This is a genomic window from Paraburkholderia sp. EB58 (assembly GCF_050436665.1).
Lineage (GTDB): Bacteria > Pseudomonadota > Gammaproteobacteria > Burkholderiales > Burkholderiaceae > Paraburkholderia.
Genome location: NZ_JBNDMQ010000005.1, coordinates 1 through 374,306, shown reverse-complemented (window position 1 = coordinate 374,306; position 374,306 = coordinate 1). Strand labels below are relative to the sequence as shown.

Here is a 374,306-nt window from a genome sequence, read left to right as displayed (position 1 = left end):
GAGATCAGCTTCGGCACGTAGGCCTGTTTCTGCGCTTCGGTGCCGGCCGTGAGCAGCGCTTCGATCGCGCCGTCGGTCAGCAGCGGACACAGCGCGAAAGAAAGGTTGGACGCATTGAGCATTTCGATGCACGGCGTCGCGATCAGCTTCGGCAGCCCCTGGCCTTCGTAGTCCAAAGGATGCTGCAGGCCTTGCCAGCCGCCCTCGGCGAATTGACGGAACGCGTCGGCAAAGCCCGGCGTCGCCGTCACCTTGCCATCTTTCCAGCTACTCGGATTGCGATCGCCTTCGACGTTCAACGGCGCCAGCACTTCGCCACACAGCTTGGCCGATTCTTCAAGCACGGCTTGCGCGGTGTCGAGGTTGGCATCTTCGAAGCCAGGCAGCTTCGCGATGTCTTCGAGTGCGGCCAGTTCTTTCATCACGAACAGCATGTCCTTGACGGGCGCGGTGTAGCTCATGGTCAGTCTTCCTGTAAGGCGGTAACGCGAGGCAAGCCAGCGTTGCGCGGCACGACGGTGTGCGGCAAGACGTGGCAACGTTTAGCGGATCGTATAGCCAATCGCCGTCGCGCCGACAGTCCAAGCTGGCCCATCTACTGACAAATCTGGCCAAACCGCGCACGGACTGCCGACGCGTCTGCGACTGGTTGCTTCAGCGAGGACGCATCGAGGGGCCGCATGGAAGGGCCGCACCAAAGGGCCCGAGGCAGCCTTGTTCAGACGCGTTGGCGATAGGCGCCAGGCGTGCTGCCGGTCCAGTGCCGGAAGGCGCGATGAAATGCGCTGGGATCGTCGAAGCCGATGTCCCCCGCGATCGATGCAATGGCGTCGTTGGTACCCGTGAGGCGCTGGATCGCGATATCCCGCCGCAACTCGTCCTTGAGCGTCTGGAATGCGGTGCCTTCGGCTGCAAGACGCCGACACAAGGTTCGGACCGAGGAATGCAGGCTCTGTGCCGCCTGGTCGATGGTGGGCACCTCGGGCAGCCTGCTGGCCAGGTACTGCCTGACACGGTGGCTCGTCAACTGCTCGCTGAACGACACGAAGATCCAGTCGCCCGGCGCGCGAGAGAGAAACTTGCGCAAATTGGTCTTGCGCTGGCGGATCGGCATGTCGAAATAGGCCACACCGAAGCGCATCAGCGTTTGTTCGCGGTCGAAGTTCACCGGCCCCGAGAAAAAGTACAGATGGTCGATCGCATGCAACGGACGGGGAAATGCGAAATCCACCTGCAACAGCGGAATTTTTTGACCAATGAGCCAGGACGCCACGCCGTGCGCGAGCTTGAGCATCAGTTCCTGGCCAAGCGCCCCCAGGCTGCCACAGGAAGGATTGGGGTGTAGCGCAATCTGGGCCACGAGGCCATCCCGGCGCGATTCGAAACTGAAGTCGTCCAGCACGATGTGGAAAAACTGGCCGAACCGGTGCATCGCCGTTTCGAGGTTCGGCGCGTCGAGCAGACTCAGGCAGAGGAATTTCAATGTGCCATTACGCAGCGGGCGCGCAAAGATGCCCGGCATTTCGTCGTCGAGTTCGATGGCGAGGGCGCGGTACAGCGCCGAAAACTGTTCCTCCGTGACCCGCGCGCCTGACCGCACCAGCAATTCGCGCGGGATGTTCGCCTCGTCGAGGTAGCGCTCGACCACGCTGTGCGGTGCGCCCGCAGCAGCGAGAAAGCCGTTGACGAGCGAAATCGGTACCGTCGCGCTGGGCGGGTACGTCGATGCAACTGACGGTGGTGAACGAAAATCTGAACGGGTCATAAAGACGATGCGCGTTGCCGCTAGCGGACAACAGTTTGCCACGCTTTCAGCGTAAGCCCGCACGTCTCGTCAACGCGACGGTAGTTGCGGCGTAAGACCGGTCCTTTCGACATCTTTGACCGATGAAACCAATAACCGGGCGGTCTATTCATAACGATACCCTGGCATAGCCGAGCTCGATAAACGTCGAGCTTAGAGCCCTTCGGCTCGCACGATGAGGCGGTTAGTCACCATTGTGACGCCGGGAACGGCCTGCGCCGCCGACGTCGCCAGATCGATCTGGTTGCTCTCCGGCACGTAACCTTCGAGCAAGATCGACCCGCCTTTTGCCACGACGACGACGCGATCAACGTTGAGCCCCCTGGTTCGCGACAGGGTGCGCAATACCGCCTTCCTGAGTATGCGATTAGCTGCACGAACTTCCTTCGCGCTCGGCGCGCTGCTAGCGGAGAAGTCGCCCGTATCGCTACCCTGTGCCTGGACGCTCGCCGCCGCCAGCGCGACCGCTAACAAGAGCACGTACCGCACTCCTTTGTTTCCCTTCATCCTCGTTCTCCGTTTGTCTTCAGAACGTGTGACGCAAACCCACGAGTGCCGCGACCGTGGTGCCTTGCACCCCGAATGTCGCACCGTTGGTCGAGACGCCCGTGTTCATTAGGCCCTGATTGTCGACCGCGCCAACCTGAGCGTAGAACGAGGTGCGCTTCGATACGAAGTACGTGGCGCCCAACGCACCCATCACCGAATGATTCGCAGTGCGGTTACGGTCGCTCGTCACCCACACGCCTCCGTTCATGTCGAGTGCTGGCGTCACGTGATAGTCGAGACCGCCACCGTAAACGTTATTGTTGAACGAACCCGATACCTTGTAATTGACGAACGACAGCTTCGCGGTGACCGGACCAATCTTGTACGCGGCGCCAATCGTGCGACCTTCGAATTCCAGCGCGGTCTGCACGGGCGTCTGCGCATTGCCGCCCGCATTGGCGTCAAAGATCGAGGCGTTGATCATGAAGCCACCCAGTTCGTACTTAAGGCTAGCTGCATACTGCCGTCCCGCCTGAAAATTGCCGGCAATGCCGCCGAGCGAATACAACACGCTTCCCTGAAAACCAGCCAACTCCGGGCTCGTGTAAGAGACCGAGTTCGGGCTGAATATGCCAGTGCCGATCACGTTATCAACGTAGTTCACAATTCCGCTGCCGAACAGGTCGAAATCTCGCGGATCCGACTCATACACCGCGAGAAAGAACGGCGAGTACTGCAGACCTGCCTTGAGCGTGCCGTATTGGTTGTCGAGCGCGACCCACGCCTGACAGCCAAACAGGTTCCCATTACAGTCGGCCAGCCCCCCATTCGCGGGGCTGAATCCGCTTTCCAGCTTGAACGAAAGTTTCACGCCGCCGCCCAGATCTTCCGTTCCGGTCAGGCCGAATATGGAAGGCGTGAGACCGCCATTTATTAACGAAAAGTTCTTGCCGGCGTTCTGGCCCGCGATCGCGCCTACGGTCCTGCTCGTATAGAGCACACCTGTGTCGAGAATCCCGTACAACGTGACGCTGCTCTGCGCGCAGGCAGCACCCGCAAAGAGCAGCGCCGCTACGCCGGCGACAGCTTTCAATGCAAATCGTCCTTTGTGAAGCATTTCCTGTCTCCTTACCCATTACGTCGCTCTCGATCTTCTAATTGACTTGTCGCGACGAGTGCGGCACCAGGTCATACCGGGCCTGAGCCCGGCGATGGGGGCCATTCATGTTACTTAATTCGTTATCCTTATTTAACTCAATGAAATACCAACACTCGCGCATATGCCCGCCACACCAGACTAGCCACTTGCTTTTCGACGCGCCAAAGGAGCAACCTTGAGATGTATGCCGAACAGCGTGGTCGCGAGTGCCAAACCAAATGTCACAGCGGAACTCATGATCGTTGAAGAATATGCAGTACCGGGTGTCATCGAATTCGCCAAGGCCTGCCCTGCAGCAAGACCAAACGGCATCATCGCGCTACTCAATACCGCTAGCCGTCCAGATGGATCCAGAGCAGATTGAGAACCCAAGTAATATGGAATACTAAATATCCAGAAAAACATAATGAGCGACGTACTCATCACCAGAGATTGACCATCTGATGCAACCAATAGTGTCAACATGGCACAAGCCAGCCCGACGGTACCGACAATCAAAGGCACAAGCCGACCGAACCGGGACCCAATCAGGGATACGAGAAGCCCTGCGCCGATGCCAGCCAGTCCCGCGATAGCCAAAGCCGAACCGACCGCGGCCGCCCTAATACCATGTGACTGTGCAATCGGCCCCACGATCGGCCAGACTTCACCTACTGCGACGAGGAAGAGAAACATGCCTACCAAACCCAACACACCGGGCAAAGTTGAAGAAGCCGCTTGTGTGCCCATATCCGGATCATCGGCGGCGCGCAAAGGTGCCACGCGAGGAAACCACCCAATGCCGAGTCCCATCAGCAAAGTGAACGCAAGTACAACACCGATGACCACCCGGTAACCTTGATCCAACCCAAGCCATGACAGTAGCGCCAAAAGCAGCGTTACCGACAGTTGGTTGGACGTGATCGCGATGCCGAAATTACGGTCAGGCAATCTGGTCGCCGATAGGGCAGCGACCGCCACGGTGTAGGCTATACCGACGCCGACCCCGGCCAAGGTGCGGACAATGACCAGGACCGGATACGAAACCACGAGGATGCTCGCCAGATGGCCGAGTGCTGCTATTAGCAAACCTACAGCCAGACATGCGCGGCGATCAACCCGCGCAATTACAAGCGAGGTCAGGATGACCGCGACAGTCATGCCTGCCAGTTCGACCGAGGTCAGAGTGGATGCCTGGGTGTTGCTGAGCCGGCCACTGCTGAGATACCCCGCGATAAACGCCGGGGTCATCAGCATGGTCAATGCACCGAGATTGCTCATCGCTACCATGGATGCAATAGCGGACCATCCGTTATAACGGCTGGATACTTCCAGCTCGGTGCCTGCTTCGTGCCGCGTTCGGAGTCGATTGAACATTTTCATTGCGCAAGATACCCACCGTCGATCACAAGTTCAGCACCGGTCATGAAACTTGACTCGTCGCTGGCGAGAAACAGCATTCCCTTGGCCAGTTCGATCGGCTTTCCCATCCGACCGAGCGGCGTTGCGGCGACCACTCTCGCGCTGGTTTCCTCTGCCTGATCTTCAAGTACCATCGGGGTCGCGATGATGCCCGGATGAATCGAATTCACACGGACATTCTCAGCAGCATAGGTAACGGCAGCATGCTTGGTCAGATGCCGAACTGCCGCCTTGGTCGCGTGGTATGCGGCGGCACCGGCTACGGCGGAGATGCCCCAGATCGATGAGACGTTAACGATTGAACCCGACCGCTTCGTGCGCATGCCCGGTAGAACCTCGCGCATCCCGAGAAAGACACTGGTCAGGTTGGTGGCGATCACCCTATTCCAGTCTGCGATGTTCTCATCTGCCAGCGGTAGCTGAGAACCACCTATGCCTGCGTTGTTGACGAGTATGTCCACGCCACCATGTTTTGCTTTGATAGCCAAAACGGTTTGCTGCCAATCCGTCTCACTCGCCACATCCATGATCAAAAAGCTGATGTTGGCATTCACGAATGGCTCATCAGGTTGATTGACGTCCGTGGCGAAAACATGCGCTCCTTCGCGCGCGAACAGTTCGGCAGCCGCTCGCCCGATGCCACGTGCGGCCCCCGTAATGAGAGCGACTTTGCCTGTAAGTTGTGCAGTCACGATATCTCCTTTGTGGGTTGCCATTCAGCCAATACCGCCGTCGACCGTTACTTCGGCGCCGGTAACGTATGAGGATGCGTCTGATGCGAGGAAAAGAACCAGCCGGGCAACTTCGTCCGGCGTCCCAAGCCGTCGCATCGGAATCATCTCCTCGTAGAATTTCAGCCGCTCGGCACTGTTTTCTCCAAGCATCGGCGTATCGATAATGCCAGGATGAATCGAGTTCACGCGGATGCCGAGCGAGGCGAGTTCTGAGGCGGCGAGCTTGGTCATGCCACGTACCGCCCACTTGCTGCTGGCGTACGCGAAGATGCCGGGAACGTTGTTCAGCCCAGCGTTGGAGGAAACGTTGACTATTGATCCCCCGCCGGTCGTGGCCATTGCGTCGGACGCCGCGCGCATGCCCAGAAATACACCGAGCTGGTTGATCCGGTAGTGAAGGTCCCACAACGCCATGTCGGTTTCCCGCAGGCTGGCCGGCTTATAGACGCCTGCGTTGTTGACGAGGATATCGACCCGTCCAAAGCGATCGAGCGTCTCGCGCATCACCTTGTCCCAATCCGCCTGTTCACCTACGTCATGCCGGACAAAGTGACCGGCGCTGCCCAATCGCGCTGCGACTTCTGCGCCACTCTCATTGATGTCCGTGATTACGACTTTCGCTCCATGCTGGGCGAATAGCGCCGCTTCTGCTGCGCCCTGCCCGCTGGCAGCTCCCGTGATGACCGCTACCTTGGCTTCCAGTTCCATCATGCGCTCCTCCTTTGTTGACGTGAGTTCAGTCATAGATGACTGTTCAAAACTTCCGCCACACATCCCGATAGGCTGATTCCAGGTCGCAGCCGCATATCCAACATCTAAAGGATTCCTCATCGTTAGATATTGATTTCACAGCTTCACGGCCCTACCGGGTTCGTCTCCTGTCCGGCGTACTTGTACTTTTCTATGGACTTATCTTGACACACCTCGCACGACCGAATCAACACAAATTTAGTCGATCGTGGAGTTTTTCTGTTTCGTGATTTGGTCTGATCGACCAGAGGGACGATGCTGATTCGAATGACCCACGATCGATAGAGAAGGACAGAAAAGAAGAGCGCCGCCCGCGTAAACCAACTCCGCGCTCTTCCCATCCAAAGTGCACGCGGCGTGCGGATTTACTTTGCAGCCATGCGCAATGCGCCGTCCAACCGGATGACTTCTCCGTTAAGCATCGGGTTCTCGCAAATCGCTTTGACCAGAAGGGCAAACTCGGCAGGCCTTCCAAGCCGCGATGGAAATGGCACCGATCGGCCCAGCGATTCCCGCACCTGGCTCGGGAGTCCGAGCAACATCGGCGTTTCGAAAATCCCGGGAGCGATCGTCATTACGCGTATCCCATAGCGTGCCAGTTCGCGCGCAATGGGCAGCGTCATGCCGACAACGGCCGCCTTCGACGCAGAGTACGCAGCCTGGCCGACTTGTCCGTCGTACGCGGCAACCGAGGCGGTCATAATGATCGTGCCGCGTTCGCCTTCTTCATTCGGCTCTGACTGACTCATTACCGCACTAGCCAGTCGTATCAGATTGAAGGTGCCGACGACGTTGATTTCGAGCGCACGGACGAACGTCTGAATTCCATGTGGCCCTTCCTTGCCCAGCACTTTTTCGCCAGGGGCAATACCAGCGCAACAGGCAAGACCATGCAGTGCGCCAAAGTGGGTGACTGTCGCGTCTATTGCCGATTGGCACGCGCTTTCGTCGGTTACGTCAGTGGGTACGAAGAGGGCATTGGGTCCAAACTCAGCTGCTAGCGCGGCCCCCGCGTCGCGGTTCATATCAGCCAGCACAACCTTGCCACCATTTGCGACGATCATTCTCGCGGTTGCCGCGCCGAGCCCACTTGCCCCGCCGGAGATCAGGAAAACACTGTCTTTGATGTTCATGGAAATATTTCCTACCAGACGATTACTGAATACGCTCGATGACGGTGGCGGTCGCCATCCCGTGTCCGATACACATGAGTTGCAAACCGAACTTGCCGTCGATGGTTTCAAGGCCGCCTAGCATCTTCGCCAGCAAGCCGCCACCGCTAGCGCCAAGCGGATGGCCATGCGCAATCGCACCGCCCCATGGGTTCACCTTTGCCTCGAGTTCGGGGCTCGCTCCAGAAAACTCGCGCAACCATGCCAGCACAACGGAGGCGAACGCTTCATTGATTTCGATCCAGTCAATGTCAGCCAGAGAAAGCCCTGCTAGCTTCAGCGCCTTGTGGGTCGCCGGTATCACGCCCGTCAATTGCATCACCGGGTCCGATCCGACCGCAACACGCGCCCGAAATTTTGCGCGCGCGGTCAGCCCGTCCGCAACTGCGGTAGCGCGGTCACCAATCAATACCGCCGATGCGCCATCCGACATCTGGCTGGCGTTCGCCGCAGTTACCACCCCTTGTCCTGGGGCACGCATAGCCGGCGCCATTGATGCCATCTTTGCATCGTCAATCGATGCACGAATCCCTTCGTCTCGTGTGACGGTAATGGGCTTTCCGTCCGCATCGATACCCGCTGCCGGTACGATTTCACGATGGTGTCCGGCTGTGGCCGCCGCATATGCACGTCGGTGGCTTTCCTTCGCAAATGCGTCACAATCGCTTCGGGTAATGCCCCAATGCTCAGCGATCCGCTCCGCGCTCTCGAGCTGGTGGACGAGCGGATAACGTTGCAGCAGCGCCGGGTTCAAGTCGTCGAATCCACGGAAATCATGCTGCCCGAGTGTCACATCCAGAAACATAGGCACGCGCGTCATGCTTTCGACCCCGCCCGCAATCACGTACCTTACGTCTCCTGACGCTACCGCCTGCGCGGCGAAATGAACCGCCTGTTGACTCGAGCCACACATACGATTGAGCGAAACCCCTGGCACCGATGACGGCAAACCGGCAAGTAGCGCCGCGATGCGCCCAACGTTCGCGGCCTGCTCCCCAGCTTGACTCACACATCCTACGATGAGGTCCTCGATATTTTCGGACTGGACACCGCTCTTCTTGATGACTGCGCTTACTGCGTCTGCGAGCAGGCTGTCCGGACGGATGTCGCGATACGCGCCACGTCGCTTGCCGTAGGCTGTGCGCACCGCGTCGATGATGACTGGTTCATTCATGATTCAGAGGTTCCTTTGGTTTCCCATTAGCAGCTACATGATTCACCCCTCGCACTGCTCTACGAAAGGTTCAAGATTCCTTCCTCGCCCCGGTAGAAATCGCCGACCGCTAGCCATGCCTTCATTCGTTATGCGAACTGTGCTGGCTGCACTCGATGCTGCATGTTTCGTCGGTATGCACCGGAAAGGGAGCGCCTACGCGAAGTGTAGGAACTGCGCCAGCGGTTGCGATGCTCAAGCTGATCAATTTCGATGATCGGATTTGCCACAGCCCGCGGCAGTAGTGGGCAGGCGCACGCCCCATCAAGCCTGCAACGCCTCAGAAACTGACCGACCGCCCTTGACACAGGATAGACGTCGGGTGATTGCAACAGTCGCCTTGTTACAAAAAAAGCTCCACGATCGTGGAATTTTTGTTTCGAGCGTGCTACTGTGATGAAAACGGTTACTCGAAGGTGTCGCCATAGGCGGCCAACAATCTTTGAAGGAGACACATCTTGACGGATGTACCTGTACTCGTAGTTGGTGCGGGCCCGGTGGGGCTCGCGACGGCCCTGGAGCTTCAGTTTCGCGGCATCCCTGCGCTAGTGATTGAACGTAACCCAGGAACGACGCGCCATCCCAAGATGGACGTCACCAATGGCCGCAGCATGGAACATTTCCGGCGACTCGGCGTCGCGGACCGCATTCGGGACGCAGCCGTACCCCGTGAAAACTGCATGGATGTGTCCTGGGTGACTCGGCTCAACGAGTGGGAACTAGCGCGATTCCCCTACCCTGATGTGCATGCATGGCGTGATCGTATCCGCACGAACAACAATGGCTCGCAGCCGCTAGAGCCGAATATGCGCCTAAGCCAGGTCGTGCTCGAACCGGTGCTCCGCGATATCCTGCTGGAATCCCCACTGATTGACCTTCGCTTTGGGTGGCGCCTCGAGGGCTTTGTTCAGGATGGCGAAGGCGTCACAGCGACATTGCGGGAAGTCGCAACCGACAAAATCGATCATGTGCGCTGTTCGCTGCTAGCGGGATGTGACGGGGGTAGCAGTGTTGTCCGCGAGTCGTTGGGCTTTTCGCTGGACGGTCGATTTTCGATCGCCCCGTTCTATATGGTCCATTTTCGTTCACCTGCAAAAGATCTGCTTCAGCGGTTTGGTATTGCTTGGCACTACCAATCACCTGTTGGTGGAACGCTGATTGCTCAGGATGACGATCAGACTTTCACCCTGCACAATATCCTTCCCGATGGCGTAGCTCCGGCCAGCGTCGACCCGAAGCAGCTAGTCTTCGACTCACTCGGCGCTGAGTTCCCCATCGAAGTCCTGCAAGCTAATCCGTGGTCTCCCCATCTCGCGCTCTCAGCTGGCTACGGGCGCGACCGGGTCTGGATGGCGGGAGACGCAGTCCATCAGTACATCCCGACTGGTGGCTATGGAATGAACACCGGCATTGGCGATGCCGTAGATTTGGGTTGGAAGTTTGCTGCCGTACTGCAAGGTTGGGGAGGACCCAGACTCCTTGAAAGCATCGAAGCCGAACGTCGACCCATTGGCGCACGCAATCTGGAAGCGTCCGGCGCTCACATGGAAGTTCGCTTCCAGATCGCTGCGGCCTATGACCCGAAAATCCACGAGGACAGCAGCGAGGGTGCCGCTGCGCGTGAAGCTTATTCACGCCTGATTCAGGAACTCGGTAATGCGGAAAACTCTGCACACGGAATCGAGCTTGGATCCCGTTATCGCCAATCGCCGGTCATATGGGGTGAGGTGAGCGAGCCCGAATGGAAACTGCTCGATTATGTGCCGAGCACGTGGCCGGGTGTGCGTGCACCTCACGTCTTCCTCGAGGACGGCCGCGCAATATTTGACCTGTTCGGACCGTGGTTCACGCTGGTACGTTTTACTGACGCAAGCGCCGAGCCGCTCATTCAGGCAGCCCGCGAGCGTGGCGTCCCCCTCACCGTGCTGGACGTACACGACAAGCACGCTCACGCGGTCTATGAGCGTGACTTCGTGCTAGTTCGTCCGGATCAATACGTTGCATGGCGCGGTAACGCCATGCCTGCTGACGCCCTGGCGGTTATCGATCGGGTACGAGGAGCGTGACCATGAATGAAAGCACACCTTCGCACAACGCTCCCGACTTTCGGATTATCGAACGTCCGGAACCCATCGTGCGGGCCGACGCAGTCGCTCACGTCGTGTTTGCACGACGCGATACCGATACGATGGCTCGCTTCCTTGAAGATTTCGGCTTTCGCCCGCTCGAACATCCTGAAGGAGTACCACGCTATCTCCGTGGTTACGGCACCCTTCCCTTCTGCGTTGAGGTCATCCCATCTTCAGAAGATCGCTTCATTGGCTTCGCGCTTGTAGCGAAGAATGCAGGCGACCTTGAGGCGCTGGCAAGGTACGACTCCTTGCCGGTTGAAGCGTGCGATGGTCCGGGAGGGGGAATGCGAGTCCGCCTCACTGACCCCGATGGTCGCCGCGTTGACCTCATTCATGGATTTTCCCCGGTGCCGACGCTGGCTACGCGCGACGAACTCATACCCGTGAATACCCCATTCTCAGCGCATCGCGTAAACGTGACTGTGCGAACGCCAGTGGAACCAGCGCCGGTATTCCGCATCGGTCACGTTGTCCTCCAGTCGCCCAACTTTGACGTGACAGCCGACTGGTACATGCGTCGCTTCGGTTTTATTCCTACCGACGTTCAGGGTACCGAAGGCGGCCGACCGGCACTCGGCTTCTTCCGCCTGGACCGCGGCACCGAGCCTGCGGATCACCACAGTCTGGCAATCCTCGCGGGGCCGTCCGCAACCATGCTCCACGTATCGACAGAAACGCTCGACATCGAGGCGGTCGGTCAGGGGCAGCAGTTTCTGCGCGCTCGCGGATGGACGCATTTTTGGGGAATCGGCAGACACCGGTTAGGCAGTCAGGTGTTTGACTATTGGAAAGACCCGGTCGGTGACGAGTGGGAACATTACTCCGACGGCGATTTGATGACCGCCGAATACCCGACCGGTTATCACCCATTGACGCGTGGTGGTTTGTGGACGTGGGGTGACGACCTGCCTGAGTCGATGCGTCCGCCCGAAGAAGTCCCTGAGCATGCGCCACCCGAGGTCAAAGCTCTGATTCAGGCATTGCTGGTACCCCCCCGACCATGGTTGCGGTGATGCCGCACCGTCAAACGTCAACGCACTAAATCTAGAAAGAGGTATGTAATCGTGGCTATATCTATTGTTCGGTATCTTGATGAAGCAGGTGTACTCCGTTGGGGGCGACTCACATCCCAGTCTCCGACAGCGCCTGAAGACGTCATTGAAGTGATTGATCTCGCTATAGATGGGAACGCCTCGACTGGCGAGCTCATTTCGGAATTCGATCGAAACCCGCAAACCTTCGAGCGCGGTCAGAGCAAACGGATCAAAGCGAAGTCGCTGCAAAGCCCCGTGACAAATGACGCAACGCTGATTTGCCAAGGGCTCAACTACAGTGACCACGCAGCCGAGGCTGGGCACCACCAGCGCAAGCAAAATCTCCTGTTTGCCAAAGCAAGCGCTTCGCTTTCCGGCCCATACGACGATATCGTCCGTCCTGCAGGTGTTGAATTGCTCGACTACGAAGTCGAAGTCGGGATCGTGCTGCGGGCGAAGCTGGGAGTTGGCGACACCGTAGACGACAGCAACATCGGGTCTTATGTCGCCGGCGCCGTGCTCTGCAACGACGTCTCGGCCCGCGACGTGATGTTTGCCGCGTCGTTCATGCAGTGGTACCAGGGCAAGAGCTATCGGACGTTTTGCCCTGCAGGACCGGTGCTGTATCTGATGACCTCATTGGAAGTGGCCGCAACGCTCGAGAATCTGGAAATTTCGCTGACGTATCAGGGTGAACAACGCCAGCACGCGATCACATCGCAACTCATTTACAAACCGGCTGAAACGCTGACACAGATCGCTGCAATCACGGATCTCCGGGCCGGCGACATGATCCTGACGGGAACGCCTGGCGGCGTCATCGCACAGGGCACACCAAAACTGGTTGAAGCGCTCAAGACCCATCTTCTCGACGACACGCGTCGTCGCGACGAGATGCGGATCGAAATGAAGAATCTCGCCAATTTTCTGCAGCCTGGCGAATCCGTGTCTTTGACCATGCGCGACCGGCATGCCGGCGTTGACCTGGGCGGCCAATATTCAGTGATTGCCGAAGCGTAAGAGCAAAGACAATGTCTAACATGACGAATCGTCGCGTGACATTGAAGGTTCCGCCAACGGGCATACCGCAGGCCGAGAATTTCGATCTCAACGTGGTGCCAGCGCCAGAGCTGGCGGACGACGAAATACTCGTAAGCAATAGCTACCTATCCGTTGATCCTGCCATGCGCGGCTGGCTCAGCGATACCAAAGGTTATGGCACGCGAATCGAGGTTGGCGATGTCATGCGCGCGTTCGCCGTTGGCAAGGTAATTCGCTCACGCAATTCCGCTTTTGCGCCGGGCGACTGCGTCATGGGTCTGTTCGGCTGGCAGGAACTGGCGGCGGTACGTCCCGACCAGGTCCTCCTGCGTATCAATGAACAGAACTTCCCTCTTTCGCTGCATCTCGGCGTGCTCGGAGTTAACGGCATAGCCGCTTATTTCGGATTGCGTGAGATTGGTGCGCCTAACGCGGGAGAAACCGTGCTGGTTTCGACCGCAGCCGGTGCCGTCGGATCCTGCGTGGGTCAAATTGCCAAAATTCTCGGTTGCAACGTCGTCGGCATCGCAGGCGGCCCGGAAAAACGCCGGCAATGTATCGACGAATTCGGCTTTGACGCTGCGATCGACTACAAGAATGAATCCGATCTGGAATCGGCGATTGGCCGACTCTGCCCCGACGGCATTGATGTCTACTTTGACAATACCAGTGGCGCAATCAGCGATGCGGTGCTGCCGAACCTCGCGATCGGCGCGCGCGTTGCCGTGTGCGGGACCGCTTCTATCGAAAGCTGGAGTCCCTGGCCAGTCGGACCTCGCTGTGAACGCCATCTTCTGGTGAAGCGCGCGATGATGCGGGGTTTCATTGCCCTTGACTATGCCGACCGTTACGACGAGGCGGTCAGTCAACTCGGTCAATGGGTAAGCGAAGGAAGGTTGCGTTACCGCGAAGAGATTCTGGATGGGCTGGAACAAGCGCCGGCAGCAATCGCGCGTCTCTATTCCGGCAAGAACCAGGGAAAACTGCTGATCCGGCTTCCGGCAGCGAAAGGATAAAGCTATGTCAAAGATCGTTATTAGTTGCGCGATTACGGGTGCGGTGCATACCCCGACGATGAGCCCTCATTTGCCGGTGACGCCTGATGAAATCGCGGCTCAGGCAATCGAGGCAGCGCAGGCTGGCGCATCGGTATTGCACCTGCACGCCCGCGACCCACAGACCGGCAAGCCAACCCCGGATCCGGAAGTGTTTATGCGCTTCCTGCCGCGTATCAAGGAGGCGACGGACGCGGTGGTGAACATCACCACCGGCGGAGGTCAAGGCATGTCTCTGGAAGATCGGCTGGGCGCTGCTGAGCTTGCGTCTCCGGAACTCTGCTCGCTGAACATGGGATCGATGAACTTCGGCATGTACCCGATGCTGGATCGGTACCCGAACTTCAAATACGACTGGGAGCCGGCCTATCTCGAGTCTTCACGTGACTGGATATTCAAGAACACTTTCAAGGATATCGAAACGATTGTCGACCGGCTTGGCAAAGGGCACGGGACCAAGTTTGAATTTGAATGCTACGACGTCAGCCATCTTTATACGCTGGCGCACTTCCTCGATCGCAAGCTTGTTACACCGCCGCTATTTGTGCAGTCCATTTTCGGAATTCTGGGTGGCCAAGGAGCCGACACCGAAAACCTGCTCCACGCCAGGCGGATCGCTGACAAGCTGTTCGGTGATGAGTATCGCTGGTCGGTCATGGCGAGCGGCCGCCACCAGATGCCATTCATCACAATGGGTGCGATCAACGGCGCCAATGTTCGAGTTGGCCTGGAGGACTCGCTCTACGCGGGCAAAGGAAAGCTCGCCGCTTCCAACGCGGAACAGGTGCGCTTGATCCGCTCGATTCTGGAGCCACTTTCCCTGGAAATCGCTACACCAGCAGAGGCTCGTGAAATTCTTGCTCTGAAAGGCAGCGATAACGTTAACTTCTAAATGCGGGTCGGATATGTCAACACCAAATGATGTTTCGAAAAATGTCGCTGCAGTAAAGGAGTATTTCACTCGTGGCGACGCCGGCAGGATGGACTTGCTCGATTTGTTCACCGATGAATTCCAGTTCTATTTCCCCAAGTTTGGCCTTGGCAATGGCAAAGCGGAATTTGCGGAGTTTGTTCAAGGGCTGATAGGTTCGTTGAAGTCGATCTCGCATGACATCGAGGCAATGAAGTTCTTTGAGGGCAGCAATTTTGTTGTCGTCGAAGGTACCACTGAGGGCGTCTACGGCGACGGCACGACCTGGTCAGGCGGCCACACACCCGGCGGGAGATTCGGTAGCGTGTTTGAGTTCCGTGACGACGGTTTGATCAACCGTATGCATATCTATATGGACCCGGACTACAGCAGTAAAGATGCCGACCGTTTCCTTTGGGGCACTGGGCGACGCTGGTAAGCGTTTTTCGAGCATAGATGGGGCTGAGATTGAAAATCACACCATTTTTATAATGTAGGATTACTACGTATATAGCATGAAACGCCGTGCTGAACGCACGGCGCGCCATGATCACTGTCTTTTGGAAAAAACGAATGCATACTGCAGAATCGGCTCCCGAGTTCAATCCACAGCGCCTGGATGCTTTTCTTCGAGAGGTCATCTCCGGATTGGAGGGGCCGATGTCCCTGGAACGCATCAGCGGTGGCCAGTCGAATCCGACATTCTTCGTCTCGTTCGCTAATCGCCGGCTGGTTCTTCGTAAGAAGCCGGCGGGCGAAATCCTCCCCTCGGCACATGCAGTCGATCGTGAGTTCCGGATACTCAATGCTCTCGCGGCAACTGATCTGCCCGTCCCCAAGACGGTCCTGTTTCATTCCGAAAGCGACATTGTCGGCACGCCGTTCTATCTGACCGAGCGACTCGAGGGGCGTGTTTTTAGCGACTGCTCGCTGCCCGGCATGTCGCCTGCCGAGCGCCGAGCAATCTATTTATCCATGGCAGAAGCCATGGCGCGTCTGCACAAGGTCGACTGGAAGGCAATTGGTCTATCTGACTACGGTCGGCCGGGTAATTACTTCCAACGTCAGATTGCCCGCTGGTCAAAGCAGTGGGCAATGTCGAAAACACGTGAGAACCCGGATATCGACCGGCTCCTTTCCTGGCTCCCAGAGAACATTCCCGATGACGACAGCACGACGATCAGCCATGGGGATTTTCGTTTAGGCAACCTTATGTTCCATCCAACAGAGCCGAAGGTGATTGCCGTGCTCGACTGGGAACTGTCCACCCTTGGTCATCCGCTAGCCGACGTGGCTTTCAATTGCACCACCTGGCGGACTTTACCTGCCGAGCACGGCGGCATACGCGAGTTGGATCTCAACGGACTCGGCATACCTACTGAGAAAGAATACCTCGAGCATTACTACCGCCTGGCCGGATGCAGCACGAGTGTCACGCCTTTCCATTTTGCGTTCGCCTTTCTTCGCTGGGCTGTGATTTTCGAAGGCATTGCAGCGCGCGCAAAGAGCGGCATCGCTACTGCAGACAACGCCTCTGAAGTCGGGCTCCTCGGTCGCGCCATGGCGCGCCGCGGCATCGAAGCGATCGATGGCCACCTCGACAATTCACTCTGAACACGGACCGCTTCATGGAATTCCAGTACCCGCAGAACGTGCGCATCATGCAGGACACCCTACGAGATTTTATGGGCCGTCATGTCCTGCCGGCTAACGTTGAATGGCATCGGCAAGTCGAACGCGGCATATACCCGAGCGAAGTGATTGCGCCGCTGAAGGTACTTGCGAAAGAGGCCGGCCTGTGGAACCTGTTCTTGCCCGGGCTACGAGAAGACGAGCCGGGCACCCGCCTGAGTAACCTGGAATATGCGCCGCTGGCGGAAATCATGGGCCGCATTCCCTGGGCAGCTGAAGTGTTCAACTGCAACGCACCCGACACCGGCAACATGGAGCTGCTGCATATGTTCGCGACGGCCGAGCAGGCTGATGGTTGGCTCAAACCGTTGCTCGATGGTGATATTCGTTCCTGCTTTGCGATGACCGAGCCCGACGTCGCCTCGTCCGACGCGACCAACATACGCACCACGATACGGCGCGAAGGCGATCAATATGTGATTAACGGTCGCAAGTGGTTCGCTACCGGTGCGGCGCACCCCAACTGCAATTTTGTCATCGTACTCGGGAAGTCGGATGAACGGCCGGAGGCGGATCCGCACAAGCGCCACTCGATGGTGATTGTGCCCTTAGCCACACCTGGACTGGAGGTGGTGCGCAATGTGCCGATCATGCATCACATCTCCCCGGAAGGTCACTGCGAGCTTTTGCTTAAAGATGTCCGGGTCCCCGTAGCGAACTTGCTCGGAGAAGAAGGCAAAGGCTTCGCCCTCGCCCAGGCAAGGCTCGGACCAGGTCGCGTACATCACTGCATGCGTACTCTCGGCCAGTGCGAACTCGCGCTTGAAATGATGTGTGAGCGCGCCCTTGAGCGACGTACCTTCGGCAAACACCTAAGCGAGTTTGCCAATGTCCAGGATTGGATTGCCTACTCGCGCGTAGAAATAGACCAGGCGCGCCTGCTCGTCCTCCGCGCAGCGTGGCTGCTCGACCAGCAGGGAAATCACGCCGCGCGAGTCGACGTGTCGGCGATCAAGCTTGTCGCCGCGCAGTTGCAGACTCGTGTCCTCGATCGGGCCATCCAGGTGTTCGGCGCAGCGGGCCTTACGCCTGACACGCCGCTTTCGTTCCTGTGGACCTGGGGCCGCGCCATGCGCTTCCTCGACGGACCTGACGAAGTTCACCTGCGCACCGTTGCGCGCGACGAGCTCGCCAAGGCCAAAGCAAATCCAGGATCAACCGCTGCCTATTGCCTGGCGGGCTGACGGTCGACAGAACGCAAGGCTGTAACGCGTGCGCGGAAGCCCATGCGCAGTTTGTGGTGCCGCGCCCTCGTCCGATGGCTCGCGGCGTATGAGGTGTCCGCCACCTGGCGCTGCAGACACATTTTTGTTGGGCATCCCTCAAGGGCCCGATACAACTCGTTAGATGGAGACGCAAGAAGCATGGACGAAAAAGCTAAAGACAATTTGTCGCGTCGCGCCTTCCTCGGCCGCGCCGCAGCGGCGGGAATCGGAGCGGCGGCGCTCTCTGTGCAGACGAGAGCGGAGGCGACGTCGACCAACGTCAGTTGGGACCATAGCGCCGATGTAGTCGTCGTCGGCTCGGGCGCAGCGGCCCTGTCAGCGGCGGTCGCCGCGACGAAAGCTGGTGCGAGTGTGATCGTTCTCGAGAAAAGCGCTGCGGCTGGCGGTACGACAAGCAAGTCGGATGGTGCCTACTGGATTCCGAACAATCATCACCTGGTCGCCAAAGGCATCGTGGACGCCAAAGCGGATGCGATGCGCTACATGGTTTGCGGGGCTTACCCCACCCTCTACCGGGAGGAGCAGCCGCGATATGGTGTCGGCGAACACGAGTACAGGATGATCGAGGCGTATTACGATAACGCCGCTCCTATTGTCGAGGACCTTGAGAAATCGGATGTCATCCGTTCCCTTCTTGTAGAGCTCCCAGACTATCGCGACCACGACGGGACCAACAAAACGCCTCAGGGGCGCGTTCTTGTTCCGCTGGAGCCCGACGGTCAGATTGGTCAGGGCCGCGAGTTGGTCCGCCAACTACGCGCATGGCTTGATGCACGCAAAACCCCCTCCCTTTTTCGTCATGCTGTCACTGGCGTAGAACGAAACGCGGCAGGCCAGGTGATCGGCGTCGCAGCAACAACGCCGGACGGCCCGATTCATGTTCGAGCCAACAAGGGCGTCGTGTTTGGCAGCGGCGGATTCACACACAATCCCGACCTGATGTTGAACTTCCAGCCTGGGCCAAATTGGGGCGGCTGCGCGGTGCCCACCAACCAGGGTGATCTGGTCAAGATCGGTATGCGAAGCGGAGCCAAGCTCGGCAACATGGCCAACGCGTGGCGGGCGGAACTCGTCCTCGAAAGCGCAATGGAATCGCCGAGCGTGCCACGCGACATCTGGCAACCCCCAGGTGACAGCATGATATTAGTCAACAAGTACGGCCGCCGCGTCGTGGACGAAAAGCGGAGCTACCATGAGCGGGCCCGCGTTCATTTCGTCTGGGACGCCGTGGAATCGGACTATCCCAACAAGCTTCTGTTCATGGTCTACGATAAGCGAACCGCGGAGCTCTTTGCTGGGAACTATCCCTTGCCAGCACCGGGAGACAGCGCGAGTTACGTTATTCAAGCGTCGTCGCTGGATGCCTTGCGCGACGCCATTCAGGCACGTCTTGATTCCCTACAGGCCCGGATTGGACGCGAAAAGTTGGCTGCCAATTTTGTCCAAAGCCTCGGTGCACAGATCGCGAAGTACAACGCCGATGCCAGACAGGGTGTCGACACTGAATTTGAGCGCGTCAAGTATCCCTACGACAGTGTCTGGCATACGCAGGTGAATTCGAAACCGCGCACCGATACGCAATGGAAACCGGCCGATCCCAATCCCACTGTTTATCCGCTTGACTCCAACGGACCGTTCTTCGCCATCATCGTTGGCGCCGGCACACTTGACACGAACGGTGGCCCAGTTATTAACGCGCAGGCGCAGATACTGGATGTTGACGGTCGACCCATACCTGGCCTTTACGGTGCCGGCAACTGTGTCGCATCTCCGGCTGCCAGCGCCTATTGGGGAGCCGGCGGAACGCTTGGGCCGGCTATCACGTTTGGTACGTTGGCGGGGCGGCATGCTGCTCTTGAAACAAAGAAGGAAGTTTAACGTGAGACTTCAATCCAAAACGGCCATTGGAACGGTGCTCTTGTGTGCCTTGATGTCCATTCGACCCGCAATGGCCGCGCCGAGCTTCAAAGACAACGTCCAACCTATCTTTGACGCTAACTGCGTCTCTTGCCACCAGGCCGGCGCCGCTCCGCAAGGGCTGGTTCTTGAGAGTGGGAAATCGTACACGGCGATCGTCGCACGCCCAAGTACGGAATCTCGTCAGATGTTGGTCGATCCCGGCGCGCCAAACTCAAGTTACGTACTCGCGAAAGTTACTGGCTCACAGGTCACATCGGGCGGCAAGGGCGAGCGTATGCCTCTGGGCAGCACTCTCCCAGTGGAGGATATAGAGACAATTCGTGCGTGGATCACGGCAGGTGCGAAGAATGATTAAGCGTAAGACGCTGTCTTGCAACCGGCAGCGCAACGCCGAGGCTCCGCCTTCAATCTGTTCCGGATCGAGGAACCCAGAATGGCCCTTGAACCGGATTTAGGCCTGAACTTCTACGTGAATACCGCTTGCTCAATCAGCTTCCAATAGCGATTCACCGCCTTGGAATTGTCGAGCGAGAAACCTATTGTTTCGCTCATCTCTCCTTTCAGGGAGGAGAGCACGGAGGTCATCCCGATGAGCATGTAATACAGCAGGTTGGGGTCCCCCTTGATCAATGCGCCGTCTGCCTGTGCCGCGCGAATCTGCGGCAGGATGCGGTCTCTCGTCTTCACGAGTACGTTTTCCTTCAGCCAGGTGAGTCTCGGACCACTCACCTGATTCTCCCTCAGCATGAAATGATGGAAGGCCGTATGTTCGATTGTAAACTGAAGGAAAGTACGAAACTCTTCACGTACCCTGTCTGCAGCAGACATCTGCGAATCGAGCGGAACCGCCTTATTCCACTTTTCCTCGATTTGCGCGAAAGCATCTTCGGCGACCGCACGCCAGAGGGCATCCTTGTTGCGAAAGTGATAGGTGATGAGCGTGTATTCCAGACCGGCCCGTTCGCCGATATGACGCATGCTAGCCCCGTCAAAGCCGCGCTCGGCAAATTCGTTCAACGCGGCGTCCATGATTGCCCGACGCGTCTCAACCGCGCGCGTCTGTTCGCGCCGATTCTCATTGCGCCGACGTCCGGCTGCCGGTGGCGCCACCGCGTCCGTAGGCGGTTCTGTAATTTTAGCTGCCTGGGTCATGCCAGTTCCAATAGCGTCGTGCAGAAGTCTTTCAGGATACACGTGGGGCGTCTCCATCGGCAAGCCGCTGACACGCCTCAGCAAAATGGACACCGACGTCGTCTGGCGCGCCCGAGGCGCTTTATAACCATCCTCATCCCATAGCATCCAAATGGCAAACAATATTACTCTGAGTCAAACGGACGATATCGTAGTCGTCACGATGTGTAACAACGAGCAGGCGAACACGATAGACGTGTCGTTTTGTGAAGGTCTGCTTAAGGTCTTGAACGAGGTCAAAAGCTCACAACAGCACAAAGCCGTGGTATTGCGAGCCAATGGCAGCGTATTTTCAGCCGGGGGCGATCTCGCTGAAATTCTCGAGCGATTAGATAGGGGCGCCGGATCACTGGAAGCCCTTATCGACGCATTCCACAGGATGATTCTGGCGATACGCGGGCTTCCGTTACCCGTGATTGCAAGCATTCAAGGCCCCGCAGCTGGGGCAGGTTTCTCTTTGGCAATGGCTTGCGACGCGGTCGTTGCAGTGAATACCGCGAAATTTGTGGTCGGCTATCCCAAGCTCGGGACATCAAGCGACGGAGGGCTCTCGTTCCAGCTGACGCGCCGGCTAGGACCGGCGCGAGCGCTCGACATCTTTTTGCGCAAGGAACCACTCAGTGCTGAGGAAGCAAGTTTGCTGGGGCTTGTTCAACGTGTCACTGATGCGGCGTCACTTGATGATACTTCCTTCGAGCTAGCCAAAATGATGTCGAGCTACCCGACGGCCGCAGTCACCGAGATCAAGTCGCTTATCGGCACCCTTTGCGACGACGGCTTCGCGCAACACCTTGAGCGCGAAAAGCAGGCGTTCCTGAGATGTGCCTCGACGACCGAATTTCGTGCAAGCGTTGCGCGGTTCGTACATCAGTCCGCGGTCCGAAAGCGATAGAGCATGAACGGCCGAACGGCTTCAGGTGACGGCTTTCACTGCGCATCGCGAAACTGCGATCGCTTAACAGCATTTTACCCGTCAGCGCGAGCGTTTGATATTCCGTAACCCATGGGTTACAATCCGAGCATGACGAAGCTGATCATTACGCCCGAATTTGACACTTGGCTATCCCGCGTGCGGGACCGCCAGGCGGCGATGGCGATCGTCGGTCGGCTCAGCCGGGCACGGTTAGGCAACCTTGGACATTGGCGTGCCGTAGGCGACGGCATCTCGGAAATGAAGATCGATGTGGGCAAGGGCTACCGTGTCTATTTCACGCAGCGTGGCGATGTGTTGGTGATCATCTTATGCGGTGGCGACAAGTCCACGCAGGCCGCAGACATCAAGCGCGCCAAGGTCATCGCGAAAGATTTGGAGTTTTGACATGAAAGTCAGCGAGTTAATGGAGTTCGACGCGTCGAAGTACCTGAAAGATGAAAACGACTACCGGCTGTATCTCGCCCAAGCGTTTGAAGGCGGGGATCCGGTTGAGATTCAGGCAGCACTTGGTGACGTTGCCAAGGCACGTGGTATGACGGCACTCGCACGCGAGTCGGGTATCGCGCGTGAAGCGTTGTACCGCGCGCTCTCCAGCAAAGGGAATGCCGAGTTCGCGACGATCATGAAGGTGATCGTCGCGATGGGGCTGCACCTCACGCTGGCAAAGCCCGAAGCAGTGCCAAAAGCGGCCGCAAAAGCCAAAACCGCGACGAAAGCCGTAGTGGCAAAGAAAGCACGGCCAGTCGCGAAACGCGCAGGCAGCGCGACCTCAAAAAGCCGTACTCGTTCTGGCAGTGCGGCACACGTCTGACGCCCGATCCGTCAGCGGCTCACGATCCGAGGAACGGGCCTCACGGGCCTGCAAACGCGTGGCGCAAACTTCGATGGCTTAATTCAAACGGCTAAACGTCGCATTTAAACTAAGCCTTACAAATCACGGCATATCGGGCTATATCCGAGCGAGATGTAAGTAGCGGGTTGGGAGTCTTTACTTCCTCACTCCCACTCGATCGTCGCCGGCGGCTTCCCCGAGATGTCATAAACAACCCGGTTAATCCCCCGCACTTCATTGATAATCCGGTTCGACACATGGCCAAGCAGCTCATGCGGCAAATGCGCCCAATGCGCGGTCATGAAGTCCAGCGTCTGCACAGCACGCAGCGCCACAACATACTCATACGTGCGCCCATCGCCCATCACGCCCACGCTCTTCACCGGCAGAAACACCGCGAACGCCTGGCTCGTCAGGTCGTACCACGACTTGCCGGTTTCCTTGTCGATGGTCGTGCGCAGCGTCTCGATGAAGATCGCATCCGCACGGCGCAGCAGGTCTGCAAACTCGCGCTTCACTTCGCCGAGAATCCGCACACCCAGACCCGGGCCCGGGAACGGATGGCGATACACCATCGCCGGCGGCAAACCGAGCTTCACGCCCAGTTCGCGCACTTCGTCCTTGAACAGCTCGCGCAGCGGCTCGAGCAGCTTCAGGTTCAGCGTCTCCGGCAGGCCGCCCACGTTGTGATGGCTCTTGATGGTCTGCGTGGCCTTCTTGCCCTTGCCCGCCGATTCGATCACGTCCGGATAAATCGTGCCTTGCGCCAGCCACTTCGCATCCGTCAGCTTGCCGGCTTCGGCCTGGAACACTTCGACAAACTCCGCGCCGATGATCTTGCGCTTCGCTTCCGGATCGGTCACGCCAGCGAGCTTCGAGAGGAACACTTCGCTCGCATCGACATGGATCACCTTCACGCCGAGGTGGTCGGCAAACGTCGCCATCACCTGCTCGGCTTCGTTCAAACGCAGCAGACCGTGGTCGACAAACACGCAAGTCAGTTGATCGCCAATCGCACGATGCAGCAGCGCCGCCGCCACCGACGAATCCACACCGCCCGACAGACCCAGGATGACGTGCTCATTGCCCACCTGCTCGCGAATCTTCGCGACGGCTTCGTCGACGTAATGGCCCATTTCCCAATCAGGCTGCGCGCCGCAAATCGTCAGCACGAAGCGCTCGAGCATGGCGCGCCCTTGCACCGTGTGCGTCACTTCCGGGTGCCACTGCAGGCCGTAGAAATGACGCGCCTCGTCGGCCATCGCCGCGATCGGGCACGATTCGGTGGAGGCCATCAACTGGAAGCCCGACGGCATTTCCAGCACCTTGTCACCGTGGCTCATCCACACCTTCAGCATGCCGTGACCTTCTGGCGTCGTGAAGTCGCTTATGCCTTCGAGCAGGCTCGTATGGTTGCGCGCACGCACTTCCGCGTAACCGAACTCACGCAGATGGCCAATGTCGACCTTGCCGCCTAGTTGCTCGGCCATCGCCTGCATGCCGTAGCAGATGCCGAGCACCGGTACGCCGAGTTCAAACACCGCTTGCGGCACGCGCGGCGTATCGGTCTCGGTGACCGAGCTCGGTCCGCCCGAGAGGATCACGCCCTTCGGCGCGAAGTCGCGAATGAACGACGCATCGACGTCGTACGGATGAATTTCCGAGTACACGTTCGCCTCGCGGACGCGACGTGCAATCAGTTGGGTGACTTGCGAACCGAAGTCGAGAATCAGGATCTTGTCGTGCATGGCAGCGGACGGCATCAAAAGTGAACGGATAAGGAAAGCCGCGTACGAGGCGCGGCGTTGAATTCAAAACAGCCCTGGCTGCGAGGCCATACTGGGCAGCGCGGGATCTGACATCGCGCAGATGCACCATGAAGCAGGCGCGCAGACGGAATCCGGAAGCTTCGGCAGGTGGCCTGGCGGGATGCCCGCGTCAGCCATTCAGCCATGGAACGGCGGCCTTGGCGCGCCCGGCGCATCCGCAGCAGAGGTACGCGCTTCGACGTCACTTGCCGAGAGCGTTCCCGGCCGGTTGGCAGCGGCGAAGTCTGGCTCGACCGGATGGCCGGTTGCGGGACTGATCGGGCTGGCAGGACGCGCGGCCGGCGGCACGACGGGCTCCGTCACAGGCACCACCACGGGTGCCACAACCGGTTCGGTCCGATAGCCCACTGCCTCACGCCCTCTTGCAGCGTCTTTCACAGCCTGCCTTTCGGCCCGTTCCGCGGCGGCGACCTCGGCGAGGCGCAACCGCTCGCGGCGCCGTACTGCGCCCGAGAGCCGCACACCGCCAAAGCCAATCACGACCAGCACCACACCCGCCAGCACGGCAACCAGTTGACCGAAGCCGGTCAACTCCGGGCGATGCATACCGATCAGCCAGACCAGCATCAGCAGGCCCGTCAGCCAGTTCACATGCCCGACGACCTTGGCGACCGTCGAAGTCAGCGCACCGTCGATCGACGCGTGAAACGCCAGCCACGCGAGTCCGATCAGCGCGATGCCAAGCCCCTGTCCAACCAGCGTGGGTTGCGTCTGCACCAGTTGCAGCGCGTTGTACAGCGAGGTCCAGGGCGTCAGCAGGAACAACACGCCGAACGCCAGTAACAGCAAGGCATCGATGATCAGTACAGCGCGCAGCAATGGCTTCATGGGCGATTAGTCCACGTGGTAGTTAGGCGCTTCCTTGGTGATCTGCACGTCGTGAACGTGCGACTCGCGCAATCCTGCGCCGGTGATCTGCACGAATTCCGCCTTGTCGTTCATCTCGTCGATGGTGCGGCAACCGCAATAACCCATGCTGGCGCGCACGCCGCCGATCAGCTGGAACAGAATCGCCGTGACCGAGCCTTTGTAGGCAACGCGACCTTCGATGCCTTCCGGCACCAGCTTGTCGATGTTCGCGGAGTTGTCCTGGAAGTAACGGTCTGCTGCGCCGTCCTTCATCGCGCCGACCGAGCCCATGCCACGATACGACTTGTACTGACGGCCCTGATACAGGAACACGTCGCCCGGCGCTTCCTCAGTGCCGGCGAACATGCTGCCCATCATCACGGCGCTCGCGCCGGCGGCCAGCGCCTTGCTGACGTCGCCCGAGAAACGCACGCCGCCGTCACCGACGACCGGCACGCCCGTGCCCTTGAGCGCTTCCGACACATTGGCGATCGCCGTGACCTGCGGCACCCCGACACCCGCGACGACACGCGTCGTACAGATCGAGCCCGGGCCGATACCGACCTTCACGCCATCCGCGCCGTATTCGACCAGCGCCTTGGCAGCGGCCGCCGTAGCGATGTTGCCGCCGATCACTTCCACGTGCGGGAAGTTCTTCTTGACCCACCGCACGCGCTCGAGCACGCCCTTGCTGTGGCCGTGTGCCGTATCCACGACGATCACGTCGACGCCCGCCTGCACCAGCAGTTCCACGCGCTCTTCGTTGTCCTCGCCCACGCCGACCGCCGCGCCTGCGCGCAGCTTACCGTGTTCGTCTTTACAGGCGTCCGGGTGTTCGGTCTGCTTGGTGATGTCCTTCACCGTCATCAGGCCGCGCAGTTCGAACGCGTCGTTGATGACCAGCACGCGTTCGAGACGGTGGCTGTGCATCAGCGCCTTGGCTTCCGCCAGCGGCGTGCCTTCCTTGACCGTGACGAGGCGCTCACGCGGCGTCATGATGTTGCGCACCGGTTCGTCCAGACGCTCTTCGAAGCGCAGGTCGCGGTTGGTGACGATGCCGATCAGTTGCGCACCTTCGACCACCGGGAAACCCGAAATGCCATGCTGCTGCGACAGCGCAATGACGTCGCGGACCTTCATTTGCGGCGGCACCGTGATCGGATCACGCACGACGCCCGATTCGAAACGCTTCACCTTGGCCACTTCACGGGCCTGTTCAGCCGGCGTGAGATTCTTGTGGATGATGCCGACGCCACCCATTTGCGCCATGGCAATGGCGAGGCGAGCTTCAGTAACCGTATCCATGGCGGCGGACACGAGCGGCATGTTCAGGGAAATGTTGCGGGTCAGCCGGGTCTTGAGGCTGGTGTCGCGCGGCAGAACATCGGAGAAGGCCGGGACGAGGAGCACGTCATCGAACGTGAGTGCTGTTTGGATCAGACGCATGGCAAATCCTATAGGCGCAAAAGCGAATTATACGCGATACCTTCCTCTTTTTCACTGCACGAACAGCAGGTTAGCGAATTTCCGGTGATTTTCCAGGGTCTTTTTCGCGGGGGAATTTCGCTTCGCCGTTCGGGTCAGGTTCGAACCAGTTTCGTTTCGGCAGACGAGTGCAGGATCGAACAAGACACCTCCCGGGCGGGCAGGTAAGCTGCGCACCTGTTCAGTTTTATGTCGGAGTAGTCGATGCAGCGTGGTGTAGCGTACGGCGTCATGGCCGGGGCGTTGTGGGGCATGGTGTTTCTGGTGCCGCGGATGTTGCCCGATTTTTCCCCGCTGCTTCTGAGCGCGGGCCGCTACGTGATGTACGGTCTTGTCTCACTCGTCGCCGCGCTGCCAATGGCGCGCTCGCTCGTCGCCCGGCTGACCCGCGAAGACCTGAGCGCGCTCGTCAAGCTGGCGCTGGCCGGCAACCTGCTCTACTACATTCTCCTGACCAGCGCCGTGCACCTGATCGGGATTGCGCCGTCCTCGCTGATCGTCGGCGTGCTGCCGGTCACCGTCACCCTGCTGGGGCGGCGCGATCACGGTGCCGTGCCGCTCGCCCGCCTCGCCTGGCCGCTGGCCATGGTGGTGGCGGGCATCGCCTGCATCAACGTGGATGTGTTTACGGTCGCCGACGGCGCGTCGGGCACTTCTACCGGCATCTTCGTCAAGCTCGCCGGGCTCGCGTGTGCGGTGGGGGCGCTGGCCTGCTGGACGTGGTTTGCGGTCGAAAACTCCCGCTACCTGCAGCGTCAGACCCATTTCAGCGGCAACGAATGGTCCGTGTTATGGGGGGTTGTGACCGGCGCGCTCGGCGCGGCGTTGTGGGTCCTGATCACCCTGCTGCCGTCCGGCAGCCTGCAGACGACGCTCGCCAGCGAGCGCTGGCACAGCTTCTGGCTGCTCAATCTGGGACTCGCGATCGGCGCGTCGTGGCTCGGCAACGGCCTGTGGAACGCCGCCTCGAAGCGCCTGCCTTTGACGCTTTCAGGTCAGATGATCGTGTTTGAAACGCTGTTTGCACTGCTTTATGCGTTCATTTACGACCACCGGCTGCCGCGCCCGCTCGAAATGGCGGCAATCGCGCTGCTGGTGGCCGGCGTGAGCTGGTCGGTGCGGCAACACGGGGATGACGGCGCGGACAGCGTGTCGATCGAGGAGAAGGCGCAGGCGTCGGCGCATTGACGCGCTGGCGCACCCTAGCGTGAATCCCGATTGGTCCACTTGCGCCCTTCGATCGAGCCTTCCTTGCGGGTCTTTTCGACGCGCCGCTGGCGCGCCGCCTTCGGATCGACGATCAGAGGCCGATAAATTTCCACCCGGTCATGGTCGGCGAGCACCGTATCGAGCGGTTTGAGCTTGCCGAACACCCCGACCTTCTGCTTCTCCAGGTCGATCTGCGGATAGCGCTTCAGGATGCCACTGGCGTCGAGCGCCTGCTGCACGGTCGCGCCTTCCAGCAGTTCAACAGGAATCAGCACCTGCTCATTCGGCAGCGCATAGCAGACTTCGATCGACAGCAGCGCGCTCATGCCTTACCGTAGCGCTGGTCGGCGCGCTTTACGAACGATTCGACGAAGGTGTTGGCGATATGGCTGAACACCGGGCCGATGATCTTCTCGAGGATGATGTTGGTGAATTCGTAGTGCAGCGCGAATTCGATCTTGCAGGCATCCTCACGCAGCGCCGTAAAGCGCCAGTAGCCGGTGAACTTGCGAAACGGGCCGTCCGCGAACTCCATGTCGATGCGCGTAGGTCGCTGCATGCTGTTGCGGGTGGCGAAATGCTGCTTGATGCCCTTGAAGTTGATGTCGATCTTCGCCTCCATGCCGCTTTCGTCCTGGCGACGGATCTCGACCCCGCCGCACCAGGGGAGGAAGTTGGGGTAATCGGCGACGTCGGTCACGAGGTCGAACATCTGTTCCGCCGAATGGCGTATCAACACGGTTTTCTGGACATCTGCCATAAATTGGACAGCACGTGGCAAGGGTGGACAAGCGCCGCGGGCTTTCCTTGCCCCGCTTTGCTAAAATCGTGATTTTAAACGAGTTGGGCACTTTCCATTCATGAGCATCATAGACAACAGAAAAGCCTTCTACGACTATTCGGTCGAAGAACGCTACGAAGCAGGGCTCGTGCTCGAAGGATGGGAGGTCAAGGCGTTGCGCGCCGGCCGCGGGCAGATCAAGGAAGGCTACGTCGTGATCAAGAATCACGAGCTGTTCCTGATCGGCACGCACATCAGCCCGTTGCCCGAGGCGTCGACCCATATCACGCCGGACCCCGTACGCACCCGCAAGCTGCTCCTGCATAGCGAGGAGATCAGCAAACTGATCGGCAAGGTCGAGCAACGGGGTTATACGCTCGTGCCGCTAAACTTTCATTACAAGGGCGGCCGCGTCAAATGCGAGATCGGCCTTGCGAAGGGCAAGAAGCAGCACGACAAGCGCGAGACCGAGAAGAAGCGCGACTGGGAACGTGAAAAGGCCCGGTTGATGCGCAACCCGACCTGAGGTCCACGCTTTATCGCACCTCGGTCGCGCCCTTCCCCTTGTTCACAATGGTCAGCGCCGAGGCGATCATCGCGCTCATATTCGACAGATCGCCCGGCACGATCAGCGTAGTGCCCTGCTTCGCCAGATTGGCGAACGCGTTCACATACTGCTCGGCCACCTTCAGGTTCACCGCTTCCATGCCACCGGCAGACTGGATTGCCGCCGCGATCTTCTGAATGGCCTGCGAGTTCGCTTCAGCCACCGCCAGAATCGCCGCGGCCTGGCCCTGCGCCTGATTGATCGCTGCCTGGCGCTCGCCTTCGGACTTCTGGATCGACGCCTCGCGTCCACCCGAGGCGATGTTGATCTGCTCCTGCTTGCGCCCCTCCGAAGCCGCAATCAGCGCGCGCTTTTCGCGCTCGGCGGTGATTTGCGCCTGCATGGCGTGCAGAATTTCTTTCGGCGGCGTCAGATCCTTGATCTCGTAGCGCAGCACCTTCACGCCCCAGTTCGACGCTGCTTCATCGAGCGACGACACGATACTGTGATTGATGAAGTCGCGTTCTTCAAACGTCTTGTCGAGTTCGAGCTTGCCGATCACCGAACGCAACGTGGTCTGCGACAACTGCGTAATCGCAAACACAAAGTTGCTCGAACCGTACGACGCCTTCATCGGGTCGGTGACCTGAAAGTACAGCACACCGTCCACCTGCAACTGAGTGTTGTCGCGCGTGATACAGACCTGGCTCGGCACATCCAGAGGAATTTCCTTGAGGACATGCTTGTAGGCGATGCGGTCCACGAACGGCACGACGAAGCTCAAACCCGGCGTGAGCGTGGCGTGATAACGGCCGAGCCGCTCCATCACCCACGCGTGCTGCTGCGGCACGATCTTGATGGTCTGCGCCGCGATTACGAAAACGATAATGAGTAACACTACCGCGACGATAGTCGAATCCATGGTTGCTCCATTCTTTGGTTTGAATTGTTATGTTGTGCGCGGGCGGCCACCTCGAGTAGCCGCTTCAGGCATCCGGCGCAGGCACGCGCTTCAGGCGTCTGCCGCCCGCTTGCTGGCCACGACGATAAGACGGCTGCCGTCCAACGCGCTGATCTCATAGATCTTCGCATCCTCAGGCTCGCCGGGCGCGAGTTCGATGTCCCACGCCGCCCCGCGATAGTTGGCGCGCGCCCGCCGGTCACGCCAGCCCGTCACGGCCAAGGTCTGGCCGATATCCAGATTGACGTCGGGATTATCCGCAGCCGCCTTGCGCGGCCTACGGCCGAAGCGCGAACGCCGCAGCAGGAGCACCGCGGCCAACGCCACGAGCGCCGCCAACGCGAACTGCACGTCGGCATTCGCGCCCGAGAGACGCGCCAAGGCGGCCGCCACGAAACCCAACGCGATCATCAACAGATAGAACGTACCGCTCATCAACTCCAGCACGATAAGCACGCCCGCCCCGATCCACCAGAACAGTCCACCTGGCGCCACGTCGACCTCCACAAAGCAAAACACCCCGGATCTACCGGGGTGTTTATAGCACGAAGCTAGTGCAATTTGCCGTGCAGTACGGTCCACTTTGATGAACCGCACCTTCGCCGCAGCCAGCAACGATGCGCGTTGCTTATTTTGCGTTGCTTATTTGCGTTGCTTACTTCTTCGCCGACGACTTAGCCAACGCCTGCCACGTCTCGATGATCGTGTCCGGGTTCAGCGAGATCGATGCAATGCCTTCGTCCGTCAGCCACTGCGCGAAGTCAGGATGATCCGACGGTCCCTGGCCACAGATACCGACATACTTGTTCAGCCGCAGACAGGTTTCAATTGCGCGCTTCAGCATGAACTTGACCGCCGGGTCGCGCTCGTCGAAATCTACCGCGAGCAGCTCCATACCGGAGTCGCGATCGAGACCGAGTGTCAACTGCGTCAGATCGTTCGAACCGATCGAAAAGCCGTCGAAGAACTGGAGGAATTCTTCGGCGAGAATCGCGTTGGACGGCACTTCGCACATCATGATCAGGCGCAGGCCCTTTTCGCCGCGCTTCAGACCGAACTTGCCGAGGAGGCCAACCACCTTTTCAGCCTGCTTGAGCGTACGCACGAACGGCACCATGATCTCGACGTTGTCGAGGCCCATCTCTTCGCGCACCTTCTTCAGCGCGATGCATTCCATCTGGAACGCTTCGGCGAAATCTTCTGCGATGTAACGCGAAGCGCCGCGGAAACCCAACATCGGATTTTCTTCATCCGGCTCGTAACGCGAACCGCCGATCAGCTTCTTGTACTCGTTGGACTTGAAGTCCGACAGACGCACGATGACGGGCTTCGGATAGAACGCCGCTGCGATCGTTGCGATACCTTCGGTCAGCTTGTCGACGTAGAACGCGCGCGGCGATGCGTGACCACGCGCAACGCTTTCGACTGCCTTCTTCAGATCCTGATCGACGTTCGGGTACTCGAGAATCGCCTTCGGGTGCACGCCGATATTGTTGTTGATGATGAACTCGAGACGCGCGAGACCGACGCCTGCATTCGGCAGTTGCGAGAAGTCGAACGCGAGTTGCGGATTGCCGACGTTCATCATGATCTTCACCGGAATCGCCGGCAGTTCGCCGCGCTGGACTTCGGTGATTTCGGTTTCGAGCAGGCCGTCGTAGATCTTACCCTCGTCGCCTTCCGCGCACGAAACGGTCACGAGCGCGCCTTCCTTTAGCAGGTCGGTTGCGTCGCCGCAGCCCACCACGGCCGGCACACCGAGCTCACGCGCGATGATTGCCGCGTGGCAGGTACGGCCACCGCGGTTCGTCACGATTGCCGAAGCGCGCTTCATGACCGGCTCCCAGTTCGGGTCGGTCATGTCGGCCACCAGCACGTCGCCCGGCTGCACACGGTCCATCTCCGACGGATCGTGAATCACGCGCACCGGACCCGCGCCGATCTTCTGGCCGATTGCACGCCCCGTAACGATCACCTGCGACTGGCCCTTCAGCTTGAAGCGCTGCTCGGCCTTGCCCGACGCCTGGCTCTTCACCGTTTCCGGACGCGCCTGCAAGATGAAGATCTTGCCGTCGCGGCCGTCCTTGCCCCACTCGATGTCCATCGGACGCTGGTAGTGCTTCTCGATGATCACGGCGTACTTCGCCAGTTCGATCACGTCATTGTCGGTGATCGAGAAGCGGTTGCGCTGCTCATGCGCCACGTCGACGGTCTTCACGCGGCCCGGCTCACCCGGCTTGGTGAATTCCATCTTGATCAGCTTCGAGCCGATCGAACGGCGGATGATGGGGTACTTGTCTTGCGCGAGCGTGGTCTTGAAGACGTAGAACTCGTCCGGATTCACGGCGCCCTGCACGACGGTTTCGCCGAGACCATAGCTCGAGGTGATGAACACCGCGTCCTTGAAGCCGGATTCTGTATCGAGCGTGAACATCACGCCGGCTGCGCCGACGTCCGAGCGCACCATGCGTTGCACGCCCGCCGACAGAGCGACTTCAGCGTGGGTGAAGCCCTTGTGGACACGATAGGAGATCGCGCGATCGTTGTACAGCGACGCGAACACGTGCTTCATGCGATCGAGCACGTCGTCGATGCCGACCACGTTTAGGTAGCTTTCCTGCTGACCCGCGAACGACGCATCCGGCAAATCTTCTGCCGTAGCCGACGATCGGACTGCGAACGAAAGCTCTTCTGGCGAGCTGTTCTGGAGCGTGTCGAAGCCCGCGCGGATGTCAGCCTCGAGCTTCGGCTGCAACGGTGCGTCGACGATCCATTGGCGGATTTCCTTGCCCGCTTCGGCGAGCGCCTTCACGTCGTCGACGTCGAGCGTCTCAAGACGTTTGGCGATGCGTTCGGTCAGGTTGTTGTGATGGAGGAAATCGCGGAAGGCGAGTGCCGTCGTGGCGAAGCCGGTCGGAACACGAACGCCTGCCTGAGCGAGTTGACTGATCATCTCACCCAGGGACGCGTTCTTGCCGCCCACAATCTCCACATCGGTCATCCGCAACTGCTCGAACGGAACTACATACGCCTGATCCTTTGCGACGTTAACTGCGTTAGTCATACAAGCCCCTAAGTGTGGAAGAAATACACGACTGTGCAAGTGGGCTTGGACGCGAGCGGTCATAGGAACCGCTTGGTGAATCGATAAATCTCGCGTCTTGCACAACCTGTTAGATAAGCAATCGCTTAAATTTCACTCGCAGTTCGCGGAGCCTTGCAACCCGACAACGAAGCGCGCATAAAGCACGACGAAGCCAACGGTTTGACGAAATTGTTCAAATTCGTCGCAAGTTACCGGCAAAAAGCGGGGCGTTGACCGGGCGATAAATGCGAGTTAAGCGCGGTTCGCCTGCAATTGCTTATCCAACAGGTTGCCGCTATTCTACCGTGCCGACTCTCAAAATGTGACAGTCGGACGAGAATTGCGCCTCGAACCGCGCCCCGGACCTGCCGTCGGGCTCATTGCGAGGCCCAGGCTGTCAGGAGTGCGTGAGCGGCGCCCACGGCGCGCCGCGCCGACGCCTCTGTAGTCTCCGGTTAGCCACCGTACAGTGGGCGTCGACGCGACGATGTTAGATTCGAGCGTAATTTCCCGCTCACGTTCCCTGCCCCACTGATGCCGCCCACCGTATTCATCGTCTCCGACGGTACCGGGATCACTGCCGAAACCTTCGCGCATTCGATCCTCTCCCAGTTCGACCAGAAATTTCGCCTGGTTCGGGTCCCTTTCGTCGATTCGACCGAGAAGGCCTACGCGACCCTCGAAAAGATCAACGAAGCGGTCAGGCAGGACGGCCGTCGGCCGATCGTGTTCACGACGCTCGTCGACAGTTCGTCGAACAGGATCGTCAAGGGCTCGAACGCGCTGGTGCTGGACATGTTCCAGACCTTCGTCGAACCGCTCGAACTGGAACTGGAGCTGAAGTCGAGTCACGCAATGGGCCGTGGCCACCAGAACGCGGACACCGAGGAGTACAAGAACCGCATCGAGGCGATCAACTTCTCGCTCGCCCATGACGACGGCCAATCGAACCGCAATCTGGCCGATGCCGACGTGATCCTGGTCGGCGTGTCGCGCAGCGGCAAGACGCCGACGAGCCTGTATCTGGCGATGCAGTATGGCGTGAAGGCAGCAAACTATCCGCTGATTCCGGAAGACTTCGAACGCGGCAAGCTGCCGACACCGCTACTCGAGCACCGCACGAAAATGTTCGGGCTGTCGATCGATCCGCAGCGGCTCTCGGAAATCCGCAACGAGCGGCGTCCGGGCAGCAAGTACGCGGCGCCGGAGAACTGCCGTTACGAGATCAACGAGGCGGAAGCGATGATGCGGCGCGAGGGGATCAAGTGGCTGTCGTCGACGCATAAGTCGATCGAAGAGATCGCGACGACGATCCTGCAGGAGATCAAGCTCGACCGGCAGGCATATTAAGTGAGAGAGAACGGCCGGACCGTAATGCTTCTGGCCGTTCAGCGTGGGCCGCGCAGGCTGCGAACGAGGTCCGCCGTTGCGCTCAGCAAGCGTCGGGGTGTATCAGGTGCATGCAGTGCGTGAAGCGCATTGAACGCTTTGCGTATGCGAGGTGTCCGAGCGCCCGTCAAACGCCGCGCTGCTGGCGGCATTGCTCGAACAGGCACACGGCGGCAGCCGCCGCCACATTCAGCGATTCCATCCCACCCGGTTGCGGGATCGTCACACGAAGCGTGACCGCATCGCGCCACGTCTGCGACACGCCGGCACCTTCGTTGCCCATCACCCAGGCAAGCTGCCCCGACAGATCGCAGTCGTAGATCGCCTCGGCGCCGTGCGAGTCCGTAATCACCACCGGCACGGCAAGGCGCTCGATCAGCGTCTGTGGCTCGACATCTTCGTGAATCTGCAGCAGGAAATGCGCGCCCATGCCCGAGCGCAACACCTTTGACGACCACGCGTAAGCCGTGCCCGGCGCGCAGAACACCTGCTGGATGCCGGCGGCCGCGGCGCTACGCAGGATCGAGCCGACATTGCCCGCATCCTGCACGCCATCTAGCACGACACAGGTTTGCGCAACCCGCTCGGGCAGAGACGGCGCAAGCTTGTCGACCAGCAGCAGAATACCCACGCCGTTGACCACATTCGACAACTGGCCGAACAGCGCATCCGGCAACGTGACGATCCGGTGCTCATCGATCCGGGAGACGATGGCCTGTGCCTCGTCGTGACGCAGCGCCCCCTCTGTGACGAGACAAGTTTCAGGTTGCCCGGCGACATCCAGATACGCGCTCGCAAGATGAAACCCTTCGAGCAGCGCGTGACCGCTGCGACGTTGTTGGTGCGTCGAGCCGGCCAATGCCTTGAGGCGTTTGTAGAGCGGATTGTCCCGCGAGGTGATGGCTTTCACAGGCAGCGAAGACAGTGAGAATGTGAGAAAGGCAGCGGACGAAACATCCGCGCGGGCGCGTCAGGAAAGCGTGGTGCCGTCCCACGGTTCATCCCAAGCCGCGTCCACGACTTCGGATGCGACTATCACCTCCGTGCCGGGGACGCTCACGTTCACGCCCGCAATGCGCAGATGCGCCTCGCGCACGGGTGCAAACGAGCGCCGGTGATGTTCGCACGGACCGTGCTCGCGCAACGCCGCCAGATGCTGTGGCGTGCCATAGCCAGCGTGCGCATCGAACCCATACACCGGAAAGGTCTGATGTAATTGGAGCAGCATCCTGTCGCGCGTGACCTTGGCGAGAATCGAAGCCGCGGAAATGGACTTGACCAGCGCGTCGCCGCCAATAATCGCCTCGCTGCGGATGCCCAGCACCGGACAGCGATTGCCGTCGATCTTCACCAGCGTCGGCACGACCGCGAGGCCTTCGACGGCGCGCTTCATCGCCAGCATCGTCGCGTGCAGGATATTGAGCGTGTCGATCTCTTCGACCGTCGCGGAAGCGACGCAGTACGCCAGCGCCCGCTCGACGATCTTGTCGTAGAGTTCGTCGCGCTTTTTGGCGGTGAGCGCCTTCGAATCGTCGAGGCCGCGGATCATGGGCTTCGACGGATCGAAAATGACCGCTGCGGCCACGACCGGCCCGGCCAGCGGTCCGCGCCCTGCTTCGTCGACGCCACAAACGATCTCGTCCGGAGCGTTGAAGTTAAAGCCGGGTTGCGCCACCGCGACGGACTTGCGCCGGGGCACGCGTGCATGGGTCATCGACGCCCCTTGCGCGTTTCGACCACGTTCGCCACCACTTCCGCGGCGCGCTGGGCTGTATTTTGCTTCAGCACGTGATGCATCTCCGTGAAAATTTCCGTCAGCGTGCGCCGGTTGGCCTCGTCGCGCAACTGTTTCAAGGTGGCATCGGCAAGTGCCTCGGGTGTCGCGAAGTGCTGCAGGATCTCCGGCACCACAAAGCGCCCGGCCAGAATGTTCGGAAGACCCACGTACGGCAGATAGCCCTGCCGCCGCATGATCTGACCGGTCAGCCAGGGCACCTTGTAGGAAATCACCATCGGCTTCTTCAGCAGCGCGGCTTCGAGCGTCACCGTGCCGCTCTTGACGAGGATCGCGTCGGCGGCGGTCATCGCCACCTGCGCGTTGCCTTCTGTCAGCGTCAGCGAGAGGCCCGGACTGGCATCGATCAGAGGCTGCAGCAATTCGCGCAGCGCTGGCGTCGCCACCGGCATCACGAAACGCACACCCGGCTCGCGGTGCTGCATCAACTCCATGGCGGCGAAGAACGTCGGGCCGATCAGATCGATTTCCGAGCGCCGGCTGCCAGGTAGTACCGCGATCACCGGCCCGCTTTCCGGCAGACCGAGCGTGCGGCGCGCGCCCAGGGTGTCCGGTTCGAGCGGAATCTGGTCGGCGAGCGGATGACCTACATACGACGCTGCGACGCCGGCCTTCTCCAGCAGCGCAGTTTCGAACGGAAACACGCACAGCATGTGGTCGACGGCTTTGGCGATCTTCTTGATCCGGCCCCCGCGCCAGGCCCAGATGGACGGGCAGACGAAGTGGATAGTTGGAATGCCGGCCTCGCGCAGCCTGTGCTCAAGGCCGAAATTGAAGTCGGGCGCGTCGACGCCGACAAACGCGGCAGGCGGCTCGGCCAGCAACTGGCGTTTCAGCTCGTTGCGGATGCCGAGAATCCCGGGAATGTGCCGGAGTGCTTCGACATAGCCGCGCACGGACAGCTTTTCCATCGGCCAGTGGGCGTCGAAACCCGTGGCGATCATGCGCGGGCCACCGATGCCGTAATACTGGGTGCCGGCCGGCAACCTACTGCTGAGGCCATCGAGCAGGGACGCGGCGAGCAGGTCGCCGGACGGCTCGCCGGCCACCATCGCGAGCCGTAGCGGACTGGGTTGCAAGGCCATCGACTAGCGGATGATGCCGCGTTGCGACGCGACCACGAAGTCGACCAGCGCCTTCACCGGCGCATCGCCCTCGCCACCTGCGGAGGCAAGCTCAGTCAGTTGCACCTTGGCTTCCTCCAGCGACAAACCGTTCTTGTACAGCAGACGGTAGGCGGCACGCAGCGCCGAAATCGCATCCGGCGAAAAGCCGCGCCGGCGCAGACCCTCGACATTGATGCCATGTGGCTCCGCCTTGTTGCCGGCGGCGATCACGAACGGCGGGATGTCCTGCACGAGTGCCGACGCGCCGCCCAGCATCGAATGCGCACCGATGCGCACGAACTGGTGCACGCCCGACATGCCGCCGACGATCGCGTAATCGCCGATCGTCACGTGGCCGGCCATCTGCGCATTGCTCGCGAGAATGACGTTACTGCCCACGTGGCAGTCGTGCCCGAGGTGCACATACGCCATGATCCAGTTGTCGTCGCCAACCGTGGTGACGCCCGCGTCCTGTACCGTGCCGGTATGGATCGTGGTGAACTCACGAATCGTGTTGCGGTTGCCGATGACAAGCCGGGTCGGCTCGTCTTTGTACTTCATGTCCTGCGGCCGGCCACCGACCGAGGCATAGTGACCGATGCGATTGTCTTCGCCAATCGTCGTGTGACCTTCGATCACGCTGTGCGAGCCGACCGTCGTGCCCGCGCCAATCGTGACATGCGGGCCAACAATGGCATACGGCCCGATTTCAACCGTTTCGTGGAGCTGTGCGCCCGGCTCGACGATTGCAGTGGGATGAATCCTGCTCATGCGCCCTCGCTTCTGATTCCGTTGCGTTATCTGGATGCCGCGCCGGCGTGCGTCGCCTGACCGGCATTCCATTGCTGGCCGCCCCCCAGACGGATATCCATGACACGGACATCCGCCAGCGGCCCAGCGTCACCGGCCGAGATTACTGGCCGTCCGTATCCGTGTGGCGGACTGCGCACATCAGGTCGGCTTCCGCCGCAACCGCACCATCTACCTCAGCGCGCGCCTTGAACTTCCAGATGCCGCGCATATGCCGTTCGAACGTTGCGTTCAGAATGAGCTGATCGCCCGGTTCGACCACGCGCTTGAAGCGCGCATTGTCGATACCGACGAACAGGTACAGCGTATTGGCCGGATCATGCGGCTCTTCCGAGAACGTCAAAAGCGCCGCCGTCTGCGCGAGCGCTTCGAGGATCAGCACGCCCGGCATCACCGGACGGCTCGGGAAGTGGCCCATGAAGTACGGCTCGTTGATCGACACGTTCTTCAGCGCTTTGATGCTCTTGTGCGGCTCGAGTTCGAGCACCCGATCCACCAGCAGAATCGGATAGCGATGCGGCAGCAGCGTGAGAATCTTATGAATGTCGAGATTGATTTTTTCGGTGCTCATGGTGTTTCTGCTCACGCATTGACTGCGCGATGATGACTGCGGATACGGGTTCGGTGGATTGGTAACGCGTGCTGCCGTCGCTTTCCGTGACCCGGCAGCCCATGCTGCCCGGTCACTGCAACCGACGCTTCCTGCTTGATCTGTGTAACCCGCTGCTTGATACCTGGCGGTTGCCTAACCAACGCTCACGCCTTGTTGCCCGGCGCGCTGTCTGCCGCGGCCGCCTCCAGCGCCTTGATGCGGTCGCGCAGCTTGTCGATGTTGCGCAGCAATGCAGCGCTCTTGTTCCAGTCAGCGTGATTCACGGCCGGGAACGCGCTCGTGTACATGCCAGGCTTCAACAGCGACTTCGAGACACCCGACTTCGCCGTGACGATCACATAATCGGCCAGTGTAACGTGTCCGGCAATGCCAACGGCGCCGCCAATCATGCAATGCCGGCCAATATTCGTACTGCCGGCGATGCCTGCGCAACCGGCGATCACCGTGTAGGCGCCGATCCGGCAGTTATGACCGATCTGCACCAGATTGTCGATCTTCACGCATTCTTCGATCACGGTATCGGCCATCGCGCCACGGTCGATCGTCGTATTGGCGCCGATTTCGACATCCGGGCCAATCGACACGCCGCCGACCTGGGGAATCTTCACCCAGCTACCGGTGCGGGCCTCGCCAGCACCGACGAAATCCGGCGCGAATCCGAAACCGTCGGAACCGATCACCGCGCCGGCATGAATGATCACCCGTTCGCCGATCTTGCAGCCGTAGTAGACGCTGACGTTCGGATAGAGGTGCGAGCCCGCGCCAATCCGCGTGCCGCGGCCAATCACGACGTTAGCGTCCAGCCGCACATGCTCGCCGATCACCGCGCCGGCCTCGACCGTGACATGCGGCCCGATCACCGCGCTCGGCGCAATCTGCGCCGACGGATCGATCGTCGCGCTGGCGTGCACGCCCGGCATGGCCTTCGGCGAGGCCAGATCGATGAACGCCTGCGCGACACGCGCGAAGTAAGCGTAGGGATTGGGCGTGACGATGAAATTACGAGCGTCCTGCCCGGTCACCTTCGCGAGATCGTCGGCGCTGATCAATACGGCGCCTGCACGCGTGGTCTCGACCTGCGACAGATACTTCGGGTTGGCGAGGAACGCCAGCTGGTTTGGGCCAGCCTGGTCGAGCGGTGCCAGACTGCCCACGCGCTGCGACCGGTCTCCGATTACTTTGCCGCCGAACTGCTGGACGATGTCCTCGAGCGTAAAAGCCATGCGTGTACTGCTCCTGCTGTTCAGTTGCCGTTGTTCGTGGACGACGTGCCCGAGGTGCCCGTGCTGCCTGAGCTGCCATTGCTCGGCGCCGCCGCAAGCGCCTTCAGCACCTGGTCGGTAATGTCGATACGCGGGCTGACATACACCGCTTCCTGAACGATCAGGTCGTAGTGCTGCTGCTCGGCGATCTGCTTGATCACCTTGTTGGCGCGGTCGAGGACGGCGGCCAGTTCCTCGTTGCGGCGCTGGTTCAGGTCTTCACGGAACTCGCGCTGCTTGCGCTGAAAATCGGTGTCCAGCTGTGACAGGTCGCGCTGCTTCTCGGCGCGGTCGGCCGGTGCCATCGACGCGCCGTTCTTGTCCAGCGCGTCGGACATCGACTTCAGCTTCTGCGCCATATCCTGCAGATCCTTGTCGCGCTTTGCGAACTCGGCCTCCAGCTTGGTCTGTGCAGCCTTCGCAGCAGCCGACTCGCGCAGGATACGATCCGAGTTGACGGCCGCAATCCTGGCTTCCTGCGCGTGCGCTACTCCAACGCCCAAAGTCATTGCCAGCGCAAGCGCGCACGTCGCACGTTTCGAAAACATACCGGTTCGCAAAGTCATCCTCTCGATACTGTAAAGAGGTCCGGGGGTTAGCCCGGACCATCCAATCAGAATGCCGTCCCAATCTGGAACTGGAATTTCTGGTACTGGTCGCCGTCATGCTTCGTCAGCGGGAAACCCAGGCTCAGCTTGAGCGGGCCGATCGGCGAGATCCATGCGAGGCCCACGCCGTAACCGTACCGCAAGCCGTTCGCGCCGATGCTGTTGCCCACATCGCCCCAGACATTACCCGCGTCAAGGAACGAAAAGACTCGCAGCGTGCGATCGTAACCCGTGCCCGGCAACGGGAATGTCAACTCGACATTGCCAACCAGCAGCTTCGAGCCGCCGATCGGGTCGCCCGTCGAGGCGTCGCGCGGCCCCAGCGAACTTGGCTCATAGCCACGCACCGACCCGATCCCGCCCGCATAGTAATTCTTGAAGATCGGGTAAGGCTTACCGCCCAAGCCGTTGCCATAGCCGCCCTGGAAGTTGAAACCCAGCACGAAACCACGCGCAAACGAATAATAATACTGCGCGTTGATATCGGCCTTGTAATACTGCGTGCCGCCAGCCGGCGTGCCATATTCGGCGTTCGCCTGGGTGAAATAGCCGCGGCTCGGTACCAGCGCGCTGTCGCGCGCGTCCCGTGACCAGCCCACCGTGATCGGCACATTGTTCGACACCCGGCCGAATTCGTTGACGTAATCGATATAGCTTTGCGGCGTAGCCGAGTCCACATCGAGCTGATTCTGCTCGAGGCCCGCGCCGAAATATACCGTATCGACTTCCGAGAAGGGAATGCCGAACTTGAGGTCGCCGCCTACGGTGACGATCTTGAAGCTCGAATCCGTGGAGTAGTACAGCGGCTGCTGCGTGCGATAGTAGACGTCCGTAATGCGCTTGATGCCGTCCACCGTGAAATACGGGTCGATCTGGGTGACGGTCAACGTGCGGTACGTCTTCGCGGTGTTGATATTGACACCGAGGCTCGTGCCCGAGCCGAACACGTTGTCTTGCGACACCCCCGCCGACAGGATCGGACCTTCGCCGGAGCCGTAACCCAGGCCCAGCGTGATCGAGCCGGTCGGCTTTTCCGTGACCTTGACGTTCACATCCACCTGGTCAGGTGTGCCATCCACGGGCACCGTCGTCACGTTGACATCAGAAAAGTAGCCGAGGCGATTGACGCGGTCTTTCGACAGCGCGAGGCGGTTCGAATCGAACCACGAGCTTTCGAGCTGCCGCATTTCGCGGCGCACCACTTCGTCGCGCGTGCGCGTGTTGCCCACGACGTTGACGCGGCGTACATACACACGGCGGCTCGGGTCGACCTGCAGCGTGAGGTCGACCTTATGGTGCTGCTGGTCAATCAGCGGCTGCGCATTCACCGTGGCGAATGCATAACCGTACTCGCCAAGCTTGTCGACGAGTACCTTGGTGGCGGCCTGCAGTTTTTCGGCCGAGAAACGGTCACCGGCCTTGATCTTGACGAGCTGGTCCAGTTCGGCTTCGCGGTCCAGCAAATTGCCGGCCAGATGGATGCCGGAAATCGTGTACGGCTCGCCCTCATGCACCGCGATCGTCAGGTACATGTCTCGCTTGTCCGGCGTGATCGACACCTGGGTCGAATCAATCGAGAACTCGAGATAACCGCGGTTCAGATAATACGAGCGAACGTTCTCGAGATCGCCAGTCAGCTTGTCTTTTGCGTACAGGTCGTTCTTGGTGTACCACGAGAACCAGTTCGGGGTAGACAGTTGCATCTCGTCGAGCAACGTGCTGCTGCTGAATGCCTTGTTGCCGATGAAGTTGATCTGGCGGATCTTCGCGCTCGGACCTTCTTCCACCGAAAACAGCAGCGCTACGCGATCACGGTCGATCGGCGTAATGGTGGCCTTGACCTCGGCCGCGTAGTAGCCGCGCGTCAAGTACTGACGCTTGAGTTCCTGTTCGGCCTTGTCGGCCAGCGCCTTGTCGTAATAGCGCCCTTGCGACAGCCCTACCGAGCGCAGCGCCTTGGTCAGATTGTCCTTGTCGAATTCGTGCAGACCGGCGAAATCGATCGAGCCAATGGCCGGACGCTCCACCACCTGCACGATCACGATATCGCCTTCGACAACGACCTTCACGTCATTGAAGAAGCCAGTAGCGTATAACGCGCGAATCGCTTCGGAGGCCTTGTCGTCGGAGAAAACATCGCCTTCCCGGATGGGCAGGTACGCGAACACGGTGCTCGGTTCGACGCGTTGCAACCCCTCGATGCGGATATCACGCACCACGAAAGGCGAGGTTGCGTGGGCCACCAGTCCATGCGCAGCTAATGCAGCGGCTGCTACCGTCTTAGGAACAAAGCGATGAGGTTTCAACAACGTACTTCCCCAATGTATAGCTAAATCAGGCCAGACGGCCGCCTTTCGTGAGCGCCGCCAAACACTTTAAAAATGGATCAGACGAGCCAGATCGTTGAAAAGCGCGATCGCCGACAACGCGACGATACAGGCCAGCCCGGCTCTCTGGAGAACGAGCTGCCAGCGGTCGGAGACCGCTTTGCCGGTTGCAGCTTCAACCAAATAATATAACAGATGCCCCCCGTCCAATACCGGAATTGGGAGTAGGTTAAGTACGCCCAGACTGATACTGACAAGGGCCAGGAATGACAGGAATGCTGACGGACCGAGCCTTGCACTCTTGCCGGCGTAGTCGGCTATCGTCACCGGGCCTGACAGGTTTTTCAGCGATGCCTCACCGGTAATCATCCGGCCAAACATGCGCACCGAGTACGCCGCGAGATCCCACGTGCGGTGCGCGCCCAGTTGCAGGCTCTCGATCGGGCCATAGCGAACCTGGATGGACGGCACCTGGGTCGCCAGTTCCGCACCGATCCGGCCAATCTGCTGACCGGTCGTATCGTCGCGCTGCGCGAGCGGAACGACATGAATGTCCTCGGTCTTGCCGCCCTGCTGCGCATCGCCGCCGCGCTCGACCTGCAAGGTGATGGCCTTGCCCGCGTGCGTCTTGACATAGGCGATGAAGGCCGTGGCGTTGTCGGTCGGCTTACCGTCGATCGACACGAGACGGTCGCCCGCTGCGAGGCCCGCGTGTTGCGCGGCGCTGCCCGCCTGGACACCCGCAACGATCAGCTTGCCGCCACCCGGCTCGAAGCCGAGATGCGACATGAAATCGTCGTCGACGTCCTTCTCCGACACGTCGCGCAAATCCAATGGGAAGTCGAACGTCCCATGGCTATCCTTTGCGCTCAGAATGACGCGGCGATGATCGAACGCGGCGCCCAGCAGCTTCCAGCGCAGATCGGACCATGAACGAACCGGCTCGGTAGAACCGGCATCCGCATTGCGCACGGCGACCACCGTCTCGCCGCCGTCGAACCCGGCGAGCGCGGCAGCCGTATTCGGCGCCGGCGCAGCGACGATCGCGGCCGGCTCGCTCACACCGGTAGCAAACACGGCGGCGAACAACACGATGGCAAGGATGAAATTGGCGATTGGGCCGGCCGCGACAATCGCGAAGCGCTTGGCGACATGTTGGCGATTGAAGGCGTGCGGCAGCGCTTCGGGGGGAATCGGCGCGCCTGCTTCACGCTCGTCCAGCATCTTCACGTAGCCACCCAGCGGCAACGCGGCAATCGTCCATTCAGTACCCGTCTTCGGACTCACCCACTGAACCAGCGGCTTGCCGAAACCGATCGAAAAGCGCAGCACTTTCACACCACACATGCGGGCGACGCTGTAGTGGCCGTACTCGTGAACCACCACCAGCACGCCGATCGCAACCGCGAAGGCGAGCACTTCGATCAGCAGGTTCATATTCGCCTCACTGTACGGCACGTTCCGCGCGAACGGCGTCGTGCGGCAGACGCTGGATAAAGTCTGTAGCCGCGCGGCGCGCGGCCGCGTCGGCTTCGATTACGTCTTCGAGTGCCTGTGCGCTGCGGTTCGGCAGCGCATTCAGCACCGCGTCGACCACCTGGGCAATTGCCATGAAGCCGATCTTGCGCGAGAGAAACGCGTCGACGGCCACCTCGTTGGCGGCGTTCAACGCCGCACTTGCGATACCGCCTTCAGCGAGCGCTTTCATGGCCAGCGCGAGACACGGGAAACGCGCGTAATCGGGCTTTTCGAACGACAGCGACGCGACCTGCACGAGATCGAGCTGAGCCACACCGGAATCGACCCGTTCCGGGAAAGCGAGGGCGTGAGCGATCGGCGTGCGCATGTCGGGGTTGCCGAGCTGCGCGAGCACCGAGCCGTCGGCGTACGAGACCATCGAATGGATCACGCTCTGCGGGTGAATCAGCACCTCAATGCGCTCACCCGGCAGCGCGAACAGCCAGTGCGCCTCGATGACTTCGAGGCCCTTGTTCATCATCGTCGCCGAGTCGACCGAAATCTTGCGGCCCATCACCCAGTTCGGATGCTTGCAGGCTTCGTCAGGCGTTACGTTGACGAGACTCGCCGGCTCGCGCGTGCGGAACGGGCCGCCCGAGGCAGTCAGGATGATCTTCGATACACCGCCATGCAGCGCCGCTTCGCGCGGCAGGCACTGGAAAATTGCATTGTGTTCGCTGTCGACCGGCAGCAGCACGGCCCCGTGATCACGCACCGCGTCCATGAAGATCGCACCGGACATCACCAGCGCTTCCTTGTTGGCTAGCAGGATGCGCTTGCCGGCGCGGGCTGCGGCGAGACTGGGGGCAAGACCCGCGGCGCCGACAATGGCCGCCACGACGGTGTCGCAGCCGTCACTCTTCGACACGTCGACGAGCGCCTGCGGACCGTAGCTCACTTCGGTCTTGCAGCCGGCCTCGTGCAGCTTCGCGGCGACTTGCGCCGCGGTTGCGGCGTCGCCGACCACGGCCACCTCGGGATTGAAGCGCAGGCATTGTTCGACGAGCTTGTCGCCGTTACGATGCGCAGTCAGCGCATAGACCGAAAAGCGCTCGGGATGACGCGCGACGACGTCGAGCGTGCTGTCTCCAATCGAGCCCGTGGAACCGAGCAGTGTCAGACGTTTTTGCATATCTCTTTCTCTAGCCGAGCAACAGCATTGCGAGCGGCAGCACCGGCAATAATGCATCGATGCGGTCAAGGACGCCACCGTGCCCCGGTAGCAGGCCGCTTGAATCTTTTACGCCGGCCTGACGTTTCAACATCGATTCGAACAGATCGCCGACGACGCTAAAAACCACCAGAACCGTCAGGACAACGAGCGTGCGGACAGCGCCGAGGCGCTCCAGCAACGCGGAATACAGGGTCGGTTCGAACGCATGCAGCACTATAGCCGCTGAAGCGACGATCACGACAGCCAGCCAGCCGCCGACCGCGCCTTCCCAGGTCTTACCCGGGCTGATTGCCGGCGCGAGCTTGTGCCGCCCGAACGCCTTTCCGGCAAAGTATGCGCCGATATCGGCCAGCCAGACCACTAGCAACAGGGACAGAACAAACGGCACGCCCTTCACGCGTGCCGCGACGAGTGCATGCCAGCAGGCGACAAACACGACAATGCCCGCCAGAAACAGGAACAGGCGCCAGGCACCGTGCGCGAGCGTTGGCCTGCGGAACAGCACGTACGGTCCCGCCAGCACCCAGAAGACTGCGGCGGCCTGGAACAGGGAGCGCGGCGGATCCACTTCCGTGCCGAGCTTCGTGCTCGCCACCAACGCCACCGCCGCGACCAGCGCGTAGACGACCGGGCCGACGCCTCCCACTTTCAGCAGGCGCGCCCATTCCCACGCGGCAAAGACCAGCACGAACGCGATCAACGCGCCGAACGCGCCCACCGGCGCGAACAGCGTAACCGGCAAAAACACGGCCAGCAGGACGATCGCCGTGATAACACGGGTTTTTAGCATGGAAGCGAATCGACGTTTTGCGATTGCGGCTCGAGCTGAGCACTAGTGCGGCCGAAGCGGCGTTCGCGCTCCGAGTACGAATCGATCGCGTGGCGCAGCGCCTCGGCGTCGAAATCCGGCCAGAAAGTGTCAGTGAAGTAGAACTCGGTGTACGCGAGCTGCCACAGCAGGAAATTGCTGATGCGCTGCTCGCCGCCGGTGCGGATGAAGAGGTCGGGCTCCGGCGCGTACGCCATGGCCAGGTGTTCGGCGAACGATTCCTCGTTGACCTCGACAGCCTCGCCCGCCAGCGCCGATTGCTCGGCCAGCTTGCGGGTGGCCTGCATGATGTCCCAGCGGCCGCCGTAGTTGGCGGCGATGGTCAGGGTAAGACGGGTATTGCGGGCGGTTTTGGTCTCGGCGCGGCGGATCAGATCCTGAATGCGCTTGTCGAACATTGACAGATCGCCGACCACGCGCAGGCGAATACCATTGGCGTGCAGCTTGCCGATCTCGCGCTCCAGCGCGGTCACGAACAGGCGCATCAGGAACGAGACTTCGTCGTTCGGACGGCGCCAGTTCTCGGAGCTGAAGGCGAACAACGTCAGATATTCGACACCGGAACGCGCGCACGCCTCGACGGCGGCACGCACCGCGTCGACGCCGCGCGAATGGCCTGCCACGCGCGGCAGGCGGCGCTGCGTTGCCCAACGGCCGTTGCCGTCCATGATGATCGCGATATGTCGCGGCACCGCCGCGACATCAGGGACGCGAACGGTTGAGCTGGTATAGGTCATGGCCGTTGGGACAGTGACTGCAAAAAAAGAAGTAAAGACCTGAAGATGCTGGAGCCTAACGGCCTCAGACCGTCATGATCTCGGCTTCTTTGGTCGTCACGAGCTTGTCGATTTCCGACACGAACTTGTCCGTCAGCTTCTGGACGTCGTCGCCGGCACGACGCTCGTCGTCTTCGGAGATTTCCTTGTCTTTCACGAGCTTCTTGAGTTGCTCGTTAGCGTCACGGCGCAGGTTGCGCACCGCGATCTTGGCCGTTTCCGCTTCGCTGCGCGCGACCTTGGTCAGCTCGCGGCGGCGCTCTTCGGTCAGCGCGGGCATCGGCACGCGGATCACGTCGCCTTGCGTGGCCGGGTTCAGGCCCAGATCGGATTCGCGGATCGCCTTTTCGACGACCTGCACCATCTTCTTTTCCCACGGCTGCACGCCGATCGTACGGGCGTCGATCAGCGTCAGGTTCGCGACCTGCGAGATCGGCACCGGCGAGCCGTAATAATCGACCTGGATGTGATCGAGCAGGCCCGTGTGCGCACGGCCCGTGCGGATCTTCGACAGATCGTTCTTGAATGCGTCGATCGAGCGCTGCATCTTCTGCTCGACGCCCTTCCTGATATCAGCCACAGACATTTTTAAACCTCCGAACCTTCAGAACGGTGCGAGCCGGCCAGCGCGCGTACAGCGGCGGCCCGGGCCCGCGTTAAAGCCCACGTTATGTGAACGAGAGTTTACACGTGGACGAGAGTACCCTCGTCCTCGCCTTGCACAATGCGCTTTAGCGCACCCGGCTTGACAATCGAAAACACGCGGATCGGCAGTTTCTGGTCGCGGCACAGCGCAAAAGCCGTGGCGTCCATCACCTGCAGATTGCGGCCGATCGCCTCGTCGAAGCTGATCGTCGTGTAGCGCGTTGCCGTCGGGTCTTTCTTGGGGTCGGCCGAGTAGACGCCGTCCACCTTGGTAGCCTTCAGCACGACTTCCGCGCCGACTTCGGAGCCGCGCAGCGCGGCAGCGGTGTCCGTCGTGAAGAACGGGTTGCCGGTGCCGGCCGCGAAAATCACGACCTTGCCTTCTTCAAGCTGGCGGATCGCCCGGGGGCGGATGTACGGCTCAACGACCTGATCCATGCGCAGCGCCGATTGCACGCGCGCCTCGATACCGGCGTGGCGCATCGCGTCCTGCAGCGCCAGCGCGTTCATCATGGTTGCGAGCATCCCCATGTAGTCGGCTGTCGCACGGTCCATACCCGCTGCCCCGCCCGCCACGCCACGGAAAATATTGCCGCCACCGATCACGACAGCCAGTTGCGTACCGAGTCGCACAACCTCGGCCACGTCCGCCACCATTCGTTCGATCGTTGCGCGATTAATGCCGAAGGCATCATCGCCCATCAGAGCTTCGCCGGAAAGTTTGAGCAGGACGCGTTTATAGGCAGTGGGCATAGGGGTATCCAGATCGCGCAGAACAGGGCAACAACAAGGAACTAACTGTAGGGGTGAAATACTGATTCGGGCAAGCGTCGCCAAATTGACGAACCCCAGGGTTCGCCAGAGGCGGCTGCGCGGCGAGGGTCAACCCGCAGGCAGCCTTGCGGCGCCGCCGACCGCGGCAGGGTCTTGCCCCGCCGCGGGTCCAACGATATTGCGGTGAAGCCTAGGTGATGCTTATTGTTGCTTTGCAGCAGCAACTTGCGCGGCCACTTCGGCTGCGAAGTCGTCCTGCTTCTTCTCGATGCCTTCGCCGACCACGAACAGCGCGAACTTCTGCACGCTCGAACCTGCAGCCTTCAGCATCTGCTCGATTGTCTGCTTGTCGTTCTTAACGAACGTCTGGTTCAGCAGCGAGACTTCCTTCAGGTACTTCTGCACGCTGCCTTCAACCATCTTGGCGACGATTTCAGCCGGCTTACCCGATTCAGCGGCCTTCTGTTCCGCAATGCTGCGTTCCTTGGCGATCAAGTCAGCCGGCACGTCGTCCGACGACAGCGAAACCGGCTTCATGGCCGCGATGTGCATTGCGACGTCCTTGCCGACCTGCTCATCCGCGCCCGTGTACTCGACCAGCACGCCGATGCGCGTGCCGTGCAGGTACGCAGCCAGCTTGTTGGCGGTCTCGAAACGCACGAAACGGCGGATCGACAGGTTTTCGCCGATCTTGCCGACCAGCGCGAGGCGCACTGCGTCGACCGTCGAGCCTTCCAGCGGCAGAGCTGCCAGCGCAGCGACGTCAGCCGGGTTTTGCTGGGCGACCAGTTCAGCGATCTGCTTGGAGAAAGCCAGGAAGTCGTCGTTCTTCGAAACGAAGTCGGTTTCGCAGTTCAGTTCGACGATCGCGCCGACGTTGCCGCCGATGAACGAGGAGATCACGCCTTCTGCCGTCACGCGCGAAGCGGCCTTGCTGGCCTTGTTGCCGAGCTTCACGCGCAGCAGTTCTTCAGCACGCTCCATGTCGCCTTCGGCTTCCGTCAGCGCCTTCTTGCATTCCATCATCGGCGCATCGGTCTTCGCGCGCAGTTCTGCAACCATGCTTGCGGTAATTGCCGCCATCATTCGCTCCTTGAGTCTGTCTTTCACACGCCGCCCGCACTTCGATGCCGGCGGCAAGAATTCGTTTCCGCATAGCGCGTATTTTTCTCGCGCTATAGCCAGGTGTCATGACTTAAAAAAAGGGGGCCTGTAGAAAGCCCCCTTTTTTGCCGGACACAGGGCAGCCTTACGCTTCCGAGTTGACCTCGACGAACTCGTCGCCGTCACCACCACGTGCAGCCTGCACCACTTCGTTGACCGCGTTTGCACGGCCTTCGAGGATCGCGTCAGCCACGCCAGCCGTGTACAGAGCGACGGCCTTGCTGGCGTCGTCGTTACCCGGGATCACGTAGTCGATGCCTTCCGGCGAGTGGTTCGTGTCGACCACAGCGATAACCGGCACGCCGAGCTTGTTAGCTTCGGTCACAGCAATCTTGTGGTAGCCGACGTCAACCACGAAAATTGCGTCCGGAATGCCGCCCATGTCCTTTACGCCGCCAATCGACTTTTGCAGCTTGGCGATTTCACGTTCGAACAGGAGCGCTTCCTTCTTGCTCATGCGTTCCGTTTCACCGGCTTCCAGCGCTGCTTCCATGTCCTTCAGGCGCTTGATCGAAACCTTCAGCGTCTTGAAGTTGGTCAGCATGCCGCCGAGCCAGCGCGCGTTGACGAACGGCATGCCAGCGCGTTGTGCCTCTTCGGCGATCGTGTCGCGCGATTGACGCTTCGTGCCAACGAACAGGATCGTGCCGCGGTTAGCTGCCAGTTGACGCACATACTTCAGTGCGTCGTTGTACATCGGCAGCGTCTTTTCGAGGTTGATGATGTGAATCTTGTTGCGATGACCGAAAATGAAGGGGGCCATCTTCGGGTTCCAGAAGCGCGTTTGGTGACCGAAGTGGACACCTGCTTCCAGCATTTGACGCATGGTAACTGCCATGTAAATCTCCGCTAGGGTTGGGTCTTAAGCCGGCTGCCGTATCAGCCGCGCCGTCTTCGCCATCTGCGAGGACCTGACGCGGCGGACACCCTGGGTGCTGCCGGCTTGCGAGTCTGCTGCCTTGGGTTTTGCGCTGCGCCCCGCCACTGAAGGAGCGCGCGGCATCAGCACAACCTGAAAACGCCTAGTAGCGCAGGCAACTATCGCTACGAGCCAGTCTTTTCCACAAATAAAATAATGTGGAACGACTTAGCCAAAGATTATAGCACGCGACAATCGGCAGACTCAACCTGCCCGGTAGCCCCAATCCGCCGGTCGGGTTGCACCTGCCGGAGCGGGGACAACCGCCCTGGCCGATCGGCCAGCCTCCCTCGCAAAACTCTGCGAACGCCGGAATATGGTGCGATAATCTATAAATAATCGCATTTCAGGCCCGACTCATGGCTATTACGCTCAAAAACGACCACGATATCGCGCAGATGCGCGTCGCCTGCCGCCTTGCAAGCGAAGTGCTCGACTACATCACACCGTTCGTCACCGCCGGCGTTACAACCGGCGAGCTTGACCGTCTGTGTCACGAGTACATGCTGAAGGAACAGGGCACGGTCCCGGCGCCGCTGAATTATCAGCCGCCCGGCTACCCGCCGTACCCAAAGGCCACCTGCATTTCGGTCAATGACGTGATCTGTCACGGCATTCCAGGCGACAAAACCCTCAAGAACGGCGATGCGCTGAACATTGATATCACCGTGATCAAGGAAGGCTATTTCGGCGATACGAGCCGCATGTTCATCGTCGGCGAAGGCTCGATTCTCGCGAAACGCCTCGTGCAGACAACCTTTGAGTGCATGTGGCTTGGCATCGACCAGGTCCGGCCCGGCGCGCACCTCGGCGACATCGGCTACGCGATCCAGCGCCACGCCGAAGGGCAAGGCTATAGCGTGGTGCGCGAATATTGCGGCCACGGCATCAGCACGGTGTTTCACGAAGATCCGCAAGTCCTGCACTACGGCCGTCCGGGCACGGGCATCGAACTGCAGCAAGGCATGATTTTTACGATCGAGCCCATGATCAACGCCGGCCGGCGCGATATTCGCACCATGCCGGATCAATGGACCGTGAAGACCAAGGACCGCAGCCTGTCCGCGCAGTGGGAGCACACGGTGCTCGTCACCGAGAGCGGCCATGAGGTGCTGACGGTCTCGGCCGGCACGCCGGCACGGCCGCCGGTCGTCGCTTCGGCCACCACGGCCTGACGGTCCTGAGTTCTCATTCGCGCGCGCCCATGAGCAGTGTTCCAGCCGTTCCTCTTTCCGATGCCACGTCGCTCAAGGCGGACTACAAGGTGGCCAAAGCCAAGTTGCTGGAACGCTTCAAGCTGGCCACCAACGTCGAGTCGTTGATGGGCGCGCTCGCACGCACCACTGACGAGTCGCTGCGTGCCGCGTGGAAAACCTGCGACATGCCTCCTTCCCTCGCGCTGCTGGCCGTGGGCGGGTATGGGCGCGGCGAACTCGCGCCGCACTCGGACATTGACATCCTCGTGCTGCTGCCCGACCAGCCCGTGGCGCATCTGGAGGCGCGCATCGAGCGCTTTATCAGCCTCGCGTGGGATCTAGGGCTGGAACTCGGCAGCAGCGTGCGCTCCGTCTCGCAGTGCCTCGAAGAGGCGACCAACGACGTCACCGTGCGCACCTCGTTGCTCGAAGCGCGCCGCATCACCGGCAGTACGACGCTGTTCGAAGACTTCGCGCAACGTTATCGCGCAGCGCTCGATCCGCGGGCCTTCTTCCAGGCAAAAGTACTGGAAATGCGCCAACGGCATGCCAAGTTTCAGGACACGCCGTATGCGCTCGAGCCGAACATCAAGGAAAGCCCCGGCGGCCTGCGCGACCTGCAACTGATCCTGTGGGTCACCCAGGCGGCGGGCTTTGGCAGCAGTTGGCAGGAGCTTGAAGCGCGCGGCCTGATTACCGAGCGCGAAGCGCGCGAGTTGGAGCGCAACGAAGGCTTCCTGAAAGCGCTGCGCGCCCGGCTGCACGTGATTGCAGGGCGCCGCCAGGACATCCTCGTGTTCGACTTGCAGACGGCGGTGGCCGAGAGCTTCGGCTACAAGCCGACCGCCACCAAGCGCGCCAGCGAACAGTTGATGCGTCGTTACTACTGGGCGGCGAAAGCGGTCACCCAGTTGGCGACGATCCTGATCCAGAACATCGAGGCGCAACTATTCCCGAACACGAGCGGCATCACGCGCGTGCTATCGGATCGCTTCGTCGAGAAACAGGGCATGCTGGAAATCGCCCGCGACGACGTGTTCGAGCGCGAGCCGAACGCCATCCTCGAAGCATTCCTGCTGTACGAGCAGACGCCCGGCGTGAAGGGCCTGTCGGCGCGCACACTGCGGGCGATCTACAACGCCCGCGACCTGATGGATCAGCACTGGCGCCGCGACCCGGAAAACCGGCGCCTGTTCATGGACATCCTCAAGGAGCCGGCCGGGATCACCCACGCGCTGCGGCTGATGAACCAGACCAGCGTGCTGGGACGCTACCTGCTGAACTTCCGCCGCATCGTCGGGCAGATGCAACACGACCTGTATCACGTCTACACGGTCGACCAGCATATCCTGATGGTGCTGCGCAACCTGCGCCGTTTTGCGGTGGCCGAGCACGCGCACGAATACCCGTTCTGCAGCCAGTTGATTGCCAACTTCGAACGCCCGTGGGTGCTGTACGTGGCGGCGCTGTTCCATGACATCGCCAAAGGCCGGGGCGGCGATCATTCGACGCTCGGCATGGCGGACACGCGCCGTTTCTGCCGCGAACACGGCATGGACAACGGCGACGGTGAACTCGCGGTGTGGCTGGTCCAGCATCATCTGACGATGAGCCAGGTCGCGCAGAAGCAGGACACGAGCGATCCCGAGGTCATCAAGCGGTTTGCGGAACTGGTTGGCAACGAGCGGCACCTGACCGCGCTCTACCTGCTGACCGTCGCGGACATTCGCGGCACCAGTCCGAAGGTCTGGAACGCGTGGAAAGGCAAGCTCCTCGAGGACCTGTATAAAACTACGCTTGCCGTGCTCGGCGGCGCGCGTCCTGACGCCCATTCCGAACTGAAGTCGCGCCAGGAAGAGGCGCTCGCGTTGCTGCGGCTCGAAACGGTCCCGGAGAACGCCCACCAGGCGCTATGGGACAAGCTCGACGTCGGTTACTTCCTGCGTCACGACGCGGCAGACATCGCGTGGCAAACGCGCGTGCTGTATCGCCATGTGGAGACGCCTACACCGATCGTCCGTGCACGCCCGTCGCCGGTCGGTGACGCCTTGCAGGTGCTGGTCTACGTCAAGGACCGCCCTGACCTCTTTGCCGGCATTTGCGCGTATTTCGACAAGAACGCGCTGTCGGTTCTCGATGCCCGCGTTAGCACGACTCGCCACGGTTACGCGCTGGACAACTTTATCGTCCAGCACACCGAAGAAGACGTGCATTATCGCGACATTGCCAATCTGGTGGAACAGGAACTGACCGCGCGCCTCACGGCGGACGGCACCCTGCTGCCGGATCCGTCGAAGGGGCGCTTGTCGCGCCTGTCGCGGACCTTCCCTGTTACGCCGCGCGTCGACCTTCGAGCCGACGATCGTGGCCAGTACTACATCCTGTCCGTGTCGGCGAACGACCGGCCAGGCCTTCTTTATTCGGTCGCGCGCGTGCTGGCCGAGCACCAGGTCGGCGTCCAATCGGCGCGGATCAATACGCTCGGCGAACGCGTAGAGGACGTGTTCCTGCTGGACGGACGCGGCCTCTCGGACAACCGCCTGCAAATTCAGGTCGAAACCGAACTGCTGCGCGCGATCGCAGTGTGAGATTCCATGCGAGTCAAATTGACAGCCAAGCATCCGCGGTCGGCTTCGTCCGAACGCGCCCCTGTTCGCTCGGGCAGTACGACCGCTCGTAAGCCAACGCGCCCTGCCGGGCCACGGCCCGCCACACCGGCCGGCGCACGCGAAGGGGCGCCAGCCGGCGCCGGTAAACGACCGGCGGGCAAGCCTGCGAGCGCTACGGGCGGTGCTAGCCGCGCGCAAAGCGGTGCACGGCCGGCCCGCGCTGAGGGCTCGTTTTCGCGGGAACGCGATGCGGGCAGCGGTGGGGCCGCACGGCGCGCGCCGTCGGATCGGCCGCCGCGCCGTGAGGGCGATGCAGGTGGGCCGCGACGGTTCGAAGGTGAACGCACTGAGCGAGCGCCCCGTCGCGAAGGTTTTAGCGGTGCGCCCCGCCGGACCGAAGGCGGACGTGCTGAGCGTGCGCCACGGCAGTTTGAGGGCGAACGTACTGAACGCCCGCCGCGCCGCGAAGGCTTTGCTGGCGCGCCCCGCCGGACGGAGGGCGAACGTACTGAACGCCCGCCGCGCCGCGCTGAAGGCGAGCGCGGAGAACGCGACCGTGGTGAGCGGCCAGCGCGCTTTGCGCGCGATGAAAACCCGCGCCGCCCGGCCACTGGCGCTCCTCGTGGCCCGCGCGGAGCCGACGACACGCGCCGTCCCGGCCCTCCACGCACCGGTGGTAGCTTCAATACCGGCCCGCGTGGCGAACGCCCTGGGCGCAACGACCGCGACGAGTCGCGTGGGCCCGGCACATCCGAGCGCCCCCGCTTTGGCGCCGACCGCGCAGGCTCCGAGCCGCGCCGCACGTTCGACCGCCCACCGCGTGACGAAAGCGCGCGCCGGGGTCCGGCGGGCGGGCGCGACAGCCGGCGCGACGAACGTCCGGCTTCAAACGAACGCGGCGAGCGCTCGTTCGCCACACCCGTCAAGCGTGCCTACGGCGATCGTCCGGAGCGCGCTCCGCGCGATGACCGCGGCGCGCGAGCACCCGTCGCACGCGGGCTCGGCGATCGGCCGGCCCGCACAGAGCGCCCGGAGCGAACCGATCGCGGCGTTCGGAGCGATCGTCCCGCTGGCGCACGCACGCCGCGCAGCAACGACAACGCCGCTTCCGGCGGCCGTTTCGGCGAGCACGACCGCGAGCGTCCGGCACGCGCCGACAAGGCACCGCGCAGCGTGGCGCCGGGAGCGAGGCCCGCGCGCCCGGAAGAATCCGCGCCGCGCCCCGCCGCACATCGTCGCGACCACAACGACGCCCCCGGCACCTTGCGCCTTTCCAAGCTGATGTCGGAACTTGGCCTGTGCTCGCGCCGCGAGGCCGACGAATGGATCGAAAACGGCTGGGTGAAGGTCGACGGCGTCACGATCGACACGCTCGGCTCCAAGGTCCGCCCCGATCAGCGCATCGAGATCGACCCGGCAGCCCAGGCGATCCAGGCACGCCTCGTCACGATCCTCGTGCACAAACCGGTGGGCTACGTCTCGGGTCAAGCCGAAGACGGTTATCAGCCCGCCGTCACGCTCGTCACGCCGGATAACCGTTGGGAAGGCGACCACTCGGATATCCGCTTCTCGGTGTCGCATCTGCGTCAGCTTGCTCCCGCGGGCCGGCTCGACATCGACTCCACCGGGCTGCTGGTGCTAACCCAGGACGGCCGGATTGCAAAACGGTTGATCGGCGGTCATTCGGAAGTCGAAAAGGAGTATCTGGTCCGCGTGACCTACGGTGAGATGACGGCCGAGATCGATCAGCACTTCCCGCTCGAAAGTCTGGAGCTGCTGCGTCACGGCCTGGAACTCGACGACGTGCCGCTCAAGCCCGCCAAGGTCAGCTGGCAGAACGGCGAGCAGCTGCGCTTCGTGTTGCGCGAGGGCAAGAAGCGGCAGATTCGCCGCATGTGTGAACTGGTCGGCCTGGAAGTGGTAGGCCTGAAGCGCGTACGGATGGGCAGCGTGCCGCTCGGTGCGTTGCCGCCCGGTCAATGGCGTTATCTGTCGGCTGATGAGTCGTTTTGATCGTACGCCGCCGCTACCACACGCGTTGAGCGCCGCGGCGTAGCATTCGGCCAGTATGAAAAAGCCCACGTAAATGCGTGGGCTTTCTTTTGTGCAGGGCGCAGAGGCCGCCAGTATCCCAGAGCGCGGTGTGCGCTCTACGCGGGACGGTTTAGCTATCGGCCACCGCATAACGGCTGCTCATTGACCGCCTTCCGCTGATTGCCGCGTCCGTTGAACACGCGGTAGCCGCCTGGCCATTGCCCAGCACGCTTACCCGCTCAGTCGTCGCTATTCGGATCCATGTCCGGAAACAGCACTTCGGTGAAGCCGAACTTCGCGAAGTCGTTGATCCGCATCGGATACAGCTTGCCGATCAGGTGATCGCACTCGTGCTGCACGACGCGTGCGTGGAAGCCCTCGGCGACGCGGTCAATCGGTTTGCCGTACTGATCGAACCCGTGATAGCGGATCATCGAGAAACGGCTGACGGCGCCGCGCAGCCCCGGCACCGACAGGCAACCTTCCCAGCCCTCTTCCATGTCCTGCGATACCGGCGTGATGGTCGGGTTGATCAGGACCGTCTCCGGCACCGGCGGCGCATCCGGATAGCGTTCGTTATGGCCGAAGCCGAAAATCACGACCTGCAGGTCGACACCGATCTGCGGCGCGGCGAGCCCTGCGCCGTTGGCATCGTGCATGGTCTCGAACATATCCTGCACGAGAGCATGCAACTCGGGGGTGTCGAAATGGTCGACCGGGGCGGCGATGCGCAAAAGGCGCGGATCACCCATCTTGAGAATTTCGCGGATCATGTTATCTGCCTCTCCAGGAGCTTACGCATACCATCTTCGTCGAGCACAGCGACGCCAAGTTCCTCAGCTTTGGCCAGTTTGCTGCCTGCGTCTGCGCCCGCCACCACGTAATCGGTTTTCTTCGACACCGAACCGGCCACCTTTGCGCCTGCCGCCTCAAGCATTTCCTTCGCCTCTTCTCGCGCCAGAGTCGGCAAAGTACCGGTCAGCACGACTGTCTTGCCGGCCAGCACGCCTTGCGGGGCTTTTGGCGCCGGCGGCCCCTCCGGCCACGTGACCTTGCCCGGCGCGCGCAACTGCTCGATCACCGTGCGGTTGTGCTCTTCGGCAAAGAACTGATGAATCGACTCGGCCACGACCGGTCCCACATCATTCACTTCCAACAGCTCTTCGACAGTAGCGTCCATGATCGGATCGAGCGAACCGAAGTGCTTGGCAAGGTCCTTCGCCGTCGACTCGCCGACCTGGCGAATCCCGAGCGCATAAAGGAAACGGGCGAGTGTGGTGTGCTTGGCCTTTTCCAGCGAGTCCAGCAGGTTTTGCGCGGACTTTTCGGCGAAACGGTCCAGCTCAGCCAGCGTCGCGAAGCCGAGGTTGAACAGGTCGGCCGGCGTGCGCACGAGGTTCAGTTCGACCAGTTGATCAATGATCTTTTCACCGAGTCCGTCGATATCCAGCGCACGGCGCTGCGCGAAGTGCCACAGCGCCTGCTTGCGCTGCGCCGGACAGAACAACCCACCGGTGCAACGGGCGATCGCCTCGTCAGGCAGGCGTTCGATGGCCGAGCCGCATACCGGGCATTGCGTGGGCATCACGAACTCGGCGGCATCCACCGGCCGGCGATCCATGAGCGCGCCCGCCACCTCCGGAATCACATCGCCGGCACGCCGCACGATCACAGTGTCGCCGATGCGGATGTCCTTACGCCGCACCTCGTCCTCATTGTGCAGCGTTGCATTCGTCACGGTCGCGCCGCCGACGAATACCGGCTCGAGACGCGCGACAGGCGTGATCGCCCCCGTGCGGCCGACCTGCACATCAATTGCCAGCAGCTTCGTCAACGCTTCCTGCGCGGGAAATTTATGCGCCAGCGCGAAACGCGGCGCGCGCGACACGAAGCCGAGCGCGTCCTGCTCTTCCCGGGCGTTGACCTTGTACACCACGCCGTCGATGTCGTACGGCAGCGCGTCGCGCTTCTCCCCGACCGCGCGGAAGAACCCGAGCAGCCCTTCAGCGCCCTGCACGACCGCCCGTTCGCTGTTGACCGGCAAGCCCAATTCGGCATACCAGTCGAGCATCGCGCTGTGGGTAGCGGGCATCGGCTCGCCATCCAGCACGCCAATGCCGTACGCGAAGAACGACAAAGGACGTTGTGCCGTGATCTTCGGATCGAGCTGGCGCAAACTGCCGGCCGCCGCGTTGCGCGGATTGGCAAATTCCTTGAGCCCTGCCGTGCGTTGCCGCTCGTTCATACGTTCGAAGTCACGCTTGAACATCAGGACTTCGCCCCGCACGTCGAGCAGTTTCGGCACACGCTTGCCTTTAAGCGTGAGCGGAATGGAGCGGATCGTGCGGACGTTCTCCGTGACGTCTTCGCCCGTGGCGCCATCGCCGCGTGTAGAGGCCTGCACGAAGCGGCCATCGACATAGCGCAGCGAAATGGCCAGTCCATCGAACTTGAGTTCGCACGCGTAGCTGACGGGCGTTTTGCCGAGCGCGTCCGCAACGCGTTTATCGAATGCGGCGATATCTTCGTCGGCGAATCCGTTGTTCAGCGACAGCATGGGCTGGTCGTGCACCACCGGCCTGAAGCCGCTCGCGGCCTCGCCGCCGACACGCTGGGTAGGCGAATCCGGCGTGATCAGATCCGGGTGCTCGGTCTCGATCTGTTCCAGCTCCTTGAAGAGCTTGTCGTACTCCGCATCCGGCAGGTCCGGCTGGTCGAGTACGTAGTACGCGTGGTTCGCGCGTTCGAGTTCCGCGCGCAACCATACGGCACGTTCCGCCGGAGCGCTGGTTGCAGAGTTTGGGACGCTAGTTCGGGCCATGCTATCGGAAGATTCGCTGGTGAAATAAGACTTCAGATTATCGCAGGAACCGTCTGCCGTGGACATTGGCCGGACAGCCAGTTTCGTGTGCCTTCTCACCCACTCCAGGCAGCGACGCTGCCCGGCGACGCAGGTGTGATCCGTGAGGCATAAGCAACAGCATCGTCAGGCAATCGCCACGTTGCACACCGGCCAGGCATCAGTCAGCATCGACTACCCGCCAGCCGCCATTGCCCCCGGCTAGCCCTGGCCGATCGGCTAACGTGCGCGGCGCCGCATTGACGTGCCTGCGGCGCGATGCGATCGTGAACGGGTGAGCCACGCGCCGGATCGGCACCTCAACCACAGGAACCAGCATGCCCGACCTGACAGCAATCAAGCACAACCTCAAGCGGCTGGCTTCGCTCGCCGTAACGTTCTGTGCCCTGCTGTGCGTCCTCCACGCAGCGCCTGCCTGCGCGCTGGAACAGGTGGTCAGCGTGCCCGTGGCCGATAACGCGTCGATCTCTTACCTGCTGACGCAGAAGGATGGCAGCCACCCCGGCTGGATCCTCGTCATGTTCGCGGGTGGCGACGGGGCCTTGCAACTGGCGCAGGCGAGCGACGGCACCATCAGCCTGCGTCTGAAGAACAATTTTCTCGTTCGTGCGCGCACCCTGCTCGTTGACGACCGTTTTGCCACCGCGCTGGTCGATGCGCCGTCGGACCAGCCCGGCGGTTACTCGGACACGTTTCGAGCGTCGCCACGTCACGCGCAGGATGTGGCCCGCGTCGCAGCCGACTTGCGTACCCGCTTCCCAATAGCCAGGCTGGTGCTCGTCGGCACGAGCCGCGGGACGATTTCCTCGGCGTTCCTGGGGCGTGCTCTGCCCGATGCCTGGGACGCTGTGATCCACACCTCGACGCTAAGCAGTCCGGCACGTGGCCAGGCGCTGCCGCTAGCCGGCTTCAACTACGGCGAGATCCATGCACGGCAGCTCTTCGTTCATCACGTCGACGATGGCTGCTATCTATGTTCGTTCAGCGCTGCGAAGCGTATTGCGGATGGCGGTCACGATCTGATCGCGGTAAGTGGCGGAAGCGCGCGCGGCAACCCATGCGAGGCGATGGGGCATCACGGTTTTTATGGTCAGGATGAAGCGGTGGTGGCCGCGCTCAAGGCGTGGATCAGCGGCGCGGACTGGCCGAAGGAGGTGGATTGAGGCGGGGCACGAAAAGGCGGCGAAGCAGCGCCAGCACCCAACCACGATGTCGCCAGCGCGCAGCGAAGACGCGAAGACGATTCATATCGTGGCTTTGCAACGCGCCCCGCACCGCTACTGCATCAAGCGGCCAGGCGCGCGTCGCATCACGACAGCTTACTGGCTGAACAAGCGGCGGGTAGCCGGCGAGCCCGCGGGAATGCCCGCCTGCTCGAGTTTGGCGTACAAGGTCATCAGTTGCTTTTCGATCGCGAGCAGCGCGGTCTCCGGCAGCGGACGGCGTCCATCGTCCACGACACGGCCACCAATCCGCTCAGACAACGACTTCGCGTAATCGCACATCAGACGGAACGGCAGGATATCCTCGTCGGCCACCGGCACGTCGAGCACCAGCGTGATCATCTGGCCGCCCTTGTACGTGAGGTCGTCGCGCAGGAAGTTGGTATCGCCGAACTGCAGCATGAACACCGGGCTTTGCCTCGCGTCGAGCTTGACGAAACGGGTACCGTCGCGCGAGAGCAGCAGGCCGTCCTGCGAGGCCACCGCCTGCACATAATTTGCCGACCACGGCGCGCCGTCGGACAGCACGTTGATCGACAGTTGCGCGTCGCACTGGGCGGCGAAACCGTCCAGTTCGCGCGCCATCGCCACCGTCTCCATCATGTCGGGGAATTCGGGCGCTGCGTCGATCGCATCGGCGAACTGCTGCACGCCGGTCACGAACTCGGAAAACTCCAGTTCGTTGAGCGGTCCGCTGCGGTTGGCCAGTTGCGCCGCTGCGCGCAATTCCTCGTAGCGCACGCCGTTCTGCAGCAACTCCCAGGCGCCGCCGCCTTCCGGCTTGCCTTCGATGTGAACCGGCTTGCTGCCCGCACGGCGCAGTCGCTGCGCAAGCGGGATCACCTTGTCGCCCGCCAGCGGGCCAGCGAGGCGAATCGGCACGATGCAATCAATCCGGCGATCCACAATTGCTGGCGGCGCGGAAGAAATCGTCGTCGCGGCGGGCAGGATCGGCTCGACCGGTTCATCGACGCCGCCTGCTGCGGCCTCGCCTTGCGGCTCGGGATAGCCGTTCGGCGTGGTCGTCTCCGCCTGGATATCGGCGGGCGTGTCGGCCGGCGCGGCCGTTCCGAAGGTAGGTTCAACACGCGATCCTGCATCGTCCGCGTCATCCGACGACGCGGGTTCGCGCCGCTGAGTAGGCCTCGCCGGTTCGATGAACGGACTTTGTTCTTCCTGATCGTCTCGCGCGAAAGCTTCAGCGGTGTCGGCCGGCATCGGCCGCGGCATCCGGCGGCGCACCTTCGCGCCTTGCCATGCGTTGTACACCACCACACCCCCGACCACCACGGCACCCGCGCCGATCAAACCGAGTGTCAACTCGTCCATGCATGCTCCATCAGCAATTCTTCTGTTTGCGCGACGCCTAAAACCTGCGCCGCGCGGCAACGAAGCCGCAGCGGGGGCGCAGGCTGGCGCCGTCCGAACTCAAACGATATTCTGGGCGAAACCCGCGGCGGTTTCCATGTCGACCGCGACGATCCGCGAAACGCCCTGCTCCTGCATCGTCACGCCGATCAGTTGCTGGGCCATTTCCATCGCGATCTTGTTGTGCGAAATGAACAGGAACTGGGTCTTGTCCGACATCGCACGCACGAGATTGGCAAAGCGCTCCGTGTTGGCGTCGTCGAGCGGCGCGTCCACTTCGTCGAGCAGACAGAACGGCGCAGGATTGAGCTGGAACATCGCGAACACCAGCGCGGTCGCGGTCAGCGCTTTCTCGCCGCCCGACAGCAGGTGAATCGTCGAGTTCTTCTTGCCCGGCGGTTGCGCCATGACCTGCACGCCGGCGTCGAGAATTTCGTCGCCGGTCATGATCAGCTTCGCCTGACCACCGCCAAAGAGACGCGGGAACAGTTCGCCGAAATGCTGGTTCACCTGATCGAAGGTCCCCTGCAGCAGCGTGCGGGTTTCCTGATCGATCTTATGGATCGCGTCTTCGAGCGTTTCGATCGCGCTGTTCAGATCCGCCGACTGCGCATCGAGGAAACTCTTGCGCTCGGTGGCGGCCTTCAGTTCGTCGAGCGCGGCCATGTTGACTGGCCCCAGCGCGGCGATGGCGTTGTTCAACCGCGTGACTTCGCCTTGCAGGTAAGACGGCTTCATGTCCGGCGTCAGCTTGGCCTGCAATTCGGCCTCGTCGACACCCGCTGCCGCGAGTTGCTCGATGAACTGCTCACCGTTCAGGCGCGCAGCCTGCTCCTTCAACTGCAGTTCAGTGATGCGGTCGCGCAGCGGCTGAAGCGCACGCTCAGCAGTGAGACGCGTCTCGTCGGCGGCACGCAGCTTGGCCGTCAGGTCATCCAGTTCGAGACGGGCGGCGTGCAGCGCCTCTTCCTTGACCGCGCGAATCTCCAGCGCGCCCTGCAGGCCCGTATGCGCGGTCTGCTCGTTGATCGTTTCAAGCTCGGCGCGAGCGTCTTCCAGCGAGGCCGCCACGCGCTCGCTCTGCTCGTGCGCGACCTGGATGCTGCGCTTCAACTCGTCGATGCGGTTTGCCATGTTGCGCGCGGCAAAGCGTGCATCGGTGGCGGCCCGGTCGAGATCGCGCGACTGCGCACGCGCGGCGGTCAGTTCTTCGTCGAGGGCTTCGAAGGCCAACTGGTTGTCTTCGAAACGCGCCTGCAATTCGGCCAGCTCCGCGTCGTGACGTTCGAAGTTCGCCTCCGACTCGCCGCGCAACGCACGCTGCTCGTCGATCTGGCCGGTAATCTCCTCGAGTTCTTCGCGGATCTGCGTGCTGCGCTGCATGTAGCGCTCGTGCGCCTGGGTGAGCTTGAGCACATCCATCTGCAACGCGTGCACGCGCTGGGTCGCGCGCTCGGCCTGCTGGCGCACGTCCGTCAACGTCTGCGAGGCCTGCGTATGGGCGGCCTCGGCGCGAATCGCCGCCGACTTGGCTTCATCCGCGAGCAGTGCCTGGGCGCGCACCTGGCGCGTCAGGTTCTCGATTTCCTGCTGACGGGCCAGCATGCCGGCCTGCTCCGAATCGGCGGCGTACAACTGCACGCCGACGCGCGTCACCACATGGCCCGCCTTGACGACAAACGAACCGCCTTCGGGCAGTTGCGAGCGCATCGCCAGCGCCTGGGCCAGATCGTCGGCGACAAAGGCCAAGCCAAGCCAGTCGTTCAACACCGCACGCAGACCGGCGTCGTCGATGCGCACCAGTGACAGCAGCGGGCGCAGCGTGGACCCATTCACCACCGGGGCGGCGGCCAGCGGCGGCGCGTAGAACGCGAGCTTGGCAGGCGGCGCATCGGTTGCGAACGCCTTGACCCAGTCGAGATTCGACACTTCCAGCGCCGCGAGCCGCTCACGCAGCACGGCTTCGAGCGCGGTTTCCCAACCGGCTTCGACGTGCAGCTTCTTCCACAGACGCGGCAGGCTATTCAGCTCGTGTTTCTCCAGCCAGGGCTGGATCTTGCCTTCGGTCTGGACGTTTTCCTGCAATTGCTTGAGGGCGGCGAGGCGCGCGTCAAGCTGATGAATCTGCGCAGTTTCGGCCTGTACGCGTTCCTGCGCGCTGCGCCGTTCGCCATCAAGGCGCGGCAGCGTTTCCTGAGCGTCGGCAAGCCGCGCCTGCGCGTCATGCAGAATCTCTTCGTGCTCGGCCAACTGCATGCGCAGCTCTTCGAGCTGGGCTTCATCGGGCGCGTCAAGACCGCCCGCTTCCGACTTCAGGCGCTCATGACGCTGCTGCAACTGCTGCAGTTGCTGGTCAGCGTTGCGCTGATGGGCGGCTTCGAGCTTGAGCGCCTGCTCGGTCTGCGCAATGCCGCCGCGCTCTTCGTTCAGTTGCGTCTGCGCGTCGCGCCAGCGCGCTTCGAGCGCCGGCATGGCGCCGTGCTTCGCGGCGGCTTCGTCTTCGGCGAGGGCCGCCTTTTCTTCGGCCACCGCCAGTTGTTCTTCAGCGTCCTCGAGATCGCCCTGAGCCTTCTGGGCCTGCGACAGCCATTGCTCGCGCTGCGCGGTGAGCGCAGCGATCTGGGCCTGCACGCGGTTCCGCGACTCGACGATGAACTTGATCTCGGCTTCGAGGCGGCTGACTTCGGCATTCGCTTCATAGAGCGCGCCTTGCGCGCCCTGCATCGCGTCGCTTGCCGAGTAGTGCGCCACCCGTAGCGTTTCCAGTTGCGCTTCGACTTCGCGCAGCTTGGCGGTGTGGGCTTCGAGGTCGATCTGCGCCTGTTCGATGGCGCGTTTCTGGCGCTCCTGCTCGCCGCCGGCTTCGTTCTTGCGCAGCAGCCACAAGAGGCGCTGCTTCGTTTCGCCTTCGGCCTGCAGTTCCTTGAACTTCGTCGCAACAACGGCCTGGCCTTCGAGCTTTTCCAGGTTCGTTGTGAGTTCGCGGACGATGTCTTCGACTCGTGTCAGATTCTCACGCGTGTCGTGCAGGCGGCTCTCGGTCTCGCGGCGGCGTTCCTTGTACTTCGACACCCCGGCGGCTTCTTCGAGGAACACGCGCAGCTCTTCCGGCTTCGCCTCGATCAGGCGCGCAATCATGCCCTGCCCGATGATGGCGTACGCACGCGGCCCGAGGCCGGTGCCGAGGAAGATGTCCTGGATGTCGCGGCGGCGCGCCGGCAGATTGTTGATGTAGTAGCTCGAGGTACCGTCGCGCGTCAGCACGCGCTTGACGGCGATTTCGGCATACTGCCCCCACTGCCCGGCGGCGCGGCCGTCGGCGTTGTCGAACACGAGTTCGACGCTGGCGCGGCTACCCGGCTTGCGCGCGGTGGAGCCATTGAAGATCACGTCCTGCATCGATTCGCCGCGCAGTTCGGAGGCGCGCGATTCACCGAGCACCCAGCGCACGGCATCGATGATGTTGGACTTGCCGCAACCATTGGGACCGACCACGCCGACAAGCTGGCCCGGAACCTGGAAATGCGTGGGATCGACGAATGATTTGAAGCCAGCGAGTTTGATCGAGGTCAGACGCACGGCGATATCGCTGATTGAAAAGGGAAAATGAAGGTGACCCGCAAGGGCCGCGCGAGCCGTTCGCAGCTACTGCGAAACGACCCATGCGAGCCCCGCGATACGGGCGCCGCACACGCCCGGCAAGGCGCGCATCGGTAAGCAGGGGCAATCATACCATCGCCTGTGAGCCATTCCGGCGCTCAGGCGCCTGATTGATGCGTCGACCCGCTTGCGAGCCGGTTTCGGGCCCGGCCATCGGGTTGAGAAACGGCTTGAGCGGCTGCGCCAGAAGCGGCTTGGGAGGCGGAATCCGAAGTGCCATGAGCAACGGGAGCGTAAGCGGCCTCGCCACTCACCGACGGCTGGCTCCGCGTCCGATGCACCCAACTCGACAGCGCGGACGCCAGCACGATGCACGCGCCGCCCGCCCATTCGCGCGGGCCGGGCACTTCGCCCGCGAAGAGCCACGCGGAGAGCGCCGTCACCACGATCTCGAACAGCATGATGATCGACGCCCGGTTGGCCGGGATCCGCGCCACGCCGTATTGCACCAGCATGTTGTTCGACGCCAGCAGGAAACCAAGGCCCAGCACCAGCAGCGCCGCCGTGCCCAGATGCGCGCCGGTCGGCGGCGCGGGCATCGCTTCGAACAACGACGCACAGGCACCGAAAATAGCCGCGCCGCCGAAAATCGTCGCGGTGCGCATTTCCGCCTTCATCTCGGGCAGGTCCCGGCTCGTCTTCAGGATCAGCACGTTGCTCATGGCAAAGCCCATGCCGCCCGCGAGGCCGCCCCACTCGGCCAGATTGGCGGGCACGGGCAAGCCGATCTGCGGCGACCAGAGCATCGCCATCGCGCCCGCCAGCGACAAGGCCGCGAGCGCTGCGCCGGTCCACGTCAGGCGTTCATGCAGGATGAAGTGGGCGAATAGCGCGGTCCACGCCGGGGTGAGATAGAAGAGCAGCAGGACACGCATGACCTGGCCGTGAATCGAGCCCCACACGAAGCCGAGATTCGTGACGCCTGCGGCCAGTGCCAAGGCGGGCAACAGCCAGTGCCAGCGCACCGTCCGGATGGCGCGGTGGCGCACCAGCAGCACGAACAGGCAACCGGCGCCGCTCGTCGCCGCGCTCGCGGCCGTGCCGGTCACGCCGAGCGCGGCCAGCATGCGCAGTGGGTACCAGATCATGCCCCACACCGACGCGCCCAGCATGATGGCGAGCGTCGGCCAGCTGGTGCGGATCCAGTTATTCATTGAGTTGTTCATTGCCCGGCGCCTCTGTAGTGAGGCACGCCTCTGCCACGAAGGACCGCGGCCCGCCGTCCTTCGATACCTGTCCTGACTTCGACTACCACCCGCATTGTCTCTCCGAGTTCTCTTTGCGCGAGCCGTCTGACCTGGGCCGCTTCGCCTGTCACATCGCATGGGCACGCGTCCAACGCGCTCATTGCCTGCCACCGGGTTGCGGCCCAACGGCCGTCGCCCTGCCGCCGCGGCCGTCCGCGCCTGCGCCGCCCTGCGCGAGCCCAGACCGCGAGGCCTTGCGCCACGCTATAATCATCGGCCCGCCGCTGGTGCCGCTCAATCACCGTAGCACACAGTGATTGTCGCCACCGCGCGTGTCCGTCACCTGTCTCCGCCCGTCTTCGATCAGGCCCGATCCGCCAAGTGAACCCGCTACTCGACTCCCTCCAGACCTATCCCTTCGAAAAGCTACGCGTGCTTTTCAAGGATGTCACGCCGCCCGCCGCCCTGCCACACATCAGCTTCGGCATTGGCGAGCCGAAACATCCGACCCCGGCGCTGATCCGCGACGCGGTGATCGCCTCGCTCGGCGGCCTGGCGTCGTATCCGGCTACGCTGGGCTCGCCGGCGTTGCGCGAGTCGATTGCAAACTGGGTCACGAAGCGCTACCAGCTGCCGCCGGTCGATCCGGCCACGGAGGTGCTGCCGGTTGCCGGATCGCGCGAGGCGCTGTTTGCGCTCGCGCAGACCGTGATCGACCCGAAGCGAAACGCGTCAGGCGAGCCCGCGATCGTACTCTGCCCGAACCCGTTCTACCAGATCTACGAAGGCGCGGCGCTGCTGGCAGACGCCCAGCCGTATTTCGCCAATAGCGATCCGGCCCGGAATTTCGCCTGCGATTATTCCTCGATTTCTGAAGAGATCTGGGCGCGCACGCAACTGCTCTACGTCTGCTCGCCAGGCAATCCGACCGGTGCCGTGCTGACGCTCGAGGACTGGCGCGAACTGTTCGCGCTGTCCGATCGTTATGGCTTCGTGATCGCCTCCGACGAGTGCTACTCGGAAATCTATTTCGACGAAGCCAAGCCGCCGCTCGGCGCATTGGAAGCCGCGCACAAGCTCGGCCGCAACTTCGAGCGGCTCGTCATACTCTCGAGCCTGTCGAAACGCTCGAACGTGCCGGGCATGCGCTCGGGCTTCGTGGCGGGCGACGCGGCGATCCTCAAGCAATTCCTGCTATACCGGACATACCACGGCGCCGCCTTGTCGACGGTGTATCAAGCTGCGAGCATCGCGGCCTGGAACGACGAGACGCATGTGCGCGAGAACCGCGCGAAGTACGTGCAGAAGTTTGCCACCGTCACGCCGATGCTGGCCGAGGTGCTCGACGTGCGTCTGCCCGATGCCGCCTTCTACCTGTGGGCCGACGTGTCGCGCACTGGCCTGTCGGATACCGAGTTCGCCCAGCGCCTCTACGCCGACTATAATGTGACGGTTCTGCCGGGCTCGTATCTCGCGCGTACTGCGCACGACACGAACCCCGGCCGCAATTTCGTGCGCCTCGCGCTCGTCGCCGATGTCGACGAATGCACTGAGGGCGCCCAGCGGATCGTCGACTTTTGCCGGGCGCTCTAGCGCTGAGCGCGTCCCGCGCGCCGCCCCGCTTCTTCAGGTTTCAACCCCATCTCACCCTTTCTCTACTCACGAATATGTCGCAACAACTTCAGCAGATCATCGATAACGCCTGGGAAAACCGCGCAGAGCTGTCGCCGAAGGCCGCCCCCGCCGAAGTGCGTGAGGCTGTCGCGCACGCCATCGAACAGCTCGACAAGGGTGCATTGCGCGTCGCCGAAAAGAAGGACGGCGACTGGGTCGTCAATCAATGGCTGAAGAAGGCCGTGCTGCTGTCGTTCCGTCTGGAAGACAACGCGCCGATGCCCGCCGGTGGTTACTCGCAGTTCTACGACAAGGTGCCGTCGAAGTTCGCCAACTACACCGCTGAAGACTTCGCCGCAGGTGGCTTCCGTGTGGTGCCGCCCGCCATTGCGCGCCGCGGTTCGTTCATCGCAAAGAACGTCGTGCTGATGCCGTCGTACACCAACATCGGCGCGTACGTCGACGAAGGCACGATGGTCGACACGTGGGCCACTGTCGGCTCGTGCGCACAGATCGGCAAGAACGTGCACCTGTCGGGTGGCGTGGGCATCGGCGGCGTGCTGGAGCCGCTGCAGGCCAACCCGGTCATCATCGAAGACAACTGCTTTATCGGCGCGCGTTCGGAAGTCGTGGAAGGCGTGATCGTCGAAGAGAACTCGGTGATCTCGATGGGCGTGTACCTCGGCCAGAGCACCAAGATTTACGACCGCGAGACCGGCGAAGTCACGTATGGCCGCATCCCGGCGGGCTCGGTGGTGGTGGCGGGCAACCTGCCCTCCAAGGATGGCTCGCATAGCCTGTATTGCGCTGTGATCGTCAAGAAGGTTGACGCGAAAACGCGCGCCAAGGTCGGTCTCAACGAGCTGCTGCGAGGCGACTGATGGCACGCGCCAACAAGACCGTCGTCTACGGAATCCCGAACTGCGACACCGTGAAGAAGGCCCGTGTGTGGCTGGAAGAACACGGCGTCGAGTTCGAGTTTCACGACTTCAAGAAGGCCGGCGTCACGGAGCCGCTCGTGCAGGACTGGCTGAAGGACGTCAAGCTCGACGAGTTGCTGAACCGCCGCGGCACGACCTGGCGCGCCCTGTCGGACGACATGAAGGCCGCCGCAGACACGGAGTCGGGTGCGATCGCGTTGATGATCCACAAGCCTTCAGTGATCAAGCGGCCCGTGGTGGTGGTCAACGGGCGGGTCAAGACGCTCGGTTTTTCTGCTGAAGACTACGAAACGCTGTTCGCCTGAGCGTTGATCCGGCGCCCGTTGCTCGCTTCGCTGAGCCTGCGCCAGAATCTGACGGTCAATGAACGTGTTGGACGCGACGCCTGTGCCGGGTTCGTAACAATGACCTCGAACTCAGGCTCGCGTGCATAAGAAGCTGTTGCCGGCTGCGGTGATTCACCTGCAGCCGGCATTTTTTCATTTCAAAGTGGCTTGTACTGAATCCATGTCCGGCACCCTTGCCCTTACCGAACAACTGATCGCGCGCGCTTCCGTCACGCCTGACGACCAGCATTGCCAGCGCATCCTGATCGAGCGCCTTACCGCGCTCGGCTTCGAATGCGAGACCATCGAATCGCACGGCGTGACTAACCTGTGGGCCGTCAAACGCGGCGTCGACGGCGCGCGCGGCAAGCTGCTCGTGTTCGCCGGCCACACCGACGTGGTGCCGACCGGCCCGCTCGAGCAATGGAGTTCGCCGCCGTTCGAGCCGACCCATCGCGACGGCATGCTGTACGGGCGTGGCGCGGCCGACATGAAGACGTCGATTGCCGGTTTTGTGGTGGCGAGCGAAGAGTTCGTGGCGGCGCATCCGGCCCATCGCGGCTCGATCGCCTTCCTGATCACGAGCGACGAAGAAGGCCCCGCCACCGACGGCACCGTGAAGGTCGTCGAAGCGCTGAAGGCGCGCGGCGAGCGGCTCGACTACTGCATCGTCGGCGAGCCGACTTCGAGCGTGCAGTTCGGCGATATGGTGAAGAACGGCCGGCGCGGCTCGATGTCCGGCAAGCTCACCGTCAAGGGCGTGCAAGGCCATATCGCCTATCCGCATCTGGCGAAAAATCCGGTGCACCTGCTGGCACCCGCGTTGGCGGAGCTGGTGGCCGAACGCTGGGACGACGGCAACGAGTACTTCCCGCCCACCACCTGGCAAGTGTCGAACATCCACAGCGGCACCGGCGCCAGCAATGTGATTCCGGGGCATGCCGATGTGATGTTCAACTTCCGCTTTTCGACGGCGAGCACCGTTGAAGGCCTGCAAAGCCGCGTGCATGCGATTCTCGACAAGCACGACCTCGAATACGATCTGCAGTGGTCGGTGAGCGGCCTGCCGTTCCTCACGCCGCGCGGCGACCTGTCGAACGCGCTCGCCCAGGCGATCAAGGACGAAACCGGCGTGACGACCGAACTGTCGACCACCGGCGGCACGTCCGACGGCCGCTTCATTGCGCGCATCTGCGAACAGGTGGTCGAATTCGGCCCGCTGAACGCCACCATCCACAAGATCGACGAGCATATCGACGTCACCCATATCGAGCCGCTCAAGAACGTGTACCGACGCGTGCTCGAACAACTGGTCGCTTAACCCAAGGCTACCAAGCCCGCCAAGGACACCCCCGCGATGACGCTCCCGTTTTCCACCGTCCGCGACCTGCTGCGTTTCGCAGTGACGCGTTTTAACCAGGCCGAGCTGTCGTTCGGCCATGTCTCGGCCAACGCTTACGACGAGGCCGCCTATCTGGTGCTGCATACGCTGCATCTGCCGCTGGACCTGCTCGAGCCGTTTCTCGACGCGAAGCTGACTGCGGCGGAAATCGACGCGGTGCTGAGCGTGATCGAGCGCCGTGCCACCGAACGCGTGCCGGCAGCCTACATCACGCAGGAAGCGTGGATGCACGGCTTCCGCTTCCACGTCGACGAACGCGTGATCGTGCCGCGCTCGTTCATTGGCGAGTTGCTGCAGGACGGCCTGCAGCCGTACGTCGAAGATCCGGAACAGGTCGGCGCGGTGCTCGAACTGTGCACCGGTTCCGGGTGTCTCGCGGTCCTCGCCGCGCATGCGTTCCCGAATGCGGATATCGATGCGGTCGACCTGTCCCAGCCGGCGCTCGAAGTCGCGACGCGTAATGTCGACGAGTACAACCTCGACGAACGCATTGCGCTGTTCGAGGGCGACCTGTTCGCGCCGCTGCCCGAGCGCCGCTATGACGTGATCATCACCAACCCGCCGTACGTCAATGCGGATTCGATGGCGGCGCTGCCGGCCGAGTACCGGCATGAACCGGAGATGGCGCTGGCGGGTGGCGCAGACGGCATGGATATCGTGCGCCGGATCATCTCACAGGCGCGCAACTGGCTGACCGACGACGGGGTGCTGGTGGTCGAGATCGGCAACGAGCGCGCTAACGTTGAAGCGGCGTTCGGCGGCCTCGACCTCGTGTGGCTGTCGACCAGCGCCGGCGACGACAACGTGTTTCTGATCCAGGCGGCCGATCTGCCGAGCTGATCCGCCAGGCTGAAGCACCTGACGCGCCGCCGGCTGCTGGCGCGCGTCCTCCCCCGTTGCGTCCGCAACGAAAAGCAAAGAATCTGCCGAACCCGACCGCAACGCGAACGGGTTCGGTAAGATGAGCGCGATTGACTTCCTTGCCGCCGCACCAGACGGCGGGGAAGCGCATCAAAAAATCCTTCGCGCGCCTATGCAATTCGATTTCCTTCATATCGCCCCGCTCGTCGCCCTCGCCCATATACTCGGCGTGATCGCGGCGTGCCATGCCATTCTGAACACGCGCACCTCCCAGGGCGCGGTCGCGTGGGCGGTATCGCTGGTGGCCATGCCCTATCTGACGGTGGTGCCGTATCTGTTCCTCGGCCGCAGCAAGTTCCAGGGTTACGCTGACGCGCGCCGTATCGAGAACGAATCGCTGCGCACGCAAGCACACCCCCGGGCATGGGACGAGCATGCTTCCTCAGCCGGCCACCCGACCGAAGAACTCGGACACCAGCTCGTGCGCTCCCTGACGCATCTGGGCGGCATGCCCTTCCTGCCGGGCAATTCGGTGCGCACGCTGGTGAACGGCGAAGCCACTTTCGCCGCGATCCTCGATGCGATCGACCAGGCACGCAGTTACATCATCGTGCAGTTCTTTATCGTGCGCGACGACGCGCTCGGCGAGATGCTCAAAGACGCGTTGCTCGCTAAAGCCGCGCAAGGCGTGCGCATCTATTTCCTGTACGACAGCATCGGCAGCTTCGATCTGCCGCATCGTTACGTGAACACATTGCGGGCAGCCGGCGTGGAGGTGCATCCGTTCGCCACCCATCGCCGCTTCGTCAACCGCTTCCAGCTTAACTTCCGCAATCACCGCAAGATCGTCTCGGTGGACGGCGAGCGGGCGTTCGTCGGCGGCCATAACGTCGGCGTGGAGTATCTCGGCGCCAAACCGCCACTCTCACCGTGGCGCGACACGCATATCGAGGTGCGCGGGCCGGTGGTCGCCAGCATCCAGTTCGTGTTTACCGAGGACTGGTACTGGGCCACCCAGACCTTGCCGCCGTTCGATATGCCAGAGTACGTGCCCAACGGCGAGGGCATGCATTGCATCGTCATGCCGACCGGTCCGGCCGACAAGCAGGAGACCTGTTCGCTGTTCTTCGTCGAAGCAATCAATGCGGCGCGCGAACGCATCTGGATCACCACGCCGTATCTCGTACCCGACGAAGCGGTATTTTCAGCGCTGCGTCTGGCTGTGCTGCGCGGCGTGGACGTGCGCATCCTGATTCCGAGCCGGCGCGACCATTACGTGGTGTTCGAAGCGTCGAAGCTGTACGCCTACGATTCAGTGCGCGCGGGCATCAGGATCTTCCGCTATCGGCCCGGCTTCCTGCATCAGAAGGTCGTGCTGATCGACAACGTGGCCGCGGCCGTGGGTAGCGCGAATCTCGACAACCGTTCGTTCCGCCTGAACTTCGAGATCATGGTGCTGACCGTGGACCGCGGCTTTGCCGCCGAAGTCGAAGCGATGTTGCTGCGCGACTTCGCCGAGGCGTACGAGATCGATCGCAGCGAGTATCGCCAGGCACCGGCACTCCGGCGCGTGGCCATGCACGTGGCCAGACTGTTTTCGCCGATTCTTTAGGCCAGAACCCCTCCCAGGACGATTACAGCAGCTTCTCGATGTCGCCGGTAATCGCATCGGGCTTCGTCACCGGCGCATAGCGTTTGACGACCGTGCCGTCGCGCCCCACCAGAAACTTGGTGAAATTCCACTTGATGCCTTCCAGCCCGAGCAGCCCCGGCGCTTCGCCGGTCAGATAACGGTACAAGGGGTGTGCATTCGCGCCGTTCACGTCGATCTTCTCGAACATCGGAAAGCTCACACCGTAGTTCTTCTCGCAAAAGCTGCCGATCTGCGTCGCGTCGCCGGGTTCCTGCTTGCCGAACTGGTTGCACGGAAAGCCGAGCACCACGAAGTCACGCCCCGCATAGGTTTCATACAGCTTCTGCAGGCCGGCGTATTGCGGGGTGAAGCCGCATTCGCTCGCCGTGTTGACGACTAGCAGCACCTTGCCGCGATACTGTTCCAGACTGACTTCCTCGCCGCCCAGCGTGCGCGCCGAGAACGAATAGATCGATGTCATATGTCCTCTCCATGTCGACCGGAGTTAGCGCTTTAGCGCTTACTCCGGTCCCATGCAATATGGTTGCGAAAGGCGTCAGTCTATGCGAAAAGCTCCGCTGACACAGTCGGTCAAATGACCGATCCGCCGTCCGGCGCATGCTGCCGGCGCGTGGGCCACGGGACAGCCGGTCGCCGGAATGCCGGCCACCGGAATGCCGGCCGGTCTAAAATAGCGTTTTTTCCAGCCCGGCCTCTTTGTGATCCGCTTTAACCAGTTCAGTCTCGCGCGCGGCACCAAGCCGCTCTTCGATCAAACCACCTTCACCCTGAACCCCGGCGAGAAAGCCGGCCTGGTCGGAGCGAATGGCGCGGGCAAGTCGACCCTGTTTGCCGTGCTGCTCGGCGAACTGCACGCGGACGCCGGCGATTTCGCGATGCCGCCGTCCTGGCAGATCGCCCACGTGGCGCAGGAAACCCCTGCCGTCGACAAGACGGCGCTCGCCTATACGCTCGACGGCGACGCCGCGTTGCGCGCCATCGAAGCGGCCATTGCGGCGGCCTCGGCCGCGCATGACGGCGCTGCCGAAGGCGAAGCCCACGCCGCCTTTGCCGACGCGGACGGCTACACCGCCCCGGCACGCGCCGAAGCGCTGTTGCTGGGTCTTGGCTTCACACTCGAGCAAACGCGCCTGCCGGTCGCGAGCTTCTCCGGCGGCTGGCGCATGCGCCTGAATCTCGCCCAGGCGCTGATGTGCCGCTCCGACCTGCTGCTGCTCGACGAGCCGACCAACCACCTGGACCTCGACGCCATCGTCTGGCTCGAAGACTGGCTGCACCGCTATCCGGGCACGCTGATCGTGATCTCGCACGACCGCGAATTTCTCGATTCGGTCTGCAACGTCACGCTACATCTGGAGCATCAGCAGATCAAGCGTTATGGCGGCAACTATTCGCAGTTCGAAATCCTGCGCGCGCAGCAGATCGCCCTGCAGCAGAGCGCCTATGAAAAGCAGCAGCGCACGGTCGAACATCTGCAAAGCTATATCAACCGTTTCAAGGCGCAGGCCACCAAGGCACGCCAGGCGCAAAGCCGCGTGAAGGCGCTCGAAAAGATGGAGCTGATCGCGCCCGCGCATGCGTCGTCGCCCTTCACCTTCGAGTTCCGCACACCCGATTCCGCGCCCAATCCGATGATGGTGATGGAAGGCGTGCGCTGCGGCTATCGCAATGAAAACGGCGAGATCCCGATCGTCGAGCACGTCACCCTGTCGATCCAGAACGGCCAGCGCATCGGCTTGCTCGGTGCGAACGGCCAGGGCAAATCGACGCTCATCAAGACGCTTGCCGGCACGCTCGAGGCGCTCGGCGGCGACGTCCGCGAAGGCAAAGGGCTACGCATCGGCTATTTCGCGCAGCATCAGCTCGAGACGCTACGCCCGCAAGACTCGGCGCTGCAGCATCTGGCGCGGCTCGCGCCGGACACGCGCGAGCAGGAACTGCGCGACTTCCTCGGCGGCTTCAACTTCTCCGGGGAGATGGCGACGGCCGCGATTGCACCGTTCTCGGGCGGCGAAAAAGCGCGTCTCGCGCTCGCGCTGGTGATCTGGCAGAAGCCGAACCTGCTGCTGCTTGACGAACCGACCAACCACCTGGATCTGGAAACCCGTCACGCGTTGACGATGGCGCTCGCCCAGTTCGAAGGCACGCTGATTCTTGTCTCGCACGACCGCCATCTGTTGCGCGCCACCACTGATCAATTCATGCTGGTGGCCAAACACCGGTTACAGCCGTTCGACGGCGACCTCGACGACTACCGCGACTGGCTGCTGCAGCACGCCGCCGAACAGCGTGCCGCGTTGAAGGCGGGTAACACTGGCAATGCGGCGAATGGCGGTAATAATGGCAGCGCCGACGACAGCGCCGCGAGCCGCAAGGAGCAGCGCCGTCAGGACGCAGAAACGCGCCAGAAGCTCTCGCACCTGAAGAAACCGCTGCAAAGCCGCATCAACAAGATCGAGAAGGAAATGGACGCGCTGAACGCGGAGAAAGCGACGCTGGATGCATTCGTCGCCGATCCGGCCAGTTACGATCCGGAACAGAAGACCCGCCTCACGGAGGCGATTCGCCGTCAGGCAGATGTGAATGCGCGCCTCGAAGCGCTCGAAGCCGAATGGCTCGATACGCACGAGGAGCTCGAACAAATCGGTTAGAGGTTCTGAGTAAGGACGGCCCGGCGTTTTCTACAACGAGAGAGAGGTTGGCTTTGACGTCTCCCGCTGCATTGCAAGGCCTGCGCGTACTCGATCTGACGCGCCTGTTGCCCGGCCCCGTCGCGGCCCTGCGCCTCGCGGAAATGGGCGCGGACGTGCTGAAGATCGAAGCGCCCGGTGCCGGCGACCCCACCCGCACGATGCTGCAGGCGTCGAGCGATCGCGTCGCAGGCCGCCCCGGCGCCTTCTATCGGATGGTCAACCGCGGCAAGCGCGAGACGCGGCTCGATCTCAAGTCCGAAGCCGGGCGCACTGTACTGCGCGCGTTAGCGCGGGAAGCGGACGTGCTCATCGAAAGCTTCCGGCCAGGTGTGATGGAGCGGCTCGGTATCGGCTACCCAACCTTGAGCGCGCTCAATCCGAAACTCGTCTACTGCGCAATCAGCGGCTACGGTTCGACGGGCCCCTTCTCCGGACACGCCGGACACGACCTCAACTACATCGCCTACGCGGGCGTGCTCGAACAACTGGCGAGCCGCGACGGCGCACCGATCCTGCCGAACTTCCAGATTGCCGACCTGCTGGGCGGCGCCTCGAGCGCAGTCGAGCAGATTCTCGCCGCGCTGTGGTGCGTGGCGCGCGGCGGCAACGGCCGCTTCGTCGACGTTTCGATGACGCACACCACCCACGCGAACAACTTCCTCGCCCAGGTCTCGCTCGCCAACGACGGCGCCGCTCCACCAGCCGGCGGCGGCCTGCTGAACGGCGGCGTGGCCTGCTACAACCTGTACCGGACGCAGGATGGGCGCTGGCTCGCAGTTGCGGCACTCGAACTCAAGTTCTGGGAAACGCTGTGCCACGCGCTCGACTGCCCGGAGTGGGCGTTCCGGCACTGGAGCGTCGGGCAAGCAATCGGCGGCCCGGATGCGCTCGCGCTGATAAAGGACGTCGCCGACCTGATCGCGAGCCGGCCTCTGGAAGATTGGGTGCGGTTGCTGGAACCGCTCGATTGTTGCGTATCGCCGGTGCTGACAGCCGCGGAAGCGGCCCAGCACCCACTCTTCAACCCAGACGCGGGTCTGAGCGTGGGCGAAGAACCGGACGAGGCGGACGTGCTGCCGGAGTAACCAACCCCCTAGCGCCGTGGCAAAGTCTGCCGCGGCGCACGTTCGTCGTCGTACAGCATGTATTTGCGCCCTTCGACATGCCGGTCGATGGTGGCACGCACTTCATCCGGCGTGACATTTTCCGCGACGACGCGGCGCGAGATCTGGCCGGTGGTATCGATCCATTCGACGATCCGGCACGCTCCGCCCCAGGGCTGGCGGATGGGCGCAGAGACGCGGGCGCCGCGCACCTGCAGCGCACGCTCGGTCATGGTTTCATGAGACTGTTTCAAGGCGCGATCCTTTTCCGCTTGAGAGGGATGGCAGACCCGCCCAGCTTAGGGAATACGCGTGTTGCGTTGGTTACAGGCTCGACCGGGTTATTTACGGCGCATTACGCAGCAATGACTGCTTAAAAGTGCCGCAAACGGTGCCTACTCTAGGGTCCTGATGCGGTCGATGGCCTGTTCGAGCCGGTCGACGGCAATAACCTGTAAGCCGTCGATAGGTTGTTTGGGCGCGTTCGCCTTAGGAATCAGCGCGATCGAGAAACCCAGCTTGGCGGCTTCCTTGAGCCGGTCCTGGCCGCGCGGCGACGGCCGGATTTCACCGGCCAGCCCCACTTCGCCAAATACGATCAGGCCCTTCGGCAGCGCCTTGTTGCGCATCGACGAATGGATCGCGAGCAGCACCGCGAGGTCCGCGGCAGGCTCAGTGATCTTGACCCCGCCCACCGCATTCAGAAACACGTCCTGATCGAAACAGGCAATGCCGGCGTGCCGGTGCAGCACGGCGAGCAGCATCGCCAGCCGGTTCTGTTCCAGCCCCACCGCGAGACGGCGGGGATTGGGCACATTGGCGGCGTCCACCAGCGCCTGCACTTCGACGAGCAACGGCCGCGAGCCTTCCTGGGTCACCAGCACACACGAGCCCGGCACGACCTGCTCATGCTGCGACAGGAACAGCGCCGACGGGTTAGCCACGCCGCGCAGACCGCGCTCGGTCATCGCAAACACGCCCAGTTCGTTGACCGCGCCGAAACGGTTCTTGAACGCCCGCACCAGACGGAACGACGAGTGCGTGTCGCCCTCGAAGTACAGCACGGTATCGACGATGTGTTCGAGCACCCGCGGGCCGGCCAGATTGCCTTCCTTGGTCACGTGGCCGACCATGATGATGGCCGTGCCTGACTGCTTGGCAATGCGCGTCAGTTGTGCCGCGCACTCGCGCACCTGGGCGACCGAGCCCGGCGCCGAAGTCAGCGCCTCGGAATAGACCGTCTGGATCGAATCGATCACGGCGACGTCGGGCCGTTCGCTCTCGATCGTCGCCTGGATTTTTTCCAGCTGGATTTCGGCGAGCAGCCTCAACTCACTCGCCTTGGAACCTGGGTCGAGCAGCGACAGCCGTTGCGCCCGCAACGCAATCTGCGCAGCCGACTCTTCACCGCTGATATACAGCGCGCGCCGGTCGTGAGCGATTTCCGCGAGCGACTGCAGCAACAGCGTCGATTTGCCGATGCCCGGATCGCCGCCGATCAGCACCACGCCGCCTGGCACCAGGCCGCCGCCCAATACGCGGTCGAATTCGCTGACCCCGGTGGAAAACCGCGGCACGTCCGACGCTTCGATATCCGCGAGGCGCTGCACCGGAGCGCTCTTCGCCAGCGACTGAAAGCGGTGCGCGGACGGCGATTCGGCCACCGTCTCCACCAGAGTATTCCATGCCTGACATGCCGGGCACTGCCCCTGCCACTTGGGCGCCTGCCCGCCACATTCGGTGCAGGTGTACATCGTCTTCTGTTTAGCCACGCGCCCTTGCCTGTTATATATGTGGTGTGATGTCTGGTTTGCTGTCTGATTGTGCCGAAGTTGGAAACCCGGCCGCAGCACTTGCGAAACGCCTATTCCGCGCTTGCTCCCCGCTTATTCCGCCCGCACCGGCACGCGCGGCGCCACGGCGCACATCAGCTCGTAGCCGATCGTGCCGCACGCCTGCGCGACGTCGTCGATCGGCAGCGTGTTGCCCCACAATTCGACGCGCGAGCCGACATTGGCCGTCGGACACGGCGTCAGATCGACGGTCAGCATGTCCATCGACACCCGGCCGACAACCCGTGTGCGCACGCCATCGACGATCACCGGCGTGCCTTCCGGCGCGACGCGCGGATAGCCGTCCGCATAACCGCACGCCACTACGCCGATCCGCATCGGCCCACGCGCCTTGAAGATCGAGCCGTAGCCCACGGTTTGCCCCTCGGCGACGTTCTGCACCGCGATCAATTCCGAAGCGAGCGTCATGGCCGGCTGCAGGCCTGTGCCCTCGATGGCCCGAGTGACGCCCGATGGCGACGCGCCGTACAGGATGATGCCCGGGCGCACCCAGTCGAAATGCGACGACGGGTGCCACAGCGTGGCCGCCGAATTGGCGAGGCTGCGCGCCCCCGCGATGCCCTGCGCGCCGCGCTCGAACGCTTCCATCTGGTACTCGACGCCGCGTTCGCCATCGGCGTCCGCGAAATGCGTCATCAGCGTGATCTGGCCGACGCCCTGGCAGGCGCGCGCCCGCTCCCACGCCGCCCGGAAGCGTTCCGGCGTGTAGCCGAGGCGGTTCATGCCGGTATTCATTTTCAACTGAATATTGACGGGCTTCGACAGGCGCGCCATTTCCAGCATGCGCAACTGCTCGTCCGAATGCAGCGCCGTGCTCAGGCTGTAGCGGTCGATCACGTCGATATCCGTGGGACGGAAAAAGCCTTCCAGCAACAAAATTGGCCCGGCCCAGCCCAATTCACGCAACTTCACCGCTTCTTCGAGGTCGAGCAATCCAAAGCCGTCGGTTGCGCGCAGACCTGGAAAAGCTCTTGCGAGGCCATGCCCGTAGGCGTTGGCCTTGACGACAGCCCAGATTTTCGATTTTGGGGCGTAACGGCGGACGACGGCGAGGTTATTGGCGAGTGCAGCGGTGTGAATCGTGGCTGAGAGGGGGCGCGGCATGGGAAATTTTCGTAAAGACGCTTGCGAATCAGGAGCTTACAGTGCGTTTTCAGTGCTCAGGAGCCCGCTGGGCGGTGCGATCAAGGATTCTGCTAGTCCGAATCCAGCTATTTTCGTGATATAAAGCCGTGCGCACAACCCATTTCGAACGGAATAAGCCCGGACGCCTTGCACACGGCCGGGGCGGACGGACCGCAGCGAGGACAGCATCGCATCAGATGAAAAAAGGTTTTTACACCATCATGGCCGCGCAGTTTTTTTCGTCGCTGGCCGACAATGCGCTTCTGATTGCTGCTATTGCACTGCTGAAAGACCTCCACGCCCCGAACTGGATGACGCCGCTGCTCAAGTTGTTCTTTGTGCTGTCGTACGTCGTTCTCGCTGCCTTCGTCGGCGCCTTCGCCGACTCTCGTCCGAAGGGACGCGTGATGTTCGTCACCAATACCATCAAGGTGGTCGGCTGCTTCACGATGCTGGTCGGCGCCCATCCGCTGATTGCGTATGGCATTGTCGGATTCGGCGCTGCGGCGTATTCGCCCGCCAAGTACGGCATTCTCACCGAACTGCTGCCGCCTGACCGGCTCGTCGCCGCGAACGGCTGGATCGAAGGCACCACGGTCGGCTCGATCATTCTCGGCACGGTATTGGGCGGCGCGCTGATCAGCCCGCATATCGCTTCGCACATCCTCAAGCACCATATTCCCACCGTCAACACGCCGGCCGAAGCGGCGATGCTTGTGATCATGGCGATCTACGTGATTGCCGCGCTATTCAATCTGCGCATTCCCGACACCGGCGCACGCTATCCGAAGCAGGAACGCGGCCCGATCAAGCTCGTCACCGATTTCGCCGACTGCTTCCTGATTCTCTGGCACGACAAGCTCGGCCAGATCTCGCTCGCCGTCACGACCCTCTTCTGGGGCGCGGGCGCGACCTTGCAATTCATCGTGCTGAAGTGGGCGGAAGTGTCGCTCGGCATGTCGCTCTCCGAAGGCGCGATCCTGCAGGCGGTTGTCGCGGTCGGCGTGGCGGCGGGCGCGATCATCGCCGCCTCGCGCGTGCCGCTCAAGAAGTCGCTCTCGGTGCTGCCGGTCGGCATCATGATGGGAATCGCGGTGATGCTGATGGCGTTCTATACGCGCAGCCTGTTCCCCGCCCATTGGGGTGTTTACTTCGGCCATATGCATGTGCCGGGCTATCTGATCTTCGCGTACCTGTTCCTGATGATCGTCGGCGGTCTGTCCGGATTTTTTGTCGTACCGATGAATGCGCTGCTGCAGCATCGCGGCCACGTGCTGCTGTCGGCCGGCCACTCGATCGCCGTGCAGAACTTCAACGAGAACCTCTCGGTGCTCGTGATGCTGTGTCTGTACGCGGTGCTGGTGTGGCTCGACGTGCCGGTATCGGCCGTCATCGTGCTGTTCGGCACCTTCGTTTGCGTGATGATGTGGTTCGTGATGCGGCGCCATCAGGCAAACCAGCGCGCGTTCGATTCAGTCGCCCTCATCGGCGAAGTGAAACACTGACGCGCGCCTTTGACACGTTAATCTGACGCATCACCCTGATGCGCCGGATTGCGGGATGCGCGCCGCGCCCGCGCTTCTTTCTTTCCAGCCCCCCATGACTCAACCGATTCCCAACGTCCTGACGATCGCCGGTTCCGACTCCGGCGGCGGCGCCGGCATTCAGGCCGACCTCAAGGCCTTTTCGGCTCTCGGCGCGTATGGCGCGAGTGTCATCACGGCGCTGACTGCGCAGAACACGCGCGGCGTCACGGCGATCCATACGCCCGATCCGGCGTTTATCACGGCGCAACTCGATGCGGTGTTCGACGATATCCGCATTGACGCGGTGAAGATCGGCATGCTGGCGAACGCGCATGTTGCGCGGGCCGTCGCCGACGCGCTGCGGCGCTATCGGCCGAAGCACGTCGTGCTCGATACCGTGATGATCTCCAAGAGCAATCACGCGCTGCTCGCGCCCGACGCGGTGGCGGTGGTGCGCGACGAGTTACTGCCGCTCGCCGACCTGCTGACGCCGAATCTGCCGGAAGCGGCTGCGTTGCTGGGAGTTTCAGCCGCCACCGACGAAGCGGGCATGATCGAGCAAGGTGAAGCGCTGCGCTCGCTCGGTGCACGCGCCGTGCTGATGAAAGGCGGCCATCTCACGGCCGCCGACAGCCCGGACTGGCTGGTGCAGGACAGCGGCACGCTGCGCCTGTACGCAGCACGCGTGCCGGTGAAGAATACGCATGGCACGGGCTGCACGCTGTCGTCGGCGATTGCGGCGCTGCTTCCGCAGCGCGCGGACCTCGCAAGTGCAGTCACCGATGCAAAGATTTACCTGACCGGGGCGCTGCAGGCGAGCGATCAACTCGACGTCGGCAAGGGCGTCGGGCCGGTGCATCATTTTTATCGGTGGTGGTGAAGCGGGATTTGTGTCCGGGGTTGTGTCGCTATGGCCGGCGCCGGTCAACGACGCGCGGCTGCCAGCCCGGGCGCATGACGCTTACTGCCGCGCATACGCCTGCGCTTTCTCCGGCCAGGTATCCGGCACGATAAAGCCGCGCGAGCGCTCGACCCACCGCCCCGCGTCGTCGGTATAGAAAGCCGCTACCATCGTCGGACCGTTTTGATGCGCGATCCGCTCGCTCAAGGCGCTGGCTTCGACGAACGCAACACCCGCCGCTTCTGCCGCCCCCGGTTCATGCCTGCGCGGCGCCAGCCACTCGAGTCGCGGCAAGACCCGCCACGCCTGCGCGTGCCCAGCCGCAAAAGCCGGCCACTCCGAGCGTGTGGCCCACCAGCCGCGCGCATGCGCTGGATCGATTTCGACGGGGTCGCTCGTCGTCTCACCGTGCGGGTAGAACAGCCAGCCCTTGATGAACATCTGCGGCTCCCACGGTCCGACGTGTCCCAGCGTGGCGAACTCCTCGCGCGCGCTGAGCGGCAACTGATGATCGAGCACGTGAGTCAGCTTCAGATCGAAGCGGTCCTGCAGATTGGGACCGACGTAATCGGCCAGTTGCGCCCGCCCATCCCCGGCGTGCAGATAGCACTTGACGGCCAGCTCCCAGTGCAGCCGCCGCCCCGCCTGCGTCTGGACCAGAAAATCGCACTCGCCCAAGGTCAGGCCGGCGCGCCGCAGCGGCACGTTCGCCGCGATGAGGCGCGCAGCCGGCCCGTGTTGCAGAAACCACGCGAGCAGGCATTCCGCGTAGCGGCCAAGACGTGTGACCCGCGCCGCCTCGAGATCACTTTGCAACTCTCCGGGATCGGTGTCCAACGCGAGCAGCCACTCGAGCGTAGCGGCTAGCTCGTCGGCCGTTTCGAACGCGCTCGCCAGCATCCCGACCGGTGGTTGCGCACGCAACAAATCCGCGCTGAACAGCAGCCACGCCAGATCGCGCACTGCAGGTTCGCGCAACGCATCCCACTGTGCCGCGGGCACAGCGGCCGGGAGCGCTGCCGGCCGGATCGCGTCCATTAGCTGGCCGCCGCTCCGGCTCCGCCCGCCTTCAACCATGTGTCGCGGGCGAGGCACAGATCGGTCCACGCCTTGGCCTTGTCGGGCAAGCTGCGCAGCAGATACGCCGGGTGATAGGTGACGATGACCGGCACGCCTTCATACTCGTGGACGCGGCCACGCAGCGACGAAATGCTCGCGTCGGTCTTCAGCAGACTCTGGGCGGCGAAACGGCCCAGCGCGATGATCAGCTTCGGCTTGACGAGCGCGACCTGGCGCTGCAAATACGGCTCGCAGCGCGCGACCTCGTCCGGCTCGGGATTGCGATTACCGGGCGGGCGGCACTTGATCACGTTGGCGATGTAGACATTGGTATCCCGCGCGAGTGTCAGCGAATGCAGCATGTTGTCGAGCAGCTTGCCAGCCTGACCGACAAACGGTTCGCCCTGGCGGTCCTCGTTTTCGCCGGGGGCTTCGCCGATCAGCATCCAGTCGGCGTTGCGGTCGCCAACGCCGAACACCGTGTTGGTGCGCTTCTCGCACAGCCGACAGCGCTCGCAGGCGGCCACGCGCTCGGCGAGTGCATCCCAGTCGAGGGTCTGCGGCGACGGCTCGGCACGCTCGGCGGGAACCGTGCGCGCTTCCGCCGGTGGCTGGGAAGGCAGGTCGTCGAACCAGGCGAAATCGTCTTCCGGTGGGGTCGCGGCGGAGGGTTCGGCGGGCGCGGGGCGTGAAGGTTGCGTGGAGCGTGCGGCGGACGCGGGTGACGCAGCCGTCACGCGTGGGCCTTCCTCGAACGCGTCTTCGCGCCGCCCAGCCGCGGAGCCGGTCTGAGCCGCGCTGCGAGGCGCACCCTGAGCCGACCCATACGGAGATTCCTGCGCCGGGCCCTGCACCGGCGCCGCAACCTCGGCACGCAGCGCCGCACCATCAGTGACAGCCTCGACCGCCGCGGCCGCTTGCGCGACCTGGCCGGCACCCGCCTGCCCCATCCCTCGCCTCACCCACATCGGCGCGAGACCGAGTTCTTCCAATGCAGATTCATGCAGCGCCATCTGCGCCCTCCCTGGCAAACGAAAAACGCATCACGATGGCGTCCTCCCGGCTGCGATGACGCGCCGGATAGTAGTTCTTGCGACGGCCAATCGAAGCAAAACCGAAGCGTTCATAAAGCCGGATGGCCCGGTGGTTCGACGGCCGCACTTCGAGCAGCAGCCCGTCGAGTTTCTCGTTACGCGTAATGCGCACCGCTTCGCGCAGCAGCGACAGGCCAGCGCCCACGCCCTGCGCGGCGGGCGCCACGCACAAATTCAGCAGATGCATCTCGTCGACCACCGGCATCAGCACGCAGTAGCCGATCAAGGTCCCAGTGACGTGGCGCAGGCAGATGCCAAAATAGCCGTTGCGCAGCGAGTCTTCGAAATTGCCGCGGCTCCACGGAAACTCATAGGCCGCTTTTTCGATGATGGCGACCTCGTCGAGGTCCCCTTCGGTCATTGGCGACATGTAGCGGTCCGCCAGCAACACTCCGCTCATCGTCCGCCCTCGCCTTGAGGTCCAGTGTGGACCGCCGATACAGGGGCCGCGCTCGCTGTCCCAGCAGCCCTGGCGGCCTTTTCAGCCTTATCAGCCATGCGTTCCGCCGTGGTCTGGGCCACCTTGTCGCGCACGTATTCGGGCGCGGCGTGCTCGGCCGGCACGGTGCGGCCGGCGCGCCACGCACGCAGCGCCGCAAAGGCGAGCGGCAACGCATGAGGCAGCGCTTCGCCGTCGATGGCCTGCGCCACCGCACAGGCGGCGAGGCGCGCGCCGAACGCGGCGGCGGCATTGCCGGCCAGCGTAAACGGCACCTCGGGCAAGTTCAACCGGTCCGGCGCATCGAGCGAGGCCGACTGGATCGTACGCCATTCGCCTTCGGCTTCATCCCACGCAAAATCGGCCCAATAGACTTCGTCCATGCGGGCGTCGAGCGCTGCCACGACGCGCCTGACTGACGGATCGCGCAAGCGCGCGCTCTCGGCGCAGGCGAGCAAGGTGCCAATCGGCACAACGGGGCAGTTCAGGCCGAAGGCGAGCCCCTGCGCCACACCCGTTGCCGTCCGCAAACCAGTGAATGAGCCCGGCCCCGCGCCGAACGCAATCGCGTCGCAGTCGGCCAGCGCGAGGCCGGCTTCGTCGAACAGTTCGCGGATCGCGGGCAACAGGCGCGTACTGGACACGGCGCCAGTCGCTTCGTGGCGCACCCAGACGCGTGGTTCTTCAGAGGCGAGAGCGCCCGCAGCGGCGGACGTAGCGGACGCAGTGGACAGGAGCGCGACCGAGCAGAATTCGGTCGACGTATCGAGGGCAAGCAGCACAGTTCGGGTCATGGCCGCTATTGTAATGCGGCGCCCCCCTTTGCCGGACACGCGCCACGCTCCCGACATGCGCCGAGCCCCTCAAGGCACGACCCGCCGCCCCTGCTCCCCGCGCCGTTTGGAAGAATCGTTCGAGCCTGGTTCGACCCGCCAAAGGATCGCGCTTGATATGATCGACGGCCTACCCTGAACTCGCCACGGAGAAAACATGAGCGACGTCGACGCGCAATTCGCAAAAGCCCACGAAGAGGTGCAACAACTGCCGGAACGCCCGGGCAATCTGACGCTGCTGCGCCTGTATGCGCTCTACAAGCAGTCCACCAAGGGGGACGTCCATGGCGACAAGCCGGGGTTCACTGACATCGTCGGCAAGTACAAATACGACGCCTGGGCGGCGCTGAAAGGCACCTCGCAGGATGCCGCCAAGCAGCAATACGTCGAACTGGTCGAATCGCTAAAAAGCGGCGCCTCAGCTTAAGACTGGCGCACAAACTAGCTGACAACGACACTTCCCTTCACGGAAATGTCTTAAATGTGGCGCGGTGCAGCAAAACCCTATACAATGCTGCCTGCGCTTCACTGCTTTGCCCGGCTTTCTTCTAGCGGCCGTTGCGGCGCAGCGCCTCGTAGCGTTTTGCTCCAATCCAGTTTAGAACCTGTCCCCTCCTGCCTAGCCCCCTACGGGCGATCATGTACCAGGCTGGCGGCACGCCGTGTTGGCATGTCGCAACCGATACAGCTTCTAACAAAAAGCTCGCCTTGATTGCCGCGAGCTGCCCCCGTTTTTCGATTTGCTCGCTGCTTCTTTGCTCGCTGAATCCGACGACTTGGGTATGCCGATTGGCGCCGACGTATTTATTCCGTGCATTACCCAGGATCGTTTCAAGGATTCTCATGACTTCGAGCAATACCCCCAGCAGCCCGTTGAACGCCATCGCCGACCAAGCCCTCGGTCTCGCAAGCAGTGACGCAGCACCCGCACAAGCCGCAGCCGTTGCTGCAGCGCCGGAAGCCGTCGCCGCTGTGGCCGCCGCACCGGCCGGTCCGTCGTTCGCGTCGCTCGGTCTGTCCCCGGATGTCGTGTCCGCGCTGACCGCCGCTGGCTACCAAACCCCGACCCCGGTTCAGCAACGCGCGATCCCCGCTGGCATCGCCGGCCGCGATCTGATGGTTTCGAGCCCGACCGGTTCGGGCAAGACCGCCGCGTTCATGCTGCCCGCCATCGAGCGTTTCTCGCAGCTGCAAAAAGCCCAAGCCAGCCAGCCGCGTGAGCCGCGTCCGGCTGACGGCGCCCGCACGCGCCGCCCGCAACCGGTTGCCCGTCCGACCATGCTGGTTCTGACGCCGACCCGCGAACTCGCGATGCAGGTCACCACCGCCGCTGCCACGTACGGCAAGCACCTGAAGCGCCTGCGCACCGTCAGCATTCTCGGTGGCGTCGCTTACGGTCAACAGCTGATGCTGCTGGCGAAGAACCCGGAAATCCTGGTTGCTACGCCGGGCCGTCTGATCGACCATCTGGAACGCGGCCGTATCGACCTGTCGCAACTGCAGATCCTCGTGCTCGATGAAGCTGACCGCATGCTGGACATGGGCTTCATCGAAGATATCGAGACGATCGTCGCCGCTACGCCGGCCACGCGTCAAACCATGCTGTTCTCGGCCACGCTCGACGGCAAGATCACCTCGCTGACGGGCCGCCTGCTGAAGGATCCGGAACGTATCGAGATCGTCCAGCGCATGGAGCAGCGCACCAACATCGCGCAAACCGTCCACTATGTTGACGACCGCGATCACAAGGACCGTCTGCTCGACCATCTGCTGCGCGACTCCGGCCTCGACCAGGCTATCGTCTTCACGGCAACCAAGATGGACGCGGATCAACTGGCTGGCCGTCTTGCTGACGCCGGTTTCGAGTCGGCCGCCCTGCACGGCGACCTGCCGCAAGGCGCACGTAACCGCACGATCCGCGCACTGCGCGAGCGCCGTGTGCGCGTGCTGGTGGCAACGGACGTCGCCGCTCGCGGTATCGACATCCCGGGCATCACGCACGTGTTCAATTACGACCTGCCGAAGTTCGCTGAAGACTACGTGCACCGTATCGGCCGTACCGGCCGTGCTGGCCGCTCGGGCATCGCAGTGAGCCTCGTGCATCATGCCGAGCAAGGCGCGTTGAAGCGCATCGAGCGTTTCGTGCGCACCCCGCTGGCGGTCAATGTTGTCGAAGGCTTCGAGCCGCGCAAGTCGGCTCCGTCGGGCAATGGCCGTCCTGGCTTTGGCGGCCGCGGCCGTCCGGGCGGTGGCAATGGCGGTGGCCGTCGCTTTGGTAGCGGCAGCGGTGCTGGCAAGCCGGCCGGTAACGGCGGCGGTGCTCGCACTGGCAACGGTGGCGGCAATGGCGGCGGCTGGGCCGGCAAGTCGGCTGGCGGCGGTTCGCGCGAAGGCTACGGCGGCTCGCGTGACGGTGGCTACGGCGCACGCCGCAGCGACGGTCCGCGTACGGCGCGTCGCGGCAGCTAAGCAGACAAGGTCTGGGCAGCGCAACGCCCTGCGTCGCAGTCATCAAGACTCTGTGCAGGACGTGTTGCCAGGCTAGCTAAAACGACCACAGGCGGCCTCGGCCACCCAAACGTCAGAAGAAACCGGTGCTCATGCACCGGTTTTTTTTTGCCCGTACTTTGGTCGCACACGAAATTTCACGATGTGGAAAATTTTTTTGCCTCGTAAAAAATCGTGCTGCGTGGCACAACGGGAGCTATTGCAGCAGGGGAAATAGCGTTTCTTAATGCGGAACAGCGCCAACAAACCATTGATTTAAAACAATTAAAAATCCATAACAAGGCGCGACATGCGTCTATTGCGCGCACCCCGATTTGCCTAGACTCTTATACAAGACTTCACGAAACGAAACGCCTTCCCGGCGCCCGCTTCGCTGAAGACAGAGCCCACTGATCCACTATCCAGGCAATCCAAGGAGCACACCATGACGTCGCGCCAAGAACAAGCACAGCAACTCCAGCAACAATGGGAAACCGATCCGCGCTGGAAAGGCATCAAACGCAGCTACAGCGCCGATGACGTGGTGCGTCTGCGCGGTTCGTTGCCGGTTGAGCACACGCTCGCCAAGCGCGGCGCGGAGAAGCTGTGGGAAAGCGTCAACAACGAGCCGTTCGTGAACTCGCTTGGCGCGCTGACCGGCAACCAGGCCATGCAGCAGGTCAAGGCCGGCCTGAAGGCAATCTATCTGTCGGGCTGGCAGGTGGCGGGCGACGCCAACGTGGCGGGCGAAATGTACCCGGACCAGTCGCTGTACCCGGCCAATTCGGTGCCGCTGGTCGTGAAGCGCATCAACAATACGCTGACGCGTGCCGACCAGATCCAGTGGTCGGAAGGCAAGAATCCGGGCGACGAAGGCTACATCGACTACTTCGCACCGATCGTGGCTGATGCCGAAGCCGGTTTCGGCGGCGTGCTGAACGCATTCGAGCTGATGAAGGCGATGATCGAATCCGGCGCCGCGGGCGTGCACTTCGAAGACCAGCTCGCTTCCGTGAAGAAGTGCGGCCACATGGGCGGCAAGGTGCTCGTGCCGACCCGCGAAAACATCGCCAAGCTGACCGCTGCGCGTCTGGCGGCTGACGTCTCCGGTACGCCGACCGTCCTGCTTGCGCGCACCGACGCGGAAGCAGCCGACCTCGTCACCTCGGACATCGACGACAACGACAAGCCGTTCCTGACCGGCGAGCGCACCGTGGAAGGTTTCTACCGCACGAAGCCGGGTATCGAGCAGGCCATCTCGCGCGGCCTCGCCTACGCGCCGTACGCCGACATGATCTGGTGCGAAACCGGCAAGCCGGACCTCGAGTTCGCCAAGCGATTCGCCGAGGCGATCCATAAGGAATTCCCGGGCAAGCTGCTGGCGTACAACTGCTCGCCGTCGTTCAACTGGAAGAAGAACCTTGACGACGCGACGATCGCCAAGTTCCAGAAGGAACTCGGAGCGATGGGCTACAAGTTCCAGTTCATCACACTCGCCGGCTTCCATGCGCTGAACTACTCGATGTTCAACCTCGCGCACGGCTATGCCCGCACGCAGATGAGCGCCTTCGTCGAAATGCAGCAGGCTGAATTCGCGGCCGCCGAAAAGGGCTTCACCGCCGTGAAGCATCAGCGCGAAGTGGGCACCGGCTACTTCGATGCCGTGACGCAAACGGTCGAACGCGAAGCGTCGACGACCGCGCTGCATGGCTCGACGGAAGACGAGCAGTTCTTCGACAAGAAGGTGGCCTAAATAACGCTGAAGCGACGTTGACGGGACTTTGAAAAATCTCGCAGCAGCCTGAAAGCGCGCAAGCGGATCGCCAGAAAGACGGACGGGAAGCGGCCCCGCCAGAGGGCCGCGATCAGGGGGAGACAGTCTGCTGAAAAGGGCCGGCAAGCCGGACTCACAAGGTCCCAGGACAGGCCCGCGCAGACTGGAAATCTGAGAGAAAAGCAGGCGGCAAAGGGCAACCTGCCGCCGCTACGCAGGAGGCGCGCCGGCTTTACCGCCGGCGCGTTTTATTGTCCTTTAGCGATACACGATCACCGGAATCTTCGTATGCGTCAGCACCCGCTGCGTCTCGCTGCCGATCAGCAGGCTGCCGAGTCCGCGGCGTCCATGCGAGGCCATGAAGATCACATCGCAAGCGCCCTTCTCGGCCGTCTCGATGATGCCGAGATACGGCGAAGGGTGCACGCTGGTGCGGCTCGTGACGATCACGCCGACATGGCGCCCGGCCCGCTCGACCTCCTGCAGATGCACGCGCGCCTCGCGCTCGCTGCGCTCCAGAAAGTCGCCAGGCGGTTCGATCACCACTTCGGAGAACGGCGAATAGGGATATTGCGGCAAGCAGGCATAAGCCGTGACGCGCGCGCCGACGGCTTGGGCGAGATCGATTGCGCCCTCAATCGCTTTTCGGGACAAATCTGAACCATCGGTCGGAACCAGGATGTGCTTGAACATGGTGTCTCCGTCGTCGGCTGCGGCTGGACCCGGACAAGGCGAGCGGCGCGCTACCACGGCAAGCGCCAGGCGGATCCTCCCAATCGATTGTAGTGCGCCTGAATGGACGCAACGCTCGCGTGCGGGTCTGTCCGCATATCGGAAACCCGCGCGGCGTGGCGCTCCGGCCTCACCCCCAATAACCGGGATGACCGTAGGTATGTTTGAGAAAGTCCAGAAAGAGCCGCACGCGCAGCGGCAAATGACGGCGCTGCGGAAATACGGCGTGAATACCGATGGGCGGCGCGGCGAACTCGTCGAGCACGCTCACGAGCCGGCCAGCGGCGATATCCGTGCCGACTTCCCACCAGGAACGCCACGCGAGCCCGTAGCCGTCGAGACACCATTCATGCAGCACCGCGCCGTCCGAGCATTCCATCGTGCCGGAGACCCTGATCGACACCACCTTGTCGCCCTGCTGGAACATCCAGCCGCGCTGCTGGTTGGCGCTCGCGCCGAGCGCCAGACAATTGTGATGCGCCAGATCCGCGAGGGTTTGCGGCGCGCCGCGGCGCGTCAGATAGGCGGGCGAGGCCACGCACACGCGGCGGTTTTCGCCCAGACGCAGCGACACCAGCGACGAATCCGGCAGTTCCCCCAGTCGTACCGCGCAGTCGAAACCTTCGTTGACCAGGTCCACCAGCCGGTCGGACAGATCGAGCGTGATCGAGACGTCGGGATGGGCGACGGTGAAGGCCGGCACCAGCGGCGCGACGTGCCGCCGGCCGAAGCCGGCCGGCGCCGACAGACGCAGGTGGCCGCTCGCCTTCACGCCGCCGGCCGAAACGCTTGCCTCGGCGTTCTGCATGTCGTGGATGACGCGCTGACAGTCCTCGAGGAACGCCGAACCTTCGAAGGTCAGGGTGAGCTTGCGGGTGGTGCGCACCAGCAGCTTGACGCCGAGCCGCTCCTCGAGCGCGTCGATGCGGCGGCCAATGATGGCGGGCGCCACGCCCTCAGCCTGCGCGGCTGCCGACAGGCTGCCCTTGGCCGCGACGGTGACGAAGGTTTCGATCTGCTTGAAACGGTCCATGGGGGAGTCGGAGCGCTGAATGCAAAAACAGCCATGCGCAAAAGCGCGCGCACCAAAGTGGCAATGCGCGTCAGATTAGGTGGATGAAAGTAAAAGATCAAGTGATGTTTAGCCTATTTTTTAGCGTATAGCATCACTAATACAATTTGTCTGACCTCGAATTGGAGCGCACGGCAATGTCGGCCACAACGACACTCTCCCCAAAAGCAGTGATTTTCGACGTCTACGGCACGCTGTTCGACGTGCATTCGGTCGTCGCTGCGGCGGAGCAGATGTTTCCGGGCCACGGCGACGCGCTTTCGCAGTTGTGGCGGCACAAGCAGATCGAATACACGCAGTTGCGCACGCTGGCTGATCCGGCCGGCGCACGCTATCAGCCCTTCTGGAACATCACGCTCGACGCGCTGCGCTTCGCCGCCCACAAGCTCGGCCTCACGCTCAATCGCGCCGCGGAAAAGCGTCTGATGGATGAATACGCGTGCCTGTCGGCCTTCCCGGATGCGGTACCCGCGTTGCGCCGCTTGCATGAGCAGCGCGCTCAGCATGCCGAAGCGGCAAAAGCGGCCGAGGCCGCTGAAGGTAGTCAAAGCGCCCCATGCGCCCAAACCGCCCCGCCCGGCCTCGCCATTCTGTCCAACGGCAATCCGCAGATGCTCGACATCGCCGTGAAGAGCGCCGGCATGACCGGCCTGTTCGACCACGTGCTCTCGGCCGACACGGTGCGCGCCTACAAACCGGCGCCCGCCGCCTACGCACTCGGCACAGGGGCGTTCGGCGCGCAGCCGCGCGAAATCGTCTTCGTGTCGTCGAACGGCTGGGATGCGGCCGGCGCGAACTGGTTCGGTTACACGACTTTCTGGCTCAACCGGCAAGGCGCCCCCGCTGAAGAGCTGGGCGTCACGCCACATGGCACGGGCGGGGGCATGAACGACCTGCTCGTTTTTCTGCAAACCCTCGCAGTGTCCGGGAGAAGCACGAGCCGCACGCGCCACAGCCCTGGCGCATGACGGCAAGAGCCCACCTCATGGACACATGCAACGCAGCCCGAAAGCCCAGCGCAATTCAACCGTATTTCAACCGCACTTGAACATTTGCATCTTTGCAATCTGACCGACCAAGGAGAAAACATGGCGAACCCGCTTTCATCGTCGCAGTTGCCGCAGGGCATGGAAATCACGGCTGATATCAAGCCGGGCTACGAAACCATCCTGACCCGTGAGGCGCTCGAACTCGTCGCCGCATTGCATCGCACGTTCGAGCCGCGCCGCCAGGCGCTGCTGAAAGCGCGCGTCGAACGCACGAAGCGTCTCGACGCCGGTGAGCGGCCCGACTTCCTCGTCGAGACGAAGAGCATCCGCGAAGGCGACTGGAAAATCGCGCCGCTGCCGCAAGACCTGCAATGCCGCCGCGTGGAAATCACCGGACCGGTCGAGCGCAAGATGATCATCAACGCGCTGAACTCCGGCGCGGATTCGTACATGACGGACTTCGAGGATTCGAACGCGCCGAGCTGGGACAACCAGATCACCGGCCACATCAATCTGAAGGATGCCGTGCGCCGCACCATCTCGCTCGAACAGAACGGCAAGTCGTACCAGCTGAACGACAAGGTCGCCACATTGATCGTGCGTCCGCGCGGCTGGCATCTCGACGAGAAGCATGTGAAGGTGGACGGCCAGCGCGTGTCCGGCGGCATTTTCGATTTCGCGCTGTTCCTGTTCCACAACTCGAAGGAACTGGTCGCACGTGGCTCGGGCCCCTACTTCTATCTACCGAAGATGGAGAGCCATCTGGAAGCGCGTCTGTGGAACGACCTCTTCGTCGCCGCGCAGGAAGCGGTTGGCGTGCCGCGCGGCACGATCCGCGCCACGGTGCTGATCGAAACGATCCTCGCTGCGTTCGAAATGGACGAGATCCTGTACGAGCTGCGCGAACATAGCTCGGGCCTGAACGCGGGCCGTTGGGACTACATCTTCTCGGCGATCAAGAAGTTCAAGACGGACAAGGACTTCTGCCTCGCCGACCGCTCGCAGATCACCATGACCGCGCCCTTCATGCGGGCCTATGCGCTGCTGTTGCTGAAGACCTGCCATCGACGCAACGCACCGGCGATCGGCGGCATGAGCGCGCTGATTCCGATCAAGAACGACCCGGCCGCCAATGACAAGGCAATGGGCGGCGTGCGTTCGGACAAGGCGCGCGATGCGGGCGATGGCTACGACGGCGGCTGGGTCGCGCATCCGGGCCTCGTGCCCATCGCAATGGAAGAGTTCGTCAAGGTGCTGGGCGACCGGCCGAACCAGATCGGTAAGCAACGCGCCGATGTCGAAGTGAGCGCCAAGGATCTGAGGGATTTCCGCCCCGAAACGCCGATCACCGAAGCAGGTCTGCGCAACAACATCAACGTTGGGATTCACTACCTCGGTTCGTGGCTGGCGGGCAATGGCTGCGTGCCGATCCACAATCTGATGGAAGACGCGGCGACCGCAGAAATCTCGCGCTCGCAGGTCTGGCAATGGATCCGCTCGCCGAAGGGCGCGCTCGACGACGGCCGCAAGGTCACCGCGGAACTGGTGCGCGAACTGTCGAAGCAGGAACTCGCCAAGGTGAAGCAGGCGGTCGGCGGCGATACCCAGCCGTATGATCGCGCGGCCGAGATCTTCGAAGAGATGTCCACTTCGGAGCAGTTCACGGACTTCCTGACGCTGCCGTTGTATGAGGAAATCTGAGGCACGGCGCTAGCCGGGCTTCGGGGGCGCGAGGGGGCAAGACGTATCCCTCGTGCCACGATGTAGCCGCGCTGCTTGTTGATGAAGCGGCGCGGGTCGCAAGGCTGACCGACCGCACGGCCCAGCAGGCTCAGGCTTGCCGGGCCGTTTTTTTGGGGGCGGTCACCTGCAGCATTGAGAAGCTTCGGAACGCTGCAATTTGAAACGGCACGCCTAGCGCGAGCGGCGATGGGCAACCCAATCGCCCGAGCGGATCTCGGGCAAGCCCTTCACCGCGCTTTTCGTCACCGGATAGAGGAGGCATGCCATGGCAGCGCCGTCAACTTCAACCATCACCTCACGGGCCACGAACAACCCCTCGACGCCAGGATAGACCTCCTCGATTTCATCGAGCACGGCGACCAGATCCGGGTCGATTTCATAAACATCGCCACGAACCGGAGACCCCGCCTCGTCGAGCACAAGGCCCGGATAGGCGCCAAAATCGAACAGACGCCCGCGCACGGTGGCCGTCCCGATCAGTGTCGGCTCTGCAATGTCGTGGCGCGCGGCGGCTTCGCTGATGTCGTTGATCTCGCCGGCCCGCAGGGTGCCGTACACGAAAACCTTCTGCATCGTCCTGGGTCCTCTCTATCTCATGGGTGTGGCTTTAACGACCACGGTGGGTTTCAGTCGAGCGGAGCGCCTGGCGATACTCATGGGTCGCTCCCCCGGACGATTCTGGTCGGACGCATTATGCCCCTCGCGATCTCCGCATGCGATTTGCAAAAATACCGGCTGCGGGCCACCGGTGGCGGGGGAACCCAGCGCGACGCCCTACAATGGGAACCACCTCACCGTTCAAGGTTCCGTCAGGTGTCTATCTCATGAACCGGTCCGCCGCCGCTGCCCCGTCAACAGAGGTGGAGTTCGGCGACATTCCGCCGGCGTTCGCCCCCAACCGTACGCATCCGATCCGCGTGCGCTCGCGGCCCATGCCGGCCGGCGTGCGTATCGCCCGTCACACGCACGCGTGGGCGCAGGTAGCGTATGCATCGCGTGGGGTGCTGCGCGTCGGCACGCTCGGCACGACGTGGATGGTGCCGCCGTCGCGGGCGATCTTTGTGCCGCCGCATATCACGCACGAAGTGATCATCGTCGAGGATGCGTTTCTGCGCACGCTGTATATCGACGAAAACGCCGTGCCGCCCGGGCTCGATGCGCCCCGCGTCGTCGAGGTGTCGAACCTGCTGCGCGAGGTGATTGCCGCACTCGATATGCCCGGCCTCTCCGCCACCCGTGAACAGGTGCTCGGCGCGCTCGCGCTCGACGAGCTGACCCGCTCGGAGCCGCTGCCGTTGTCCGTGCCGATGCCCAACGAAAAGCGCCTGCGTGCGCTGTGCGAAGCGGTGATCGCGGACCCCGCCAATTCCGATTCTCTCGAACAGTGGGCTGCGAGTGTCGGCGCAAGTACCCGCACGATTGCACGCCTCTTTCGTCAGGAGCTCGGCGTCAGCTTTTCGCAATGGCGTCAGCAGGCCCTGCTCGCCCGCGCGATTCCTCTGCTGAGCCAGGGGCGGCCGCTCGCGCATGTGGCGCAGGAGTTGGGCTATCAGAGCCAGAGCGCTTTTTCGGCGATGTTCCGGCGGGCGTTCGGCAAGAGTCCGCGTGCGTTTATCGAGCGCGGCTCCGAGCGTTATCAGGGTGAGGGGGAAGCGGACACAGGCGGCCCAGCCGTCTAAACCCGCCGCGCCAGATGCCGGATCGCGCCGAGTTGCGCGAGGCGCGGCCCGGCGAGCTTGTAGCCCATGCGCAGATACAGCCGCGCCGCGGGATTGTCGACGAACACCCGCAGTTGCAATTCACGCAGGCCCCGCTCGCGCGCCCATTGATGCGACATGTCGAGCAGATAGGTGCCGGCGCCGCGCCGCCGATACCCGTCGGCAATCTGTACGTCGCGAATGTGCAGCGAATCGCCCTCTTCTGTGAGACGCAGCACGCCGACCGGCTTGCCATCGATTTCGAGGATGTAGTTTTCCGACTCGCTCCAGCTGCCGAGAAACAGATCGCTGCGCCAGACGAGATGATGCCGATGATAGTAACCCCCCATGTTGTTGCGGGTCAGCGCTTCGGCAAAAGCGAAGTCGTCCATGCTGGCTTTGCGCAACTGGAACGGTGATGGAACATCGGTAGGGACGAACATGACACGGCGGGAAGATGGTGATCCGCTCAACGTTAAAACAGGCCGCGCGTGCTGGCAATGGCTGTTTTTCCCGAGATGGGTGCGGATCGAGGTAATCGCGCAAAAAACCCTGGGCAGACCGCGAATATAGAGGGCACGGTGGCAACCTGCCTGCCCCGGCCACGGTACAGGTTGCCACCGAAGATAACGTTCTCCTTACAATCAGCCTTTCGGCTTCGATCGACAGTCGAGGTTTCTGTTGCACTGCAAACACGCGCGCCGCATCTCTCCGCCGCGCAAGCAGACTATCGACCCCTCAACGCCGGTTAGACCCCGACACCACATCGATCCACACCGCCAGCACCAGGATGCTGCCTTTGACGATCATCTGCCAATACGCGTCCACGTCGAGCATCGACATGCCGTTGTCCAGACTCGCCATCACCAGTGCGCCGATCAGGGCGCCATACACCGTCCCCGAACCGCCGCGCATCGACGTGCCGCCGATAAAGCACGCCGCGATCGCATCGAGTTCGCCCATCGATCCGGCCGAGGGCGAGCCCGCTGCCAGCCGCGCCGTATTGACGATGCCGCCGAACGCGCACATCAGGCCCATCAGCGCGAAAATCGCCAGCTTCACGCGGTTCGTATTGACGCCCGACAGGCGCGTCGCCTCGAGGTTTGAGCCGACCGCATAAATGCGCCGTCCGAACACGGTCTGCGTCGCAATCCACGTGAAGATACCGAGCAGTGCGAGCAGCAACAGCACCGGCACTGGAATGCCGCCGTAACGATCGAGCGTCGCCACGAAGCCGAACAGGATCACGCCCGCGCCGACGATCTTCGCCACGTCCTGCCAGACCGGCACCACCGCCAATTGATAGCGTTGCCGGTTGCGCCGCTGTCGCACGGTGAGCAGCGCCAGCAGCGCGAACAGCACCACGGCGAGCGAATTGCCAGCGAACTGCGGCAAATAGCCCTGCCCCACAAACACGAAACCATCGGACACCGGCGCGATGGTCGAACCGCCCGTCACACCGAGCAGAATGCCGCGATAGGCCAGCATGCCGCCGAGCCCGACGATAAACGACGGCACGCGCCGATACGTCGACCACCAGCCGTTGAAGAGGCCTATCAGCACGCCGAGCACCATCACCACCGGCACGGTGATGCCAATCGGCCAATGACGGTTCACGTCGAGAATTGCCGCCACGCCGCCGAGCAGTCCAAGCAGCGACCCCACCGAAAGATCGATCTCGCCCGCGATGATGACGAACACCATCCCGCACGCGAGCATGCCGGTGATCGACATCTGCCGCAGCAGGTTCGACAGATTGCGCGGCGTGATGAACGCGCCGCTGGTGAGAAACGAGAAGAAGATCCAGATGACCGCGACCGCAATCAGCAGCGCGAGAATCTTGTAGCGCGCGAACAGTTGCTGCAGGCGCTGCGCGCCGCCGAACGAGCCGCGCGGCGCGGCATCTTTGGCGCTTTGGGAAGTGACGTCGGGAGTCATGCTGCACTCGCTCCAGTTAGGTTCGTTGATCGTTGCGCGGGTCGAATCGCGGCCGTCAGGATGTCTTCCTGCGTGAGACCGTCGTTGATGAAGTCGCCGCGCAATTCGCCTTCGCCGATCACCAGCACGCGATCGCTGATGCCGAGCACTTCGGGCAATTCGGACGACACCATCACGATCGACATGCCGCGCTGCGCCAGTTGAACGATCAGTTTGTAGATTTCGTATTTGGCGCCGACATCGACGCCGCGCGTGGGCTCGTCGAGGATCAGCACCTTCGGGTCGGTCAACAGCATGCGGGTCAGCACCGCTTTCTGCTGATTGCCGCCGGAAAGACTCGCAATCGACAGCATCGGATGCGCGGCGCGCACGGAGAGCCGCTTCATCTCGGTGTGAATGGTGTCGAGTTCGGCGGCGGAATCGATGCGCGCGCCTTTGGCAAAACGTTGCAACACCGACAGCGTGATGTTATGACCGACACTCAGATGCGGCACGATACCGTGGCGCTTGCGGTCCTCCGGCACCATGCCAATGCCGGCACGAATCGCATCGGCCGGCGCGCGGATTTTCAGCGGCTTACCCTCGAGCCACACTGTCGCCTCGCTTACGCCAGGATAGGCGCCGAAAATCGCCTGCATCAACTCCGTACGCCCTGCTCCCACCAGTCCCGCCACGCCGAGTATCTCGCCGCGTCTTAAGGTGAACGACACATCGTCGACACGCTTGCGGCGCGGATTGGTGACGTCGAAACAGGTCACGTGACGCGCTTCGAAGATCACGTCGCCGAGGGGTCGTGGTTCACGCGGAAACAGATTGGTGATTTCGCGGCCCACCATCATCGCGATAATGCGGTCGGTGGTCAACGCACGCATCGGTTCAGTCGCGACATGCCGGCCATCGCGAATCACGGTGATCGTGTCGCAGACGGCTTCGACTTCATCGAGCTTGTGCGAGATATACACGCAAGCCACGCCACGCCGCTTCAGATCGCGCACAATGTCCAGCAGAATCTGCGTCTCCGAACTGGTGAGCGACGACGACGGCTCATCGAGGATCAGCAGCTTTGCGCGCTTGTTCAGCGCCTTGGCGATCTCGATCAGCTGTTGATGGCCGCCGCCGTAGTTCATCACCGGCTGCGCGACATTGATGCCTTCGATACGCAGCTCGCGCAGCAGTTCGTCGGCGCGCTGGAACATCGCGGCGTAGTTCATGCGGCCGCCCGGCAGCGTGATTTCGTTGCCGAGAAAGATGTTCTCGGCCACCGAAAGCTCCGGCACGAGCATCAATTCCTGATGGATGATGACAATCCCGGCGCGCTCGGTGTCGCGCACGCTCGCCGCCTTCAGGGGCTCGCCTTCCCAGAGGATTTCGCCGTCCCACGTGCCGTATGGATAGACACCGGACAGCACTTTCATCAGCGTGGATTTGCCCGCGCCATTCTCGCCGCACAAGCCGACACACTCGCCAGGCGACACCGAGAGGTCGATGCCGTCGAGTGCCTTCACGCCGGAAAACGCTTTGACGATGTGATGCATCACCAGTAAAGGTTGCGTCATTCGCTTTTGCCTCGCTGCATAGCGCGCGACGACGCAGTTGCGTTCAACACGCAACGGGCGCCATCGCGCGTCGGTCCCGCTTATTGGCTCGCGAGTTGTGCCTGGGTGTAGAAACCGTCCTTTATGACGATATCCACGTTGCTCTTGGTCAGCAGCGTCGGCTGCAGCAGGACGGTGTCGACCTTCTTCTTGCCGTTGTCGTACTGCGCGTTATAGTCGGGCTTGTCACCCTTTGCGAGTTGCACGGCAAGGTTCGCGGCCTGGCTCGCGATCAGCTTGAGCGGCTTGTAGACGGTCATCGTCTGCGTGCCGTCAATCAGACGCCTGACAGCCGCAAGGTCTGCATCCTGACCCGACACCGGCACCTTGCCGGCCATATGCTGCGCCGCGAGCGCCTGAATCGCGCCGCCCGCCGTGCCGTCGTTCGACGCCACGACTGCATCGATCTTGTTGTTGTTCGCGGTCAACGCATCTTCCATGATGCGCAAGGCCGTGGAAGCGCTCCACTCCGGCACCCACTGCGTGCCCACCACCTTGATGTCACCGCGGTCGATCGCGGGCTTGAGCACCTTCAACTGGCCCTCGCGCAGCATCTTCGCGTTGTTGTCGGTCGGTGCGCCGCCGAGCAGGAAGTAGTTGCCCTTCGGTTGTGCGTTGTAGACGCCTTGCGCCTGCAATTCGCCGACCTTTTCGTTATCGAACGAGATGTACGCGTCGACATCGGCATCGAGAATCAGGCGGTCATACGACACGACCTTGATGCCCGCTTTGTGCGCTTCGGCCACGACATTGCCCAGCGTTTTCGAATTGAACGGCACGATGACGATCACATCGACGCCGCGCGAAATCAGGTTTTCGATCTGCGAGATCTGGCGCTCTTCGCTGGCATCCGCCGATTGTACGGACACCTTCGCGCCGAGCTTTTCCGCTGCGGCCACAAAATAGTCGCGATCGCGCGACCAGCGCTCGACGCGCAGATCGTCGATACAGAAGCCGATTTCTGGATGATCCTTGCTCGCGTGCGCAAGCGGCGCGGCGAGCGACAGGCTGGCGAGCACCGCTCCACATACGAGCGAACTCAGAACGGAACGACGCGTTGCGAATTTCATGTCTCACTCCTCTTCTGTTATAGCCGGCAATACCGGATTAGCAGCCTGCGCGGCGAACCGCGCGGCCGATACATGACAACGATGGACTACCCCTGTTGCGGCGCAGCCAGGGCGGCCGCGCAATGCTATTTTTATGCACTCCTATGCAGTCGACTCACCGCGGCGCAGCGTTCACCGCGTACTTTCCGAGGCGTTTGTGAGGCGCGCTACGTCCTACTGTTGACGCTAGGCGTCCAAGGCAAACACCGGTCCAAGCGCGCGATACAGCGCGTGAAAGGTCGGGCGTCGTTCATTGCTGTACCACGCGTGACGCACCATATCGGGCTCACGCACAGCAAGAATTTCCGGCGTCGGACAGATGGCGTCGAGCGGCGCATCCGGTTCCAGGGCAAGATGAGCGAGACGGGCCGCACCCAACGCCGGTCCGACTTCACCTCCGGCGCGCAAAGTGAGCGGACGGCCTGCGATATCCGCGAGCATCTGTGTCCAATATGCACTGCGCGAGCCGCCACCGATTACGGAAATTTCATCGGGCACGAGGCCTGCCGCGTGCAACGCGTCCATGCCGTCGAGCAGGCAGAAGCCCACGCCTTCGAGCGTGGCGTTCGCCATGTCAGCGCGGTTCGTTTGCGGCGTCAGGCCGTAAAACACGCCCTTCGCATTGACGTTGTTGTGCGGTGTGCGCTCGCCCGACAGATACGGCAAGAACCACGGCCGCCGATCGCGCGCTTCGGCTTGCGCATCGGCAAGCAGCGCGGCGACGTCCGCATAGCCCGTCAGTTGTGCCGTGAAATCGAGGCAGCCCGCCGCGTTGAGCATCACCGACATCAGATGCCATGTCTCCGGCAAGGCATGGCAGAAGCTGTGCACCGCCGAAGCGGGGTTCGCGAGGAAGCCGTCCGAGACGGCGAAGTACACGCCGGAGGTGCCAAGCGACAGCATCGCCTGCTTCGGCTTGACAATGCCCACGCCAACGGCGCCCGCCGCGTTGTCACCCCCACCTGCGACTACCGGAATCTCGCGCAGGCCCCACTCGCGTGCAAGCTCGGGTTTAAGCGCGCCCGTCACGCGATTGCCTTCGAACACCGCCGGCATCTGCTCGCGTGACAGACCGCAGGCCGCCAGCAACGTCGCGCTGTAGTCGCGCTGCGCCACATCGAGCCAGAGCGTGCCGGCAGCATCCGAGGGATCGGTGGCGAATCCACCCGTCAGCAGATAGCGCAGATAGTCTTTCGGCAACAGCACGTGAGCGATGCGCGCAAAGATCTCCGGCTCATGCTTGCGCACCCACAGCAGTTTGGGCGCCGTAAAGCCCGGCATGGCCATGTTGCCCGCAATCTCACGGAGTTGCGGCACGGAAGCTTCCAGTTCGCGGCATTCGGTATCCGAGCGCCCGTCGTTCCAGAGAATCGCCGAACGCAAGACCTCGCCTTGCGCGTCGAGCAGTGTCGCACCGTGCATCTGGCCCGTCAGGCCAAGCGCTTCGATCTGTGTTGCGCGAATGCCTGCCGCGCGCGCTTCGCCCAGCAGATCGGCAAGCGCTGCCTTCGTTGCATGCCACCAGTCGTGTGGCGCCTGCTCGGACCAGCGCGGTTGCGGCCGGCTGACCGAGAGCGCATGCGTCGCGGTGCAGCGCACGCGCCCATCCCGGTCGAGCAACACGGCCTTGACGCCCGACGTGCCGAGGTCGATACCGATGAACATGTCTCCATCCTCGTTTTGCGCAAGTGTGCGCTTCGCCAGCCCATGTGCAATTGCGAAACTGGCGAGTCATCCTAATGTTTTTCCACACCTGGCCGACGCGCATTGGCGCCGGCCAGGTATGCGGGTGAGTGAAGCTCAGCGTAGACCGTAGATTGCCTGATTCACCACGCTTTCCAGCCGTTCCTGCTGGCCGCTGGCGTGCTGCGGATTCAGGCCGCGGTCGAGCGCGTCGCTAGCGAGCGTCGACAGCGAATAGCCACCGGAAAGGATCTTGCGGCCGAATTCCGTCTCCCAGCCGGCGTAACGCTGGCGCTTGAACTGTTCGAGGCGGTCATTTTCGACCAGCACCGCAGCGCGCTCCACAGCCAGCGCCAGGTTATCGATCGCACCAATGTGGCCGTAGAACAGGTCCTCCGCATCGACGCTCTGACGGCGCACCTTCGAGTCGAAGTTCATGCCGCCCGTCGTAAAGCCGCCATGCTTGAGGATTTCATAGAAGGCGAGCGTCAGTTCCTCGACGCTGTTCGGAAACTGGTCGGTATCCCAGCCGTTTTGCGGATCGCCGCGATTCGCGTCGACGCTGCCGAAGATGCCGAGCGCAAACGCCGTGGCGATCTCGTGATGGAACGAGTGCCCCGCCAGCGTCGCGTGATTGGCTTCGATGTTGACGCGAATGTCGTTTTGCAAGCCGTATTGCGTGAGAAAACCGTGCACGGCAGAGACGTCGTAATCGTACTGGTGTTTGGTCGGCTCCTGCGGCTTCGGCTCGATCAGGAGCGTGCCCTTGAAACCGATCTTGTGCGCGTGCTCGACCACCATGCTGAGAAAGCGCGCAAACTGTTCGCGTTCGCGCACGAGGTCGGTATTGAGCAGCGTGTCGTAGCCTTCGCGGCCGCCCCACAGCACATAGTTCTCGCCGCCGAGGCGCTGCGTCGCATCGAGCGCATGGCGCACCTGGGTGGCGGCAAAGGCGAACACTTCGGGGTTCGGGCTGGTCGCCGCACCGCCCGCATATCGCGGATGTGAGAACAGGTTGGCCGTGCCCCACAACAGCTTGACACCCGTGTCCTGCTGCTTGCGTGCAAGATAATCGCTGATGCGGGCGAAATTCTCGCTGTATGACTTCAGGCTGTCGCCTTCAGGTGCGACATCGGTATCGTGGAACGTATAGTAAGGTGTGCCTAACTTCGAGAAGAACTCGAACGCGGCGTCGGCTTTCTGGTGCGCCCGTTCCATGGCATCACCCGGTTGCTGCCACGGGCGATGAAAGGTCCCCTGGCCGAAGATATCGACGCCCGGCCAGACGAAGGTATGCCAGTAGCACACGGCAAGGCGCAGATGCTCTTCAAGCGTCTTGCCGAGCACGCGCTTGGTGCGGTCGTAGTGGTGAAAGGCCAGCGGATTATCCGATTGCGGACCTTCATAGCCAATCTTGGGGATGTGTTCGAAGTAGGACATCAGCGTCTCCTGTCGACCGGAGTTAGTGCTTCAGCACTTACTCCGGTCCCATTAAAAGGTGTTACGTTATTGTGCAGTGCAACCCGCGCAGCGTCGTGCAGCATGCCCGTGCCGGGTTCGACAAGGTGACGCCATGCTGCCAGCCTGCGCCCTGTGCCCGCAATTGCGAAATTGCGCAGCCCACCTAATGTTTCTCACCGCTTGCGCCGTTCTTGCGAGCACGCATTGCAATCCCAGCCTAAAATAACCAGACACTTAAAAACCGGTGCGACGCTGCACCCTATTGGAGACAATGGCCCGCCGGCTCGCAAGGCCCCGTGCCATCCACCGTGATGACCCGACCCCAGACGCCGCAGACGCCGCATCGGATCGCGCTGCTGTTCAACGCGAACAAGGTGTATGACCGCGAGATCATCACCGGCATCGGTAATTACCTGCTCTCGACCCGCGTCGCGTGGGATCTGTTTCTCGAAGAGGATTTCCGCTGCCGGCTGACGGGCATTGAACGCTTCGACGGCGACGGCATCATCGCGGACTTCGACGACCCCGCGGTAAGCGAAGCGTTGCGCGGTTGCCGGCTGCCGGTGGTGGCGATCGGCTCGTCGTACGAGGACGAGACGCACTACCCGCCCGATTTGCCGTACATCGCAACAGATAACGCCAAGCTCGTTTCGCTCGCCTATACCCATCTGATCGGCGCGGGTTTGCCCCATTTCGCGCTGTACAGCCTGCCGCAGGCGCCGGAGAACCGCTGGGCCCAGCAGCGCGAGCTAGCCTTCGCCGGCCTGCGTGCCGCCGAAGGCCGTAGCGCCGAGGAAATCGACACTGAGATCTATCGCGGCCTCTCGACCAGCGCACCCGCATGGAATCAGGCCACCGAACAGCTCACCGGCTGGCTCGAAAAGCTGCCCAAACCCGTCGGCATCATTGCGGTCACCGACGCCCGCGCGCGACACCTGCTGCAAGCCTGCCTGATCGCCGGTATTGCGGTGCCCGAGCAGGTCTCGATCATCGGCATCGACAACGATCCGTTGACGCGCACCCTCACCCGCATTCCGATCTCGTCGGTGATTCAGGGTACCGAGGAAATGGGCCGTACCGCCGCACACTTGCTGCATCAGATGTTGCACGGCGCACGCTTTCCGGGCCGGCGCATCCGTGTGCCGCCGGTCGGCATCAACGTGCTCGAATCGACCCGCCACCAGCCGCTCGCGAGCCCCTATGTGATGCGCGCGCGGCACTTTATCCGCCAGTACGCCTGCCAGGGCATCCGCACCGAACAGGTGGCCGATTACGTCGGCGTGTCGCGCTCTTCGCTGGAAGAATATTTTCGGCGCGAGTTGCAATGTACAGTGCATCAGGAGATCCTGCGTCACAAGCTCGATGCTGCAAAGGCGCTGCTCGCGAAACGCGATGCATCGAGCGCGGAAGTTGCGATCCGTTGCGGCTTCACCTCCTTGCAGTACATGTATGCGGTGTTTCGCCGTGAACTCGGCTGCACGCCGCGCGAATATCAGGAACGCACGAAGTCCACGGCCGCGCCCGGCTAGGCGCGCCAGGCACGGCTAAATCTGGCGCAGCCTCTCTGCGCTTTGGGAATCCTTTACTCTCCTGCCGATATGATCAGTCACGCGCAATTTTCCTCCGAGCCCTGGGGCGCTGTGCCCGGCGGCGACCCGGTCCAGCTTTTTACGTTGCGCAACGCGCATGGCATGAAGGTCAGCATCAGCGACCTGGGCGCCACGCTGGTTTCATGGCACGCGCCCGATCGCGCAGGCAGGCTTGGCGATATCCTGCTGGGCCACGACACGCCGGCCGAATATCTCGCCTCAACCACTTACATGGGCGGCCTGATCGGCCGCTGGGCCAACCGCATTGCCGGCGCGCGCTTCACGCTCGACGGCATCGAGTACACACTCGATCGCAACGAAGGCGACAACCTGTTGCATGGCGGCAGCACCGGATTCAACCGTCTGCATTGGGAAGCCGCCGAAGACAACGGCGCGCTCGTGATGCGGCTTGAATCGCCCGAAGGCGATGCGGGCTTTCCTGGCCACGTGACGGCTCAGGTGCGCTACACGCTCGATGACGACGGCACCTTGACGATCGCTTACGAGGCAATCACCGACGCACCGACGCCGCTGAACCTGACCAGTCATCCGTACTTCAACCTGAGCGGACAAGCGGCGAGCGATGTGCGCGGACACGTGGTTTCGATCGACGCCCCGGCATTTTTCGAAGTCGACGCGGCCATGATTCCCTGCCGACGCGCGGAGGTCGCGGGCAATGCGTTCGACTTCCGGCAAAGCGCCCCGCTCGGCGCGCGTCTCGACTGGCCGAATGCGCAGCTCGCACTCGCGCAAGGATTCGACCACTGCTATGTGCTACCCGAAGTATGGGAAGCCGCGGCGGGCGCGCAGCCGGTGCGCGAGGTGGCACGCGTCTACGAGCCTGGTAGCGGACGCGAGCTGAGCGTGCTGACCGATCAGTGGGGCTTGCAGTTCTATACCGGCAACCACCTCGAAGGCGAGAAAGGCCGCGGTGGATTTACCTATTCGAAATACGCCGGCCTCTGCCTCGAGGCGGGAGGCTTTCCGGACCAGATCAATATGGCCGATCAAACGCAAGTTGTGCTTCGACCCGGCGAGGAATACCGGCAGGTTACGCAGTATCGCGTCGGGGTGCGCACCGGCGTTTGAGCTGACCCTCGCGCATGCAACAGATTTGCACCTGCATGCGCGAGATCGAACGATTCGGCTGCGTTATCTCCCACTACGCATAACGCACAACTGCGCCTCGCCCGATTACCCCATTGGCGTTCAACAAAAGGCGCGATCCCTCTATTTGGCAGCTGGTTTCAAGCGCGAATCGGCGTGATAGAGTCCTGCGGGGCCGCTCAGAAGGCGGCAATCGATCAACGGCCTACTCGCCCTGCCGCGTAAAGCCAAAGGAGAAACAAAATTAACAAAACCCTGACAGTACTGCTTACTGCGACCCTTTCGTTGTCCTCGATACATGCGTTCGCGGGCAATGCCGCGAACTCCCAGACTGCTTTGCAATCCGCCAACGCGGTCATCGTCACCGGCGCATCGAACTCGAACAATGGCGGCGCCAAGAAGGACCGTGAGACCTTGTCCATTTCCGCAGTTGATGCCAATGGCCCCGTAGCCGATGCGAAATGCGTACTGACGAACTCCAAGGGAGACTGGTCGGTCTCGGCTCCCGATAGCGTCGAAGTGCGCCGCTCAGACTCGGACCTGCAGATCAAATGCGAGAAGTCCGGCTATGACGCGGTAACGACGACCATCAAGGCATCGAAGACACAGATTCCGCGCCCGCAATTCCACTTTGCGGCAGGCGGTAGCGGTGACGACGATGAGGACGCAATGATTACGGTGCCGCAATATGCGCCGTCCATCACAGTGACGTTCGGCAGCAAGCAAGCCAACGCCAATTAAATCACGATGCCCCAGGCATGAGCCGGGCAGGATTGCCGCGCGCTGGCCACGAGGCGAGCGTCGCGGCGCCAGCCCAGTCAGAAGAAATAAGCGATTAGCAGTCCTTCCGTTACGATACCCAGAATCGTACTGATCAGGATCGTGGCTGTCGCATCGGCCGTATACGTCTTCGACTTGAGCGCAAACATCGCAGCCGCGGTGGCCGTCGGCACGGCGCCGGTAATCACCGCCTGGTGTGCGGGCGCCCCCACTACGCCGAACAGTATGGTGCCGAGCACCATGAGCGCCGGCTGCAGGAAATTCTTGATGGCCAGATTGGTCAGCACGTTGGCATTGATCATGAAGCGCTCGCCATAGAGCATGAGTCCGAGCGCGAACAACGACGCGCCGCCAGCCGATTTAGCGATCAGGTCAACGGAGGTGATCACCGGCTCGGGCAGCGTGACGTGAGCGAAGCTGAGGACCATCCCGGAGATCGGCAGCCAGACAATCGGATTGATTACCGCGCGCGCGACGCTCTGCCCGAAAATGCGCAAAACATCAGGCTTGGCGTGTCCCTCCTCGTCCGGACCGCCGAGATTCGTCAGGACAATGGTCAGCGGCAACATGAAGATGCTGGTGATGAGATTGCCGACGAGCACCGCCAGAAACCCCTCAGGCCCGAATACCGCGGCGAGGATGGGCGCGCCGAAGTACGCCATATCGGGAAAAGCGCACACCAGCGCCTGCATGGTGGCCGTGCGCAGATCATGCCGGAACACGAAGCGGCCGATCGCAAGCGCGATCAGATAGGTTCCCATCAGCCCAAGCGTCAGGGTCAGCGCAAAACCCACGTTATGCAGCTTGTCCGGCGAGGTCTTGACCGCTCCTTCGAACAGCGCGAAAGGCAGCGCAAAGCGGATCACCAGTGTCGCCAGCACGCCGGCATCGTCGTGCTTCAGAAGGCCTATACGGCCCGAGAACCAGCCGAGCAGGATGACAAACGCGACCGGCAGCAGCCCATTGAGGATGGTGTTGAGCACAGGGAGACTCCTGCTTGTTTTTATTGGTCAGCGTGGTGAGCCCGTTCGGCGGGCCCACCTGATCGGTCTACTTGAGCGATGCGCTTCTTCAGGCCGCTTCGTCAGTCCTGCTTCTTCGGCTTACTTGGTGCCGGACTTGGCCCGCTGATATGGCACGTAGTGCGGCGTCCAGACCTTGCTGCGAATCAGGCCTTCGATCTGATCGGTATTCACATCCTTGGTCAGACCTTCCTTGTGCGCCTGCAGCGCCGCCGCGAGGGCCACCGAGACCGCCACCTCACGCAATGAAGTCACCGGCGGCAGCAGATTTTTGGCAGGATCGCTGCGCGCGGGCGACGCCGCTGCGAGCGCTTTCGCGGCCGCCATGAACATCTGGTCGGTCACACGTGACGCTTTGACCGCGATCGCGCCGAGACCCACGCCCGGGAAAATGTAGGAGTTATTGGTCTGGTCGACCTTGAACTTCGCGCCGTTGCGCTCAAGCGGCGGAAACGGAGTGCCTGTGCCAATCACCGCCCTGCCCTCGCTCCACGTTTCCAGATCCTTGGGCGTGGCTTCAGCGCGCGAGGTGGGATTGGAGAGCGGAAAGATCACAGGCCGCGAATTGTACTCGGCCATTGCACGAACCACCGGTTCGGAGAAGGCACCGGCCTGCCCCGATACGCCAATCAGCACCGTGGGCTTCGCATTGCGTACGACGTCCAGCAGCGCGACCCTGTCCGGATGATCGAGCTTCCAGTTGGCAATGGCCGCCTTGTCCTGCAGGAACGGCTGCTGAAACGAGGCGATACCGTCCATCCCGTCCACCAGCAAGCCATCGCGGTCGACCATGAAAAAGCGTTTGCCCGCTTCGCTATCCGTGAGACCTGCATCGGTCATCGCCTTGCGAATGAGGCTCGCAATCCCGCAGCCGGCCGAGCCCGCGCCCATCACGGCAATGCGCTGCTCCGTGAGCGGCACGCCCGTCACGTTGATCGCCGACAACAGCGTGCCTGTCGCCACCGCCGCGGTGCCCTGCACGTCGTCATTAAAGGTGCATAGACGGTCGCGATAACGTTCGAGCATGCGCGTCGCGTTGTTCTTGGCGAAATCCTCCCACTGCAGCAACACATGCGGCCACCGCTTTGCGACGGCTGTCACGAAGGCTTCGATAAAGTCGTCGTATTCCTCGCCGCGAACGCGCTCATGACGCCAGCCGATGTATAGCGGATCGCTCAGGCAATCGGGATTGTCGGTGCCGACATCGAGCATGATCGGCAGCGTCGTCGCAGGATGCAGCCCGCCGCACCCCGTGTAGAGCGCCAGTTTGCCGATCGGGATGCCCATGCCGCCCGCCCCCTGGTCGCCCAGCCCGAGGATGCGCTCGCCATCCGTTACCACGATGGCCTCGACCTTGTCGAAGCGCGGGTGCGCGAGGATCGCCTCGATCCGCTTCTTGTGTGGCAGGCTCAGAAACAGGCCCCGCGGCTTGCGGAACAGGCGGCTGAACTGCTGGCAGCCGGCGCCGACCGTCGGTGTATAGACGACAGGCAGCAGTTCTTCGAGATTCTGCACAAGCAAAGCGAAAAACAACGTCTCGTTGGTGTCCTGCAGATCACGCAGAAAGGCGTAGCGCTCGATGTCCGTCGCAAAGCTGCGCAGCACCTGGAGGCGGCGCGACACCTGTTCCTCGAGTGTGCCGATGTTGGGCGGCAAAAGCCCATGCAGATCGAACGTGTCGCGCTCCGACTCGGAGAACGCGGTTCCCTTGTTCAGCAACGGATCGGCAAGCAATTCGTAACCTGAGCGCGCGGTCTCGATGAACGCAGTGGACGCCTCGGTCGTCGATACCTTGGACATGGCAAATCTCCTCAAAAGCGATGGGGATCGTCAAGGACAGCCTATCTACGGTGTATGCGGGGTTGCATTGTCAGATTGCTTCTAGTCGCGAGGTCGAGATGGAACACGTACCCGCATCGCAAGCTGAATAACCCTAATCAGTCTAGGCGGCAAAATCGCTGGCGTCTGTCAATTCATGCGGAAAAATAGTGTTTCCGCACGGCCGCCTCGCCGACCGGCGTTGTAACGGTTCGTACATATTCGGGAGTGCGAGCGGGTGCGGTCTTCGTCAAAGCGCCTCCGATCGCTGTACGCGTGTCGCGAAAGCGTAGCCGTTCTTGCCGCTACGTTTAACCTGGTACATCGTCTCGTCCGCTACGGCGAGCAAGTGCCGGTAGTCTTCGATGGGTTGCGGAAAGCTGGCGATGCCAATGCTGGCACTGACAAAGCCAACCCGCATCTGCTCTCCTGTCTCGGCAACACAGGCGATCAGACGCTCCGCAATCGCGCCTAGTTCGACATCCGTGGAAAATCCGCGCACCAGCACAGCAAACTCGTCACCGCCGATGCGTGCCACCACGTCGACCAGACGAAGCGACTCGCGAAAGCGCCGCGCTATCGCGATCAGGAATTCGTCGCCGACGCGATGACCGAGCGAGTCATTGACCTGTTTGAAGCCATCCAGATCGATATAAAGAACGGCGAGCGTGTGAGTAAGCGGATCAGCCCTCGCTCCGGGCGGGGTTTGCGCAAGCTCGGCAAACAGGTGCCGCCGGTTTGGCAGCCCCGTCAGCGCGTCGTGCAACGCAGCGAACTCGAAGCGGTGCGACTCGCGTGCCAGTTGACGCGTGCGCTTCGCATACATGCCGAGCGCGGTAACCAGCGCGGTGAAGATCAGCGCCGACAAAACCATCAGCGTCTTCGCGACACGGGCGATCCGGCTGCGAAGATCAGCACTGACGAGATCACGCCGCGCGCGCCAATACGCCGCCTGCGAGCGCAGCAATGCATCTGTATCTGCGAAATTGACGTCGGGCGACAGCGCGCGCTGCGAGATGCGGGGCGCTGCTGCCGGATCCGCATTCACCAGCGCAGCGACGGACGCAAGGCGGGAGGCCAGACCGATACGCGCATTCCGATAGTCTTGCGGCTCACCGGCGCTATCTCCATTATCTCCAGTTAGCGGCCGACGGGCGTTGGCCAGGTCGCGGGCGCTTTCCGCACGACCAATCGCGTCGAGAACCAGTCCGGTATATTCCTGCTTCAACTGGTCCGAGAAAATCGCCTTGATTTGCAGCGCGAGGACAAGAAGCCCCGCCAGCAGACACAGCAATCCAGCCCCGGCCAGCGCGGCCGGCCCCCATCCGAAGCGCACCGTAAACGCAGGCTTGCGCAGGGCGCGCGCTGGACGATGCCGCTCAGGAGTGGGCGTAGAGGTCTCGCTGGCTTCCGTTGCCATGCTGCCGATAGCTCACGCGATGAAAAAACGATTCCATGCGCGCGAACAGACCGTTATTGGGCTTGGCGCGCGGTGCCGGACGGTGGCGAGCTTGCTTCGTGCTACCGCTCACCGTGGCGGATTGCACTGTGCTCGAATGGGGCGCGAACGAATCTGGCGGAGCAACATCACTTGACTCCGGCTGGGCAGACGAAGCCAATGTGGTCAGATCTGCTTCCGCAGCATCGGCGAGCGTGGGCGGCGGTGCCGCAGGCGGCGTGGCCAGAGCCACACGACCCGACCACGCTGTCTGTTGCGTCGGCACGGTGGCTGCGACGGGCGGGAGCGTCTGCTGCTCGGGCGCGATCGTAACACCGGCTGCCAGCGTCTGGCGCTTCGGCATGGTTACAACCCCGGCCGAGAGCGTTTGTTGCGCCACAGTCATGGCTTTCGCGTAGGCTCGCTGGTCCTGGTCGAACCATACACCGTACGCGACCGTAGCCAATACCCCAACGGTCAACGCACTCGCCGAGGCGACCCAAAGCGCCAGGCGACCAAACCGTGCGGGCGGTGAGGCAGGCGCGGGATCATCGTCCTGATCAAAATCTTGACTGAATTCCAGCCCCGGATCTCTAGAGGGGCTGTCCGCGGGGTGATCCGCAGCGTTATCCGCCCCCGATTCCGGCAGTCCGGTATGCTTGGCCATGGCGATTTACTCCGAACCCGTCTTCGACATCGCGACAGATTATGTGCTGATGATCGCGCAACATTCGTACTGTAGACCCTCAGCGCATGAAATTCATCCACGCGCGGTTACAGCGTCGGCGATAGCCTGTTAAGCAGCAGTTAGCGTGCCCGCGAATGCGAGCCGCGACACACGTACTGGACGAGCTGATAGCGCGTTTGAACAGGCTGCCCGGCTAACTCAATCGCATACACCAGGCAGTAACCGTCAAGACGTAGACGCATCTCGACGGAACGGTAATCTGTTCCTGGATCACGCCGGGTTTGTAAAAAGGTCGCGCAAGCGATGTCGTGACCCCGGATGACGTGCTGACTCGCGGCAAATACTAAGTTATCCGAAATGTGCATTTCTCAGACATATAGAAACACTCGAAACGGGCACACGTGGCACGGTCCCATTTGCGTCCGAGCTGAGAGAGCGAAGGCGAGACTACGAAGAAATCCATGTTGGTGAGCCAGAAAAACAAAAAGCCGTTGAATCCATACAGATTCAACGGCTGATCGTGCATTTCTGGCGGAGCGGACGGGACTCGAACCCGCGACCCCCGGCGTGACAGGCCGGTATTCTAACCAACTGAACTACCGCTCCAGATTTTTGCACCGCTAGCTTGTGAGCGTTGGTTACTCTCACAAACTGCATCGACTCATTAATCGACGCCACTAAGTGACGCCAATGAGCGATGCCGATGTCTTGGCGTCCCCTAGGGGATTCGAACCCCTGTACTCACCGTGAAAGGGTGATGTCCTAGGCCTCTAGACGAAGGGGACAACGTACGCTTACACCTTTAATGAAAAAGCCCGTTCAAGTTCATATGAACGGGCTTTGTCTGGCGGAGTGGACGGGACTCGAACCCGCGACCCCCGGCGTGACAGGCCGGTATTCTAACCGACTGAACTACCACTCCAGTCTTTACACCCTAGCTTGCGAGCGTCGGTTTTTTCTCTGCAAGCTGCACCGCTTTACTTCTTTCGAAAACTAAAGCGACGCTGATGTTTGGCGTCCCCTAGGGGATTCGAACCCCTGTACTCACCGTGAAAGGGTGATGTCCTAGGCCTCTAGACGAAGGGGACATAATCTTTTCAGATCTGTCTTTATCTTGCTGCTAACTGACGCTAACTTTGACATTAACTTCGTTTCGTCAGCAGCGAAGACCGATATTCTAACTACATTGTTACAGCTTGTGAAGTCTTTTTTACTACAAGATCCAGACATCGGAAATGACTTCGCTCTGCTCTGATGGTGGAGGTAAGCGGGATCGAACCGCTGACCTCTTGCATGCCATGCAAGCGCTCTCCCAGCTGAGCTATACCCCCCTTGCAGAACAGAAACGAGATTTTAGAGAGCAATCCGCGCTTTGTAAATACCCTTTGAGTGATTACATGCGACTTTTTTTGGAAGCCGCATGCAAACCCTCTCAGACCTCTCAAGCGCGCGCTTTTTCGAGGCGACTCACCACCACGTCACGGCCGAACAGCATCAACACCGCGTCGATCGACGGCGTGTGCGTCGTACCCGCCACCAGCAGACGCACGGGCATCGCGAGCTGCGGCATCTTCAGCTTGTGTGTGCCGAGCGTCGCTTTGAACGCGGCGGAAATACTTTCCTTGGTCCACTCCGCGCTCTTCAGCGCGGTGGCGAGATCGGCGATGGCTGGGCGCACCGCATCGGTCACATGCTGTGCGAGCGCTTCTGCTTCGGGCGCGGGCGTGCGGTAGAACATCGCGGCGTTCTCCGCGATCTCCTTCACCGTCGAGGCGCGATCCTTCAGCAGTCCCACCACGGCGACCAGGTCCGCGCCCTGAACAAGCGTTGCTTCCTCGATGCCCAGCTCAGCGAAGAACGGCCGCGTCAGTTCAGCCAGACGTGCGTTGTCCGCTTCCTTGATGTAGTGCGCGTTGAGCCACGTGAGCTTGTCGTGATCGTACTGAGCCGGTGACTTGCCGAGATGCTCGAGGTCGAACCATTCGACAAACTGTTCGCGCGAGAAAATCTCTGCGTCGCCATGCGACCAGCCCAGACGCGCGAGGTAGTTGAGCACCGCTTCCGGCAGAAAGCCCACATCGCGATAGCCTGTCACGCTCATCGCGCCATGACGCTTGCTCATCTTTTCGCCCTGCTCGTTCAGCACGGTCGGCAAGTGTGCGTAGACCGGCGGCTCGCCGCCGAGCGCGCGCAGGATGTTGATCTGGCGCGGCGTGTTGTTGACGTGGTCGTCGCCACGAATCACGTGGGTAATGTGCATGTCGAGATCGTCGACCACGACGCAGAAATTGTAGGTCGGCGTGCCGTCCGGACGTGCGATCACGAGGTCGTCGAGCTCTTCGTTCGAAATCTCGATACGCCCCTTCACAGCATCGTCCCACGCCACCACACCCGTGAGCGGATTGCGAAAGCGCAGCACGGGCTGTACGCCCGCTGGCGGGGTCGGCAGCACCTTGCCGGGTTCCGGGCGCCACGTGCCATCGTAGCGCGGCTTTTCGCCCGCCTCGCGTTGACGTTCGCGCAGTGCGTCGAGCTCTTCGGTCGACATGTAGCACGGGTACACCAGCCCCTGCTCCTGCATCTGCTTGAGCACTTCGCGATAACGGTCCATGCGCTGCATCTGATAGAACGGGCCTTCGTCGTAATCGAGGCCGAGCCACGCCATGCCTTCCAGGATTGCGTCGACGGATTGCGAAGTCGAACGCTCCACATCGGTGTCCTCGATACGCAGCACAAAGGTGCCCTTCATCTTGCGCGCGAACGCCCACGGATACAGCGCAGAACGGATGTTGCCGAGATGGATAAAGCCAGTGGGGCTCGGTGCGAAACGGGTGCGAACGGAGGTGGTCATAAACGGTCACTCGGAAGACGGGCGTCGGCGCGCGGCAATGAAACGCCAGCAAGCGCGGCAGCGGAACGCGTCCATGTGGCAACAGGCGCCAGTCATGGAGGCGAATGGAAAATGCGAGAGTCGAATTATACCCGCCGACGGCCTCTTACCTGGCCGCGCGCCTAAGCTCTTCGCGGCACTCATGCGTCCGCTGCGCACCGCCCTAACACGGACTCCGGCAAACCTGCGCGATACATCTGTAACGGTTCCTCACTCGCACAACGCCGCGCGTGGGCTTTGATTTATGATGTGCGCGCGCCGCCATTCAGCTTCACCGCGGCGCTATAAGATCGCCGCCGGCGATCCTGTTTGCTTGATCGCGGCCGCATGGTAGCCCTCGGTAACCCTCGCAGGAACCCGCGCCGTTGTTGGAGAAATCGTTGACACAATCCACCTCACGTCTGAGCCGCCGCGCCTTCTCGCTGGCCGCGGCGTCCGCCGTTCTCACCGCCTGCACGACCACCGGCAGCCAGTCTGACAACACCACGCGGCCCGCCAATACCGCGACCACCACGCCGCCCGTCACGCCGCCACTCGACAAACCGCAACGCCCGATTCGCGTCGGCCTCGCGCTGGGCGGCGGCGCCGCGCGTGGCTTCGCGCATATTGGCGTGATCAAGGCGCTCGAGGCGCGCAACATCCAGGTCGACCTGGTCGCCGGCACCAGCGCGGGCTCCGTGGTCGGCGCGCTCTATGCCTCGGGAATGAATGGTTTTGCGCTCAACAAGCTCGCGCTGAACATGGACGAAGCGTCGATCAGCGACTGGGCCATGCCGTTTCGCACGCGTGGTTTCCTGCAGGGCGTCGCGCTGCAGAACTACCTGAATACGACGCTGAACAATCGTCCGATCGAAAAGATGGTCAAGCCGCTAGGCGTGGTCGCGACGGATCTGAACAGCGGCCAGCCGATCCTGTTCCAGCGCGGCAACACCGGGATCGCCGTGCGCGCATCGTGCAGTGTGCCGTCGATTTTCGAACCGGTGAGGATTGCCGGCCACGAGTATGTGGACGGCGGTCTGGTGAGCCCGGTGCCGGCTTCGTTCGCCCGCAAGATGGGCGCGGATTTCGTGATTGCGGTCGACATCTCACAGCGCCCTGAAGCGGGTCTCACGTCGAGCTCGTTCGACGTGCTGCTGCAGACTTTCACGATCATGGGCCAGACCATCAAGGCCTACGAACTCGACAAATACGCGGATGTCGTCATCCGCCCGAATCTGGCGGCCATGAGCGGTAGCGACTTTTCCCAGCGCAACGCGGCGATCCTCGCCGGCGAGGAAGCGGCGGCGAAGATCATGCCAGAGTTGCAACGTAAGCTGGCCGCGAGTCGCATCGCGGTGTAGTAACCGGGTTCCACCGGGCGCGTTGGCCGCGCACTTAAACGTCCAGGACGAAAAAAAGCCTGCTTCCTACGAAGCAGGCTTTTTTGCAGGCAAAAAAACTTTGGGGCTTAGTTGGTACCGCCGCCGATCGTAGCATTGACGCGTTGCTTCAGATCCTCCGCGCCCTGGTACGACGTCTCAACCCGGCGCGCACCGGTGAAACGCTTTTCCCAGTAGCCATCATCCAGATCGTCAACGCGGATCGTGCTGCCGGTAGACGGCGAATGCACGAACTTGTTGTCACCGATATAGATACCAACGTGCGAGAACGTGCGGCGCATCGTATTGAAGAACACCAGATCGCCCGGCTTCAGGTTGCTCATGCTGACCTTCTCGCCGACGCGGCTCATTTCTTCAGCGCGCCGCGGCAGGGCCATGCCAAGGGTGTCCTGGAATACATAACGCACGAAGCCGCTGCAATCGAGGCCCGAGTCCGGGGTGTTGCCGCCCCAGCGGTAACGCACGCCGATCATATTGAGGGCGCCAACCACCACGTCACCAGCTTTGCCGGCCATGCCGGACAAAAATGAACGGGCAGTGCCGCCGGTATCGGCTGCAGTATTGGGATTTTGCGAAGTGGGGACGGACAACGGATTCGACCCGTCTTGGGTCGAAAATGAAGCATTCTGATTAAAACTGCTTACTTCGTCGGCGAACGCGCCGGGAGCTGCTGCCATCAGTACGCCAATGAACATCCCGGCGACGACGCGCGTGCAAGCCTGGGTTAAGTTTCGGTGCTGCATTGGTCGGTATTTTTTGCCTAAAAATCAGTGGGATACGAAAAAAAGTTTGGTCGATACTAGCTAGTAAGTATTCGTGTGTCAAAACAAATAGAAAAATACAATCGGGACACGCACCCAATTGGTGAAAATCAGTCCGTGAGGGCGGCTTTCAGAAGCTTTCGAGTGTAAGGATGAGCCGGCGTCGCAAAAATCTTCTCCACCTCGCCGGTTTCCACGATCGAACCGTTCTGCATGACCGCAACACGATGCGCCATGGCACCGATTACGGCCAGGTCGTGACTGATGAAGACGAAGCCGAGGTTGTACTTGTGTTGCAACTCGGCCAGTAGTTTAAGCACCTGCTGCTGGATCGACACGTCTAGGGCACTGGTCGGTTCGTCGAGAATCAGGATGCGTGGCTCGAGTACCAGGGCGCGGGCAATGGCGATCCGCTGCCGCTGGCCGCCGGAAAATTCGTGCGGATAGCGGTATAGCACCGTACGATCAAGTCCCACTTCGCGCAGTACTGAAATCACCTTGTCGCGCCGCGCCTCGGCATCGAGTTGCGGGCGATGCAGCGCGAGCCCCTCGCCGACGATCCGCTCGATCGTCTGGCGCGGAGACAGCGAGCTGAACGGATCCTGAAAGACCACCTGCATATTCGAGCGCAAAGCGGTCTGTTCACGGCCGCGATAGCTCGCGAGCGCCCTGCCCTGAAATTCGATCTCGCCGTGCGCGGTGCGCTGCAGACCGAGCAGCGCCATCGCGAGCGTCGATTTACCCGAGCCCGATTCGCCGACGATGCCAAGCGTCTCTCCCTGCCGCACGGACACACTCGCCTCAGCGACCGCACGGAAACGTCCCGAGCGGAACCAGCCGGCGAAGCCCGGCAACTTCATTTTGAATTCGACTGAGACATCGCGCGCTTCGAGCAGCACCGGCGAGATTGGGAGCACCGGTACTACCGCGCGCTCAGGACGGCTTTGCAGCAGACGTTGCGTGTAAGGATGCTGCGGCGATGTGAAGACCTGCTCGACCGGTCCGCTCTCGACCAGTACGCCGCGCTCCATCACCGCGATGCGCTGCGCGAAGTGACGCACGAGGTTCAGATCGTGCGTAATCAGCAACACGGCCATGCCGCGCTTTTCGGCCTCGTCGCGTTGCAGTTCGAGCAGCAGTTCGACGATCTGCGCGCGGATCGTCACATCGAGCGCCGTAGTCGGCTCGTCGGCGAGCAACAGACGCGGCCGGCAGGCAAGCGCCATCGCAATCATCGCGCGCTGCCGTTGACCGCCTGACAGTTGATGCGGATAACTGTTGACGCGTTTGCCCGGCTCCGTGATGCCTGTGCGTGCGAGTAGCGCAACGGCGCGCTTGCGCGCTTCCTTGGCAGGCACGCCGTCATGCACGACGATGGTTTCGGCGATCTGCTCGCCCACCGTATAGAGCGGGTTGAGCGCCGTCATCGGCTCCTGGAAGATCATCGCGATGGCCGAGCCGCGCAGACCGCGCATCTCGCGCTCGCTCTTCGCCAGCAGGTCCTCGCCGTTAAAGCGGATCGCCCCGCTCACCTCCGCGTCGCTCAACAACCGCAAGATCGACAGTGCGGTCACGCTCTTGCCCGAACCCGATTCGCCTACGAGCGCAACCCGCTCGCCGCGTTGAATCGCGAGCGTGACGTCTTTCACCGCAACGGTATCGCCGAACGTCACACGCAAATGATCGAGTTCCAGCAACGGTCCTGCCGCCGTCTGTTGCGCCTCTTCACTCATTGGTTACCTCCGGCGCGCATGGCATCGGAGATGCGGGTGTCGAGCGCATTGCGCAGCGCGTCGCCCATGAAGGTCAGCAGCAACAGCAAGGCGACCAGCACGCCGAACGTGAAGAGCGAGATCCACCAGGCGTCCAGATTGTCCTTGCCCTGGGCAAGCAGCTCGCCGAGACTCGGCGTCGGCGACGGCACGCCGAGCCCGAGAAAGTCCAGACTCGTCAGCGAGAGAATCGCCCCGCTCATGCGAAATGGCAGGAACGTGATGACCGGCGTCAGACTGTTGGGCAGCACGTGGCGCCACATGATTTGCCAGTTCGACAGACCCATCGCCCGCGCTGCACGCACATAGTCCTGAGTACGGTTACGCAGGAACTCCGCGCGCACATAATCCGACAGGCCGATCCAGCCGAACAGCGAGAGCAGCACGATCAGCAGGATGAAGCCGGGCTCGAAGATCGACGCGAAGATGATCAACAGATACAGCTCCGGCATCGCACTCCAGATTTCGATCAGTCGCTGGCCGATGATGTCGGTCTTGCCGCCGAAGAAACCCTGCACAGCGCCCGCAAAAATGCCCAGTACCGTGCCGATCAATGTCAGCACCAACGCGAACTCAACCGACACGCGAAAGCCGTAGACCAGACGCGCAAACAGATCGCGCCCGCGGTCATCGGTTCCAAGCCAGTTGTCGCGCGAAGGCGGCGCGGGATTGGGCACTTTCGAAAAGTAGTTGAGCGTGTCGTAGTAGTACGGATTCGGCGGATAAAGCGCGAAATTGCCCGGCTTGCTGAAACGGTCGCGCACGTACGGATCAAGGTAATCCGCCGGCGTCGGGAAATCGCCGCCAAACGTGATCTCCGAGTAAGTCTTGAACAACGGGAAATACAGATGCCCGTCGTAGCGGACCACGACCGGCTTGTCATTCGACCACAGCGGCGCAGCAACACTCGCGGCAAACGCGACGATAAAGACGATCAGACTCCAGTAACCAATGCGCTGCTTGCGAAAGCGCTGCCAGACGCGGCGCGCCGGCGACGGCGACACAAACGCGCGGACGGGTTCGGTGCGCGGCGCCAGATCGGCTCGGGTGCGGGCTCGACTCAAGTCAGCGCTCCAGTTGTTCGAATTGAATACGGGGGTCGACCCAGACGTAGCACAGGTCGGAAATCAGCTTGGTGGCAAGACCGATCAGCGTGAACAGATACAGCGTGCCGAGCACCACCGGATAATCGCGCTGCACGACCGACTGATACGACAGCAAGCCGAGGCCGTCGAGCGAGAACAACGTCTCGATCAGCAGACTGCCGGTAAAAAACGCGCCGATAAACGCGCCCGGGAAACCGACGATCAACGGCAGCGAAGCATTGCGGAACACATGCTTCCACAGCACGCGCCGCTCGGAGAGTCCCTTGGCGCGCGCAGTCAGCACGTATTGTTTGCGGATCTCATCGAGGAAGGCGTTCTTCGTCAGCATCGTGATCACCGCGAAGCTGCCCACCACCGACGCGACGATCGGCAACGTGATGTGCCACAGATAGTCGAGGATCTTGCCGCCGAGACTCAACTGGGCCCAGTTATCCGACGTGAGGCCGCGCAGCGGAAACAGTTGCAGGAACGAGCCGCCGCCGAACAGCACGAGCAGCAGCACCCCGAGGACGAAGCCAGGAATCGCGTAGCCGATCAGCACGATCAGGCTGGTGACGAAATCGAAGTGCGAACCGTTGCGTATCGCCTTGGCGATGCCGAGAGGCACCGATATCAGATACGTCAGAAAGAAGGTCCACAGGCCGATACTGATCGACACCGGCAGTTTGGACCGCACTAACGACCAGACGCTTTGGTGACGAAAATAGCTCTGCCCGAGATCGAAGGTGGCAAAGCGCTTGAGCATCAGCCCGTAGCGCACCAGCGGCGGCTTGTCGAAGCCATACAGCGCTTTGAGCTGCGCAATCTGCTGCGCGTCGACGCCGCTATGCGCGCGCAGTCCGAACGGCACCCCGCCCTCGGAGCCCCTGCGCAATTCATGCGCCATCTGCTCGACCGGGCCGCCGGGCACGAACTGGATCACGGCAAAGGTCAGCGTCAACACGCCGAGCACGGTCGGGATCATCAACAGCAGGCGTTTGAGGATGTAGCTCCACATGGCGGCGTTTCCAGTGCACGAGTGCAATACATTGAGATGACGGCCGAGACGGTCGAAGTGCAGCAGCGCGACGTCAAGACTTCCGCGCCTGCGGCGTGAACCACCAGCTCGACGGAATCCAGCTGCCTGGGTCATAGTACAGCGGCAAGGTCTTGGGCCAGTCCATGCCACGTTTGAACGCTACCCGCCACACCGAGCTATACCACTGTGGAACCACATAATAGCCATGCATCAGGACCCGGTCGAGCGCATGGGTCGCATCGGTGAGCTGCTCGAGCGTCTGCGCCCCAACCAGCGCGTGCAGGATGGCGTCGACGGCCGGCGACTTGAGCCCTCCCAGATTGCCTGAACCGGGGACGTCGGCTGACTTGCTGCCAAACTGTTCCAGCACGTCCGTGCCTGGCACCTGCGAGTCGGGAACCTTGATAATCGTCGCGTCGAACTCGAACGCATCAAGGCGCTTCTGATACACCGCGAAATCCGTGGTGCGATAGTTCAGGGTGATGCCGAGCTTCGCGAGATTGCGTTGGTACGTTGCCATCACTGGCGGCCACACCGCGGCACCCGAAGAGTCGTCCAGCATTTCGAACTCGAACTTCTCCCCTTTCGCGTTACGCAGCGCTCCATCGCGATACACCCAGCCGGCTTCGGCGAGCAGCGCGCGCGCCTGCAACAGGTTCGCACGCAGTGAGCCGGGTGGATCGGTATTGGGCTGTACCGGCATCGGACCGAACACCGTCGGATCAAGCTGCTGACGCCAGGGGTTCAACAACGCCAATTCGCCCGCGCTCGGCGTGCCGGTTGCCTGCCACTGGGTATTCACGAAGTAGCTGTCGATCCGCGTGTACTGGTTGTAAAACAGTTGCCGGTCGAGCCACTGGAAGTCGAGAGCAAGATCGAGCGCCTTGCGTACGCGGACATCCTGGAACAACGGCCGGCGCAGGTTCAGCACGAAGCCCTGCATGCCGTTGCCGTTGTGCTGCGGAAATTCGCGCTTGATCAGATCGCCATTGTCGAACGGCTTGCCGACATCGCGCCGTACCCAGTTGCGCGCGACCATTTCCGTCATCGCGTCGTACTCCCCTGCCTTGAATGCCTCGCGGCGTGCGGTGTCGTCGGAGTACAGCTTGTAGGTGATGCGGTCGAAGTTGTTCATGCCGACCCGCACCGGCAACGCCCCGCCCCAGTAGTTCGGATCGCGCCGGTAAGTGATCGTGCGGCCGTTGCTATAGCTCTCGATCAGATACGGCCCACTGCCGATCGGCTTTTCGAACGTAAGTTGGTCGAAGGGAATACGCGTGCCGTCGGGTTTCATACCCCACTTGTGCGAGAACACTGGAATGCCACCCGCCAGCAACGGCAGCTCGCGGTTGTGCTGGCGAAACTCGAAGCGGATGGTCAGCGGATCGACCACCACGGCACGCGTGATGTCGGCGAAATACGAGGCGTAGGCAGGCGCTGCCTGCGGACTCGTGAGCGTGTCGAACGAGAACTTGACGTCGGCGGCGGTCACCGGATCGCCGTTCGAAAAATGCGCGTGGGGATTGATGTGGAATGTGGTGGACAGCCCGTCCGGCGCGACGCGGATGTCGTCGGCCAACAGACCGTACTCGGTCGCGACTTCGTCGGAACTCCCGGTCGCGAGACTCTCGAACAGAAAGTCCATCCCCGGCGCCGCATTACCGCGCAGCGTGAACGGATTGAATTTGTCGAAGCTCGTTTGCCGGTTCGGATTAGCCAGAACCAGCGTGCCGCCCTTCGGCGCATCCGGATTGACGTAATCGAAGTGCTTGAAACCGGGCGGATATTTCGGTTCGCCGTACTGCGCAATCGCGTAGGCTGCGTGCGCCGGTTGTGCCGCCAGCAATCCCGCGCCGGCCCCATAGAAGATAACTAGCGTTGCCGCCAACGAACCAGGCACCACCTGAGAACAGACACGCGCGATCCTCTGCATCGCGGTGCGCCAGCCTGCACGAAGCGCTTGAACCCGTCGCGAGCCAGTTGTCATAGGGGCCTTGTTGGTCAGTGGGCAGTTGCAATGTGAGAGAATTCTACCCAATAATCCCGCGCGATCCCGCACATCTGAGCTCGCGGCGCGTTGACTTCATTAGGAGAATTCATGGGCTTCCTCGCTGGTAAACGAATCTTGCTGACCGGCTTGCTGTCGAACCGATCGATCGCATACGGTATTGCGCAGGCTTGCAAGCGCGAAGGCGCCGAACTGGCGTTCACGTATGTCGGCGAACGTTTCAAGGACCGCATCACCGAGTTCGCAACGGAATTCGGCAGCGATCTGGTCTTCCCATGCGACGTTGCTGACGACGCGCAGATCGAGGCGCTCTTCGCGTCGCTGAAGGAACGCTGGGACAGCCTCGACGGCCTCGTCCACTCTATTGGTTTTGCGCCGCGTGAAGCGATCGCCGGCGACTTCCTCGACGGCATGACGCGCGAAAACTTCCGCATCGCGCACGACATCTCCGCCTACAGCTTCCCCGCACTCGCCAAGGCCGCACTGCCGATGCTCTCGCAAGATGCCGCGTTGCTGACCTTGAGCTACCTCGGCGCCGAACGCGCGATTCCGAACTACAACACCATGGGTCTCGCCAAAGCCTCGCTCGAGGCAAGCGTGCGCTATCTGGCCGTTTCGCTCGGTACCAAGGGCGTGCGCGTCAATGGCATCTCAGCGGGTCCGATCAAGACGCTGGCAGCAAGCGGCATCAAGGGCTTCGGCAAGATTCTCGATTTCGTCGAAAGCAATGCGCCGCTCAAGCGCAACGTGACGATCGAGCAGGTGGGCAATTCGGCAGCATTCCTGTTGTCGGATCTCGCGGCCGGCGTGACGGCGGAAATTCTGCACGTTGACAGCGGCTTCAACGCAGTGGTCGGCGGCATGGCCGTCGTCGCGGAGTAACGGACCGTAAGCTTTACGTTGCGCCCTCCTCCGGCCGCGTCAAAAGGCCACGCATTCGCTACACCTGAACCGTCGGTGGCAGATTGACACACGGCAACAAAAAACCGCCCTTGCAGGGCGGTTTTTTGCATTCGACGCTAGAAGCGATGTGCGATCCGGTTCAATAGCGGTGGTCGTAGCCACCACCGTGGTAGCCGCCACCATGATAGCCTCCGCCGTGATAGCGATTCCAGTCGTTACGCGCCCAGTAGCGATGGCCGTCCCAGTAACGGTCGCCATGCCAGCCGATCACGATTGCCGGGCCGCCGTAGTACACGGGAGCCGGTTGATAAACGACGGGCGGGGGTGGCGGTGCGTAGACAGGTGCCGGAGCAACATACACCGGTGCCGGAATACCGATATTGACACCCACGCTCACGCCGGCCATTGCTGCACCTGACGCACCCAGCGCGAGGACCCCGATCAGAAGCGGAACAAGACGAGCGGACTTCATGGAATTCACCTTTTAACAAGTGTGTGTTGTTGGGCTGAAATATAGCGCAAGGCGAAGGCTCGCGTATTTCAAACTTGTAAGAACTGATGCATAACGTCGTACTCTGAAGCGCTACGTTACGTCTGGTTACAAGCGACGAAGTTTCGGTGAAAAGCGGCCTTGCCGGTAACACATGGGGTGTGGATTTTAGGCGCCGGATCGTGGGAAGCCTGCATTTGACCGGCTTTGCGTCTGCATCGGGTTCCGCGTTGGACTGGCATTGGTCAGCCGCTCACAACACATTGCTTCGGCATCCGAAGCATATTCATTCTTGCGTGCGCGAAGACATATCGCCCACACCGAAACCCCACCCGCCGAATCAAAAACGGCCCCGGAAAAAACAAAACCCCAAGAGACCGCGATCTCTTGGGGTTCCGCCGCCATTGCTGGCGGAGACGGAGGGATTCGAACCCTCGATCCAGGTTTTGGCCCAGATGCTCCCTTAGCAGGGGAGTGCCTTCGACCTCTCGGCCACGTCTCCCAAACTTTCGGTCGCGCAGGGAGTCAGCGCGACGAAGCCAAGATAATAGCGGCCTGAACCGCGAAGGTCAATGTCTACGACACATTTTTTGTGCCAGATTCGTCACCGACGACGCGATTTGTTCACATTGGCCGCAACGAACGCACGAAGCGCGAACGGGACGATTGTGTACCCCCCGTGGCACGCCCCATTTTTCAAAGCAGATTACGCCTGATCGAGTTCGAACGCCTTGTGAAGCGCACGCACGGCGAGCTCCATGTACTTCTCATCGATCAGTACCGAGATCTTGATTTCGGAGGTGGAGATCATCTGGATGTTGATGCCCTCTTCCGACAACGTGCGGAACATCGTGCTCGCAATACCCACGTGCGAACGCATGCCGACGCCGACCACCGAGACCTTCGACACCTTCGGATCGCCCAGCACCTGCTCGGCCTTCACATGATCCTTCACCTGGCCCGAGAGGATCTCCATGGCGCGCTGATAGTCGCCGCGGCCGACCGTGAACGTGAAGGCGGTTTTGCCCTCGACGCTCTGGTTCTGGATGATCATGTCGACGTCGATATTCGCGTCCGCCACCGGTCCGAGGATCTGGTAGGCGATGCCCGGCTTGTCGGGTACACCCATCACGGCGATACGTGCTTCGTCGCGCTGAAACGCGATGCCCGAGATGACTGCTTTTTCCATGGTCTCGTCTTCTTCAAAAGTAATCAGGGTGCCCGAGGTCATTTCGGCTTCGAGCGGGATCAGCGGATCGGTCAGGCTCGACAGGACACGCGTCTTTACCTGATATTTGCCGGCGAATTCCACCGAGCGGATCTGCAACACCTTCGAACCCAGGCTGGCCATCTCCAGCATTTCTTCGAACGTCACGCGGTCAAGCCGGCGCGCTTCTTCGACCACGCGCGGGTCGGTCGTGTAGACACCGTCGACGTCCGTATAGATCAGGCACTCGTCCGCTTTCAGCGCAGCCGCGACGGCCACCGCCGAGGTGTCCGAACCGCCGCGACCGAGCGTCGTGATATGGCCTTCCGGGTCGATGCCCTGGAAGCCGGTGATCACCACCACCTTGCCCGCGTCGAGATCGCGCAGCACGCGCTCGCCGTCGATTTCGCTAATGCGTGCCTTGGTGAACGCGCTGTCGGTTTTGACCGGCACTTGCCAACCGGCGTAGCTGACCGCATCGACGCCTGCTTCCTGCAGCGCGATGGCGAGCAGTCCCGAACTGACCTGCTCGCCGGTGGCGGCAATCATGTCGAGTTCGCGTGGGCTCGGCTGGGCCGAAATGTCTTTCGCGAGGCCGAGCAAGCGGTTCGTTTCGCCGGACATCGCCGAGGGCACGACGACCATCTTGTGACCGGCCTTGTGCCATTTCGCGACGCGCTTCGCGACGTTCTTGATGCGCTCGACCGAGCCCATCGAAGTACCGCCGTATTTATGTACGATGAGTGCCATTGTCGTTCTGAACTGGAGAAGTAACCGCGCTGCCGCGCTGGAGACGACCGCACCAAGGCACAAGAGCTCAACGTTTCAGGAACGACGGCGAAGTGTGAAGGGTAGCGGCGAGATGCAGCGCACGTGCAGCACGCGCGGATTTGCCCGCGAGGAATCGCCAAAGGCCGCTGGCTGGCGGCTCCCCGGTGGCTTTTGGTCGCCGGGAAACACAGGAAACGGCCGGAAAACAGCAAAAGCGCATCAAAATGACGGCAATAGCGGCTTCGGGCAAACAAGTTAACGTACCCGATCAGGCGCAAAAAGACAAGCCAAAATCCCGGCAATAAGTGTTGCAAAGGCTTATGCGCAAAGGCGTTGCGCCCTTTTTCAACGCCTCGACTGCTGTGCTGTGGCGTCGCGTCGGGCCTTTGCCCTCGGTGCCCGACCGGTCGGTCAGGTCAGGCGATCAGCAGATCTTCTCGCCACTCGATTCCTACGTAGCGTGCGTCGGCATCGGCAACGCCAGCGTCAACCGGCGCAGGCCAGGCCGCGCGGTTCACGCCGAGCAGCGGTACGAACAGCAGCGAGTCGCCCGCGTAAAGCAGCGGCACGTCCCGCCTCCATGCCGGCACGCCCTGCTCCTGGAACAGGTTTTTGAGCGTGCGGCTCGGACCCTGCTCGCTGTTGCGCATACGCTCGCCGCCGCTGCGCGAGCGCGCGGTAAGCGGTGCCGCACGCAGAAGCGCGGCAGGCACGGCGCCGGGATCGTCCGCGCTCGCCTCAGCGAATACGAAAGTGCCGCGCCATTGCGGCAGACGCCAGATCGATTCGCCCTGCCAGGCAAGCTGGCTGGCGGCACGCGCAACGAGCGCTGTCTCATCAGCGGGCTCGGCGCTGTCCCCTGCTTCCCAATAGATCTGCCCACGATAGCTGCGCAGCGCCTGCCCCGCATGATCGATGCGCAGACTGTGGTCCGCGCCAACCTCGCGCAATTGACGCAAGGCGTCGGTGAGACGCGCTGTCGATGCCGCCGGCAAGCCGAGCGAACGCATCCAGAAACGCAGCAGGTTCAGCGCGCGCTCGTCGTCGAGTGCGAGCAGTGCGTCGCGCGAGAGCGCGCGGCCTGCGTCGTGCGCGGCCGCCTGCATGTCACGACGCGCCAGTTCGTCGAGCAGACGCTGCGCGGACGCCGCGTGGACCGCGGTCCGCGCCAGGGCATCGCGAAAGCCTGGAAAATGGACCGCCAGCGCAGGTAGCACGTCATGGCGCAACGCATTGCGCGCGTAGCGCGTATCCGCGTTCGATTCGTCGTCGACCCACGCAAGCGCCCGCCCTGCCGCGTACTGCTCTAGTTGCGCGCGCAACAAATGCAGCAGCGGCCGCACGCGCGTTACCGCGGCGCCTGCGGGCAGGTATTCGGGGGCCATTGCTGCAAGCCCTGCCACCCCTGCTCCGCGCAGCAATTGCAGCAGGACCGTTTCGGCCTGATCGTCGGCATGCTGCGCGAGCCACAACGTCGTCGCGCCGTGTTGCTCGCAAAGCGCGTCGAGCGCGCGATAGCGTGCGTCGCGCGCGGAGGCCTCGACGCTCACACCCGCACCGCACACGACTTCGACGCGCTCTGCCGCAAACGCGATGCCACGCTCGCGTGCAAACGACTCGCAATGCGCCAGCCACCGATCGGCATGCGGACTGAGACCGTGATGAACATGCAGCGCGATGCAACGCGACGGCCCCGCAACGCGAGCCACGGCGTCGAGCAATACGCTGGAGTCGATGCCGCCGCTGAACGCCACCGCAACGCGTGCGTCGGCCGCCTGCCCAAGCTGCGTTGGCCGTGCAGGCAGCGCAGAAAGCGCCACGCCGACCGCATCGAGAACGAGGCGGTCGGCGGGAGAGTCAGCGGTGTGGGTCACGGCGACGAGGCGCGAGGCGCCCTGGAGTGGAGAGGACGAGCCGGCTTATGCGCCCGGCGTCGTTTCCTTGAACTTGCCGTACGACATCAGCCGGTCGAAGCGGCGTTGACGCAGGTCCGGAGTACTCATGCCCTGGAACTGACGCAGCGAATCGGCCAGTGCACGGCGCAACATGGCCGCCATGCCCTTCGGATCGCGGTGCGCGCCGCCGAGCGGTTCATTGACGATCTTGTCGATCAGGCCGAGCGCCTTCAGACGGTGGGCGGTGAGGCCCAGCGCTTCAGCGGCTTCCGGCGCCTTGGCCGCGCTCTTCCACAGAATCGACGCGCAGCCTTCCGGCGAGATCACCGAATAGGTCGAGAATTGCAGCATCAACACGCTGTCGCCCACGGCGATGGCCAGCGCGCCGCCCGAACCGCCTTCGCCGATGATCGTCGAAATGATCGGCGTTTTCAGTTCGGCCATCACATACAGATTGCGGCCAATGGCTTCCGACTGGCCCCGCTCTTCCGCACCGATGCCAGGATAGGCGCCCGGCGTGTCGATAAAGGTGAACAGCGGCAGACCGAACTTTTCGGCGAGACGCATTAGACGTTCGGCCTTGCGATAGCCTTCCGGACGCGGCATGCCGAAGTTACGCAGCGAGCGCTCCTTGGTGTCGCGCCCCTTCTGGTGGCCGATCACCATACACGCCTGGCCGTTGAAGCGCGCAAAGCCGCCGACGATCGCCAGATCGTCCGCGAACGCACGGTCACCGTGCAATTCGTGGAAATCGGTGAATAGTTCGCTCACGTAGTCGAACGTGTACGGGCGCTGCGGATGACGGGCAATTTGCGAAACCTGCCACGGCGACAGATTTGCGTACAAATCTTTGGTGAGCTGCTGACTCTTCTTGGACAGCCGCTCGATTTCTTCCGAAATATCGACGGCCGAATCGTCCTGCACGAAGCGCAATTCTTCGATCTTCGCTTCGAGTTCCGCGATCGGCTGCTCGAAATCCAGAAAAGTGGTCTTCATTGGTTTTAATCCTTGGACTTACCAGGCAGCGCGTATTCTAACCGCGACCGCCGCTGTCAAAACTACCTCGAAACTATCGACTCGGCAAAATCGATAGCCTTGAGGCAGCATCACATCAAATCGGCTCAGGTCTATCTCAGGTCAATAATCAACCGGCAACGGATCCAGACTACGCCACATATACCAGGTTGCGACCGTACGCCACGGTTCCCAGTTCGCGGCCACCTCGCGCGCTTCGCTGCGCGTCACCGGCTCTCCGCTGAAATAGTTGATGCTGATCGCGCGGATCAGGCCGAGATCGTCGAGCGGCAGGACGTCCGGGCGAGACAGATTGAAGATCAGAAACATCTCCGCAGTCCAGCGGCCGATGCCGCGAATCTGCGTGAGTTCGGCGATCACCGCCTCGTCTTCCATCGAGGTCCACTTGCCCACGTGCAACGCACCGGAGACAAAGTGCTCGGCCAGATCAAGGATGTATTCCGCCTTGCGCTTGGACAAGCCGCACGCCATCAGTTTGTCTTGGCCTAGCTTGATGAACTGTTGCGGCACCAGCTTCGGACACGCGCTTTCGACGCGCTGCCACGCAGCTTGCGCAGACGCCACCGAGATCTGTTGCCCCACCACGGACCGCGCGAGCGTGACGAACGGGTCGCCGCGGCTCATCAGATGCACCGGGCCGAATTTCGGAATCAGTTTCTTGAGGATGCGATCGCGCTTGACGAGGTCAGCACAGGCCTTGTCCCAATACGCAGGGCGCGTGACTTCAGGCGTGAGGCCGCCCACCTGCACCGGCACCGCGACTTCCGCATCGTCGAGCACACGCGTTTTGCGTACGACTTCGCCTTCATGCAATTCGTCGCGCGCGAGTTCCTGCGCATCATCGACGACTTCAGCCGGCACAGCGCCGTTGCCGCCATGATTTTTCGCACGCGACGCGCGCGTTGCTTTCGCGCCTCTCGCGAGCTTCGGAGCATGCGCCGAAGCACCGTTGAGCCCGCGCTTCACGGGCGTCTTTTTTGCGGTACTGTCCGTCTTGCCAGCGGCCTTAGCCGTTGACGGCGATGCCTTCGCCGCGCTGCCGCTGCGCGGGCGCGTCGATTTCACTGCGGCTGCCCCGCCTGTTTGAGACGCAGCCCGTTTAGCCAGCGTCTTCGTGGCCGATGCCATCCTGCCTCCTGCCTGGCGAGTCGATCAAAGGGAAGTACGAGGTGCGCTCACACGCGCCGCCACTCGGTCAACCCGCCGGGTTTGTCTTCAAGTGCAACGCCGGCCTCGAGCAATTCGGCCCGAATCCGGTCTGCTGCCGCATAGTCCTTCGCCTGCTTGGCGGCCACACGCGCGGCGATCTTCGCTTCGATCGCGGCGGCATCGAGCGCGCTTTCACTCGCGCTGCCCGCAGCCTGCTGCAGGAATGCACGCGGCTCACGGCCGAGCAGTCCGATGATGCGCGCAAGCGCACGCAGTTGTCGGGCCAGCGCGGCATCGCGCGTGCGGTTTACCTCACTTGCCAATTCAAACAGCACGGACACAGCAACCGGCGTGTTGAAGTCGTCGTTCATCGCTGCGCGAAAACGCTGCGCGTGTGCTTCGTTCCAGTCGAGCTCGGCATCGTCCGGCGTCACATCTTTCAACGACGTGTACAAACGCGTCAGGGCGTTGCGCGCGTCGTCGATATGCGTGTCGCTATAGTTCAGCGGCGAACGGTAGTGCGCTCGCGCAATGAAAAAGCGCACGACCTCAGCATCGTACTGCGCGAGCACTTCGCGGATCGTAAAGAAGTTGCCGAGCGACTTCGACATCTTCTCATTGTCGATCTGAACGTAGCCGTTGTGCATCCAGTAATTGACAAACGTTTGACCTGTCGCGCCCTCGCTTTGTGCGATTTCGTTTTCATGGTGCGGAAACTGCAGGTCCTGACCGCCACCATGAATGTCGAAGTGATCGCCGAGCAGCGTACAGCCCATTGCCGAGCATTCGATGTGCCAACCCGGACGGCCGCGCCCGTATTTCGAGTCCCAACCCGTGTCCGCAGGCTCCTCGGGCTTGGCCTGTTTCCACAAGACAAAATCCAGCGGATCCTGCTTCGCGTCATTGGCCGCCACGCGTTCGCCGGCCCGCAAGTCTTCGAGCGATTTGCCCGACAGCTTGCCGTAGCCAGAAAATTTACGGACCGCGTAATTCACGTCGCCGTCGCCGGCCTGATACGCGTAGCCGCTAGTCTCGAGCTTCTCGATCATGCCAAGCATCTGCGGAATATAGTCCGTGGCGCGCGGTTCGAGATCGGGCCGCTCGATGCCGAGCGCGTCCGCATCTTCATGCAGCGCCGCGATGAAGCGATCGGTCAGCGACTTGATCGTCTCGCCATTTTCGACCGCGCGGCGGATGATCTTGTCGTCGATATCGGTAATATTGCGCACGTAAGTTACGTTGTAACCGAGCGTACGCAGCCAGCGTTGCACGATATCGAACACAACCATCACGCGTGCGTGACCGATATGACAGTAGTCATACACCGTCATCCCGCAGACGTACATCCGTACGACGCCCTGTTGCAGCGGCACGAAAGTTTGCTTGTCACGCGCGAGCGTGTTGTAGATGCGCAGTGATTCCATAGAGACGATGCGTGGGCCGAAAGAAATCCGCAATGTGTTTCGTGCGCGCCGTATCCGCTTCAGACAAAACGGGTATGGCACATACAACAGCAGCAAACCGGTGCACCTGGTGCGGCGGTCAGGCTGCGATCAAGGCGGAGACGACCACGAGTGGCGAAAAGACAGTCTGTGGTTCGACGGAACGCGCAGACCTTTTGTTAGAATGGGTCGGAGTATAACATCCAGACCTGAGCCTATGAAACCTTCCAGCGGCCGCGCGCGAAGCGCTGCGACCCTCGCCGCGACGGCCCTGTGCGGCCTCGCCGTCATGCTGCTGCCGGGCGCCCCTGCGTATGCGCAGAAGACCCCCGTGCTGTCGCAGGGCCCCGCTGTGCGCGACGGCACACCGGAAATCGACGCCTCGATCGCGCAGAAAAACTGGAATGCCGCGCTCACGCAACTCGACGCACGCATTGCTGCGAATCCGCGCGACGCGCAGGCGCAGTTCAAGCGCGCCACCATCCTGGCTCACCTGAACCGCGACGACGAAGCGATCAACGCCTTCATCGCGCTCACGCAGACGTACCCTGAATTGCCGGAGCCGTACAACAATCTGGCGGCGCTGTACGCGAAGCATGGCCGTTACACGGAAGCACGCGAAGCGCTCGAAACCGCCACCAAGGCGAACCCCGACTACGGTCTCGCCTACGAAAATCTCGGCGACCTGTACCTGCGTCTTGCCGACTCGGCATACCAGCGCGCACACGACCTCGGTCAGGCAACCGGCCCCACGCAGCAGCGCCTCTCCGACATCCAGAAGATCATTTCGCCGCCGAAGGGCAGCGAGAAGCCGGTCAAGAAGGTCGCCGCGCCGGACGACTACACGAACCGCGCCACCTCGAACATCACGGAATCCCCAAGTTTCCAGTTCGGCGGCCCGAACGGTTCGCTCGCCCAGCCGCCGTATATGGCGCCGTCGCAGTAAGCACACTCATCGCCAACGCTTTTTTCCACCCTGAGGATCTTCATGAAATGGTTGATGCTGGCGCTCGGTAGCGCCGCCCTGATCGCGAACGCACCCGCTTTTGCCCAGTCCCCCACGCCGGCGGCGCACCCGTCTGTCCTCTTCAAGACCACGGACGGCGACATCCGCGTCGAGCTGTATCCCGAGAAGGCGCCGAAGACCGTCGCGAACTTCCTCGACTATGTGAAATCCGGCCAGTACAGCGGCACGATTTTCCACCGCGTGATTCCCGGCTTCATGATCCAGGGCGGTGGCTTCACGCAGAGCTACGCGGAAAAACCGACGCGCGCGCCGATCCAGCTTGAAAGCCGCAACGGTCTGAAGAACGCGGTCGGCACAATTGCGATGGCGCGCACCAGCGACCCGGATTCGGCCACGGCACAATTCTTCATCAACACGGCGGATAACGCCGGCCTCGACTATCCGGGCCAGGACGGCAACGGTTACGCCGTGTTCGGCAAGGTGACCTCCGGCATGGATGTCGTGAAGAAGATCGAAGGAACGCCGACCACCACGCGCGGCCCGATGGCCGACGTGCCGCAAACGCCGATCGTGATCGAATCGGCCACCGTCGTCGGCAAGTAAACTAACAGGTGCATGCCCCGGCGATCTAGACGATCGCCGGCCCTTGCGCCACGAATGCCCCGGCGCGGTCCCATCCATCCCACTCGCCGCGCCTTCCACCCACCTGTTCATCAAAGGATTCCATCATGGTCGAACTGCACACGAATCACGGCGTCATCAAACTCGAACTGGACGCCGAGAAAGCACCGAAGTCGGTTGAGAACTTCCTCAACTACGTGAAGGCCGGTCACTACGACAACACGGTGTTCCACCGCGTCATCGATGGCTTCATGATCCAGGGCGGCGGTTTCGAACCCGGCATGAAGCAAAAGCCGACCGAAGCGCCGATCACCAACGAAGCAAACAACGGCCTGAAGAATGTCAACGGCTCGGTCGCCATGGCACGCACCAACGACCCGCATTCGGCGACGGCGCAATTCTTCATCAACGTCAACGACAACGACTTCCTGAATCACTCGTCGCCGACGCCGCAAGGCTGGGGTTACGCAGTGTTCGGCAAAGTGGTCGAAGGTCTCGACATCGTCGAAAAGATCAAGAAGGTGAAGACCGGTTCGAAGGGCTTCCATCAGGACGTGCCGGCTGACGACGTGATCATCGAAAAAGCGGTCATCGTCGAGTAAGTCGCGCGGACACCTCGCTGTGCGCTGGCATGCTGGCGCACAGCAGGTCTGAGCTGCTTGATCGGGCATAAGCCGGGCCTGACCCGGCCGGGCCTGGTCCTGCCGAGCCTCACCTGGCCGGATCAAAACGCCACGCATTCACTGCAACTGAACTCAGGCACTCTTCAATGCTGCAAGAAACGCCGCTGCGAAGCGTGGCCGCGGGCGGGCCCGGTGAGGGCAAACGCCCACACGGCGCGCGCCCGTTGTTTTTCATCTCGGATCTGCACCTGAACGAAGCGATCCCGCACACGGTCGCAGCGTTCGAACGCTTCGTCCGCGTTACCGCTGAAAAGGCCGATTCGGTTTTCATTCTCGGCGACCTGTTCGAATACTGGATCGGCGACGACATGCTGAGCGAACCGTTCGTCGCCCGCATGGCGGCTCTGTTGCATACGCTGTCCGAGCGCGGCATCGCGCTCTACATAATGCACGGCAATCGCGATTTCCTGCTCGGCAAACGGTTCATGAAAGCCGCCGGAGCAATCTGGCTGCCCGATCCGTTCGTGATCACCGCGTTCGGCACGCGCATCACGCTCGCGCACGGCGACGCACTCTGCACGGCGGACCGCGCCTATCTGCGCTTTCGCCGCTTCGCGCGCTGCCGTTTCGCACAGATGCTGTTTCTCGCCTGGCCGTTCCGATGGCGCCGGGCGCTGGCTGAGCGGATGCGTTCGACGAGTCAGGCGGGCCGCTCGCGGCCCGCTTCGCCCAAATACGACGCGACGCCCGAAGGCGTAGCCGCGTTGTTCAAGGAGAGCGGGACGACCACGATTGTGCACGGCCACACGCACCGGCCGGCTCGGCATCGCGAGCCCGGCGGCACGCGCTGGGTGTTGCCCGACTGGGACCTCGATCACGGCGAGCGCCGTGGCGGCTATCTACGCATCGATGCCCAAGGGCTCAGGGCGTTGCCGCTCGATTAACGGGGTGCGTTGAACCACTGCCCCTGCGTTAGCAGCGCCCTCAGCGCTCGACCACCCCGTTATCCACCTTACCTGCGATTGCCGCGGATAAACGCCGCAAATCGAGCAGCGCCGCGTCCGCACCTTGCAGCGCTTCCAGACTGGTGCCGAGCCGCTCCAGAGCGGCGACGATCTCGTCGATGCGTTGCGACTGTGTCGCCGCATGATCGATCAGGCCGTGGATGGCGAGCGACACGGGATCGTCCGCATTCGGCGTGATGCCATACGCGCAGAACGCAGCGCGTGCCGGCGCCGGTTTTGCGTCACGACATGCCGTAGCCGGCACCGCCGCCGGCACGATCACGCGCGCCGGATTACCCACCGCCGTACCCCCAGCCGGCACCGGCTTGACGACCACCGCGTTCGAGCCAATCTTGGCCTCTGCGCCGATCGTGAAGCCGCCGAGCACCTTCGCGCCGGCGCCGACGATCACGCCGCGCTCGAGCGTTGGATGCCGCTTGGCCCCGCGGGTCAGCGACGTGCCGCCGAGCGTCACGCCCTGATAAATCGTGCAATCGTCGCCAATTTCCGCCGTCTCTCCGACCACCACGCCCATGCCGTGATCGATAAACACGCGGCGACCGACCGTCGCGCCGGGGTGGATCTCGATGCCCGTCAGAAAGCGCGCCAACTGCGAGACGTAGCGCGCCAGCCAGCGGCGTTTGGCCCGCCAGAAGGCGTGTGCGAGCCGGTGCAGCACGAGCGCATGCAGGCCCGGATAACACGTGAGCACTTCCCAGGCGCTGCGGGCGGCGGGATCGCGCTCGCGGATCGTGGCGATGTCTTCGCGAAGTCTCGTGAACATGGCAGTGACGCTTTTGTAGGAACGGGAAACCGCCGTTGCGCCGATGGCGCACAACGGAAAGCTGCCGGTTAGCAGACCGGCAGCTTTGCTTATCAGATTTCGAGGAATTGTAGGGCGATTGCGCAAAACCTGCCGGATGCCCCCGTTACCGGCAAGGTCGTCGCGTACGGCGGGGTTGTGATCTCAGGGCGTACCGTCGCCCGGGTGCTTGATCTTCAGCAGGATGTGCTTGGCAATCCCGCGCACGATGTTCACCTCTTCACGCTCGAGCCCAGAGCGGGCGAACAGGCGCCGCAGACGCGACATCAGCTTCTTTGGGTTGGCCGGATCGAGAAATTCGAGCGCGACCAGTGCGTTTTCCAGGTGCGCGTACATGCCTTCGATATCGTCGCTAGGCGCGAGCGAACCGGCCGCTCCGCCCTGCCCCTCGGCGCTGCCACTGCTGCTGTCCGGGAAAGCGCCAGCTACACCGCCCAGGCCGAGATACGCGAGCCGCAACTCGTACGCCAGCACCTGCACGGCCTGCGCCAGATTGAGCGAGCTGTAGGCCGGATTGGCCGGAATATGCGCGAGCGCACTGCAACGCTCGACATCCTCATTCGACAAACCGGTCCGCTCGTTGCCGAACACCAGCGCAATGTCGCCATGCACCGCGTGCTCGCGCGCGTGTCCGGCCGCCGCGCGCGGCACGAGCTGGGGTGGCCCGTATTCACGCGAGCGCGCCGTCAGCGCCACGGACCACGGCACCCCATTGAGCGCATCCGCCAGCGTCGGCACAATATGCGCGCCAGCCAGCACATCGTCTGCGCCGCTTGCCATGGCGATCGCCTCGGGATCCGACTGGACATGCGGCACGCGCGGCGCGACCAGCACGAGGCGTGAAAAGCCCATCGTCTTCAGCGCGCGCGCAGCGGCCCCCACATTGCCGGGATGGCTGGGCTCGACGAGCACGAAGCGGGTCGACGTAAAGCCGCCGCGCACTGGCGCAGCGCTGTCCGGCCCACAGGTTTCGGACGACGGCGAGGAGGACGAAGACGGCGTGTGGGGAGTGTGGGTGGTGGCCACGATGAAATGGGGGAGCTAAAGACCCGTATGGTAGCGCCAACCGGCCCGCGAACCTACCCGCGTTGCGCGGCGCGCTGCCGGAGAACCCCGGAGTCGGGTAAAATCACGCCTATTCGCGCCGTTTTAGGACGAGCGCCTCGTTCTTATTCAATTCGTCTCCGTCGACGGAACGCCTGTCAAGCGGTCGTTCCGTGTTGTTTCAGCTGCGCTGTCTCAACTGATTTCCAGCTTATTTTCAGCTCATTACCGGTAAGCAGCCGCGCTGCCCCGGCACAAGGATCCAGGCTCATGCATCCCATGCTCAACATTGCCGTCAAGGCCGCCCGCCGCGCCGCGCAGATCATCAACCGGGCGTCGCTCGATCTCGACCTGGTTCAGGTCAGCAAGAAACAGCACAACGATTTCGTCACGGAGGTCGACAAGGCATCGGAAGCGGCCATCATCGACACGCTGAAGACCGCCTACCCCGATCACGCCATCCTCGCCGAGGAATCCGGCAAATCGGACAACGAGTCCGAGTACCAGTGGATCATCGACCCGCTCGACGGCACCACGAACTTCATCCACGGCTTCCAGTATTACTGCGTGTCGATTGCTTTGGCGCACAAGGGCATCGTGACGCAGGCCGTCGTCTATGACCCGAACCGCAACGACCTGTTCACCGCCTCGCGCGGCCGCGGCGCGTTTCTGAACGACCGCCGCATCCGCGTGGGCCGCCGCGACCGCCTCGCTGACGGCCTGATCGGCACCGGCTTCCCGTTCCGCGAAACCGACGGCCTCGAGTCGTATAGCCGTCTGTTCAAGGAAATGACCGAAGCCTGCGCGGGCCTGCGCCGCCCGGGCGCGGCTGCGCTTGATCTAGCAAACGTCGCCGCGGGCCGTCTGGACGGCTTCTTCGAACAGGGTCTGCACGCATGGGACATGGCTGCAGGCAGCCTGCTGATCACCGAAGCAGGCGGTCTCGTGGGCAACTACACGGGCGATTCGGACTTCCTGCACATCGGCGAAGTCGTCGCGGGCAATCCGAAGCTGTACGCGCAAATGGTGCCCATCCTCTCGCGCTACAGCCGCACGAAGCAGCAAGCGGCGTAAGGCTGCAACGCGTACCAAGCGGCTTCGGCCGCTTTTTTATTGGTGCTAGCACAGGCTGCCGGCGTTGCTCGGCAAGGCGACCGGCCTGAGCCCCTGCAAGCCGTCTCTGCACGCGGCCCCTGCATGCCGCGCCGCTTCATGCTACAAAGCGACAGGCCGCGCCGGGATCTATTTTTTCGTCGCGCCGTCGTACATTCAAGCGCGAGATCCCGCGCAGCATCGCGAACTGCTTAATGAAAAAAGGCTTCTATACGATCATTGCGGCGCAGTTCGTGTCGTCGCTTGCCGACAATGCGCTGCTGATCGCGGCGATTGCGCTGCTCTCAGTCATCCGGTCTGCCGCCTGGGTCACGCCGATGCTGCAGATCTTCTTCACGGTCTCGTACGTGCTGCTGGCGCCGTTCGTCGGTGCGTTCGCCGATGCGCTGCAAAAGCGTCATGTGATGTTCGTCTCGAACGCCCTGAAGGCGAGCGGCTGTCTGCTGATGATCGCGGGCGTGCATCCGATGATCGCGTATGGCGTGGTCGGCTTCGGCGCCGCGGCCTATTCCCCTGCCAAATACGGCATCCTGACTGAATTGCTGCCCGCCGACCGGCTGGTCGCGGCGAACGCGTGGCTCGAGTCGGCCACCGTGCTGTCGACGATCGTCGGCACCATGCTCGGCGGTGCACTGATCAGCACCTACGCAACCAACTTCGTCGCGCATGCGCACTTGCCGCTGATCCGTTCCGCGGCCGACCTGGCGATGTTCGCCGTGATGGTGACCTATGCCATCGCCGCCGCGATCAACATGGGCATCCCCGATACCGGGGCACGCTATCCGAACCGTCTCAAGGAACCGAAGAAACTGGTCGGCGATTTCACGCATTGCTTCAACGTGCTGTGGGCCGACAAGCTCGCGCAGATCGCGCTGTGGGTGACCACGCTGATGTGGGGCGGCGCGGTGACGCTGCAGTTGCTGGTGCTCAAATGGGCCGACGTGAACCTCGGCTTGTCGCTCTCCAAGGCAGCCGTCATGCAGGGCATCACGGGGCTCGGTATCGCCGTCGGCGCGTCTGCCGCCGCGACCTTGGTGCCGCTGCGAAGTTCGCTAAAGGTGCTGCCGATCGGCATCATCACCGGTGCGGTCGCAATCGGGATGGCGTTCTACAGCAAGGGGCTGTTTCCGCCGGGCATGGGCATCCGCGTCGGTCCGTTTGTTGCGCCAATCTATATCGTGCTTGCCTATCCGCTGATGATCCTGCTCGGCGCGCTGTCGGGATTTTTCATCGTGCCGATGAACGCGCTGCTGCAGCATCGCGGCGCCACGCTGCTGTCAGCGGGCCATTCCATCGCGGTGCAGAATTTCAACCAGAACCTGGCGGTGTTGCTGATGCTGGGCCTGTACGCAATCCTGCTCACGGCGAAGCTGCCAGTGCCGTGGATCATCGTGGTGTTCGGCACCTTCATTACCTTCATGATGTGGATGGCGAAGCGCCGTAGCAATACGAATGCGCGCAGGGTCGACATGCGCGCGATGCTCGAAGAATGAGCGCGCACTAGCGTACAGGCTGATGAGCGGGCGATCTGCGCGGATTGGCCATCCGGCCCGGTTCACAGCACGCGGCGGCGGGTTAAACTCACGCCCTGAACAGCTAACGCAAGAAGACACTCAGGATGGGCATTCAAACCGCAGCGGCCAATGACGTCGCACAACACACGCCGATGATGCAGCAGCGTGTACGCCATATCGGATAAGTATTTTAGAGACGACCTACGCCAAAAACCACGCCGCATGACAGGAGAAGAATCAATGGATGAATCGTCCGGAAGCGGATTTGATCCGCTGGGCGCGAAAGCGTTTGCCGAGGCAAGCAAGGTGGTGACCACTGGCGTGGTCAAAGGAACCGGCGCTTTCCTGAGTCGTATATGCCTCCCAGTAGCGGAAGAGTTCGGATTGCTTCTGCAAGACAAGGTACGGCACTGGCGAGCTGTCAACGCCTCGAACGTACTCGCCAAAGCAGAGGCATTGGTGGAGAAGCGGCCGAATGCTTCCAATCTTCACGTGCATCCTCGCATGCTAGGTTCAATCTTGGAGGAAGCTGCGTGGGCCGATCAAGACACCATGCAGACGTCATGGGCGGGCTTGTTGGCGACCGCATGTTCCGAAGATGGGGCGGATCAAAGTAACTTGATCTTCATTAAGCTACTAGCGCAACTGACGCCGGCCGAGGCAGCAATCATCACGCACTCCTGCGAGAATGCGAAGGTCCAATTTTCTGAAAACGGTTTCCTTACTGTATTGGAAGAGCTCCGGATTAATGCAACCCATCTCATGGCCTTGACCGGACATGCCGATATTCATCGGCTCGATCTTGAACTCGATCATTTGCGCGAACTAGGCTTACTATCAGACGGAGGCTTCGGTTCTTATATCGGTGCTCCGAAAGATGCGGCTATAACGCCCTCGCCACTCTGCCTTCAGTTCTACGCACGCATGCAGGGTTTCGTTGGATCCGCGCCGGACTACTATGGCGTATCGCCGAACGCGTCATTAGCGGTGAGCTCGCCTGCGACGCCATAGTTCAGGGGGTGGAATGACAAGCGCAAGGCTTGTCAGATATGGATTCCTACGATCGCTGTAGCAAATCTGTAGCACCCGAAAACTTCCCCTGTTACGGCATCACTCGATCGCTACTTGGTCCGGTTCAGGCGCGCTCATCCGACCACAATCGGCCATGAAGGGACATTCGACGTCGCGCCGAGGATCGGTGACAATCGAACAGGCGACTTTGTTCAGAATCTACCGAGCGAATTGGCTCGCGTACGATCCGATGTCGACCAATTGAGAATCCGCTCTTTACCTATAAAAGAGCCGGGGAGCGCTATGGAATGGATACCCGCAGTTTCAGCAACGTCACTTTTCGCGGCGGCGTTATGGTTGTCACGTAACCTCATTGCCACAAGATTGACCAATTCGGTAAGGCACGAATACGACACAAAGCTAGAAAGGCTAAAGGCTGACCTTAACGCAAAAGCATCGCAAATTGATGCCCTTAGGAGCGGTGTTTTATCTGCCGTTACAGCTCGTGAGGCTGCTATCTTTCAACGACACTTAACGGCTATCGAGCAATTGTGGAGCGCGGTAATTTCACTTGGACCCGCAAAAAGCGTGTCCGCATGGATGGCCATAGTGAAGTTCGAAGCAGCAGCAACAGAAGCAGCGAAAAACCCCAGATTCCGGGAATTTTTTTCAATGATAGGTGGGATCGACCTAAACAGCCTTTCAACAGATCAGGCGCTAAGAACTAGACCATTTGTATCACCTCTAGCATGGGCCTACTATTCAGCGTATCAGGCCATTGTTGTCCATGCAGTCGCCCGGTTGCACATGCTCAAAAATGGGATCGACATGGTTGAAGTCATAGATACCAAAAATGTTACCGAACTTGTGAAGGTCGCCCTCCCACATCAAGTGCAATACATCGAGGAACACGGCCCAAGTGCGTTTCACTATTTGCTGGAAGAGCTTGAAAGTAACCTTCTCGCGGCATTCGAGTTGATGTTGAAAGGCGATGATTCCGATCAGGCCACACTGAACAAGGCGGCAGACATTATCAAAAAGTCAGAAACCTTAATGGACTCAAATGTAACACCCGGTCCGATCAGATAGCCTAACAATGCCGATTATTGCGAACGCTAGAAATCCGGACTACGAAGGCTTGACAGAGGTCGGGTTCAGCCATCTGCATCCGTTAGTAGTCAACCATCTACGGGCATTCGAGTACCGCCACATCGATGGTTGACAAATCGATACATCGCAACTTGTCAAATGGTCAAATGGACGATAACGCATTTGAACGCCGACGGGGTGTAAGGCACCTTGGTCAATACAAACCGAGCAGACCTTACCCTTTGACGGATGGGCTTCAACTGATCCCCGCAGGTTGGGACATGTTTTCCTATGGGTCTGCGCGAGTTCGCCTCAATATCTCGTATCTGGTGGGATCAGAAATCTTATCCGATACTGAGTTGGCGGAGAAATATCGAAACTGGCTCGTCTTCGACGCTTTTGCCTTAGATGACCAGTTCTCGATCTACTGCTACGACGAGAATAGTGCTGGAGGCATAGATACGGTTCCCTCCGACTTGATAAGGTTCGACGAGCAGAACCCCGACTATAAACAAGTCGATTATTCAAATATTCAGAGATATTTTTTAAGGACTGAACTCGTTCAAACGAGTGAATCGATCCTTTCCTACCGAGACTTATACGCTGTCTATCAAACTTTGGATCCAAAACTGCGCGATCTGATCGAGTGGTACGTCTCGAAGCCTTTCCGCTCACATTTAAGGCTCGGAGCCTTTTTCAATCCGAATTATTGGCAACTGCTCCATGTAACGATACTCCTGGAAAGGCTGATAGACAGTCCTCCTGCATGTACTCATTCTTTTGGTAAATGCCCTTCCTGCGGTGTCGAATCTCAAGCACATCCATCCATTCGCCGCTCTGAATGGCTGAGGATGGCTCTCGACTCACAGATCGGAGTCGCAGAAATTGTTGAGGAGTACGCTCGTGTGATAGAAAAATGTATATCGGTGCGTAACAAGATTGCTCATACCCCGACATTCGATTCATCTGCGTTTCCAAATGTGGCACCTGGTGAGACACACACCTATACGTCAGAACGTGCAATCGCCGAATATCTGCACGACTCGTTTGCACTTCAATCGCTGCTTGTCTCGGCAACGTATATCGGGCGGTACCTGCTTGCCGACAAAGCATTTGGCACGAAGCACTTTGCCAAGCTTTTACCAATGAAAGCTACCGGCGTAGGCAGTTCATGATTGCCTGAATCCACACCTGCTTTGTGGCGCCAATTCAATGCGTACTGAACGGCCGCTTTTGGTAAATCTGAAGGTCACTTCCGGGTCGAACTGGGACGTCCAAAGCTGCTTTGCCAACGGGAAAATCAAGCCAGATCGAAGTGCCCACAAACGCTTCAGTGCCAGATTGTCGTGTTGTCGGCGCTCAACTCATGGGCACTGTCCAGAACATAGCTCAAAGAGTCAGCAACACATCGTTGCCGAGCCTTCATCTTTCTGACGACCTGCGCGAGAGATAATGCAAGATACATCTCGGGCACTCAGTTGCAGAACTTCAACAGTTTGCCCTCGCGGAAGAGGGGGCTGTCGCGTTGCCACTCCCTCCAGAGTTGTACGGCATTTTGGGACAACCGTATGGGAATGCTCATGTGGTGAGTGCTAAGAGCGTAATCGGTTCAACGCAGATCGCTGGAGTTCTGATCGAAATCCGCTCGCGCTTACTTGAGTTCGTTCTAAATTTGCAAGACAAAATCGGTGACGTGCCGGAGGCAGAGTTGAAAAAAGCAGCGGCAGGAATCAATACACAGGGGATATTTACCTCGGCCATTTTTGGGCCTAACGCCACGATAATCGTCGGAAATCACAACACGACCAGCGTCACGAACACAATCAACGAAGGCAACATTGGAGAGCTGGAGAAAATATTGCTCGAGGCTGGGGTCGCTTGACATGATCTGGCAACGCTCAATCAAGCTATTGCTGAAGATGGCGACGGTCCGAAACGCACCAAATCGTTTGGTCCGAAAGTGGCCCACTGGATAGGAAACATGATGCAAAAAGCAGCGAATGGTGGTTGGCAAATCGGCTTGGCTGCAGCGGGCAGCTTGCTGTCGAGCGCGATATCGAACTACTACGGCCTCGGATTTGGCTGATCATTCACTGCCAGAGATGCCACACCCCCGTTGCTCAGGGAGTGGAATGATAGATGTTACGGCCGTCACGCCAGGCCCGCAGCGATTGCTGTAGCAATTCTGTAGCGCCGTCAAGGACGCCGCCGCCCTCATCGAACGCAGCGTCGCGGGCCACCTGTCTGGATGATACGTCGGAAGGAATATGCTATTCCTGCGGTCTGCGTCGGCGTCAGACTTTTGCAGGCAAACCGTCAAATTGCGGAAAAATCCGCCTAAAGTTGCTTTGCGGTTGGACATCAAATTCCGTTTGCAGTATCGTTCCCACAAGTCTCGCGCGGAGGTACACGTCCGCTGCGGCCAAAGCTTTTTTTATTGCGCCTACCACCTTTATTCTGGCGCTATTGCATGTTGGAGCAGGGTTTTCCCCACCATTTGTCTTTTGTTGCCGTCGAAACCTTTCAGGTTGCTGACAATCTTGAATTCTTACGGAGCCGCTATGAACTAAGCCTTCGGTTCAAAGCTGTAGGTCAAAAAGCCCTTGGCGCCTGACGCTCAAGGGCTTTTTCAGTTTTGGCAGAATCCGGACGGCCTCGGGCCAACCGCACAATGGCCCCGCTACGCGCTGTGGGTGCTAGGCGGTAACCAAAGTGTTATCTTCTGTTTGACGAGGTCAATCCGCTTCACTTGGACTTGCATGAGTTCGTTCGGAAGCAGCGCCACGTCAGTCATGTAGTCAGGGCGCAGCTTGTCTCTGTGCAACAGCCCCGTGATTCCCGGTTCGAGGTCAACAAAGAGACCGTGCTTCTCTGTGCGATTGACAATGCGCCCGGTGACGACCGTATCAGCTGGATATTTTATTTCTAAGTCCTGCCACGAATCCCCGAATGCGTGCTTCACAAGGCTCTCTATTCCCTTTCGGGCCATCGAAATATCGATCAGTTCCATCACTGGCGAGTCCAGCTCCCTGAAAGTCGATATCTGCGTCGTAAGAGACGTGTGCTTCTTTTCCAGATATTCTGTAAGGTCACGGGCATTTTGAACCTGTGTATGCACTTGAAAATGCTTTTCCGATCGTCCGATTCGCTCGGCAATTTTCTCTGCCACCAATTTATCGTCAAACCACGTGTCCTCCGCGACAGTCGCCAAATAATCGACGCTACCTAAGAGGTCGAGGTGAACCAGTCCTGCCGAGCTCAGCCTGAGAAGATCGTCTGGGCCAACCCGGTCAACAGTCAAATTCTCAGAAAGAACACAATGGGCCTTTATTAAGCTATCCAACTCGCGATCGAAGGCATAGTCAGGAACCCCTAACAGTATTAAGTCGTCACGTACTTCGTGGACGGGGAAATATCCACGCACGCCGTTCCTTCCTGTTTGGTTGAATCTCTGATTAAGCCAGCGCAAGATCAACAATCGCGCGAAATAAAATGGCGAGCTATCCTTGTGAAATATATCAAATAGATTTTTAACGGCAGAATTTTGGCCGTCGTAAAATCTAAGATTACCTCGCAGTAAAATTCTTGTTACCAGATACAAAGGCAGAGTGTACTTACCCTCACTATTGGTAATCTTGAATATCTCGTCCTCGCCTAAATGTGCGCTGTTACAAAAATCGATGAATATTTCCAATGCTTTTCTGATATTTTTACCAGATAGACCGGTTATCATTCGTCTAATGAATCGATCGTGTTCGAACAGCGATCTGATAATTGACGCCAAGTAAAAAGCTTGATCCGTTGAAGGATATTCGACCCGAAATCCATTTGGCAGATCGTATCGAAGCGTCTTGTCAGCATCGTCTTTCATCCTCGATAAAGCAAGTTGGACTCGCTTAATAAGAACATGCTGGAAAAGCGGCGCATCGATTCGAAAAATTAGGTCCTTAATTGCGGTGTCGAGCGGCGGCTGGTCTTGGTGAGCTTCGAACGTTTCCTCTCGCAGCGGTAACACAATGAGCGATCGATACTCGCTCTGTATCCACTGCGCCGCCTGAAACATCAATAACTGCTCATCACGAGAGCGTTTATCGCAGTTATCGAGAACAATAACGAGCAGCTTGCCCCGGTCCCCGCAGCAGTAGCGGGAAATGGCCTTCGAAGTAACTTCTTCGTCCGCCTGCCATTCTTCGAAATGGCGTACCAGACTTCTGTGATATTCGACGGTATCGCCAGACTCCTGCAGGAGACGACCTTGCAGTTTCTGAAATCGATTGTATTCCACCGAATACACTTTCTTTAAGACTTCAAAGCTCTCGAAATCTTCCCCTGGATACTTATCTATGCACCCTTCGCTTATTTTCGTTCGAATCCATTTATAAATCTCGTCACCGGAGATCGGTGCCGCATTCATATCAATACGGCACCATAAAGTTGTTTCAAGTATATCGGGTGGCAATGCTTTATAAATTAAATGATCGACAAACGTGGATTTTCCAGAGCCAACGCTCCCAATAAGCAACAGAATCTTCCGTTCGAGCGTCGATCCCCCGCGCAATTTACTTAACAATTCGTGCGGATTAGTTGTATCCTGTATCAGCCGCGCGTTAGTTTCACTGATCGGCCGAGCTGCCCGAATTATTTTGTCGATTGGCTCGATGGAACGCAGCGAAGTTCGAGAATCGACGTATGCATATCTCGCGACCTCCGCCTTGTCTTCTGCTGTTTCCGGCGCAAAAATATATCCAAAATCGGCTGATAGCGTTAGGCCGAAAGTGTTTAACCCTACCTCTTCGCTTTGTACTGCATTTCCACCGATGAGCTTCTTTGGCTTCCAATAGCGGTCAGGCTTCCGCTTCTGGTTCAGCACCGATGCATGTGCAGCCAGCTTTCCCCAGTTAATCTCATCCTGAAGTGTTGCGAATTTCTCACAACCCACATTCAGTTCAGCATGCAGAAGCTTCTCGTAATGCTCTGAGTCTGGCACGCCATATAGCAACTCTGCGCCATTTGAGCATATGACATGGCTCACAGGATTAAATCCGTGAGGGAATTTTGCATTTATTTCATTGGCGTAAAGTCTCGCCTCGCGAAAACCTTCCTCTGCCGATTCATTGGGAGTTTTCGCTTCTATTATCAAAACGGGCAAACCGTCACTCATAACGATGTAGTCGGGGAAATAGAGCTTACCTTCCTTTCCCTTTCCGATCGGGAGCCTTCGCGTTGAGAATTTCGTCAATATGTGCGACTGCGGGATCCCGAGCCCGTAGGGAAGACTCTCCGTCAATAGGGGAAACAATTGCTTCTGCTCGACGTCCGATTCTGTCAAAAGCTCAGCAAGCATCGGCATGGTGCTCATCCGGTCAATCCTCGTTTTTGTATATTTCGTCACAACGGGGTCTTACATACGTTACGAGCACGTCGCCCGTGGATGAATGTTACACGCGAACCTTTCCGTAGAGCACTTCATCGTTTGGTGTGAATCGGACTAAAAAAGTCCAACTGGGTCGGCGGCGTCATTCCAACTAAATATAACAACCTCGGACCGTGCGGCGCCTTGGCCGCCGCCCACGGTGTACTTGATGTCCACCGTCTCGATGTGAAACCCATCGAATGCTCGCCGAATGTCCGGATGATCGTTCAGACTCACTATCGCTCTACCCTTCAGCGATCGAAGCCGTGCTGCCATCTCGACGTATGCAGAGTACGGGAACGGCACGCCATATCCCTCCGTCTCCCAGTACGGTGGATCCAGATAGAACAGCGTGTGTGGCCGGTCATACTTGTCGATACAAACCTTCCAGTCGAGCCGCTCGACGAACGTATTCGACAGACGCAGATGCGCGGCCGACAGCGTTTCCTCCAGCCGGAGCAAGTTGAGGCCGGGCGGCGCCGTCGTCGCGGTCCCGAACGACTGGCCCTCGACTTTGCCGCCAAAGCAGTTCTGCTGCAGGTAATAGAAACGGGCCGCACGCTGGATATCGGTCAGCGTCTCTGGGACAGTATCCTGCAGCCACTTGAACACCTGACGGCTCGTCAGCGCCCATTTGAACTGGCGCACAAACTCTTCGAGGTGATGCTGCACGACCCGGTACAGGTTCACCAACTCCCCGTTGATGTCATTGATCACTTCGACCTTCGCCGGTGGTCGCATGAAATATAGCGCGGCGCCGCCAGCAAAAACCTCGACGTAGCACTCGTGTTCAGGAAAACGCGGAATCAGATGATCCGCCAGGCGGCGCTTGCCGCCGATCCAGGGAATGATGGGAGTTGCCATATGTGGATTGCCTTATTGGGAATTTGTTAGAATTCGCCCCGCCTACCGGTAGGTGTCAGGGCCTTGGCTAATTCACTGGCTGCTGCAGTGGAAAGGCGGCCGGGAGAAATGCGCAAACATTATCCCGGTCGCCCTGTCTTTTCTCGTGCGCAAGGCACGGTCAAGGTAACTTTGTTTACGATGTCGAGCCACCGCTGGCTCAGGCGATTAGTTTTTGGCGCAGTCGCCCGAAACTAATCCTTGCTGTTGGAGGGTGCAGACGTATCCCTGGAGGTAGTCGGCTTTTGCGCGGGCGTCGCTGTCGGCGTCGTCGACGATCCCGAAAAGTGCGACTCCAAACGCTGGTGGTAGCTCGGCTGTGCCACTGGCACCATTGCCCACGCCGCCGGCGCCGGAGGCGGCAACGGCTTCGCCGCCACCGGCTGACTGGAAGTTGGACACTGCGACGCGCAGCCGGCGAGTGCCATCAGCAATAGCAGCACGATTTTTAGCGTTGTCTGTTTCATGGTCTTGTTGCTCCTTCGTCAACTGGGTGTCGAGTGCGGCGAGCTGCTTACCGGCGGTAGCGTTAGCGTCAATTGCCCGGTTCTCGGCGTCGAGCGCGGCCTTCGAGATAGTGTTCAGGTCGTCCGCATGCTGCTCGTTGTCCTTCGCATGAGCAGCCTGCTCGGCGAGCAGCGCACGGTTCTCGTACGTGTAAGCGCCGCCAGCGCCGATCGCTATGCCGAGCAGCCCAGCCGCGATACCGGTGATGAAATATCCGTTCATTGAGTTTTCCCCTCGCACATGGCGCGATCGACTGCCCGCCGTTTGACGAGCCCCGGCAGCTGCCGGTCGCCCGCATATGTCCAACGCGATAACTCGGCGCACGCACCGGCGTAGTCGTTGGCCCTCACCTTCTTCGCCATCGTCGAGCCGCAATACGCCGTGATGCCGGCGTTGTATGCGAAGTCGACAAACGCGACGCGCTGGTACCAGGTCATCGGCGCGAGCGGCGTGCAGCGGTCGACGCCCTGCGACGTATCGGCAAGGCGGTACTCGAGGCGCTGCTCGCACTCTTGCGGCGTGAAGCGCTGCCCGAGCTTTACGTCTTTCGTATCGCCCATGCAGGCCGTCACGATGCCGACCGGATCACGCCCGGCCGTCAGCACGGTGCCTTCAAACTTCGGCACGATCGAAAGCAGGCTGGCCGCCGCGACCGAGCCAACGAGCGCAACAAGTTTTTTAGGAATTGGCCTCATAGCTCAACGCGCCCACCCCTGCGCCCCTTGCTCTTGATCAGGTAGTAGGCCTGTAGCCCGATGTATCCGATCGTCGCGACTGCCACCCACCAGTTGATGTCGTGGCTTCCAAGCCAGATCCAGAGATTGGCTCCGGTCGGTGGCGCCGCCTTGGCGATGCTGGCTGCGATATCGTTCTTGATCATCTGGATCACCGTTCCAAATAAAAAAACCACCCGAAGGTGGCTCCGTCTGCTATCACCGCTGCGGCACGTTCATGCGGTAATGTTCTGCCCCGAAAACATCGGAGTCCGTAGATTGGTCGCTTGCCCGTACACAACGCCGCCAAGCAACGTGAGCAGCGCCGGGCCCAGGCGGTCGCCGTATGACGCGACACCCGCATAGACACCGCCGCCCTGATGGCGGCCTGCATTGCGTTTGATTCCGCTATTCGACTGGTGGCGAGTCCTGCTGCGGCACACTATCGCCAGGCTGGTACACGGTGTACACCGTGCCATTACAGATCACTGCGATCGTGTCGGCAGGAATCAACTGAGACGGAATCAGTGCACCGCTTACAGGATCGGTTGCGACAGGAATTGTGATCATGGGTTCAGGACCTCAAGTGAAAACGCTGTCAACGTCATGGTGTCCGCCGCATTCGCCAAAGTCCCCTGTAACTGGATAGTCTGGACTTGCGCCATATTCGCTCCATAGCCGCGCACCGAGGTGCCGTTGGCCCCCGTAGTGCCGAATGGCGCCGCAACCTGCGTCGTAACCGAATTGTTTGAGGCGAAAATGTCTACGGTCATGGCGAACGACCCGATAGCCGTAGTCTCGACTGCATTAAACAGCACAATCCCCGCGAAAGTAGCGCTTGGACTCCACGAACCAATGCGCCCTACCAGGTTGTTATAGAGAACGGTCAGCCTCAATCGCCCATTAGGTCCGACCGAATTCGCCGGGATGGTGATCGTGTAAAGCGTTGTCAGCGCCGTCGTCCCGGTCACACTGCGCGGCACTCCGGACTGGTCGACAAGGAACGGTGACCTGAACCGTTGCGGATAGCCGCACAGCGCCAGAAACTTCATGAACAGGCCGGGGTTCATTGCTTCACCCATGCGCTTTCGCCGGTGAGCTTCCCGGACGTGTAGGAGTAGGTCTTGACGTAAGTCGCACCGTTATATATGCATGTCTCCGTCTTGAGCGTTCCATCAGCGTTGTACGCATATACCTTCGACAAGTCATCCGTATCGAAATACGAAAGGGACGTGCCCTGGTCATAAATTTTGGTCACTTCTATTCCCTCCAGAAAAAATCGCTCGAAAGCTTGTGAGAAATTGCATCAGGACAACCTGGCAAATTCGATTTCCGCGTAGATCGCGTCGAGCTTTGGGAATTGGATACACAGCCAAGGCCCGGGATTTTCCATCAGCATTCCTGAATCGTGATCGTGCCGGTGTAATTCGCCACGTAGTTGTGCACCAGTGCGCCAAGGTCAGAGAGCTTTCCCCAGATCTGATACAGCTGCTCCTGCATCGGGTCGTCAGATTCGGGGAACAGACTCACAAAGACCGGCTGGGCGAAGCCGCTACCGCGCAGGATCGCCATGAGCTGATCGCGGTCCGCTGGCGGAAGCCACGAGAGACTGACCGCGAGCGTACGGTACCTCGTGCCCCGATCAGTGATCAGATCGCCCGCGTCGTTGCGCGTATTCGTCGTCGAATCCTCGACTGTGAGCTTGGGGCTCCAGTCGACGTTTTTTTGCGGTGACCAGTACGGACCGGCGACGAGCCGCGACGCCTCGACGTATCCGGTTGAGTTGTCGGGGTCGGCGATGTCAATCACCAGCCGCTCGACAGCGGCATTCTCAAACCATGCGACCGCGTATGTGCCGCCGCCAAACGCGAATGCGTTACACCCGAGAGGCTGCGTGCCCCAGCCGAACAGATCCAATGCCGAGTACGGACACGCTGGTCGCACGCCGGTATCGAATGCCGGATCGACGTCGGCTGCGAGCGTGTAGCCACGCACACGCATCGTCGCGGTGCTCGTGAGGTTGCAGAACGGCAGCACGACGCACGCGATCTGCTCCGGCAGCGCCCACGTCAGCGTGAGCGTTGCGCTCGTACCCGTCGCTCGCCACACCTGCGCTTTCATCTGCGTCCGGAGATTCGCCGCAGCGAGGGCACCGGCCGTGCTGCTCGCCGCGAGCGTTCCGCGATCCGCCGCGTTGTCGTGGACGACGCGCAGGTTAGGCATTCGACGCCTCCGCATCCGATGCCGTGCGGGTCACGACGAGACCGACGAGGGCGAGCTGCGCATTCACTGCCGCGATCATTTCGTCGGTGACGTCGGCCTGCAGGATCGGTCGCTGCAGGTGCTGGGCCTGCTCAACGGCCACGCCGTCGACGAGGATCTGCTCGACGGTGGTGAGAACGGGTCGACGGAACTGGGCCGGCATTACCGCATTCTCGAAGTTGATGGTCAGGCTGATCGCCGTGGACTTCCGGATTTCGGTGGGCATATACGCTCCTGATGGTCGTAAAAAAAGCCCGCGCATGGCGAGCTCAATGATTGGAAAAGTAACTTTGTCAGCCGCAGTGGTAGATGCAGGCAATGGTTCTGATTTCTGACCCGTTGGCAAAGGTGGCCGCTTCGCGCGCACGAGCCACCGTGTAGTTGCGCACGATGTCGTCGGCCTGCTTCATGCCCTTGCCCGGCGTCGATGACGCAACAATCAGATCACCCGCCGCAATATCGCCGCCTTCGCTGCAGACGTTCATCTGGCCCTCGCCAACCGCGTTGACCGACACCAGCGTGAATTTGTCCTTGCACTGCTCATAGTCGTCGTTCATCACAGGCCCATCTTCGCCATGGCTGACAATGAACGCAGCAGGCGCGTGCTCGGAAAGCGGTCCGATAACACCCGCTAGCACGCCAATGACACCCTGCTGATTCGCGGTTGACGACTGAGCGACCTCGAATATGGTGCTTGACCAACCGTTGCGCGTTACGCACGAGACATCAACCACGATGTCCCCAGCGACTGGAGCGGCATCAATCTGCACCAGCGCGTCATGGGAGCCCGTGAAAGGGCCGTAGTTAGTGCCGGAGCCGTCCGCGTAGAAATCGTATCCATTCGCTCCGCCGATCAGCCCGGCCGCTCCGGTCGCGGTATTGAGCCCACGAACGCCGTGCGACGCTCCACCAGAAAGGCTCCCCGTGCCGTGTATCCCTTCTGCATCTGACCTCGCGCTGTAGCCCGAGACCGCAGGACCGGTGACATTTGTGTTGTCGCCAGTGATCACGCCACCGAAAAGATTGTCGACGTACATCACGCCTGTACTCGTGATTTCGAGAGCCTTCTTGCCCGGCGTGTGGCCTGTCCCAACGTTGAGTATGACGCCGTTCAGCGTACCGGCAGTCACCTGACTGGCATTGACCGCTCCCGCATATATAACGCCCGCCGCGAGCGTGCCAGCGCCTATCTGGTTCGCTGCGATCGCGTTCGCGTAAGCGAGCGTGCCCAGGTTCGTCACCTGGGTCTGGCCATTCAGCGCGCCCGTCGTCTGCGAGGACAGGTTCACCGTGTTGAGCAACGCGAGAGCCCCGAGTCCGCTCACACTGCCGTGTGCGAGCTGCCCGGTCACCTGCGAGGCAAGGTTCACGGTGCTTAGCGTCGCCAGCGCTCCCAGCCCCGAAATGTTCGCCGTGGCGAGCTTCGTGCCAGCGCCGAAGATGATGTTCCCGCTGGCGTCCTTGACGGTCAGGTTGCGTGTATCGAGCCGGTCAGCCGTCAGCGAGCCCGACACGACCTGAGACGCGGAGATCGCCCCGGCCGCGACACTGCCGAACGTGACAGCGTTCGCGGCAATCGTTCCGGCCACGACCGCATTTGCTGCCATGTTGTACGCCGTCACCACGTTGGCCGAAAGCGCTGGCGTGGTCACCGAGGCCGGCCCCATCTGCGTGCTTGTGATGGTGCCCACGAGGTCAGTGGTGTTCACAACCGCAGTCCACGACGATCCGCTGATCCGGTATAGCTTGCCGTCGGAGACCTGCAGCACAACCTGGGGACCCGTGTAGCCGGTCAGCGAAGGAAGCGTACCGACGATGCCGATCGGCGCGATCGAGCTCGCGAAATTCGACACGTCGACCGTGTCCTGCGTAGCAAGGTCACCCAGCCCGTCCACACTGTCGACGGGCACAGTCACATTCGGCGGCAATGTCACCGGCAGGATACGTGGGTCGGTTGCGTCCAGCAGGAGGTCGCGATAGTTGACAATAGCAGCCATCAGATCAGCACTCCAATCGTCACACGGGCTGAGAGCCAGTCCCGATCCACCGACACGACAAGGCCAGTCTTGCCTTCGGAAAGCTCGAAGCGATCATGGGTGATCGTCATGATGTCGCCCAGCTCGACCAGCATCAGCCACGCATAGCCAGTGAACTGATAAACGTGGCGAGGCACTTTCCAAAGGTTCAGCCGACGCTGCGCCTCAGCCTGCGCGTCCGCCATCACCAGCAGATTCGTGTCGACTTCGTCGGGCTCGACGTTCAGGCTGTACGTCGCAGCCACCTGATCGTCGCTCGCCGTCACGGTGATCCACTGTTGTGCAAACAGATCCTTGCTTGATGTCGGGATACCAGTCTGCAGCTGGTTCTGCACGGTGTAGTTCTGGCAAAAGCCCAACTTGACCGCCGCCTGCACAGTACTGCGCTGCGAGATCGTCAGGCTGCGCTGCTCCATATCCGAAGCCGTCACCGACCACTGTGCCCCATTCGCCGGCAAATCCAGCTCAACGAGGCGTAACAGCCCGGCCGTCGACACCACCACCGAGGCGCCCACCGAGGCGGCCAGATCCTGACAGCATTGCAGCACGTTCGTCTTGTCCGCCAGGTACAGGCCGACTGGCTGCGGATGCGCGGCATCAAACGCAGCCAGATTCGCCGCGTCCATGTCTGCCGCCGTAAAGCGCTGCGCCGCCGTGCCGTACTGCGTGGCGAGGCGCTGGATCATCGGCGCGACGCTATTCACATAGCCGCCACTGTTGTCGCCCTGCACGCTTGCCGTGATCTGGCCAACCGGCGACTGGTTGAGCACGAACGTGCCATCCGCGACCGAGGGCGTGATCGACACTGGCACCCCGCTGTCGCGCACCTCGATCACACGCTCGATCGCCGTTTGGTGCACCCGGTATTTAAGCGTCGACGAGTCAACAAGCAGCGGCTCGACGTTGTGAACCTCGCCGAAGGTGACAGGCAGAAGGCGATCCGCGTTTTGCGAGCCGTCATCGAGCGTGGCGTCAGTTACCGATGTATTGAGACGCTGCAGCTTGTCCGTCAACTGCAGTTGCAGGCTCTCACGCTTCGTGATGCCGATGTCCTGAATGACGCCGTCAAGAATCGGCCTGAAGTCGGTACGCGGCCAGCGCACGTCGCCGAAATACACGCGGATGCGCCGGTTGACCCAGACGTCGGTCAGCCAGGCATCGCGCGAACCGTCATCGTTCGCAATTTCGAAATCGCCGAACGAGATAGATGCGGCGCCCGTCAGGTCGATCGACTCCGAAAACTTGACGCCGCTGTTGATGACCGGCAGATACGCCGTATTGGCGGGCGTGTCGGCCGGCCCGGTCGTATAGCCGAGGTTTGACAGGTAGCGGGTCGTTTCGACGCCGCCGGTGAGCACCTGTGCCTCGACCAGCATGCACCGCATGGCCGCCGGATCCGACAGCCACGCCGAAAAGTCCTGATCGGTCATAGAGGTCCAATTGAAAAGGGGCACCCGAAGGTGCCCCGTTAGCGGGCGATGCTCACTTGAACGGAGGCTTTGCCGCCGCCGTACGCTGGTTGATATCGGCAGCCTTCTGCGTGCCAGCCGAGATCGTCTGCGCGTTTTTCTGCGACGCAGCCACCAGCGTCGACGTACTCTGCGCCGTCGCCTGGACAAGCGCGGCCTCGAGTTGCCCGATCCGGTCGTGCAGCGCCTTGATGCCAGACACCAAAGCAACTGTGTTCTGGCTCCCGTACTGCGACCAGTCGGTGTCCAGCATCTTCGAGAGCTTGACGTTGTTAGCCGACGTCACCACCGCTTCGCCCTTGTGAAGCTCCGCAATGTATCCATCGAACGGAATGTTGTCCGCACCACCTGCATGCGAGCCGTTCACCGCCGCGTATTGCATATCCGCCTTGATCTGGTCGAGCGTCGTCTTGCCCTGGTACAACTGGTCGGTGTAGTACTGCAGACCGGCCGAATCAGCCGCGCGCCCGAGAACCTGCTCGTACAGGTTGCTCACCAGCTCCTGATCCGCGCTGTACTGCAGGTCAGCGAGCGTCTTGCTACCGTTTGCAAACGAGCTCGTCCAGTAACTGACTTCCGACTGATCCGGCGTGCGCCCTAGCTCGGTCTGGTACAGGCTCGTGACCTGATCCGCGCCGGTCGCCGCACCGGAGCCGATGATCGAAGCAAGCTGTGCAGCCAGTGCGCTCGGCAAACCCTGAAGGATCGAGGGCACCTCCGACTGCACACCCGCAGCCTGTTCGATAGCATCGAGTGCACTGAGCTGCTGCGCAAGCTGCGCCATCACGCCCTGGTACTGGGAGTCCGCGCTCGACACCTGTCCTGCGACGATGTCACGTAGCTCGGTAAGCTGATCCAGCGACTGCTGGGAAATCTCGCCGCTCGATTCGGCCTGCGACTGCAGATCATCACCGAACGCGCTGAGCTGCGATGTGACCGACGCGAAGATCTGCGTGTACGTGTCGGAGCTTGCGTAGTACGTCTGCGCGAGCTTCAGGTAGTTATCGGCCGCGGTCGACAGATTGCCGATTGCGGTCTGGTCCCCGCCCTGCGCCTTGGCAAGCGTATCGGCATACTGTTGCGCCGCGTCCGCAAGTTTTTCGCTGGGCGTCTCGCTTGACAGGTCGCCAATCTTGAGCCCCTGCACATAGCTGAGCAACTGCTGGCTCTGCGACACCAGCGTCGCCATAGCCTGTTGCTCCGTCTGGTACCGCTTCGTGATCAGATCGTTGAGCTGCGTGGCGAGATCAATCTGCTGGGTAAGCGACACACCTGACGTAAGCTGGGAAAACAACGCGCTGACCTGAGCCGACGTATCAGGATCGCTGCCCGTGATCGACGTGTTGATCGAGTCGAGCAGCGACGATGCATTCGTGCTGTCCGTCAGGAGCCCTTCTGCACTCGATGAGAGCGTTGTGATCGAAGCTTTCTGGGCCGCACCGATGGCCGCCTGAACAGCAGCGGTCACCTGTGCGAACGTAGGCGCAAGTGCGAGCAGTGAGTCCTGAAGCGCTTTTGACGTCTGCGTCGACGTATCCATGTTTTCTACCAGTGCTTCGAATTCGGCATTGGTTTTCGGCATGGCAACGCCTAGCGCGTCAAACTGGGCCTGTAGCTGTTTCGCGGCTTCGTCAGCCTGTTGGGCCGACGTGTAGAAAGCGCTGTAGTAGTTGTTCCACAGCGACTGCGCCGCTTGTGTCATCGTGTTGAATGCAGGCGCAAGCGCGAGCATCTGCACGTACAGTCTCTGGCCGGCGTCGGTAGACAGATCGATGCCCTCGACTGCTTGCCGGAACTGATCGTTCGTCGTCACGCTCGATTCGCCAAGCGCCGCCAGTTGGTCCGTGACCGCCTTTGCCTGGGCCGCAGTCTGCTCGCCAGCCGGCACGAAGTTCTGTTCAAAGTAACTTGCGTTGGTGTTGAACGTATCGACACCGCCAGCCAGATTGATGACCGCCAGTTGCGCCGACGTGCTGGCGTTCTTGAGGTTGTCGAAGTCACTGCCCATCGACTTGATGGCCGTGAACAGCGACTCCATCGCCTGCAGGTTCGCCTCGATCTGCGTGACCTGATCCGATGTCAGTGTTGATGCATTGAACTGGCTCAGATAGTCCGCGTACGGCTTGTCCAGATTGGCCTGTTGCAAGCCGGCGATGATCGAGCGCTGCAGCTGCAGACTGAAGTCGGTCAGGACAGTGCCCGAATCCTTGACGCCACCCAGATCCTCGCGGCCCGCATCACCCGACAGATCACCAAAACCCGCAGAGACAAATGAATTGCCCTTGCTCGGACTCACTTCGTATGACGCAGAATACGGACCCAGCCCCTCGATCGAGCCGCCGAGCTGTTGCGCCATGCTCTGAATGGTCGTGAAGGTACTGGTGATTTCCTGCTGCGTCTGTGTCGCAGCAGGATCGCCACCAGACGGCCCACGCACTTTCGAGATGTCACCGCTGCCGTCGACGGTGTAATCAGCGCCATAGCGCGTTTCCCCACCGCCGAAAAGTGAACCGAGCGCCGAGCCGAGCACCGAACCGACCACGGCACCGATCGGACCCGCAAACGAGCCGAGCGCCGTACCGATGGCCGTACCTGCGACTGCAGACGACGCGCCCAGAGCAAGGCCACCCATTGCCCCGAGCGAACCACCGAGACTCGAATAGCCGCTGTTGCCGAACATTGCTCCGCCCGCGAGGCCGCCGAGCAGACCCGCGCCGCCGTACATCAATCCAGCCGACGACCCCAGCGTGCCACCTAGACCGGGACCACTGCCGCCGGCAGTCGTAAATCCGAAGGTGTTAGCGCCGAGACCCAAGCCGCTCGCGGTCAAATACGGCGACGCGGCCACATCGCCGCCGATGTCGACGCCAATGCCACCCAGACCGCTGCCCAGACCGCCGGCGACGGCCGAGCTCGCCCCGGATACCATTGACGAGGTTCCGGCTAGCCCCAGCCACCCGCGGACCGAGTTATAGGCGCTGCTCAGGCCGCTGCCGTTGGAGAACAAACCCGTGAGCGGGCTGTTCGGGTTAGTCACCGAATAGGCTTGCGCTGCACCCGGATACATCACCGAAGCCATCGCACCTGCGATCGGCGCGATGATCGGCTGCAGCACGAGCGTCTTGAACATCGACTTGAGTGAGTCGGTGAGTTGCTCGCCGAAACTCTTGCCGTTGTTGAAACCGTTCATCAGGGCGTTCGTGATGCCCTGCTCGATCGAATTGGCTGCGCTCTTCCAGTCCTGTACAGTTTGATCCGCGATCTTCTTTTCGGCGTTCAGCTGGTCCAGCTGGGACTGGTCGCTCGCAACGGCCTGCTGAGCCTTCAGCACTTCCTTGAGCGCCGCGATCTGCTGCTCGTAACTGGCAATCACATCTGGCGACAGATTGTTGATCTGGGCCATCGCGAGGCCTTCCTGCTCCATCGCCAGCTGGTTTTGTGTGCGCGACACGACGAGGTCATCGATTGCCGACTTGGTCATGCCGAAGGTATCGGTCTGATCCTTCAGCTGCTGGTCCTGCTGATTGAGCGACGTCGCCTGCTTCGTTAGCGCATCAACCTGCGCCTGTCCGTATTTCGCCCACACCTCGTCTTCCGCTGCAGCCGACTCCGACACCTTCTGGAAGAAATCCTCAACCGCGCTACTGGCATCGGCCTCGGTCTTCTGGATCTGGTTCGCGATCTGCGCACGCTGCGACGCGCTGATCTGCCGGTTGTTCATTCCCTGTGCGAGCAGCGCCGCCTCCCTGTTCGCTGCATCGATATGATCACTGGCCGCCTGAGCAAGCAGGTTGCGATCCTGCGTGTAATAGTCAGTGATCGATACCGTGCCACTCCTGTACTGATCGTCGAGCACCTTTCGAGCCGCCTGAACCGCAGCCACCTCCTGGTTCAGTGCATCCTTGACCGCCTGCACTTCGCCGTTAAGCTGGGTGCGGTCGATCAGTCCCGCCGACGAGCTGGGCTTCTTGTCCTTGTACTTGTCGTTGATCTTCTGTTCGTCGGCGAGCTGCTGGTCAGGGCTCAGGTTGAGCGGCGTCGCGATCGTATCGATGTAGGTCTGAACCTCCTTCGCGCGCTTTTCCGCCGGCGTGGCGAATTGCTGGTTCCAGGTGTCATACGAGTGCTTTGCGTCGATGACCTCCTGATTCTGGCGATCCATGCGGGCCTTGTCCTGCGCCTGCTTGATTGCCGCATCGCGCTTCGCGATTTCCGCCTGCAGGTCCGCTTCGTCCTGCTGATCCCACTCACCAGTCGGGAGGCGATCGGCCTTGTCCGCCTGCATCCGCGCGACCATCTCGGCAGGCGATGCCTCTGCGCCAAACGAACCAACGGCCTCGATCGCATCATTGATCGCGCTCCTGATGCTGCGCCATGCGGAAAGGATCACGCCTTCGTTTTTCGCAATGTCCTGCGTGCGCGCATCCATCGCGCTCGAAAATGCTTCGACGGCAACCTGCGCCGCACCCGTGGCGTCTCCCTGCTTCTCCAGCGCGGTAATCTGATCGTAGGTCGAAACGGTCAGATAATGATACTGGTCGTTCAACGCGACGGACGCCTTCACAGGGTCATCCGCGAGCTTCGTGAAATCGTCGACCATCTGCTGCACCGACACACTCGTGTACGTCGCTGCGTCAGCGGTCGCTTTGCCGAGATCGGCAATTTCACTGCCGGTGAGCTTGCCGGTCGCGGCCAGCTGCGAGATCGCGTCCACAGCCGTGTTGAAACTTGCGCCGCCTGTCGTCGCTGCCTCGGCCATCGCGCGGAGCCCGTCGACGGTCTCACCCGCGTAGTTACCCGTCAGGACGAGTGCCTCGTTCATCTTCTCGTTCTGGGCTTCGACCATCACCATGGCCGCGCCGACTGCCAAAGTCGGAGCAGCGATCGCCGCAATGGCGACGCCTGCGCCCGAGGTCGCCGCCTCCATCAGGTCCATGCGTTCGGCGAGCACCATGACGGAACCGCCAAAATTGCTCCAGTTGCCGGTGAGTGCTTCATGCGCGAGCACGACCAGTTCCTTGCGCGCACCGGCGGTCTTGACGCCGAAGCCTTCCATCGCTTCGCCACTCGCCGTTGCGCCGTTAGCCAGATCAACCAGCGCGGCGCGATTTGTACCGATGCCGGCGATCGCTTTCTGGTACTCCGCTGCCGAGATCTCGCCGGACTTGAACGAGCGCTCGAGCTGTGCTTCCTGCTGCGCGAGCTGCTGCAGGCTTACGGATGCCTGATCCGCCTTGATGCCGGCGAGCGCGCGCTCGTAATCGGCCGATGAGATGGCACCCGTCTTGAACGCGTCTTCGAGCAGCGCCTGATCGGCGGTGAGCTTGCGCGTGGCCGCGCTTAACGGATCGTACTTCGCCGTGAGCGAGTTCAAGGAGGCCGTGCGCGCATCTTCCTGCTTGCCGATCGAGGCGAGCGCCGCGTTGTATTCGTCCATCGACAGTTTGCCTGTCGCCATCGCCCGATCAAGCCGCGCATACTGCTCGTTAATTGCGTCGAACGACGCGCCACCCTGCGCGAGGCTCGTACGCAGCGCCTGCATCTCGTCGTTCATCAGCGCCGTCGCGGTCATCGCATCGCGCATCGCCTGCGTTTGCGACTGGACGTTTGCCCGCACCTGGTCCGCCGAGGCGCCCACGGCGGCCATGCCACCAGCCGCGTCCTCCGAAGCCGACGCGACGCCTTCCATCGCCTGCTGGGCGTCGAGCGAACGCGCAACCATATCCTTGATACGGGCCGACGCCTGATCCTCCGACTCGGCGAGCGCTGCCGCACCGGCGGATGCGCGGGCCATCGATCCGTTCAGATCGTCATTGGCCGCCGACATGTCGCCGACGCTTTTCTTGTAAGTGCTCAGCGCCTTGGTGACCGCCCGCTCGATGTCGTTGCCCATCTTGAGGGCCGCCTGGCTGCTACGGTCAGCACCGAGCTCGAAATCAGCATAGTCGAGCGAAACCTTGGCAATCAGGGAACCGAGAGATGGCATAGGATTGAGAAATAGAAAGCCCGCACACGGCAGGCGTTAAACGGGTATCAGGCGTTTTGCTGCGCGGCTTCCCGCGCGCGGTGCACATCGAGCGCCTCGCCTTCCATCAGCCGGATCAACCGGAAGAGACGGATACGCTTTTTTGGGCCGAACCCCATCAGCCGCAAGGCTGACTCGACGCGGGAATAATCGAGACCAAGTGTCTGCGGCGGCCCCATCGGATGAGTCAGGTAACGCCACTGGCCCGAGAGCGCGACGAAAGTCTGAAATACCTCCCAGTTGTCGGCCCACACATGGCAATCGTCCTGCGCAGCCTGCACGCGGGCTGCATCGACCGCTTCGACCGGCGCACCGGCAGCCGCAAGCGCGGCTACAACGGATTCATCGGCAGCGAATTCATCAGGCCGCTCACCGGCCCAATGACGCGCCACCTCAATCAGTTTTTTTCGCGGGCCACGACAATGCTGTCCCAGAATCCCTTCACCAGCGCAAACGAGGCGGCGGGAATCTGCAGCAATGCGTCAAAATTCTCTTCGGAGAACGGCACCGCAATACCATCCTCATCGGTCACGCCGGTCCAGCCGGTAACGACCTCCTTCAGAACTTCCTTACCGGTCTTCTGACGCAGATCCTCGAGCTCCTGATTCGTGCAGCGTTTGAAAATCGCCTTGAAATCGTGCTTTTCGACCTTGCCGGTTTCACCGACGATCTGCACGTCGATCTTCTGCTGATACGTTTCGGACTGCGCGAGCTTGAAAGCCATTTGATTCTCCGATGCTAAAAGGAATGGCCCGCACGCGGCGGGCCAAAGTTGCTTTGAGTTGGACGGACTGCGGTACTACCGTGACTTACTTCACAGTGATCGAGATTTCGTCGTTACCTGCGTCAGGAACGAGGGTCAGCGTTAGCCCCAGCATTGCCACGCCGTCCGTATCGCTGTACTTCGGTGCGGTTGCCTGCACCTTCGGTGCATCGATCTCGATGATGTTGCCGGCCAACGTGCCGTGCGTGATCGTCAGCGGGCCAGTAACGGCATCGCGCACCGCCGCCCACCAGTCTTTTTCGGCAACCGGGCCGAGCTGCAGCGTCGCACTGCCGGCCGGCTTGCGATCGGTGATATCCACCGATTCCTGCATCACTAGGTTGCTGTAGGTCACGGTGTTCGTGAGGTCAATTGACAGCGCCTGCAACGGTGTGCTCGCACCCTGGAACGACCATGTCGGCGTATTCTGCTTGTTGACGACCACCGGCTTCTGGAAGTCGGAATAGTCAACATTCGCCGGCATCGCCTGGTCGACGACATCGTTATAGAGCCCCGTAAACTTGAACTGCAAAACAGGGACGCTCTTCGCCGTCATGCTGATGGCCACCGTACCGCGCGCGGACGTCAACTTGTGGAACAGGCCGTCGAGAAAGTAATAGATCGTCGCGGTCGGGAGATTGTCCGAGATCGGCAGATACTTCACGCTTGTGGCTTCGACGACGGTTTCAGCAAAGCCGCACGCGCGAAGAAGCGGACCCCACTTCGGCGCCGTGCCGGCCGCACCGGATCCGGCGAGCTCGACCTCGAAGTCAAGTTCGCTGTGCGTGGCGGCCGGAAGCTGCTCGCTATTGCCAAGGTACGGCGTAATGACATCGCGGCTTGCAAATTCCGAGTTCACCGGATCCGGTGTCACATTGCGTGCGAGGACCGCGTTCAGCGCTGCGGTTGGCACAACGTCGGTTCCGATCACGGCCTCGATCGCGAACAGGATAAGTGTCTTGCGTGTAAGTTTGGACATACAGCCTCACAAATAAAATTGCCCGCACGAGGGCGGGCTTGGGTGGGTCAGAAACGGCTGGTTCGCAATTTGGGAATGATCAGGTACGCGTACACAGCAGCGTCCCCCTCGTAAGCGCTGTCGCCCTCGGCCTCGATCTCGATGAAGTCATCCATCTGCTCGAAGGCCGCAACGATCTGGTCGCGCAGGGCCGCATTCGCGTCGGTATCACGACCGAGCACGGCGATCTGCACACTGTGAAGGTCATAGCCACCGCCCATCACCCAGCCGCTCTCTTCTTCGGTATGCACCGAATAGACGATTGCGGGCCAGGTGGGATTCGGCGGAAGCTCGACGTTCCAGGTGTTCGCCAGGATCGTGCTCAGTGCCACGTACACCTCGGTTTTGACGTTCATGCAGCCCCCTTCTGGATGAATTGCTCAACCCGGTCGGCCATCGCCTGCAGCGCGGCGTCGCTCTTGCGTTCGAACGCAGGACCGATAAACGGCGTCGCCTGGATGCCGGGATTGACGACCTTCATCGCGAACACAGGCCTGCTATCGGCCTCAAACGAAAGCTTGCGTCCGCTGCCGCCGGCCTCCGTATGCGCTTTCGTGCCGAATTCGAGATACCACCAGTAGAACGGGTCGTCGACATAGGCCTTTTTTATGCTTCCGTCCGTGCGTACGGAATAGACGACCTTCGCCTTGCTGCCGAGCTCGCGACCGTGCCGCACACCGAGGTTGTATTGCGCAGTCCCCAATGGCGGGTTGGCCTCGCGCTTGACCGCGATGTTGTTAATCAACGCACCCGTCTGCTGCAGGCCGAGAGTAAGCGCGATGGACGTCGCTTCACGCTTGATCACGTTCGCGCCGATGAGCGCCGCCGAAAAAGCCACTTTCCTCTGCATGTCGTCTTTCAGAGTCGCAATCGACGAGTTGAAGCCCTGCAGGCCGGAAATAACGTTGCTGTTTGCCATCACAACCCCTCGCTCGCGCCAGTGTCACACGTCAGTATCAACGTCTCATGCTGCTCGAGCACATCATTCACAAAGCGGATGTTGAACACCTTCCCGCCGTACTGCACGCGCATGGTTTCTATGACCCCGGGCAAATAGCGCATCGTGACCACCGTGCGAGCGTCGGCAGTCTCGCCGCCCTCGTGAGTGGTCGCGAACCGTTCGGTCCCGGACAGGTTGTTGACACTGGCCCAGCGCTCCGCGAACGTGACCCAGTTCGAGACCATGCCGCCCGTGCTGTTTTTCCCGTCGATCCGCTGCTGGATCGTGATGCGCTTATCAAGTTTTCCTGCACGCATGGGCAATCCTCACGCAGACCAGATCCGGTAGGCATCGAGCAAACAATCGAGATACGGCAGACTTACAGTCGCCGCGCGGGTGTCTGCGATCTCCGTCTCGCGGTTTTCGTAGAACGTACCGACCGTCGCAAGAATCCATTGCACGATCGGCTCCGGTACAGCGTCGCCGTCGTCGCCATAACCTGCTTTGTACGTCACGACGACGGTGCCCTTGGGCAGACCGCATATCGTTGCGTTATCCCCAAGCTCAGAGGTGTAGCCGGTCACGTCGACGCCGCCCAGCGTAACGGACTCGATCGACTGAACCGGCCATCGTGTCAGTTCGACCTCGCCCGCGCAGCGGACAAAGCGCTCTTCGAGCGTCTGCGTCATCAGCGCCCGACCCGTGATGTTCTCCGCACGCGTGATCGCGGCCTTGAGGTAACCCGTGATCAGATCGTCTTCGTCGGTCCCATCGACGCGCAAATGCTGTTTCACGGTATCGAGCGATACGGGCATCTGCGCCGGCGGTGTAATGACTCGAACCATCATGCCCCCGCTACAAAGTGACTTTGGGCGGCCGTAGCCGCCCCCGAACCGCGCCGGTTACGCCGCTGCCTGCTCCAGCGCCTTCCATGCACCGCCGACGTCGATGCTGCCGGCGTCGCCACGGTAGAACGCGAGGAAGCCGACCTGCCCCTTCATCGTGAAGTTCGAATCGGTCATGCGGAACAGCATCACCTGCATCACATCGCGGATCAGGTAGTTCGTGAAGTCACCGAACAGCACCGTCTTCGCATTTGCCGCGATGGTCGGCATGTACTGGTTGATCGTGTACTGATAGCCGAGGATGGTGTCGGGTTCCTTGACCGCGACGCCCGGAAGCCACAGCGGACGACCGTAGCCATCCTTGAGCTTCTTCAGGGCCTTGAGCGTCTGGTCGTGGAACTGCCAGCGGACCTTCTGCGAACTGCGGTAGGCCGGGTCGATCGAGTGCTCCAGTTCGATCAGATCGTCATACCCAACGGCGGTCGCACTTGCTGCGGTCGCGCCGACCGGTGCCGCAACAAGCGCGCCCTGCGGCTCGCCGTTACCCGTGCCGAGGACGTATTTGCGTTCGGTGACGCGTGCGATGCGCGTGGCGAGCGCGGTGTGGATGTAGCCCTCCAGATCGATGCGGCTGTCCTGCAGCAATTCGATCGGCACGGCGACCGACTTCGAGCTGAACTTGTACGCGTTGATTTCCTTCATGCCAAACGCGAAGTCCTGCCCGGTGACCAGCGTGTTCTGGTTGACGATTTCACCTTCCTGTGCCGTCGCATCGACAGTCGGCCACTGGATCTGCTGGCCGTTGCCCGTGCCGATGACGGTCGCAATGGCCCGCATACCGCCGAACGCCTTCATGGCCTCGATCAGTTGCGTGGCGAAGTCGGTCGGCACGAGGTAGCCGCCCGACGCGACGTCGGTGCTCATGTCGTTGCGCACGCTTGCCGCGCGCTGCGCGACATACTGGCGCTGATTTTCGTTCAACGCTTCCTTGCCCTGGCGCAGCCACGTGTTGAAGATCGACTTTTCCATCGTGACGTTGGCGTGGGCCTCGTCGGTCGACAAACCTTCGTTGGCGGCACGGTCCTGAACGCGGCCGAATTCGTGTGCGGCTTCGTCGAGCACACGCTGGTTACGCGCGATCTCGGCATCGGTGTTTTCGATCTCGCGCACGAGCTCGTCGTACCTGTTCTGCTGCTCAGCGCCCCAGGCCGCGCCGGTGTGGTTGTCGACAAGGTTGCGCAGCTCTTTCGACATCGAGACGCGGCGCTCCCGCAGTGCTTGAATGGATACAGGCATTGAATGCTCCGAAGTGAGGTGCCCGCACGCGCGGGCATAAAAAAAGCCGCCTCGCGGCGGCCGGTCATGCGCGGGAGCGACTCCTACGCAATGCGTTCCAACATACGTGCTCGGCGGGCGCGATCGGCCGCCGCATAGTCGAGTTCGGACTCAGTAAGCGCGCGAGGCGCGTTCCTGTAGGCGCCGAGATCCCAGCGGTTATCTGCCGATTTGCCGGCGACGATGTTGTCGACCAGCCCCGCGTCTTTCGCTTCCTGCGCGGTGAACCACGTTTCAGCATCCATCCACGCCTTGACCTCGTCGAACGTCTTGCCGGTCTTCGCGGCATAGTCGTTCGCGATGCTCGCGTCGATCTTCTGCAGCATCGCGATCGTGTCGCCCAGCTCGGCGGCGTTGCCGACCGCCACGGTCCACGCGTTGTGCACCATCATGAAGGCACCATCAGCGATGGTGACCGACTTCGCAGCGAGGGCGACGTATGTCGCAGCGCTTGCGGCGAGTCCGTCGATGTGCGCGGTCACGTTGCCGTGCTGCTGGATGGCTGTCGCCAGCGCACGACCGTCGAACGCGTCGCCGCCGGGCGAGTTGATGCGCAGGTTCACTGCGCCCTTCGCGTCCTTCAGTTCCTTGATCACGTCCTGCACGGCGATGCCGTACCACCCCCCGATCGTGTCGTACAGGTAGATGTCGGTGCCTTCCGCTGCGTTACTGACCCGGAACTCCGGCTTTTTCGTATTGAATAGCGAGAAAATCTTGTTTTTCATTCAGGTATCCCCTCAGGATCAGATTTTTCCGGGTTCGGCGCCGGTTCACCGCCGCCCGGCCCCTGGTTGCCATCGGCAGTATTCGTACCGCCTGACGCAGGCCCAGCCGGGAAATAGACCTGTGCGCACGCGCCTCCATTCGGCGGCAGATTGAACCGCGATCGCACTTCGTCGATCGACATCCAGCCCGGCCCCTGCGAGCCGCCGATCGCCTGCCGGTAGTACGCCGCCTCCGCCACCGGATCGCCACGCGTGAGACGCGTCACGTCGAATTCGCCGTAATACCGTGCGGTACGGAACGTCTTGCGATTGATCTCCGCTTCGTACCGGTTCAGATACGGCCGCACCGAATAGAGCACGAAGCCGCGGCCCATTTCGGAGACGCCCGAGCCCCAGCTCGTCGTCTTCGAGGTCTCCCCGATCATGAACGGCGGCACACCGAACGCGCGCGCAATGTCGATGACCTGAAACGAACGCGATTCGAGCAGCTGCGCGTCGACGGCTGTCATTTGCAACTGCTCGACCTCGCCGCCCTCGCTTAGAATGGCCGGTGTGCCGACGTTATCGAATCCACTGTGCTTCTTGACCCAGTAGTTGCGCAGATCCTCCCGCTGTTCCTTCGAAAGTTGCTTTGGGAATTTCAGGACGATGTCGGACATGTTGCCCCTGGTAAAGGCCTTGTCCGCCAGGTTCTCGGCGTGCTGCGCAATCGGCACCGCACGGCTCGCCGCATACTTCAGCACTGACATCGAACGGCCGGTGCGCGGATTGAAGCCAGGGCCGGTGAAGTGCAGGATGTCGTCCTGATCGAACGCGACCGGAATCATCTCGTCGCCGTACGTCACCGGGATCGACACCACGTAGTAGTAACGGCCGTTCTTCAGCCAGACCCAGACCGAGCGTGGATCGAGCGGAATGATGTCGTCGATGATCGCCGGATTCCGCGCGTCACGAATCAGAAGTGCGAACGCATCACCATAGAAGCACTGCGACGTAACGAAGTATTCCCACATCATCGGCGCCGACATCATCGCGCAGGGTTCTTCGTTGAACTTCCACCACAGAGGATGATCGTCCGCGAGCGCGCGAGCCATACCGTTGCGCCGGTAGATTTCCATGCGCATTGACGCAACGGCACCGCCTAACAGGCGCACGCAGGCATACACCGCCGACGTGCGCATCGCCTGATCCGGACTGACGGTGGCAAGTCCCGTTCCTGTGCCGAGCAGATCCGACAACTCCTCGTAATTGACCATCGTCACGGCGCCGGTATCGTTGCGCACGTCCGGCGCCGCCGCGACCGGCAACGCAGGTTCGGCCCGCGTGGGCACCGACGTCTCGGATCGCCACCTGAATGGATTGAACATTAGAGCTCCACGAATACTTCCGAATGCTCGTCGCTCTCGCCGGGCAGGATTGCCCGACCGAGGGCCATGATGCCCGCGACGACGCCGTCGATCTTGTTTTCCGGCCGCTCTTTACGCGGATAGATGTTGTCTTTCTGGTCGCGATGGCACACGACATTGCTGGCCATCCAGGCGAGCACAGGATCGCCGTCGTGCTCGATCTCGCCCTTCAGCACAAGCGCTTCGAGCTGCTTCATTGGCTCGCTGAAATTCAGCACGGTGGGTCGCATCTCGACCATCGGCACGTTGTCCGCGAGCAGATGGCTCGACAGTTGCGTCGCCTGGAACGGATCGAACGGTACCTCGACGACGTCGAACAGTGCGCAATCCTCCCGCACACCGTCCTCGATCAGATCGAAGTCGGTTACCTCACCATCCGTCACGGTCAGCAAGCCCCTTCGGCGCCAGCCGTCGTACTGGCTGTTATGCGCGTTCTCGACCGCACGCTCCGGCAGGTAATACGTGCCGAAAATCGCCCACTTTCGCCGGTCACCAGATGGCGGAAACAGCCGGATCTTCGCCGCAACGTCGACCTTGCTCGCGAGGTCAAGCGCTACGTAGCAGCGCTGCCCGTAAAAGTCTTCGATCCGCAGGTCCGGATTCGCGCAGGCGTCCCACGCCCGCATGTCCATCCATGCACTGTCAGCGTTGACCCAGACGTTAAGCCGCTTCGTCAGGAAATTACCGACCGCGCTGGGCATCGACAGAGCCTTGCGGCACGCTGACTCCATGTCGTCCGCGAGCACCGATACGCCGTAGTTAGGATTCGCCTTCGCCCAGCACGCCGGATCCGCCCAGTCGTCGCCGTCATCGATCGTGAAGATGATCCCGAAAAACGACTCGTCCTCGACGATGCGTTCGAGGATCTTGGTCACGTGCGTGCGCTGCTCGTAGCAGATGCCTGTGCGGTCCGAGCCGGCCGTCGTGATCATCCACAGCAGTGACTGGTCACGAGCGCCGGTCGCCGAGTCGATCACATCGAACACGGCGCGCGTCTTGTGCGCGTGTAGCTCGTCGATCACGCCACCATGGACGTTAAGACCGTCAAGCGTACTGCCTTCGGCGGACAGCGGCGTGAACTTGCTCGCATCGTCCGGCACCAGCATCTGATGCTGCAGCACCTCGATGCCGAGCGTCCGGCACATCTCCGGCTCGCGTAACGCCATCGCCTTTGCGTCATCGAAGACGATCTTCGCCTGGTCGCGCGTCGTCGCTGCGCTATAGACCTCCGCACCCGGCTCGCCGTCAGCGGCAAACAGGTACAGCGCAACGCCACAGCTCTTCGTCGACTTCGCGTTCTTGCGGGCCACTTCCTCATATGCCCGGCGATAGCGACGCAGCCCGGTGTCGACATGCAGCCAGCCGAACACCGTCGACAGCACGAAGATCTGCCACGGTTCGAGCACGATACGTTGCCGCGTGCGCGCCCACTTGCCCTTGATGTGGGGCAGCAGTTCGACAAAGTCGCAGATGCGGCTCGCCGCTTCGACATCGAAGCGATACGGAAAGTCCGCAGTGCCCGCTTCGGCACGAGCAAGATCGTCGTGCTGCCGCTGGCACGCCAGCTTCACCCATTTGCAAGCAACGATCCGGCCGGAGAGCACGTCGTCGATGTAGCCGTTCGCGATGCCCACATAATCCGGTTCGTCGCGCTGCGCGCTCATTTCGTGAACCGCCCCCAGCCGGTGCTCGCCGGTTCCAGTCCGGGCAGCGCCAGCTGGTTTGTCGACGCGGTTACGCGCGAGCGGCTCGCTGGCGACAGTCCGAAGTTCTGCAGGAACTTGTGCACCTGATCCTGCAGCGAGTTGATCAGGCTAACTTCGACTGCCTGCTGGCGATAGCCGGAAGGCGCGATGTCGACGAAGGCTTCGCTCGATGTCTTGCCCTCTGACGCGAGCAGTTCCTGCCGCTTCTGGAATGCCGTCTCCAGCTCGACGAGACGCCCCCAAGCCTGACAGTACAGCGCAAGCGCAGCGCGATCGAGCCGGCTGATCAGGCCAAGCTGCTCGAGCTCGGCAGACACGCGCTTCCATTCCTTGCGCGCTTCTTTGTTCAGATGACGCGGCGCGTCCGGGACGGCAACCTCGGGATTGACGCCGTCCGACAGGTTGATCGGGCGCTTGCCGGGATTACCGCGAATGAGTTTGAGCGCCGCCGGCGCCGGTTGTGGACCACGTTGACCCATATATGTCAGGAGGCGCTTGGACACCCCCCCCTCGATAACTTGCGCGCGGAAAAAATTGACTAAACACGCGGTCCCATCCGGCGATCGGCCAGACTTTTGGCCACCCCCGGCCAAGGCCACCGCGCAGGCTCGGACTGGCGTCGGGACGCGGCATTGCAGCGTTCGGGAACGGCCACAGCCGGCCTCGCTTCAGTTCGGCACATGGCCCCGCAAAGTCACTTTCGCAGGGCCGCTAAGGCGCTATCACACACGCGTACGGGCGCGTGCGCTCTCACGTGCCGTCTTCGCCTTGTGGCAAGGAACGCAGATGGATTGCAGGTTGGATTCGTCATCCGTGCCGCCTTCGGCCTTCGACCTGATGTGATCGACCTGCGTTGCACGTGTCACACGACGTGCGCGCAGGCAAGGCTGGCACAGACCACCGTCCCGCTTCAGTACCAATATGCGCTTTCTGTCCCAATCCGAACCGTAGCCGCGTGCGTGGCGACTGCCGCGTCGCCTGTCACTGACCCAGCCAATGCGCTCATATGCATGCTCGGAACAGAAGCCCGGTTCGGTCACCACCCTTCGGCAGCCGAAATGGCGGCACGGTGTCGGCGCTTTACCCGGCATTGCGACCGGGCAGATGCGAACGGGCCTTGGCGACGAACTCGCGGATACGCTGCGCTGTCGTGCTGTGAATGAACCACGCACCGACTTCCGCCTCGATCTCATCGAGATACTGATGCGACGGATGCTCGTCGGCCGCAGCCGGCGATGCTGATTCGTTGGCGGGCGCGTTGCCTGCGTTGCCATCCAATGACGACGACTCTGTTGAACCGCCTGTGTCGCCATCAACAACGGAAGACCGCAGTGCGAAGGCGCACAAGACAAGGCGTTGGACCGCATGCATAGATGCTCCCGAAAAGACAAAGCCCCGTGGGCTTTCGCGCTCAGGGCTTCAATCAACTTCAATCAACGCGCGGACGATGGCCGCGCAAGACGTTATGCTCAGGCGACCGGATAGAGCGCGGCCAGCGCGGCATTAGTGCCGGCCTGAATCGCGTCGACCGACAGCGATGCGTCGATTGCCTTCAGGGCAAGTGCGATCTGCACAGCGGTGTTGACGTTGTTCGCCGATGCGGCTACCGGAACAGCGGATTGCGATGCATCCATTTGACTCTCCTTTTCGATGATGTCGGACACCACTTCGATGCCCACCTTCGCCTCGCTCCTGAACCACGAGGCAATCTTCTGAATGACGGCTTTGAGGCTCATGATCTCGACGTCCAATGCAAAAAGCCCCAAGGCTTTCGCACTCAGGGCTATTGCGGGTTCTATGTTTCGTGAAGGCGCACGCCTCCACACGACCTGACGGGATCCGATAGTTATTCTTTTGTCGCCGAAAGGTTTGCACGACTAACGCGCGGTGCCAGCGGATATCCAGTGACTCGGTAAAGGATGGCCGAAATATATTCGATCGGATCTTGGTTTGCAAGAATTTCATGGTTGCAGTTGCCGACGCATCGTATCAACAACGCTCCCGTCTACCTTGTCGAGTACTGCTAACGTCGCGGCGAAACGCTTGGCCCAGTAGCGCCGATAGATTGGAAGCGAGACGCCGAGCGCGTGCGCGCGCGCCGATTCATCAACTGGCCTGCGACCGTCGCCGCTACAACACGGACAGATCTGGCGGCTGTCGCTTTTCTTCGGCTCCGTCAGCACGGTCCCGCGTCCCAGGCATTTCGCACACGGCTCGAACTCGCGGTAGACCATCGGTCCGCGCCCACTGCGTCGGGCCGCGAACGGAATCCGCTCTTCTGAGACGCACACGACTCGCGCTCCCTTGCAGTCCGGACAGACGTTCGATACTGGTTGCGGCTTTGGCGTTCGGCCGATTACTCCGCGCCCCGCGCATCGCGCGCATTGATCGTTGACCCATTCAATAATGAGCCGCAGCGCGAAGCGTTCGACGATATCGACCTTTGATCTCGCGACGTCGTGACCAGCGCGGCGTTCACGCTTCGACTCAACATCAATACCGGTGAACTTCCCGCGATTGAATTTTCCGCCCCGTCGAATCATTTGGGCGAGCAGTAGCGTCGCACGCCGAACTGCGTCCGGACGAACGTCCTGCCCGCATTTCATTCGCACCAGGGCTCGCCCCAGATCGTTGGCGAACGCCAATGCGCCCAAAGTTACTTTTGGATCACCAATCGACTCACCAAGCTGACTGCGAACGTTCATCGCGATACCGGCTTGCTCTTTGAGATCGATCATTGTTCACTCCTATTCCGTCCCATTGTCCCAATGTCCCAAGGAAAAAAGGTCGCGAATGCGCGCGGGCGCCCGCGACGTGCGCACCCTCGCCTGCACGTCGCGCACGTCGCACGCATGACGCGCACACCTGCGAGGCGATGCGCTTGGGACGTCGGGACACGGGACGGATCGCAGCGCGCCGAAATGCAACGCACAGCGCGCCGATATACGCTGCCGCGCGCGCCAAAGCCTGCGGCGCGCGAGCAACCCGGCGCGACAAAGTTGGCATCAGAGCGGTGCGTCATCGTCGTGCTCCGCTTGCTTGATGGTCGAAGGAATTGCTGGCGCGGGCGCATCGACCGGATCCGGCGGCGTGTAGTACCACTCCCGGTTGCCCGTCGACTTGCGCTTGCGCACCCAACCAAGCGACTTCATGGCCTTACCAATACGGCGCTGCTCTGCCGGTGACCACTTCGCGATTTCCAGCTTCAGGCAGTCGCCGAGGATGTCTTCCATCGTCACCTCGCCGAGCATGGCGATATGGCGCGCGATCATCGTCTCGTAGATGTCGCCTTCGTAACGCGCTTCCTGCTCGGCGGCGAACAGCGGCTTTTCAGCCGGAAGAACCTGCCAGGGCGTGGGCAGCGTGCCACCGGCCTCTGTGTTGGCAGCGTCCCATTCGCAGTACGTCTTATAGGCTTCCGCCCAGATCTGATCGCGGTCAGCGGCAAGGCCCTTCAGATCGAGCGGCGCACCGGCTTTCACAGGCCAGTAACGCCGGTTGCCCGATTCGTCCTTCAGGTACGTGTCAAAGTTGACAGTGCCGCAAAAGACGCTCTGACGCGGCACGTCAATCGCCCGCTTCGCGTACGGTGGCCGATACGTGTCCACTGCCGTTGTGAAGAACCGCTTTGCGTTCGACGAATCGCTCTTGCTGAGCGCGTCCAGCTCAGCAAGCTCAATCACCCACTTGCCGGCCATGACGGCGAATGCGTCCTTATCGCCGATGACGATGTTCGCGTCCGTGAACCACTGCTGACCGAACAGCGTCCGGAACGCTGCGGATTTACCTGCGTCCTGCACGCCTTCCAGAATCAATACGTTGTCCATCTTGCAACCGGGACGCATCACGCGACCGACAGCACCGAGCAACCACTTGAATCCGGCCAGCTGGACGTATTCACTATCAGGAACGAGTAGGTAGCGCGTGAGCCACGAGCGCAACCGAGGCACGCCGTCCCATTGCAGGCCGGCGAGGTAGTCGCGCACTTCGTGATAGCGGTTGCGATCGGCGACGAGAAACACCGCGTCCATCACCACGTCACTGCGCGGACTGAACGAATACGTCTGACCAAGCCACAACACGCAGCGCGCATCGTCGCGATCCGTCCACTCACCAACCTCGCCACCTTCGAACGGCGGCGGTTTGAGCTTCATGACGCGCAACGAAAACTGCTCGAAGCCGAACACGCCTTGCCACTTTTCGTCGTTCGACAGGATCGTGAATATGTTGTCGAGCGAAGGCAGGATTGCGGACGATTTCTCGGCCCGACGCAACCGCTGACGCCATGTGAAAGCGCCGTTCTCAGCCTCGACGTGCGAACTGTCCGCGTCAGCAGACGTCGTGCGGCCGGGCAAATGCGGATCGATCACAGTGCGTACATCGTTCGCGGCCGGAGCGGAGATAACGCCCGCCTTCTCCATTTCCTCAACCAGCGCTGCCGCACGGTTATAGCCAATGCGCAGGCCGCGCTGCACGCCGGAAACGGTCGCGCGCTTGCCCTGACGGACGAGCGCCACCGCCTCGCCATAGAGCGGATCTGCGACGCGCGCGACGGCGCGCAGGTGCGGAAATGGTGGGATCTCGTCGGCGGCCGGCGCCAACGCAGCCAGCAACGCTGACTCGATCTGCGCCTTGACGATGTGCAGCCCTTCCTCGCAGTGCAGATCATTGAAGTCAGTCAGCTTGCGCTCGCCGCGATCAGCGAAGCGCGGATACACGATGCTGGCATTGCCGACTTCCGCTACCGCCTCTTCTGCACGCTTGCGGCCGGTGTTTTCGAAACGCCAGGTGCGCTTCGGCATGACGTCGTTCCAGACCGCGAGCTCGATGTACTCGACACCACCGTTGATCTGCTTGTATTGCGCGTGCAGCCAGTACACCGTGTTTTTCGACTCGATCTGGATCGCGTCGGCGCCGATCACCAGCTCGCCTTCGTAGCCGTAGTCGTCGGCCAGATGCTCACGCAAGCGCTGCTCTATCTTCCAGTCGTCGTCGGCGCAAATCAGCAGGTGAACATCGGGATAGGCCGCACGCAAGGCACGAGCTGCCGGCAGAATGCCACCTGCGTCAAAACACACGGACAGCGGAATCTTCCCGTCTGTCGCCATGCGGATTGATCTGCCTGTCGCATATCCTTCGGCAACCATGACGATCCGGTCATCGAGACACAGCTCGCCGATGCGAAACTCCGCGCCCTTCTTTTCCATGCCCTTGTTGAAGCGCTTTGCGCCATCGGGCGTGACCTTCTGCAGGCCGACCATTCGCGGATCGTCGCGGTCATACAGGTACATCGGAACGAACAGCGTGCCGTCGACATCGAAGCGCACGCCTTCCGGCGTGATCTGCTTGCGCTGCAGATACACGGACTCGCCGTCGACGAAAGCGTTTTGCCACTGCGAACGCGCGCGATTCCCGGCCAGTTTGGCCGTCTGCACACGCTTGCGCTCTTCTTCCCGCTCGATCTCTGCCTGACGAGCACGCGTGAGGGCGAGATCCTCCGGCGCTGCTGCTTCGCCCTGCCATTCAAATGACTGCGCGCCGTTGTCATCACCCATCCAACGCCCAAAAGCGCCGATATAGCCGAGCACCTGACCGCCGCGCACGACCTGATGAATCGAGTACCAGAATTTCTTGCCCGGTCCATACCGGTGCGGTTTGCCGTTATCAGATACGCGCGGATGACCGTCCGGAAGCTTGGGATGGCCCGCCGCAGCGAGTTGCGCTGCAATCTGGTCGAGTGATGCCATGCGTCAACCCGCGATCAGGACGGACTCACGGTCGAACAGACGGCGCCACTTCGCGCGACCTGCAGCGTATCGGCCAGCGCTGGCGACAACCTTGCGCGCGATCGGATGCCGCGCTCGAAGTGCAGAAGCGGTATTGGACAAAGTCACTTTGGATCCCCAGATTATTTAGAGCGAAGACGAGACCATTCCGCCGACATCAACCGGTCAAACTGAGCCAGCTTTTCAGCGTTCAGATACCCTCCGATCTGGGTTCTGAACGCGTGGCGTTCGGTCTTGGTTTGAAGAGCCGCGCAGTAGAGTGCTGCGCGTACAACGAAACTGTCTGCCTGGCCGACGCGTACCGCATGGTTAGCGATAAAGTCGGCGGACGCCGGGAAGGTCTGCAGCAGCACCGTGATGAATTGCGGCGCATTTTCAGGAGCATGCTCGGCGAGGCGTGCGAGCTCGTTTGTGCCGCACAGAAGTTGCCAGCCGTAATCGCAGGAAAGCCCGACCTGCTCACGGTACGGGTTGCAGCACATCATCCCCGGTGTGAAGCGCATCGGTTATTGCCGGCCCGACTTGCTGAGGCGCACGACCGCGCCGACGAGACGATCAATCACACGCTGGTGGGAACGGGCAGCGCCGACAATCGCGTCTGCCTCAAGGCCTGTTATCTCACCGTCCGCAATCGCATCGCGGACTTCACCCGCCATCACGCCCGTCTGACGCGTGAGCTCAAGGGCATCGAGTGCAACGCGATCGACACTGCTCTGCACGTCGTCGACATCTGCCGCCGTGGCACGCAGGCCGAAACGCTCATTGAGTGCATGGAGCGCGTCGACGTACTGCGGTTGACGCTTCTCTTCCATCCATTCGAGCAACAACTCGAACATTTCCATCGAGAGACGGTTTTCGCCTTCGCCGCGCAAACGGAGGCGCAATGATTCCGTGCCGATGCTCTTGCCGCGACGGTTGGTCAGAAATGCAGCTGCGTCTGCGACGCCCCCGGGCGTATTGCGAACAGACGTGTAAAGGACGTCAAGCCAGTCGGTGCCGCTGTATCTGCAGGTCATTGGAGCCCCAGTTCTTCTTTGGATATGTGGCCGTTCATACTGTTTAACCCTCGCTGCTGCCCGTACGATGCGGGCATGAGAGGTCCAGGAGCGACGGCTATGCTCCGGAAACGTCAGTGCGACGCCTGAACGCTATCGGCCGCCGCAGTCTCTTCCGGTTGACCTGCGAAGTAGTCGAACAGTGCTTGAACGCTCGATACACGTGGATCGGCCACAAACCGGCCGCCGATTTTCGTAATCGTCTGATAGGGGACGCCGCTCGCCTCAGCAATCCTCGGCCACTCGCCCTTAGCGTCGTCAAGCCGGCGCAAAACGGTTTTCAGCATTGCTTCCTGAAGATGTCTCATGAGGTGATTTATGAGAAATGTTGACGTGAACTTCCGTATGCGGAATTTACCACACGATCAAGGATTCCGCATGGGGAATTCCTTATCTGGAATGATTCTGCTTATGAAGAACAAATCAATGAGAAAACTGCTTGCTGAAAATGTGCGCCGCTGGATGGCCCGCGTTCCTGCGGTCGATACGCAGGCAAAGCTGGCCGCGCACGCTGGAATGTCCCAGAGTTCGGTACACCGCGTCCTTCATGAAGATACGGAGCCAGAGCTGGAGACCGCGTACAAGCTCGCCTGCGCGATTGGCATCAGCGTGTCTGATCTGCTCCGCGAGGATGACGGCACGACGGTTGCGCCGTTTGATCTTGAGCGATATGCCGCGCTCCCCGATATGGAGAAAGAAAAGATTCGCGCTTTCGCGGAGTTTGTTCTGACGTCGCATGAATCGGCCCGCAGCCATCAGCCGTCGTCGGAGCAATTTACGGAGACGATCCGACCCGACCCAGAGCAAAGTCGGCTAGTCAAACACGTGGCTCAACGAAATCTAACTACCGATACGTTGACCACACATGTGCAGCCATCACAAAACAGAAAAAACACACGCAAAACAAAAGGTCACTGACCTTCATCCTTACCTGCAGCAACGCGCAGGCCCATCTGCCGGATCAGGCAATTCGCCGACGCGCGCCGCGGATGCCAACGTCGATGCCAGGAAGGCTTTAGTAGCTGATCATCTCCTATCCCACGCCACCACAACCGGGAACCCCGCCATTGCGGTGGCACTCGTCCTGCTACGACCTGACGGAACGCTTGATCTTTCCGCGACGGGCGTAGACCTCGAGTACACCGGTCTAATCGCGACCGCGCTGGAGCAACTTGCCTCGTCGTTGCGCCGTCGCCGCGCCGCCCGCGAATCAAAAGCTCGCGTTCGGGGGTTCGGATCGCCATATCTGATCACCGCCATAGGCTTTATGGCGGCCACATACATCAACGAGTACGCATGGCTTGACGCCGTCCTTACGCTCTTTGCGCAGCTCGCGGCCAGCTGTTACTGGCGGCTCCCGCCAGATATCCGTTCACGGTAGTTGGCGCGCTCGGTTCACCCCGAGGCTCCATCATTTTCACCAAATAATTCCGCATACGGATTGACAGGAAATTCCTTATGCGGATATTCTCCGGTTCGTGGGCGCGCCTCCCGGTCGCCTGCTAATTCGGAGATCCTCATGAAAAGCATTGAATTGAACGCCGAGGCACGCCGCGCGTGGCTTCGACGTGAGCAAGGCTTGCCCCCGGAATCCCATACCGGCAATGATCCCTCGCAGCAAAGTGACTTTGAGAAATCGCGCGTATGGCGAGCCGTATTCGTATTCGCTGCACTCGTGATCATCGGCTCCCTACTCGCGCCGGAGCCCGGCACCCGAACCCCCGGCGTGATCTACCACCTCGGCACTGTCTAGGCGGCGACATGGCAGACCGGATCCCTGTCACCGACGTCGATATCGCCAGGGAATTCCGCCTCCGCCATCTTGCCGGCTCGCCCGCCGACGCCATCACCAATGCCGCGCTGCGAATCTGCCTCGCCAACTGTGCCGAGCTCAGGAAAAAGCAGCGGCGAATAGACAAATCCATGCTGGACGGCAAACGTCTTGCTGCCGGCGATACTGACTAACGCCACATGCGCAAACTAAAACTTCAGGTTCCTGCAGAGCCGAGCCATCGAGACACGATCGGCCTACACACACACGCTAAATACGACCCGATGACGCCTCGCGCGACGACGCCGATGCTAGTCGGCAAACACGTCGTCGCTCGGCGGCCGTTGCTCGGCAGCGTCCATACGCTGTACATGATCCTCGATGGCACCGACGTCGTCGGCACGTCCATCTCGGTCCCGAGCGAAGTCGACTGCTTCGACGCGATCAACAAGAGCCGACGAAAGAGCGCCGCGTCGATGGCGCAGACAGCCATCGCCGAGGCGAAGAAGCGCAAGCCACGCGCGCTGCGCGTTCGGGAGGTCGCGTGACCTTCGGCCTTCTCGTCGCGCTCACTACCTGCGCTGCCGCCTGGTTTCTGACGGGTCCCGCGCAGCAACGCTACATCGGATTTCTGCTCGCGCTCGCCGACACCGTGTTGTGGCTGTTTGCCGGCGTGTCCACCGGCAAGCTCATCGTTGTCGCAGTGGCCGCTTTCTGCGCGCTCTGCTTCGCGAGGCCTTTCCTGCGCGCGCATCTGTTCGCCCGTCTCCGGAGACAACATGCCAGCTGACCTCTCCTCTATCTCCAAAGCGCTGATCGCGCTTTTCGCCGGCCAGCGTGACCCGCTCACAATCGACAATGTTGAGGACGCATTGCCCCACGCCGATCCACAGGCGCTCCGCCTCGATCTGCACATGCTCGTGCGCGCTACGGTCGTGCGGCAGGCCATCCGACGCTCCGACGAACGCCTCGTGTATTGGCTCGCCGGCGTATCGATCGCTCCGTTCGACGGTACGTTGTTTCATTACGCACCGGATGCCACGTTTGCCGATGTTGGCGAGATCCCGTCGAAAAGAGGGGCCAGCAATGGCTAAGACCAGCCCCCTCGCTCTCGATGCGATGATCGTCACGGGCAACACCAAGGCCGCAATCAAGGCCGCAGGCGGAGGTTCGTCAGACCTCTGGACTGTGCCGCCCGATCAGATTCACTACGACCGGCGGGACAATGTACGGCCGCTCGATCCTGATCGCGTTCGCCACATCGCTAACCTCATTAAAGCCAACGGTTACGACCGTAAAAAGCCCCTTGGTTGTTTCGTCCGCAAAGTTGGCGGCGAAGATCGCATCTACGTCTACGAGGGCCAACACCGGTACCACGGCGCCTTGCTCGCCATCAAGGAAGGCAAGCTTATCGACCGGTTGCCGTGCGTGATCGACGAGGCGAAATCCGTCAATCGAGTCAGCCTGATCTATGCGGGCATCACTAACAACGACGGCGAAAAGCTGACGCCGCTGGAACTAGCGGAGAAAGTCGTCGAACTACAGGCGCTGGGCGAACCGAACGGCGCGATCTGCACACGCCTGAACATCACCGACCAGACCATTCGCGATGTTTTGTTGCTCGCCAATGCGCCCGCTGCACTTCACAAGCTGGTTCGCGACAAAGTCGTGTCGTCAACGCTCGTCATTGATGAAATTCGGTCGCACGGCGGCGACAAGGCACTTGAGCGCCTGCAGAACGCCGCACAGCTGGCGAAGGCAACCGGGAAAGCCAAAGTCACAAAGAAGACACTCGGAAAGCCAGTTGCTCAAAAGATCAGCGACATGCAAGCAAAGCAACTTTTGCAGGCGCTGCAGGCCGTACTCCACGATCCCGCGTTCGACCAATTGGATAAGCCGACCATCTTCGGAGTTCATACGGCTTTGCTGCCCCTGAAGGATCTACTTGATACGAAGCGAGAGGGTTGAGTATGGTTCCCCCGGCGACATCTACCCCACGTCCGCTGCCGCGCAAGCGGGAGCCAGCGGATAAGCGCACACGGCTTTCCCTTGCTGGCGCCCTCCCCGCGCACGCATCGAACGACGACGTCAACAACAGCGGGCTCACGCCCGCCAAAGCTATCCAGACAAAGGAAAACGAGTCGGATCCCCGACTCGCAACCGTCGCGCGAATCGACGCCCTTCGCATCGAGATCCGAAAACTGGTTGAGTTAATCTCCCTTGGAGCCGACATCGAATTGCTCGACCTTATGCGCGACGAGCTTGGCAGCTATAGCCGACACAAAGCAGCACAGGAAGCACGGACTTGGGCCAGCGCCGCCGGCGTTCAACTCGAAACTGGACTGATGATGCTCGACCGAGCTATTCGGCCTGGATTGGCGCAAGGAGCCGATATTGCCTGAACTGAAAACAGCTCTTGTCAAGCCGCTATATCTTGACCTGGAAAACGTCTGCGCGATTGTTTCTCTAGCACCGGCGACGGTGCAAGTACTCGTTCGGGAAAGCAAATTTCCAAAACCGAGACTTCTATCGGGTCGCCGTGTCGGTTGGCTTGTGCGAGAAATCGAAGAATGGGCAGAAGCTCGCCCCGTATCTGACCTCTTGCCACCACGCAATACTGGCCATAGGAAACGGCGCGAGGCTATGGCAAGCGAATCGCCCTGAATATTTAATCCGAATAGATCAACGTTTGAGGGTGTCGCAATTACTAATAATTTAGGCCTCTGGCGGCTCGACCTTCTTTCTACGACGCGCGCTTGTCGTCACTAACACTTTCTCAGTTTTCGTGTCTCGGAGCAGTTTATAGTTGGTGTCGGCGTGAACAAGACTCATCCGCGCCGCACCAATTTGATTATACTGAGTTTTTTTACCGTTATTAAGGGTCGGGGGGCTGGCCTTCTCCCCGCGGAGCATATCGGCCTCACCGCGTCCAATCGCCTCATCCACGTTTCGCAGGTTTTTGTAGCCGACGCTTATCAATTCGTCGAGAAATGTTGCCACCGAGTCCATGTCAGGTTCTCGCCGCTTTGGGAAGCGAGACCGTAAATAGGCCGCTAGCGCGTCGGCGTTCAGTTCATCGCGTCTTGAAAGCAACTCTTGCTGTGGTTCGCGCTCCAACTGCGCTCTGAATCCCTCGACTTGTTTGTAAAACATTTGAAAATGGGTATCGGCAACATAAAACAGGCCACTCAAAGCATAGAAGTCTTTCCGCAGCTCTGCAGGAACACTTGCATCACTCTTGTAGTCCAAGTGATGAGAAACTGAGGCCCATGCGTCCATCGCAATAGTCCGCACCTGAATTTCGAAAGGTATGTTTTTAAGGTCATCATACCGGGGCCCCCGAAAATCATCCGTCAATTGGCATATAAAATGATCAGACATGTAGCCAAATGAAGCCACATCGGACGCACCGATCTTCCGGTCCTCGTTCGTAATCTTGAACGTCTTCCGCACCACGTTAACGACCTCGTCTATCTGGCTTAAAAACATGCAGACCGCTCGTATACCTACGATATCGTTAAGCCCAAACTGAAGTGACTCAGAAGCACCCGCAGCGTCAGGTTGACTCGCATTAGCTAAAGATTTTCTCTGCAGCTTCCCCTCGATTGATTCTAGGGTTTTTACACGGCCCGTGAGCGAATGGATTTTCAACCCGGCGTCGGCTAGGCCGTGCTCGAGGGCATGGATTGACTCAAGCTGAAGCCCCTGCCATAGTCCGAGACGTCTAGCATATATGGTTCTCACGTCATCATTCACGGTCTTTTGTTGAGTCGTCATGTAATCGCGCCGCACGGAGGATACCGGGCGATATTACCTCAGATGTTCCACTCGCAATCTTCGCAGCAATCTCCTCCAGCCTGTTCGATATCTTTGATAACCATTCGCGCCTTTCGTTGTCGTAGGCATGGCGGTTGTACACGCCTTTAATGCCTGCCTGCATGTGGCCGATCACGGCCTCGCCCACTTCGTCAGGGCAACCCATCGACGCCAGCATTGTTCGTATCGTGCGGCGAAGATCGTGCGGCGCCCACACGGTAACCGGTAGACGTGGCCGCACCATCTCGGGCCTGGTTCTCGAATAGGGCTGGTGGTAATGGACAGCTGTCTGCACCACCTTTTGCTCAATGTGATCCGCCGATCCATTCGCCGGCGGAAACAGATACCCTTTCCCATAGACGCCCAACCGACGGCGCACGACCGCTTCGGCGCGTCCGATCAGTGGCACGCGTAGGTCGGTGGCATCTTCGTGCCGCCCATTCTTTGTTTTCTCTTTCGGGATCGTCCACCACCAACCGTCACTCTCTTCGGTCACGTCCCGCCCTTCCATACTCACGATCTCGGCTCCGCGTGTCGCGGTCCACAGATATAGCGTCAGTACGTCACACACGCTTCGACTGAAGTTGGGCAACCAGGGAATCAGTGCGGCCAGCTCCGGATCCGTGAGCGTTCGCTTTTTGCCGACCCTCTTCCCACCGATCTTCTTTCCCGTGCTTTTCAGCTTACCGCGCATGATAAGGCGCCACCAATTCGGGGCGTTCTGCGATAGTCGGCCCGCGTCGAGCGCATAGTCCCAAGCTGCGCCCAGCTCCGCCCGCAGTTTGGCGGCTTGTACCGGAATCTGTGCGTGGGCTTCGATCAGGTCGAAAGCTTGCGCACGTGTGAGCGTTTCAGCCGCCTCGTCGGCAAGCTTGCCCAACATGGTCCGGAACATACGCGCGATCTCGTTCGCACCCTTCGTCTTACGGCTGCGCTCGATGTGCCCCTCCAGGTATTCCCGGCATAGTATTCCCACTGTGTATTTCGTTGTCTGCGGTACCATATCGCCGACCGACGGGTTGCTTGGCTGCCGCGTTTTGGCGACTGGCTCTTGCCCATCATTGCGCGACTGGCGAAGCTTTTCCCAAGCGACGATTGCAGCGGCCGGCGACATTGCCGGCCACTCCCCAATCTTGGTCTGCTTCATGTCGCCGGTGACCGGCGACTTGTAGCGATAGGTCCAGCTCTTTGTTTTCTTGGTCGCCACCAGGCGTAAGCCGGGGCAATCAGCGACTATGAGGTGTTGATCGGGCTCAAGTTGCTTTGCAGCGCGGGCATCAAAGTTCATGAGAGTCGGCGTAGGTTTTGCCGGAAACCCGTAAATTGGAACCGGCGTAGGTCAAATGAAATTCTCGACCAGAAACCTACGCCAACCACTCAAGTTTTGCAATGTACTGTCGTACGTAGGCATACACAGACAGAAACATGCAAAAAGGCTCTGCGCCTTGCTGGATATAGGATAGATGGAAGAAACGACCGCAAAACCTGACGTGCAAAGCATCGACATTAGCAGTCACACTCCCATGATGCAGCAGTACCTGCGCATCAAGGCGGATCATCCGGGCACGCTCGTGTTCTACCGGATGGGCGATTTCTACGAGCTGTTTTTCGACGACGCGGAGAAAGCCGCACGCCTGCTCGATCTCACGCTGACCCAGCGTGGCGCATCGGCAGGCAACCCGATCAAGATGGCGGGCGTGCCGCATCATGCGGTCGAACAGTATCTCGCGAAGCTGGTGAAGCTCGGCGAATCGGTCGCAATCTGCGAACAGATCGGCGACCCCGCCACCTCGAAAGGACCGGTCGAACGCAAGGTGGTGCGCGTCGTCACGCCCGGCACGTTGACCGACGCCGCGCTGCTGTCCGATAAGAACGACGTGTATCTGCTCGCCGTGTGCGTGGGGCACAACCGGCGCGGCGTGGCCACCAACGTGGGCCTCGCGTGGCTCAATCTCGCGAGCGGAGCGTTGCGTCTCGCGGAAGTGGCGCCCGACCAGGCCGCCACGGCACTCGAACGGATTCGTCCCGCGGAAATTCTGGTCGCCGATGTAACCTCCACCGATGCCAGCACGTGGTCACCGCCCGCCGGAGCTGGGGCGCTGACACGCGTGCCCGTGTGGCACTTCGACGTCGCTTCGGGCACACAGCGCCTATGCGATCAACTGGATGTGGCAAGCCTCGACGGTTTCGGCGCGCACTCGCTGTCGAGCGCCTGCGGCGCCGCTGGCGCTTTGCTGCTCTACGCGGCGGCGACTCAAGGGCAGCAATTGCGCCATGTGCGCAGCCTCAAGGTCGAGTACGAGTCCGAATACATTGGGCTCGACCCTGCCACGCGCCGCAACCTCGAACTCACCGAAACGCTGCGCGGCACCGAAAGCCCGACGCTGTGTTCGCTGCTGGACACCTGCTGCACGACGATGGGCAGCCGCCTGCTGCGTCACTGGCTGCATCATCCGCCACGTGAGGCCGCGCTCGCTCAGGCACGCCAGCAAGCCATCGGCGCGCTGCTCGAGGCGCCGGCTGGCGCGAGCGTCGACACCTTGCGTAGCGCGCTGCGCCAGATCTCCGATATCGAACGGATCACCGGGCGTCTCGCCTTACTGTCCGCGCGTCCGCGCGACCTGTCGAGCCTGCGCGATACCTTCATCGCTCTGCCCGAATTGCGTACGCTGCTGGCCGCCGTGACGGGCGCGGCCGATTCGCTCGCGCGCATCGATGCAGCGCTCGAGCCGCCCGCGGCTTGCGTCGACCTGCTGAAGCTCGCCGTGGCGCCGGAACCGGCAGCGATGGTGCGCGATGGCGGCGTGATCGCACGCGGCTACGATGCCGAGCTCGATGAACTGCGCGACATCTCCGAGAACTGCGGGCAGTTCCTGATCGACCTCGAAACACGTGAACGTGCCCGCACTGGCATCGGCAATCTGCGCGTCGAGTACAACAAGGTGCATGGCTTCTATATCGAAGTCACGCGCGGCCAGACTGACAAGGTGCCGGACGACTATCGCCGGCGCCAGACGCTGAAGAACGCCGAGCGCTATATCACGCCGGAACTGAAGACCTTCGAGGACAAAGCCTTGTCGGCCCAGGAGCGCGCGCTCGCACGTGAACGCTCGCTGTACGATGCGTTGCTGCAGGCACTGCTGCCCTTCATCGCCGATTGCCAGCGGGTCGCCGCGGCGCTCGCGGAGCTGGATCTGCTGGCGGCCTTCGCCGAGCGGGCGCGCGCGCTCGACTGGGTCGCGCCATCGTTCTCGGCAGATGGCGGCATCGAGATCGAACAGGGACGGCACCCGGTTGTCGAAGCGCAGGTCGAGCAGTTCATCGCCAACGACTGCACGCTGGGCCCGGAGCGCAAGCTGCTCTTGATCACCGGCCCGAACATGGGCGGTAAGTCAACCTTCATGCGCCAGACCGCGCTGATCGCGCTAATGGCTTACGTGGGCAGCTATGTGCCGGCACGGCGTGCTTCGTTCGGCCCGATCGATCGCATCTTCACGCGTATCGGCGCCGCCGACGACCTGGCCGGTGGCCGCTCCACGTTCATGGTGGAAATGACAGAGGCCGCGGCGATCCTCAACGACGCGACACCGCAAAGCCTCGTGCTGATGGACGAAATTGGGCGCGGTACTTCGACCTTCGACGGCCTCGCACTCGCGTGGGCCATCGCCCGGCATCTGCTCGCGCACAACGGCTGCCACACGCTCTTCGCCACGCACTACTTTGAGCTGACGCAACTGCCTGCGGAGTTTCCGCAAGCGGCCAATGTGCATCTTTCGGCGGTCGAGCATGGCCATGGCATCGTGTTCCTGCACGCCGTGAATGAGGGTCCGGCGAATCAGAGTTACGGTCTGCAGGTGGCCCAACTCGCCGGCGTGCCGGCTGCCGTGATCCGCGCGGCGCGCAAGCATCTTGCGCACCTCGAGCAGCAATCGGCGGGGCAGCCGGCGCCGCAACTCGATCTGTTCTCAGCGCCCCTGATGCTCCAGGATGCTGACGACGATCACGAAGATGCCGCCCCGGCCGCCCCCGCGCTGAGCGCGGCGGAGCAAGCGCTGCTCACGCGTTTGCGGGCTATCGATCCCAACGAGTTACGCCCGCGCGATGCGCTGGACCTGCTCTATGAACTGCACGACCTGGCCGCTGCGCCGGACGCAGATCATTGATCGGCGCCACGACCTGCAGCGTCCGCGCACCCTGTGCGCGGCGCTCTCCGTCGCGCTCGTCCTGACGGGGGGGGTGTCGGCGCACGTGCAGGCGGCGCCGGTTCGCTATACCTTCGCGGTCATCGCCGGCACGTTGCAAAGCCCTGCCGACGAGGCGCCGACCCAGCGGCTGATCGACGCGATCGGCCGCAACCGCGACGTGTCGTTCATCGTCTACGACGGCAATCTGAAGGGGGCGAAGGAAGCCTGCGGCGACTCGCTGTACGAGCGGCGCCAGGCCCTGCTGGAAGCGGCACGTCCAGCGCTGATCTTTATTCCGGGCCAGCACGACTGGACCGATTGCGGCACGACTGAAGCGGGCGGTTTCGATCCGGTCGAACGGCTCGACCAGTTGCGTCAGACGCTGTTTGCGGACGCTTCATCGATGGGGCAAAACCCGCTTGCCTTGACGCGCGAGAGCGAAGTCTCGCGCTTTCGGCCCTATCGGGAGAACGTGCGCTGGCAACTCGGCGACACGGTGTTCATCGGCCTGAACGCGCCGGATCCGAACAATCACTATCTGACCGCCGGCGGGCGCAATGGTGAATTCGAAGATCGCGTCATCGCCAATGCGTTCTGGCTGGAACACGCGGCAGAGTATGCGAAACGGCGTGACGCGCGCGCGATTGTGGTCTTCATTCAAGGCGACCTGGACCCGGAACGTTACGAGCGGCCGGACCGTTTCGCCTGGTTGCGCTTCGCCCGCAACTCGCATCGCGACGGCTTTCTGGAACTCAAGCGCAGCCTCGTCAAGGTCGCCGAGATCTTCCGCGGCCCGGTCTTGTTGATACATTGCGACGATCAGCGTGCAGCCGGCGGCTTTGTGATCGACCAGCCGCTACGCAACGACAAGGGGGAGGTGGTGACGAATCTCACGCGCATCGCCATTGCGCCGCGTGAGCGTCTTGATCAGTGGATTCAGATTGAAGCAGATATGGCGCGCCGGCCGCCGTTCCGCGTAAGTGTGCGCGACGTGCCGAAAAACCTGCCGCTGCTGCCGGTCCAGCCAATGCAGTTAACTCAGCCTGCCCAAGCCATGCCGCCCGCGCCGGCTTCCGACGAGACCGTGCCAAACTTGCCCGCACCGCCCGCTTTGAATCAGTCGCTGAACCCGGCGTCGAACCTGCCGCCGCTGCTGCCGAGCACGCCGCCGCCGGAGCAGCCGGTTGGTCCGCCCATGAGCCCGCCCATAAGCTCACCCGTTAGTCCGCCCATTGAAGGCGGCGAGGCGCCGGCCATGAACGGCGCGCCGAACATTCCCAGCAACCCCGCTGGGATGCCCGCCAGCTCAGTGCAGCGTGGGCCCTGACGGCTCTTCGTCGCCTTCGTCGTCATCGTCGTCGAGCACTTCCAGGCCATCCGCGCCATGGGCATGCTCGTGCTGGATTTCATCTTCGGTTGCCGGACGCACGTCCTTGACCGTCAGCGCAAAACGCAACGCCATGCCGGCCAGCGGATGGTTGCCGTCGAGCACAACCTTGTCTTCCGCTACGTCCGTGACCACGTAGACCAGCGAATCGATGTCCTCGTCGCCTTCTTCCGGAGTGCCTTCGAATTGCATTCCGACTTCGAGCGGTTCGGGGAAGCGATTGCGCGGCTCGATCTTCACGAGATCGGGATCGTATTCGCCAAACGCGTCTTGCGGCTCGAGCTGGATCTGGGTCTCGAATCCAGCCTCATGGCCGTCGAGCTCTTCCTCGATCTTGGGGAACGTGCCATCATAGCCGCCGTGCAGATAGACCATCGGCTCGTCGCTTTCTTCAATCAGGTTGCCCTGCGCATCCGACAGCTTGTAAGCGACCGACACGACGGTGTTCTTTGCAATTTTCATTCGATTCTCCAGAATACAACTCACATTATACGATGCCCAAGCGGCCCCTTGACCACCCGGCGCACGCAGCTTCTGCGCGGATTTCTTCGCCGCTTCTGCCGCCCTCGCCCGACGTGCCGACGCCGCTACTCGGCAATCTCACTCCGACGCAATTCATGCGCCGGTACTGGCAAAAGAAGCCGCTGCTGATTCGGCAGGCGATCCCAAACGTCACCGCGCCGCTCTCGCGCGACGAGTTGTTCGATCTCGCCGATCAGGACGAAGTCGAAGCGCGGCTGATCACGCACTTTCGCAACAAATGGCAGCTGGAACACGGCCCGTTCGCGGCTGACGAATTGCCTTCAGTGAAGCAGCGCGCCTGGACTCTGCTGGTCCAGGGTGTTGACCTGCACGACGATCGCGCCCGCGCCCTGCTCGACCGGTTCCGCTTCGTGCCGGACGCGCGGCTCGACGATCTGATGATCTCGTACGCAGCCGATGGCGGCGGAGTCGGCCCACATTTCGATTCGTATGATGTATTCCTGCTGCAGGTGCACGGCAAGCGCCGCTGGCGGATCAGTGCGCAGCGCGACCTTTCGCTGCGCCCCGGCGTGCCCTTGAAAATTTTACAAAATTTCGAGCCAGAAGAGGAATGGGTGCTGGAGCCGGGCGACATGCTGTATCTGCCGCCGCACATCGCCCATGACGGCGTGGCCGAGGGCGAGTGCATGACCTGCTCGATCGGCTTCCGCGCGCCCTCCTCGAGCGAGCTCACGGCCCAGTTTCTGTATCATCTCGCCGAGCGCGGAGAAAGGGATGACCGCCAGGAGCGCGCACCGCAGCTATACCGCGACCCCCAGCAGCCTGCCGTGGCCCGCCCCGCCGAGCTCCCCCAAGCGCTGGTCGAGCGCGTAGGCGCGATCCTTGCTCAGGTCAAATGGAATGAACAGGACATTGGGTCCTTCCTTGGCACTTATCTGAGCGAACCGAAGCCGAGTGTCGTCTTCGATCCGCCGGAACAACCGCTTAATGAAGCGCGTTTTATTCAACGCGCTTCCAACTTCGGTCTTCGGCTCGACCGGAAGTCGGTTTTGCTGTACAACAGCCGCTTTTTCTTCTTGAATGGAGAAGAAAATCGGCTCGCAGGCGTAAAAAAATGGTTGATTGAATTCGCTGATAGCCGGTGTCTGAGTGCGAAACGCTTTGTAACACTCTCAGACGATTCATCGGTGACAGCATTGCTGCACGAGTGGTATCGTGCGGGCTGGATACAAGTGGGCGAGCCTGTTTAAGGCTTGTCTGCCTGTTATGACGTAACGTGAAATTTTGTATGAGAAAGACAACGTATTGACCCCGGATTTGTCGACGGTCGATACGAAAGTGCATATAATTTCCGCCCAAGCCGTAGGGAAGATTCACGCTCTTGAGAAGTGCGTCTCCACCAGCGGCCCAGGTCGGTGTTGGAGCACATTACCGGTATTATTTTGCGCTGTTGCTTACCTTTAACCATAAAAGGACGTGATCATGAAGAAATCCCTCCTCGTAGCATCCCTGTTGGCAGCTGTGGCACTGGCTGCATGCAACAAGAGCAGCGACCAAGCAGCTGCCCCGGCTAGCGATGCATCGGCTGCTTCGGCACCTGCTGCTGCTTCGGATGCAGGCGCTGCTGCTTCGAGCGCTGCTGCTGCGAGCGACGCTGCTGCTTCCGCAACGACTGCTGCTTCGGACGCAGGCGCTGCTGCTTCGGACGCTGCGGCTTCGGCTGCAGCTCCGGCTTCGGGCGCAAGCCAGTAAGCTGTCGTACAGGGTTCGCCTCTGGGCGAAAACTACACCAGCAGGTCAACCCGATCTGCTGGTGTAGTAAAGCAAAACGCCACGGATTCACATCCGTGGCGTTTTGCCATTTTGAAGCCGGTTATTCAGGCCAGCTTTCTCAACTCAGAGCACTTGTTTTAGATCAGCGTTTTCGACGCTGACCTTCTCCCCTCCGCCCGCTCCATTCAATCCGAGCTTCCGCCCGCGGGCGACGCCGTGCGCTCTTCGAAGAATTCGCGCACCACGTCGATCTCCCGGGTCCGCTTGAAAGGCGGCAGGCTCTGCCATATACGGCGCCCATAGGGTTTGTCGACAAGGCGTGTGTCGCAGATCATCAACACGCCGCGATCGGTCTCAGCGCGAATCAGACGCCCTGCGCCCTGCTTGAGCGTGATCACCGCCTGCGGCAACTGGTGGACCGCAAACGGACTCAAACCCTTCTTGGTCAACGCGTCGAGCCGGGCCGCCAATACGGGGTCGTCAGGCGGCGCAAACGGCAGCTTGTCGATCACGACGAGCGAAAGCGCATCGCCGCGCACGTCTACGCCTTCCCAGAAGCTCTGGCTGCCCACCAGAATCGCATTACCGTACGAGCGGAAGCGATCCAGCAACTCCGTGCGGCTTGCGTCGCCCTGCACCAGCAATGGGTAGTTCCAGCCGCGTTTCTCGATCGTATCGCGCAGCTTCGTCGCAATCTTGTCGACCGCACGCAAGGTCGTGCAGAGCATGAACACGCCACCGCCCGACGCCTCGATGGCCGGCAGCGCGGCTTCGAACACCGCATCGGTGAACATCGGCGACGAGGGTTGCGGCAGATTGCGCGGCACATACAGCAGCCCTTGGGCCGGATAGTCGAAGGGGCTCGGCAGCGTCATCGAGCGGCGCGCGTTCAGACCCATTTGCGCCGCATAGTGCGTGAAATCGCCCCGCACCGAGAGCGTCGCCGACGTGAAGATCCACGCCCGCGGCACGCCGGCGCGCTGCTTGGCGAAGATCGGCGCCACCGATAACGGCGTCTCATGCAACTGCACGGTATGCGCGAACACTTCGATCCAGCGCACCTTTTCATTCGGGTCGGACGTGGCGGTTTTAGCGTCTCCAGAACCGGCAGCGGCATCGCGTTCCGTTTCGGTAGGCGGCGTGGTCCAGCCCGAGAGGATGCCCTGCAACTCGCGTGCGCGCCGCAGACACGCGCCAATCGATTCGGCGCGCTCCGCCTGGCTCGATAACGCATTAGCGAGCGCATCCAGTTCCGTCTCAAGCGTTTCGAGCGCGGGGAACAGCGGATGATCGTCGGGCAACTGACCAATCGAGAGCCGCACCGAGTCTTCCCTGAATGCCAGGCGCACGTCGCGTGCCGAGCGTTCGAGCGCCGCGCCAAGCTTCACCCAGTCGACCACCTCACGCGCATGGCCTAGCCCTTCGGCCACCGAATCGCGCGCGAGTTCGAGAAACTGCGCGGTCGAAAGCGTCTCGCCGAAGAACAGCGTCGCGGTCTCCGGCAATTGATGCGCTTCGTCGAAGACGATCGTATTGGCCGTCGGCAGCAATTCGGCCATGCCCGTGTCACGCAACATGATGTCGGCGAAGAACAGGTGGTGATTGACCACCACGATATCGGCCTGCTGCGCCTCGCGGCGCGCCTGCATCACGAAGCATTCCTTGTAGTGCGGGCACTCCTGGCCGAGGCAATTTTCACGCGTCGAGGTGACCATCGACCAGACCGCGGCCGTCTCCGGCACACTCGCGAGCTCGGCCTTGTCACCGGTGCGCGTGATCTTCGCAAAACGGATGATGTCCTGCAGATACGAGGTTTCCTGGCGCGAGGGCAAACGGCCGTTGTCCGCCGTACGCTGCAGATAGTAGTGGCACAGATAGTTCGCGCGCCCCTTGAGCATCGCCACCGTGACCGGCACGGCTAGCGCATCGCGCACCGTCGGGATATCGCGCTGGAACAGCTGGTCCTGCAAGTGCTTGGTGCCGGTCGAGACGATCACCTTGCCGCCCCACAGCATGGCCGGCACGAGGTACGCATAGGTCTTGCCGGTGCCCGTCCCCGCTTCCACGATCAGCGTGTTCTCGCTGCCGTCGAGACCGCCTGCGGCGTTGCTCGCGGCGGCATCCGCAGAAGCGTCCACCTGTGTTTCACCTGCTGCGCCCTGCAGTCGCCGCGCGGGCCGCTTCTGCGCCTCGAACATCGCCGGCTCAGGCATGGCACGGCCCGACGCTTCCATGGCGGCGGCAACTGCGCGCGCCATCTCGATCTGGGACGCACGCGAGCGGTAGCCGTCGATCTGACGCGCAAGCAGGCCGTCGGCAGCGAAAATATCGTCGAGCTCGGTCTTGCGGCGGGGATTCAGCGAGGACGCGAGCGCGCTCTCAGCGGCGCGTGGGTCGCGTGCGGGAGCTTCGTCATCCGACGAGTTGGGCGAAGAAGTAACAAGCGGTGAATTCAAGGCAAGCGTTTCCTGCAAAATCCGGTGCGCGCGTGGCGACCCGGCGCCTGCCAGGTCGCGAGCTTAAGCGCGCGCGTCCGGTTCGAGCTGCAACTGCAGCAAGATAATGGTGTCCTTGACCTTGAGCTTGCGCTTTTTAAGGCGCTGCAACTCGAGGTCGTCGAAGCCGGGCTCATCCGACATTTTGTCGATCAGACGATCCAGTCCACTGTGCTCCGATTCCAGTTGCAGAATACGGTCCTGAAGTGCGTTCGCGTCGATGACGTGATGATGGTCGCGCATGCTCGCCTCCTCTTCCTATGCGGCGCAGGCTGCCTCGTGCAGCCCAGACGCCTGAGGTTGCTGTCCGGCTAAAAACGCGTTACTGCTGCTGTTGCTGCTGCTTTTGCTGCTCCTGCTGTTGTTGCTGCTCCTGCAACTGCTCCTGCTGTTTTTGCGCCGCCTTATCGGCAGCCTGCTTCTGGCGAGTCTCGACGTCCTGCTTATGCTGCGCGGCCGTCTCCTGCTTGCGCTGATAGCTCTGCTGCTTTTCGATGCGCTCCTGCGCCTTCTGTGCGCCCTGCTGACGGGCCTGCTCAAGCTGGGTCTGGAAGTTCGCCTGCTTCTGGTCGTACGCCTGCTGGTTCGCGGCTGCCTGGGGCGCGCTGATGCCACGCTGCGCCTGGTCCAGCGCATGCTGTTGTGCCTTCTGCTGATAAGCCTGCTGGTTCGCTGCTGCCTGCGGCGCGCTGATACCACGCTGCGCCTGGTCCAGCGCATGCTGTTGCACCTTCTGCTGATAAGCCTGCTCGTTGGCCGCGCGCTGGGGCGCCTCGGCCGCGCGCTGTGCCTGATCCAGTTGATGCTGGCGCTGCTTGTCCTCGTAAACCTGGGCGTTGCGGGCGTCGTCCGCGGCGCGCTGCGGCGCGTTGGCTTCGTCCTGTGCGCGCTGGAGCGCCGCCTTCTCGTCACGATCCTGCGCGCGCGCCGTGCGCTGTTCCGCGTCGAGCGCGAGCTGTTCCTTGCGAATATCGGCCTGCACCGTGCGCATCCTGTCACGTGCCTTGCCGATACAGTAGTTCACGAAAAACTTGCTATAACAGTCATGTACGGCGACTGCGTAGGTATAGTTGTTTTCTGCGCTGCGGTTGTTCAGAACCGCTTGCCGCGCATCGAAGTCATTGCTGGGTGGCGCCCCCGTTGCCGCGTCCTCGTTCGCCGCGGTGGCATCCGATGCGCCCGCCGGCCCGCTGGTCGGGCCACTTGCCTGCCCGCCCGCCTGCCCATTGAGCTGACCATCATCCGGTCGCAGCGCCGTACCCGCAGGCTTCGAGCCTTCGATGCCAGCCGTACCCGCGGACGCAGCGGACGGCGTGGACGTGGCCGGCTCCGTTACCGCCGGCTGGTCTTGCGCAAACGCCGGTGCGGACACGGCGAAAGAGGCGGCGGCAACGCCAAGCGCAGCGCAGGTGAAAAGCGGTGCGGCAAGCGTGGCCGTAAGCGAAGCAAGTGGAAAACGGGAGATCGGCAACGTCGTAGATGGGCAACGGAACATGCCCGAAATTCTATCACCCCGCGGTTGAGCCCTTTGGCATTTATGGCAAAATGCCCCGCTTCAGCAACCCGGTCGCAGCGTGCACGCGTCCCGCGTGCCGCCATGCGCGGCCTTAGATTGAGTCCGGCAGGAACACCTAGACCCTATGACGGAAACCGTAGCACTCAAGATCGTACAGCGCATCGCCAGCGAACTCTCCGTCCAGCCGCGCCAGGTCGCGGCGGCGGTGCAACTCCTCGACGAAGGCGCGACTGTTCCGTTTATCGCGCGTTACCGCAAGGAAGTCACCGATAACCTCGACGATACGCAGCTGCGTAACCTCGAGGAACGGCTCCTGTATCTGCGTGAACTGGAAGACCGCCGTGCGTCGATCGTCGCGAGCATCGACGAACAGGGCAAGATGACCGACGAGTTGCGCGCCGCTATTGAAGGTGCTGACAGCAAGCAGGTGCTGGAAGACCTGTATCTGCCCTACAAACCGAAACGCCGCACGCGCGCGCAAATCGCCCGCGAAGCGGGGCTCGATCCTCTGGCCCAGGCACTGCTCGCCAATCCGCTGCTCGATCCGCAGACCGAGGCCGCTCAATACGTGGACCCCGAAAAGGGGGTGGCCGATGTGAAGGCGGCGCTGGACGGCGCGCGTGACATCCTGTCCGAGCAATTCGGCGAAACCGCCGAGCTGCTCGGCAAGCTACGCGAATACCTGTTCAATCAGGGCGTGGTCTCGTCGAAAGTGGTGGAAGGCAAGGAAAACGCGGAAGAAGAGAAATTCCGCGATTACTACGACTATTCGGAAACCATCAAGACGGTGCCGTCGCATCGCGCGCTCGCCCTGTTCCGCGGCCGCAATGCCGGCGTGCTGATGGTCAAGCTGGGTCTCGGCGAAGAACTCGACGCGCAGGTGCCGCATCCGGGCGAAGCGCTGATTGCGCGCCACTTCGGCATCGCCAACCAGAACCGTCCGGCCGACAAGTGGCTCGCCGACGTGTGCCGCTGGTGCTGGCGCGTGAAGGTGCAGCCGCACATCGAAAACGAACTGCTGACCAATCTGCGCGAAGAAGCCGAGCACGAGGCGATCCGCGTGTTTGCCCGCAACCTGAAGGATCTGCTGCTGGCCGCGCCGGCAGGACCGAAGGCCGTGATCGGTCTCGATCCGGGCATGCGCACCGGCGTGAAGGTGGCAGTGGTCGATCGGACCGGCAAGGTGCTCACCACCGACGTGATTTACCCGCACGAGCCGCGCCGCGACTGGGACGGCTCGATCGCCAAGCTCGCGCGCATCTGTGCGCAGACGCAAGCCGAGCTGATCAGCATCGGCAACGGCACGGCATCGCGGGAAACCGACAAGCTGGCGAGCGAACTGATCGCGCGCCATCCGGAGTTCAAGCTGCAGAAGATCGTCGTATCCGAAGCGGGTGCGTCGGTGTATTCGGCTTCGGAACTCGCGGCGAAGGAATTCCCGGACATGGACGTGTCGCTGCGCGGCGCGGTGTCGATTGCGCGGCGTCTGCAAGACCCGCTCGCCGAGCTCGTGAAGATCGAGCCGAAGGCGATCGGTGTCGGCCAGTATCAGCACGACGTGAACCAGCGCGAACTGGCGCGTTCGCTCGACGCCGTGGTCGAGGATTGCGTGAACGCGGTGGGCGTGGATGCGAATACGGCGTCGGTGGCGCTGCTCGCGCGCGTCTCCGGGCTGAACGCGACGCTCGCGCGCAATATCGTTGATTTCCGCGATGCCAACGGTCCGTTCCCCTCGCGTGATCATCTGCGCAAGGTGCCGCGTCTGGGTGACAAGACCTTCGAACAGGCTGCGGGCTTCCTGCGCATCAACAACGGCGAGAATCCGCTCGACCGGTCGTCGGTGCACCCGGAAGCGTATCCGGTGGTCGAGCGCATGCTGGCCAAGATCAACAAGCATGTCGGCGAAGTGCTCGGCAATCGCGAGGCACTTTCCGGACTGTCGCCCGCCGAGTTCGTCGACGATCGTTTCGGTCTGCCGACCGTGCGCGATATTCTGGCCGAGCTCGAAAAGCCGGGCCGCGATCCGCGCCCCGAGTTCAAGACGGCCACCTTCCGCGAGGGCGTCGAAAAGATTTCCGACCTGTCGCCGGGCATGGTGCTCGAAGGCGTCGTGACCAACGTGGCGGCCTTCGGTGCGTTCATAGATATCGGCGTGCACCAGGACGGTCTGGTCCACGTGTCGGCGATGTCGACGAAGTTCATCAAGGACCCGCACGAAGTCGTGAAGGCCGGCCAGATCGTCAAGGTCAAGGTGCTCGAAGTGGACGTGAAGCGCCAGCGCATTTCGCTGACCATGCGACTCGCGGATGACTTCGGCGCAGCCGGTGCAGCTGGCTCGGCGCCGCGCAGCGGCGGTCAGCAGGACCGTGGCGCGAGTCGCCCAGGCGGCAATGGACGCGGCGCACCGCAGCGCTCGCGTGAGCCGGAACCGGCAGGCGCGATGGCCGCGGCGTTCGCCAAGCTCAAGCGGTAAGGCTGCGCAAGCGTCACACAACAAAAAGCCCACGCAGTCGTAAACTGCGTGGGCTTTTTTTCGACTGCTTCGCCGCCTGGACAAGACGGACAACGGCGACATCAAAACTCAAATCTCAAATCTCGATCTTCGTCCCCAACTCCACGACACGATTAGCCGGAATACTAAAGAAATCGGTCGGCTTCGCCGCGTTCTGATGCATCCACGCAAACACCCGCTCACGCCACACCGACATACCGGGCAACTGCGTCGGCACCACCGTTTCCCGCGCGAGGAAAAACGACGTGTCCATCAATTCGAAGGTCATGTCATGCATGCGGCCCACATCGGTCAGCACCGCCTTCACATCAGGCGTCTCATTGAACCCGTACGCCGCCTTCACCAGAAACAGGCCACCGCCGATCTCTTTCACCGTGACGCGGTCCACGTCCTCCACATAGGGAATGTCGAGCGTCGCGAAGGTCAGGAATATGGTGCGCTCGTGCAGCACCTTGTTGTGCTTCAAATTGTGCAGCAGGCTCACCGGCACGAGCGTATCGCTGCCGGTCAGATAGATCGCCGTTCCCGACACGCGATGCGGCGGGTGAGCGAGCAGTCCTTGCAGGAACGGCATCAACGGAATACCGTCGGCGGCCGTGCGTTCCTTGACGATCATCCTGCCCTTGAACCACGTCATTAGCAGGAAGAACAGCAGCGCGCCGATACCGAGCGGCAGCCAGCCGCCCTCCTCGACTTTCAGCAAGTTGGCGCCGAAGAAGCCGAGATCGACCACCATCAGGCCGCCGATGATCAGTGCGACCAGCAGCTTGTTCCACTTCCACACGTTCACCATCACCACACAGGCCAGCACCGTGGTGATCACCATCGTAGCCGTCACCGCGATACCGTAGGCCGCTGCGAGGTTGTCCGAACTCTTGAAGGCCACCACGATGCAAAGGATGATGAACAGCAGCAGCCAGTTCACCACCGGCACGTAGATCTGTCCAATCGCCAGATCTGACGTATGCAGGATCTTCATGCGCGGCACGTAGCCGAGCTGGATCGCCTGGCTCGTCAGCGAGTAGGCGCCGGAAATCACCGCTTGCGACGCAATCACGGTCGCCACCGTCGACAGTACAACGAGCGGCAGCAGCGCCCAGTCAGGCGCAAGCAGGAAGAACGGGTTTTCGATCGCCTTTGGGTCGTGCATCAACAATGCGCCTTGCCCGAAATAGTTCATCACCAGCGACGGCATCACCAGCGTGTACCAGGCCACCCGGATTGGCTTGGCGCCGAAGTGGCCCATGTCGGCATACAAGGCTTCGGCACCGGTCAGCACCAGCACCACCGAACCGAGCACGACATACGCCTGCAGCACGTGCGCTGCCATGAACGAATAAGCGTAGTACGGATTGAGCGCGCGAATCACGTTGGGCGACTGCACGATATGGGCAAGGCCGAGCAGCCCGATCACCACGAACCAGACCACCATGATCGGTCCGAACAGACGCCCCACCATCGCCGTGCCGTGCCGCTGGATCCAGAACAGCACGATGAGAATGACAATAGTGAGCGGCAGCACCAGATGCGACAGATGGGGAGCCGCGATCGCCAGCCCTTCGACTGCGGAGATCACCGAGATGGCCGGCGTAATCACAGCGTCGCCGTAGAACATGCAGGCGCCGAAGATGCCCAGCATCATCAGCAAACCCGCCAGCTTCTTCTTTGGATCCACCGAGCGCAGAGCCAGCGCCATCAGCGCGAGGACACCGCCCTCGCCGTTATTGTCAGCCCGCATGACGAACATCACATACTTGACGCTGACGACGATCACGATCGCCCAGAACAGCAGCGAGATCACCCCCAGGATGGACTGCTCGGTCAGCGGGATGCCATGCGCTGGGCTAAACGCCTCTTTCAGCGAATACAACGGGCTCGTGCCGATGTCACCGAACACCACTCCGACCGCAGCCAGAGCGAGCGTGGGCAGAGGCTGTTTGTGCAAGTGATGGCTATCTGTCATAAACGCGAGGTATCCGTTCCTGATCGGAAAAACGAGCGCTATTCTAAACTGACTGTAAGGTAGCACTCCGCCATGTTGTGCTTACACCACGTGAGTCACTTGCACAGTTTAGTGCCTTGCTTTCGGCCTGCCAGGGGCCTATGCGCGTTGCCATAGGCGGTACCAAACCGGCCGTCACCACCCCATCCATGCAGGTTGCATGACCTGCAACAAAGAACCACGCGCGCAAAAAAAACGGAGCCCCAAAGGGCCCCGTCTTGACGGATTGGACGCGACACGCGGAACGTGTCCACTCGCATCACGTATCTGCTCGATCCTGCGCGGTACCGCGCTTGATCCACGCGCCGAGGTTATGCGGACGCACCGTGTCCCATTCCTCGAACGGCTGGTGAATCCACGGATTGGTCGGCAGGAACTGCACGTGGTAGTCGGGTTTCACCTTCGAGCAACCCTTGTACCAGAGCACCGCCGAGCGCACCGCCGTAATCGCCGGATAGCGCTCCTTCAGATGCTGCTGCACGCGCGCCAGCGTCACGCCCGAATCGACCAGGTCGTCGACCAGCAACACGTTGCCGGACAGTTCGCCGCGCGTCATCGTGATGTATTGCGCGATGTCGAGTTCGCCCTGCTCCGTGCCAGCCGCTTCACGATACGAACTGGTGGCCAGAATCGCCAACGGCAGATCGTAGATACGCGAAAGCTGATCGCCCACGCGCAAACCGCCGCGCGCGAGGCACAGGATCTTGTCGAACTTCCAGCCCGACTCATGGACAGCCAACGCCAGCAGCTCGATCAGGCGGTGATATTCGTCCCAACCGACCCACAGGTTCTTGTCGTCATTGCGCGGGTCCTTCATCGCAATCATCGGTACACCCTGCGTCATGAGTTAAACCTTGAACGGATGACGAAGCAGAATCGTCTCGTCACGATCCGGACCAGTCGAAACCATGTCGATCGGCACGCCGGCCACTTCCTGCACACGTGTCAGATAAGCACGCGCGTTAGCAGGCAGCTTGTCCCATTCCTTGATGCCGACGGTGCTTTCCTTCCAGCCGCCGAATGTCTCATACACCGGCACGCAACGCTCCACTTCCGTTGCGCCGCGCGGCAGGATATCGCAGTCCTTGCCATCCACCTTGTAGCCGACGCACAGCTTCACTTCGTCGAGGCCGTCGAGCACGTCGAGCTTGGTCATGCACAGGCCCGAGACACCGTTGATCTGGATCGAGCGGCGCAGTGCAGCCGCGTCGAGCCAACCCGTGCGGCGCGGACGGCCGGTGACCGAACCGAACTCCTTGCCGACGGTGGCGAGTTCGAGACCGATCGGCTCCTGACGCGCAGCGTTGTCTGCATCGTACAGTTCGCTCGGGAACGGGCCCGAACCGACGCGCGTGCAATACGCCTTGGTGATGCCGAGGATGTAGTTCAGCTTTTGCGGACCGACGCCTGCACCCGCGGTGGCCGCACCGGCCACGCAGTTGCTCGACGTGACGAACGGATAGGTACCGTGGTCGATGTCGAGCAGCGTGCCTTGCGCACCTTCGAACAGCAGGTTGTTGCCCTTGGCGTTTTCGTCGTACAAGCGGCGCGACACGTCCGTCACCATCGGCTTCAGGCGGTCGGCATAGCTCAGCATCGTGTCGAGCGTTTGCTGGAAGTCGACAGCATCGACGCCCAGGTATTTCGTCAACACGAAGTTGTGGTAATCGAGGTTTTCGCGCAGACGTTCGGCGAAGCTTTCCGGCTCAAACAGATCCTGCACGCGCAGACCACGACGCGCCACCTTGTCTTCGTAGGCCGGGCCGATGCCGCGGCCGGTGGTGCCGATCTTGGCCGCGCCACGGCGCTTTTCGCGGCCCTGGTCGATGGCAACGTGATACGGCAGGATCAGGGTGGTGGCTTCGGAAATGAAGAGGCGATTCTGGACATCGACCCCGGCGGCTTCGAGCTCGCCAATTTCCTTGAACAGCGCTTCCGGCGACAACACGACGCCATTGCCGATGTAGCACGCGACGCCGGGATGCATGATGCCCGACGGAATCAGACGCAAGATGGTTTTCTTGCCGCCGATGATAAGCGTGTGACCGGCATTGTGACCGCCCTGGAAGCGAACGACGCCTTGAGCGTGGTCCGTCAGCCAGTCGACGATCTTGCCCTTGCCTTCATCACCCCACTGGGTCCCCACGACGACGACGTTACGCCCGGGGTTCACATTCACTGCGCTGGCAGACATGTTGTTTCGTAAGCTGGTTAAAAACGTATTCTACCTATGTTCGCGGAACCTTCCGAATTTTTCCGTTTCCACTCAACGGTATGGACGTTATTCTGGGTATATCGAAATAGCGCGGCTCGTCACCGCGCCGATCTTTTGCAACGCTACTTCAACGCTCAGGAACGGGGTTCGACAACCCACGCGCCGTTGCGCTCGACCAACACGCGGTCGCAGGCAAACTCGTCGAGCGCGTGGTCGTGGCCAGGCAGCGCCTGGATCACCACTTCGCCGGCATCGCGCAACGCGGCCACGGCGACGCGCAGTGCGTCATCGTGCTGCCACGGCGCGAGAATCGCGCTGCTGCGCGCTTCAATGGGCGAAATACGCGCCACTTCGCGCAGATCGAGCGAGAAACCCGTTGCTGCGCGCGCACGTCCATAGGCCTGGCCCACATGGTCGTAACGGCCACCACGCGCCACCGCGTTCGGCACGCCATCCACATAGGCCGAAAACATCACGCCGCTGTGATACGCGTAGCCACGCAAATCGGCCAGATCGATCATGACCTCCGCGCCGTCCACCTGGGTCGCGAGGAACGCCAGGTCGTCGAGCGCGCGGGCAATTTCCGGCGTGTCCGGCAGGCGTGCACGGGCCTCGGTCAGCACCGAGGCGTCGCCGTATAGCGAGGGCAAGGCGCGCAGCGCATCGCGGGTAAGCGGCGTGAGATCCGCGGTCAGTTCGGCAAGGCGCGGCACGTCCTTGCCAGCAAGCGCTTCATACAGCGACTCGCCAAGCGCCGCCGCAGCCGGTTCGGCGTCGATCAAAGCGGCCAGCACACCCGCATGGCACAAGTCCAGACGCACCCTGGCGAGCCCGGCCAGACGCAGCGCGTCGAGCATCAACTGCTGGATCTCGAGATCCGCTTCGAGGCCGGCGTGGCCGTAGATTTCCGCGCCGATCTGGATCTGCTCACGGGTCGCATGCAGGCCACGCGGGCGCGTGTGCAGCACATTGCCTGCGTAGCACAGGCGCGTCACGCCCTGACGGTTCAGCAAATGCGCGTCGATACGCGCCACCTGCGGCGTCATGTCGGCGCGCAGGCCGAGCGTGCGGCCCGACAACTGGTCGACCAGCTTGAAGGTGCGCAGGTTCAGATCCTGGCCCCCGCCCGTCAGCAGCGACTCGAGGTATTCGAGCAGCGGCGGCATGACCATCTCGTAGCCGTAGACGCGAAAGCGGTCCAGCAGATGGCGCCGCAACTCTTCGATCTTGCGGGCTTCCGACGGCAGCACGTCGGCAATATTCTCGGGAAGTAACCAGGTCGACATCGATACAGTCCTACAACGGTGAACACGGCGCCTCTACGCACCGGTAAATAAGAATGATGGACGGCGTGGGCACGAGCCTGGCCGCTTTGGCCCCGGCTGGGTCCGCTGCGGCCTTTTGAGCCGGGCTGGACCGGGTGAAGCGCGCCTCGTGGTGGCGCGGATGCACATGCCTCTCGCGGGCGGCGACGGCAAGCGCGACGTCTGACGCTGTCCCTAGCGCGGCAAGCGCGCCCGGGCCCGCTCGCGCCTTCAGGTCGCGATATACAGCAGCAGAAGTCCGAGCACCATCACAATGAGCCCGCCAATGCGGATCTGGTGAGGCGGCCGTTCCGCTATTTTACGAAAAGTATCGCGCCAGGCGCTCGGAAAAACGAAGGGGAACATCCCCTCGATGATTAGCATCAGTGCGATCGCGAGCAACAACGAGCCGGCTATATCCATGCGAATGAGGGTGCCGCGATACGTATGCCGCGGCGCTCCGGTAATCAGTGTTTGCGCGGTGCCGCGGCGGCGTCCGGTGACACGTCACCGGTCGGGCTACGCATGAAGCGGAAAAACTCGCTGCTCGAATCGACCACAATCACGTCATTCGGCTTGAAGGTGTTCCGGTAGGCCAGCATGCTCTGGTAGAACTGGTAGAACTGCGGATCGCGGCCATATGCGTCGGCGGCGATGGAGGCAGCCTTGCCGTCGCCCTCGCCCTTGATCGTCTGCGCCTGCGTGTAAGCGTCCGAAAGCAGCGCCTGCTGCCGGGTGGCCGCGTCCGCCTTGATCTGGTCGGCTTCGGCCACGCCCTTGGCGCGCTCCTCGCTGGCCGCCTGTTCACGCGCCGCGCTCATACGTTTGTAGACGGAGTCGGCCATCGCTGCCGGGAAATCGACCCGGGCCAGCTGGATGTCGATCACCTCGACGCCAAGCGAAGCGGCTGCAGCCGACATCGCGTCCCGCGCTTCATCCGCGAGGGCCTGCTGCTTGCCCAACGCATCGGCGAGTGTGACCTTGGCAAACGCATCGCCGAGCGCACTGCGCGAGAGCAAGGCGAGCCGGTCCGGCAGCGTCTGATCGTCGCCCTTGGTCTGCGCGAATAGCTTGAGCGGATCGGTCACGCGAAACTTGATCACCGGATCGACCAGCAGGTCGGTTTTGTCAGACGTAACGTAGCGGTCTTCATCCGGCGTATCCAGTGTCTGGATCCGGCTGTCCACCAGCATCAGGGTTTGCAGCGGCGGCGGCAGCTTGGCGTGCAGGCCCGGGCCGAGCAGCTCGGGCGTCGCTTCGCCACGGCCGGACAGCACCGCCATATGACGCTGATCAACCACGAACACAGTCGACGACGCCGCAAACAGCAGCACCACGATAACCACGACGAGCGCAATGATTCGATTCATGTTCGCGCTCCTCATTGAATGTCGTCTTCGCGGCCGCGGCTGCGGAACGCGTCGCGCGAACGCAGCGAATCGCTGGCTGCGTCAGCGTCGCTCGCCGGGCTTGCAGCCGTGGCGGCGGACGCTGCAGCCGAGGCAGCGGCACCGCTCGCCGCTTGCGGCACGATCGCAGCAGGAGCCGATATCGCAGCGCCGCCGGAAGCCGCGTTCGCAGCGGCGGCAGCTTCGGCAGCACGCTGGCGGGTGGCCTCGACCAGCTTGTCGAGCGGCAGATACAGCACGTTGTTGCCAGCCTTGCTGTCGACAAATACCTTCGTCGTATTCGAATAGATATGCTGCATGGTGTCCAGGTACATGCGCTCGCGGATCACCGCCGGCGCTTTGGAGTACTGCTCGTATACCTGCTTGAAGCGCTCGGCATCGCCTTGCGCCTGCGCGACCACCTGGTCGCTATAGGTCTTCGCTTCGTCGACGAGGCGCGCCGCGTCGGCCTGGGCGTGGGGCAGCAAGTCGTTGGCATACGCCTGTGCGTCGGCCTTCGCGCGTTCGCGGTCCTGATGCGCTTTTGCTGCATCGTCGAAAGCGGCTTGCACCTGCTCAGGCGCCTGCACGCCCTGGATCGTCACGCCCGTCACGACGAGCCCGGTCTGGGATTCGTCCAGGGAATGCTGGATCGCGTCGGTGAGTTGCTGGCGAATTGCTTCGCGATCCTGATAGAGGATATCGTCGGTGCTGCGCGCGCCGACGATATTGCGCACCGCCGCCTGTGCGGCGAGCGTCACGCTTTGATCGGGATCGACGCTGCGGAACAGATAATCCGTCGCGCTGCGCACCTGGTATTGCACGGCAAAGCGCACATCGACGATGTCCGCGTCGTGCGTGAGCAGCGAGGAATCCTTGACGTTCGCCAGACGCACGACATTGTTGCGGCCGATTTCCACCGAGCGTACGTCACCGATATTGACCAGCTCCTGCGCTTCGAACGGATACGGCAGGCGCCAATGCACACCTTGCGTCGCGGTATAGCGATACTTGCCGAACTGCGTCACGACGCCCGCCTGGCCGTCCTGCACGACGAACACGCCGCTGCCCAGATAGATGGCGATCAGCACACCGATCACGATGCCCACGCCGATGCGCGCACCGCGCCCGTTGTCCGGACGGCCTGCGCCGCCCCCCGTGCCCTTGCGGCCAAAGATGCTGCTCAGGCGGCGATTGAAATCCCGCCACATCTCGTCGAGATCGGGCGGCCCGTCGCCGTCCTTGCCATTCTGAGGACGCTTGGGTTCGTTCGGCCTTTGCTTCGCACCATTGCCGTCACCCCGGCCCCAGCGCGGGTCGTTCATCGAAAGAATGGCGCGCAGGCGCAGCCAGATACTCCGCTCGTTGTAATCGTTCACCTGTGTTCGTTCACCAGAGTAGACAGCGGGTCAGTGCAATTTGGAACGGGTCAGTGCCCGAGTTCTGGGACCTTGCGGTCGTCGCGCGGTTCAGCAAGCCGGTGATCTTCTTCCGGCCCTACGCGTTGCTCGTCGGAAAGAGGTTCGGCAGCCGCGATTTCGGCGATGGCAGCGCGCAGTGTATCCAGCCCCTGCCCGGTACGCGCGCTCAAAAAGACGCGCGAAATATTACCATACTCGTCCCGCTCGACCGAGTCGCCACGGGCCGCCAGCTCAGGCACGGCGTCGATCTTGTTGAACACCAGCACCTGGCGGATCGTGTCGGCTCCGATTTCATGCAGCACCTCGTTGACCTGATCGATCTGGTCGAGGCGCACGGCGCTCGATGCATCCACCACGTGCAGCAGCAGGTCAGCGTGAATGGTTTCTTCGAGCGTGGCGCGGAATGCGGCCACCAGTTGGTGAGGCAACTCGCGGATAAAGCCGACCGTATCCGACACCACCACCTGCCCCACGTCGTCGCCGAGGTAGACGCGCCGCGAGGTCGTGTCGAGCGTCGCGAACAGCTGGTCCGCGGCATAAGCCTGAGCTTTGGTCAGCGCGTTGAAGAGCGTCGACTTGCCCGCGTTCGTATAGCCGACCAGCGACACCGACATGGTGCGGTTGCGCTCGCGCGCCCGCCGCTGCGTGCCATGCTGGCGGCGCAGTTTTTCGAGCCGCGTCTTGAGCGCCTTGATACGCTCGCCGATCAGCCGGCGGTCCGTTTCAAGCTGGGTTTCACCCGGACCGCGCAAGCCGATACCGCCTTTCTGCCGTTCCAGGTGGGTCCATGCGCGGATCAGCCGCGTGGACAGGTACTGCAGTTGCGCGAGTTCGACCTGCAGCTTGCCTTCGTGGCTGCGGGCGCGCTGCGCAAAAATATCGAGGATAAGACTCGTGCGATCAATCACGCGCCTGTTAAGCGCTTGCTCCAGATTGCGCTGCTGGGCAGGCGCGAGAGCGTGATTGAAGATGACGAGTTCAATGTCGTTCGCCTCGCACGCAAGACGCAGTTCTTCGGCCTTGCCGCTGCCAACAAACATCTTGGCGTCGGGACTGGACCGGCGTCCGGTGAGGGTAACGATGGGATTCGCGCCCGCGCTTTGTGCGAGCAGGCTGAGTTCTTCGAGACTGGCTTCGAAATCGATCTTACCGAAGTCGATGCCGACAAGCGCTGCGTTGGTCAAATTGGAGGGTATCAAAATGAAGCGGCCGGGAGAGATCGCCAACGGGCGACGCTACGCCGGCCGCGACGAGAGGTTAGGACTGTTCGGAATCCGGGTGGAAATTCACCGGACGGGCAGGCACCACAGTCGAAATGGCGTGCTTGTAGACCATCTGGGTAACCGTATTCCGGAGCAACACGACGTACTGGTCGAACGATTCGATGTTCCCTTGAAGCTTGATGCCGTTGACAAGGTAGATCGACACCGGCACATGCTCTTTACGCAGTGCGTTCAAAAACGGGTCTTGTAACAATTGCCCTTTGTTGCTCATAGCAAACTCCGTATTTTTTTGCAGGTTGACTAAATTGACGACGAAGAAAAAGAAATCCGTCGTCAACCGCTACACTATAGCCGATTTTCGTTTTTGCGCGAGCGGCCTGGCCATCCGGCCAAACCCAACACACACGCGGGTTTCAGCCTTTGTCCGCGTAAGGGTTCGTCGATGATCTGAACTCTATGCGCAATGGAGTCCCGGTCAGGCCGAAAGTTTCCCTAAAGCGGTTTTCGAGGTAGCGCTTATACGTTTCCGTGATCGCGTCGAGCGCGTTGCCATGGATCACGATGATCGGCGGGTTCTGCCCCCCCTGGTGGGCGTAACGGAGCTTCGGACGCACCGGACCACGGCGGCGCGGCTGCTGGAATTCGACTGCGTCGATCAATGCGCGCGTCAATTTCGGCGTCGGCAGCTTGGACATCGCAGCCGCGTACGCATCGTCAACCGAGCGCATCAGTGCACCAATCCCGGTCTTCTCGGCCGCCGAAATAAAGTGAAACTTGGCGAAGTCGAGAAATTTTAGTTTGCGCTCGAGATCCGCTTTGGTGCGCTCGCGCACATGCGGGTCGAGCCCGTCCCATTTGTTTACGCCAACAACCAGCGCGCGACCCTGTTCGACCACGAAACCCGCGATGTGCGCATCCTGGTCCGAGATATCCTGGCGGGCGTCGAGCAGCAGGATCACCACGTTCGCATCCGAGATGGACTGCAGCGTCTTCACCACCGAGAACTTCTCGATCGCCTCGAACACCTTGCCGCGGCGGCGCAGGCCAGCCGTGTCGATCAGCGTGTAGGGCTTGCCCTGACGCTCGAAGTCGACGTAGATCGAATCGCGCGTGGTACCAGGCATATCGAACGCGATCACGCGCTCCTCGCCGACCAGCGCATTGATCAGCGTCGACTTGCCGACGTTCGGACGGCCCACAATGGCGATCTTGATGCCACGTGCGGCCTTCTCCTCGTCACTCTCTTCCGGCTGGCCGGCATAAGCGACTTCGAGCGCCTCGTTGATCATCTCGGTCACGCCGTCGCCGTGCGCCGCCGAAATGGCGCGCGGGTCGCCGAGACCGAGTTCGTAGAAGTCCGCGGCCACGGCGCTGTACTTCATCCCCTCGGCCTTGTTGACGACGAGGAAAATCGGCCGGCCGGTCTTGCGCAGGTAGTCGGCAATCGACTTGTCCTGCGGCGCGAGACCGTTGCGGCCATCGACGATGAACACGACGATGTCCGATTCCTCGACCGCCTGGCGGGTCTGGCGCGCCATCTCATGGAGGATGCCGTCCTTGGCGACCGGCTCGAAACCGCCGGTATCGACGACGAGGTACGGCCGTTCGCCCGTGCGCCCCTCGCCGTAGTGACGATCGCGCGTCAGGCCCGGCAGGTCGGCAACGAGCGCGTCACGCGAGCGCGTGAGACGGTTGAATAGCGTGGATTTCCCCACATTGGGGCGCCCCACAAGGGCAATTACGGGTTTCATCAGATGTTGTTCACGGTGAAACGCGAGGTCGAAATCGACCACCCCGCGCACGACGCCATGCGGCCGCGTCGCGGCTGCGTTTGACGCAAATTATCACGAATTCGGCCGGCCCCGGATGTGCGGCATATATGCCCATCCAGGCGGACGTTGGGTTGGCTGTATGGGAGGCGCCGATGCACCGCCGGGTCGCGGACGGGTCAACTCCAGCACCCACGGCAAGCTGATGCCGCCGCAAACGAACAAAGCAGACGGTGACGCGGACCGTCGCGGGTTCAACTGCCGGACCAGCCCGGCCGGCAATCCATATTTCTGCTTCTACTTGATCTACATCTACTCGAGGCCATTCTATGGCCGCGCGGCGCCCCCTCCGGGAGCACTGCGACAAAAGCGCGCGCGGCCGGCTAAGCCGGCCTGCGCGTCCTGCTGCGTAAGCCTCTCGCCGCGCTTAGCGCGGACGGAAGCCGTACAGGTCGCCGTCGTGCGTCTGCACCACCAGCGTGTCGCCGGCCAGCACCGGCGCAGCCGTAATCGCGCTGCCGTCGGTCGGCATGCGTGCGACGAACGTGCCGTCATCACGCGACAGGAAATGAACAAAGCCCTGGTAATCGCCAATAACCGCGGCGTGGCCCAACAGGTACGGCACGCTTACTGCGCGATTTTTCAGCTTGTCGTTGGTCCACAACTGGTTGCCGTTGGTCGCGTCGAACGCGCTCACCACCGACCAGTCGTCGCCACCCACCACGGTGTTTTCATCCTGAGCGAGGCCCGTCGTGCTCGAGAACGCCTTTTCCCACACCGGGCGACCCGAGTTCGCGTCGAAGCAGCCAAGCTGCCCCTGGAACGTCACGGCGCAGGTCTCGGCGCCGACCAGCGTAGGCGGACCGGTTACGTCATTGATCCGCTCAACTTCGGTCACGCCCTTCGGATACGACACCGGCGTTTCCCAGAAGCTGTCGCCGGTCTGGACGTTGATCGCCGCGAAGGAGCCGCCCGGGAAACCGGCCAGCACCGCCTGGGCGCCCGCGAACGTCATGCCCGACGACACGCGCAGATTCAGGGGCACCGCGCGATTGCGGTACACCCACTTCTGCTCACCGGTTTGCGCGTTGAAGGCGGTAATCTGACCGTCGACCGTGCGCACAATCACAAAGCCATTACCTACCAGCGGCGGCGAGATGATTTCGCCAGGCGCCGTGTTCTTCCACAGCACTTTTCCGTCCTCGCCAAGTACGTAGACCTCGCCCTTGAGTCCGCCAACCGCGGTCAGCGTGCCGTCGCTACCCACGCCGGCAGAGAGGTCGCTGCCGACCTTGATGCGCCAGATATCCTTGCCGGTCTGGGCGTCGATCTTCGCGACCGAACCGTTCGCGCCCGCAGCGTACACCACGTTGCCGACCGCCACCGGCGAGAACAGGTAGCGCCCTGCCTTACCGACGCTGGATTTCCAGGCCTGCTGCACGTTCAGCACGGGTTTGAACTCGGTGAGCGGCGTCGGCTCGCGGCGCTCGTCCTTCGTGGATGAGCAAGCCGTCATCATGAGGACGGTCATCGCACAGGCAACGGGCACAGCGTAGCGTTTCAGCAGATTCATCGATTGACGTTGCATTTAGGGAGATTAATCAAATGGGACGAGTTGGACGTCGTGCGACGTTCAACCGCCCAGCGCGTCCAGCTTGAACTGGATCAACTGACGCGTGGATGTATCGGTCTTCGACAGTGAATCGAGCGCGAGCTGATAGGCCGCGCGTGCATCGGCACGCTTGCCTTCGGCTGCGAGCAGATCGCCGCGGCCGTTCGCCACTACGCCCTTGAAAGCATCAGACTGCGGTTCAGCGAGTAGCGCGAGACCCTGGTCGTAAGCCTTGTCGTCGAGCAGCAAAGAGGCGAGACGCAGCTTTGCGATCTGCTTGAATTCGTCGTCCTTGGCGTGATCGATCGCCCATTGCAACTGGGTCTTCGCACCGGCTTCGTCGCCGGCCGCGTAGAGCGCCTTCGCCGCCGCCAGCGCCGTCATCTGTGCATACGCGGTGCCGCCGAACTTGTCTTCCATGTCGCCAGCCACACGGGCCACCATGGCCTTGTCGCCGGAGTTCACCGCCTGCTGCACCTGGTCGTACAGCACCGCAGCTTCTGCCGCCTGATGCCGCTGCCAGTAATTCCAGCCGTTCCAGCCTGCGGACGCGAGCAACGCCACCAGCACGATCCACGTCGTGGAATTGCCCCACTGCGCCCACCATGCCTTCAGACCTTCAATTGATTCTTGTTCGTCGTGGTAACTCATCGCCAAGCGATTCCTTCTCTTTTATTACCTTGTATGTGTCGAACCGCATGGCCGACGACATTGGAATTAGTCGTCGCCGTCTTCGGCGGATGCAACCATCGCATTGATTAGAAATTCGGTCAAGTCTTCGGCCGGCACGTTCTGTTGCTCGTTCTTACTGCCGTCTTGACCTGCATTACGCAACGGCTTCACGCCCGCCGTACCGTTAGCAATCTCGTCTTCGCCGAGGATCACCGCAAAGACCGCACCGCTTGCGTCGGCCCGCTTCATCTGCGACTTGAAGCTCGCTGTCTGGCCGTCCGGGCTGCAATGCAGGATCACGTCAAGGCCGGTATCGCGCAGACGCTCGGCAATGATGAAGGCCTGTTCGCGCGCCGCGTCGCCCTGGTGGACCACGTAGACGTCGCAACCTTCGTCTTCCGGCACGAGGTTCTCTTCCTTCAGCAGTTCGAGGATACGCTCGACGCCCATCGCCCAACCGCACGCCGCCGTCGGCTTGCCGCCCAACTGCTCGATCAGCGGGTCATAACGGCCGCCGGCCGCCACCGTGCCTTGTGCGCCGAGCTTGTCGGTCACCCATTCGAACACGGTCTGATTGTAATAATCGAGACCACGCACGAGACGCGGGTTGATCGTGAACGGCAGGTTGTTCGCCTTCAGAAGACGCTGCAGTCCTTCGAAGTGCGCGCGCGATGCCTCGCCGAGGAAATCGATCAGCTTCGGCGCGTTCTGCGCGACTTCCTGCATGGCCGGGTTCTTCGTATCCAGCACGCGCAACGGGTTCGTGTAGAGGCGGCGCTTCGCTTCTTCGTCGAGCACGTCCATGTGCTTTTCCAGATACGCGATCAGTTCGACACGGTGCGCCGCGCGTTCTTCCACGAGCCCCAGCGAATTGATTTCGAGGCGAATGCCGGTCAAGCCGAGGTCATCCCACAAACGCTGGCACATCATGATGATTTCAGCGTCGGTATCCGGACCCGCAAAGCCCAGTGCCTCGACACCCACCTGGTGGAACTGGCGATAACGGCCGCGCTGCGGACGCTCGTGCCGGAACATCGGGCCGATGTACCACAGACGCTTTGGACCGTCGTACAGCATGTTGTGTTCAATCGAAGCGCGCACAACGGCAGCGGTATTTTCCGGACGCATCGTCAGGTTTTCACCGTTCAGCGCGTCGGTAAAGCTGTACATCTCCTTCTCGACGATGTCCGTTACTTCGCCGATACCGCGCGTGAACAGTTGCGTATGCTCGACGATCGGCGTGCGAATGTTCTGGTATCCGTAAGAACGGAGCATCGACTTGACGGTCGCCTCGAAAAACTCCCACAGCCCTGCTTCCTGCGGGAGGATGTCGTTCATGCCCTTCACACCGGACAATTTCTCGAGCTTTTTCTTCTGTTCAGTCATCTGTGTTCGCTTGAAACTTCTCAGTTGAGCGCGGTCGCGCGGCCATAAGTGCGCTCGACGTAGTCGCTCACGATTTGCTGGAATTCTTCGGCGATATGCTCACCGCGCAACGTCTTGACCTTCTCGCCGTCGATGAACACCGGCGCGGCCGGATTCTCACCGGAGCCCGGCAGGCTGATACCGATATTGGCCTGCTTCGATTCGCCCGGACCATTGACGATGCAGCCCATCACCGCGACGTGCATCTTCTCGACACCAGGGTACTGGTCGCGCCACACCGGCATCTGCAGACGCAGATAGGTCTGGATCTGCGATGCCAATTCCTGGAACAACGTGCTGGTGGTACGGCCGCAACCCGGGCATGCAATCACCATGGGGGTGAACGAACGCAGGCCCATCGTCTGCAGGATTTCCTGGCCGACGATCACTTCGCCGGTACGCGGGCCACCCGGCTCCGGCGTAAGCGAGATGCGGATCGTGTCGCCGATACCCTGCTGCAGCAGCACCGACAGCGCAGCTGTCGACGCCACGATGCCCTTCGAACCCATGCCCGCCTCGGTCAGCCCAAGGTGCAGCGCGAATTCGCAACGACGCGCGAGTTCGCGGTACACGGCGATCAGGTCCTGCACACCGCTCACCTTGCACGACAGGATAATCTTATTGCGGCTCAAACCCAGTTCCACCGCACGCTCGGCCGAGCCGATGGCCGACTGGATGAGCGCTTCGTACATCACGCTCTGCGCTTCCCACGGCGTGGAACGCGCGGCGTTTTCGTCCATCATCTTCGCGAGCAGGTCCTGGTCGAGACTGCCCCAGTTGACGCCGATACGCACCGGCTTGTCGTACCGGACCGCGGCTTCGATCATCTGCGCGAACTGCGTGTCGCGCTTGGCGCCATGGCCGACGTTGCCCGGGTTGATCCGGTACTTCGACAGCGCTTCCGCGCAGGCAGGGTAGTCGCGCAGCAGCAGGTGGCCGTTGTAGTGAAAATCGCCCACGAGCGGCACCGACACGCCCATACGGTCGAGCTGGTCGCGCACTGCCGGCACGGCCGCTGCCGCTTCCGGCGTGTTGACCGTGATGCGCACCAGTTCCGAACCCGCCTGGGCCAGTTCCTTGATCTGAATGGCCGTACCGATCGCGTCCGCAGTGTCGGTGTTGGTCATCGACTGCACGCGCACTGGCGCGTCGCCGCCGATCGTCACCAGATTACCGGCCCAACGGACATCCACCGCATGCGACCTGCGCCGGGGTGCCTGGCCGCCAAAAACCGGCTCGTTCGAAGAAATCTGACTAGCAGACTGAATGCTGGATTGGGATTGAGCTTCGGAGTGCATCGAAAAACCCATTTACGCCGCATGCACCGCGCAACGCGCATGCTGCATGAATTGAAAAAGCGCCGCGCCCCGGTTGGGGCCGCGACGCATACCGTATCAAGGCAGCGTCATGCGCGCCACATTGCCCTTGGCGGACGAATACTTCGCCGGGTCGACCGGCTCGCCGTCAAGCGTCATCGATTCGAGTCCAGCCCTGTTGCCCACCGTGACCTTGAAAGGCCCAACGCCGGACACTTCCTTACTGTCGCCTGCATGCACGAGGCCGGAGAACAACTCCTTGCCGTCGTTCTGACGCACGCTGAACCATGTATCCTGGGTGACGCGCATCGCCACGATCGATTCTCCCGCCGCCGCTTCGGCTGCGTTCGACGCGCCGTTGGCCGTCGTCGCCACCGCCGGCGCACTGGCAGCCTTCGTCGCGGCCGGAGTCGCGGTCTGCTGCGCGTTTGCCTGCGAGCTTGCCTGAGACGCTGCCTTCGGCGCCGCTGCAACCACCGGTGCCGAACTCGTTACGTCGCCCGTCGGCAACGGCGCCGGCAGTTGCGCTGCCGATGCCACGTTATCCGTCGCAGCCTGCGTCTCATCCGGTGCCGATGCAGCCGGTGCCGCTTCGTCGGCCATGGCTTCTGAGCCGGCCGTCTGTCCCTGTGCAACCGCGCCCGATGCGCCACTCGCGTTGCCCGCAGCGCTAGCGGCGCTCGCCCGCAAGCGCGCCAGCCACGCCGACGAATCGCCACCGTTGGTATGCCACATGCCCAGCGCGATCACCGCGACGATCACCGCCGCGATACCCCACAGCCACGAACGATGCTTCTGGCCGCTGCCACCCAGCGACAGCGATACCTTGCCGCGCGGCAGATCCCTGCCCGACGAAGCCGGCATCGACAGGTCCGGTTCCGGCACTCCTTTTTCGCGGCGCATCGCCTGGGTAAACGGCGCCGGATCGGCGCCGAGCATCTTGGCATAGCTGCGCACGACGCCGAGCGCGAAAGTCGTGTCCGGCAACTGGCTGGTGTCGCCCGCCTCGAGCGCACGCAATTTAGCCGACGACACCTTCAGCCGGGCCGACACGTCGTCGATCGACCAGTTTTTCGATTCGCGGAGTTGCGCCAGTCGCGCCCCCACCGCCATCAGCGAGTCCAACCCCGTCTGCACAGCAGGCTGCACCACGGGCCGTGCGGCTGCCGGCGCCGGATGGCCTGCGTTGGTCCCTGTATCCTCCGGGTGCGGGTGCTGCGGCTCACTCATCCCAAATCCTTTCGCGTCGATTCTTTTTCACGTGCGAACCACTGAGGCGACATGCCTCGACTCGGTTGCGCAGACCGTTTATAACAAAATGTGCGGCCTCGTGTGCCGCTTCCGATCGCTTCTGCAAACTTTCTTTTCAATACCATGTTGCACGGCAGGTTTTTTGCGCTTCGCAGCTTCGCGACCCGCACTCCCCGCCACCGTGCTCACACTGCGCGGACCTCGATCACCTTGGCCGCGCGCCCCGTGCGCTCAGCAAGACGGGTACGATCCTGGACCGCGCCTGCCAGCTGACCGCACGCCGCGTCGATGTCGTCACCGCGCGTCTTGCGCACCGTGGTGACCACGCCCGCGTCCATCAGCACTTGTGCAAAGCGCTTGATCTGTTCCGGCTTCGAGCGGATCAGCCCGGACTCCGGGAACGGATTGAACGGAATCAGGTTGAATTTGCACGGCACGTCGCGCGTCACGGCGAGCAGTTCGCGCGCCTGCGCCTCGCTGTCGTTGACGCCGTCCAACATGCAGTATTCAAACGTAATGAAATCGCGCGGCGCGACTTTCAGATAGCTCTGACACGCTGCCATCAATTCGCGCAGCGGATATTTCTTGTTGAGCGGCACCAGCATGTCGCGCAGCGGATCTGTCGGCGCATGCAGCGACACCGCGAGCGCCACGGGTAGATCCGCGCCGAGACGGTCCATCATCGGCACCACGCCCGAGGTGGAGAGCGTGACGCGCCGGCGCGACAGGCCGTACGCGTTGTCGTCGAGCATCAGGCGCATGGCCGGTACGACCGCGTCGTAATTCAGGAGCGGCTCGCCCATGCCCATCATCACGACGTTCGTGACGACCCGCTCGCCCTTGCCTTCGCCTCCCACCGCGCGGCCGCCCGCCGCGCCAAGCGAGGCACGCAGCGCAAATTCGGCCATGCGCAGCTGACCGATGATTTCGCCGGTAGTGAGATTGCGTGAGAAACCTTGTTTGCCGGTGGAACAGAACCGGCAGTTGACCGCGCACCCCGCCTGCGACGACACGCACAGCGTGCCCCGCGTTTCTTCCGGGATGAAGACGGTTTCAACCGCGTTGCTGTTACCGACGTCGATCAGCCACTTGCGTGTGCCGTCGCTGGAGATGTGATCGCTGACGATGCCGGGCATTGCGATCGTTGCACGCCCCTTCAGCTTTTCGCGCAACGACTTCGCCAGATCGGTCATGCCGTCGAAGTCTGCAGCGTTGTATTGGTGAATCCAGCGCTGCAATTGTTTGGCGCGAAACGGTTTCTCGCCCAGGCTGTCGCAATAGGCGACGAGCCCCTGGGCGTCGAGATCGAGAAGGTTGACGGTTGGACTGCTCGTCATATCGAATCCTGCCATTTCAGTGCGAGACTTTTCGTTCATGCAACAAGCCACATGAACGTATGTGCCGTTCGCGCCCGTTCCTGCTGCTTTACCTTACTACTTCGCGGAGCGCTTAGCGCGAGTAAACGTTGACTTCCGGGAAGAAGAACGCGATCTCGACCTTTGCCGTTTCAGGCGCGTCCGAACCGTGCACGGCGTTCGCGTCAATGCTGTCTGCGAAGTCGGCGCGAATCGTGCCCTTTTCTGCCTTCTTCGGATCCGTTGCGCCCATCAGGTCGCGGTGCTTCAGAATAGCGTTTTCGCCTTCGAGCGCTTGCACGACCACCGGGCCGGAGATCATGAAGTCGACGAGGTCCTTGAAGAACGGGCGTGCAGCGTGCACAGCGTAGAACTTCTCTGCGTCAGCGCGCGACAGATGGACCATGCGCGATGCAATGATCTTCAGGCCAGCGTTTTCGAAACGGCTGTAGATCTGACCGATCACGTTCTTGGCCACTGCGTCCGGCTTGATAATCGACAGGGTGCGTTCGATCGCCATAAAAACTCCAGAAAATTAAGAGGTTACAGATTCAAATGAATCCGCTATTGTAGCATGTTCCGATGTATGATTGCGATTGAACCCTTACGGCACTGAAAGACTCCAACGACAGTCTGTATTTGTCTGTAACAGGATGCTGGCGGGGATTGAAACTCCTTAAGCCGGCGCTAATCTTAGGGTTGTACAGTACAGATCAAGCGACTGGCGGCGAACTTGCTAGCCGGCGCTGCATAAACCACGGCGAGATACTGCGCCTGACGCAAGGAGAAACCATGAACGACCATCCCTATAGCTTCGGCCGCAATGGCGCGGTCAGTACGGCCGAAACCCGCAACCGCGTGCTACGCAACGTCTACTGGCTGCTAGCGCTGTCCATGGTGCCGACAGTGCTGGGCGCGTGGGTCGGCGTCGCTACGGGTTTCTCGCTGTTCGCGGCCACCAGCCCGGCCATGAGCATGCTGGCGTTCTTCGCCATCGCTTTCGGCTTCATGTTCGCTATCCAGCGCACCAAAGACAGCGCGGTCGGCGTGTTCGTGCTGCTCGGCTTCACGTTCTTCATGGGCCTGATGCTCTCGCGCATGTTGAGCTTCATCCTCGGCTTTTCGAATGGTCCGTCGCTGATCATGATGGCCTTCGGCGGCACGGGCGTGATCTTCGCCGCCATGGCCACCATCGCGACGGTCAGCAAGCGTGACTTCTCGGGCCTCGGCAAGTGGCTGTTCGTGGGCGTGATCGTGCTGCTGCTGGCCATGGTCGCGAACATGTTCCTGCATCTGCCCGCGTTGATGCTGACTGTGTCGGTACTCGCCATCGTGATCTTCTCCGCGTACATGCTGTTCGACGTGCAGCGCGTCGTGAACGGCGGTGAGACGAACTACATCACCGCCACGCTGGCAATTTACCTCGACCTGTATAACGTGTTCGTGAACCTGCTGGCGATCCTCGGCATCTTCGGCGGCAACCGCAACTAAGGTTGGCGGGCTGGACGGCGCGGGCCGACGCAAAAGGCGGCCCGCAAGCCTGAAGCGCAATTGGCTGTAATAAGCGGTAACTGGTTCACCGGACCGCCCAGATAAAGAAAACGCCCATGACAGTTGTCTGTCATGGGCGTTTTCTTTTGGCCTCCGCTCGCGCAGCGGAGCAGTCCGAGAAGAGGATGACTCAGCCTCTCAGAGGCTCAGCCAGTCGAATCCGTCCTCCTGCGACGCCACCACGACCTCGGTGGCCGCTGTGCCGAGCACGCCGGCCATGGCCGCCCGCGCGAGTTCCGGAGAATTGTTCTGCTGACTCAGGTGCGCTGCGACCAGATGACGTAAGCGCGAGCGATCGAGCGAGGTGAGGATTTCCGCCGCGGCTTCATTGTTCAGGTGACCATGATTGCCGCCAATGCGCGCCTTCAGCGATTGCGGATAGCGACTCGTCGCCAGCATCCGGACATCGTGATTGCATTCGAGCACCAGCGCGTCGCATCCGCTCAGCACTGCGCTGATATGCGGCGTCGAGGTGCCGACGTCGGTCAGCACGCCCAGACGGCCTGCGCCGTCGGACAGCACATACTGCAAGGGCTCGCGCGCATCGTGGGGGACGGTATAGGGCAACACGCTGACGTCGCCAATTGCGACCGCCTCGTCGCCCCACAGCACGTGCAGGTCGACGTCGGCTTCGTCGGCGCCTACCGCGCGCGCAGTGCCCCAACTCATGTACAGAGGAATCGACCACTTGCGCGCCAGTGTCAACGCGCTGCCGATGTGGTCGCTGTGTTCGTGGGTGATGAGAATGGCGTCGAGACCTTCGACGCCCGAGCCGAGGCGCGCCAGGCGGCGCTCGACTTCTTTTGCCGAGAAGCCGCAGTCGAGCAATACGCGCGTGGTGGTCGCGCCGCTTTGCACCTCAACGAGCAAAGCATTGCCTTCACTGCCGCTTCCCAGGCTGGCGAACCGCACGGTCCGCCTTAGTTCAACTGCGCATGCAGCAGCGAGACGATGTGCTGCGCATCCGACGAGGTATCCACCTGCCCGTTGGCATCGACCACCGCCACCTGGGTCAGCGTGTCACCCTTCGGACGCACGTTCACGAGGAACTCCTGCGCCGGCTTCTTCGAGTTGCCGCTGTAGAACAGCTTGCCGAACAGGCCTTCCTTCTTCAGCTCCTGCATCGAATCTGCGTAACGCACGTAGTAGATGCCCTTTTCGCGATCGCGGTTGTCGACTGCGAAGTTCGTGCGGTCGAGCGCGAGGCCCACACGCAGCCAGGCACGGTCGAACGATTCCTGCAGGTCGAGCGTGGCGGCGCCGCCGGCGGCCATATCGACCGTGACCGGTGCCGTAGCCGGACGGGCGTCGGTAATCAGTTGCTTCGACTGCGCGTCGGTCAGGCCGAATTTTTCCATCAGCTTCGCGAGGAACAGCGCTTCCAGTGCCGGATCGCGCGGACGTTCCACCCAGCGCGACGAGGTCTTGTCCTGGCCGGTCAACATTTCTTCCATCGCGCTATGCGTGATCGAAATGTCGGTTACGTCGTTCGAACCGCGCGAGACCAAGGTACGGAAGCTGTCGCGGGTGCCCGACGAGTAAGCGAAATCGATCACCTTGCCGACGGTGCGGCGGAACCAGTCGTCCGGAATATTGGCGCGGTTCTCAGCCCAGTCGGTGGTCATGATGCCGGTGGTCGGTGCATCGGTCTTCAGGACGAAGCCGTTTTCCTGCCAGAATTCCTGCAACTGGGGCCACAACTGTTCCGGTGTGCGGCCGTCGACCACCAGCCAGCGATGGTCGCCATCGCGTTCGATGTGCATGCCGAGCGGGTCTTGCGCATTTGGCACACCTTCGGTCGCATTGCCGGCGGCCGTCACCGCTCGCGTCGGCGCGCCGCCGAGGGCCAGATTGGCCGGCGGCGCCACGTACTTCTGCTCGGTCGGCGTAGCCTGCAGGTCGCTTGGAACATTGAGCGGCGGCGCGATGCTCGTGGCCTTGTAATTGACGCGATCGGAGGCAAACCAGTCGTTCAGCGTGTCACAGCCGGCGAGCGTCACCAGGGCAAGCGCCAGCGCCGCCATGCGGGTTGCGTGGAGGGAAAGTGCGGAACGTTTCATGAGGTCCTTCGTGAAGCTGGAACGCGGTGCCTGGTTCAATGCCGGGAACGTGGGCGATATCGACGTCGGTTAAGGAAATGCCGGTGACGGGCTGCTCGATGCTGAAACCACTCAGCCAAGCAGGCCCGCTTCGCGCAGCGCCGCACGCACCACTTCGTGGTAACGCGCATCGAGCGGGGTGAGCGGCAGGCGGATACCGCCTTGCACGCGCCCCAATTGCTGCAACGCCCACTTCGCGGGAATCGGGTTCGATTCGATGAAGAGGTTCTTATGCAGCGACAGGAGTTTCAGGTGAATCTCACGCGCGGTTTTCGCGTCGGCCGCCAACGCGGCCTTGCACAACTCGCTCATGTCGCGCGGCGCGACGTTCGCGGTCACCGAAATATTGCCGTGGCCGCCCAGCAGCATCAAGGCGATCGCGGTCGGATCGTCGCCGCTGTAAATGCCGAAGTGCGCGGGGGCCGATTTGATCAGATGCGCCGCGCGGTCGATATTGCCCGTCGCTTCCTTCACGCCCACGATGCCCGGCACCTGCGCGCAGCGCAGGATCGTTTCGTTAGACATATCCGCTACCGTGCGGCCGGGCACGTTGTACAGGATCACCGGCAGGTCGACCGTTTCAGCGATCTTGGCGAAATGGCGGTAGATGCCTTCCTGAGTCGGCTTGTTGTAGTACGGCACCACTTGCAGGGTCGCATCCGCGCCCACCTGCTTGGCCTCTTGGGTCAGCTCGATCGCCTCCGTGGTGGAGTTGCCGCCCGAGCCGGCGATCACCGGAATCCGGCCTGCCGTGTGTTCCACGGCAGTCTTGACCATCAGCACATGTTCTTCCACCGACAACGTGGCCGATTCGCCGCTCGTGCCGACCACCACGAGTGCGTTCGTACCCTCTGCGATATGCCAGTCGATCAGTTTGCGGAACGCCGGCAGGTCGAGGCTGCCGTCTTCGAGCATCGGGGTGATGATGGCGGGAATGCTGCCGCGAATCCGGGGACCGTCGTGATGAGTGCCGTTAGTCATGAAACGCCATGAATTTAATCAGTAAACCGCGATTGTAGCGGATTAGCCAGCCAGTTCGTAACAAGGCGGGGGTAACGCCTGGGTCGCCCCCTGTCCATCGGACTGTGCCCCATTGAGGCCTGGCTCCGCCTCCAGAACTGCGCAGGTCCGCTGGACGTAAGCCGGACGCGGCTGCGCGAGAAAACCATCTTGAAATGCGACCACCCGCAGGCGCGGACGGACCGTGTCGAGCAACTCGCCCGGCGTGAGCAGGAACGCCGGGTTGGATGGCTTGCCGATGGTCTGGTTGCCGTGCGCGAAGGTCTCGTAAATCAGCACACCACCGGGTGCGAGCGCTTCCAGCAGGCACGGGAACAGCGGGCGATGCAGGTAGTTCGTCACCACCACTGCAGCGAATTTCACGCCGTCAGGCAGCGGCCAGGGCGCGCCTTCGAGGTCGGCCGTGAGCGTCGTAATCAGGGGCTCGTCCTGCATCGTGGCAAGCGCCGCCGCATCGCAATCGAGCGCGGTCACCGGATGACCGTGGCCGGCGAACCAGCGCGCGTGCCGCCCTGCTCCCGACGCGACGTCGAGCACGGCACCGCCAGGCGCCACGAGGTGCGTCCAGTGACGCACCCAGCGCGACGGCTCGCCGAGCGGCGCGTGAGAAGCGGTGATAGCGGGTTCGCTCATGGCCTGCAAAAAGCGCTGCGCGCGGTAGATGCCAGACGCTTCAGGTGCGTCAACGGCATCAATTGTACGAGAGGCCCATCGCCTCACGCACATCGCGCATCGTTTCGGTAGCGAACTTGCGGGCCTTGTCGCAGCCGTCGGCGGCGATCGCGCGCAACAGCGACGGATCGTCCATGTACTTCTGCGCGCGTTCGAGCATCGGCTGCTGTTCGCGCAGGATGCCTTCGATCACCGGCTGCTTGCACTCGAGACAACCAATGCCAGCCGTACGGCAGCCCTTTTGCACCCACTCGTGGGTGGACTCGTCCGTGTAGACCTGGTGCAGCTGCCACACCGGGCATTTGTCGGGATCGCCCGGGTCGGTGCGGCGCACGCGTGCCGGGTCGGTCGGCATCGTGCGGACTTTCTTGCCGATGGTCTCAGCGTCTTCGCGCAGGCCGATCGTGTTGCCGTAAGACTTCGACATTTTCTGACCGTCGAGGCCAGGCATGCGCGACGCTTCCGTCAACATGGCTTGCGGCTCGACGAGGATGATCTTGCGCGAGCCTTCGAGGTAGCCAAAGAGGCGCTCACGGTCGTTCATCGACAGGCTTTGCGACTCCTGCAACATCGCGCGAGCCTGTTCGAGGGCTTCGTCGTCGCCTTCCTGCTGGTAGGCGTTGCGCAGTTCGTGATAGAGCTTCGAGCGCTTGCCGCCGAGCTTCTTTGCCGCTTCGTTCGCCTTCTCTTCGAAGCCCGGTTCGCGGCCGTAAAGGTAGTTGAAGCGGCGGGCGATTTCACGCGTCATTTCGACGTGCGGCACCTGGTCTTCGCCCACCGGCACCAGCGAGCCGCGGTACAGCAGAATGTCCGCGGCCATCAGCACCGGATAGCCGAGGAAGCCGTAGGTGGACAGGTCCTTGTCCTTCAGCTTCTCCATCTGCTCCTTGTAGGTCGGCACGCGTTCGAGCCAGCCGAGCGGCGTGCTCATGCCGAGCAGCAGCGCCAGTTCCGCATGCTCGGGAACCTTGCTCTGGATGAAGAGCGTGGCCTGCGCCGGATCGATGCCCGAGGCGAGCCAGTCGATCAGCACTTCCCAGACGTTCTTTTCGATGACCTCAGGCGTTTCGTAGTGGGTCGTGAGCGCGTGCCAGTCGACCACGCAGAAAAAGCACGGATATTCGGACTGCAGCCGGACCCAGTTTTTCAGCACACCGTGATAGTGGCCGAGGTGCAGGGAGCCGGTAGGCCGCATGCCGGAGAAAATACGGTCAGGGAACATGGTTTTATTGAAAAAGCGAAGCGATAGGGGTCAGGATGGCGGTCACGGCGTCATAGCCCAGGCTGACGAGCGGGCTCAACCAGTAGCGGGTCAGGAGGCCCGTCATCACCAGCGCCATCACGATAAAAAAACCATACGGCTCAAGGCGCGATAGCGCAATAGCCTGGCGCGGCGGCAACAATGCGGTCAGGACGCGGCCGCCGTCGAGCGGGGGCAGCGGAAACAGATTGATCACGCCAAGCACCAGGTTGACGCCGACACCGGCCACAGCCATGCGCGTGAAGAACGGTTCCTGAACGCCGGCCACGGACAGCGCCACGCTGATCACGCCCCACATCAGCGCCTGAACAAAATTGCACATCGGCCCGGCCAGCGCGACCCACAGGCTGCCCCAGCGGGGATTGCGCAGATTGCCGAACGCGACCGGCACCGGCTTCGCGTAACCGAACATGAACGCACCGCTGGTGGCAAAGTACAGCAGCAGCGGAATCGCGATCGTCCCGAGCGGGTCGATGTGACGCATCGGATTGAACGAAACGCGACCGAGCGCGTAAGCGGTATTGTCGCCGAGGAGGCGCGCGACGTAACCGTGTGCGGCTTCGTGGAGCGTAATGGCGAAAATCACCGGCAACGCGTAAACCGCGATTGTCTGTATCAGGGAAGAGTCCATAGCCTGCTATTGTAACAACCCCATTGCGTGCGTCTGTCCGCTTTCGCTCATGCAGGCGATCATGCGGCAGGCGATCATGCGGCAGGCGCTCCTGCGATCTCTCATGCCGGCTGTTCCAGGCCAAAGGGCGCCAGGCTGCCGCGCCCTGCCCGCACCAGCACCGGCTCCGCCCCCGTCAGATCGACGATGGTCGACGGCTCGCACGGGCACGGACCGGCGTCGATCACCAGATCGAGTTGTTTCTCAAGCCGCGCGCGGATTTCCTCCGCGTCATTCAGCGGCTGGGTCTCGCCCGGCATGATCAGGGTCGTGCCGAGCAGCGGCTGGCCGAGCTCTTCGAGAATGGCCAGCGTGATCGCGTGATCCGGCACGCGCAGCCCGATGGTCTTGCGCGACGGATGCGACAGCCGCCGCGGCACCTCTTTGGTCGCTTCGAGCACGAACACGTACGGCCCCGGGGTGACCGATTTGATCAAGCGGAATTGACGGTTATCGACCATCGCGAAGTTCGCGAGCTCCGACAGGTCACGCACCAGCAACGACAGCAATTGACGCTCGTCGAGCCCGCGGATCCGCCGCAGCCGTTCTACTGCCGTCTTGTCGTCGAGATGGCAGGCGAGCGCATAGCTCGAATCGGTCGGCAAGGCGACCACGCCGCCGTCATTGATGATCTGCGCGGCCTGCTTGATCAGGCGCGGCTGCGGATTATCGGGATGGAGCCGAAAGAATTGGGACATGGTAGTTATCGTGAGAATCGGACCGGCCAACGGGGCTCCGACAGCACACCCCGCACACCCGGCACATCCTGCCAACGCCGTGCACGCACGAGGCGTGCCGGCGCGAAACCGCGCACCACACGCACGGTCACAACCAGCGTTGCCAGACGGGTGTCAGGTCGGACGGCAACTGCGGCAGACTGCCCAGCTCGACCCGCCCTTCTCCCGCTGCGTGGAAATCGGAGCCGCGCGATGCTTCGAAACCGAAGCGGCGCGCCACATCAGCATATTCGCGATACTGGTCCGGCGTATGACTGCCGGTCACGACTTCGATCGCCTTGCCGCCCAGATCGATAAACTCGCCGAACAATGCATCGAATTCGAGCGGGGTGTATTCGTAGCGCCCCGGATGCGCGATCACGGCTTCGCCGCCGGATACCTGAATCCAGCGGACAGCATCGGCCAGCTTCGACCAGCGGTGGGGAATGTAGCCCGGCTTGCCGTCACCAAGAAAACGCGTGAACGCGTCCTGGGTCGACTTTGCGTAGCCGCTGTCCACCATGAAGCGCGCAAAGTGGGTGCGCGACATCATGTCGGGATTGGAAACGTACTTCAACGCGCCTTCGTAGGCGTTCGGGACACCGAGTGTGGCGAGTTGCTCGCCAATCGCCTCGGCCCGCGCGGCACGGCCGTTACGGGTGCGTGCAAGACCGTCGATGAGCGTCTGGCTGGTCGGATCGACGTGCAGACCAACGATGTGCACCGTGCGCGAAGCCCATGTCACCGAAATCTCCACCCCGCTCAGGTAGCGCATGCCGAGTTCCTCGGCCGCTTCGCGCGCTTCCTGCTGGCCGCCCACTTCGTCATGGTCGGTCAGCGCCCACAAGGTGACGCCGCCCGCGTGCGCGCGACGCGCGACGTCGGCGGGCGCGAACTGGCCATCGGAAACGGTGGAGTGACAGTGGAGGTCGGCGTTCATCTGTGTCTTAAGAGGGTTCTGCATTCATTTTACTGCAACGCAGTAAGCCGAGCAGACGATTCGATGACGCGCAATCCTTTACGGAAAATTCAGCCCGGCAAAAATATCATGCGCAAAATGCCTCGATCAACGCAGCAACCTGCTCGGGCTGATCGTGATGAACCATGTGCCCGGCGTCCTCAATGATCTTTTCGCGCCAATCGGGAAACGCGCTGAAACGCGCCTTGAATTCGTCGAGCGGCACTTCGCCGGCAATCTGGGCGAGGGTCGGCGAGCCGGCAGCCTCGACATGCAGCACCTTGGCGCGAACGTTGGCCCAGACCGCCGTGATTTCGTCGAGGCGGTACAGGAGCGGGCTGCGCAGCTTGTGCGCCGGATCGGCCTGCAGCATGAAACCGCCCTCGCCGTCCGGCTTCGACCAGTGCTCGGCGAGAAAGCGCGCCCGGTGCGGCGCGAGGCGCGGATTGGTCTTTGTCAGGCGTGCCGCGACTTCATCGAGCGAGGCGTAATGCTTCAGCTGCGGCGGCTCGCGCAATTCGTCGAGCCAACTGCGCAAACGCTTCGGCGACTGGCTTGCCTTCGCGGCCGCGAGGCCGAAGCCTTCCAGGTCCACGACCCGCCGAACCCGCTCCGGGCGCGCGCCGGCATAGAGACAAACCACGTTCGCTCCCATGCTGTGCCCCACCAGGTTCACTTCGCCGGACGGCACGTAGTGGTCGAGCAGCGCGTCGAGGTCGGAGACGTACTCCTGAAACCAGTAGCTGCCGCCGCCCCGCTCCGCCACCGGCCAGTCGGACAGCCCGAAACCACGAGCGTCAGGCGCGATGACCTGCCAGTCGCCACCAAGCGCGTCCACGACGAACTGGAACGACGCCGCGACGTCCATCCAGCCGTGCAGCATGAAAAGCGCCGGGGCGCCCGGATTGCCCCAGCGCCGCACGTGCAGACGCACGCCGCGCACGGCGATGAAATCGGACTCGGGAGTGTTCATGAGCAGGCCGCACCTGAAAAAAAGAATGACCGTTCGATTATAACGAGATGGGCGGCGAACGGAAGACGCGCAGACGGTACGGCACGCCGAGGAACCGCTCAATCCGCAGCCGGCGGGCTCGCCTCGAGACCGGCCAGTGCGGCCAGTTCCGCCTCGTCGAACCCGGCGTCGCGGCGCGCCTCGAAATTGAACGGACCGCGTAATTTCGGTGCGTGATACTGCTCGGCAAGGCGGACGTAGGTGGTGTGTGGATCGAGACCGCCCTGTTCGCACAGGTGGCGGAACCAGCGGTTACCGATTAGCACGTGGCCGATCTCGTCGCGCAGGATCACGTCGAGAATCGCCGCCGACGCGTGATCGCCCGCCTGCTGCAGCCTCGCGCGGATCGGCGGCGAGGCGTCGAGGCCGCGGGCTTCCAGGGTGCGCGGCACCAGCGCCATGCGCGCCAGGACGTCGCCGCGTGTGCGCTCGCACATATCCCACAGGCCATCGTGGGCGGGAAAATCGCCGTAAGCGTGCCCGAACTCGGCAAGCCGTGCGACCAGCAGCGAGAAATGGTGGGCTTCTTCGGCTGCCACCTTGAGCCAGTCGGTGTAGAAGGCGGCCGGCATACCGCCGAAGCGCCAGACCGCGTCGAGAGCGAGATTGATGGCGTTGAATTCGATGTGTGCCAGCGCGTGCAGCAGCACGGCGCGACCCTCGGCCGATTGCATGCTGCGCCGGCCGAGCTTGCGCGGTTCCACGAGCTCCGGGCGATCCGGCCGTCCTGGCAAGCCGGGCGGCTCGTCGATCAGGGTCGAAGGCGAGCAGGCTGCGCTGCCTTGCTGCACGCTGGCATACAGAGCCCGAGTGGCGTCGGCCTTGGCGAGCGGATCGCGCTCACGCAGCGCGCGAAGCGCCTCGGTGCGCGCGCAGAGCGGTTGTAAAGAGGCGCAAGGGACAGCGGGAACGGCGGAATTCATTGTGGCGGAACCGGAAAACGGCTGGGAAAGAGCCCGGAAGCGGATGGATGGGAAGGCTCGGCAAGCACCGCGAAACCGGCTGCGAATTAGCCGCAAAGCATACGCGCCGGTAGGCGGTACGAGCTCGACTTCACGCAGGCATTCGGCCGGCGGACGACTCAATGCACGCCGCAGCCTCGTTGGCGGCGCCGAGCGGCCCATCCGCACAACCGTTTACAATACGCCATTCGATCATACCGCGCGGCCTTTGCGCTGCCGTCACGCCCGCCATGGCCGGCGCGGCGACCGATCAACAGCAACCATCTTGCATGGACCCCGGAGACACTGTGGCAATTTACAAGCTTGGCGATGCAGCCCCGAATATCCATGAAAGCGTGTTCGTCGCGGACACCGCGACCATCATCGGCAAAGTTGTGCTCGAGGAAAACTCGAGTGTCTGGTTTGGCGCGGCCATCCGCGGCGACAACGAACTGATTTCGGTCGGCCCGGGCAGCAATGTCCAGGAAGGCGCCGTGCTGCATACCGATCCCGGCTACCCGCTGACCATCGAAGCCAATGTGACGATAGGCCATCAGGCCATGCTGCACGGCTGCACCGTCAAGGAAGGCGCGCTCGTCGGAATTCAGGCGGTGGTCTTGAATGGTGCGGTTATCGGCCGCAACTGTCTGGTCGGAGCAGGCGCCGTCGTCACCGAGGGCAAGGTATTTCCTGACAATTCGCTGATTCTGGGCGCGCCGGCCAAGGTCGTGCGCGAACTGACGGAAGCTGACATCGCCGGCATGCACCGTAACGCAGCCAATTACGCTGAGCGGCGCGCTTATTTCAAGGCGCAGCTGGTGCGTATCGGCTAAGCATGCCGCACGCGCAGCATCGAGCTGTGCCATTTGACCGAGGAAAAGTTGTGAACGACCAGTTGCAAAAATTCATGTTCAGCGCGGCGCCTGTGCGTGGCGAGATTGTTTCGCTGCGCAACACGTGGCAAGAAGTGCTGACCCGCCGCGACTATCCGGCGCCGGTGCGCACGATACTCGGCGAAATGATGGCCGCGTGTGCGCTGCTGTCGGCGAATCTGAAGTTCGACGGCACGCTCATCATGCAGATTTTCGGCGACGGTCCGGTCAAGATGCTGGTGGTGCAATGCAGCTCCGACCTGTCGATGCGCGCCACCGCCAAGTTTTCCGGTGAAGCGGACACCACGATCGGCGACGACACGACGCTCGTCGAACTGGTGAATGCCAGCGGCCACGGTCGCTGCGTGATCACGCTCGACCCGCGCGTCAAGCAGCCGGGCCAGCAGCCCTACCAGGGCATCGTGCCGCTGTCGGGCCTCGACGGTCCGCTCAAATCGATGGCGGAGGTGCTCGAGCACTACATGCACCACTCGGAGCAGCTCGACACGCGCCTGTGGCTCGCGGCCAATACCGAACGCGCCGTCGGTATGCTGCTGCAGAAGCTGCCCGGCGACGGTGGCATCGTCCCGCATCCGGGCGAGCTCGACGTCGACACGTGGGAACGTGTCTGCACGCTCGGCGGCACGTTGTCGCAGGACGAACTGCTGAAGGAAGAACCAGAGACCGTCTTCCGGCGCCTTTTCTGGCAAGAGAACGTTCAGCATTTCGAACCGGCGCCGGCGCGTTTCGAGTGCAGCTGCTCGCGTGAGAAGGTCGGGGCGATGCTGAAAATGCTGGGCCGCGAAGAGGTGGATAGCGTGATCGAAGAACGCGGCCACGTCGAGATTCACTGCGAATTCTGCAACCAGCGCTACGAGTTCGACCCGGTCGATGTGGCGCAACTTTTTGTCGCCAGCGGACTCTCAGAAGGAGTCTCTCCCGCTGCGGACCAGCGGCATTAAGAGGCGTTAATCGCGCTGCTTACCAGCTGCTCGGACTGTTCGGACGGTGGGCGGCGCGATATCGTGGAACATGGGTGGCGCCCTCTGCTCTCCGTTTGCTTAGGGGTGCGACCGATGGAGGTGAAAACAATGAACAACTCTAAGCCATTGCTACCAACCGTTCGCACCGTCGTCGCGCTATCGCTTGTCGCGGGAGCCGTGATGCTGACCGGGTGCACGCTGGACCCGCCGGGTCCTTCGCCGATCTACAGCCGCCTGCCTGCCGACCAGTCCGGCTTACCTAACGGCACCCATCCTCTGACGGAAGAAGAGCGCCAGCGCTACGACTCCATCGACAAGCAGGTGATGGCCGAACAGAACCAGGCCATCGCTGCCGATAACGCCGCTCAGGCGTGGGCGCGCTATTACACGCCGCCAGTCACGGTTTATGGCGGGTACTACGGTGGTGGCTGGGGCCCGGGCTGGGGTGGAGGCGTGGGTGTGGGTTATGCGCCGGGCTGGGGATGGGGCTGGTGAGGCAGCAGGCTTGCGGCGTGAATCAATGCGCCGGCTTCTTCTCTTTCGAACTCTTGTCCTTCGCGTCCTTACCACCGTGCTTGCGATCCGGCTTCGCCCGCGATTCCGGATTCGGCACCACGCGTACCGGCGCGGCCGAAACCTCGCCGCGCGTCGAGGTCGTCGTCGACGCGTTGTTCGGAGTCGGCAACGGCGCATTGGGCGAGACGAACTGCACGAACACTTCGCCGTCCTTCACCATGCCCATCTCGTAACGCGCGCGCTCTTCCACGGCAGCCGTGCCGCTCTGCAGATCCTGCACTTCGCCCGCAATGCGATCGTTGCGCAGCTTCTCGTCGGCGTTCTTCTGCATCTGCTGCGCCAGTTCACCTTGCAGCTCGTGGACGCGCAGCCAGCCGCCATGCCCCCACCAAAGCGGGTACTGGATCAACACCAGCAGTACGATCAGGACAGCAGTGACAAGCCGCATGAAGTAAGCACAATAAATACACGCCGCCCTGCGCTATACGCAGGGCGGCGTGCTGAATCAGAAACGAAAGAGAACCGGCTCAATGGTCAAGCCTGGCGGTCAAGGCTGGCGTTCAACGCAGGTTGTAAAACGCCGACTTGCCCGGGTAGCTGGCGATATCGCCCAGATCCTCTTCAATGCGCAGCAACTGGTTGTACTTCGAGATACGGTCGCTACGCGACAGCGAACCCGTCTTGATCTGACCGGCGTTCAGGCCAACGGCGATATCGGCAATCGTCGAATCTTCCGTTTCGCCCGAGCGGTGCGAGATCACAGCCGTGTAGCCGGCTCGTTTGGCCATTTCGATCGCGGCGAAGGTCTCCGTCAGCGTACCGATCTGGTTGATCTTGATCAGGATCGAGTTGGCGATGCCCTTGTCGATGCCTTCCTTCAGGATGCGCGTGTTGGTGACGAACAGGTCGTCGCCAACCAGCTGGATCTTCTTGCCGAGCTTGTCGGTCAGGATCTTCCAGCCCGCCCAGTCGCTTTCGTGCATGCCGTCTTCGATCGAGACGATCGGGAACTTGTCGGCGAGCGCACCCAGGTAGTCCGCAAATTCCGTCGACGACAGTTGCAGGCCTTCGCCAGCCAACTGGTACTTGCCGTCGTGGTAGAACTCGCTCGCGGCGCAGTCGAGTGCCAGCAGCACGTCTTCGCCAGCGCGATAGCCTGCTTTTTCGATAGCTTGCAGGATGGTCGAAAGACACTCGTCGTTGCTGCCGAAGTTCGGCGCGAAGCCGCCTTCGTCGCCCACGGCCGTGCTCATGCCGCGGTCGCTCAGGATCTTCTTCAGCGCGTGGAACACTTCAGCGCCGCAGCGCAGTGCTTCGCGGAAGGTCGGCTGGCTGACCGGCACAATCATGAATTCCTGGATGTCCAGGCTGTTGTTGGCGTGCGCGCCACCGTTGACGATGTTCATCATCGGCACCGGCAGCTGCATCGCACCCGAGCCACCGAAGTAGCGGTACAGCGGCAGACCGGCTTCTTCAGCCGCGGCCTTGGCAACCGCCATCGAGACCGCCAGCATCGCGTTCGCGCCGAGACGCGACTTGTTGTCGGTGCCGTCGAGTTCGAGCAGGGTCTTGTCGAGGAAAGCTTGCTCGGAAGCGTCGAGGCCCATGATCGCTTCGGAGATTTCGGTGTTGATGTGCTCAACAGCCTTCAGCACACCCTTGCCGCCGTAACGGCCGGTTTCGCCGTCGCGCAGTTCGATCGCTTCGCGCGAACCCGTCGATGCACCCGACGGCACCGCAGCGCGGCCCATCGTGCCCGACTCGAGCAGCACGTCGCATTCGACGGTGGGGTTGCCTCGCGAATCGAGAATCTCTCGACCGATGATATCTACGATAGCACTCATGGTTTCCTCAAGAAATGACGTTGGATTCTTACGGTGAAACGGCGTCTGACGTGCGAGGCGCAGCCTCTAACCAGACACTTTGGACGACCATTGGGTTCCAATCGGGGCTCAAAGCGGGGACCAAATCCGACTCAGACGCGCCGCGCCGGCTCATGGGTCGACACAGCGCGCGGATCAGCATCAGTTGAAATCGCTTTCGAGGAACGGCGTGCGCTTCACGGCCTGATCGAGCGTCAGCAAGGTCTCAAGCAGATCCGCCATGCGATGCAGCGGCACAGCGTTCGGTCCGTCCGACATCGCCTTCGCCGGATTCGGATGGGTTTCCATGAAGAGTCCCGCCACGCCGACAGCCACTGCGGCACGGGCCAGCACCGGCACGAATTCGCGCTGACCGCCCGAGCTGGTGCCCTGCCCGCCCGGCAACTGCACCGAGTGGGTGGCATCGAACACGACCGGCGCATTGGTTTCGCGCATGATCGCGAGCGAGCGCATGTCCGACACCAGGTTGTTATACCCGAACGACACGCCGCGCTCGCAGGCCATGAAGCGGTCTTCCGACAGACCCGCTTCACGCGCGGCATCACGCGCCTTGTCGATCACGTTCTTCATGTCGTGCGGCGCGAGAAACTGGCCCTTCTTGATGTTGACCGGTTTGCCCGAGCGCGCGCAGGCGTGAATGAAGTCCGTCTGACGGCACAGGAAAGCCGGCGTCTGCAGCACGTCGACCACCGAGGCGACCTGTTCGATCTCGTGTTCCGAGTGCACGTCAGTCAGTACGGGCAAGCCGAGCTGGCGCTTCACTTCCGACAGGATGCGCAGGCCTTCGTCCATGCCCAGACCGCGGAACGACTTGCCGCTGCTGCGATTGGCCTTGTCGTACGACGATTTGTAGATGAACGGGATGTTCAGCTTCGCGCAGATTTCCTTCAGCCGGCCAGCCACGTCGATCGTCATCTGTTCGGATTCGACGACACAGGTGCCCGCGATCAGGAAAAACGGCTTGTCCAGCCCGATTTCGAAATCGCCCAGTTTCATGCTTTCTCCTCGACGAGCGACTGCTGATGCGCCAGCGCCGCTTCGACGAACGATTTGAACAGCGGATGCCCATCGCGCGGCGTGGACGTGAATTCCGGGTGGAATTGCACGCCGACAAACCACGGGTGCATGCTGCGCGGCAATTCCATCATTTCCGGCAGATCTTCACTCGGGGTACGGGCGCTGATGATAAGGCCGCCCGCTTCGAGCTGGGGCACGAAGCGGTTATTGACTTCATAACGGTGGCGATGACGTTCGTTCACGTCCTTGCCATAGATCTCTTCGGCCATCGTGCCGGGCTTGATCGGGCAACGCTGTGAACCGAGACGCATCGTGCCGCCGAGGTCCGACTCTTCCGTGCGCTTTTCGACACGGCCGTCACGGTCGTACCACTCGGTGATCAGCGCGACCACACGGTTCGGCGTGCCCGGATCGAATTCGGTGCTGTTCGCATCTTTCAGACCCACCACGTCGCGAGCGAATTCGATCACGGCCAGTTGCATGCCGAGACAGATGCCGAGGTACGGTACTTTCGCTTCACGCGCATAGCGGATTGCAGCGATCTTGCCTTCGGTGCCGCGCCGGCCGAAGCCGCCCGGGACCAGCACCGCGTCGAGATGCTTCAGGCTCTCGACGCCTTGCGTTTCGATCTCTTCCGAGTCGATGTATTCGATATTGACCTTGGTCGACGTATGAATCGACGCATGGCGCAGCGCTTCGATCAGCGACTTGTACGACTCCGTCAGGTCGACGTACTTGCCAACCATGCCGATCGTGACTTCGTGCTTCGGATGTTCGAGCTTCTCGACCATCGCCGACCACATGGACAGGTCAGCGGGCTTCGGCGTGAGCTTGAGCTCTTCGCAGACGATCGCATCCATGCCCTGGTCGTGCAGCATTTGCGGAATCTTGTAGATGCTGTCCGCGTCCCACACCGAGATCACGGCGTCTTCCGGCACGTTCGAGAACATCGAGATCTTCGCGCGTTCGTCGTCCGGGATGCGGCGGTCGGCACGGCACAGCAGCACGTGCGGCGAGATACCGATTTCGCGCAGCTTCTGCACGCTATGCTGGGTGGGCTTGGTCTTCAGTTCGCCGGCCGTAGCGACCCAGGGCACCAGCGTCAGGTGCACGAAGCAGGCGCTATTGCGGCCGAGACGCAGGCTCATCTGACGAGCGGCTTCGAGGAACGGCAGCGATTCGATATCGCCCACCGTACCGCCGACTTCGACAATGGCGACATCCGGCTCACCGCACGTCGCAGAGGCTGCGCCGCGCTCGATAAAGGCCTGGATTTCGTTCGTGATGTGCGGGATCACCTGCACGGTCTTGCCCAGATAGTCGCCGCGGCGTTCCTTGCGGATCACCGATTCGTAAATCTGGCCCGTGGTGAAGTTGTTGGCCTTGCGCATCTTCGTGCTGATGAAGCGCTCATAGTGGCCGAGGTCGAGGTCAGTCTCCGCCCCATCTTCCGTCACGAACACTTCGCCGTGTTGAAACGGGCTCATCGTGCCGGGGTCGACATTGATGTAGGGATCGAGCTTGAGGAGGGTGACTTTCAGACCGCGCGATTCGAGGATCGCGGCGAGGGAAGCGGCGGCAATACCCTTGCCGAGGGAAGAAACTACGCCGCCGGTGACGAAAACATATTTGGTCATCGCTGGATGCTCGCGGGAAAAACGGATTATACCGTAAAGCAGGGTCTCAACCCAGCAAAATGCGCGGCATCCGCGCCGATCCTGCACCGTTTTATGTACCGCCTGCCGCTGCCTTGCTGCTCGCGTGCTGCTCACATATTGCTATCCAGCTTTGACGCGGCATACATGAATCCATTCGTGCATGTTACCGCCGGTTTCGCGCGATGTGCAGATTCACACGGTATTTAACACATGCTCGTGGCCGACCGGTTGATGGGCACCTCCATGCCTGCGCTCCCCTCGATTCACCTGCATGCAGTCACTCATGCAACCGCCGCCGCGCGCCCTCCCCCTCTCAAACGGCCGCTGCCGAAATCGGGGTTCGGCGGATACACCACGGTCCCATCAGGCACGCCGCTCCAGTTCGCGCAGCATCCGCTGCACCGCCCGCGCGGTTTCCAGCGGCTTTTCCATGGGATACAGGTGGCTTCCCTCGATCCATTCGAGGTGACCGCCGGTCGCGCGACGCGTGGCGTCCAGTCCGGCCTGACGGATTTCCTTCGAGTGCGTCCCGGCGATGAACCCGACCGGCACCGGCACGCCGCGGGCGAGCCGCGAGCCGAGCGTATGCGGCAAGGTCTTGTAGATCTTGTACTCCGTGAGGCGATCGAACGCGAGCGCACGCTTGCCGTCGGACGAACTCTGCGGAATGCCGAAGTCGATATAGTCGGACAGCATCCTTTCGTCCCAGCGCGCAAAGGCGGGCTTCGAGTGAAAGTGCCGCCAGGCTTCGTCGCGGCTCGCCCATTGGGTGCGGCGCGTGCGTGTGGCGGCCGCGGGCGAGAGGCGCTCGTCGAGACCGGTCCATTGCGACACGCGCAGCATGCTGCTACGCCAGCCGGCAACCACCGGCGAATCGAGCATCACCACCCCTTTCACCCACTGCGGTTTTTTCAGCGCGGCCATCAGCGACAGATACCCGCCGAGCGAATGGCCGACCAGCCATACCGGCTGCTCATAGGACCGGCTGATGTCATCGAGCAACTGTTCGACCAGATGCGGCCAGTCTTGCGTCACCGGAAAGCGCGCGTCGTGGCCGATGCGTTCAATAAAACGCACGTCGTAGTCGTCGGCAAGCTCGGCGAAGATGGTCCGGTAGGTCGACGCGGGAAAACCGTTCGCGTGCGAGAAGTGAATGATATTTTTCAAGTGCGGCTGTCTCCGTTCCTGATTCTGTTAGCCGAGGGGCACGGCCGACCGCGGCGCGTGCGGCCTTCATGGGTCCATCCAGTACCGGTGATGCGCGCTGCGATACCGTTCAAGCGAGAGCGTCGCGCGCGGTGCCGGGTCGCCCTGCGTCGGCGAGTCCTGCGCTGGCTCGTCCTCGGCCAGGATTTGCACTGCGCCGTCTTCGTCGCTGCGCGCGAGTTCGATATGCCGCGCCAGATAGCGTTCGAAGACGCCCGGGTTCGGATGGTGAAAACGGTTGCGATAGCCTACCTGAAATACCGCGACAAGCGGCTCGATAGAGTCGAGGAACGGCTCGGTCGAGGAAGTCTTGCTGCCGTGATGCGGCACGAGGAGGATCTGCGCGGACAAGGCTTCGCGGTCCCGCGCGAGCAGGACGCGCTCGACCGGCGCCTCGATATCTGCGGCCAGTAGTGCCGTGAGGCGGGGTGTTGTGGCTGAGGTGGGCACGGTGGCCGCGGCGTGCGCGGTAGATGCGCTAACCCCGTAGGCCGCGTTGGCCGCAGACATCCCGGTGCGGCTTGAATCATGCGCGCCCGCCGTGCTGACGCGCAGCACGCAGCAATGCCCGTTCGGGTTGCCTTGCAACGGCCCGGGATCCGGCCAGAGCATGCTGAATTCGACGCCGTCCCACTGCCAGTGCTGGCCCGCCGCACAGCGCACCGTATCGGCGCCGACCGCCCTGGCTTTTTCCCATAATGCATTCGACGGCACCAGCCCCGCCAGCAACTGACGCACTTCTACCCCCTGAAGCACGGCCGGCGCGCCACCCGAGTGATCGGAATCGGCATGGCTGATTACCATCGTGTCCAGTGTGTATACCCCGTTGGCCTGGAGGTACGGCACCACGACCCGTTCGCCGGCATGCGTCGACTCCGGTCCGGGTCCGGCATCGAACAGCAATGCGTGATGCGCCGTTTCCACCAGGATCGACGACCCTTGACCAATGTCCAAAGCAGTCAACCTGAACGCGCCTGGCGGTGGACCGGGTGGCGGCGGCAACAGGAGTGGCAGCCAGGTGAGCGGCGCCGCCCAGCGCAACGGCCAGCCGCGCGGCGCAAGGCACCACGCGACACCGATTGCTGCCGCGGCCAGCGCCCAACCGTTTGGCTGCGGCAGGCGCCAGAGCGCCCAACTCGAACCCGAGAGCGTCTGCAGGCCGGCGACCAGCAGTTCGAGCAACGCGTGAGCGGCGCGAAATGCAAAAGCATCGAATGGCACGGGCAAGGCGACCCCGGCCAGCACGGCGGGCGTCACGAAGAGACTCACCCAGGGGATCGCAAACGCATTGGCGACTGGCCCGATCAAGGGAATCTGCGAGAACCAGTAAACGGTCAATGGCGCGAGCGCGATCGTCACCGCGAACTGGACCTGTGCGGCACTGCGCAAGCGCGCGGCGAACGCCCGGGCGCGAACGCGCAATGCGGCGAGCATGCGTGCGGCCAAGCGCCGAAAGGGCATCTGGCTCGTCGGCGTAGTCGGAAGCACGCTCAGGGGTTCGCGCCCCTCTGCGCCAAGGTGTGTAATGGAGTCTACGTTGGATTGTGCCGCCACTTGCGTGCAGGAAAGCGCATTGGAGCGAGCGCCTGAGTCCGCATCCGTATCGCCCTGCGCATCCAGCTCAGCCTCAGCATCCTGCTCGTCATGCCGCTCGTCATCGCGCACACGCGGCCTCCCCGACATCGCATAAACGATCGCCGCCACGGCGCAAAACGACAGCCAGAACCCAGCCGACACCACCGCCCACGGATCGAGCAGCAGCACGAGACCCAACGCCCAGCTCAGCACCCACGACGGCGCCACGCTGCGGCCGCTGACAAACGCGAGCGCCACGGCACCCGCCATCCATAGCGCGCGCTGCGCCGGAACATTGAACCCCGCGAGCGCCGCATGCATTGCGGCAAACAGCACACCCGCGATCACCGCGACCTTCTGCGCCGGAATCTTCAGCGGCCAGTTGCGCCCCACGAAACAGGAACGCCGCCACAGCGCGCCGGCAAGCCATCCGGCGAGTCCCGCGACGAACCCGATATGCAGACCGGAGATCGCCACCAGATAACTCGTGCCGGTCGCGCGCATCAGCGTCCAATCGGCGGCGCTAACCTCGTCCTGAGCGCCAACCGCGAGCGCCACCACAATGCCGCGATGTGGGGCGTCGGCCAGCACGGCGTCGATGCGCGCACGCAGGGCGGCGCGCCAGCGGTCCACGCTGACACCCAGGCCGCCCGCGAACCCTGCGAGCCGCTGCGCCGTTTCCGGCTTGTTCACGTACCCCGTGGCCCGGACATTGCGCGCCAGCAAGCCCGCTTCGGCATCGCGCACGCCGTAATTGGCATTACTGTGAGGCCGCTTGAGTCGCACCGTCAAACGCCACCGCGCGCCGGGTTCCAGCACCGGAGGTGGCGGTCCCTTCTGGTCGATCCACGACAGTTGAATCGTGCGGGGAAAATGCGCAATCGGCGCAGCGACCGAGTCGACGTCGAAGAGGAATCGCGCGCCTTTGTCGTCGCGGTTCGGCAAGCCACGAATGGAGCCCTGAACCACGAGGTCACGGCCCTCCCACGCGCTCGGCAAGCTCACGGCAAGACGCAGCTCAGCCCGCCATGCCGCATAGCCAAAACCGGCGCAAGCGGCAGCCAGCCAAACCGCGCACCAGCCGCTGCGCATCCGCCACCGCTGCTGGCCACGCAGACCCCAAACGGCCCACGCAACCGCGCCGCTCATGATCAGCAACAGCACCAGCCACCCACGCCATACAGGCAGTGCCGCTTGCTGCTGCAAGACGATCACGCCTAACGCAAATCCACCCCACACTGCCCGCATTCGCCCTCCACCCGCTGACTGCTAACTGCCAAACCGCCGCAGCCCTGGCTAGCCGCCCGACTGCGGCCGGGCGTCACCATCGGACGCAGGTCAGAAAGCTATTTCAGACGAACTGCCGGACGCGGATTCGGCCCGGCGCGAACCACTGGAGAGATTATGCAGACGAAAGCGCGAGCCGCGGCAGCGCGGCGTGAGCGTTAGCCGTTGTGCCTATGGCAAGCTCATCTACGCCGATGCCGCGCAGTTGCGCAAGCCCCGCGCCGATGGCGGGAATCTGGGCCGGCGTATTGCGTTGGCGGTAAAGCCAGGAGGGTGCAATATCGGGCGCGTCGGTTTCCACGACGAGCGCATCGAGCGGCAATTGCGCCGCGAGGCGCCGGATCTGCAACGCACGCTCGAAGGTCAGGTTGCCGCCGAAGCCGAGGTGCATGCCCTGATCGATAAACGCCTGGGCCTGCTGAAAACTGCCGTTGAACGCATGGGCGATGCCGCGATGCACACGATGCCGGCGCAGCCCTTTGAGCACCTGATCCTGCGACTTGCGCACGTGACAGATCACCGGCAGATCGAATTCGTGCGCGAGCTTTAGTTGCTCGTTGTAGAAGAATTGCTGGAGCGCATCGTCGAGGCCGGGCACGAAGTAATCGAGGCCGATCTCGCCCAGGCCGACAAACAGCGGATCGTCGAGACTCGCTTCGATTTCCATGCGTAAGGCATCGAGATCCGCATCCTGCGCGCCCGGGGTAAAGAGCGGATGAATCCCGAGCGCATACGCGCCGCCTGCCACGCGATGCGCCAGTTCGCGCACCCTGGCGAAGTTCATGCGCGCCACGCCCGGAATCACGATACGCCCCACCCCGGATGCGCGGGCAGCGGCCGCCACCGCGTCGCGATCCGTGTCGAATTCCGAAGCGTCGAGGTGGCAGTGCGTATCGATCCACATGCTCGCGGCCGGCGGTGAAAAAACGTTACACGGGAACCGGCGGCTCTTCGTACAGCACGCCGTCGCGCAGACGCATGATGCGATCGCAGCGCGCTGCCAGATCCGGATCGTGGGTGACGATCACAAAGCTGGTGTCGAACGTCTGCGACAGCTCGAGCATCAGGTTGAACACGGTGTCGGCGGTGCCGCCGTCGAGATTGCCGGTGGGCTCGTCGGCCAGCACGCAGGCCGGGTTCGTCACCAGTGCCCGCGCAATCGCCACGCGCTGGCGCTCGCCGCCCGACAGCTCGCCCGGACGGTGTTTCGCCCGATGCGCAAGACCCACGCGCTCGAGCGTCTGCAGCGCGGTACGGCGTGCTTCGTCGGTCGGCATGCGGCGGATGCGCAGCGGCATCGCGACGTTATCGAGCGCGGTGAACTCGGCGAGCAAGTGGTGGAACTGATAGACGAAACCGAGCGCGCGATTGCGCAGATCGTTGCGCTCGCGTTCCGAGAGTTTCGTGAACGGCTTGCCGAGCACGGACACCTCGCCGGTGCTCGGATCGTCGAGACCGCCCAGCACGTGCAGCAAGGTGCTCTTGCCCGAGCCCGACGCGCCGACGATCGCGAGCTTCTCGCCGCGACGCACCGACAGTTGCGTGTTGTTCAGCACCTGCACGTTCAGGCCGCCCTGCACGAACGACTTCGAGATGCCGGTCGCTTCGAGGACGTACGGATGCAGCGTGCTGTCTGAGGACATAGATTGAGGAATCGAACGATCATTCATAGCGCAGCGCCTCCGCAGGACGGACCTTGGCACCACGCCAGCTCGGATACAGCGTGGCCAGCGAGGCCAGCACGAAAGCGATCACGCCGATCTTGACCACATCGCCCGGCACCAGCTCCGATGGCAGCTCGCTGATGAAATACACCGACGGCGGCAGGAACTGCACGCCGAGCAGATGCTCGATCATCGGCACGAGCCATGGAATGCTCCACGCGATCAGGCAACCGAGCACCACGCCCGTGGCCGTGCCGATAAAACCGATCGTCACGCCCTGCACGACGAAGATCTTCATGATCGAGCCCGGATGGGCGCCGAGCGTGCGCAGAATCGCGATGTCAGCCTGCTTGTTGGTCACCGTCATCACCAGCGATGACACGAGATTGAACGCCGCCACCGCGATAATCAGCGTCAGGATAATGAACATCATGCGCTTTTCGATCTGTACCGCCGAGAACCAGGTCTTGTTCTGCTGGGTCCAGTCGCGGATGTAGAGGTCGCCCGAGAGGGTCCGCGCCAACTGGTGCGCGACCTCCGGCGCGCGCTGCATGTCTTTCAGGCGCAGGCGCACGCCCGTCGGCGCAGGCAGGCGGAACAGCACCTGCGCATCCTGAATGTTGATCAGCGCGAGCGTGCTGTCGTATTCGTAGTGCCCCGACTCGAAGATGCCCACCACTGTGAACTGCTTGAGACGCGGCAGCATTCCGGCAGGCGTAATGGTGCCTTCGGGCGCCACCAGCGTGATCTTGTCGCCGACCATCACGCCCAGGTTAGCCGCCAGATCGGTGCCGAGGACAATGCCGAAGTCGCCAGGCTTCAGGTCGGTCAACTGGCCGCCTTTCATTTCCTTGTAGATATCGGAGACCTGCGGCTCGAGCGCCGGATCGACGCCACGCAGCGCGACGCCGCTCACGGCGTCCTGGCGCGTCAGCAACGCCTGCGCGTCGACATATGGCGCCGCGCCGATCACTTCCTTGTTCTGGCGCGCTTCCTTGGCAGTTAATTGCCAGTTCGGCATGGAGCCGGTCGGCGAAAAGATTTCGACGTGCGCGAGCACCGACAACATGCGGTCGCGCACCTCTTTCTGGAAGCCGTTCATCACCGACAGCACGACGATCAGCGCCGCGACGCCGAGCGCGATGCCCGACATCGAAACGAGCGCGATGAACGAAATAAAGCCGTTACCGGTCGTGCGTTTGCCGGCGCGGGTGTAGCGCCAGCCAATCTGCCATTCGTAGGGAAATTTCAAGCGAATCCTTTTCTGCGTTCTTCGGCCTCGTGCCGGGGGCTTGCTGCGGCGTTGCCATGGCTTTGCCACGGCTCGTTGCAGCGCATAGCGGCGGCAATCCCGCGCACCATGCAGCCCGAGGGTCGTGATCGTTGGTGTGGGATCGGGGGCGGATGGTTCCGGCGGGCATCTGCCGCCGCGCAATTACCACCAATCAAGCGCGAAGTTTGCCATACAAAGCTGACAAACCTCCGCGGACGGTTGTCAGCCTTACGCGTGCGCCGGGGTGGCGTGCAGCTCAAGACCCAGCGCGCGGATCACCTTGATGATCGTCGCGAAGCTGGGGTTGCCGTCTTCGGAGAGCGCCTTGTAGAGCCCCTCGCGCGAAATTCCGGTGTCGCGGGCGAGTTGCGCCATGCCGCGTGCACGTGCGATCACGCCAAGCGCATGCGCGAGATAGGCCGGGTCGTCGCCGCCCTCCAGCAGACAGGCTTCGAAATATTCCGCCATGTCGGCCTCGGTCTTCAGGTGTTCGGCCGAATCCCACGACCGGGTTTTGATCTTTTCCATCGGTCACTCCGTATCGAGATTGCCGAGTATCTTGTGCGCGGCTTTGATATCCGCCGCCCGGGTCGACTTGTCGCCGCCACATAGCAAAATCACTAGAACCGCACCGCGCTGCGCGTAGTAGATGCGGTAGCCGGGTCCATGATCAATGCGCATTTCGGTGATCGGTGCGCCGGCGGAATTTGTATCCCCCGGATTGCCCAAGGCCAGCCGGTCGATGCGGGCCTGTATCCGGCGCTTCGCGATCCGGTCACGGAGACCCTCGAGCCAGACGTCGAAAACCTCGGTTGTTCGAATACCCAGCATTGGCAAGTGTAATCCATGGTTCACGGCCAACGATCGGTTGTGGGTCTGCCCGCGCGAAACTCCTCACTCGCATCCCGACGATGCGCACGGCGGAGATGCGTTGAAGGCAAGCGATGAGGGCTTCTCATCTTCACGAACTAAATTTACCGCCCGAACCGGAGCAAGTGAAACTAGTCCGATCGGCCAACGTGCAGCCCCGGGCAACACCACTCGTTCGCTATGGACCGATAGGCTCCGCCGCTGGCCCTTTCCCATCAACGGTCAGCACCTGGAATCGAAAGCCCCCATCGTTTGCCATACAATGCGCAGCATCATGCACGCTAACCGTCTTCATCTCCTCCTGCCCTTCGCGCTGCCCGCCGCAGCCGACGCCTCCACCGCGCTGTACAACATCCAAAGTCCCGCCCTCGACAAACTGCTCGCCCGGGCCACACTCGTTGAGCGGGTGATCGGCGAGGATTTCCAGCGCACGCTGCCGCACGAGCGCTGGGTGGCACGCCAGTTTGGCACGGTACCAAGCGGTGCAGGAGCCGCAGACGAGGCGCCGCTCGCGCCCTACATGCTGCGTGCCGACGGCGGCGAACCCGGCACGTCGACCTGGGCGTGCGTGCAACCGGTGCACGTGCGCATTGCGCACGATCATCTGGTGCTGATCGACCCCGCTTCGCTCGCGCTGACCGACGATGAAGCCTCAACGCTGCTCGACGTGGCCCGGCCGCTGATCGAAGAGCTCGGCGTGCGCATCGAAGCGCCCAAGCCTTCGCGCTGGTATCTCGCGAGCGACGCCTTCGGCACACTCGCCGGCGCCTCGCCGCTGCGCGCCAGCGGCCGCAACATCGAGATCTGGCTGCCTCACGAAGCCCACACCGGCGAGCGCTCGCGGGCGTGGATGAAGCTGCAGAACGAAGTGCAGATGGCGTGGTTCGAGCATCCGGTCAACGAGGCACGCGAAGCGCGCGGATTGCCTTCGGTCAACTCCATCTGGTTTCACGCACAAGGCGCGGCGCAACCGGTGAAAAGTCCGTTTGCCCGTGTGCTGTCGGATGCGGCGGCCACGCGCGGCCTCGCGCTCACTGCCGGGGTTGAAACGGGCGCGCCGCCGGCTTCGTTTGCCGTCCTCGCAGCGGCTGCAAATGGCGCCAATGGCGCAGGAAGCGGCGCCCATGGCGGCAACGAGGCCGCAGCAACCACACTGGTCGAGCTGGACCCATTTTCCGCGCCCTATATCGAGCAGGACTGGGCTCGCTGGAACGAGGCATTCGCCGCGCTCGAGACCGACTGGTTCGCCCCCGCCCTCGCCGCCTTGCAGGCACGACAACTGGGCGAACTCGGCCTCACGCTGTGTGGCGATACCGGCTCGGTGACGCTCATCATCACGCGCGGAGATTTGCGCAAGTTCTGGCGGCGGCGTCTCCTTGCCTCGCTCTTTATCGAATGATCCCGCGAATGACTAAGCGAATGAGCCAGCCCATCACTCCGCGAATGTTCCATCGCATGTTTTCCGGCCTTTCTGCATGACTCGAATCGTTACGCGCGCCTGCTCTCCCGTCGACGCCGAAGTGTTGACCCGTCACGGCCTGCATCCGGTGCTGGCCCGTCTGTACGCATCGCGCGGCGTGTGCGGGCCGGATGAAATCGAAACCGGCCTCGCGCGCCTCGTGCCGCCCGTGCAGCTCAAAGGCTGCGAGGACGCCGCGGCGCTGCTCGCCGATTCGATCGAAGGCAAGCGCCGCATGCTGGTGGTTGCCGATTACGACTGCGACGGCGCCACCGCCTGCGCCGTGGCCGTGCGCGGCCTGCGGATGTTCGGCGCGCAGATCGACTACCTGGTGCCGAACCGCTTCGAATATGGCTACGGACTGACGCCCGAGATCGTTGCGCTGGCCGCACGCAACCCGTCGGGCAAGCCGGATCTCCTGATCACGGTGGACAACGGCATTGCCAGCGTCGACGGCGTCGAGGCGGCCAACGCGCTCGGTATCGACGTGCTGGTGACCGACCACCACTTGCCCGGCGACGACCTGCCCGCCGCCCGAGCCATCGTCAATCCGAACCAGCCAGGCTGCACCTTCCCGAGCAAGTGCATCGCCGGGGTTGGCGTGATGTTCTACGTGCTGCTCGCGCTGCGCGCCGAGCTGCGCAAACGCGGCGCATTCAACGATGCGCGGCCCGAACCGCGTCTGGACGGCCTGCTCGATCTGGTTGCACTCGGCACGGTGGCGGACGTCGTCAAGCTCGACGGCAACAACCGCGTGCTGGTCGCCCAAGGTCTGCAGCGCATCCGCAAAGGCAAGATGCAGCCGGGCATCGCTGCCCTGTTTCGCGCCGCGGCGCGCGATGCCCGCAACGCCTCGGGCTTCGATCTGGGCTTTGCGCTCGGCCCGCGGCTGAACGCGGCGGGCCGGCTCTCGGATATGTCGCTGGGGATCGAATGCCTCACGACGGAAGACATCGGCCGTGCGTGGGAGCTCGCGCAGCAACTTGACGCGATCAATCGCGAGCGGCGCGAGATCGAAGCCGGCATGCAACAGCAGGCGCTTGAAGATCTGTCGACGGTCGATCCGGCCGGCTCAGCCACCATCGTGCTCTTCAACCAAGGCTGGCATCAGGGTGTGATCGGCATTGTTGCGGGACGGCTCAAGGAAAAATTCCACCGGCCCGCGTTTACCTTCGCGCCGGCTGATGAAACCGGTGTGCTCGTCAAAGGCTCGGGCCGCTCGATTGCGGGTTTTCATCTGCGCGACGCGCTCGACCTGATCTCGAAACGCGAACCCGGCATGATCGTCAAGTTCGGCGGCCACGCCATGGCGGCGGGCATGACGCTCGCAGCCTCGGACGTGCCGCGTTTCACGGCAGCCTTTGAGGCGGTCGGCCGCGAATGGCTCTCCGCCGACGCGCTCGCGCGCGTCGTCGAAACCGACGGCGATCTGGAGGAGGCCTATTTCACGCCGCAATTCGTCGAAATGCTCGACGCCGCGGTCTGGGGCCAAGGCTTTCCGGCGCCGGTATTTTCGGGCGAATTCGAGGTCGCTTCGCAGTCGCTGGTGAAGGACAAGCATCTAAAGCTGCAACTGCTGCGCGGCCGGCAGCGTTTCAACGCGATCTGGTTCAACCACACCGATTCGCTGCCCAACCGCACGACCATCGCTTACCGGCTCGCAAGCGATACGTGGAACGGCGTTTCGCGCGTCCAATTGATCGTGGAGCATGCGGTGAGTTGAGCGGCCACGAGGTTCGCCTCACCTCGCCCCTCAGCCGCGCCGCAAGCGCGAAAACCGCGCAAAATCCCCGCAAAACCGCCCCAAACACCCGCCGGAAACGCGCATTAGCCTCCGGCGGGCAGCCTCGATCGGCTATAATTTCCCCTTTTTACGAAGCTATAAAAGATCGACATGGAAGCGGAACGTCTCAACGCGATCGAAGCCTCTCTGGCCGACCTGCGCCGTCGCGCGGGCGAGCTACGGGGGTATCTTTGACTACGACGACAAAGCACTGCGTCTAATCGAAGTCAACCGGGAACTCGAAGACCCGAACGTCTGGAACGACTCGAAGCACGCCCAGGCCCTCGGCCGGGAAAAGAAGCTGCTCGACGACGTCGTCGGAAAGCTCACGTCGCTCGACAATGACCTGCGCGATGCGCAGGATCTGTTCGGCATGGCGCGCGAAGAGGATGACGAGGAAACCCTCCTCGCCTGCGAAAGCGATGCAGCCGGTCTGGAAAGCCGCGTGGCCGACATGGAATTCCGCCGCATGTTCTCGAACGCGGCCGACCCGAACAACGCGTTCCTCGACATTCAGGCAGGCGCCGGCGGCACCGAAGCGTGCGACTGGGCCTCGATGCTGCTGCGCCAGTACCTGCGCTACTGCGAACGCAAGGGCTTCAAGACCGAAGTGCTGGAACAGACCGACGGCGACGTTGCCGGCATCAAGAACGCCACGATCAAGATCGAAGGCGAATACGCCTACGGCTTCCTGCGCACCGAAACCGGGGTGCACCGCCTCGTGCGCAAATCGCCGTTCGACTCGTCGGGCGGCCGCCATACGTCGTTCTCGTCGGTGTTCGTGTACCCGGAGATCGACGATTCGATCGAAGTGGACATCAACCCGGCCGATCTGCGCATCGACACGTACCGCGCGTCCGGCGCCGGCGGTCAGCACATCAACAAGACCGACTCCGCGGTGCGGATTACGCACATGCCGTCGGGCATCGTCGTGCAGTGCCAGAACGACCGCTCGCAGCACCGCAACCGCGCCGAAGCCATGGCCATGCTGAAATCGCGCCTGTACGAAGCGGAAATCCGCAAACGTCAGGCCGAGCAGGACAAGCTCGAAGCCGGCAAGACCGATGTGGGCTGGGGTCACCAGATCCGTTCGTACGTGCTGGACAACAGCCGCATCAAGGATCTGCGTACCAACGTCGAAATCAGCAATACCAAGAGCGTGCTCGATGGCGACCTCGACCCGTTCATTAGCGCCAGCCTGAAACAGGGCATCTAAAGGCGACGCACCCTAGCGCTTCCGGCGCGGCAAGGTTTGCCGCGCCGCATCTTTTGACCGCCTGTTGTAGTCCGATTGCAGTCCGATTTCTGACCGGCAGGCAACCTCGTGCGGCCCACCCGCATGCAGGCCACCCCGAATACCGACCCATCATGACCGAACCGATCCAGACGAACGCTGCGCCCGAGGGAGACGAAAACAAGATCATCGCCGAGCGCCGCGAAAAGCTGCGCGAACTGCGTGAACACGGCGTCGCCTATCCGAACGATTTCCGCCCCACGCATCATGCGGAAGATCTGCAGACGCAATACGCCGAAGCCGACAAGGAAGCGCTCGAAGCGAATCCGCTCGAAGTCGCCGTGGCCGGCCGCATGATGCTGAAGCGCGTGATGGGCAAGGCGAGCTTCGCCACCGTGCGCGACGGTTCGGGTCAGATCCAGTTCTTCATCACGCCGGCTGACGTCGGGCAGGAAACCTACGACGCGTTCAAGAAGTGGGACATGGGCGACATTGTCGCGGCGCGCGGCGTGCTATTCCGTACCAACAAGGGTGAACTGTCGGTGCGTTGTACCGAGCTGCGCCTGCTGTCGAAGTCGCTGCGTCCGCTGCCGGACAAGTTCCACGGCCTCGCCGACCAGGAAATGAAGTACCGCCAGCGCTATGTCGACCTGATCGTCACGCCGGAAACGCGCAAGACCTTTGTGGCCCGCACCAAGACCATGTCGTCGATCCGCAAGTTCATGGCCGAAGCCGACTTCATGGAAGTCGAAACGCCGATGCTGCACCCGATCCCCGGCGGCGCGGCGGCGAAGCCTTTCGTCACGCACCACAACGCGCTCGACATGCAGATGTTCCTGCGGATCGCGCCGGAGCTGTACCTGAAACGTCTGGTGGTGGGCGGTTTCGAGCGCGTGTTCGAGATCAACCGGAATTTCCGTAACGAGGGCGTCTCGGTGCGCCACAATCCGGAATTCACGATGATCGAGTTCTACGCCGCGTACACCGATTACCAGTGGCTGATGGACTTCACCGAGCAACTGATCCGCCAGGCTGCGATCGACTCGCTCGGCACGGCGACGATCAGCTATCAGGGCCGTGAGCTGAATCTCTCGAAGCCGTTCCATCGGTTGACGATCACCCAGGCCATCCAGAAGTACGCCCCGCAATACACTGACGAACAACTGGCTGACGCGGCGTTCCTGCGCCCCGAACTGAAGAAGTTCGGCGTGGATGCCTCGCAGCCGCAGTTCCTGAACGCGGGTGTCGGCGCGTTGCAACTGGCGCTCTTCGAAGAGACCGCCGAATCCCAACTATGGGAGCCGACCTACATCATCGACTATCCGATCGAAGTGTCGCCGCTGGCGCGCGCGTCGGATAAGGTGGTGGGTATCACCGAACGTTTTGAGCTGTTCATCACGGGCCGCGAAATCGCCAACGGTTTCTCGGAGCTGAACGATCCGGAAGACCAGGCCGCCCGCTTCAAGAAGCAGGTGGACCAGAAGGACGCCGGCGACGAAGAAGCCATGTTCTACGACGCCGACTACATCCGCGCGCTGGAGTACGGCATGCCGCCGGCAGGCGGTTGCGGTATTGGTATCGACCGTCTCGTGATGCTCCTGACCGACAGCCCGAGCATCCGCGACGTGATCCTGTTCCCGCATCTGCGCCGCGAAGACTGATTACGGTCGACGTAGCAACCGTAGCGGCCGTAATGGCCGCGGTGGTTACACAATGACTTGACTAGTTGGACCCAACGCCCGGCAAACCCTGCCGGGCGTTTCTCATTGCATTGGGCTACGCCACAGCCCGATAGCTTCGACAGGGTTGATGGTTTGTAACTATCGGTAAAAGCTCCCCAATGCGCGCTGACCCGTTAAGCTGCACCCTCCCCGGCTTCCCCTGACAACTCAGGCTTTGCCCCGCTCCTGCCCTTTCAGCATGCTCCGCATCCACATGACGGGTTCAGATTTGGTTACAACTTGAAACCTTGGCCCAAGCTAGCTGTCGGACACTATGTCTCAATAAAAGTCGACTCTGCTTGAGACGGAGGTCCAACATGAACAACCCAAACACCACGCAACCACGTCGTATCCATCCGCTTGTCGCGACCGCGGCCGGCGCAGTGATCATTGCCAGCCTCGCTGCCACGGCAGCCATAACAGGCCTGTTCCCGAAAGCGTCGAGCAACGGCGCGCAAAATGATCAGACCCAGTCGGCTCAGGTCGCCGCGCAGGCGGCTTCGCAACCGGTGGTCGATTCGGCTCAGCCAGCCAATCCGGCGACCTACGCACAGCAGGATCAGCAGCCGCAGCAACAACAGCCGGCACAGACAGAGGCTCAGGTGCAAGCCGCCCCGCCGGCGCCAGTTCCGGTGCCTGCGCCGACGCAGCAGCAATACGCTCAGCAACCACAGGCACAAGCGCCTCAACCGGCGCAGGGGCAGTACGCGCAGCAACCGGCACCTCAGCCGGCCTATTGCGCTAGCTGCGGCACGGTCGTAGCGATCTCGGAAGTGCGTCAGGAAGGTCATGGCACGGGCATCGGCGCCGTAGGCGGCGCAGTGGCCGGCGGTCTGATAGGCAACCAGTTTGGCGGCGGCGTAGGTCGCGGCGCGATGACTGTACTGGGTGCCGTTGGCGGTGGCTTCGCCGGCAACTCGGTCGAAAAACATATCCGTAGCACAACCTCTTACTCGGTCCACGTGCGTATGGAGAGCGGCAAGAACCGTTACTTCACGTACCACGAAGCCCCGCCGTTCCAGCAAGGCGAGCGCGTGCACATCGAGAACGGTTCGCTCGTCGCGGGTTAAGCGACGGTTACTGGGGCGGCAATCGGCCTGACGGTCAAAGGGCCACGGCCGATTCGGGCTGTGCGTTGGCCGCCTCGTCCGTCACAGACAGCCCTTGATCTGACCGCTACCCCGGACGCAAAAAAGGCGATTCCAACGGAATCGCCTTTTTGTTTGCTCAGGCCGGACAACCACCGCCCCGCTCGACGCAACTCAATAATCCGCATCCTCGATCCACGCCGCCTGGATCGCTTCGAGGATCTTCTCGTTCGAGCGGCCCGGATCGTCGTCGAAGCCTTCCAGCTCCGTCACCCAGCGGTGCAGGTCGGTGAAGCGTATCTGCTGCGGGTCCACTTCCGGATGCTTGTCGGTGAGGGCCATCGCGATGTCTTGCGTGTCGGTCCACTTCATGGCTGGGCGCTCCTGTTAGTGATTTTCCTTCGCGTGGTTGATCGAGTAACGCGGGATTTCAACAACGAGATCCTGGTCGGCCGGCACCAAGGCCTGGCACGACAAACGCGACTCGGGCTCGAGACCCCACGCCTTGTCGAGCAGATCGTCTTCGTCCTCTTCCGACGGCGTGAGCGCAGTGAAACCTTCACGCACGACCACATGGCACGTCGTGCACGCACACGACTTCTCGCAAGCGTGCTCGATTTCGATACCGTGTTCCAGCAGACTGTCGCAGATGCTCTTGCCCGGTACAGCATCGATCACCGCGCCTTCCGGGCACAGTTCGACGTGGGGCAGCACAACGATTTGAGGCATACGATTTCCGTTTGGTCTGGGGTACGGACGCCGGCGAACTGGCTCCGTACCATTTTACTGGTGACGCGTGCTTTTTTGACACACGTCACGTGATTCGTTAAAGGTCGCCAGGCTTGGGTGAGCCGGCGGCCTGACGTTCCCGCAACCGCGTGCTCAGATATCGTCGAGCTTGCGGCCGGCCAGCGCGCGGCGGATACCCTTGTTCATGCGGCGGGCGGCAAACTCGTCGGTGCCTTCGGCTACCGTTTTCGTCGCCGCTTCGATCGCGTCAACGTCATCGCTTTGGGCCACGTTACGCAAGGCGCTCAGGAGCCCGTCGAGCTCGGCACGTTCGGCCTCGTCGAGCAATTCGGCGTCCGCTGCCAACGCTGCATCCGTCGCTTCGATCAGCCGCTGTGCTTCCACCTGCGCTTCGCGCAGCGCGCGGGCGCGCATGTCGACTTCCGCCGTGTTGAAACTGTCTTCGAGCATCTTGGCGATATCGTCATCGGCGAGGCCATACGACGGCTTCACGACCACCGACGCCTCCACGCCCGAATGCTGCTCGCGGGCAAACACCGACAGCAAGCCGTCCGCGTCGACCTGATAGGTCACACGAATGCGCGCCGCGCCGGCCGCCATCGGCGGAATGCCGCGCAGCTCGAAACGCGCGAGCGAGCGGCAATCCGACACCAGTTCGCGTTCGCCCTGCACGACGTGAATCGCCATCGCGGTCTGGCCGTCCTTGAAGGTGGTGAAATCCTGCGCACGCGCGACCGGAATCGTCGAATTGCGCGGGATGATCTTCTCGGTCAGGCCGCCCATCGTCTCAACGCCAAGCGACAGCGGGATGACGTCGAGCAGCAGCCAGTCGTCACCGTCGGCGCCGCGGTTACCGGCCAGCAGATCGGCCTGGATCGCCGCGCCGAGCGCGACCACCTGGTCGGGGTTGAGATTGGTCAACGGCGGCTGGCCGAAGAACCCTTCCACCGCGCGGCGGATCACCGGCATGCGGGTTGCCCCGCCCACCAGCACCACGCCCTTGATTTCTTTGGTCGTGACCTTCGCGTCGCGCAGCGCTTTCTTGGTCGGTCCGAGCGTGCGCTGCACCAGCGCCTGCGTGATGGCCTCGAAACTGCCCTCGTCGATGGTCAGATCGAGCTGGGTGCCGTTGGAGAGCGTCGCCTGCAACGTTGCCACGGGCGCGTCCGACAACGCCTCCTTGGCCACGCGTACGCTGTCCAGCAGCATCCGTACATCTTCCGCGGCGAGCGTCTGCGGCGCGATGCCGGCCTGCTCGAGTACGTGACGGTACAGCGCGTGGTCGAAATCGTCGCCGCCAAGCGCGGAATCGCCGCCCGCCGCGAGGACTTCGAAGACGCCCTTGGTGAGCTTGAGGATCGACAGGTCGAAGGTACCGCCGCCGAGGTCATACACGGCGTAAAGGCCTTCGGAACCGTTGTCGAGGCCATAGGCGATCGCCGCGGCGGTCGGCTCGTTGAGCAGTCGCAGCACGTTCAGACCGGCCAGCCGCGCGGCGTCCTTGGTGGCCTGGCGTTGCGCTTCGTCGAAATAGGCCGGCACGGTGATCACGGCACCCACCAGATCGTCGCCGAGCGTGTCTTCCGCGAGTTGACGCAGCGTCGCGAGAATCTCCGCCGATACTTCGACCGGGCTCTTCACGCCGTCGACGGTGCGAATCTGCACCATGCCCGGCGCGTCGACGAAATCGTACGGCGCGTTTTCGGCCCCTTCCACTTCCGCCTTGCCGCGGCCCATGAAGCGCTTGACCGAGACGATCGTGTTACGCGGATCGCTCGCCGCTTCGGCCTTGGCGGTGCGTCCAATACGGCGGCCGCCCTTCTCCAGATAGCGGACCACCGACGGCAGCAGCACGTGGCCATCCGCATCGGGCAATACGTCGGGCACGCCGCTGCGCACCGCAGCGACGAGGGAATTGGTCGTGCCGAGGTCAATACCGACCGCGAGGCGCCGCTGATGCGGCGCGGGCGCCATGCCGGGTTCGGAGATTTGCAGTAAAGCCATCTGAGATCTTCTTCGGGGAGCGTACTACCCCGTCCTGAATGGTTCGCGTTGCTAGGTTGATCGGGCCATAAAGCTGACGTTTGCGCGTCAGTTGTCGAGCCGCTCGATCTGCGTGCCGATTTCCGCCGCGACACGCTCAATAAACATCAACTGCCGCACCGCCTCGCCCGCCGCCTGATTCGCCCCGCTGTCGAGCAAGGCGCCGAGTTTGGTGAAGCGCACCCGTTCCTCATCGCGCAGTTCGGTGAGCAAGGCATCGAGTGCGTCGACGTTCTTCGCCGCGCCGGCATCTTCGATGCCTTCGCGCCACTCCATCTGCTGCATCAGGAACGCCGGCTCCATGGCCGTGTTGTTCTCGGCGCCGACATCGATGCCGCGCAGCAACAGCAGATACGTGGCGCGCTTCAACGGATCGCGCAGGGTCTGATACGCCTCGTTCGTGCGCGTCGCCCATTGCATCGCAATCCGTTTTTGCGCGTCGCCCGCCGCAGCGAAGCGGTCGGGATGCACCTGCGACTGCACCGTGCGATACGCATGGTCGAGCACGTTGGCGTCGAGCGTGTATTGCGCCGGCAGGTCAAACAGGTCGAAGTGGCTGTCGTTCAGCGAGGCCATCGAATCAGATGTGGTCCGTTCAAGGGGCGCGCTCAGTTTGCAAAATGACTGTGCAAAGTGAGTGCGCAAATAAGTCTGCAAAACAGGCTGCGAGCTCAGATGCGCGATCAGGTGGGACAAATTAAAAAGGCGGCCCGCGCCGCCTTTTTTCCGCTTCACGCGGACTCAGTCCCCTCAGACGCGGAACGATTCGCCGCAGCCGCACTCGTCCTTCACGTTCGGGTTGTTGAACTTGAAGCCCTCGTTCAACCCTTCACGTGCGAAGTCGAGTTCCGTGCCGTCGATATAGGCGAGGCTCTTCGGGTCGACAATGATTTTCACGCCATTGCAGTCGAATACCTGATCTTCGGGCGCGAGTTCATCCACGTACTCGAGCTTGTAGGCCAAACCCGAGCATCCGGTCGTGCGCACGCCGAGCCGCAGCCCGACACCTTTGCCGCGGCGGACCAGATACTTCTGGACGTGCTGTGCTGCCTTTTCGGTCAACGTAATTGCCATAGCGTTTCTCGTTGCGACCTTAAGCAGCGTGCTGCTTTTCGCCCGCTTCCGCGGTTTCGCCGTGGCGTTGCTTGTAGTCGGCAACCGCTGCCTTGATCGCGTCTTCCGCGAGGATCGAGCAGTGGATCTTGACCGGCGGCAGCGCCAGCTCTTCGGCGATCTGCGTGTTCTTGATGGACATGGCCTGATCGAGCGTCTTGCCCTTCACCCATTCGGTCACGAGCGAGCTCGAGGCGATCGCCGAACCGCAGCCATACGTCTTGAACTTCGCGTCTTCGATGATGCCGTCCGCGCCCACGCGGATCTGCAGCTTCATCACGTCGCCGCAAGCCGGCGCGCCGACCATGCCGGTACCCACTGCGTCGTCGTCCTTGGCGAAGGAACCGACGTTGCGCGGATTTTCGTAGTGGTCCAGAACCTTGTCGCTATAAGCCATGATTACACTCCTTGATTCGTTTCAACCTGCATTCGGTGCGATGTTTCGCTCAGCGGGTAAGCCTTGCGGCAACTTAGTGCGCAGCCCACTGGATCGTCGAAATATCGATCCCGTCCTTGTACATTTCCCACAGCGGCGACAGATCGCGCAGCTTCGAAATCTTCGTCTTCAGCAGGTTGATGACGTAATCGACGTCCTGCTCCGTCGTAAACCGACCCACCGTGAAGCGGATCGAACTGTGCGCCAGTTCGTCGTTGCGTCCAAGGGCACGCAGCACGTACGACGGCTCGAGCGAAGCCGAGGTGCACGCCGAACCCGACGACACCGCGACATCCTTCACAGCCATGATCAGCGATTCGCCTTCGACGAAGTTGAAGCTGATGTTCAGGTTGTGCGGCACACGTTTTTCCATGTCGCCGTTCACATAGGTTTCTTCCATGTCCTGCAGGCCGCGCAGCAGACGGTCGCGCAGCATGCGAATGCGCTCGTTTTCCGTGGCCATTTCTTCACGTGCGAGACGGAACGCTTCGCCCATGCCGACGATCTGGTGCGTCGCCAGCGTACCCGAACGCATACCGCGCTCGTGGCCGCCGCCGTGCATCTGCGCTTCGATACGGATACGCGGCTTGCGGCGCACGTACAGCGCACCGATGCCCTTCGGGCCATACGTCTTGTGGGCCGAGAACGACATCAGGTCGACCTTCAGCTTTTGCAGGTCGATCTCAATCTTGCCCGTGGCCTGAGCGGCGTCGACGTGGAAAATGATGCCCTTTGCCCGGGTGATTTCACCGATCGCCTCGATGTCCTGGATCACGCCGATCTCATTGTTCACCGACATCACCGACACCAGAATCGTATCCGGGCGCAGCGCGGCCTTGAACACGTCGAGGTCGATCAGACCGTCGTCCTTCACATCCAGATACGTGACTTCGAAGCCTTCGCGTTCGAGTTCGCGGGTGGTGTCGAGCACGGCCTTGTGCTCGGTCTTCACCGTAATGATGTGCTTGCCCTTGCTCTTGTAAAAGTGCGCGGCACCCTTGATGGCCAGATTGTCCGACTCCGTGGCGCCCGAGGTCCAGATGATTTCGCGCGGATCGGCATTCACCAGCGCTGCGACGTTCTCGCGCGCCTCTTCGACCGCACGTTCCGCGTCCCAGCCATACGAGTGGCTGCGCGATGCCGGGTTGCCGAACTGCTCGCGCAGGTAGGGAATCATCTTGTCCACCACGCGCGGGTCGACCGGAGTCGTGGCGCTGTAGTCCATGTAAATGGGCAGGTGGGGAATGTCGTTATTCATGAATCGCTCCGGGGGACATCATTGCTCTGGCTCTTGGGTTCTGAGTTCGCTGGCTTCGCGGCGCTCTATGAACTGGCCATGTTGAAAACGGAATTCGGTCCGCGCGGTGCGACGCGGGCGGGTTCGACCGCCGGCGCCTCGCTGCGGCGGTCGCGCAGCACAGCCGGCGCGCCTTCGCGCGAGCGTTGCTGATCGACCAGATCTTTCAGGGACACTGAATCCAGGTACTCGACCATTTTCTGGTTCAGGGTGGACCATAGTTCGTGCGTCATGCAGTGGCCGTCGTGCTGCTTGGTGCCTTCGCACGTGCCCTTGCCGCCGCATTGGGTGGCGTCGAGCGGCTCGTCGACGGCAATGATGATGTCCGCGACGGTCACGTCTTCGGCGCGGCGCGCCAGGTTGTAGCCACCACCGGGCCCGCGCACGGACTCGACGATCTCATGGCGACGCAGTTTGCCGAACAGCTGTTCGAGGTAGGACAGGGAAATGTGCTGGCGCTGGCTGATACCCGCAAGCGTCACCGGGCCCTGCTCCTGGCGCAGCGCCAGGTCAATCATCGCCGTGACGGCGAAACGGCCTTTTGTGGTGAGTCTCATGATGTATGGGGATCGCAATTCTCGACAAGTTTGGTCAAGTATAAATACATGAGCAAATTAGTCAAGTATCCACATTGCTATTTGGGTCATTTGCTTAATTGATTGGGCACTGAAACGGCGCGCTCGGGAGCCCATCGGGTCCATGTCGCCGGCTGCCACTCAGTGCGCCAGCTGCGGATGGAGCGCAGCGATCAGTCCGCGGCACGCGGCCTCGCATTGATCGAGCACCTGCTCGAAGCCCGCTGCGCCACCGAAATAGGGATCGCTCACTTCGCGCTCGCCCGCCCAACGGGCATCGGTTTGCGGCACGAACTCCATCAACAGGCGAATCTTGTCGCGCTGCGCCGATGGACAGATCCGGTGCAAGGCTGCGACGTTGGCGTCGTCCATCGCGATCAGCAGATCGAAGCGCTCGAAGTCCGGCACTCCAATCTGACGGCCGCGCAGCCCGGAAAGATCGTAGCCGCGCTGTGCCGCTGCGTGCTGCGCGCGCTCGTCGGGCGCAGCACCAATGTGCCAGTCGCCGGTGCCGGCCGAATCGACGGTGATGCGCTCCGTTAGCTTCGCCTCGTCCACCTGATGCCGCATCACCCCTTCCGCAGTCGGGGACCGGCAGATGTTCCCGAGGCAGACGAAGCAGATGGAGATGGTTTTCATCAAGGGCGCTGGATGCGATGCATCCGGATCGGGTTAGCGAACGGTGCCGCGATTATACAAAGGCAAGGAAAATCGCGCCCGGTGCGCGTACGGCGCGCAGCGCGACGCCACAGGACGTTGCCAGCCCGGGCGCGAGCTTACCCGCCTGGCTGCGTTGGCCGCCTGCGTTCTCACCCCGCACTCAGGACGCTTGCGACGCCTGCAGCGAGGCGACTGCGCGCACCGACTTACCCGACCGCACGGGATCGTTGCCCACGAGGCCATATGAAACGGTACGCGCCAGTTCCGCCGTGAGTTGATTGGCGCCGAGCGGCGGCTGCGCGATCCGCGAGACGGTTTCGCCACTTACGTACAGGCAGGCCGCCGCTGCGAGCGGCATAACCACGGCCACCGGCCAGTACATCGATATTGTCTTTTTCATGATGTCATTCTCTTCCGATTGAGGCATCAGGAGCCTTATAGCCCACTATGCCCAGTCGAAATGGTATAGAAGAAATCAATCAGGATAAACCCGCCATAGCGGGATACAGCGTTGCGCTGAGAGGAACAATGGCTCGAGGAGGGCGCTGGGGATGCGGCCGGCCTTGATAAAACACATCCTTACAAACTACTACAGTTTTCTTTCACCGGACATTCACAATGGTGGATCGACAAAAACGCAGCCCAGACCCATGTCACATCGAATCACCCGCTTTGCGCCTGCTTGCGCCGCCCTGGCTTTCCTCGGCGGCTGTGCTGTCTATCCGGATGCGGGGCCCGGCTATGACGGCGGCTATTACGGATATGGCGACGGACCTGCGGTGGTTCAACCCGAAGTGTCGATTGGCATTGGCGGCTCTTACGGCCCGTCGTATTACGACCAGCGTCGTGGCTACGGCCCAGGCTATCACGGCCAACCACACTGGGACGCACACCAGCGCCCGGACTACGGCGCGCATCCCCGGCCCGGCGAAGGAGGACCGCATAACCCGCCACCACAAGGAAGCACACCGGGAAGCGCATCTGGCGGCCCCGCTCATGGCGGCGCGCCGGGAGGGCGCCCCGGTGGTCCGCCGCCGCCGCAGGCCGGCAACGATGGCGGCCAGCACGGCGGCGGTAACGGCGGCGGTAACGTTGGTGGTAACGGCGGCGGCAACGGTGGTGGGTCGCGCGGTGGAAACAACCGTGCGGCCGGCTATGGCAACGGCCAGCATTCCAACTCGCATTGATCCCACGCGGTGCGGCTTAAGCCGCACCGCGTGGATCGGCCGCCCAGATTGGTCCCGCGCGCGGCCATCAGGCATGGCCGCGGCCGCCGCGGGACTCGCCAATGCGCCCGGACCACCGCGGCAAAGCCCGCGCACTATCCAAGATGACTACGCTGCGCCGCGTACAACTCCCGGAACGTGCGGCCAACCGGCGCCGGCATATCCCGGGTGTTGGTCCAACCCGCGGCGAGCGGCAGACGCGCAATCGCCCTTCGGCGGCCGCCCATTCTTTCGAGCACCCGCACCGCCAGCTTCGTGAAGAGGGCGTAGGCGTCGGGATGCAGCGCGAGAAAACCCCACACCGCCAGCCCCGCGCGCTCCCGCCACGGCCGCAGATGCCGCTCCACCTGCTTCTCGCGCAGCTTGCGCAGCAGGTCCGAGAGCGGAATACCGACCGGGCAGACACTATTGCATTCGCCACAGAGCGTGGCGGCCTGCGGCAGATCGAGCGCCTTATCGAGCCCCACATAGCTCGGCGTCAGCACCGACCCCATGGGCCCGGGATACACCCACCCGTAGGCATGACCGCCGACCTTCTGATAGACCGGACAGTGATTCATGCAGGCGCCGCAACGAATACAACGCAGCATCTCCTGAAAGTCCCCGCCGATCAGCCCCGTCCGCCCGCCATCGACGAGCACCACATACATATGCTCCGGACCATCTTGATCGCCCGACCCGCGCGGACCGGTCAGCACCGAGAAGTAGTTCGAGGTCGCCTGGCCGGTGGCCGAGCGTGGCAGCAGCCGCATCGCGGTGGCCAGGTCTTCGAGCGTCGGCAGGATTTTTTCGATACCCGTGACCGCCACATGCACGCGCGGCATCACCGTGCACATGCCTTCGTTGCCCTCGTTGGTCACGAGCGCAACCGAGCCGGTCTGCGCCACCAGAAAGTTGCCGCCCGTCACGCCCATGTCTGCCGTCATGAAATGCGGGCGCAGAACTTCGCGAGCCTCGCGGGTCATCTCGGGGATCTCGGTCAGCCTCGGCCGATGGTGCGTTTTGGCGAACAGATCGGCGATCTCGTCCTTATCCTTGTGAACCACCGGCGCGATGATATGGCTCGGCGGTTCGTTGTCGTTGATCTGCAAGATGTATTCGCCGAGATCGGTCTCGATCGACTGCACGCCCATCTGGCCGAGCACTTCGTTCAGGCGCATTTCCTCGGTAACCATCGACTTGGTCTTGATCACCTTCTTCACGTCGTGCCGGCGGGCGATATCCGCAACGAGCCGGGCCGCTTCCTGGGTCGTTTCCGCGTACAGGACCGTGACGCCGCGCCGGGTCGCCTCGCGCTCGAAGGTCTCGAGCCAGACATCGAGGTTCTCGAGCGCGCGATTGCGGCGCTCCTTGAGCGCCGCGCGGGTCGCGGCGAAGTCGATGGCGGTAAGCGCGGCCGCCCGCGCCGAAACGAACTTCGTCGACAGCTTGGTGAGGTTCTGCTGCAGGCGCTGATCGGCGAGGTTCTGACCCGCACGGGCCTTGAACTGCATCGTTTGAACTTGCATGGCGGCCTTTCGGATTCGCTTCCGGATTCAATTTCAATGAATGAAGGCACTGCGCGCGACAGCATCGCCGGGGCTAATGCCTTCTACGCAGTTTGAGATGACGCCTATGCGTCGCCGGCCAGCACCTGCGCGATGTGCAGCACGCGCGTCGCGGTGTCGCCCTTGCGGCGCAACCGGCCTTCAATATTGAGCATGCAGCCGAGATCGCCGAGCACCACCGCGCCCGCGCCGCTCGCGCCGATGTTCGCGCATTTCTCGTCGACGATCGCCGTCGAGATATCGCCGTACTTCACCGCGAAAGTGCCGCCAAAGCCACAGCAGTGCTCGCAATCCTTCATTTCGGTGACCGCCACACCTGCCTGCGCAAGCAGCGCGCGCGGCTGCGTTTTGACGCCCAGCTCACGCAGCCCGGAACAGGAATCATGATAGGTGACGGGTCCCACGAACTCGCCCGGCGCCCACTCCACTTTAGCGACGTTCACGAGGAAATCGGTTAGCTCGTAGACCTTGGGACGCAGCCGGCCGAAGCGGCTCATCATGTCCGGATCGTCGCCGAACAGATCGCCGTAGTGCACGCGGATCATGCCGCCGCACGAACCCGACGGCACCACGATGTAATCGAACTGCTCGAATTCCCGCAGGGTCTTCTCGGCCAGATCGCGCGCAAGACCTCGCTCGCCGGAGTTGTAGGCGGGCTGCCCGCAGCAGGTTTGCGCCGGCGGCACGATGACCTCGAAGCCTGCACGCTCGATCAGCTTGATCACCGAAAAACCTATCTCGGGACGCATCAGGTCAATCAGGCAGGTAACGAACAATCCGACTCGCATGGGCGCTCCTCCAGGAAAACGTCCCTGATTATCCGCTGTTTGCGGAACAATACCAACGCCGATACCGCACCCCGCGATGGGCGCCGGGCGCGGCCGCGAATTCGAATGGCGCCTCGAACGGCGTTCGCTTTTTTCACGATACGATATACAATCAGTTTTCCGCTGTTTGTTGCGTCAACCGATTTCTCCCCATGAGCGATACGAACCCGGATCCCAAGACTTCGATCCAGGTGATCGAGCGCATGATGCGGCTGCTCGACGCCCTGGCTGCGCATAGCGACCCGGTCAGCCTGAAGGAACTCGCGCTGCGTACCGAGCTGCACCCCTCCACCGCCCACCGCATCCTGAACGACATGGTGACCTGCCGACTGGTCGACCGTTCGGATCCGGGCACCTACCGCCTCGGCATGCGCCTGCTCGAGCTCGGCAATCTGGTCAAAGCACGCCTGTCGGTACGCGACGCCGCGCTGCTGCCCATGCGTGAACTGCACCGCCTGACCGGCCAGACCGTGAATCTGTCAGTACGCCAGGGCGACGAGATCGTCTATATCGAACGGGCCTACTCGGAGCGCTCCGGCATGCAGGTGGTGCGGGCGATCGGCGGGCGCGCGCCGCTGCATCTGACGTCGGTCGGCAAGCTGTTCCTCGCCGCAGACGAATCGACCCGCGTGCGCGCCTACGCGACCCGGACCGGCCTGTCGGGACACACGCAGAACAGCATCACGGATCTCGCCAAGCTCGAACGCGAGTTGTTGCACGTGCGCCAGCAATCCTCGGCCCGCGACAACGAGGAACTGGAACTCGGCGTGCGCTGTATCGCTGCGGGCATCTACGACGATACCGGCAAGCTCGTCGCAGGCCTGTCGCTGTCGGCGCCGGCTGACCGCTTGCAGGACTCCTGGCTGGGACAGCTCAGCAAGACGGCGCTGGTGATCTCCGCGTCGCTCGGCTATCAGCCCGAAACGCCGCCGGCCAACGCGCATCATCAACATGCCTGATTGACGCCCCTCGTCGAGGCGCACCGTCAAGGCGCGCGCCGGATGCAAAAAGCCCCGCATTCGCGGGGCTTTTCGTTGGTGCTGCCGACAGAACCTGAAGGCAGCGATCTTGCAGCGTCGTGCGGGCTCAGGTGCCCGGGCCGCCTGCGTCGGCACTGGTGATGTGCGTATCGCCGCCGTTGTCGAGCCACGTACGCAGACGCGTCGCATCCGCGAAGCGCGAGTACTTGCCCGACGAGTCGAGCAGCACCACGATCATCGGACGGCCATGAATGGTCGTCTGCATCACGAGGCACTCACCCGCTTCGTTGATGAAGCCTGTCTTCTGCAGACCGATATCCCACGTCGGGTTGCGCACCAGCGCGTTCGTGCTGTTGTAAGCGATCGAACGCTTGCCCGTGTAGACCTCATAGCTATGATCGGTCGAGAACTGGCGGATCATGGGGTACTGATAGGCCGCGTTGACCATCTTCACCAGGTCGCGCGCGGTCGACACGTTCTCGCTCGTCAGACCCGACGGGCTTTCGAAGTGCGTGTCGGTCATGCCGAGTTGCTTCGCCTTGGCGTTCATCGCCGCGAGGAAGGCCGGACGGCCGCCCGGGAAGTAACGCGACAGCGCCGCGGCGGCGCGGTTTTCCGACGCCATCAGCGCGATGTGCAGCATGTCTTCACGCGAGAGCACCGAGCCAACGGCCAAGCGCGAGCCCGTGTTCTTGATGTAGTCGCGGTCTTCATCCGTGACTTCGATCTGCTCGGTGAGCGGCGCCTTCGAATCCAGCACCACCATCGCCGTCATCAGCTTGGTGATCGAAGCGATCGGCACCACGGCGTGCGAGTTCTTGTCGAACAGCGATTCTCCGGAATTCTGGTCGACCACGTAGGCGACGCTCGAACGCAAGGCGAGTGCGTCCGGCGTGTCATGCAGGCCGAAGGCCTGACCGACTGTCGGCTGACGCGGTTCGAACGCGACCTGGCGGACCACCGAGTGGCGGCGACCGTTCAACGTATACGAAACGCGGCGCCTGCGGGTTTCCACGCGCGGCGCGTCGTCAGACGCGTCCGCGGTCGTGTCGACCTTGGCCGACTTCTTCGCAGCAACGGCAGAACCCGCCTTCCTGGCCGATTTCGCAGTTTTGAGGGTCTTCTTACTTGTTTTGGCAGGGGCGGCAGCGGCTGTAGCCGTCGCCGCGAAAGCGTCGACAGGCGCAGCGAACGCGGCTGCGATGACCACCGAGGCGGCCACCGACACAGCGGTGCTGAGGGCCACGCCGTGGATCACTTTTAGCGACGAAAACATGTCGGTTTTCATTGGTGTTCTGTCAGGGGCGGCGAGGATTTTACGCAAGTGTAGTAAAACCACGAAAAATTAGCAATATTAAGCACTTATCGGCGCTCCTTAAACCGGCTTGTAAGATCCGATTGCAAAAAGCCTATAAGCTTCGCGAACGCAATCGAAAAAAGCGATCATGTTCGCGGACGTTCGTCGGGCTGTTATTCGCGGGATTAGAGCGATCCTATCAGCATAACGGCAAATTAGAGACAACCTTGATACGGGGAAATACGGTCGTTCCGCGAGCCGCAAAACGCCGCTAGCCGGGGGCCAGCGGGCGTTTCTCGCGGGCTCCGGCCGATGCATCGAGCAGCAGACAGTTAAGCATCTGCTGCAGATCAACCATCGCGCATTCGACCGAGATGCCCGATTAACGTTCCATGACAGATTCCGGTTTACATGGATTGTTGTTTAAGTGCATCTCGCCGTCAGATTTTCCTTCGCGCCCTGCCGCTCCTCCGGAATGCACGCAGCGCCGCCGACGCAACGTCCGTTTCTCCGCAAATGCAGCAAAAGTTACCGCTGCAGCGCGCACCAGCACTGTGCAACAGTCAATCCGACATGCTTCACGGTTATGTCATATGCATTTCATAACGTCTTGTTTTGTCGAGAATTTCTCGACATTGTGCGGCGCACAAAAAGTACTTGACATCCACAGGCATCATCCTAAAATAGGTGTCATTGCTGCGATGCACAATACATCGCAGCTCGATGAATCAACGTTTTGCCATTAACCCAACGCGGTCCGCATTAGACGGACCGTCCATCCAGGAGCGTAAACATGTCTCTGCTGACCCCTGAGCAAATCGCCGCAGCACAGAAAGCCAACCTTGAAACGCTGTTTGGTCTGACGACCAAGGCATTCGAAGGCATCGAAAAGCTGGTTGAGCTGAACCTGCAAGTCGTCAAGTCGACGCTCGCGGAAAGCCAGGAAAATGCACAACGCGCGCTGTCGGTGAAAGACGCGCAGGAATTTTTCGCGTTGCAGGCTGGCCTCACGCAGCCGATCTCGGAAAAGGCCCTGTCGTATGGCCGTCACGTGTATGAAATCGTGTCCGCCACGCAGGCCGAATTCGCCCGCGTTGCAGAAGCTCAATATGAAGAGCAAAACCGCAAGGTGCAGTCGCTGGTCGACAACGTCGCCAAGAACGCACCGGCTGGTTCGGAAACCGCTGTCGCCGTGATCAAGTCGGCCATCACCGCCGCCAATACCACGTACGAAACGGTTCACAAGGCAACCAAGCAAGCTGTCGAAATCGCTGAAAGCAACTTCAACGCAGCCGCTACGGCAGCGTCGAAGGCCGCTTCGCAAGCTGCAGCTCAAGCTTCGCGCTCGGCCAAGAAGGCTGTCTAAGTCTTCATCTCAGTTTTTAACTGAGGTTTCGACTCAGGTTTCAAGCGTTTCAGTATTTCGCGCATCAACACGCGCCGGCCGTTTCACTGGCCGGCGCTTATCGTAGCAACAGCGCCGTACAGCCTCGCGTTCTACGCGTTCACTGGCGGCCGAACGCTCCGATACGTTGAACAGCGTATCGTTTGCCCGGCCAACGCCGGGATTTTTTTGTCCTGGCAATGACCGTCCCACTATCCAGGCTAACGAACGAAGCAAGTAATCTGAGCATGAGAACGAGGCGTGGCGAATGCCCTGCCCCGCTAAACAAAACAAAACGGCGCGCCCCGCAAAGGGCGCGCCGTTTTGTTTTTGCGGCCAGATTCAAAAGCCGACCTCAAGGCAAATCTTTGCGTTGATCGAGGACGCTTACGCCGGTTAAGCGCAAGCGCCCCATACCACCTTACTTCTTTTTCTGCGGCGGCAGATCGGTACAGACGCCTTCATACAGCTCAGCGGCCATGCCGACCGATTCGCCGAGCGTCGGGTGCGGATGGATCGTCTTGCCGATGTCGGTTGCGTCCGCGCCCATTTCGACTGCGAGACAGACTTCGCTGATCAGGTCGCCGGCGTTCAGACCGACGATGCCGCCGCCGATCACGCGATGCGTTTCTTCGTCGAACAGCAGTTTCGTGAAGCCTTCGTCACGGCCGTTGGCAATGGCACGACCCGAAGCGGCCCACGGGAACACCGCCTTGCCGTACTTGATGCCTTCAGCCTTCAACTGGTCCTCCGTCTTGCCGGCCCAGGCCACTTCCGGATCGGTGTAGGCGACTGACGGAATTTGCAGCGCATCGAAGTACGCCTTCTCGCCGTGCGCAGCTTCGGCCGCCACGTGACCTTCATGCACAGCCTTGTGCGCGAGCATTGGCTGACCGACGAGATCGCCGATCGCGAAGATGTGCGGCACGTTGGTGCGCATCTGCTTGTCGGTTTCGATGAAACCGCGATCCGTCACGGCGACACCGGCCTTGTCGGCCCCGATCTTCTTGCCATTCGGGCTGCGACCCACGGCGACCAGCACCAGATCGTAGCGTTGCGGCTCGGCCGGCGCCTTCTCGCCTTCGAAGGTCACGTAGATGCCATCGTCCTTGGCTTCCGCGCCGGTCGTCTTGGTCTTCAGCATGACATTAGCGAAACGCTTGCTGTTGTACTTTTCCCAGACCTTGACGAGATCGCGATCGGCGCCGGCCATCAGACCGTCGAGCATTTCGACGACATCGATCTGCGCGCCGAGCGTCGAATAGACGGTCGCCATTTCGAGACCGATGATGCCGCCGCCGATCACCAGCATGCGCTGGGGAATCTGACGCAGTTCGAGCGCGCCGGTCGAATCGACCACACGCGGATCTTCCGGAATGAACGGCAGCTTGACCGCTTCGGAGCCGGCCGCGATGATGGCCTGCTTGAACTTGACGACCTTCTTGCCGCCGTCCGTGACGACCTCCATATGATTGGGGTCGACGAACGTACCGGTACCGGTGACGACCTCGACCTTACGCATCTTGGCCATGCCGGCGAGACCGCCGGTCAGCTTCTTGACGACGCCGGACTTGAAGTCACGCAGTTTATCGAGATCGATCTGCGGCTTGCCGAACGTGATGCCGTGATGGCTCAGCGCATCGGCCTCGTCGATGACGAGCGCGGTATGCAGAAGCGCCTTGGACGGAATACAGCCCACATTCAGACAGACACCGCCGAGGGTCGAATAACGTTCGACGAGCACGGTCTTCATACCCAGATCGGCCGAGCGGAACGCAGCGGAATAACCACCGGGACCCGAACCGAGGACGAGCATCTCGCACTCGATATCCGCGCTGCCCGAAAAGCTGCCGGCTTGAGGCGCGGGAGCAGCAGCCTTAGGCGCAGCCGCTGCGGCTTGCGGTTTAGCTTCTGCCTGAGCGGCGGGTGCTTTTTCGGGCTCTTTAGCGGGAGCCTTGGGTGCATCTTTGGCCGGAGCCGCGTCCGCCGACGATTCGACAAGCGCGATGACGGTCCCTTGGGACACCTTATCACCGGGTTTGACGCGAACTTCCTTGACGGTGCCGGCGGTATCGCTGGGCACTTCGATGGAAGCCTTATCCGATTCGAGCGTCATGAGAGCTTGTTCGTTCTCGATGACGTCGCCCGGCTTGATATTGACTTCGATGACGTCGACATCCTTGAAATCACCGATGTCCGGCACCTTCACTTCGACGAGACTCATAGTGTCCCCTTCTCTTTTTGATCGTTGACGAAGAAGCGCAAAAAGAACCCAAAAGCAGCCTAAAAGCTAGCAGCGAGCCGGAACAGAAACATCCTTTGCTGTCCGCCCAAGGACCCGCCTTTCTTTTGCCTACTTTTCTTTGGAAGACGCCCCGAAGGAAGTACCCTTGGGGTGCAAAGAAAAGTAAATGCTGCCCCGCACAGGGGCAACGCTAATAGACCGACATGAAGGCAAGTTCAGCGAGGGACGTGGATAACCGAACAACAAGAAACCCACGCCCCCGGCGCAACAAAAACGTCAAACAATCACAGAATCACACGCCGAAAATCGGCAAGAATCGCACCCAGATACGCATTGAAGCGAGCAGCTTCAGCCCCGTCGATAACCCGATGGTCGTACGACAAGGAAAGCGGCATAGTCAGCCGAGGCACAAACTGCTTCCCATCCCAAACCGGCTTCATAGCGCTACGGGACAGCCCAAGAATGGCAACCTCAGGCGCATTAATGATCGGCGTAAAGTGCGTCCCACCAATCCCACCCAAAGAAGAAATCGAGAAGCACCCACCCTGCATCTGATCCGGCTTAAGCTTGCCCTCACGAGCGGCCTTGGAAAGCTCGGCCATCTCCTTGGCAATCTCAACGAGCCCCTTCTTGTCCGCATCGCGAATAACAGGCACAACCAAACCATTCGGCGTATCAGCAGCAAACCCAACGTGGTAGTACTGCTTGAACACGAGGTTATCGCCATCAAGGCTGGCATTGAACGTCGGGAACTTCTTCAGGCCAGCAACAACCGCCTTGATCACAAACGCCAGCATCGTGAACTTCACGCCGGCCTTTTCGTTTTCCTTGTTCAGTTGCACGCGCAGCGCTTCGAGCTCGGTGATATCCGCTTCGTCGTTGTTGGTGACGTGCGGAATCATGACCCAGTTGCGATGCAGGTTCGCGCCCGAGATCTTCTTGATACGCGAGAGCGGCTTCGGATCGACCGGACCGAACTTGGTGAAATCGATCTTCGGCCACGGCAGCAGGTTCAGCTCGCCGCCTCCTGCCGCAGCAGGCGCTGCAGCCGGAGCCGCACGCTGACCCGTCATCACGCCCTTGACGAACGCCGTGACGTCGTCCTGCGTGATGCGGCCCTTCGGACCCGTACCCTGCACGCGCGACACGTCGACACCCAGTTCGCGCGCGAACTTGCGCACTGACGGCGAAGCGTGGCTTGCCTTACGCGCACCGCCCTCGCCCGCCGGGATGAGCGGCGCCTGGGCCAGCGCGGACGGCGCAGCCGGTGCCGGGCTCGGCGTAGCCGGCGCATCGGACGGCTTTTCTGCCACGGGCTTGGCCGCAGGTGCGGGAGCCGGGGCAGCCGCGCCGCCTTCGGCTTCGATCACCACGATCACGGAACCTTCCGACACCGTATCGCCGACCTTGACCTTCAGTTCCTTGACGACGCCAGCGGCCGTGCTCGGCACGTCCATGGTCGCCTTGTCGGACTCGAGCGTGACCAGCGACTGCTCTTTCTCGACACGATCGCCGACCTTCACCGCGATCTCGATCACGGGAATGTCCTTGTAGTCGCCGATATCCGGAACCTTCACTTCCTGCACACCGCCACCGCTTGCAGCAGGTGTGGGAGCAGGTGCCGGCGCAGCAGCGGGCGCCGGTGCCGGAGCGGGAGCCGCCGCAGCACCATTGGCCTGTGCAGCAGCGGGCTTGGCCGCATCCGCACCGCCTTCGGCGCCTTCCAGCACGACGATCAACGAGCCTTCCGACACGTTATCGCCCACCTTGACCTTCACTTCCTTGACCGTGCCGGCAGCCGAACTCGGCACGTCCATCGTCGCCTTGTCCGATTCCAGCGTGACGAGCGACTGCTCTTTCTCGACGGTGTCACCCGCCTTCACCAGCACCTCGATCACAGGGATGTCCTTGTAATCGCCGATGTCCGGCACCTTGACTTCGATCGCTTGACTCATTGTTAGTGTCTCCTGGGCCGCGTACGGCGCCTGCTCCTATCGATCAGAAGCAGGCGTGCACGCCGTGGCACACGGGGAAGGATGCCTTAGACGGTCATCGGGTTGGGTTTGGCGGGATCAAGGTTGTACTTCTTGAGCGCCTCGGCGACGACCTTGCGTTCGATCTTGCCTTCGTCTGCCAGCGCGTTCAGCGCGGCAACCGTGACCCAGTAACGATCGACTTCGAAGAAGTGACGCAGCTTTTCACGCGTGTCCGAACGACCATAGCCGTCCGTGCCCAGCACGACGAACTTCTGCGGCACGAACGCGCGGATCTGCTCGGTCAGCGCGCGCACGTAGTCGGTCGATGCGATGACCGGGCCTTGTGCGTCCTTGAGCAGCTTCTCGACGTGCGAGAGCTTCTTCTCTTCGGTCGGGTGCAGCAGGTTCCAGCGCTGCATTTCGTGGCCTTCGCGGGCCAGTTCCGTGAAGCTCGGCACGCTCCACAGGTCGGCAGCGACGCCCCAGTCGTTCTTCAGCAGGTCAGCCGCGGCGATCACTTCATTGAAGATCGTGCCCGCGCCCATCAGCTGGACGCGCGGCGCCTTCTTGTCGGCTTCGGCCTTCCTGAACGAGTACATGCCCTTGATGATGTCCGCGGCGACGCTATCGCCCTGCGGAATCGCCGGATGCTCGTAGTTCTCGTTCATCACCGTGACGTAGTAATAGACGTCTTCCTGATCCGCGACCATGCGGCGCAGACCGTCCTGCATGATGACGGCGAGTTCGTAACCGAACGTCGGGTCATAGCTGATGCAGTTCGGCACCGAAGCCGCCCACAACAGCGAGTGGCCGTCTTCGTGCTGCAGACCTTCGCCGTTCAGCGTCGTACGCCCGGCGGTGCCACCCAGCAGGAAGCCGCGCGAACGCATGTCGCCCGCCGCCCAGGCCAGGTCGCCAATACGCTGGAAGCCGAACATCGAATAGAAGATGTAGAACGGGATCATGATCTCGCCGTGCGTCGAGTACGACGTCGCGGCAGCGATCCAGTCCGACATACCGCCGGCTTCGTTGATCCCTTCCTGCAGGATCTGACCGGTTTCCGATTCGCGGTAGAACATCAACTGGTCGGAATCTTCCGGCACGTACTTCTGGCCTTGCTGATTCCAGATACCAATCTGACGGAACAGGCCTTCCATACCGAAGGTACGCGACTCGTCCGGCACGATCGGCACGACGCGCTTACCGAGCGCCTTGTCCTTCAGCAGGATGTTGAGGATCCGCACGAACGCCATCGTCGTGGAAATCTCGCGCCCTTCGCCCGTGCCCTTCAGGAGCGGCTCGAATGCGCTGAGTTCCGGCACTGGCAGCGACTCCGCCTTGCGGCGACGCGCCGGCAGATAACCGCCGAGGTCCTGACGGCGAGCGCGCATGTACTCGAGTTCCTTCGAACCTTCTTCGAACTTGAGGTACGGCACGTTGACGATATCTTCGTCGGAGATCGGCAGACGGAACTGGTCGCGGAATTTCTTCAGCTGATCCACGTGCAGCTTTTTCTGCTGGTGGGTGATGTTCATCGCCTGACCGGCTTCGCCCATGCCGTAGCCCTTGATCGTCTTCGCGAGAATGACGGTCGGCTGGCCCTGCGAATTCGATGCTTCCTGGAACGCCGCGTAAATCTTGTGCGGATCGTGACCGCCGCGGTTCAGGTTCCAGATGTCTTCGTCGGACCAGTCGGCGACCAGCGCCTTCAGCTCCGGCGTATTGAAGAAGTGCTCGCGCACGTATGCGCCAGACTCCGACTTGTACGTCTGATATTCGCCGTCCACGACATCCATCATCCGGCGCATCAGCGCGCCCGACTTGTCGCGCTGGAACAGCGCATCCCAGCGGCTGCCCCAGATCACCTTGATGACGTTCCAGCCGGCGCCGCGGAATTCGCTTTCGAGTTCCTGGATGATCTTGCCGTTACCGCGCACCGGACCATCGAGGCGCTGCAGGTTACAGTTGATCACGAATACCAGGTTGTCGAGACGTTCGCGGCCGGCCATGCCGATCGCGCCGAGCGATTCCGGCTCGTCCGTTTCGCCGTCGCCGAGGAAGGCCCAGACCTTGCGGCCGTCGGTCTTCGCAATGCCGCGCGCCTGCAGGTACTTCATGAAGCGCGCCTGATAGATCGCCATGATCGGGCCGAGGCCCATCGAGACGGTCGGGAATTGCCAGAAGTCCGGCATCAGCCACGGGTGCGGATACGACGAGATACCCTCGCCGCCCACTTCCTGACGGAAGTTGTCGAGCTGGTCTTCGGAGAGACGGCCGAGCAGGAACGCGCGCGAGTAGACACCCGGCGACGAGTGGCCCTGCACGAACACGAGGTCGCCGCCGTGCTGCTCCGACGGTGCATGCCAGAAATGGTTATAGCCGACGTCGTACAGCGTGGCAGCCGAAGCGAACGAAGCAATGTGGCCGCCGACGTTCGTGTCCTTGCCCGCGCGCAGCACCATCGCGATGGCGTTCCAGCGTGTGTAGGAGCGGATCTTGTGTTCGATGTCCTGGTCGCCGGGGATGGGCGCCTGACGCGAGACAGGAATCGTGTTGATGTAGGGAGTATTGGCGGAGAACGGCAGATGTTCGCCGTGCACGCGAGCAAATTCGATTTGCTTTTCGATCAGATAGTGGGCGCGATCGGGGCCCACAGCAGAAATCACGCCATCCAGCGCTTCCAGCCATTCGCCGGTTTCCTGGGGATCGTCGTCTTTCTCGGCGGCGACATATTTCATGACTTCGTCGGGTACAGCGGACATGCTCGTCTCCTGAGGATAAGGAACGCTCTTTGAACAGACGACGCGGACGAGGTCCGACCGCGGCAGCTTCGGGCCGATTGTAATAAGGCGCTCGCCGTCTGCGCAACAAAATTTTCGAATTACGAGATCGTTTCTCATAATGCGGAAAATTGTTGCGGCGCACCCTGGTTTCGCTGCGGATCAACGGATACGTCGGCTAGTTTGCTCCGATTAGCGGTACTTTCAGCGCTTTTTTGCGCCATTTGCTAGTCACACGCTGCGCTACAATGCCAGCCATGTTGACCGAACGGCTTTTCGCACGCTCGGCGCGGCCCGCCCGAACGACGGCGGATTCGTCGCCGTCCCGCTGGCACCATGGACCATGGTGGTCGAATTCCTATTTGCTGACGCCGCTCCTGTCGATCCTGGTGTTCCTGGTCGTCATGAGCCTGATTCTGTGGAGTCTGAACCGGCGCGAGCAACAGCAGCAGGAAGACACGCTCTACCGTAACGTCGCGTGGGCGCAGCAACAGATTCGTCTATCCATGACGGGCGCGCAGGAACAGATCCAGGCGCTCGCGCGCGATCTCGCCGCGGGCCACGCCGATCCGCATTCGTTCCAGGTGTCTACCACGGACATCATGCAGGGGCATCCCGAAATCCTCTACATGAACTGGTTCACGCCCCAGCAGCAGCCGCGCTGGCCCAATACGGCGCTACCGGTGTTCGGCCAGCGCCTCGCAAAACCCAGCGACGCGCAGATGGACGAAGCCGTGAAGGCCGCGTTCAACGACGCGCGCACCTCGCGCCGCCAGGTGTACTCCCCGCTCATTTATGACGATCTCGGCAACGGCTATCTGACGCTGCAGACGCCGGTGTATCGCGACCGCGAGTTTCTCGGCTCGATCGCGGCGGTGTTCTCGATCGAAGGCGTCCTGAAGCACGACATCCCGCCGGAGTTGTCGGCGAAGTACAAGATCTCGATCATCGACCTGAACAACCGCGAGCTCGCCACCACCTCGACACGTCCGCGCCTGCCGCGCGACATGTTCTACGACCTGCCGCTCGACCCACCCGGCCAGGGCATCTCGGTGCGCGTCTACGCGTTCCCGCAGATGACCAACTTCACGAACAACACGCTCGTGTGGCTGGTCGCGGGCCTGTCGTGCTTCGTGCTGTGGAGTCTGTGGAGCCTCTGGAAGCACACGCGCCAGCGCTTTGAAGCGCAGCAGGCGCTGTATGCCGAAGCGTTCTTCCGCCGTGCCATGGAAAACTCCGTGCTGATCGGCATGCGCGTGCTCGACATGCACGGCCGCATCACCCACGTGAATCCCGCCTTCTGCCGTATGACCGGCTGGGACGAAAGCGATCTGGTCGGCAAGAACGCACCGTTCCCCTACTGGCCACGCGACGCGTATCCGGAAATGCAGCGCCAGCTCGACATGACGCTGCGCGGCAAGGCGCCTTCCTCGGGCTTCGAGCTGCGCGTGCGCCGCAAGGACGGGTCGCTCTTCCACGCGCGGCTTTACGTGTCGCCGCTGATCGACAGCTCGGGCCGCCAGACCGGCTGGATGTCGTCGATGACCGACATCACCGAACCGAAACGCGCCCGCGAAGAACTCGCCGCCGCGCACGAACGCTTCACCACCGTGCTCGAAAGTCTCGACGCCGCGGTGTCCGTGCTAGCCGCCGATGAAGCCGAACTGCTGTTTGCCAACCGCTATTACCGCCACCTGTTCGGCATCCGTCCGGACGGTCATCTGGAACTCGCGGGCGGCGGCTTCGATAGCGGCGAGGCTTCGTCCGATTCGATCGACATGGTCGACGCCTACGCCGGCCTGCCCGCTGCGGCACTGACCGAAAGCACCGCCGATGCCCAGGAAGTCTATGTACAGGGCATACAGAAGTGGTTCGAAGTGCGCCGCCAGTACATCCAGTGGGTGGACGGCCATCTGGCGCAGATGCAGATCGCAACCGACATCACGACCCGCAAGCAGGCGCAGGAACTCGCGCGCCAGCAGGACGAGAAGCTGCAGTTCACCAGCCGCCTGATGACGATGGGCGAAATGGCCTCGTCGCTCGCTCACGAACTGAACCAGCCGCTCGCCGCAATCAATAACTATTGCTCCGGAACCGTAGCACTGGTTAAATCTGGGCGGACAACGCCTGACAATCTGCTGCCCGTGCTCGAAAAGACCGCGCAGCAGGCGGTGCGGGCGGGCATGATCATCAAGCGGATCCGCGAGTTCGTGAAGCGCAGCGAGCCGAAACGCCAGGCCACCCGTGTCGCCGACATCGTGGCTGACGCGGTCGGGCTGGCTGAGATCGAGGCGCGCAAGCGCCGCATCCGGATCGTCACGGACCTGCGCTCGCGTTTGCCGGTGATCTACGTGGACCCGGTGCTGATCGAGCAGGTACTGGTGAACCTGTTGAAGAACGCCGCCGAAGCCATGCACGACGCACGGCCCAACGCGGTCGATCCGGTGATCCGCGTAGTCGTGCGGCTGGAGAGCGGCTTCGTGTGCATCAGCGTGGTGGACCAGGGTCCGGGCGTCGACGAAGCCACGGCCGAGCGTCTGTTTGAACCGTTTTACAGCACCAAGTCCGACGGTATGGGCATGGGGCTGAACATCTGCCGTTCGATTATTGAATCGCATCGCGGTCGCCTGTGGGTGGTCAACAACGTCGAGTCTGACGGCCATATCACAGGCGCCACGTTCCATTGCAGTCTGCCTATTGGAGAGCCTGATGGCCCGAGCAACGGCGGGTCAGAGGCGCCGACACCACAAACCGTTACGGGAGAGCTATGAACAGCCCAGTCACCACACAGGAAACAGTCTTTGTCGTCGATGACGACGAGGCCGTGCGAGATTCGCTGCGCTGGCTGCTGGAGGCGAACGGCTACCGCGTGCAGTGCTTCTCCAGCGCCGAGCAGTTCATCGACGCCTGGCAGCCGCACACGCACCCGGGCCAGATCGCGTGTCTGATCCTCGACGTGCGGATGTCCGGCATGAGCGGACTCGAGTTGCAGGAACGTCTGATCGCTGACAACGCTTCGCTGCCGATCATCTTCGTGACGGGCCACGGCGACGTGCCGATGGCGGTGTCGACGATGAAAAAAGGCGCGATGGACTTCATCGAAAAGCCGTTTGACGAAGCCGAACTGCGCAAGCTCGTCGAGCGCATGCTCGACAAGGCGCGCAGCGAAAGCACCAACGTGCAGCTGCAACGCGCAGCGGCCGAGCGTCTCGGCAAGCTGACCGCGCGTGAGCATCAGGTGCTCGAGCGCATCATCGCCGGCCGGCTGAACAAGCAGATCGCCGACGACCTCGGCATCAGCATCAAGACCGTCGAAGCGCACCGCGCGAACATCATGGAAAAGTTGAACGTCAACACGGTCGCCGATCTGCTGCGACTGGCGTTGTCGAACAAGCCGCAACAGACGCAGTAAGGCTTGTCGCATCAAGAAGGCTTGCTGCGGTAGTACCGAGCGAGCCTTGGAACGCCCCCCGCCTGACCGCCGTGCCGGCCGGACTGTTTCGAGTCCCGTCGGCGCGCGCTCCCTACCGCTCCGCTCTCCCCTGCTTTACGACCTTCTTCGCTAACCGGGGATCGCCATGCCCATCCGGCTAGCGAGCCCGCGACGGTATAATGCTGTACTTCGCAGCGACGCTTTTTCCGCGCCGCGCGCTTTTCGCGATCCGACCGGTTCGTGACGAAAAGCGCCATCGCACGTCGCAAACGCGTATGTCGCGAACGCGCACGTCGCAAACGCGCACGTCTCCAACGTGCCGAGTGTGCCGAACGTGCAAATCACGCGCGCCGCCGTGTCCCGCATTCCGAACTGCCCAACCTCGACCGACCATGACAGCCAAACTGATCGACGGCAACGCCCTCTCCAAGACCTTGCGCGCCAACGTCGCCACACGCGCCGCCGCCCTCACCGCCCGTGGCCATCAGCCGGGCCTCGCCGTCGTGCTGGTGGGCGACAACCCGGCCAGCGAAGTGTATGTGCGCAACAAGGTCAAGGCCTGCGAAGACAACGGCCTGTTCTCGTCGTATGACCGCTACCCGGCCACCCTGTCGGAAGCTGATCTGCTCGCGCGCATCGACGAGCTGAACCGCGATCCGAAGATCCACGGCATCCTCGTGCAACTCCCGCTGCCGGCGCATATTGATAGCCACAAGGTAATCGAGGCGATAGCCCCGGAGAAGGACGTGGATGGCTTCCACGTGGCCAACGCCGGCGCGCTGATGACCGGCAAGCCGTTGTTCCGCCCCTGCACGCCGTACGGCGTGATGAAGATGCTCGAGGCCTACGGGATCGACCTGGAGGGAGCGAACGCAGTGGTGATCGGCCGCTCGAACATCGTCGGTAAGCCGATGGCGCTGCTGCTGCTCGAAGCGGGCGCCACCGTCACGATCTGCCATAGCAAGACCCGCGATCTGGCCGCGCACACACGTAACGCCGACGTGGTGGTGGCCGCCACCGGCCTGCGCAACATCCTGACTGCGGAGATGGTGAAACCCGGCGCTGCTGTAATCGATGTCGGCATGAATCGCGACGAGGCCGGCAAGCTGTGCGGCGACGTCGATTTCGCGGGCGTGAAGGAAGTGGCCGGCTATATCACGCCGGTGCCGGGTGGCGTAGGTCCTATGACGATCACGATGCTGCTCGTCAACACGATCGAAGCCGCCGAACGCGCTGCCGACAAGGCGTAAAGAAGCACGAGGCCGCGCCGGCGGTCTGGCACAAATATCAACGCGGCGACACGCGAGGCGAACTTCTGATAATTTGTGCCGTAGCCCGATTGGAATCGCGGCGCTGCGCCCCAATAATGTGGGTATCGGGCGCCGCCACGAGCCACGTCCGCCGATTCACGCCTATTCATCCGCGTCAGACAGGAAGCCGCCTCATGTCCACTACTCATTCGACACACGACAATCCGCTCCTCGATTTCTCCGATCTGCCGCGCTTTGGCGACATCCGCCCCGAACACGTAACCCCGGCTCTCGACGTGCTGCTCGCCAATGCGACGGCCGCGGTCGAGCGCGCCGCAGAACCGAGCACGCCCGCTTCCTGGGCCGACGTGGTCGACCCGGTCGAGCGCGTCACTGAGCCGCTCTCGCGCGCATGGGGCGTCATCGGTCACCTGAACGCCGTGGCCGACACGCCGGAGCTGCGCGCCGCCTACGGCGAGAATCTGCCGCGCGTGACTGAATTCTGGTCGAGCGTCGGGCAAAACCTCGCGCTCTACGAAAAGTACAAGGCGCTCGCCGCCAGCAGCGACTTTGGCTCGCTCACGGGCGAACGCAAGAAAATCCTCAGCAATGCCCTGCGCGATTTCCGCCTGTCGGGCGCGGAATTGCCGGAAGACCAGAAGCCCCACTTCGCCGAATTGCAGGAGCGCCAGGCGAACCTCTCCAAGGCGTTTTCCGACCACGTGCTGGACGCGACCAATGCCTACACCTACCTCGTCGAAGACAAGGCAGATCTGGCGGGCTTGCCGGAAGACGTGATCGAAGCCGCTCAGGAAGCTGCCGAGCGCGAAGGCAAGACCGGCTGGAAATTCACGCTGCATTTCCCGTCGTACTTCCCGGTCATGCAGTACTCGGAAAACCGCGCCATGCGCGAGACGATGTACCGCGCTTACGTCACCCGCGCTTCGGAGCTGGGCGGCACCTACGGCGGCGGCAAGGCCGAGTGGGACAACACTGCTAACGTCGCCGAGCAGTTGAAGCTGCGTGCCGAAGAAGCGCATATGCTCGGCTATCAGAACTTCGCTGAAGTCTCGCTCGCCCCGAAGATGGCTGAGTCGCCCGCGCAAGTGATGGCCTTCCTCGAAGACCTGGCCACGCGCGCCCGTCCGCACGCCGAACAGGACTGGAAGGAACTGCGCGAATTCGCCGCAAACGAACTTGGCATGCCCGAGCTGCAACCGTGGGACATGACGTTCGCCGCGGAACGTCTGCGTCAGAAGCGCTATTCGTTCTCGGAAAACGAGGTCAAGCAATACTTCCCGGAAGACGTGGTGTTCAAGGGCCTGTTCAAGGTCACGGAAACGCTGTTCGACGTAAAGATCCGTCGCGACGAAGCAGCCGTGTGGCATCCGGATGTGCGCTTTTTCCGCATCGAGAATCAGGACGGCGCTCTGGTCGCGCAGTTCTACGTCGATCTGTATGCACGCGAAGGCAAGCGCGGCGGGGCATGGATGGACGATGCACGGGCCCGTCACAGGCATGCGAACGGCGGCGTGCAAACGCCGGTTGCGTATCTGACCTGCAATTTCTCGGCGCCGGTCGGCGGCAAGCCGGCCTGCTTCACGCACGACGAGGTGATCACGCTGTTCCACGAGTTCGGCCATGGCCTGCATCACATGCTCACGCGCGTCGATGAACTGGCTGTGTCGGGCATCAACGGCGTCGAATGGGATGCGGTCGAATTGCCATCGCAGTTCATGGAGAACTTCTGCTGGGAGTGGGACGTGCTGAGCGACATGAGCTCGCATGTCGAAACCGCCAAGCCGCTGCCGCGCGACCTGTTCGACAAGATGCTGGCCGCGAAGAACTTCCAGAGCGGCTTGGGCACGCTGCGGCAGATCGTGTTCTCGATGTTCGACATGAAGCTGCATACCGACTTCGACGCGAGCGGCCCGAAGAGCGCCAACGACCTCGCCCGCGAGATCAACGAACGCTTCCACGTGGTGCCGCAAGCGGCCTTCTCGCGCTGGCCGAACACGTTCAGCCATATCTTCGCGGGCGGTTACGCAGCCGGCTACTACAGCTACAAGTGGGCCGAAGTGCTGTCCGCCGACGCTTACGCCGCGTTCGAAGAAGCGGCTCAGGCGGCAAGCGGCAGCGTGCTCGATTCGGCCACCGGCACGCGGTATCGCAAGGAGATTCTTGAGGTGGGCGGCAGTCGGCCGGCGATGGAATCGTTCAAGGCATTCCGCGGGCGTGAGCCGAATATCGACGCGCTGCTGCGTCATAACGGCATGACTCCGGCTACGACGCACTAGGCTGGGCGCTGCGGCGCCTCAGGGTAAAAAGCCGGTGTCTTGCTTACGCAAGCACCGGTTTTTTTGTGGCCAAAGGGGCTGATGCAGCGAGCCGGGCTTACGCTAGGTGCATTGCTTGCGTTGGCGGCATTGCCGCGTTTGCCGACGCTACTTGCCGCGCGGTGCTCTCGGCCGCTATCGCGTCCTGCTCTTCAGCTAACCACGCTGCAACTTGAAATCGATCTGCGACGGCCGTCCCTCAAGCAAAAGCGTCGCACGCGCCGCAGGCGAACGCGCCACCACCTTGCCCCGCCGGATCACCGCCAGGCGCGCAGCGCGCAGACGAATCGCTTCGACCGGGTCACGGGCGTCCAGCAGCACGCAATTCGCTTCGCATCCCGGAGCAATGCCATAACCCTCAAGCCCAAGGATCCGCGCGGCATTCACCGTCACCGCGTCGAAGCACGCGTGCATTGCGTCGATGCCAGTCATCTGCGCGACGTGCAGTCCCATATGCGCCACTTCGAGCATGTCGCCCGAGCCGAGGCTGTACCACGGGTCCATCACGCAGTCGTGGCCGAACGCGACGTTGATACCCGCGGCCATCATCTCCGGCACGCGTGTCATGCCGCGCCGCTTCGGATAGGTGTCGCTGCGGCCCTGCAGCGTGATGTTGATCAGCGGATTCGCAATCGCCGCCACCCCCGACTCACACATCAGCGGCAGCAGCTTGCTGACGTAGTAGTTGTCCATCGAATGCATCGAGGTCAGATGCGAGCCGGTAACCCGGCCATGCAGACCCAGCCGGTGAGTCTGTGCCGCCAGCGTTTCGATGTGGCGCGAGAGCGGATCGTCCGATTCGTCGCAATGCATGTCGACGCGCAAGCCCTGCTCCGCCGCGTACTCGCATAGGATCCGCACTGACTCCGCGCCATCGGCCATGGTCCGTTCGAAATGCGGAATGCCGCCAACTACATCGACGCCGAGCGCAATCGCCCGCTTGAGGTTGTCGAAGCCGCCGGGGCTGCGCAAAACGCCGTCTTGCGGGAACGCCACGAGTTGCAGGTCGAGGTAAGGCGCCACGCGCCGCTTCACTTCGAGCAGCGCTTCCACGGCCAGCAAGCGCGGGTCGCACACGTCGACGTGACTGCGAATCGCCAGCAGGCCGCGCGCGACCGCCCAGTCGCAGTACTGCAGAGCACGCTCGATCAACGCTTCCTGCGTCAGTTGCGGCTTCAGCTCGCCCCACAGCGCGATCCCTTCGAGCAGCGTGCCGGACGCATTGACGCGCGGCAGACCATACGACAGTGTCGCATCCATGTGGAAGTGCGGGTCCACAAAAGGCGGCGTGACGAGCAAACCGGCGGCGTCGATTTCTTCCAGGGCGCTCGCCGCCAGGTGTGGCTCGACCGCGACGATGCGCCCCGCTTCGATGCCTATATCGACTGGTTCCTTATGCTGGGCAACGCTACGCGGCAGGCTGGCACGGCGGATGATCAGGTCCATGTCTCGCTCCTTTGACTGCCATCGATTCTATCGGCGTCAGAAAGCATTTGGGGAGACAGGGGTGGCAAGGGCGGCGACAGCAACTCGGCGAGAGGAGTAGCGAGTGAATTCGCGACACGCTACTGTACAAAAATACAGTAGCATCATCAAGACGCTCACGTATCTTCTCGCCCATGCCGTCTTCCATCCGCAACTCGCTCGCCTGGATTTTCGACGCTTTCGAGCGCGAACCAACCTACCTTAGCAAACGGATGTTCGGGTCCGACGCCGCCTATATCGACGGCCTGTTGTGTCTGGTTGCCTCCGATCGCGACCCGCCATGGAATGGCCTGCTGGTGTGCACATCGGAGGAGCGCCACGCCGCGCTGGTCGACGAAATGCCCGCGCTGCGGCCACATCCGGTGCTTGGAAAATGGCTTTATATCGCGCAAGACGATCCGGCGTTCGAACCCACCGTCGAACGGTTGACCGCACTCGTGCTCGCGCGCGATCCGCGCGTGGGCGTCGAGCCGAAGCCGCGCGGACGGCGTGGAAAATCCACCCTGCCGAAGACTTGACGGCGAATTTGCCGCCTTCACCCGAGCCGTACCGGCGCAATCCTGCCGATCCGTACCGCTGTCCACCACCCCGCCCGGCCTATACTCAGCGCTCGGCTATAAACACCGGCAGGACGGCGAGATGAAAACGATTGGCATCATCGGCGGCATGAGTTGGGAATCGTCCGCAGAGTATTACCGGCTCCTCAACCGCCACGCGAAGGCGCGTCTTGGCGGCCACCACAACGCGAGCAGCCTGCTGCTGACGGTCGATTTCGCCACCGTCGAAGCCCATCAGCGCGCGGGTGACTGGGACGCACTTGGCGCGCAGATGGCCGGCGCCGCCCGTCAGCTCGAACGCGGCGGCGCGGAACTCGTGATCCTCGCGACCAACACGATGCACAAGGTGTGCGAGTCGATCGAGCAGGCCATCACGATCCCCTTCCTGCACATCGCCGATCCGACCGGCAGCGCGCTGCGCGCCGCTGGCATCGAGCGCGTCGGCTTGCTCGGCACTCGCTATACCATGGAGCAGACGTTTTACACGGGACGGCTGCAAGAGCGCTACGCGCTCGACACGCTGATCCCGAACGAAACCGATCGCGCCGACGTGCATCGCATCATTTACGACGAGCTGTGCCATGGCGTGGTCCGCGACGACTCACGGCACGTCTATCAGCGGGTGATCGCGGACCTCGTTGCGCGCGGGGCGCAGGCGGTGATTCTCGGCTGCACGGAGATCACGCTCCTGATCAAACCGGAGCATGCCGCGTTGCCGGTGTTCGATACCACAGCGCTGCATGCGCAGGCTGCGGTCGACTGGGCGATCGACACCGATCATTGAGACGCAGCGGCAGGCTAGTGCCGCTGCGCGCCTAACGGCCCAGACCCGGTCAGGATACGTTAGGACTCCACGTCTTCCAGACTGAAGAGTTCAGTCTGGTCGTTATACGAGAAGATCTCGCCGTAACGGCCCCAGTTGATCACCGCGTCGAGCGTCTCTTCCGCGGCGCTGTCCGACAGGAAATCTTCCAGCTCCTGCTCGAAACGCACGCGCGGCGCACGATGTCCCGGCCGCTCGTTGAGCACCTTCTTGATCCGGCTGGCAAGCGGCACATGGCGCAGCAGATGTTCCGCAAACATCAACTTGCGTTCCTGCGTACCCAGTTCGGCGAACACACGCGCCGGCGGCGTCAGCAGAATGTCCCCTTCGCGCACTTCCGCGAAGCCCAGATGCTGCAGCACTTCGGCGACCGGGAACAGATCGTCCACCTCGAGATGCAGCGAACGGGCGATTTCCGGCATGTCCGCGCGGCCGTGGTACGGCGCCGCGGCCAACGTTTCGATCAGACCTGCCATCAGGTTGGTCGAGACATGCGGCAGCCAGTTGCCCAGTTCCAGGCCCTTCTTCGTCGACTCGTCGGTCTGACGCGCGGTCATCTTCGCGTAGATCTCGTCCACGAGGCGGCGGAACGCCGGATCGAGACGGTTGCGCGGATGCTTGAAAGGCACCTTGATCTCAGCGATCACCCGGCCGGGATTCGACGACAGCACCAGAATCCGGTCGCACATGAATACCGCTTCCTCGATGTTGTGCGTGACGATCAGCACTGACTTGATCGGCATACGGCCCTGCGTCCACAGATCCAGCAGGTCGGTACGCAAGGTTTCGGCCGTCAGAACGTCGAGCGCGGAGAACGGCTCGTCCATCAGCAGGAGCGTCGGGTCGACCACCAGCGCACGGGCAAAGCCCACACGTTGACGCATGCCGCCCGACAGCTCGCGCGGATAGGCGTTTTCGAAGCCGTCCAGACCGATCAGGTCGATGGCCGCCAGCGCACGTTCGCGCCGCTCGCGAGCGCCCACGCCCTGGGCTTCGAGACCGGCTTCCACATTCTGCAGAACGGTCAGCCATGGGAACAGCGCGAAGGTCTGAAACACCATCGCCACCCCCTTGGCAGGGCCATCGAGCGGCTTGCCGAGGTAGTCCACCGTGCCGTCGGTCGGCTGGATCAGGCCGGCAATGATGCGAAGCAGCGTCGACTTGCCCGAGCCCGAACGGCCCAGCATGCCGACGATCTCGCCTTCGCGCAGCGACAGGTTCACATCGTCGAGAACCAGCAGTTCGTCCTGGTTCTTGGCGAAGCCACGACTTACGTCCTTCACGCGCAGCACTTCTTCCCCGAGGCGTGGAGTCGTCGACGGCGTCTGGGACGCCGCCTGGAACAGGTCTGCAGATACCACTTTAGGATTTAGCATCGTGTTTTACTCTCAATCGAGCCGAAGCCTGGATTCGGCGAAGGCGTACATCGGACGCCAGAGCGTGCGGTTAAACAAGGTGACGAACAGGGACATCACGGCAATGCCGAGAATGATCTTCGGGAAGTCACCCGCGGCGGTGGTCTGCGCGATATAGGAGCCCAGACCGTGGGCGACGACTTTGGTGTCGCCCCACTGGACGTACTCCGCGACGATGCTCGCATTCCACGCCCCACCCGACGCGGTGATCGCACCGGTGACGTAATACGGGAAAATGCCCGGCAACATCACCTTGCGCCACCACTGCCAGCCGCGAATGCGGAAGTTGGTGGCGACCTCGCGATAGTCGTTCGGATAGGCACTGGCGCCCGCAATCACGTTGAAGAGGATGTACCACTGCGTGCCGAGCACGATCAGTGGCGACAGCCAGATGTCCGGGTTCAGGTGAAAGCGCACGATCACGATCACGAACACCGGGAACAGCAGGTTCGCCGGGAACGCTGCGAGGAACTGCGCGAGCGGCTGGATCTTTTCGGCCAGCGCCGGCCGCAAGCCAATGAGCACGCCAATCGGTACCCAGATCACGGACGAAATCAGAATCAGCAGCGCCACGCGCAGCAGCGTGATCAGGCCCAGCACCAGCACATGTCCCACTTCGGCAAGGTCGACACCGGTACGGACATAGGTCACGACGCGATAGACGACATAGAGCGTGAGGAGAATCACGAGGATCCCCCAGATCATGTCGCCGGCCAGCGATGGCTTTGGGCGGCGTGGCATGCTGAAGCTGATGCGGCCCAGGCCCGGCAGGCGCATCGGCACGCGCGCCGCGTTGGCGAACAGCTTACCCATCGGCACGAGGCCGCGGTGAATCAGCCGCGTGCGACGCACGAGATCGAGCAGCCAGGACTCCGGTGCGTTACCGGAGCTGGTGTTCTCCATGCGGAACTTGTCGGCCCAGGCGACGAGCGGGCGGAACAGGAACTGGTCGTACGCGATGATCACGATCGTCATGGTCAGGATGACCCAGCCGATCGCATGCAGGTTCTTGTCGGAAATCGCCTGCGCCAGATACGCACCGATGCCCGGCAGCGTAATCGTGTTGTTGCCCACCGTGATCGCTTCGGAGGCCACCACGAAGAACCAGCCGCCCGACATCGACATCATCATGTTCCAGATGAGGCCTGGCATTGAGAATGGCACTTCGAGTTTCCAGAAGCGCTGCCAGCCAGTCAGATGGAAGCCACGCGAGACTTCATCCAGATCGCGCGGCACCGTGCGCAGCGACTGGTAAAAGCTGAAGGTCATGTTCCACGCCTGGCTCGTGAAGATCGCGAAGATCGCCGCGAGCTCCGCGCCGAGTACGCGCCCTGGAAACAGCGCGAGGAAGAACGTGACCGTAAACGAAATGTAGCCCAGCACCGGCACCGACTGCAGGATGTCGAGAATCGGCACCAGCACGAGGCCCGCGCGGCGGCTCTTCGCCGCGAGCGTGCCGTAGATCAGCGTGAACGCCAGCGACGCCACCATCGCCGCGAGCATGCGCAGCGTCGTGCGCAATGCGTATTCAGGCAGGCTTGCCGGGTCGAGCGAGATGACCTGGGTCTTCAATGTCGACATCGGCGCAAGCGTCTGGTGAAAACCGATCCCCACCGAAGCAATCACGCAGATGATCAGCGGGAAGGCGACAAAGTCCCAGCCGTTGGGCAGCAGGCGCCACGCGGAAGCATTGGCGGTGCGGTTTAGATTAAAACTGAAATTCATCAGGCGTCTCCCCGGTCACGGGTTTTTGAAGCATACGGAGCGACGCTTACCCAATGCGCGGCAGCGGGATCAAACACTCGCGACGAAAAGCTGAAATCACTCATGGCGAAACATAGGCGAACAAAAGAACGGCACACACGCCTGCGTCATCCGCTCACGCGTGTCATCGTCACCGATGACGGCGCCTGCGGATAACACAAGATCGGGAGAATTCAGGAAATGAGCGACTTGAAGCTCTGCCAGAGTGCGATCAGCTTGTGGGGCTCGCGGGCTTGCAGCGACAGCATGGCGTCGTAATGGACGCGCGATTCCTGGACGTGCGGCAGTTGCGACAGAAGGAGGCCGAAGTTCATGGTGTTTCTCCGAGCGTTTGGCTTAACGCGATTCACTGGAAGCCAGCAGACCCGGAGTGGCAGCGCGGCATGCGCGCGACGGCAACGATCTACTCGCTTCCTTCAGACAAAGGGAAGGTGCAGCGGCATAAAGAACAGGATGTGGGGTAACTGTCAGGGTCCATGGGACACTCCTTATCGGCGTCGACCGCGCGCGCATCAAATGCGCGCCGCGTGTGTTTGTCTACACGCCTGGCGCACGCCGGGACCATTCCAGCGCGCGCGCAAGCGCAGCCACGAGCGAGGCTCGCGACACGAAGCCACAATGAACGCGCGGCATCGCTGTGTTCATGTGGCTCTGATAAAGGTGCACGGAGAGATTGATTACTACGGCGCGCACCGTCTGCCTGCTGGCAAGACGGCGGCGTAAAGAATACAGCGCGGGCGTCCTGCTAGTCAGGCGGCGAATCTGATCGAAGATCGACTACTGCTACTGTCCAAGGCATTAGCCCCATTTGTGACGACGCGGAATTCTAGACATTTTGAGAACCAAAAGTCAACTTGATTCGCTAAGCAAAGCCACTTCAATCGGGCTCTGTTACGCGATGCTTTTGGCGGCTTACGTCGCGCCTACGATGACGAGAGAAGCGGCTGGGTGAACACCCAGCCGCGAGGCCGAAGCCTACAGATTGATCTGGCCGCCCAGTTCGACGACGCGATTCGCCGGCAAACTATAGTATTCGGCCGCCTGTGCCGCATTCCGGCCAAGGAACGCGAACAGCTTCTCGCGCCACAGCGCCATGGCCTTGCTCTCCCCCGTGGCAAGCACCGTGTCGCGCGCGAGGAAGAAGGACGTATCCTGCGGTTCGTATTGCCAGTCAGGGATCTTCTTCGCGACCAGTTGCAGGATGCCCGGCACATTGGGAATCTCCATGAAGCCGTTGCGCACGGTGACCGAATAGCAGCCATAGCCCATGTCTTCCACGGCGACTTTCTGATCGTCGTGCACGTGCGGGACGTTGTCGGTCATGCCGGCCATGAAGATGTTGATGCTGTGCATCACCCGATTGTGCTTGAGGTTGTGCATGAACGCAGACGGCGTCATGCCTGCCACTCCACCCGGAAACACCGCCGTGCCATCGACACGCGGCGGCGGATGCGAACCGCCGCACAGCGACTTGATCAGTCCCGCGAGCGGAATGTTGTCGGTCTTCATGCGCTCCACCACCAGCTCGCGGCCGCGATGCCAGGTGGTCATCACCGTGAACAACAGGCCACCGGCCAGCAACGGGAACCAGCCGCCTTCGAATACCTTGCTGACATTGCTCGAGACGAACACCGCGTCGACCAGCACTAACGGCCCGATGACGACGAAGGTCGAGAGCGCTTTCCACTTCCACAGCGAATGCGTGATGAAATACATCAGCATCGTGGTCAGCAGCATCGTCGAGGCGACGGCAATACCGTAGGCCGCAGCCAGATTGTCGGAGGACTTGAAGAACACCACCAGAAATACGACCGCGGCGTACAGCGACACATTGATGAACGGCACGTAGACCTGCCCTACCTCATGCGTCGACGTATGGACGACGGGGATACGCGGCAGAAAGCCGAGCTGGACCGCCTGCTTGGTCATCGAGAACGCGCCGGAAATCACCGCCTGCGAGGCGATGATGGTGGCAGCGGTAGCCAGCAGAACCAGCGGCACGAGCGCCCAGCCGGGCGCCGACTCGAAGAACGGCTGCTCCACCGCTGCGGGCCGCGCCAGCACCAGCGCGCCCTGGCCGAAGTAGTTCAGTACGAGACTCGGCAACACCAGCAGCAGCCAGGCGAGGCGAATCGGCTTCTTGCCGAAGTGCCCCATGTCCGCGTAAAGCGCTTCGCCCCCGGTCAACGCGAGAAACACCGAACCGAGCACCACGAAAGCCGTGCCGGGTGCGTGAGCGACGAAACGCACGGCAAAAAGCGGCGAGACGGCTTCGATGATGGCTGGACCCGTCACAATATGCAGCAAGCCCAGCGCCGCCAGCGTGACGAACCAGACGATCATCACCGGCCCGAAGACCTTGCCGACCGTCCCCGTGCCCCGCTTCTGCAGCTTGAACAGGCCGGTGAGAATGACGAGCGAGATGGGCACGATCCACGCCGTCAATTTCGGATCGACCAGCGTGACGCCTTCCACCGCCGAGATAACCGAGATCGCCGGCGTAATCATCGAATCGCCGTAGAACATCGCGGCGCCGAACACGCCCAGCGTGAGCAGCACCGGCGAGAGACGCGCCGGCGCCACGCGCGACGCCAGTGCGGTGAGCGCGAGAATACCGCCTTCACCATCGTTGTCCGCGCGCATCACGAAGCTCACATACTTGAGCGTGACCACCACGATGATCGACCAGAGAATCAGCGACACGATACCAAACACATTAGGCTGGCTGATGCCGCCCGCGGCTTTCAGACATTCGCGTAATGTGTAGAGCGGGCTGGTGCCGATGTCGCCGAACACCACGCCGATTGCGCCCAACACGAGACTGGGCGCGGCGTTGACGGTCTGGGTCGTGGGGCTGGTGACAGATGAGGACATAGGGTGTCGTAAGTTAAATGAAAATAACGGCATGCCTGACCGTATTGGCGCCTGACGGAAATACGGCCCTCGCACCAGCGGAACAACAACTAGCTTGTAGCAGGTTCTTGATACAACGCGATGAAAATATGTCACAGCGGCGGGATTGTCTCGCTCACTCGCTGGTTTGCGCGAGGCCTTATCTGAGCTTCCAGATGCCCCAGATTGCAATGGCCAGCGCCAGGCCGAAACCACCGCCCAACAGAATGTATGTATCCATTTCAACGTCCTCGAAAGAAAGTTGCGTCGCGGGTCGTGTACGTTTTCCGCACCCTCAAGCGCCGAATACTACCTTCGGTTCCTTTCAGAAGCTAACGCTGGTGGGGTCATGGTGGCCACAGTCGCCATCCATGCGTACTGTCGCCACGATGGCTGTGACATTGGGCAGATTAGAATCCAATCCTTCAGGATAACGTAGTAGTTTTAGAGTGCGCCGCAATGCCCGAATACCGGTTGGCTGACCGCAAATGAAAAAGCCCGCGTGGCGACTGCCAGCGGGCTTTCCATATGCTTGGTTGCGGGGATAGGATTTGAACCTATGACCTTCGGGTTATGAGCCCGACGAGCTGCCAGACTGCTCCACCCCGCGTCAGAGAAAACGGATTGTATAGAGATGTCGGCAGATCGTCAAACAAACATGCAGATTATTTTTTCGGGCTCACAAATCGGCAACCGAGGCGCCTTCAACCTTGCCGTCGATGATGTCTGCGCCGTATTGGCTAGCACTACGCTTGGCGATGCCGAAATCGGAGAAGGTGGCGGGCCGCACGAGTCGAAACACGCGGCTTGCCTTCGAGCCGCTAATCGCACCCGGGCGGCAGACGCGCACGGCCACGTCATAGCCTTCGGCGTGCCGCTTGTGACCGTCGAACTTGTCGAACTCCCGCGAGAACACCAGCGGATGCACTTCGAAGTCCTTATAGATAGCCGGATAGAGTTCAGCCATGGCAATTCCCCGATACGTGAGTATTGAACCCACTATACGCCGTGCAATGAGAGCGCCGGCGATTTATTTTGCGGTGCGTGGCGGGGTGGCGGACGGCTGCGTTTTCCTGCTTCCCGTTCCTGCTGTGTCAGCACCCGGCATCGCAGTGCAGCACACGACTAGCCTGGCGCAGGGCCTAATGGTACAACCGGATCGCGGTAATATTCGGGCAACATCCCGCGTAGGCGTGCTCCACATGGACCGCCCGCAGCACAGGAACTCGCCCAGCATCCGACACCAAAAGAGAAATGCCGATGAAAATCGCCACCTGGAACGTCAATTCACTCAAAGTCCGCCAGCAGCATGTAATCGACTGGCTCGAAACGAGTCAGACCGACGTCCTCGGCCTGCAGGAACTCAAACTGACCGACGACAAATTCCCGCGCGCCGAGCTCGAGGAGAAGGGCTACCGGAGCTGGTTCGCCGGCCAGAAGACCTATAACGGTGTGGGTATTCTGGTGCGCGATGGGATAAGCGTCGACGAAAGCACTATCGTGCGCAATATCCCTGGCTTCGAGGATCCGCAGCAACGCGTGATTGCCGCGACGATCGAGGGCGTGCGCGTGATCTCCGCCTACTTCCCCAACGGCCAGGCGCCGGGCACCGACAAGTTCGCCTACAAGCTGCGCTGGCTTGAAGCGCTGCACGATTGGCTGGTGGGCGAACTCAAGCAGTACCCCAAGCTCGCGCTGGTCGGCGATTACAACATCGCACCGGAAGATCGCGATGTCCACGATCCGAAAGCGTGGGAAGGACAGAACCTGGTTTCGCCCGAAGAGCGTGCCGAATTCATCCGCCTCATCGGCCTGGGGCTTACCGACGCGTTCCGCATGTTCGATCACCCGGAAAAAGTGTTCTCGTGGTGGGATTACCGGATGATGGCGTTTCGCCGCAACGCGGGCCTGCGTATCGACCACATCCTTTTGTCCGAGCCGCTTGCCAAGGCCTGCACCTCGTGCGAGATCGACAAGGTACCGCGCAAATGGGAACAGCCATCGGACCACGCACCCGTGGTCGCGCAGATTAGCTAGACACCGGACCGCTCAGACAGTCCCACAGGAACTCATACTCCATCGCGTCATGAACGGCCTGCTCCAGTTCATCGGAGCCGCCACCATGGCCGCCGTCGGTATTCTCCCGATACCAGACACGCTCCGCCCCCAACGCCTGCATGCGCGCCACCATCTTGCGCGCGTGTCCGGGATGGACGCGATCGTCGCTCGTCGAAGTCGTGAACAGCACCGGCGGATACGCCACCCCGGCACGCACCTGATGGTACGGTGAGTAAGCCGCGAGCACGCGCGCCTCATCCGGCTCGTCCGGGTCGCCGTACTCGTCGATCCATGAAGCACCCGCATGCAGCAGGTGATAGCGGCTCATATCGAGCAGCGGCACCTCGCACACCACCGCGCCAAACAGATCGGGACGCTGTACCATGCACGCGGCAACCAGCAGGCCGCCGTTGCTGCCGCCCTTGATGCCCAGCTGCGCGGCCGTGGTCACACCGTCGTCGATGAGCGCCTGCGCGACCGCGATGAAATCGTCGAAGGAACGCTGCCGGTTTTCGCCTTGTGCCGCGAGATGCCACTCGGTGCCGAATTCGCCGCCGCCACGGATATGCGCGACTACAAACACGCCGCCCTGTGCGAGCCAGCCAATCCCGGGGCCGGTCAGGTAGCTCGGCGTGAGCGGAATCGCGAAGCCGCCGTAGCCAGTCAGCAGACACGGACGTGCGCCTTCTGCCTGCCCCGTTTGCTGGGCGGCTTCAAGCAACGAACGCGGACCGATCACCGTGTACGGCACGCTCGTGCCGTCAGCGGAGCGCGCATGGTCCCGCTTCACCGCGTAAGGCGTGGCGTCGAACTGGGTCGGCCAGCGGTCGAGCAATTCCCATTCGGCCAGATTGTCCTGCGTGAGATCGGCGAGCCAGTACTCGGGCGGCAGCAGGTAATCGTCGACGTCGACAAACACCTCATCGTTGAGCGTCGGCTCGATCGGCGAGACGTCGACCTGCGAGCTCGCGCGGGCCGGAAACTCACGCGACGACCAGTGCCATTCGCCACTCTCAGACTGCTGCGGCTGCCAAAGCACCGTCTTACTCTGCACATCGTCGAGATACGAGACGATCAGATGGTGGCGCGTGTGGGTCCAATCGCATGCCGAGGTCTGCGCGTTCGGTGTGAAGAGCGAGACGAACCGGCGCTCGCCGGCCAGAAACTCGCGCTCCCGGATCGCCAGCAGTGCGCCGCCCGGATAGAGCGCGTCCCCGCATGACCAGTCGAGACGCGGCTCGAGCATCAGCCACCCTTCCCAGCCGCCCACCGCCACATGCTCGGGCACGTCATAGCGCTGCCACGCGCCGTCGGCGTCCAGGTAGTACGTTTCAGAGTCGAAAAAATCGACGCTGCGCACCACGGTATGGCGCAGATCGATCGGGTCGTAGTTCGCATCGACGCTAATGTCGTCGAAATCTCCACGAAACACGACCGGCGCATCGGCGAGCGCAGTGCCGCGCGTCCAGCGCCGCACTTCACGCGGATAGCCCGAGCGCGTCAGCGTCTTGCCGCCTTTGTCCCAACCGACGTAGACCGTATCGCGATCGATCCACGACACCGCATGCTTGCCCGCCTTGGGGACGCTAAAGCCATCGCTCAGGAAGCGTTGCGCGTCGACGTCGAATTCCCGTACCACCACCGCGTCCGATCCTCCGGGCGACAACGTCACAAGCGCGCGATCGCCGTCCGGATAGAGAATGTCGAGTTCGACGCAAACCCACGGCGTGCCCTCTGCTTGCCCGAGCGCATCGAAGTCGAGCAGGTTCTGCCAGACCGGTTTGCCGTTGCGCCAGCTCGCCCATGACGTGCGTCGCCAGATGCCTTTGGGATTGCGCTCGTCCTGCCACAGGTCGTAGGCCCAGTCTTGCCAGCGATCGGGAATCACGGGCCGTTCACGCGGCAGATAGGCCTCGGCGAGACGTTGTGTGAGGGTATGGAAGCGTGCACCGCTGCACCATGCTGCGCGCGTGCGGGCATTCTGCTGCTCGACCCAGGCCATGGCGGCCGGGTCGTCGAGCAACTCGAGCGACTGATAAGGATCGGGAGATTGCGGCCAGTGAGGCCCGGAAGACGAACTCGAAGTTGAAGCGGAAGCAGGCATGGTAGGCCGTCGTAACTGAACAACGACGATTATGCCTTGTGATCAGCCTGGCGCTCGCGAAGCGGTGTGACCGCGTGGTCAGGCTGCATGCGTCGGGACCCTGGGCGCCACACGGAATAACTTGCCCAAGAGGCAGGACCGGGCCGACGCTGCGTCGCAGCGCCGGCCCATTGCTCAGGCCCGCATCAAGGCTCGAGGTTGAGCTCCTGGATCTTGCGCGTGATCGTATTGCGGCCAATGCCCAGCCGCTCGGCAGCCTCCACCTTGCGGCCGCGGGTGAAATCGAGCGCCTCGCGAATCACCGCAGCCTCAAAGCGCCGGGCGAGTTCGTCCATCACATCGGGCGCGTTCTCGCGCAACATCCGTGCGACTTCGGTGCGCAGTCCGCTTTCCCAGGCACTGACGGTCGCAGCGACCGTCATGCCCGGTATCACCGGCAAATGCGACGATACTGCAGCGCCGTTCGCGGCCGACTGACCCGCTACACCGCTGCCCGAATCCCCCGCCAACCCACCGCCTGCCGCGATCTCAACCGAGCCTGCCTGCGCCGGCACCAGATCGGGCGGCAGATCCTTGATCTCGATGGTCTGCGCCGGCGCCATCACGGTCAGCCAGTTGGCGAGATTCTCGAGCTGCCGCACGTTGCCCTGAAACGGCAGCGACGCGAGATAAGCCAGCGCTTCCTCGGACACCCGCTTCGGCTCGACGCCCAGATCACGCGCGCTCTTCTGCAGAAAATGGCGCGTCAGCAAAGGAATGTCTTCACTGCGTTCGCGCAACGCCGGCAAGCGCAGCCGGATCACATTCAGGCGGTGATACAAGTCCTCACGGAACAGGCCCTGACGCACGCGCGATTCGAGATTCTGGTGCGTAGCGGCAATCACCCGCACATTCGCACGCAGCGGATTGTGCCCGCCGACCCGATAAAACTGCCCATCGGACAGCACGCGAAGCAACCGCGTTTGCAGATCGAACGGCATATCGCCGATTTCGTCGAGAAACAGCGTGCCATTCTCGGCCTGTTCGAAGCGCCCTTGACGCATCGCCTGTGCGCCGGTGAAGGCACCACGTTCGTGGCCGAATAGTTCGGACTCCAGCAGATCCTTCGGAATCGCCGCGGTGTTCAGTGCGATGAACGGACCGTTCGCGCGTGGGCTATGTCGGTGCAAGGCGCGCGCCACAAGTTCCTTACCGGTGCCTGATTCGCCGGTAATGAGCACGGTTGCTGCAGAATGGGACAGGCGGCCGATGGCCCGAAACATGTCCTGCATCGCCGGCGCCTGGCCGAGCATTTCCGGTGCATCGGCGACGCGCTCGTCCCACGTCTGCTCGCCACGCATGCTTTCGTCGACCGCGCGGCGAATCAGTTCGACCGCCTTGTCGACATCGAATGGCTTGGCGAGATATTCGAAGGCGCCGCCCTGAAATGCAGCAACGGCACTGTCGAGATCCGAGAACGCGGTCATGATGATGACGGGCAAGCCCGGCACCTTGTCGCGCACCGTCTGCAGCAATTCGAGGCCCGAACCGCCGGGCATGCGAATGTCGGACACCAGCACCTGTGGGCTGTCGTGATCGAGCGCGGCTGCCGCGTCGCGCACGTTCGCGAAGCTGCGTGTCGCGAAGTTCTCACGGGCGAGTGCCTTTTCGAGCACCCAGCGTATCGATTGATCGTCGTCTACTATCCAGATCGGCTTCATATGGTCGGTCAGAAGTCTTTAGGTGCGCTTTTGACGCATGTGGTATTAGCAGTCGAGCGGCAGCAAAATCTGAAACTCGGTGTGACCCGGACGGCTTTCCACTTCGATCAAACCATCGTGCTGCTGCACGAAAGTCTGCGCGAGCGTGAGACCCAGACCGCTTCCATCGTCGCGCCCCGAAACGAGCGGATAAAAAATGCGGTCACGGATGTCTTCTGGAATGCCTGGTCCGTTGTCGATGATATGCAAGTCCAATGCCAGCTTACATAAACGTTTCGCAATGGTGATCTTGCGCGCCACGCGCGTACGCAATTCAATGCGTGCGTCACCCTGCGAAATCCGTTCGCGCAGCGCTTCCGCTGCATTACGAACGATATTGAGCACTGCCTGAATCAGTTGTTCCTTGTCGCCGCGCAGATCGGGCACGCTCACGTCGTAGTCGCGTTCGATGGTGAGGCCGCGCGGAAACTCCGCGAGAATCACGGCCCGCACGCGTTCGCACACTTCGTGAATATTCACGTCGCCCACGATATGCGGATGACGATGCGGTTCGAGCAGCCGGTCGACCAGCGTCTGCAGCCGGTCCGACTCCTTGATGATGACCTGGGTGTACTCGCGCAACTCGTCGCGCTCACGTACGCCCAGTTCGAACTCCAGCAGTTGCGCCGCGCCGCGAATGCCGCCGAGCGGATTCTTGATTTCGTGCGCGAGATTGCGGATCAGTTGCTTGTTGACCGCGGTCAGATCGTTGATACGCTCTTCGCGGTCGGTGCGCAGGTGGCGCTCGTTTTCGAACAGTTCGAGCAGGACATAATCCGGCGCACCTTCCAGGTAACCCACGATCGCATGCACATGCAGCGGCTCGTGGCCCTGACGCTCCAGCACGGCATCAAGGTGCGTCGCATGGAAACGGTGTTCGGCAATCGAGGCGACCGTCGCGATCAGTTCGTCTGAATTCGCGAAGATGTCCGGCCACGCCATCTGTGTCAGTTGCCGGCGCGAGAGATCGAGCATCGCCTCCGCGGAAGGATTCGCAAACGCGACGCGCAGCGTGCGCTTGTCGAGCACGAGCACGACCGTCGGCAAAGCCTCGAACCCCGTCAGCAAACCGGAATCCACCAACTGTGCGTTTTCCGACAGCGGCTCGGCATGCCCTTTTCTTGCTTTGATCAGATTCTTCAGAACCATCTTGCAGTCTGGCCGATGAGAGATGGTGATACGACAGACGACGCGCACGTTGGTCTCGTGAACCGCAGCGCAAACGTTGCCTCGTGCTCAACAAAAAAGGGACGGCGCCGCCGTCCCTTTGTGACCCGCATTCGATCAGTCACGAGCGTCGGGCGCGCGCTTCGCCACTTGCGCGGCGAAGCGCTATCGCCGCTTACAGCGAGTAGTACAGTTCGAACTCGACCGGGTGCGTGGTCATACGCACGCGTTGCAGTTCCGCTTCCTTCAGTTCCAGGTAAGCGTCGATCATCGCATCCGTGAACACTCCGCCACGCGTCAGGAACTCGCGGTCGGTGTGCAGCGCTTCCAGCGCCTGGTCGAGGCCAGCACACACGGTCGGGATCTTTGCATCCTCTTCCGGCGGCAGGTCGTACAGGTTCTTGTCAGCGGCTTCGCCCGGATGGATCTTGTTCTGCACACCGTCCAGACCTGCCATCATCAGTGCCGAGAAGCACAGGTACGGGTTAGCCATCGGATCTGGGAAGCGCGTTTCGATACGGCGGCCCTTCGGGTTGCTCACGTGCGGAATACGGATCGATGCCGAACGGTTACGCGCCGAGTAAGCGAGCTTGACCGGTGCTTCGAAGTGCGGCACGAGACGCTTGTACGAGTTCGTCGTCGGGTTCGTGATGCCGTTCAGCGCGCGGGCGTGCTTGATGATGCCGCCGATGTAGTACAGCGCGAATTCCGACAGGCCGGCATACCCGTTGCCTGCGAACAGGTTCTGGCCGTCCTTCCAGATCGACTGGTGAACGTGCATGCCCGAACCGTTGTCGCCGACCACCGGCTTCGGCATGAACGTCGCCGTCTTACCGTACGTGTGCGCGACGTTATGGACGATGTACTTCAGTTGCTGCGTCCAGTCAGCGCGCTGCACGAGCGTCGAAAACTTGGTGCCGATTTCGTTCTGGCCCATGCCCCCGACTTCGTGGTGGTGCACTTCGACCGGAATGCCGATCTGTTCGAGCAGCAAACACATTTCCGAGCGAATGTCCTGGAACGAATCGACCGGCGCGACCGGGAAGTAGCCGCCCTTCGTGCCCGGACGGTGACCCGTGTTGCCGCCTTCGAATTCCTTGCCCGACGACCAGGGTGCTTCTTCCGAACCGATCTTCACGAAGCAGCCCGACATGTCCGTGTTCCACTGGACCGAGTCGAAAATGAAGAATTCAGGTTCCGGACCGAAGAAAGCCGTGTCGCCAAGGCCCGTGCTCTTCAGATAGGCTTCGGCGCGCTTTGCCAGCGAACGCGGGTCGCGCTCGTAGCCCTTGCCGTCAGACGGCTCGACCACGTCGCAAGTCAGAACGAGGGTCGACTCTTCATAGAACGGGTCGATGAAGGCTGTGCCAGCATCCGGTACGAGCAGCATGTCAGACGCTTCGATGCCCTTCCAGCCGGCAATCGATGAACCGTCAAACGCATGGCCGCTCTCGAACTTGTCTTCGTCGAATGCCGACACCGGCACCGAAACGTGTTGCTCTTTGCCGCGCGTGTCGGTGAAACGGAAGTCGACAAACTTGACGTCCTCGTCCTTGACGATTTGCATGACGTCGGCCACGGATTTACTCATAACCTATCTCCTGATTAACGAATTCGGCGGATTTAGCCGCCGCCCAAATCTAGCTGACCCGTCCCGGCACGTCTACCTCGCATTTCTGCAATATTGCCGCAGGCGCCGAAAGCCGGTGACCGAATCGATCGGCACCACATAAGCACCTTCTGTGCCATGTGTGCGCCAAGCCGGCGCAAAGGCCTACCGCCACGCGCATTTGCGGGGAATCGCCGCACCCCGACAAGCGTGAACGAACCCTCTTTCCCGAGACGTCAGCACCATCATAGGGCAATCCCGAAATGCGCATCGGGCGAAATCCCAGTTTTGGGGCAGTCGATGTATTTTGCACCCGCTTGGGGCATTCGACCTGCTGGTTGGCCTGCTCGGCGCCGTGGCCTGTGCAGCACCCATGAAGGACCCGCCGCGCTAGAATCATCTTTTGGTCCGAAGGAGATTTGCTGTCATGAGTACGCTCGAACAGTTGTATGCCCAGGCCGAGAAGCGCCGCCTCGACAACCAGTTGCCCTACGCCGGCGCGTTGTCGCCGGCCGAGGCATTCGAGCTCCTTCAACTCGATCCACGCACCCGCCTCGTCGACGTACGCACGCGTGCGGAACTCGATTGGGTCGGCCGGCCGGTAATCGGCGACGGCCAGTACGCTCATGTCGAGTGGACCCGCTATCCGGGTGCCGTGCCAAATCAGGAATTCCTGCAGCAACTGGGCCAGAACGCCAGCACCGACACGCCCGTGCTGTTTCTGTGCCGCAGCGCCGCGCGCTCGAAGCTCGCCGCCATTGCTGCGACGCAGGCCGGCTTCACCAAGGCGTTCGACCTGCTGGAAGGTTTTGAAGGCGACAAGGACGGCCAGGGGCATCGGAAGACGGTCTCGGGCTGGTGTTTCCGCGGTTTGCCATGGATCGGCGCATGAGGCCTGATTAAAGCCTGGTAAAAGCCGCGCCCGTATGGAGAACCGACTAGAGCGCGCCTGAAGCAGCACGCTTGAAGCAGCACGCGCCAACGACACATTGACTCTATCGTCGGCGCGGCATGTGACACTGCGATGATGCGGCCTCGCGCCCGCTCAAGCGGTGGATGTCACCGCTTCGATCGCTTTAATCATCGGGCGCCGCCCGAGAGGCGCCCGATGAACTCAAAGCGCGGCGGCGATACCGAAGACGTGCAACTTGCCGGCGCTGACCTGCCTTGGCAAGGTCACACTCACCACCACTTTGCCCGGCGTGAGCGGCACTTTCTGCGCAAACAGATAAGTCTTCACGGCGTTGTTGGTGCCATCGCCGGCATTGCGGTACGTGGTTGTCAGCGCAATGGGATCCACCGGCGCAGCACTGCCTCCATTGAGGGTCCAGTCGTCGAAGGCAAGCGTGAACGGTGTGGTCGTGCCGTCAGCATAGGTCACGAGAGCGGCGCCCGAGCCAGGACCGTTGTTGGCCGAACCCAGCAGAACCAGCGAATTGCCTCTCGTACCCGGCGGCATCGCGATAGTCTGCCCAACCGCAACGGCGTTATCGAGCGGGCCGCCGGACAGGATAAAGCTGGCGCCATCGAAGACGAACGGTTTGCCGGGTCCCGCGCCGGCCGCCGTCAATGCCTGCGACGAGTAGCTGTAGAGCGAGCCGTCGAAGTCCGCGCCCAGGCCGTCCGTATCGGTACTGCCGTCCGTGCTGATGCCGTGGTTGTTGAATGCATCCGCCACGTTCCGCGCGACCGGCACACCATATGACGGCGGCGCGTCGGCAGCGTTGGATCCCCAGTCCGAAGGCGACGAACCCATCACGAAGTTCAGCGTCGCTCCGTCGGCCAGCGCGTCGACGTCGAGCCACGAACTGCTGTGGGCGGCGCCATTGACGCTCAGGCTTTGCACGTAATTCGCGTCGGGTGCGCCGGGTGCCCGGATTCGCAGCGTCTTGCCGTTCCCCAGGTGAACGGTAATCGACGAAAACTGCGGACTGCCGATTGCGAAGCCGCCGACACCAGGAATCTCCGGATAGAGGCCGAGCGCACCCCACACATACCATCCCGACACAGCCCCCAAGTCGTCATTGCCGGGCAAACCGTTCGGCCCTGTGCCGAAGGCGCTGGCCATGATTTGCTGTACGACGTTCTGCGTACCGGACGGCGAGCCAGCCCAGTTGTACAACCAGGGCACCTCGAAGGTCGGTTCGTTGCCCATATAGAAATTGGGCAGGCTCGTCCCCGCGTTTAACACCGTGAAGAACGTGTTCAGCCGTGACACGACAGTCGTATTGTCGCCAAGTTGAGCAAACAGTCCCGCAGGGTTGAACGGCACCATCCACGTGTACTGCTCTGCGTTGCCCTCCACGTAGTTGTCGGTACTGCTCTGCGTTTCCGGGATCCAGCTGCCGTCCGAATTGCGCCCGGCGTTAATCGGTGGTGTCAACGACGTGTTGAGCACGTTTTGCCAGTAAGCCGAGCGGCTCCGCAGCATTTTCTGGATCGTCGAGTTGCCCAGTTCGCCGGCAAACTGCGAAATGGCGAAATCGCTGCTGGCATATTCCAGCGTGGACGACGCCTGCCCCCATTCGCCGCTCGTAATGTAGCCGAACTGCAGATAGCTGGCGCGGCCGCCGTTCGTCGTCACCCCATTGCAGGCGGTACCTGGAATGTTGGCCATCTGGATCATATGGTTCAACGCGCCCGTTGTATCGAAGTTGCGTGCGCCGAATCCGTATGCGCCCGCCAAAATCAACGACCCGGCATCACCCGGCATTACGCCGTCTTCGACGTTGTTATTGACCCAATGTGGAATCGCGCCGCACTGGTCCGCATCGTTCACGAGCGACTGCGCCATGTCGCTGGTCTCCTGAGGAAACAGCGTGGCCTTGAGCGGAATCAGCGAACGGTAGATGTCCCAGCCCGAAAAGCTGGTGTACTGCGCAGCGTGGCCTGCGCTGACCTTATGGACTTGCTGGTCGAAGCCAATATATTGGCCATTCACATCGCTGAATACGCTCGGCGCCCAGGACGCGTGGTAGAACGCCGTATAAAACTTGGTCAGCGCAGTGGTGTCGCGGCTGCTCACCTGAATGGTATTGAGGCGTTGATTCCATATCGCATCGGCCACCGCCTTCACACCATAAAAATCCCACGACGGATTTTCCTTCTCAAGATTAGCTTTCGCATTGGCGACACTCACGTATGAAATACCGATTTTCATGAGAACCGTCTTGCCTTTACCGAAATTCAGCACGGCAACGCCATTACTAATGGAAGATGTTGACGCGAATGGCTGGCTGAACTGCGCATAAAAATAGACCGGTACGTTCGTTGAATTGCCGCAAAAATGGCCGCCGGTTGTACTGCCCGAAACAGTTTGGGCGTCCACCTGGGTGACCGCGCCGGCAACGCCCGATTCCGTATTGGTATAGGTCGTATTGAGCACGAGCGTCGACGGTTGCTGATCCGGATACGTGAAGCGACCGAAGCCGGTGCGCAGGGTCGCTGTCAACTCGACCTTGATCTGGTTGTCGAGCAGCACGGAATAGGCGCCCGCTACCGCCTTCTCGTTGGCGTGGTTAAACGTTTGCGCGAGCGGCTTAGTGGCATCCAGCGTCGGCATCACAGGGAATTCCCCGTCGTTGCCGGAACAACCTGCGCCGCTCATATGCGTCAGGCTGAAGCTCTGGATCGAACCGATGTCATAGTAATAACCGGCCGGCGAACCGGGCTCCGCGCTGTTCGACGGCGCTGTGGTGGTATTCGTATCAGGCGCCCATTGCACCATGCCGTTCGGCAGGCCGGCTGCGGGCACCACACTGCCGGCTTGCCCTGCGGGCACCGGATTCGGAGAATTGCTGGCCAACGTGCCGATCAGCGGATTGACGTATTGGGTCAAGCGCATGGAGGCCTGGTCGGCTGCGGGGATTTGTGCAGCGTCATTCGTGGCCGCTGAGCTTGAATCGCTAGAACTGCCGCCCGCGCCACCCTCACCTGTGCTGCCAAGCTGTTTGGCCGCGACTGCAGCACTCCCAGCGCCAGCAGAGCCCGGACTATCTCCTCCACAACCCGCCAAAGCACCTATCAAGATCAGAGCGACCGAAAGACGGCGTAAAGCTATCATGGTTGTCTCCTGAATATTGTTTAGTCATCCGAATCATCATTTTGAGAATGAGGCAATGACTGGAGGCCATGCTATACGACGGGTTCAAATGGCGTCAACTGATTATCCATTGCCCATTTCTGTTTATTTGAATTTACTAAACAAGCTAATATCCTTTCAAAACCATTAAGCAATCGCTTCGATTGGATAAATGGGACTGCAGGCGCAACCTGACTATGCAAGACGCATTTAATTTAATGAATTCCGGAAATGATACCAATGCGGTGAATGAGAGGAATTTTTAGAAATCCGCATGAGTCACGTGCTATTCCCGCAGCTACCGCAATGCGGCAATGGGTCGTGGTCAGTGCCGGGCAGTCTTTGCCATCGGGATGCCGGGACGGCCGGTCTGCCGTGTCCGCAGCGCGCGCACGACAACTATGGGCGAATCGGCGTACGCGCGCGGGGCTTTGAGTCTGCACCGCCAGAGGTTCATTCTGTGGTGCAGCAAACCGGGCAGGCCCAGCCCTCAGCTACGCGGCTTGCCTGCGGCCGCCGCCGCTTCCGGCTCGACGATATCGCCACCGAGCAGATGCACGCCCTCGCGCAGCTTCACGAACGCTGCGGCGACCGCCTCCGGCTCGCCCTTCACACCCAGATCGATATGCCGCCGCGCATAGATGCCGCCGCGCTCCGCATCGCCGACGCTCGGCAAGCTGAACACCCGCACGCTGGGGAAATCATGCTCGATCTTTTCCATCAGCGGCGTCAGCGTCGATTCCGGCAGCTCGAACACCAGCAAGGACTTTTCCGCGTGCGGCATGGCGTGGTGCAGATGCGCGTACTTCGTGTCCAGCACCCACTCGATCATCGGCCACGCCATCACCGGGAAGCCCGGCACGAAGTGGTGATCGCCCACCGAAAAGCCTGGGATCTTGTTGTAGCCGTTCGGAATGATCGACGCGCCCTGCGGATACGTGCCCATGTTGAGACGGTGACGATTGTCCGGCGAATCGAGATCCACGGGGTTGGGCGAACTGGCCGGATGCGTGTCGCGAATCCGTTCGCGGATCAGCTCCGCCGCTTCCGGATGCAACTCGAGCGGCACGCCGAGCGCGGCGGCCGCGCACTGACGCGTGTGATCGTCCGGCGTGGCGCCGATGCCGCCCGTCGAGAACACGATGTCGCCGGAGGCGAAGCTGCGGCGCAGCGTAGCCGTGATGCGCTCCGGCTCGTCGCCGATGTACTCAGCCCAGCCGAGCGACAGGCCGCGCGCGGTCAGCAGTTCGATAACCTTCGGCAGGTGCTTGTCGACCCGCCTGCCCGACAGGATTTCGTCGCCTATGATGATGACGCCAAATGCCATTGCCGCCTCGCAGATAAATTCAGTAGGGAACCACGGACGCCGCGTGACGGGCGCCCTGCTCTTCCGCGCGCATGCGCTGCAACGCGCGCAGACAGTAATAGCCGAACCATAGCGCCGAAAAGACGAGGATGAACGCATAGATCCAGATCGTCACGGCCGTGATCACGGGGAACAGCACAATCAGCCAGACCGACGTGGCCCATAGCAACGTCGGCAGCGAACCCAGCAAGCCGCTTGCGACGCCGATCAGCAGCAGCGGCAAGCGGTAGCGCCGCACCAGCGCGCGCCGCTCGTCGCGGCTTGCATGCAAGGCGAGCGCGTCGTATGTCATCACCCGGTAGGTGAGCCAGCCCCACAGCAGCGGCGGAATCAGCGCGAAGAACGGCGGGATCAGCCACAACGGCAACGTGACGACCAGCAACACGAGGCAGACGAGTGTGGTCCAAAGCGCCTGCGCGAGACTACCGTACCACGTTCCGCCACGGCGCATCTCGAGGCCGACGAATTGCCGCGCGGACAGATGACGGATCACGCCCGGCATCGACAGCGTGGCGATCAGCAGCAGGATGGTCACCACGATCAGCGGAATTGCCACAGCAATCACAATGAATGGCGCGAGCACGGCATGCAGCGCAGAAAAACCGAGCCAATCGAACAGGTGATAAAGGGTGGTCGTGAACGACCAGCTTTCGAGCCAGACGCGTGTCGTGCCGATCAGCGTTTGCCAGGAAAACCAGAGAATCACGCCCCATACGACCGTCGCCGTAAAAAACGGCAAGAAGGTCAGCCAGAGCATGCGCGGGTGGAGCGCGCTTGCCAGCGCGCGGCCGAACGAGCGCAACAGATCATTCATGCGAGCCAGTGCGAGTGAGCGAAACGATAGGACAAAAGCAAGCCGGGAAAAATCCAGCGCGAAAAAGCGACGCGCGAAGTCTGCACAGGATAAACCACGCAACGGAGCGTCGGTAGTGCCTCACTCCGTGCCGCCGGTACCAGGGGCGGACGGGGAGGTAAAAATGGCGGATCAGACTGAGGCGGGGTCGTTGCCCGAAGCGCTGCGGTTCTTCTGCGACAGGCGTCCGGCGATGCGCACGAACGCCAGCCCGTGCTGGGCACAGAAGCCTTCGCCGTATTGCCGGCCGTCGAGCTGGTCACGAATGCCGGTCGGCTCAATCTCGCGGTTCCACGACACGCTGCCGAACAGCATGTCCCACCAGGGAAACAGCACCCCGAAGTTGCAGCCGTACTTCAGACCTTCATGGCCGTAGCCCATCGCATGATGGCGCCGATGGAACGTGGGACTGACGACGAGCCGTTCGCCCAGCCAGCCGAAATACAGCCGGATATTCGCGTGCTGCACGCTCTGCGCGAGATTGGTGATCGCCACCAGTACAACGAACTGCGACGGCGGCACGCCGATCACCAGCGCGATGGCCGCAAAGAACGACGCTTGCAGCAGATCGTCGAGCAAATGATTGCGGTCATCGGACCAGAGTGACATCTGCCGCTGGCTGTGATGCACCGCATGCAGTTCCCACCAGAGCCCGATGCGATGCTCCCAGCGGTGGTACCAGTAGCCGGCGAAATCCAGCACCAGCAGATAGAGCAGGAACGTGACGACGGGCTGCGTGGTGACGCCGGGCCACAGATTGTCGAAGTCGACGTTCGAGATATCGTGCAGGCGTAGCCACGCCTGCACGTTGTCGAACAGGGGCCGCAGCGCAAAGAAGAAGAGCAGGTTCAGGATGCCGAGTTTCGCGATCCACGTGTAGATCACGTCGACGCGCACCGCCTTGCGGTTCTCCCACCGCTCGGCCGGACGCAACGCCTCGAGCGGGCGCAGCAGCGCGTACATCGCCAGCACTTCGAAGACACCGACGATCACCCAGTAGAGGCTGTCGTACGTGTCCTCGTCGTAGTCCATCAGATTGAAGCGGAACAGCAGCGGCTGCACCACGTCGACGTACAGCATGGTCTGCACCGCCGAGACCAGGCTATCGAGCGCCGAGACGATCAGATGCAGCATGCTGCCCGTCCTCGTCCTGCCTCGCCTTGCGCCGCCGGCCCGCCCTGCTGCCCACTCATGCGCCGTTGGGCGCCGTTACCGGCGCGCGGTCGTAGAAATAGATGCCGTGCGGCGAGCGGCCCACAGCGATCGTCTGGATCAGCTTGCGCGTGGTCAGATCGATGATGCCGACGTGCTTCGCAAAACGGAACGTGACCCACAGATAGCGCTTGTCCGCCGACAGTTCCATGTCGTCCGGCCCCGGCATCAGCCCGGTGATATCGCCGACGTTGGTGAGCGTGTCTTCGTCGATGATGCTGATGGTGCTCGCGACGCGATTGGACACTGCCACGTGCTTGCCATCGGCAAGCGAGCGGAAGTTGTGCGCGCCGTTGCCGGTCTGGATCGTCTTGACGATCTTCTGGTTGCGCCAGTCCACCACCGCGACGTAATCCGCGCCGGTCATGCCGATCAGCAGATATTTGTCGCCGGGCGTCATCCACAGGCCGGCCGGCACCTTGCCGACTTTCATCTTCCACTTGACCTGCTGGGTCGCGAGATCGATCGCGGCCAGTTCGCCCGAAACCTGCAACGTGACGAACACGGTTTTGCTGTCGTTCGAAAACGCCATATGGCTCGGCATCACGGCGAGCGGCAGGCGACTCGCGAGCGTCATGTCGTGCCCGTCATAGTGGTAAATGTCGAGGCGGTCGAGCCGCAAGCCCGTTGTCACGACCCACTTCTTGTCAGGCGAGAAACCGATCTGATACGGATCTTCGATGTTCTCGACCCAGCGCTGCACCTTGCCGGTTTTCGGGTCGACGAACATCAGGTTGTTCGAGACCGAATTCGCGACGATCAACGAGGAATTGTCCGGCGTCGCCATCAGGTGATGCGGCTCTTTGCCGGTCGGCACCGTTCCGACCAGCTGGTGCGTCGCCTCGTCGATCAGGCTGAGCGTGGCTTCGCCGGAATTGAGCACAATCACGTTGCTGGCGTGGGCGGCCGGGGAAAACAGGCCTGCAGCGGCCACCAGCGCGGCGCTGGCGGCGAACGTGGCGGAGAGGCCGGGAAAAAGAAATTTGCGCATGAAAGCTCACTTCGGAGAACAGCCGGCATTGTAGACCGTTTGTAAGCGTGCACGGTTGATGCAAGTCGGGGTTTGAGCGGCGGCAAACACGCGCGGGAGACCGGGGTGGCTGGGTCATGGGACATCCTGGCTTGGCTGTGTGGTCGAGCCTGACGCTCGCTATCGAGGAACGACCCGGAAAAACAATTGGAAGCGGTTTGCTTTTATAGCGTTCGGGTTAATGCAGCCGCGCCTGACATATTAATCACAAATCAACAAAACTTAACTTTCTTATTTACTCGCGGTATCAATAAGAATTGATGAGATGTTTCTCTATTGTTCCTATTTTAAAACATTGATTTACATTCATAAAAACAAAATCACGTCTGCGCACACGATTTAAGAATTAACTTATATCGACCCAAGGCCGCCCAGCCTGACAATGCCGCCGATCATCGCCCATACCCTTAATCCCTGTGGAAACAAGCGCGTGACGCATTCGATCTGGACGCGCAGAAAATTTCAGCAGGACCTAAACAGCCGGAATAACCGCGGTCGGTATGTCAAATTTTGTGCGCGACCTATAAGGGCGATGGCGCCGTTACCAGATCAGAATGTAATTACGCGTTATCCACGTGAGTAACACCGCGGAGTTTGTTAAAGAATGAACAGAATTCACAAATCGGTTTGGAATGAAACGACGGGCGCGTGGGTCGCCACGTCGGAAACGGCACGCTCGAAGACCAAGCGTGGGACCTCGCGCAAGCTGGTGATGGCGCAGGCGGTGTTGGCGGGGGCGGTGTTGATGGCCGGTGGGTCGGCAGCGTATGCGGCTGGCGATGCGGCTACTGCATTTTTTGATGCCACCGGCGGGAATCCGTCAACGGACCACACCGCGGCAGCAGGAGGCGTGGCATCGGTTGCCGCTGGCGTAAATGCGGCAGCAGTGGGCAACAGTTCCACCGCCATCGGCGCCTCGTCGTGGGCTCTGGTTGATTTCAGCACGGCGGTCGGCGACCTGGCGACGGTATATGGCGTCAACGGGACAGCTATTGGCACAGGTGCAGTAGCAAAGGGGTCCAATTCGGTTGCGATCGGCTATGCTGCGACCGCCGCGAGCCCCAACAGCGTTGCACTGGGTGCAAATTCGACCACGGGTGCCGACCTCACCACGACTGCTTACACGCCGAACGGTCCTGGCGCCACGGCGATCGCAGCGGCAAGCGCAGCAGGCGAAGTCTCAGTGGGCTCCGCAGGACAGGAACGGCGCGTGACCAACGTCGCCGCCGGCTCGGCCCCCAGCGACGCGGTCAACGTCAGCCAGTTGAGTGCGGTCGACGCCGAGGTCAGCAACGTCAACGGCCAGGTCACCACGATCAGCGGCCAGGTCAACAACCTCAGCAACCAGGTCACCACGATCGGCGGCCAGGTTAGCAGCATCAGCACCGAGGTCAACGACATCGCCCAAAGCGGCACGATGCACTACTTCAAGGCAACCGGTCTCACTGACGGCACAGACGACGCAGCCGCCAGCGGCAAGCAAGCGGTCGCGGCTGGTGCAAACGCCAGCGCAACCGGCGACAACTCGACTGCGCTCGGCGCCAATTCCGTTGCCAGCCAGTCGGGCGATACCGCAGTCGGCGACGGCGCGCTCGCATCCGGCCCGGCCGCGACGGCAATCGGCACCAATGCATCCGCAACGGCGCTCGGTAGCGTCGCGCTTGGCAACTTCTCGACCGCCACGTCCGGCGGTTCAATCGCAATCGGTCAAGGCGCAAGCGCTGTTGCCGACGGCCCGTCTCTACCGCGATCGGCACCAATGCCTTGGCAACGGGCTTTGGTAGCGCTGCACTCGGCAACATGGCCACCGCCAGCGCCGACGGCTCCGTCGCCTTGGGTCAAGGCTCCGTGGCCGACCGTGCCAACACCGTCTCCGTCGGATCCGCTGGCAGCGAACGCCAGATCACCAACGTCGCCGCGGGCGTCGAAGGCACGGATGCGGTCAACGTCAACCAGTTGAACGCCGTCGCCAGCCAGGCAGCAGCAACAGCCGCGAAGGTCGACGGCGCGGTGATGTACGACACCAACGCAGACGGCTCCGTCAACAAAAACAGCGTCACGCTGGGCGGCGACAGTGGCACGGTCATCCACAACGTCGCGGATGGCGTGGTCGCAACCGACGCAGTCAACCTCGGCCAGTTGGATGCAGCTATCGGCAGCGCGATCAGCAACATCGCGGGCAACACCGGTAGCGCGTTCTTCAGCGCCAACGGCGACACCAACACCGAAGCCGCTCAATCATCCGGCACGCATTCGATCGCGGCCGGCGCGAACGCACAGGCAAGCGGCACGAACGCGGTCGCCGTCGGTGCGAACTCGGTCGCAAGCGGCAGCAACGCCACGGCCCTCGGTGCAGGCGCGAACGCCAGCGCCGACAACGCGGTTGCATTGGGTCAAGGTTCGGTGGCAGATCGCGCGAACACAGTATCAGTCGGCGCAGCCGGCAGCGAACGCCAGATCACCAACGTTGCAGCCGGCGTGCAAGGCACGGACGCCGTCAACGTCAACCAGTTGAATCAGGGCATGAGCAGCGCGCTGGGCGAGTCGAAGAGCTACACGGATGACCAGATCCGCTCCGCTCTTCGCGACTCCTACGGCGGCACGGCATCGGCGCTGGCCGCTGCGGGTCTGCCGCAGGCCGTTCTGCCCGGTCATGGCATGGTGGCGGTCGCAGGCGGCACGTATGCCGGCCAGTCGGCGGTCGCGCTTGGCGTGTCGCAACTGTCCGAGACCGGCAAGTGGGTCTACAAGGTGCAAGGCACCAGTGATTCACGTGGTCAGTTCGGCGCGTCGATTGGCGCAGGGATGCACTGGTAAACAACGGAGGTCTTGCCTGGACCCATAACGGTAAGCAGCGAGTGGATGCAGGTCCGGGCGGACTGCATCTTTTGCGCGACATCGATTCGGAAGAGTCGATGTCGCGTTTTTTTATGTGCGCCGCGACTGGCCGAGCGAATTGCCGACTAGGCACGCAATCTTGCACGCGCAGCGCCAGCCCGCTTACCTCTGCATCGACTCCCACACCTTGTACAGACGCTTCACCGAAACCGGCATCGGCGTGCGCAACTCCTGCGCGAACAGCGAAATCCGCAGTTCCTCCAGCAACCAGCGGAATTCCGACAGCCGCGAATCCATCACCCCGCCGCGCTGCGCGAGCGCCCGCTGATAGTTCTGCAGCAACGGTTGAAACTCGGCGAACTGCCGCGCGTCACGAGCCGAGTCGGCTTTCAGCTTGTCGATACGCAGCGCGATGCCCTTCAGATAGCGCGGAAAGTGCGCGAGTTGCGTATACGGTGTGTCGATCACAAAGCGTTTGCCGATCAACGCGTCGAGCTGGTTCAGCATATCCGCATGGGCCGCCGCAAACGTCTTCGCCTGCACGAGCTTTTTGGTCACGCTCGCGTATTCGGTCAGAATCTGCCCAATCAGCCGCGCGATTTCCTGCGCCAGCAAGGTGAGGCGGCTGCGCCCTTCGTCGCGACGCGTGTGGAACGTCACGTCGTCGTCCGGCAGCGGATCCTGCAGACAGGCGCGATCGAGCGCGGTGTCGATCAACTGGTCGCGCAGTTCTTCCTGCGTGCCGCGCGGCATGAACTGCATCGCCATCTCGCGCAGACCCGGCAGGTTCTTCTCCAGGTACTTGATCGGCTCCTTCAACTGCAGCGCGAACAAGCGCCGTAGGCCCGCACGATGGATACGCGCGGCTTCGTCCGGTGAATCGAATACTTCGACGTCGCAATGCGTGCCGCGATCAACCAGCGCGGGATAGCCGAACAGCGTCTGGCCGCCGCGGCGGATTTCCAGCAACTCCGGCAGCTTGCCGAAATTCCACGTGGTCAGTTTTTCGTAGAGCGCGGTAGTCGTCGATCCTTCCTGCGACGCAGTTTGCGGAACCGGCACGCCACCTGGTCCGCGTGCTGCCCGACCCGCTCCTGTATCGCGTGACGATGAGCCCGCACCACCTGCGCCACCCGCTTGCCCACGCGGACCGCCGCCCTGGCCGTGCCCGCTATCGCCGGAAGCGGCGCCGAACCCGCCACCAGCACCCGCCAATGCCACGCCCGCCGCCCCGGCCGCAATCTTCTGAAAATGCTGCTGCGCCTGGCCGCCCAGTTCCGCGCGCAGTTGCGCCAGATTGCGGCCCATGGCGAGCTGCCGCCCATGCTCGTCCACGACCTTGAAGTTCATGAACAGATGTGCCGGCAAGGTCTCGAGCTTGAAGTCCGACTGCTTCATCGCGACCTGGGTCTGCTCTCGGACATCGGCAATCAGCGCCTCCAGCAAGCCGCCCGCGCCGAAGCGCTGACCACCCGTGCGGTCGACAAAACCAGCCGCATATTCCGGCAGCGGCACACAATGACGCCGCAGCTTCTGCGGCAAGGACTTGAGCAGCAGTTGCGTCTTTTCCTTCAGCATGCCCGGCACGAGCCATTCGCAGCGCCGCGCATCCACCTGGTTCAATGCGTAGAGCGGCACGGCAAGCGTTACGCCATCGCGCGGCGAACCGGGCTCGAAGTGATAGGTCAGCGCCATCTCGACGCCGGCCATCGTCATCCGCTTCGGAAACAGGTCCGTCGTAACGCCAGCGGCCTCGTGGCGCATCAGATCGTCACGCGACAGGTACAGCAGACGCAATTTGTCTTCCGGCTGGCCGCTCTTCTTCACTTCGTCGCGATACCAGCGCTCGAACGACGCGCCCGTGTAAATGCCCTGCGGGAGCGCCTGATCGTAGAAGCCGTAAATCAGTTCATCGTCGACCAGCACGTCCTGGCGGCGTGATTTGTGTTCGAGCTGCTCGATATCTGCGAGGAGCTTGCGGTTGTGTGCGAAGAACGCGAGCCTGGTATCGAACTCGCCCTCCACCAGCGCGCCGCGAATGAACAACTCGCGCGCCCGCGACGGGTCCTGCTTGCCGAAGCTCACGCGCCGCCGGTGGTAAATCGGCAGACCGTACAGCACGGCGCGCTCATACGCCGACACCTGCGCCGCGCGCTTTTCCCAATGCGGCTCCGAGAGGGACTTCTTCAGCAGATGCGCGCCGATCTGTTCGATCCACTCCGGCTCGATCTTCGCGATACATCGCGCGTACAGCCGGCTCGTCTCGACCAGTTCAGCGGCCATCACCCAACGCCCGGCTTTTTTCACCAGCGCCGAACCCGGCCACAGATAGAACTTGATGGTGCGCGCGCCGAGGTAGTAAGGCTCGTCGTCGGCTTTCAGGCCGATATTGCCGAGCAATCCGGTCAAGAGCGCGAGGTGAATCTGTTCGAAAGTGGCCTCGGCTTCGTTGATGCGCCAGCCGTGTTCGCGCACCACCGTCAACAATTGCGAATGCACGTCGCGCCATTCGCGCAGGCGCAGTTGCGAGAGGAAATTCGCGCGACACTCGTCCTGCAGTTGCCTATTCGACTTCTTGTGCGCGATCGCTTCTTCGAACCAGTTCCAGATTTTGAGCCATTGCAGGAATTCGGAGCGCTCGTCGGCGAAGCGGCGGTGCGCCTGATCGGCCTGCTCCTGCGCTTCGATAGGCCGGTCGCGCGGATCCTGCACCGACAGCGCGCTCGCGATGATCAGCACTTCGCGCAGCGCCTGCTGGTCACGAGCGGCCAGAATCATGCGGCCGACACGCGGATCGAGCGGCAAACGCGCGAGTTCGCGGCCAAGCGGCGTGAGCTCGTTGTCGTCGTCAACGGCGCCAAGCTCATTGAGCAGCTGATAGCCATCGGCGATCGCGCGGCCAGGAGGCGGCTCGATGAACGGGAAGGTTTCGATTGCGGTCAGATGCAGCGACTTCATCCGCAGAATCACGGACGCGAGCGACGAACGCAGAATCTCCGGATCAGTGAAGCGTACGCGCGACTGGAAATCGGTTTCCTCGTACAGGCGGATGCACACGCCGTCGGCGACCCGGCCGCAACGTCCCGCTCGCTGATTGGCCGCAGCCTGCGAGATGGATTCGACCTGCAACTGCTCGACCTTGTTGCGATACGAGTAGCGCTTCACGCGCGCCAGACCCGTATCGACAACATAGCGAATCCCCGGCACCGTCAGCGAGGTTTCCGCCACGTTCGTAGCCAGCACGATGCGCCGCGCGTTGGAAGAACGGAACACGCGCTCCTGCTCCGCCGCCGACAGGCGCGCAAACAGCGGCAGAATTTCCGTATGCGGCGGATGGTGCTTGCGCAGTGCCTCGGCGGCGTCACGGATTTCACGCTCGCCGGGCAAAAACACCAGCACGTCGCCGGGGCCTTCGCGGCACAGTTCATCCACTGCATCGATGATTGCGTCCATCAGGTCGCGATCGGTCTCGCGCTGCGATTTGGGCCGTTCGCGCGATGACGATGAGGAAGAGGAGCCTTCCGCCGATTTCACCGCCGGACTGTCTTCCGCCACCGGGCGATAGCGCACTTCGACGGGGTATAGACGGCCGCTCACCTCGATCACCGGCGCCGGTTTCTCTTCGCTGCCGAAGTGACGCGCGAAACGGTCCGCATCAATGGTTGCCGAGGTCACGATCACTTTCAGATCGGGGCGCTTAGGCAGAATCTCGCGCAAGTAACCGAGCAGGAAATCGATGTTCAGGCTGCGCTCGTGCGCTTCGTCGATGATCAGCGTGTCGTAGGCCTTGAGCAGCGGATCGGTTTGCGTTTCGGCGAGCAGAATGCCGTCGGTCATCAGCTTGATCGACGCCCCCGGCGACAGATTGTCGGTGAAGCGCACCTTGTAGCCGACCACTTCGCCGAACGGCGTGCCGAGTTCCTCGGCGATGCGCCGGCCCGTCGCCGATGCCGCGATCCGGCGCGGCTGCGTATGGCCAATCAGGCCCGAGCCGCCCGCACCGAGCCCGCGCCCAAGCCCGAGACAGATTTTCGGCAACTGGGTGGTTTTGCCCGAGCCCGTCTCGCCGCAAACGATCACGACCTGATTGTCCGCAATCGCACGGGCGATTTCTTCGCGCCGGCCCGAGACCGGCAGCGCTTCGGGGAAGGTGATCGGGGGAATCGGATTGGGCTCGACCGTGCGCACGGGGCGTGGCGGACGAGGCGCGCGCGGTTCGCGTTCGGCGTCGGCGCGGCGCGACTGGCCAGCGTGCGGGGTGGTTTGCTGTCGCGCTTCGCTGGTTCGCTGACCGCCCCCTTGCTGGACCGCTTGCTGTCGCTCGCCCTGCGTCCGCTGCGCGGTCGCTTGCGGCCCTCCTTCGCTGGTCCGCTGCTGGCCCGTTCGCTGCCCCGCAGCCGGCGAAGCTCCAGCGCCGGTGGCACGCGCCGGCCTCGCTACGTCCTGCGCATCGCGGGGCGTATTCCGCCCGCGTTGATCCGGCCCCTGACCTGCCCCCACCGGCCGGCGAGCGTCATCGCGCGAGCGCTGCGGTTGCGCTTGCGTTGTTTTTCCTGCGGGTGCCCCCGCCTCACCACGGCGGCGTTGCGATTGATCCGGCTTCTGTGACGCTTTCGGGTCAGCGCCTTGCTCGCGACGCGGCTCGCGCGGCTGCTGCCGTGCCTGCGGCGACTTCTGCCCTGGCTGAGGCTGTTGCTGCGCGCCGCCAGCGGCGCGCGCACGACGCTCTGCCTCGCCGAGCGACTCGCGCGATGGATCTGATCCGGCGTCTCGCGCCGTTTTCTCGTTCGCCGGAGCGGGAGTTTTGGGTACATTCGACATGGGGGCGCATTATAATCCCGGGCATGAATTCCCAAACCGACCTCGTCCCCACGCCCGCGAGCGTTCCGGCCCCGTCCGGCGCTTCGGAATCCGACTCGCAACACGCGCAATTCGTCGACTGGATGCGTTCGGTTGCCCCCTATATTCACGCGTTCCGCAACAAGACGTTCGTCGTCGGGTTCGGCGGCGAAGTGGTGCATCAGGGGCTCCTGAATGCGCTCGTCTCCGACATCGCGCTGTTGCAGGCCATGGGCATCCAGATCGTGCTCGTCCACGGCTCGCGACCGCAGGTCGAAGAGCAGATGAGCCTGCACGGCGTGGAGTCCGAGTTTTCGCACGGCATGCGCATCACCGATGCGCGCGCGCTCGAATCCGCGAAAGAAGCGGCCGGCGAAGTGCGTCTGGACATCGAGGCCGCCATCAGCCAGGGCTTGCCGAACACGCCGATGGCGCACGCGCACATCAGCGTGGTGTCCGGCAACTTCGTGACGGCACGGCCGGTCGGCATTCTGGACGGGGTCGACTTCGCCCACACCGGCGTGGTGCGCAAGATCGACGCGGATTCGATCCGCCATTCGCTCGCGAGCCGCAAGCTGGTGCTGCTCTCGCCGCTCGGCTTCTCGCCCACTGGCGAAGCGTTCAATCTGGCCATGGAAGACGTCGCCTCAGCCGCCGCTATCGCGCTGCGCGCCGACAAGATCGTGTTCCTGACTGAAACGCCGGGCCTGATGCAGGAGGGCGAAGACGGTCCCGAACTGATGCGCGAACTGTCGCTCGACGACGCGTACAAGCTGCATGAAAGCGGCGAAGTCACCGGCGACGCCGGTTTTTATCTGAAGCACTCGATCCGCGCCTGCCGCGGCGGCGTGGCGCGGGCGCACATCATCCCCTACGCGCTCGACGGCAGCCTGCTGCTTGAACTGTTCCTGCACGATGGCGTGGGCACGATGATCTCGTACGAGAACCTCGAAAGCCTGCGCGAAGCGACGCCGGACGACGTCGGCGGCATTCTGGCGCTGATCGAGCCGCTCGAATCGGACGGTACCCTCGTGCGGCGCGGCCGCCACCAGATCGAACGCGACATCGACCATTTCTCGGTGATCGAGCACGATGGCGTGCTGTTCGGCTGCGCGGCGCTCTATCCGTACACGCAGGAACGCATCGGCGAAATGGCGTGCCTCACGGTCGCACCCGAAGCGCAAGGCACCGGCGACGGCGAGCGGCTGCTCAAGCGCATCGAGCAGCGCGCCCGCGCGCGCGGACTCACACGCATTTTCGTGCTGACGACGCGCACCGAACACTGGTTCCTGAAACGCGGCTTTGTGAAGGCTACGGTCGACGACCTGCCGGAAGATCGCCGCCGCCTCTATAACTGGCAGCGCAAGTCGCTCGTGCTGATGAAACAGCTGTGAGCGGCCCCATATAGAGCGACTGCCCGATAACGCAACAGCGCGCAACAGCGCCCCCACATTGATACAGTAACTATTTTTTATGGGACCGGAGTAAGTGCTGAAGCACTTACTCCGGTCGACACAGGAGAAGCACAGCATGGCTCGTATGGTTCAATGCGCGAAGCTCGGCAAGGAAGCCGAAGGCCTCGATTTCCCGCCGCTGCCCGGCGAACTCGGCAAGCGGATCTACGAAAGCATCTCGAAGGAAGCCTGGCAGGCATGGCTCAAGCAGCAAACCATGCTGATCAACGAAAATCGCCTGAATATGGCCGATCCGCGTGCGCGCCAGTACCTGATGAAGCAGACCGAGAAGTTCTTCTTCGGCGAAGGCGCCGATCAGGCTTCGGGTTACGTGCCGCCGTCGCAGAGCTGATCTGCTGGCCGACCGCGGAGCACGCATATCTGCATGTCCTTTGACGAAGAATCCGCGCCGTGTGCGCGGATTTTTTTGCCCGTTCGACGTGAAACGCGCCATCCAGCGGCGCGCTCGGCAGGCCGCTTTTAAGCCCGCGTTTCAAATTCTCACACTCGCCCGGATCCCGCGCCCCATAAAGGATCAAGCCGCCTCGGACACCCCTCGGCGGGCCTCTCGGTTTGCACGATCCTCCGTCATCGTGCTATCATGTGCACCGTTCCAACAGTAATTCACCATCATTTCGCGTTCAATTTACTGTGCGGCGCCGTGCGCGACTCACATCGGATTGAGCAGTTTTTATACAAGAAGGCTTGTCGGTCACGTCGCGAGATCCTCGCGCTCATCACCGGCCTTTTTCGTTCCAAGCCTTTCAGCGGCGCCCGGGCGGTTTCAGGCTTCCCCAGCGTCCTCATGCATCTGCCCCCCTTCCACGGCCACGCAGATGCAAACAATCAGCAGCACCTAGAGCAGTGCAATTTCGCGACATGCGCGTTTGCGACATGCGCGTAGGCGATGTGCCTGGCAGCGGCGTTTCCGTTTTTACGCCCTTGTCTGCCCATCACGGCCTCGGCATCGCCCTCGCCCGGTTCGCGAAACTGCACTTTCCCAGCACCCGTGGCGGAACGTTCATGCGCGTTTTCATGAGTTTCGTCGCAGTCATTGGAGTTTTCACCTTGACCGCTTCCAGCAACGGCTTCTGGCGACACAAAAACCAACAACAACGCCTCACCCTCGACGACATCACGGTCGTCGACAAATCCCTCCTGAAACGTGCGGTCGGCGCGATGGCGCTAGGCAACGCGATGGAATGGTTCGACTTCGGCGTGTACAGCTACATCGCCGTCACACTCGGCCGGGTGTTTTTCCCGTCGAGCAGTCCCTCTGCGCAGTTGATCGCCACCTTCGGCACCTTCGCGGCAGCCTTCCTCGTGCGCCCAATCGGCGGCATGGTGTTCGGACCGCTCGGCGACCGCATCGGCCGTCAGCGCGTACTCGCGATGACCATGATAATGATGGCCGCCGGCACCTTTGCGATCGGGCTGATTCCGAGCTATGCCTCGATCGGCATCCTCGCGCCAGCCCTGCTGCTCATCGCGCGTCTGGTGCAAGGCTTCTCCACCGGCGGCGAATACGGCGGCGCCGCGACCTTCATCGCCGAATTCTCGACCGACAAGCGCCGCGGCTTCATGGGCAGCTTCCTCGAGTTCGGCACACTGATCGGCTATGTGCTCGGCGCCGGTACCGTCGCGGTGTTGACAGCCACGCTGTCGCACGAGGCGCTGTTGTCGTGGGGCTGGCGCGTGCCGTTCCTGATCGCCGGGCCGCTGGGTCTAGTGGGCCTCTACATCCGTATGAAGCTCGAAGAAACGCCCGCGTTCAAGAAGCAGGCTCACGCGCGTGAAGCGGAAGACAAGGCGCTGCCCAAGCAAAGCCTGCGCGACCTGCTAGTGAAGCAGTGGAAGCCGCTGCTGCTGTGCGTCGGCCTCGTGCTGATCTTCAACGTGACCGACTACATGGCGCTGTCGTATCTGCCGAGCTACCTGTCGTCGACGCTGCACTTCGACGAGACGCATGGCCTCTTTCTCGTGCTGCTCGTGATGGTGCTGATGATGCCGATGACGCTGTTCGCCGGCCGCCTGTCCGACACGATCGGCCGCAAACCGGTGATGCTGTTCGGCTGTGTTGGCCTGTTCGCGCTGTCGATTCCGGCTCTGCTGCTGATCCGCACGGGCACGATGTTGCCGGTGTTTGGCGGGCTGCTGATCCTTGGCGTGCTGCTGTCGTGCTTCACCGGCGTGATGCCGTCGGCGCTGCCGGCGCTCTTCCCCACCCGCATCCGTTACGGCGCGCTCGCGATCGGCTTCAATCTCTCCGTCTCGCTGTTCGGCGGCACCACGCCGCTCGTGACCGCATGGCTCGTCGATCGCACTGGCAATCTGATGATGCCCGCGTACTACCTGATGGGCGCATCGCTGATCGGGATCGTCTCGGTGCTCGCCTTGCGCGAAACCGCCCGCCAGCCGCTGCTCGGGTCGGGTCCTTGCGTGGCCACCCGCGCCGAAGCACACGCCGTGCTGCGCGGTGAACGCGAGGCCGAAGAGATGGATGAGAACTATGCGTCGGGTGCTACGGCGCGGGCGTAATCGCATCGCGCAATGCAAGCGGCTATCGAAACGGACCGCACGTGTCTTAGCATGTGCGGTCCGTTTTTTACGTCAGCAGCGAATGGAGCGTAGCCGTCGCGCGCGCGCCGTCCACGATCAGCAGTCCCGCCGACACCGGCAGTTTGAAGCGCCGCGGCCCGGCGCTGCCCGGGTTCACGAACAGCACGCCGTCGCGCTCGTCGATCAGCGGCTTGTGCGAATGCCCGGTCACCACGACCGCGATTCCCTTGCTGCGCGGATCGCCGCCCACGTCCGCGATGTCATGCACGACCAGAATCGTCACCTGCTGCGCCGTGAGCGTAGCGTGCGTGGGCAATGCGCGGGCCCAGTCGCCCGTGTCGTTGTTGCCGCGCACGGCCGTGACCGGCGCGATCCGTCCAAGTGCATCGAGCACTGCCTGCTCGCAGATGTCCCCCGCGTGAATGATCGCATCGCACCCTGCGAGATGCAGCAGCGCTTCCGGACGCACGAGATTGTGCGTGTCGGAAATCAGGCCAATGCGGGTAATCGTGGAGGCAGTGGTCATTCGCGGGTTGCGTCCTTGGCAGGCACTGTCTTTGTCGGTAGGGTTGAGCCAGTTTATATTTAGCTCAGCCCCGCCTCAAGGCATGAGTGAAGCGGTTATCCAGCGACCCCGTAATGACCGTCAAGCGGATACGAAGCAGCACAATATGGCTCATATTCTGATGCCCCTGCCCTCCAGGGACGCGGACCCCAGCGAAGTCGCCGTGAGTTGGCAGATCCTGCGCGACCGCGGCCACCGGATCAGTTTTGCCACGCCCGACGGCCGCCCTGCCGAATGCGACGCGTTGATGCTGCACGGCCGCGGTCTCGATCCGTGGGGGTGGATTCCGGGGTTGCGGCGCCTGGCGCTTGTCGGTCGATTGCTGCGCGCCCGCCGGGATGCCCGCGAAGCGCATGCGCGACTTCGCGCGGACGCGGCCTTTCAGCGGCCGTTGCGTTGGGATCAGCTCAATAGCGCCGACTTCGACGGGCTGCTGCTGCCGGGCGGTCATCGTGCGCGCGGCATGCGCGAATATCTTGAGAGCGAGCGTCTGCAAGCCGTCACCGCAGCGTTTTTCGCGGCCGGCAAGCCGGTCGGCGCAATCTGTCATGGCGTGCTGCTGGCCGCCCGTAGCCGTCGCGCCGACGGGCGGTCCGTTTTGTTCGGAAGGCAGACCACCGCCCTGACGTGGGCACTGGAGCGTAAAGTCGCGCTGCTGGCGCGCTTCACCCGCTTCTGGGATCCCCACTATTACCGCACCTATCTCGAGTCGCCCGGCGAGCCACGCGGCTATATGTCGGTTCAGCAGGAAGTGACCCGGGCACTGGCACGTCTCGATGATTTCCTCGACGTGCCGCCAGATGCCCCGGACTACCGTCGCAAAACCGGCGGCATGGCTCGCGATAGCCGCGATGACGAAGGGCCTGCGTTCGTGGTGCGCGACGGCCACTATGTTTCGGCACGCTGGCCCGGCGACGTACATCGCTTCGCGCGAAGCTATGCCGAGTTGGTCGAGGAACGCGAGTCACCTGAAATTCCCTGCGACAGTCTGAATTGCTCTTAAAGAACGCACTCATCGGCCCCGTTCAGCTACATACATGGCCGTCCGCGGCAGATACTTCGAAAACAGCGCCCCGAGCGCGTGCCGCGGCACACATCACAAAGTGCGGGACTCAGATATTCCGTTCAGACATTCCCGCCACCCGGGGCGTAATGAACCGCGAGCCATACGCTCGGCTCGGTTTCCTGCGTCCACGCGACGCGATGCCGGCAATGTGCCTCGATCAGCACATGGTCGCCCGGCCGCAACACGTGCAGTTGCGGGTCGCCTTCGAATTCAAGCGTCGCTGCGCCCGTCAGGAGTACGACCCATTCGTCGCGCGGGCTGTCATACCAGAAGCCTGGCGCGCTCGCCTGGCCAGTCGAGATGATCCGCTCGATCGTCACACCGCCCTGCTCGACGAGCGTATCGAAGCGCTCGTCGGACCCTTGCGTTGAACCGATTCGGAACAGATTGCCGACGGTCGGCATGGCGACTCCCTGGATCAGCGGTTGCAAGGCATCGAACTGAGGCCGTGCGCCCTACTTCAGCGGCTTGAGACCGTCGAGCAGGGTCGGCACCAGTTCGCTGATGGTCGGATGGATATGCATGGCGTATTGCAGCGTCGGATACGGCGCGCCCGCCGTCATGATGTCGATGAACGTGTGAATCGCTTCATCGCCTTCAATACCGAGAATCGCCGCACCGAGGATCTGTTTCGTTTCTGCGTCGACCAGCGCCTTCATGAAGCCGTCAGTCTCGCCGCGTTCGCGCGCGCGGCCGACCCGCGTCATCGGCATGGTCGCGATCAGCGCGGCGCGGCCGGACTCGCGCACCTCGGCTTCGGACAAGCCCACGCGGGCAAGCGGCGGATCGACGAAAACCCCATACGCCATGATGCGGGTATCCGCGCTGCGCGTGCCGCCGTCGAACAGATTCGCAGCCACGATCTGGTAGTCGTCATAGGACGTGTGGGTGAACGCACCGCGGCCGTTGACATCGCCGATCGCCCACACGCCGGGCACGCTGGTGCGCAACGCCCCGTCGACCGGGATCATGCCCTGCATGTCCGTTTCAAGGCCGGCTGCCGTGAGGCCGAGGTCGTCGGTATTCGGCTTGCGGCCAATGGCGAACAGCAGATGCGAGGCCTCGATAGCCGGCTGCGCGCCGCCGAGATCGATCCGCACACGTTCGCCGTCGAGCGGTTCGACACGGTGCGGTTGCGAGCCAAAGCGAAACTCGATGCCTTCGCGCGCCAGCACCTTCTGCACCGCCAGCGCGAAGTCGGCGTCCTCGCGGGCAAGTACGCGCTCGCCGCGCACGATCACCGTCACCCGGCTGCCGAAACGGCGGAATATCTGGGCGAATTCGAGCGCGATATAGCTGCCACCGACAATCGCCAGATGCTCGGGCAATTCGGTCAGATCAAGCAGCGAGGAATTAGTGTAGTAGCGAATGCGCTCGATTCCTTCGAGCGGCGGCACGACCGCACGCGTGCCGGTGTTGATGAAGATTTCGTTCGCTTCGAGGTCCTCGACGATCTGGCCTTCCGGCCCGCTGACGCTCAGCGTATGCGGCCCGGTAAAACGCGCATGACCCTTGATCACGGTGACGTTGGGCGCACCGCGCAGCCATTTTTCGACGCCGCTGCGTGACTGGCCGATGATCTGGTCTTTGCGCGCCTTGACCTGTGCCAGATCGACCGTCACCGGTCCCGCCACGTGCACGCCGTACGCGTCCGTGTTCCGCGCCACGTGCGCGACGCGCGCGCTCGCTACATAACTTTTGGTGGGGGTGCAGCCGACATTGACGCAGGTGCCGCCGAACTCGGCCCGCTCGATCACAGCCGTCCTGCGGCCGTTTGCGCCCAGGCGCACCGCTAGCGGCGATCCGCCTTGTCCGGTACCGATCACGACTGCATCGAAGTGCTGTGGCATGACTTGTCTCCCGAGGGCTGGTGGCAGCGTTGTGCCATCTTACTAGCGCTCGCGAGGATATGCCGTGACGTCTTGAGGGGTGGTGATGGACCCGCAGGCCCGCAGTTTCAGGTTGGGATTACGTGTGACGAATCTGCTGCGGTTTGCTCAGCCGTGGCAATGCGCTGCGCAGATCAGTTCGCGCGAGCGTTGCAGCGCCGCCTGGGCGCCCTTCGTGGCCACCATCAGGCCCACCTGGCTCAGGTTGAAATCCTGCGCCACCATCATTTGCATCAAGGCCACCATCGGCAGGACCACCGATGGGTGATAAAGCTGTCTTTCGATTAATGCTCGCATTTCCGCTCCCGGCGCGTCCCGCCGCTTCGGCAAGACGTTACTTTCGTTTCGATGGTGGAATTCTAGGCATCCACGCAGCGCGGATAAATAGCCGGAAAGCGAAGGGACTTGTCGCGGAAAGTGAATAATCCGCCAAAGGCTGGCGAACGGCCCGCGGAAGGCCAGCCGGCGGGGCGTGCGGCCGACGGCGGCGGATTGGGAACGGCCGCTTCGGAGGCGGTCAGGCCGACCAGCCCGGCAGCCTCCACGCGCGCTAAAGGGTTATTCGAGCAACGCGGGGTTATTCGAGCGGCGCGCCGATGAACACCGGCAGCGCCTCGGCGCGTTCGGAAAACACCGCCAGCGCCGGATAACGCGCCGCGTCGAGCACGCCCGGCAACATGAACTGCGTAAAGCGCCAAGCGACGGCGATCGTTATATCCGGCTGCATCAAACGCTCGCCGAACAGCCAGCCGTCGCGGCCGGCCAGACGCGTCTCGAGTTCGGCATAAGCCGCGTGCATCTGCTTCTGTACCCGCTCGACCCACGGCTCGAACTGAAACTCCTGCGGCCGCAAATTGCGCTCATAGACCGTCTGCATGGCCTTTTCGGTGGCCGCGAGCCCGAAGCCGATCAGATTCAGCGCCTGCAACCGCGCACCGGCCTCCTCGGGCATCAGACGGCGGGCGGGCTGCACTTTACGGTCGATGTGATCGAGGATCAGGGTCGATTCCATCAGCACGGTGCCATCGTCTTCGACAAGGGTCGGCGCCTTGACCGCCGGATTGATCTTCGCGAACTCGTCGAAGTGGCGAAACACCGAGACGCTGCGATGCTCGAATGGCAGGCCGAGCACGGCCAGCGAAATCGCCACACGGCGCACATAGGGGGAGTCCAGCATGCCGATCAGTTGCATTCGTTACCTTGTGGGTCGAGATGGAAGGATTGCAGGTTGCGCGCATAGGCGCCTGCCGCCACCGGGCGGCTGAACAGATAGCCTTGCTGCTTGTCGCAGTCGATCGAACGCAGGAACGAGGCCTGGGCCGGCGTCTCCACCCCTTCGGCCGTGACATTCATGCCGAGCGAATGCGCCATCGCCACCACGGCCTGGGTGATCGCAATGGAGTCGCGATGATCCGGCAGGCCGGCGACGAACGAGCGGTCGATCTTCAGGTTATGCAACGGAAAGCGCTTCAGATACGACAGCGAGGAATAGCCGGTGCCGAAGTCGTCGACGGAGATCCGCACGCCCATGTTGCTGAGCGCGCTCAGGATCGGCAGCACGGTTTCGCTGTCGCTCATCAAAAGGCGCTCGGTAATCTCCAGTTCCAGCGCATCGGGTCCGAGTCCACAGTGCGCGAGACAGCCTTCGATCTGCTCGACCAGGCCATCGCTCACCTGCCGCGGCGACAGGTTCACCGCAATCACGAGGTCCGGGCCGAGCGTGCGCCGCCATTCGGCCAGTTGCTCGCACGCGCGCTCCAGCACCCAGGTGCCGATCGCGACAATCAAGCCGGTGTCCTCCGCGACCGGGATGAACTCCACTGGCGAGACGTCGCCCAGTTCGCTGTTGTACCAGCGCAGGAGCGCTTCCGCGCCGACTGTGCGGCCGCACCGGCTATCGATGATCGGCTGGTAGACGAGACTCAGCTCGCCCGCCGCCAGCGCGCGGCGCAGGAACTGCTCGATCGCGAAGCGCCGTTGCAGGTGCTGGTTCAGCTCCGCGGTAAAGAACTGGAAGTTGTTGCGGCCGCGCTGCTTGGCCGAGTACATCGCCGAGTCGGCATTGCGCATCAGGGTCGGCACATCAAGGCCGTCTTCCGGAAAGAGGCTGATGCCGATCGACGCCCCCAGGTAGTACTCGTTGCCGGCCACGGCGAACGGCACGCCCACCGTCTCGAGGATCTGGCGCGCGAGAGCGATCAGATCTCCGGTGTCGTTGTAACCGCTCACGACAATCACGAACTCGTCGCCGCCCACCCGCGCGAGCGTGCCCTCTTCTTGCACGCACGACGCGAGCCGGCGCGCCACGCTGCACAGGAGCGCATCACCCGCTTCGTGGCCGGCCGTGTCGTTGACCTTCTTGAAGCCGTCCAGATCGACGAACAGTACGGCAACGCGTGCGAGCTCGTTATCCAGACCCGAAGGCTCGAACAGGTCGCGCATCCGCTCGGTCAGGTAGGCGCGGTTATAGAGGCCGGTGAGCGAATCGCGGGTGGCGAGGTATTTGAGCTGCTGCTGGGCCTGGCGCACCGGGCCGATATCGGTAAACGAGATCAGTACCGACCCCGGCTCGCGCTCGCCAGGCTTCAGGATCGGCACCACGTTCAGGTTGATCCAGATAATCTCGCCGTCGGTGAGCTCAAGACCGATCGTCATACCGAGCACCGCTTTGCCGGTCGCGAGCACGCGCACCGTCGGCCGCTCGGCGTTCGCGATCGGCGTGCCGTCTTCATGATAGGAGCGCACCATCACGGTAAAGATATCGTGGCCGAGGAGGTCCGCCCCCGCATGCAGCATGCGCTGCGCACTCGGATTGCAGGCCAGCACCACACCGTCGCGCGACTGCACCACGATGCCCTCATTCAGGTGATCGACGACCAGACGGTGATGCTCTTCGCTTTGCGCGAGGCGTTGCGCGATGGCGTCCTGATGGACCGCGAGGCCGACGCTGCGGCCAATGTTGCGCAGCACCGCCTCCTCTTCGAGACTCGGGCCGCGCCGGGTGCGATGGTAGACGGCGAACGCGCCGAGCACCCTGCCCTCGTCGTTCTCGAACGGAATCGACCAGCATGCGCGCAAGCCGATCGGCAACGCGAGATGCCTGAAGTCCGCCCACAGCGGATCCGTCTCGATGTCCTCGACCACGACCATCCGCCGCAAAAACATCGCCGTGCCGCACGAGCCGACCTGCGGGCCGATGACGGCGCCGTCGAGCGCAGCGGTGTAAGACTTCGGCAACGAGGGCGCGCCGCCGGCGCGCGCATGGATGCCATCCTCATCGAGCAGCAGGATCGAACAACTCGCGCCCTCGCCGAGCAGTGCCTCCGCATAGCGGCACACTTCGTCGAGCAACTCCGGCAGCGGCGTATTGCGCGTGATCAGCCGCAATACGCTGCGCTCGGAAGCCAGCAATTGCTCGGCCATCCCCGACGGATAGCGGGTGCTGTCAGACGCTGCTGCAACCGTGTCACCTGGTGTCACCTGGCAAGTCATATCTGAGCCCCCTATCCCGACATCGGCAGGTTCGGACGGGTAGCACACTGGGGTTTACGCCTGGACCCATCAATCGATCCATTGAGCATGGCAAAGCCGTGCCGGCCACCTAGTTGTGCGTGTGCAAATCCGGATTCAGTTGCCCCCATGTTTTGTTGCGCGAGAGCGCCTCGACCGCGCCGCTCTGCGAATTGCGCCGGAACAGCCAGCCGGGTTGCCCCGACAGCGTGGCGGCCTTGACGACCGAACCATCCGGCAAGCTCACCCGCGTGCCGGCCGTGATATAGCAACCGGCTTCGACGACGCAGTCGTCTCCGAGCGAGATGCCGATGCCCGCATTCGCGCCCAGCAGGCAGCGCTTGCCCACCGACACCACCTGCGTGCCGCCGCCCGACAGCGTGCCCATGATCGACGCGCCGCCGCCGATATCGCTGTGATCGTCGACGACCACCCCGGAGCTGATGCGTCCTTCGACCATCGAAACGCCGAGCGTGCCCGCATTGAAATTGCAGAAGCCCTCGTGCATCACCGTGGTGCCCGGTGCGAGATAGGCGCCGAGGCGGACCCGATCCACATTGGCGATGCGCACGCCGGACGGCACCACGTAGTCGGTCATGCGCGGGAATTTGTCGATGCTGGTGACTTCGAAAGGCGTGCGCGCGGCACGAGCCTTCATCCGGACCTGGGCGACCGCTTCTACGACACAGGGGCCGAACGAGGTCCATGCGACGTTGGCAAGCAATCCGAACAGTCCGCTCAGATTGGCTTCATGCGGTTTGATCAGCCGGTGGCTGAGCAGATGGAGGCGCAGGTAGACGTCATGGGCGTCGAGCGGCGGCTCGGCGAGCGACGCGATCGCCGTACGCACGCCAACCACCTCGACGCCCCGGCGCTCGTCGGGGCCAAGGCAGTTCGCCGCCGCGTCGCCGATCGCACGCGACACTTCGTCGTGCGATAGACGGACTGTGCCGGCCGCCGCGACTGGCTCATCGGCCAGTTCGGGTTCGGGAAACCAGCTATCGAGAATGGTGCCGTCGGCGGCCACGGTCGCGAGGCCAACCGCCATCGCACCGCCCGTCTTGTGTTCACCCAATGCCATCGCGCCTTTCTCCAGTGAAACTCAGTTGTTAGGCGGCGGCTTGCCCTGGTTGCCGCCCCCGCCCCCTCCGCCGCCCGGCCGGCCGCCGCCTCCCGGTGGGCGTCCACCTGAACCGCCGGGGCCGCCTGGGCCGCCGGGACCGCCCGGGCGTTGAGCACCCGCCCCGGGACGCTGGCCGCCCGGGGGTTGACCGCCTGGGGGCCGTGCGCCACCGTTGCCTGGAGGTTGACCGCCTGGGGGCCGTCCGCCGCCGTTACCTGGAGGCTGGCCGCCCGGAGGCCGTCCGCCGCCGTTGCCTGGCGGGTGTCCACCTGGAGGTCTGCCACCCGGACCACCGGGCGGCGGTCCCGGCGGGCGTCCGGGTGGACGTCCCGCGCCGGGACGCGGCGGCGGTGGCGGTGGGTGATGCGCCCAGCGCGACTGATTGTGATACCAGGGCCGGCCACGGTAATAGTTGCCCCAGTAAGTGCCAATCGAAAACGTGACGATGGGCAACCCGATCACCGTGCCGTAATTCAGCACCGGCACGGGGCTGCCTTGATAAGGGTAGCTAATACGGCCAGCGTAAACCCAGCCGCGCAGATTCGGCAGTGCGACATCGCACCATGTGTAACCGGCCACGCATCCCATCACGGTGACGGGTGCGCCGCCCGGCAATTGCGACACGACCGGATAGTCTCGTGCGGGCCCCGCGCGAAGGTTCACCGGGCTATTGGTAACGGCCTGCGTCTGCGCGAAGACGGCAGCGGGCACGAGCAACAGACTGGTCAACCCTGCATAACAGCACTGCACGAACTGTCTTCGCATTGTGGCCTCCTCGGCGGGGCGGTTTTTGATTGTCGCTGCGTGTTCTGGTTGTTGCTGCTGGTTGTTGCTGCCTGAGCTAGCGTACCGCATCCCGATGAACGCCGCAGGTCATTCGCGGCGGCAGCGGGAACATTTGGTAAGCAGGTCGCAAATTCGTCCCTTTTTTGAGGTCTGCGCAATTCCAACTCGGCCGATCATTCATCGCACACCCGAACCCTGTTTCGCCGGTACCGCCATGAAGATCTTCCGAACTGCCGTTCTCGCGAGCTTGCTGCTCAACCATCTGCCGGCCCATGCGACCAGTTTCGATTGCACCAGGGGCCGTTCGGTCCCGGAACAATTGATCTGCCATCGAGCCGATCTGTCCGGCCTCGACGACCAGCTCGGCAAGCTGTACTGGCAAGCGCGACGCGCCGTCGCCAATCCGAAGGCGTTCCGCGCCGATAGCGACAGCAAATGGGCCTGGCGCGAAGCGAATTGCGCCGACGAGGCCTGTCTGAAAACCTGGTACGCCGGGCGCATCGAGGAGTTGCAGCGTTTGCTGGCGAGTCTGCGGCAGGGCCCGGCTGCTGAGCCGAGCAAGCCGGCGGAGTCAGTTGAGCCGGATCCGGCACCGCGTTTGCATGAACTATCCCGCGACCCGGAACGACGTGGGCTCGCGCATGTCCAGCCGGATGCCAATGCCAATGCAAGCGGAACAACGGTTGCGCTGCAATGCACCTCCGCCGATCCGGGCATCACCATGCATGACCAGTGTGCGACGGTCCTTAAGCAGGACACGCGCTGGCAATATCCGCCCCATAGCGGCGACTGGTTCTGCGGGCTGGCGAACGTGGCGCAATCGCTGGCCAAACCAGAACCAGAACCGGTTGCGGAACAGTAAGCGCAGAAGACGCGCTACCTGCCGGACGCCATCCCCACGAGATACCCCCGCACCGCCACTTCGACACGCCCGCGCAGATCCACCGCGTCGGTTTCACCGCCCTGGCCGGCGCCGTCGATCATGCCGTGAGCGATCGCCAGCACATCCTGCGCGGCCTGCTGGCGGTCCGGCACGGCGGGCGCATCATCAAGCAGCAGCGCATCGACCATGATCTGTTGCAGCACGTCGGTTACGCGCTGGTTGCGCTCCCCCATCGGCAGACGCTGCTCCTCAAAATCGACGATGCGCGCCAGCGCCGGCCGGCGCATCTGATGCGCCACCGCCGCCTCGATCAAACCGGCCAGCACCTCGGCACAGGTGCCGCCCTGCGCCGCCTCGCGCGCCTGCCCGAGCAGCGTGGCCGTTTCGCGCTCAATGAGCGCGGCCGTCAACGCATCGCGATTCGGAAAGTACTGGTAAAGCGAGCCGATGCTGACACCGGCGCGCTCGGCGACCGCGTTGGTCGTGTAGCCCTCGAGCCCCAGAGTCTCGAGAATGCGAGCAGCCGCCTCGAGGATTGCCTCGACGGTCGCCGTGGCACGCCGCTGAGTGGGCGCCTTGCGGGGCGCAAGCGCATCCGGACGTTGATTTCGGGCCATGGCTGGAAAGCGAGTAGTGAATGCGAGTGAGTGCTCATATTCTATCTACTCCTCCAACCCGAAAGGAATCCTGTCATGACCGACTCGCCCAACCACGCGAAAGAGGCATCCGATAGCGCCGCCCTCCCCGCTGCCCTGACCGTATTCATGCTCGTGAAAACCCGGCCCGAATGGCTCGAGCTTCCCGAGGCCGAACGCTCAGGGGTGTTACGCGAACACGTCGAACCGATTCTGCGCAAGTACCGTGGGCAGGTGAGCCTGCGGCTCTACGACACTGAGTTCTATTCGAGCGTCGTCACCGATGTCTGGATGTGGGATGCCACGAGCCACCAGGCCTATGAGCAGGTGGTGGAAGCGCTGCGGGAGACGCCATTCTGGGATCGCCTCTTCGATATCGTCGAGATCCTTCCCGGCGTCGAGAACGCGTATGGCAAGCGCGAGCAGCGGGCGCCGCCCGCGGCGTAAGCGCGCCGCCTGCACTGGCGCTCGCGCCCCAGCCGTCAGGTCGCGGACTCGATCGCAACGCTGTTAGCGTAGGCGGGAACGTAAAACGTCCTGTGTGCTTTCTCTCAGGCTATATAGTGTGTTTGCCGTGCCAGAGAAGCGCCTCCCCGCGACGATCTTCGGGTCGTCGCCCTTGCGCTTCACTAGCACTGCACGAGGTATATCGGCCAGGAAAGATGCAATCTTTATATCTGATTAACCCTGAATTTTTGGCGCCGTAATCCTTTCCTTTCCATTCCTCGGCAACCATTTGCGAACGTTCGAACACCACCCGGTTCACCCGGCAGGCGCCACCTGGGCCCCTTGAATGCCATGCCGGGCCAGCGCCGCCGCGACGAACCCCGACGACTTCATCTCCTCGACAAACTCCCGCAGATATTGCGCAGTTGCCTCGCCACGGTTTCTTGGCGTCCCCATGGCCTGCTGAATGACCATGAAACGCTCGTCCAGCAGACGCAACCCGGGATTAAGCGCGGCGTCCGCCTCGAGTTGCTGTTTGACACCCGCCGCCACCTCCAGCCCTTCTTCGAGGAAGGTCCGAACCACAGCGGGCGAACTCGGCGCACGCACGATTTGCGCGTGACCCAGTTCACGCGTGAGAAACAGGTCATAGGCACTGCCCTTGCCCACCGCGACGCGGTGGTCCGCAGTGTCGACCTCCGCGTTGCGGCGAATTGCGGATTCGTTGCGCACGAGGTAATAGCCTTCGATCAACACATAGGGCGCGGTAAAGGCAATGCTCCCGCCGCGCGCAGGATCGATTGCGAAGAAGCCGATGTCAGCCCGCTCGTCCGTCACCGCCTCCACCGATTTGCCCGCGGTGTCGAAGACGACCTGTTCGACCTCGACGCTGAGGCGCCGGGCGAACTCGTTGGCCAGATCGATCGAGATGCCGAATGGCTGCCCCGTGGCGGCGTCCTTGTTGACGAGGATGGGATTGCCGAGGTTGATCGACGCCCTTAGCTTACCGGTGGGCGTGAAGGCAGCGTGAATGGAAGGCGTGAGGGTCATCTTCGAGTCTCCAGACGACGCTATGGGTAGATGTTTCCACGTCTGCATTTTTGCACTTTTCATGGTCAAAATGCGATGTAAATGAAATCCCACAAGCAGGAAGCCACCCCGGTCGTGGCGGCGCGCGTGTGTCAGTGTTGTTCGAAACGCAGTGCTCGAACAGCACACGCTCTTTGCGATTGCGGCCACGTATCCCTGATTTGCAAAATCTGACCGAGCTGCCATGTCAGCGCCAGGGTGAGGCCATTGAGGACCTCATACAATTTGGCGGTTTGCAGAGCAGGCGTGCGAGCAACGCTGCGCAGGTCTGACGTTCGCCGAGTTTCGACGGCGGTAGGAGTTGTGCTGTGGATGATCTGGATTCAATGCGAATCTTCGTCAAGGTGGCTGACCTTGGCGGCTTCAGCCGCGCTGCCAGCGCGATGAGAATTTCCAATGCGGTAGCGACACGCCACGTGGCCGATCTCGAAGGCCGTCTAGGCACGCGGCTACTCAACCGCACTACCCGGCGTCTGTCTCCGACTGAATCCGGCCACGTCTATCTCGAGCGTATCCGCCACATTCTTGAGGAGTTGGACGACGTCGAGCAGATGGTCACGTCGCGCAACCTTGAGCCGGTGGGGACCTTACGAATTGTGGCGCCGATGGTGTTCGGTCTGCATACGCTCGCGCCTGTGCTGCAAAGCTATGCCACGCGGTACCCGTTGGTCATGCCTGATATCACGCTGGTGGACCGTCCGGTCGATGTGGTCGAAGAAAGCTTCGATGTCGGCATCGTGATAGCGCGGCAGACGCGTAACCCGAATGTCGTTGCGCGGCGTCTAACGACTTCCAGCATGATCGTATGCGCGCCGCCCGACTATCTCCGGAAACACGGCACGCCGACGCGTCCCGAGCAACTGTCCGAGTATCCGTGCCTGTCCCTCTCTACCGACTACTGGGGTGAAGAGTGGGCGTTTACCGGCAGGGACGGCGAGGTACGGGTGCGTCCGACAAACGCAATTGTCGCCAACAATACGGAAATGTTGCGCCAGTTCGCGCTGCTTGGGATGGGTATCGCGATCCTGCCCAGCTATCTGATCGACCACGACATCATGCGTGGCAACCTTGTGACGCTGCTCAACAACTACCGTCTGCCACAGATAGACATCAACATCGCGTACCCAAGCCGCCGTTATTTCCCCGCCAAGCTACGCACGTTCATCCATCATCTGTACAGGCATTTCAATCCGATGCCCCATGTTGTGCAGAGCGTGTCATGAGAAGAAACCGTACACCGTACCGTACGGATTCCCGTTGTTTTTGCGCATCATTGAACGCCACAAACCGGCAATATGCGACGGCCCAGGACGTGACCCATATGCTTCCACGCTTGTTGCGTACACAGCCGAATCGCTTTTGCATCAAGGCTTTGCCGTGCGGTCTGCCCGCATCGTTTCCTGGCTAAAAAATCAGTATTGCTAAAAATCGAGGATTCGCTTCGCAAGTGCCTCTTTACACTGCACCTGCCCTGAACTGACGCGTTTTGCATGAGGTGCGAGTGAGTCCCCGGACCCTGCATTGCCTGCGAATGCGCGAAGCCGTTCCCTGAACGCGGGCTTCTATATACAAACAAATCAGCATTCTGTTCCCGGAGCTAGAGATATGAAAAAGGCTGTAATGTTGGCTGCCCTGACGGGCGCTGTTGCCACTGCTGCACACGCTCAGAGTAGCGTGACGCTGTACGGCATCATTGACGAAGGCATTACCTACACCAGCAATCAGGGCGGCCACAGCAACTGGCAAGAAACCGATGGCGCGATCAATACGAGCCGTTGGGGCCTGCGCGGAACGGAGGACCTGGGCGGCGGGCTAAACGCCATCTTCACGTTGGAAAACGGTTTTAACGGCACCAACGGCGCACTGCGTCAGAACGGCCGCCTGTTTGGCCGCCAGTCGTTTGTCGGCCTGTCGGGCAACCAGTACGGCTCCGTCACGTTAGGTCGCCAGTACGACAGCGTGGTCGATTACCTCGGCCCGCTGGCACTGACCGGCACGCAATACGGCGGCACGTTCTTCGCGCACCCGTTCGACAACGACAACCTCGACAACGATTTCCGCGTCGACAACTCGGTCAAGTTCCAGAGCATCAACTACGGTGGCTTCAAATTCGGCGCGTTGTACGGCTTCTCGAACGAAGCGGGCGACTTTGCGAACAACCGCGCGTACAGCTTTGGCGCTTCGTATAACTACGCAGGCCTGACCGTCGCGGCCGGTTACCTGCAACTGAACAGCGACGTCACGTCGGCGGCCATCACGAACACCAACGGCGCACTCGACGGCGACAACACGTTCTTCGCAGGCCGCCAGCGCACCTGGGGTGCCGGCGTCAAATACGTGTTCGGCCCGGCCACGGCAGGATTCGTCTTTACGCAGACGTTGCTGAACCAGGCATTCGGGATTTCCGCGAGCCAGTCCGGCGTGACCGGCGGTATTGCATTGGATGGCGGGAGCGCCCGTTTCAACAACTATGAAGTGAACGGGCATTACTCCATCACCCCGGCCATTAGCGTCGCCGGCGCCTATACGTACACCGACGGCAGCCTCAATGGTGCCGATCCGAAGTGGAATCAGGTCAATGTTCAGCTAGCCTATCTGCTGTCCAAGCGCACCGAGCTGTACATGCAAGGCGAATATCAGCACGTGACCGAAGACGGTGCTTCGATTGGCGCGATGATCAACGGACTGTCGGCGGCATCGGCTACCAACAGTCAGGTTGCCGTGACTGCAGGTATCCGTCACACGTTCTAAGCGGATATCAGCATCGCAGCAGTATCGAAGTGACACCGAGAAAATGCCGTCCAGCCAAAAGCTGGCCGGCATTTTTCAATGGCGCTGCGGAACTGGCATGCGGCATCTTTGACAAGCGACTATCCTGTCGGGCGGATACGCTCGCCCAAGAAAAACGCCCGCCTCTATGGGCGGGCAAAAGTGTTTCTCGGAGACATCTGCCTTGCGGCAGCGCTGCACGGCACACCCTGGACCTCTCGCGTCCAAGGCGCACTGAGTGCAACGTCATGTCGTCGCGGCCAGGCGAGGCCGTACATTGGCGGCCCGTGAATTCCTGAATAGCGACGCCGATGATTTTAGAGACTTAAGGGCGCTACGATAACGCCAGTTTCGCGGAAAATAGTTATGCCAAAAGCGAAACAGATACCCGCGCAATGGCGAAGACTTCCTAATCCGCAGTCCACCCTATCCGCTTTCGCAAGCTCACCAGAGCGCCCAATTGCAGTCCACTTGTTTTTCACACAACAGTATTGTGTGAAAAACACGTTTTCAAATGATTTATCGCCTATTACGCTGCCACGCCTTAACGCTGTGACGTCAAACTAATACCCGCCTATGCAGCGGCCAATGCCTGCCAGATTGAAAGCTCGACTCGAACATTGCAAAGCGCTATTGGAACGGATAGCGCCGTCAAAAGCGCCTCACAGCGCATCGCATCACGAGGTCATTCGTATTCCTATACTTACAAGTCATGTTTGCGCCATGTTTGCCAGGAGCCCCCGATCTGATTTTGCTGCCGGCAGGCGACGAACATCAGCACGTTGTGAAAGCCTGGTGACGACCTTATCTTGCCTGGGGTTTTATTTTCCCATCAGCAGTAATTTCGGGCTTTGTGTACATTCTGCCTTGGCTCAGGCTAGGGACTCTCTCCACGCCTGCAACACGCGCAACAACGTCTTCCTCCAAGCCTTGGAACCCACATGCTCGGCCTAGTCCGTATCGCCCTGCGGCGACCCTATACTTTCGTCGTTCTGGCGATCTTCATCCTCATCATCGGCCCCCTGTCCGCGATGAAGACGCCCACGGACATTTTCCCGGATATCAGGATTCCGGTGATCAGCGTGGTGTGGCAATACACCGGCCTGCCGCCTGACCAGATGGTCGGCCGGATCACGTCCCCGTTCGAACGCACGCTTACCACCACCGTTAACGACGTCGAGCATATCGAGGCGGAGTCGGTATCCGGCTTTGGGATCATCAAGATCTTCTTCCAGCCGGGCGTGAATATCAGCACGGCGAACGCCCAGGTGACGGCGGTCGCCCAAACCCAGTTGCGCCAGTTGCCGCCGGGTACGACTCCTCCGCTGATCCTGAACTACAACGCGTCGACGGTGCCGATCATCCAGTTGGCGTTGTCCGGCAAGGGGCTGACCGAACAGAATCTCGGTGACCTTGGCCTGAACGCAGTGCGGCCGGTTCTGGTGACGGTCGCCGGCGCGGCTATTCCGTACCCGTTCGGCGGCAAGACGCGCCAGGTGCAGATCGACGTCGACCCAGCTTCCATGCAGGCGCGCGGCTTGTCCGCCCAGGACGTCGCCAATGCACTGGCGGGCCAGAACCTGATTACACCGGTGGGGACGGAAAAGATCGGCGACTACGAATACACGGTGCAACTGAACGATGCACCGTCACAGATCAAGGCCTTGGGCGATCTGCCTATCAAGGCGGTCAACGGCACCACCGTGTATATCCGTGACGTTGCCAGCGTTCGCGACGGCAGCCCGCCGCAGACCAATATTGTGCACGTCAACGGCAAGCGTTCCGTGCTGATGTCGGTGCTCAAGAACGGTTCGGTTTCCACGCTCGGCATCATTTCCGGCATCAAGGCTCAGGTCGCCGCGGGGAAAGCCTCGTGGCCGGACAATCTGCAGATCGATCCGATCGGCGACCAGTCGCTGTTCGTACGCGCCGCCATTTCCGGCGTGGCGCGCGAAGGCGTGATTGCGGCCGTGCTGACCAGCCTGATGATTCTGCTGTTCCTCGGCAGCTGGCGCTCGACCATCATCATCGCCACCTCCATCCCGCTCGCCATTCTCGGCTCCATTGCCACCCTGTCCGCGCTCGGTGAGACGTTGAACATCATGACGCTCGGCGGTTTAGCGCTCGCGGTGGGGATTCTGGTCGACGATGCGACGGTCACGATCGAAAACATCAACTGGCACCTGGAGCACGGCAAGGAGGTGGAGACCGCGATTCTCGACGGCGCCGCGCAGATCGTCACGCCGGCGTTCGTCTCGCTGCTGTGTATCTGTATCGTGTTCGTGCCAATGTTCTTCCTGAACGGCGTCGCTCGCTTCCTGTTCGTGCCGATGGCCGAAGCGGTGATCTTCGCGATGATCTCGTCGTTCATCCTGTCGAGAACCCTCGTGCCGACTATGGCCAAGTACCTGCTGAAACAGCACGTGCAAGGCGAACACGAGCATGCGTCGAAGAGCCCGGGTCCGCTCGGGCGCTTCCAGCGCGGCTTCGAAGCGCGCTTTGAAAAAGTACGCGCCAAATACCATGGTTTGCTCGAGCTGGCGCTGACGCACCGGCGTCCGTTCGTGATCGGCTTTCTCGGCTTTGTGATTCTCTCCTTCGCACTGGTGCCCTTCCTGGGCCGCAATTTCTTTCCTGCGGTCGACTCCGGACAGATCCTGATGCACGTGCGCGCCCCGGTTGGCGTCCGCGTCGAGAAGACCGCGCAGATCTTCGCGAATGTCGAAGGAGCGATTCGCGAGATCATTCCGCCGGCCGAACTTGGCACCGTGGTCGACAATATGGGCCTGCCGGTGAGCGGCATCAACACTGCTTACAACAACACCGGCACGGTTGGCTCGCAGGACGGCGACATCCAGATTGCGCTGAATGAAGGCCATCGTCCGACGGACGAGTATGTGCGCGAGATGCGCGAGAAATTGCCGCGGGAATTCCCCGGCGTCACCTTCTCGTTCCCGCCGGCTGACATCATCAGTCAGATCCTGAACTTCGGTTCGCCCGCGCCGATCGATCTCCAGATCCGCGGCAACAACCTCGACGCCAACTTCGCCTATGCCGACCGTATCCTGCGCGAGGTTCGCGATGTGCCGGGCGTGGTCGATGCACGAATCGCGCAGTCGCATGCCAATCCGACCTTCAACGTCGACGTGGACCGCACGCGCGCGCAACTGGTCGGCATCAGCGAAGGCGACGTGACCAACAGCATGGTGGTGAACCTCGCGGGGTCGAGCCAGGTCGCGCCCACGTTCTGGTTGAACAATGCGAACGGTGTGTCGTATCCGATCGTGATGCAAACGCCGCAATACAGTCTCGATTCGCTCGCCGCGCTGCAAAACCTGCCGATCACCGCGCGCGGGGGCGGCACCCCGCAGATCCTCGGTGGTCTCGCGACGGTCCAACGCACCAGCACCAACGAGGTGGTCAGCCAGTACAACATCCAGCCGATGGTCGAGATCTTCGCGACCACCCAGGATCGCGACCTCGGCGCGGTGGCCTCCGATATCCAGCGCATCGTGCACGAAAACGCCGACACGTTGCCCAAGGGTTCGACCGTCGCACTGCTGGGTCAGGTGCAGACCATGAACAGTGCCTTTGCCGGTATGTTGTTCGGCCTGCTCGGTGCGGTGGTGCTGATCTATCTGATCATCGTGGTCAATTTCCAGTCCTGGGCCGATCCGTTCGTGATCGTGACCGCATTGCCAGCCGCGTTGGCGGGCATCGTCTGGATGCTGTTCGCGACCCACACCACCCTCTCGGTGCCGGCGCTGACCGGGGCCATCATGTGCATGGGGGTGGCCACGGCCAACTCGATTCTGGTGGTCAGCTTCTGCCGCGAGCGTCTTGCAGAACACGGCGATCCATTCAAGGCCGCGCTTGAAGCGGGCTTTACGCGCTTCCGTCCGGTTCTGATGACCGCGCTTTCCATGATCATCGGTATGGCGCCGATGGCGCTCGCGCTCGGCGAAGGCGGCGAGCAAAATGCGCCGCTCGGCCGTGCCGTAATTGGCGGCCTGATGTTCGCCACGACCGCTTCGCTGTTCCTCGTCCCCGTTATTTTCTGTATCGTCCATGCGCGCCCCGGGCGCGCAGCTACCCCGGCAGCCGTCTCGGGAGGTCCTGCACATGTCGTCTGATTCCGCTTTCCCCGTTAATCCGCCGTCGCGCCGTCCGCTCAGGGTTGCGGGCGTAGTCGGCATCCTGGTCGTCCTCGGCATCGTCGCTGCGGGCATCACGCTGCGCGCCGAAGACGCCCGCAAGCTGAAGACCTGGACCGATGCCCAGGCGGTGCAGACCGTCACGCTGATCCAGCCGATCCACGATGCCAACGGCCCGTCGCTGCAACTGCCCGGACGCCTCGAGGCCTATACGCGGGCACCGATCTTCGCGCAGGTCAGCGGCTATCTGAAGTCATGGAATGTCGATATCGGTGCACATGTCAAAGCAGGTCAGGTGCTCGCTGAAATCGACACCCCCGAGCTCGACCAGCAACTGGTGCAGGCACGTGCCGATCTCCAGAGTGCCGAGGCGAATGCGCTGGTTGCGGGAACCACGGCCAAGCGCTGGGAAGCGCTGCGCGGCACCGATTCCGTCGCCCAGCAAGACGTCGACCAACGCACCGCCGACTACACCGCGAGAGCCGCGATCGCGGCAGCGGCCAAGGCCAATGTCGATCGTCTCGTTGCCACCAAGGCCTTCGCGCACATCGTGGCGCCCTTCGACGGTGTGGTGACAGCCCGCGACACCGACGTCGGCGCGCTGGTGAATGCCGGCAGCGGCGGTGTCGGCCAGGAGCTGTTCGCAGTGTCCGAGGTCAAGCAGTTGCGCGTGTACGTACAGGTGCCGCAGAACTACTCCCCGGCGATCCATGACGGCACGACCGCCACGTTGACCGTGCCCGAGTATCCGGACCAGCAGTTCACCGCGCGCGTCGTGGCCGCGGCTGATTCGGTCAATTCGAATTCAGGCACGACACTCGTGCAATTGCTGGTCGACAATGCCAACGGCAAGTTGCTGCCCGGCGGTTTTGCCAGCCTGAAATTCACCCTGCCCGTCTCCGCCGATGCGATCCGGGTCCCGGCTAGCGCACTGGTTTTCGATAGCCGCGGCATCACGGTCGCGACACTGGGCGCGAACGACGAGGTGCAGTTCAAGCATGTGAAAATCAACCGCGACCTCGGCGACTCGGTGGAGATTGGCGCGGGGCTCGCCGCAACCGATCGCGTGATCGATACACCGCCCGACGGGCTCGTCGACGGCGACCACGTGCAGGTTGCCACGGCGGCTGACAAGAAGGCGGCGGCACATGGTTAAGTATGGACTTCCGGCGCTGCTATCAGGCGTGGTCGCGCTCTCCGCGTGCTCGCTCGCACCGAAATACCAGGTGCCATCGACACCGATCGCCGCGCAATACAAGACGGTTGGACCGTGGACCAGCGCACAACCTGCCGACCAGATCGATCGGAACGGCTGGTGGAAGATGTACGGCGACGCACAACTCGACGACCTCGAAACGCGCCTGCTCGCCAACAACACCGATCTGCGCGCTGCGTACGACCATTATCGGCAGGCCCAGGCGTTTGTGGCGCAAGTCGAGTCCGGACTTTATCCGACCGTGAGCGTGAGCGGCGCGCCGCTGCGCGAGCGCCAGTCCGACACCGCCCCGTTGCGTGGCAATGGGCCGGCGGACTACAACTCCGTCACGCTCGGTGCCTCCGTCAAATACGACCTCGACCTATGGGGCCGCGTACGCGACTCCGTGGTAGCCGGCAAGGATGAAGCGCAGGCGACCAAGGCCGATCTGGCGTCAGTGCAGCTCAGCCTGGAGGTCGAACTCGCGGACACTTATGTCCAGTTGCGCGGACTCGATCAGCAAACCGAACTGTTGAGCCAGACCGAGGTGGCGTTCGCCAAGGCGCTGCAACTCACGCAGACATTACACGGCAGCGGCATCGTGTCCGGCCTCGATGTTTCGCGCGCGCAAACGCAGCTCTCGTCGGCGAAATCGCAACTGTCGCAGAACCTCGCTCAACGGGCGCTGCTCGAACACGCCATCGCCGTACTGGTCGGCACATCAGCCTCGGAATTCAGTCTGCCGCAGCAGACCGCTGCTATCGCATTGCCCGCTATTCCCACGGGTGTGCCCTCCATGCTGCTGCAGCGCCGGCCCGATGTTGCGGCAGCGGAGCGCCGGGTCGCGGAGGCCAATGCACAGATTGGTGTAGCGCGTGCCGCTTACTTCCCGGACATCACCCTTGGACTGCAAGGGGGTGTGCAAAGCGCGGCCTACGCCGGACTGGTTAGCGCACCTAATGCGTTTTGGGCGATAGGTCCACAGCTCGTGCAATACATCTTCGACGGCGGCTTCCGTCGCGCAAGACTCGATGCCGCCAAGGCAGCAACCGACGAAGCCGGCGAGCGTTATCGCGGCGTGGTGTTGTCCGCATTCCAGCAGGTTGAAGACAACCTCGCCCTGCTGTCGTACCTCGGCACCGCGCTTGACGAGCAACGCGACGCAGCCGCGTCGGCACAAACCACCGTGGATCTCGCGTTGCGCCAATACAAGCAAGGCACCGTTGGCTACCTCGACGTCGTAGAGGCGCAGACCGTGGAGCTCGACGCACAGCGTGGCGTGCTCGACGTCCAGACCCGTCAGCTAAGCGCGAACGTGCAGCTTCTGCATGCGCTAGGCGGCGGATGGTCGAGCGACGAACTCGCTCAAGTGGCGGCAACGCCGGCGCTCGTCGCGAGCAACGGCGAACACAGCACGCACTGAAACCTGGGTCGATGAGCCGCGTGGCTAGCTGGCCACGCGGTGTCGCGATTGAAGCGAGGTTAGGTTAGGTAACCTGAGGGTGATGGTTTTCGGCGCCCGCTGTGAATCATCCCTTACGGGCGCTGTATACCTTGCGCATTCACTTTTATACGGTACAGAGACGTTGATGCCACGATATACATCGTGTCACGGCTCTCACCGCCGAAGGTCAGGTTCGCCACCTTCTCCGGTACAGGGATCAGTGCAAGCTTCGTGCCGTCAGGATGGAAGACCTGTATCCCGATTGCGCTGCTGGTGAAAACCCAACCCCGGCTGTCCAGGCGAAATCCGTCTGGCAAGCCCTCTGCATCGGCGATGGTCGTGAAGATCCGGGCGTTGGTCAAAGACCGGCCGTCTACGACATCGAACACGCGGATATTGTGGAAGCCTTTGTCACCGTACGGGATCTTTGACGTGTCCGACACGTACAGCAGTGACTCGTCCGGCGAAAATGCCAGTCCGTTCGGGCAAATCAGAAGATCCGTCATGACGTCCAGCGTTTTATCGCGCGGATCGAATCGAAACACGTAGCAGCCCCGCATTTCCTGGGCAGATTGATGCCCCTCGTAGTCGGACAAGATGCCGTAAGGCGGGTCGCTGAACCATATCGTTCCATCGCTTTTCACGACTACGTCGTTAGGCGAATTCAGGCGTCGGCCATGGTAGTGATCCACGACGATCTCATCGACAGGCTGGCCAAGATTCGGGCCGAATCGAGTGCGAATCACGGCACGCTGTCCGTGAGAACAATGCAGCAGGCTGCCGTCCGCTTCACGGTAATGACCGTTCGTAAATTCCACGCGATCGCGCCAGACGCTCGCGCCCTCGTCGGGGTGCCAGCGCATCATCCGGTTATTTGGAATGTCGCTCCATAGCACGGCGTTGTCCTCGTGCATCCAGACCGCGCCCTCGCTCCATATGCAGCCGGTGGCGAGCTTCTCCAGCTTCGCATCGCTCGCCAGCAGATCGCGGGCACGTTCGTCATAGATCTCTATAGCCGAATTTTTCATTTCGCTTCACTGGCCTTCGGTTAAGCTATGGTTACCGATAACTAAGAAGCCCACCCTAACATGAGCAGATAGCACGCACAATGCGGAGTTGCGGGTAATTCGGTCGCGACGTGCTGGATGCGCCAGGACCGGATGGCATCCTCATTAATATTGCGCGGCGCAACATCTTCGACGAACGGACTTTCCTTAACTATCGCACCAGGCGGCGCATCGGCGGCTCTCCCCCACACATCTACCGGACGACATCATGTCTCACGACACTTCATCCCACGATAACCCGAAGAGCGACGACGGTACGTCCGAACGACGCCTGCGTAGCCGTCGCTGGTTCGACGATCCCTCGGATCCCGGCATGACCGCGCTGTATCTCGAGCGCTATATGAACTACGGCATTACGCGTGAGGAATTGCAGTCAGGCAAGCCGATCATCGGCATTGCACAGACCGGCTCCGATCTCGCGCCATGCAATCGCCATCATCTGCAGCTCGCGCAGCGCGTACGCGACGGCATTCGCGACGCGGGCGGCATTCCGCTTGAATTTCCGGTGCATCCGATCCAGGAAACCGGCAAGCGGCCCACCGCGGCGCTCGATCGCAATCTCGCGTATCTCGGCCTCGTGGAAATCCTCCACGGCTATCCGATCGACGGTGTGGTGCTCACCACTGGTTGCGACAAGACGACGCCCGCGTGTCTGATGGCGGCCGCCACCGTCAATATTCCGTCAATCGTGCTGTCCGGCGGACCGATGCTCGACGGCTGGTGGAAGGGCAAGCTCGCGGGTTCCGGCACGGTGATCTGGGACGCGCGCAAGCGCCTGTCGGCCGGTGAAATCGGCTACGAGCAGTTTATTGAAGAGGTGTCGTCTTCAGCCCCCTCCGCCGGGCACTGCAACACAATGGGAACGGCGCTGTCGATGAATTCACTCGCCGAGGCGCTTGGCATGTCTCTGCCTAACTGCGCTGCGATTCCGGCGCCCCATCGTGAACGCGGCTGGATCGCGTATCAGACCGGCAAGCGGATCGTCGACATGGTCGTCGAGAATTTGCGCCCGTCCGACATCATGACCAAGGGTGCGTTCGAAAACGCGGTCGTGGCAGCGGCCGCGCTTGGCGCATCGTCGAACTGTCCGATTCACATGATCGCGATTGCGCGTCATATGGGTGTCGAGCACACGCTCGATGACTGGCAGCGCCTCGGTCCTGACATACCGCTTCTGGTGGACTGCCAGCCTGCGGGGCGCTTCCTCGGCGAGGCGTTCCATCGCGCGGGCGGCGTGCCCGCCGTGATGCGTGAGCTGTTTGCAGCCGGCAAGCTGGACGGCAGTGTGCGTACCGTCACGGGCCGCACGTTGGAAGAGGATCTTGCGGTGGTTGCAGAACCTGACCGCGAGGTGATTCGCGCCTACGATAAGCCCCTCAGGGAAGCAGCCGGCTACGTGGTGCTGTCGGGCAACCTGTTCGATAGCGCGGTGATGAAGATCAGCGTGATCGATCAGGCGTTCCGCAAACGCTTCCTTTCCGACCCGGCACATCCGGAAGTGTTCGAAGGCAAGGCGATCGTATTCGAAGGGCCTGAGGACTATCACGCGCGGATCGAAGATCCGGAACTCGGTGTCGACGATCATTCGGTGCTGGTGATTCGCAATTGCGGGCCGGTTGGGTATCCGGGTGGCGCTGAGGTCGTCAATATGCAACCGCCTGCGGCGTTGATCAAACGCGGCATCGATACGCTGCCGACCTTGGGCGATGGCCGTCAGAGCGGCACGTCTGCGAGTCCGTCCATCCTCAACGTCTCGCCAGAGTCTGCAGTAGGCGGCAACCTGGCACTGCTGAGAACGGGTGACCGTTTGCGGATCGATCTCAACTCACGCAAGGTCGACGTTCTCATTCCGGACGAAGAGATGGCACAGCGCAGAGCCGCGTACACGCTACCCAAGCTAGAGCACAAGACGCCATGGGAGGAGATCTACCGCAGCATGGTGGGGCAGCAAGGCACGGGCGCGTGCCTCGAACCCGCCACGCTGTATCTGAACATTATTGAAACGCGCGGGGAGTCGCGACACAATCATTGATGCTTCAAGGGGTCGTCAAGAGGTCGTCACGCGCTCTCGCGTTGCACGACCTCGTAGTGGATTTTGACGAGCTTCGGCGTCTCGCGCCGCTCGCGCGCCGGCGCGTCCTTCTCGCGGCGTGATTTGCTCGGTTTCGCGCCATGGTCGATTTCGTCGACCGCGGTGAGCAGCGACTCACCCGCCGCATGGCCGATGCCGTATGGATCGACGGCAATAGTGGTGATGGTTGGATAGCAATGCCGCGACACTTCGAAATCGCCGAACCCCGCCACCGCGATATCGCGGGGGACGACGAGGCCGCGCCGATGGCAGGCCATGATCACGCCGAACGCGTGAATGTCGCTCGCACACATCACCGCGTCGGTATCGGGCCAGCGTTCGAGCAACAGGCCGAGCGCCGCTGCACCATGTCCCATCGCAAGACCGTGCGCCATGTCGGTGGTCCATTCGGTTTGCGTGATATCACGTGCCTCATGGCGGCCCTCTGCGCGCACCGCGTTCAGATACCCTCGCCGCCGCGCGATGCCACGCAGGTCCAGTTTTGACGCACTGCTGACGAAGCCGATCCGCTTATAACCCCGTGCGTAGAGATAATGCACCATGGCGCCCGCTGCTTCGGCGTTCGAGAAGCCGACGACGCGGTCGATCGGATGCCGGGGCAACTCCCACGTTTCGATTACCGGAATCCGCGCCCGAGTCAAAAGCGAGCGCGCCTCGTCGGTATGGTGGCTGCCTGCCAGCACGATGCCGCGCGGCTGATAGCGCAGCAGCGTCTTGATCAGCGCTTCCTCGCGTTCCAGCAGGTAATCAGTATTACCGAGCAGCAGTTGCAGGTTGCGCGATTCGACGACGTCGTTGATCCCACGCACCATGTCCGAGAAGTTGGAACTGGAAAGAGACGGCACCAGCACGACGACAAAATTCGACCGTCCCGACGATAGCGCACCGGCGCTCGCGTCGGCGACATAGCCGGTTTCCGCGACGACGCGCAGCACGCGCTCGCGCGTCTCGGTGCCGACATGCTGTCCGGTGAGAACCCGCGAGACCGTCATCTTCGACACGCCCGCGAGGCGGGCGACGTCTGCCATCCGAATGGGTCCGGACGATGAAAGCGGATCTTGGGATTTGCTGTCTGTACTCATGCCGACGTTAGTAGAATTTGATCGGTAGATGGTACAGGAAGGGCGTGCATCTACCACCAAAGTGATATAGGCGAACCCAGATTCTAGAACGATACTGGGTCGAACCTGCAGCGTGCGCAAACTTCCATGCCTATCTGCCGATGCTCGTGTGGCTCGCAAGCAGGCGCGCCTGGTCATCCCTGTCGAACGCGGTTCGCGGGTTTGCACCGGTTAGTCGCAACCGGATGTTGCGTCAATGCTTTCGCAAGGAGATTCACATGAAAACAGCCCTACTCGTCGCTGGTGGGCTACTCTGTATGTACGCCTGGCACGCCAACGCGCAAGACACCACCGCAGATCCGACGACCGCAACGCAGGCTAGCGCAGTGAATTCGGAAGGTCCGGACGCTTCTGCAAACTCCATGTCTGGCGGCCCTGCCATGTTTCATGCAAAAACCCGGGCAGACGTCTATCAAGACCTCGTGCGCTCACAGCAGGATGGCCAGGCGGCGCGCCTACAGGAACTCTATAAAGGCAATTGAGCATCCCTTGAGCACCTGATTTGGGCAGGCGCAGACAACGGCAAGCCGGCGTTAAAGACCGGCCCTCGAATCGCGCCGCAGAATTACTGCTTCGAACGCGATTTGTCGGCCTCCAGCCGGCGCGTGATGAGACGGATCAGGTAGGTCGCAAACTCGGGGTCCTGGTAATACATCCGCATAGCGTCGGTCGCCGAAACCATCAGCAATTCGCAGTCGCTCTTGCAAACGGCCGTGCAAGTGCGGCGATGGCCCGGAGAAAACAGTCCGATTTCTCCCAGTATCGTGCCGGCTCCCACTTCGACATCGATCTCCTGAAGACCAATCGTCCCGCGCACAATGTAGTAGAGCGCATCGCTCGGCGCGTCCTTGTGGAACAACACGTCACCACGTCTGAAGTGGCTGGGGGGCAAATGGGAGAGCAGCCGTTTTATGTTGAGCTGCGCATCGAGCGCATGATGAAGCTGCGCATCGCCAACCTTCTCCAGCCGCGCGGCCGCGATGCTTGCCTGCCCGCGGCTACCGACCTTCAGCGCCTTGTACACCGTGTACAGATGCACTTTCACTGTCCCTTCCGCAATGTTGAGCTGCCGGGCGATCGACTTGTTCGATTCCCCGCGTGCCGCGAGCGCCAGGACGTCGATCTGGCGCGGCGTGAGCACGCAGGTGTCGGCGCGGGATGCCGCAGCGGCGCGTGACGACGCTTGCGCCGCAGAAGGCGCAGCTATGTTGTTCGCGAACGCGAGCAGCGTAGGCGGCAAGGAGGTGGCGCCGGCCAGCACGACCCGCAGCGCACCTAAAAGCGCGCTTGCGGACTCTGCTTTATTCAGGCAGCCAGTCACACCGACGGCAATGAAGGTGTCGATAGTGCGCTGATCGACCTCCGTCAGTAGCGCAAAGGCTGGCAAACCCGGAATGCTGCGACGCCACGCGGCTGCCGTGTCGAGCGCGTCGCTCTTGTGGTCGCCGTCCAATACCAGCAGATCGGCGCTCAACCCGCTTTCGACAGCACTCGTCCCGTAGTCGACACATTTCACCTCGGTGTACGGTGCGAGATCCCCGAGCAGGCGTGCTACGCCTTCGCGAAACAACCCGGCCGGTGCGACGAAAATGATCAGCATATGCCTCACTTCTTCTGGAATCGGTGAACTCACATTCGCCTGCGCCTTGTATTTCGTATGAACATTCGCCAGAGCAAAAAAACGGGACCCGCAGCGGTCCATTGGCGCATCGCTATTTGTTATAGACGAAAGGCCACCGTTAGGGGCAAGCCGCCGTGCCAATCATCAGTTGAATCCGCACACGTGAGCGAACCGCCGCAAAACATCGGACCACGTGAAAACGTGCGCCGCTGCCGGTCAGCACAGAAGTCAAGGATTATGAAAGGCTAGAGTCTACGCCTACAATGCCCTGAAGATAGACCCGTCGTTGGAGCCTCAGAGGAGGGAGAGAAATGACGGAACGCCCGCCGTACATCTACACCAGCGGCTCACCGGTGCAGCATACGCCCATGCACCTCAACGCATCCGACATGTATGGCTTCTTCATCAAAGGGGACTTGGCGAAGTTGCAGGCAACGGTCGATGCGACGCTCAATCGGGTCGCCGCCAATCAGATGCTGTTTCAGGTGATATCGCCCTACATCATGCTCACATTCACGCGCGTGCAGCATGCCCAATCGAGCTTCCCCGCCGATCACAACAAGGGCTGGGGTAAGGAAGTCGACATTATCCCGTGGATCATGGTTGGGCAAATCGAGAAGAATAACGGCGTCACAAAATTGCATCACGTCTTCTTTTACCCGTCTTATACATGGGTCGACGTGCCAATGGCCATTTCCATAGGCCGTGAAGTCTTCGGCTATCCAAAGAATATCTGCAAATTCAGCATGCCAGAACCGGGCGCGGATCCGCTGGCATTCAAGTTTTTCTCCGAAGGATGGGAACCCTACAGCCCGGAAACACAGTTGGACATCCACCCTCTGATAGAGATCGCTGCAACCAATACGGAGAAAGCGCATCGGCCATTGCTTGGGTTCCTCGACGTTTTAGGCGAGGGTTTGAAAATTCTGCGCGCGGAGCAGGACCTGTTTGCCCTTGACGAAGCGGGACTCGAAGATCTGGAATCCCTGCTTTTACGACCCCGCATCGATCAAATATTTCTCAAGCAGTTCCCAGACGCCAGTGGCCTTAAGGCGGTATATCAGGCAGTCGTCGTTGCGCCTGCCACGATAGATAAAGTGTACAGCGCGAAGTTACTTGGCTATACGTATGAGTGCACGTTGCATAAGTTTGACACTTTCCAGCTAGATGAGACTCTGGGACTCCAACTCGGGACGCAGCCTGTATTACTCCCTTTCCACATCAACATGGACTTCACCGTCGAGGCCGGCGAAGAATTGGTCCAGGCCACTGCAGCCAGCCCGCAGAAAATTGCCATCCTCGGCGGCGGCCCGGGCGCAATGACTGCTGCGTTTTATCTTACCGAGCAGTCAAACTGGCAAGATCGTTACGACATAACCGTTTACCAAATGGGTTGGCGCCTGGGTGGGAAATGTGCAAGCGGACGCAACGCTGAATTTGGGCAGCGCATCGAAGAGCACGGCCTGCATTTGTGGTTCGGCTTTTACGACAACGGCTTTGCCCTGATGCAAAAGGCCTACAGCGCCCTTAAACGACCCGCCTCTGCGCCGCTTGCAACCTGGCAGGACGCTTTTAAGCCACAGAATTACATTGTGCTCACGGAAAATATCAAAGGCAGTTTTAAGTTCTGGCCGATTGAGGTACCGGAGAAACCGGGCGTCCCAGGAGAACATAACGAGGAAATAACAGTTCCGAAAATCTTTGCGACGCTGACAGCGTGGATTCGACAATGGCTGCATGATCTCGGCAAACATCTGTCTGACGCCGCCCACACGGAACCTGGAAGGGACGCCACGAACATCTGGAAAACCTTCCTGGGATTCGTGGAGCACCTGCCCGAAGTGCTCCATCTCCGGGAAAAACGGGATCACTTATTTCTAGTGACCGAGCTGCAGGCGATTCAGACGTCTCTGCTCGAGCATGTCGCCCATCGTCTGGACACTGACGACAACGCGCGTCGTCTCTTCATTTGCATTGATCTGGCCGTCACAAGCCTGATCGGCATGCACGCGGACGGCGTCTTGCACAACGGCTTCGACGTCATCAATAACATCGAATATCGCGACTGGTTGCGCAAGTACGGCGCCAACGAAACCTACACGATTGATTCTGCGCCAGTTCGGGCGCTCTACGACCTGGTGTTCGCTTATATCGATGGAGACACAAGCCGCCCGAACATTGAGGCCGGAACGATGCTGCGAGGCATCTTGCGAATTGCTATCGGCTATCACGGCGGCTTCATCTGGAAAATGCAGGCCGGCATGGGCGACACCGTGTTCACGCCTCTGTATCAGGTCTTGAAGCAGCGCGGCGTGAATTTCCAGTTCTTCCACAGTGTCGACGAGTTGATTCCTGACGGCGATGGCGTGGGTGAAATCGTAATAACCCAACAGGTGACCCTCGCAGAGGGTGTAACGGAATACAACCCGCTGGTTAATATCGGCGCTTTGGAGTGTTGGCCGAGCGCCCCGAACTATGAGCAGATCGACGCGGCTCAGGCGCACTCACTGCAAGCCAATAAGGTGAACCTGGAGTCCCACTGGAGCGAGTGGGCGCAAAATTTTAATGCGGACTTTGGCCAGCCGCTGCCTGTTAAGCGTCTAAAGCGCGGAGTGGATTTCGATAAAGTTGTCCTGGGACTGTCGGTCGGCTCCCTGCCGCATGTCTGCCCGAAGCTCCTCGCGAAAAGCGTCGCCCTCAAAGCGGCCAGCGATAACGTCAGGACGGTTGCGACGCGGGCCTATCAAATATGGCTAAGCAAGAATACCCGAGAACTCGGTTGGACCGTTTTTGGCTCCGGCGGAGAGGAACCGGTATTGAGCTCGTTCAGCGAGCCCTTCGATACCTCGACACCGATGAATCAATTGCTGGCTCGGGAAGCTTGGCCGCCTAATCACGCGCCACAAAGCGTGTCTTACTTTTGCAGTCCAATCCCGACTCCTGATTTTCCGCCTCGTACCGATACCGGTTTCCCCACGCGTTGCACCGGACAAGTGAAACTGAGTGCGCTTGGCCAACTGCGGCAGCAGGTGTTTAACTTATGGCCCGCCGTGGCGACACGAGACTCGTTCGATTGGCAAGTATTGATCGATCCGCGTGACACTAGCGGAGAAGCGCGTTTCGACGCACAGTATTGGCGCGCGAACGTCAACCCTTCCGAGCTTTACGTGCTGTCGGTAGTGGATAGCACACAGTACCGGCTAACGAGTGAGGCATCCGGCTTCAGCAATCTTTATCTCGCAGGCGATTGGCTCAAGACGGGCTTAAATGCCGGTTGCGTGGAGGCCGCTGTCATGGGCGGCATGCAGGCTTCGCGTGCGATTAGCGGATATCCGCTCGTAATAAAGGGTGAGAAAGACGGCTGAGGGGCAGCGATTTTTCGATGCCGGATCTTCGGCGATGTCCTCATGTGGGCAATAGCGGCGCTCCAATGCGCTCGTACTGAACACGCGCCTGCTCCAAAAATTCGCTTCGCTCGGAACTGCCGTGCGGACTGTGGTTGCCGAGTTCATACAGCAGCAACGCCTCGTCATAGCCGGCGCCGAGCGCGCGTGCGGCGCCGAGTCCTCTACGCCAGCATGCGAGTGCGCGACGACTATCATGTCGCGCTGCCGCCAGGCGGCCCGCAAGCAACGCGGCTCGCGGCGCTGCCGCCTTCGTCGTGCGCGCATATAGCGCGAGAATACGACACGCACGCTGCGCGTCGCGCCGGCTAGCCAATCCGCACGCCGACGCATCGATAAGAGTTTGCGCAATGCCGGCAATTCCGGCGGTGATGTACCAGGCCACGGGCACGCCCGCCGACAAGTTCTCGAGACCCGCTCGAGCCGACTCGATAGCACGCGTGCGATCACCTAGTCGCCAATAGGAGGCCGCGATCAATCCCTGGCAAAAGATCCGGTCAAACTGCGCTAATTCGCGCGCGCCGATCACCTTGTCGAGGCGGGTCGCAAGCTCCTGCAATGGACCCCCTTGCGCGAGAGCGAGGCAGGTATCAAAGCCATGCAGGTAAGCCGATATTTGCGCCGGCATGTCACGGCGCGCAGGACCTAGTTTGTCCAACCACTCCTTTGCATTCGCCAATTGCCCGCGCGCGAGAGCAACGGCGCACAAACCCGCAATCGATTGTTGCCAGCGTCCGGTCGCGCCCAAGCGCGCATAGAGTGACGCCGAGTAAGTCAAGCATTCCACGGCCTGTTCCCAGTGGCCATCGGCCGCCCGGTAGACGCCACTCACCACGTTAGCGTAGGCGATATCCTCGATGCCGCCCTGCTCCTCGGCCAACGCCAGTGAACGCCGGTTGTAGAGTTCCGATAGCCAGCGTTGATCCGAACCGGCGAAACCGATCGCCATGGCGGCGAAGCCTTTCACCGCCTCACGCACGCTTCCGGAGCGTTCGGCAAGATTGAGGGACGTCAGCGTCGCATGCAGAATAGACAGCTTGCCGCTGTTGAAATAAGCGATTTCGCTGAGTTTCTCGTGAATCTGTGAGGTCAAGGGCAGCAGCGGATCTGCGCTCCGTCCGCGCATAAGGCCAGCACGCGCGCTCAATTGTTGGGCTAATTGCCAGGCAACGTCCAGGATCATTCCCGCAGCGAAGCGCGGTGCCGGTCGACCGGCGCACATCAGCGCGCGATTGAAGTGTTGCTTGGCCGCACCATACTGAAACAGTTCGTTATAGGCTTCCCCGAGAACCACCTCGCAGCGCATCTCGCGTCCTCGATCCAGCGGCACCTGATGCTCTTTCGCCAGCCTGAGTGCTCGCTCCGCCTGCCTGATGGCGTCACGATTCGCATAGTGTTTCAATGAAAGCTCTGCAGACTTCTCGAGGTACGTGACAGCAGTGGGGATTTTCAGCCCGCGTTCCCAATGGGACGCCAGTGCTGCGAAGTGCGGCTCAAGATCATGCGATTCGTTGCGCTCGACCCAGTCTGCGATATCGCGATGCAGCTCCTGGCGGAGTGCGTACGGCAGCAGTTCGTACACAGCGTCCTGCAGCAGTACGTGCTTGAAACGGTAGCGGTCACTTTCGTCACCTACGGGGTACACGACGTCTTCACGCTCAAGCACTCGCGCCAATGCGATGAGATCGGCGGCGCCTTGAGCGCCAGGAAAAAGATCGCGTAGCATTTTGAGCGAAAACTCTTGCCCGACTACCGCCGCGATCTTCAACATGAGCTGTTCAGCGGCGCCGAGCGTATCGAGCCGGCTGATGATAACGCCGCGCAATCCCTCAGGCAGCATGACATTGGCTTCGCTAGCAGCCTCGGCGGTAAACGCGGCAACACCGTCGGTCACTTCGAGATAACCTGCAACGTGAAGCGCCGAAACGACCTCCTCGGCGTAAAGCGCATTTCCCTCAGTGCGCCCCACTACGTAATCGACAAGCTCGTGCGTCGCCTCCGTCGCACCCAGACGGTCAGCGATCAACACGCCCAACGCCACTCGCGTTAGACCGCGTAGGTCCATGCAGCGCGACTCGCGCACAACGCCATGCGCCTCAACAGCGGAGGAGTCGTCGAGAGGCCGTGTGGCGGCCAGCAGTAGAAGACCTGGCGGTCGCGCGATCGCGAGTTCCAATAGCAACGCTGCGGACGCGCTGTCGAACCAGTGCAAATCATCGGCGATCAGCAATAGAGGCGTGTTGTGCGATGAGCGCGAAACAAGTGCTGTGACGAGCATTCGTAAGCCCTCGGCGCGCGCGTGGCCGACCATCTCCTGCGTGACTTCGGTATCGGCAAACTGGAACGGTATGATGTCGTTAAGGAGTGGCAGCCAGGAAGTCAGAGCTTCGTTGTCCGCAACAAGATTGACAGCAACACCGCGCGCCAGTGCCGGGTCGAACTTGCCTGCGCCGCAAAGCAGCTGCGTGAGGATGTGTCGCCAAACATGGTAAACCGACATCGATTCCAGCGCAAAGCCAGCACCCCAAATGACTGAAATTCCCCGCTCACGCGCATTTGCAGCGATATCTGCAATGAGTCGTGTCTTGCCAAGGCCCGCCTCACCACACAAAGCGATAGCCTCGCCATGACCGGCGACCACCCGGTCAAGCGCCGACGATAATTGGCCGCCCTCTATCTCGCGGCCCACAGATACGCCTGCGAAGGAATGTACCTCACTCGCGGCGCCTGCCCGCGGCTGCCACACGGCGACAACTTCGGCGAACCCCTTGGCTGAAACAGGGTCACGCGCCTCGAATTGAAACTCGCGCGCCGCTGCATTGCGTGTCGACTTATCGCACAGTATGCCGCCCTGCGCAGCGGTCATGAGCCGCGCGGCGCGGTTCACTACTCCACCTGTCAGTCCCGCATGGCGGCGCTCGGCGCCGCCGCGATCGGCGTAAAGAGCCAGTCCCGAGGTAATGCCCATGCTGAGCGCAATGCCGCGCTCTCCCATTGCGCCAGCAAGCGCTCGCCCTGCGGCCACCGCGCGAACCGCGTCGTCTTCGTGGGCCATCAGCGGTAAGCCGAATACTGAGAGCAGCGTTACTCCCTTGTCATCCGCCGAAAGCTCGGTGAGTGCGCCACCAAAACGCTCATGTATTCTTTGCGTGCACTCTACCGCAGCTTGCAGATGGTCCAGCGCATTGTCGCGAGAGCAATCGACACCTGGCAGTCCGATGAATAGCGTGGTGATGTTTCTAAACTCTCCGAACCAACGGCCGCCACCCATGCGTACGCGATCGAGAAAGTGTCGATCAAAAAAACTTTCCAGCATGCCAAGTGGAGGACTCAGCTCCAGAGATGGCGCTAAAGGCACCGTCACGGGAGCGCGCTCTTCCGTGACCGAAGCACCGCAGCCCAGCAGCGTTCGTGCGTCGAAATGTGCCCTTACCTTGCCCCACAACGATTCACAAACCACGACATCGTCCGCACCACCCTGATGATTGGCTGCGGCCGCCTCGGCCACTGGACCGCCTGCAGTCAGGCTGTACCACTTTCCACCGATACCGCCGACAGTCAGATGCGTGAGTTTGCCCTCCGCGAGCGAGACCCGTTGACGCATTTGCACGCCGGTTTCCACCATGATTTCAGGTAGCGCACGTTGTAGTTTCAGGCCACATTGCACGGCGAGCACCGCCGTCTCATTCGGTGTCGCACCGTATTCCCATATCACCCGAATGGCGTCACCGGCGAAATCCAGAACGTCACCGCCGTGCGCGATCGCGATTCCGGTCATTCTGCCGAAGTAGCGGTCAAGAATCGCTGACAGGCGTTCCGCCCCCACTACCCCTTCGCGCGCAAATGTTTCGGTGAGCTCGGTAAAGCCCGCGATGTCCACGATCATCGCAACGCCTGCGAAATCGCGTGCGCCCGGGTTTTCGCACTTTCCCGCCGTCAACAGATGTCGCGGTACGTAGCGCGAAAGCCCTGCCGGAATGAATGTGCTCGTCTCGCCCACCTTCCGCCTCCCCGCAGACAATACTTCTATTTACTTTACCTGGATCGGTTTTATTCCGCCGGACATCTGCGCTCGCTGGGTGGCGCGCGTCGTGTATCTGCCCCCAAAACTCGTGGCTGTCGATCGACAAACACGGGAATCGGTTGCAATAAAAAGCACTGCACATCCTATTCTGCCGCGTTTTTTACGACAACTATGGGAAACGTTCGGAGAGTCCGCGGGATCGACGCGCTGTCTGATGTATTGGTGCCGGATGCACGCAGAGCGTCTGGAGGTGCGTAGCGTGGCGCTGCTATTCAGCGGTGACATAAAAGCTACACCGGCTGCGATCGGCAAATCAACGAAAAGAGGCCAGAAAAAAGGCCTATTCGCGATGCAGACGCACGCACATGACCCATAGAATTTGATTAAAGCACCGTCACGCGTCCGATACATGTCGGAGCGCTTTTTCACCTCGGATTTCCGGTTAATTCAGCATGACACGGCTTGCACGGCACTACGTCCCAGAACAACCGCAGCACGTTATCTTGCAGGGGCTCACGGGGCCCGCATTTCTGGACGAAGGAGATTACCTGTACTTCCTCGCCTGCCTGGCAGACGCAGCGCGCGTCGCCGGTCTGGCAGTCCACGCGTGGGTACTCATGCCTGACGCGGTACAGTTCCTCGTCACACCTTCATACGAGTCGAGCGTGGCCATGGCGATGCAGGCGGTCGGCCGTCGTTACGTCGAGACCTTCAACCGCCGCCATGGACGCCGCGGTTCGGTGTGGCGTGGCGGTTACTGGGCAACGGTGCTTGAGCCCGAGCGGTACTTCCTGCTCGCGAGCCAGGTCATCGATCATGCGCCCGTACGCAACCGCCTGGTGGCAGAGCCGGGAAACTACCCGTGGTCTAGCTTCACGCATCACATCGGGCTGCGTGTCGATAGCTTCATCAAGGACCATCCACTCTACCGGACGCTCGGCAATACACCGTTCGAGCGCCACCAGGCTTACCGCGATCTGGGCGCACAACCCCTTGACGAACTCGAGGTCAATAACTTGATGCAGTCGACACTCAACGGCTGGGTGCTCGGCAGCACCGCGTATTGCGAGTGGGCGGCGCAGGCAGCCAACCGGCGTTTGATGCCCCTGTTGCTGCGCGACCGGCCGGCGAAGGTTCGCGCGACAGACGCTCTCGCAAACGTGGACTAATCAAAAGAAGAACAAGCAAGGACTATCAAAAGGACGGACGGACTACGGAAAGCGAATAACGCCCCATGTTCATTTGAGTTATCTGGCGTGGCGGCACCCACACCTGCTTACCATTTATCGCAGCTTGCGTTTGATCAGACGAATCCGCGTATCGATACGTCATCGTTTCTTGCGCTATTTGCGCCCTCACATCGTCGTTCATTGACGGAGGTGTCGACTGTGCAAATGAGGACACCGCCGGAATTGCGATAGCGGCAGCGACGATAAATTGAGCAACTTTCATGGCTTTTTCTCCAGGCGGTGTCCCGCGTACAGTCCTGTACGTATCCGGTGCACACAGTGTAGGCCCGCACTCGCTCAGTAACGAGCACCACTGGATGAATTCACTGTTGTCAATTTCCGCACAAAGTTGCGCCCTTCTGCTTTCCCATCAGCAGGCAGCATAGTTTTTCTTTCCGGCCCGGCAAGATGTTCTCATTTGTCGGCGGAGATGGCAGCGACGATAGTGTGTGTACCGGCAACGCAACGCCGATCGAAGTTTCCGATACGTCACACACATCAAGGAGTCTGTCATGAAGCTCAAGAACAAAATCGCACTCATCACCGGCGGCACCTCGGGCATCGGTCTCGAGGCGGCCAAGCTTTTTCAGAGCGAAGGCGCCACAGTCATCGTGACGGGGACCCATGCCAAACGGCTCGCAGATGCCGCCAGCGCGCTCGGCGAAGGCGCGCTCACCCTGTCCGTCGATTTGCGCGACCCTGGGCAGATTGACAAGGCGATCGCTGATGTCGTCGAAACGTTCGGACGCATCGACGTGATCTTTGCCAATGCAGGCGCGGGAACGGCTGCACCGCTCGAAGCAGTGACGGCTGAACAGATCAGCGAGCAGTTCGCTCTCAACTTCAACGGCGTGTTCTTCACGATTCAAAAGGCAGCTCCGCAGCTATCGCGCGGATCATCGATTGTCGTGACGACGTCGTTCCTCAATGAGGTCGGCACGCCCGGTCTGTCGATTCTGTCCGCGACAAAAGCGGCGACCCGTTCGCTGGTACGTTCACTCGGCGCAGAGCTGGCCCCGCGTGGCATCCGCGTCAATGCAGTGAGCCCCGGTCCGATTGCGACACCGTTTCATGAAAAACTCGGCCTGTCCGAGAAAGATCTGGCCGCTGCAGGGTCCGCAATTCAGGCTGCTGTGCCCCTGAAGCGTTTCGGCGAAGCGCATGAGATCGCGACCGCCGCGCTCTTCCTGGCGAGTGATGACGCAGCGTTCGTGACGGGTTCGGAACTGGTTGTGGATGGTGGACTCACACAGATCTAGCCTTTGAGTGACGTCGAGTTCGCGCGTTGGAACGGGTCCGGACGACAGTACAGGATCAGAAAAGAAGCTAGCAGGATGAACCGCAAGTAAGACGGCATGAAGACGCCAGCAGCGGATATGAGAAATACGGCAAGCATGATCCACGCGCGGCACCATTGCCACTTGCGGGGTTGCGCATCACTGCCGTCCGGCAGGTGAGAGAAGCTTTCCCACATCAGGACCATGTAGGTGCCCTGCACCAGCAGAAAGACCAACGCATAAAGCGTCAGCGGAAAAGTCGCCATTTCGCTTTCGGCGAGGCAGTCAGTGGCAAAGGGGATGAAGGAAATCGCAAACAGATTGGCGAAGTTGGCGAGAGCCAATGTGCAGGTCAGGCGTTGCGCGTTCCGCAGCACGGAGTGATGGTTCAGCCAGACCACGGCGATGAACGCGTAACTCACCGCATAACTGATGAGGTCGGGCCATAAGCTGATTAACGCGAGTAAATTGTGACCTGTTGGTGGCTTGAACGCCAGAACCATGACCGTGATGACGACGGCAAAAATTCCGTCGGAAAGTGCATAGAACCGCGCTAGTCCGTCTTCAACTTTGGCCATGGTGTCAGCAGTTTCAGGGGAGGCGTCACCATATTATTCGACATTCAAACGCCAGGGTGAATGGCTGTTCTCCCGCGTCAAACGGGCGCGGGTCGAAGTGAAGGCATATCGCATGCACGCTCCGAAGTGGGTGGTTGCACCTGCCTAGCGGCACTGGCGCCGGAAAGCAGTGCTCTACCGCTGAGCAGTCGCACATCCCCGCCTGTGGCCGGGATGTGCGACTCCAACCACCCTAAGATTGAGCAAATGTCCCGTGGCTGCGGGACAGTTCACTTCGAGCCGATAAACAGGATGCCTGCATTCGAGGGTGTCTCAAGCATGGCATGCACCACCTGCTGCGACCCGCTAAGCAAGGCTATGCCCGTCGCTTTGGTGTTCGGGTACTGACAGCCTGAGTCCCCGGAAAAGGTCAGCGCGATGTCATACACATTGCCTGCCGAGTGCGGTTGAACGCTCCCAGTGAACCGGCACGCTGCCCCTTGGCCCGTTATAGCCCCTGTGGCGTCTACCGTCAGCGTGACGGCATCCGAGCCTGCCTCGCCCGACGAGCAGCCGCAATACGTGCCTGTAATCGCCTGCAACGAGGGTGTTTGATCGTAGCTGGTGTCGTACGTCTGATGGGCTACGGTCTTCGCGCCCGTACTGTAGGCGACCGTGGCGTCCAATGACTGCTTCGCCGAGTAGGTGCCGGTGACTGTGACCGGGTTCGTGCCTTGACCCTCGAAGTTGTAGTCGGTCCCTGTCCCGCCGCTTAGTGTGCCGCTGCTCGACTGCACTGTCCCGGCGACAAAGCCTGTGATCACGTCGGGCTGTCCCGCAACGCTGTACTGCGAATAAACCTTGCCGGTGTCGAGGACGATGGTGGTCAACGCCCGGTTGTCCGCTGTGAGTCCGATGTACTGTCCCGCCGCGGTCGGATTCGGTGCCGCTGCTGGTGTAGAGTTATTCCCGCCGCCGCCACCGCCGCATCCCGCGATCAACGCTGCCGCCCCTGCGGCCACAAGTCTAGTTTTCATATTCTCTCCGTTCGCCTTTCAGTAGGCTGACTCAATGTAAGCATATTGAAATTATCAAGGCAAACCTTTCGGAGGGTTTATGAGTGTTCGGCCACACGCACCGAAGAACATGGGTGACTTGCATACTCGCTTCGCTGCACTTTGGCTTGAGAGCGCTCATACCCCGTACCCGGGACAGCATTCGGCCAGATGTCCTCGACTCATTACGGCATCAAAACTCCTCCTTGACGTTGATGCATTAGAAGAGGGGTAATGATGCAGGCCGTCAACTTCCTCAATCAGGGCAACTTTCGCCTCTCCCTTGCCGACATGCCGGGCTAGGTACGAGCCTTGGTCGTTCACGTCTCATAGCCGAAGCTCAGCGGTTAAACTTACCTGTTGGCTTCCACTGGCATCCACTTTGGATCGTTTGCCGCCGACAGTCCTTAGGCAGAGGCCGGCCACGAGCCGTCATTCACCGCTATGTTCGCTGGCCTCGCAGCCGGTACGCCCGGTGCGCCAGTGCCCGCCTCGCTTTGTGGCCGGTGGGCGCCGCAAAGCGCAAGCGGCCCTTCACTCGTGCGGCCAGAAAAGAGACCGCCCTGGACGTCCGGTCGGCTATCATGCCAATCCTCTCCGAAGTAGCCCCTTATGATTTCCGTCCGTAATCTCACGCTGCGTCGCGGCGTTAATGTCGTACTCGACAGCGCGTCCATCACCTTCACCCCCGGCGAAAAGATTGGTCTTGTCGGCCGCAATGGCGCCGGCAAGTCGTCCTTCTTCGGCCTTCTCAACGGCACGCTGCACGAAGATAGCGGCGAGTTCTCGATTCCCGCTGCGTGGAAGATGGGCCAGGTCGCGCAGGAGATGCCGGAGACCGAGCAGAGCGCGACCGACTTCGTAGTGGAGGGTGACACCGTGCTGCTGGCCGCGCAGGCCGAAGTAGCCGCCGCTGAGGCCAGTGACGATGGTATGCGCATGGCGCACGCCTACATGGACCTGCACGACGCCGGTGCGCACGATGCCCCCGCACGTGCCCAAGCGCTGATCCTGGGCCTTGGCTTCAGTGATGCGCAGCTTAGCCAGCCGGTCAACAGTTTCTCCGGCGGCTGGCGCATGCGACTGCAGCTGGCGCGCGCGCTCATGTGCCCGTCCGACCTGCTGCTGCTCGACGAGCCGACCAATCACCTCGACCTCGACGCACTGGTCTGGCTGGAAGCTTGGCTCAAGCGTTATCAAGGAACCCTGGTAGTGATCAGCCACGATCGCGAATTCCTCGACGCGGTGACGCAGGTGACGGTGCACGTCGACAACGCCAAGCTGGTGCGTTATGGCGGCAACTACAGCAAGTTCGAAGAGATGCGCGCTGAGCAGCTCGTGTTGCAGCAGGCCGCGATGGCCAGGCAGGCGGACAAGATCGCCCACCTGCAGAAATTCATCGACCGTTTCAAGGCCAAGGCCTCGAAGGCGAAGCAAGCGCAAAGCCGGGTCAAGGCGCTCGAACGCATGGAGAAGATCGCACCCGTGCTTGCCGACGCAGAGTTCACCTTCGAGTTCAAGGAGGCGCTCAACGTCCCGAACCCGCTGTTGTCGATGCTGGACGCGAGCTTCGGCTACCCGGCGCCGACCGACGCACTGCCGGGCACGCCGCCCACGGTCATCGTGCGGGGCATCAACCGATCCGTGCTGGCCGGGCAGCGCATCGGCATCCTCGGTGCCAATGGCCAGGGCAAGTCCACGCTGGTGAAGACGGTGGCGCACGCACTGGCGCCGATTGCTGGCGAAATCAGCGAAGGCAAAGGCCTGAACATCGGCTACTTCGCACAGCAGGAACTCGACGTGCTGCGTCCGCTCGACACGCCGATGGAACACATGATTCGCCTTGCCAAGGACACGCCGCCGCACATGCGCGCACCCGGCCAGAGTGGCACCGAACAATCGCTTCGCACCTTCCTCGGCACCTTCAACTTCAGTGGCGACATGGTCCATCAGGCGGTCAACACGATGAGCGGCGGCGAAAAGGCGCGGCTCGTGTTGTGCATGATCGTGTGGCAGCGCCCCAATCTGCTGCTGCTCGACGAGCCTACTAACCACCTCGACCTGGCCACACGCGAAGCGCTAGGCATGGCGCTCAACGAATTCGAAGGCACGGTGATGCTGGTCAGTCACGACCGTTCCCTGCTGCGCGCGGTATGTGATGAGTTCTGGCTGGTCACCAAGGGCGGCGTCGAGCCCTTCGACGGCGATCTCGACGATTACCAGCAGTTCCTGCGCGACGAAGCCCGTCGCATGCGCGAGCAGGCTGCCGCAGAGCAGAAGGTCATCGCCTGAGATACCCTCAGGCGGGCGGCGGGCGTTGCATGGGGGGCGAAGCGCGGACGTTCGCCAAGGACTTCAGCAGTCGTGCGGACAAGCGCGGCCCAATGCAAGATATCGGCCAGTTGCGCTTTGTCTTGTTGCTTGCAAAGACAGTGGACTTTGTGCGCTCAGGGCGGCGACGCGCAGCGAGCCAATCCTCGTGATGCGATCGCGTCCACGCCGAATTGGCCGTCAGCGCTCACGTTGGATGGCTGGCGGCCAAACTGAGTCATTTACGGGCCCCCTTGCACTAGCAGTGCCATCGATAATGCCGTTGTTTACGAGGTGAATACGCCAGATGGTAGATCCGGAAGCACGTGTAACCTGATATATGTCCCAACCTTGGCTACCAATACCCAAAAACCGGACACTTTCAACAGGCCCCCATCGATTCATGTCTTCTGTGAGTCTGGGCAGTTGCTCGCGCGTAGCGTCCTGTAAGTCAGAAGACATTTCCGAATATATCGGGTATCCCAACCGCAAGCCGTCGATGTTCCGGCGCAATGCCGCTTCGCTCCCCGGCATGGCAATCTGTTTTTTGATCCTCTCAGCGAGAGTTGCTTCTATTTTCTCAGCCTCGGCGGAGTCTATTCTTGGAAAGGTGGAGTCGTGACCGTTCCGATGATGAATCAAGGCGGTAACATGTCCTTGATCGTCAACGACAACGATCCCCGTTGCCGTGCGGAGTGTTCGGCAATGAGCGCGGCCGCAGATAGAACCGCCGATACCGACACCGCATAAATCATCCACGTCAGCATCGCGATTACTCCTCGTCAGGTCTCTCTTTCAGTAGCTCACGCATACGACGTATTTCTTTCGGCGTGAGATTTTTGTCGGCCACCAACTGCGCAAATAGCAGCTCTGTCGATCCTGCGAATAGCTTGCTCGTGAGGTGCCGCAAGGCACTTTTTCGTGCCGCTTGCTGCTGAACGGCGGCTGCATAGCGATGCCCACGACCTTCTTCCACGTGAGTTACATAGCCTTTGCTTTCCAGCGTACGAAGGATCGTCAGAACCGTACTGTGGGAGCGCGGTCCCTCAGTTGTGAGTGAGGGTGCGGGACGGACTATCTATACTGGGTCGATCCCGGTCGATCGTCATCGGGCTAGGTTCATCCGTACATAAGCGATTTTCGTGAACCGCCGAGGGGGACGGCGTCGTTCGACATCGATTCGCGCACGCAGCGCGCGAACTCCAGCGCCGCCGGCTGGACCGTCGCGGGCAATCGCAGGCAGATGGCGAATGGCGGCAGCGCGGGCAAGCCGGCCGCATGGGGCGCGAGCGTTTCCAGGTCTGCCGGCACCGTCGAGGCGAGCCAGGTGGTGATCGCAAGGCCGGCCCGCACAGTTGCCGCAGTCGCCTCAATGTTGCCGCTCTCGAACACGGTGCGCCAGGCAATGTCTTCGTCCGCGAGCGCGCCGAGCACGACAGGACGAAACGCGCAGCGTTCGTCCACCATCGACAGCGGCAACGGCCGCTTCTGCCAAACGTCGCTACCGCGACCCTTCACCCACACCAGCGGCTCAATACGAACCACTTCGCCCTCGGCTTCGCTCGCGACGTACTCAACCAGCGACACGTCCACGCGCCCGCTATTCACCGCTTCGCCCAGTTCCGGCGACGCCGCACACACGAGCGAGATCTCCACGTGTGGATGCGTTTCGGTGAACGCTTTCATCGCGGGCGCGAGCGGCGTCACGAGATCGTAGGGCACGCCGACGCGCAGGCTGCCGCGCAGTGACTGGCCGGTCATGTCGGCCCAAATCTCGTCGTTCAGCCGCAACAACTGGCGCGCCTTGACGAGAAACTGCTCGCCCCGGCGTGACAGTTCCAACTTGCGCGTTTTGCGCACGAACAGGAGGCAGTCCAGCAGGTCTTCGAGGCGTTTCACCTGCTGGCTGACGGCACCTTGCGTCATGTGCAGCAGATTCGCGGCGACCGTCATGCTGCCGCTATCGGCGACGGTAACGAAGGTACGGATCAGATCGAGATCGAGGTTTCGGGTCATTTATGCATTATGTTGCGTAATGTATAGCATCAAGAATATTCGCTTTAATAATGCGTCGGCAATCCGTACAGTGCAAGTCACGATCACCCGGATGTCCGCCCATGACTTCCTCCATCCTTCCGCTTTTTCTGTTCGTCGCCGTTGCGACCGTGACGCCCGGCGGCGCAACCACGCTCGCCACTGCGTCGGGTGCCCGCTTTGGCTTTGCGCGCTCGATTCCGCTGATGCTCGGTATCGCGACCGGTCTCGCGTTGCTAGCCGCCGTTGCCGCGCTCGGGCTTGCCAGTCTGTTGCTGGCGATGCCTGCGTTGCAAACTGCTGTGAAAGCGCTCGGTTCCGCGTATCTGCTGTGGCTCGCGTGGCGCATCGCGCGAAGCGGCCCGCCGAACGCGGGCCACGGCCCCGTGCGGCCGGTCACGCTGGTCAACGGTATCCTGCTGCTGTGGCTCAATCCGAAAAGCTGGGCGATGACGGTCGGCGCGGCGGCGTCCTTCGCACTGCTTGCGGACAGTCCCACCCGGCTCGCGATGCTGCTCGGCGCGGCGTTCGGCCTCGCCGCGTGCGGGTCGCTAGCGCTGTGGTGCGCGCTCGGTGCACTGCTTGCACGGCTGTTTCGAACGCCGCATCACTGGCGCATTCTCAACTTTGCGATGGGCGCACTGCTCGCCGCATCCGTCATCCCCACCTGGAGATAGCCATGTCTGTTCATCCGTTTGCCGAATCGTTCAACCTCGAAGCCGCGTTCGGCAGCGTGTCGGAATACTGGTCGCCAAAAATCGTCGCGAGGGTCAACGATCAATACGTGAAGGTCGCGAAAGTACGCGGCCAGCTCGTCTGGCACGACCATGCGCAGGAGGACGAACTGTTCTTCGTCGTGCGTGGGCACCTCAGGATCGAATACGAAGGCGGCCGCGTTGTCGATCTGCCCGCCGGTTCGATGCACGTGGTGCCGCGCGGCACGCCGCACAATCCGGTCGCCGACCAGGAATGCTGGATTGTGCTGATTGAGCCCGTGCAGACGAAGCACACCGGCGACGTCGAGTCGCCGCTGACGAGGACGATCGAGGAGCAGTTGCGTTAATCACGCTGAGTTTATGTTTCAGCTTTGACAGGCCGCTTGCAGGCCGACTTGGGATATTGGCGGACATCGTGCACAGGCCGGAGCGGATGATCTAGTCTACCGCTAGTGCGGCGAGCCCTGTTCGTGAACGCCGCCTGTTGCAGGCGAGTCTGGTGATGCGTAGCCGGACGGGGAACATAACCCGCGGTCAAAGACCGATGAACCAGGTCTGGACGTCCATCTCCTCGGCCCATATCTGGACGTCGATCATTTCGTGGATTTCGACGGGTTCGCCATGGTAGATGCAGCAGAAGCCATGCGCCGTCCGGTAAACGATCACCCATTCAGGCACCGTTTCCGGCTTTCCGGCTCCCAGTCTTCCTGAAACCTGTTTCAGGTAGTCGAGATGAAGTGCCCTGCCGATACGCCTGCGAAGGCCGTCCAGGTCATGTGTCAGTTTCATTGCCAGCTCCTTTGGCGTCGCCGTCGTCCTTTTCCTTTTTTCCTTTCCTGTTAAACGACCGCACGGCGCCTCGACCGGGTCGACTTTCGGCTTGCCCCGGAAATATCCTGATGCTGCTCGCAACAGCATCCGCAATGTGCTCCTTGGCAATCACCCCGAGCACGCGAACGGGGCCGCGTCCTTCCTGTCGCCCCACCACGACCGCCATCGCGGCGTGCTGCTTCCACAGCCGGGTAATGACCCCGAACGCGACGTCGTTTGCCTCGACGACGATGAAATTGCGCTGTGCGAGTGTGCCGAGCATGATATCCGGAGCGCCCTGACTCACGGCGCGGCGCAGCCCGGTGTTGATGCGCAGAACCCCGTGAATCTCATGCGCCCTGGTGACCACGACATGCCGGAAAGCGGCGCCTTCCGTACGGGCAAGCACGTCGCGAAATGGCACGTGCTCGTCGAGCACGAAGACATCAGTTTCCATGACCTGGGCTGCGCTCTGTACAAGGAACATGTTGGCATGAAGGGCGTTGGGAATCGGGTGTCCGCGCCGTACAAGCTTGAGTGTGTAGATGCTTTCGGGCGACAGTAGCCGGCGTGCGCCCAGGCTGAAGGCTACTGCGATGATCATGGGCAGCACGATGTCGTAGTCCCGTGTCATCTCGAAGATCATCGCGACGGCGGTCATCGCGGCACCGGTGCCGCCGCCCACCATTGCACCCATGCCCACCATCGCAAAGGCCGGCGCGCTTACGGGCGCCCCAGGCAACACCATGGCAACCGCGGACGCAAATGACGCCCCGAGCGTCGCACCGATAAAAAGCGACGGGGAAAAGACGCCACCCGACGAACCCGAACCCAGGCTGACCGATGTCGCCAGCATCTTGCACAGCGCCAGCAACAGCAGGAAGGCGCCACCCTGTAGCTGTCCGTACAGCGTGGCCTGAATGGTCGCGTAACCGACGCCTTCGACGTAGTAGTGGCCCGCATAGCGCCATAGCAGATACATCGTCACGCCGACAATCAGCATCCCGAAGGCGTGACGCCCGTAACGTCCCGGTATCCGGTCGAATCCATCTTCAGCCCAATGCAGCGCACGGATCAGCAGTGCGGCGGCCGCTCCCGTCACGGCGCCGAGTAACGCATAGAGAATCAGCGTCAGGGCACTGCCCGGCTGGTTCGGAATGGCACCCAGCTGCGCGGGGACAAAGAATGCTGGCGCGGCACCGAAGAACAGCCGGCCCAGAAAGGTCGCCGTGCCTGTAGCAATCGCCACCGGCAAAAAGGTGTTGACGCTGATTTCCGGCATCATCAGTTCGGTGGCGAACAGCACGCCGCCGATCGGCGTATTGAAGGTCGCGGCAATGCCGGCACCGGCTCCCGCGGCGACCAGCGTGATACGCTGGCCGGCCGTCATTGTCACCAGCTGACCGAGCGTCGAACCGAGCGCTGAGCCGATCTGGATGATCGGCCCCTCGCGCCCCACGGCGGCGCCGGAACCGATCGCCAGTGCCGATGCGATCGATTTCACAACGGCCACCACCGGGCGGATCACGCCGCGTTTGTAGTAAATCGCGTCCATCACCTCCGGCACGCCGTGTCCCTTGGCTTCCGGTGCAAACGTGCTCACGATCCAGGTGACCGCGAGTCCGCCCACGACAGGCACGAGAATGACAAACATGCCCCACGGCGCAGCGGGCGTGAAGCGGCTGGCGTCGTATGCAAATGAAAGATGCCCGAGGAAGAAAGCGTTGTGCACCAGTCCAATCAGTCCCCGGAACACCACCGCGCCCAGGCCAGTCACGATACCGACAACGAACGCGAGGAAACATAGCCAGTAAAGGGCAACCGGCATGACGGAATCGTCGTCAACATGGGCAACCGCGCGCGGCTGTACCGGCGCGACTTTCACGTGGTGTGCATCGCTACCTGCGGCCTGGTCAGGCCGGTGCGGTTCGCCCGTCATGGCTTGTCGTCCCCAGAAGGACTACATGGTAAACCTGCTGATGTCATGCGTCTCTGGTCGGCCGTTCCTGGCGTCGTGCCCAGTCACTGCGATCCAGAAAATGCTACGGCCTGTCATCCGGTGTCTCGCGCCGCGTGTCTCACCTTTTCCTGATTGCGTACCCGCGTGGCATGTCCGCCCGATCGACCCGCCTGGCCGATACCTGCTAGCGGGCGGCGCTGGCGAGCGTTACGCGGATACGCTGACGCAGCGATATCCAGCGTTTCCGCTCGTTTTCCACCTCGATCTGTCGTTCCCGGCGCGCCTATGCGGACGCGCACAACAGCATCAGACTCTGAACCACAGCACAAACAACCCCGGTTGGTCAGAACTGCCCGGGCAGCCTCCCGGATGAACTCTCCCCGGTCGGGGCGGGTGACACGACTTCCGGCGCCACATGGGGCCTGCTGTAGCGCTCCGACAACGCCTCGTAAAGTGCAGGCGCAAACAGTTTCGACACCTGGCTGGCTATCAATGCAGTGGCCATCAGCGAGATAACAAGCGCGTGGCCGTTGATCATCTCGATCACGATCACGAAAGCGGTAATGGGGCTTTGCGTAACCGCTGCCAGGTAGCCCACCATGCCAAGCGCGATCAGCATCGGTAACTGCATCTGGCCAAACAGCAGGTGCAACGCGTTGCCAATACCGGCGCCGATGGCGAGCGAGGGCGCAAACAGTCCACCCGGTGCTCCCGGAAGATACGATCCAACCATCGAGGCCATCTTGAGCACCGGGTACGCAGCGCCGAGTTGCGCGCGTCCTTCCAGCATCGCACGCGCTTCGGCGTAGCCGCTACCGAATGTGTGGCCGCCCGACGCCACACCGATCACCGCGATCACCAGGCCACAGGCGGCGCCAAATGCCACCGGCCGGTTACTGCGCCAGGCGCGCACCGACGAGGGCATCCAGCGGTGAGTGTTCAGCAGCAGCCAGCAGAACACACCACCGGCAACGCCCGACACGGCGCCGATCAACACCACCGCTACCGCCAGCAGATCCGGAAAGTGGCTGCCGACGTCGATCGTTCCGAAATACGTATAGTTGCCCTGCAAGCCCAGCGAAACGACACCGGCAAAGATGATCGCAGTAATCAGCACGCCGCTCGTGCGCTGCTCGAAGCTGCGGGTCAACTCTTCGATCGCGAACACGACACCGGCGAGCGGCGCGTTGAATGCCGCCGACAGACCCGCCGCGGCACCGGCGAGGGCTAGCCGCCGTTCCAGTTCGATGCCCCGGATAGCCCGGAATCGCTGTGGGTAAAAGCGTCGCAGGTTGAACATGAGTGCGGCGCCCACGTGGATCGTCGGCCCCTCGCGGCCGATCGTGAATCCGCCGAGTATCGAGAGGAACGACACCACGATCTTGCCGATCAGTATCCGGATACTCAGCAGACGTGGCGCAAGATCGCCGCTGTCATGGAGTGTGGCAATGACCTGAGGGATGCCGCTGCCTTCGGAACCGGGAAAGTAGCGTCTGGTAAGCCACACACCCAGAGCGCCGATTGCCGGGGTGACGAGAAGCGGCAGCCACCAGTACCGCGCCACATAGCGCAGGAAGGTGTCGTACCCGATGTCGATCAGCTTCGCATAGAAGACGGCGATCAGCCCGGTTGCGATTGCGCCCAGCCAGAACACACCGTAGTGCAACCATAGTCGCCGGCCACGTTGTAGCGCACGTTTGTCGATAAGTTCTGGAATATGCATGCCGCCGCCCGCTGGAAACGCTCCAGTATAGTAGATATGGCACAATGTGCCATATTCGGGCGTGGACCGCGCACGACCAGGCGACTGACGCAGGTCTGGGCAAAAGCGATATTCATGGCGGTGCACTCGCGTTGACGAACGTCCAGCCAAACGACTGGATCTCGGGTTTGTGCAGCGCCGCCAGTTTCAGCAGGCATCGTTCACCCTTTGTCGTGAGATGGACCCGCACCTGGCGTCGGTCCTCTTCTCCAGGTTTGCGAATCACCAGCCCAGCGGATTCGCAACGCGACACCAGGGCAGCTGTGCCATTAGGCGCTGCCTGCAGCCGTTCGGCCAGTTCGCCCACCGTTGCCCACGATCTGCCGGGAAAACCTCTGATCTGGAGCATGAGTTGATACTGCAAAGGCGTGATCCCTGCAGCATGAGTGACCTCTTCGGAAAATCGCAGGAAGCGCCGCAGCCTGTAACGGAATTCGGACATCGCTTCCAGATCTTCCTTGCTCAGTGATTCCGGCGATCCGCCTTTGCGTGAACTCATCCGATCTCCTGGTCCTTGAACGGGTTTGTAATATTGCATGGGTTGTACCTCTCTATTGCCAGTCGCCGCATCAGCAAGCAATGCGTACAGTCAAGGCGCCGACGCAACTGGGATGATTCGCTGCTCTATGGGGATTTTAGAGTGGGCCAGTGAAGGGGTAAGCAAATCGGAAATAACAAGTTGAAACACCGATGGGCGCGCCTTAGTACACAGTTAATGATTTCAGGTCGCTAGCTGAAACCGGTCGCGTGCTGCCGATCGCGTAAGTCAGAGGTCAACAACTTCAGTCACGCAGAGGGAATTAGGACCGAACGGTTCTGCGGCGCCGACAGACACGCCGAAGTGAGCGCGGACATAGACCCACTTTTGCTCTTTGTTTATAGAAATCCTCAATCTTTTAACACATCATTTACGAATTTGTAGCCAGCATGAAACGTACAAAACAACATTAGGAGACACGCCATGGACCTGCTCTACATCGGCGCGATTCTTGCGTTCGGCGGGATTTCGTTAGCAATGTTGATGGGCCTGGACAGGTTGCGCCGCACGTCGCGGGATCGCGGGACACACTAGTTGTGACGCTCGCCGTTGCTCTACCCATCGATACGCGCAGCACGCCAGGAGTCGGTCTGTTTCAGACAATTGCGTGCGGCGCGGACGCTTTATGATGCCAAGCACGGCAATGGGGTCGGTCGGGGAGATCAGTGCGCCGAACAGCAATGCAAAGATGAAGCGCAGTTCATACCCCAGCAGATAAGCTGCGCACCAGAACAAGGCACCTATGACAAACGTGGATATAACGGTGCCGAGCGTGGAAAGGATCGTGACGGTCCACTTGACCTTATACAGATCACCCAGGTTCACGTGCAACGCCCCGGCAAACAGCAGAAAAGCGAGAAAGCCGTGAAAAACCAGATCGCTGAAATCGATACTTGGAACGAAACGGGCATACCTATGGATTTCGACAACCCCAGTCTCGCCCAGGACAACCAGCACGAGAGAAGACACCAGCGCAATTGCCATGAGGCCGATCGTGGGCGGCAGATGCAGAGCGCGGTGGTTCAGATAGCCGCCCAACGCAGTCAGCGCGATCAGGACTGTCACGGTTTGAAACAAGGTCATGGGACACTACACCGGTTCAGGTTTTGGCTGGAACCGCTCTGGTTGCGATCGGTACCGACGCCATTCTACCGAGTGCTCTTCGTTAGCCGAAAAGCGCATTTCCCGAGCGTCGGTTTTCCCGTGAATTGAAGAGCAGTTGTGGGTAGAGTTGAGGCAAGCGACGTGCTACATAGCGGCCGTTCACGTTAACGTTCAGTCACGCTCTCGCGAATGGCGGCCTTAGGTTGAATTTGAGACGTTCGTGGGCAACCATCGAATGACGGCAGTGGGCCGATTCGAGGCGGTCGACCTTCTTTAAAGCGGCCGGTCAAACCGGGGGCCGACGTCCGACGGGTCCGGATGACGGGTGTGGCCGATATGGGTGCCTGGAAATCAGTATTATCATGTTTGCCAGAACAGCGGAATCAGTTGTGCATTGACTTCCGCGCCAAAGATCTCGTACTCGGGCTGGACATCCAACGCTTCGCCTCGCTCCAGTTTTTCGGCGATAGAAAGAAGAGTTCCTAGTGACCCAGTGTGGTTCGTAATACCCTGTCGAATATCCTCGCTAAGTGGTAGTGAGGATACCAACATATCCAGCGGAAGTCCGTTCGGTATGTGCGCGAGCGATAGCAGTCCGGTTAGATAGGCTGCCTGGCAAAATGCCGTGTCCATGCCGAGCGCCTTTCCCACCCGTTCCATGAATGCGGCCCGTCGCTGGACCAGTTGCATGAGGGGATCGATCTTTTCAGGACTGGCGCTGCCACTTCCATACAGCAGGATGCAGCACCAGCGCACAAGCTGTTGGGTTCCTACGCGCGAAACAGCCTGACCGATCGACGTAATCGGCTGGATGGACGAGCGATTGTATCCGCTGCTATTGGCAAGACGTAGTATCTGCAGGACCAGCGATGGCGCCGATTTCAAGCTGCTTTCGAGTTGATCCGTGGTAGCTTCGTTGATAAGCAGGTTGAGCACTTGAAATACCGCCGCGAACGCCGGAGGCATTTTTTTTGCAGAGATCAGTTGCGGGCGGGCGAAAAAATATCCTTGGAACAAGTCGCATCCGAGCTTCAGTGCGACTTCGTGCTCGGTTCGCTCTTCGATTTTTTCCGCGAGCACCAGTTTCTCTTGCTGTTTGAAGTACGAGACAAGATTGGCGAGCTCTCCTTCGCGAATGAAGGGCCAGTCGAGTTTCACCATATCGACATAGGGCAAAAAACCGGTCAGGGCGGGCGTGATCGAACGAACGTCGTCAAGTGCGATCCGAAATCCGGCCTGCCTGAGTTCGGCGCATCGCCTTCCCAGTTCGGGGGTCAATTCTGTATCTTCGAGGACTTCGAGGATGAATCGCTCCGGTGGAAGCATCGCCAGAAAATCAGAGTTCAAAAATTCGCCCGTGCAATTGATTGCACCATCGGCATCTGCCAGGACCGCGTCAACTCCAAGGTCACCAAAAGTACGTTCGATCACCGCGGCCGTACGTGCAAACCCGTCGACGACATTGGAATTGCACGGTGCCGAGTGCCGAAACAGGAGTTCCTGAGCAACTACAGCGCCGGATCGGTCAACAATCGGTTGACGTGCCAAAAATACGGAGTCTGTCATCGCAAACGCTTCGAAAAGTATGGAATGTCGCTCTCAATATGAGGCTTTCTTGTCTCTCCGGTAGCAGCCGCCGGGTCTTGCGCAGCATGGAATTTTGTTGCGCCGGATGATCAAGTTGCGTGACCGCGACGTTGACCTTGCTTAGGTGAGCGTATCCGGGTGTCGCACGATACTGTGCATTGGTTCCATGATCTCTTCGCTGTCGGGCTCGAAACTTCCCCGCCCGGTCGACAGACGTATTTACGGAAACATTAGACGAGGGCTTGATGGTGCGCGACCGTGCGCAAACGTTGTTCTGGAACTAAATTTAACTATCGATGATGCATGTCGTATAGCTGAAAATTTATCAGCATAGGGTTTACGATGGGCCAACTTCAGCCGTTCGATACGGACTCAGTTTTACACGCGATGTTCGAGCTGGAACTGGCCCACCACTTCGGCAAGGCGGCTCGCCTGCTCGTGCAGCAGATCCGACGCCCCCGTTGCCTGTTCGACTAATGCCGCGTTCTGCTGGGTCGCGTTGTCGAGCTGAGCGACAGCCTGATTGACCTGGAGGATGCCCGAGCTTTGCTCGGACGCGGCCGCCGAAATCTCCCGGAGATGGTCGGTGACTTTTTGTACGCTCGCCACGATATCCGCCATTGTCGTGCCCGCCCGCTGTACCAGTTGGGTCCCAGCATCGACGCGGCCCACCGAGTCGACGATGAGATCCTTGATCTGCTTGGCTGCCTGAGCGCTGCGTAGAGCGAGTGACCGCACCTCCCCAGCGACCACCGCGAAGCCTCGGCCCTGCTCACCCGCGCGGGCGGCTTCGACTGCAGCATTCAGTGCCAGGATGTTCGTCTGGAATGCGATGCCGTCGATGACGCCGATGATGTCCTGGATGCGGGACGATGCGGCAGCGATTCCCCCCATCGTCGAGACAACGTCAGCGACCACGGTACCGCCTTGTTTGGCCACGCTCGTTGCCTGCTGAGCCATTTCGCCGGCCCGAGTCGCCGCATCCGCAGAGTTACGCATCGTTCCAGCCAACTCTTCCATTGTGCCCGCCGTTTCCTCGAGGCTTGCCGCGGCCTGCTCGGTGCGCGCGGAAAGGTCACGGTTACCGTGGGAAATCTCCGCCGCAGCCACCTTCACTGAATCGCTCGTAGAGCGGATTTCGCCCAGCACGCGTGACAACTTGTCGACAAACGTGTTAAACGAAACTGCAATCTGCGCAACCTCATCGTCACCGTAGACCGGCAGACGCTTGGTCAGGTCACCATCACCTGAGCCGATATCGTCCATAGCGGCGTGGACCTCCGAGAGTCGGCGAAATGCCGACGCGGTTGCCACGCTCCCGATCACACCAGCGATCAGGGCAATGACAAGCGCTGTTACCAACGTTGCACGCACGCTGTTATGCAGAGCAGCCATTGCATCGTTCTTGTCGAGAGCGACGACGAGTTTCCAGTTCGTCCCAACAATGGGCTCCGCCTGAAGGAGTTTGGGCTGCCCCTCTACCTGTACTTCGAACGGTTCCGCATTGACCGACAAGCTGTCCAGCGCAGACCGAGTCAGTCCGGCGGAGAGTGTGGTCGCGGGTTTCAGGTCGAACCTGGCTTCCGGATGGGAAATGATCGTCCCTTGATCGTCGACGATGAACGCAAAGCTAGCGGGCGAAGGGTGGATGCCGCTGACGATTGCGTCGACACGGTCGAGATTCACATCCGCCGCGACGACTGCCTTGACCTGTCCGCCGTCCAGAACGGGACGTTCGAAGGTCAGCACCAACTTCTTGGATACTTCGTCTGTGTAAGGCATCGGCACGAGCAGTTTGCCGGCAGCAACCGCCTCGGGGTACCAGGACCCCTTGGTCGGATCATAGTCAGGCGGGAAGCCGACGTCGTGGGAGAAAACGGCGGCATGCTTGTCTGCCAAACCCGCGTAAGCCAGCACGAAGCCACCCGAAGCCTCAAGTTGCTTCAGCGCGCGCACGGGCTCTGCAAGGTTCTCCGCCGTAAACGCTTCGACGGCCATCGAACGTGAGGCAACCCACTCGTCGAGAGCCTGCGCGTTTCCACTGGTAATCGTGCGCAGATTTTCCTTTAGCGTGGATTCGTCCACCCGTGAGTTGATGGTGTACGAAATAAATCCGGAACAACTGAGCGCGCCCACGACGATGACGACACACGTTGCAGTAATTCGAGCGCGCAAGGTTCCAAGCATGGTCACTTTATATTTATCCAAAAGAGGTTTCTGAAGCCGATTGCGAAACGTTTGCGCGCTGCTCCATTTACAGCGCTGACCAGGATCCTTTTCGCCGCAAATTTCACGCAGAATTGATAGCGGCGCGTTGCGACGCGGCGCCCGTTGCGGAATGCGCAGGCTCTGGAATCCGATGGCAAAGATACGCGATGGCGTTACGAACCCGGGCAGATCGTCGGCGTAGGGAAGCCCGAACGCATCCGACAACCAAAAGCCGTATTTAATCTGTCACCAAAATAAAAGTGTCAACGCGCGCGTACTCGATTTTTCGGCAAGAATGGTAATTACAAGACCGCCGTGACGCTTACAAGTGTTCCAAGTCACTGCCTCGATGACAAGGCAACCATAGGACACCGCCAATGCTTACGAAGGCGATACCTCGAAGGTCCAGTGCAAGGTCGCCGGCAATATACTAATCGTTACGATCGAGTTTGAACGTGTAGTCAAGCGTATAAAACGGGCTGACAACCCAAGTCTCATCGGGTGCCGTTCCCGGTTCATGGCGCACATAGTTACCGATGCATGAACTGCGCACGCCAAACACCGCGTCAGAATCGAGATACTCGTCGCCCTCCGCGAAGACGTGTGTCACCAGGACATCGAATCCTGCCTGCTTGATCATGAAATGAATGTGCGCGGGACGCATCGAGTGCCGATTTGTCGCTCGCATCATCTCCCCAACAGGACCATCGCTCGGAATAGGGTAGCCGACTGGCATAATCGAGCGGAAGCTGAACCGTCCATCGGCGTCCGTCTTGAACACAGCTCGCAAGCGTGCCTCGTCAATCTGCCAATTTACGTTCTGCACGTCGTAGAAGCCTGATGCGTCCGCTTGCCAGACGTCAACCACCGCGCCCGAGACCGGCTTTCCAGTGGCGTCCACGACGCGCGCGGCAACCCAAAGCGGCTCGCCTAACGCTCCACGAGCAATGTCCGCGCCGTGAGTGGGCTGGTTCGGCGCCCCTTCTACATGGAAGGGGCCGAAAACGGTCTGTTCGGTCGCTTCGGCAGGTCGGCTATGACTTTGAGCCACAACCAACTGCGACAGGCCGAGCGTATCCGACAACAGGATCATCTCCTGACGCACGGAATCACTGATCTGGCCCGTACGCGTTAGAAATGTAACCCCTTCCAGCCACTCCTGTTCGGTTAACTTCACCTCGCGTGCGAAGCCGTGAAGATGCTCGATCAAACTGATCATGATCTCGCGCAGACGCGGGTTTTCTGTATGGCCGACCCGGCGGAGTGCCTCCTCGGTAATCGTGAACTCGTCCAAATTTATCATGGTAATTCTCCGTCAATTCTCATCCTGAAACGCTAAGGCCAGCGAAGTTGTGCGCTTCACAATATGCCCGTCGTACGGATCGTTCGAGCCTGGTCGACGGATGTACAAGATCACCCCGGGCCATACGGAAGGGGGCGGCTGCAGTCAGGTTGTCAGTTCGCTATTAGCCTGCTATTTCGCATGATCAGGGTCATCGTGTTTGCCATGCTTCCAACGCTCCACAAGCGTTGTTGCGAACAGGGCTGCTTTCGTAAACGGGTCATTCGCGACGAACGCGTCTACTTGCTCCCAGCCATCTGCCTCAACGATAAGGAAGCTGCCGGTCATGTCTTGGTCTTCAGAACCGGCACCGGCACCGAGCGTCGGGCCGCCAAGAAGGATTTTCCCAGGATACGACTTCAGATAATCGAGATGTGCCTGATAGTTCGCAAGCCGAACGGGTAAACCGCCGGGCTTATCTTTACGGCAAACAAGAAACAGCATATTTCATCCCCTCTCCGATCAAAACGTGTCACACGTGAAAGTAACGTTCAAACTTATCGCCAGCCTACCTGCACGACGCGCTGCTAAATTGCAGGCCGAGCGCCCGATCGAGTACACCAAAATTCGCCGGGTTGCGCATCCAATGTCCGTCAATCAGTTTTCGCGCGCTCGTCCATCGACGTCCGTACGAAACTCTGGAACAGCAGCGTGTTCGCGAGCCCAAGCGTGCTCGACTGCCAGTCCATTCAGCGCTTGACCCACGATCGCTGTGTTGCGTCCAACGAAGTCAAGCGCTTGAGAACCTTCAATCCTTCGGCGTTCGCTGTCGCACCCAACGAGTCTCCCTGCCAGACCTCTCCATGGTCATCCCGCACCGGGCGGTGCATTCACCGTCGATGTGGCAGTCGAAGCAGGACGACGCCCCTGCCAGGCGTCTTCGAGCAGCTGGCGAATTGCATCGCGCTGCAACGACCGTGGATTGGGATAGGGCGAAATCAGTGCCTCGTCAGCAACCCGATCCAGGTCTGCGGACCGCACGCCTAACTCTTCAAGTGACGTGGGCGCACCGAGCCGTTTCGCGAGATCGTACAAGCCTTGCGCAGCATCGTCGGCGTCCAGCGCACGCGCAATCCGCGCCATCGCCAGCGGCGCTGCGGGAGCGTTGTATGCCGTCGCATGCGGCAGGACAACTGTATGCGTCTCTGCATGCGGCAGGTCAAGCATGCCACCGAGCGTGTGACACAGCTTATGGTGCATCGCCACCGACGTGGCCGCAAGCACTGAACCCGAGAGCCACGCTCCGTATAGGCAGTCGACCCGCGCGTCGAGACTGTCACCATTCTCAACCACACGCGGAAGACCTTGAGCGAGGCTACGGATACCATCCTCAGCCATCATCGATGTAATAGGGTTTGCGTTATCGGAGTAGAGTGCTTCAACGCAATGTGCGATCGCGTTGATCCCACTCGTCGCGCTCATTGCGGCAGGAAGCGACCTTGTCAACAATGGATCGTAGATGACCGTTCGTGGCAAAACCCTCCGATCGCGGCCGGTTTTCTTCTCGCCGGACTCTGTGATTCCGTATATCGGCGTCATCTCCGAGCCGGCATAAGTGGTGGGTATTGCGAGTATCGGAATGCTGGATTCCAACGCAATAGCCTTGCCGAGACCAATCGTCGATCCGCCGCCGATCGCGACGACGCAGTCAGCGCCAGTCTGCCGCGCGTAACTGCGCGCCTGGCGAGCAATCTCGATTGGCACATGCATCACCGCTTTGGGGAAAATGCCGACGCATTGGGCACCGAGGCGGATGGCGACCATGTCAGCAAGCGGGGACTGTTCCGGCGTGCATACGACAAGCGCTCGGCTAACCTTCAACTCATCAAATTCGTCCGCGAGCTTTCCGAAACTGCCGACACCGAAGACCACGCGGCCCGGCAGCGGAGAATACACAAACGATCGGTGCGGCATCGCAAATCCTCTATCTGATCCAGTTGAGAAAACTCGTTTGACCAGCAGGCCAACCCACCGCCCACGTTACCTGAATGCGTTCCCAACGCACAGCGCCTGTTCGTCATTGGCATCATGCCTATCTGGAATACAGAAAGGAGAGCAAATTTATTCGTTCGCGAGTGCCACGAGGACGCTAGTGGTTAGCAGAATTTGGCCGCCCGGCTATCGTCGGTTCAGACATTTCGGTATGCGTCCCAGCGCCACTTTTCGATACGAAATCAGGATAGTCCCGATGGCACGCACGTCCAACTTGTTCTAGCCTAAACGGACTACGCCAATGATCTATTGCAAAGCTCATATATGGATTTCCACAAGCTACCGAACCTCGACCTGCGACTCCTCGTCGTTTTCGACGAAATAAGCAAGCTCCATAGTCTTACGCTCGCGGCGAACAGTCTGGGAATCACGCAATCCGCCATCAGCAAATCGTTGCAGCGCTTGCGTCACGAACTGGGCGACACCTTGTTTGTTCGTACGCAAAAAGGCATGGAAGCGACACCGCGTGCCGTCGCGCTCAAAGTCCCGATCGGCGAGATACTTGATACATACTATGAGCGAATTTCCGCCGCGCCTCACTTTGACCCCGCTACATCGGATCGCATATTTACGATTCACGCCTCCGATCTCGGTCTTTCTGCGTTGGTTCCAGTATTGGCACACGAACTAAAAACCAAGGCGCCGCATTCCCGGTTGCACGCGATTTCCGGAAGTAAGAAGGAAGTAGTCGAAGGACTTGGGAACGGCGAAATCGATCTATCTGTCGGCGCCTTCTCGTCCCTGCACGAAAGCGGCATATACCAACAGAGGCTCTATGCCGAAAAATATGGTTCGTCAGAAGAAAGTGTGGGTGGACGTAGGCTCGGGGAGCTTGCCAAGTGCATGATATAGCGCAATTTCTGTCGCTCTGAAGGTGCGGAATCCATACGCTTTTCTCATGGTCACTTTGGCCTTGTTGTTCAAACCCTCGACGATACCGCTGGAGAACTGTCTGCGTGCACGGAAGTAGTTGAGGATCAGCTCACGGTGGGCACGCACGGTCAGCGCGAACTTCTTCATCGGCTCGATGCGTGAGCGCATCACCTGAGTACACCACTGGTCGAGGAATTTGCCGGCCCAGACAGGCGAGATG

319 protein-coding genes, 7 tRNA genes and 3 pseudogenes are annotated in these 374,306 nt (G+C 61.7%); 107 read left to right on the top strand and 222 right to left on the bottom strand.

Annotation, left to right across the window (positions count from 1 at the left end; translation table 11 throughout):
• The 9 genes from P3T40_RS10575 to P3T40_RS10535 form a co-directional block, all read right to left on the bottom strand.
• The coding region (locus P3T40_RS10575; RefSeq protein WP_429267626.1) for an acyl-CoA dehydrogenase N-terminal domain-containing protein at positions 1–461 on the bottom strand (461 nt) is incomplete at its 3' end.
• Positions 462–718: 257 nt separating this feature from the next.
• Complete coding sequence (locus P3T40_RS10570; RefSeq protein WP_429267625.1) at positions 719–1,765, bottom strand: AraC family transcriptional regulator; 1,047 nt, start codon at positions 1,763–1,765, stop codon at positions 719–721.
• A gap of 192 nt (positions 1,766–1,957) precedes the next feature.
• Positions 1,958–2,311 (bottom strand): BON domain-containing protein, encoded by a 354-nt coding sequence (locus tag P3T40_RS10565; protein WP_429267624.1) that lies wholly within the window; start codon positions 2,309–2,311, stop codon positions 1,958–1,960.
• Between the two features lie 19 nt (positions 2,312–2,330).
• Entirely contained in the window at positions 2,331–3,410 is a 1,080-nt protein-coding gene (locus P3T40_RS10560) for a porin (protein WP_429267623.1), read from the bottom strand.
• A 180-nt stretch (positions 3,411–3,590) separates the two neighbouring features.
• Positions 3,591–4,814 (bottom strand): MFS transporter, encoded by a 1,224-nt coding sequence (locus P3T40_RS10555; RefSeq protein ID WP_429267622.1) that lies wholly within the window; start codon positions 4,812–4,814, stop codon positions 3,591–3,593.
• Positions 4,811–5,545: a glucose 1-dehydrogenase gene (locus P3T40_RS10550; RefSeq protein ID WP_429267621.1), complete on the bottom strand. Its 735-nt coding sequence runs from the start codon at positions 5,543–5,545 to the stop codon at positions 4,811–4,813. The genes P3T40_RS10555 and P3T40_RS10550 overlap by 4 nt, the downstream gene beginning before the upstream one ends.
• A gap of 24 nt (positions 5,546–5,569) precedes the next feature.
• Positions 5,570–6,298, bottom strand: a complete 729-nt coding sequence (locus P3T40_RS10545) for an SDR family NAD(P)-dependent oxidoreductase (RefSeq protein ID WP_429267620.1) — start codon at positions 6,296–6,298, stop codon at positions 5,570–5,572.
• 404 nt (positions 6,299–6,702) lie between these two features.
• Positions 6,703–7,470 carry a 3-hydroxyacyl-CoA dehydrogenase gene (locus P3T40_RS10540; protein ID WP_429267619.1) on the bottom strand — a complete coding sequence of 256 codons (768 nt, stop codon included), beginning with the start codon at positions 7,468–7,470 and terminating at the stop codon, positions 6,703–6,705.
• Positions 7,471–7,492: 22 nt separating this feature from the next.
• Positions 7,493–8,683, bottom strand: a complete 1,191-nt coding sequence (locus P3T40_RS10535; protein ID WP_429267618.1) for a thiolase family protein — start codon at positions 8,681–8,683, stop codon at positions 7,493–7,495.
• 497 nt (positions 8,684–9,180) lie between these two features.
• Here P3T40_RS10535 and P3T40_RS10530 point away from each other — a divergent pair, with 497 nt between their 5' ends.
• The 9 genes from P3T40_RS10530 to P3T40_RS10490 all read left to right on the top strand — a co-directional run bounded on the left by P3T40_RS10530 (position 9,181) and on the right by P3T40_RS10490 (position 19,690).
• On the top strand, positions 9,181–10,788 hold the full coding sequence (locus P3T40_RS10530) for an FAD-dependent monooxygenase (protein WP_429267617.1): 1,608 nt from the start codon (positions 9,181–9,183) through the stop codon (positions 10,786–10,788).
• 2 nt (positions 10,789–10,790) lie between these two features.
• Positions 10,791–11,867, top strand: a complete 1,077-nt coding sequence (locus tag P3T40_RS10525) for a VOC family protein (RefSeq protein ID WP_429267616.1) — start codon at positions 10,791–10,793, stop codon at positions 11,865–11,867.
• Between the two features lie 276 nt (positions 11,868–12,143).
• Positions 12,144–12,908 (top strand): fumarylacetoacetate hydrolase family protein, encoded by a 765-nt coding sequence (locus P3T40_RS10520; RefSeq protein WP_429267615.1) that lies wholly within the window; start codon positions 12,144–12,146, stop codon positions 12,906–12,908.
• A gap of 11 nt (positions 12,909–12,919) precedes the next feature.
• Positions 12,920–13,945: an NADP-dependent oxidoreductase gene (locus tag P3T40_RS10515; RefSeq protein ID WP_429267614.1), complete on the top strand. Its 1,026-nt coding sequence runs from the start codon at positions 12,920–12,922 to the stop codon at positions 13,943–13,945.
• 4 nt (positions 13,946–13,949) lie between these two features.
• Complete coding sequence (locus P3T40_RS10510; protein ID WP_429267613.1) at positions 13,950–14,876, top strand: 3-keto-5-aminohexanoate cleavage protein; 927 nt, start codon at positions 13,950–13,952, stop codon at positions 14,874–14,876.
• A 13-nt stretch (positions 14,877–14,889) separates the two neighbouring features.
• Positions 14,890–15,333 (top strand): nuclear transport factor 2 family protein, encoded by a 444-nt coding sequence (locus P3T40_RS10505; RefSeq protein ID WP_429267612.1) that lies wholly within the window; start codon positions 14,890–14,892, stop codon positions 15,331–15,333.
• A 134-nt stretch (positions 15,334–15,467) separates the two neighbouring features.
• On the top strand, positions 15,468–16,508 hold the full coding sequence (locus P3T40_RS10500) for a phosphotransferase family protein (RefSeq protein WP_429267611.1): 1,041 nt from the start codon (positions 15,468–15,470) through the stop codon (positions 16,506–16,508).
• A 14-nt stretch (positions 16,509–16,522) separates the two neighbouring features.
• Complete coding sequence (locus P3T40_RS10495; RefSeq protein WP_429267610.1) at positions 16,523–17,770, top strand: acyl-CoA dehydrogenase family protein; 1,248 nt, start codon at positions 16,523–16,525, stop codon at positions 17,768–17,770.
• Positions 17,771–17,950: 180 nt separating this feature from the next.
• A complete protein-coding gene (locus tag P3T40_RS10490) occupies positions 17,951–19,690 on the top strand; it encodes an FAD-dependent oxidoreductase (RefSeq protein WP_429267609.1) in 1,740 nt (579 codons plus the stop codon).
• 507 nt (positions 19,691–20,197) lie between these two features.
• Here P3T40_RS10490 and P3T40_RS10485 read toward each other — a convergent pair.
• The gene (locus P3T40_RS10485; protein ID WP_429267608.1) at positions 20,198–20,884 is read right to left on the bottom strand and encodes a TetR/AcrR family transcriptional regulator; all 687 of its coding nucleotides are present in this window, start codon (positions 20,882–20,884) and stop codon (positions 20,198–20,200) included.
• A 151-nt stretch (positions 20,885–21,035) separates the two neighbouring features.
• Here P3T40_RS10485 and P3T40_RS10480 point away from each other — a divergent pair, with 151 nt between their 5' ends.
• From P3T40_RS10480 to P3T40_RS10470, 3 genes and pseudogenes are all read left to right on the top strand, one after another.
• Positions 21,036–21,815: an enoyl-CoA hydratase/isomerase family protein gene (locus P3T40_RS10480; protein ID WP_429267607.1), complete on the top strand. Its 780-nt coding sequence runs from the start codon at positions 21,036–21,038 to the stop codon at positions 21,813–21,815.
• Between the two features lie 129 nt (positions 21,816–21,944).
• Positions 21,945–22,241: a type II toxin-antitoxin system RelE/ParE family toxin gene (locus P3T40_RS10475; RefSeq protein WP_429267606.1), complete on the top strand. Its 297-nt coding sequence runs from the start codon at positions 21,945–21,947 to the stop codon at positions 22,239–22,241.
• Position 22,242: 1 nt separating this feature from the next.
• Positions 22,243–22,575 (top strand): annotated as a pseudogene (locus P3T40_RS10470) (addiction module antidote protein); the annotation flags it as partial.
• A gap of 278 nt (positions 22,576–22,853) precedes the next feature.
• On the opposite strand, the gene guaA reads toward P3T40_RS10470, so the two are convergent.
• From guaA to guaB, 3 genes are all read right to left on the bottom strand, one after another.
• Positions 22,854–24,437, bottom strand: a complete 1,584-nt coding sequence (guaA, locus tag P3T40_RS10465; protein ID WP_429267605.1) for a glutamine-hydrolyzing GMP synthase — start codon at positions 24,435–24,437, stop codon at positions 22,854–22,856.
• 198 nt (positions 24,438–24,635) lie between these two features.
• Positions 24,636–25,346, bottom strand: a complete 711-nt coding sequence (locus P3T40_RS10460; protein WP_429267604.1) for a hypothetical protein — start codon at positions 25,344–25,346, stop codon at positions 24,636–24,638.
• A 6-nt stretch (positions 25,347–25,352) separates the two neighbouring features.
• Positions 25,353–26,813: an IMP dehydrogenase gene (gene guaB, locus P3T40_RS10455; RefSeq protein WP_429267603.1), complete on the bottom strand. Its 1,461-nt coding sequence runs from the start codon at positions 26,811–26,813 to the stop codon at positions 25,353–25,355.
• A 243-nt stretch (positions 26,814–27,056) separates the two neighbouring features.
• Here guaB and P3T40_RS10450 point away from each other — a divergent pair, with 243 nt between their 5' ends.
• Entirely contained in the window at positions 27,057–28,040 is a 984-nt protein-coding gene (locus P3T40_RS10450; RefSeq protein WP_429267602.1) for a DMT family transporter, read from the top strand.
• Between the two features lie 14 nt (positions 28,041–28,054).
• Here the strand turns inward: P3T40_RS10450 and P3T40_RS10445 are convergent, their stop codons facing one another.
• Both P3T40_RS10445 and P3T40_RS10440 read right to left on the bottom strand, forming a co-directional pair.
• Positions 28,055–28,387: an RnfH family protein gene (locus P3T40_RS10445; protein WP_429267601.1), complete on the bottom strand. Its 333-nt coding sequence runs from the start codon at positions 28,385–28,387 to the stop codon at positions 28,055–28,057.
• Positions 28,384–28,821, bottom strand: coding sequence for a type II toxin-antitoxin system RatA family toxin (locus tag P3T40_RS10440; protein WP_429267600.1), 438 nt, complete (start codon positions 28,819–28,821; stop codon positions 28,384–28,386). Before P3T40_RS10440 ends, P3T40_RS10445 begins: the two co-directional genes overlap by 4 nt.
• A 100-nt stretch (positions 28,822–28,921) precedes the next feature.
• Between P3T40_RS10440 and smpB the strand changes: the two genes are divergently transcribed.
• Complete coding sequence (gene smpB, locus P3T40_RS10435) at positions 28,922–29,368, top strand: SsrA-binding protein SmpB (RefSeq protein WP_074264297.1); 447 nt, start codon at positions 28,922–28,924, stop codon at positions 29,366–29,368.
• A gap of 10 nt (positions 29,369–29,378) precedes the next feature.
• Here the strand turns inward: smpB and P3T40_RS10430 are convergent, their stop codons facing one another.
• The 3 genes from P3T40_RS10430 to ppsA all read right to left on the bottom strand — a co-directional run bounded on the left by P3T40_RS10430 (position 29,379) and on the right by ppsA (position 33,414).
• Positions 29,379–30,311, bottom strand: coding sequence for an SPFH domain-containing protein (locus tag P3T40_RS10430; RefSeq protein ID WP_429267599.1), 933 nt, complete (start codon positions 30,309–30,311; stop codon positions 29,379–29,381).
• A 90-nt stretch (positions 30,312–30,401) separates the two neighbouring features.
• Positions 30,402–30,845 (bottom strand): NfeD family protein, encoded by a 444-nt coding sequence (locus tag P3T40_RS10425; protein WP_429267598.1) that lies wholly within the window; start codon positions 30,843–30,845, stop codon positions 30,402–30,404.
• A 160-nt stretch (positions 30,846–31,005) separates the two neighbouring features.
• Positions 31,006–33,414 carry a phosphoenolpyruvate synthase gene (ppsA, locus tag P3T40_RS10420; protein ID WP_429267597.1) on the bottom strand — a complete coding sequence of 803 codons (2,409 nt, stop codon included), beginning with the start codon at positions 33,412–33,414 and terminating at the stop codon, positions 31,006–31,008.
• Between the two features lie 555 nt (positions 33,415–33,969).
• Between ppsA and ppsR the strand changes: the two genes are divergently transcribed.
• Positions 33,970–34,785, top strand: a complete 816-nt coding sequence (ppsR, locus tag P3T40_RS10415; protein WP_429267596.1) for a posphoenolpyruvate synthetase regulatory kinase/phosphorylase PpsR — start codon at positions 33,970–33,972, stop codon at positions 34,783–34,785.
• A 166-nt stretch (positions 34,786–34,951) separates the two neighbouring features.
• Here ppsR and P3T40_RS10410 read toward each other — a convergent pair whose 3' ends face one another.
• From P3T40_RS10410 to rpsB, 16 genes are all read right to left on the bottom strand, one after another.
• Complete coding sequence (locus P3T40_RS10410) at positions 34,952–35,734, bottom strand: TrmH family RNA methyltransferase (RefSeq protein WP_429267595.1); 783 nt, start codon at positions 35,732–35,734, stop codon at positions 34,952–34,954.
• A gap of 60 nt (positions 35,735–35,794) precedes the next feature.
• Positions 35,795–36,538 (bottom strand): ribonuclease HII, encoded by a 744-nt coding sequence (gene rnhB, locus P3T40_RS10405; RefSeq protein WP_429267594.1) that lies wholly within the window; start codon positions 36,536–36,538, stop codon positions 35,795–35,797.
• A complete protein-coding gene (gene lpxB / locus P3T40_RS10400) occupies positions 36,535–37,704 on the bottom strand; it encodes a lipid-A-disaccharide synthase (RefSeq protein WP_429267593.1) in 1,170 nt (389 codons plus the stop codon). The genes rnhB and lpxB overlap by 4 nt, the downstream gene beginning before the upstream one ends.
• Positions 37,705–37,707: 3 nt before the next feature.
• Positions 37,708–38,496 (bottom strand): acyl-ACP--UDP-N-acetylglucosamine O-acyltransferase, encoded by a 789-nt coding sequence (lpxA, locus tag P3T40_RS10395; RefSeq protein ID WP_429267592.1) that lies wholly within the window; start codon positions 38,494–38,496, stop codon positions 37,708–37,710.
• Between the two features lie 142 nt (positions 38,497–38,638).
• Complete coding sequence (gene fabZ, locus P3T40_RS10390) at positions 38,639–39,106, bottom strand: 3-hydroxyacyl-ACP dehydratase FabZ (protein WP_090694092.1); 468 nt, start codon at positions 39,104–39,106, stop codon at positions 38,639–38,641.
• A gap of 185 nt (positions 39,107–39,291) precedes the next feature.
• Positions 39,292–40,371: a UDP-3-O-(3-hydroxymyristoyl)glucosamine N-acyltransferase gene (gene lpxD, locus P3T40_RS10385; RefSeq protein ID WP_429267591.1), complete on the bottom strand. Its 1,080-nt coding sequence runs from the start codon at positions 40,369–40,371 to the stop codon at positions 39,292–39,294.
• Positions 40,372–40,391: 20 nt separating this feature from the next.
• Positions 40,392–40,970, bottom strand: coding sequence for an OmpH family outer membrane protein (locus P3T40_RS10380; protein ID WP_429267640.1), 579 nt, complete (start codon positions 40,968–40,970; stop codon positions 40,392–40,394).
• 53 nt (positions 40,971–41,023) lie between these two features.
• Positions 41,024–43,327 (bottom strand): outer membrane protein assembly factor BamA, encoded by a 2,304-nt coding sequence (gene bamA / locus P3T40_RS10375; RefSeq protein ID WP_429267590.1) that lies wholly within the window; start codon positions 43,325–43,327, stop codon positions 41,024–41,026.
• Positions 43,328–43,393: 66 nt separating this feature from the next.
• Positions 43,394–44,782: an RIP metalloprotease RseP gene (gene rseP, locus P3T40_RS10370; RefSeq protein ID WP_429267589.1), complete on the bottom strand. Its 1,389-nt coding sequence runs from the start codon at positions 44,780–44,782 to the stop codon at positions 43,394–43,396.
• A 7-nt stretch (positions 44,783–44,789) separates the two neighbouring features.
• Positions 44,790–45,995 carry a 1-deoxy-D-xylulose-5-phosphate reductoisomerase gene (locus tag P3T40_RS10365; protein ID WP_429267588.1) on the bottom strand — a complete coding sequence of 402 codons (1,206 nt, stop codon included), beginning with the start codon at positions 45,993–45,995 and terminating at the stop codon, positions 44,790–44,792.
• Between the two features lie 10 nt (positions 45,996–46,005).
• Positions 46,006–46,827: a phosphatidate cytidylyltransferase gene (locus P3T40_RS10360; RefSeq protein ID WP_429267587.1), complete on the bottom strand. Its 822-nt coding sequence runs from the start codon at positions 46,825–46,827 to the stop codon at positions 46,006–46,008.
• On the bottom strand, positions 46,821–47,603 hold the full coding sequence (gene uppS, locus P3T40_RS10355; RefSeq protein WP_429267586.1) for a polyprenyl diphosphate synthase: 783 nt from the start codon (positions 47,601–47,603) through the stop codon (positions 46,821–46,823). Before uppS ends, P3T40_RS10360 begins: the two co-directional genes overlap by 7 nt.
• 64 nt (positions 47,604–47,667) lie before the next feature.
• Positions 47,668–48,228: a ribosome recycling factor gene (frr, locus tag P3T40_RS10350; protein WP_429267585.1), complete on the bottom strand. Its 561-nt coding sequence runs from the start codon at positions 48,226–48,228 to the stop codon at positions 47,668–47,670.
• Between the two features lie 98 nt (positions 48,229–48,326).
• Complete coding sequence (gene pyrH, locus P3T40_RS10345) at positions 48,327–49,040, bottom strand: UMP kinase (RefSeq protein WP_074264280.1); 714 nt, start codon at positions 49,038–49,040, stop codon at positions 48,327–48,329.
• Positions 49,041–49,262: 222 nt separating this feature from the next.
• Positions 49,263–50,144, bottom strand: a complete 882-nt coding sequence (tsf, locus tag P3T40_RS10340) for a translation elongation factor Ts (RefSeq protein ID WP_429267584.1) — start codon at positions 50,142–50,144, stop codon at positions 49,263–49,265.
• A 166-nt stretch (positions 50,145–50,310) separates the two neighbouring features.
• Positions 50,311–51,063, bottom strand: coding sequence for a 30S ribosomal protein S2 (rpsB, locus tag P3T40_RS10335; protein WP_074264278.1), 753 nt, complete (start codon positions 51,061–51,063; stop codon positions 50,311–50,313).
• Positions 51,064–51,503: 440 nt separating this feature from the next.
• Here rpsB and map point away from each other — a divergent pair, with 440 nt between their 5' ends.
• The 3 genes from map to P3T40_RS10320 are packed head-to-tail and all read left to right on the top strand — an operon-like array spanning position 51,504 to position 56,962.
• Entirely contained in the window at positions 51,504–52,319 is an 816-nt protein-coding gene (gene map / locus P3T40_RS10330; protein ID WP_429267583.1) for a type I methionyl aminopeptidase, read from the top strand.
• 29 nt (positions 52,320–52,348) lie between these two features.
• A complete protein-coding gene (locus P3T40_RS10325; RefSeq protein ID WP_429267582.1) occupies positions 52,349–54,928 on the top strand; it encodes a [protein-PII] uridylyltransferase in 2,580 nt (859 codons plus the stop codon).
• Between the two features lie 6 nt (positions 54,929–54,934).
• Complete coding sequence (locus P3T40_RS10320; protein ID WP_429267581.1) at positions 54,935–56,962, top strand: pseudouridine synthase; 2,028 nt, start codon at positions 54,935–54,937, stop codon at positions 56,960–56,962.
• 260 nt (positions 56,963–57,222) lie between these two features.
• Here P3T40_RS10320 and def read toward each other — a convergent pair whose 3' ends face one another.
• On the bottom strand, positions 57,223–57,756 hold the full coding sequence (def, locus tag P3T40_RS10315) for a peptide deformylase (RefSeq protein ID WP_429267580.1): 534 nt from the start codon (positions 57,754–57,756) through the stop codon (positions 57,223–57,225).
• Positions 57,753–59,804, bottom strand: a complete 2,052-nt coding sequence (gene ligA, locus P3T40_RS10310; RefSeq protein WP_429267579.1) for an NAD-dependent DNA ligase LigA — start codon at positions 59,802–59,804, stop codon at positions 57,753–57,755. The genes def and ligA overlap by 4 nt, the downstream gene beginning before the upstream one ends.
• A 356-nt stretch (positions 59,805–60,160) precedes the next feature.
• Between ligA and P3T40_RS10305 the strand changes: the two genes are divergently transcribed.
• Positions 60,161–61,006 (top strand): hypothetical protein, encoded by an 846-nt coding sequence (locus P3T40_RS10305; RefSeq protein WP_429267578.1) that lies wholly within the window; start codon positions 60,161–60,163, stop codon positions 61,004–61,006.
• A gap of 156 nt (positions 61,007–61,162) precedes the next feature.
• Here P3T40_RS10305 and P3T40_RS10300 read toward each other — a convergent pair whose 3' ends face one another.
• From P3T40_RS10300 to P3T40_RS10290, 3 genes are all read right to left on the bottom strand, one after another.
• Positions 61,163–62,395: a cell division protein ZipA C-terminal FtsZ-binding domain-containing protein gene (locus tag P3T40_RS10300; protein ID WP_429267577.1), complete on the bottom strand. Its 1,233-nt coding sequence runs from the start codon at positions 62,393–62,395 to the stop codon at positions 61,163–61,165.
• Between the two features lie 99 nt (positions 62,396–62,494).
• Positions 62,495–66,013 carry a chromosome segregation protein SMC gene (gene smc, locus P3T40_RS10295; protein ID WP_429267576.1) on the bottom strand — a complete coding sequence of 1,173 codons (3,519 nt, stop codon included), beginning with the start codon at positions 66,011–66,013 and terminating at the stop codon, positions 62,495–62,497.
• Between the two features lie 179 nt (positions 66,014–66,192).
• Positions 66,193–67,248, bottom strand: a complete 1,056-nt coding sequence (locus tag P3T40_RS10290; RefSeq protein WP_429267639.1) for a DMT family transporter — start codon at positions 67,246–67,248, stop codon at positions 66,193–66,195.
• A gap of 414 nt (positions 67,249–67,662) precedes the next feature.
• Here P3T40_RS10290 and dapC point away from each other — a divergent pair, with 414 nt between their 5' ends.
• The 6 genes from dapC to cls all read left to right on the top strand — a co-directional run bounded on the left by dapC (position 67,663) and on the right by cls (position 74,037).
• Positions 67,663–68,874 (top strand): succinyldiaminopimelate transaminase, encoded by a 1,212-nt coding sequence (gene dapC / locus P3T40_RS10285; protein WP_429267575.1) that lies wholly within the window; start codon positions 67,663–67,665, stop codon positions 68,872–68,874.
• 74 nt (positions 68,875–68,948) lie between these two features.
• Positions 68,949–69,776, top strand: coding sequence for a 2,3,4,5-tetrahydropyridine-2,6-dicarboxylate N-succinyltransferase (gene dapD / locus P3T40_RS10280; RefSeq protein ID WP_429267574.1), 828 nt, complete (start codon positions 68,949–68,951; stop codon positions 69,774–69,776).
• On the top strand, positions 69,776–70,141 hold the full coding sequence (locus tag P3T40_RS10275) for an ArsC family reductase (RefSeq protein ID WP_429267573.1): 366 nt from the start codon (positions 69,776–69,778) through the stop codon (positions 70,139–70,141). The genes dapD (P3T40_RS10280) and P3T40_RS10275 overlap by 1 nt, the downstream gene beginning before the upstream one ends.
• Before the next feature lie 202 nt (positions 70,142–70,343).
• Positions 70,344–71,483 (top strand): succinyl-diaminopimelate desuccinylase, encoded by a 1,140-nt coding sequence (gene dapE, locus P3T40_RS10270; protein WP_429267572.1) that lies wholly within the window; start codon positions 70,344–70,346, stop codon positions 71,481–71,483.
• Positions 71,484–71,519: 36 nt separating this feature from the next.
• On the top strand, positions 71,520–72,404 hold the full coding sequence (prmB, locus tag P3T40_RS10265; RefSeq protein ID WP_429267571.1) for a 50S ribosomal protein L3 N(5)-glutamine methyltransferase: 885 nt from the start codon (positions 71,520–71,522) through the stop codon (positions 72,402–72,404).
• A gap of 193 nt (positions 72,405–72,597) precedes the next feature.
• Entirely contained in the window at positions 72,598–74,037 is a 1,440-nt protein-coding gene (gene cls / locus P3T40_RS10260; protein WP_429267570.1) for a cardiolipin synthase, read from the top strand.
• Positions 74,038–74,059: 22 nt separating this feature from the next.
• On the opposite strand, the gene P3T40_RS10255 is transcribed toward cls, so the two are convergent.
• A complete protein-coding gene (locus P3T40_RS10255; RefSeq protein ID WP_429267569.1) occupies positions 74,060–74,539 on the bottom strand; it encodes a glutathione peroxidase in 480 nt (159 codons plus the stop codon).
• Between the two features lie 238 nt (positions 74,540–74,777).
• Here P3T40_RS10255 and P3T40_RS10250 point away from each other — a divergent pair, with 238 nt between their 5' ends.
• Both P3T40_RS10250 and P3T40_RS10245 read left to right on the top strand, forming a co-directional pair.
• Positions 74,778–76,730: an ATP-binding cassette domain-containing protein gene (locus tag P3T40_RS10250; RefSeq protein WP_429267568.1), complete on the top strand. Its 1,953-nt coding sequence runs from the start codon at positions 74,778–74,780 to the stop codon at positions 76,728–76,730.
• A 71-nt stretch (positions 76,731–76,801) separates the two neighbouring features.
• Entirely contained in the window at positions 76,802–77,857 is a 1,056-nt protein-coding gene (locus tag P3T40_RS10245) for a CaiB/BaiF CoA transferase family protein (protein WP_429267638.1), read from the top strand.
• Positions 77,858–77,865: 8 nt separating this feature from the next.
• On the opposite strand, the gene P3T40_RS10240 is transcribed toward P3T40_RS10245, so the two are convergent.
• From P3T40_RS10240 to alr, 3 genes are all read right to left on the bottom strand, one after another.
• Positions 77,866–78,129 (bottom strand): DUF2866 domain-containing protein, encoded by a 264-nt coding sequence (locus P3T40_RS10240; protein ID WP_429267567.1) that lies wholly within the window; start codon positions 78,127–78,129, stop codon positions 77,866–77,868.
• 141 nt (positions 78,130–78,270) lie between these two features.
• Complete coding sequence (radA, locus tag P3T40_RS10235) at positions 78,271–79,647, bottom strand: DNA repair protein RadA (protein ID WP_429267566.1); 1,377 nt, start codon at positions 79,645–79,647, stop codon at positions 78,271–78,273.
• 114 nt (positions 79,648–79,761) lie between these two features.
• Complete coding sequence (gene alr, locus P3T40_RS10230; RefSeq protein ID WP_429267565.1) at positions 79,762–80,832, bottom strand: alanine racemase; 1,071 nt, start codon at positions 80,830–80,832, stop codon at positions 79,762–79,764.
• Positions 80,833–81,050: 218 nt separating this feature from the next.
• Between alr and lplT (P3T40_RS10225) the strand changes: the two genes are divergently transcribed.
• Both lplT (P3T40_RS10225) and thiD read left to right on the top strand, forming a co-directional pair.
• Complete coding sequence (gene lplT, locus P3T40_RS10225; protein ID WP_429267564.1) at positions 81,051–82,358, top strand: lysophospholipid transporter LplT; 1,308 nt, start codon at positions 81,051–81,053, stop codon at positions 82,356–82,358.
• A 94-nt stretch (positions 82,359–82,452) separates the two neighbouring features.
• Positions 82,453–83,259, top strand: coding sequence for a bifunctional hydroxymethylpyrimidine kinase/phosphomethylpyrimidine kinase (gene thiD / locus P3T40_RS10220; RefSeq protein ID WP_429267563.1), 807 nt, complete (start codon positions 82,453–82,455; stop codon positions 83,257–83,259).
• Positions 83,260–83,340: 81 nt separating this feature from the next.
• Here the strand turns inward: thiD and P3T40_RS10215 are convergent, their stop codons facing one another.
• The 4 genes from P3T40_RS10215 to tsaB are packed head-to-tail and all read right to left on the bottom strand — an operon-like array spanning position 83,341 to position 86,666.
• Complete coding sequence (locus P3T40_RS10215) at positions 83,341–84,318, bottom strand: DUF1853 family protein (protein WP_429267562.1); 978 nt, start codon at positions 84,316–84,318, stop codon at positions 83,341–83,343.
• Positions 84,318–85,352, bottom strand: a complete 1,035-nt coding sequence (locus tag P3T40_RS10210) for a uracil-DNA glycosylase family protein (protein ID WP_429267561.1) — start codon at positions 85,350–85,352, stop codon at positions 84,318–84,320. Before P3T40_RS10210 ends, P3T40_RS10215 begins: the two co-directional genes overlap by 1 nt.
• Positions 85,339–85,833 (bottom strand): ribosomal protein S18-alanine N-acetyltransferase, encoded by a 495-nt coding sequence (rimI, locus tag P3T40_RS10205; RefSeq protein ID WP_429267560.1) that lies wholly within the window; start codon positions 85,831–85,833, stop codon positions 85,339–85,341. Before rimI ends, P3T40_RS10210 begins: the two co-directional genes overlap by 14 nt.
• Positions 85,830–86,666, bottom strand: a complete 837-nt coding sequence (gene tsaB / locus P3T40_RS10200; protein WP_429267559.1) for a tRNA (adenosine(37)-N6)-threonylcarbamoyltransferase complex dimerization subunit type 1 TsaB — start codon at positions 86,664–86,666, stop codon at positions 85,830–85,832. Before tsaB ends, rimI begins: the two co-directional genes overlap by 4 nt.
• Positions 86,667–86,862: 196 nt before the next feature.
• Here tsaB and P3T40_RS10195 point away from each other — a divergent pair, with 196 nt between their 5' ends.
• Positions 86,863–87,132, top strand: coding sequence for an acyl-CoA-binding protein (locus tag P3T40_RS10195; protein WP_429267558.1), 270 nt, complete (start codon positions 86,863–86,865; stop codon positions 87,130–87,132).
• 121 nt (positions 87,133–87,253) lie between these two features.
• Here P3T40_RS10195 and P3T40_RS10190 read toward each other — a convergent pair whose 3' ends face one another.
• Positions 87,254–87,550 (bottom strand): hypothetical protein, encoded by a 297-nt coding sequence (locus P3T40_RS10190; RefSeq protein ID WP_429267557.1) that lies wholly within the window; start codon positions 87,548–87,550, stop codon positions 87,254–87,256.
• Between P3T40_RS10190 and P3T40_RS10185 the strand changes: the two genes are divergently transcribed.
• Positions 87,549–89,174, top strand: coding sequence for a DEAD/DEAH box helicase (locus P3T40_RS10185; protein ID WP_429267556.1), 1,626 nt, complete (start codon positions 87,549–87,551; stop codon positions 89,172–89,174). The genes P3T40_RS10190 and P3T40_RS10185 overlap by 2 nt on opposite strands.
• A 463-nt stretch (positions 89,175–89,637) precedes the next feature.
• Positions 89,638–90,945 carry an isocitrate lyase gene (aceA, locus tag P3T40_RS10180; RefSeq protein WP_429267555.1) on the top strand — a complete coding sequence of 436 codons (1,308 nt, stop codon included), beginning with the start codon at positions 89,638–89,640 and terminating at the stop codon, positions 90,943–90,945.
• 279 nt (positions 90,946–91,224) lie between these two features.
• On the opposite strand, the gene P3T40_RS10175 is transcribed toward aceA, so the two are convergent.
• On the bottom strand, positions 91,225–91,659 hold the full coding sequence (locus P3T40_RS10175; RefSeq protein ID WP_429267554.1) for a universal stress protein: 435 nt from the start codon (positions 91,657–91,659) through the stop codon (positions 91,225–91,227).
• Between the two features lie 169 nt (positions 91,660–91,828).
• The gene (locus P3T40_RS10170) at positions 91,829–92,731 is read right to left on the bottom strand and encodes a LysR family transcriptional regulator (RefSeq protein WP_429267553.1); all 903 of its coding nucleotides are present in this window, start codon (positions 92,729–92,731) and stop codon (positions 91,829–91,831) included.
• A 176-nt stretch (positions 92,732–92,907) separates the two neighbouring features.
• Here P3T40_RS10170 and P3T40_RS10165 point away from each other — a divergent pair, with 176 nt between their 5' ends.
• The gene (locus P3T40_RS10165; RefSeq protein ID WP_429267552.1) at positions 92,908–93,738 is read left to right on the top strand and encodes a (S)-2-haloacid dehalogenase; all 831 of its coding nucleotides are present in this window, start codon (positions 92,908–92,910) and stop codon (positions 93,736–93,738) included.
• Between the two features lie 120 nt (positions 93,739–93,858).
• Complete coding sequence (aceB, locus tag P3T40_RS10160; protein WP_429267551.1) at positions 93,859–95,460, top strand: malate synthase A; 1,602 nt, start codon at positions 93,859–93,861, stop codon at positions 95,458–95,460.
• Positions 95,461–95,673: 213 nt separating this feature from the next.
• On the opposite strand, the gene P3T40_RS10155 is transcribed toward aceB, so the two are convergent.
• On the bottom strand, positions 95,674–96,075 hold the full coding sequence (locus tag P3T40_RS10155; RefSeq protein WP_429267550.1) for a gamma-glutamylcyclotransferase family protein: 402 nt from the start codon (positions 96,073–96,075) through the stop codon (positions 95,674–95,676).
• Positions 96,076–96,326: 251 nt separating this feature from the next.
• Between P3T40_RS10155 and P3T40_RS10150 the strand changes: the two genes are divergently transcribed.
• The gene (locus P3T40_RS10150) at positions 96,327–97,181 is read left to right on the top strand and encodes an AraC family transcriptional regulator (RefSeq protein WP_429267549.1); all 855 of its coding nucleotides are present in this window, start codon (positions 96,327–96,329) and stop codon (positions 97,179–97,181) included.
• Here P3T40_RS10150 and P3T40_RS10145 read toward each other — a convergent pair.
• The 6 genes from P3T40_RS10145 to xylA all read right to left on the bottom strand — a co-directional run bounded on the left by P3T40_RS10145 (position 97,178) and on the right by xylA (position 104,964).
• Positions 97,178–97,642, bottom strand: a complete 465-nt coding sequence (locus tag P3T40_RS10145) for a GNAT family N-acetyltransferase (protein ID WP_429267548.1) — start codon at positions 97,640–97,642, stop codon at positions 97,178–97,180. The two genes, P3T40_RS10150 and P3T40_RS10145, sit on opposite strands and share 4 nt — an antisense overlap.
• A gap of 295 nt (positions 97,643–97,937) precedes the next feature.
• Positions 97,938–99,137 carry a sugar ABC transporter permease gene (locus P3T40_RS10140; RefSeq protein WP_429267547.1) on the bottom strand — a complete coding sequence of 400 codons (1,200 nt, stop codon included), beginning with the start codon at positions 99,135–99,137 and terminating at the stop codon, positions 97,938–97,940.
• Positions 99,134–100,693, bottom strand: coding sequence for a D-xylose ABC transporter ATP-binding protein (gene xylG, locus P3T40_RS10135; protein WP_429267546.1), 1,560 nt, complete (start codon positions 100,691–100,693; stop codon positions 99,134–99,136). The genes P3T40_RS10140 and xylG overlap by 4 nt, the downstream gene beginning before the upstream one ends.
• 80 nt (positions 100,694–100,773) lie before the next feature.
• Positions 100,774–101,802 (bottom strand): D-xylose ABC transporter substrate-binding protein, encoded by a 1,029-nt coding sequence (gene xylF / locus P3T40_RS10130; protein ID WP_429267545.1) that lies wholly within the window; start codon positions 101,800–101,802, stop codon positions 100,774–100,776.
• A 225-nt stretch (positions 101,803–102,027) separates the two neighbouring features.
• A complete protein-coding gene (gene xylB / locus P3T40_RS10125) occupies positions 102,028–103,506 on the bottom strand; it encodes a xylulokinase (protein ID WP_429267544.1) in 1,479 nt (492 codons plus the stop codon).
• A gap of 135 nt (positions 103,507–103,641) precedes the next feature.
• The gene (xylA, locus tag P3T40_RS10120; RefSeq protein WP_429267543.1) at positions 103,642–104,964 is read right to left on the bottom strand and encodes a xylose isomerase; all 1,323 of its coding nucleotides are present in this window, start codon (positions 104,962–104,964) and stop codon (positions 103,642–103,644) included.
• 332 nt (positions 104,965–105,296) lie between these two features.
• Here xylA and P3T40_RS10115 point away from each other — a divergent pair, with 332 nt between their 5' ends.
• The 3 genes from P3T40_RS10115 (at position 105,297) to P3T40_RS10105 (ending at position 108,422) form a co-directional block, all read left to right on the top strand.
• On the top strand, positions 105,297–106,514 hold the full coding sequence (locus P3T40_RS10115; RefSeq protein ID WP_429267542.1) for a XylR family transcriptional regulator: 1,218 nt from the start codon (positions 105,297–105,299) through the stop codon (positions 106,512–106,514).
• 69 nt (positions 106,515–106,583) lie between these two features.
• Complete coding sequence (locus P3T40_RS10110; protein WP_429267541.1) at positions 106,584–107,663, top strand: aldose epimerase family protein; 1,080 nt, start codon at positions 106,584–106,586, stop codon at positions 107,661–107,663.
• A gap of 354 nt (positions 107,664–108,017) precedes the next feature.
• A complete protein-coding gene (locus tag P3T40_RS10105) occupies positions 108,018–108,422 on the top strand; it encodes a hypothetical protein (protein WP_429267540.1) in 405 nt (134 codons plus the stop codon).
• A gap of 77 nt (positions 108,423–108,499) precedes the next feature.
• On the opposite strand, the gene P3T40_RS10100 is transcribed toward P3T40_RS10105, so the two are convergent.
• The 10 genes from P3T40_RS10100 to gltX all read right to left on the bottom strand — a co-directional run bounded on the left by P3T40_RS10100 (position 108,500) and on the right by gltX (position 116,278).
• Positions 108,500–109,444, bottom strand: coding sequence for an AEC family transporter (locus P3T40_RS10100; RefSeq protein WP_429267539.1), 945 nt, complete (start codon positions 109,442–109,444; stop codon positions 108,500–108,502).
• A gap of 120 nt (positions 109,445–109,564) precedes the next feature.
• Complete coding sequence (locus P3T40_RS10095) at positions 109,565–111,283, bottom strand: NAD-dependent malic enzyme (protein WP_429267538.1); 1,719 nt, start codon at positions 111,281–111,283, stop codon at positions 109,565–109,567.
• A gap of 268 nt (positions 111,284–111,551) precedes the next feature.
• Positions 111,552–112,721: a diguanylate cyclase gene (locus tag P3T40_RS10090; protein WP_429267537.1), complete on the bottom strand. Its 1,170-nt coding sequence runs from the start codon at positions 112,719–112,721 to the stop codon at positions 111,552–111,554.
• Entirely contained in the window at positions 112,681–113,406 is a 726-nt protein-coding gene (locus tag P3T40_RS10085; protein ID WP_429267536.1) for a hypothetical protein, read from the bottom strand. The genes P3T40_RS10090 and P3T40_RS10085 overlap by 41 nt, the downstream gene beginning before the upstream one ends.
• A gap of 550 nt (positions 113,407–113,956) precedes the next feature.
• A tRNA-Asp gene (locus P3T40_RS10080) sits at positions 113,957–114,033 on the bottom strand.
• Positions 114,034–114,136: 103 nt separating this feature from the next.
• A tRNA-Glu gene (locus P3T40_RS10075) sits at positions 114,137–114,212 on the bottom strand.
• Positions 114,213–114,272: 60 nt separating this feature from the next.
• Positions 114,273–114,349: transfer RNA gene (locus P3T40_RS10070), tRNA-Asp, on the bottom strand.
• A gap of 90 nt (positions 114,350–114,439) precedes the next feature.
• Positions 114,440–114,515 (bottom strand) — tRNA-Glu (locus tag P3T40_RS10065).
• A 167-nt stretch (positions 114,516–114,682) separates the two neighbouring features.
• Positions 114,683–114,758 (bottom strand) — tRNA-Ala (locus P3T40_RS10060).
• A 110-nt stretch (positions 114,759–114,868) separates the two neighbouring features.
• Positions 114,869–116,278 (bottom strand): glutamate--tRNA ligase, encoded by a 1,410-nt coding sequence (gene gltX, locus P3T40_RS10055; protein ID WP_429267535.1) that lies wholly within the window; start codon positions 116,276–116,278, stop codon positions 114,869–114,871.
• Positions 116,279–116,697: 419 nt separating this feature from the next.
• Between gltX and P3T40_RS10050 the strand changes: the two genes are divergently transcribed.
• Positions 116,698–117,657, top strand: a complete 960-nt coding sequence (locus P3T40_RS10050) for a patatin-like phospholipase family protein (protein WP_429267534.1) — start codon at positions 116,698–116,700, stop codon at positions 117,655–117,657.
• Between the two features lie 107 nt (positions 117,658–117,764).
• On the opposite strand, the gene P3T40_RS10045 is transcribed toward P3T40_RS10050, so the two are convergent.
• The 5 genes from P3T40_RS10045 to P3T40_RS10025 all read right to left on the bottom strand — a co-directional run bounded on the left by P3T40_RS10045 (position 117,765) and on the right by P3T40_RS10025 (position 124,286).
• On the bottom strand, positions 117,765–118,439 hold the full coding sequence (locus tag P3T40_RS10045; RefSeq protein ID WP_429267533.1) for a C40 family peptidase: 675 nt from the start codon (positions 118,437–118,439) through the stop codon (positions 117,765–117,767).
• Between the two features lie 128 nt (positions 118,440–118,567).
• On the bottom strand, positions 118,568–120,190 hold the full coding sequence (locus tag P3T40_RS10040) for an ABC transporter ATP-binding protein (RefSeq protein ID WP_429267532.1): 1,623 nt from the start codon (positions 120,188–120,190) through the stop codon (positions 118,568–118,570).
• Entirely contained in the window at positions 120,187–121,293 is a 1,107-nt protein-coding gene (locus tag P3T40_RS10035) for an ABC transporter permease (RefSeq protein WP_429267531.1), read from the bottom strand. Before P3T40_RS10035 ends, P3T40_RS10040 begins: the two co-directional genes overlap by 4 nt.
• 1 nt (position 121,294) lies before the next feature.
• Complete coding sequence (locus P3T40_RS10030) at positions 121,295–122,332, bottom strand: microcin C ABC transporter permease YejB (RefSeq protein ID WP_429267530.1); 1,038 nt, start codon at positions 122,330–122,332, stop codon at positions 121,295–121,297.
• 73 nt (positions 122,333–122,405) lie between these two features.
• A complete protein-coding gene (locus P3T40_RS10025) occupies positions 122,406–124,286 on the bottom strand; it encodes an extracellular solute-binding protein (protein ID WP_429267529.1) in 1,881 nt (626 codons plus the stop codon).
• A gap of 165 nt (positions 124,287–124,451) precedes the next feature.
• On the opposite strand from P3T40_RS10025, the gene fabI reads away from it, so the two are divergent.
• Positions 124,452–125,243, top strand: a complete 792-nt coding sequence (fabI, locus tag P3T40_RS10020; protein WP_429267528.1) for an enoyl-ACP reductase FabI — start codon at positions 124,452–124,454, stop codon at positions 125,241–125,243.
• Positions 125,244–125,403: 160 nt separating this feature from the next.
• On the opposite strand, the gene P3T40_RS10015 is transcribed toward fabI, so the two are convergent.
• The 7 genes from P3T40_RS10015 to cysS form a co-directional block, all read right to left on the bottom strand.
• Positions 125,404–125,736, bottom strand: a complete 333-nt coding sequence (locus P3T40_RS10015) for a hypothetical protein (RefSeq protein ID WP_429267527.1) — start codon at positions 125,734–125,736, stop codon at positions 125,404–125,406.
• 426 nt (positions 125,737–126,162) lie between these two features.
• Positions 126,163–126,256 (bottom strand) — tRNA-Ser (locus P3T40_RS10010).
• Positions 126,257–126,460: 204 nt separating this feature from the next.
• A complete protein-coding gene (locus tag P3T40_RS10005) occupies positions 126,461–127,711 on the bottom strand; it encodes an aspartate kinase (RefSeq protein WP_429267526.1) in 1,251 nt (416 codons plus the stop codon).
• Between the two features lie 437 nt (positions 127,712–128,148).
• Positions 128,149–129,606 (bottom strand): tRNA lysidine(34) synthetase TilS, encoded by a 1,458-nt coding sequence (tilS, locus tag P3T40_RS10000; protein ID WP_429267525.1) that lies wholly within the window; start codon positions 129,604–129,606, stop codon positions 128,149–128,151.
• Positions 129,607–129,651: 45 nt separating this feature from the next.
• Positions 129,652–130,623, bottom strand: coding sequence for an acetyl-CoA carboxylase carboxyltransferase subunit alpha (locus P3T40_RS09995; protein ID WP_429267524.1), 972 nt, complete (start codon positions 130,621–130,623; stop codon positions 129,652–129,654).
• Between the two features lie 141 nt (positions 130,624–130,764).
• Positions 130,765–131,790: a DNA repair protein gene (locus P3T40_RS09990; protein ID WP_429267523.1), complete on the bottom strand. Its 1,026-nt coding sequence runs from the start codon at positions 131,788–131,790 to the stop codon at positions 130,765–130,767.
• Positions 131,791–131,837: 47 nt separating this feature from the next.
• A complete protein-coding gene (gene cysS, locus P3T40_RS09985; protein ID WP_429267522.1) occupies positions 131,838–133,235 on the bottom strand; it encodes a cysteine--tRNA ligase in 1,398 nt (465 codons plus the stop codon).
• Positions 133,236–133,470: 235 nt separating this feature from the next.
• On the opposite strand from cysS, the gene P3T40_RS09980 reads away from it, so the two are divergent.
• The 4 genes from P3T40_RS09980 to P3T40_RS09965 all read left to right on the top strand — a co-directional run bounded on the left by P3T40_RS09980 (position 133,471) and on the right by P3T40_RS09965 (position 136,408).
• Positions 133,471–134,199, top strand: coding sequence for a tetratricopeptide repeat protein (locus tag P3T40_RS09980; RefSeq protein ID WP_429267521.1), 729 nt, complete (start codon positions 133,471–133,473; stop codon positions 134,197–134,199).
• Between the two features lie 42 nt (positions 134,200–134,241).
• Complete coding sequence (locus tag P3T40_RS09975) at positions 134,242–134,823, top strand: peptidylprolyl isomerase (RefSeq protein ID WP_429267520.1); 582 nt, start codon at positions 134,242–134,244, stop codon at positions 134,821–134,823.
• Positions 134,824–134,948: 125 nt separating this feature from the next.
• Positions 134,949–135,443 (top strand): peptidylprolyl isomerase, encoded by a 495-nt coding sequence (locus P3T40_RS09970; protein ID WP_144156341.1) that lies wholly within the window; start codon positions 134,949–134,951, stop codon positions 135,441–135,443.
• A 167-nt stretch (positions 135,444–135,610) separates the two neighbouring features.
• Positions 135,611–136,408, top strand: coding sequence for a UDP-2,3-diacylglucosamine diphosphatase (locus P3T40_RS09965; protein ID WP_429267519.1), 798 nt, complete (start codon positions 135,611–135,613; stop codon positions 136,406–136,408).
• A gap of 40 nt (positions 136,409–136,448) precedes the next feature.
• On the opposite strand, the gene cysE is transcribed toward P3T40_RS09965, so the two are convergent.
• Positions 136,449–137,252, bottom strand: coding sequence for a serine O-acetyltransferase (gene cysE / locus P3T40_RS09960; protein WP_429267518.1), 804 nt, complete (start codon positions 137,250–137,252; stop codon positions 136,449–136,451).
• A 183-nt stretch (positions 137,253–137,435) separates the two neighbouring features.
• Positions 137,436–138,317 (bottom strand): RNA methyltransferase, encoded by an 882-nt coding sequence (locus P3T40_RS09955; protein WP_429267517.1) that lies wholly within the window; start codon positions 138,315–138,317, stop codon positions 137,436–137,438.
• A 288-nt stretch (positions 138,318–138,605) separates the two neighbouring features.
• Between P3T40_RS09955 and P3T40_RS09950 the strand changes: the two genes are divergently transcribed.
• The 6 genes from P3T40_RS09950 to P3T40_RS09925 all read left to right on the top strand — a co-directional run bounded on the left by P3T40_RS09950 (position 138,606) and on the right by P3T40_RS09925 (position 144,944).
• Positions 138,606–139,409, top strand: a complete 804-nt coding sequence (locus tag P3T40_RS09950) for an inositol monophosphatase family protein (RefSeq protein WP_429267516.1) — start codon at positions 138,606–138,608, stop codon at positions 139,407–139,409.
• A 233-nt stretch (positions 139,410–139,642) separates the two neighbouring features.
• Positions 139,643–140,941 (top strand): lysophospholipid transporter LplT, encoded by a 1,299-nt coding sequence (gene lplT, locus P3T40_RS09945; RefSeq protein ID WP_429267515.1) that lies wholly within the window; start codon positions 139,643–139,645, stop codon positions 140,939–140,941.
• A 261-nt stretch (positions 140,942–141,202) separates the two neighbouring features.
• The gene (locus P3T40_RS09940) at positions 141,203–141,973 is read left to right on the top strand and encodes a hypothetical protein (RefSeq protein WP_429267514.1); all 771 of its coding nucleotides are present in this window, start codon (positions 141,203–141,205) and stop codon (positions 141,971–141,973) included.
• A gap of 303 nt (positions 141,974–142,276) precedes the next feature.
• Entirely contained in the window at positions 142,277–143,062 is a 786-nt protein-coding gene (locus P3T40_RS09935) for a hypothetical protein (protein ID WP_429267513.1), read from the top strand.
• Between the two features lie 167 nt (positions 143,063–143,229).
• Positions 143,230–144,237, top strand: a complete 1,008-nt coding sequence (locus P3T40_RS09930; protein WP_429267512.1) for a hypothetical protein — start codon at positions 143,230–143,232, stop codon at positions 144,235–144,237.
• Between the two features lie 284 nt (positions 144,238–144,521).
• Positions 144,522–144,944, top strand: a complete 423-nt coding sequence (locus P3T40_RS09925; protein WP_429267637.1) for a hypothetical protein — start codon at positions 144,522–144,524, stop codon at positions 144,942–144,944.
• A gap of 798 nt (positions 144,945–145,742) precedes the next feature.
• Here P3T40_RS09925 and P3T40_RS09920 read toward each other — a convergent pair.
• From P3T40_RS09920 to P3T40_RS09760, 33 genes are all read right to left on the bottom strand, one after another.
• The gene (locus tag P3T40_RS09920) at positions 145,743–148,421 is read right to left on the bottom strand and encodes a type I restriction endonuclease (protein WP_429267511.1); all 2,679 of its coding nucleotides are present in this window, start codon (positions 148,419–148,421) and stop codon (positions 145,743–145,745) included.
• Between the two features lie 129 nt (positions 148,422–148,550).
• Positions 148,551–149,339 carry a DNA adenine methylase gene (locus P3T40_RS09915; RefSeq protein WP_429267510.1) on the bottom strand — a complete coding sequence of 263 codons (789 nt, stop codon included), beginning with the start codon at positions 149,337–149,339 and terminating at the stop codon, positions 148,551–148,553.
• Between the two features lie 207 nt (positions 149,340–149,546).
• On the bottom strand, positions 149,547–150,107 hold the full coding sequence (locus P3T40_RS09910) for a lysis system i-spanin subunit Rz (protein WP_429267509.1): 561 nt from the start codon (positions 150,105–150,107) through the stop codon (positions 149,547–149,549).
• Positions 150,104–150,580 (bottom strand): lysozyme, encoded by a 477-nt coding sequence (locus P3T40_RS09905; RefSeq protein WP_429267508.1) that lies wholly within the window; start codon positions 150,578–150,580, stop codon positions 150,104–150,106. The genes P3T40_RS09910 and P3T40_RS09905 overlap by 4 nt, the downstream gene beginning before the upstream one ends.
• Positions 150,577–150,762 carry a hypothetical protein gene (locus tag P3T40_RS09900; RefSeq protein WP_429267636.1) on the bottom strand — a complete coding sequence of 62 codons (186 nt, stop codon included), beginning with the start codon at positions 150,760–150,762 and terminating at the stop codon, positions 150,577–150,579. Before P3T40_RS09900 ends, P3T40_RS09905 begins: the two co-directional genes overlap by 4 nt.
• A gap of 244 nt (positions 150,763–151,006) precedes the next feature.
• On the bottom strand, positions 151,007–151,168 hold the full coding sequence (locus P3T40_RS09895; protein ID WP_429267507.1) for a hypothetical protein: 162 nt from the start codon (positions 151,166–151,168) through the stop codon (positions 151,007–151,009).
• The gene (locus P3T40_RS09890; protein WP_429267506.1) at positions 151,165–151,680 is read right to left on the bottom strand and encodes a hypothetical protein; all 516 of its coding nucleotides are present in this window, start codon (positions 151,678–151,680) and stop codon (positions 151,165–151,167) included. Before P3T40_RS09890 ends, P3T40_RS09895 begins: the two co-directional genes overlap by 4 nt.
• Positions 151,665–151,856 carry a hypothetical protein gene (locus P3T40_RS09885; protein WP_429267505.1) on the bottom strand — a complete coding sequence of 64 codons (192 nt, stop codon included), beginning with the start codon at positions 151,854–151,856 and terminating at the stop codon, positions 151,665–151,667. The genes P3T40_RS09890 and P3T40_RS09885 overlap by 16 nt, the downstream gene beginning before the upstream one ends.
• A 134-nt stretch (positions 151,857–151,990) precedes the next feature.
• Positions 151,991–152,821: a hypothetical protein gene (locus P3T40_RS09880; protein ID WP_429267504.1), complete on the bottom strand. Its 831-nt coding sequence runs from the start codon at positions 152,819–152,821 to the stop codon at positions 151,991–151,993.
• Positions 152,814–153,086, bottom strand: a complete 273-nt coding sequence (locus tag P3T40_RS09875) for a hypothetical protein (RefSeq protein ID WP_429267503.1) — start codon at positions 153,084–153,086, stop codon at positions 152,814–152,816. Before P3T40_RS09875 ends, P3T40_RS09880 begins: the two co-directional genes overlap by 8 nt.
• A gap of 67 nt (positions 153,087–153,153) precedes the next feature.
• On the bottom strand, positions 153,154–154,857 hold the full coding sequence (locus tag P3T40_RS09870) for a hypothetical protein (RefSeq protein ID WP_429267502.1): 1,704 nt from the start codon (positions 154,855–154,857) through the stop codon (positions 153,154–153,156).
• Positions 154,857–156,326 (bottom strand): hypothetical protein, encoded by a 1,470-nt coding sequence (locus P3T40_RS09865; protein WP_429267501.1) that lies wholly within the window; start codon positions 156,324–156,326, stop codon positions 154,857–154,859. The genes P3T40_RS09870 and P3T40_RS09865 overlap by 1 nt, the downstream gene beginning before the upstream one ends.
• Before the next feature lie 52 nt (positions 156,327–156,378).
• Positions 156,379–162,351: a phage tail length tape measure family protein gene (locus P3T40_RS09860; RefSeq protein ID WP_429267500.1), complete on the bottom strand. Its 5,973-nt coding sequence runs from the start codon at positions 162,349–162,351 to the stop codon at positions 156,379–156,381.
• A 47-nt stretch (positions 162,352–162,398) separates the two neighbouring features.
• Positions 162,399–162,782, bottom strand: a complete 384-nt coding sequence (locus P3T40_RS09855; RefSeq protein ID WP_429267499.1) for a DUF1799 domain-containing protein — start codon at positions 162,780–162,782, stop codon at positions 162,399–162,401.
• A 5-nt stretch (positions 162,783–162,787) separates the two neighbouring features.
• A complete protein-coding gene (locus P3T40_RS09850; protein WP_429267498.1) occupies positions 162,788–163,114 on the bottom strand; it encodes a phage tail assembly chaperone in 327 nt (108 codons plus the stop codon).
• A gap of 85 nt (positions 163,115–163,199) precedes the next feature.
• The gene (locus P3T40_RS09845) at positions 163,200–164,132 is read right to left on the bottom strand and encodes a phage tail tube protein (protein ID WP_429267497.1); all 933 of its coding nucleotides are present in this window, start codon (positions 164,130–164,132) and stop codon (positions 163,200–163,202) included.
• Positions 164,133–164,179: 47 nt separating this feature from the next.
• Positions 164,180–164,527 (bottom strand): hypothetical protein, encoded by a 348-nt coding sequence (locus tag P3T40_RS09840; RefSeq protein ID WP_429267496.1) that lies wholly within the window; start codon positions 164,525–164,527, stop codon positions 164,180–164,182.
• Positions 164,524–165,090 carry a hypothetical protein gene (locus P3T40_RS09835; RefSeq protein WP_429267495.1) on the bottom strand — a complete coding sequence of 189 codons (567 nt, stop codon included), beginning with the start codon at positions 165,088–165,090 and terminating at the stop codon, positions 164,524–164,526. Before P3T40_RS09835 ends, P3T40_RS09840 begins: the two co-directional genes overlap by 4 nt.
• The gene (locus tag P3T40_RS09830; protein WP_429267494.1) at positions 165,090–165,428 is read right to left on the bottom strand and encodes a phage head closure protein; all 339 of its coding nucleotides are present in this window, start codon (positions 165,426–165,428) and stop codon (positions 165,090–165,092) included. The genes P3T40_RS09835 and P3T40_RS09830 overlap by 1 nt, the downstream gene beginning before the upstream one ends.
• 9 nt (positions 165,429–165,437) lie before the next feature.
• Positions 165,438–165,956: a head-tail connector protein gene (locus tag P3T40_RS09825; protein WP_429267493.1), complete on the bottom strand. Its 519-nt coding sequence runs from the start codon at positions 165,954–165,956 to the stop codon at positions 165,438–165,440.
• Between the two features lie 57 nt (positions 165,957–166,013).
• Entirely contained in the window at positions 166,014–167,252 is a 1,239-nt protein-coding gene (locus tag P3T40_RS09820; protein ID WP_429267492.1) for a phage major capsid protein, read from the bottom strand.
• 83 nt (positions 167,253–167,335) lie between these two features.
• Complete coding sequence (locus P3T40_RS09815) at positions 167,336–168,016, bottom strand: head maturation protease, ClpP-related (RefSeq protein WP_429267491.1); 681 nt, start codon at positions 168,014–168,016, stop codon at positions 167,336–167,338.
• Positions 168,013–169,383 carry a phage portal protein gene (locus P3T40_RS09810; protein WP_429267490.1) on the bottom strand — a complete coding sequence of 457 codons (1,371 nt, stop codon included), beginning with the start codon at positions 169,381–169,383 and terminating at the stop codon, positions 168,013–168,015. Before P3T40_RS09810 ends, P3T40_RS09815 begins: the two co-directional genes overlap by 4 nt.
• Positions 169,383–171,086, bottom strand: coding sequence for a terminase large subunit (locus tag P3T40_RS09805; RefSeq protein ID WP_429267489.1), 1,704 nt, complete (start codon positions 171,084–171,086; stop codon positions 169,383–169,385). Before P3T40_RS09805 ends, P3T40_RS09810 begins: the two co-directional genes overlap by 1 nt.
• On the bottom strand, positions 171,083–171,631 hold the full coding sequence (locus tag P3T40_RS09800) for a phage terminase small subunit P27 family (RefSeq protein ID WP_429267488.1): 549 nt from the start codon (positions 171,629–171,631) through the stop codon (positions 171,083–171,085). Before P3T40_RS09800 ends, P3T40_RS09805 begins: the two co-directional genes overlap by 4 nt.
• Before the next feature lie 219 nt (positions 171,632–171,850).
• Positions 171,851–172,219, bottom strand: coding sequence for an HNH endonuclease (locus P3T40_RS09795; RefSeq protein WP_429267487.1), 369 nt, complete (start codon positions 172,217–172,219; stop codon positions 171,851–171,853).
• The gene (locus P3T40_RS09790; RefSeq protein ID WP_429267486.1) at positions 172,209–172,406 is read right to left on the bottom strand and encodes a hypothetical protein; all 198 of its coding nucleotides are present in this window, start codon (positions 172,404–172,406) and stop codon (positions 172,209–172,211) included. Before P3T40_RS09790 ends, P3T40_RS09795 begins: the two co-directional genes overlap by 11 nt.
• A 191-nt stretch (positions 172,407–172,597) precedes the next feature.
• Positions 172,598–172,864 carry a hypothetical protein gene (locus P3T40_RS09785; protein ID WP_429267485.1) on the bottom strand — a complete coding sequence of 89 codons (267 nt, stop codon included), beginning with the start codon at positions 172,862–172,864 and terminating at the stop codon, positions 172,598–172,600.
• 225 nt (positions 172,865–173,089) lie between these two features.
• Positions 173,090–173,866: a hypothetical protein gene (locus P3T40_RS09780; RefSeq protein WP_429267484.1), complete on the bottom strand. Its 777-nt coding sequence runs from the start codon at positions 173,864–173,866 to the stop codon at positions 173,090–173,092.
• A 267-nt stretch (positions 173,867–174,133) separates the two neighbouring features.
• Positions 174,134–176,875, bottom strand: a complete 2,742-nt coding sequence (locus tag P3T40_RS09775; RefSeq protein WP_429267483.1) for a VapE domain-containing protein — start codon at positions 176,873–176,875, stop codon at positions 174,134–174,136.
• Between the two features lie 161 nt (positions 176,876–177,036).
• Positions 177,037–177,417 carry a hypothetical protein gene (locus P3T40_RS09770; protein WP_429267482.1) on the bottom strand — a complete coding sequence of 127 codons (381 nt, stop codon included), beginning with the start codon at positions 177,415–177,417 and terminating at the stop codon, positions 177,037–177,039.
• A 3-nt stretch (positions 177,418–177,420) separates the two neighbouring features.
• A complete protein-coding gene (locus tag P3T40_RS09765; protein ID WP_429267481.1) occupies positions 177,421–177,930 on the bottom strand; it encodes a phage regulatory CII family protein in 510 nt (169 codons plus the stop codon).
• 113 nt (positions 177,931–178,043) lie between these two features.
• Positions 178,044–178,256 carry a hypothetical protein gene (locus tag P3T40_RS09760; protein WP_429267480.1) on the bottom strand — a complete coding sequence of 71 codons (213 nt, stop codon included), beginning with the start codon at positions 178,254–178,256 and terminating at the stop codon, positions 178,044–178,046.
• A gap of 31 nt (positions 178,257–178,287) precedes the next feature.
• On the opposite strand from P3T40_RS09760, the gene P3T40_RS09755 reads away from it, so the two are divergent.
• From P3T40_RS09755 to P3T40_RS09715, 9 genes are all read left to right on the top strand, one after another.
• Positions 178,288–178,887: a helix-turn-helix domain-containing protein gene (locus P3T40_RS09755; RefSeq protein ID WP_429267479.1), complete on the top strand. Its 600-nt coding sequence runs from the start codon at positions 178,288–178,290 to the stop codon at positions 178,885–178,887.
• A gap of 601 nt (positions 178,888–179,488) precedes the next feature.
• On the top strand, positions 179,489–179,722 hold the full coding sequence (locus tag P3T40_RS09750; RefSeq protein ID WP_429267478.1) for a hypothetical protein: 234 nt from the start codon (positions 179,489–179,491) through the stop codon (positions 179,720–179,722).
• An 8-nt stretch (positions 179,723–179,730) separates the two neighbouring features.
• Positions 179,731–179,934: a hypothetical protein gene (locus P3T40_RS09745; RefSeq protein WP_429267477.1), complete on the top strand. Its 204-nt coding sequence runs from the start codon at positions 179,731–179,733 to the stop codon at positions 179,932–179,934.
• Positions 179,935–180,048: 114 nt separating this feature from the next.
• A complete protein-coding gene (locus P3T40_RS09740; RefSeq protein WP_429267476.1) occupies positions 180,049–180,288 on the top strand; it encodes a hypothetical protein in 240 nt (79 codons plus the stop codon).
• Positions 180,285–180,530 carry a hypothetical protein gene (locus P3T40_RS09735; protein ID WP_429267475.1) on the top strand — a complete coding sequence of 82 codons (246 nt, stop codon included), beginning with the start codon at positions 180,285–180,287 and terminating at the stop codon, positions 180,528–180,530. Before P3T40_RS09740 ends, P3T40_RS09735 begins: the two co-directional genes overlap by 4 nt.
• Entirely contained in the window at positions 180,520–180,834 is a 315-nt protein-coding gene (locus P3T40_RS09730) for a hypothetical protein (protein ID WP_429267474.1), read from the top strand. Before P3T40_RS09735 ends, P3T40_RS09730 begins: the two co-directional genes overlap by 11 nt.
• On the top strand, positions 180,827–181,708 hold the full coding sequence (locus P3T40_RS09725) for a ParB/RepB/Spo0J family partition protein (RefSeq protein WP_429267473.1): 882 nt from the start codon (positions 180,827–180,829) through the stop codon (positions 181,706–181,708). Before P3T40_RS09730 ends, P3T40_RS09725 begins: the two co-directional genes overlap by 8 nt.
• Before the next feature lie 2 nt (positions 181,709–181,710).
• Positions 181,711–182,142, top strand: coding sequence for a hypothetical protein (locus P3T40_RS09720; RefSeq protein ID WP_429267472.1), 432 nt, complete (start codon positions 181,711–181,713; stop codon positions 182,140–182,142).
• Positions 182,135–182,404, top strand: coding sequence for a helix-turn-helix transcriptional regulator (locus tag P3T40_RS09715; protein WP_429267471.1), 270 nt, complete (start codon positions 182,135–182,137; stop codon positions 182,402–182,404). Before P3T40_RS09720 ends, P3T40_RS09715 begins: the two co-directional genes overlap by 8 nt.
• Positions 182,405–182,455: 51 nt before the next feature.
• Here P3T40_RS09715 and P3T40_RS09710 read toward each other — a convergent pair whose 3' ends face one another.
• Together P3T40_RS09710 and P3T40_RS09705 are read right to left on the bottom strand one after the other, a co-directional pair.
• A complete protein-coding gene (locus tag P3T40_RS09710; RefSeq protein WP_429267470.1) occupies positions 182,456–183,517 on the bottom strand; it encodes a GTP pyrophosphokinase in 1,062 nt (353 codons plus the stop codon).
• Positions 183,489–184,844 (bottom strand): tyrosine-type recombinase/integrase, encoded by a 1,356-nt coding sequence (locus tag P3T40_RS09705; protein WP_429267469.1) that lies wholly within the window; start codon positions 184,842–184,844, stop codon positions 183,489–183,491. The genes P3T40_RS09710 and P3T40_RS09705 overlap by 29 nt, the downstream gene beginning before the upstream one ends.
• A gap of 175 nt (positions 184,845–185,019) precedes the next feature.
• Between P3T40_RS09705 and mutS the strand changes: the two genes are divergently transcribed.
• Entirely contained in the window at positions 185,020–187,719 is a 2,700-nt protein-coding gene (mutS, locus tag P3T40_RS09700) for a DNA mismatch repair protein MutS (protein WP_429267468.1), read from the top strand.
• A complete protein-coding gene (locus P3T40_RS09695; RefSeq protein WP_429267467.1) occupies positions 187,676–189,067 on the top strand; it encodes a hypothetical protein in 1,392 nt (463 codons plus the stop codon). Before mutS ends, P3T40_RS09695 begins: the two co-directional genes overlap by 44 nt.
• On the opposite strand, the gene P3T40_RS09690 is transcribed toward P3T40_RS09695, so the two are convergent.
• The gene (locus P3T40_RS09690; protein WP_429267466.1) at positions 189,047–189,589 is read right to left on the bottom strand and encodes an FKBP-type peptidyl-prolyl cis-trans isomerase; all 543 of its coding nucleotides are present in this window, start codon (positions 189,587–189,589) and stop codon (positions 189,047–189,049) included. The genes P3T40_RS09695 and P3T40_RS09690 overlap by 21 nt on opposite strands.
• 32 nt (positions 189,590–189,621) lie before the next feature.
• Between P3T40_RS09690 and P3T40_RS09685 the strand changes: the two genes are divergently transcribed.
• Together P3T40_RS09685 and P3T40_RS09680 are read left to right on the top strand one after the other, a co-directional pair.
• Positions 189,622–190,860, top strand: coding sequence for a JmjC domain-containing protein (locus tag P3T40_RS09685; protein ID WP_429267635.1), 1,239 nt, complete (start codon positions 189,622–189,624; stop codon positions 190,858–190,860).
• Between the two features lie 232 nt (positions 190,861–191,092).
• Positions 191,093–191,362 carry a hypothetical protein gene (locus P3T40_RS09680; protein ID WP_074299784.1) on the top strand — a complete coding sequence of 90 codons (270 nt, stop codon included), beginning with the start codon at positions 191,093–191,095 and terminating at the stop codon, positions 191,360–191,362.
• 206 nt (positions 191,363–191,568) lie between these two features.
• On the opposite strand, the gene P3T40_RS09675 is transcribed toward P3T40_RS09680, so the two are convergent.
• From P3T40_RS09675 to P3T40_RS09665, 3 genes are all read right to left on the bottom strand, one after another.
• Positions 191,569–193,839, bottom strand: coding sequence for an ATP-dependent DNA helicase (locus P3T40_RS09675; RefSeq protein WP_429267465.1), 2,271 nt, complete (start codon positions 193,837–193,839; stop codon positions 191,569–191,571).
• A 63-nt stretch (positions 193,840–193,902) separates the two neighbouring features.
• On the bottom strand, positions 193,903–194,121 hold the full coding sequence (locus tag P3T40_RS09670) for a DUF465 domain-containing protein (RefSeq protein WP_137955558.1): 219 nt from the start codon (positions 194,119–194,121) through the stop codon (positions 193,903–193,905).
• Positions 194,122–194,200: 79 nt separating this feature from the next.
• A complete protein-coding gene (locus P3T40_RS09665) occupies positions 194,201–195,373 on the bottom strand; it encodes a hypothetical protein (protein WP_429267464.1) in 1,173 nt (390 codons plus the stop codon).
• A 145-nt stretch (positions 195,374–195,518) separates the two neighbouring features.
• Between P3T40_RS09665 and P3T40_RS09660 the strand changes: the two genes are divergently transcribed.
• Positions 195,519–197,867 (top strand): Tex family protein, encoded by a 2,349-nt coding sequence (locus P3T40_RS09660; RefSeq protein ID WP_429267463.1) that lies wholly within the window; start codon positions 195,519–195,521, stop codon positions 197,865–197,867.
• A 115-nt stretch (positions 197,868–197,982) separates the two neighbouring features.
• Here P3T40_RS09660 and P3T40_RS09655 read toward each other — a convergent pair whose 3' ends face one another.
• The 17 genes from P3T40_RS09655 to ndk all read right to left on the bottom strand — a co-directional run bounded on the left by P3T40_RS09655 (position 197,983) and on the right by ndk (position 217,379).
• Complete coding sequence (locus P3T40_RS09655; RefSeq protein WP_429267462.1) at positions 197,983–199,869, bottom strand: potassium transporter Kup; 1,887 nt, start codon at positions 199,867–199,869, stop codon at positions 197,983–197,985.
• A gap of 298 nt (positions 199,870–200,167) precedes the next feature.
• A complete protein-coding gene (locus tag P3T40_RS09650) occupies positions 200,168–200,752 on the bottom strand; it encodes a phosphoribosyltransferase (RefSeq protein ID WP_429267461.1) in 585 nt (194 codons plus the stop codon).
• A 3-nt stretch (positions 200,753–200,755) separates the two neighbouring features.
• A complete protein-coding gene (locus P3T40_RS09645; RefSeq protein ID WP_429267460.1) occupies positions 200,756–202,102 on the bottom strand; it encodes an adenylosuccinate synthase in 1,347 nt (448 codons plus the stop codon).
• Between the two features lie 155 nt (positions 202,103–202,257).
• Positions 202,258–203,409, bottom strand: a complete 1,152-nt coding sequence (locus P3T40_RS09640; RefSeq protein ID WP_429267459.1) for an ATP phosphoribosyltransferase regulatory subunit — start codon at positions 203,407–203,409, stop codon at positions 202,258–202,260.
• Positions 203,410–203,658: 249 nt separating this feature from the next.
• Entirely contained in the window at positions 203,659–203,850 is a 192-nt protein-coding gene (locus tag P3T40_RS09635) for a DUF2065 domain-containing protein (RefSeq protein ID WP_429267458.1), read from the bottom strand.
• Between the two features lie 44 nt (positions 203,851–203,894).
• The gene (hflC, locus tag P3T40_RS09630) at positions 203,895–204,797 is read right to left on the bottom strand and encodes a protease modulator HflC (protein WP_429267457.1); all 903 of its coding nucleotides are present in this window, start codon (positions 204,795–204,797) and stop codon (positions 203,895–203,897) included.
• An 11-nt stretch (positions 204,798–204,808) separates the two neighbouring features.
• Positions 204,809–206,194 (bottom strand): FtsH protease activity modulator HflK, encoded by a 1,386-nt coding sequence (gene hflK / locus P3T40_RS09625; RefSeq protein WP_429267456.1) that lies wholly within the window; start codon positions 206,192–206,194, stop codon positions 204,809–204,811.
• 50 nt (positions 206,195–206,244) lie between these two features.
• Positions 206,245–207,462: a GTPase HflX gene (hflX, locus tag P3T40_RS09620; protein ID WP_429267455.1), complete on the bottom strand. Its 1,218-nt coding sequence runs from the start codon at positions 207,460–207,462 to the stop codon at positions 206,245–206,247.
• 31 nt (positions 207,463–207,493) lie between these two features.
• Positions 207,494–207,730, bottom strand: a complete 237-nt coding sequence (gene hfq, locus P3T40_RS09615; RefSeq protein WP_006051315.1) for an RNA chaperone Hfq — start codon at positions 207,728–207,730, stop codon at positions 207,494–207,496.
• A gap of 142 nt (positions 207,731–207,872) precedes the next feature.
• Positions 207,873–209,210, bottom strand: coding sequence for a ribosome biogenesis GTPase Der (der, locus tag P3T40_RS09610; RefSeq protein WP_429267454.1), 1,338 nt, complete (start codon positions 209,208–209,210; stop codon positions 207,873–207,875).
• A 445-nt stretch (positions 209,211–209,655) separates the two neighbouring features.
• Complete coding sequence (gene bamB / locus P3T40_RS09605) at positions 209,656–210,801, bottom strand: outer membrane protein assembly factor BamB (protein ID WP_429267453.1); 1,146 nt, start codon at positions 210,799–210,801, stop codon at positions 209,656–209,658.
• A 60-nt stretch (positions 210,802–210,861) separates the two neighbouring features.
• Positions 210,862–211,491 carry a tetratricopeptide repeat protein gene (locus tag P3T40_RS09600; protein WP_429267452.1) on the bottom strand — a complete coding sequence of 210 codons (630 nt, stop codon included), beginning with the start codon at positions 211,489–211,491 and terminating at the stop codon, positions 210,862–210,864.
• Positions 211,492–211,557: 66 nt separating this feature from the next.
• A complete protein-coding gene (gene hisS, locus P3T40_RS09595) occupies positions 211,558–212,898 on the bottom strand; it encodes a histidine--tRNA ligase (RefSeq protein WP_429267451.1) in 1,341 nt (446 codons plus the stop codon).
• 20 nt (positions 212,899–212,918) lie between these two features.
• Positions 212,919–214,247 (bottom strand): flavodoxin-dependent (E)-4-hydroxy-3-methylbut-2-enyl-diphosphate synthase, encoded by a 1,329-nt coding sequence (gene ispG / locus P3T40_RS09590; protein WP_429267450.1) that lies wholly within the window; start codon positions 214,245–214,247, stop codon positions 212,919–212,921.
• 84 nt (positions 214,248–214,331) lie between these two features.
• Positions 214,332–215,483 (bottom strand): helix-turn-helix domain-containing protein, encoded by a 1,152-nt coding sequence (locus tag P3T40_RS09585; protein WP_429267449.1) that lies wholly within the window; start codon positions 215,481–215,483, stop codon positions 214,332–214,334.
• Positions 215,484–215,689: 206 nt separating this feature from the next.
• Positions 215,690–216,841 carry a 23S rRNA (adenine(2503)-C(2))-methyltransferase RlmN gene (gene rlmN / locus P3T40_RS09580; protein WP_429267634.1) on the bottom strand — a complete coding sequence of 384 codons (1,152 nt, stop codon included), beginning with the start codon at positions 216,839–216,841 and terminating at the stop codon, positions 215,690–215,692.
• Positions 216,842–216,953: 112 nt separating this feature from the next.
• On the bottom strand, positions 216,954–217,379 hold the full coding sequence (gene ndk / locus P3T40_RS09575) for a nucleoside-diphosphate kinase (RefSeq protein WP_074264186.1): 426 nt from the start codon (positions 217,377–217,379) through the stop codon (positions 216,954–216,956).
• A 272-nt stretch (positions 217,380–217,651) separates the two neighbouring features.
• Here ndk and P3T40_RS09570 point away from each other — a divergent pair, with 272 nt between their 5' ends.
• Positions 217,652–218,350, top strand: a complete 699-nt coding sequence (locus P3T40_RS09570) for a Bax inhibitor-1/YccA family protein (RefSeq protein ID WP_429267448.1) — start codon at positions 217,652–217,654, stop codon at positions 218,348–218,350.
• 198 nt (positions 218,351–218,548) lie between these two features.
• Here the strand turns inward: P3T40_RS09570 and P3T40_RS09565 are convergent, their stop codons facing one another.
• The 10 genes from P3T40_RS09565 to P3T40_RS09520 form a co-directional block, all read right to left on the bottom strand.
• A complete protein-coding gene (locus P3T40_RS09565; RefSeq protein ID WP_429267447.1) occupies positions 218,549–219,322 on the bottom strand; it encodes an MBL fold metallo-hydrolase in 774 nt (257 codons plus the stop codon).
• 8 nt (positions 219,323–219,330) lie between these two features.
• On the bottom strand, positions 219,331–220,470 hold the full coding sequence (gene bamC / locus P3T40_RS09560; RefSeq protein WP_429267446.1) for an outer membrane protein assembly factor BamC: 1,140 nt from the start codon (positions 220,468–220,470) through the stop codon (positions 219,331–219,333).
• A gap of 111 nt (positions 220,471–220,581) precedes the next feature.
• Complete coding sequence (gene dapA, locus P3T40_RS09555) at positions 220,582–221,490, bottom strand: 4-hydroxy-tetrahydrodipicolinate synthase (RefSeq protein WP_429267445.1); 909 nt, start codon at positions 221,488–221,490, stop codon at positions 220,582–220,584.
• Between the two features lie 42 nt (positions 221,491–221,532).
• On the bottom strand, positions 221,533–222,162 hold the full coding sequence (locus tag P3T40_RS09550; RefSeq protein WP_429267444.1) for a class I SAM-dependent methyltransferase: 630 nt from the start codon (positions 222,160–222,162) through the stop codon (positions 221,533–221,535).
• 58 nt (positions 222,163–222,220) lie between these two features.
• Positions 222,221–223,423 carry a tryptophan--tRNA ligase gene (locus tag P3T40_RS09545; RefSeq protein ID WP_429267443.1) on the bottom strand — a complete coding sequence of 401 codons (1,203 nt, stop codon included), beginning with the start codon at positions 223,421–223,423 and terminating at the stop codon, positions 222,221–222,223.
• Between the two features lie 4 nt (positions 223,424–223,427).
• On the bottom strand, positions 223,428–224,093 hold the full coding sequence (locus P3T40_RS09540; RefSeq protein WP_429267442.1) for a site-2 protease family protein: 666 nt from the start codon (positions 224,091–224,093) through the stop codon (positions 223,428–223,430).
• 101 nt (positions 224,094–224,194) lie between these two features.
• Positions 224,195–224,830 carry an L-threonylcarbamoyladenylate synthase gene (locus P3T40_RS09535; RefSeq protein ID WP_429267633.1) on the bottom strand — a complete coding sequence of 212 codons (636 nt, stop codon included), beginning with the start codon at positions 224,828–224,830 and terminating at the stop codon, positions 224,195–224,197.
• Between the two features lie 127 nt (positions 224,831–224,957).
• On the bottom strand, positions 224,958–225,788 hold the full coding sequence (locus P3T40_RS09530; protein WP_429267632.1) for a 3',5'-nucleoside bisphosphate phosphatase: 831 nt from the start codon (positions 225,786–225,788) through the stop codon (positions 224,958–224,960).
• Between the two features lie 106 nt (positions 225,789–225,894).
• A complete protein-coding gene (locus P3T40_RS09525) occupies positions 225,895–226,779 on the bottom strand; it encodes an alpha/beta fold hydrolase (protein ID WP_429267441.1) in 885 nt (294 codons plus the stop codon).
• A gap of 98 nt (positions 226,780–226,877) precedes the next feature.
• Positions 226,878–227,741: a ferritin-like domain-containing protein gene (locus P3T40_RS09520; RefSeq protein ID WP_429267440.1), complete on the bottom strand. Its 864-nt coding sequence runs from the start codon at positions 227,739–227,741 to the stop codon at positions 226,878–226,880.
• Between the two features lie 326 nt (positions 227,742–228,067).
• Here P3T40_RS09520 and P3T40_RS09515 point away from each other — a divergent pair, with 326 nt between their 5' ends.
• The 3 genes from P3T40_RS09515 to P3T40_RS09505 all read left to right on the top strand — a co-directional run bounded on the left by P3T40_RS09515 (position 228,068) and on the right by P3T40_RS09505 (position 230,109).
• Complete coding sequence (locus tag P3T40_RS09515) at positions 228,068–228,592, top strand: gamma carbonic anhydrase family protein (protein WP_429267631.1); 525 nt, start codon at positions 228,068–228,070, stop codon at positions 228,590–228,592.
• A gap of 50 nt (positions 228,593–228,642) precedes the next feature.
• Positions 228,643–229,593, top strand: coding sequence for an Hsp33 family molecular chaperone HslO (gene hslO, locus P3T40_RS09510; protein ID WP_429267439.1), 951 nt, complete (start codon positions 228,643–228,645; stop codon positions 229,591–229,593).
• A 129-nt stretch (positions 229,594–229,722) separates the two neighbouring features.
• On the top strand, positions 229,723–230,109 hold the full coding sequence (locus P3T40_RS09505; RefSeq protein WP_429267438.1) for a hypothetical protein: 387 nt from the start codon (positions 229,723–229,725) through the stop codon (positions 230,107–230,109).
• 22 nt (positions 230,110–230,131) lie between these two features.
• Here P3T40_RS09505 and ftsB read toward each other — a convergent pair whose 3' ends face one another.
• From ftsB to P3T40_RS09450, 11 genes are all read right to left on the bottom strand, one after another.
• Complete coding sequence (gene ftsB / locus P3T40_RS09500; RefSeq protein WP_429267437.1) at positions 230,132–230,578, bottom strand: cell division protein FtsB; 447 nt, start codon at positions 230,576–230,578, stop codon at positions 230,132–230,134.
• Positions 230,579–230,690: 112 nt separating this feature from the next.
• Positions 230,691–231,974 carry a phosphopyruvate hydratase gene (gene eno, locus P3T40_RS09495; protein WP_429267436.1) on the bottom strand — a complete coding sequence of 428 codons (1,284 nt, stop codon included), beginning with the start codon at positions 231,972–231,974 and terminating at the stop codon, positions 230,691–230,693.
• Between the two features lie 180 nt (positions 231,975–232,154).
• A complete protein-coding gene (gene kdsA, locus P3T40_RS09490) occupies positions 232,155–233,009 on the bottom strand; it encodes a 3-deoxy-8-phosphooctulonate synthase (protein ID WP_429267435.1) in 855 nt (284 codons plus the stop codon).
• Positions 233,006–234,667, bottom strand: coding sequence for a CTP synthase (locus P3T40_RS09485; RefSeq protein ID WP_429267434.1), 1,662 nt, complete (start codon positions 234,665–234,667; stop codon positions 233,006–233,008). Before P3T40_RS09485 ends, kdsA begins: the two co-directional genes overlap by 4 nt.
• 384 nt (positions 234,668–235,051) lie before the next feature.
• On the bottom strand, positions 235,052–235,855 hold the full coding sequence (locus P3T40_RS09480; RefSeq protein WP_429267433.1) for an alpha/beta fold hydrolase: 804 nt from the start codon (positions 235,853–235,855) through the stop codon (positions 235,052–235,054).
• A 66-nt stretch (positions 235,856–235,921) separates the two neighbouring features.
• Positions 235,922–238,717 carry a ComEC/Rec2 family competence protein gene (locus P3T40_RS09475; RefSeq protein WP_429267432.1) on the bottom strand — a complete coding sequence of 932 codons (2,796 nt, stop codon included), beginning with the start codon at positions 238,715–238,717 and terminating at the stop codon, positions 235,922–235,924.
• A gap of 154 nt (positions 238,718–238,871) precedes the next feature.
• Positions 238,872–239,660, bottom strand: coding sequence for a TatD family hydrolase (locus P3T40_RS09470; protein ID WP_429267431.1), 789 nt, complete (start codon positions 239,658–239,660; stop codon positions 238,872–238,874).
• 25 nt (positions 239,661–239,685) lie between these two features.
• Positions 239,686–240,426 (bottom strand): lipoprotein-releasing ABC transporter ATP-binding protein LolD, encoded by a 741-nt coding sequence (lolD, locus tag P3T40_RS09465; protein ID WP_429267430.1) that lies wholly within the window; start codon positions 240,424–240,426, stop codon positions 239,686–239,688.
• Positions 240,419–241,672, bottom strand: a complete 1,254-nt coding sequence (locus P3T40_RS09460) for a lipoprotein-releasing ABC transporter permease subunit (RefSeq protein WP_429267429.1) — start codon at positions 241,670–241,672, stop codon at positions 240,419–240,421. The genes lolD and P3T40_RS09460 overlap by 8 nt, the downstream gene beginning before the upstream one ends.
• 249 nt (positions 241,673–241,921) lie before the next feature.
• The gene (locus P3T40_RS09455) at positions 241,922–242,221 is read right to left on the bottom strand and encodes an addiction module antidote protein (protein WP_429267428.1); all 300 of its coding nucleotides are present in this window, start codon (positions 242,219–242,221) and stop codon (positions 241,922–241,924) included.
• A gap of 3 nt (positions 242,222–242,224) precedes the next feature.
• Positions 242,225–242,524: a type II toxin-antitoxin system RelE/ParE family toxin gene (locus P3T40_RS09450; RefSeq protein ID WP_429267630.1), complete on the bottom strand. Its 300-nt coding sequence runs from the start codon at positions 242,522–242,524 to the stop codon at positions 242,225–242,227.
• A 301-nt stretch (positions 242,525–242,825) separates the two neighbouring features.
• Here P3T40_RS09450 and P3T40_RS09445 point away from each other — a divergent pair, with 301 nt between their 5' ends.
• The 5 genes from P3T40_RS09445 to P3T40_RS09425 all read left to right on the top strand — a co-directional run bounded on the left by P3T40_RS09445 (position 242,826) and on the right by P3T40_RS09425 (position 249,830).
• Entirely contained in the window at positions 242,826–243,962 is a 1,137-nt protein-coding gene (locus P3T40_RS09445) for a regulator (protein ID WP_429267427.1), read from the top strand.
• A 76-nt stretch (positions 243,963–244,038) separates the two neighbouring features.
• A complete protein-coding gene (gene recJ / locus P3T40_RS09440; protein ID WP_429267426.1) occupies positions 244,039–245,745 on the top strand; it encodes a single-stranded-DNA-specific exonuclease RecJ in 1,707 nt (568 codons plus the stop codon).
• A gap of 171 nt (positions 245,746–245,916) precedes the next feature.
• A protein-coding gene (gene prfB / locus P3T40_RS09435) for a peptide chain release factor 2 (RefSeq protein ID WP_429267425.1) occupies positions 245,917–247,021 on the top strand; the annotation gives its coding sequence in 2 pieces (ribosomal slippage) (positions 245,917–245,997 and positions 245,999–247,021; 1,104 coding nt in all).
• Positions 247,022–247,173: 152 nt separating this feature from the next.
• A complete protein-coding gene (gene lysS, locus P3T40_RS09430; RefSeq protein ID WP_429267424.1) occupies positions 247,174–248,700 on the top strand; it encodes a lysine--tRNA ligase in 1,527 nt (508 codons plus the stop codon).
• A gap of 377 nt (positions 248,701–249,077) precedes the next feature.
• Positions 249,078–249,830 (top strand): glycine zipper 2TM domain-containing protein, encoded by a 753-nt coding sequence (locus P3T40_RS09425; RefSeq protein WP_429267423.1) that lies wholly within the window; start codon positions 249,078–249,080, stop codon positions 249,828–249,830.
• A gap of 192 nt (positions 249,831–250,022) precedes the next feature.
• Here P3T40_RS09425 and iscX read toward each other — a convergent pair whose 3' ends face one another.
• The 10 genes from iscX to P3T40_RS09375 all read right to left on the bottom strand — a co-directional run bounded on the left by iscX (position 250,023) and on the right by P3T40_RS09375 (position 257,122).
• The gene (iscX, locus tag P3T40_RS09420; protein WP_429267422.1) at positions 250,023–250,220 is read right to left on the bottom strand and encodes a Fe-S cluster assembly protein IscX; all 198 of its coding nucleotides are present in this window, start codon (positions 250,218–250,220) and stop codon (positions 250,023–250,025) included.
• A gap of 15 nt (positions 250,221–250,235) precedes the next feature.
• Positions 250,236–250,577 carry an ISC system 2Fe-2S type ferredoxin gene (fdx, locus tag P3T40_RS09415; RefSeq protein ID WP_429267421.1) on the bottom strand — a complete coding sequence of 114 codons (342 nt, stop codon included), beginning with the start codon at positions 250,575–250,577 and terminating at the stop codon, positions 250,236–250,238.
• A gap of 153 nt (positions 250,578–250,730) precedes the next feature.
• Positions 250,731–252,602 carry a Fe-S protein assembly chaperone HscA gene (gene hscA, locus P3T40_RS09410; protein ID WP_429267420.1) on the bottom strand — a complete coding sequence of 624 codons (1,872 nt, stop codon included), beginning with the start codon at positions 252,600–252,602 and terminating at the stop codon, positions 250,731–250,733.
• An 87-nt stretch (positions 252,603–252,689) separates the two neighbouring features.
• Positions 252,690–253,217, bottom strand: a complete 528-nt coding sequence (gene hscB, locus P3T40_RS09405) for a Fe-S protein assembly co-chaperone HscB (protein WP_429267419.1) — start codon at positions 253,215–253,217, stop codon at positions 252,690–252,692.
• Between the two features lie 174 nt (positions 253,218–253,391).
• Complete coding sequence (gene iscA / locus P3T40_RS09400) at positions 253,392–253,715, bottom strand: iron-sulfur cluster assembly protein IscA (protein WP_074299878.1); 324 nt, start codon at positions 253,713–253,715, stop codon at positions 253,392–253,394.
• Between the two features lie 19 nt (positions 253,716–253,734).
• Complete coding sequence (gene iscU / locus P3T40_RS09395) at positions 253,735–254,151, bottom strand: Fe-S cluster assembly scaffold IscU (protein WP_429267418.1); 417 nt, start codon at positions 254,149–254,151, stop codon at positions 253,735–253,737.
• Between the two features lie 73 nt (positions 254,152–254,224).
• Positions 254,225–255,448, bottom strand: a complete 1,224-nt coding sequence (locus P3T40_RS09390) for an IscS subfamily cysteine desulfurase (protein WP_429267417.1) — start codon at positions 255,446–255,448, stop codon at positions 254,225–254,227.
• Positions 255,449–255,513: 65 nt separating this feature from the next.
• Positions 255,514–256,044 (bottom strand): Fe-S cluster assembly transcriptional regulator IscR, encoded by a 531-nt coding sequence (gene iscR / locus P3T40_RS09385; protein WP_429267416.1) that lies wholly within the window; start codon positions 256,042–256,044, stop codon positions 255,514–255,516.
• Between the two features lie 159 nt (positions 256,045–256,203).
• A complete protein-coding gene (locus P3T40_RS09380; RefSeq protein WP_429267415.1) occupies positions 256,204–256,701 on the bottom strand; it encodes a low molecular weight protein-tyrosine-phosphatase in 498 nt (165 codons plus the stop codon).
• Positions 256,702–256,882: 181 nt separating this feature from the next.
• Positions 256,883–257,122 carry a hypothetical protein gene (locus P3T40_RS09375; RefSeq protein WP_429267414.1) on the bottom strand — a complete coding sequence of 80 codons (240 nt, stop codon included), beginning with the start codon at positions 257,120–257,122 and terminating at the stop codon, positions 256,883–256,885.
• A gap of 250 nt (positions 257,123–257,372) precedes the next feature.
• Between P3T40_RS09375 and P3T40_RS09370 the strand changes: the two genes are divergently transcribed.
• A complete protein-coding gene (locus tag P3T40_RS09370) occupies positions 257,373–257,909 on the top strand; it encodes a hypothetical protein (RefSeq protein WP_429267413.1) in 537 nt (178 codons plus the stop codon).
• Between the two features lie 134 nt (positions 257,910–258,043).
• Here P3T40_RS09370 and P3T40_RS09365 read toward each other — a convergent pair whose 3' ends face one another.
• Together P3T40_RS09365 and P3T40_RS09360 are read right to left on the bottom strand one after the other, a co-directional pair.
• Positions 258,044–259,456: a lactate utilization protein B gene (locus tag P3T40_RS09365; RefSeq protein ID WP_429267412.1), complete on the bottom strand. Its 1,413-nt coding sequence runs from the start codon at positions 259,454–259,456 to the stop codon at positions 258,044–258,046.
• 104 nt (positions 259,457–259,560) lie between these two features.
• On the bottom strand, positions 259,561–260,283 hold the full coding sequence (locus P3T40_RS09360) for a (Fe-S)-binding protein (RefSeq protein WP_429267411.1): 723 nt from the start codon (positions 260,281–260,283) through the stop codon (positions 259,561–259,563).
• Between the two features lie 191 nt (positions 260,284–260,474).
• Here P3T40_RS09360 and P3T40_RS09355 point away from each other — a divergent pair, with 191 nt between their 5' ends.
• Positions 260,475–261,281, top strand: coding sequence for an IclR family transcriptional regulator (locus tag P3T40_RS09355; RefSeq protein WP_429267410.1), 807 nt, complete (start codon positions 260,475–260,477; stop codon positions 261,279–261,281).
• A 127-nt stretch (positions 261,282–261,408) separates the two neighbouring features.
• Here P3T40_RS09355 and pbpG read toward each other — a convergent pair whose 3' ends face one another.
• Entirely contained in the window at positions 261,409–262,590 is a 1,182-nt protein-coding gene (pbpG, locus tag P3T40_RS09350) for a D-alanyl-D-alanine endopeptidase (protein ID WP_429267409.1), read from the bottom strand.
• Positions 262,591–263,392: 802 nt separating this feature from the next.
• Between pbpG and P3T40_RS09345 the strand changes: the two genes are divergently transcribed.
• Entirely contained in the window at positions 263,393–263,965 is a 573-nt protein-coding gene (locus P3T40_RS09345) for a phasin family protein (protein ID WP_429267408.1), read from the top strand.
• Between the two features lie 439 nt (positions 263,966–264,404).
• Here the strand turns inward: P3T40_RS09345 and lpdA are convergent, their stop codons facing one another.
• From lpdA to aceE, 3 genes are all read right to left on the bottom strand, one after another.
• Positions 264,405–266,207, bottom strand: a complete 1,803-nt coding sequence (gene lpdA, locus P3T40_RS09340) for a dihydrolipoyl dehydrogenase (protein ID WP_429267407.1) — start codon at positions 266,205–266,207, stop codon at positions 264,405–264,407.
• Positions 266,208–266,512: 305 nt separating this feature from the next.
• Positions 266,513–268,183 (bottom strand): dihydrolipoyllysine-residue acetyltransferase, encoded by a 1,671-nt coding sequence (gene aceF / locus P3T40_RS09335; RefSeq protein WP_429267406.1) that lies wholly within the window; start codon positions 268,181–268,183, stop codon positions 266,513–266,515.
• 86 nt (positions 268,184–268,269) lie between these two features.
• Entirely contained in the window at positions 268,270–270,966 is a 2,697-nt protein-coding gene (gene aceE, locus P3T40_RS09330) for a pyruvate dehydrogenase (acetyl-transferring), homodimeric type (protein WP_429267405.1), read from the bottom strand.
• A 275-nt stretch (positions 270,967–271,241) separates the two neighbouring features.
• Between aceE and fixL the strand changes: the two genes are divergently transcribed.
• From fixL to P3T40_RS09310, 4 genes are all read left to right on the top strand, one after another.
• Positions 271,242–273,755 (top strand): oxygen sensor histidine kinase FixL, encoded by a 2,514-nt coding sequence (fixL, locus tag P3T40_RS09325; protein ID WP_429267629.1) that lies wholly within the window; start codon positions 271,242–271,244, stop codon positions 273,753–273,755.
• Complete coding sequence (fixJ, locus tag P3T40_RS09320; RefSeq protein ID WP_429267404.1) at positions 273,752–274,396, top strand: oxygen response regulator transcription factor FixJ; 645 nt, start codon at positions 273,752–273,754, stop codon at positions 274,394–274,396. Before fixL ends, fixJ begins: the two co-directional genes overlap by 4 nt.
• Positions 274,397–274,809: 413 nt before the next feature.
• Positions 274,810–275,667 carry a bifunctional methylenetetrahydrofolate dehydrogenase/methenyltetrahydrofolate cyclohydrolase FolD gene (folD, locus tag P3T40_RS09315; RefSeq protein WP_429267403.1) on the top strand — a complete coding sequence of 286 codons (858 nt, stop codon included), beginning with the start codon at positions 274,810–274,812 and terminating at the stop codon, positions 275,665–275,667.
• 194 nt (positions 275,668–275,861) lie between these two features.
• Positions 275,862–277,964, top strand: a complete 2,103-nt coding sequence (locus tag P3T40_RS09310) for a M3 family metallopeptidase (protein ID WP_429267402.1) — start codon at positions 275,862–275,864, stop codon at positions 277,962–277,964.
• A gap of 195 nt (positions 277,965–278,159) precedes the next feature.
• Here the strand turns inward: P3T40_RS09310 and P3T40_RS09305 are convergent, their stop codons facing one another.
• The gene (locus tag P3T40_RS09305) at positions 278,160–279,449 is read right to left on the bottom strand and encodes an amidohydrolase family protein (RefSeq protein ID WP_429267401.1); all 1,290 of its coding nucleotides are present in this window, start codon (positions 279,447–279,449) and stop codon (positions 278,160–278,162) included.
• Between the two features lie 173 nt (positions 279,450–279,622).
• On the opposite strand from P3T40_RS09305, the gene P3T40_RS09300 reads away from it, so the two are divergent.
• Positions 279,623–280,006 (top strand): hypothetical protein, encoded by a 384-nt coding sequence (locus P3T40_RS09300; protein ID WP_429267400.1) that lies wholly within the window; start codon positions 279,623–279,625, stop codon positions 280,004–280,006.
• Positions 280,007–280,127: 121 nt separating this feature from the next.
• Entirely contained in the window at positions 280,128–280,829 is a 702-nt protein-coding gene (locus P3T40_RS09295; RefSeq protein ID WP_429267399.1) for an aspartate/glutamate racemase family protein, read from the top strand.
• A 59-nt stretch (positions 280,830–280,888) separates the two neighbouring features.
• On the opposite strand, the gene P3T40_RS09290 is transcribed toward P3T40_RS09295, so the two are convergent.
• The 6 genes from P3T40_RS09290 to P3T40_RS09265 form a co-directional block, all read right to left on the bottom strand.
• Complete coding sequence (locus P3T40_RS09290; RefSeq protein WP_429267398.1) at positions 280,889–282,244, bottom strand: AAA-associated domain-containing protein; 1,356 nt, start codon at positions 282,242–282,244, stop codon at positions 280,889–280,891.
• Positions 282,245–282,256: 12 nt separating this feature from the next.
• Positions 282,257–284,008 (bottom strand): ABC transporter permease, encoded by a 1,752-nt coding sequence (locus P3T40_RS09285; protein WP_429267397.1) that lies wholly within the window; start codon positions 284,006–284,008, stop codon positions 282,257–282,259.
• A 212-nt stretch (positions 284,009–284,220) separates the two neighbouring features.
• On the bottom strand, positions 284,221–284,361 hold the full coding sequence (locus tag P3T40_RS09280; protein ID WP_429267396.1) for a hypothetical protein: 141 nt from the start codon (positions 284,359–284,361) through the stop codon (positions 284,221–284,223).
• A gap of 661 nt (positions 284,362–285,022) precedes the next feature.
• A complete protein-coding gene (locus P3T40_RS09275) occupies positions 285,023–286,921 on the bottom strand; it encodes a potassium transporter Kup (RefSeq protein WP_429267395.1) in 1,899 nt (632 codons plus the stop codon).
• 551 nt (positions 286,922–287,472) lie between these two features.
• Positions 287,473–287,549: transfer RNA gene (locus P3T40_RS09270), tRNA-Met, on the bottom strand.
• A 69-nt stretch (positions 287,550–287,618) separates the two neighbouring features.
• Positions 287,619–287,906 (bottom strand): hypothetical protein, encoded by a 288-nt coding sequence (locus tag P3T40_RS09265; RefSeq protein WP_074299926.1) that lies wholly within the window; start codon positions 287,904–287,906, stop codon positions 287,619–287,621.
• A gap of 293 nt (positions 287,907–288,199) precedes the next feature.
• Between P3T40_RS09265 and xth the strand changes: the two genes are divergently transcribed.
• Positions 288,200–288,976, top strand: coding sequence for an exodeoxyribonuclease III (gene xth / locus P3T40_RS09260; protein ID WP_429267394.1), 777 nt, complete (start codon positions 288,200–288,202; stop codon positions 288,974–288,976).
• Here the strand turns inward: xth and P3T40_RS09255 are convergent.
• From P3T40_RS09255 to glnA, 4 genes are all read right to left on the bottom strand, one after another.
• Positions 288,969–291,101 carry a prolyl oligopeptidase family serine peptidase gene (locus P3T40_RS09255; RefSeq protein ID WP_429267393.1) on the bottom strand — a complete coding sequence of 711 codons (2,133 nt, stop codon included), beginning with the start codon at positions 291,099–291,101 and terminating at the stop codon, positions 288,969–288,971. The genes xth and P3T40_RS09255 overlap by 8 nt on opposite strands.
• 185 nt (positions 291,102–291,286) lie before the next feature.
• Complete coding sequence (ntrC, locus tag P3T40_RS09250) at positions 291,287–292,801, bottom strand: nitrogen regulation protein NR(I) (RefSeq protein WP_429267392.1); 1,515 nt, start codon at positions 292,799–292,801, stop codon at positions 291,287–291,289.
• A 45-nt stretch (positions 292,802–292,846) separates the two neighbouring features.
• A complete protein-coding gene (gene glnL / locus P3T40_RS09245; RefSeq protein ID WP_429267391.1) occupies positions 292,847–293,989 on the bottom strand; it encodes a nitrogen regulation protein NR(II) in 1,143 nt (380 codons plus the stop codon).
• Between the two features lie 193 nt (positions 293,990–294,182).
• A complete protein-coding gene (glnA, locus tag P3T40_RS09240; RefSeq protein WP_429267390.1) occupies positions 294,183–295,598 on the bottom strand; it encodes a type I glutamate--ammonia ligase in 1,416 nt (471 codons plus the stop codon).
• Between the two features lie 445 nt (positions 295,599–296,043).
• Here glnA and P3T40_RS09235 point away from each other — a divergent pair, with 445 nt between their 5' ends.
• On the top strand, positions 296,044–296,508 hold the full coding sequence (locus tag P3T40_RS09235; protein ID WP_429267389.1) for a rhodanese-like domain-containing protein: 465 nt from the start codon (positions 296,044–296,046) through the stop codon (positions 296,506–296,508).
• Positions 296,509–296,730: 222 nt separating this feature from the next.
• Here the strand turns inward: P3T40_RS09235 and P3T40_RS09230 are convergent, their stop codons facing one another.
• From P3T40_RS09230 to P3T40_RS09210, 5 genes are all read right to left on the bottom strand, one after another.
• Positions 296,731–299,679 carry a GH92 family glycosyl hydrolase gene (locus P3T40_RS09230; RefSeq protein ID WP_429267388.1) on the bottom strand — a complete coding sequence of 983 codons (2,949 nt, stop codon included), beginning with the start codon at positions 299,677–299,679 and terminating at the stop codon, positions 296,731–296,733.
• 508 nt (positions 299,680–300,187) lie between these two features.
• Complete coding sequence (locus P3T40_RS09225; protein ID WP_429267387.1) at positions 300,188–301,024, bottom strand: competence/damage-inducible protein A; 837 nt, start codon at positions 301,022–301,024, stop codon at positions 300,188–300,190.
• Positions 301,025–301,043: 19 nt separating this feature from the next.
• The gene (locus P3T40_RS09220) at positions 301,044–301,877 is read right to left on the bottom strand and encodes an EI24 domain-containing protein (RefSeq protein ID WP_429267386.1); all 834 of its coding nucleotides are present in this window, start codon (positions 301,875–301,877) and stop codon (positions 301,044–301,046) included.
• Between the two features lie 171 nt (positions 301,878–302,048).
• Positions 302,049–303,050: a sterol desaturase family protein gene (locus tag P3T40_RS09215; protein ID WP_429267385.1), complete on the bottom strand. Its 1,002-nt coding sequence runs from the start codon at positions 303,048–303,050 to the stop codon at positions 302,049–302,051.
• A gap of 55 nt (positions 303,051–303,105) precedes the next feature.
• A complete protein-coding gene (locus tag P3T40_RS09210; RefSeq protein ID WP_429267384.1) occupies positions 303,106–304,119 on the bottom strand; it encodes a beta-propeller fold lactonase family protein in 1,014 nt (337 codons plus the stop codon).
• Between the two features lie 643 nt (positions 304,120–304,762).
• On the opposite strand from P3T40_RS09210, the pseudogene P3T40_RS09205 reads away from it, so the two are divergent.
• Together P3T40_RS09205 and P3T40_RS09200 are read left to right on the top strand one after the other, a co-directional pair.
• Positions 304,763–305,839: pseudogene (locus P3T40_RS09205) on the top strand (ESPR-type extended signal peptide-containing protein); the annotation flags it as partial.
• 119 nt (positions 305,840–305,958) lie between these two features.
• The gene (locus P3T40_RS09200; protein WP_429267383.1) at positions 305,959–306,975 is read left to right on the top strand and encodes a YadA family autotransporter adhesin; all 1,017 of its coding nucleotides are present in this window, start codon (positions 305,959–305,961) and stop codon (positions 306,973–306,975) included.
• 183 nt (positions 306,976–307,158) lie between these two features.
• On the opposite strand, the gene hrpA is transcribed toward P3T40_RS09200, so the two are convergent.
• The gene (hrpA, locus tag P3T40_RS09195) at positions 307,159–311,817 is read right to left on the bottom strand and encodes an ATP-dependent RNA helicase HrpA (protein ID WP_429267382.1); all 4,659 of its coding nucleotides are present in this window, start codon (positions 311,815–311,817) and stop codon (positions 307,159–307,161) included.
• Between the two features lie 23 nt (positions 311,818–311,840).
• Here hrpA and argA point away from each other — a divergent pair, with 23 nt between their 5' ends.
• From argA to proP, 3 genes are all read left to right on the top strand, one after another.
• Entirely contained in the window at positions 311,841–313,229 is a 1,389-nt protein-coding gene (argA, locus tag P3T40_RS09190) for an amino-acid N-acetyltransferase (RefSeq protein ID WP_429267381.1), read from the top strand.
• 136 nt (positions 313,230–313,365) lie between these two features.
• A complete protein-coding gene (locus tag P3T40_RS09185; RefSeq protein WP_133648312.1) occupies positions 313,366–313,641 on the top strand; it encodes an oxidative damage protection protein in 276 nt (91 codons plus the stop codon).
• Between the two features lie 683 nt (positions 313,642–314,324).
• Positions 314,325–315,827, top strand: a complete 1,503-nt coding sequence (gene proP / locus P3T40_RS09180; protein WP_429267380.1) for a glycine betaine/L-proline transporter ProP — start codon at positions 314,325–314,327, stop codon at positions 315,825–315,827.
• Between the two features lie 67 nt (positions 315,828–315,894).
• Here the strand turns inward: proP and P3T40_RS09175 are convergent, their stop codons facing one another.
• On the bottom strand, positions 315,895–316,374 hold the full coding sequence (locus P3T40_RS09175; protein ID WP_429267379.1) for a metallophosphoesterase family protein: 480 nt from the start codon (positions 316,372–316,374) through the stop codon (positions 315,895–315,897).
• Between the two features lie 145 nt (positions 316,375–316,519).
• On the opposite strand from P3T40_RS09175, the gene P3T40_RS09170 reads away from it, so the two are divergent.
• Entirely contained in the window at positions 316,520–317,416 is an 897-nt protein-coding gene (locus P3T40_RS09170; protein ID WP_429267378.1) for a type 1 glutamine amidotransferase domain-containing protein, read from the top strand.
• A gap of 122 nt (positions 317,417–317,538) precedes the next feature.
• Here P3T40_RS09170 and P3T40_RS09165 read toward each other — a convergent pair whose 3' ends face one another.
• The 7 genes from P3T40_RS09165 to P3T40_RS09135 all read right to left on the bottom strand — a co-directional run bounded on the left by P3T40_RS09165 (position 317,539) and on the right by P3T40_RS09135 (position 324,766).
• A complete protein-coding gene (locus P3T40_RS09165) occupies positions 317,539–317,883 on the bottom strand; it encodes a cupin domain-containing protein (protein ID WP_429267377.1) in 345 nt (114 codons plus the stop codon).
• Between the two features lie 51 nt (positions 317,884–317,934).
• Positions 317,935–319,329 carry an FAD-containing oxidoreductase gene (locus P3T40_RS09160; protein ID WP_429267376.1) on the bottom strand — a complete coding sequence of 465 codons (1,395 nt, stop codon included), beginning with the start codon at positions 319,327–319,329 and terminating at the stop codon, positions 317,935–317,937.
• A 147-nt stretch (positions 319,330–319,476) separates the two neighbouring features.
• The gene (locus P3T40_RS09155; protein WP_429267375.1) at positions 319,477–319,665 is read right to left on the bottom strand and encodes a hypothetical protein; all 189 of its coding nucleotides are present in this window, start codon (positions 319,663–319,665) and stop codon (positions 319,477–319,479) included.
• A gap of 280 nt (positions 319,666–319,945) precedes the next feature.
• On the bottom strand, positions 319,946–320,560 hold the full coding sequence (locus P3T40_RS09150) for a glutathione S-transferase family protein (protein WP_429267374.1): 615 nt from the start codon (positions 320,558–320,560) through the stop codon (positions 319,946–319,948).
• On the bottom strand, positions 320,551–322,860 hold the full coding sequence (locus P3T40_RS09145; RefSeq protein ID WP_429267373.1) for a putative bifunctional diguanylate cyclase/phosphodiesterase: 2,310 nt from the start codon (positions 322,858–322,860) through the stop codon (positions 320,551–320,553). The genes P3T40_RS09150 and P3T40_RS09145 overlap by 10 nt, the downstream gene beginning before the upstream one ends.
• 109 nt (positions 322,861–322,969) lie before the next feature.
• On the bottom strand, positions 322,970–323,959 hold the full coding sequence (dapD, locus tag P3T40_RS09140) for a 2,3,4,5-tetrahydropyridine-2,6-dicarboxylate N-succinyltransferase (RefSeq protein WP_429267372.1): 990 nt from the start codon (positions 323,957–323,959) through the stop codon (positions 322,970–322,972).
• A 21-nt stretch (positions 323,960–323,980) separates the two neighbouring features.
• Positions 323,981–324,766 (bottom strand): SH3 domain-containing protein, encoded by a 786-nt coding sequence (locus P3T40_RS09135; RefSeq protein WP_429267371.1) that lies wholly within the window; start codon positions 324,764–324,766, stop codon positions 323,981–323,983.
• A gap of 235 nt (positions 324,767–325,001) precedes the next feature.
• Between P3T40_RS09135 and P3T40_RS09130 the strand changes: the two genes are divergently transcribed.
• Complete coding sequence (locus P3T40_RS09130) at positions 325,002–325,649, top strand: lysozyme inhibitor LprI family protein (RefSeq protein ID WP_429267370.1); 648 nt, start codon at positions 325,002–325,004, stop codon at positions 325,647–325,649.
• Positions 325,650–325,663: 14 nt separating this feature from the next.
• Here P3T40_RS09130 and P3T40_RS09125 read toward each other — a convergent pair whose 3' ends face one another.
• Positions 325,664–326,287 carry a TetR/AcrR family transcriptional regulator gene (locus tag P3T40_RS09125; protein WP_429267369.1) on the bottom strand — a complete coding sequence of 208 codons (624 nt, stop codon included), beginning with the start codon at positions 326,285–326,287 and terminating at the stop codon, positions 325,664–325,666.
• A 75-nt stretch (positions 326,288–326,362) separates the two neighbouring features.
• Here P3T40_RS09125 and P3T40_RS09120 point away from each other — a divergent pair, with 75 nt between their 5' ends.
• Positions 326,363–326,752 (top strand): darcynin family protein, encoded by a 390-nt coding sequence (locus tag P3T40_RS09120; protein WP_429267368.1) that lies wholly within the window; start codon positions 326,363–326,365, stop codon positions 326,750–326,752.
• Positions 326,753–327,067: 315 nt separating this feature from the next.
• Here P3T40_RS09120 and P3T40_RS09115 read toward each other — a convergent pair whose 3' ends face one another.
• Entirely contained in the window at positions 327,068–327,802 is a 735-nt protein-coding gene (locus P3T40_RS09115) for an ABC transporter substrate-binding protein (protein WP_429267367.1), read from the bottom strand.
• A 347-nt stretch (positions 327,803–328,149) separates the two neighbouring features.
• Between P3T40_RS09115 and P3T40_RS09110 the strand changes: the two are divergent.
• The 5 genes and pseudogenes from P3T40_RS09110 to P3T40_RS09090 all read left to right on the top strand — a co-directional run.
• A pseudogene (locus tag P3T40_RS09110) lies at positions 328,150–329,040 on the top strand (LysR family transcriptional regulator); the annotation flags it as partial.
• 406 nt (positions 329,041–329,446) lie between these two features.
• Complete coding sequence (locus P3T40_RS09105) at positions 329,447–330,592, top strand: porin (protein ID WP_429267366.1); 1,146 nt, start codon at positions 329,447–329,449, stop codon at positions 330,590–330,592.
• A 959-nt stretch (positions 330,593–331,551) separates the two neighbouring features.
• Complete coding sequence (locus tag P3T40_RS09100; RefSeq protein ID WP_429267365.1) at positions 331,552–334,743, top strand: efflux RND transporter permease subunit; 3,192 nt, start codon at positions 331,552–331,554, stop codon at positions 334,741–334,743.
• The gene (locus P3T40_RS09095; RefSeq protein WP_429267364.1) at positions 334,733–335,920 is read left to right on the top strand and encodes an efflux RND transporter periplasmic adaptor subunit; all 1,188 of its coding nucleotides are present in this window, start codon (positions 334,733–334,735) and stop codon (positions 335,918–335,920) included. Before P3T40_RS09100 ends, P3T40_RS09095 begins: the two co-directional genes overlap by 11 nt.
• Positions 335,913–337,382, top strand: a complete 1,470-nt coding sequence (locus tag P3T40_RS09090) for an efflux transporter outer membrane subunit (protein WP_429267363.1) — start codon at positions 335,913–335,915, stop codon at positions 337,380–337,382. Before P3T40_RS09095 ends, P3T40_RS09090 begins: the two co-directional genes overlap by 8 nt.
• Positions 337,383–337,495: 113 nt before the next feature.
• On the opposite strand, the gene P3T40_RS09085 is transcribed toward P3T40_RS09090, so the two are convergent.
• Entirely contained in the window at positions 337,496–338,431 is a 936-nt protein-coding gene (locus tag P3T40_RS09085) for an SMP-30/gluconolactonase/LRE family protein (RefSeq protein WP_429267362.1), read from the bottom strand.
• A 247-nt stretch (positions 338,432–338,678) separates the two neighbouring features.
• Between P3T40_RS09085 and P3T40_RS09080 the strand changes: the two genes are divergently transcribed.
• Entirely contained in the window at positions 338,679–340,502 is a 1,824-nt protein-coding gene (locus tag P3T40_RS09080; RefSeq protein ID WP_429267361.1) for an IlvD/Edd family dehydratase, read from the top strand.
• A gap of 26 nt (positions 340,503–340,528) precedes the next feature.
• On the opposite strand, the gene P3T40_RS09075 is transcribed toward P3T40_RS09080, so the two are convergent.
• A complete protein-coding gene (locus tag P3T40_RS09075) occupies positions 340,529–341,590 on the bottom strand; it encodes a LacI family DNA-binding transcriptional regulator (protein WP_429267360.1) in 1,062 nt (353 codons plus the stop codon).
• 311 nt (positions 341,591–341,901) lie between these two features.
• On the opposite strand from P3T40_RS09075, the gene P3T40_RS09070 reads away from it, so the two are divergent.
• Positions 341,902–342,165, top strand: a complete 264-nt coding sequence (locus P3T40_RS09070; protein WP_429267359.1) for a hypothetical protein — start codon at positions 341,902–341,904, stop codon at positions 342,163–342,165.
• A gap of 83 nt (positions 342,166–342,248) precedes the next feature.
• On the opposite strand, the gene P3T40_RS09065 is transcribed toward P3T40_RS09070, so the two are convergent.
• Positions 342,249–343,283, bottom strand: a complete 1,035-nt coding sequence (locus P3T40_RS09065) for a LuxR C-terminal-related transcriptional regulator (protein ID WP_429267358.1) — start codon at positions 343,281–343,283, stop codon at positions 342,249–342,251.
• A 332-nt stretch (positions 343,284–343,615) separates the two neighbouring features.
• Between P3T40_RS09065 and P3T40_RS09060 the strand changes: the two genes are divergently transcribed.
• Positions 343,616–346,669: an NAD(P)-binding protein gene (locus tag P3T40_RS09060; protein WP_429267357.1), complete on the top strand. Its 3,054-nt coding sequence runs from the start codon at positions 343,616–343,618 to the stop codon at positions 346,667–346,669.
• A gap of 40 nt (positions 346,670–346,709) precedes the next feature.
• Here P3T40_RS09060 and P3T40_RS09055 read toward each other — a convergent pair whose 3' ends face one another.
• Complete coding sequence (locus P3T40_RS09055; protein WP_429267356.1) at positions 346,710–350,594, bottom strand: AAA family ATPase; 3,885 nt, start codon at positions 350,592–350,594, stop codon at positions 346,710–346,712.
• 91 nt (positions 350,595–350,685) lie between these two features.
• Between P3T40_RS09055 and P3T40_RS09050 the strand changes: the two genes are divergently transcribed.
• Both P3T40_RS09050 and P3T40_RS09045 read left to right on the top strand, forming a co-directional pair.
• Positions 350,686–351,108, top strand: coding sequence for a hypothetical protein (locus P3T40_RS09050; protein ID WP_429267355.1), 423 nt, complete (start codon positions 350,686–350,688; stop codon positions 351,106–351,108).
• Positions 351,109–351,184: 76 nt separating this feature from the next.
• The gene (locus tag P3T40_RS09045) at positions 351,185–351,901 is read left to right on the top strand and encodes a transposase (protein ID WP_429267354.1); all 717 of its coding nucleotides are present in this window, start codon (positions 351,185–351,187) and stop codon (positions 351,899–351,901) included.
• A 25-nt stretch (positions 351,902–351,926) separates the two neighbouring features.
• Here the strand turns inward: P3T40_RS09045 and P3T40_RS09040 are convergent, their stop codons facing one another.
• Complete coding sequence (locus tag P3T40_RS09040; protein WP_429267353.1) at positions 351,927–352,184, bottom strand: hypothetical protein; 258 nt, start codon at positions 352,182–352,184, stop codon at positions 351,927–351,929.
• A gap of 289 nt (positions 352,185–352,473) precedes the next feature.
• Between P3T40_RS09040 and P3T40_RS09035 the strand changes: the two genes are divergently transcribed.
• The gene (locus P3T40_RS09035; protein WP_429267352.1) at positions 352,474–353,220 is read left to right on the top strand and encodes an SDR family oxidoreductase; all 747 of its coding nucleotides are present in this window, start codon (positions 352,474–352,476) and stop codon (positions 353,218–353,220) included.
• On the opposite strand, the gene P3T40_RS09030 is transcribed toward P3T40_RS09035, so the two are convergent.
• Together P3T40_RS09030 and P3T40_RS09025 are read right to left on the bottom strand one after the other, a co-directional pair.
• Positions 353,217–353,816, bottom strand: a complete 600-nt coding sequence (locus P3T40_RS09030) for a TMEM175 family protein (protein WP_429267351.1) — start codon at positions 353,814–353,816, stop codon at positions 353,217–353,219. The genes P3T40_RS09035 and P3T40_RS09030 overlap by 4 nt on opposite strands.
• 269 nt (positions 353,817–354,085) lie before the next feature.
• The gene (locus tag P3T40_RS09025) at positions 354,086–354,832 is read right to left on the bottom strand and encodes a hypothetical protein (RefSeq protein ID WP_429267350.1); all 747 of its coding nucleotides are present in this window, start codon (positions 354,830–354,832) and stop codon (positions 354,086–354,088) included.
• Positions 354,833–355,462: 630 nt separating this feature from the next.
• Between P3T40_RS09025 and P3T40_RS09020 the strand changes: the two genes are divergently transcribed.
• Entirely contained in the window at positions 355,463–357,142 is a 1,680-nt protein-coding gene (locus P3T40_RS09020) for an ABC-F family ATP-binding cassette domain-containing protein (RefSeq protein WP_429267349.1), read from the top strand.
• 656 nt (positions 357,143–357,798) lie between these two features.
• Here P3T40_RS09020 and P3T40_RS09015 read toward each other — a convergent pair.
• The 3 genes from P3T40_RS09015 to P3T40_RS09005 are packed head-to-tail and all read right to left on the bottom strand — an operon-like array spanning position 357,799 to position 359,176.
• Entirely contained in the window at positions 357,799–357,927 is a 129-nt protein-coding gene (locus P3T40_RS09015; RefSeq protein ID WP_429267348.1) for a hypothetical protein, read from the bottom strand.
• Positions 357,928–357,932: 5 nt separating this feature from the next.
• Complete coding sequence (locus P3T40_RS09010) at positions 357,933–358,238, bottom strand: BlaI/MecI/CopY family transcriptional regulator (protein WP_429267628.1); 306 nt, start codon at positions 358,236–358,238, stop codon at positions 357,933–357,935.
• Positions 358,239–358,279: 41 nt separating this feature from the next.
• Positions 358,280–359,176 (bottom strand): LysR substrate-binding domain-containing protein, encoded by an 897-nt coding sequence (locus P3T40_RS09005; protein WP_429267347.1) that lies wholly within the window; start codon positions 359,174–359,176, stop codon positions 358,280–358,282.
• A gap of 101 nt (positions 359,177–359,277) precedes the next feature.
• Here P3T40_RS09005 and P3T40_RS09000 point away from each other — a divergent pair, with 101 nt between their 5' ends.
• A complete protein-coding gene (locus tag P3T40_RS09000) occupies positions 359,278–359,871 on the top strand; it encodes a LysE family translocator (RefSeq protein WP_429267346.1) in 594 nt (197 codons plus the stop codon).
• Between the two features lie 2 nt (positions 359,872–359,873).
• Positions 359,874–360,257 carry a cupin domain-containing protein gene (locus P3T40_RS08995; protein WP_429267345.1) on the top strand — a complete coding sequence of 128 codons (384 nt, stop codon included), beginning with the start codon at positions 359,874–359,876 and terminating at the stop codon, positions 360,255–360,257.
• Between the two features lie 187 nt (positions 360,258–360,444).
• Here the strand turns inward: P3T40_RS08995 and P3T40_RS08990 are convergent, their stop codons facing one another.
• The 10 genes from P3T40_RS08990 to P3T40_RS08945 all read right to left on the bottom strand — a co-directional run bounded on the left by P3T40_RS08990 (position 360,445) and on the right by P3T40_RS08945 (position 373,135).
• Positions 360,445–360,699 (bottom strand): hypothetical protein, encoded by a 255-nt coding sequence (locus P3T40_RS08990; protein ID WP_429267344.1) that lies wholly within the window; start codon positions 360,697–360,699, stop codon positions 360,445–360,447.
• Positions 360,683–362,659 (bottom strand): chloride channel protein, encoded by a 1,977-nt coding sequence (locus P3T40_RS08985; protein ID WP_429267343.1) that lies wholly within the window; start codon positions 362,657–362,659, stop codon positions 360,683–360,685. The genes P3T40_RS08990 and P3T40_RS08985 overlap by 17 nt, the downstream gene beginning before the upstream one ends.
• 364 nt (positions 362,660–363,023) lie before the next feature.
• The gene (locus P3T40_RS08980) at positions 363,024–364,403 is read right to left on the bottom strand and encodes a chloride channel protein (protein ID WP_429267342.1); all 1,380 of its coding nucleotides are present in this window, start codon (positions 364,401–364,403) and stop codon (positions 363,024–363,026) included.
• 112 nt (positions 364,404–364,515) lie between these two features.
• Complete coding sequence (locus P3T40_RS08975) at positions 364,516–364,941, bottom strand: MarR family winged helix-turn-helix transcriptional regulator (protein WP_429267341.1); 426 nt, start codon at positions 364,939–364,941, stop codon at positions 364,516–364,518.
• Positions 364,942–365,451: 510 nt separating this feature from the next.
• Positions 365,452–366,063, bottom strand: a complete 612-nt coding sequence (locus P3T40_RS08970; RefSeq protein WP_429267340.1) for a cation:proton antiporter — start codon at positions 366,061–366,063, stop codon at positions 365,452–365,454.
• 381 nt (positions 366,064–366,444) lie between these two features.
• A complete protein-coding gene (locus P3T40_RS08965) occupies positions 366,445–367,650 on the bottom strand; it encodes an EAL and HDOD domain-containing protein (RefSeq protein WP_429267339.1) in 1,206 nt (401 codons plus the stop codon).
• A 399-nt stretch (positions 367,651–368,049) separates the two neighbouring features.
• On the bottom strand, positions 368,050–369,858 hold the full coding sequence (locus P3T40_RS08960) for a methyl-accepting chemotaxis protein (protein WP_429267627.1): 1,809 nt from the start codon (positions 369,856–369,858) through the stop codon (positions 368,050–368,052).
• A gap of 451 nt (positions 369,859–370,309) precedes the next feature.
• A complete protein-coding gene (locus tag P3T40_RS08955; RefSeq protein WP_429267338.1) occupies positions 370,310–371,182 on the bottom strand; it encodes an intradiol ring-cleavage dioxygenase in 873 nt (290 codons plus the stop codon).
• A 171-nt stretch (positions 371,183–371,353) separates the two neighbouring features.
• Positions 371,354–371,665, bottom strand: a complete 312-nt coding sequence (locus P3T40_RS08950) for a YciI family protein (RefSeq protein ID WP_429267337.1) — start codon at positions 371,663–371,665, stop codon at positions 371,354–371,356.
• 363 nt (positions 371,666–372,028) lie between these two features.
• The gene (locus P3T40_RS08945; protein ID WP_429267336.1) at positions 372,029–373,135 is read right to left on the bottom strand and encodes a maleylacetate reductase; all 1,107 of its coding nucleotides are present in this window, start codon (positions 373,133–373,135) and stop codon (positions 372,029–372,031) included.
• A gap of 342 nt (positions 373,136–373,477) precedes the next feature.
• Between P3T40_RS08945 and P3T40_RS08940 the strand changes: the two genes are divergently transcribed.
• Entirely contained in the window at positions 373,478–374,065 is a 588-nt protein-coding gene (locus P3T40_RS08940; protein WP_429267335.1) for a LysR family transcriptional regulator, read from the top strand.
• Here P3T40_RS08940 and P3T40_RS08935 read toward each other — a convergent pair.
• On the bottom strand, positions 374,009–374,306 hold a 298-nt coding region (locus P3T40_RS08935), incomplete at its 5' end, for a transposase (protein WP_429267334.1). The two genes, P3T40_RS08940 and P3T40_RS08935, sit on opposite strands and share 57 nt — an antisense overlap.

What these genes read in the sequence shown, in the direction of transcription:
- P3T40_RS08950 (WP_429267337.1), bottom strand. Translation starts at nt 371,665, where the DNA reads ATGCTGTTTCTTGTTTGCCGTAAAGATAAGCCCGGCGGTTTACCCGTT.
- ppsR (WP_429267596.1), top strand. Translation starts at nt 33,970, where the DNA reads ATGCCGCCCACCGTATTCATCGTCTCCGACGGTACCGGGATCACTGCC.
- P3T40_RS10025 (WP_429267529.1), bottom strand. Translation starts at nt 124,286, where the DNA reads ATGCAGAGGATCGCGCGTGTCTGTTCTCAGGTGGTGCCTGGTTCGTTG.
- P3T40_RS09000 (WP_429267346.1), top strand. Translation starts at nt 359,278, where the DNA reads ATGACTTCCTCCATCCTTCCGCTTTTTCTGTTCGTCGCCGTTGCGACC.
- P3T40_RS09170 (WP_429267378.1), top strand. Translation starts at nt 316,520, where the DNA reads ATGGCTCATATTCTGATGCCCCTGCCCTCCAGGGACGCGGACCCCAGC.
- P3T40_RS10300 (WP_429267577.1), bottom strand. Translation starts at nt 62,395, where the DNA reads ATGGACGAGTTGACACTCGGTTTGATCGGCGCGGGTGCCGTGGTGGTC.
- dapE (WP_429267572.1), top strand. Translation starts at nt 70,344, where the DNA reads ATGTCCGGCACCCTTGCCCTTACCGAACAACTGATCGCGCGCGCTTCC.
- hflC (WP_429267457.1), bottom strand. Translation starts at nt 204,797, where the DNA reads ATGAATCGAATCATTGCGCTCGTCGTGGTTATCGTGGTGCTGCTGTTT.
- P3T40_RS09285 (WP_429267397.1), bottom strand. Translation starts at nt 284,008, where the DNA reads ATGAATTTCAGTTTTAATCTAAACCGCACCGCCAATGCTTCCGCGTGG.
- P3T40_RS10210 (WP_429267561.1), bottom strand. Translation starts at nt 85,352, where the DNA reads ATGGCGCTGCATGAATCTGCATTGGAAGAACTCGGTCTCGCGCCGATG.
- tsf (WP_429267584.1), bottom strand. Translation starts at nt 50,144, where the DNA reads ATGGCGGCAATTACCGCAAGCATGGTTGCAGAACTGCGCGCGAAGACC.
- P3T40_RS09225 (WP_429267387.1), bottom strand. Translation starts at nt 301,024, where the DNA reads ATGGCATTTGGCGTCATCATCATAGGCGACGAAATCCTGTCGGGCAGG.
- P3T40_RS09310 (WP_429267402.1), top strand. Translation starts at nt 275,862, where the DNA reads ATGTCCACTACTCATTCGACACACGACAATCCGCTCCTCGATTTCTCC.
- P3T40_RS09295 (WP_429267399.1), top strand. Translation starts at nt 280,128, where the DNA reads ATGAAAACGATTGGCATCATCGGCGGCATGAGTTGGGAATCGTCCGCA.
- P3T40_RS09505 (WP_429267438.1), top strand. Translation starts at nt 229,723, where the DNA reads ATGAACAACTCTAAGCCATTGCTACCAACCGTTCGCACCGTCGTCGCG.
- pbpG (WP_429267409.1), bottom strand. Translation starts at nt 262,590, where the DNA reads ATGAAAACCGACATGTTTTCGTCGCTAAAAGTGATCCACGGCGTGGCC.
- P3T40_RS09820 (WP_429267492.1), bottom strand. Translation starts at nt 167,252, where the DNA reads ATGCCTGTATCCATTCAAGCACTGCGGGAGCGCCGCGTCTCGATGTCG.
- uppS (WP_429267586.1), bottom strand. Translation starts at nt 47,603, where the DNA reads ATGACCTATACCAGCTCAACCGTTCGCGTCCCTGATGTCGCGGCGGTG.
- P3T40_RS10175 (WP_429267554.1), bottom strand. Translation starts at nt 91,659, where the DNA reads ATGTTCAAGCACATCCTGGTTCCGACCGATGGTTCAGATTTGTCCCGA.
- P3T40_RS08955 (WP_429267338.1), bottom strand. Translation starts at nt 371,182, where the DNA reads ATGATAAATTTGGACGAGTTCACGATTACCGAGGAGGCACTCCGCCGG.
- P3T40_RS09705 (WP_429267469.1), bottom strand. Translation starts at nt 184,844, where the DNA reads ATGAACTTTGATGCCCGCGCTGCAAAGCAACTTGAGCCCGATCAACAC.
- map (WP_429267583.1), top strand. Translation starts at nt 51,504, where the DNA reads ATGGCTATTACGCTCAAAAACGACCACGATATCGCGCAGATGCGCGTC.
- P3T40_RS10145 (WP_429267548.1), bottom strand. Translation starts at nt 97,642, where the DNA reads ATGTTCGTCCCTACCGATGTTCCATCACCGTTCCAGTTGCGCAAAGCC.
- P3T40_RS08940 (WP_429267335.1), top strand. Translation starts at nt 373,478, where the DNA reads ATGGATTTCCACAAGCTACCGAACCTCGACCTGCGACTCCTCGTCGTT.
- P3T40_RS09880 (WP_429267504.1), bottom strand. Translation starts at nt 152,821, where the DNA reads ATGCCTAACCTGCGCGTCGTCCACGACAACGCGGCGGATCGCGGAACG.
- P3T40_RS10320 (WP_429267581.1), top strand. Translation starts at nt 54,935, where the DNA reads ATGCGAGTCAAATTGACAGCCAAGCATCCGCGGTCGGCTTCGTCCGAA.
- P3T40_RS09680 (WP_074299784.1), top strand. Translation starts at nt 191,093, where the DNA reads ATGAAGAAATCCCTCCTCGTAGCATCCCTGTTGGCAGCTGTGGCACTG.
- ntrC (WP_429267392.1), bottom strand. Translation starts at nt 292,801, where the DNA reads ATGAAGCCGATCTGGATAGTAGACGACGATCAATCGATACGCTGGGTG.
- P3T40_RS09665 (WP_429267464.1), bottom strand. Translation starts at nt 195,373, where the DNA reads ATGTTCCGTTGCCCATCTACGACGTTGCCGATCTCCCGTTTTCCACTT.
- P3T40_RS10325 (WP_429267582.1), top strand. Translation starts at nt 52,349, where the DNA reads ATGAGCAGTGTTCCAGCCGTTCCTCTTTCCGATGCCACGTCGCTCAAG.
- P3T40_RS10505 (WP_429267612.1), top strand. Translation starts at nt 14,890, where the DNA reads ATGTCAACACCAAATGATGTTTCGAAAAATGTCGCTGCAGTAAAGGAG.
- hscA (WP_429267420.1), bottom strand. Translation starts at nt 252,602, where the DNA reads ATGGCTTTACTGCAAATCTCCGAACCCGGCATGGCGCCCGCGCCGCAT.
- P3T40_RS09370 (WP_429267413.1), top strand. Translation starts at nt 257,373, where the DNA reads ATGTCACATCGAATCACCCGCTTTGCGCCTGCTTGCGCCGCCCTGGCT.
- P3T40_RS09785 (WP_429267485.1), bottom strand. Translation starts at nt 172,864, where the DNA reads ATGAGCCTCAAAGCCGTCATTCAGAAGATTGCCTCGTGGTTCAGGAGC.
- xylG (WP_429267546.1), bottom strand. Translation starts at nt 100,693, where the DNA reads ATGACGCAACCTTTACTGGTGATGCATCACATCGTCAAAGCGTTTTCC.
- smpB (WP_074264297.1), top strand. Translation starts at nt 28,922, where the DNA reads ATGAGCATCATAGACAACAGAAAAGCCTTCTACGACTATTCGGTCGAA.
- P3T40_RS10170 (WP_429267553.1), bottom strand. Translation starts at nt 92,731, where the DNA reads ATGGACCGTTTCAAGCAGATCGAAACCTTCGTCACCGTCGCGGCCAAG.
- P3T40_RS09935 (WP_429267513.1), top strand. Translation starts at nt 142,277, where the DNA reads ATGGAATGGATACCCGCAGTTTCAGCAACGTCACTTTTCGCGGCGGCG.
- P3T40_RS10430 (WP_429267599.1), bottom strand. Translation starts at nt 30,311, where the DNA reads ATGGATTCGACTATCGTCGCGGTAGTGTTACTCATTATCGTTTTCGTA.
- aceE (WP_429267405.1), bottom strand. Translation starts at nt 270,966, where the DNA reads ATGTCCGCTGTACCCGACGAAGTCATGAAATATGTCGCCGCCGAGAAA.
- P3T40_RS09015 (WP_429267348.1), bottom strand. Translation starts at nt 357,927, where the DNA reads ATGCTGACGTGGATGATTTATGCGGTGTCGGTATCGGCGGTTCTATCT.
- hfq (WP_006051315.1), bottom strand. Translation starts at nt 207,730, where the DNA reads ATGAGCAACAAAGGGCAATTGTTACAAGACCCGTTTTTGAACGCACTG.
- P3T40_RS10450 (WP_429267602.1), top strand. Translation starts at nt 27,057, where the DNA reads ATGCAGCGTGGTGTAGCGTACGGCGTCATGGCCGGGGCGTTGTGGGGC.
- hscB (WP_429267419.1), bottom strand. Translation starts at nt 253,217, where the DNA reads ATGGCCTCGCTGAACGACAGCCACTTCGACCTGTTTGACCTGCCGGCG.
- P3T40_RS10565 (WP_429267624.1), bottom strand. Translation starts at nt 2,311, where the DNA reads ATGAAGGGAAACAAAGGAGTGCGGTACGTGCTCTTGTTAGCGGTCGCG.
- P3T40_RS10540 (WP_429267619.1), bottom strand. Translation starts at nt 7,470, where the DNA reads ATGAACATCAAAGACAGTGTTTTCCTGATCTCCGGCGGGGCAAGTGGG.
- lpxA (WP_429267592.1), bottom strand. Translation starts at nt 38,496, where the DNA reads ATGAGCAGGATTCATCCCACTGCAATCGTCGAGCCGGGCGCACAGCTC.
- P3T40_RS09965 (WP_429267519.1), top strand. Translation starts at nt 135,611, where the DNA reads ATGCTGCAAGAAACGCCGCTGCGAAGCGTGGCCGCGGGCGGGCCCGGT.
- P3T40_RS09160 (WP_429267376.1), bottom strand. Translation starts at nt 319,329, where the DNA reads ATGCCACAGCACTTCGATGCAGTCGTGATCGGTACCGGACAAGGCGGA.
- P3T40_RS10305 (WP_429267578.1), top strand. Translation starts at nt 60,161, where the DNA reads ATGCCCGACCTGACAGCAATCAAGCACAACCTCAAGCGGCTGGCTTCG.
- P3T40_RS09255 (WP_429267393.1), bottom strand. Translation starts at nt 291,101, where the DNA reads ATGCCTGCTTCCGCTTCAACTTCGAGTTCGTCTTCCGGGCCTCACTGG.
- xylF (WP_429267545.1), bottom strand. Translation starts at nt 101,802, where the DNA reads ATGAAATTCGCAACGCGTCGTTCCGTTCTGAGTTCGCTCGTATGTGGA.
- P3T40_RS09775 (WP_429267483.1), bottom strand. Translation starts at nt 176,875, where the DNA reads ATGGCATCACTCGACCAGATTGCAGCGCAACTCGCTGCGGCGGGCCAT.
- argA (WP_429267381.1), top strand. Translation starts at nt 311,841, where the DNA reads ATGAATTCCCAAACCGACCTCGTCCCCACGCCCGCGAGCGTTCCGGCC.
- mutS (WP_429267468.1), top strand. Translation starts at nt 185,020, where the DNA reads ATGGAAGAAACGACCGCAAAACCTGACGTGCAAAGCATCGACATTAGC.
- P3T40_RS09525 (WP_429267441.1), bottom strand. Translation starts at nt 226,779, where the DNA reads ATGAACACTCCCGAGTCCGATTTCATCGCCGTGCGCGGCGTGCGTCTG.
- P3T40_RS09930 (WP_429267512.1), top strand. Translation starts at nt 143,230, where the DNA reads ATGGACGATAACGCATTTGAACGCCGACGGGGTGTAAGGCACCTTGGT.
- P3T40_RS09085 (WP_429267362.1), bottom strand. Translation starts at nt 338,431, where the DNA reads ATGAAAAATTCGGCTATAGAGATCTATGACGAACGTGCCCGCGATCTG.
- P3T40_RS10215 (WP_429267562.1), bottom strand. Translation starts at nt 84,318, where the DNA reads ATGGACGCGATCCGGCCGGCAGCGCTCCCGGCCGCTGTGCCCGCGGCA.
- alr (WP_429267565.1), bottom strand. Translation starts at nt 80,832, where the DNA reads ATGCCGCGCCCCCTCTCAGCCACGATTCACACCGCTGCACTCGCCAAT.
- P3T40_RS09290 (WP_429267398.1), bottom strand. Translation starts at nt 282,244, where the DNA reads ATGCTAAATCCTAAAGTGGTATCTGCAGACCTGTTCCAGGCGGCGTCC.
- fabZ (WP_090694092.1), bottom strand. Translation starts at nt 39,106, where the DNA reads ATGAGCACCGAAAAAATCAATCTCGACATTCATAAGATTCTCACGCTG.
- P3T40_RS09065 (WP_429267358.1), bottom strand. Translation starts at nt 343,283, where the DNA reads ATGCTGATCATTTTCGTCGCACCGGCCGGGTTGTTTCGCGAAGGCGTA.
- rseP (WP_429267589.1), bottom strand. Translation starts at nt 44,782, where the DNA reads ATGAACCTGCTGATCGAAGTGCTCGCCTTCGCGGTTGCGATCGGCGTG.
- P3T40_RS09545 (WP_429267443.1), bottom strand. Translation starts at nt 223,423, where the DNA reads ATGTTCCCTGACCGTATTTTCTCCGGCATGCGGCCTACCGGCTCCCTG.
- hisS (WP_429267451.1), bottom strand. Translation starts at nt 212,898, where the DNA reads ATGACTGAACAGAAGAAAAAGCTCGAGAAATTGTCCGGTGTGAAGGGC.
- P3T40_RS09585 (WP_429267449.1), bottom strand. Translation starts at nt 215,483, where the DNA reads ATGAGTGAGCCGCAGCACCCGCACCCGGAGGATACAGGGACCAACGCA.
- P3T40_RS10500 (WP_429267611.1), top strand. Translation starts at nt 15,468, where the DNA reads ATGCATACTGCAGAATCGGCTCCCGAGTTCAATCCACAGCGCCTGGAT.
- iscX (WP_429267422.1), bottom strand. Translation starts at nt 250,220, where the DNA reads ATGAAGTGGACCGACACGCAAGACATCGCGATGGCCCTCACCGACAAG.
- def (WP_429267580.1), bottom strand. Translation starts at nt 57,756, where the DNA reads ATGATCCGCGAAATTCTCAAGATGGGTGATCCGCGCCTTTTGCGCATC.
- P3T40_RS09710 (WP_429267470.1), bottom strand. Translation starts at nt 183,517, where the DNA reads ATGACGACTCAACAAAAGACCGTGAATGATGACGTGAGAACCATATAT.
- P3T40_RS09850 (WP_429267498.1), bottom strand. Translation starts at nt 163,114, where the DNA reads ATGGCTTTCAAGCTCGCGCAGTCCGAAACGTATCAGCAGAAGATCGAC.
- rimI (WP_429267560.1), bottom strand. Translation starts at nt 85,833, where the DNA reads ATGAGCGGAGTGTTGCTGGCGGACCGCTACATGTCGCCAATGACCGAA.
- P3T40_RS09740 (WP_429267476.1), top strand. Translation starts at nt 180,049, where the DNA reads ATGCTAGTCGGCAAACACGTCGTCGCTCGGCGGCCGTTGCTCGGCAGC.
- P3T40_RS09990 (WP_429267523.1), bottom strand. Translation starts at nt 131,790, where the DNA reads ATGGCATCGGCCACGAAGACGCTGGCTAAACGGGCTGCGTCTCAAACA.
- P3T40_RS09725 (WP_429267473.1), top strand. Translation starts at nt 180,827, where the DNA reads ATGGCTAAGACCAGCCCCCTCGCTCTCGATGCGATGATCGTCACGGGC.
- P3T40_RS09650 (WP_429267461.1), bottom strand. Translation starts at nt 200,752, where the DNA reads ATGACGCAGGGTGTACCGATGATTGCGATGAAGGACCCGCGCAATGAC.
- P3T40_RS09095 (WP_429267364.1), top strand. Translation starts at nt 334,733, where the DNA reads ATGTCGTCTGATTCCGCTTTCCCCGTTAATCCGCCGTCGCGCCGTCCG.
- P3T40_RS09130 (WP_429267370.1), top strand. Translation starts at nt 325,002, where the DNA reads ATGAAGATCTTCCGAACTGCCGTTCTCGCGAGCTTGCTGCTCAACCAT.
- P3T40_RS09265 (WP_074299926.1), bottom strand. Translation starts at nt 287,906, where the DNA reads ATGGCTGAACTCTATCCGGCTATCTATAAGGACTTCGAAGTGCATCCG.
- lplT (WP_429267564.1), top strand. Translation starts at nt 81,051, where the DNA reads ATGAAAAAAGGTTTTTACACCATCATGGCCGCGCAGTTTTTTTCGTCG.
- eno (WP_429267436.1), bottom strand. Translation starts at nt 231,974, where the DNA reads ATGAGTGCTATCGTAGATATCATCGGTCGAGAGATTCTCGATTCGCGA.
- ppsA (WP_429267597.1), bottom strand. Translation starts at nt 33,414, where the DNA reads ATGACTAACGCAGTTAACGTCGCAAAGGATCAGGCGTATGTAGTTCCG.
- iscR (WP_429267416.1), bottom strand. Translation starts at nt 256,044, where the DNA reads ATGAGACTCACCACAAAAGGCCGTTTCGCCGTCACGGCGATGATTGAC.
- P3T40_RS10045 (WP_429267533.1), bottom strand. Translation starts at nt 118,439, where the DNA reads ATGCAGCACCGAAACTTAACCCAGGCTTGCACGCGCGTCGTCGCCGGG.
- P3T40_RS09640 (WP_429267459.1), bottom strand. Translation starts at nt 203,409, where the DNA reads ATGTCGACCTGGTTACTTCCCGAGAATATTGCCGACGTGCTGCCGTCG.
- P3T40_RS09075 (WP_429267360.1), bottom strand. Translation starts at nt 341,590, where the DNA reads ATGGCAGACGTCGCCCGCCTCGCGGGCGTGTCGAAGATGACGGTCTCG.
- P3T40_RS09135 (WP_429267371.1), bottom strand. Translation starts at nt 324,766, where the DNA reads ATGCGAAGACAGTTCGTGCAGTGCTGTTATGCAGGGTTGACCAGTCTG.
- P3T40_RS09080 (WP_429267361.1), top strand. Translation starts at nt 338,679, where the DNA reads ATGTCTCACGACACTTCATCCCACGATAACCCGAAGAGCGACGACGGT.
- P3T40_RS10510 (WP_429267613.1), top strand. Translation starts at nt 13,950, where the DNA reads ATGTCAAAGATCGTTATTAGTTGCGCGATTACGGGTGCGGTGCATACC.
- P3T40_RS09165 (WP_429267377.1), bottom strand. Translation starts at nt 317,883, where the DNA reads ATGCCGACCGTCGGCAATCTGTTCCGAATCGGTTCAACGCAAGGGTCC.
- bamB (WP_429267453.1), bottom strand. Translation starts at nt 210,801, where the DNA reads ATGAATCTGCTGAAACGCTACGCTGTGCCCGTTGCCTGTGCGATGACC.
- P3T40_RS09030 (WP_429267351.1), bottom strand. Translation starts at nt 353,816, where the DNA reads ATGGCCAAAGTTGAAGACGGACTAGCGCGGTTCTATGCACTTTCCGAC.
- P3T40_RS10150 (WP_429267549.1), top strand. Translation starts at nt 96,327, where the DNA reads ATGAACCGGTCCGCCGCCGCTGCCCCGTCAACAGAGGTGGAGTTCGGC.
- P3T40_RS09450 (WP_429267630.1), bottom strand. Translation starts at nt 242,524, where the DNA reads ATGCTGGGTATTCGAACAACCGAGGTTTTCGACGTCTGGCTCGAGGGT.
- P3T40_RS09845 (WP_429267497.1), bottom strand. Translation starts at nt 164,132, where the DNA reads ATGTCCAAACTTACACGCAAGACACTTATCCTGTTCGCGATCGAGGCC.
- dapD (WP_429267574.1), top strand. Translation starts at nt 68,949, where the DNA reads ATGTCGCAACAACTTCAGCAGATCATCGATAACGCCTGGGAAAACCGC.
- lysS (WP_429267424.1), top strand. Translation starts at nt 247,174, where the DNA reads ATGACCGAACCGATCCAGACGAACGCTGCGCCCGAGGGAGACGAAAAC.
- P3T40_RS09910 (WP_429267509.1), bottom strand. Translation starts at nt 150,107, where the DNA reads ATGAACGGATATTTCATCACCGGTATCGCGGCTGGGCTGCTCGGCATA.
- proP (WP_429267380.1), top strand. Translation starts at nt 314,325, where the DNA reads ATGAGTTTCGTCGCAGTCATTGGAGTTTTCACCTTGACCGCTTCCAGC.
- guaA (WP_429267605.1), bottom strand. Translation starts at nt 24,437, where the DNA reads ATGCACGACAAGATCCTGATTCTCGACTTCGGTTCGCAAGTCACCCAA.
- dapA (WP_429267445.1), bottom strand. Translation starts at nt 221,490, where the DNA reads ATGACTAACGGCACTCATCACGACGGTCCCCGGATTCGCGGCAGCATT.
- P3T40_RS09120 (WP_429267368.1), top strand. Translation starts at nt 326,363, where the DNA reads ATGACCGACTCGCCCAACCACGCGAAAGAGGCATCCGATAGCGCCGCC.
- P3T40_RS09230 (WP_429267388.1), bottom strand. Translation starts at nt 299,679, where the DNA reads ATGATAGCTTTACGCCGTCTTTCGGTCGCTCTGATCTTGATAGGTGCT.
- P3T40_RS10535 (WP_429267618.1), bottom strand. Translation starts at nt 8,683, where the DNA reads ATGAATGAACCAGTCATCATCGACGCGGTGCGCACAGCCTACGGCAAG.
- aceF (WP_429267406.1), bottom strand. Translation starts at nt 268,183, where the DNA reads ATGAGTCAAGCGATCGAAGTCAAGGTGCCGGACATCGGCGATTACAAG.
- P3T40_RS09360 (WP_429267411.1), bottom strand. Translation starts at nt 260,283, where the DNA reads ATGCGAGTCGGATTGTTCGTTACCTGCCTGATTGACCTGATGCGTCCC.
- P3T40_RS09950 (WP_429267516.1), top strand. Translation starts at nt 138,606, where the DNA reads ATGCATCCCATGCTCAACATTGCCGTCAAGGCCGCCCGCCGCGCCGCG.
- P3T40_RS10115 (WP_429267542.1), top strand. Translation starts at nt 105,297, where the DNA reads ATGACCCGACCCCAGACGCCGCAGACGCCGCATCGGATCGCGCTGCTG.
- P3T40_RS10040 (WP_429267532.1), bottom strand. Translation starts at nt 120,190, where the DNA reads ATGAGTGAAGAGGCGCAACAGACGGCGGCAGGACCGTTGCTGGAACTC.
- frr (WP_429267585.1), bottom strand. Translation starts at nt 48,228, where the DNA reads ATGTCTGTGGCTGATATCAGGAAGGGCGTCGAGCAGAAGATGCAGCGC.
- P3T40_RS09060 (WP_429267357.1), top strand. Translation starts at nt 343,616, where the DNA reads ATGACGGAACGCCCGCCGTACATCTACACCAGCGGCTCACCGGTGCAG.
- tsaB (WP_429267559.1), bottom strand. Translation starts at nt 86,666, where the DNA reads ATGACCCGAACTGTGCTGCTTGCCCTCGATACGTCGACCGAATTCTGC.
- P3T40_RS09035 (WP_429267352.1), top strand. Translation starts at nt 352,474, where the DNA reads ATGAAGCTCAAGAACAAAATCGCACTCATCACCGGCGGCACCTCGGGC.
- P3T40_RS10460 (WP_429267604.1), bottom strand. Translation starts at nt 25,346, where the DNA reads ATGAAGCCATTGCTGCGCGCTGTACTGATCATCGATGCCTTGCTGTTA.
- P3T40_RS09645 (WP_429267460.1), bottom strand. Translation starts at nt 202,102, where the DNA reads ATGTCTGCCAGCGCAGTGAATGTGAACCCCGGGCGTAACGTCGTCGTC.
- P3T40_RS09210 (WP_429267384.1), bottom strand. Translation starts at nt 304,119, where the DNA reads ATGCGCAAATTTCTTTTTCCCGGCCTCTCCGCCACGTTCGCCGCCAGC.
- pyrH (WP_074264280.1), bottom strand. Translation starts at nt 49,040, where the DNA reads ATGCCCACTGCCTATAAACGCGTCCTGCTCAAACTTTCCGGCGAAGCT.
- P3T40_RS09005 (WP_429267347.1), bottom strand. Translation starts at nt 359,176, where the DNA reads ATGACCCGAAACCTCGATCTCGATCTGATCCGTACCTTCGTTACCGTC.
- P3T40_RS10365 (WP_429267588.1), bottom strand. Translation starts at nt 45,995, where the DNA reads ATGCAAAAACGTCTGACACTGCTCGGTTCCACGGGCTCGATTGGAGAC.
- P3T40_RS08945 (WP_429267336.1), bottom strand. Translation starts at nt 373,135, where the DNA reads ATGCCGCACCGATCGTTTGTGTATTCTCCGCTGCCGGGCCGCGTGGTC.
- P3T40_RS09750 (WP_429267478.1), top strand. Translation starts at nt 179,489, where the DNA reads ATGAAAAGCATTGAATTGAACGCCGAGGCACGCCGCGCGTGGCTTCGA.
- P3T40_RS09760 (WP_429267480.1), bottom strand. Translation starts at nt 178,256, where the DNA reads ATGCTGAAAACCGTTTTGCGCCGGCTTGACGACGCTAAGGGCGAGTGG.
- P3T40_RS10155 (WP_429267550.1), bottom strand. Translation starts at nt 96,075, where the DNA reads ATGCAGAAGGTTTTCGTGTACGGCACCCTGCGGGCCGGCGAGATCAAC.
- fixJ (WP_429267404.1), top strand. Translation starts at nt 273,752, where the DNA reads ATGAACAGCCCAGTCACCACACAGGAAACAGTCTTTGTCGTCGATGAC.
- fabI (WP_429267528.1), top strand. Translation starts at nt 124,452, where the DNA reads ATGGGCTTCCTCGCTGGTAAACGAATCTTGCTGACCGGCTTGCTGTCG.
- prmB (WP_429267571.1), top strand. Translation starts at nt 71,520, where the DNA reads ATGACGCTCCCGTTTTCCACCGTCCGCGACCTGCTGCGTTTCGCAGTG.
- P3T40_RS09895 (WP_429267507.1), bottom strand. Translation starts at nt 151,168, where the DNA reads ATGATCACAATTCCTGTCGCAACCGATCCTGTAAGCGGTGCACTGATT.
- P3T40_RS09045 (WP_429267354.1), top strand. Translation starts at nt 351,185, where the DNA reads ATGACACGGCTTGCACGGCACTACGTCCCAGAACAACCGCAGCACGTT.
- rpsB (WP_074264278.1), bottom strand. Translation starts at nt 51,063, where the DNA reads ATGGCAGTTACCATGCGTCAAATGCTGGAAGCAGGTGTCCACTTCGGT.
- ispG (WP_429267450.1), bottom strand. Translation starts at nt 214,247, where the DNA reads ATGGGTTTTTCGATGCACTCCGAAGCTCAATCCCAATCCAGCATTCAG.
- cysE (WP_429267518.1), bottom strand. Translation starts at nt 137,252, where the DNA reads ATGTTCACGAGACTTCGCGAAGACATCGCCACGATCCGCGAGCGCGAT.
- P3T40_RS08965 (WP_429267339.1), bottom strand. Translation starts at nt 367,650, where the DNA reads ATGACAGACTCCGTATTTTTGGCACGTCAACCGATTGTTGACCGATCC.
- ndk (WP_074264186.1), bottom strand. Translation starts at nt 217,379, where the DNA reads ATGGCGATCGAACGCACCCTGTCGATTATCAAGCCGGACGCAGTGGCC.
- P3T40_RS09175 (WP_429267379.1), bottom strand. Translation starts at nt 316,374, where the DNA reads ATGACCACTGCCTCCACGATTACCCGCATTGGCCTGATTTCCGACACG.
- P3T40_RS10090 (WP_429267537.1), bottom strand. Translation starts at nt 112,721, where the DNA reads ATGGCAACGGAAGCCAGCGAGACCTCTACGCCCACTCCTGAGCGGCAT.
- P3T40_RS10570 (WP_429267625.1), bottom strand. Translation starts at nt 1,765, where the DNA reads ATGACCCGTTCAGATTTTCGTTCACCACCGTCAGTTGCATCGACGTAC.
- P3T40_RS09755 (WP_429267479.1), top strand. Translation starts at nt 178,288, where the DNA reads ATGAGAAATGTTGACGTGAACTTCCGTATGCGGAATTTACCACACGAT.
- P3T40_RS09695 (WP_429267467.1), top strand. Translation starts at nt 187,676, where the DNA reads ATGAACTGCACGACCTGGCCGCTGCGCCGGACGCAGATCATTGATCGG.
- rlmN (WP_429267634.1), bottom strand. Translation starts at nt 216,841, where the DNA reads ATGACGAGCAGTCCAACCGTCAACCTTCTCGATCTCGACGCCCAGGGG.
- P3T40_RS10030 (WP_429267530.1), bottom strand. Translation starts at nt 122,332, where the DNA reads ATGTGGAGCTACATCCTCAAACGCCTGCTGTTGATGATCCCGACCGTG.
- P3T40_RS10525 (WP_429267616.1), top strand. Translation starts at nt 10,791, where the DNA reads ATGAATGAAAGCACACCTTCGCACAACGCTCCCGACTTTCGGATTATC.
- P3T40_RS09040 (WP_429267353.1), bottom strand. Translation starts at nt 352,184, where the DNA reads ATGAAAGTTGCTCAATTTATCGTCGCTGCCGCTATCGCAATTCCGGCG.
- P3T40_RS09600 (WP_429267452.1), bottom strand. Translation starts at nt 211,491, where the DNA reads ATGAGTTACCACGACGAACAAGAATCAATTGAAGGTCTGAAGGCATGG.
- lplT (WP_429267515.1), top strand. Translation starts at nt 139,643, where the DNA reads ATGAAAAAAGGCTTCTATACGATCATTGCGGCGCAGTTCGTGTCGTCG.
- P3T40_RS09020 (WP_429267349.1), top strand. Translation starts at nt 355,463, where the DNA reads ATGATTTCCGTCCGTAATCTCACGCTGCGTCGCGGCGTTAATGTCGTA.
- P3T40_RS09475 (WP_429267432.1), bottom strand. Translation starts at nt 238,717, where the DNA reads ATGCGGGCAGTGTGGGGTGGATTTGCGTTAGGCGTGATCGTCTTGCAG.
- P3T40_RS09830 (WP_429267494.1), bottom strand. Translation starts at nt 165,428, where the DNA reads ATGCGTGCAGGAAAACTTGATAAGCGCATCACGATCCAGCAGCGGATC.
- P3T40_RS08970 (WP_429267340.1), bottom strand. Translation starts at nt 366,063, where the DNA reads ATGACCTTGTTTCAAACCGTGACAGTCCTGATCGCGCTGACTGCGTTG.
- hrpA (WP_429267382.1), bottom strand. Translation starts at nt 311,817, where the DNA reads ATGTCGAATGTACCCAAAACTCCCGCTCCGGCGAACGAGAAAACGGCG.
- P3T40_RS10480 (WP_429267607.1), top strand. Translation starts at nt 21,036, where the DNA reads ATGGCAAACAATATTACTCTGAGTCAAACGGACGATATCGTAGTCGTC.
- P3T40_RS09875 (WP_429267503.1), bottom strand. Translation starts at nt 153,086, where the DNA reads ATGCCCACCGAAATCCGGAAGTCCACGGCGATCAGCCTGACCATCAAC.
- P3T40_RS09300 (WP_429267400.1), top strand. Translation starts at nt 279,623, where the DNA reads ATGCCGTCTTCCATCCGCAACTCGCTCGCCTGGATTTTCGACGCTTTC.
- P3T40_RS09305 (WP_429267401.1), bottom strand. Translation starts at nt 279,449, where the DNA reads ATGGACCTGATCATCCGCCGTGCCAGCCTGCCGCGTAGCGTTGCCCAG.
- P3T40_RS08995 (WP_429267345.1), top strand. Translation starts at nt 359,874, where the DNA reads ATGTCTGTTCATCCGTTTGCCGAATCGTTCAACCTCGAAGCCGCGTTC.
- P3T40_RS09805 (WP_429267489.1), bottom strand. Translation starts at nt 171,086, where the DNA reads ATGAGCGCGCAGCGCGACGAACCGGATTATGTGGGCATCGCGAACGGC.
- P3T40_RS10110 (WP_429267541.1), top strand. Translation starts at nt 106,584, where the DNA reads ATGATCAGTCACGCGCAATTTTCCTCCGAGCCCTGGGGCGCTGTGCCC.
- P3T40_RS09860 (WP_429267500.1), bottom strand. Translation starts at nt 162,351, where the DNA reads ATGCCATCTCTCGGTTCCCTGATTGCCAAGGTTTCGCTCGACTATGCT.
- P3T40_RS09685 (WP_429267635.1), top strand. Translation starts at nt 189,622, where the DNA reads ATGCCCAAGCGGCCCCTTGACCACCCGGCGCACGCAGCTTCTGCGCGG.
- P3T40_RS09115 (WP_429267367.1), bottom strand. Translation starts at nt 327,802, where the DNA reads ATGACCCTCACGCCTTCCATTCACGCTGCCTTCACGCCCACCGGTAAG.
- P3T40_RS09425 (WP_429267423.1), top strand. Translation starts at nt 249,078, where the DNA reads ATGAACAACCCAAACACCACGCAACCACGTCGTATCCATCCGCTTGTC.
- P3T40_RS10515 (WP_429267614.1), top strand. Translation starts at nt 12,920, where the DNA reads ATGTCTAACATGACGAATCGTCGCGTGACATTGAAGGTTCCGCCAACG.
- P3T40_RS09055 (WP_429267356.1), bottom strand. Translation starts at nt 350,594, where the DNA reads ATGATCGTGGACATCGCGGGCTTTACCGAGCTCACCGAAACATTTGCG.
- P3T40_RS09865 (WP_429267501.1), bottom strand. Translation starts at nt 156,326, where the DNA reads ATGACCGATCAGGACTTTTCGGCGTGGCTGTCGGATCCGGCGGCCATG.
- P3T40_RS09390 (WP_429267417.1), bottom strand. Translation starts at nt 255,448, where the DNA reads ATGAATAACGACATTCCCCACCTGCCCATTTACATGGACTACAGCGCC.
- fdx (WP_429267421.1), bottom strand. Translation starts at nt 250,577, where the DNA reads ATGCCTCAAATCGTTGTGCTGCCCCACGTCGAACTGTGCCCGGAAGGC.
- P3T40_RS10545 (WP_429267620.1), bottom strand. Translation starts at nt 6,298, where the DNA reads ATGATGGAACTGGAAGCCAAGGTAGCGGTCATCACGGGAGCTGCCAGC.
- P3T40_RS09720 (WP_429267472.1), top strand. Translation starts at nt 181,711, where the DNA reads ATGGTTCCCCCGGCGACATCTACCCCACGTCCGCTGCCGCGCAAGCGG.
- lpdA (WP_429267407.1), bottom strand. Translation starts at nt 266,207, where the DNA reads ATGAGTCTCGTCGAAGTGAAGGTGCCGGACATCGGTGATTTCAAGGAT.
- P3T40_RS09145 (WP_429267373.1), bottom strand. Translation starts at nt 322,860, where the DNA reads ATGACTTGCCAGGTGACACCAGGTGACACGGTTGCAGCAGCGTCTGAC.
- P3T40_RS09535 (WP_429267633.1), bottom strand. Translation starts at nt 224,830, where the DNA reads ATGTCCCAATTCTTTCGGCTCCATCCCGATAATCCGCAGCCGCGCCTG.
- xth (WP_429267394.1), top strand. Translation starts at nt 288,200, where the DNA reads ATGAAAATCGCCACCTGGAACGTCAATTCACTCAAAGTCCGCCAGCAG.
- P3T40_RS10440 (WP_429267600.1), bottom strand. Translation starts at nt 28,821, where the DNA reads ATGGCAGATGTCCAGAAAACCGTGTTGATACGCCATTCGGCGGAACAG.
- P3T40_RS08975 (WP_429267341.1), bottom strand. Translation starts at nt 364,941, where the DNA reads ATGAGTTCACGCAAAGGCGGATCGCCGGAATCACTGAGCAAGGAAGAT.
- P3T40_RS09780 (WP_429267484.1), bottom strand. Translation starts at nt 173,866, where the DNA reads ATGATCGATCTCAAAGAGCAAGCCGGTATCGCGATGAACGTTCGCAGT.
- lpxD (WP_429267591.1), bottom strand. Translation starts at nt 40,371, where the DNA reads ATGGCTTTTACGCTCGAGGACATCGTCCAGCAGTTCGGCGGCAAAGTA.
- P3T40_RS10095 (WP_429267538.1), bottom strand. Translation starts at nt 111,283, where the DNA reads ATGTCCAAGGTATCGACGACCGAGGCGTCCACTGCGTTCATCGAGACC.
- P3T40_RS10555 (WP_429267622.1), bottom strand. Translation starts at nt 4,814, where the DNA reads ATGAAAATGTTCAATCGACTCCGAACGCGGCACGAAGCAGGCACCGAG.
- P3T40_RS10015 (WP_429267527.1), bottom strand. Translation starts at nt 125,736, where the DNA reads ATGAAGTCCGCTCGTCTTGTTCCGCTTCTGATCGGGGTCCTCGCGCTG.
- P3T40_RS09745 (WP_429267477.1), top strand. Translation starts at nt 179,731, where the DNA reads ATGGCAGACCGGATCCCTGTCACCGACGTCGATATCGCCAGGGAATTC.
- P3T40_RS09125 (WP_429267369.1), bottom strand. Translation starts at nt 326,287, where the DNA reads ATGGCCCGAAATCAACGTCCGGATGCGCTTGCGCCCCGCAAGGCGCCC.
- glnA (WP_429267390.1), bottom strand. Translation starts at nt 295,598, where the DNA reads ATGAGTAAATCCGTGGCCGACGTCATGCAAATCGTCAAGGACGAGGAC.
- P3T40_RS09915 (WP_429267510.1), bottom strand. Translation starts at nt 149,339, where the DNA reads ATGGCAACTCCCATCATTCCCTGGATCGGCGGCAAGCGCCGCCTGGCG.
- P3T40_RS09570 (WP_429267448.1), top strand. Translation starts at nt 217,652, where the DNA reads ATGAACGACCATCCCTATAGCTTCGGCCGCAATGGCGCGGTCAGTACG.
- P3T40_RS09670 (WP_137955558.1), bottom strand. Translation starts at nt 194,121, where the DNA reads ATGCGCGACCATCATCACGTCATCGACGCGAACGCACTTCAGGACCGT.
- P3T40_RS10495 (WP_429267610.1), top strand. Translation starts at nt 16,523, where the DNA reads ATGGAATTCCAGTACCCGCAGAACGTGCGCATCATGCAGGACACCCTA.
- glnL (WP_429267391.1), bottom strand. Translation starts at nt 293,989, where the DNA reads ATGGTTCTGAAGAATCTGATCAAAGCAAGAAAAGGGCATGCCGAGCCG.
- P3T40_RS10560 (WP_429267623.1), bottom strand. Translation starts at nt 3,410, where the DNA reads ATGCTTCACAAAGGACGATTTGCATTGAAAGCTGTCGCCGGCGTAGCG.
- P3T40_RS09550 (WP_429267444.1), bottom strand. Translation starts at nt 222,162, where the DNA reads ATGAGCGAACCCGCTATCACCGCTTCTCACGCGCCGCTCGGCGAGCCG.
- P3T40_RS10085 (WP_429267536.1), bottom strand. Translation starts at nt 113,406, where the DNA reads ATGGCCAAGCATACCGGACTGCCGGAATCGGGGGCGGATAACGCTGCG.
- P3T40_RS09150 (WP_429267374.1), bottom strand. Translation starts at nt 320,560, where the DNA reads ATGCAACTGATCGGCATGCTGGACTCCCCCTATGTGCGCCGTGTGGCG.
- xylB (WP_429267544.1), bottom strand. Translation starts at nt 103,506, where the DNA reads ATGTTCATCGGTATCGACCTCGGCACGTCGGGCGTCAAGGCCGTGTTG.
- P3T40_RS09835 (WP_429267495.1), bottom strand. Translation starts at nt 165,090, where the DNA reads ATGGCAAACAGCAACGTTATTTCCGGCCTGCAGGGCTTCAACTCGTCG.
- thiD (WP_429267563.1), top strand. Translation starts at nt 82,453, where the DNA reads ATGACTCAACCGATTCCCAACGTCCTGACGATCGCCGGTTCCGACTCC.
- P3T40_RS09355 (WP_429267410.1), top strand. Translation starts at nt 260,475, where the DNA reads ATGAGCGATACGAACCCGGATCCCAAGACTTCGATCCAGGTGATCGAG.
- P3T40_RS09995 (WP_429267524.1), bottom strand. Translation starts at nt 130,623, where the DNA reads ATGAAGACCACTTTTCTGGATTTCGAGCAGCCGATCGCGGAACTCGAA.
- dapD (WP_429267372.1), bottom strand. Translation starts at nt 323,959, where the DNA reads ATGGCATTGGGTGAACACAAGACGGGCGGTGCGATGGCGGTTGGCCTC.
- P3T40_RS09280 (WP_429267396.1), bottom strand. Translation starts at nt 284,361, where the DNA reads ATGAACTTCGGCCTCCTTCTGTCGCAACTGCCGCACGTCCAGGAATCG.
- P3T40_RS08980 (WP_429267342.1), bottom strand. Translation starts at nt 364,403, where the DNA reads ATGCATATTCCAGAACTTATCGACAAACGTGCGCTACAACGTGGCCGG.
- P3T40_RS10185 (WP_429267556.1), top strand. Translation starts at nt 87,549, where the DNA reads ATGACTTCGAGCAATACCCCCAGCAGCCCGTTGAACGCCATCGCCGAC.
- P3T40_RS09235 (WP_429267389.1), top strand. Translation starts at nt 296,044, where the DNA reads ATGAGTACGCTCGAACAGTTGTATGCCCAGGCCGAGAAGCGCCGCCTC.
- P3T40_RS09540 (WP_429267442.1), bottom strand. Translation starts at nt 224,093, where the DNA reads ATGGACTCTTCCCTGATACAGACAATCGCGGTTTACGCGTTGCCGGTG.
- xylA (WP_429267543.1), bottom strand. Translation starts at nt 104,964, where the DNA reads ATGTCCTACTTCGAACACATCCCCAAGATTGGCTATGAAGGTCCGCAA.
- fixL (WP_429267629.1), top strand. Translation starts at nt 271,242, where the DNA reads ATGTTGACCGAACGGCTTTTCGCACGCTCGGCGCGGCCCGCCCGAACG.
- cls (WP_429267570.1), top strand. Translation starts at nt 72,598, where the DNA reads ATGCAATTCGATTTCCTTCATATCGCCCCGCTCGTCGCCCTCGCCCAT.
- P3T40_RS09275 (WP_429267395.1), bottom strand. Translation starts at nt 286,921, where the DNA reads ATGTCCTCATCTGTCACCAGCCCCACGACCCAGACCGTCAACGCCGCG.
- P3T40_RS10475 (WP_429267606.1), top strand. Translation starts at nt 21,945, where the DNA reads ATGACGAAGCTGATCATTACGCCCGAATTTGACACTTGGCTATCCCGC.
- P3T40_RS08985 (WP_429267343.1), bottom strand. Translation starts at nt 362,659, where the DNA reads ATGACGGGCGAACCGCACCGGCCTGACCAGGCCGCAGGTAGCGATGCA.
- P3T40_RS09690 (WP_429267466.1), bottom strand. Translation starts at nt 189,589, where the DNA reads ATGAAAATTGCAAAGAACACCGTCGTGTCGGTCGCTTACAAGCTGTCG.
- P3T40_RS09215 (WP_429267385.1), bottom strand. Translation starts at nt 303,050, where the DNA reads ATGCTGCATCTGATCGTCTCGGCGCTCGATAGCCTGGTCTCGGCGGTG.
- P3T40_RS10165 (WP_429267552.1), top strand. Translation starts at nt 92,908, where the DNA reads ATGTCGGCCACAACGACACTCTCCCCAAAAGCAGTGATTTTCGACGTC.
- P3T40_RS09025 (WP_429267350.1), bottom strand. Translation starts at nt 354,832, where the DNA reads ATGAAAACTAGACTTGTGGCCGCAGGGGCGGCAGCGTTGATCGCGGGA.
- kdsA (WP_429267435.1), bottom strand. Translation starts at nt 233,009, where the DNA reads ATGAAACTGGGCGATTTCGAAATCGGGCTGGACAAGCCGTTTTTCCTG.
- P3T40_RS09825 (WP_429267493.1), bottom strand. Translation starts at nt 165,956, where the DNA reads ATGGTTCGAGTCATTACACCGCCGGCGCAGATGCCCGTATCGCTCGAT.
- P3T40_RS09530 (WP_429267632.1), bottom strand. Translation starts at nt 225,788, where the DNA reads ATGAACGCCGACCTCCACTGTCACTCCACCGTTTCCGATGGCCAGTTC.
- recJ (WP_429267426.1), top strand. Translation starts at nt 244,039, where the DNA reads ATGACTCGAATCGTTACGCGCGCCTGCTCTCCCGTCGACGCCGAAGTG.
- P3T40_RS09660 (WP_429267463.1), top strand. Translation starts at nt 195,519, where the DNA reads ATGACGGAAACCGTAGCACTCAAGATCGTACAGCGCATCGCCAGCGAA.
- P3T40_RS08990 (WP_429267344.1), bottom strand. Translation starts at nt 360,699, where the DNA reads ATGAAACTGACACATGACCTGGACGGCCTTCGCAGGCGTATCGGCAGG.
- P3T40_RS09050 (WP_429267355.1), top strand. Translation starts at nt 350,686, where the DNA reads ATGAATGTGCTCGTCTCGCCCACCTTCCGCCTCCCCGCAGACAATACT.
- P3T40_RS10360 (WP_429267587.1), bottom strand. Translation starts at nt 46,827, where the DNA reads ATGCTAAAAACCCGTGTTATCACGGCGATCGTCCTGCTGGCCGTGTTT.
- P3T40_RS09520 (WP_429267440.1), bottom strand. Translation starts at nt 227,741, where the DNA reads ATGAATTCCGCCGTTCCCGCTGTCCCTTGCGCCTCTTTACAACCGCTC.
- P3T40_RS10485 (WP_429267608.1), bottom strand. Translation starts at nt 20,884, where the DNA reads ATGACCCAGGCAGCTAAAATTACAGAACCGCCTACGGACGCGGTGGCG.
- P3T40_RS09975 (WP_429267520.1), top strand. Translation starts at nt 134,242, where the DNA reads ATGAAATGGTTGATGCTGGCGCTCGGTAGCGCCGCCCTGATCGCGAAC.
- P3T40_RS09815 (WP_429267491.1), bottom strand. Translation starts at nt 168,016, where the DNA reads ATGAAAAACAAGATTTTCTCGCTATTCAATACGAAAAAGCCGGAGTTC.
- P3T40_RS09485 (WP_429267434.1), bottom strand. Translation starts at nt 234,667, where the DNA reads ATGACCAAATATGTTTTCGTCACCGGCGGCGTAGTTTCTTCCCTCGGC.
- P3T40_RS10005 (WP_429267526.1), bottom strand. Translation starts at nt 127,711, where the DNA reads ATGGCACTCATCGTACATAAATACGGCGGTACTTCGATGGGCTCGGTC.
- P3T40_RS09365 (WP_429267412.1), bottom strand. Translation starts at nt 259,456, where the DNA reads ATGCAAGTTCAAACGATGCAGTTCAAGGCCCGTGCGGGTCAGAACCTC.
- iscU (WP_429267418.1), bottom strand. Translation starts at nt 254,151, where the DNA reads ATGGCTTATAGCGACAAGGTTCTGGACCACTACGAAAATCCGCGCAAC.
- P3T40_RS09905 (WP_429267508.1), bottom strand. Translation starts at nt 150,580, where the DNA reads ATGAGGCCAATTCCTAAAAAACTTGTTGCGCTCGTTGGCTCGGTCGCG.
- P3T40_RS09730 (WP_429267474.1), top strand. Translation starts at nt 180,520, where the DNA reads ATGCCAGCTGACCTCTCCTCTATCTCCAAAGCGCTGATCGCGCTTTTC.
- P3T40_RS09940 (WP_429267514.1), top strand. Translation starts at nt 141,203, where the DNA reads ATGGATGAATCGTCCGGAAGCGGATTTGATCCGCTGGGCGCGAAAGCG.
- P3T40_RS09220 (WP_429267386.1), bottom strand. Translation starts at nt 301,877, where the DNA reads ATGAATGATCTGTTGCGCTCGTTCGGCCGCGCGCTGGCAAGCGCGCTC.
- P3T40_RS09770 (WP_429267482.1), bottom strand. Translation starts at nt 177,417, where the DNA reads ATGCGCTTCACACCGGGGATGATGTGCTGCAACCCGTACCGTGAGCAG.
- P3T40_RS09840 (WP_429267496.1), bottom strand. Translation starts at nt 164,527, where the DNA reads ATGAACGTCAAAACCGAGGTGTACGTGGCACTGAGCACGATCCTGGCG.
- P3T40_RS10445 (WP_429267601.1), bottom strand. Translation starts at nt 28,387, where the DNA reads ATGAGCGCGCTGCTGTCGATCGAAGTCTGCTATGCGCTGCCGAATGAG.
- P3T40_RS09105 (WP_429267366.1), top strand. Translation starts at nt 329,447, where the DNA reads ATGAAAAAGGCTGTAATGTTGGCTGCCCTGACGGGCGCTGTTGCCACT.
- P3T40_RS09920 (WP_429267511.1), bottom strand. Translation starts at nt 148,421, where the DNA reads ATGAGCACCATGCCGATGCTTGCTGAGCTTTTGACAGAATCGGACGTC.
- P3T40_RS09445 (WP_429267427.1), top strand. Translation starts at nt 242,826, where the DNA reads ATGCGCAGCATCATGCACGCTAACCGTCTTCATCTCCTCCTGCCCTTC.
- P3T40_RS10195 (WP_429267558.1), top strand. Translation starts at nt 86,863, where the DNA reads ATGAGCGACGTCGACGCGCAATTCGCAAAAGCCCACGAAGAGGTGCAA.
- bamC (WP_429267446.1), bottom strand. Translation starts at nt 220,470, where the DNA reads ATGAAACGTTCCGCACTTTCCCTCCACGCAACCCGCATGGCGGCGCTG.
- P3T40_RS09870 (WP_429267502.1), bottom strand. Translation starts at nt 154,857, where the DNA reads ATGGCTGCTATTGTCAACTATCGCGACCTCCTGCTGGACGCAACCGAC.
- P3T40_RS10490 (WP_429267609.1), top strand. Translation starts at nt 17,951, where the DNA reads ATGGACGAAAAAGCTAAAGACAATTTGTCGCGTCGCGCCTTCCTCGGC.
- P3T40_RS10275 (WP_429267573.1), top strand. Translation starts at nt 69,776, where the DNA reads ATGGCACGCGCCAACAAGACCGTCGTCTACGGAATCCCGAACTGCGAC.
- P3T40_RS10290 (WP_429267639.1), bottom strand. Translation starts at nt 67,248, where the DNA reads ATGAATAACTGGATCCGCACCAGCTGGCCGACGCTCGCCATCATGCTG.
- P3T40_RS09970 (WP_144156341.1), top strand. Translation starts at nt 134,949, where the DNA reads ATGGTCGAACTGCACACGAATCACGGCGTCATCAAACTCGAACTGGAC.
- P3T40_RS09100 (WP_429267365.1), top strand. Translation starts at nt 331,552, where the DNA reads ATGCTCGGCCTAGTCCGTATCGCCCTGCGGCGACCCTATACTTTCGTC.
- aceA (WP_429267555.1), top strand. Translation starts at nt 89,638, where the DNA reads ATGACGTCGCGCCAAGAACAAGCACAGCAACTCCAGCAACAATGGGAA.
- P3T40_RS09155 (WP_429267375.1), bottom strand. Translation starts at nt 319,665, where the DNA reads ATGCGAGCATTAATCGAAAGACAGCTTTATCACCCATCGGTGGTCCTG.
- P3T40_RS08960 (WP_429267627.1), bottom strand. Translation starts at nt 369,858, where the DNA reads ATGCTTGGAACCTTGCGCGCTCGAATTACTGCAACGTGTGTCGTCATC.
- P3T40_RS09765 (WP_429267481.1), bottom strand. Translation starts at nt 177,930, where the DNA reads ATGACCTGCAGATACAGCGGCACCGACTGGCTTGACGTCCTTTACACG.
- iscA (WP_074299878.1), bottom strand. Translation starts at nt 253,715, where the DNA reads ATGGCAATTACGTTGACCGAAAAGGCAGCACAGCACGTCCAGAAGTAT.
- P3T40_RS09380 (WP_429267415.1), bottom strand. Translation starts at nt 256,701, where the DNA reads ATGAAAACCATCTCCATCTGCTTCGTCTGCCTCGGGAACATCTGCCGG.
- ftsB (WP_429267437.1), bottom strand. Translation starts at nt 230,578, where the DNA reads ATGCGGCTTGTCACTGCTGTCCTGATCGTACTGCTGGTGTTGATCCAG.
- P3T40_RS09795 (WP_429267487.1), bottom strand. Translation starts at nt 172,219, where the DNA reads ATGCCGGGTAAAGCGCCGACACCGTGCCGCCATTTCGGCTGCCGAAGG.
- P3T40_RS09655 (WP_429267462.1), bottom strand. Translation starts at nt 199,869, where the DNA reads ATGACAGATAGCCATCACTTGCACAAACAGCCTCTGCCCACGCTCGCT.
- P3T40_RS09200 (WP_429267383.1), top strand. Translation starts at nt 305,959, where the DNA reads ATGGCCACCGCCAGCGCCGACGGCTCCGTCGCCTTGGGTCAAGGCTCC.
- P3T40_RS09375 (WP_429267414.1), bottom strand. Translation starts at nt 257,122, where the DNA reads ATGAAAAAGACAATATCGATGTACTGGCCGGTGGCCGTGGTTATGCCG.
- P3T40_RS10255 (WP_429267569.1), bottom strand. Translation starts at nt 74,539, where the DNA reads ATGACATCGATCTATTCGTTCTCGGCGCGCACGCTGGGCGGCGAGGAA.
- P3T40_RS09810 (WP_429267490.1), bottom strand. Translation starts at nt 169,383, where the DNA reads ATGTTCAATCCATTCAGGTGGCGATCCGAGACGTCGGTGCCCACGCGG.
- folD (WP_429267403.1), top strand. Translation starts at nt 274,810, where the DNA reads ATGACAGCCAAACTGATCGACGGCAACGCCCTCTCCAAGACCTTGCGC.
- rnhB (WP_429267594.1), bottom strand. Translation starts at nt 36,538, where the DNA reads ATGACCCATGCACGCGTGCCCCGGCGCAAGTCCGTCGCGGTGGCGCAA.
- P3T40_RS09090 (WP_429267363.1), top strand. Translation starts at nt 335,913, where the DNA reads ATGGTTAAGTATGGACTTCCGGCGCTGCTATCAGGCGTGGTCGCGCTC.
- ligA (WP_429267579.1), bottom strand. Translation starts at nt 59,804, where the DNA reads ATGGCCCGAACTAGCGTCCCAAACTCTGCAACCAGCGCTCCGGCGGAA.
- lpxB (WP_429267593.1), bottom strand. Translation starts at nt 37,704, where the DNA reads ATGGCCTTGCAACCCAGTCCGCTACGGCTCGCGATGGTGGCCGGCGAG.
- P3T40_RS09470 (WP_429267431.1), bottom strand. Translation starts at nt 239,660, where the DNA reads ATGTGGATCGATACGCACTGCCACCTCGACGCTTCGGAATTCGACACG.
- guaB (WP_429267603.1), bottom strand. Translation starts at nt 26,813, where the DNA reads ATGCGTCTGATCCAAACAGCACTCACGTTCGATGACGTGCTCCTCGTC.
- gltX (WP_429267535.1), bottom strand. Translation starts at nt 116,278, where the DNA reads ATGACCACCTCCGTTCGCACCCGTTTCGCACCGAGCCCCACTGGCTTT.
- P3T40_RS09345 (WP_429267408.1), top strand. Translation starts at nt 263,393, where the DNA reads ATGTCTCTGCTGACCCCTGAGCAAATCGCCGCAGCACAGAAAGCCAAC.
- P3T40_RS10140 (WP_429267547.1), bottom strand. Translation starts at nt 99,137, where the DNA reads ATGACTCCCGACGTCACTTCCCAAAGCGCCAAAGATGCCGCGCCGCGC.
- P3T40_RS09455 (WP_429267428.1), bottom strand. Translation starts at nt 242,221, where the DNA reads ATGGAAAAGATCAAAACCCGGTCGTGGGATTCGGCCGAACACCTGAAG.
- P3T40_RS09635 (WP_429267458.1), bottom strand. Translation starts at nt 203,850, where the DNA reads ATGGATATAGCCGGCTCGTTGTTGCTCGCGATCGCACTGATGCTAATC.
- P3T40_RS09980 (WP_429267521.1), top strand. Translation starts at nt 133,471, where the DNA reads ATGAAACCTTCCAGCGGCCGCGCGCGAAGCGCTGCGACCCTCGCCGCG.
- cysS (WP_429267522.1), bottom strand. Translation starts at nt 133,235, where the DNA reads ATGGAATCACTGCGCATCTACAACACGCTCGCGCGTGACAAGCAAACT.
- P3T40_RS09185 (WP_133648312.1), top strand. Translation starts at nt 313,366, where the DNA reads ATGGCTCGTATGGTTCAATGCGCGAAGCTCGGCAAGGAAGCCGAAGGC.
- P3T40_RS09070 (WP_429267359.1), top strand. Translation starts at nt 341,902, where the DNA reads ATGAAAACAGCCCTACTCGTCGCTGGTGGGCTACTCTGTATGTACGCC.
- aceB (WP_429267551.1), top strand. Translation starts at nt 93,859, where the DNA reads ATGGCGAACCCGCTTTCATCGTCGCAGTTGCCGCAGGGCATGGAAATC.
- P3T40_RS09890 (WP_429267506.1), bottom strand. Translation starts at nt 151,680, where the DNA reads ATGGGTGAAGCAATGAACCCCGGCCTGTTCATGAAGTTTCTGGCGCTG.
- lolD (WP_429267430.1), bottom strand. Translation starts at nt 240,426, where the DNA reads ATGAATGATCGTTCGATTCCTCAATCTATGTCCTCAGACAGCACGCTG.
- der (WP_429267454.1), bottom strand. Translation starts at nt 209,210, where the DNA reads ATGAAACCCGTAATTGCCCTTGTGGGGCGCCCCAATGTGGGGAAATCC.
- P3T40_RS10190 (WP_429267557.1), bottom strand. Translation starts at nt 87,550, where the DNA reads ATGAGAATCCTTGAAACGATCCTGGGTAATGCACGGAATAAATACGTC.